The organism is Pseudomonas sp. St290, from assembly GCF_018325805.1.
GTDB lineage: Bacteria > Pseudomonadota > Gammaproteobacteria > Pseudomonadales > Pseudomonadaceae > Aquipseudomonas > Aquipseudomonas bijieensis.
Window position 1 is genome coordinate 5,485,746 of record NZ_AP014703.1, and the last position, 461,373, is coordinate 5,947,118.

General features: G+C 60.8%; 417 protein-coding genes, 8 tRNA genes, 3 rRNA genes, 1 other RNA gene and 4 pseudogenes (2 of these 433 running past the window's edge). 199 read left to right on the plus strand and 234 right to left on the minus strand.

Annotated features, from left to right (window positions below; all coding sequences use genetic code 11):
* From PBDP_RS23920 to rlmF, 5 genes are all read left to right on the plus strand, one after another.
* Positions 1–1,329, plus strand: the 3' portion of a protein-coding gene (locus PBDP_RS23920) for a leucyl aminopeptidase (protein WP_212801412.1). Its footprint begins 162 nt before the window's first position; 1,329 of the gene's 1,491 nt are visible here — the last part of the coding sequence; its start codon lies beyond the left edge, outside the window; it ends in the stop codon at positions 1,327–1,329.
* A 60-nt stretch (positions 1,330–1,389) separates the two neighbouring features.
* Complete coding sequence (locus PBDP_RS23925; RefSeq protein ID WP_109754758.1) at positions 1,390–1,818, plus strand: DNA polymerase III subunit chi; 429 nt, start codon at positions 1,390–1,392, stop codon at positions 1,816–1,818.
* Between the two features lie 8 nt (positions 1,819–1,826).
* Positions 1,827–2,192: a DNA polymerase III subunit chi gene (locus PBDP_RS23930; RefSeq protein ID WP_109754759.1), complete on the plus strand. Its 366-nt coding sequence runs from the start codon at positions 1,827–1,829 to the stop codon at positions 2,190–2,192.
* Positions 2,193–2,415: 223 nt separating this feature from the next.
* Positions 2,416–5,262 carry a valine--tRNA ligase gene (locus PBDP_RS23935; RefSeq protein WP_109754760.1) on the plus strand — a complete coding sequence of 949 codons (2,847 nt, stop codon included), beginning with the start codon at positions 2,416–2,418 and terminating at the stop codon, positions 5,260–5,262.
* A gap of 265 nt (positions 5,263–5,527) precedes the next feature.
* Positions 5,528–6,553 (plus strand): 23S rRNA (adenine(1618)-N(6))-methyltransferase RlmF, encoded by a 1,026-nt coding sequence (gene rlmF / locus PBDP_RS23940; RefSeq protein ID WP_212801413.1) that lies wholly within the window; start codon positions 5,528–5,530, stop codon positions 6,551–6,553.
* 88 nt (positions 6,554–6,641) lie between these two features.
* Here rlmF and PBDP_RS23945 read toward each other — a convergent pair whose 3' ends face one another.
* The gene (locus PBDP_RS23945) at positions 6,642–6,923 is read right to left on the minus strand and encodes an HU family DNA-binding protein (RefSeq protein ID WP_058544106.1); all 282 of its coding nucleotides are present in this window, start codon (positions 6,921–6,923) and stop codon (positions 6,642–6,644) included.
* 396 nt (positions 6,924–7,319) lie between these two features.
* Between PBDP_RS23945 and yejK the strand changes: the two genes are divergently transcribed.
* Entirely contained in the window at positions 7,320–8,324 is a 1,005-nt protein-coding gene (gene yejK / locus PBDP_RS23950) for a nucleoid-associated protein YejK (protein WP_014340016.1), read from the plus strand.
* Complete coding sequence (locus PBDP_RS23955) at positions 8,324–8,680, plus strand: glutaredoxin family protein (protein ID WP_212801414.1); 357 nt, start codon at positions 8,324–8,326, stop codon at positions 8,678–8,680. Before yejK ends, PBDP_RS23955 begins: the two co-directional genes overlap by 1 nt.
* A gap of 210 nt (positions 8,681–8,890) precedes the next feature.
* On the opposite strand, the gene PBDP_RS23960 is transcribed toward PBDP_RS23955, so the two are convergent.
* The 5 genes from PBDP_RS23960 to PBDP_RS23980 all read right to left on the minus strand — a co-directional run bounded on the left by PBDP_RS23960 (position 8,891) and on the right by PBDP_RS23980 (position 12,806).
* Positions 8,891–9,826 carry a glutathione S-transferase family protein gene (locus PBDP_RS23960; protein WP_116833388.1) on the minus strand — a complete coding sequence of 312 codons (936 nt, stop codon included), beginning with the start codon at positions 9,824–9,826 and terminating at the stop codon, positions 8,891–8,893.
* Positions 9,827–9,905: 79 nt separating this feature from the next.
* Entirely contained in the window at positions 9,906–10,229 is a 324-nt protein-coding gene (locus PBDP_RS23965) for a GIY-YIG nuclease family protein (protein WP_212801415.1), read from the minus strand.
* Positions 10,230–10,270: 41 nt separating this feature from the next.
* Positions 10,271–10,741 (minus strand): nuclear transport factor 2 family protein, encoded by a 471-nt coding sequence (locus tag PBDP_RS23970; RefSeq protein ID WP_109754766.1) that lies wholly within the window; start codon positions 10,739–10,741, stop codon positions 10,271–10,273.
* An 87-nt stretch (positions 10,742–10,828) separates the two neighbouring features.
* Positions 10,829–12,157, minus strand: coding sequence for a CynX/NimT family MFS transporter (locus PBDP_RS23975; protein WP_109754767.1), 1,329 nt, complete (start codon positions 12,155–12,157; stop codon positions 10,829–10,831).
* Complete coding sequence (locus tag PBDP_RS23980; protein ID WP_109754768.1) at positions 12,147–12,806, minus strand: FadR/GntR family transcriptional regulator; 660 nt, start codon at positions 12,804–12,806, stop codon at positions 12,147–12,149. The genes PBDP_RS23975 and PBDP_RS23980 overlap by 11 nt, the downstream gene beginning before the upstream one ends.
* A gap of 165 nt (positions 12,807–12,971) precedes the next feature.
* Between PBDP_RS23980 and PBDP_RS23985 the strand changes: the two genes are divergently transcribed.
* Together PBDP_RS23985 and PBDP_RS23990 are read left to right on the plus strand one after the other, a co-directional pair.
* Positions 12,972–13,283, plus strand: a complete 312-nt coding sequence (locus tag PBDP_RS23985) for a type II toxin-antitoxin system MqsR family toxin (protein ID WP_212801416.1) — start codon at positions 12,972–12,974, stop codon at positions 13,281–13,283.
* Positions 13,280–13,762, plus strand: coding sequence for a type II toxin-antitoxin system MqsA family antitoxin (locus tag PBDP_RS23990; protein WP_212801417.1), 483 nt, complete (start codon positions 13,280–13,282; stop codon positions 13,760–13,762). Before PBDP_RS23985 ends, PBDP_RS23990 begins: the two co-directional genes overlap by 4 nt.
* Before the next feature lie 63 nt (positions 13,763–13,825).
* On the opposite strand, the gene PBDP_RS23995 is transcribed toward PBDP_RS23990, so the two are convergent.
* The 4 genes from PBDP_RS23995 to PBDP_RS24010 form a co-directional block, all read right to left on the minus strand.
* Positions 13,826–14,590, minus strand: coding sequence for an amino acid ABC transporter ATP-binding protein (locus PBDP_RS23995; RefSeq protein ID WP_003178331.1), 765 nt, complete (start codon positions 14,588–14,590; stop codon positions 13,826–13,828).
* A gap of 10 nt (positions 14,591–14,600) precedes the next feature.
* Positions 14,601–15,698, minus strand: coding sequence for an amino acid ABC transporter permease (locus PBDP_RS24000; RefSeq protein ID WP_109754771.1), 1,098 nt, complete (start codon positions 15,696–15,698; stop codon positions 14,601–14,603).
* Between the two features lie 10 nt (positions 15,699–15,708).
* Positions 15,709–16,890 carry an amino acid ABC transporter permease gene (locus tag PBDP_RS24005; protein WP_109754772.1) on the minus strand — a complete coding sequence of 394 codons (1,182 nt, stop codon included), beginning with the start codon at positions 16,888–16,890 and terminating at the stop codon, positions 15,709–15,711.
* A 65-nt stretch (positions 16,891–16,955) separates the two neighbouring features.
* Positions 16,956–17,987, minus strand: a complete 1,032-nt coding sequence (locus tag PBDP_RS24010; protein ID WP_060740792.1) for an amino acid ABC transporter substrate-binding protein — start codon at positions 17,985–17,987, stop codon at positions 16,956–16,958.
* 473 nt (positions 17,988–18,460) lie between these two features.
* Between PBDP_RS24010 and PBDP_RS24015 the strand changes: the two genes are divergently transcribed.
* From PBDP_RS24015 to PBDP_RS24035, 5 genes are all read left to right on the plus strand, one after another.
* Positions 18,461–19,117 carry an alpha/beta hydrolase gene (locus PBDP_RS24015; protein ID WP_109754773.1) on the plus strand — a complete coding sequence of 219 codons (657 nt, stop codon included), beginning with the start codon at positions 18,461–18,463 and terminating at the stop codon, positions 19,115–19,117.
* Between the two features lie 98 nt (positions 19,118–19,215).
* Positions 19,216–20,679, plus strand: coding sequence for an ATP-dependent RNA helicase RhlB (rhlB, locus tag PBDP_RS24020; RefSeq protein WP_109754774.1), 1,464 nt, complete (start codon positions 19,216–19,218; stop codon positions 20,677–20,679).
* Between the two features lie 164 nt (positions 20,680–20,843).
* On the plus strand, positions 20,844–21,791 hold the full coding sequence (locus PBDP_RS24025; RefSeq protein WP_212801418.1) for an ornithine cyclodeaminase family protein: 948 nt from the start codon (positions 20,844–20,846) through the stop codon (positions 21,789–21,791).
* Positions 21,792–21,940: 149 nt separating this feature from the next.
* The gene (locus PBDP_RS24030; protein WP_212801419.1) at positions 21,941–23,068 is read left to right on the plus strand and encodes an NAD(P)/FAD-dependent oxidoreductase; all 1,128 of its coding nucleotides are present in this window, start codon (positions 21,941–21,943) and stop codon (positions 23,066–23,068) included.
* Positions 23,069–23,156: 88 nt separating this feature from the next.
* On the plus strand, positions 23,157–23,783 hold the full coding sequence (locus PBDP_RS24035) for a helix-turn-helix transcriptional regulator (protein WP_109754777.1): 627 nt from the start codon (positions 23,157–23,159) through the stop codon (positions 23,781–23,783).
* 127 nt (positions 23,784–23,910) lie between these two features.
* Here PBDP_RS24035 and aotJ read toward each other — a convergent pair whose 3' ends face one another.
* The 6 genes from aotJ to PBDP_RS24065 form a co-directional block, all read right to left on the minus strand.
* A complete protein-coding gene (gene aotJ / locus PBDP_RS24040; RefSeq protein WP_109754778.1) occupies positions 23,911–24,687 on the minus strand; it encodes an L-arginine-binding protein AotJ in 777 nt (258 codons plus the stop codon).
* Between the two features lie 268 nt (positions 24,688–24,955).
* Positions 24,956–25,408, minus strand: a complete 453-nt coding sequence (gene moaE / locus PBDP_RS24045) for a molybdopterin synthase catalytic subunit MoaE (RefSeq protein ID WP_109754779.1) — start codon at positions 25,406–25,408, stop codon at positions 24,956–24,958.
* A gap of 3 nt (positions 25,409–25,411) precedes the next feature.
* Positions 25,412–25,654: a MoaD/ThiS family protein gene (locus PBDP_RS24050; protein ID WP_109754780.1), complete on the minus strand. Its 243-nt coding sequence runs from the start codon at positions 25,652–25,654 to the stop codon at positions 25,412–25,414.
* Positions 25,651–26,124, minus strand: coding sequence for a cyclic pyranopterin monophosphate synthase MoaC (moaC, locus tag PBDP_RS24055; protein WP_030139643.1), 474 nt, complete (start codon positions 26,122–26,124; stop codon positions 25,651–25,653). The genes PBDP_RS24050 and moaC overlap by 4 nt, the downstream gene beginning before the upstream one ends.
* A 260-nt stretch (positions 26,125–26,384) precedes the next feature.
* Positions 26,385–27,779: a PhoH family protein gene (locus PBDP_RS24060; RefSeq protein WP_109754781.1), complete on the minus strand. Its 1,395-nt coding sequence runs from the start codon at positions 27,777–27,779 to the stop codon at positions 26,385–26,387.
* A 338-nt stretch (positions 27,780–28,117) separates the two neighbouring features.
* Positions 28,118–29,242, minus strand: coding sequence for a polysaccharide deacetylase family protein (locus PBDP_RS24065; protein ID WP_116833390.1), 1,125 nt, complete (start codon positions 29,240–29,242; stop codon positions 28,118–28,120).
* Between the two features lie 307 nt (positions 29,243–29,549).
* Here PBDP_RS24065 and yaaA point away from each other — a divergent pair, with 307 nt between their 5' ends.
* Complete coding sequence (gene yaaA / locus PBDP_RS24070) at positions 29,550–30,329, plus strand: peroxide stress protein YaaA (RefSeq protein ID WP_212801420.1); 780 nt, start codon at positions 29,550–29,552, stop codon at positions 30,327–30,329.
* A gap of 83 nt (positions 30,330–30,412) precedes the next feature.
* Here yaaA and PBDP_RS24075 read toward each other — a convergent pair whose 3' ends face one another.
* Positions 30,413–30,667: a hypothetical protein gene (locus tag PBDP_RS24075; protein WP_146206871.1), complete on the minus strand. Its 255-nt coding sequence runs from the start codon at positions 30,665–30,667 to the stop codon at positions 30,413–30,415.
* A 473-nt stretch (positions 30,668–31,140) separates the two neighbouring features.
* Between PBDP_RS24075 and PBDP_RS24080 the strand changes: the two genes are divergently transcribed.
* The 14 genes from PBDP_RS24080 to PBDP_RS24145 all read left to right on the plus strand — a co-directional run bounded on the left by PBDP_RS24080 (position 31,141) and on the right by PBDP_RS24145 (position 49,279).
* Positions 31,141–32,457: a nucleotide sugar dehydrogenase gene (locus tag PBDP_RS24080; protein ID WP_057448969.1), complete on the plus strand. Its 1,317-nt coding sequence runs from the start codon at positions 31,141–31,143 to the stop codon at positions 32,455–32,457.
* A 100-nt stretch (positions 32,458–32,557) separates the two neighbouring features.
* The gene (alg8, locus tag PBDP_RS24085; RefSeq protein ID WP_370873689.1) at positions 32,558–34,039 is read left to right on the plus strand and encodes a mannuronan synthase; all 1,482 of its coding nucleotides are present in this window, start codon (positions 32,558–32,560) and stop codon (positions 34,037–34,039) included.
* Positions 34,040–34,074: 35 nt separating this feature from the next.
* The gene (locus tag PBDP_RS24090) at positions 34,075–35,244 is read left to right on the plus strand and encodes an alginate biosynthesis protein Alg44 (RefSeq protein ID WP_109754785.1); all 1,170 of its coding nucleotides are present in this window, start codon (positions 34,075–34,077) and stop codon (positions 35,242–35,244) included.
* A 15-nt stretch (positions 35,245–35,259) separates the two neighbouring features.
* Positions 35,260–36,744, plus strand: a complete 1,485-nt coding sequence (gene algK, locus PBDP_RS24095; protein ID WP_109754786.1) for an alginate biosynthesis TPR repeat lipoprotein AlgK — start codon at positions 35,260–35,262, stop codon at positions 36,742–36,744.
* Positions 36,745–36,749: 5 nt separating this feature from the next.
* Positions 36,750–38,240: an alginate export family protein gene (locus PBDP_RS24100; protein WP_109754936.1), complete on the plus strand. Its 1,491-nt coding sequence runs from the start codon at positions 36,750–36,752 to the stop codon at positions 38,238–38,240.
* Between the two features lie 26 nt (positions 38,241–38,266).
* Positions 38,267–39,856, plus strand: coding sequence for a mannuronan 5-epimerase AlgG (gene algG, locus PBDP_RS24105; protein WP_109754937.1), 1,590 nt, complete (start codon positions 38,267–38,269; stop codon positions 39,854–39,856).
* A gap of 11 nt (positions 39,857–39,867) precedes the next feature.
* A complete protein-coding gene (locus tag PBDP_RS24110) occupies positions 39,868–41,316 on the plus strand; it encodes an alginate O-acetyltransferase (protein ID WP_109754787.1) in 1,449 nt (482 codons plus the stop codon).
* A gap of 23 nt (positions 41,317–41,339) precedes the next feature.
* A complete protein-coding gene (locus tag PBDP_RS24115; RefSeq protein ID WP_109754788.1) occupies positions 41,340–42,464 on the plus strand; it encodes a mannuronate-specific alginate lyase in 1,125 nt (374 codons plus the stop codon).
* 223 nt (positions 42,465–42,687) lie between these two features.
* Positions 42,688–44,253 (plus strand): MBOAT family O-acyltransferase, encoded by a 1,566-nt coding sequence (locus PBDP_RS24120; protein WP_109754790.1) that lies wholly within the window; start codon positions 42,688–42,690, stop codon positions 44,251–44,253.
* Positions 44,254–44,264: 11 nt separating this feature from the next.
* Positions 44,265–45,440 carry an alginate O-acetyltransferase gene (locus PBDP_RS24125; RefSeq protein WP_212801421.1) on the plus strand — a complete coding sequence of 392 codons (1,176 nt, stop codon included), beginning with the start codon at positions 44,265–44,267 and terminating at the stop codon, positions 45,438–45,440.
* Between the two features lie 14 nt (positions 45,441–45,454).
* Positions 45,455–46,120, plus strand: coding sequence for an alginate O-acetyltransferase AlgF (locus tag PBDP_RS24130; protein ID WP_212801422.1), 666 nt, complete (start codon positions 45,455–45,457; stop codon positions 46,118–46,120).
* A 218-nt stretch (positions 46,121–46,338) separates the two neighbouring features.
* On the plus strand, positions 46,339–47,790 hold the full coding sequence (locus tag PBDP_RS24135) for a mannose-1-phosphate guanylyltransferase/mannose-6-phosphate isomerase (protein WP_109754793.1): 1,452 nt from the start codon (positions 46,339–46,341) through the stop codon (positions 47,788–47,790).
* Positions 47,791–47,951: 161 nt separating this feature from the next.
* On the plus strand, positions 47,952–48,416 hold the full coding sequence (locus PBDP_RS24140) for a multidrug transporter (protein WP_109754794.1): 465 nt from the start codon (positions 47,952–47,954) through the stop codon (positions 48,414–48,416).
* Between the two features lie 38 nt (positions 48,417–48,454).
* A complete protein-coding gene (locus PBDP_RS24145; RefSeq protein WP_109754795.1) occupies positions 48,455–49,279 on the plus strand; it encodes an SDR family oxidoreductase in 825 nt (274 codons plus the stop codon).
* A gap of 225 nt (positions 49,280–49,504) precedes the next feature.
* Here PBDP_RS24145 and PBDP_RS24150 read toward each other — a convergent pair whose 3' ends face one another.
* Genes PBDP_RS24150 through PBDP_RS24165 form a run of 4 tightly spaced genes read right to left on the minus strand, consistent with a single transcriptional unit; the run spans position 49,505 to position 54,253 of the window.
* Entirely contained in the window at positions 49,505–50,368 is an 864-nt protein-coding gene (locus PBDP_RS24150) for an efflux RND transporter periplasmic adaptor subunit (RefSeq protein ID WP_212801423.1), read from the minus strand.
* Between the two features lie 10 nt (positions 50,369–50,378).
* Complete coding sequence (locus PBDP_RS24155; protein ID WP_024617598.1) at positions 50,379–50,579, minus strand: DUF1656 domain-containing protein; 201 nt, start codon at positions 50,577–50,579, stop codon at positions 50,379–50,381.
* Positions 50,569–52,773 (minus strand): FUSC family protein, encoded by a 2,205-nt coding sequence (locus PBDP_RS24160; protein ID WP_212802534.1) that lies wholly within the window; start codon positions 52,771–52,773, stop codon positions 50,569–50,571. The genes PBDP_RS24155 and PBDP_RS24160 overlap by 11 nt, the downstream gene beginning before the upstream one ends.
* Positions 52,774–52,780: 7 nt before the next feature.
* Entirely contained in the window at positions 52,781–54,253 is a 1,473-nt protein-coding gene (locus PBDP_RS24165; protein WP_212802535.1) for an efflux transporter outer membrane subunit, read from the minus strand.
* A gap of 322 nt (positions 54,254–54,575) precedes the next feature.
* Here PBDP_RS24165 and PBDP_RS24170 point away from each other — a divergent pair, with 322 nt between their 5' ends.
* On the plus strand, positions 54,576–55,544 hold the full coding sequence (locus PBDP_RS24170; protein ID WP_109754798.1) for a LysR family transcriptional regulator: 969 nt from the start codon (positions 54,576–54,578) through the stop codon (positions 55,542–55,544).
* Between the two features lie 29 nt (positions 55,545–55,573).
* Here the strand turns inward: PBDP_RS24170 and PBDP_RS24175 are convergent, their stop codons facing one another.
* Positions 55,574–55,831 carry a hypothetical protein gene (locus PBDP_RS24175; protein WP_109754799.1) on the minus strand — a complete coding sequence of 86 codons (258 nt, stop codon included), beginning with the start codon at positions 55,829–55,831 and terminating at the stop codon, positions 55,574–55,576.
* A gap of 236 nt (positions 55,832–56,067) precedes the next feature.
* On the opposite strand from PBDP_RS24175, the gene PBDP_RS24180 reads away from it, so the two are divergent.
* The 5 genes from PBDP_RS24180 (at position 56,068) to PBDP_RS24200 (ending at position 64,114) form a co-directional block, all read left to right on the plus strand.
* Positions 56,068–57,225 carry an efflux RND transporter periplasmic adaptor subunit gene (locus tag PBDP_RS24180; protein ID WP_109754800.1) on the plus strand — a complete coding sequence of 386 codons (1,158 nt, stop codon included), beginning with the start codon at positions 56,068–56,070 and terminating at the stop codon, positions 57,223–57,225.
* Positions 57,222–60,338: a multidrug efflux RND transporter permease subunit gene (locus tag PBDP_RS24185; protein WP_116833395.1), complete on the plus strand. Its 3,117-nt coding sequence runs from the start codon at positions 57,222–57,224 to the stop codon at positions 60,336–60,338. The genes PBDP_RS24180 and PBDP_RS24185 overlap by 4 nt, the downstream gene beginning before the upstream one ends.
* Positions 60,339–60,347: 9 nt before the next feature.
* The gene (locus PBDP_RS24190) at positions 60,348–61,031 is read left to right on the plus strand and encodes a heavy metal response regulator transcription factor (protein WP_109754802.1); all 684 of its coding nucleotides are present in this window, start codon (positions 60,348–60,350) and stop codon (positions 61,029–61,031) included.
* A complete protein-coding gene (locus PBDP_RS24195) occupies positions 61,018–62,385 on the plus strand; it encodes a heavy metal sensor histidine kinase (protein ID WP_163856831.1) in 1,368 nt (455 codons plus the stop codon). Before PBDP_RS24190 ends, PBDP_RS24195 begins: the two co-directional genes overlap by 14 nt.
* A 232-nt stretch (positions 62,386–62,617) precedes the next feature.
* A complete protein-coding gene (locus PBDP_RS24200; RefSeq protein WP_212801424.1) occupies positions 62,618–64,114 on the plus strand; it encodes a sensor domain-containing diguanylate cyclase in 1,497 nt (498 codons plus the stop codon).
* A 35-nt stretch (positions 64,115–64,149) separates the two neighbouring features.
* Here the strand turns inward: PBDP_RS24200 and PBDP_RS24205 are convergent, their stop codons facing one another.
* From PBDP_RS24205 to rsmI, 19 genes are all read right to left on the minus strand, one after another.
* Positions 64,150–68,193, minus strand: a complete 4,044-nt coding sequence (locus tag PBDP_RS24205) for a dermonecrotic toxin domain-containing protein (protein WP_212801425.1) — start codon at positions 68,191–68,193, stop codon at positions 64,150–64,152.
* A 200-nt stretch (positions 68,194–68,393) separates the two neighbouring features.
* Positions 68,394–69,305 carry a UDP-3-O-acyl-N-acetylglucosamine deacetylase gene (gene lpxC / locus PBDP_RS24210; RefSeq protein ID WP_030139673.1) on the minus strand — a complete coding sequence of 304 codons (912 nt, stop codon included), beginning with the start codon at positions 69,303–69,305 and terminating at the stop codon, positions 68,394–68,396.
* Positions 69,306–69,417: 112 nt separating this feature from the next.
* Complete coding sequence (gene ftsZ, locus PBDP_RS24215) at positions 69,418–70,611, minus strand: cell division protein FtsZ (RefSeq protein WP_109754807.1); 1,194 nt, start codon at positions 70,609–70,611, stop codon at positions 69,418–69,420.
* Between the two features lie 98 nt (positions 70,612–70,709).
* Complete coding sequence (ftsA, locus tag PBDP_RS24220; RefSeq protein ID WP_003178237.1) at positions 70,710–71,969, minus strand: cell division protein FtsA; 1,260 nt, start codon at positions 71,967–71,969, stop codon at positions 70,710–70,712.
* Positions 71,970–71,983: 14 nt separating this feature from the next.
* Positions 71,984–72,850, minus strand: coding sequence for a cell division protein FtsQ/DivIB (locus PBDP_RS24225; RefSeq protein WP_030139675.1), 867 nt, complete (start codon positions 72,848–72,850; stop codon positions 71,984–71,986).
* 3 nt (positions 72,851–72,853) lie between these two features.
* On the minus strand, positions 72,854–73,819 hold the full coding sequence (locus tag PBDP_RS24230) for a D-alanine--D-alanine ligase (RefSeq protein ID WP_109754808.1): 966 nt from the start codon (positions 73,817–73,819) through the stop codon (positions 72,854–72,856).
* Positions 73,816–75,276 carry a UDP-N-acetylmuramate--L-alanine ligase gene (gene murC, locus PBDP_RS24235; RefSeq protein ID WP_109754809.1) on the minus strand — a complete coding sequence of 487 codons (1,461 nt, stop codon included), beginning with the start codon at positions 75,274–75,276 and terminating at the stop codon, positions 73,816–73,818. The genes PBDP_RS24230 and murC overlap by 4 nt, the downstream gene beginning before the upstream one ends.
* Positions 75,269–76,339 carry an undecaprenyldiphospho-muramoylpentapeptide beta-N-acetylglucosaminyltransferase gene (gene murG / locus PBDP_RS24240; protein WP_109754810.1) on the minus strand — a complete coding sequence of 357 codons (1,071 nt, stop codon included), beginning with the start codon at positions 76,337–76,339 and terminating at the stop codon, positions 75,269–75,271. The genes murC and murG overlap by 8 nt, the downstream gene beginning before the upstream one ends.
* Positions 76,329–77,546, minus strand: coding sequence for a putative lipid II flippase FtsW (gene ftsW, locus PBDP_RS24245; RefSeq protein WP_109754811.1), 1,218 nt, complete (start codon positions 77,544–77,546; stop codon positions 76,329–76,331). Before ftsW ends, murG begins: the two co-directional genes overlap by 11 nt.
* On the minus strand, positions 77,543–78,889 hold the full coding sequence (murD, locus tag PBDP_RS24250; RefSeq protein WP_116833398.1) for a UDP-N-acetylmuramoyl-L-alanine--D-glutamate ligase: 1,347 nt from the start codon (positions 78,887–78,889) through the stop codon (positions 77,543–77,545). Before murD ends, ftsW begins: the two co-directional genes overlap by 4 nt.
* Positions 78,890–78,894: 5 nt before the next feature.
* Entirely contained in the window at positions 78,895–79,977 is a 1,083-nt protein-coding gene (mraY, locus tag PBDP_RS24255; protein ID WP_109754813.1) for a phospho-N-acetylmuramoyl-pentapeptide-transferase, read from the minus strand.
* Positions 79,977–81,344: a UDP-N-acetylmuramoyl-tripeptide--D-alanyl-D-alanine ligase gene (locus tag PBDP_RS24260; RefSeq protein WP_116833399.1), complete on the minus strand. Its 1,368-nt coding sequence runs from the start codon at positions 81,342–81,344 to the stop codon at positions 79,977–79,979. Before PBDP_RS24260 ends, mraY begins: the two co-directional genes overlap by 1 nt.
* Positions 81,337–82,800, minus strand: coding sequence for a UDP-N-acetylmuramoyl-L-alanyl-D-glutamate--2,6-diaminopimelate ligase (locus tag PBDP_RS24265; RefSeq protein WP_109754815.1), 1,464 nt, complete (start codon positions 82,798–82,800; stop codon positions 81,337–81,339). Before PBDP_RS24265 ends, PBDP_RS24260 begins: the two co-directional genes overlap by 8 nt.
* The gene (locus PBDP_RS24270) at positions 82,800–84,539 is read right to left on the minus strand and encodes a peptidoglycan D,D-transpeptidase FtsI family protein (protein ID WP_162893922.1); all 1,740 of its coding nucleotides are present in this window, start codon (positions 84,537–84,539) and stop codon (positions 82,800–82,802) included. The genes PBDP_RS24265 and PBDP_RS24270 overlap by 1 nt, the downstream gene beginning before the upstream one ends.
* A complete protein-coding gene (ftsL, locus tag PBDP_RS24275; protein ID WP_003178214.1) occupies positions 84,539–84,832 on the minus strand; it encodes a cell division protein FtsL in 294 nt (97 codons plus the stop codon). Before ftsL ends, PBDP_RS24270 begins: the two co-directional genes overlap by 1 nt.
* Positions 84,829–85,776 carry a 16S rRNA (cytosine(1402)-N(4))-methyltransferase RsmH gene (gene rsmH, locus PBDP_RS24280; protein WP_162893864.1) on the minus strand — a complete coding sequence of 316 codons (948 nt, stop codon included), beginning with the start codon at positions 85,774–85,776 and terminating at the stop codon, positions 84,829–84,831. Before rsmH ends, ftsL begins: the two co-directional genes overlap by 4 nt.
* Positions 85,773–86,228: a division/cell wall cluster transcriptional repressor MraZ gene (gene mraZ / locus PBDP_RS24285; RefSeq protein ID WP_003205355.1), complete on the minus strand. Its 456-nt coding sequence runs from the start codon at positions 86,226–86,228 to the stop codon at positions 85,773–85,775. Before mraZ ends, rsmH begins: the two co-directional genes overlap by 4 nt.
* A gap of 308 nt (positions 86,229–86,536) precedes the next feature.
* Positions 86,537–86,890, minus strand: an RNA gene (gene rnpB / locus PBDP_RS24290) — RNase P RNA component class A.
* A 74-nt stretch (positions 86,891–86,964) separates the two neighbouring features.
* Positions 86,965–87,870: a 16S rRNA (cytidine(1402)-2'-O)-methyltransferase gene (gene rsmI / locus PBDP_RS24295; RefSeq protein ID WP_212801426.1), complete on the minus strand. Its 906-nt coding sequence runs from the start codon at positions 87,868–87,870 to the stop codon at positions 86,965–86,967.
* Positions 87,871–88,199: 329 nt separating this feature from the next.
* Between rsmI and PBDP_RS24300 the strand changes: the two genes are divergently transcribed.
* From PBDP_RS24300 to PBDP_RS24315, 4 genes are all read left to right on the plus strand, one after another.
* Positions 88,200–90,011 (plus strand): penicillin-binding protein activator, encoded by a 1,812-nt coding sequence (locus tag PBDP_RS24300; RefSeq protein WP_109754817.1) that lies wholly within the window; start codon positions 88,200–88,202, stop codon positions 90,009–90,011.
* Positions 90,011–90,373 (plus strand): YraN family protein, encoded by a 363-nt coding sequence (locus PBDP_RS24305; protein WP_109754818.1) that lies wholly within the window; start codon positions 90,011–90,013, stop codon positions 90,371–90,373. Before PBDP_RS24300 ends, PBDP_RS24305 begins: the two co-directional genes overlap by 1 nt.
* A gap of 102 nt (positions 90,374–90,475) precedes the next feature.
* Complete coding sequence (locus PBDP_RS24310) at positions 90,476–91,069, plus strand: phosphoheptose isomerase (protein WP_007928463.1); 594 nt, start codon at positions 90,476–90,478, stop codon at positions 91,067–91,069.
* A complete protein-coding gene (locus PBDP_RS24315; RefSeq protein WP_030139689.1) occupies positions 91,066–91,644 on the plus strand; it encodes a BON domain-containing protein in 579 nt (192 codons plus the stop codon). Before PBDP_RS24310 ends, PBDP_RS24315 begins: the two co-directional genes overlap by 4 nt.
* 165 nt (positions 91,645–91,809) lie before the next feature.
* On the opposite strand, the gene PBDP_RS24320 is transcribed toward PBDP_RS24315, so the two are convergent.
* The 7 genes from PBDP_RS24320 to rplM form a co-directional block, all read right to left on the minus strand.
* Positions 91,810–92,223, minus strand: a complete 414-nt coding sequence (locus PBDP_RS24320) for a ClpXP protease specificity-enhancing factor (RefSeq protein ID WP_058545586.1) — start codon at positions 92,221–92,223, stop codon at positions 91,810–91,812.
* A gap of 16 nt (positions 92,224–92,239) precedes the next feature.
* Positions 92,240–92,857 carry a glutathione S-transferase N-terminal domain-containing protein gene (locus PBDP_RS24325; RefSeq protein WP_003178195.1) on the minus strand — a complete coding sequence of 206 codons (618 nt, stop codon included), beginning with the start codon at positions 92,855–92,857 and terminating at the stop codon, positions 92,240–92,242.
* A 151-nt stretch (positions 92,858–93,008) separates the two neighbouring features.
* Complete coding sequence (locus PBDP_RS24330; RefSeq protein ID WP_109754819.1) at positions 93,009–93,791, minus strand: cytochrome c1; 783 nt, start codon at positions 93,789–93,791, stop codon at positions 93,009–93,011.
* Positions 93,791–95,002, minus strand: a complete 1,212-nt coding sequence (locus tag PBDP_RS24335; RefSeq protein ID WP_003205362.1) for a cytochrome b — start codon at positions 95,000–95,002, stop codon at positions 93,791–93,793. The genes PBDP_RS24330 and PBDP_RS24335 overlap by 1 nt, the downstream gene beginning before the upstream one ends.
* Positions 95,002–95,595, minus strand: coding sequence for a ubiquinol-cytochrome c reductase iron-sulfur subunit (gene petA / locus PBDP_RS24340; RefSeq protein WP_109754820.1), 594 nt, complete (start codon positions 95,593–95,595; stop codon positions 95,002–95,004). The genes PBDP_RS24335 and petA overlap by 1 nt, the downstream gene beginning before the upstream one ends.
* Before the next feature lie 256 nt (positions 95,596–95,851).
* Complete coding sequence (rpsI, locus tag PBDP_RS24345) at positions 95,852–96,244, minus strand: 30S ribosomal protein S9 (RefSeq protein ID WP_003228056.1); 393 nt, start codon at positions 96,242–96,244, stop codon at positions 95,852–95,854.
* A 14-nt stretch (positions 96,245–96,258) separates the two neighbouring features.
* Entirely contained in the window at positions 96,259–96,687 is a 429-nt protein-coding gene (rplM, locus tag PBDP_RS24350; protein WP_003205365.1) for a 50S ribosomal protein L13, read from the minus strand.
* Between the two features lie 245 nt (positions 96,688–96,932).
* Here rplM and PBDP_RS24355 point away from each other — a divergent pair, with 245 nt between their 5' ends.
* Positions 96,933–97,973, plus strand: coding sequence for an NADP(H)-dependent aldo-keto reductase (locus tag PBDP_RS24355; RefSeq protein ID WP_109754821.1), 1,041 nt, complete (start codon positions 96,933–96,935; stop codon positions 97,971–97,973).
* 132 nt (positions 97,974–98,105) lie between these two features.
* Here PBDP_RS24355 and PBDP_RS24360 read toward each other — a convergent pair whose 3' ends face one another.
* A complete protein-coding gene (locus PBDP_RS24360; RefSeq protein WP_109754822.1) occupies positions 98,106–99,242 on the minus strand; it encodes an acyl-CoA dehydrogenase family protein in 1,137 nt (378 codons plus the stop codon).
* A gap of 245 nt (positions 99,243–99,487) precedes the next feature.
* On the opposite strand from PBDP_RS24360, the gene PBDP_RS24365 reads away from it, so the two are divergent.
* Positions 99,488–100,384, plus strand: a complete 897-nt coding sequence (locus PBDP_RS24365) for a GlxA family transcriptional regulator (protein ID WP_178082494.1) — start codon at positions 99,488–99,490, stop codon at positions 100,382–100,384.
* Positions 100,385–100,519: 135 nt separating this feature from the next.
* On the opposite strand, the gene zapE is transcribed toward PBDP_RS24365, so the two are convergent.
* The 3 genes from zapE to PBDP_RS24380 all read right to left on the minus strand — a co-directional run bounded on the left by zapE (position 100,520) and on the right by PBDP_RS24380 (position 103,727).
* The gene (gene zapE / locus PBDP_RS24370) at positions 100,520–101,614 is read right to left on the minus strand and encodes a cell division protein ZapE (protein WP_109754824.1); all 1,095 of its coding nucleotides are present in this window, start codon (positions 101,612–101,614) and stop codon (positions 100,520–100,522) included.
* 103 nt (positions 101,615–101,717) lie between these two features.
* Positions 101,718–103,073, minus strand: coding sequence for a tryptophan--tRNA ligase (locus tag PBDP_RS24375; protein WP_109754825.1), 1,356 nt, complete (start codon positions 103,071–103,073; stop codon positions 101,718–101,720).
* Positions 103,074–103,097: 24 nt separating this feature from the next.
* Complete coding sequence (locus PBDP_RS24380) at positions 103,098–103,727, minus strand: alpha/beta hydrolase (RefSeq protein ID WP_109754826.1); 630 nt, start codon at positions 103,725–103,727, stop codon at positions 103,098–103,100.
* Positions 103,728–103,874: 147 nt separating this feature from the next.
* Here PBDP_RS24380 and PBDP_RS24385 point away from each other — a divergent pair, with 147 nt between their 5' ends.
* The gene (locus tag PBDP_RS24385) at positions 103,875–104,312 is read left to right on the plus strand and encodes a Z-ring associated ZapG family protein (protein ID WP_003205372.1); all 438 of its coding nucleotides are present in this window, start codon (positions 103,875–103,877) and stop codon (positions 104,310–104,312) included.
* 166 nt (positions 104,313–104,478) lie between these two features.
* Here PBDP_RS24385 and PBDP_RS24390 read toward each other — a convergent pair whose 3' ends face one another.
* Both PBDP_RS24390 and PBDP_RS24395 read right to left on the minus strand, forming a co-directional pair.
* Positions 104,479–105,216, minus strand: coding sequence for a YiaD family glycine zipper/OmpA-like lipoprotein (locus tag PBDP_RS24390; RefSeq protein WP_109754827.1), 738 nt, complete (start codon positions 105,214–105,216; stop codon positions 104,479–104,481).
* Positions 105,217–105,367: 151 nt separating this feature from the next.
* A complete protein-coding gene (locus PBDP_RS24395) occupies positions 105,368–106,543 on the minus strand; it encodes an aspartate aminotransferase family protein (protein ID WP_109754828.1) in 1,176 nt (391 codons plus the stop codon).
* A 97-nt stretch (positions 106,544–106,640) separates the two neighbouring features.
* Between PBDP_RS24395 and PBDP_RS24400 the strand changes: the two genes are divergently transcribed.
* The 4 genes from PBDP_RS24400 to PBDP_RS24415 all read left to right on the plus strand — a co-directional run bounded on the left by PBDP_RS24400 (position 106,641) and on the right by PBDP_RS24415 (position 110,494).
* A complete protein-coding gene (locus PBDP_RS24400) occupies positions 106,641–107,558 on the plus strand; it encodes a LysR family transcriptional regulator (RefSeq protein ID WP_109754829.1) in 918 nt (305 codons plus the stop codon).
* 243 nt (positions 107,559–107,801) lie between these two features.
* Positions 107,802–108,815 (plus strand): sensor domain-containing diguanylate cyclase, encoded by a 1,014-nt coding sequence (locus tag PBDP_RS24405; RefSeq protein WP_109754830.1) that lies wholly within the window; start codon positions 107,802–107,804, stop codon positions 108,813–108,815.
* Positions 108,816–108,907: 92 nt separating this feature from the next.
* Positions 108,908–109,651, plus strand: coding sequence for a DUF72 domain-containing protein (locus PBDP_RS24410; protein WP_212801427.1), 744 nt, complete (start codon positions 108,908–108,910; stop codon positions 109,649–109,651).
* Between the two features lie 138 nt (positions 109,652–109,789).
* Positions 109,790–110,494: a hypothetical protein gene (locus PBDP_RS24415; RefSeq protein WP_212801428.1), complete on the plus strand. Its 705-nt coding sequence runs from the start codon at positions 109,790–109,792 to the stop codon at positions 110,492–110,494.
* A gap of 237 nt (positions 110,495–110,731) precedes the next feature.
* Here the strand turns inward: PBDP_RS24415 and PBDP_RS24420 are convergent, their stop codons facing one another.
* From PBDP_RS24420 to hmpA, 9 genes are all read right to left on the minus strand, one after another.
* Positions 110,732–111,046 (minus strand): helix-turn-helix domain-containing protein, encoded by a 315-nt coding sequence (locus PBDP_RS24420; protein ID WP_003205391.1) that lies wholly within the window; start codon positions 111,044–111,046, stop codon positions 110,732–110,734.
* Positions 111,043–111,387: a toxin gene (locus PBDP_RS24425; protein WP_109754833.1), complete on the minus strand. Its 345-nt coding sequence runs from the start codon at positions 111,385–111,387 to the stop codon at positions 111,043–111,045. The genes PBDP_RS24420 and PBDP_RS24425 overlap by 4 nt, the downstream gene beginning before the upstream one ends.
* A 139-nt stretch (positions 111,388–111,526) precedes the next feature.
* Positions 111,527–112,414, minus strand: a complete 888-nt coding sequence (cyoE, locus tag PBDP_RS24430; RefSeq protein WP_109754834.1) for a heme o synthase — start codon at positions 112,412–112,414, stop codon at positions 111,527–111,529.
* Positions 112,415–112,425: 11 nt separating this feature from the next.
* Positions 112,426–112,761 carry a cytochrome o ubiquinol oxidase subunit IV gene (gene cyoD / locus PBDP_RS24435; RefSeq protein ID WP_025211927.1) on the minus strand — a complete coding sequence of 112 codons (336 nt, stop codon included), beginning with the start codon at positions 112,759–112,761 and terminating at the stop codon, positions 112,426–112,428.
* A complete protein-coding gene (locus PBDP_RS24440; RefSeq protein WP_109754835.1) occupies positions 112,762–113,388 on the minus strand; it encodes a cytochrome o ubiquinol oxidase subunit III in 627 nt (208 codons plus the stop codon).
* A gap of 3 nt (positions 113,389–113,391) precedes the next feature.
* The gene (cyoB, locus tag PBDP_RS24445; RefSeq protein WP_109754836.1) at positions 113,392–115,422 is read right to left on the minus strand and encodes a cytochrome o ubiquinol oxidase subunit I; all 2,031 of its coding nucleotides are present in this window, start codon (positions 115,420–115,422) and stop codon (positions 113,392–113,394) included.
* Between the two features lie 3 nt (positions 115,423–115,425).
* Positions 115,426–116,373 (minus strand): ubiquinol oxidase subunit II, encoded by a 948-nt coding sequence (cyoA, locus tag PBDP_RS24450; protein ID WP_003205397.1) that lies wholly within the window; start codon positions 116,371–116,373, stop codon positions 115,426–115,428.
* Positions 116,374–117,148: 775 nt separating this feature from the next.
* Complete coding sequence (locus PBDP_RS24455) at positions 117,149–117,658, minus strand: disulfide bond formation protein B (protein ID WP_109754837.1); 510 nt, start codon at positions 117,656–117,658, stop codon at positions 117,149–117,151.
* A 589-nt stretch (positions 117,659–118,247) separates the two neighbouring features.
* Positions 118,248–119,429: an NO-inducible flavohemoprotein gene (hmpA, locus tag PBDP_RS24460; protein ID WP_163856787.1), complete on the minus strand. Its 1,182-nt coding sequence runs from the start codon at positions 119,427–119,429 to the stop codon at positions 118,248–118,250.
* Positions 119,430–119,581: 152 nt separating this feature from the next.
* Between hmpA and norR the strand changes: the two genes are divergently transcribed.
* The 5 genes from norR (at position 119,582) to PBDP_RS24485 (ending at position 124,770) form a co-directional block, all read left to right on the plus strand.
* Positions 119,582–121,138, plus strand: a complete 1,557-nt coding sequence (gene norR, locus PBDP_RS24465) for a nitric oxide reductase transcriptional regulator NorR (RefSeq protein WP_212801429.1) — start codon at positions 119,582–119,584, stop codon at positions 121,136–121,138.
* 274 nt (positions 121,139–121,412) lie between these two features.
* Complete coding sequence (locus PBDP_RS24470; RefSeq protein ID WP_109754840.1) at positions 121,413–122,315, plus strand: chemotaxis protein CheV; 903 nt, start codon at positions 121,413–121,415, stop codon at positions 122,313–122,315.
* Between the two features lie 98 nt (positions 122,316–122,413).
* Positions 122,414–122,740, plus strand: coding sequence for a hypothetical protein (locus PBDP_RS24475; protein ID WP_116833410.1), 327 nt, complete (start codon positions 122,414–122,416; stop codon positions 122,738–122,740).
* A gap of 78 nt (positions 122,741–122,818) precedes the next feature.
* A complete protein-coding gene (locus tag PBDP_RS24480; RefSeq protein WP_109754842.1) occupies positions 122,819–123,568 on the plus strand; it encodes a YkgJ family cysteine cluster protein in 750 nt (249 codons plus the stop codon).
* Positions 123,569–123,798: 230 nt separating this feature from the next.
* Positions 123,799–124,770, plus strand: coding sequence for a 2-hydroxyacid dehydrogenase (locus PBDP_RS24485; RefSeq protein ID WP_109754843.1), 972 nt, complete (start codon positions 123,799–123,801; stop codon positions 124,768–124,770).
* 45 nt (positions 124,771–124,815) lie between these two features.
* On the opposite strand, the gene PBDP_RS24490 is transcribed toward PBDP_RS24485, so the two are convergent.
* Positions 124,816–125,718 (minus strand): DMT family transporter, encoded by a 903-nt coding sequence (locus PBDP_RS24490; protein WP_109754844.1) that lies wholly within the window; start codon positions 125,716–125,718, stop codon positions 124,816–124,818.
* Positions 125,719–125,858: 140 nt separating this feature from the next.
* On the opposite strand from PBDP_RS24490, the gene PBDP_RS24495 reads away from it, so the two are divergent.
* On the plus strand, positions 125,859–126,734 hold the full coding sequence (locus PBDP_RS24495) for a helix-turn-helix domain-containing protein (RefSeq protein ID WP_109754845.1): 876 nt from the start codon (positions 125,859–125,861) through the stop codon (positions 126,732–126,734).
* Between the two features lie 539 nt (positions 126,735–127,273).
* On the opposite strand, the gene PBDP_RS24500 is transcribed toward PBDP_RS24495, so the two are convergent.
* A complete protein-coding gene (locus PBDP_RS24500; RefSeq protein WP_109754846.1) occupies positions 127,274–127,684 on the minus strand; it encodes an HPF/RaiA family ribosome-associated protein in 411 nt (136 codons plus the stop codon).
* A gap of 507 nt (positions 127,685–128,191) precedes the next feature.
* Between PBDP_RS24500 and PBDP_RS24505 the strand changes: the two genes are divergently transcribed.
* The gene (locus PBDP_RS24505) at positions 128,192–128,509 is read left to right on the plus strand and encodes a DUF3509 domain-containing protein (protein WP_109754847.1); all 318 of its coding nucleotides are present in this window, start codon (positions 128,192–128,194) and stop codon (positions 128,507–128,509) included.
* Here PBDP_RS24505 and PBDP_RS24510 read toward each other — a convergent pair.
* On the minus strand, positions 128,506–129,006 hold the full coding sequence (locus PBDP_RS24510; RefSeq protein ID WP_047699631.1) for a phosphate-starvation-inducible protein PsiE: 501 nt from the start codon (positions 129,004–129,006) through the stop codon (positions 128,506–128,508). The two genes, PBDP_RS24505 and PBDP_RS24510, sit on opposite strands and share 4 nt — an antisense overlap.
* Positions 129,007–129,327: 321 nt before the next feature.
* On the opposite strand from PBDP_RS24510, the gene PBDP_RS24515 reads away from it, so the two are divergent.
* Entirely contained in the window at positions 129,328–129,588 is a 261-nt protein-coding gene (locus tag PBDP_RS24515) for a YebG family protein (protein WP_003205410.1), read from the plus strand.
* A gap of 65 nt (positions 129,589–129,653) precedes the next feature.
* On the opposite strand, the gene PBDP_RS24520 is transcribed toward PBDP_RS24515, so the two are convergent.
* Complete coding sequence (locus tag PBDP_RS24520; RefSeq protein WP_109754848.1) at positions 129,654–131,045, minus strand: aminotransferase-like domain-containing protein; 1,392 nt, start codon at positions 131,043–131,045, stop codon at positions 129,654–129,656.
* Positions 131,046–131,387: 342 nt separating this feature from the next.
* Here PBDP_RS24520 and PBDP_RS24525 point away from each other — a divergent pair, with 342 nt between their 5' ends.
* From PBDP_RS24525 to glyA (PBDP_RS24545), 5 genes are all read left to right on the plus strand, one after another.
* Positions 131,388–132,593 (plus strand): benzoate/H(+) symporter BenE family transporter, encoded by a 1,206-nt coding sequence (locus PBDP_RS24525; RefSeq protein ID WP_176689162.1) that lies wholly within the window; start codon positions 131,388–131,390, stop codon positions 132,591–132,593.
* Positions 132,590–133,762, plus strand: coding sequence for an NAD(P)/FAD-dependent oxidoreductase (locus PBDP_RS24530; protein ID WP_109754850.1), 1,173 nt, complete (start codon positions 132,590–132,592; stop codon positions 133,760–133,762). Before PBDP_RS24525 ends, PBDP_RS24530 begins: the two co-directional genes overlap by 4 nt.
* A gap of 27 nt (positions 133,763–133,789) precedes the next feature.
* Positions 133,790–134,221: a Rid family detoxifying hydrolase gene (locus tag PBDP_RS24535; protein ID WP_109754851.1), complete on the plus strand. Its 432-nt coding sequence runs from the start codon at positions 133,790–133,792 to the stop codon at positions 134,219–134,221.
* 94 nt (positions 134,222–134,315) lie between these two features.
* Entirely contained in the window at positions 134,316–135,569 is a 1,254-nt protein-coding gene (gene thrC / locus PBDP_RS24540) for a threonine synthase (protein ID WP_116833414.1), read from the plus strand.
* 11 nt (positions 135,570–135,580) lie between these two features.
* Complete coding sequence (glyA, locus tag PBDP_RS24545; RefSeq protein ID WP_212801430.1) at positions 135,581–136,819, plus strand: serine hydroxymethyltransferase; 1,239 nt, start codon at positions 135,581–135,583, stop codon at positions 136,817–136,819.
* Between the two features lie 137 nt (positions 136,820–136,956).
* Here glyA (PBDP_RS24545) and PBDP_RS24550 read toward each other — a convergent pair whose 3' ends face one another.
* A complete protein-coding gene (locus tag PBDP_RS24550; RefSeq protein ID WP_109754854.1) occupies positions 136,957–137,976 on the minus strand; it encodes a Glu/Leu/Phe/Val dehydrogenase family protein in 1,020 nt (339 codons plus the stop codon).
* Positions 137,977–138,162: 186 nt separating this feature from the next.
* Here PBDP_RS24550 and PBDP_RS24555 point away from each other — a divergent pair, with 186 nt between their 5' ends.
* Positions 138,163–138,966, plus strand: a complete 804-nt coding sequence (locus tag PBDP_RS24555) for a SirB1 family protein (protein ID WP_109754855.1) — start codon at positions 138,163–138,165, stop codon at positions 138,964–138,966.
* 204 nt (positions 138,967–139,170) lie between these two features.
* Here the strand turns inward: PBDP_RS24555 and maiA are convergent, their stop codons facing one another.
* Genes maiA through hmgA form a run of 3 tightly spaced genes read right to left on the minus strand, consistent with a single transcriptional unit; the run spans position 139,171 to position 142,429 of the window.
* The gene (maiA, locus tag PBDP_RS24560) at positions 139,171–139,806 is read right to left on the minus strand and encodes a maleylacetoacetate isomerase (RefSeq protein ID WP_212801431.1); all 636 of its coding nucleotides are present in this window, start codon (positions 139,804–139,806) and stop codon (positions 139,171–139,173) included.
* Between the two features lie 10 nt (positions 139,807–139,816).
* On the minus strand, positions 139,817–141,121 hold the full coding sequence (gene fahA / locus PBDP_RS24565) for a fumarylacetoacetase (protein WP_109754857.1): 1,305 nt from the start codon (positions 141,119–141,121) through the stop codon (positions 139,817–139,819).
* Positions 141,122–141,124: 3 nt separating this feature from the next.
* Entirely contained in the window at positions 141,125–142,429 is a 1,305-nt protein-coding gene (gene hmgA, locus PBDP_RS24570) for a homogentisate 1,2-dioxygenase (protein WP_109754858.1), read from the minus strand.
* 151 nt (positions 142,430–142,580) lie between these two features.
* Here hmgA and PBDP_RS24575 point away from each other — a divergent pair, with 151 nt between their 5' ends.
* Positions 142,581–143,402 (plus strand): IclR family transcriptional regulator, encoded by an 822-nt coding sequence (locus PBDP_RS24575; RefSeq protein WP_109754859.1) that lies wholly within the window; start codon positions 142,581–142,583, stop codon positions 143,400–143,402.
* Here PBDP_RS24575 and PBDP_RS24580 read toward each other — a convergent pair.
* From PBDP_RS24580 to PBDP_RS24595, 4 genes are all read right to left on the minus strand, one after another.
* Entirely contained in the window at positions 143,367–144,068 is a 702-nt protein-coding gene (locus PBDP_RS24580) for a hypothetical protein (protein WP_212801432.1), read from the minus strand. The genes PBDP_RS24575 and PBDP_RS24580 overlap by 36 nt on opposite strands.
* 123 nt (positions 144,069–144,191) lie before the next feature.
* Positions 144,192–146,747 (minus strand): LuxR C-terminal-related transcriptional regulator, encoded by a 2,556-nt coding sequence (locus PBDP_RS24585; RefSeq protein ID WP_212801433.1) that lies wholly within the window; start codon positions 146,745–146,747, stop codon positions 144,192–144,194.
* A 226-nt stretch (positions 146,748–146,973) separates the two neighbouring features.
* Entirely contained in the window at positions 146,974–148,341 is a 1,368-nt protein-coding gene (locus PBDP_RS24590) for a DUF1329 domain-containing protein (protein WP_109754862.1), read from the minus strand.
* 22 nt (positions 148,342–148,363) lie between these two features.
* Positions 148,364–150,157 carry a DUF1302 domain-containing protein gene (locus tag PBDP_RS24595; RefSeq protein WP_109754863.1) on the minus strand — a complete coding sequence of 598 codons (1,794 nt, stop codon included), beginning with the start codon at positions 150,155–150,157 and terminating at the stop codon, positions 148,364–148,366.
* Between the two features lie 657 nt (positions 150,158–150,814).
* On the opposite strand from PBDP_RS24595, the gene PBDP_RS24600 reads away from it, so the two are divergent.
* On the plus strand, positions 150,815–151,582 hold the full coding sequence (locus PBDP_RS24600; protein ID WP_212801434.1) for an N-acetylmuramoyl-L-alanine amidase: 768 nt from the start codon (positions 150,815–150,817) through the stop codon (positions 151,580–151,582).
* Positions 151,583–151,626: 44 nt separating this feature from the next.
* Here the strand turns inward: PBDP_RS24600 and PBDP_RS24605 are convergent, their stop codons facing one another.
* From PBDP_RS24605 to PBDP_RS24620, 4 genes are all read right to left on the minus strand, one after another.
* Entirely contained in the window at positions 151,627–152,538 is a 912-nt protein-coding gene (locus tag PBDP_RS24605; RefSeq protein ID WP_109754865.1) for an SDR family oxidoreductase, read from the minus strand.
* 262 nt (positions 152,539–152,800) lie between these two features.
* Positions 152,801–153,703, minus strand: a complete 903-nt coding sequence (locus PBDP_RS24610; RefSeq protein ID WP_109754866.1) for an alpha/beta fold hydrolase — start codon at positions 153,701–153,703, stop codon at positions 152,801–152,803.
* Positions 153,703–154,485: a class II aldolase/adducin family protein gene (locus PBDP_RS24615; RefSeq protein WP_109754867.1), complete on the minus strand. Its 783-nt coding sequence runs from the start codon at positions 154,483–154,485 to the stop codon at positions 153,703–153,705. The genes PBDP_RS24610 and PBDP_RS24615 overlap by 1 nt, the downstream gene beginning before the upstream one ends.
* 135 nt (positions 154,486–154,620) lie before the next feature.
* Positions 154,621–155,076 (minus strand): flavodoxin, encoded by a 456-nt coding sequence (locus PBDP_RS24620; protein ID WP_109754868.1) that lies wholly within the window; start codon positions 155,074–155,076, stop codon positions 154,621–154,623.
* A 155-nt stretch (positions 155,077–155,231) separates the two neighbouring features.
* Here PBDP_RS24620 and PBDP_RS24625 point away from each other — a divergent pair, with 155 nt between their 5' ends.
* On the plus strand, positions 155,232–155,705 hold the full coding sequence (locus PBDP_RS24625; RefSeq protein ID WP_212801435.1) for a PAS domain-containing protein: 474 nt from the start codon (positions 155,232–155,234) through the stop codon (positions 155,703–155,705).
* A 54-nt stretch (positions 155,706–155,759) separates the two neighbouring features.
* Positions 155,760–156,365 carry a hypothetical protein gene (locus PBDP_RS24630; RefSeq protein ID WP_109754870.1) on the plus strand — a complete coding sequence of 202 codons (606 nt, stop codon included), beginning with the start codon at positions 155,760–155,762 and terminating at the stop codon, positions 156,363–156,365.
* A 1-nt stretch (position 156,366) separates the two neighbouring features.
* On the opposite strand, the gene PBDP_RS24635 is transcribed toward PBDP_RS24630, so the two are convergent.
* A complete protein-coding gene (locus tag PBDP_RS24635; RefSeq protein WP_212801436.1) occupies positions 156,367–157,326 on the minus strand; it encodes a MerR family transcriptional regulator in 960 nt (319 codons plus the stop codon).
* A gap of 209 nt (positions 157,327–157,535) precedes the next feature.
* On the opposite strand from PBDP_RS24635, the gene PBDP_RS24640 reads away from it, so the two are divergent.
* The 7 genes from PBDP_RS24640 (at position 157,536) to PBDP_RS24670 (ending at position 162,135) form a co-directional block, all read left to right on the plus strand.
* A complete protein-coding gene (locus tag PBDP_RS24640; protein WP_116833425.1) occupies positions 157,536–158,096 on the plus strand; it encodes an antibiotic biosynthesis monooxygenase in 561 nt (186 codons plus the stop codon).
* Positions 158,097–158,191: 95 nt separating this feature from the next.
* Positions 158,192–158,902, plus strand: coding sequence for a dihydromonapterin reductase (gene folM, locus PBDP_RS24645; RefSeq protein ID WP_116833426.1), 711 nt, complete (start codon positions 158,192–158,194; stop codon positions 158,900–158,902).
* 20 nt (positions 158,903–158,922) lie between these two features.
* Positions 158,923–159,483, plus strand: coding sequence for a GTP cyclohydrolase I FolE (gene folE / locus PBDP_RS24650; protein ID WP_109754874.1), 561 nt, complete (start codon positions 158,923–158,925; stop codon positions 159,481–159,483).
* Positions 159,484–159,855 (plus strand): dihydroneopterin triphosphate 2'-epimerase, encoded by a 372-nt coding sequence (gene folX, locus PBDP_RS24655; RefSeq protein ID WP_003178065.1) that lies wholly within the window; start codon positions 159,484–159,486, stop codon positions 159,853–159,855.
* Between the two features lie 104 nt (positions 159,856–159,959).
* On the plus strand, positions 159,960–160,256 hold the full coding sequence (locus tag PBDP_RS24660) for a DUF1244 domain-containing protein (protein ID WP_063324421.1): 297 nt from the start codon (positions 159,960–159,962) through the stop codon (positions 160,254–160,256).
* Positions 160,249–160,587 (plus strand): HopJ type III effector protein, encoded by a 339-nt coding sequence (locus PBDP_RS24665; RefSeq protein WP_212801437.1) that lies wholly within the window; start codon positions 160,249–160,251, stop codon positions 160,585–160,587. The genes PBDP_RS24660 and PBDP_RS24665 overlap by 8 nt, the downstream gene beginning before the upstream one ends.
* A gap of 297 nt (positions 160,588–160,884) precedes the next feature.
* On the plus strand, positions 160,885–162,135 hold the full coding sequence (locus PBDP_RS24670) for a 2-aminoadipate transaminase (RefSeq protein WP_212801438.1): 1,251 nt from the start codon (positions 160,885–160,887) through the stop codon (positions 162,133–162,135).
* Positions 162,136–162,319: 184 nt separating this feature from the next.
* Here PBDP_RS24670 and trxB read toward each other — a convergent pair.
* Positions 162,320–163,281, minus strand: a pseudogene (gene trxB, locus PBDP_RS24675) (thioredoxin-disulfide reductase).
* Between the two features lie 310 nt (positions 163,282–163,591).
* Here trxB and cysZ point away from each other — a divergent pair.
* Together cysZ and PBDP_RS24685 are read left to right on the plus strand one after the other, a co-directional pair.
* On the plus strand, positions 163,592–164,347 hold the full coding sequence (gene cysZ / locus PBDP_RS24680) for a sulfate transporter CysZ (RefSeq protein ID WP_109754877.1): 756 nt from the start codon (positions 163,592–163,594) through the stop codon (positions 164,345–164,347).
* A gap of 40 nt (positions 164,348–164,387) precedes the next feature.
* Complete coding sequence (locus PBDP_RS24685; RefSeq protein WP_116833429.1) at positions 164,388–165,587, plus strand: glycosyltransferase family 4 protein; 1,200 nt, start codon at positions 164,388–164,390, stop codon at positions 165,585–165,587.
* A gap of 118 nt (positions 165,588–165,705) precedes the next feature.
* Here the strand turns inward: PBDP_RS24685 and PBDP_RS24690 are convergent, their stop codons facing one another.
* The 3 genes from PBDP_RS24690 to PBDP_RS24700 all read right to left on the minus strand — a co-directional run bounded on the left by PBDP_RS24690 (position 165,706) and on the right by PBDP_RS24700 (position 168,145).
* The gene (locus tag PBDP_RS24690; RefSeq protein ID WP_212801439.1) at positions 165,706–166,809 is read right to left on the minus strand and encodes an NADH:flavin oxidoreductase; all 1,104 of its coding nucleotides are present in this window, start codon (positions 166,807–166,809) and stop codon (positions 165,706–165,708) included.
* Between the two features lie 246 nt (positions 166,810–167,055).
* Positions 167,056–167,538: a glutathione peroxidase gene (locus PBDP_RS24695; protein ID WP_109754880.1), complete on the minus strand. Its 483-nt coding sequence runs from the start codon at positions 167,536–167,538 to the stop codon at positions 167,056–167,058.
* 121 nt (positions 167,539–167,659) lie between these two features.
* Positions 167,660–168,145: an FKBP-type peptidyl-prolyl cis-trans isomerase gene (locus tag PBDP_RS24700; RefSeq protein ID WP_003205467.1), complete on the minus strand. Its 486-nt coding sequence runs from the start codon at positions 168,143–168,145 to the stop codon at positions 167,660–167,662.
* Between PBDP_RS24700 and PBDP_RS24705 the strand changes: the two genes are divergently transcribed.
* From PBDP_RS24705 to yihG, 3 genes are read left to right on the plus strand one after another with little or no spacing between them, the layout of a single operon-like run.
* Positions 168,114–168,452: a DUF3565 domain-containing protein gene (locus PBDP_RS24705; protein WP_109754940.1), complete on the plus strand. Its 339-nt coding sequence runs from the start codon at positions 168,114–168,116 to the stop codon at positions 168,450–168,452. The genes PBDP_RS24700 and PBDP_RS24705 overlap by 32 nt on opposite strands.
* A 58-nt stretch (positions 168,453–168,510) precedes the next feature.
* Complete coding sequence (pta, locus tag PBDP_RS24710) at positions 168,511–170,610, plus strand: phosphate acetyltransferase (RefSeq protein WP_109754881.1); 2,100 nt, start codon at positions 168,511–168,513, stop codon at positions 170,608–170,610.
* On the plus strand, positions 170,611–171,519 hold the full coding sequence (gene yihG, locus PBDP_RS24715) for a 1-acylglycerol-3-phosphate O-acyltransferase, YihG family (RefSeq protein ID WP_109754882.1): 909 nt from the start codon (positions 170,611–170,613) through the stop codon (positions 171,517–171,519).
* Between the two features lie 177 nt (positions 171,520–171,696).
* Here the strand turns inward: yihG and cysN are convergent, their stop codons facing one another.
* The 3 genes from cysN to PBDP_RS24730 form a co-directional block, all read right to left on the minus strand.
* A complete protein-coding gene (gene cysN / locus PBDP_RS24720; protein WP_109754883.1) occupies positions 171,697–173,595 on the minus strand; it encodes a sulfate adenylyltransferase subunit CysN in 1,899 nt (632 codons plus the stop codon).
* A gap of 9 nt (positions 173,596–173,604) precedes the next feature.
* Positions 173,605–174,522 carry a sulfate adenylyltransferase subunit CysD gene (gene cysD / locus PBDP_RS24725; RefSeq protein ID WP_003178041.1) on the minus strand — a complete coding sequence of 306 codons (918 nt, stop codon included), beginning with the start codon at positions 174,520–174,522 and terminating at the stop codon, positions 173,605–173,607.
* 270 nt (positions 174,523–174,792) lie between these two features.
* Complete coding sequence (locus PBDP_RS24730; protein ID WP_109754885.1) at positions 174,793–175,551, minus strand: Nif3-like dinuclear metal center hexameric protein; 759 nt, start codon at positions 175,549–175,551, stop codon at positions 174,793–174,795.
* Positions 175,552–175,655: 104 nt separating this feature from the next.
* Here PBDP_RS24730 and algW point away from each other — a divergent pair, with 104 nt between their 5' ends.
* From algW to PBDP_RS24745, 3 genes are all read left to right on the plus strand, one after another.
* Positions 175,656–176,816, plus strand: a complete 1,161-nt coding sequence (gene algW / locus PBDP_RS24735) for a Do family serine endopeptidase AlgW (protein WP_109754886.1) — start codon at positions 175,656–175,658, stop codon at positions 176,814–176,816.
* Between the two features lie 252 nt (positions 176,817–177,068).
* Complete coding sequence (locus tag PBDP_RS24740) at positions 177,069–179,174, plus strand: TonB-dependent siderophore receptor (RefSeq protein WP_109754887.1); 2,106 nt, start codon at positions 177,069–177,071, stop codon at positions 179,172–179,174.
* A gap of 13 nt (positions 179,175–179,187) precedes the next feature.
* Entirely contained in the window at positions 179,188–179,916 is a 729-nt protein-coding gene (locus PBDP_RS24745) for a DUF4198 domain-containing protein (RefSeq protein WP_212801440.1), read from the plus strand.
* A gap of 196 nt (positions 179,917–180,112) precedes the next feature.
* Here PBDP_RS24745 and PBDP_RS24750 read toward each other — a convergent pair whose 3' ends face one another.
* The 3 genes from PBDP_RS24750 to PBDP_RS24760 are packed head-to-tail and all read right to left on the minus strand — an operon-like array spanning position 180,113 to position 181,227.
* Entirely contained in the window at positions 180,113–180,736 is a 624-nt protein-coding gene (locus tag PBDP_RS24750) for an SOS response-associated peptidase (RefSeq protein WP_109754889.1), read from the minus strand.
* A 36-nt stretch (positions 180,737–180,772) separates the two neighbouring features.
* The gene (locus PBDP_RS24755; protein WP_109754941.1) at positions 180,773–181,033 is read right to left on the minus strand and encodes a putative signal transducing protein; all 261 of its coding nucleotides are present in this window, start codon (positions 181,031–181,033) and stop codon (positions 180,773–180,775) included.
* A gap of 11 nt (positions 181,034–181,044) precedes the next feature.
* On the minus strand, positions 181,045–181,227 hold the full coding sequence (locus tag PBDP_RS24760) for a CPXCG motif-containing cysteine-rich protein (protein ID WP_109754890.1): 183 nt from the start codon (positions 181,225–181,227) through the stop codon (positions 181,045–181,047).
* A gap of 138 nt (positions 181,228–181,365) precedes the next feature.
* Here PBDP_RS24760 and PBDP_RS24765 point away from each other — a divergent pair, with 138 nt between their 5' ends.
* Positions 181,366–182,532 carry a 1-acyl-sn-glycerol-3-phosphate acyltransferase gene (locus PBDP_RS24765; RefSeq protein WP_109754891.1) on the plus strand — a complete coding sequence of 389 codons (1,167 nt, stop codon included), beginning with the start codon at positions 181,366–181,368 and terminating at the stop codon, positions 182,530–182,532.
* 211 nt (positions 182,533–182,743) lie between these two features.
* Here PBDP_RS24765 and PBDP_RS24770 read toward each other — a convergent pair whose 3' ends face one another.
* Positions 182,744–183,025 (minus strand): hypothetical protein, encoded by a 282-nt coding sequence (locus PBDP_RS24770; protein ID WP_109754892.1) that lies wholly within the window; start codon positions 183,023–183,025, stop codon positions 182,744–182,746.
* Positions 183,026–183,365: 340 nt separating this feature from the next.
* Here PBDP_RS24770 and PBDP_RS24775 point away from each other — a divergent pair, with 340 nt between their 5' ends.
* Positions 183,366–183,572 carry a hypothetical protein gene (locus tag PBDP_RS24775; protein WP_047735959.1) on the plus strand — a complete coding sequence of 69 codons (207 nt, stop codon included), beginning with the start codon at positions 183,366–183,368 and terminating at the stop codon, positions 183,570–183,572.
* A 133-nt stretch (positions 183,573–183,705) separates the two neighbouring features.
* Here the strand turns inward: PBDP_RS24775 and PBDP_RS24780 are convergent, their stop codons facing one another.
* Positions 183,706–184,290: a YajG family lipoprotein gene (locus tag PBDP_RS24780; protein WP_003205489.1), complete on the minus strand. Its 585-nt coding sequence runs from the start codon at positions 184,288–184,290 to the stop codon at positions 183,706–183,708.
* A 184-nt stretch (positions 184,291–184,474) separates the two neighbouring features.
* On the opposite strand from PBDP_RS24780, the gene PBDP_RS24785 reads away from it, so the two are divergent.
* Both PBDP_RS24785 and mqo read left to right on the plus strand, forming a co-directional pair.
* The gene (locus PBDP_RS24785; protein WP_109754893.1) at positions 184,475–184,708 is read left to right on the plus strand and encodes a hypothetical protein; all 234 of its coding nucleotides are present in this window, start codon (positions 184,475–184,477) and stop codon (positions 184,706–184,708) included.
* A gap of 737 nt (positions 184,709–185,445) precedes the next feature.
* Positions 185,446–186,951, plus strand: coding sequence for a malate dehydrogenase (quinone) (gene mqo / locus PBDP_RS24790; protein WP_109754894.1), 1,506 nt, complete (start codon positions 185,446–185,448; stop codon positions 186,949–186,951).
* A gap of 54 nt (positions 186,952–187,005) precedes the next feature.
* Here the strand turns inward: mqo and PBDP_RS24795 are convergent, their stop codons facing one another.
* The 3 genes from PBDP_RS24795 to PBDP_RS24805 form a co-directional block, all read right to left on the minus strand.
* A complete protein-coding gene (locus PBDP_RS24795) occupies positions 187,006–187,470 on the minus strand; it encodes a hypothetical protein (protein ID WP_212801441.1) in 465 nt (154 codons plus the stop codon).
* 187 nt (positions 187,471–187,657) lie between these two features.
* A complete protein-coding gene (locus PBDP_RS24800) occupies positions 187,658–187,945 on the minus strand; it encodes a PA4642 family protein (protein WP_109754896.1) in 288 nt (95 codons plus the stop codon).
* A gap of 60 nt (positions 187,946–188,005) precedes the next feature.
* Positions 188,006–188,491, minus strand: coding sequence for a hypothetical protein (locus PBDP_RS24805; protein ID WP_109754897.1), 486 nt, complete (start codon positions 188,489–188,491; stop codon positions 188,006–188,008).
* A gap of 307 nt (positions 188,492–188,798) precedes the next feature.
* On the opposite strand from PBDP_RS24805, the gene dauA reads away from it, so the two are divergent.
* On the plus strand, positions 188,799–190,541 hold the full coding sequence (gene dauA, locus PBDP_RS24810) for a C4-dicarboxylic acid transporter DauA (RefSeq protein ID WP_212801442.1): 1,743 nt from the start codon (positions 188,799–188,801) through the stop codon (positions 190,539–190,541).
* 135 nt (positions 190,542–190,676) lie between these two features.
* Here the strand turns inward: dauA and PBDP_RS24815 are convergent, their stop codons facing one another.
* Together PBDP_RS24815 and PBDP_RS24820 are read right to left on the minus strand one after the other, a co-directional pair.
* Positions 190,677–191,150 carry a WbuC family cupin fold metalloprotein gene (locus PBDP_RS24815; protein WP_109754899.1) on the minus strand — a complete coding sequence of 158 codons (474 nt, stop codon included), beginning with the start codon at positions 191,148–191,150 and terminating at the stop codon, positions 190,677–190,679.
* 3 nt (positions 191,151–191,153) lie between these two features.
* The gene (locus PBDP_RS24820) at positions 191,154–191,711 is read right to left on the minus strand and encodes a hypoxanthine-guanine phosphoribosyltransferase (protein ID WP_060614135.1); all 558 of its coding nucleotides are present in this window, start codon (positions 191,709–191,711) and stop codon (positions 191,154–191,156) included.
* 173 nt (positions 191,712–191,884) lie between these two features.
* On the opposite strand from PBDP_RS24820, the gene upp reads away from it, so the two are divergent.
* Together upp and PBDP_RS24830 are read left to right on the plus strand one after the other, a co-directional pair.
* Positions 191,885–192,523: a uracil phosphoribosyltransferase gene (upp, locus tag PBDP_RS24825; RefSeq protein ID WP_003185330.1), complete on the plus strand. Its 639-nt coding sequence runs from the start codon at positions 191,885–191,887 to the stop codon at positions 192,521–192,523.
* Positions 192,524–192,525: 2 nt separating this feature from the next.
* Positions 192,526–193,800 (plus strand): uracil-xanthine permease family protein, encoded by a 1,275-nt coding sequence (locus tag PBDP_RS24830; protein ID WP_109754900.1) that lies wholly within the window; start codon positions 192,526–192,528, stop codon positions 193,798–193,800.
* Between the two features lie 142 nt (positions 193,801–193,942).
* Here the strand turns inward: PBDP_RS24830 and hemH are convergent, their stop codons facing one another.
* Positions 193,943–194,968: a ferrochelatase gene (gene hemH / locus PBDP_RS24835; RefSeq protein ID WP_116833440.1), complete on the minus strand. Its 1,026-nt coding sequence runs from the start codon at positions 194,966–194,968 to the stop codon at positions 193,943–193,945.
* Between the two features lie 13 nt (positions 194,969–194,981).
* Positions 194,982–195,881: a TIGR01777 family oxidoreductase gene (locus PBDP_RS24840; protein ID WP_212801443.1), complete on the minus strand. Its 900-nt coding sequence runs from the start codon at positions 195,879–195,881 to the stop codon at positions 194,982–194,984.
* Between the two features lie 196 nt (positions 195,882–196,077).
* On the opposite strand from PBDP_RS24840, the gene PBDP_RS24845 reads away from it, so the two are divergent.
* From PBDP_RS24845 to PBDP_RS24870, 6 genes are all read left to right on the plus strand, one after another.
* Positions 196,078–197,064, plus strand: coding sequence for an NAD(P)/FAD-dependent oxidoreductase (locus PBDP_RS24845; protein WP_163856715.1), 987 nt, complete (start codon positions 196,078–196,080; stop codon positions 197,062–197,064).
* 174 nt (positions 197,065–197,238) lie between these two features.
* Entirely contained in the window at positions 197,239–198,201 is a 963-nt protein-coding gene (locus PBDP_RS24850; protein ID WP_116833442.1) for a YbgA family protein, read from the plus strand.
* Positions 198,201–199,148 carry a MerR family transcriptional regulator gene (locus tag PBDP_RS24855; protein WP_212801444.1) on the plus strand — a complete coding sequence of 316 codons (948 nt, stop codon included), beginning with the start codon at positions 198,201–198,203 and terminating at the stop codon, positions 199,146–199,148. Before PBDP_RS24850 ends, PBDP_RS24855 begins: the two co-directional genes overlap by 1 nt.
* A gap of 14 nt (positions 199,149–199,162) precedes the next feature.
* Entirely contained in the window at positions 199,163–200,614 is a 1,452-nt protein-coding gene (gene phrB / locus PBDP_RS24860; protein ID WP_212801445.1) for a deoxyribodipyrimidine photo-lyase, read from the plus strand.
* Positions 200,615–200,737: 123 nt separating this feature from the next.
* Positions 200,738–201,511: an SDR family NAD(P)-dependent oxidoreductase gene (locus tag PBDP_RS24865; protein WP_176689623.1), complete on the plus strand. Its 774-nt coding sequence runs from the start codon at positions 200,738–200,740 to the stop codon at positions 201,509–201,511.
* Between the two features lie 27 nt (positions 201,512–201,538).
* Entirely contained in the window at positions 201,539–201,844 is a 306-nt protein-coding gene (locus tag PBDP_RS24870) for a YkgJ family cysteine cluster protein (protein ID WP_109754908.1), read from the plus strand.
* 132 nt (positions 201,845–201,976) lie between these two features.
* On the opposite strand, the gene PBDP_RS24875 is transcribed toward PBDP_RS24870, so the two are convergent.
* The 6 genes from PBDP_RS24875 to hemA all read right to left on the minus strand — a co-directional run bounded on the left by PBDP_RS24875 (position 201,977) and on the right by hemA (position 207,356).
* Positions 201,977–202,495, minus strand: a complete 519-nt coding sequence (locus PBDP_RS24875; RefSeq protein WP_025215451.1) for an acyloxyacyl hydrolase — start codon at positions 202,493–202,495, stop codon at positions 201,977–201,979.
* A 114-nt stretch (positions 202,496–202,609) separates the two neighbouring features.
* Positions 202,610–203,401: a glutamate racemase gene (gene murI, locus PBDP_RS24880; RefSeq protein ID WP_212801446.1), complete on the minus strand. Its 792-nt coding sequence runs from the start codon at positions 203,399–203,401 to the stop codon at positions 202,610–202,612.
* On the minus strand, positions 203,394–204,149 hold the full coding sequence (locus tag PBDP_RS24885; protein WP_212801447.1) for a molybdopterin-synthase adenylyltransferase MoeB: 756 nt from the start codon (positions 204,147–204,149) through the stop codon (positions 203,394–203,396). The genes murI and PBDP_RS24885 overlap by 8 nt, the downstream gene beginning before the upstream one ends.
* Positions 204,143–204,973 (minus strand): peptide chain release factor N(5)-glutamine methyltransferase, encoded by an 831-nt coding sequence (gene prmC / locus PBDP_RS24890; RefSeq protein ID WP_109754909.1) that lies wholly within the window; start codon positions 204,971–204,973, stop codon positions 204,143–204,145. The genes PBDP_RS24885 and prmC overlap by 7 nt, the downstream gene beginning before the upstream one ends.
* A 14-nt stretch (positions 204,974–204,987) precedes the next feature.
* The gene (gene prfA / locus PBDP_RS24895) at positions 204,988–206,070 is read right to left on the minus strand and encodes a peptide chain release factor 1 (protein ID WP_063324387.1); all 1,083 of its coding nucleotides are present in this window, start codon (positions 206,068–206,070) and stop codon (positions 204,988–204,990) included.
* Complete coding sequence (hemA, locus tag PBDP_RS24900) at positions 206,067–207,356, minus strand: glutamyl-tRNA reductase (RefSeq protein WP_116833445.1); 1,290 nt, start codon at positions 207,354–207,356, stop codon at positions 206,067–206,069. Before hemA ends, prfA begins: the two co-directional genes overlap by 4 nt.
* Before the next feature lie 172 nt (positions 207,357–207,528).
* On the opposite strand from hemA, the gene PBDP_RS24905 reads away from it, so the two are divergent.
* From PBDP_RS24905 to ychF, 8 genes are all read left to right on the plus strand, one after another.
* Positions 207,529–209,253 (plus strand): tetratricopeptide repeat protein, encoded by a 1,725-nt coding sequence (locus tag PBDP_RS24905; protein ID WP_060740651.1) that lies wholly within the window; start codon positions 207,529–207,531, stop codon positions 209,251–209,253.
* A gap of 4 nt (positions 209,254–209,257) precedes the next feature.
* Positions 209,258–209,875 carry a lipoprotein insertase outer membrane protein LolB gene (lolB, locus tag PBDP_RS24910; RefSeq protein WP_109754911.1) on the plus strand — a complete coding sequence of 206 codons (618 nt, stop codon included), beginning with the start codon at positions 209,258–209,260 and terminating at the stop codon, positions 209,873–209,875.
* Position 209,876: 1 nt separating this feature from the next.
* Positions 209,877–210,728 (plus strand): 4-(cytidine 5'-diphospho)-2-C-methyl-D-erythritol kinase, encoded by an 852-nt coding sequence (gene ispE, locus PBDP_RS24915; RefSeq protein ID WP_109754912.1) that lies wholly within the window; start codon positions 209,877–209,879, stop codon positions 210,726–210,728.
* Positions 210,729–210,765: 37 nt separating this feature from the next.
* A tRNA-Gln gene (locus tag PBDP_RS24920) sits at positions 210,766–210,840 on the plus strand.
* A gap of 47 nt (positions 210,841–210,887) precedes the next feature.
* The gene (locus PBDP_RS24925; RefSeq protein ID WP_003171603.1) at positions 210,888–211,829 is read left to right on the plus strand and encodes a ribose-phosphate pyrophosphokinase; all 942 of its coding nucleotides are present in this window, start codon (positions 210,888–210,890) and stop codon (positions 211,827–211,829) included.
* 143 nt (positions 211,830–211,972) lie between these two features.
* Complete coding sequence (locus PBDP_RS24930; RefSeq protein WP_109754913.1) at positions 211,973–212,575, plus strand: 50S ribosomal protein L25/general stress protein Ctc; 603 nt, start codon at positions 211,973–211,975, stop codon at positions 212,573–212,575.
* A 166-nt stretch (positions 212,576–212,741) separates the two neighbouring features.
* Complete coding sequence (gene pth / locus PBDP_RS24935) at positions 212,742–213,326, plus strand: aminoacyl-tRNA hydrolase (RefSeq protein ID WP_003185374.1); 585 nt, start codon at positions 212,742–212,744, stop codon at positions 213,324–213,326.
* A gap of 22 nt (positions 213,327–213,348) precedes the next feature.
* The gene (gene ychF, locus PBDP_RS24940) at positions 213,349–214,449 is read left to right on the plus strand and encodes a redox-regulated ATPase YchF (RefSeq protein WP_109754914.1); all 1,101 of its coding nucleotides are present in this window, start codon (positions 213,349–213,351) and stop codon (positions 214,447–214,449) included.
* A gap of 61 nt (positions 214,450–214,510) precedes the next feature.
* On the opposite strand, the gene PBDP_RS24945 is transcribed toward ychF, so the two are convergent.
* The 9 genes and pseudogenes from PBDP_RS24945 to PBDP_RS24980 form a co-directional block, all read right to left on the minus strand.
* Positions 214,511–216,574 (minus strand): calcium-binding protein, encoded by a 2,064-nt coding sequence (locus tag PBDP_RS24945; protein WP_212801448.1) that lies wholly within the window; start codon positions 216,572–216,574, stop codon positions 214,511–214,513.
* A 216-nt stretch (positions 216,575–216,790) separates the two neighbouring features.
* A complete protein-coding gene (locus PBDP_RS24950; RefSeq protein ID WP_109754916.1) occupies positions 216,791–217,378 on the minus strand; it encodes a hypothetical protein in 588 nt (195 codons plus the stop codon).
* Between the two features lie 3 nt (positions 217,379–217,381).
* Complete coding sequence (locus PBDP_RS24955; protein ID WP_109754917.1) at positions 217,382–217,825, minus strand: DUF3592 domain-containing protein; 444 nt, start codon at positions 217,823–217,825, stop codon at positions 217,382–217,384.
* Between the two features lie 140 nt (positions 217,826–217,965).
* On the minus strand, positions 217,966–219,162 hold the full coding sequence (gene fabV / locus PBDP_RS24960; RefSeq protein ID WP_212801449.1) for an enoyl-ACP reductase FabV: 1,197 nt from the start codon (positions 219,160–219,162) through the stop codon (positions 217,966–217,968).
* A gap of 170 nt (positions 219,163–219,332) precedes the next feature.
* A pseudogene (locus PBDP_RS30030) lies at positions 219,333–219,526 on the minus strand (ATPase domain-containing protein); the annotation flags it as partial.
* Between the two features lie 63 nt (positions 219,527–219,589).
* Positions 219,590–220,495 carry a methyl-accepting chemotaxis protein gene (locus PBDP_RS30425; RefSeq protein ID WP_370873834.1) on the minus strand — a complete coding sequence of 302 codons (906 nt, stop codon included), beginning with the start codon at positions 220,493–220,495 and terminating at the stop codon, positions 219,590–219,592.
* A pseudogene (locus PBDP_RS30430) lies at positions 220,490–221,752 on the minus strand (cache domain-containing protein); the annotation flags it as partial. The pseudogene PBDP_RS30430 and the gene PBDP_RS30425, both read right to left, overlap by 6 nt.
* Positions 221,753–222,285: 533 nt before the next feature.
* Entirely contained in the window at positions 222,286–223,386 is a 1,101-nt protein-coding gene (locus PBDP_RS24975; RefSeq protein ID WP_249411820.1) for an ankyrin repeat domain-containing protein, read from the minus strand.
* 38 nt (positions 223,387–223,424) lie between these two features.
* Positions 223,425–223,994: a hypothetical protein gene (locus PBDP_RS24980; protein WP_116833450.1), complete on the minus strand. Its 570-nt coding sequence runs from the start codon at positions 223,992–223,994 to the stop codon at positions 223,425–223,427.
* Between the two features lie 511 nt (positions 223,995–224,505).
* Between PBDP_RS24980 and PBDP_RS24985 the strand changes: the two genes are divergently transcribed.
* Positions 224,506–226,806, plus strand: coding sequence for a calcium up-regulated protein (locus tag PBDP_RS24985; protein ID WP_116833451.1), 2,301 nt, complete (start codon positions 224,506–224,508; stop codon positions 226,804–226,806).
* A gap of 89 nt (positions 226,807–226,895) precedes the next feature.
* Here PBDP_RS24985 and PBDP_RS24990 read toward each other — a convergent pair whose 3' ends face one another.
* The gene (locus PBDP_RS24990; protein WP_116833452.1) at positions 226,896–228,113 is read right to left on the minus strand and encodes an MFS transporter; all 1,218 of its coding nucleotides are present in this window, start codon (positions 228,111–228,113) and stop codon (positions 226,896–226,898) included.
* Between the two features lie 331 nt (positions 228,114–228,444).
* On the opposite strand from PBDP_RS24990, the gene PBDP_RS24995 reads away from it, so the two are divergent.
* The 5 genes from PBDP_RS24995 (at position 228,445) to PBDP_RS25015 (ending at position 233,237) form a co-directional block, all read left to right on the plus strand.
* Entirely contained in the window at positions 228,445–230,502 is a 2,058-nt protein-coding gene (locus PBDP_RS24995) for a methyl-accepting chemotaxis protein (protein ID WP_116834277.1), read from the plus strand.
* A gap of 103 nt (positions 230,503–230,605) precedes the next feature.
* Positions 230,606–230,682, plus strand: a tRNA-Met gene (locus PBDP_RS25000).
* A gap of 508 nt (positions 230,683–231,190) precedes the next feature.
* Positions 231,191–231,631 (plus strand): hypothetical protein, encoded by a 441-nt coding sequence (locus tag PBDP_RS25005; RefSeq protein ID WP_212801451.1) that lies wholly within the window; start codon positions 231,191–231,193, stop codon positions 231,629–231,631.
* 307 nt (positions 231,632–231,938) lie between these two features.
* A complete protein-coding gene (locus PBDP_RS25010; protein WP_212801452.1) occupies positions 231,939–232,166 on the plus strand; it encodes a hypothetical protein in 228 nt (75 codons plus the stop codon).
* A gap of 174 nt (positions 232,167–232,340) precedes the next feature.
* Complete coding sequence (locus tag PBDP_RS25015) at positions 232,341–233,237, plus strand: hypothetical protein (protein ID WP_212801453.1); 897 nt, start codon at positions 232,341–232,343, stop codon at positions 233,235–233,237.
* A 179-nt stretch (positions 233,238–233,416) separates the two neighbouring features.
* Here PBDP_RS25015 and PBDP_RS25020 read toward each other — a convergent pair whose 3' ends face one another.
* Entirely contained in the window at positions 233,417–233,917 is a 501-nt protein-coding gene (locus PBDP_RS25020; protein WP_212801454.1) for a hypothetical protein, read from the minus strand.
* A 456-nt stretch (positions 233,918–234,373) separates the two neighbouring features.
* Here PBDP_RS25020 and ggt point away from each other — a divergent pair, with 456 nt between their 5' ends.
* Positions 234,374–236,215 (plus strand): gamma-glutamyltransferase, encoded by a 1,842-nt coding sequence (ggt, locus tag PBDP_RS25025; RefSeq protein WP_212801455.1) that lies wholly within the window; start codon positions 234,374–234,376, stop codon positions 236,213–236,215.
* Positions 236,216–236,276: 61 nt separating this feature from the next.
* Here ggt and PBDP_RS30435 read toward each other — a convergent pair whose 3' ends face one another.
* Both PBDP_RS30435 and PBDP_RS30440 read right to left on the minus strand, forming a co-directional pair.
* On the minus strand, positions 236,277–236,708 hold the full coding sequence (locus PBDP_RS30435; protein WP_370873836.1) for a methyl-accepting chemotaxis protein: 432 nt from the start codon (positions 236,706–236,708) through the stop codon (positions 236,277–236,279).
* A 108-nt stretch (positions 236,709–236,816) separates the two neighbouring features.
* A pseudogene (locus PBDP_RS30440) lies at positions 236,817–237,593 on the minus strand (PAS domain-containing protein); the annotation flags it as partial.
* Between the two features lie 219 nt (positions 237,594–237,812).
* On the opposite strand from PBDP_RS30440, the gene PBDP_RS25035 reads away from it, so the two are divergent.
* The 3 genes from PBDP_RS25035 (at position 237,813) to PBDP_RS25045 (ending at position 241,211) form a co-directional block, all read left to right on the plus strand.
* Positions 237,813–239,231 carry a short-chain fatty acid transporter gene (locus tag PBDP_RS25035; protein WP_109754927.1) on the plus strand — a complete coding sequence of 473 codons (1,419 nt, stop codon included), beginning with the start codon at positions 237,813–237,815 and terminating at the stop codon, positions 239,229–239,231.
* Positions 239,232–239,343: 112 nt separating this feature from the next.
* Positions 239,344–240,504: a hypothetical protein gene (locus PBDP_RS25040; RefSeq protein WP_109754928.1), complete on the plus strand. Its 1,161-nt coding sequence runs from the start codon at positions 239,344–239,346 to the stop codon at positions 240,502–240,504.
* Positions 240,505–240,683: 179 nt separating this feature from the next.
* Positions 240,684–241,211 (plus strand): SET domain-containing protein, encoded by a 528-nt coding sequence (locus PBDP_RS25045; protein WP_109754929.1) that lies wholly within the window; start codon positions 240,684–240,686, stop codon positions 241,209–241,211.
* A gap of 7 nt (positions 241,212–241,218) precedes the next feature.
* On the opposite strand, the gene can is transcribed toward PBDP_RS25045, so the two are convergent.
* Together can and PBDP_RS30150 are read right to left on the minus strand one after the other, a co-directional pair.
* Positions 241,219–241,863 (minus strand): carbonate dehydratase, encoded by a 645-nt coding sequence (gene can / locus PBDP_RS25050; protein WP_003205581.1) that lies wholly within the window; start codon positions 241,861–241,863, stop codon positions 241,219–241,221.
* 5 nt (positions 241,864–241,868) lie between these two features.
* A complete protein-coding gene (locus tag PBDP_RS30150; protein WP_256594270.1) occupies positions 241,869–241,997 on the minus strand; it encodes a hypothetical protein in 129 nt (42 codons plus the stop codon).
* Here PBDP_RS30150 and PBDP_RS25055 point away from each other — a divergent pair.
* Positions 241,996–242,400, plus strand: a complete 405-nt coding sequence (locus PBDP_RS25055) for a serine kinase/phosphatase (protein WP_176689131.1) — start codon at positions 241,996–241,998, stop codon at positions 242,398–242,400. The genes PBDP_RS30150 and PBDP_RS25055 overlap by 2 nt on opposite strands.
* Before the next feature lie 143 nt (positions 242,401–242,543).
* Here the strand turns inward: PBDP_RS25055 and rimI are convergent, their stop codons facing one another.
* Positions 242,544–242,996 carry a ribosomal protein S18-alanine N-acetyltransferase gene (gene rimI, locus PBDP_RS25060; protein ID WP_047229376.1) on the minus strand — a complete coding sequence of 151 codons (453 nt, stop codon included), beginning with the start codon at positions 242,994–242,996 and terminating at the stop codon, positions 242,544–242,546.
* Positions 242,989–243,768: an energy transducer TonB gene (locus PBDP_RS25065; protein WP_249411821.1), complete on the minus strand. Its 780-nt coding sequence runs from the start codon at positions 243,766–243,768 to the stop codon at positions 242,989–242,991. The genes rimI and PBDP_RS25065 overlap by 8 nt, the downstream gene beginning before the upstream one ends.
* 181 nt (positions 243,769–243,949) lie before the next feature.
* Here PBDP_RS25065 and mksB point away from each other — a divergent pair, with 181 nt between their 5' ends.
* From mksB to mksF, 3 genes are read left to right on the plus strand one after another with little or no spacing between them, the layout of a single operon-like run.
* Positions 243,950–245,230, plus strand: coding sequence for an Mks condensin complex protein MksB (gene mksB, locus PBDP_RS25070; protein WP_109754932.1), 1,281 nt, complete (start codon positions 243,950–243,952; stop codon positions 245,228–245,230).
* A complete protein-coding gene (gene mksE, locus PBDP_RS25075; protein WP_212801456.1) occupies positions 245,220–245,921 on the plus strand; it encodes an Mks condensin complex protein MksE in 702 nt (233 codons plus the stop codon). The genes mksB and mksE overlap by 11 nt, the downstream gene beginning before the upstream one ends.
* The gene (mksF, locus tag PBDP_RS25080) at positions 245,918–248,758 is read left to right on the plus strand and encodes an Mks condensin complex protein MksF (RefSeq protein ID WP_025215488.1); all 2,841 of its coding nucleotides are present in this window, start codon (positions 245,918–245,920) and stop codon (positions 248,756–248,758) included. The genes mksE and mksF overlap by 4 nt, the downstream gene beginning before the upstream one ends.
* A 198-nt stretch (positions 248,759–248,956) precedes the next feature.
* Here mksF and PBDP_RS25085 read toward each other — a convergent pair whose 3' ends face one another.
* From PBDP_RS25085 to PBDP_RS25150, 14 genes are all read right to left on the minus strand, one after another.
* A complete protein-coding gene (locus PBDP_RS25085; RefSeq protein ID WP_116834278.1) occupies positions 248,957–251,260 on the minus strand; it encodes a PqiB family protein in 2,304 nt (767 codons plus the stop codon).
* A complete protein-coding gene (locus PBDP_RS25090; RefSeq protein ID WP_109754934.1) occupies positions 251,253–251,876 on the minus strand; it encodes a paraquat-inducible protein A in 624 nt (207 codons plus the stop codon). Before PBDP_RS25090 ends, PBDP_RS25085 begins: the two co-directional genes overlap by 8 nt.
* Complete coding sequence (locus tag PBDP_RS25095; protein WP_116833455.1) at positions 251,863–252,522, minus strand: paraquat-inducible protein A; 660 nt, start codon at positions 252,520–252,522, stop codon at positions 251,863–251,865. Before PBDP_RS25095 ends, PBDP_RS25090 begins: the two co-directional genes overlap by 14 nt.
* A 148-nt stretch (positions 252,523–252,670) precedes the next feature.
* Positions 252,671–252,786, minus strand: a 5S ribosomal RNA gene (rrf, locus tag PBDP_RS25100).
* A gap of 171 nt (positions 252,787–252,957) precedes the next feature.
* A 23S ribosomal RNA gene (locus tag PBDP_RS25105) occupies positions 252,958–255,849 on the minus strand.
* A 249-nt stretch (positions 255,850–256,098) separates the two neighbouring features.
* Positions 256,099–256,174, minus strand: a tRNA-Ala gene (locus tag PBDP_RS25110).
* A 27-nt stretch (positions 256,175–256,201) separates the two neighbouring features.
* Positions 256,202–256,278, minus strand: a tRNA-Ile gene (locus PBDP_RS25115).
* A 64-nt stretch (positions 256,279–256,342) separates the two neighbouring features.
* A 16S ribosomal RNA gene (locus PBDP_RS25120) occupies positions 256,343–257,879 on the minus strand.
* The 16S, 23S and 5S rRNA genes sit together here with 2 tRNA genes alongside, the layout of an rRNA operon.
* 555 nt (positions 257,880–258,434) lie before the next feature.
* A complete protein-coding gene (gene msrQ, locus PBDP_RS25125; RefSeq protein WP_109756333.1) occupies positions 258,435–259,055 on the minus strand; it encodes a protein-methionine-sulfoxide reductase heme-binding subunit MsrQ in 621 nt (206 codons plus the stop codon).
* Positions 259,055–260,068: a protein-methionine-sulfoxide reductase catalytic subunit MsrP gene (gene msrP, locus PBDP_RS25130; RefSeq protein ID WP_212801457.1), complete on the minus strand. Its 1,014-nt coding sequence runs from the start codon at positions 260,066–260,068 to the stop codon at positions 259,055–259,057. Before msrP ends, msrQ begins: the two co-directional genes overlap by 1 nt.
* A 75-nt stretch (positions 260,069–260,143) precedes the next feature.
* Entirely contained in the window at positions 260,144–260,989 is an 846-nt protein-coding gene (pssA, locus tag PBDP_RS25135) for a CDP-diacylglycerol--serine O-phosphatidyltransferase (RefSeq protein ID WP_053125264.1), read from the minus strand.
* Between the two features lie 144 nt (positions 260,990–261,133).
* Positions 261,134–262,150 carry a ketol-acid reductoisomerase gene (gene ilvC / locus PBDP_RS25140; RefSeq protein WP_109756335.1) on the minus strand — a complete coding sequence of 339 codons (1,017 nt, stop codon included), beginning with the start codon at positions 262,148–262,150 and terminating at the stop codon, positions 261,134–261,136.
* A gap of 45 nt (positions 262,151–262,195) precedes the next feature.
* Positions 262,196–262,687 carry an acetolactate synthase small subunit gene (gene ilvN / locus PBDP_RS25145; RefSeq protein ID WP_003205610.1) on the minus strand — a complete coding sequence of 164 codons (492 nt, stop codon included), beginning with the start codon at positions 262,685–262,687 and terminating at the stop codon, positions 262,196–262,198.
* 2 nt (positions 262,688–262,689) lie between these two features.
* A complete protein-coding gene (locus PBDP_RS25150) occupies positions 262,690–264,414 on the minus strand; it encodes an acetolactate synthase 3 large subunit (protein ID WP_116834279.1) in 1,725 nt (574 codons plus the stop codon).
* A gap of 401 nt (positions 264,415–264,815) precedes the next feature.
* Between PBDP_RS25150 and PBDP_RS25155 the strand changes: the two genes are divergently transcribed.
* On the plus strand, positions 264,816–265,238 hold the full coding sequence (locus PBDP_RS25155) for a DUF4124 domain-containing protein (protein ID WP_178082508.1): 423 nt from the start codon (positions 264,816–264,818) through the stop codon (positions 265,236–265,238).
* Between the two features lie 6 nt (positions 265,239–265,244).
* On the opposite strand, the gene PBDP_RS25160 is transcribed toward PBDP_RS25155, so the two are convergent.
* Genes PBDP_RS25160 through mrcB form a run of 3 tightly spaced genes read right to left on the minus strand, consistent with a single transcriptional unit; the run spans position 265,245 to position 268,628 of the window.
* The gene (locus tag PBDP_RS25160; protein ID WP_116833458.1) at positions 265,245–265,574 is read right to left on the minus strand and encodes a YqcC family protein; all 330 of its coding nucleotides are present in this window, start codon (positions 265,572–265,574) and stop codon (positions 265,245–265,247) included.
* Positions 265,574–266,293, minus strand: a complete 720-nt coding sequence (locus PBDP_RS25165; protein WP_176689128.1) for a hypothetical protein — start codon at positions 266,291–266,293, stop codon at positions 265,574–265,576. The genes PBDP_RS25160 and PBDP_RS25165 overlap by 1 nt, the downstream gene beginning before the upstream one ends.
* A 16-nt stretch (positions 266,294–266,309) precedes the next feature.
* Positions 266,310–268,628 carry a penicillin-binding protein 1B gene (gene mrcB, locus PBDP_RS25170; RefSeq protein WP_109756338.1) on the minus strand — a complete coding sequence of 773 codons (2,319 nt, stop codon included), beginning with the start codon at positions 268,626–268,628 and terminating at the stop codon, positions 266,310–266,312.
* 116 nt (positions 268,629–268,744) lie between these two features.
* Here mrcB and PBDP_RS25175 point away from each other — a divergent pair, with 116 nt between their 5' ends.
* The 3 genes from PBDP_RS25175 (at position 268,745) to PBDP_RS25185 (ending at position 271,239) form a co-directional block, all read left to right on the plus strand.
* Positions 268,745–270,301 carry a bifunctional aminoglycoside phosphotransferase/ATP-binding protein gene (locus PBDP_RS25175; RefSeq protein ID WP_176689127.1) on the plus strand — a complete coding sequence of 519 codons (1,557 nt, stop codon included), beginning with the start codon at positions 268,745–268,747 and terminating at the stop codon, positions 270,299–270,301.
* Between the two features lie 91 nt (positions 270,302–270,392).
* Positions 270,393–270,734, plus strand: coding sequence for a pentapeptide repeat-containing protein (locus PBDP_RS25180; protein WP_063324353.1), 342 nt, complete (start codon positions 270,393–270,395; stop codon positions 270,732–270,734).
* Between the two features lie 232 nt (positions 270,735–270,966).
* A complete protein-coding gene (locus PBDP_RS25185) occupies positions 270,967–271,239 on the plus strand; it encodes a TfoX/Sxy family protein (protein ID WP_003205623.1) in 273 nt (90 codons plus the stop codon).
* 240 nt (positions 271,240–271,479) lie between these two features.
* On the opposite strand, the gene PBDP_RS25190 is transcribed toward PBDP_RS25185, so the two are convergent.
* From PBDP_RS25190 to PBDP_RS25205, 4 genes are read right to left on the minus strand one after another with little or no spacing between them, the layout of a single operon-like run.
* Positions 271,480–272,328, minus strand: a complete 849-nt coding sequence (locus tag PBDP_RS25190; protein ID WP_109756340.1) for a ChaN family lipoprotein — start codon at positions 272,326–272,328, stop codon at positions 271,480–271,482.
* A gap of 22 nt (positions 272,329–272,350) precedes the next feature.
* Entirely contained in the window at positions 272,351–273,118 is a 768-nt protein-coding gene (locus tag PBDP_RS25195) for a heme ABC transporter ATP-binding protein (protein ID WP_212801458.1), read from the minus strand.
* A complete protein-coding gene (locus tag PBDP_RS25200; RefSeq protein WP_162893923.1) occupies positions 273,118–274,101 on the minus strand; it encodes a FecCD family ABC transporter permease in 984 nt (327 codons plus the stop codon). The genes PBDP_RS25195 and PBDP_RS25200 overlap by 1 nt, the downstream gene beginning before the upstream one ends.
* Positions 274,102–274,151: 50 nt before the next feature.
* Positions 274,152–275,030 carry a heme/hemin ABC transporter substrate-binding protein gene (locus tag PBDP_RS25205; RefSeq protein ID WP_212801459.1) on the minus strand — a complete coding sequence of 293 codons (879 nt, stop codon included), beginning with the start codon at positions 275,028–275,030 and terminating at the stop codon, positions 274,152–274,154.
* A 194-nt stretch (positions 275,031–275,224) separates the two neighbouring features.
* On the opposite strand from PBDP_RS25205, the gene PBDP_RS25210 reads away from it, so the two are divergent.
* Positions 275,225–275,542, plus strand: coding sequence for a Rieske (2Fe-2S) protein (locus tag PBDP_RS25210; protein ID WP_109756344.1), 318 nt, complete (start codon positions 275,225–275,227; stop codon positions 275,540–275,542).
* Here PBDP_RS25210 and sfsA read toward each other — a convergent pair.
* Positions 275,498–276,253, minus strand: coding sequence for a DNA/RNA nuclease SfsA (gene sfsA, locus PBDP_RS25215; protein WP_163856620.1), 756 nt, complete (start codon positions 276,251–276,253; stop codon positions 275,498–275,500). The two genes, PBDP_RS25210 and sfsA, sit on opposite strands and share 45 nt — an antisense overlap.
* On the minus strand, positions 276,253–277,425 hold the full coding sequence (locus PBDP_RS25220; protein WP_109756346.1) for a pyridoxal phosphate-dependent aminotransferase: 1,173 nt from the start codon (positions 277,423–277,425) through the stop codon (positions 276,253–276,255). Before PBDP_RS25220 ends, sfsA begins: the two co-directional genes overlap by 1 nt.
* A 350-nt stretch (positions 277,426–277,775) precedes the next feature.
* On the opposite strand from PBDP_RS25220, the gene dksA reads away from it, so the two are divergent.
* From dksA to PBDP_RS25290, 14 genes are all read left to right on the plus strand, one after another.
* Positions 277,776–278,219: an RNA polymerase-binding protein DksA gene (gene dksA, locus PBDP_RS25225; protein WP_109756347.1), complete on the plus strand. Its 444-nt coding sequence runs from the start codon at positions 277,776–277,778 to the stop codon at positions 278,217–278,219.
* A 217-nt stretch (positions 278,220–278,436) separates the two neighbouring features.
* On the plus strand, positions 278,437–279,324 hold the full coding sequence (gluQRS, locus tag PBDP_RS25230) for a tRNA glutamyl-Q(34) synthetase GluQRS (RefSeq protein ID WP_212801460.1): 888 nt from the start codon (positions 278,437–278,439) through the stop codon (positions 279,322–279,324).
* A 77-nt stretch (positions 279,325–279,401) separates the two neighbouring features.
* Positions 279,402–279,578 carry a hypothetical protein gene (locus PBDP_RS25235; protein WP_003176118.1) on the plus strand — a complete coding sequence of 59 codons (177 nt, stop codon included), beginning with the start codon at positions 279,402–279,404 and terminating at the stop codon, positions 279,576–279,578.
* Positions 279,562–282,516: a sensor histidine kinase gene (locus PBDP_RS25240; protein ID WP_163856611.1), complete on the plus strand. Its 2,955-nt coding sequence runs from the start codon at positions 279,562–279,564 to the stop codon at positions 282,514–282,516. Before PBDP_RS25235 ends, PBDP_RS25240 begins: the two co-directional genes overlap by 17 nt.
* Before the next feature lie 22 nt (positions 282,517–282,538).
* Positions 282,539–283,972 (plus strand): sigma-54-dependent transcriptional regulator, encoded by a 1,434-nt coding sequence (locus PBDP_RS25245; RefSeq protein WP_116833466.1) that lies wholly within the window; start codon positions 282,539–282,541, stop codon positions 283,970–283,972.
* 716 nt (positions 283,973–284,688) lie between these two features.
* Entirely contained in the window at positions 284,689–286,086 is a 1,398-nt protein-coding gene (locus tag PBDP_RS25250; protein WP_057450877.1) for a polynucleotide adenylyltransferase PcnB, read from the plus strand.
* Positions 286,087–286,089: 3 nt separating this feature from the next.
* Positions 286,090–286,575 (plus strand): 2-amino-4-hydroxy-6-hydroxymethyldihydropteridine diphosphokinase, encoded by a 486-nt coding sequence (folK, locus tag PBDP_RS25255; RefSeq protein ID WP_109756352.1) that lies wholly within the window; start codon positions 286,090–286,092, stop codon positions 286,573–286,575.
* A 365-nt stretch (positions 286,576–286,940) separates the two neighbouring features.
* Positions 286,941–287,741 carry a 3-methyl-2-oxobutanoate hydroxymethyltransferase gene (gene panB / locus PBDP_RS25260; protein ID WP_116833467.1) on the plus strand — a complete coding sequence of 267 codons (801 nt, stop codon included), beginning with the start codon at positions 286,941–286,943 and terminating at the stop codon, positions 287,739–287,741.
* Positions 287,738–288,598 carry a pantoate--beta-alanine ligase gene (gene panC, locus PBDP_RS25265; RefSeq protein ID WP_212801461.1) on the plus strand — a complete coding sequence of 287 codons (861 nt, stop codon included), beginning with the start codon at positions 287,738–287,740 and terminating at the stop codon, positions 288,596–288,598. The genes panB and panC overlap by 4 nt, the downstream gene beginning before the upstream one ends.
* 377 nt (positions 288,599–288,975) lie before the next feature.
* Positions 288,976–290,640 carry a glucose-6-phosphate isomerase gene (pgi, locus tag PBDP_RS25270; RefSeq protein WP_212801462.1) on the plus strand — a complete coding sequence of 555 codons (1,665 nt, stop codon included), beginning with the start codon at positions 288,976–288,978 and terminating at the stop codon, positions 290,638–290,640.
* A 224-nt stretch (positions 290,641–290,864) separates the two neighbouring features.
* On the plus strand, positions 290,865–292,802 hold the full coding sequence (acs, locus tag PBDP_RS25275; RefSeq protein ID WP_212801463.1) for an acetate--CoA ligase: 1,938 nt from the start codon (positions 290,865–290,867) through the stop codon (positions 292,800–292,802).
* Positions 292,803–293,002: 200 nt separating this feature from the next.
* On the plus strand, positions 293,003–294,019 hold the full coding sequence (locus PBDP_RS25280) for a class I SAM-dependent rRNA methyltransferase (RefSeq protein WP_212801464.1): 1,017 nt from the start codon (positions 293,003–293,005) through the stop codon (positions 294,017–294,019).
* 121 nt (positions 294,020–294,140) lie between these two features.
* A complete protein-coding gene (locus tag PBDP_RS25285; protein ID WP_212801465.1) occupies positions 294,141–297,074 on the plus strand; it encodes a DUF748 domain-containing protein in 2,934 nt (977 codons plus the stop codon).
* The gene (locus PBDP_RS25290) at positions 297,075–297,371 is read left to right on the plus strand and encodes a DUF2845 domain-containing protein (protein WP_109756358.1); all 297 of its coding nucleotides are present in this window, start codon (positions 297,075–297,077) and stop codon (positions 297,369–297,371) included.
* Positions 297,372–297,682: 311 nt separating this feature from the next.
* Here PBDP_RS25290 and PBDP_RS25295 read toward each other — a convergent pair whose 3' ends face one another.
* Positions 297,683–298,036: a BON domain-containing protein gene (locus PBDP_RS25295; RefSeq protein ID WP_109756359.1), complete on the minus strand. Its 354-nt coding sequence runs from the start codon at positions 298,034–298,036 to the stop codon at positions 297,683–297,685.
* 267 nt (positions 298,037–298,303) lie between these two features.
* Entirely contained in the window at positions 298,304–298,714 is a 411-nt protein-coding gene (locus tag PBDP_RS25300) for a pilin (protein ID WP_109756404.1), read from the minus strand.
* Positions 298,715–298,937: 223 nt separating this feature from the next.
* Here PBDP_RS25300 and pilB point away from each other — a divergent pair, with 223 nt between their 5' ends.
* The 5 genes from pilB to yacG are packed head-to-tail and all read left to right on the plus strand — an operon-like array spanning position 298,938 to position 303,555.
* Positions 298,938–300,638: a type IV-A pilus assembly ATPase PilB gene (pilB, locus tag PBDP_RS25305; protein WP_109756360.1), complete on the plus strand. Its 1,701-nt coding sequence runs from the start codon at positions 298,938–298,940 to the stop codon at positions 300,636–300,638.
* Between the two features lie 2 nt (positions 300,639–300,640).
* Positions 300,641–301,858, plus strand: coding sequence for a type II secretion system F family protein (locus PBDP_RS25310; RefSeq protein WP_109756361.1), 1,218 nt, complete (start codon positions 300,641–300,643; stop codon positions 301,856–301,858).
* A 1-nt stretch (position 301,859) separates the two neighbouring features.
* Positions 301,860–302,729 carry a prepilin peptidase gene (locus PBDP_RS25315; RefSeq protein ID WP_212801466.1) on the plus strand — a complete coding sequence of 290 codons (870 nt, stop codon included), beginning with the start codon at positions 301,860–301,862 and terminating at the stop codon, positions 302,727–302,729.
* On the plus strand, positions 302,729–303,352 hold the full coding sequence (gene coaE, locus PBDP_RS25320) for a dephospho-CoA kinase (RefSeq protein ID WP_212801467.1): 624 nt from the start codon (positions 302,729–302,731) through the stop codon (positions 303,350–303,352). Before PBDP_RS25315 ends, coaE begins: the two co-directional genes overlap by 1 nt.
* Positions 303,349–303,555 (plus strand): DNA gyrase inhibitor YacG, encoded by a 207-nt coding sequence (gene yacG / locus PBDP_RS25325; RefSeq protein ID WP_109756364.1) that lies wholly within the window; start codon positions 303,349–303,351, stop codon positions 303,553–303,555. The genes coaE and yacG overlap by 4 nt, the downstream gene beginning before the upstream one ends.
* On the opposite strand, the gene PBDP_RS25330 is transcribed toward yacG, so the two are convergent.
* The gene (locus PBDP_RS25330; RefSeq protein ID WP_013694234.1) at positions 303,552–303,767 is read right to left on the minus strand and encodes a hypothetical protein; all 216 of its coding nucleotides are present in this window, start codon (positions 303,765–303,767) and stop codon (positions 303,552–303,554) included. The genes yacG and PBDP_RS25330 overlap by 4 nt on opposite strands.
* Positions 303,768–303,830: 63 nt before the next feature.
* Positions 303,831–304,517: an energy-coupling factor ABC transporter permease gene (locus tag PBDP_RS25335; RefSeq protein WP_163856590.1), complete on the minus strand. Its 687-nt coding sequence runs from the start codon at positions 304,515–304,517 to the stop codon at positions 303,831–303,833.
* A 145-nt stretch (positions 304,518–304,662) separates the two neighbouring features.
* On the opposite strand from PBDP_RS25335, the gene PBDP_RS25340 reads away from it, so the two are divergent.
* From PBDP_RS25340 to PBDP_RS25355, 4 genes are read left to right on the plus strand one after another with little or no spacing between them, the layout of a single operon-like run.
* Positions 304,663–305,289: a DUF1780 domain-containing protein gene (locus PBDP_RS25340; protein ID WP_003205682.1), complete on the plus strand. Its 627-nt coding sequence runs from the start codon at positions 304,663–304,665 to the stop codon at positions 305,287–305,289.
* Positions 305,286–305,813, plus strand: coding sequence for an MOSC domain-containing protein (locus tag PBDP_RS25345; protein WP_116833475.1), 528 nt, complete (start codon positions 305,286–305,288; stop codon positions 305,811–305,813). Before PBDP_RS25340 ends, PBDP_RS25345 begins: the two co-directional genes overlap by 4 nt.
* A 52-nt stretch (positions 305,814–305,865) precedes the next feature.
* Positions 305,866–306,039, plus strand: coding sequence for a DUF3094 domain-containing protein (locus PBDP_RS25350; protein WP_003185543.1), 174 nt, complete (start codon positions 305,866–305,868; stop codon positions 306,037–306,039).
* A 60-nt stretch (positions 306,040–306,099) separates the two neighbouring features.
* Complete coding sequence (locus PBDP_RS25355; protein WP_212801468.1) at positions 306,100–307,398, plus strand: NAD(P)/FAD-dependent oxidoreductase; 1,299 nt, start codon at positions 306,100–306,102, stop codon at positions 307,396–307,398.
* 208 nt (positions 307,399–307,606) lie between these two features.
* Here PBDP_RS25355 and PBDP_RS25360 read toward each other — a convergent pair whose 3' ends face one another.
* The 8 genes from PBDP_RS25360 to rluD all read right to left on the minus strand — a co-directional run bounded on the left by PBDP_RS25360 (position 307,607) and on the right by rluD (position 314,466).
* Positions 307,607–309,232 carry a methyl-accepting chemotaxis protein gene (locus PBDP_RS25360; RefSeq protein ID WP_116833476.1) on the minus strand — a complete coding sequence of 542 codons (1,626 nt, stop codon included), beginning with the start codon at positions 309,230–309,232 and terminating at the stop codon, positions 307,607–307,609.
* A gap of 145 nt (positions 309,233–309,377) precedes the next feature.
* Positions 309,378–309,454 (minus strand) — tRNA-Pro (locus PBDP_RS25365).
* Between the two features lie 93 nt (positions 309,455–309,547).
* Positions 309,548–309,623: transfer RNA gene (locus PBDP_RS25370), tRNA-Lys, on the minus strand.
* Positions 309,624–309,628: 5 nt separating this feature from the next.
* A tRNA-Pro gene (locus PBDP_RS25375) sits at positions 309,629–309,705 on the minus strand.
* 7 nt (positions 309,706–309,712) lie between these two features.
* Positions 309,713–309,788, minus strand: a tRNA-Asn gene (locus PBDP_RS25380).
* A 299-nt stretch (positions 309,789–310,087) separates the two neighbouring features.
* Complete coding sequence (gene clpB, locus PBDP_RS25385) at positions 310,088–312,652, minus strand: ATP-dependent chaperone ClpB (RefSeq protein WP_053125348.1); 2,565 nt, start codon at positions 312,650–312,652, stop codon at positions 310,088–310,090.
* A 129-nt stretch (positions 312,653–312,781) separates the two neighbouring features.
* A complete protein-coding gene (gene pgeF / locus PBDP_RS25390; protein WP_212801469.1) occupies positions 312,782–313,507 on the minus strand; it encodes a peptidoglycan editing factor PgeF in 726 nt (241 codons plus the stop codon).
* A complete protein-coding gene (gene rluD / locus PBDP_RS25395; RefSeq protein ID WP_116833478.1) occupies positions 313,504–314,466 on the minus strand; it encodes a 23S rRNA pseudouridine(1911/1915/1917) synthase RluD in 963 nt (320 codons plus the stop codon). Before rluD ends, pgeF begins: the two co-directional genes overlap by 4 nt.
* Before the next feature lie 151 nt (positions 314,467–314,617).
* Between rluD and PBDP_RS25400 the strand changes: the two genes are divergently transcribed.
* From PBDP_RS25400 to PBDP_RS25415, 4 genes are all read left to right on the plus strand, one after another.
* Positions 314,618–315,634 (plus strand): outer membrane protein assembly factor BamD, encoded by a 1,017-nt coding sequence (locus tag PBDP_RS25400; RefSeq protein ID WP_092204245.1) that lies wholly within the window; start codon positions 314,618–314,620, stop codon positions 315,632–315,634.
* 125 nt (positions 315,635–315,759) lie between these two features.
* Complete coding sequence (locus PBDP_RS25405) at positions 315,760–315,993, plus strand: PP0621 family protein (protein WP_109756371.1); 234 nt, start codon at positions 315,760–315,762, stop codon at positions 315,991–315,993.
* Entirely contained in the window at positions 315,983–317,572 is a 1,590-nt protein-coding gene (locus tag PBDP_RS25410; protein ID WP_109756372.1) for a two-component system sensor histidine kinase NtrB, read from the plus strand. The genes PBDP_RS25405 and PBDP_RS25410 overlap by 11 nt, the downstream gene beginning before the upstream one ends.
* Positions 317,569–318,915 (plus strand): sigma-54-dependent transcriptional regulator, encoded by a 1,347-nt coding sequence (locus PBDP_RS25415; RefSeq protein ID WP_163856580.1) that lies wholly within the window; start codon positions 317,569–317,571, stop codon positions 318,913–318,915. The genes PBDP_RS25410 and PBDP_RS25415 overlap by 4 nt, the downstream gene beginning before the upstream one ends.
* A 174-nt stretch (positions 318,916–319,089) precedes the next feature.
* On the opposite strand, the gene PBDP_RS25420 is transcribed toward PBDP_RS25415, so the two are convergent.
* The 8 genes from PBDP_RS25420 to PBDP_RS25455 all read right to left on the minus strand — a co-directional run bounded on the left by PBDP_RS25420 (position 319,090) and on the right by PBDP_RS25455 (position 326,677).
* Positions 319,090–319,455 carry a DUF6124 family protein gene (locus PBDP_RS25420; protein WP_109756374.1) on the minus strand — a complete coding sequence of 122 codons (366 nt, stop codon included), beginning with the start codon at positions 319,453–319,455 and terminating at the stop codon, positions 319,090–319,092.
* A 432-nt stretch (positions 319,456–319,887) separates the two neighbouring features.
* On the minus strand, positions 319,888–320,988 hold the full coding sequence (gene thiO, locus PBDP_RS25425) for a glycine oxidase ThiO (protein ID WP_116833482.1): 1,101 nt from the start codon (positions 320,986–320,988) through the stop codon (positions 319,888–319,890).
* A 56-nt stretch (positions 320,989–321,044) separates the two neighbouring features.
* Complete coding sequence (locus tag PBDP_RS25430) at positions 321,045–321,446, minus strand: type IV pilin protein (protein ID WP_109756376.1); 402 nt, start codon at positions 321,444–321,446, stop codon at positions 321,045–321,047.
* Positions 321,447–321,456: 10 nt separating this feature from the next.
* A complete protein-coding gene (locus PBDP_RS25435) occupies positions 321,457–324,555 on the minus strand; it encodes a pilus assembly protein (protein WP_212801470.1) in 3,099 nt (1,032 codons plus the stop codon).
* A complete protein-coding gene (locus PBDP_RS25440) occupies positions 324,542–325,012 on the minus strand; it encodes a pilus assembly PilX family protein (protein ID WP_212802538.1) in 471 nt (156 codons plus the stop codon). The genes PBDP_RS25435 and PBDP_RS25440 overlap by 14 nt, the downstream gene beginning before the upstream one ends.
* A 20-nt stretch (positions 325,013–325,032) precedes the next feature.
* Positions 325,033–325,749 (minus strand): PilW family protein, encoded by a 717-nt coding sequence (locus PBDP_RS25445; protein ID WP_212801471.1) that lies wholly within the window; start codon positions 325,747–325,749, stop codon positions 325,033–325,035.
* Positions 325,746–326,207, minus strand: coding sequence for a type IV pilus modification protein PilV (gene pilV / locus PBDP_RS25450; protein ID WP_116833483.1), 462 nt, complete (start codon positions 326,205–326,207; stop codon positions 325,746–325,748). Before pilV ends, PBDP_RS25445 begins: the two co-directional genes overlap by 4 nt.
* On the minus strand, positions 326,204–326,677 hold the full coding sequence (locus PBDP_RS25455; RefSeq protein ID WP_212801472.1) for a GspH/FimT family pseudopilin: 474 nt from the start codon (positions 326,675–326,677) through the stop codon (positions 326,204–326,206). The genes pilV and PBDP_RS25455 overlap by 4 nt, the downstream gene beginning before the upstream one ends.
* A 189-nt stretch (positions 326,678–326,866) precedes the next feature.
* Here PBDP_RS25455 and PBDP_RS25460 point away from each other — a divergent pair, with 189 nt between their 5' ends.
* Positions 326,867–327,406, plus strand: coding sequence for a GspH/FimT family pseudopilin (locus tag PBDP_RS25460; protein ID WP_212801473.1), 540 nt, complete (start codon positions 326,867–326,869; stop codon positions 327,404–327,406).
* Here the strand turns inward: PBDP_RS25460 and ispH are convergent.
* From ispH to murJ, 6 genes are all read right to left on the minus strand, one after another.
* The gene (ispH, locus tag PBDP_RS25465) at positions 327,360–328,307 is read right to left on the minus strand and encodes a 4-hydroxy-3-methylbut-2-enyl diphosphate reductase (protein ID WP_134925881.1); all 948 of its coding nucleotides are present in this window, start codon (positions 328,305–328,307) and stop codon (positions 327,360–327,362) included. The two genes, PBDP_RS25460 and ispH, sit on opposite strands and share 47 nt — an antisense overlap.
* A gap of 136 nt (positions 328,308–328,443) precedes the next feature.
* Complete coding sequence (fkpB, locus tag PBDP_RS25470; RefSeq protein ID WP_116833486.1) at positions 328,444–328,881, minus strand: FKBP-type peptidyl-prolyl cis-trans isomerase; 438 nt, start codon at positions 328,879–328,881, stop codon at positions 328,444–328,446.
* Positions 328,874–329,386: a signal peptidase II gene (lspA, locus tag PBDP_RS25475; protein WP_109756384.1), complete on the minus strand. Its 513-nt coding sequence runs from the start codon at positions 329,384–329,386 to the stop codon at positions 328,874–328,876. The genes fkpB and lspA overlap by 8 nt, the downstream gene beginning before the upstream one ends.
* Complete coding sequence (gene ileS / locus PBDP_RS25480; protein WP_109756385.1) at positions 329,379–332,210, minus strand: isoleucine--tRNA ligase; 2,832 nt, start codon at positions 332,208–332,210, stop codon at positions 329,379–329,381. Before ileS ends, lspA begins: the two co-directional genes overlap by 8 nt.
* Before the next feature lie 13 nt (positions 332,211–332,223).
* Positions 332,224–333,162, minus strand: a complete 939-nt coding sequence (gene ribF, locus PBDP_RS25485) for a bifunctional riboflavin kinase/FAD synthetase (RefSeq protein WP_162893867.1) — start codon at positions 333,160–333,162, stop codon at positions 332,224–332,226.
* Between the two features lie 130 nt (positions 333,163–333,292).
* Positions 333,293–334,831, minus strand: coding sequence for a murein biosynthesis integral membrane protein MurJ (gene murJ, locus PBDP_RS25490; RefSeq protein ID WP_116833487.1), 1,539 nt, complete (start codon positions 334,829–334,831; stop codon positions 333,293–333,295).
* A gap of 254 nt (positions 334,832–335,085) precedes the next feature.
* Here murJ and rpsT point away from each other — a divergent pair, with 254 nt between their 5' ends.
* Positions 335,086–335,364: a 30S ribosomal protein S20 gene (gene rpsT / locus PBDP_RS25495; protein ID WP_003185593.1), complete on the plus strand. Its 279-nt coding sequence runs from the start codon at positions 335,086–335,088 to the stop codon at positions 335,362–335,364.
* A gap of 226 nt (positions 335,365–335,590) precedes the next feature.
* Here rpsT and PBDP_RS25500 read toward each other — a convergent pair whose 3' ends face one another.
* From PBDP_RS25500 to rplU, 6 genes are all read right to left on the minus strand, one after another.
* A complete protein-coding gene (locus PBDP_RS25500) occupies positions 335,591–337,627 on the minus strand; it encodes a toxin-antitoxin system YwqK family antitoxin (protein WP_212801474.1) in 2,037 nt (678 codons plus the stop codon).
* An 80-nt stretch (positions 337,628–337,707) separates the two neighbouring features.
* The gene (locus PBDP_RS25505) at positions 337,708–338,163 is read right to left on the minus strand and encodes a CreA family protein (protein WP_003205733.1); all 456 of its coding nucleotides are present in this window, start codon (positions 338,161–338,163) and stop codon (positions 337,708–337,710) included.
* Positions 338,164–338,172: 9 nt separating this feature from the next.
* Complete coding sequence (gene proB / locus PBDP_RS25510; protein WP_176689619.1) at positions 338,173–339,291, minus strand: glutamate 5-kinase; 1,119 nt, start codon at positions 339,289–339,291, stop codon at positions 338,173–338,175.
* A gap of 325 nt (positions 339,292–339,616) precedes the next feature.
* On the minus strand, positions 339,617–340,840 hold the full coding sequence (gene cgtA, locus PBDP_RS25515) for an Obg family GTPase CgtA (RefSeq protein WP_039593902.1): 1,224 nt from the start codon (positions 340,838–340,840) through the stop codon (positions 339,617–339,619).
* Between the two features lie 190 nt (positions 340,841–341,030).
* Positions 341,031–341,288: a 50S ribosomal protein L27 gene (rpmA, locus tag PBDP_RS25520; RefSeq protein WP_003205738.1), complete on the minus strand. Its 258-nt coding sequence runs from the start codon at positions 341,286–341,288 to the stop codon at positions 341,031–341,033.
* 35 nt (positions 341,289–341,323) lie between these two features.
* On the minus strand, positions 341,324–341,638 hold the full coding sequence (gene rplU / locus PBDP_RS25525; RefSeq protein WP_003176051.1) for a 50S ribosomal protein L21: 315 nt from the start codon (positions 341,636–341,638) through the stop codon (positions 341,324–341,326).
* A gap of 239 nt (positions 341,639–341,877) precedes the next feature.
* Between rplU and PBDP_RS25530 the strand changes: the two genes are divergently transcribed.
* The 3 genes from PBDP_RS25530 to PBDP_RS25540 all read left to right on the plus strand — a co-directional run bounded on the left by PBDP_RS25530 (position 341,878) and on the right by PBDP_RS25540 (position 343,877).
* Complete coding sequence (locus tag PBDP_RS25530) at positions 341,878–342,846, plus strand: polyprenyl synthetase family protein (protein WP_109756389.1); 969 nt, start codon at positions 341,878–341,880, stop codon at positions 342,844–342,846.
* A 225-nt stretch (positions 342,847–343,071) separates the two neighbouring features.
* Complete coding sequence (locus PBDP_RS25535; RefSeq protein WP_109756390.1) at positions 343,072–343,413, plus strand: zinc ribbon domain-containing protein YjdM; 342 nt, start codon at positions 343,072–343,074, stop codon at positions 343,411–343,413.
* Between the two features lie 206 nt (positions 343,414–343,619).
* The gene (locus tag PBDP_RS25540; RefSeq protein WP_116833489.1) at positions 343,620–343,877 is read left to right on the plus strand and encodes a PA4570 family protein; all 258 of its coding nucleotides are present in this window, start codon (positions 343,620–343,622) and stop codon (positions 343,875–343,877) included.
* Positions 343,878–344,009: 132 nt separating this feature from the next.
* Here PBDP_RS25540 and bamJ read toward each other — a convergent pair whose 3' ends face one another.
* The 4 genes from bamJ to PBDP_RS25560 all read right to left on the minus strand — a co-directional run bounded on the left by bamJ (position 344,010) and on the right by PBDP_RS25560 (position 348,582).
* A complete protein-coding gene (bamJ, locus tag PBDP_RS25545; protein WP_042731943.1) occupies positions 344,010–344,627 on the minus strand; it encodes a BamJ family beta-barrel-assembly machinery protein in 618 nt (205 codons plus the stop codon).
* Positions 344,628–344,829: 202 nt separating this feature from the next.
* Positions 344,830–345,318: a TIGR00645 family protein gene (locus PBDP_RS25550; protein WP_003205748.1), complete on the minus strand. Its 489-nt coding sequence runs from the start codon at positions 345,316–345,318 to the stop codon at positions 344,830–344,832.
* A 132-nt stretch (positions 345,319–345,450) separates the two neighbouring features.
* A complete protein-coding gene (locus tag PBDP_RS25555) occupies positions 345,451–345,792 on the minus strand; it encodes a PA4575 family protein (RefSeq protein WP_013694243.1) in 342 nt (113 codons plus the stop codon).
* 351 nt (positions 345,793–346,143) lie between these two features.
* Entirely contained in the window at positions 346,144–348,582 is a 2,439-nt protein-coding gene (locus tag PBDP_RS25560; protein WP_109756391.1) for a Lon protease family protein, read from the minus strand.
* A gap of 285 nt (positions 348,583–348,867) precedes the next feature.
* Between PBDP_RS25560 and PBDP_RS25565 the strand changes: the two genes are divergently transcribed.
* The 6 genes from PBDP_RS25565 to lanM all read left to right on the plus strand — a co-directional run bounded on the left by PBDP_RS25565 (position 348,868) and on the right by lanM (position 356,170).
* Positions 348,868–349,356, plus strand: a complete 489-nt coding sequence (locus PBDP_RS25565; protein WP_030140293.1) for a DUF3015 domain-containing protein — start codon at positions 348,868–348,870, stop codon at positions 349,354–349,356.
* Positions 349,357–349,443: 87 nt separating this feature from the next.
* Positions 349,444–351,297 carry an Lnb N-terminal periplasmic domain-containing protein gene (locus PBDP_RS25570; protein ID WP_109756392.1) on the plus strand — a complete coding sequence of 618 codons (1,854 nt, stop codon included), beginning with the start codon at positions 349,444–349,446 and terminating at the stop codon, positions 351,295–351,297.
* Positions 351,298–351,400: 103 nt separating this feature from the next.
* Positions 351,401–351,757, plus strand: coding sequence for a hypothetical protein (locus tag PBDP_RS25575; protein WP_109756393.1), 357 nt, complete (start codon positions 351,401–351,403; stop codon positions 351,755–351,757).
* Positions 351,758–351,827: 70 nt separating this feature from the next.
* Positions 351,828–352,319, plus strand: coding sequence for a GreA/GreB family elongation factor (locus PBDP_RS25580; protein WP_109756394.1), 492 nt, complete (start codon positions 351,828–351,830; stop codon positions 352,317–352,319).
* 533 nt (positions 352,320–352,852) lie between these two features.
* Positions 352,853–353,011 (plus strand): hypothetical protein, encoded by a 159-nt coding sequence (locus PBDP_RS25585; protein ID WP_162893868.1) that lies wholly within the window; start codon positions 352,853–352,855, stop codon positions 353,009–353,011.
* An 84-nt stretch (positions 353,012–353,095) separates the two neighbouring features.
* Positions 353,096–356,170 carry a type 2 lanthipeptide synthetase LanM gene (gene lanM / locus PBDP_RS25590; RefSeq protein ID WP_212801475.1) on the plus strand — a complete coding sequence of 1,025 codons (3,075 nt, stop codon included), beginning with the start codon at positions 353,096–353,098 and terminating at the stop codon, positions 356,168–356,170.
* 173 nt (positions 356,171–356,343) lie between these two features.
* Here the strand turns inward: lanM and ettA are convergent, their stop codons facing one another.
* Positions 356,344–358,008: an energy-dependent translational throttle protein EttA gene (ettA, locus tag PBDP_RS25595; RefSeq protein WP_018601028.1), complete on the minus strand. Its 1,665-nt coding sequence runs from the start codon at positions 358,006–358,008 to the stop codon at positions 356,344–356,346.
* Between the two features lie 271 nt (positions 358,009–358,279).
* Here ettA and PBDP_RS25600 point away from each other — a divergent pair, with 271 nt between their 5' ends.
* The 6 genes from PBDP_RS25600 to PBDP_RS25625 all read left to right on the plus strand — a co-directional run bounded on the left by PBDP_RS25600 (position 358,280) and on the right by PBDP_RS25625 (position 367,642).
* Entirely contained in the window at positions 358,280–362,128 is a 3,849-nt protein-coding gene (locus PBDP_RS25600) for a sensor domain-containing protein (RefSeq protein ID WP_109756396.1), read from the plus strand.
* A gap of 222 nt (positions 362,129–362,350) precedes the next feature.
* Positions 362,351–363,604: a serine hydroxymethyltransferase gene (gene glyA / locus PBDP_RS25605; protein ID WP_058544066.1), complete on the plus strand. Its 1,254-nt coding sequence runs from the start codon at positions 362,351–362,353 to the stop codon at positions 363,602–363,604.
* Positions 363,605–363,811: 207 nt separating this feature from the next.
* The gene (locus PBDP_RS25610; RefSeq protein WP_176689103.1) at positions 363,812–364,342 is read left to right on the plus strand and encodes a hypothetical protein; all 531 of its coding nucleotides are present in this window, start codon (positions 363,812–363,814) and stop codon (positions 364,340–364,342) included.
* A gap of 486 nt (positions 364,343–364,828) precedes the next feature.
* Positions 364,829–366,142, plus strand: a complete 1,314-nt coding sequence (locus PBDP_RS25615; protein ID WP_109756398.1) for a C4-dicarboxylate transporter DctA — start codon at positions 364,829–364,831, stop codon at positions 366,140–366,142.
* Between the two features lie 59 nt (positions 366,143–366,201).
* Complete coding sequence (locus tag PBDP_RS25620) at positions 366,202–366,906, plus strand: FadR/GntR family transcriptional regulator (protein ID WP_109756399.1); 705 nt, start codon at positions 366,202–366,204, stop codon at positions 366,904–366,906.
* Between the two features lie 22 nt (positions 366,907–366,928).
* A complete protein-coding gene (locus tag PBDP_RS25625; protein WP_116833493.1) occupies positions 366,929–367,642 on the plus strand; it encodes a GntR family transcriptional regulator in 714 nt (237 codons plus the stop codon).
* Here PBDP_RS25625 and yjiA read toward each other — a convergent pair.
* The 3 genes from yjiA to PBDP_RS25640 form a co-directional block, all read right to left on the minus strand.
* Positions 367,634–368,605, minus strand: coding sequence for a GTPase (yjiA, locus tag PBDP_RS25630; protein WP_212801476.1), 972 nt, complete (start codon positions 368,603–368,605; stop codon positions 367,634–367,636). The genes PBDP_RS25625 and yjiA overlap by 9 nt on opposite strands.
* Before the next feature lie 197 nt (positions 368,606–368,802).
* A complete protein-coding gene (locus PBDP_RS25635) occupies positions 368,803–369,000 on the minus strand; it encodes a YbdD/YjiX family protein (RefSeq protein ID WP_003201656.1) in 198 nt (65 codons plus the stop codon).
* A 13-nt stretch (positions 369,001–369,013) separates the two neighbouring features.
* Positions 369,014–371,080 (minus strand): carbon starvation CstA family protein, encoded by a 2,067-nt coding sequence (locus PBDP_RS25640; RefSeq protein WP_134925898.1) that lies wholly within the window; start codon positions 371,078–371,080, stop codon positions 369,014–369,016.
* Between the two features lie 158 nt (positions 371,081–371,238).
* Between PBDP_RS25640 and PBDP_RS25645 the strand changes: the two genes are divergently transcribed.
* Positions 371,239–371,595, plus strand: coding sequence for a PilZ domain-containing protein (locus PBDP_RS25645; protein ID WP_109756220.1), 357 nt, complete (start codon positions 371,239–371,241; stop codon positions 371,593–371,595).
* 140 nt (positions 371,596–371,735) lie between these two features.
* On the opposite strand, the gene radA is transcribed toward PBDP_RS25645, so the two are convergent.
* The 3 genes from radA to katB all read right to left on the minus strand — a co-directional run bounded on the left by radA (position 371,736) and on the right by katB (position 375,388).
* Positions 371,736–373,103 carry a DNA repair protein RadA gene (radA, locus tag PBDP_RS25650; protein WP_030140305.1) on the minus strand — a complete coding sequence of 456 codons (1,368 nt, stop codon included), beginning with the start codon at positions 373,101–373,103 and terminating at the stop codon, positions 371,736–371,738.
* 42 nt (positions 373,104–373,145) lie between these two features.
* Positions 373,146–373,694, minus strand: coding sequence for an ankyrin repeat domain-containing protein (locus PBDP_RS25655; RefSeq protein WP_116834284.1), 549 nt, complete (start codon positions 373,692–373,694; stop codon positions 373,146–373,148).
* A 152-nt stretch (positions 373,695–373,846) separates the two neighbouring features.
* Entirely contained in the window at positions 373,847–375,388 is a 1,542-nt protein-coding gene (gene katB, locus PBDP_RS25660; protein ID WP_109756221.1) for a catalase KatB, read from the minus strand.
* A 282-nt stretch (positions 375,389–375,670) separates the two neighbouring features.
* On the opposite strand from katB, the gene mscL reads away from it, so the two are divergent.
* Complete coding sequence (gene mscL, locus PBDP_RS25665; RefSeq protein ID WP_072411386.1) at positions 375,671–376,084, plus strand: large-conductance mechanosensitive channel protein MscL; 414 nt, start codon at positions 375,671–375,673, stop codon at positions 376,082–376,084.
* 42 nt (positions 376,085–376,126) lie between these two features.
* Here the strand turns inward: mscL and PBDP_RS25670 are convergent, their stop codons facing one another.
* Entirely contained in the window at positions 376,127–376,903 is a 777-nt protein-coding gene (locus PBDP_RS25670; protein WP_212801477.1) for a ferredoxin--NADP reductase, read from the minus strand.
* Between the two features lie 265 nt (positions 376,904–377,168).
* Between PBDP_RS25670 and PBDP_RS25675 the strand changes: the two genes are divergently transcribed.
* On the plus strand, positions 377,169–377,909 hold the full coding sequence (locus PBDP_RS25675) for an autoinducer binding domain-containing protein (RefSeq protein WP_249411822.1): 741 nt from the start codon (positions 377,169–377,171) through the stop codon (positions 377,907–377,909).
* 181 nt (positions 377,910–378,090) lie between these two features.
* Positions 378,091–379,215 (plus strand): methyltransferase, encoded by a 1,125-nt coding sequence (locus PBDP_RS25680; RefSeq protein ID WP_109756223.1) that lies wholly within the window; start codon positions 378,091–378,093, stop codon positions 379,213–379,215.
* A 40-nt stretch (positions 379,216–379,255) separates the two neighbouring features.
* Here PBDP_RS25680 and PBDP_RS25685 read toward each other — a convergent pair whose 3' ends face one another.
* The 3 genes from PBDP_RS25685 to PBDP_RS25695 are packed head-to-tail and all read right to left on the minus strand — an operon-like array spanning position 379,256 to position 381,873.
* Positions 379,256–379,420, minus strand: a complete 165-nt coding sequence (locus PBDP_RS25685; protein WP_003205785.1) for a DUF2474 domain-containing protein — start codon at positions 379,418–379,420, stop codon at positions 379,256–379,258.
* Positions 379,421–379,431: 11 nt separating this feature from the next.
* Positions 379,432–380,439, minus strand: a complete 1,008-nt coding sequence (gene cydB, locus PBDP_RS25690) for a cytochrome d ubiquinol oxidase subunit II (RefSeq protein WP_053125566.1) — start codon at positions 380,437–380,439, stop codon at positions 379,432–379,434.
* 3 nt (positions 380,440–380,442) lie between these two features.
* The gene (locus tag PBDP_RS25695; protein ID WP_116833499.1) at positions 380,443–381,873 is read right to left on the minus strand and encodes a cytochrome ubiquinol oxidase subunit I; all 1,431 of its coding nucleotides are present in this window, start codon (positions 381,871–381,873) and stop codon (positions 380,443–380,445) included.
* A gap of 504 nt (positions 381,874–382,377) precedes the next feature.
* Between PBDP_RS25695 and PBDP_RS25700 the strand changes: the two genes are divergently transcribed.
* Positions 382,378–383,616 carry an MFS transporter gene (locus tag PBDP_RS25700; RefSeq protein ID WP_109756225.1) on the plus strand — a complete coding sequence of 413 codons (1,239 nt, stop codon included), beginning with the start codon at positions 382,378–382,380 and terminating at the stop codon, positions 383,614–383,616.
* Here the strand turns inward: PBDP_RS25700 and PBDP_RS25705 are convergent.
* The 5 genes from PBDP_RS25705 to PBDP_RS25725 form a co-directional block, all read right to left on the minus strand.
* The gene (locus PBDP_RS25705) at positions 383,613–385,814 is read right to left on the minus strand and encodes a xanthine dehydrogenase family protein molybdopterin-binding subunit (protein WP_212801478.1); all 2,202 of its coding nucleotides are present in this window, start codon (positions 385,812–385,814) and stop codon (positions 383,613–383,615) included. The genes PBDP_RS25700 and PBDP_RS25705 overlap by 4 nt on opposite strands.
* Positions 385,814–386,815 (minus strand): FAD binding domain-containing protein, encoded by a 1,002-nt coding sequence (locus PBDP_RS25710; protein WP_109756227.1) that lies wholly within the window; start codon positions 386,813–386,815, stop codon positions 385,814–385,816. The genes PBDP_RS25705 and PBDP_RS25710 overlap by 1 nt, the downstream gene beginning before the upstream one ends.
* Positions 386,812–387,336: a (2Fe-2S)-binding protein gene (locus PBDP_RS25715; protein WP_109756228.1), complete on the minus strand. Its 525-nt coding sequence runs from the start codon at positions 387,334–387,336 to the stop codon at positions 386,812–386,814. Before PBDP_RS25715 ends, PBDP_RS25710 begins: the two co-directional genes overlap by 4 nt.
* Before the next feature lie 287 nt (positions 387,337–387,623).
* Positions 387,624–388,190: a DJ-1 family glyoxalase III gene (locus PBDP_RS25720; protein WP_212801479.1), complete on the minus strand. Its 567-nt coding sequence runs from the start codon at positions 388,188–388,190 to the stop codon at positions 387,624–387,626.
* A 135-nt stretch (positions 388,191–388,325) separates the two neighbouring features.
* On the minus strand, positions 388,326–388,781 hold the full coding sequence (locus tag PBDP_RS25725; RefSeq protein ID WP_109756230.1) for a DUF4879 domain-containing protein: 456 nt from the start codon (positions 388,779–388,781) through the stop codon (positions 388,326–388,328).
* Positions 388,782–388,985: 204 nt separating this feature from the next.
* On the opposite strand from PBDP_RS25725, the gene PBDP_RS25730 reads away from it, so the two are divergent.
* Both PBDP_RS25730 and trmA read left to right on the plus strand, forming a co-directional pair.
* Positions 388,986–390,281 carry an NCS2 family permease gene (locus PBDP_RS25730; protein WP_109756231.1) on the plus strand — a complete coding sequence of 432 codons (1,296 nt, stop codon included), beginning with the start codon at positions 388,986–388,988 and terminating at the stop codon, positions 390,279–390,281.
* On the plus strand, positions 390,278–391,357 hold the full coding sequence (trmA, locus tag PBDP_RS25735; RefSeq protein ID WP_212801480.1) for a tRNA (uridine(54)-C5)-methyltransferase TrmA: 1,080 nt from the start codon (positions 390,278–390,280) through the stop codon (positions 391,355–391,357). Before PBDP_RS25730 ends, trmA begins: the two co-directional genes overlap by 4 nt.
* 74 nt (positions 391,358–391,431) lie before the next feature.
* Here trmA and PBDP_RS25740 read toward each other — a convergent pair whose 3' ends face one another.
* From PBDP_RS25740 to idi, 6 genes are read right to left on the minus strand one after another with little or no spacing between them, the layout of a single operon-like run.
* Entirely contained in the window at positions 391,432–392,607 is a 1,176-nt protein-coding gene (locus PBDP_RS25740; protein WP_212801481.1) for a 1-deoxy-D-xylulose-5-phosphate reductoisomerase, read from the minus strand.
* 15 nt (positions 392,608–392,622) lie between these two features.
* Positions 392,623–393,927 carry a flavodoxin-dependent (E)-4-hydroxy-3-methylbut-2-enyl-diphosphate synthase gene (ispG, locus tag PBDP_RS25745; RefSeq protein ID WP_212801482.1) on the minus strand — a complete coding sequence of 435 codons (1,305 nt, stop codon included), beginning with the start codon at positions 393,925–393,927 and terminating at the stop codon, positions 392,623–392,625.
* Entirely contained in the window at positions 393,924–394,907 is a 984-nt protein-coding gene (locus tag PBDP_RS25750) for a terpene synthase family protein (RefSeq protein ID WP_146206890.1), read from the minus strand. The genes ispG and PBDP_RS25750 overlap by 4 nt, the downstream gene beginning before the upstream one ends.
* 46 nt (positions 394,908–394,953) lie before the next feature.
* Positions 394,954–396,888, minus strand: coding sequence for a 1-deoxy-D-xylulose-5-phosphate synthase (dxs, locus tag PBDP_RS25755; RefSeq protein WP_109756236.1), 1,935 nt, complete (start codon positions 396,886–396,888; stop codon positions 394,954–394,956).
* Between the two features lie 22 nt (positions 396,889–396,910).
* Positions 396,911–397,831, minus strand: a complete 921-nt coding sequence (locus tag PBDP_RS25760; protein WP_212801483.1) for a polyprenyl synthetase family protein — start codon at positions 397,829–397,831, stop codon at positions 396,911–396,913.
* A gap of 11 nt (positions 397,832–397,842) precedes the next feature.
* The gene (gene idi / locus PBDP_RS25765; RefSeq protein WP_109756238.1) at positions 397,843–398,409 is read right to left on the minus strand and encodes an isopentenyl-diphosphate Delta-isomerase; all 567 of its coding nucleotides are present in this window, start codon (positions 398,407–398,409) and stop codon (positions 397,843–397,845) included.
* Positions 398,410–398,713: 304 nt separating this feature from the next.
* On the opposite strand from idi, the gene aroQ reads away from it, so the two are divergent.
* The gene (aroQ, locus tag PBDP_RS25770; protein ID WP_109756239.1) at positions 398,714–399,154 is read left to right on the plus strand and encodes a type II 3-dehydroquinate dehydratase; all 441 of its coding nucleotides are present in this window, start codon (positions 398,714–398,716) and stop codon (positions 399,152–399,154) included.
* Positions 399,155–399,159: 5 nt separating this feature from the next.
* The gene (locus tag PBDP_RS25775; RefSeq protein WP_502936858.1) at positions 399,160–400,011 is read left to right on the plus strand and encodes a shikimate dehydrogenase; all 852 of its coding nucleotides are present in this window, start codon (positions 399,160–399,162) and stop codon (positions 400,009–400,011) included.
* Positions 400,012–400,130: 119 nt separating this feature from the next.
* Here the strand turns inward: PBDP_RS25775 and PBDP_RS25780 are convergent, their stop codons facing one another.
* Together PBDP_RS25780 and quiC are read right to left on the minus strand one after the other, a co-directional pair.
* A complete protein-coding gene (locus tag PBDP_RS25780) occupies positions 400,131–400,808 on the minus strand; it encodes a TetR/AcrR family transcriptional regulator (protein WP_116833506.1) in 678 nt (225 codons plus the stop codon).
* A gap of 103 nt (positions 400,809–400,911) precedes the next feature.
* On the minus strand, positions 400,912–402,813 hold the full coding sequence (gene quiC, locus PBDP_RS25785; RefSeq protein ID WP_109756242.1) for a 3-dehydroshikimate dehydratase QuiC: 1,902 nt from the start codon (positions 402,811–402,813) through the stop codon (positions 400,912–400,914).
* Between the two features lie 270 nt (positions 402,814–403,083).
* Between quiC and PBDP_RS25790 the strand changes: the two genes are divergently transcribed.
* Positions 403,084–404,421, plus strand: a complete 1,338-nt coding sequence (locus PBDP_RS25790; protein WP_109756243.1) for an MFS transporter — start codon at positions 403,084–403,086, stop codon at positions 404,419–404,421.
* A gap of 177 nt (positions 404,422–404,598) precedes the next feature.
* On the opposite strand, the gene PBDP_RS25795 is transcribed toward PBDP_RS25790, so the two are convergent.
* The 4 genes from PBDP_RS25795 to PBDP_RS25810 all read right to left on the minus strand — a co-directional run bounded on the left by PBDP_RS25795 (position 404,599) and on the right by PBDP_RS25810 (position 408,510).
* Entirely contained in the window at positions 404,599–405,633 is a 1,035-nt protein-coding gene (locus PBDP_RS25795; protein WP_212801485.1) for a terpene synthase family protein, read from the minus strand.
* A gap of 26 nt (positions 405,634–405,659) precedes the next feature.
* The gene (gene uppS / locus PBDP_RS25800; protein WP_109756245.1) at positions 405,660–406,403 is read right to left on the minus strand and encodes a polyprenyl diphosphate synthase; all 744 of its coding nucleotides are present in this window, start codon (positions 406,401–406,403) and stop codon (positions 405,660–405,662) included.
* Positions 406,404–406,800: 397 nt separating this feature from the next.
* Positions 406,801–407,679, minus strand: coding sequence for a DMT family transporter (locus tag PBDP_RS25805; protein WP_109756246.1), 879 nt, complete (start codon positions 407,677–407,679; stop codon positions 406,801–406,803).
* 54 nt (positions 407,680–407,733) lie between these two features.
* The gene (locus tag PBDP_RS25810; RefSeq protein WP_212801486.1) at positions 407,734–408,510 is read right to left on the minus strand and encodes an IclR family transcriptional regulator; all 777 of its coding nucleotides are present in this window, start codon (positions 408,508–408,510) and stop codon (positions 407,734–407,736) included.
* A gap of 212 nt (positions 408,511–408,722) precedes the next feature.
* Between PBDP_RS25810 and ypfJ the strand changes: the two genes are divergently transcribed.
* Entirely contained in the window at positions 408,723–409,610 is an 888-nt protein-coding gene (gene ypfJ / locus PBDP_RS25815) for a KPN_02809 family neutral zinc metallopeptidase (RefSeq protein WP_163856535.1), read from the plus strand.
* Positions 409,611–410,558 carry an alpha/beta hydrolase gene (locus PBDP_RS25820; protein ID WP_212801487.1) on the plus strand — a complete coding sequence of 316 codons (948 nt, stop codon included), beginning with the start codon at positions 409,611–409,613 and terminating at the stop codon, positions 410,556–410,558.
* A 144-nt stretch (positions 410,559–410,702) separates the two neighbouring features.
* On the opposite strand, the gene PBDP_RS25825 is transcribed toward PBDP_RS25820, so the two are convergent.
* The 3 genes from PBDP_RS25825 to PBDP_RS25835 form a co-directional block, all read right to left on the minus strand.
* The gene (locus tag PBDP_RS25825; RefSeq protein WP_212801488.1) at positions 410,703–411,296 is read right to left on the minus strand and encodes an HAD family hydrolase; all 594 of its coding nucleotides are present in this window, start codon (positions 411,294–411,296) and stop codon (positions 410,703–410,705) included.
* On the minus strand, positions 411,293–412,162 hold the full coding sequence (gene tesB / locus PBDP_RS25830) for an acyl-CoA thioesterase II (protein WP_003185696.1): 870 nt from the start codon (positions 412,160–412,162) through the stop codon (positions 411,293–411,295). The genes PBDP_RS25825 and tesB overlap by 4 nt, the downstream gene beginning before the upstream one ends.
* A gap of 104 nt (positions 412,163–412,266) precedes the next feature.
* Positions 412,267–412,836 (minus strand): GNAT family N-acetyltransferase, encoded by a 570-nt coding sequence (locus PBDP_RS25835; protein WP_116833514.1) that lies wholly within the window; start codon positions 412,834–412,836, stop codon positions 412,267–412,269.
* 73 nt (positions 412,837–412,909) lie between these two features.
* On the opposite strand from PBDP_RS25835, the gene PBDP_RS25840 reads away from it, so the two are divergent.
* Together PBDP_RS25840 and PBDP_RS25845 are read left to right on the plus strand one after the other, a co-directional pair.
* Positions 412,910–413,830, plus strand: coding sequence for a histone deacetylase family protein (locus tag PBDP_RS25840; RefSeq protein ID WP_116833515.1), 921 nt, complete (start codon positions 412,910–412,912; stop codon positions 413,828–413,830).
* Between the two features lie 280 nt (positions 413,831–414,110).
* Complete coding sequence (locus tag PBDP_RS25845; protein ID WP_212801489.1) at positions 414,111–415,352, plus strand: TIGR03862 family flavoprotein; 1,242 nt, start codon at positions 414,111–414,113, stop codon at positions 415,350–415,352.
* 124 nt (positions 415,353–415,476) lie between these two features.
* On the opposite strand, the gene rhlE1 is transcribed toward PBDP_RS25845, so the two are convergent.
* Positions 415,477–416,814, minus strand: a complete 1,338-nt coding sequence (gene rhlE1 / locus PBDP_RS25850) for an RNA helicase RhlE1 (protein WP_116833517.1) — start codon at positions 416,812–416,814, stop codon at positions 415,477–415,479.
* A 58-nt stretch (positions 416,815–416,872) separates the two neighbouring features.
* A complete protein-coding gene (gene yedA / locus PBDP_RS25855; protein WP_212801490.1) occupies positions 416,873–417,775 on the minus strand; it encodes a drug/metabolite exporter YedA in 903 nt (300 codons plus the stop codon).
* 160 nt (positions 417,776–417,935) lie between these two features.
* Between yedA and PBDP_RS25860 the strand changes: the two genes are divergently transcribed.
* Positions 417,936–418,388 carry an Lrp/AsnC family transcriptional regulator gene (locus PBDP_RS25860; RefSeq protein WP_109756256.1) on the plus strand — a complete coding sequence of 151 codons (453 nt, stop codon included), beginning with the start codon at positions 417,936–417,938 and terminating at the stop codon, positions 418,386–418,388.
* 132 nt (positions 418,389–418,520) lie between these two features.
* Here PBDP_RS25860 and PBDP_RS25865 read toward each other — a convergent pair whose 3' ends face one another.
* The 3 genes from PBDP_RS25865 to PBDP_RS25875 all read right to left on the minus strand — a co-directional run bounded on the left by PBDP_RS25865 (position 418,521) and on the right by PBDP_RS25875 (position 420,521).
* Complete coding sequence (locus PBDP_RS25865; RefSeq protein ID WP_116833518.1) at positions 418,521–419,132, minus strand: 3'-5' exonuclease; 612 nt, start codon at positions 419,130–419,132, stop codon at positions 418,521–418,523.
* A 22-nt stretch (positions 419,133–419,154) separates the two neighbouring features.
* Positions 419,155–419,634: a LabA-like NYN domain-containing protein gene (locus PBDP_RS25870; RefSeq protein ID WP_053182045.1), complete on the minus strand. Its 480-nt coding sequence runs from the start codon at positions 419,632–419,634 to the stop codon at positions 419,155–419,157.
* Between the two features lie 128 nt (positions 419,635–419,762).
* On the minus strand, positions 419,763–420,521 hold the full coding sequence (locus tag PBDP_RS25875) for a DUF2076 domain-containing protein (protein WP_163856523.1): 759 nt from the start codon (positions 420,519–420,521) through the stop codon (positions 419,763–419,765).
* A gap of 176 nt (positions 420,522–420,697) precedes the next feature.
* On the opposite strand from PBDP_RS25875, the gene PBDP_RS25880 reads away from it, so the two are divergent.
* Together PBDP_RS25880 and PBDP_RS25885 are read left to right on the plus strand one after the other, a co-directional pair.
* Entirely contained in the window at positions 420,698–421,360 is a 663-nt protein-coding gene (locus PBDP_RS25880) for a YciC family protein (RefSeq protein WP_212801491.1), read from the plus strand.
* Between the two features lie 90 nt (positions 421,361–421,450).
* Positions 421,451–422,530, plus strand: a complete 1,080-nt coding sequence (locus PBDP_RS25885) for an endonuclease/exonuclease/phosphatase family protein (RefSeq protein ID WP_212801492.1) — start codon at positions 421,451–421,453, stop codon at positions 422,528–422,530.
* A gap of 130 nt (positions 422,531–422,660) precedes the next feature.
* Here the strand turns inward: PBDP_RS25885 and hrpB are convergent, their stop codons facing one another.
* Positions 422,661–425,177, minus strand: coding sequence for an ATP-dependent helicase HrpB (gene hrpB, locus PBDP_RS25890; RefSeq protein ID WP_212801493.1), 2,517 nt, complete (start codon positions 425,175–425,177; stop codon positions 422,661–422,663).
* Positions 425,178–425,272: 95 nt separating this feature from the next.
* Here hrpB and pmcY point away from each other — a divergent pair, with 95 nt between their 5' ends.
* Both pmcY and PBDP_RS25900 read left to right on the plus strand, forming a co-directional pair.
* On the plus strand, positions 425,273–425,692 hold the full coding sequence (gene pmcY, locus PBDP_RS25895; RefSeq protein WP_109756263.1) for a periplasmic Zn2+ metallochaperone PmcY: 420 nt from the start codon (positions 425,273–425,275) through the stop codon (positions 425,690–425,692).
* Between the two features lie 28 nt (positions 425,693–425,720).
* The gene (locus PBDP_RS25900; protein ID WP_109756264.1) at positions 425,721–426,614 is read left to right on the plus strand and encodes a cation diffusion facilitator family transporter; all 894 of its coding nucleotides are present in this window, start codon (positions 425,721–425,723) and stop codon (positions 426,612–426,614) included.
* 129 nt (positions 426,615–426,743) lie between these two features.
* Here the strand turns inward: PBDP_RS25900 and PBDP_RS25905 are convergent, their stop codons facing one another.
* On the minus strand, positions 426,744–427,754 hold the full coding sequence (locus PBDP_RS25905) for a DUF6515 family protein (RefSeq protein WP_109756265.1): 1,011 nt from the start codon (positions 427,752–427,754) through the stop codon (positions 426,744–426,746).
* 414 nt (positions 427,755–428,168) lie between these two features.
* Between PBDP_RS25905 and PBDP_RS25910 the strand changes: the two genes are divergently transcribed.
* Together PBDP_RS25910 and PBDP_RS25915 are read left to right on the plus strand one after the other, a co-directional pair.
* Positions 428,169–428,648 carry an Lrp/AsnC family transcriptional regulator gene (locus PBDP_RS25910; RefSeq protein WP_003185723.1) on the plus strand — a complete coding sequence of 160 codons (480 nt, stop codon included), beginning with the start codon at positions 428,169–428,171 and terminating at the stop codon, positions 428,646–428,648.
* A 256-nt stretch (positions 428,649–428,904) separates the two neighbouring features.
* Positions 428,905–429,114, plus strand: coding sequence for a DUF2788 domain-containing protein (locus PBDP_RS25915; protein WP_003185724.1), 210 nt, complete (start codon positions 428,905–428,907; stop codon positions 429,112–429,114).
* On the opposite strand, the gene PBDP_RS25920 is transcribed toward PBDP_RS25915, so the two are convergent.
* From PBDP_RS25920 to PBDP_RS25935, 4 genes are all read right to left on the minus strand, one after another.
* A complete protein-coding gene (locus PBDP_RS25920) occupies positions 429,109–429,675 on the minus strand; it encodes a pseudouridine synthase (RefSeq protein WP_162893925.1) in 567 nt (188 codons plus the stop codon). The two genes, PBDP_RS25915 and PBDP_RS25920, sit on opposite strands and share 6 nt — an antisense overlap.
* Before the next feature lie 139 nt (positions 429,676–429,814).
* Positions 429,815–431,314 carry an AMP nucleosidase gene (amn, locus tag PBDP_RS25925; protein ID WP_212802540.1) on the minus strand — a complete coding sequence of 500 codons (1,500 nt, stop codon included), beginning with the start codon at positions 431,312–431,314 and terminating at the stop codon, positions 429,815–429,817.
* A gap of 263 nt (positions 431,315–431,577) precedes the next feature.
* Positions 431,578–433,227 (minus strand): acyl-CoA dehydrogenase family protein, encoded by a 1,650-nt coding sequence (locus PBDP_RS25930; RefSeq protein WP_212801494.1) that lies wholly within the window; start codon positions 433,225–433,227, stop codon positions 431,578–431,580.
* Between the two features lie 72 nt (positions 433,228–433,299).
* Entirely contained in the window at positions 433,300–435,684 is a 2,385-nt protein-coding gene (locus PBDP_RS25935; RefSeq protein WP_109756269.1) for a hybrid sensor histidine kinase/response regulator, read from the minus strand.
* Positions 435,685–436,114: 430 nt separating this feature from the next.
* Here PBDP_RS25935 and PBDP_RS25940 point away from each other — a divergent pair, with 430 nt between their 5' ends.
* From PBDP_RS25940 to PBDP_RS25955, 4 genes are all read left to right on the plus strand, one after another.
* Positions 436,115–436,912, plus strand: a complete 798-nt coding sequence (locus PBDP_RS25940; protein ID WP_109756271.1) for a hydroxymethylpyrimidine/phosphomethylpyrimidine kinase — start codon at positions 436,115–436,117, stop codon at positions 436,910–436,912.
* A gap of 17 nt (positions 436,913–436,929) precedes the next feature.
* On the plus strand, positions 436,930–437,556 hold the full coding sequence (thiE, locus tag PBDP_RS25945) for a thiamine phosphate synthase (RefSeq protein WP_109756272.1): 627 nt from the start codon (positions 436,930–436,932) through the stop codon (positions 437,554–437,556).
* Positions 437,557–437,584: 28 nt separating this feature from the next.
* Positions 437,585–438,868: a glutamate-1-semialdehyde 2,1-aminomutase gene (hemL, locus tag PBDP_RS25950; RefSeq protein ID WP_116833526.1), complete on the plus strand. Its 1,284-nt coding sequence runs from the start codon at positions 437,585–437,587 to the stop codon at positions 438,866–438,868.
* Between the two features lie 218 nt (positions 438,869–439,086).
* On the plus strand, positions 439,087–439,641 hold the full coding sequence (locus PBDP_RS25955; RefSeq protein WP_053188388.1) for a tetratricopeptide repeat protein: 555 nt from the start codon (positions 439,087–439,089) through the stop codon (positions 439,639–439,641).
* Positions 439,642–439,795: 154 nt separating this feature from the next.
* Here PBDP_RS25955 and PBDP_RS25960 read toward each other — a convergent pair whose 3' ends face one another.
* On the minus strand, positions 439,796–440,125 hold the full coding sequence (locus PBDP_RS25960; RefSeq protein ID WP_003185742.1) for a DUF1820 family protein: 330 nt from the start codon (positions 440,123–440,125) through the stop codon (positions 439,796–439,798).
* A gap of 133 nt (positions 440,126–440,258) precedes the next feature.
* Between PBDP_RS25960 and miaB the strand changes: the two genes are divergently transcribed.
* The 5 genes from miaB (at position 440,259) to lnt (ending at position 445,686) form a co-directional block, all read left to right on the plus strand.
* Positions 440,259–441,587, plus strand: coding sequence for a tRNA (N6-isopentenyl adenosine(37)-C2)-methylthiotransferase MiaB (gene miaB, locus PBDP_RS25965; protein WP_162893869.1), 1,329 nt, complete (start codon positions 440,259–440,261; stop codon positions 441,585–441,587).
* A 206-nt stretch (positions 441,588–441,793) separates the two neighbouring features.
* The gene (locus PBDP_RS25970) at positions 441,794–442,804 is read left to right on the plus strand and encodes a PhoH family protein (RefSeq protein ID WP_109756275.1); all 1,011 of its coding nucleotides are present in this window, start codon (positions 441,794–441,796) and stop codon (positions 442,802–442,804) included.
* Entirely contained in the window at positions 442,797–443,255 is a 459-nt protein-coding gene (gene ybeY / locus PBDP_RS25975; protein ID WP_109756276.1) for an rRNA maturation RNase YbeY, read from the plus strand. The genes PBDP_RS25970 and ybeY overlap by 8 nt, the downstream gene beginning before the upstream one ends.
* Positions 443,256–443,295: 40 nt before the next feature.
* Complete coding sequence (locus PBDP_RS25980; protein WP_003205870.1) at positions 443,296–444,135, plus strand: CorC family transporter; 840 nt, start codon at positions 443,296–443,298, stop codon at positions 444,133–444,135.
* Between the two features lie 27 nt (positions 444,136–444,162).
* Complete coding sequence (gene lnt / locus PBDP_RS25985) at positions 444,163–445,686, plus strand: apolipoprotein N-acyltransferase (RefSeq protein WP_212801495.1); 1,524 nt, start codon at positions 444,163–444,165, stop codon at positions 445,684–445,686.
* 149 nt (positions 445,687–445,835) lie between these two features.
* On the opposite strand, the gene PBDP_RS25990 is transcribed toward lnt, so the two are convergent.
* A complete protein-coding gene (locus PBDP_RS25990) occupies positions 445,836–446,597 on the minus strand; it encodes a YdcF family protein (RefSeq protein ID WP_163856512.1) in 762 nt (253 codons plus the stop codon).
* Between the two features lie 103 nt (positions 446,598–446,700).
* Positions 446,701–447,021, minus strand: coding sequence for a hypothetical protein (locus PBDP_RS25995; protein ID WP_109756279.1), 321 nt, complete (start codon positions 447,019–447,021; stop codon positions 446,701–446,703).
* Positions 447,022–447,324: 303 nt separating this feature from the next.
* Between PBDP_RS25995 and leuS the strand changes: the two genes are divergently transcribed.
* The 5 genes from leuS to PBDP_RS26020 all read left to right on the plus strand — a co-directional run bounded on the left by leuS (position 447,325) and on the right by PBDP_RS26020 (position 453,540).
* Entirely contained in the window at positions 447,325–449,931 is a 2,607-nt protein-coding gene (gene leuS / locus PBDP_RS26000; protein ID WP_212801496.1) for a leucine--tRNA ligase, read from the plus strand.
* A 90-nt stretch (positions 449,932–450,021) separates the two neighbouring features.
* The gene (locus PBDP_RS26005) at positions 450,022–450,627 is read left to right on the plus strand and encodes an LPS-assembly lipoprotein LptE (RefSeq protein ID WP_109756280.1); all 606 of its coding nucleotides are present in this window, start codon (positions 450,022–450,024) and stop codon (positions 450,625–450,627) included.
* A gap of 39 nt (positions 450,628–450,666) precedes the next feature.
* The gene (holA, locus tag PBDP_RS26010) at positions 450,667–451,704 is read left to right on the plus strand and encodes a DNA polymerase III subunit delta (protein ID WP_212801497.1); all 1,038 of its coding nucleotides are present in this window, start codon (positions 450,667–450,669) and stop codon (positions 451,702–451,704) included.
* Positions 451,705–451,980: 276 nt separating this feature from the next.
* Positions 451,981–452,145: an alternative ribosome rescue factor ArfA gene (gene arfA, locus PBDP_RS26015; protein WP_030140368.1), complete on the plus strand. Its 165-nt coding sequence runs from the start codon at positions 451,981–451,983 to the stop codon at positions 452,143–452,145.
* A gap of 72 nt (positions 452,146–452,217) precedes the next feature.
* Positions 452,218–453,540 (plus strand): lytic murein transglycosylase, encoded by a 1,323-nt coding sequence (locus tag PBDP_RS26020; protein WP_212801498.1) that lies wholly within the window; start codon positions 452,218–452,220, stop codon positions 453,538–453,540.
* Positions 453,541–453,651: 111 nt separating this feature from the next.
* Here PBDP_RS26020 and PBDP_RS26025 read toward each other — a convergent pair whose 3' ends face one another.
* Positions 453,652–454,590: a S66 peptidase family protein gene (locus tag PBDP_RS26025; RefSeq protein WP_212801499.1), complete on the minus strand. Its 939-nt coding sequence runs from the start codon at positions 454,588–454,590 to the stop codon at positions 453,652–453,654.
* A 151-nt stretch (positions 454,591–454,741) separates the two neighbouring features.
* Between PBDP_RS26025 and PBDP_RS30155 the strand changes: the two genes are divergently transcribed.
* On the plus strand, positions 454,742–454,867 hold the full coding sequence (locus PBDP_RS30155; protein WP_283246404.1) for a hypothetical protein: 126 nt from the start codon (positions 454,742–454,744) through the stop codon (positions 454,865–454,867).
* Between the two features lie 659 nt (positions 454,868–455,526).
* On the opposite strand, the gene lipA is transcribed toward PBDP_RS30155, so the two are convergent.
* The 7 genes from lipA to rodA form a co-directional block, all read right to left on the minus strand.
* Positions 455,527–456,549: a lipoyl synthase gene (gene lipA, locus PBDP_RS26030; protein ID WP_109756285.1), complete on the minus strand. Its 1,023-nt coding sequence runs from the start codon at positions 456,547–456,549 to the stop codon at positions 455,527–455,529.
* Position 456,550: 1 nt separating this feature from the next.
* Positions 456,551–457,198 carry a lipoyl(octanoyl) transferase LipB gene (lipB, locus tag PBDP_RS26035; protein WP_095963499.1) on the minus strand — a complete coding sequence of 216 codons (648 nt, stop codon included), beginning with the start codon at positions 457,196–457,198 and terminating at the stop codon, positions 456,551–456,553.
* Positions 457,198–457,473: a DUF493 domain-containing protein gene (locus PBDP_RS26040; RefSeq protein ID WP_003185772.1), complete on the minus strand. Its 276-nt coding sequence runs from the start codon at positions 457,471–457,473 to the stop codon at positions 457,198–457,200. The genes lipB and PBDP_RS26040 overlap by 1 nt, the downstream gene beginning before the upstream one ends.
* Before the next feature lie 81 nt (positions 457,474–457,554).
* Complete coding sequence (locus tag PBDP_RS26045; RefSeq protein WP_060740482.1) at positions 457,555–458,712, minus strand: D-alanyl-D-alanine carboxypeptidase family protein; 1,158 nt, start codon at positions 458,710–458,712, stop codon at positions 457,555–457,557.
* Between the two features lie 168 nt (positions 458,713–458,880).
* Positions 458,881–459,906 (minus strand): septal ring lytic transglycosylase RlpA family protein, encoded by a 1,026-nt coding sequence (locus tag PBDP_RS26050; protein WP_109756286.1) that lies wholly within the window; start codon positions 459,904–459,906, stop codon positions 458,881–458,883.
* Positions 459,906–460,916: a lytic murein transglycosylase B gene (gene mltB, locus PBDP_RS26055; protein ID WP_109756287.1), complete on the minus strand. Its 1,011-nt coding sequence runs from the start codon at positions 460,914–460,916 to the stop codon at positions 459,906–459,908. Before mltB ends, PBDP_RS26050 begins: the two co-directional genes overlap by 1 nt.
* 17 nt (positions 460,917–460,933) lie before the next feature.
* Positions 460,934–461,373, minus strand: partial view of a rod shape-determining protein RodA gene (rodA, locus tag PBDP_RS26060; protein WP_162893928.1) — the 3' portion only. It continues 664 nt past the right edge of the window; 440 of the gene's 1,104 nt are visible here — the last part of the coding sequence; its start codon lies beyond the right edge, outside the window — the gene reads right to left on this strand; the stop codon is at positions 460,934–460,936.

The window sequence follows — 461,373 nt, forward strand, 5'->3', positions numbered from 1 at the left end:
AAAGTCGGTCAGAGCCTGCTACTGCACAACCTGCCCAACCTCAAGGCCGATCGCGTGCTGCTGGTGGGCGTGGGCAAGGACGCCGAACTGGGCGACCGTCCGTTCCGTAAAATCATCGCCGGCGTACTGGGCACACTCAAGGGCTTGGGCGGCAGTGATGCGGCACTGGCATTGGACGAGTTGGTAATCAAGGGCCGCGACAGCTACGGCAAGAACCGCCTGTTGGCCGAGACCCTGGTGGATGGCGGATACCAGTTCGACCAGTTCAAGAGCCAGAAGGCCGAACCCCGCGCCCTGAAAAAAATCACCCTGCTGACCATCAAGGCCGCCCAGGCTGAGGTCCAGCGTGCCGTGACCCACGCCACCGCGATTGCCAATGGCATGGCGTTCACCCGCGACCTGGGCAACCTGCCGCCAAACATCTGCCATCCGACATTCCTCGGCGAACAGGCCAAGGCACTGGGCAAGGAGTTCAAGGGCCTGAAGGTCGAAGTCTTCGACGAGAAGAAGATCAAGGACCTGGGCATGGGCTCGTTCTATGCCGTCGGCCAGGGCAGCGCCCAGCCGCCGCGCCTGATCGTCATGCAATATAACGGCGGCAAGAAATCCGAGAAGCCGTACGCACTGGTCGGCAAAGGCATCACCTTCGACACCGGCGGCATCAGCCTCAAGCCGGGCGCCAACATGGATGAGATGAAGTACGACATGGGCGGTGCCGCCAGCGTGTTCGGCACCCTGCGCGCCGTGCTCGAACTGCAACTGCCGATCAACCTGGTGTGCATCCTGGCTTGCGCCGAGAACATGCCCAGCGGCACGGCCTCGCGTCCGGGCGACATCGTCACCACCATGAGCGGCCAGACCGTGGAAATCCTCAACACCGACGCCGAAGGCCGCCTGGTGCTGTGTGACGCCCTCACCTACTCCGAGCGCTTCAAGCCGCAAGCGGTGATCGACATCGCGACCCTGACCGGCGCCTGCATCGTCGCCCTCGGCTCCCACACCTCGGGCCTGCTGGGCAACAACGACGAACTGATCGGCCAATTGCTCAGTGCCGGCCAACAGGCCGACGACCGCGCCTGGCAGTTGCCACTGTTCGACGAGTACCAGGAACAGCTGGACAGCCCGTTCGCCGACATTGCCAACATCGGCGGCCCGAAAGCCGGGACCATCACGGCGGCGTGCTTCCTGTCGCGCTTCACCAAGAACCTGAACTGGGCGCACCTGGACATCGCCGGCACGGCGTGGACCAGCGGTGGCAAGGACAAGGGTGCCACCGGTCGTCCGGTGCCCCTGCTGACCCAGTACCTGCTGGACCGCGCCAAGGCCTGACACCAATGACCGTCGTTGGCGTCGCTCTCGGGTGACGTCATCGACGGCTCAGGAACCGCAATGACCAAAGTCGATTTCTATATCCTGCCCAGCGCCGATCCGTCGGCGCGGCTGGATTTCGCCTGCAAGCTTGTTGAAAAGGCCTGGCGCATGGGACACAGCATCTACCTGCATTGCAGCGATGCCGCCCAGCGCGAGGACCTGGACGCACGCCTGTGGGCATTCAAGGGCGAGAGCTTCGTGCCCCACGGCCCGGCCGAAAACGAACCCGAAGGGTTGATCGTGCTGGGGCTGGGGAATGACTGCGGCCCGCATCAGGACCTGCTGGTCAACCTCGACCTGAAAGTACCGGCCTTTGCCCAGCGCTTCGCCCGCGTGGCGGAAGTGGTGGTCGAAGACCCGGCCATCCGACAAGCCGCGCGGGAGAGTTTCCGTTTCTACCGCGAACAGGGCTATCCTCTGCAAGACCACCGTTTACAGCGACTCTGAGCCCTACGATGGACACTCCAAAACCGCCACAAAAGCCCGCGCACCTGCTGGATGACCTCGAATCGATCCGCCAGTTGCTCGGTGACGATAACCTGCAACCGCCGCTGCTGACCGATACGGTCGTGCACGAGGTGGTGCATGACGAACAGATCCCCCTGCTGTTCGAGCCGATCAACGGCCAGCCTGAACCCAAGCCGGCTGCCAAGGCCGAAGCCAAGGGGCCCGACGCCCTGCTGCACCTGGACCGCGAATTGCGCGCTGCGGCGCAGTTGATCCTGCAAGACGTCATCGACGACTTCGCCCCGCATATCGAGACCGAGATCAAGCGCCGGCTGGATGCGCGGATGGAGCGGTTGTTGAGTCAGTACGAGTAACGTCCTCAGCCTCATTGTGAACATCCTGTGGGAGCGAGCCTGCTCGCGATAGCGGACTGTCAGTCACCTCCATGTCGAATCTGCTGGCCTCATCGCGAGCAGGCTCGCTCCCACAGGGTTCAACCGCATCCTGCTTCCAGCTCGCTGCGTGTGGCTTGCATCTCCCCCGCCCGCTATACTTCCCGGCTTTTCCTGAATAAATGCCAATAGGGTCCCGCCGCGCATGGATAAGACCTACCAGCCGCACGCCATTGAAACTTCCTGGTACAACACCTGGGAGTCCGAGAATTATTTCGCTCCGCAAGGCGCGGGCGATTCCTACACCATCATGATCCCGCCGCCGAACGTCACCGGCAGCCTGCATATGGGCCACGGTTTCAACAATGCGATCATGGACGCACTGATCCGTTTCCGTCGCATGCAAGGTCGCAACACCTTGTGGCAGCCGGGTACCGACCACGCCGGTATCGCCACGCAGATGCTGGTGGAACGTCGCCTCGAAGCCCAGGGCCAGAGTCGCCATGACCTGGGTCGCGAGAAATTCCTCGAGAAAGTCTGGGAATGGAAAGACGAGTCCGGTGGCAACATCAGCCGGCAGATCCGTCGCCTCGGCTCGTCCGTGGACTGGAGCCGCGAGCGTTTCACCATGGACGACGGCCTCTCGGAAGCAGTGAAAGAAGCTTTCGTGCGCCTGCATGAAGACGGGCTGATCTATCGCGGCAAGCGCCTGGTCAACTGGGACACCAAGTTGCACACAGCCATTTCCGACCTCGAAGTGGAGAACCACGACGAGAAAGGTTTCCTGTGGAACCTGAAATACCCGCTGGCCGACGGCGCCAAGACCGCCGAAGGCAAGGATTACCTGATCGTCGCCACCACGCGTCCGGAAACCATGCTGGGTGACGCCGCCGTGGCGGTGAATCCGAACGATGAGCGCTACCAGGCCCTGATCGGCAAGTTCGTCGAGCTGCCGCTGGTTGGCCGACGCATCCCGATCATCGGCGACGATTACTGCGACCCTGAATTCGGCACCGGCTGCGTGAAAATCACCCCGGCCCACGATTTCAACGACTACGAAGTCGGCAAGCGCCACAACCTGCCGCTGCTGAACATCTTCGACAAGAACGCCAATGTTCTGCCCGCAGCCCAGGTGTTCAACCTGGACGGCACGCTGAACACCGAAGTCGGCGGCAAGCTTCCAGCAGAATACGCCGGCCTGGACCGTTTCGAAGCGCGCAAGCAGATCGTTGCCGCATTCGAAGCCGCCGGCCTGCTGGTCAGCGTCGACGATCACGCCCTGAAAGTCCCGAAAGGCGACCGTTCCGGCACCATCATCGAGCCGTGGCTGACCGACCAGTGGTACGTCTCCACCAAACCGCTGGCCGAGCCGGCGATTGCCGCCGTGGAAGATGGCCGCATCCAGTTCGTGCCCAAGCAATACGAAAACATGTACTTCTCGTGGATGCGCGATATCCAGGATTGGTGCATCAGTCGCCAACTGTGGTGGGGCCATCGCATCCCGGCCTGGTACGACGAGTCGGGCAAGGTTTATGTCGGCCGCGATGAAGCCGAAGTGCGTGCCAAGAACAACCTCGGCGCCGACGTGGCGCTGCAACAGGACAACGACGTTCTCGACACCTGGTTCAGTTCGGGCCTGTGGACTTTCTCCACGCTCGGCTGGCCGGAGCAGACCGAATTCCTGAAGAAATTCCACTCCACCGACGTACTGGTCACCGGTTTCGACATCATTTTCTTCTGGGTCGCCCGGATGATCATGCTGACCATGCACCTGGTGAAGAACGAAGACGGCACGCCGCAAGTCCCGTTCAAGACCGTCTACGTCCACGGCCTGGTGCGCGATGGCCAGGGCCAGAAGATGTCCAAGTCCAAGGGCAACGTCCTCGATCCGCTGGATATCATCGACGGCATCGACCTGGAAACCCTGGTGCAGAAACGCACCTCCGGCCTGATGCAGCCCAAACTGGCGAAAAAGATCGAGAAAGCCACCCGCGAAGAATTCGCCGAGGGCATCGCCAGCTACGGCACCGACGCCCTGCGTTTCACCTTCTGTTCGCTGGCGTCCACCGGTCGCGACATCAAGTTCGACATGGGCCGCGTCGAAGGCTACCGCAACTTCTGCAACAAGATCTGGAACGCCGCACGCTACGTGCTGGATAAAGGCGAAGACTGCGGTCAGAACGGCGAAGCCTACGAATTGACCCTGGCCGATCGCTGGATCATTTCGCAGCTGCAACGCACCGAAGCCGAAGTGACCCGCCAACTGGACCAGTTCCGTTTCGACCTGGCCGCACAAGCCTTGTACGAGTTCATCTGGAACCAGTACTGCGACTGGTACCTGGAACTCTCCAAGCCTGTGCTGTGGGACGAAAACGCACCGGTCGAGCGCCAGCGCGGCACCCGTCGCACCCTGGTACGCGTGCTGGAAGTGGCCCTGCGCCTGGCGCATCCGTTCATGCCGTTCATCACGGAGGAAATCTGGCAGCGCATCGCACCGCTGGCGGGCATCCAAGGCAAGACGATCATGCTGCAACCTTGGCCGGTGGCCAACGAAACCCGCATCGATCCGGCGGCCGAAGACGACATCGAATGGCTCAAGACCTTCATGCTGGGCCTGCGTAACATCCGCGCCGAAATGAACATCGGTCCGGGCAAACCGCTGACCTTGTTCCTGAAGAACGCCAGCGCCGAAGACCTGCGTCGCCTCAACGAAAACGAGGCGCTGCTCAAGAAACTGGCGAAGCTTGAATCGGTGACGGTCCTGGCAGCCGGCGAAGAAGCGCCACTGTCGGCCACCGCCCTGGTCGGCGAGATGGAAGTACTGGTGCCAATGGCCGGCCTGATCGACAAGGCCGCTGAACTGGCGCGCCTGGACAAGGAAATCCTGCGCCTCAAGGGCGAAGTGCAGCGGGTCGGCGGCAAGCTGTCCAACGCTGGCTTCGTCGACAAGGCACCAGCCGAAGTCATCGAGAAGGAACGGGCCAAACTGGCCGAGGCCGAACAGGCCTTGGGCAAGCTGGCCGAGCAGCATGGGCGGATCTCCAGCCTGTAACGGCGGTTCGCTACTGAAAAAGGAGGCCCTGGTGGCCTCCTTTTTTATGCCATCACTTCTTACGAACACTGGATACCCCCGGTGGGAGCGAGCCTGCTCGCGATGACGGAGGTACATTCAACATTGGTGCAAGCTGACCCACCACTATCGCGAGCAGGCTCGCTCCCACACGGGGACGCGCCGGTCGTTGCAGTTGGGTTCACACGGGCTGGATGTGGGACAATGCCCGCCACTTTTTTGAACCCATCCCCGAATCGACCCGCCCATGACTGCCCCCCGCACACCCAAACCTGCCCGCCAGAAGCCCAAGTCCGCCACTGAGGCCAAACCCGTGGCGCCACGGGAGAAGGCCAGCCTGCACCCACGTAACCGCCATCAGGGCCGCTATGACTTCCCGGCATTGATCAAGTCCACGCCTGAGTTGGCCAAGTTCGTGATCATCAACCCCTACGGCAAGGAAAGCATCGATTTCGCCAGCCCCGAAGCCGTGCGGGTGTTCAACCGGGCGCTGCTCAAATCCTTCTACGGCATCGCCCACTGGGATATCCCGGCCGACTACCTGTGCCCTCCGGTGCCAGGTCGTGCGGACTATGTGCACTTCCTCGCCGACTTGCTCGCCAGCCACAACGACGGTGAAATCCCCCGCGGAGCGGCAGTCAAGGTGCTGGACATCGGCACCGGCGCCAACTGCGTCTATCCGCTGATCGGCTACAGCGACTACCGCTGGCACTTCCTCGGTTCGGAGATCGACCCGACGGCCATCGCCTCGGCCAAGGCGATTATCCAGTCCAACGGGTTGAACAAGGCCATCCAGTTGCGCCAACAAACCAACCGCAAGCAGATCCTGCTGGGCTTACTGGAGGATGCCGAGCAGTTCGACCTGACCCTGTGCAACCCGCCGTTCCATGCGTCCCTGGAGGAAGCCACCAAGGGCAGCCAGCGCAAGTGGCGCGCGCTGGGCAAGGCCGATACGAAGCGCAAGCTGCCGGTGCTGAATTTCGGCGGTCAGGCCGCCGAGCTATGGTGTGAGGGTGGAGAAGCGCGGTTCGTGACGCAACTTATCAGCGAAAGCGCGCAGGTGGCCGGGCAAGTGCTGTGGTTCAGCACCCTGGTGTCGAAGGCGTCGAACCTGCCGGCGATTCAAGCCGCACTGAAAAAGGCCGGGGCGCTGCACAGCCAGGTGGTGGAGATGTCTCAGGGCCAGAAGCAGAGTCGTTTCGTGGCCTGGACCTTCCAGACCGAGGCACAGCAGCAAGCCTGGCGCCAGGCCCGCTGGGTGCGCAGGGACTGAGGGAGCTACCTTGCTCCCACAACTTTTTCCAAGGCAATAAAAAACCGTGCCCGGATCGCTCCGAGGCACGGTTTTTTTTACAGCGGTCTTACTTGTTGACCGCGTCGGTCAGGCCTTTGGCCACAACCAGCTTGATCACTTTCTTGGCAGCGATTTCGATGGCAGCGCCAGTCGAAGGGTTGCGGCCGGTACGGGCAGGACGCTCGGTGACTTTCAGCTTGCCAACGCCTGGCAGAGTGATTTCGCCGCCATTTTCCAGCTGATCGGCAACGACTTGGCCCAGTTGGTCCAGCAGAGCACGCACGGTAGCTTTTGGTGCGTCTACAGATTCAGCCAAATCAGCGATCAGTTGGTCTTTAGTAAGAGCCATGTAGTGTTCCTTCCCTATCAAATTCATATGGATTGCAGAGTGCAGTGTCAGCCATCGAGCCCGATCTCTCTTGATCAGGCACCCTCGGCAATCACCGCGACGGATCGGGGTAATAGATGCCGAAAACCGGGTTTGGTTCGACCTGACAGATGCTGAATGCACGCTTAACGCAGTGACTTCGCGTAAGACCGGGCAAAACTAGCACAACGCCTCTGAAATATCCGCCTCTAGCTACCCATTTGGTCAGCTTTCTTGCGCTAAAACGTTAAAAAAATGCATATAGGGCGTCGGACGGGGCTGAAAGGGCCTTTGCTGGGTTGCAAAACCAGTGATTGCGGTACACTGGGCCCTTTTTCGGGGAGCGCGCCCTCCTCTCTTTCATCAGCCGAGAAATCCATGCCGATCCGTCATTGCATCGTCCACCTGATCGACAAAAAACCCGACGGCACCCCTGCCGTGCTCCATGCCCGCGACTCCGAACTGGCAGAGTCCACGGCCATCGAGAACATGCTCGCCGACCTCAACGAGAGCTATAACGCCAAGCAAGGCAAGGCCTGGGGCTTTTTCCATGCCGAGTCCGGGGCGCATCCGTTCAGCGGCTGGCTGAAGGAGTACCTGGACGGCGGCAAGGATTTCACCGCGTTCAGTCGCGTGGCGGTGGAACACCTGCAAAAGCTGATGGAAGAGTCCAACCTGTCCGTAGGCGGCCACGTGCTGTTCGCTCATTACCAGCAAGGCATGACCGACTACCTGGCCATCGCCCTGCTGCACCACAGCGAAGGCGTGGCCGTGACCGATGAACTGGACGTGACCCCGTCCCGTCACCTGGACCTGGGCCAATTGCACCTGGCGGCGCGGATCAACGTGTCGGAATGGCAGAACAACAAACAATCCAAGCAGTACATCTCGTTCATCAAGGGCAAGAACGGCAAGAAGGTTTCGGAGTACTTCCGCGACTTCATCGGCTGCCAGGAAGGCGTCGACGGCCCCGGCGAGACCCGCACCCTGCTCAAGGCCTTCAGTGACTTCGTCGAAAGCGAAGACCTGCCGGAAGACGATGCCCGGGAAAAAACCAAGACCCTGGTGGATTACGCCAGCAGCCAGGCCAAGCTCGGCGAGCCGATGGGCCTGGAAGAACTGTCCGAGCTGATCGATGAAGATCGCCCGAAAGCCTTCTACGATCACATCCGCAACAAGGACTACGGGTTGTCGCCGGAAATCCCGGCGGATAAACGTACCCTCAACCAGTTCCGCCGCTTCACCGGCCGCGCCGAAGGTTTGTCCATCAGCTTCGAGGCGCACTTGCTGGGCTCCAAGATCGAATATGACGAAGAGGCCGGCACGTTGATCATCAAGGGGCTGCCCACATCGCTGACCGACCAGCTCAAGCGCCGCAACTGATGCTCGGTGGGGTGCTGAAGAAGTTTCTGCTGATTTTGCTGGTGGTGGTGGCGTACCAGAACTGGGGCAAGATCGAACGGGTGTTCAATCCCTCGCAGATGGTTTCCGAGCAGATTCGCAGCAACGCCCGCGTCGCGCTGTACGCCACTGATTGGTGCGGCTACTGCAAGGCCACCCGACGGTTCCTGGATGAGAAAGGCGTGCCGTTTCGCGAGTTTGACATCGAGAAGGACGCCGAGGCGCGCAAGGCCTATGAGGCACTGGGTGGCCGGGGGATTCCGATCCTCGATGTGAATGGCACGTTGATTCGTGGGTTTGAGCCGGAGAATATTCTCAAGGCGTTGTCCGCGACATAGGGTTGTTCGCTAACGGCGATGTTGGATCTGATGTCCTCATCGCGAGCAGGCTCGCTCCCACAGTGGAGTTGTGGTGGCCACAGGATTCGTGTCCGCCGTGAATCATTGTGGGAGCGAGCCTGCTCGCGATAGCGACGGCACATTCAATAGCGATGTTGACTGTCACACCGCCATCGCGAGCAGGCTCGCTCCCACAGGGTCATTGGTCGTTCATCGAGGCTCGATTCGAAACCCGAACCGCGGAAAGTGCACATGCACCACCCCGCCACGCGCGTCTTCACGACGCAGGATCAGTTCTTCGCGACCGGCAAACAGCAACTCCCCGACCACGGGATCGACGCCGTAGTCAGTCGCAGCGATGCTCACTTGTTGGCCCGGCGCAAACCCGTTCGGCTCTTCGAACACCTCATCCGGCAGCGCTGCCGGTGTGGCATTGCGGGCAATTTCCAGGGCTTCTTCGGAACTCATCTCGTTCGGCGCGCCGTGGCCGAAACCCAGCACCCGCGCCAACCAGGCCGATACCGCCGGATAAGCGTCCACCAGCGGCGAAGTCACAGGCGTACCCTTGAGAAACCACAGAGGATGGGCCATGGCGAAGTCGGCAATCGAGGGATCTCCCAACAGGAAGTCGCCTTCCTCGCGCTGCAACTGTTGCTCAAGGCGCGCCATGATCGTCGGCCACTGGTGCTTGGCCTGGTCAGCGGGCAAGCGCGTGGTCGTGCCGCCACTGAACAGCCCGGCGCGGTCGCTGATGAACGCCTTGATAGCTTCAGGCGACAGCTTGGCGAAACGCACCGCCACCGATTCAGGCTGGAACACCAGACTCACGGCATGCTGGAACACCACCGAATCGGCCCAGGCAGCAAAGGACGCGGCCAGCATTTCCCGGCCTTCGGGGAACAGGGCCGGCGAGGCTTTTTCCTGCTCCAGCCGACGAGCGATCAGGGACGTATCGCAATAGATGTCCGCGCCAATCTGCAATACCGGGGTCTTGCGGTAGCCGCCTGTCAGCGACGTCAGGTCAGGCTTGGGCATCATTGGCGGGATGCTCACCGAACGCCAGGACAGGCCCTTGAAGCCCAGCAACAGCCGGGCCTTTTCCGCGAAAGGAGACGTCGGGTAATGATGAAGGATCAGCTCTGACATGGGATTCGCCACTGCAGGAATGAAGTCTTGCAGCTTAGCGCGCCTGACCGGAGCAGCCTACCGGCCTGATAAAGGCCTATCAGTCCGGCTGATGAAGCGGCAGCGCACTGGCCACCAGGCATTCCTTGGCGCTTTTCTTGAGCTTCTTGATCAACCGCTCCTGGCGCAGGGCCTCGCCCTTGTCGCGACAAGCCTCGGTATACACCAGGGCCACCGCCGGACTGGAAAGGAAGAAGCGCGCCCCCTTGCCGCTTTGATGCTTGGCGAAACGCCGCACCGGGTCATCGCTGATGCCGCAGTACAGCGAGCCGTTGGCGGCCCGCACCAGGTAGACGAACCAGGGTTTGTCCGGTTCGGCCGGGCCTTGTGCAGACAGATCGGGAGATGGGGTGGCGTTCGTCACAAAGATGTTCAACAGGTCGGCACAGACAAGCCGAGATCTTATCAGCGACTGGCCTGGAACGCCCGCAACCCCTTGAGCGCCTGGGCCCTGACGGCGTTGCGCACCAGCGGTGTCCAGCCCAACAACAGGCCCTTGGCGCCCAATGCCTGACGGGACCAACGCCACAGATCAAAGTTGTCGTGGTGCTCGCAGATCTTGCCGTCGCGAAAAACGAACCGCGCCTGGATGTCATTGATCACGACGTTACCCGTCTGGCTGAACAGGTAGGTCGCCACCCAATGCGCTCCGCCGGTACGCTCATCGCTACGCACGTTATCGAAGGTCAGGGAGAAGTCCTTGGCCCGGGTGGTGAGCATGCGCCACATGTCGCCGGCATCACGTCCGCGCAATTCACCAAACGCCGGATCGCTGAACACCACATCGTCGGTGTAGCAAGCACTCATCGCTTCGGCGTCCAGGCGCTGGAAGGCCTGGTAAAAGTGGGTGATCAAGGCGTTGTGGGCATCACTCATGGACAGGCTCCGAAATTCGCTTCAATAAACCTGCACGATAATCTGTCACAGCGGCGAAGACTATCGTCATTCGCCATGAAAATGACATCAACGAAGATCGGTGACTTTTTCGCTACTGACCCCCACGTACAACGCCCGGCCTGCGCCGATGCCCGCGATAATCGCACCCAGGCCAACCAGGCCGAAGATCCAGCCCAGTGCATTCCAACCGCCAGTCAAGTCGTGGACCACGCCCACCGCGAACGGTCCCAGCGACGCCAGCGTATAACCAAAGCCCTGGGCCATGCTGGACAGGTTGGCGGCCACGTGGGCGTCCCGCGAACGCAACACGATCAGCGTGAGCGCCAGGCTGAACGTCGCGCCCTGCCCCAAACCCAGCAGGATCGCCCAGCCCCACAACCCATCGAGCGGAGCGTAGAGGCAACCAAACAGCCCCCCCAGGGTCATGAGCATGACGATCACGATGGCCAGGCGCTGGTCTTTGCCACGCGTTGCCAGCCACGGAGCTGCGAGGGAACTGATCAATTGCACGATGACCGAACCGGACAGCACCAGCCCGGCCTGGGTCGGGGTCAGGCCACGTCCAATAAGAATTGAGGGCAGCCAACCAAAGACGATGTAGGCCAGGGACGATTGCAGCCCCATGTACAACGTGACTTGCCAAGCCAGGGGATCGCGCAGCAAGCCGCGGACCCGGTACGCCACTTGATGGGCACCGTGTTTCTCGCCCACTTGCGGCAACCAGAACACCGCGGCCAGCAGCGCCGGGACCACCCAGAACCCCAGGCCCAAGGCCCAGCTATGACCCAGGTGTTCGCTCAACGGCACTGTCGCCCCGGCCGCCATCGCCGCGCCCAGGCACAGCGCCATGGTGTAGACACCGGTCATGGCGCCGGCCTGCTTGGCGAAGTCGCGCTTGACGATGCCCGGCAGCAGCACGCCGATCACGCCGATACTCGCACCGGCCAGGATACTGCCGGCGAACAGCCCGACCTGACCGAACGCACTGCGCAGGACAATCCCACCCGCCAGCGTCAACAAGATTCCCAGCACCACGCGCTCGGCACCGAAGCGCCGTGCCAGCACCGGCGCCAGCGGCGCGAACAGGCCCAGGCAAAGCACAGGCAATGTGGTCAGCAAACCGGCTTGGGCAGCCGACAGGCCAAGGCTTCGTGACACTTCGCTGAGCAGCGGCGCCATGCTCGACAACGCCGGACGCAGATTCAGCGCTACCAGGATCAACCCCAGCAGCAACAACCAGGGACGACGCACCAACGGAGGACGCTGCTGGGCCTGCTCATCGTCGGCCTCGGCGTCGATCAACAGTTCTTCAAGTTCGGCGGCGCGTTTGGGCGCCGTCGAGGTGGCAGGGTCAAGCAGATCGCGGGACATGGAAAGCTCGGATTCAGGGTTCATTGATCAACTGGCGGCACAGGGACTTGGCCCGTTGCGGATCCTGTTGCTCGACGGCTTCAAGGATTTCGACGTGCAGGTCGAACACATGTTGATGGCGCGGGGTGATGTTGAGGCTCTGGCGCAACTGTGCACCGATGACGCTGGAAAAGTAGCGATAGAGCTCGCTCAACGCGGGGTTGTGCGCGGCATCCACCAGGAGGCGATGGAACACCAGGTCGCAGGCGATGTAGTGCTCCAGGTCGCCGTGGTAATGCTCACCGCTGTCTTGCAGCGCCTGGCGCAAGGCAATCAAGTCTTCATCGGTGCGTCGCAACGCGGCCAGGCCGATGGCCTCGACTTCCAGGATATGCCGGGTTTCCCGGGCCTGCTCCAGCGAACAGCGCGACAGCACCTTGAGGGTATCCAGCGGATCGACCACTGCCCGCACGTAGCTGCCGTCGCCCTGACGGATCTCGATCAACCCGGAAAACGCCAGCACGCGCATGGCTTCGCGCACGGTGTTGCGGCTGATACCCAGCTCGGCCACCAGCTCCGGCTCGGTAGGCAGGCGCTGGCCGACGGCCCACACGCCATCGCTGATGCGCCGACGCAATTGCTCCAGGGCCTGATCGACCAGGGAGCGCTTTATTAACGGAGAGCTATCTGACATTGGATTCGCCTTTTCATCCAATCATAGGATGAATTTTCTGACATGTTAGTCAGCTTCATGTAGGACGGCAACCGCCTAGGGTCAATGGGACGGAAAAGGAGCGAAATTTTCGATTAGCCAACATTACCCTTTAAGGGTAATTTTAAGGACAAGGCACACCGTTCCATGGAAAAGAACACACCCCATTACGCCTTGGTGGCGATACAGGCGGATGTCAGACGGCTTGAAGGGAAAGCTTTCACCAGCACTGCGAAGAACACTGCTCGAACACTTGGTTTAAACGTCTCGGACATGCAGCAGGTCATCCACAGGCTTGAGCGAAAACAGTTCTACAAATCGATGACCACCTATGACGATCATCGGGTCTGGCATGACGTCTACCACGCCAATTCACACGGTCTGCAGATTTACCTGAAGGTGACGTACCGCCCCAGCGGAGGCCCACCGGTAATTTCCTTCAAGGAGAAAAACTCATGAAACACCAGCAATGCTTCAGCTGTGGTGCCCCGGAGGGCATGTTGCATTTCGAAGGTCGCGGCGAAACCATGAGCGTCAAGGGACTGGAACGCCGGGTCGATGACTTGTCTGGCTGGGAATGTCAGATGTGCGGCGAAGTCGAGCTCGATTCAAGCTGCTCGGATCGCTACGACAACGCAGGTGATGAGCTGGTCAACGCGGCCAGGCGAATGATCGGCGAAGAGATCAAACGTGTCCGGCGCAAACTGCATCTATCGCAAAAGGAAGCGGTACTGCTGCTATCGGGCGGTGGACACAATGCGTTTTCCCGCTACGAGCGCGGCGAGGTAGTACCACCCAAGGCGTTGATCTTGCTGATGCGTCTGCTTGACCGTTACCCGCATTTGCTTGCAGATGCGCGAGCCCTGGCCGAAGACGCGGACTTGAGAGGTTTCAAGACGACGGTGCACAAGGAGCACGAAACCCTCACGGCTTCCTGAGCAGCCGAAGCAGAAAAAATGAACCCGGACAAGTCCGGGTTCATTTCGCTGCCTAAGGCTGGATCAATGCAGGATCTGGCTCAGGAACAGCTTGGTGCGGTCGTTCTGCGGGTTGTCGAAGAAGTCGTTCGGCGCGGCCTGTTCGACGATTTCACCCTTGTCCATGAAGATCACGCGGTTGGCCACGGTGCGGGCGAAGCCCATTTCGTGGGTCACGCAGAGCATGGTCATACCGTCTTCTGCCAGGCCGATCATGGTGTCCAGTACCTCTTTCACCATCTCCGGGTCGAGGGCCGAGGTCGGCTCGTCGAACAGCATGATTTTCGGCTTCATGCACAGGGCACGGGCAATGGCCACACGCTGTTGCTGACCGCCGGAGAGCTGGCCCGGGTACTTGTGCGCCTGCTCTGGAATGCGTACGCGCTCCAGGTAGTGCATGGCGATTTCCTCGGCTTTGCGCTTGGGCATCTTGCGTACCCACATTGGCGCCAGGGTGCAGTTCTGCAGGATGGTCAGGTGCGGGAACAGGTTGAAGTGCTGGAACACCATGCCGACTTCACGGCGGATCGCTTCGATCTGCTTGAGATCGTTGGTCAGTTCCACGCCGTCGACCACAATGCGACCCTGCTGGTGCTCTTCCAGGCGGTTGAGGCAGCGGATGGTGGTGGACTTGCCGGAGCCCGACGGGCCGCACAGCACGATACGCTCGCCCTGCTTGACGTTCAGGTTGATGTCTTTCAACACGTGGAACTGGCCGTACCACTTGTTTACGCCCTGCATCTGAATAATGCCTTCAGGGCTCACAGGCTGTTTGATCGCTTCACTCATGAGTCAACTCCTAACGCTTGTGGCCAGTGTCCAGCTTGCGTTCCAAATGCATGGAATAGCGGGACATACCAAAACAGAAAATCCAGAACACCAGGGCGGCGAACACATAGCCTTCAGTGGCCATGCCCAGCCATTTCGGGTCGGCGGCAGCTTGTTTCACGCTGTTGAGCAGGTCGAACAGGCCGATGATGATCACCAGGCTGGTGTCCTTGAACAACGCAATGAAGGTGTTGACGATACCCGGGATCACCAGCTTCAGGGCTTGCGGCAAAATCACCAGGCCCATGCTGCGCCAGTAGCCCAGGCCCATCGCCGCGGCCGCTTCGTATTGCCCCTTGGGAATGGCTTGCAGGCCACCACGCACCACTTCGGCAATGTAGGCCGACTGGAACAGGATCACCCCGATCAGCGCCCGCAGCAGCTTGTCGAAGTTCATGCCTTCGGGCAGGAACAGCGGCAGCATCACCGAGGACATGAACAGCACCGTGATCAACGGCACGCCGCGCCAGAACTCGATGAAGGTCACGCAGACCACACGAATCGCCGGCATGTTCGAGCGCCGGCCCAAGGCCAGGACAATACCCAGCGGCAGTGCGCCGACGATACCCACGGTGGCGATCACCAGGGTCAGCATCAGGCCGCCCCACTGGCTGGTCGCCACGGCGTCCAGGCCGAACACGCCACCGTGCAACAGGCACCAGGCAATGATCGGGTACAGCACCAGGAAGCTCAGGCCATAGATCGCCTTGCGCGGGAAGCGCGAGATGAACAGTGGTGCCACGCCGATGACCGCCAGCCACACGGTCAGGTCTACGCGCCAGCGCAGATCCGCCGGGTAGTAGCCGTACATGAACTGACCGAAACGCTGCTGGATGAACACCCAGCAGGCGCCTTCCTTGGTGCAGTCGGCGCGGGTAGTACCGACCCAGTTGGCATCGAGGATCGCCCACTGCAACAGCGGTGGAACGATCAGGTAGATCAGGTAGAACGCAAACAACGTCAGCAGCGTGTTGATCCAGCTGGAGAACATGTTGGCGCGCATCCACGCCACCACGCCGATGCTGCTGCCCGGCGGGGGCATGTCAGGTTTGAAAGTATGAGTCGTCATGCGCGTTTCCTCACCGCTCGATCAGCGCAATGCGCTTGTTGTACCAGTTCATCAGCAGGGAAATGCTGATACTGATCGCCAGGTACACACTCATGGTGATCGCGATCACCTCAATGGCCTGGCCGGTCTGGTTCAACACCGTGCCGGCAAACAGCGAAACCATTTCCGGGTAACCGATACCGGCGGCCAGGGACGAGTTTTTCGCCAGGTTCAGGTATTGGCTGGTCAACGGCGGAATGATCACGCGCAGGGCTTGCGGGATGATCACCTTGCGCAAGGTCGGACCGTTGCGCAGCCCCAGGGAACGGGCCGCTTCGGTCTGGCCGTGGCTGACCGACTTGATGCCCGAACGCACGATCTCGGCGATGAACGCCGCGGTGTACACGGTCAAGGCCAGAGTCAAGGCCAGCAGTTCGGGAATCAGTACCCAACCGCCGACGAAGTTGAAGCCCTTGAGCTCCGGCATTTCCCAATGCACCGGCGCACCAAAGAGCAGCGCGCTCAAGGCCGGGATCACCAGGAACAACGCCAGGCCGACCCAGAATTTATGGAACGGCTCACCGGTCGCCTCGAAACGCTTGTTGGCCCAGCGAGTCATCAGCACGATGGCGACAATCGCCAGTACGATGCTGATCACAAACGGCCAGAACCCTTCGGCCACTAGCGCGGCGGGCATGTTCAGGCCCCGGCTGCTGACGAAGAAGGTGTCGCCGAAGTTATGGGCGGCCCGCGGTCCCGGCATGCTCAGGAACACGGCAAAGTACCAGAACAGGATTTGCAGCAGCGGCGGGATGTTGCGGAAAACCTCCACATAAACGGTCGCCAGCTTGGCGATGATCCAGTTCGGCGACAGCCGCGCCACGCCGATGATGAAGCCGAGGATGGTCGCCAGGATCACGCCGATGAACGTCACCAGCAGCGTGTTGAGCAAGCCGATGACAAAGACACGGGCATAGCTGTCCGCTTCGGTGTAGTCGATCAGGTGTTGGGCAATGCCGAACCCGGCACTGCGTTCCAGGAAGCCGAAACCGGAGGTGATGCCCCGGTGCGCGAGGTTGGTCTGCGTGTTATCGAACAGAAACCAGCCCAGCGAAATAACCGCCACGACCGTGACGATCTGAAATACCCACGCACGCACTCGTGGATCGCTGAGGCTGAGCCTCTGCTTAGGTGCGCCGATTGAATTTTGCATGAAGTGCCCCGCAAAGAATGGAACAGAACATCACCCGGTGGTTGGCCCACCGGGTGATAGAACCATCAGCGCACTGGTGGTGCGTATTGAATGCCGCCAGCGTTCCACAGAGCGTTCAGGCCGCGGTCGATTTCCAGCGGAGTGCTCTTGCCGAGGTTGCGCTCGAACATTTCACCGTAGTTGCCGACTTGCTTGACGATCTGCACGACCCAGTCTTTCGGCAGTTTCAGGTCCTTGCCGTACTCACCGTCGGCGCCCAGCATACGAGCGACGTCAGGGTTCTTGGTGGACTTGGCTTCAGCTTCGACGTTTTTCGAAGTTACGCCGGCTTCTTCCGCGTTGAGCAGGGCGTAGCCAGTCCAGCGCACGATGGCCAGCCACTCGTCGTCACCGTTACGTACGACCGGGCCCAGGGGTTCCTTGGAAATGGTTTCCGGCAGAACCACGTAGTCCTTCGGCGAAGCCAGCTTGCTGCGCTGGGCGAACAGCTGGGACTTGTCGGAGGTCAGCACGTCGCAACGACCGGATTCCAGCGACTTGGCGCTTTCATCGGAGGTGTCGAACGTGATCGGGGTGTACTTCAGGCCGTTGGCGCGGAAGTAGTCGGAAACGTTCAGCTCGGTGGTGGTACCGGCCTGGATGCAGATAGTTGCACCGTCCAGTTCCTTGGCGCTCTTGACGCCCAGCTTGTTGTTGGCCAGGAAGCCGATGCCATCGTAGTAGGTGATGAAGCCTGGGAATTTCAGGCCCATGCCCGCGTCACGGGAACTGGTCATGGTGGAGTTGCGCGAGAGCATGTCGATTTCGCCCGATTGCAGCGCGGTGAAGCGCTCCTTGGCGTTCAACTGGCTGAACTTGACCTTGGTCGCATCGCCAAATACCGCAGCGGCAACGGCGCGGCAGAAGTCAGCGTCGATACCAACGATCTTGCCGGTCGAATCAGGCACCGAGAAACCCGGCAGGCCATCACTCACACCGCACTGCACAAAGCCTTTCTTCTGCACGGCATCCAGGGTTGCACCCGCCTGAGCGAACCCGCTGACACCGAGCACAGCTGCGGCAGTCACGACAGCCAGGGTGGATTTCAGTAACTTCATTCAAACCTCCAGTTTTGCTCTTGTTGTGTCGGAGCTTGGGTCCTGTCGCACCCTTTTGAGGCATTGCCGACCCTTGTTGGCTTTTTTTAGGGTCAACCGACGTCTGGACCTTCGCTATGAGTCTATTAATGAGAACGTCCACAATCAGTGTTCATGCCCACTTCTCACCAATCGGCCGAACGGGCTGTAGCCCTTCACGTTCGCGAAGCCCCGTAGCGGCTATTGGCGAACATCCATCACCGGATTTCCGATATCCCATGCGGCGCGTCTAACTGATAGTGTTACCGCGTAGCGTGAGAATCATCACTCAGCTACCCCATAGCAAAGCCCGTACCAGACCGCTGCGCTTAGCCCTTGTAAAACACGTCAAGACAAAAACTTTCAACTTTGCGACATCTAATTAACTGAGGCACCGGGAACGCACTGTAATCACGCACTGATTAAGCGCACCCGCACAGATTTGGAGCACAGCCATGTCCGACCCCTTGATTCTCGAGCCCAGCAGCACTGCCGACGCGTGCGTAATCTGGCTCCACGGCCTGGGCGCCGATCGTTTTGATTTCCTGCCGGTTGCCGAAATGCTGCAGCAAAAACTGCTCACCACACGTTTCGTTCTGCCCCAGGCCCCGACCCAACCAGTAACGATCAACGGCGGCTATGAGATGCCCAGTTGGTACGACATCCGAGCCCTGAGCCCGGCGCGGGCCATTGACGAGCAGCAACTCGAAGCCTCGGCACAACGGGTCATTGACTTGATCGACAGCCAGCGAGCCAGCGGAATAGACGCCTCGCGGATTTTCCTGGCGGGTTTCTCCCAGGGCGGCGCGGTGGTCTATCACACCGCCTTCGTGAAATGGGAAGGCCCACTGGGCGGCGTGATCGCGCTGTCTACTTATGCACCGACCTTCAGCGACGAGCTGCAATTGTCGGCCAGCCAGCAACGCATTCCGGTCCTGGCGCTGCACGGGCAATACGACGAAGTGGTACTCAACCCGATGGGCCGCACCGCGAAAGAGTATTTAAAGCAGCATGGTGTCACCGTGACATGGCAGGAATACCCAATGGGCCACGAAGTGTTACCCGAGGAGATCCGCGACATCGGCACCTGGCTGGCCGAGCGGTTGCGCTGAAGGCCTGATTGCCAGGTCAACGCATTGATCATCACACTACGCCGCGCCCGTTTCTTGCATTACACTGGCCGGCGTACATTCCTTAACCAATCGATGAGATGACCGTGCTCAAAGCACTCAAGAAGATGTTCGGTAAAAGCGAGGCCGAGCAACTCGCGCCTGGCTCCACTGCGCCGACCCAAGGCCCGAGCCGTACCGATGCGCAACAACCGCGCCGCGCCGCCCCTGTTGCACAGGCCAAAAAAGAGCCCGCCGCCCAACCTGTCAGCGCCCCTGAACCGGAAAAACCACGTAGCGAAGCCCCCAAGCCACGCCGCGAACGCGCACCAAAACCGCCGGTCGTCGCCTGGAAACTCGAAGACTTCGTCGTAGAACCCCAGGAAGGCAAGACCCGCTTCCACGATTTCAAGCTTGCCCCGGAACTGATGCATGCCATCCAGGACCTGGGCTTCCCGTACTGCACGCCGATCCAGGCGCAAGTGCTCGGCTACACCCTCGCCGGCAAAGACGCCATCGGCCGCGCCCAGACCGGCACCGGCAAGACCGCCGCGTTCCTGATCTCCATCATCACCCAACTGCTCCAGACCCCACCGCCCAAGGAACGCTACATGGGCGAGCCACGGGCGCTGATCATCGCCCCGACCCGCGAGCTGGTGGTGCAGATCGCCAAGGACGCCGCCGACCTGACCAAGTACACCGGCCTGAACGTCATGACGTTCGTGGGCGGCATGGACTTCGACAAACAGCTCAAGCACCTCGAAGCCCGCCACTGCGACATCCTGGTCGCCACGCCGGGCCGCCTGCTGGACTTCAACCAGCGCGGCGACGTGCATCTGGACATGGTCGAAGTGATGGTGCTGGACGAAGCCGACCGCATGCTCGACATGGGCTTCATTCCCCAAGTGCGCCAGATCATTCGCCAGACCCCACCGAAAAGCGAACGCCAGACCCTGCTGTTTTCCGCCACCTTCACCGAAGATGTGATGAACCTGGCCAAGCAGTGGACCACCGACCCGGCCATCGTCGAGATCGAAGCCGAGAACGTCGCCAGCGAAAACGTCGAGCAACACATCTACGCCGTCGCCGGGGCCGACAAGTACAAGCTGCTCTACAACCTGGTCAACGACAATGGCTGGGAACGGGTGATGGTCTTCGCCAACCGCAAGGACGAAGTACGCCGCATCGAAGAACGCCTGGTGCGCGATGGCGTCAACGCCGCGCAACTGTCGGGCGATGTGCCGCAGCACAAGCGTATCAAGACACTGGAAGGTTTCCGCGAGGGCAAGATTCGTGTGCTGGTGGCTACTGACGTGGCAGGCCGTGGGATTCACATCGACGGGATCAGCCATGTGATCAACTTCACCCTGCCGGAAGTGCCGGATGACTATGTGCACCGGATCGGGCGTACTGGACGTGCCGGGGCTGCGGGTGTATCGATCAGCTTCGCGGGGGAGGATGATTCTTATCAGTTGCCGTCGATCGAGGCGTTGTTGGGTCGCAAGATCAGTTGTGAAATGCCACCGACCCACCTGTTGCGGCCGGTAGAGCGCAAGCGACCTTAGCATCGAGACGGACGCAGAGCGTCCATTGAGGCATTCCCACGCAGAGCTTGGGAACGATCAGCGCAGCCAAGACAGGCTGCGCTTTTTTTTGCCCGGGATATTGCTCGATAAAACTAAAAGTCCATAATAGACAAATTAGTTTACAAAAGCACTCCGGAGGCCCCATGCCCAGCACGCCCTATGTGATGACTCAAGCCCAGGCCCAAGAACTGCTCGGGCAAGTCGATGTACCGCAGATCCTGCGCAAGCTGTTCCGCGATCTCGCCGTCGGGCAAGCGGTGCAGCCGCCCCAGCAACTGGTGGTGTTTCCCCAGGGTGCCGGGGACTTCATCAACTACCTGGGCGTGCTGGCCGAAAAGCAGGTCTACGGGGTCAAGACCTCGCCCTATATCGTGCGCGAGCAAGGCCCATTGGTAACCGCGTGGACCTTGTTGATGTCGATGCAGACCGGCCAGCCGCTGCTGCTGTGCGACGCCGCCGAGTTGACCACCGCTCGCACCGCCGCCACCACGGCTGTCGCCGTCGATGCCCTCGCTCCTCCCAGGGCCAGGCGTCTGGCGGTCATCGGTAGCGGTGCGGTGGCCCGGGCCCACGTGCAATACGTCAAGGACCTGCGGGACTGGCAAGGCATCAGTCTCTATTCACCGAGCCTGAAAGGCAAAACGGCACAAGAGCTCGCGCCGATCACCAAGCTGGACCCACGCCTGCACATCGCTGACAGCCTCGAAGCGGCGCTGCATGACGCCGACGTGGTGATGCTCTGCACCTCGTCCGCCAAGGCAGTACTCGACCCACAGACCCTGAGCAAACCGGCACTGATCACCTCCATCAGCACCAACGCTCCGCGCGCCCACGAAGTGCCGCCGCAGAGCCTCAACGATATGGATGTGTTCTGCGATTATCGTCAGACCACCCCAGGTTCAGCCGGTGAAATGCTGATAGCCAGCGAACAGTTCGGCTGGGATGTTTCGAAAATCGTCGGCGACTTGCCCGAACTGCTCAGCGACTACGTGGCCCGTCCCGATTATCAACGCCACGTGTTCTTCCGTTCCATTGGTCTGGGGTTGGAAGACGTTGCGTTGGCGAATGCGCTTTACCGACTTCACAACTGACACCCCCCAGTTTCCCTTGTGGGAGCGAGCCTGCTCGCGATGGCGGTGTATCAGATAAATATAGGTGGCTGACACACCGCTATCGCGAGCAGGCTCGCTTCCACAGGTTCCTACGAACGCCCGGCACCGTTGCTCGACAGGAGAGCTACATGACCTCAGCAGATTTCATCATCATCGGCGGCGGCATTGCCGGTGCCTCCACCGGTTACTGGCTGGCGCCCCACGGCCGGGTCATCGTGCTCGAACGCGAGTCCCATCCGGCCTACCACTCCACCGGACGCTCGGCGGCGCTGTACAGCGCCGCCTACGGCACCCCTCAGGTGCGGGCGCTGACCCAGGCCAGTCGGGATTTTTTCGACGCCCCGCCGAGCGGCTTCTGCGAGCATCCATTGCTGACCCCACGGGGCGAAATGACCGTGGACTTCACCGGTGACCCGACCGAGCTGAACAACCAGTACCTCAGCGCCAAGGCCACGGTGCCGCAGATGCAACTGCTCAGCGCCGAAGAAGCCTGCGTACGGCTGCCAATCCTGCGGCGGGACAAGGTCCACGGGGCAATCTACGACCCCACGGCCTGCGACATCGACACCGATGCGCTGCATCAGGGCTACTTGCGCGGTATTCGTCGCAGCGGCGGCCAAGTGCACACCGACAGCGAAGTGCTGGGCCTGAGCCGCGACGACCAGGGATTGTGGCAGGTGAAAACCGCCGGCCAGACCTTCAGCGCGCCGGTACTGATCAACGCCGCTGGCGCCTGGGCCGACCAGGTGGCCGAAATGGCCGGCGCCCGGAAGCTAGGGCTGCAACCCAAGCGGCGCGCGGCCTTCATCTTTGCCGGGCCCGAGGGCGTGGATATTCATGACTGGCCAATGCTGGTGAGCCTGGACGAATCCTTCTACATGAAGCCCGACGCCGGGATGTTCCTTGGTTCGCCGGCCAACGCCGATCCGGTGGAGCCCCATGATGTACAGCCTGAAGAGCTGGACATCGCCATGGGCATCTACCAGATCGAAGAGGCCACCACCCTGACCATCCGCCGTCCGACCCGGACCTGGGCCGGGTTGCGCAGTTTCGTTCACGACGGCGACCTGTTGTCCGGTTTCGATCCACAGGTGCCCGGGCTGTTCTGGGTCGCGGCCCAGGGTGGCTACGGCATCCAGACCTCCCCGGCGATGGGCAAGGCCAGCGCGGCGCTGGTGCGTGGCGAACCGCTGCCCGAGGCGCTGACCCGTTTCGGCCTGAGCAGCGCCATGCTCTCCCCCAAGCGCTTGGAGTGAACCCACTCAGGTGACGCATCGCCACGATTGCGGCACACTCCCCCGCGCCCCTGTCTCACGGGGCGCTGACGCTGCCTGGAGCCCTGTCATGACCGCCTCGCAACCCGATCCGGCGCTGGAAAACTTCCGCACCATCGCCGACGCCATCGCCACGCTGTTCTACCCCCACGCCGAAGTGGTGCTGCACGACCTGCGCACTCAGAAAGTCGACTACATCGCCAACAACCTGTCCAAGCGCGAGATTGGCGACGATTCGTCCCTGGAGGACATGCTCAGCGAGGACGTCAGCGAACGTAACATCGGGCCCTACGAAAAACTGAACTGGGACGGGCAGAAGATTCGCAGCCTCAGCAGCGTACTGCGTGACACCAATGGGCATCCGCTGGCGGTGCTGTGCATCAACCTGAATATTTCGCTGTTCGAGAATGCCAAGGCCGCATTGGACCTGTTCCTGTCGCCGGGTAAATTGATCCCGCAGCCGGACTCACTGTTTCGAGATGACTGGCAGGAGCGGATCAACACCTTCCTGCACGCCTGGATGCGCGAACGGCAACTGAGCCTGAACCTGCTGACCCGCGACCACAAACGCGAGCTGGTGCTGGCGCTGCATGCCGAAGGCGCGTTCAAGGGCAAGAGCGCTTCCAACTATGTGGCCAATGTGCTGAACATGGGGCGGGCGACGGTTTACAAGCATTTGAAGGAGTTGAAGGGCTGAGGTTTTTTGTCGCCAGGCCTGGCCTCATCGCGAGCAGGCTCGCTCCCACAAGGGGTCTGTATCAAACACGCTATTTGTGTTCAATGAGATCCAATGTGGGAGCGAGCCTGCTCGCGATGGCGATCGATCAGTCGCCGTAGATATCCGACTTGAAATACTTGGCCTGGATCTTCTGATACTCCCCGTTGGCCCGAATCCCATCGATGGCCTTGTTCAAGTCCGCCACCAGTTGGGTATTGCCTTTGCGCACCGCGATACCAGCGCCCTCACCGACGTATTTCGGGTCCTTGAGCTCCGGCCCGACAAACGCGTAGCCCTTGCCACGGGGCATAGACAGGAAGTCTTCCAGCGGGATGGTGTCGGCGAAAATCGCGTCCAGGCGACCGGACGCCAGGTCCATGTAGATTTCTTCGTTATTGCTGTAGCGCTTGACGATCACACCCTTGGGTTCGAGGACTTCGGTGGCATAACGGTCAGTGGTGGTAGCCCGCTGCACGCCCACGGTCTTGCCCTTGAGGCTGGCGTATTGGTCATCGACCACCGCCCCTTCCTTCATCACCAGCCGCGATGAGGTGAAGTAGTACTTGTGAGTGAAATCCACCGATTTCTTGCGCTCTTCGGTGATGGTCATGGACGACAGCGCCAGGTCGATCTTCTTCACCTTCAGCGACGGAATCAGCCCGTCGAACTCACCCTCGACCCATTCGCACTTGACCTGCATCTGCACGCACAGGGCATTGCCGATGTCGTAGTCGAACCCTTCGATCTTCCCTTCCGAGGTCTTGGAAGCAAACGGCGGATAAGCCGCCTCGATGCCGATGCGCAAGGTTTTCTCGGCGGCGAACAGACTGCTGGAGGCCAGCAGGCTCAAGGCCAGGCCGGTGATGAGGGGGAATTTTTTCATGATCGATCTCTCGCGGGTTGTTGTTGGTTTGGCAGAGAAAGGTGGATGCGACTATTTGTACTTATAAATCCATACTGGACTTTAATGTACATATCGTCAATTGGGGAAAGCGGGAAAATGATGGAAGGCTGATAGCCCCTTCGCGAGCAAGCCCGCTCCCACAGAGGCCCTGCGTTGAGCACAAATATTGTGTACGACACAGATTCCCTGTGGGAGCGGGCTTGCTCGCGAAGGCGGACTCACAGCCTCCAAACGACTGACAGGCTGCCTACTGCTTCCAGCGATCCGCCGCCGCATGATCACTGTCGCGCCCTTCCACCCAGCGCGGGCCGTCGACAGTGTTTTCCTTTTTCCAGAACGGCGCTCGAGTCTTGAGGTAGTCCATGACGAAGGCGCAGGCGTCGAATGCCGCCTGGCGATGGGCACTGGCGGCCGCGACGAAGACGATCGGCTCGCCCGGCTCCAGGGCACCGATGCGGTGCAGCACCTCCAGCTTGAGCAGCGGCCAGCGCTGCTCGGCCTCGGTGGCGATCTTGCCCAGGGCTTTTTCAGTCATGCCCGGATAGTGCTCCAGGAACATCCCGGACACATCGAGGCCGTCATTGAAATCACGCACGTAGCCGACAAAACTCACCACCGCCCCCACGCCGACATTGGCCGCGTGCATCGCGTTGACTTCGGCGCCCGGGTCGAACGGATCGGCCTGCACACGAATCGCCATGGCTCAGCCTCCGGTCACGGTGGGGAAGAACGCCACTTCGTCACCGTCCAGCAGCGGCTCGTCGAGCTGGCACAGGTCCTCGTTGCGCGCGCACATCAGGTTTTGTTCCTTCAGCACCTCGGCACCGTCACGCTGGGCGAGCAACACGCGCACATCGTCGACCGTGGCAAAATCACCTTCCACCTTTACCGAATCCACGCCAAGCGCTTCACGGTAACGGGCAAAGAATTTCACGTTGATTTTCATGAGGCATCCGCCTGGAAGTGGCCGCTCTTGCCGCCGAGTTTCTCCAGCACCCGCACACCTTCGATGGTCATGCCGCGATCCACGGCCTTGCACATGTCGTAGATGGTCAGCGCGGCAACGCTGGCGGCGGTCAGTGCTTCCATCTCCACACCGGTCTGCCCCGACAGTTTGCAACGGGCAACGATGCGAACGCGGTCCTCACCCTCGGCATTGAGCTCGACCTTGACGCTGGTGAGCATCAGCGGATGGCAGAGCGGGATCAGATCGCTGGTTTTTTTCGCCGCTTGAATACCGGCAATGCGCGCAACGGCAAACACATCGCCCTTGGGATGGCCGCCGCTGACGATCATCTGCAGGGTATCGGGCAACATGCGCACAAAGGCTTCAGCCGTGGCTTCACGGAACGTCACGGCCTTGTCGGTCACGTCGACCATGTTGGCGCGACCTTGGGAATCGAGATGAGTCAGCACAGGGTTACTCCTGATCGGGAGTGTCGATTGTAAACCTGTGGGTCAGATTCCGGCAGGGTTGATTGTCGCACCCACGGCGGCCTGTAATTTGCTGAACACCGTAGATCCCTTTGTGGGAGCGAGCCTGCTCGCGATGGCGGTTTATCAGATAAAAATATGTGGCTGGCACACCGTCATCGCGAGCAGGCTCGCTCCCACAGGCGCTTATGGTGACAGGGTAAAAAACCGGGCGACCTTGAGGTCGCCCGGTTTGCCTGGGGTTACAGATGGGATTCGGCGTATTCGGCCAGGATCGAGCGCGGTACGCCCTGCAGGGTGATGTGGACCCCGTTGGGGAAGTCCTTGAAGCGTTCGGTCAGGTAGGTCAGCCCGGAGCTGGTCGCGGACAGGTAAGGGGTGTCGATCTGCGCCAGGTTACCCAGGCACACCACTTTGGAACCGGCACCGGCACGGGTGATGATGGTTTTCATCTGGTGCGGGGTCAGGTTCTGGCATTCGTCGATCAGGATCAGGCTCTGCTGGAAGCTGCGCCCGCGAATGTAGTTGAGGGATTTGAACTGCAACGGCACTTTGCTGAGGATGTAGTCGACGCTGCCATGGGTGCTTTCGTCATCCATGTGCAAGGCTTCGAGGTTGTCGGTGATCGCCCCCAGCCACGGCTCCATTTTCTCCGCTTCGGTGCCGGGCAGGAAACCGATTTCCTGGTCCAGGCCCTGCACGCTGCGGGTGGCGATGATGCGCCGGTAGCGTTTGCTGACCATGGTCTGCTCGATGGCGGCGGCCAGGGCCAGGATGGTCTTGCCGGAACCGGCGGCGCCGGACAGGTTGACCAGGTGGATATCCGGGTCGAGCAAGGCGAACAGGGCCAGGCTCTGGTAGATGTCGCGAGGCTTGAGACCCCAGGCTTCCTGGTGCAGCAAAGGTTCCTGGTGCAGGTCGAGGATCAGCAGCTTGTCGACCTGGATTTCCTTGATCCAGCCGACGAATCCTTGTTCGTCGATGATGAATTCGTTGATGTGCACGGCCGGCAGGTTGTCGATCAGTTGCACCTGGTGCCAGGTGCGACCATGGTCCTGGCGAGTCTCGACCTTGCTCACACGGTCCCAGAAAGAGCCGGTCATGGTGTGGTAGCCGTTGGGCAACAGCGAGACGTCGTCGACCAGTTGGTCGGTGCTGTAGTCCTCCGCCGCGATCCCGCAGGCGCGGGCCTTGAGGCGCATGTTGATGTCTTTGGTCACCAGCACCACGGCCTGGTCCTTGGTGCGCGCGTGCAGGTCGATCAACTGGTTGATGATGATGTTGTCGTTCAGGTGTTCAGGCAGCACCAGGTTGGGTTCGGTGCGCTTGCTCATCAGAATCGAAAGCAGGCCCTTGGGACCACTTTTGCCACGCTGGATCGGCACGCCAAGCTCTACATCCTCAGGGGAGGCATCGCCCAGGGTCTTGTCGATCAGGCGGATCGCCTGCCTGCATTCGGCCGCAACGCTGTGGTGCCCGCTCTTGAGCTTGTCCAGCTCCTCAAGCACGGTCATCGGGATGGCAACGTGGTGTTCTTCGAAGTTCAGGAGTGCGTTTGGATCGTGGATCAATACGTTGGTATCGAGTACATAGAGGATTGGCTGGTTGGAGGAAAGGCTACGTCCGTGGTCATCCATACTCGGTCACCTATGTGGGGGCCATTCGACGCAATACCGTGACAGTGCTGCGCCTCGAGGTAGCCACCGAATTCACCCGCGAGGATTTTCAGGTGAACTGCACACAATCTGGGTCTTGGAAGACGCCACCTGTGTTGCAGGTTTCGGCGGTCTGACTTCTTGATACTCCAAAAACCATGACAGGAAAAAGCACTTTGACGCTTTTTTGAAGTTTATTTTTCAGAGTGACGAATAACCCTTGGCGTACCGCCGTTGCGCCGTTAAAGTCGGAAGTCCGGTTGTCATGAATGTGCGCCGTTTTTTTCTCCTCCCCCAATGTTTCCGGGCCTTCGCCGGTTTCAGCGAAACGCGTCCTGACACTCCGCCCAACCGATTCCGCTTTGCGCCGTTTGCGTCATGAGCCAGGGCAACGCCGTTTTCACCCCATCCTGCTTGGCATTGAAATTGATCACCCCGTGGCGCCACAGCAGCATCAGGGTCAGCGCGCGCTGGGCGCTTTGCTCAGGCTTGAGCCGACTGTTGCTGTCCTGGGGGTCGATGTCCCATAGCGCCACTTGCAAGCCCTGCTGCCGGAAGAACGCTTGCGCATCGCCACGACGCTGGCCTTGGGGCGGGCGGAACAGCGGCACGTAATTCTCCGGCAGCTTGCCCTTGACCAGCTCGACACTGCGCCGGACCGAGTCTTGCCAGTCCTGCCAATGGCTGTGGGAGCGGAACTCCCAGCCCTGCACACCCACGCATTGTCCTGAATACAACGCCTGGAGATTGTTGACCGAGCGCTCTTCCAACCGCGCCTGGATGTCCTTGCCCAGCACGAAGAAGGTGCCATTCATGTTGGCCTTGCGCAGGTAGTCGGTCAGCCACGGGGTGTTGTCCGGCGCAACGTTGGCGGCGCTGTCGAAGGTCAGCAGGAACAGGCGGTCGTTCATATCTTCGCCGTTGCGCTCGTAATCGCCGAAACGTTCGATTTCGCTGCTGGTTTGCGGAAAAAGCGCGGCTTTACGCAGCAATTCATCGCGGTATTGGGTATGAAAGATCTGGCTCGGCGCGGCCCACTTGATGTAATAGGAGTCGTCGTCCAGATGGAACCTGCGCGCCTCTTCGCGCAGGGTCGCCATGTCCTCGACCAGGTAACAGAAGGAGGCGTCCTGATCGCAGCTGCGCTGGGCGAAGTTGTAGTTGGCCAGCAAACGCTGCCACAGCCGGGCGCGAAGCGCGTCGATCGCGACCATATTCACCGTGCGCAGCCCCAGGTATTGCTTGAGCGCGATTTCGTCCATGGCATCGACGTCCAGCAAGACCCGGGCGAACATCAGGATTTCGGCCCGCGAGGCCACATCGAACAGCGTCGGGCTGGTGAGCTGTTCCGGCCACGTGCTGCGATCCAGGGTGGCGACATCGTTGGGCGCAGCAATGGCGCCCAGGCTCAACAGCCAGGCCGATAACAGAAGAGCGATACGCAAAAGGGATGTCTCCATAACGAAACCCGCGCGGCATCATAGCCGATCCTGGCCCAATACCCTTGTGATCAGCGGACTTGGGGAGCAGACCTGTGGGAGCAAAGCTTGCTCGCGATGCAGTCGACAAGATCCATCTGCAAGATTGCGTCATCGTTCATCGCGAGCAAGCTTTGCTCCCACAGACTTTGCTCCCACAGCTCCCTCACCACACTGCCCGTCAATATTCGCCCATCCATCACCTATCACCCCAATAGCTGGAGTCCACCCGGACAACCCCCTAGAATCGCCGCACCCTCAAGGAGACGATTTCATGCTGATGGTGATTTCCCCCGCCAAGACCCTCGATTACGAAACACCGCCGGCCACCGAGCGTTTTACCCAACCGCAGTACCTGGATCATTCCCAGGAACTGATCGAACAGTTGCGCGAACTCTCGCCGGCACAGATCAGCGAGCTGATGCACGTTTCCGACAAGATTGGGGGGCTCAATGCCGCTCGATTCGGTAGCTGGACGCCGGCGTTCACCCCGGCCAACGCCAAGCAGGCGCTGCTGGCCTTCAAGGGCGACGTGTACACGGGCCTGGATGCGCAAAGCTTTGGCGAAGCCGATTTCGACTATGCCCAGCAACACTTGCGCATGCTCTCCGGCCTCTATGGCCTGCTGCGGCCACTGGACCTGATGCAACCCTATCGCCTGGAAATGGGCACGAAGCTGGCCAACGCCCGAGGCAAGGATCTGTATGCCTTCTGGGGCACGCGTATCAGCCAATGGCTGAACGAAGCCCTGGCCGACCAGGGCGACGACGTGCTGTTGAACCTGGCTTCCAATGAATACTTCTCGGCGGTCAAGCGCAGCGCACTGAAAGCGCGCGTCATCGATACCGAGTTCCGAGACCTGAAAAATGGCCAGTACAAGATCATCAGCTTCTACGCCAAGAAAGCCCGGGGCCTGATGAGTCGTTTCGTGATTCAGGAACGGATCAACGACCCTGCGGCACTCAGCCAATTCGATGTGCAGGGTTATCGCTTCAGCGCACAACAGTCGAGCCAGGACAAACTGGTGTTCTTGCGCGATCACGCCCCCGAATAAGGCATAACCTTATATCGCCCCTGATCGGGGGCTTCGATCAAGCCCCGATCTGTCATCTTAGTTACCCGCCTGTTTCGCCAGTTTCATGACGTCAATAAATCGGCCCACTCTCCCGCTAACTTTTCTTTCACTCGACACTCGTCAGTTTTTTGCGTAGTGGCACCAAAATTTTTTATCGGTAGTGGCACAAAACTATCTCCCCCTCCTAACTCCCCATTAATAAAGGATGAAACGGCAAGTGCCATCATATTGAGGGCAGTGCCATCTTCGATAATATTTCGAAAAATTTCGAAAATCGCGATGAGCGGATCGGAACTATGTGAAATTGCACGGCTCATACCACCCGTAACGATTCTCACGGAGCGTGTAAGAGAAGACTTACATAGGCCGTCGATCCCAGTAACCAAGTTGTCATGGCAATTTAGCGAAACGGTCGCCTATTTGGATCCATCTTATAAAGGACAGGAGATAACGCACCATTACTATCCCCTACAAGGCCAAGGCTGCGCCCCTACAACGTGCTCACCCGAGCACACAAGCTTCTGATTTTGTGGGCTTTTTGCCAGGGATCGGAAGTGAAGGACTTTTGCACGAGCGTTCCTGAAAACGGGAACTGGCTGCATAACAGGGCAGGTCATAACAAACTAGGCCGCTTTGCGCACAACTTGAGTGCAATTATTTAGACACTCGGAACTTAGTATGCCTGCACACGGCATTGTGGCGCCTGCATTCCACACTTCCGAGTGCACTATGACCGCTGAACACTATTAACTCCGGCCATTTAATGGCGTGAAAAACAGAGGTAAATGCGATGCGCATTAGCATATTTGGTTTGGGTTACGTCGGTGCAGTATGTGCCGGTTGCCTGTCTGCACGGGGCCATGATGTAGTTGGCGTGGATGTCGCCAAAGACAAAATCGACATGATCAACGCCGGCAAATCGCCGATCGTTGAACCTGGTCTTGGCGAGCTATTGGCGCAAGGCATTCAAACAGGCCGACTGCGCGGTACGACCAACTTCGCCGAGGCAATTCGCGATACTGACCTGTCGATGATCTGTGTCGGTACACCCAGCAAAAAGAACGGCGACCTGGAACTGAACTACATCGAAGCGGTGTGCCGCGAGATCGGTTTTGTCCTGCGTGACAAGACCACCCGCCACACTATCGTGGTTCGCAGCACCGTATTGCCGGGCACTGTGGCAAACGTTGTCATCCCGATCCTGGAAGACTGCTCCGGCAAGAAAGCCGGCGTCGATTTCGGTGTCGCGGTCAACCCTGAGTTCCTGCGCGAAAGCACCGCAATCAAAGACTACGACCAGCCGCCGATGACCGTTATCGGTGAGTTCGACAAAGCCTCTGGCGACGTTCTGCAATCGCTGTACGAAGAGCTCGACGCACCGATCATCCGCAAGGACATCGCCGTCGCCGAGATGATCAAGTACACCTGCAACGTGTGGCACGCCACCAAGGTGACCTTCGCCAACGAGATCGGCAACATCGCCAAGGCCGTCGGTGTCGATGGCCGTGAAGTGATGGACGTAGTCTGCCAGGACAAGACCCTGAACCTGTCCCAGTACTACATGCGCCCAGGCTTCGCCTTCGGCGGTTCCTGCCTGCCCAAGGACGTTCGTGCGCTGACCTACCGCGCCGGTTCCCTGGACGTGGAAGCGCCGCTGCTCAACTCGCTGATGCGCAGCAACGAATCCCAGGTGCAGAACGCCTTCGACATCGTTTCCAGCCACGACAAGCGCAAAGTCGCCCTGCTGGGCCTGAGCTTCAAGGCCGGCACCGACGACCTGCGTGAAAGCCCATTGGTGGAACTGGCGGAAATGCTGATCGGCAAGGGTTTCGACCTGAAGATCTACGACAGCAACGTCGAATACGCCCGCGTCCACGGTGCGAACAAGGATTACATCGAGTCGAAGATTCCTCACGTCTCGTCCTTGCTCAACGCCGACTTCGACTCGGTGATCGACAGCTCCGACATCATCATCCTGGGTAACCGCGACGAGAAGTTCCGCGCGCTGACCGAAAACGTACCGGAAGGCAAGCAGGTCATCGACCTGGTCGGCTTCATGTCCAAGGCCACCAACCCGAGTGGCCGGACCGAAGGCATCTGCTGGTAAGTCTGTTTGCCGGCCGGGGCTTGCCCCGGCCGGCCTTTCGCCTGCCTTAACCCATCGGGCCGCCCACAAGGCCCGCCCGAGATAGAGACGGATGCAGATTATGCACAGGCTAAAGCACGGCCTGCTTCAGGCCGCCGGTTGGCTGTTTTACTTGAGTTTATTGATGGGCATCGCCATGGCGCTGCCCACGTCCACGTTCGACTCCGAATCCAAGGATTTCATCTTCCTGATCGGCGCCGTGGGCATCTGGCGTTACTCCATGGGAGCAACGCATTTCGTGCGCGGCATGATCTTCCTCTACATCGTCTACCCGCACCTGCGCCGCAAGGTACGCAAGCTGGGCAAGGCGGCGGATCCGTCCCACGTGTACCTGATGGTCACCAGCTTCCGGATCGATGCGCTGACCACTGCCCAGGTGTATGGCTCGGTGATTCGCGAGGCCATCGACTGCGAGCTGCCCACCACCGTGGTCTGCTCCATCGTGGAAATGTCCGACGAACTGCTGGTCAAGAGCCTCTGGGCCCGCATGAACCCGCCAGCGCGGGTCAAGCTGGACTTCGTGCGCATTCCCGGCACTGGCAAGCGTGACGGCCTGGCCTACGGCTTCCGCGCCATCTCCCGCCACTTGCCGGACGACCGCGCCGTGGTTGCGGTGATCGACGGCGATACCGTGCTCGCCGAAGGCGTCGTACGCAAGACCGTGCCGTGGTTCCAGCTGTTCGGCAACGTCGGCGGCCTGACCACCAACGAGTTCTGCGAAGTGCGCGGCGGCTACATCATGAGCGAATGGCACAAGCTGCGCTTCGCCCAACGGCATATCAACATGTGCTCCATGGCCTTGTCCAAGCGCGTGCTGACCATGACCGGCCGTATGTCGGTGTTCCGCGCCACCGTGGTGACCAACCCGGACTTCATCGCCGACGTGGAAAGTGACTCGCTGCAACACTGGCGCCTGGGTCGCTTCAAGTTCCTCACCGGTGATGACAAGTCGAGCTGGTTCAGCCTGATGCGCCTGGGCTACGACACCTTCTACGTACCTGATGCGGCGATCAACACCGTCGAGCATCCACCGGAGAAAAGCTTCATCAAGGCCAGCCGCAAGCTGATGTTCCGCTGGTACGGCAACAACCTGCGACAGAACTCCCGGGCCCTGGGCCTGGGGCTGCGCCGTCTGGGCCTGTTCACTTCGGTGGTGCTGTTCGACCAGCGCGTGTCGATGTGGACCTCGCTGCTGGGCCTGACCGTCGCACTGATCGCCAGCTTCAAGTACGGCACCGCGTTCATCCTGGTGTACCTGCTGTGGATCGGCATCACGCGGTTGATCCTGACCCTGCTGCTGTCGTGCTCCGGACACCGGATCGGCCCTGCCTACCCGGCGATTCTCTATTACAACCAGATCGTCGGTGCCCTGGTGAAGATCTACGTGTTCTTCCGCCTCGATCAACAGTCCTGGACCCGCCAGCCCACCCACCTGACCCGTGATCTCGCCAGCTTTCAACGTTGGTTCAACACTTGGTCGTCTCGGACCATGACCTTCTCCGCCGGCAGCATTTTTGTCGCCGTGCTGCTGACGATGGTCTGACCGGACTTGAATGAATTAACTAGGAAATCGCCCCTATGAACACCGCCGTGAATGTCAACGTAGTGCATGAATCCGAAGCCCAGCGCCAACACGCCCGGGTCAAAATCCCGGCCAAGCTGCGCTTCTTCGGCCCTGACCGCACCCCCATGGAAGTCAAGGTCCTGGACCTGTCCGCCGGTGGCCTGAGCTTCAATGCCGGCCAGATGCCCCTCAAGGTCGGTGAGTCCTACAAGGGTCGCCTGCAGTTCGTCATCGACAACCTTGGCCTGGCCATGGACGTGGAATTGCAGATCCGCTCCTACGACCGCCAGACCGGCCGCACCGGTTGCCAGTTCCAGAACCTGGAGCCTCGGGACATCTCGACACTGCGTCACATCATCACCTCGCACCTGGCCGGCGACATCGTCGGTGTCGGTGACGTACTGGCGACCCTGCAGCGCGATAACTTCACCAAGGCTCGCAAGCAGAAAGACGAAAACGGCGGCATGAGTGCCTTGGGTCGCCTGCGCGCCGTGACCTTCAGCCTCGGGGTCTTCATCGTTGGCCTGGCGGCGTTCGGTTTCATCTTCAAGTCGGTGTACGGCATGTACTTCGTCAGCCACGCCCAGGCGGGCCTGGTGAACGTACCGGGCACGGCCATCACCATGCCGCGCGACGGCACCGTGCAAAGCCTGGTCAAGGCCGACGGCGTGGCAGCCAAGGGCGCCCCGCTGGCGACCTTCAGCACCAGCATGCTCGATGTGCTCAAAGGTCACCTGGACGACAACCAGTTGCAGCCAGCCAAGGTCGAAGAGCTGTTCGGCAAGCAAATGACCGGCACCCTGACGTCTCCGTGCGACTGCATCGTGGCCCAGCAACTGGTCGCCAACGGTCAGTACGCCAGCAAGGGCGACGTGATCTTCCAACTGGTTCCACGAGGCACCGAAGCCAACGTCGAGGCGCGTTTCTCCTATCGCCAGTTCGGCGACGTGCGCCCAGGTACGCCCGTCAACTTCCAGGTCGCCGGCGAAGAAGGTACCCGTACCGGCAAGATCGTCAGCAGCACCAGCCTGAAAAGTGCCGACCTGTCTTCCGATATCCGTGTGTTGATCCAGCCTGACGAACCCCTGGACAGCTCGCTGGCCGGCCGTCCGGTAGAAGTCACCAGCGACCGTGGCCCGAACCTGAACTGGCTGATCGACAAAGCCATGGCCGTCGGTCTTTAAGTCGAGGATATGCCCGTGACCATTATAAAAATCCTTAACACCCCACAGACCCTGTGGGAGCGAGCTTGCTCGCGAAAGGATCAACGCGGTCAGGATGATATGCCGCAAGCTCGTTCCCACATGGGGACACTCTGTGCCCTGGCATTGGCCGTCAGCCTGGCCGGTTGCGCCGGCCTGCCCGATCAACGCCTGGCCAACGAAGCCCTCAAGCGCGGCGACACGGCGCTGGCGCAGCAGAACTATCAGCAACTGGCAGACCTGGGCTACAGCGAAGCCCAGGTCGGCCTGGCCGATATCCAGGTGGACAGCCGTGATCCGGAGCAGATGAAAAAAGCCGAGGCGACCTATCGCGCCGCGGCCGATATCTCGCCCCGGGCCCAGGCGCGCCTGGGTCGCCTGCTGGTAGCCAAGCCGGGCTCCACCGAAGCGGAAAAACACGAAGCCGAAGGTCTGCTGAAAAAAGCTTTCGCCAACGGTGAAGGTAATACCCTGATCCCGCTGGCGATGCTGTACCTGCAATATCCCCACAGTTTCCCGAACGTCAACGCCCAGCAGCAGATCAGCCAATGGCGCAGCGCCGGCTACCCGGAAGCAGGCCTGGCGCAGATTCTGCTCTACCGCACCCAGGGCACCTACGACCAGCACCTGGATGAAGTCGAGAAGGTCTGCAAGGCCGCGCTGGCGACTACGGACATTTGCTACGTCGAATTGGCCACGGTCTATCAGAAACGCGGCCAGCCGGAACAGCAGGCCGCGTTGCTCAAGCAGATGCAGGACGGTCACGCCCGTGGCGTCGTATCCGCCCAGCGCGTGGACAGCGTCGCCCGTGTCCTGGCCGATGCCAGCCTGGGCAAGACCGATGAAAAGACCGCCCAGTCGTTGCTCGAAGGCATCGCCCCTGGCTACCCCGCTGCCTGGGTCAGCCTGGCGCAATTGCTCTACGACTTCCCCGAACTGGGTGACGTCGACAAGATGATGCAGTACCTGGAAAACGGCCGCGCCGCCGACCAGCCTCGCGCCGAGCTGTTGCTAGGCAAGCTTTACTACGAAGGCAAGTGGGTCCCGGCCGATGCCAAGGTCGCCGAGGCGCATTTCCAGAAAGCTGTTGGTCGCGAAGTGGCTGCCGACTACTACCTCGGCCAGATCTATCGCCGCGGCTACCTGGGCCAGGTGTACCCGCAAAAAGCCCTGGACCACCTGCTCAAGGCCGCCCGCAACGGCCAGAACAGCGCCGATTTCGCCATTGCCCAGCTGTTCTCCCAGGGCAAGGGCACCAAGCCCAACCCGGTCAACGCCTATGTCTTCAGCCAGTTGGCCAAGGCGCAGAACACCCCGCAAGCGACCGAACTTGCCCAGACCCTCGAAACACAATTACCGCCGCAACAACTTGCACAAGCCCAACGCCTGCTACAACAAGAGCAGGCCATTCGCGGCTCGATGAGCCCCGATACGCTGGAACTGCAAGCCCTAAAAGAAGATGACGGCGAGGAACCTCTATGAAGCCTTTGAAGCTCAATCCTTTTGTGCAGGCCGGAATTGGCCTGACCTGTGCCCTGCTGTGGTCCTGCCCGACCCTGGCGGCCCTGACCGACACCAAGAACTTCGGCCTGGAAGTGAAGATCACCGGCCAGTCCGAAGACGACCGTGACCTCGGCACCCAGAGCGGTGGCGACGTCAACGGCGTCGGCCTGGACCTGCGTCCCTGGGTCTACGGCGAAAGCGAAAGCGGTGCCTGGAGCGCCTACGCCATGGCCCAGGCCGTGACGTCCTCCGATATCATCGAGACCGACACCCTGCAGCAGTCCGATGGCAGCACCCAGGAAACCGACAGCGGCGATCGCGAAGCCAAGAAAAGCTACCTGGCCATGCGCGAGTTCTGGATTGGCTACCGTGGGCTGACCCCTTACCCGGGCGAGCAGTTGAAGTTCGGTCGCCAGCGCCTGCGCAATGACGACGGCCAATGGCGCGACACCAACATCGAAGCCCTGAACTGGACCTTCGACACCACCTTGCTGCGGGCCAACCTCGGCGTCGCCGAGCGGTTCAGCGAATACCGCACCGACCTGAAAGAATTGTCCCCCAAGGACAAGGATCGCCTGCACGTCTACGGTGACGTGGGTTACCAGTGGATGCCCGGCCAGTGGGCCGGTATCCGTGCCCACCATTCCCACGACAGCGGCAGCCTCGATTATCCGACCCCGGGCGAACCTACCGATACCCTGGACAAGACCCAGAACGGTGACTTGACCTGGCTGGGCCTGGAAGCCAACAGCGACGCCTACAACTGGCGCAACACCAACACCGTCAACTACTGGGCGAGCCTGACCGGCATGACCGGTGACCGTGACACCGTCAACCCGCTCAATGCCGACGGCACGCGTCCGGCGCAAGCCAAGCACAGTGATGACGTCGACGGCTGGGCCACCGACCTGGGTATCCGCCTGCGTCTGGACCCGCAATGGCAAGTCGGTGCGGCCTATGCCCGCGCCAGCGAAGACTACGAACAGAACGGCCTGCAAAGCAACCGCTCGAACTTCACCGGCACCCGCTCGCGCGTGCACCGTTTCGGCGAAGCGTTCCGTGGCGAAATGGCCAACACCCAGAGCGCCAGCCTGTTCGGTTCCTGGCAGCTGCGTGACGAATACGACGCCAGCCTGGTGTACCACAAGTTCTGGCGCGTGGACGGCAACAAGCCGGTGGGCAGCAACGGCATCAACGCCGTGGAAAACAACACCGACGACGTGACCGGCGCGATCCTGTCCACCTCGTCCCTGCCGCTGCGTGACGGTAACAAGGACCTGGGCCAGGAAGTCGACCTGGTGGTGACCAAGTACTTCAAGCAAGGCCTGCTGCCAGCCGCGCTGAGTCAGTCCATTGATGAGCCGTCGGCGCTGGTGCGCTTTCGTGGCGGCGTGTTCAAGCCAGGCGACGCCTACGGCAAAGAGGTCGATTCGTACATGCATCGCGCCTTTGTCGACGTGATCTGGCGTTTCTGATGCGAATGGCCATGGGAGTGCCCGAAATGAACCGCTACCTCAGGAACAGCCAGGCGATGAAAGGTTCGATCAGCCTGTTGGTCGCAGCGATGCTGCTGGCCGGCGCGCCGGCGTTCGCCAACGTTGAACCGGCGGTCAAGCCGGGCAACGTGGTCAAGGAACTGCAACGGGCCAAGACCTACACCGTCAACAGTGCGCCGACCGCGCCACTGGAACTGGCCAAGCCGACCCTGCCCGACCTCTCCGGCTACACCGCCGAAGCGGCCGCGGCAAAAATCGTGCGGACCAAGCCCGGCAAAGTCAGCGTGCGTCGGATGATGCAGGAAAACGCCTTGAAGGACTTCATCGGCGGCGACAACAAGATGGCCGAGTGGGTAGTGCGTCAGCACGGCATCCCACAGGCCATCTTCGTCGACGATGGCTACATGAACCTCAAGGAGCTGGCCAAGAAACAGCCCAAGTACATCATCCAGACTTCGCCAGGTGTCTACCTGGCGAAGATTCCGATCGTGGTCGGCCAGAAAGGCATCCTGGAAATCGACAAACAGACCCAGGAACTGCGCCTGTCCCAGGAGGGCGGTGCGTTCCTGGTCAACGATGGCCAGATGTTCATCCGCGACACCAAGGTCACCGGCTGGCGTGAAAAGGACAATGGCCCCGCCACGTTCCGCTCGCCCAAGGAATTCCGACCGTTCCTGCTGGCCTGGGGCGGCACCGAGACCTATATCGTCAACACCAAGATGGCCAGCTTCGGCTACGCCAACAGTAAGTCGTACGGGGTGAGTATTTCCCAATACACGCCGAACATGGCCAAGGTCCTCAAGCGCCCGGAACCGACCGGCTGGATCATCGGTTCCGAGTTCTCGGACATGTGGTACGGCTTCTACTGCTACGAGACCCGCGACTTTGTCGTCAAGAGCAACACCTACAAAGACAACATCGTCTACGGCATCGACCCCCACGACCGTTCCCATCGGCTGATCATCGCCGACAACACCGTCTACGGGACCAAGAAGAAGCACGGGATCATTATTTCCCGTGAGGTCAACGACAGCTTCATCATCAACAACAGAAGCTACGACAACAAACTCTCGGGCCTGGTGATCGACCGTAACAGCGTGAACAACCTGATCGCCTACAACGAGATCTACAAGAACCACACCGACGGCATCACGCTCTATGAGAGTGCTGACAACCTGCTGTGGGGCAACAAAGTGATCAGCAACCAACGCCACGGCATCCGCATTCGTAACAGCGTGAACATCCGCCTCTACGAAAACGTATCCATGGCCAACGGCCTGACCGGTATCTACGGTCACATCAAGGACCTGTCCGATACCGACCGGGACATCAAGCTCGACCCGTTCGACGCCGAAGTCTCGCTGATCGTGGTCGGCGGCGAACTGGCTGCCAACGGCAGCGGCCCGCTGTCCATCGACTCGCCGTTGAGCGTCGAGCTGTACCGCGTGTCCATGCTTGCGCCGACCAAATCCAGCGGCATCAGCTTCACGGGGATCCTTGGCGAACGCCAGGATGAAATTCTCGACCTGCTGGTGCGCCAGCAGAAAGCCGTGCTGATCGACCCTGTCGAACGCCAGACCGAAATGCGGGACTGAGGATGACCTTTATGAACCCACAAATGATCAAACTCCTGGGCCTGTCCGCCCTGACTGCCGGCATTCTCGCCGCCGCAAGCGGCGCCCGCGCCGATGAAATCAAGGCCCCGACCTTCACGGCCGAACCGTGCTGCAACCTGTGCCCTGCCGCCCACGACGCGAAGAACTACACCACGCGCTACCAGCAGAACTTCACCACGCTGGTGCAGGCCCAGGGCGACTGGCTGTTCCGGACCCAGGAAGACCTGCGTACCGAATTCAACACCACCCCGGCCGGTTACAAGCGCATGCAGCAGTTGCACGATGCGTTCAAGGCCAAAGGCGTCGAGCTGGTGATCGTCTACCAGCCAACCCGGGGCCTGGTAAACCGCAACAAGCTCAACCCACAGGAAAAGGCCGCTTTCGACTATGAGAAAGCCCTGACCAACTACAAATCCATGCTCGGCCGTTTCGCCCAGATGGGCTATGTGGTGCCGGACCTGTCGCCGCTGACCAACGAGAACCTGCCGGAAACCCTGCCGGCCCACGATTTCTATTTCCGTGGCGACCAGCACTGGACTCCGTACGGCGCCCAGCGCACGGCCAAGATCGTCGCCGAGAAGGTCAAGCAGATCCCGGCCTTCGCCGACATTCCCAAGCGTGAGTTCGAGACCAAGAAGTCCGGCCGCATGGGCAAGACCGGCACCCTGCACAACATGGCCGGGCAACTGTGCGGCACCAGCTATGCGATCCAGTACATGGACCAGTTCACCACCGAACCCAAGGGCGAGGCTGGCGACGGCGACCTGTTCGGCGATTCCGGCAACCCGCAGATCACCCTCGTGGGCACCAGTCACAGCGGCAAGAACTACAACTTTGCCGGTTTCCTGGAAGAAGCCATCGGCGCCGACATCCTCAACGTCGCCTTCCCTGGCGGCGGCCTGGAAGGCGCGATGATCCAGTACCTGGGCAGCGAAGAGTTCCAGAAGAACCCGCCGAAAATCCTCATCTGGGAATTCTCGCCGCTGTATCGCCTGGACCAGGAAACCATCTACCGCCAGATGATGGCGCTGCTGGACAACAACGGCTGCGAAGGCAAGCCGGCACTCATGAGCAGCAAGACCGCGCTCAAGCCAGGCAAGAACGAATTGATGGTCAATAGCAAGAACATGGATCTGCGTAACAGCAGCCACCAAGTCGACATCCGCTTCGCCGACACCTCGGTGAAAACCTTGCAAGCCACCCTCTGGTACATGAATGGGCGCCACGAGGATATCAAGATCGAAAAACCGGATACCTCGGAAACCGACGGACGTTTCGCCTTCCAATTGCGTACTGATGACGACTGGGCTTCCCAGAACCTGCTGGCTGTAGAAGTCCAGGGACCTGAAGCCGGCAAGGAGCCACAGCAAGTGGAAGCGAAAATCTGCAAACGCAACGCATCTCCGCAAGCCGAACAAACGGCTCAAATCGGACAATGAGGTCTCGTCTCATGACTAGAACCATGCGCACCCGAACGTTGAAAACGCTGCTGGCGCCGTCCCTGCTGACCCTGGCGATGTTCGCCGGGGCCACGCAGGCGGCGGCCCCGCTGCGTCCGCCACAGGGTTACTTCGCACCGATCGAGAAGGTCAAGGTGGGCGAACCCGCCCAAGGCTGCGATGCCACGCCGACACCCTATACCGGCTCCCTGCAATTTCGCAGCAAGTACGAGGGCTCCGACAAGGCCCGCGCGACCCTGAACGTGCAGTCGGAAAAAGCCTTCCGTGACAGCACCGCCGACATCACCAAGATCGAGCGTGGCGTCAGCAAGCAGGTGATGCAATTCATGCGTGACGGTCGTCCCGAACAATTGGAATGCACTCTCAACTGGCTGACCGCGTGGGCCCAGGCCGATGCACTGATGTCCAAGGACTTCAACCACACCGGCAAGTCCATGCGCAAATGGGCGCTGGGCAGCATGGCTTCGGCCTATGTACGCCTGAAGTTCTCCGAGTCCCGCCCACTGGCCAATCACCAGGAGCAGGCGCAACTGATCGAAGGCTGGTTCAGCCGGATGGCCGATCAGGTGGTCAGCGACTGGGACAACCTGCCGCTGGACAAGACCAACAACCACTCCTACTGGGCCGCCTGGTCGGTGATGGCGACGTCCGTGGCAACCAACCGCCGCGACCTGTTCGATTGGGCCGTCAAGGAATACAAGGTCGGCGTCAACCAGGTCGATGCGGACGGTTTCCTGCCCAACGAACTCAAGCGCAAGCAACGGGCCCTGTCCTACCACAACTACGCGTTGCCGCCGCTGGCGATGATCGCCAGTTTCGCCCAGGTCAACGGCGTAGACCTGCGCCAGGAAAACAACGGTGCCCTCAAGCGACTGGGTGATCGGGTGCTGGCCGGGGTGAAAGACCCGGACATCTTCGAAGAGAAGAACGGCGACGAGCAGGACATGAAGGACCTGAAGATCGATTCGAAATTCGCCTGGCTCGAACCGTTCTGCAGCCTCTACACCTGTTCCGAGGATGTGCTGGAGCGCAAGCACGAAATGCAACCGTTCAAGACTTTCCGCCTCGGCGGGGACTTGACCAAGGTGTATGACCCGTCACGGGAGAAAGGCGAAAAGGGAAGCTGACACCACTCACCCTGCCGACAGGGAAACCTGTGGGAGCGAGCCTGCTCGCGATAGCGGTCTGACATTCGCCAAGGATGTCGACTGATACACCGTCATCGCGAGCAGGCTCGCTCCCACAAGGGGAGTTGGGTCTGTTCCGAATGTAATGAAGCCCCCCGGTTTTCATGGGGGGGTTTGGGGGGGCTCTGGCCCTTGACTGTTGATTCAACATGGAGAGATCGGGATGGTATTTTCATCCAACGTGTTCCTGTTCCTGTTCCTGCCGATCTTTCTCGGCTTGTACTACTTGAGCGGGCAACGCTACCGCAACCTGCTGCTGCTGATCGCCAGTTACGTGTTCTATGCCTGGTGGCGAGTGGACTTCCTGGCGCTGTTCGCCGGCGTGACCCTGTGGAACTACTGGATCGGCCTGAAAGTCGGCGCCGCGGGTGTGCGCACCAAACCGGCCCAGCGCTGGCTGTTGCTCGGCGTGGGCGTGGACTTGGCCATCCTGGGCTATTTCAAGTACGCCAACTTCGGCGTGGACAGCCTCAACGCAATCATCACCGGCTTCGGTCTCAACCCGTTCATCCTGACCCACGTGCTGTTGCCGATCGGGATCTCGTTCTACATCTTCGAGTCCATCAGCTACATCATCGACGTCTATCGCGGTGACACACCGGCTACCCGCAACCTGATCGACTTCGCGGCGTTCGTGGCGATTTTCCCGCACCTGATCGCCGGCCCCGTGCTGCGTTTCCGCGACCTGGCCGACCAGTTCAACAACCGTACCCACACCCTGGACAAGTTCTCCGAAGGCTGCACCCGCTTCATGCAGGGCTTCATCAAGAAAGTGTTCATCGCCGACACCCTGGCGGTCGTGGCCGACCATTGCTTCGCCTTGCAAAACCCGACCACGGGCGATGCCTGGCTCGGCGCCCTGGCCTACACCGCGCAGCTGTACTTCGACTTCTCCGGCTACAGCGACATGGCCATCGGCCTGGGCCTGATGATGGGTTTCCGTTTCATGGAAAACTTCAAGCAGCCCTACATCAGCCAGTCGATCACCGAGTTCTGGCGCCGCTGGCATATCAGCCTCTCCACCTGGCTGCGCGATTACCTCTACATCACCCTGGGCGGTAACCGCAAAGGCACGTTGATGACCTATCGCAACCTGTTCCTGACCATGCTGCTCGGTGGTCTGTGGCACGGCGCGAACATCACCTACGTGATCTGGGGTGCCTGGCACGGTATCTGGCTGGCCATCGAGAAGGCCGTGGGCATCAACACCACACCACGCAGCATCAACCCGATCCGCTGGGCGCTGACCTTCCTGCTGGTGGTCATGGGCTGGGTGATTTTCCGTGCCGAGAACCTGCACGTGGCCGGTCGCATGTACGGCGCCATGTTCAGCTTCGGCGACTGGTCGCTATCGGAACTGACCCGCGCCAACCTCACCGGCCTGCAGATCGCGACGCTGGTGGTGGCCTACATCACCCTCGCCTTCTTCGGCCTGCGGGACTTCTACACCAACCGTCCGCCGCTCAAGACCAAGCCCGAGGTCAACACCGAGGCCAACGGCCCGGCCACCGCGCAACCGGGGATGATCAAGGCCGTACCGGGTGACAACCCATCGACGATCCATGAACCGGGCTACACCGTGGGTGTCGAAGCCCAGGTGCAACCTGCCTACTGGACCGTGGACTGGTCACGCTACGTGATGCGCGCCCTGGTACTGCTGCTGTTCATCGCCTCGATTCTCAAACTCTCGGCGCAAAGCTTCTCGCCGTTCCTTTACTTCCAGTTCTGAGGGATCTGAATATGACCCGCTCATTACGCATCTTTTACATCGCACTGTTCATGCTGATCCTGACAGCGCTGGGCCTGTGGTCGATGCGCAGCTTCTTCGGCTTCAACACCAACCCCGACGCGACCGTGCTCAACGGGCGCTGGGCCAAGGCCGTGGAAACGCACTACGACGACGAGTTCCCGATCAAGCGCCTGGGCACCAACATCTGGGCCGCGCTGGACTACAAGCTGTTCAACGAAGGCCGTAAAGGCGTGGTCCTGGGCCGTGACCAGTGGCTGTACAGCGACGAAGAGTTCAACCCGATCGTCAACGAAGAGCTGAACCTGCAAGGCAACTACGCACTGGTCGAAGGCGTGCGCCAGAAGCTCAAGGAACAAGGCATCACCCTGGTGATGGCGATCATACCGGCCAAGGCTCGCCTGTATCCGGAGCACCTGGGTGACGTGAAGCCATCGAGCATTCACGCCAACCTTTACCAGGACTTCCACGCTCGCGTGGCGGCCGACAAGATCCTCGCCCCTGACCTGCTCGCCCCGCTGCAACAGGCCAAGCAAAGCGGCCAGCAAGTGTTCCTGCGCACCGACACCCACTGGACCCCGGAAGGTGCCCAGGTCGCTGCCGAGAACCTGGCCAAGGCCATTGCCGAGAAATCACCGCTCAACGGCGAGCCGCAACGCTTCGTCACCGAGCCTGCGGAGAAAATCACCCACAAGGGTGACCTGCGCCAGTTCCTGCCCCTGGATCCGCTGTTCGAAAACCTGATGCCGGCCCAGGAACCGCTGGTCAAGCGCAATACCCGCGAAGCCGACGACCAGCCGGCCGGCGACGACGCGCTGTTCGCCGACGCCCAGGTGCCCGTGGCCCTGATCGGCACCAGCTACAGCGCCAACCCTACCTGGAACTTCGTCGGTGCACTCAAGCAAGCCCTGCACAGCGACGTCGTGAACTACGCCGAAGACGGCCACGGCCCGATTCTGCCGATGCTCAGCTACCTCAAGAGCGATGCCTTCAAGAACAGCCCGCCACAGGTGCTGATCTGGGAGTTCCCTGAACGTTATCTGCCCGTGAACAACGAAATCGGCGACGCCGACCCACAGTGGGTCGCAGAGCTCAAACAAGCCGGTGCGCGCCAACAGAACGTAGCCGCCAACACCCCATCCGAGACGCCCGACCGGGCGCAAAACTGAAAGAGAGGTCCACCATGACTTTCAACACTACTCCTCGCCGTCTCGCTGCTCGCTCCTTCAAGGCCGTTGCCCTCGTCGCCAGCATGAGCGCCCTTTCCCTGTCAGCCTTTGCCGGTGACTCGGCCCTGTACGGCCCGGTCGCGCCAAAAGGCTCGAGCTTCGTGCGGGTCTATAACGCCGCCAACGCCGAAGTCAGCGCCACCGTCGGCAGCACCAACATCAGCGACGTAGCTCCCTTGGCCAGCAGCGACTTCAGCTTCATGCCCGGTGGCGACTACAGCGCCAAGGTCGGCAGCCAGACCGTGCCGGTGAAACTGGCTTCCGATCACTATTACACCCTGGTCAACAACGCCAGCGGCCAGCCTCAGTTGATCGAAGAGCCGCCGTTCAAGAACAAGCAGAAGTCCTTGGTGCGCGTGCAGAACCTCACCGACAAGGCTCTGACCCTCAAGACCGCCGATGGCAAGACCGAAGTGGTGCCGAACGTCGCGGCCAAAGGTCGTGGCGAGCGTGAAATCAACCCAGTGAAGGTGACCCTGGCGCTGTTCGAAGGCGACAAGAAAGTCGGCGACCTCAAGCCTGTGGCCCTGGAACGCGGCGAAGCGGCCGTGCTGTACGTCACCGGTTCAGGCAGCAGCCTGTCGCCAGTGTGGGTGAAACGCCCAGTGTCGACCCGCTGATGAATTCGCCTGATTGACGCTGTACCCCTGTGGGAGCGGGCTTGCTCGCGAATACGGTCTCACATTCAACATTGATGTTGGCTGAATCACCGCTTTCGCGAGCAAGCCCGCTCCCACCCTGAATCGGGGTGTCATTCGGGCACGGAACAACAACAAGAGAGTGAAACGACAGAACGCAGTAGCTCTAAAACCATTTCGATTTGTAGGAGTAACAAAACATGATTCCGGTGATCTTGTCAGGTGGTAGCGGCTCACGTCTTTGGCCGCTTTCGCGCAAGCAATTCCCTAAACAGTTCCTGGCCCTGACCGGCGAACACACCCTGTTCCAGCAGACCCTCGAGCGCCTGGTGTTCGAAGGCATGGACACGCCGATCGTGGTCTGCAACAAAGACCACCGGTTCATCGTCAACGAGCAACTGAGCAACCGCAAACTGGAAGCCCAGCGCATCCTGATGGAACCGTTCGGGCGCAACACCGCACCGGCCGTGGCACTGACCGCGATGATGCTGGTCAATGAAGGTCGCGACGAGCTGATGCTGGTGCTGCCGGCCGACCATGTGATCGAAGACCAGAAAGCCCTGCAACGCGCCCTGGCCCTGGCCACCGTGGCCGCCGAGCGTGGCGAAATGGTGCTGTTCGGCGTACCGGCCACCAAACCGGAAACCGGCTACGGCTACATCAAGTCGACCAACGATGCGCTGCTGCCCGAGGGCGTGAGCCGCGTCTCGCACTTCGTCGAAAAACCCGACGTCAAGCGTGCCACCGAGTTCGTCGAGGCCGGCGGGTATTTCTGGAACAGCGGCATGTTCCTGTTCCGTGCCAGCCGCTTCCTCGAAGAGCTGAAAAAGCACGATCCGGACATCTACGACACCTGCCTGCTGACTCTGGAGCGCAGTGAGCAGACCCCGGATACCATCACCTTCGACGAAGCCACCTTCGCCTGCTGCCCAGACAACTCCATCGACTACGCGGTGATGGAAAAGACCCAGCGCGCCTGTGTGGTCCCACTGTCGGCCGGTTGGAGTGATGTCGGCTGCTGGTCGTCGCTGTGGGAAGTCAATGCCAAGGACGCCAACGGCAACGTCACCAAGGGCGACGTGGTCGTCCAGGACAGCCGCAACTGCATGATCCACGGCAACGGCAAGCTGGTGTCGGTGATTGGCCTGGACAACATCGTGGTGGTCGAAACCAAGGACGCCATGATGATCGCCCACAAGGACAAGGTCCAAGGCGTCAAGCAGATGGTCAACACCCTCAACGCCCAGGGCCGCACCGAGACCCAGAACCACTGCGAGGTCTATCGTCCGTGGGGTTCCTATGACTCGGTGGACATGGGCGGTCGTTTCCAGGTCAAGCACATCTCGGTCAAGCCGGGCGCGTGCCTGTCGTTGCAGATGCACCACCACCGCGCCGAACACTGGATCGTGGTCAGCGGCACCGCTGAAGTGACCTGCGATGAGAACGTGTTCCTGCTCTGCGAAAACCAGTCGACCTATATCCCGATCGCGTCGGTCCACCGCCTGCGCAACCCGGGCAAGATCCCGCTGGAAATCATCGAAGTGCAGTCTGGCAGCTACCTGGGCGAAGACGACATCGAGCGTTTCGAGGACATCTACGGTCGTTCCACCCCGGTTGAGCGCGGCGTCTCGGTGAAAACCATCGCGCAGTAAACCTTCGCAAAAGAGAAGCCCCCGTCCAGCCCACTGCGTCCCCTATCCGCAGTGGGTTGGGTGGGGGCTTTTTTTTGCCTGCACATGCCGAGCAGCATCATCGCTTCAACACCTGCCACTCTCTTCGGTAGGATGGGCCTACGGTATCGGAGGCTTCAACCATGCTTATCGGCGTCTTGCTGGTTATCACCTGGCTCATCCTGCTGCTGCGCTACCCGGCCAAGGCCTTGCCGGTATCCCTGGCGGCGTTCATCGGCCTGGGCCTGGTCGCCGCGTGGGTGCTCTGGCAGGAAAACCGCGAGACCCGGCAACTGGAGCGCCTGGAGTTGCGCATCAGCTATGCCCCCGGACAATGCCCCGCCGATCGGCCGCTGTCGCTGACCATAAAAAACACCAATGACGTGCCGCTGATCGAACTGCAGTGGCGGGTCGCGGCCTATGCGCCTGGCGACACCATCAACCTCGCCGACAGCCCCTACGACGCACCGCGCTACCGTGGCCCGGGCGAATTGCAGGCCGGGGCCGATTGGCAAGACTGCCTGCCGCTGCCGCCCCTGCGCCCAGGGTATCGCCCACAGACCCTGGAGTTTCGCGCCGAGCGATTGCACGGTAGCTTTTCCAACTGATTGCCCTGCCCCCCACTTTTTTGCATAAGGAATGCACCATGCCTGTTGCGTTGATTACCGGATGTTCCAGCGGCATTGGCCGCGCCCTCGCCGACGCCTTCAAGGCTGCGGGTTATCAGGTCTGGGCCACGGCGCGCAAGACTGACGACGTGGCGACACTCGCCACCGCCGGGTTCACCGCCGTGCAGTTGGACGTCAACGACGGCCCGGCCCTGGAACAACTGAACGAGCGGATCAACCAGCAGCATGGCGGGCTGGATGTGCTGGTCAACAATGCCGGCTACGGTGCCATGGGCCCGCTGCTGGACGGTGGCGTGCCGGCCATGCAGCGGCAGTTCGAAACCAATGTGTTCGCCATCGTCGGCGTGACGCGCGCGCTGTTTCCGGTGTTGCGCCGCGCTCGGGGGCTGGTAGTGAACATCGGCAGCGTGTCCGGCGTGCTGGTCACGCCGTTTGCCGGCGCCTACTGCGCCTCGAAGGCCGCGGTGCACGCCTTGAGCGATGCCTTGCGCATGGAACTGGCGCCGTTCGGCATTCGCGTGATGGAAGTCCAGCCCGGCGCGATAGCCTCCAGCTTCGCCAAGAATGCCGGCCATGAAGCCGAACAGCTGATCAGCGAACAATCGCCCTGGTGGCCCCTGCGCGACGGCATCCGCGCCCGCGCCAAGGCCTCCCAGGACAACCCCACCCCGGCCAACGAATTCGCCGCCGGCCTGCTCAAGGCCGTGCAACAACCCAAGCCTCCGCGCCTGCTGCGCCTGGGCAACGGCAGCCGGTCACTGCCCTTGATGGCCGGGTGGCTGCCCAAGGGATTGCTGGAGAAGGGATTGATGAAGCGGTTTGGGTTGGGCCGGTCGTTGTAAGTACCGGAGGAGTAACAGGCATTACTTCTGTGGCGAGAGGATTGGGAGCGAACACAAAACTCATGCTCACCGCAGATCCAGTGTGGGAGCGGGCTTGCTCGCGAAGGCGCCGGCACAGCCAACCTCAGTGCAAGCTGAACCAACGCTTTCGCGAGCAAGCCCGCTCCCACAGGGGATCTGTGGTGTGTATCAAATCTCACCATCACCCACAAATGATGCGATGCCTCAGCGCTTGTCGTGGGGCTCGACCACCACCGTACAGGTCATCCCCGCCGCCAGCAGCACACCTTCCGGCACTTCGTCGAGATGAATCCGCACCGGCACCCGCTGGGCCAGGCGCACCCAGTTGAAGGTCGGGTTGACGTCGGCGATCAATTCGCGGCTTTCAGGGTTGTCACGGTCGTAGATGCCGCGGGAGATGCTTTCCACGTGTCCCTTGAGCATTTCGCCGCTCATGAGCTGCAACTGCGCCGAATCACCAACCCGCACCTTGGGCAGTTTGGTCTCTTCGAAGTAGCCATAGACCCAGAACGAATTCATGTCCACCACGGCCATCTTCGCCTCGCCGATGCGAGCATAGTCGCCACGGTGCACGTTGAGGTTGGTGACGTAGCCATCCACCGCCGCGCGGACTTCGGTGCGCGCCAGGTTCAGCTCGGCCGCCTCCAGTTGCGCCTGGGCCTGCTGGTAATCGGCCAGGGCCGAGTCGGCGATGTTGCTGGCGTCGTCGCGGTTTTCCCGGGAGATCACCAGGCTGTCCAGGTCGGCGCGGCGATGGGCGTTGACCTTGCGCATCTCCCAGGTGGCCTTGCGCGACGCCACCAGGGAACGCGCCTGCTTCACGGCGATGCGGTAATGCTCGGGATCGATGCGCAGCAGCAGGTCGCCCTTTTTTACGATTTGGTTGTCGCGTACCGGCACCTCGACCACCTCGCCGCTGACATCGGCGGCGACGTTGATGATGTCGGCCCGCACCCGACCATCGCGGGTCCAGGGGGTGTTCATGTAATGCACCCATAACGTACGGCCAATCCACAGGGCCAGGGCCAGCACCAACAGTGTCGCCAGCAGGCTGAAAAACTTTTTCATCGCATCGATCTCAACGGTAGACCGTCAGCGCCAGCGCGCCGAACAGGCAGGTAAACAGACTCAGGCGCAGCAACGCCGGGTGCCAGAAGAAGCGGTACAGGTCCAGCCCCGACAGGAAGCGGTCCAACGCCCAGGCCAGGGCGGCGGCGATGAAGAACATCAAGGTCATGGTGGGCATGTACACGCCATGGAAGGCGATCTCACGGGGCATGTTCAGGTTCCTGGGACAGCGGTGTGGCAGGCGGCATGGCATAGCCGGCCAATGGCGATTGCGGGTCGAGCAGCGAGGTACGGATGAAATGCAGGTAGCTTTTCACCCGACGCAGGGCCGAGGTGTCGAAATGCGGGGCGAAGGGTTCGTCGGTGGCCTGCACACGGCTGATGGCGTGATCCACTGCCACCAGGGCACGCTCCAGATTGCTCTGGCTCGGCTGGCGGAACAGCCGCACCAGCGCCCGCCCCATCACGCGGATCGCCTGGCGCCACGGCTGGCTTTCGGCATAAGCCGGATGCACGGGCAAAATCGCCTGCTCCTTGCGCAACTCGATAATCGCGTGGCCAACCTCCAGCACCACGAACATCCAGCGCAGCAATCCCCGTTGCACCTGGGGCTGCCCCGCCGCCAGCCCGTAGGCTTGGTGCAGCAAGTCGCGGGTACCGCTTTCGAAACTCGACGCCAGGCCCTTGAGCTTGCCGCTGATGGCAAACACCACTTGCTCGCGCAGGTCCTGCTCCAACCGGCGCCACAACCAGCGGCTGTTGGGCGGCAGGATGATTGCCCCAGCCGCCGCACATACCAGCATGCCGAGGATCATCGCGATGTAGTCGTTGATGAACGCGTAGGGGTTGTAGACCGTCAGGTTGTCCGGCACCGAACCGGTGCTGAAAAAGATCAGCAGCCCCAGTCCGACTCCGGCGTATTGCGGCCTGGAACTGAGGAACGAACCGAGCATGATCACTGGCGCCAGCATCACGCAAAGCAACGGGAAGCCATCGATCAACGGGAAGATGAAAAACATCTCGACGAAGCCGATCAACGCCCCGAACAACGTGCCGCAGGCCATCTGGAACGCCATGCGCTTGGGGTTGGGCGTCGCGGCCGACAAGCCCACCGTGGCGGCGGCGATCATCGTCATGGTCGCGCCGCTCGGCCAAGCCGTGGCGACCCAGTAACTACCCAGCACCAACAGGATGAAGGCGGCACGAATACCCGATGCCGTGGCAGCCAACCAGTTGGTCTGCGGCACGAATGGTTCGTCCCAGCGCTCACGTTCGTGGCGATGATCGGCCAGGGATGCATGGGTCAGGGCATAGCCATGCAGATCGTCGACGAAGCGATAAAGCAGCTCGTAGGCGGTATGGAAATCCAACTGCTGCCCATCACTGGGTTCCGTTTCCTGGAACAACGCTCGCAGCCGTCGTACCTGGGCCGGCAGTTCGGCCTTATAGTCGGCCAGCGCCACCGCCAGACGGGCCGCATCGGCGTCGGTCAGGGCGCGGCCACTGAAGCCGTCGAGCAGTTCAGCCAAGGTTTGCAAACCCGGCTTGATGGCGTTGACCACGTGATCCGCCGCACTGCCGCGCAAGCGTTCGAGTAATTGGTGCAAGGCGTTGAAGCGGGTGGTGACGCCCATGAACTCGCTGTTCAAACGACTGAGCCGGCCATTGCGCCGACGCATGTGCGGGTCTTCGAACACGGTCACGCTGCGCAGGCTTTCCAGGCCGACGGCTTCAGCGATGAAGCCCACGTTACGCGCCTCGAAGGCCTCTCGCTGGCTGCGCCCACGCAGGCCATCGGTCACGAACAGGGCAAATACCCCAAAGCGCTGGTACAAGGCATTGCGCATGGCGGCGCTGGCGGTTTGCGGCAGGATCGCGGCGCTGACCAGGGTAGCGCAGAGAATTCCCAGGGATATCTCCAGCACCCGCCAGACCGCCGCCATGAACGCGCCTTCCGGATGGGCCAGGGCTGGCAGGCCAATCATCGCCGCGGTGTAGCCGGCCAGCACAAAACCGTAGGCCCGGAAGTTGCGGTAACGCGCCGCCCCCGCCGAACAGAGGCCAACCCAGATCGCCAGGCAACCGAGAAACGGCTCGGTGTTCTGGGCAAACAAGGCGATCAACGCCACCATCACCGCCGAGCCGGCCAGGGTACCGAGCAAGCGATAGAAGCTCTTGGCGAACACCTGCCCGCTCTGGGGCTGCATGACAATGAATACGGTGATCATGGCCGTGCGCGGTTGGGGCAGTTCCAGGCGCATCGCCAGCCACAAGGTCAAAAACGCAGCAAACAGGACCTTGAAGATATAGACCCAGGTCACCCCGTCGCTGCGGGCCCAGTCGAAGAAACCACGGCGCCATTCGAGGCGGTAGAGCCAGCGGGCAGGAGCGAATAAAGACATCACGATAGAACTACTCTGCATGGCTCGAGTCGGGGGAATCGTTGCCGGCTTCCAGCCCACCGCCCAACGCCGTCACCAGGTCGGCATGGGCACTCAAGCGCGCCGCCTGTACCTGCTGTTGCACCTGTTGCTGCTTGAACAACAGGCTTTGGGCGTTGAGCACGTTGAGGTAATCCGTCAGCCCGCGCTGGAACGCCACCAGCGCAATATCGTAAGTACGCTGGGCGGCCGCCACCGATTCGGCGGCGAAGGCTTGTTGCTTATCCATCGATTCACGGCGGATCAACTGATCGGAAATGCTCTTGAGGGCCTCCACCAGCGTCTGGTTGTAGTGGGCCACGGCGATGTCATAGCCGGCCGCCGCCTCGCCCAACTGCGAACGCAAGCGCCCACCGTCGAAGATCGGCAACGTGATCGCCGGCCCGACGTTGTAGGTGAGCTTCTTGCCGGTCAAGAACTCCAGCGCCCCGCCGCCGGTGGCCATGTAGCCGATGCTGCCCACCAGGTCGACGTTGGGATAAAAACCGGCGCGAGCCACATCGATACCCCGCGCCTGAGCTGCCACTTGCCAACGCCCGGCCACCACATCCGGACGCTGGCCGAGCAGCTCGGCGGGCAAGGCCGACGGCAACTTCAAAGGTGCGCCGAGGGCCAGGGTGGGTCGTTGCAACTGGCCGCCCGCTCCCGGTCCCTTGCCCGCCAGTGCCGCCAACTGATTGCGGCTCAAGGCAATGGCTTCGTCCAGGGCGTCGAGTTGGCGATGGGTCTCAGGCAACGGCGCCTGGGCCTGGCTGACTTCGAAATGGGTGCCGATGCCGCCATCCAGGCGCTTTTGCGCCAGCTCTAGAATCTGCTCTTGTTGATGGAGGGTCGCGGCGACGATATCGCGCTGGGCGTAGTGCAACGAAAACTGGATGTATGCGCGCACGATGTTGCTCTGCAATTCCAGTTGCGCCTGCCGCGCCTCAGCGACACTGACATGGGCCAGGTCCACCGCCCGTTCACTGGCATTACGCTCGCGCCCCCACAGGTCCAGGGCGTAACTCAAGCCCAGGCCGGCGTTGTTGTCCCAGGTGGTGGTGTCGGCGAGCTCGCCCGGGCCATAGAACTGATCGGTGGGCCAGTTGTGACGCTTGAGGGTCGCCTGGCCATTGATCTGCAGCGACTCGGCGGCCTCGACCACGCCGGCCAAGGCCTTGGCCTGGCGTACCCGGGCAGCGGCCATGGCCAGGCTCGGGCTACCTTGCACGGCCAGGTCGATCCAGCGATTCAACTGCGGGTCGCCATAGGCGTTCCACCACTGGTGGGTAGGCCAGTGGGCATCGCGGGCGGCCTCGCGGATGGCCGCATCGGTAGCCAATTGGTTGGCCGGTAACACCTGGCTTTGCGGCCCAATCCCTCCTGTCCCGATGCAACCGCTGATGGTTAATGTCAGAACCCAAACACTGAGAGTCTTCAGCTCTCTGCTGATGCAACGCGGCACTTGCGCAAAATTCCTGAGATGGAGAGGCATGAAGCGATCATGAGGATGCATGCCTGGTAACACACTTGTGGGAGCGAGCCTGCTCGCGATGGCGTCCGGCCAGACACATCGAAGGTGGATGTGGTGCCCCCATCGCGAGCAGGCTCGCTCCCACAAGGAGTCAATAGGTCCAGGATTGGCGGCAATTCTAGGCATCGCCCTCCCCGGCGATAAGCCGACCTTTCTGTGAATCTTTGTTACCGTTAACGCGATAATCCATTAGTCGGGTCCCGCAGCTCTGTAACTTCGTGTCACAATTTGCCACCTCCCAAGAGAGCCCTCCATGGACACCTTGCAAAACATGCGCGCGTTCAGCTGTGTTGCCGAAGCCGGCAGTTTCACCGCCGCCGCCGTGCAACTGGATACCACCACAGCCAACGTCTCGCGTGCGGTTTCCAATCTGGAAGCCCACCTGCAAACCCGCCTGCTCAACCGTACCACTCGCCGGATCGCCCTGACCGAGGCGGGTAAACGCTACTTGTTGCGTTGCGAGCAGATCCTGGCTTATGTCGAAGAAGCGGAAGCCGAGGCCAGCGATGCCCACGCGCGACCGGCCGGGCAGTTGAAGGTCCACACGATGACCGGCATCGGCCAGCATTTCGTGATCGACGCCATCGCCCGTTACCGCAAGACGCATCCGGATGTGACCTTCGACCTGACCCTGGCCAACCGGGTGCCGGACATCCTCGACGAGGGCTATGACGTCTCCATCGTGCTCGCCAGCGAGCTGCCGGATTCGGGTTTTGTCTCCCAGCGCCTGGGGATTACCTACAGCATCGTCTGCGCGTCGCCCGCCTACGTGAAAGCCAGCGGCTGCCCGCAAAAACCCAGCGACCTGCTCAACCACGCCTGCCTGCGCCTGGTCAGCCCGGTCATTCCGCTGGAAAAATGGGTGTTCGACGGCCCGGAAGGCCAGGAGATGGTCACCATCAACAGCTCACCGTTCCTGGTCAATTCCGCCGACGCGATGAAAACCGCGATCACCAGCGGCATGGGCGTGGGGGTACTGCCGGTGTACGCCGCCATCGAAGGCTTGCGCAACGGCACGCTGGTGCGGGTCATGCCCAACTACCGCTCCCAGGAACTGAACCTCTATGCCATCTACCCGTCGCGCCAATACCTGGATGCGAAGATCAAGACCTGGGTCGAGTACCTGCGAGGCTCGTTGCCGGAAATCCTCGCGGCGCACCAGTCTGAGCTGGCGGCTTACGAATTGAGCGGAAAGCTGGCTGGCGCACGGGTCGCGAACTGAGATCGCCCCGTGCGTGAAGAAGGATGATTTCAGCGCTTGCCCATCGAACGACGCGTGCCGGGAGGCGCAGCGCCCGGGGTCTTGGTATGGCCATTCTTCGCGCCGTTCTTGTACCACGGCTGTTGCCCGGCACCCTTGGCCGCAGCCAGCTCACCAGGTTTGAACGGGAATTTGAAGGCCGGAATCGGCGCTTTGACGTCCTCGGCGCTGGAAACATCGCTGTGGGACAAATCGGCCTGTTCGCCGCCAGGGAGTTCGTCCGCAGGCGAAGATGTCGGGGAATTCATGTAGGGCTCCGGGTCATGCATGCCAGTCGGGCCCGAAGAGCGAGCCGCGAAAGGCGGCAGTATACCTGGCCGATATCACAGCGCGCAGGGCAGTTTCATCCAGCACAACCATTCATCTGACAGCAAGCCGGGACAAAACTGACAAGCCTGACAGTTAGCCGTCACCTTCCTGACCGGCTCGTAACGCTATATAAGAAAGCTCCAACTCCTGTGTCCCGAACCGGCCTTTCATATCCATGCACACCCAGAAGAAAACTGTCCTGCTCGTCGTGCTGTTGGTCGCCCTGGCGGCCCTTGTCCTCTGGTTTGTGCTCAAGCCCGTGACCGCCAAGCCCAGCGCTCCCGCCGCTGTTCCGGTACGGGCCGTCAGCGTGGTGCAAAAAGACGTACCGCGCTTTGCCAGCGGCATCGGCACGGTCCTGTCGCTGCACAGCGTGGTCATCCGGCCGCAGATCGACGGCATCCTCACCCGGTTGTTGGTCAAGGAAGGACAGTTGGTCAAGAAGGGGGACCTGTTGGCGACCATCGACGATCGTTCGATCCGCGCCAGCCTCGACCAGGCCCGGGCCCAACTCGGCGAGAGCCAGGCGCAGCTCGCCGTGGCCCAGGTCAATCTCAAGCGCTACAAATTACTCAGCGTCGATGACGGCGTATCGAAACAGACCTATGACCAGCAACAGGCGCTGGTCAACCAGCTCAAGGCCACCGCCCAGGGCAACCAGGCGGCCATCGACTCGGCGCAGGTGCAACTTTCCTACACCCAGATCCGCTCCCCGGTGAGCGGGCGTGTCGGCATTCGTAACGTGGATGAAGGCAACTTCCTGCGCACCAGCGACACCGAAGGCCTGTTCACGGTGACCCAGATCGATCCGATCGCAGTGGAGTTCTCCCTGCCCCAGCAGATGCTGCCCACCTTGCAACGGTTGATCGCGGCGCCCGAGCAAGCCTTGGTCAAGGCCTACATCGGTGCCGATGGTGCCACCGGGGAGTTGCTGGGCGAGGGGCGCCTGAGTCTTATCGACAACCAGATCAACACCAACACCGGGACCCTGCGGGCCAAGGCTGAATTCAACAACGCCGCGCAACGGCTGTGGCCCGGGCAACTGGTGACGCTGAAGATCCAGACCGCCCTCGACAAGGACGCCCTGGTGGTGCCTCCCACCGTGGTCCAGCGCGGGCTGGAGCAACACTTCGTGTACCGGATCAAGGGCGACAAGGTCGAGAGCGTGCCGGTGGTGATGGTTTACCAGGACAGCGACATGCACATCATCAAGGGCGTGAACGCCGGCGACCAACTGGTGAGCGACGGTCAGTCACGGCTCAAGCCTGGCAGCCACATCCAGGTGCTCAGTGATCCGCCCGCCCTGGCCAAGACCGCGGAGCCGCAACCATGAAGGGCCGCGGCTCGGTTTCGGCGTGGTGCATCGACCACCCGATCGCCACGGTGCTGCTGACGTTTGCCCTGGTCCTGCTGGGGGTGATCGCGTTTCCTCGCCTGCCCGTCGCGCCGTTGCCGGAGGCGGAATTCCCGACCATCCAGGTCAACGCGCAGTTGCCGGGGGCCAGTCCCGAAACCATGGCCTCGTCGGTGGCCACACCGCTGGAAGTGCAATTCAGTGCCATCCCCGGCATCACCCAGATGACCTCCAGCAGCGCCCTGGGCTCGACCAACCTGATCCTGCAATTCAGCCTCGATAAAAGCATCGACACCGCCGCCCAGGAAGTGCAGGCGGCGATCAACACCGCCGCCGGCAAACTGCCCAACGACATGCCGAACCTGCCGACCTGGCGCAAGGTCAACCCCGCCGACAGCCCGGTGCTGATCCTCAGCATCAGTTCCACCCTGATGCCCGGAACCGAGCTGAGCGACTACGTCGAGACCCTGCTCTCGCGTCAGATCAGCCAGATCGATGGTGTAGGGCAAATCTACATTACCGGCCAGCAACGTCCGGCGATCCGGGTCCAGGCCTCGGCTGACCGACTCGCCGCCATCGGCCTGACCCTGGCGGACATCCGCCTGGCGCTCCAGCAGGCCAGCCTCAACCTGGCCAAGGGCGCCCTGTACGGCGAATCGAGCGTTTCCACCCTGTCCACCAACGACCAGCTGTTCCAACCTGAGGAGTACGGTGAGCTGATCGTGTCCTACAAGGACGGGGCACCGGTTCACCTCAAGGACATCGCCAAGGTCGTCAACGGCTCGGAAAACGCCTACGTCCAGGCCTGGGCCGACAACGAACCGGGGGTCAACCTGGTGATCTTCCGGCAGCCGGGGGCGAACATCGTCGAGACCGTCGACCGCATCCAGGCGGCCCTGCCCACCCTGCAAGCCATGTTGCCCGCCGCAGTGCAGGTCAAGGTCCTGATCGACCGCACCCAGACCATCCGCGCCTCGTTGCATGAAGTGGAAATCACCTTGCTGATCGCGGTGCTGCTGGTGGTCGCGGTGATGGCGTTGTTCCTGCGCCAGCTCTCGGCGACCCTGATTGTCTCGGCGGTGCTGGGGGTATCGCTGACCGCCAGTTTCGCGTTGATGTACGTGATGGGCTTCAGCCTGAACAACCTGACCCTGGTGGCGATCGTCATTTCGGTGGGGTTCGTGGTGGACGATGCGATCGTGGTGGTGGAGAACATCCACCGGCACCTGGAGGCCGGAGACGGCATGCGCGAAGCGGCGATCAAGGGCGCTGGCGAAATCGGCTTCACCGTGGTCTCCATCAGTTTCTCGTTGATAGCGGCGTTCATTCCGTTGCTGTTCATGGGCGGCGTGGTCGGGCGCCTGTTCAAGGAGTTCGCCCTGACCGCCACCTCGACCATCCTGATTTCAGTGGTGGTGTCGCTCACGTTGGCGCCGACCCTGGCCGCGCTGTTCATGCGCGCTCCGGTGCACCATGCCCACGGCGCGCCAGGTTTCGGCGAGCGCCTGCTGAGCTGGTACGAGCACGGCCTGCGTCGGGCCCTGGCCCATCAAAAACTGATGATCGGTGTGTTCGGCCTGACCCTGGCATTGGCGGTGGTGGGCTACGTGTTCATTCCCAAGGGGTTCTTCCCGGTACAGGACACCGGCCTGGTGCTGGGCACCAGCGAAGCCGCCGCCGATGTGTCATTCCCGGACATGGTGGCCAAGCACAAGGCCCTGGCCGAAATCGTCGCCGCCGACCCGGCGGTGCAAACCTTCTCCCACTCCGTCGGCGTCTCGGGCAACAACCAGACCATCGCCAACGGCCGCTTCTGGATCGCCCTCAAGCCCCGGGGCGAGCGTGACGTGTCGGCCAGCGGCTTCATCGACCGGATCCGCCCGCAATTACTGAAAATCCCCGGCGTGGTGCTGTACCTCAGGGCCGGACAGGACATCAACCTCAGTTCCGGCCCCAGTCGCGCCCAATACCAATACGTGCTCAAGAGCAACGATGGACCGAGCCTGAACGCCTGGACGCAAAAACTCACCGACAAGCTGCGCGGCAACCCGGCGTTTCGTGACATCTCCAACGACCTGCAACTGGGCGGCAGCATCACCCACATCAATATTGACCGCAGCGCGGCGGCACGTTTCGGCCTCACCGCCACCGATGTCGACCAGGCTCTATACGACGCCTTCGGCCAGCGCCAGATCAATGAATTCCAGACCGAGACCAACCAGTACAACGTGATCCTGGAGCTCGACGCCCAGCAACGAGGCAAGGCCGAAAGCCTGGCGTATTTCTACCTGCGTTCGCCCCTGAGCGGGGAAATGGTGCCGCTCTCGGCCCTGGCCCGCTTCGATGCGCCGAGCAACGGCCCGCTGTCGATTGCCCACGACGGCATGTTCCCGGCCGCCAACCTGTCATTCAACCTGGCACCAGGCGTGGCCCTGGGGGACGCAGTGCGCCTGCTCGACCAGGCGAAGAACGAAATCGGCATGCCGGCGGCCATCACCGGCAGCTTCCAGGGCGCAGCCCAGGCCTTCCAGAGCTCCCTGGCCAGCCAGCCATGGCTGATCCTCGCCGCGCTGGTGGCCGTGTACATCATCCTCGGCGTGCTCTACGAGAGTTTCGTGCATCCGTTGACGATCATCTCCACCCTGCCCTCCGCCGGCCTCGGCGCGCTGATCATGCTCTGGCTGCTGGGCCAGGACTTTTCGATCATGGCGCTGATCGGGCTGGTGCTGCTGATCGGGATCGTCAAGAAGAACGGCATCCTGATGATCGACTTCGCCCTCGACGCCCAGCGCAACAGAGGACTCGCGCCCCAGGAAGCGATTTTCCAGGCGTGCCTGACACGCTTCCGTCCGATCATGATGACCACCCTGGCCGCACTGCTCGGTGCCTTGCCGCTGATGCTCGGCTATGGCCCCGGCGCAGAGCTGCGCCAGCCCCTGGGCATCGCGGTGGTGGGCGGCCTGCTGGTGAGCCAGGCGCTGACGCTGTTCACCACACCGGTCATATACTTGTGGCTGGAGCGACTGTTCCATCGGCCCGCCCATCAGCCAGGGTCGGCGCCGACGGCGGCGCTGGCGAGCACAGACCACTGAGGCGGGGCCATGCGCGTTCTGATTATCGAAGACGAAGAAAAAACCGCGGACTACCTGCACCGCGGCCTGACCGAACAGGGCTACACCGTGGACGTGGCGCCGGACGGCATCGAGGGGCTGCACCTGGCCCTGGAAACCGACTATGCGGTGATCGTGCTCGACGTGATGCTGCCGGGCCTGGACGGCTTCGGCGTACTGCGGGCCTTGCGCGCCCGCAAGCAGACACCGGTGATCATGCTCACCGCCCGGGAACGGGTCGAGGACCGCATCAAGGGGCTGCGCGACGGTGCCGATGATTACCTGGGCAAGCCCTTCTCGTTCCTGGAACTGGTCGCTCGCCTGCAAGCCCTGACCCGCCGCAGCGGTGGTCATGAACCGGTGCAGGTGAGCATCGCCGACCTGTGGATCGACCTGATCAGCCGCAAGGCCACCCGTGCCGGCCAGCGCCTCGACCTGACGGCCAAGGAATTCTCCCTGCTCAGCGTCCTGGCCCGTCGCCAGGGCGAGATCCTGTCGAAAACCGCCATTGCCGAAATGGTCTGGGACATCAACTTCGACAGTGACGCCAACGTGGTGGAAGTGGCGATCAAACGCTTGCGGGCCAAGCTCGATGGGCCATTCGAGCAGAAACTGCTGCACACCATCCGCGGCATGGGCTATGTGCTGGAGAGTCGCAGTGATGAGCTTCCCTGACAGCATCGCCCTGCGCCTGAGCGCCATGTTCACGCTGGTGGCGGCGTTGGTGTTCCTGTTGATCGGGGGTGCCTTGTACCAACAGGTCGCCAAGGGCCTGGGGCTGCTGCCCGAAGCCGAACTCGATGCCCGCTACAGCGTCCTGGAGTCCACGGTCGGCCGCTACGGCACGCCTGAACACTGGGTGAAGATCAACAACAAGCTGCGATTGCTCGGTGAAGAAGACAAGCGCATCCATTTCTGGATCGTCAGTGACGATCCGCGCTTTGAATACGGCGATCCCGATGCGCAGATCCGTACCTTTGCCCAAGGCCCCCTGGGCAAACGCGACCTGACGTTGCCCCACCGGCACTACCCGATGAAAGTGCTGGTGAGCCAATTCCCGGCCAAGGACCTGCGCCCATCGCTACGCTTCATGATCGGCATCGACACCGAGACCTTCTACCAGACCCAGCATCGCCTGTTGGTGGCGCTGGTGAGCCTGGCGATCGTCGGTGTGATCCTGGCTTCATTGCTGGGCTACTGGGTCGCGCGTATCGGCCTCAAGCCGCTGATCAAGCTGTCCGATGAGGCTCGGCGCCTGGCCCCGCCCCGCCTGTCCGGACGCTTGCAGCTATCGCCCTTGCCGCCGGAGCTGAGCCAGTTCGTCAGTTCCTTCAACGCCACCCTCGACCGGGTCGAACAGGCTTACTCGCGCCTGGAATCGTTCAACGCCGACGTCGCCCATGAACTGCGCTCACCCCTGACCAACCTGATCGGCCAGACCCAAGTAGCCCTGACCCGCGGACGCTCGGCCGAGCATTACTTCGAAGTGTTGCAGTCAAACCTCGAAGAATTGGAACGGCTGCGCTCGATCATCAACGACATGCTGTTCCTGGCCAGCGCCGACCAGGGTAGCAAGGCCACCAAGCTGACCAGCACCTCCCTGGCCGGAGAAGTGGCGACCACCCTCGACTACCTGGACTTCATTCTCGAAGACGCCCAGGTCCGGGTCCGGGTCAGCGGCGACGCCCAGGCCAACATCGAGATCGCCCACCTGCGTCGAGCACTGATCAACCTGTTGAGCAACGCCGTACAACACACCGCGCCAGGGCAAGTGATCGACGTGCGCATCGAAGCCCTTGGCGACCAGATCTGCCTTGCCGTCACCAACCCCGGCGAACCGATTGCCGGCGAGCACCTGCCGCGCCTGTTCGAACGGTTCTATCGCGTCGACGCCTCGCGCAGCAACAGCGGCGCCAACCATGGGCTGGGATTGGCCATCGTCAAGGCGATTGCACTGATGCATGGTGGGGATGTGTTCGTGCACAGCGACCAGGGCGCCAACACGTTCGGGATCCGCTTGCCGGCCTGAAGCCCTCTATAGGATTCGATCTTTTCCCGAATTGAATGCTGGGCGAAAGCCAGCTCGATCAAAATCAACAGATCGCAACCTTCGGCAGCTCCCACCGGCTTATTGCACAAACACTGATTGCCCGCCTCCACCGATCCAAGCACAATCAGCAAAAGGCCAGCATCTGGTTCATTGCCGGTTTGCAATCCTTTGGGACGGATCCCAGCCACATGACAATGCAGACATCGGAACCATGAGCGCGCGCAGTGCGACACCCGGCAACACCCCGCTTTCCAGACGTTCAGAATGGGTACTCGTACTGGCCAGTTCGCTGGTTGTCATTGCCATCCTGGGTATCGTGACCTTCCTGCTGATTCGTGAACACGCCGCCGCCCAACAGGCAGCGACGCGTGCGGCGACCAATATCGTGCAACTGATCGATGCCGATGTGCTGCGCAACGTGGAGCTCTACGATCTGTCGCTGCAAGGTCTGGTCGCCGCCGCCAAGCGCGATGATCTGAAAGACGTTTCGCCAACGATTCGCCATCTGGCGCTGTTCGACCGCGCCACCGCCGCGCCCTACAAAGGCGACATCCTGCTGCTCGACAAACACGGCGATGTGATCGCTGACTCCGCCTCGATCGAACCGCGCAAAGGCAATTATGCCGATCGGGAGTATTTCCAATCCCATGTCCAGAACCCGAGCCTGGACATGATGATCAGCCGCCCGTTTCGGTCCAGGAGCCACGCGCAGGACTGGCGCATCAGTTTCAGCCGTCGGCTGAGCGATGAACGGGGTGAGTTCATAGGCGTGGCCGAGGCAGCAATGCGCTTGAACTACTTCAACCAATTGTTCAAGAGCCTGAACATCGGTCATGGCGGCACGGTCAATCTGGTCAGCCGAGACGGTATTCTCCTGGCGCAAGAACCGCCCTTGGCCGAAGACCTGACAGGCAAGGACTTCAGTAACCGACCGAACTTCGTACGCATCCTGCGCGAAGGCAATGGTAGTTTCACCAGCGTGTCTGGCCAGGACCAGACGACGCGCCTGTACACCTTTTCCCAAGTGGGCAACTTGCCGTTGATCGTGGTGGTCGCGCTCTCGACCCAGGAGGTCTTTGCTTCATGGCAACGTACAGCACTGCTGGTCAGCGGCGCTACCGGCGCACTGTGCATCGGTTTACTCTGGCTCACCTGGCTGCTGCGCCGTGAACTACGACGCCGCCACGCTGCGGAGCGGGAATTGGCCCAACTGGCGTCCGTCGACTCGCTAACAGGCCTGGCCAACCGCCGGGCCCTGGACGAAGCACTGCAACAGGAATGGCTACGGGCACAGCGCTCGGGCCAGCCGCTGTCGGTCATGATGATTGATGCCGATCACTTCAAGGCGTTCAATGATCGCCATGGGCACCAGGGCGGTGACGAGGCCTTGCGAACCCTCGCGCGGTTGATCAGCAGGCACGTCCGCCGACCGGCCGACCTGGCAGCGCGCTACGGCGGTGAGGAATTCTCGGTAGTACTGCCGGAAACCACCACCGCCGGCGCGTTCACCATGGCCCAGCACATCCGCGAGGCGGTGGAACAACTGCCACCGGCTATCGCCGGTGGCGCGCCCCTGACCGTCAGCATCGGCATCGCCACTTGGGTCCAAGGGCCGTATGGCGAACTCGAACAACTCCTGTTCGCCGCGGACAAGGCGTTGTACCAGGCCAAGGCCAGTGGGCGTAATCGCGTAGTTTGTGCGATGTAAAACCTGATCAAGGTAAGCACCGGCTTTCGCTTTGTTCAGCCCCCCCAGACGGTCGCCGGTTTGTTCGCGTGATAATCATAAAAACCCTGGAGCGTCCATGTATCGCCCTGGCGTTCAAACGCGGCGCGCCATGCGCCTCTGCCATGGCCTGGGTCTAGCCGAGCCATGTCATACCAGTAATACCTGTTGATTCTCTTGGTGGTCACCCTGCCGGCACGAATGTCGTCCATGATCTCCATGACTTTCGTCCTGGCGGTCTCGGTAAAGTTATCGTATGCCATCTGCGTTTCAGCCAGCAGGCTGGTGCCTACCGTGAACTTGTCCGGTGCGGGCGATGGCTCAGGTAAAACAGGGGTTGTGACGCTTGGCTGGGTCGCGGTCACGCGATGAGTTCGGGCCTGTGTAACAAGGTCGATGTCGAACGGCTCGTAGTTGGAGAGGGTACTCGTAAAATTTGTGATTTCTTCTTCGGTGATCAACATGACGTTTCGCCGCGTCTTGCCCCGATTGGCGATTATGTAAGGCACTCGATGGTTCCTTATCTCGGTCAGCAGCCCGGGTTTATGCCGGCGTTGCTTCTCCTCCCTGAGTGCATCGATCAGTTCGTTATAGTAGTCGGTCGAGGCCATGTAGTTGCGCTTGGCGGCTATTGCTTGCGGCTCATTTCCCGGGAATAGAGCGGTTGCCCTGGCCTCCATTTCACGCTCTACGGCCACTAACATTTCCCGGGTGTCTTTCGCTATTTTATCGATGGCTGCCCTCTTTTTCCCAGTCTTGGGGGTGATGGCCATGAAGACCGCGCCGGTAAGATTGTCCGTGATGATAGTCGTGTTCATCCGGATGGTGTCTTGGGTAAAGAACATGTTTTGATGAGCCAGTATCGTGTCATATATTTTTATTTTCTGGACGTCGGTAAGGGCTATGTTGGACACCTGTGCTTCGATGTCCATGCAACTCAGGACGACGATGCCCCAAGTGTTCATCTTGTCTAACAGCTTTCCATGGGCGGCTTTATGTCTAGCCATATTGCCCCATCCCCGACTCAAGTCTCGGATCTGTGAACGGTAAGTACTTATATCGGCTGCGCCTGTATCCGCCATGCTCTCGCTAAGGATGCGTTCGGCCAGCACCTCTGGCATCGAATTAAAAATGCCCTTTGCCGTGTTGATGGCCTCGGGGGAGGCGTTGCGATTCTTGACCAATACCCCCTCCACTAAAGCATTGCAGGTTCTCTGTTGCGGGGTCTCGGAGGGCCAACCGAGCAGGCTTTGTACCGCGCCACCACCGCGCAAGCGCTGGCGCTCTTCAACCCGCCATTCGCCCTTTTCCCACGTCACCGTGCGCTGGTTGGATCGGTTGTCTGGCGCGTAAATGATCCGCTCACCGCCCTGCACAGCTGTTTTGTAAAAACCCTGGTGCATCACCAGATACCCCTGCCCGCCGGCGTCCCTGTACCGGTTGCGCCCCTCGGGCACCAATCCCTTACCGTCAAACCCTCTGAGAACAAAGGGCTCCAACTCTGGATCGGGCATGCGAGGCAAGGACGATAGCATCGGGCGTGCCTGGCCCCGGCGCCCCGCGCGGGCCATGATCAAGTCCTGCCCGGCCTCGGCGATGATCTCGCCCAGCCCGCCAATAAAATCACTCGTCCACTGACGGAGGCTACCGCCCGCATCGTCTATGGCCGAAAGCGCGGCGCCGCCCAGCATTGTCGGCAGGATCGCGCGCCCCAAAAGGCCGCCCAGTTGGCCTACCGGGAACATCGACATCGCCCCCGTCAGCAGCGTGACGCCGTTTCGGCGCCCCTCCCGCGCGGACGCGCTATCGCGCTCGGCATTCGTCACGGTCAGCATGTCCGCCGTTTTAATCGCATGGGCTATTTGCGTTTCATGCAGCACGTTGAACAGATTCGCTTCAACCACGGGCGACGAAATTTTCATCGCGAAATCATTCTCTGCCCTGTCCTTTGCCCACCCGATCACGGACTGGGTGACTTGCTTTATCTTCTGCTCGAACGTCAGGTTTTCCGAGTTCGGTACCAGGCTGTCAAGCTGCTCGGCCTGCTCCTGCAATGGCAGATGCGAAATGAGCCAGCGGGTCATTTCCGAGGTGGCGGTGAGCGTCTGCGCCAGGGTCGTTTCCAATGCACGAGCGTTTTGCGCATCGACATCCCTGAAGTTTTTTCCGTCCGGCGCTCCCGGCGTGTACAGCGTCAGCGAGGGTCGGCTCGCCACCGTCTTCACCCCAAACGCCAGTACTTCCTTCAACACGCTATCGCCCCAGCACAACTGACGAACGACCACTTCGTGCCCGTTGACCTTACCGCGCCCCGCGGCCGTTGGGTTGTCCAGCGCCTCCAGCACCAGTTTCAGCCCGGTATTGTCGCGGTCGTGCCTCAAGTCGCCCGAGATATGGGCGGCCCATGCTTGGGCCCGCATTTGCTTCGCTTTCAGAGACATCCATTCTGCCTGGCGCTCCCGGGCTGCGAGCTGCAGCTCGGTCGCAAGCCGGGCACCGATATTGGCCCTCTCAATGACCTCTACAATCTGCGCAAAACTCAGCGGCCCTTCGACGGTAGGTTGAGGCGCATTGCGTTCGTCATCTGTCAGGTTCGACATCGCCCACTGCGTCATGGAGCGCCGATCATCGATAACCCCCCTCACGCTGCCTTGCGATATCCCGGAGCCAAACGGCGACCCGCCTGTGGGGGCGTGTGGGTCAATCAACTGCCTTCTGATATTCAGCGACACATCGTCCGGGTCGACCGGTGGGTATTTCTCCCTGATGAAACCAGCCAGCAGTGTGCGGGTCCGGTCGTGAAGGGCTTCAGGGGTGGCCAGCGTCACCGGGTCTGGTGGCGGTGTATCCGCCGTGGCGCTTTGCAGATCCTGCACCGCGCGCCACCAGGCCACGCGGTCGCTGCCGATAACGTTCGGGTTGCCGTGCAGCCAGGCGCCGAGTCTTTGCAGGTTAAGCCGTAGTTCGCGTTCGTCCATGGCGGCGGCCAGGTCCAGCCTGTGCTTGACGCTCGCCGCGGCATCCAGCCTCGCCACCCAGGCAGTGATGGTCTCTCCCGCTGCCGGGCCTCTAAGTAAAGCGTCGCTCACGGCTGTTTTCTGCGCCGTTCGCAGGTCCGTGACCAAACGGGCAAGAAAGTCCTCGGCGATGGGGACGATGTCCACCTCGTCCGACGCGTCATTGTCAGCTTTCAGGCTAGTCTTCAGCGCCGCCAGGTCGCCGTACACCTCCAGCGGCCTGCCCGGCCTGTACAACAGCGCGCCCCCCGGGTCGTCGAGACTGTCATGCTGCGTCAGTACCACGACGCCCGACACCAACACGTCGAACCCCCACCCTTCGGGGGTGATACTCAGGCTATACACCCCGGGCCGAACACGTTCCTCGAGCCAGGCGCGAGTCGCCGCGTCCAGTGCCGCCAGCGCACCCTCGGTAATCGCCTTGTGCATTGGCAGGCTCAGCGTTCGATCCAGCCGGTGAAGATCCGCTTGTGCCTTGAGCTGCGCACCGAACTCATAGGCCAGCCAATCGCTGACAGGGGTGTCCTGGCTGCGGTCGGGCGGTCGGTCCCAGAAGTCATCCAGCGCCCGCACCAACAGTCGTTCATATGACCCTGGGGTGATGCCGATCAGTCGCTTGATTTGCTCCTTGGCGTCACGGCTGTTCAGGACGGCCGGCCGATCGGTGACGCTGTCTTTTTCGACGACGATGTCGATGTTGCCCAATTCGAGAAAGAACTCGCGAGCACTCATTTGGCCGGCGACCGCGCGCCAGAACAGCGTGTCGAGGGGGACGGTTTCCACTGCCGTGCGTGTTAACGCTGGCCCATCGGCTGTGTGCTCGGAGTTGGCGCCGCCCTGCAGCCGGCACACGCGTATTTCTTTTACCGTCACCTTGTCCGTGAGCGCGGGGAAGGTTCTCGTGAACCAATAGTCCAGATGCCGCGCCGCCACCTTCGAGACGCGTGGAACGGCGTCGTTCAAGTGGATCATCTGCTGCTGCGAAGCATGGAGTCGGCTTAGCAGCAGGGCGATAGCGGTGTGTAAGGGGATATTCTCCAGCATGTTCTCTTCCTGAGGGGGTTTGGAAGGAACAACGTAGTGAAGGAATACTGGGACAGGGTGGTACATATATACCGCACGTGGCGGTATCACTCCCCTTGCCACAGAAAGCGTTCTCGCCCAGCACGATGCTTACCCAAGAAACAGCCATAAAAAAAGGCCACCCAAAGGCAGCCCTTAAAAAACTAGAGAGGTTTTTTTGCTTACACAGCCGCTACAGGGCGCATGTAAGAGATTGGTGCGGTACTGGCATCTTCAAACGTCACGACTTCCCAAGCATCTTTCTGCTCAATCAACTTGCGCAGCAGCTGGTTGTTCAGTGCGTGGCCGGACTTGAAGCCCTTGAACTCACCAATCAGGCTATTGCCCAGCAGGTAGAGGTCGCCGATTGCATCGAGGATCTTGTGCTTGACGAATTCGTCTTCATAACGAAGGCCGTCTTCGTTCAGTACACCATCGGAATCGACCACGATCGCGTTTTCAACACTGCCGCCGAGTGCGAGGTTGTGCTTGCGCAGGTACTCGATGTCACTCATGAAACCAAAGGTACGGGCGCGGCTGACTTCTTTTACGAACGAAGTGCTGGAAAAATCCACGCTTGCACTCTGGGTGCGGTCACGGAAAACCGGGTGATCGAAATCGATCTCGAAGCTCACCTTGAAACCTTCGAAAGGGACGAAAGTGGCGCGCTTGTCGCCGTCTTCCACTGTCACTTCCCGCAGGATGCGGATGAACTTCTTGGCCGCGTCCTGCTCTTCCAGGCCAGCCGATTGAATCAGGAATACGAAGGGTCCGGCACTGCCATCCATGATCGGGACTTCGGACGCGGAGAGCTCGACGTAGGCGTTATCGATGCCCAGGCCAGCCATGGCCGAGAGCAAATGCTCCACCGTGTCCACTTTGGTGTCACCGTTGACCAACGTGGTCGACATAGTGGTTTCACCAACGTTTTCCGCGCGAGCAGGAATCTGCACCACAGGGTCGAGGTCGGCACGACAAAACACGATGCCGGTATCGACAGGCGCGGGCTTGAGGGTCAGATAGACCTTCTCGCCGGAGTGCAAGCCGACACCTGTGGCACGGATAATATTCTTCAGGGTGCGTTGTTTAATCATGGCATGGGCCGCTTCAGCGCAAATTGCGAACTGGTATCAACAAAGGCTGGCGATGATAGCAGACCAGACCTTTGCTGAACACCAATCACCCGTATCCCCCTGATACATTTCATCAATCGGCCTGACGACGCAGGAATGCCGGGATGTCCAGGTAATCCAGATCGTCTTGCGGATTCATCTTCGCGGCAGTCGCAGCACCGGCCTGGGCCTGGTTGCGCATGACGGTCGGACGGTCCAGGTCACGGTAGTTCACAGCCGGTTGTTCCTGACGAGCGGCCGCTTGTTGCTGTGGCTGGGAGGCCATGGTGGTTTGAACGGTGTTGTCGATCACCTTCATCGGCTTCTCGATTTTCGCGCCCAGACCGGTGGCAACTACAGTCACGTGCAGCTCGTCACGCATGTCAGGATCGATCACGGTGCCGACCTTGACCATCGCGTGGTCGGAAGCGAACGCCTCGATGATACTACCCACGTCGGAGTACTCGCCCAGGGACAGGTCGGGACCGGCAGTGATGTTCACCAGGATGCCACGAGCGCCCTGCAGGTTCACATCTTCGAGCAGCGGGTTGCGGATGGCCGCTTCGGTGGCTTCACGAGCACGGTTCGGACCGCTGGCGCAGCCAGTGCCCATCATCGCCATGCCCATTTCGGACATCACGGTGCGTACGTCGGCGAAGTCGACGTTGATCATGCCTGGACGCTTGATGATGTCGGAGATACCGCGAACGGCACCGGCCAGTACGTCATCGGCCTTGGCGAAAGCCGACAAGAGGCTTGCGTCTTTACCCAGGATGGTCAGCAGCTTCTCGTTGGGGATGGTGATCAACGAGTCGACGCTTTCGCTCAGCGCGCGGATGCCTTCGTCGGCGATCTGCATGCGCTTGCGGCCTTCGAACGGGAACGGACGGGTCACCACCGCAACGGTGAGGATCCCCATTTCCTTGGCCACTTCGGCAATGATCGGAGCAGCACCGGTACCGGTACCGCCGCCCATGCCAGTGGTGATGAACACCATGTTGGTGCCGGCCAGGACTTCAGCGATGCGCTCGCGGTCTTCCAGGGCAGCCTGACGGCCAACCTCGGGATTCGCGCCGGCACCCAGGCCCTTGGTCACGCCGGTACCCAGTTGCAGGATGGTCCGCGCGCCGATGTTTTTCAGCGCTTGAGCATCGGTGTTGGCGCAAATGAATTCGACGCCTTCGATGTTGCTCTTGACCATGTGGTTGACAGCGTTGCCGCCGCCACCGCCGACACCGATTACTTTGATAACCGGGCTAGCGGGGATGTTGTCTACGAGTTCGAACATTTTCCCTCTCCTTTCATTCTCTAGTTTTTTCGCCTACTGCGTTTGCCGCGTCTTCCAGCGCCAAGCCTGAAACTTGTCGCTTGAAGCTTTGAAACTGTTTAAAAGTTGCCTTTGACCCAAGCCTGGAGCCGCTCGAACAGCGGTGCCTTCGGCTCGTCGTTGCTGTAGCTGTCACGGCTGCCGATGCCCGAGAAGGAAATCCCGTCGGACTGCTTCTGCAGGCCGTACATCAACAGGCCCACGCCGGTGGAATAGATCGGATTGCGAACCACGTCATCCAGGCCCTTGACGCCATGGGGCACGCCCAGGCGCACCGGCATGTGGAAGATCTCTTCGGCCAGTTCGACCGCGCCTTCCATCTTCGAGGTACCGCCGGTCAGGACGATGCCGGCCGGGATCAGGTCTTCGTAGCCGCTGCGGCGCAATTCGGCCTGGATCAGCGTGAACAGCTCGTCGTAACGCGGCTCGACCACTTCGGCCAGGGCCTGGCGCGACAGTTCGCGCGGTGGGCGGTCGCCGACGCTTGGCACCTTGATGGTTTCACCGGCACCGGCGAGTTTCGCCAGGGCGCAGGCGTAGCGGATCTTGATTTCCTCGGCGTACTGGGTCGGGGTGCGCAACGCCATCGCGATGTCGTTGGTCACCTGGTCGCCGGCAATCGGGATCACCGCCGTATGACGGATGGCGCCTTCGGTGAAGATCGCGATGTCGGTGGTGCCGCCGCCGATGTCCACCAGGCACACGCCCAGCTCTTTCTCGTCGTCGGTCAGCACCGAGTAGGCCGAAGCCAGTTGCTCGAGGATGATGTCGTCGATTTCCAGGCCGCAGCGGCGCACACATTTCTCGATGTTCTGCGCAGCGTTCACCGCACAGGTCACCACGTGGACCTTGGCTTCCAGGCGAACGCCAGACATGCCCAAGGGCTCGCGCACGCCTTCCTGGTTATCGATCACGTAATCCTGCGGCAGGGTGTGCAACACCCGCTGGTCGGCCGGGATCGCCACGGCCTGGGCCGCGTCGAGCACGCGCTCGAGGTCGGCGGAGCTGACTTCGCGATCACGGATCGCCACGATGCCGTGGGAGTTCAGGCTGCGGATGTGATTGCCTGCCACGCCGACAAACGCCGAGTGGATCCGGCAACCGGCCATCAACTGCGCCTCTTCGATGGCGCGCTGGATCGATTGCACGGTGGACTCGATGTTCACCACCACGCCTTTTTTCAAGCCGCGGGACGGGTGTGTACCGATCCCGACGATGACCAGCGTGCCGTCGTCCGCGACTTCGCCTACCAGCGCCACCACCTTGGAAGTGCCGATATCCAGACCGACGATCATTTTCCCGCTTTGCACGTTTGCCATGGTCCTGCCTCTTCTTAATTCTTCGCGACGGCGGGTACGGCCGTCGTCGGCGCTACAGGTTCCCGCCAGCCAACAGCCAGGCCGTTGGCGTAGCGCAGATCGATGCGCGCAATGTTCGTAATCTGTTCTTTGAGCGTCTTGTCATAGATGGCAATGAAGCGGCGCATCTTTTCCACCAGGTTGCCGCGACCGAGCAACAGCTCGATGCCCGGCCCCGAGCTGCCCGCGCCAGTGGTCAGGAACCAGCTGCCGCGCTCACGCAATTCCAGGCGCGCGATGGAGAAGCCCAGTGGCCGCAACATCTGACTCAACACCTGGTACTGCTGCATCACTTGCTGCTGGGCCCGCTGTGGGCCGAACAGTTGTGGCAAATGTTCATAGTTGGCCAGTTCCCGCGGCGTAAACGCCTGGCCCTGGTTGTTCAACAACGACTCGTCGCCCCATCGGGCCACCGGCAGTTGCTCTTCCAGACGGATCGACACCTGGTCGGGCCATACCCGGCGGACTTCGGCGTGGGCGATCCAGGGCATCTGCTCCAGCTCCGTGCGCATGCCCGCCAGGTCGATGGTGAAGAAGCTCGAGGCCACGAACGGGGCGATCCGCTGCTGCACCGCCTGCTGGCTGATGTAGCTCAGGTCGCCCTGGACGTTGATCCGGGCAATCGGCCGGTCGGCGTAAGGCAACAGCCGTTGGGCGCCTTCATAAGTACCGAACCCCAACGCCACCAGCAGCACCGGCCAGAACAGGCTCTTGAGAAAGCCAAAGTTGGCTTTCGGCAGACGCGCCGACATCGGCTCCTTGGCCACCATTCGGCTGGCACCCCGCGGCACCGGCTTGCGACCGGGTGCGGATGGCTGATGACGAAGCGATGCGCCTTGCATGGCTTAACCTCTTGGCTCTTGTTGGCCGACACTGGCGGCCAGGATCGACAGCACCAGTTGCTGGAAATCCAGGCCAGCGGCCCGGGCCGCCATCGGTACCAGGCTGTGATCGGTCATGCCGGGAGCGGTGTTGACTTCCAGGAACCAGAACTGCCCATCGGCGTCCTGCATCACGTCTGCCCGGCCCCAGCCGGCAATACCCAGCGCCTCACAGGCCTTGGCCGTGAGGTCCATCAGTTCTTTTTCCTTGGCGGCGTCCAGCCCGCAGGGAATGCGGTACTGGGTATCGTTGGCGACGTACTTGGCGTCGTAGTCGTAGAACGTGTGCGGGGTGCCCAGCGCAATCGGGGGCAACACCTGGTCACGCAGGGTGGCGATGGTGAACTCGGGACCGGTGATCCATTGTTCGACCAACACTTGCGAATCGTAGGAACTGGCGTCTTTCCATGCCGCGGTCAACTCAGGCAGCGAATTCACTTTCGCCATGCCGATACTTGAACCTTCATGGGCCGGTTTGACGATCAAAGGGAAGCCCAGTTCCGTGGCCGCCGAAATACAATCGGCCTCGGACGCCAGCACGGCGTGACGCGGCGTCGGAATGCCGAGGCTGTGCCAGACCTGCTTGGTACGCAGTTTGTCCATCGCCAGGGCGGAAGCCAGGATGCCGCTACCGGTGTAGGGAATGCCCAGGCATTCGAGCAGGCCTTGCATGCTGCCGTCTTCGCCACCGCGACCGTGCAGGATGATGAACGCACGGTCGATCTTTTCGTTCAGCAGGCGCTGCAGGAAATCGTCGCCCACATCGATGCCGAATGCGTCGACACCAGCACTTTGCAAGGCTTGCAGCACGGCGTTGCCGGACTTGAGGGACACCTCGCGCTCGGCGCTCTTGCCACCGAACAGCACGGCCACGCGACCGAAGGCTTTCGGATCGAGGGTCGAGACCAGGTTAGCGTAGGCAGCAGTCATTTCAGTTTCCCCGCGCTGGAAGCCACGATGGCCCCGGCGAATAACGGACTGTTCAACAGTTTCGGGGCCAGGCCACCGATATCGCCGGCACCCTGGCACAGCAGGATGTCGCCGGCGCGCAGCAGCGGCTTGACCAGCGGCGCGAGGTCCACGCCGCGTTCGATGTAGATCGGGTCCAACTGACCGCGCTGGCGAATGCTGTGGCACAGCTGGCGGCTGTCGGCACCCGGGATTGGCTCTTCACCGGCCGGGTAGACTTCCATCAACAGCAGCACGTTGGCGTCGGCCAGTACCTGGACGAAATCGTCATACAGGTCGCGGGTGCGGCTGTAGCGGTGCGGCTGGTAGACCATCACCAGGCGGCGCTCCGGCCAGCCACCGCGTACGGCCTTGATCACCGCGGCGACTTCGGTCGGGTGATGGCCGTAGTCGTCCACCAGCATCACGTTGCCGCCGTCCACCGGCAGTTCGCCGTAGACCTGGAAACGCCGGCCCACGCCCTGGAAGCCGGACAGCCCCTGGACGATGGCTTCATCGCTGACGCCTTCGTCGGTGGCGATGCAGATGGTGGCCAAGGCGTTGAGCACGTTGTGGTTGCCGGGCATGTTCACCGACACATCCAGCGGCTCGCGATCAGGGCGCAGCACGGTGAAGAACGTCTGCATGCCCTGCTGGCGCACATTGATGGCGCGTACGTCGGCCTCTTCACCAAAACCGTAGGTCACGGTCGGACGCTTGATCAGCGGCAGGATTTCGCGCACCACCGGGTCGTCCAGGCACACCACCGCCAAACCGTAGAACGGCAGGTTGTGCAGGAACTCGACGAAGGTTTTCTTCAGCTTGTTGAAGTCACCGTCGTAGGTCGCCATGTGGTCGGCGTCGATGTTGGTCACCACGGCCACCAGCGGTTGCAGGTGCAGGAAGCTCGCGTCGCTCTCGTCGGCTTCCGCGATCAGGTAGCGGCTGGTGCCCAACTGGGCATTGGTGCCCGCGGCATTCAGCCGCCCACCGATCACGAACGTCGGGTCCAGGCCACCGGCGGCGAACACCGAAGCGATCAGACTGGTGGTGGTGGTCTTGCCGTGGGTACCGGCGACGGCGATGCCGTGGCGATAACGCATCAGCTCGGCGAGCATCTCGGCCCGTGGCACCACGGGGATGCGGCGTTCCAGGGCGGTGGCGACTTCCGGGTTGGAGGTGTTCACGGCACTGGAAACCACCAGCACGTCGGCATTGGCGGCGTTCTCGGCACGGTGGCCGATAAAGATCTGCGCGCCGAAGGATTCCAGACGCTCGGTCACCGGGGACGCTTTCAGGTCGGAACCGGAGACTTCATAGCCCAGGTTCAACAGCACTTCGGCGATCCCGCACATGCCCACGCCGCCGATTCCGACGAAGTGGATGCGGCGGATACGGCGCATTTCCGGTTGTGGCATGGCTTTGCGATTCTCAACCATGGGCCACCTCCAGGCAGGTATCGACCACTTGGGCCGTGGCATCGGGTTTGGCCAGGCGGCGTGCGGCGCGGGCCATCTCTTCAAGTCGTTGCGGCTGCATCAAAACCTCTGTCAGGCGGGCGGCAAGATCCGCGGCGCCAGTCGTTCTTTGCGGCATCAGGAAGGCAGCGCCTTCACGGGCCAAATAATCGGCGTTACGGGTCTGGTGATCGTCGATCGCGTGGGGCAAAGGCACCAGCATCGAGGGCAGACCGGCGGCAGCCAGTTCACTGATGGTCAACGCGCCTGCGCGGCAGACCACCAGGTCGGCCCAGCCATAGGCTTGGGCCATGTCTTTGATGAAAGGCTGCACCTGCGCCTCGACGCCGGCAGCGCGGTAGCGCTCTGCGGTCACTTCATCGTGGTTCTTGCCGGCCTGGTGAAACACTTCCGGACGCAGTTCGGGGGCGACCTGCGACAGGGCTTCAGGCAGCAATTTGTTCAACGGTTCTGCCCCCAGGCTTCCGCCCAGGACCAGCAAACGCGCCTTGCGTCCAGCCAGGGCCGGACGCGGTGTATCGAAAAACAGCTCGGTACGCACCGGATTACCGGTGGTACGGCGGCTGCCCGACAGGGTAAAGGTGTCGGGAAAGGCTTCACAGACCCGGGCGGCCAACGGCACCAGTAACCGATTGGCGGTACCGGCCACGGCGTTTTGTTCGTGAACGATCACCGGCACACCGGCCAATTTCGCCGCGACACCGCCAGGACCGGTCACATAACCACCGAACCCGACCACACACACGGGCCGCAACCGACGGATGATCGCCCGCGCCTGCCAGATCGACTTGAGCAGCATCAGCGGTGCCTTGAGCAACGACAGCTTGCCTTTGCCGCGCAGGCCACTGGCGTCGATCCGGTGCAGTTCGAGGCCGGCACCTGGCACCAGTTCGTTCTCGATCCCCCGTGGCGTGCCCAGCCAGTGCACGGTATAGCCGCGCGCCTGGAACTCCCGGGCACAGGCCAGCGCCGGGAAGACATGCCCGCCGGTACCGCCCGCCATGATCAGCACGTTAGCGCCCATGAGTCGGCTCCTCGGCGAAGTCGCTCTCCTGGAATTCCATCTCTTCGCTGCCCAAATGGGTTCGACTCTCCCATTCGATACGCAACAACAAGCCGAGACAGGCGCAGCAGATCACCAGGGAGCTGCCGCCATAACTGAGGAACGGCAACGTCAGGCCCTTGGTCGGCAACAGGCCGACGTTCACGCCAATGTTGATCAGGAACTGGCCGATCCACAGGAACGACAAGCCATACGCCACGTACGCGGCAAAAAACTGCTTGGCCTTCTCGGCCCACAAGCCGATGTACATACCGCGCACGCAGACGAACACGAACAGCGCCACGGTGCACAGCGAGCCCACGACGCCCAGCTCTTCGGCCAGCACCGAGAACACGAAGTCGGTGTGCGCTTCGGGCAGGTAGAACTGCTTTTGCACGCTGTTGCCCAGGCCCACGCCCAGCCATTCGCCACGACCGAAGGCGATCAGCGCCTGGGTCAATTGATAGCCGGAACCGAACTGGTCGGCCCACGGGTCGGTAAAGGTGATCAAACGCGCCATCCGATACGGTTGCGCCTGGACCAGCACGGTCACTGCCGCCACCGCCAGCGCCACCATCAGGGTGAAACGGAACAGCCCGACGCCACCCAAAAACAGCATCGCCGCCGCCGCGCCCATCATCACCACCGTGGCGCCGAAGTCCGGCTCCATCAGCAGCAGGCCCGCCATCGGCAGCAACACGATGAACGGCTTGAAGAACCCCATCCAGCTCTCGCGCACTTCTTTCTGGCGACGCACCAGGTAACCGGCCAGGTAGATCACCACGAAGACCTTGGCGATCTCCGAAGGCTGAACGTTGAAGAAGCTGAAGCCGATCCAGCGCATCGAACCGTTGACCTCGCGGCCGATCCCCGGCAACAGCACCATCACCAACAGGCCGAAGGCACCGAGCAGCATCATCCAGCCCAGGCGCTGCCAGGTGGCGATCGGCACCATCATGGTGACGATGCACGCGCCCAAGCCGATCACCAGGTAAATCAGGTGGCGGATCATGTGGTAAAGCGTATTGCCCGACTGCACCGCGGCCACTTCCGACGATGCGGACGTGATCATCACCAGGCCCAGGCCCAGCAATGCCAGGCAACCGGCGAGCATCGGGAAATCCAGGTCGATGCCACGCCCGGTGATCAATGGCGACGGGTACGGCTTGATGATGTTCATCAGGCTCATGCCAAGTCCTCCGCCGCCCGGGCGAACAACTGCCCGCGCTCTTCGTAGTTCTTGAACATGTCGAAACTGGCGCAGGCCGGCGACAACAGCACCGCGTCGCCCGGTTGCGCGAGGGCGCGGCACTGTTGCACCGCTTCATCCAGCGAAGCGACGCGCACCAGCGGCACGGCATCGCCAAGCGCCTGGGCGATCAACTCGCGGTCGCGGCCCATCAGCACCACGGCACGGCAGTTGGCCGCCACCGGATCGCGCAGATCCTTGAAGTCGGCACCCTTGCCGTCGCCACCGGCGATCAGCACCAGTTTGCCTTCGATGTCCGCGCCCAGCCCTTCGATGGCCGCCAGCGCGGCACCCACGTTAGTGGCCTTGGAATCGTTGTACCAGGCCACGCCATCGAGGTCGCGCACCCACTGGCAACGATGTTCGAGACCGGCAAAAGTACGCAGCGCCGAGAGCATGGCGTCGAACGGCAGACCGACCGCATGTCCCAAGGCCAGGGCCGCCAGGGCATTGGCCTGATTGTGGGCGCCGCGAATCTTCAGCTCGCGCACCGGCATCAGGTTCTGGAATTCGAAGGCAAGGTATTTCTCGCCATTCTCTTCGCGCAGCCCGAAACCTTTGAAATCCGGAACACCCAGGCCGAAGGACCAGCATGGCATGCCCTCGCCCAACAGCGGTCGGGTCAGGGCGTCCTGACGGTTGAACACCACTTGCCGGGCGCCACGGAAGATCCGGTGCTTGGCCAGGTGATAAGCCGGCAGGCCGCTGTAGCGGTCCATGTGGTCTTCGCTGATGTTGAGCACGGTCGCCACTTCGGCACCCAGATGGTCAGTGGTTTCCAGCTGGAAGCTCGACAGCTCCATCACGTACAGCTCGACGTCGTCACTGAGCAGGTCCAGTGCCGGGGTACCGAGGTTGCCGCCCACGGCGACACGCTTGCCAGCTGCCGCGGCCATCTCGCCCACCAGGGTGGTGACGGTGCTCTTGGCATTGGAACCGCTGATGGCGACGATCGGCGCCTTGGCGTTACGCGCGAACAGCTCGATGTCGCCGGACAGTTTCACGCCACGGGCAGCCGCCGCCTGCAGGGCCGGAGTCGCCAGGGCCAGGCCGGGGCTCACGTAGAGCTCATCGGCGCGGCACAGGAATTCGACATCCAGCTCGCCACAACGCACGTCCACCTGGGGATAGTCACGGCGCAGCGTGGCCAGCTCAGGCGGATTCTCCCGCGTATCGGCCACGGCAAACGACACGCCCCGGTTCGCCAGGAAGCGAACCAGGGACATGCCGCTCTTGCCGAGGCCGACAACGATGCGGAAGTGGTCAGAAGCGATCAGGGACACTCGTTCTACCTCAGCTTCAGGGTGGCAAGGCCGATCAGCACCAGGATCACGGTGATGATCCAGAAACGGACGATCACACGCGGCTCGGGCCAGCCCTTGAGTTCAAAGTGGTGGTGGATCGGCGCCATGCGGAATACGCGGCGGCCGGTCAATTTAAAGGAAGCAACCTGAATGACGACTGACAGGGTCTCCATCACGAACACACCGCCCATGATGAACAGGACGATTTCCTGGCGAACGATGACCGCGATGGTGCCCAGGGCCGCGCCCAGCGCCAACGCGCCGACGTCGCCCATGAAGACCTGCGCCGGGTAGGTGTTGAACCACAGGAAGCCCAGGCCGGCACCGATCAGCGCACCGCAGAACACGATCAGCTCGCCCGCCCCCGGTACATAAGGGATCAGCAGGTATTCGGCGAACTTCACGTTACCCGACAGGTAGCAGAAGATCCCCAGCGCACCGCCGACCATCACCGTCGGCATGATCGCCAGGCCATCGAGGCCGTCGGTGAGGTTGACCGCGTTGCTCGAACCGACGATCACCAGGTAGGTCAACACGACGAAACCGGCGCCCAGCGGGATGCTGTAATCCTTGAGCATCGGCAGGATCAGGGTGGTTTCCACCGGCGAGGCGGCGGTCATATAAAGGAAGATCGCCGCGCCGAGGCCGAACACCGACTGCCAGAAGTATTTCCAGCGGCTTGGCAGGCCACGGGAGTTCTTCTCGATGACCTTGCGATAGTCGTCGACCCAACCGATGGCGCCGAACAGCAGGGTCACCAACAGCACGACCCAGACGTAACGGTTCGCCAGGTCGGCCCAGAGCACGGTACTGATGCCAATGGACGACAGGATCAGCGCGCCGCCCATGGTCGGGGTGCCGGATTTGGACAGGTGCGACTGCGGGCCGTCGTTACGCACCGACTGGCCGATTTGCAGGTTCTGCAGGGTGCGGATCATCCACGGGCCCAGGAACAGCGACAACGACAGCGCGGTCAGCACACCCAGGATCCCGCGCAGGGTCAGGTACTGGAAGACCGCGAAGCCTTTGTGGAACTGTTGCAGGTACTCCGCTAGCAGCAGCAGCATTAATGTTTCTCCATACGGGTGCCGCACAGCGCCGCGACGACGTTTTCCATCGCTGCACTGCGTGAGCCCTTGATCAATAAGGTGGTGTTCGGGTCTTGCTCGGCGCCCAGGGCCTGGATCAGCTCGGCCTGAGTGGTGAAATGCTGTGCGTGTTCGCCAAACGCCGCGACCGCGTGGGCCATCATCGGGCCGACCGCATACAGCGCATCGACTTTGCCGCGCGCATAGGCACCGACATCGTGATGGCCCTGTTGCGCCCACTCGCCCAGTTCGCCGATATCCCCCAGCACCAGCACGGTACGGCCGGAGAAACCAGCAAGGATATCCACCGCCGCGCACATGGACGTCGGGTTGGCGTTGTAGGTGTCGTCGATCACGCGCATGCCGTTGCTGGCCAGTTGCGCGACGGAGCGCCCCTTGACCGGCTGCACGGCGTTCAACCCGGCGATGATGCCTGGCAGCGACACGCCCAGGGCATGGGCGGCGGCGGCGGCGGCCAGGGCATTGGCCACATTATGGGTGCCGAGCAGATTCAACTGGACCCGCTCGGCGCCGTCGGGGCTGTGCAGGTTGAAAGCCGGGCAACCACGGGCATCGCGGTCCAGGTCGCTGGCGTAGAAATTCGCGGCGAGGTTGCTCAGGGCGAAGGTCAACACCTTGCGCTCACCCGCCCGGGTCTTCCAGATTTCAAAGGCCTTGTCGTCGAGATTCAGCACGGCGACGCCATCGGCATCCAGCCCTTCGATGATCTCGCCCTTGGCCTCGACGATTTTTTCCGGGCCGCCGAACTCGCCGACATGGGCGGTCCCGGCGTTGTTGAGTACCGCCACATGGGGCTTGGTCATGGCCACGGTGTAGGCAATCTCACCCAGCCGCGAAGCCCCCAGTTCAATGACCGCTGCGCTATGCTCCGGCGCCAGTTCCAGCAGGGTCAGCGGCACGCCGAGGTCGTTGTTCAGGTTGCCACGGGTCGCCAGCACCGGACCGCGGGTGCGCAGAATGCTGGCAAGCATTTCCTTGACCGTGGTCTTGCCGCTGGAGCCGGTGATGGCCGCGACCGGATTGCCAAACGCCGCGCGGTTCAGCGCACCGAGCTGGCCCAGGGCCTGGCGGGTGTCGTTGACCAACAACTGCGGCAACGTGCTGTTGGTCACTTCCCGCTCGACCAACGCCGCGACCGCACCTTTGCCCGCGACCTCGTTCAAGTAATCGTGACCATCGAAGCGCGGCCCGGCCAGGGCGACAAACAGTTGTCCCGGGGCGATGGCGCGACTGTCGATGCTGACGCCATCGAAGGAAGCGTCCGCAGCAAGCAGGCGCCCATTCAGGGCGTTGGTCAGTTCGCTGAGTTTCAGGGCCTTAAGCATGGGCCACCTCCCATGCGGTCAGGGCGTGATCGGCTTCCACCAGATCGGAGAAAGCATGGCGTTCGCCGTTGATTTCCTGATAGTCCTCGTGGCCCTTGCCGGCCAGGACGATGACGTCGTCCGCCGAAGCGCTGGCAATCAACTGGGCGATGGCCTGGCCGCGACCGGCCACGAAGGTGACGTTATCCACCGCCGAGAAGCCGGCACGGATGTCGTCGAAAATCCGCAGTGGGTCTTCGGTACGTGGATTGTCATCGGTGACCAACACACCGTCGGCCAGCCGCTCGACCACCTCGGCCATCAACGGGCGCTTGCCGCGATCACGATCGCCGCCGCAGCCAAACAGGCACAGCAACTTGCCTTTGGCGTGAGGCCGCAGGGCCATCAAGACTTTTTCCAGGGCATCGGGGGTATGGGCGTAGTCGACCACCACCAGCGGTTGCGTTCCGCCACCCAAGCGCTGCATGCGACCGGCCGGGCCTTCGAGCTTCGGCAAGACCTTGAGGATTTCGTCCAACGCGTAGTCCAGGCCGAGCAAGGCGCCGATGGCGGCCAATACGTTGCTCAGGTTGAAGCGCCCCAGCAAGGTGCTGCGCAGATGATGCTCGCCTTGGGGCGTGACCAGCGTGGCGCGAACACCTTCGTCAGTGAACTGCGCCTGGCGTACATAAAGGTAGGCGCTGGCATCTTCCAGGCTGTAGGTAATCAACCGGGACTCGCGCTTTTCGGCAGCCAATTGCCGACCGAACTCGTCATCGAGGTTGATGACCCGGCATTTCAAATCATTCCAGGCGAACAGCTTGGCCTTGGCTTCGCCGTAGGCCTGCATGGTGCCGTGGTAATCCAGGTGATCCCGGGACAGGTTGGTCAACACCGCGACATCGAATGCCAGCGCGGTCACACGGCCCTGGTCCAGGCCATGGGATGAGACTTCCATCGCAATGGCCTTGGCACCGGCCTTCTTCAAGTCCGCCAGGGTCGCTTGTACGGCAATCGGGTTCGGCGTGGTGTGCAGGCCACTTTCCAGTGCGCCATGGAAACCGTTGCCCAGGGTCCCGACAATGCCGCAATGCTGGCCGAGCAGGTCCAGGGCCTGGGCCACCAGTTGGGTGACGCTGGTCTTGCCGTTGGTACCGGTCACGCCAATCAGGTTCAGGTGACGGCTCGGGTCGCCATAGAAACGCCCGGCGATGTCCGACAGCTGTGCCGCCAGGCCCTTGACTGGAATCAGCGGAACGTCAGTGATCGGCAGCACGGTCGCGCCTTGCACTTCATAAGCCACGGCCGCCGCACCGCGCTTGAGGGCATCGGCGATGTGGGCGCGACCATCGAAACGCGCGCCCGGCACCGCCAGGAACAGGTCTCCGGCACGTACATTGCGGCTATCCAGGGCCAACTCGCGAATCAACAGATCGTGACCGGCATGGGCAAAAATCTTGTTCAGGCTCAGGGACATCAGCCACGCCCTCCTTCGGCTTTCAAGGGAACGACCGGTGCGGTGTTGGCCTGCTGGGTCGGCGGCAGGTTATCCGGGGTAATGTTCATCAGGCGCAGGGTGCCGGACATCACTTTGCTGAACACCGGTGCCGAAACCAGGCCACCGAAGTAGCCCGCCTTGCTCGGTTCATCAATGACCACGACGATGGCGTAGCGCGGGTCGCTCATCGGGCCGAAACCGGCAAACAGCGAACGGTAGGAGTTCTCGGCGTAGCCTTTGGTACCCACGGAGGTCTTGCGCGCGGTACCCGATTTACCTGCCACATGATAAGCCGGCACTTGGGCGCGGTAGACGCCGCGTGGCGCCTCGATCACCTGTTGCAGCATGCCCTGCATGGTCTTGGCGACGTTCTCCGGGATCACCTGGGTGGTCTGCGGTGCCTTGTCGGTTTTGATCAGCGTCAGCGGAGCGATACGGCCATTGTTGGCCAGCGCGGAAAATGCGTGGACCAGTTGGATCGCCGTCACGGAAACACCGTAGCCGTAGGACAGGGTGGCCGTTTCAGCCTTGCGCCAGTCGCGGTAGTTCGGCAGGTTGCCGACACGCTCGCCCGGGAAGCCCAGGCCGGTGTCCTGGCCGAGGCCGATCTTCTGGGCCAGGCGATAAATCGTCTCGCCGCCGATATCGAAGGCGATCTTGCTCATGCCGACGTTACTGGAATTGATCAGGATGCCGGTCAGGTCGAGCACCGGGCCTTCGGTCTTGGACACGTCACGAATAGTGTACTTGCCGATCTGCAAGGTGCCCGGATACACCTCGACGGTGTCGCTCGGTTTCCAGCGCCCGGTTTCCAGGGCTGCAGCCATGGACACGGCTTTCATGGTCGAGCCCGGCTCGAACACGTCGATCATCGCGCGGTTGCGCATCATCGCAGGTTGCAGGTTGCGGCGGTTGTTCGGGTTATAGGTCGGCTGGTTGACCATGGCCAGGATCTCGCCGGTCTTCACATCCATGATCACCAGGCTGCCGGCCTTGGCACCGTTCTCTACGATGGCATTGCGCAGTTCACGGTTGGCCAGGTATTGCAGGCGCAGGTCAATGGACAACGCCAAGGGCTTTCCGGCCTTGGCGTTTTTTGTAACCTGGACATCCTTGATCAGCCGTCCGCGCCGGTCCTTGATGACCTGGCGCTTGCCGGCGACCCCGGCGAGCCATTCGTCATAGGCCAGTTCGACACCTTCCCGACCTCGATCATCGATGTCGGTGAACCCGACCATGTGGGCCGTGACTTCACCGGCCGGGTAGAAACGCCGGAACTCTTCGATGCCGTAGACGCCCGGCACTTTAAGGTCGAGCACGCTCTGGCCCTGCTCGGGGGTCAACCCGCGCACCAGATAGATGAATTCCTTGTTGGCCTGAGCTTCGAGGCGCTCGGCCAGGGCCTTGGGATCCTGCCCGAGAGCGGCGGCCAGTGCCGGCCATTTTTCCTTGGCCAGTTGCATTTCCTTGGCGTTGGCCCACAGGGTGGTCACCGGGGTACTCACGGCCAGGGGTTCGCCATTGCGGTCGGTGATCAGGCCACGGTGAGCCGGGATCGGAATGTGCCGCACGCTGCGGGCATCGCCCTGCCCCTTGAGGAAATCACGGTCGACGACCTGCAGGTCGATGATGCGCCACGAAATCGCCGCCACCATGATCCCGAGCAGGCCCAAAACCAGACGAAACCGCCACGGGAACAGCGCCCCTTCGAGTTTCATCATGGCGCCACCATCTGCACTTCGGCGGCGCCGGGAATGCGCATTTTCAGTTGTTCGGTGGCCAATACTTCGATGCGGCTATGGGCGGTCCAGGTGCTCTGCTCCAGGATCAACCGGCCCCACTCGGCCTGCGCTTTATCGCGCACGCTCAGTTCGTTGTAGAGGGTATTGAGCAACTGCCGGTTCCAGTGCGCGCTATAGGACACGGCGATGGCCGACACGAGCACGCCGATAAACAGCAGCAGCATGAAAAAGCTGCCGCCGGGCAGGGGCTTGGCGAAGAGCTTGCTCACCGCAACTTCTCCGCGACACGCATGACGGCGCTACGGGCGCGTGGGTTGGCCTTGAGCTCGGCTTCGGAAGCGAACTGCGCTTTGCCATGGATCTTGATTTTCGGCACGAAGGCTTCGAAACGCACCGGCAGGTTGCGCGGCAGGTTATCGGCTTCGCCCTTGGTGAGTTTGCGCATGAACAGCTTGACGATGCGGTCTTCCAGGGAATGGAAGCTGATCACTACCAGCCGACCGCCGATCTCCAGTGCCTCAAGCGCCGCTTCGAGTCCGACTTCCAGATCGCCCAGCTCGTTATTGACGTGGATACGCAAGCCCTGGAAAGCACGGGTCGCCGGGTTCTTGCCCTTCTCCCAGGCCGGGTTGGCGACTTTCAGTACTTCGGCCAGATCGCCGGTGCGCTCGAAAGGCTTGATGTCGCGACGCTCGACCACGGCACGGGCCATACGGCCGGAGAAACGCTCCTCACCGTATTCCTTGAAGACACGGGCGATTTCTTCCACCGGGGCAGTGTTGACGAATTCGGCGGCGCTGATGCCACGGGACGGGTCCATGCGCATATCCAGCGGGCCGTCATTGAGGAAACTGAAGCCGCGCTCCGGGTCATCCAGTTGTGGCGAAGACACGCCCAGGTCGAGCAGCACGCCACTGACCTTGCCGGCCAGGCCACGCTCGGCGACTTCCGAACCCAACTCGGCAAAGCTGCGCTGCACAACGACAAAGCGGCCGTCTTCGGCCGCCAGCGCTTGCCCGGTGGCAATCGCTTGAGGATCCTTGTCGAATCCAAGCAACCGGCCGCCCGGCCCCAGCTTGCTGAGAATCAACCGGCTGTGCCCGCCACGTCCGAACGTGCCGTCCAGATAGCAGCCATCAGGACGTACGGCGAGAGCCTCGACGGCTTCGTCAAGCAGTACGGTGATGTGGTTAAAGCCGCTATCAATAGTCACAGGATCAAATCACGCAGTTCATCAGGCATGGCGCCCGGTTGTTGAATAGCAGCGAGGTCGGCGGCAGAAACCGCATTCCAGGCATCTTCGTCCCACAGCTGGAACTTGTTCAGTTGGCCCACCAGCATCGCGCGCTTGTCCAACTTGGCGTATTCGCGCAGGCGCGGCGGCACCAGGAAACGACCGCTGCCATCGAGCTCGAGGTCGACGGCATTACCAATCAGCAAGCGTTGCAGGCGACGGTTTTCTTCACGCAGCGAAGGCAGTGCGCGCAGTTTGGTTTCGATGATTTCCCACTCATCCAGAGGGTAAACACACAAACATGGATCAACAGCGTCGATCGTGACGATTAACTGCCCCGAACTTCGCGAAACGAGCTCGTCACGATACCGGCTCGGCATGGCGAGACGGCCTTTTGCATCGAGACTGATAGCGTTAGCTCCGCGAAACACGTCAGCGTTTCTCCACTTTTTGGCGTTTTACCTTCAAAAAAACCCACTTCATGCCACTTTCCGCCACTTGCGCACACTATAGGAATGCGCCCACCGCACCGTCAAGGCGCGGATTGAAGGAAAAGCCTTATAGATCGGAGATTTAGGAGCGTTTCAGGAGGGGTAACAAGAATCTGACGTAGGAAATTTCGCCTCAACCCGAGGAAGCACAGGAGGCTGCGCGCACAAGTTAAAGTGATTTGTTAAGAGTAAGATTTTTTTGGTATTAGGAACTGCGTCTGCCAGTGATTCCGGCAGGGAGGGAAAAGGTGGAGAGTCGATCTGTAAGCCGGGTTCTGTCTTGAACAGTCATTCGTCTACGATGGCCATCACTGGACATCTTTAGCAACCTACCCGGTCCCAGCGCGGGCCACGCCTTGGGACCCTATTTGGTCTTGCTCCAAGTGGGGTTTACCTAGCCACGAACTGTTGCCAGACGTGCGGTGCGCTCTTACCGCACCTTTTCACCCTTACCGGCGCCGAAGCGCTTAGGCGGTTATTTTCTGTGGCACTTTCCGTAGGCTCACGCCTCCCAGGCATTACCTGGCACTTCGCCCTATGGAGCCCGGACTTTCCTCCCCCCCCTAATTCTCATAGAGGGCAGCGACTGTCCAATCGACTCTCCGCCGCGAAGGTTAACGGTAGAGCGCCCGAAGAACAAGCGCTAAAAGCCTTGGGCCAGCCCCATATCCCGGTTTCACTGGCCTTTCTGTTTTTCCAGCGCGACCTGATACAGCACGTTCTTGCGCTCGCCAGTGATCTGCGCAGCAAGGGCAGCGGCGCGCTTGAGGGGCATCTCCTCAAGCAACAGGTTCAGGACGCGCATCGCCTCGCTGCTGACAGCGTCTTCACTTTCCGGCGCTGTCCACCCGGCCACTAGCACGACGCACTCGCCGCGCTGCTGGTTGCTGTCGCTTTCGACAAAAGCTCGCAACTCGGCCAGCGGCAGGCCCTTCAGGGTTTCAAACGTCTTGGTCAGCTCACGAGCCAACAGTGCCGGACGCTCGGGACCAAACACCAACTCCATGTCTTGCAGGCATTCCAGAATGCGGTGCGGCGCTTCATAGAAGATCAGCGTACGCGGCTCCTCCTTTATAGCATCCAGACGGGCGCGCCGCCCCACCGCCTTGGCCGGCAGGAAACCTTCGAAGATGAACCGGTCCGACGGCAGGCCCGCCGCCGACAGTGCAGCGATCAATGCGCAGGCGCCCGGCACCGGAACCACATTGATGCCAGCGGCCCGAGCCTGGCGCACCAGGTGATAGCCAGGATCGGAAATCAGCGGCGTCCCTGCATCGGAAATCAGCGCGACGTTATCGCCCGCCAATAGCCGGGTAATGAAACGGCTGCCCTCGTCGCGCTCATTGTGTTCATGGCAGGCCACCAATGGCGTGGAAATACCGAAATGCTGCAGCAGGCGTTGGGAGTGGCGCGTGTCTTCCGCCGCGATCAGCGCAACCTCCTGCAGGATTTTCAGCGCCCGAGCACTGATATCGTCCAGGTTGCCGATGGGCGTCGCCACCACATAAAGCGAGCCGGCAGCGGAATTCAAAGCACCTGGAGCAGTCAAAGCGCACACCTCATGATCGGTAAAAACCGCCATTGTAGCGTGTGCCAGCCCTCTCAGTTGTTCACATCAGCCATTGTGGCGAGGGGATTTATCCCCGCGGGGCTGCGCAGCAGCCCCAAAAAGGCTGGAAACCATTCAGCCTGACACACCGATGTGGAAGGTCTTGGGGCTGCTACGCAACCCAGCGGGGATAAATCCCCTCGCCACAGGTTGGTGTCGCCACCCGAGTGAGTAGCGGCTTTTGTGCGGCGCCGCACCCTTTGAAATACCTAAATTGATCGATTCACACCACTAACATCGCGCCCCGGCCAGTGCTTGGGTACAATTCGACGCTAATTTGATCTCGTATCAGGAACACTTACATGATCGCTTGCCTGCGGCTGCTCTCCGCCCTCTGCCTCGCTGCCCTCCTGGCGGCCTGCGCCAGCTCGCCCTCGTCCAGCCTTGGCGAACTTCCACGGACCCCGGATGCCAGTATCGAGCAGTTGCTCGAACAGGCCAACCAAAGCAAAAACCCGGAAAAAGCCGCCCTACTGCGCCTGAGCGCTGCCGACCTGGCCTACCGCCAGGGCAACGCCGGCCAGTCCGCACAGATCCTGCAACAAGTGCCGATGGAGCAACTCAAGCCCGGCCAGCAGATTTTTGCCAGCACGCTGTCGGCTGAACTGGCGATGACCCGCAACCAGCCCAAGGCGGCACTGACTGCCCTGAGCCACCCAAGCCTGCAACACCTGAGCGAAATGCCAGTAGAGCAGCAGGTCCGCACCGGCACCGTCCGCGCCCGCGCCCTCGAGGCCGATGGCCAGACCCTGGCCGCCGCCAAGGAGCGCATCTTCATCGCGCCCCTGCTGGAAAACGACGCCGCGGCGAAAAACCACGAAGCGATCTGGGTACTGATCGCCTCGCTGCCCACCGACCAGTTGCAACCGACCAGCAACGACGATCTGGGCGGCTGGCTGAGCCTCGCCCAGGCCGTCAAGACCGCCGGCACCCTGGAGCAACAGCAGGCAGCCATCGATCACTGGCGCGAACAGAACCCGAAGCACCCCGCCGCCCTGCAACTACCGACACCCCTGGTCAAGCTCAAGGAACTGGCGAGCCAGCCGCTGAGCAAGATCGCCCTGCTGCTGCCGCAGAATGGCCCGCTGGCCGCGGTTGCCAAGGCCTTGCGTGAAGGCTTCATGGCCGCGCACTACCAGGCCCAGCAGGCCGGGCAGAAGCCACCAAGCATCCAGTTCTACGACAGCTCCAGCCTGACCTCCATGGACGAGTTCTACCGCAAGGCCCAGGCCGACGGCGTGCAACTGGTGGTCGGACCGCTGGAAAAACCACTGGTCAAGCAGATCAGCACTCGCCCGCAACTGCCAATCACCACCCTGGCGCTGAACTACAGCGAAGGCGAACAAGGGCCACCGCAACTGTTCCAGTTTGGCCTGGCGCCCGAGGATGAAGCGCGCGAAGTGTCCCGTCGCGCCCGTGCCGACGGCCTGCATCGTGCCGCCGCCATGATACCGAAGGGTGAATGGGGCGATCGTGTACTGAAGGCCTTCAGCCAGGACTGGCAGGCCAATGGCGGCACCATCATCGCGATCGAACGGGTCGACCAGCCAGTGCAACTGGCCCAGCAGATCGCCGACATGTTCCAATTGCGCCAGAGCGAGGGCCGCGCCAAAAGCCTGCAAAACACCGTTGGCACCACGGTCGCAGCCCAGCCATCCCGTCGCCAGGACATCGAGTTCATCTTCCTGGCCTCGACGCCGCAACAGGCTCAGCAGATCAAGCCAACCTTGAACTTCCAGTACGCCGGTGACGTGCCGGTCTACGCGACGTCTTCGGTGTTCAGCGCCAGCGGCGACCAGAACCAGTACAACGACATGAGCGGCATCCGCTTCTGCGAAACCCCGTGGTTGCTCGACGCCAATGACCCACTGCGCAAACAGGTAACCGCCCAGTGGCCCCAGGCCGGTGGCAGCCTGGGTCGGTTGTACGCGATGGGTGTAGACGCCTATCGCCTGGCACCGCGCCTGGGCCAGCTCAAGACGCTGCCGGACAGCCGCATCGAAGGCCTGTCGGGCAGCCTGGCAGTATCCGCAACCCAGCGCGTACAGCGTCAACTGCCATGGGCCGAATTCGTCAACGGCCAGGTACAGCGCCTGCCGGATACCCAGCGCTGATGCCTGACCGATCACGCCAGCAACGCGGACGGGATGCCGAGGGCCAGGCTCTCGCGCATCTCCAGCAGCAAGGCCTGCGGCTGGTGGCGCAGAACTGGTTGTGTAAACGCGGCGAGCTTGATCTGGTCATGCTTGACGGCGATACAGTAGTATTCGTCGAAGTCCGCTACAGAAAAAATACTCAATGGGGTGGCGCGCTCGACAGCATTGACGAGCGCAAGCGCCAGAAGCTGGTTTTCGCCGCGCAGTACTTTCTGCAAAGCGAGTCTCGCTGGGCCGATCATCCCTGCCGCTTCGACGTGGTTGCCATCGACAGCAACGCCGCCCAGTTGAATTGGCTGCAGAACGCCTTCGACAGTTGAGCGCCCATGCCGAGCCGGACACCTTCACCTAACTTTTTTGCTCTTTGCTTTGCGCGCCGCACACTTTTGTGCCGATAAGCCGCGCTACTTAAGGTCACACTGATGGACATGCAATCGCGAATTCGCCAGCTTTTTCAGGCCAGTATCGACACCAAGCAACAGGCGATGGACGTACTTGCACCACACATCGAGCAAGCCAGCCAAGTGATGGTCAACGCCTTGCTCAACGAGGGCAAGATGCTTTCGTGCGGCAATGGCGGCTCGGCCGGCGATGCCCAGCATTTCTCTTCGGAACTGCTCAACCGCTTCGAACGCGAGCGTCCGAGCCTGCCGGCGATCGCCCTGACCACCGACAGCTCGACGATCACCTCGATCGCCAACGACTACAGCTACAACGAAGTATTCTCCAAACAGATCCGCGCCCTGGGTCAACCCGGCGATGTACTGCTGGCCATTTCCACCAGCGGCAACTCGGCCAATATTATTCAAGCGATCCAGGCCGCACATGATCGCGAAATGATTGTCGTAGCATTGACCGGTCGTGACGGCGGCGGCATGGCGTCCCTGCTATTGCCTGAAGACGTCGAGATCCGCGTACCGGCCAATGTCACCGCACGTATCCAGGAAGTCCACCTGCTGGCGATCCACTGCCTTTGCGACTTGATCGACAGCCAACTGTTCGGGAGTGAAGAATGACCCCTAATCGCCTAGGCCTTCTGGCCCTGACCCTGTGCCTCGGCATCAGCGGCTGCACATCGGTGGTTAACGCCAGCCGGGAAAAGCCGATTGAAGACGACCGCGGCACCCGCACCTTCGGCAGCAAGATCGACGACTCCCTGATCGAAACCAAAGTGGGAGTGAACATCGCCAAGGCCGACCCGGACCTGGACAACAACTCGCACATCGTCGTCACCAGCTTCAACGGCGTCGTATTGCTGGCCGGCCAGACCCCGCGCGCCGACCTCAAGGCCAAGGCCGAGCAGGAAGCCAGCGCCGTGCAGCGGGTCAAGACCGTGCATAACGAACTGCAGGTGTTGCAACCGTCCTCGCTGCTGGCACGCCAGAATGACGCCTGGCTGACCACCAAAATCAAGACCCAGATGCTCACCGACGCCAGCATTCCCGGCTCGCGCATCAAGGTCGTGACTGAGAATGGCATTGTCTATCTGCTGGGGCTGCTGACCAAGCAAGAGGCCGCGCAGGCGACCAATCTGGTGCAGGGTGTGTCCGGGGTGCAGAAAATCGTAAAGTTGTTTGAGTACATTGACTGATACGGCGCGAGCTCAGAAAAGGCGCTTTTCCCAGGCGGGGAAAGCGCCTTTTTTTTGGGTTCGATTTCAGGGCTGACTGGCGTGATATACACACCAACCACGGAACCACAAAAAAAATGCCCGCATCTCACGACACAGGCATTTTCTTCAAACCAGCCAGCAGATCTATTTCACCACTTTCAGACTAGGCCGCCCGCTAGGACGCGGCGGCTCGTCATCCGGTGGCGGCAGGTCATCATCCGGCTCGAACTCTTCTTCACCGTCCAGCGGCGCTTCCAGCTCAAACACCATGCCCTGGCCATTCTCCCGAGCATAAATCCCCAGGATCGCAGCAATAGGCACGTACAGCGTGTGCGGCACACCACCGAAGCGCCCTTCGAAGCTGACGGCGTCATTATCCATGTGCAGGTGACGCACAGCGGCTGGCGATACGTTCAGGACAATCTGCCCATCGTTGGCAAAACCCTGCGGCACCTGCACCGACGGATACTCGGCGTTGACCAGCATGTGCGGGGTGCAATCGTTGTCCACAATCCACTCGTAGAGCGCGCGGACCAGATAAGGTCGACTGGAGTTCATAGCGGCTCCCTAAGCCTTAGCGCATGTCGCGTTCGACACCAGACAGACTCGCCTGGAAAGCCTCACGCGCGAATTGGCGCTCCATATAATCAAGCAGCGGCTTGGCAGGCCGCGGCAGTTCGATACCCAGAATCGGCAAACGCCAGAGTATGGGCAATAGGCAGCAATCCACCAGACTTTGTTCCTCACTGAGGAAAAACGGCTTGTCGACGAACAACGGCGATACGCCAGTCAGGCTTTCACGCAGTTCCTTACGTGCCACGACCCGCGCGGGTTCCTTGGTCCGGGAATCCAGGATCAGATCCACCAACCCGCACCAGTCACGCTGGATGCGATGGATCAGCAAACGACTGTTGGCGCGTGCGACAGGGTACACCGGCAGCAAAGGCGGATGCGGATAACGCTCATCCAAGTATTCCATCACCACGGTCGACTCCCACAATGCCAGGTCACGATCGACCAGTGTGGGCAGACTGCCGTAAGGGTTCACTTCGATCAGCTTCGGCGGCTGACGGCCCGCTTCGACGTAAATGATCTCGGCGCTGACACCCTTCTCTGCCAGTACGATGCGTACCCGGTGGGAATAGTGGTCGGCGGGGTCGGAGTAACAGGCCAACCGATTGGTCACGCCCATGGCGATCCTCCTCGCTTGTTGAAATTATCGAAAAACGGAAAAACGAGCGCGCCCAGAGAGCGTCTCCCGTAACACCTGGCTGACCAGGCTCGTTACATTTCTAGAGACGCCCTTGGGCGCGCACGATTAACAGCAACGGCTTACAGCTTTATCAATGCACGTCTTTCCAGTATTCACGCTTGAGCAGGTAAGCGAATACGAAGAAGAACGCCAGGTACAGCAATACATAGGTACCGATGCGCTGATGCTCCAGCTTCACCGGGTTGGCCGAGTAGGCCAGGAAGGTCACCAGGTTCTTGACCTTCTCGTCAAACTGCTCCGGGGTCAGGCTACCGGTGTTCGGCAATACGGTCAGTTGGTCGCAGGCTTCATGCGTCAAAGCGGTGCCAGTCAGCGGATCGAATTGCTTTTTACCACCCTCGACGATCTGAACCTGTTTGCAGCCTACCACCTGGCGCCCCTGGAGGCCGACCAGAACGTTAGGCATGCCGACGTTCGGGAAGACCTTGTTGTTCACGCCCCATGGACGCGCAGGGTCTTCGTAGAACGAACGCAGGTAACCATAAAGCCAGTCAGTTCCACGTACGCGGGCGACCAGGGTCAAATCCGGCGGCGCGGCGCCGAACCAGGTCTTGGCATCCGCAGGCTGCATGCCGATGGTCATGTGATCGCCCAGCTTGGCACCGGTGAACACCAGTTTCTCGAGCATCATTTCATGGGGAATGCCCAGGTCATCGGCTACACGCTCGTAGCGCTGGAACTTGGCACTGTGGCAGCCCATGCAGTAGTTGGCGAACGTCCGTGCGCCGTCCTGCATGGCAGCCTTGTCGGAAACGTCGATGTCGACTTTTTCCAGCTCTGGACCACCGTGTTCGGCCGCGAAGGACAATACAGGCATAGCAGCAAGAATCAGTACAGCAAATAGCTTTTTCATCAGCCAGTCACCCTTTCCGGAACCGGTTTGGTCTTCTCGAGCCTGGTATAGAACGGCATCAGAATGAAGTAGGCGAAGTACAGGAAGGTGCAAACCTGCGACAGCAACGTACGCTCCGGTGTCGGTGCCAGTACACCCAGCACGCCCAGGATCACGAACGAGATGCAGAACACCACGAGCCAGATCTTGCTCAGCCAGCCTTTGTAGCGCATCGACTTGACCGGACTGCGGTCCAGCCACGGCAGGACGAACAGCACGGCGATGGCCGCGCCCATGGCGATAACGCCCATCAGCTTGTCCGGAATCGCCCGCAGGATCGCGTAGAACGGCGTGAAGTACCAGACCGGGGCAATGTGTTCAGGGGTCTTGAAGGCGTTCGCTTGCTCGAAGTTCGGCTTCTCGAGGAAATAACCACCCATTTCCGGGAAGAAGAACACGATGGAGCAGAAGATGAACAGGAAGACCACCACACCGACGATATCTTTCACGGTGTAGTACGGGTGGAAGGCAATGCCATCCAGCGGTACGCCGTTCTCGTCCTTGTGCTTCTTGATGTCCACACCATCGGGGTTGTTCGAGCCGACTTCGTGCAGCGCCAGGATGTGCAGTACCACCAGACCGAGGATCACGATCGGCAAGGCCACGACGTGCAGGGCGAAGAAGCGGTTCAGGGTGATGCCGGAGATCAGGTAATCACCGCGGATCCACTGGGTCAGGTCGTCGCCGATGACCGGAATCGCACCGAACAACGAGATGATCACCTGGGCACCCCAGTAGGACATCTGGCCCCATGGCAGCAGGTAGCCCATGAAGGCTTCGGCCATCAGCGCCAGGTAGATCAGCATGCCGAAAACCCACACCAGCTCACGAGGCTTCTGGTACGAACCGTAGAGCAGACCACGGAACATGTGCAGGTAGACCACGATGAAGAATGCCGAAGCGCCAGTGGAGTGCAGCAGACGCAGGATCGAGCCGTACTCGACGTCGCGCATGATGTATTCGACGGAGGCAAACGCTTCTTCCGCCGACGGGGTGTAGCTCATGGTCAGCCAGACACCGGTAACGATCTGGTTGACCAGAACGAGCAATGCCAGAGAGCCAAAGAAGTAGAAGAAGTTGAAGTTTTTTGGAGCGTAATACTTGCTGAGATGGTCTTCCCACATTTTGGTCGCGGGAAAGCGCGCATCAACCCAATCCATGAATTTGCTCATCACGCTTTCTCCGTGTCGACGCCGATGACAATGATGTCATCCGACTCATAGGAATGCGGGGGAACTGGCAGGTTCAGAGGTGCAGGCTGCGACTTGTAGACGCGACCGGCCAGGTCGTAGTGGGAGCCGTGGCAAGGGCAGAAATAACCACCAACCCAGTCCTTGCCCAAGTCGGCAGGCGCCACTTCAGGACGGAACGTTGGCGAGCAACCCAGGTGCGTGCAGATCCCGATCAGAAGCAGGACTTCTGGCTTGATCGAACGTGTCTCCGGATCGACATAGGTCGGTTGCGTCGAGTTCTTGGAGGTGGGGTCGGACAACTGCCCCTCGATCTTTTTCAGATTCCCCAGGATTTCCTCTGTACGGCGGACGATGAACACCGGCTGGCCGCGCCACTCAGCAATCATCTGCTGGCCTGGCTCGATCTTGCTGACATTCACTTTCACCGGTGCACCTGCAGCTTTCGCCTTGGCACTGGGAAACCATGACCCCACGAACGGGACCGCAGCCCCCACCGCTCCTGCAGCACCCACCACGGATGTGGCTGCTACCAGGAAGCGACGCCGGCCTGCATTCACGCCGTCATTGCTCATTCAGTCCTCTCCCATCAGCTTTGTGGCCTGTTAGATCAGGCGTCTACTAAGTAAAAATCTGAACTTATAAAAATTTTGCCGAATGGTAATGAAAAGCCCCAATTCTGACAAGGTAATTACCAAGCGGCCAAACCGCCAAGCCTTGTAGTATAGGGGCTCTACGAATGTGGCAAGTTGTCACAGAGCAATTCTTTTGCCCATAAAAAAACGCCCAGCTCCGTGAGGAACTGGGCGCCTTTTGAAAGCGGAAGCGGAATTAACGCTTCGAGTACTGCGGACGCTTACGCGCTTTACGCAGACCGACTTTCTTACGTTCAACTTCGCGAGCATCGCGAGTTACGAAGCCGGCTTTGCGCAGAGCACTACGCAGAGTCTCGTCGTAGTCCATCAGGGCGCGAGTGATGCCGTGGCGGATTGCGCCAGCTTGACCACTTACACCACCACCGATAACGGTGACGTAGATGTCGAATTTTTCGACGGTCTCGGTCAGTTCCAGCGGCTGACGAACTACCATGCGGGCAGTTTCGCGGCCGAAGAAGTTATCCAGGGAGCGGTTGTTGATGGAGATATTACCAGTGCCCGGACGCAGGAAAACGCGTGCGGTTGCAGTCTTGCGACGGCCAGTGCCGTAATTTTGAGTCGCCGACATAATGAACTATTCCGTTAAAACTTCAGTTCTTGGGGCTGCTGAGCAGTATGAGGGTGAGCAGCGCCCGCATAAACCTTCAGCTTACGATACATGTCGCGACCCAGTGGGTTTTTAGGCAGCATGCCTTTAACCGCGGTCTCGATCACGCGCTCAGGGGCTTTGGCGATCAGCTTTTCGAAGTTGATCGACTTGATGCCGCCAGGAAAACCGGAGTGGGAGTAGTACATTTTGTCAGTGGTTTTAGCGCCAGTAACACGTACTTGCTCAGCGTTGATCACGACGATGTAGTCACCGGTGTCAACGTGAGGGGTGTACTCAGGCTTGTGCTTGCCACGCAGACGGCTCGCGATTTCGGTGGCCAGACGACCCAGGGTCTGACCAGCAGCGTCGACGACAAACCAGTCGCGCTTTACTGTTTCCGGTTTAGCAGTAAAAGTTTTCATTCTTTATAGCCTCAGGGGCCGCCCTGTAAATTAGACGGCGGATCTTACTGAATAGTGCGTACTTTGACAAGTCAAAGGCAGCCGGATACAGACGCTTTCGGGGGCTCGGGTCGGCGCGTCCGTTCAACGGCAAGATTCTTCGGCGGCGGCGCATCACTTCCACTGCAGAAAGAGGTGCGCAATTATGCAGATTGCGAAAAATATTTCAACCTGCTTTTATGATTGTTTTGCCCAAGGAGGTCCCGATGGACTATCGCCAGCTAGGCCGTACCGATCTGAACGTGAGTGCCCTGTGCCTCGGAACCATGACCTGGGGTGAGCAGAACAGCGAGGCCGAAGCCTTCGCCCAGATCGAACGCGCCAAGGGTGCCGGCATCAATTTCATGGACACCGCCGAGATGTACCCGGTGCCACCGAAGGCCGAGACCTACGCCACCACCGAGCGCTACATCGGCAATTACTTCAAGAGCCGCGGCGACCGTGCCGACTGGATCCTGGCAAGCAAGATCGCCGGTCCCGGCAACACCATCGACTACATCCGCGACAAGAACCTCAAGCACAACCGCCGCCACATCGTCGAAGCGGTGGATGCCAGCCTCAAGCGCTTGCAGACCGACTGGATCGATCTTTACCAGTTGCATTGGCCGGAACGCAGCACCAATTTCTTTGGCCAACTGGGCTACCAGCACAAGGCCGACGAAACGTTCACCCCGCTGGAGGAAACCCTCGAAGCCCTGGACGAACAGGTCCGCGCCGGCAAGATCCGCCACATCGGCCTGTCCAACGAAACGCCTTGGGGCACCATGAAATTCCTCGCCCTGGCCGAAGCCCGCGGCTGGCCGCGGGCGGTGTCGATCCAGAACCCTTACAACCTGCTCAATCGCAGCTTCGAGGTCGGCCTCGCGGAAATCGCCATCCGCGAACAGTGCGGCCTGCTGGCCTACTCGCCCCTGGCGTTCGGTTTCCTGTCGGGCAAATACGAAAACGGCGCACGGCCAGCCAAGGGTCGCCTGACCCTCTATAGCCGCTTCATGCGCTATTTCAATCCACAGTCGGAAGCAGCATGCAGCCGCTATGTGGCGTTGGCCCGCGAACATGGCCTGGACCCCGCACAGATGGCCCTGGCGTTCGTCACCCAGCAGCCGTTCGTGACCAGCAACATCATCGGCGCCACCACGCTGGAGCAACTGGACAGCAACATCGCCAGCTTCGACCTGAAGCTGTCAGATGAAGTCCTGGCAGGGATCGAGGCGATTCACAAGGACCAGCCGAATCCGGCGCCTTGATTGATTCATAGCCCTCATCGCGAGCAGGCTCACTCCCACATTGGATTTATGTCTGACCACAATTTGTGATTCGACAGACACCCTTGTGGGAGCGGGCTTGCTCGCGATAGCGGTCTAACAGTCACTACGTCATCAAAGCGACCGCGCAATAATCTCCTTCATGATTTCATTGGTCCCGGCATAGATCCGCTGCACCCGCGCATCCGCCCACGCCCGGGCAACCGGGTATTCCCACATGAAGCCGTAGCCGCCGTGTAGCTGCACGCATTCGTCGAGCACCTTGCATTGCAGGTCGGTGCCCCAGTACTTGGCCATCGCCGCCGTCGGTACATCGAGCTTGCCTTGCAGGTGCAGTTCCAGGCAGCGGTCGACGAAGACCCGGCCAATCTGGATTTCGGTGGCCATTTCCGCGAGCTTGAAACGCGTGTTCTGGAAGTCCGCGATGGATTTGCCGAACGCCTTGCGGTCGCGGGTGTAGTCCAGGGTCCATTGCAGCGCCGCTTCGGCCGAGGCCAGGCCGCCAATGGCGACGGTCAGGCGCTCCTGAGGTAGCTCCTGCATCAAGTAGGCGAAGCCCATTCCGGCCTGGCCAAGCAGGTTTTCCTTCGGCACGCGGACATCCTGGAAGAACAATTCCGAGGTGTCCTGGGCCTTCATTCCAACTTTTTCCAGGCGCTTGCCCTTTTCGAAACCCGGCGTGCCCGCCTCCACCAGGAACAGGCTGGTGCCCTTGGACCCAGCCTTCGGATCGGTCTTGGCGACCACGATCACCAGGTCAGCCAGGAAACCATTGGTAATGAAAGTCTTCGAGCCGTTGATGACGTACTCATCGCCGTCCAGCACCGCCGAGGTCTTCACGCCTTGCAGGTCGGAACCGGCGCCCGGCTCGGTCATGGCGATGGCCGTGACCATCTCACCAGACACCAGTTTCGGCAGGTATTTGTGTTTCAGCGCTTCACTGCCGTAATGCAGGATGTACGGCGCGACGATGTCGGAATGCAGCGAGAAACCGATCCCCGTCAGCCCCAGGCGGCCGATCTCCTCGATCACCACCGTGCTGTAGAGGAAGTCCGCGTCCAGCCCGCCGTAGGCTTCTGGAAGGTGCGAGCACAACATGCCCGCCTCCCCCGCTTTGTTCCAGAGCTGGCGGTCGACATGCCCCTGTTTTTCCCACTGGCCGTGGTACGGCACGGCTTCTTTTTCGAGGAAGGTTCGTACGCTGTCGCGAAACAATTCGTGCTCGGGACTGAACAGTGTTCTTGGGATCATGACGCACCTTTGATTATTGTTGGACGTGGTTATCCGATAGAGCCTAAAGCCTGCGGTGTACGACAGGACACTGGACACATCCGACAAAAAATAAGACGATCCAGCCGTCTGGTGACCACTTTCCCCTATAAAAATAAAGATGAATTATGTCTATGCACGTCTCCACGCCCTTGCGGCGCGTCAGCATCCTGGCAATCGACCGGGTCTTCGCCTTCACCCTCATGCAAGCCAAGGATTTTTTCCACCTGGCCAGCCTGCGCTATGGCAAGCAACTGGGCCTAGGCCTGACGCCGGCGTTTGAAATCCGCCTGGTCAGCCCCGATGGCAAACCGGTGAACAGCTTCAGCGATGTGATCATGCCGGTGGACGGTGGCCTGGAAAATACCGACGTCATCATCCTGCCAGCCTTCTGGGATGATTTCGCCAGCCTCTGCCAACGTTATCCTCAGGTCCTGCCCTGGCTGCGGGAACAACATGCCCGCGGTGCGGTGCTCTGCGGCGAAGCCACCGGGGTGTTCTGGCTGGCCGAGTCCGGGCTGCTCGACGGCAAGGAGGCGACCACCTACTGGCGCTTCTTCAATGCCTTCAAGGAGCGCTTCCCCCAAGTGCACTTGAACCAGGACAAGCACCTGACCGACGCCGACAACCTGTTCTGCGCTGGCGGTGCGACCTCAGCCTGCGATCTCTACATTTACCTCATTGAACGCTTCTGTGGCGCCAATGTGGCCCAGGCCGTGGCGCGGGACATCCTGTATGAAGTGCAACGCAGCTATTCGCCGGGACGGATCGGCTTCGGCGGGCAGAAACTGCACCAGGATGTGATCATCCTGCAGATCCAGCACTGGCTTGAGGAGCACTTCGCCGACAAATTCCGCTTCGAGGACGTCGCCCGCGAACACGGCATGAGCATTCGCAATTTCATGCGCCGCTTCCAGACCGCCACGGGTGACAAACCATTGCATTACCTGCAACGACTGCGGATAGAAACCGCCAAGGGCCTGCTCTCCGGCAGCCGCAAGAGCATCAAGACCATCAGCTATGAAGTCGGCTACGACGATGCGAGCTTTTTCGCCCGGTTGTTCCGGCAACATACCGACCTGTCGCCGAACCAGTATCGGCAGCAGTTTCAGCAGGCGGCGTGAACCGGAGCTGAATGCAATCCAATGTGGGAGCGAGCCTGCTCGCGATAGCGGTGTGTCAGCCAGCATTGATGTTGACTGATACACCGCTATCGCGAGCAGGCTCGCTCCCACAGAGGTTGTGTGCTCCGAATTTCCTTACGGCTTATGCGCCCGCGACAGGAATTCGTGGGATTGCATCTCCAGCAAACGACTCAAGGTCCGCTGGAATTCGAACGTCAGGCGACCGCCGGTGTAGAGGTCCTTGAGTTCGACTTCAGCCGAAATGATCAGCTTCACGTTACGGTCGTAGAACTCGTCGACCATGTTGATGAAGCGGCGGGCGATGTCGTCGGTGGTAACGCTCATTTGTTCGACGCCGCTGAGCAGCACGGCGTGGAAGATCTTGCCCAGCTCGATGTAGTCGTTCTGGCTGCGAGGGCCGTCGCACAGTTCGCGGAAGTCGAACCAGGCCACGTCGTCACAGGTGCGGATGGCGCGGATTTCACGGTTCTCGATGATCAATACATCGTTTTCCACCGCCTGGGTGCACTCCGGCGTCAAGGCACGGAAGCTCTTGCGCAAGCTTTCTTCGGCGGCGGCATCCAGGGGAAAGTGGAACAGCTCGGCTTGCTCGAGGTGACGCAGGCGATAATCCACGCCGCTGTCGACGTTGACGATTTCGGTGTGTTCCTTGATCAGCGCGATCGCCGGCAGGAAACGCGCCCGCTGCAGGCCGTCCTTGTACAGGCCGTCCGGCACGATGTTCGAGGTGGCGACCAGGGTCACGCCGTTCTTGAACAGCTCTTCCATCAAGGTGCCGAGGATCATGGCGTCGGTGATGTCGGACACGAAAAACTCATCGAAGCAGATCACCCGGGTCTCGTCGGAGAAACGCTTGGCGATGATGGTCAGCGGGTTCTTCTCGCCACCCAGGGTCTTCATTTCTTCGTGCACACGCTTCATGAAGCGGTGGAAGTGCGTCCGCGTCTTTTCCTTGAACGGCAGCGCTTCGAAGAAGGTGTCCACCAGGTAGGTCTTGCCACGGCCCACCCCCCCCCAGAAATACAGGCCCTTGACCGGTGTCTGGTCTTTCTTGCCGAACAGTTTGCCCAACAGGCCCGGCTTGTTGTTCGACGCCGCGACCAAGTCATCGTACAGGCGCTGCAAATGCCGCACCGCCGTTTCCTGGGCTGCGTCGTGGAAAAACTCCGGGCGTTTCAGATCAGCTTGATATCGTTCTAGGGGCGTCATATTCGTTAGCAAGGCAACAAAAACGGGCCGTCACTGTAGCGATGGCCCAAAGGAATGGCAATCGGCCCGTATTCGGGCCGATGGTCGGAGTTACGCGCCAGAATCAGTCCTGGGCAGGTGTCAGGGCAACACGCAACGCATCAATGCCTGCATCGCGAGCGGCGCTGTCTGCGAAAGCCGGGCTGTCCGCCACGCATTCGCCGTCGAGCCAGACACTGAAACTCTGTCCGTCGTTACGAACATCCAATGGCTGACCGGACTGCAATTGCTTGGTGACCTGGCCAGCAGCCTTGCCATCGGCAAAGTGGCGGGACAACAACAGTTGCTCGCCGTCGGCGGCCAGCAGACGGAAGCGGAAACTGCCGTCGTCTTCGCGAAAGCTCACGAAGCGTGCAGCCTTGGTGGCTTTCTTCTTGGTGCTGGCGGCCACTTGGACCTGGCTGACAAACGACCGCAGGCCAACGGCCTCGCGCAGTTCATTGAGGAACGGCGTCGCCACGGCCCGGGCTTTTTTCGCGCCGTGCTGCAGGATGTCTTCCAGGTCCGCCGGACGCTCGATCAACTGGTGATAACGCTCACGCGCTTCACCCAACTCACTGTCGAGCAACTGGAACAGACGGTTCTTGGCTTCGCCCCAACCCAGGCCTTGCAGCAGTTCGCTGCGGAAGCTGGCGGACTGTTCGGCAGTGGCAAAAGCCTGGAACAGGGTGAACAGGTGCGAATTGTCCGGATCCTTGGCTTCGCCCGGGGCACGGGAGTCGGTAACGATCCGCGAGATCGCGTCCTTCATGTCCTTGGCGCTGCTGAACAACGGGATGGTGTTGTCGTAGCTCTTGGACATCTTGCGGCCATCGAGGCCCGGCAGCGTCGCCACGCTTTCCTCGATCAGCGCCTCGGGCATGGTGAAGAACTCCTTGCCCTGGCCGAACAGGTGATTGAAGCGCTGGCCGATGTCGCGGGCCATTTCCACGTGCTGGATCTGGTCACGACCGACCGGCACCTTATGGGCGTTGAACATCAGGATGTCGGCGGCCATCAGTACCGGGTAGCTGTACAGGCCCATGGTGATGCCGGCGTCCGGGTCTTCGCCGGCCTCGACGTTCTTGTCCACCGAGGCCTTGTAGGCATGGGCACGGTTGAGCAGGCCCTTGGCGGCGACGCAGGTCAGCAGCCAGGTCAGTTCGGGAATCTCGGGAATGTCGGACTGCCGATAAAAGGTCACGCGGTCCACGTCCAGGCCGCCGGCCAGCCAAGTGGCGGCGATTTCCAGGCGCGAACGCTGGATACGCAGCGGGTCATCGCATTTGATCAGGGCGTGGTAGTCGGCCAGGAAGTAGAACGAATCGGCGTTACTGTCGCGGCTGGCGAGGATCGCCGGACGGATAGCGCCGGCATAGTTGCCCAGGTGCGGGGTGCCGGTGGTGGTGATGCCGGTCAGGATACGGGTACGCGTCGTCATGAGTTATCGCTTGTCAGACTGCTGTCAATTCGAAAGGCGCGGCAGGATCAGATCCTTGAGATCGGTCAGCTTGCCATGAAAAAAGTGTCCGCATTCTGCCACTTTCAGCAGCTCATGGGGGCGTTGGAGCGTGTCGGACCATTCGTAAACCAGTTGCGGATCGACCACTTCGTCGGTTTCCGGCTGGATCACGGTCAACTCGCCACTCATCGGCAAGGGCGACTGTTCATTCAGGCGCATCACCGCCGGGGCCACCATGAACAGGTGTTTGAGCGGTTGCCCCTGGGCTTCCAGGCGTCCGCCAAGGCTCGCGGCAACGAAACCACCAAACGAAAAACCGAACAGGGTAAGCGGCAGTTGCGGGTATTTTTCCCGCAGCCAATCGGCGGCGGCCTGGGCGTCGTCGACTTCACCAGTGCCCATGTCATGCGTACCGGCACTGGCACCCACGCCACGATAATTGAAACGCAACGTAACCAGCCCAGCATCGCGGGCAGTGCGTTGCAGGGTCGAGACCACTTTATTGAGCATGGTCCCACCCTGCACCGGGTTCGGGTGGCAGATCAGCGCCAGGCCACGGGGCGCCTCGCTGTCCAGGTACAAGGCTTCCAGTTGGCCCACCGGGCCATCGATGACTACAGGGGTTTCGCGCATAAGCAAGGGAAAGAACTCCGTGACCTCGAATAGGGTCGACTCGTCTAGCTAAAGTCTGTGCCTGGCATGATTGCGATGTTCTTCGCGGTATACAGCGCAGGTCCGAGCCGTTAACGTAAAGCAAAGCCGTTTATAGAGGAAGGACTCGTGGAACACTCGCTCTTAGTTTGGCTGTTGCCGACTCTTGCCCTGGTTGCCGGTGTCGCCATTGGATTCCTGCTTGCCCGATTGCTGCCCAACGCGGTGCCCAACAGCACGCAACGTCAGCTGGACGACATTCAGGAACGTTTCGACAGTTATCAGAATGAGGTGGTCACCCACTTCAACAGCACCGCGTCCCTGGTGAAAAAACTCACCCAGAGCTACCAGGACGTCCAGGATCATCTGTCCGAAGGTGCCAATCGCCTGGCCCTGGACGAGCAGACTCGCCAACGTCTGCTGGCTGCTCTGCAAGCCGATGCGGCACAGACTCCACGGGAACGCCTGACCCCACCAAAAGGGATCCAGGAACCGCCGCGGGACTACGCCCCCAAGGCCCCCAATTCACCCGGCATGCTCGATGAGCATTACGGTTTGAAGAAGTAATCTCCAAGCGACACCCAAAAGCCCGCCCGATCATATGATCGGGCGGGCTTTTTATTGCCTCAAATCCCACTCACTTCACTGTTGATCCATTGTGGCAAGGGTAAATGGCAGCCACAAAAAGGGGGGCCATGTTTCCATGGCCCCCCTTTCATTTATCGCCCAGCGATTACGGATATTGCTGGTAAGTCTGCCCCTGCTGCTGCGGTGCCTGCTGGTAATTCTGGCCCGGAATAGCCTTGAGGTTCACCTCGACACGACGGTTCTGCGCACGGCCGTTGACGTCGGCGTTGCTCGCCACCGGGTTGTCCGGGCCGGCGCCACGGGCCGAGAGGTTGGCACCGCTCACGCCCTGGGATGTCAGGTAGGTCGCCACGCTCTGGGCACGACGCTGGGACAGGTCCATGTTGTGCTGGCGGCTGCCGGTGCTGTCGGTATAACCGACGATTTCGATCTGGTTCTGGTTGAACTCCTTGAGGGAGTTGGCCAGGTTGTTCAGTGGCTGGTAGAAGCTGGAGGCGATGTTCGCCGAGTCGGTGGCGAAGGTGATGTTGCCCGGCATGATCAGCTTGATCTGGTCACCCTGGCGCTGCACTTCAACGCCGGTATTGGCCATGCTCGCACGCAGTTTCTTTTCCTGCTGGTCGGCGTAGTAGCCGTAGCCAGCTGCGGAAGCCCCCACCACCGCCGCGCCGATCAATGCCCCTTTGCCGCGGTTATCGTGACCGATGGCCGCACCGGCCAACGCCCCCGCCAGTGCACCGAGGCCGCCGTACTTGGCGGTTTTGCTCATACCCGACGATTCGGTAGAGGCCTGGCCCTGGTTGTCATAGGGGTTAGGCGACGCACAGCCGGACAACAGGGCCACAGCAGTAGCGACAACGATCAAGCGACGCGAGGTGAACATGGAATGCTCCTGGGTTTTCAGTCTGAAGTGCCAGGGCGTAGGCAATCGACTCTGGCAGGCGTTGGAACACGGCAATCGTTAAAAATTCCGTCCCGCTGCGTCGCGTTTCGCCCGGCTGCCCGATAAAAACCGGCGTCCGGGCGAACGCCCCTCAACCCTGCGCCAGACAGCGGCTCACGCCCCTGACAATCATCTCCACTTCGCGCCCATCGATCGTCAACGGCGGTAACAGGCGGATGGTCTGGCCCCGGGTGACATTGATCAGCAGCCCGTGGTCCCGGGCGGCGCGAAGGGTCAGGTCGCGGACCGGTTGCTTGAGTTCGATGCCGATCATCAAGCCCTGACCGCGAATCGCCAATACATTGGGGTTGTCCGCCAACTCGATCCGCAACCGACTCAGCAATTGTTCGCCCTGGTGCCTGGCGTTATCCACCAGCGCTTGTTGCTCAATGATATCCAGCACCGTGCAGCCGACCCGACAGGCCAGTGGATTGCCGCCAAAGGTGCTGCCATGACTGCCAGGAGTAAACAACTCGGCAGCCTTGCCCCGCGCCAGGCAGGCACCGATGGGCACGCCGTTGCCCAGGCCTTTGGCAAGGGTCATGACGTCCGGCACGATGCCTTCATGCTGGAACGCGAACCATTGGCCGGTGCGACCGATACCGGTCTGGATCTCGTCGAGCATCAACAGCCAGGCACGCCGGCTGCACAGTTGCCGCAAGGCCTTGAGGTAACCCGGTGGGGCGAGCTGCACACCGCTCTCGCCCTGGATCGGCTCCACCAGTACCGCAACGATGCGCTCGGCATGAGCCTGCCGGACCTCTTCCAACGCCGCGAGGTCGCCAAACGGTACCTTGATGAAATCCCCCGGCAACCGATTGAAACCCAGCCGCACGGACGGGCCGTCACTGGCGGACATGGTGCCCAAGGTGCGCCCGTGGAACGCGTTGTCCATGACCACCACCAACGGCTGCTCGACGCCCCTGTGCCAGCCATAGAGGCGCGCCAGTTTCAGCGCGGTTTCGTTGGCCTCGGCGCCCGAGTTGTTGAAAAACACCCGCTCCAGCCCGGACAACTGGGTGAGTTTTTGCGCCAGGCGTTGCTGCCAATCGATGCTGTACAGGTTGGACGTGTGCAACAGCAGGCCGGCCTGCTCGCTGATGGCGGCCACCAGCCGAGGATGGGAATGGCCGACATTGGTCACCGCCACGCCCGCCACCGCATCGAGGTACTCGCGGCCGTCCTGGTCCCACAGGCGCGTGCCCAAGCCATGGGTGAAATTCAGCGCCAGGGGTTGGTAAGTGGTCATCAGGCAGGCAGCGGTCATGGCTCAAGCTCCATCGGGTGGTTTTTTCCAGTATGGTTAGCCACTCAAAATGGATAAATGCGACTTTACTTCAATCATTTAAAAGTTGAGCTTGATAATGGACCTGTTCCAGGCAATGACCGTTTACGTGAAGGTGGTAGAAACCGGAAGCCTGACAGCGGCGGCCCAGGCCTGCGAAATGTCCACCACCATGGTGGGCAATCATCTTCGGGCGCTGGAGCAACGCCTCGGCGTGCGCCTGATCAACCGTACGACACGGCGCCAGCGCCTGACTGAATTCGGCTCGGCCTACTACCAGCGTTGCCTGGAAGTGTTGGGGTTGGTGGCCGATTCCGAACGCCTGGCCGAACAGGCCCAGGGCGAGCCCACCGGCACCCTGCGCATCACCGCACCGCTGACCTTTGGTACCGAACGCCTTTCGCCGGCGCTGGCCGAATTCAGCCAGCGCTTCGCCCAGGTCAAGCTCGACGTGGTGCTGACCAACCAGCGCCTGGACCTGCTCGACCATGGCTTCGACGTGGCCATCCGCCTTGGCCATCCCGACCCGAAACTGATTGCCCGTCCGTTGATGGACTACACCCTGACTATCTGTGCCTCCCCTGCTTACCTGGCCCGGCGAGGCACGCCGGAACAACCCGCGGACTTGCAACAGCACGACTGCCTGTCGTTCGCCTATTCGGCAGCAGACGAATGGCGCTTTGCCCAGGATCACTGGCCGATCAATGGCCCGCAAGGCGAGATCAAGATCCCGGTGAACGGACCGATGCTGATCAACAGCTCCTCGGGCCTGCATCGCGCCGCCCTGGCCGGGATGGGCGTGGTGATGCTGCCCGATGCGCTGGTGGCCCAGGACCTGAAGGATGGACACCTGGTGACGTTGCTGCCGGGCTACCAGCTGCCCCATCGGCCGATGAGCCTGATGTACGCGCAGGATCGCTACCGTTTGCCGAAGCTGCGCAGTTTTGTCGAGTTTGCGCTGAAGAAATGGGGCAAACCCCCAACCCCAGCCGAATGATGTTGTGGCGAGGGGATTTATCCCCGCTGGGTTGCGAAGCAACCCCAAGGCTGTCGGCTCACATCGCAGATGATGTCGGGTTTGATGATTTCTGGGGCCGCTACGCGACCCAACGGGGATAAATCCCCTCGCCACAAAAGCGAACCCCGCCTGAACATCCCCCGCTAGTGACCCCGCGCCCCATCAGCTACTCTTCCTCCTTGGACGAGCATTTTGATATCAAGGCTGATTGAGGAAACGACGATGGGAGATGCCTCGAACATCGACATGCTGCGGTTCGACTTGTCCGATCTGGACGAAGGCGTACTGCACACCATCCTGGAACTGGTCAGCGATGGCATCTGGGACTGGAATGCCAACACCGGCTTCGTCTACCGCAATCCCGGCTGGTACACGATGCTTGGCTACCCGCCTCACTCCCTGGACAACACCGTGCTGACCTGGGAGAGCGTGATCCACCCGGGTGACTATCCACGGGTCATGGCGTTGTTCGACGACTATCTGGAACAAAGATCCCACGGCTACCAGGCCGAATACCGTTGTCGCACGCGCGACGGTTCCTATATCTGGATCGAGGATCGCGGCTACGTGATCGCCCGCAACCCTGACGGCACGGTGGCGCGCATGATCGGCGCCCATCGCAGTATCGACGACAAGAAGCGCTTGTTCGAGCAACTGGAGCGGCGCAACAAGTCCCTGGAAGCAGTGATCGAAGAGCGCACCCGCGAACTGTCCCGGGTCAACCAACAATTGCAGATTCAACTCGAGGAAAACCGTCGACTCGCCGAGACCGATGCACTGACGCTGGTCGCCAACCGCTATCGCCTGGAGCAAGCGCTGCCACTGGCCTGCGAACGTGCCCAGCGCTTTCGCGAACCTTTGTCGCTGATCGCCATGGATGTCGACGATTTCAAAGACATCAACGACCGTTACGGACATGCTTTCGGCGATGCGGCATTGGTGCAAGTGGTGCAGGCGGTCCAGCGCTGCGAGCGCGACGGCGACCTGCTGGTGCGCTGGGGCGGCGACGAGTTCATCATGATCTTGCCCAACACCTCCCTGACCGACGCCTGCCTGATGGCCGAAACCATTCGCCGTGGATTGTCCGACCTGCTGCCGGTGGGCGATTTTCAGATCACCATGAGCTTTGGCGTGGTGCAGCGCTTCGACGATGAACAACAAGCGGCGCTGCTGGACCGGGCGGACCAGGCGCTGTATCGCTCCAAGATGGCCGGCAAGAATGTGATCTGCAAATGAAACCGGGCTCAGGGTCCGCGGCAAAAATGAATGCATCTTTGCGGCGTTTACAGCGGTCATAGGTTGTAACGCTTGCAATCAGGTCCGGGCACTTGTCGACTCGATCCCCCTCCCCTTCTAACCTTTATCTGGGCTGCGCCGGTTGGTCGTTACCCCGGGAGCAATGGCCGGCCTTTCCCGTCGAGGGCACCCACTTGCAGCGCTATAGCGCACGCTTCCCGGCGGTGGAGATCAACAGTTCGTTCTACCGTCCACACCGCCCCGCCACCTACGCAAAGTGGGCCGATAGCGTCACCTCGGACTTTTGCTTCTCGGTCAAAGTGCCAAAACAGATCACCCATGAACGGCGGCTGCTCGATTGCGAAGGGCTTATGGATGATTTTCTGGGGCAATGCTCGCAATTGGGAGAGAAACTGGGCTGCCTGCTGATCCAGTTACCACCATCACTGGCCTTCGATGCCGCAGTGGCCGAAGCATTCTTCACCGCATTGCGCGACCGTTATCAGGGCTATGCCGTGCTTGAACCCCGGCATCCGAGCTGGCTCGCGCCGACGGCGCAAGCACTGCTGCAAGCCCAGCACATCGGCCGCGTCGCCGCCGATCCCTCGCCATTGCCCGGTTGCGATCGACCGGCAGGCTGGCCTGGCGTTCGTTACTACCGGTTGCACGGTTCGCCGCGAATTTACTATTCCCCGTACGATGAGCCCTGGCTGGAACGGCTCGCCCGGCAATTGAAGACCGGGGCCGACACACCGACCTGGTGCATCTTTGACAACACTGCCAGTGGCGCCGCAACGCCCAATGCCCTGCGACTGTTGGAGCTGATGCGAGATTGAAGCCAGGACCGGCAACAAAAGCCAACCTGTCGCCGGTCCGACCGTGACAACACCGTCCGCGTCCAATAGATTAGGCGACCGGAAAAAAGCTCAATGCCTTTCTCGCCTCATCCCGCTAACAGAAGTAGTGAAATTTCAATGTCCGATTCCAATACCGCTGAATCCGTAGTCACCCTGTCGTCCAAAGCGGAATACGAAAACTCCATCAATCTTTCACAGCATCTGCCCCAGGCCAAAACCATCAGTGAAATGGTCCTCGATGCGTTCCAGTCGAACCGCGAAAGCGACCAGATCCGCGAACTGCGCAACGCCATCCGCCAGGCTCACGATGCGTTCGACGACGACAAGGCCTATGAACTGATGGGCCAGCTCAAGCAGCTCAAGGACGCCGAAGCCGCCGACTTCGCGGCCCTGGAAGACCTGAGCAGCCGCTTCCCGATCAGCCGCATTCTCTCCAGCTACAAGGACGATCCATCGTTCCAGGAATTGGTCTACGGCCTGGCCCTGAAAGTGCTGAACCAGACCCACCAGGCCATCAGCAATCCAAGTGGCAGCAAGGGCAAGGCCTCGCGAGCCAAGAAGGAAGCCGAAGTGTTTGTCATCAGCAAGGACGGCATCAGCGTTACCCTGCCCTTGCGCACACCACGCTCCAAGCCGAACGTCGACCGTGAAGCCTTCGAATTCCTCGGTTTCAATTTTGTCGGCGAAGGCGAAGAAGCCGAGCTGGAAAGCGAAACCTTCCTGGACAACGACGGCACCGAACAACCGGTGACCCGCAAGAGCATCGTCACCGCCCTGCAACAGCAAAAAGCCTTCGACGGCTACAGCATCGCCCAGCAATAAGCCTTTTCAGGAGGTTGTGAGTCCACCACAAACACCTGTGGGAGCGAGCCTGCTCGCGATAGCGGTGGTTCAGCTTGCATCGATGTTGAATGTGCCGGTCTCATCGCGAGCAGGCTCGCTCCCACAATGGATCAGCAGCGTTTGTCGACCATGTGTCCACCACGGAAACACCGACAACACCATGAAAAAGCCCCGCGCTTGTGTCGAAGGCGGGGCTTTTTCATGGGTGTCAGCTGTTCAAACAGCGCCAAGTCGTTCGACCATATCTGGAAACTTCTCGACCAGTTTGATCAACAAAGCCGCCTGGGCGTTAGGCTTGGATTTTTCCTGTTCCCAATTTCTCAGGGTACCTGGACTGGTCCTGATGCTCTTGGCGAAAACGGCTTGGGACATGTGGAGCTTGTCGCGCAAAGCCACGATTTCCTGGGCCGACACCTCGGGAACCGGTTTGTCTTCGATCGATATCTGGCGAAGGGTAATCTTGCCCTCGCGGTGAGCGGCCATCTCCTCGACGCCTTGCATCATCTCGGCAAACAGATCGCGCTTTTTCATAAGGTACCTCGTACTTTCAACTCAGCTTCTATGGCGCGCTTGAGCGTCTTCTCTTGCTCGGAGGTCAGGTTTACCAACTCGTCCTTGTCATAAATCGCGAACATCCAAAACTGACGATCGTTCATGAGCCAATAGTAAATGACTCGCAACCCACCCCGCTTCCCTTTGCCACGACGCTCATCGAACCAGCGCAGCTTACGAAAGCCGCCGGTACGTGGCATGACGTCACCGACCTCTGGATGCTCCAGCATATAGGACTGAAGCAGACGATACTCATCATCAGTCAGGTAATGGCCAACCGTGGCGGTGAATGTGGTCGTTTCAAAAAACAGGGTACGCATGGTGGAAACTATATGCAAGTTGCGTATAGATCAACAAACCAAAATCTATTGCGACGAATGACAGTCCATCCATGCCCATCTAGAAAAAAAGCCCCGCGCTTCTCTCGAAGGCGGGGCTTTTTTGTGCAACGTCTGGAGCTTAAGGCGCGTAAGTCAGCAACAGCTCACTCGGCACTTTGAAGTCCAGGGACATCATGACGCTCAGAGCGGTGATGGTGAAGATCGAGAACACGAACAGCTTGCGTGCCCAGACCGTGTCATCCACCGCCTTGTAGCCGGTCCAGGCCATGTACAGCCAGTACATGCCCATGGCGGCGGCGACGGCGAGGTAGCTCATGCCGGCGTAACCGCTGAAGGTCAGCATCAAGGTCGCCACGAGGAAGGCCAGGATGTAGAGCAGGATGTGCTTCTTCGCCACCCGGATACCACGCTTGACCGGCAGCACCGGAATCGAGGCCGCCAGGTAGTCGTTGAAGCGGAAGATCGCGATGGCATAGGAATGCGGCATCTGCCACAGGCTGAACATCACCAGCAGCGTCAGCGCCGCCATGTCGAAGCTGTTGCTCACCGCGACGTAACCGATCACCGGCGGCATCGCCCCCGACAGACTGCCCACCAGCGTGCCGTGGACCGACTTGCGCTTGAGGTACAGGCTGTAGAGGCCGACGTAGATGACAAAACCGATCACTGCGAACAACGCCGCCAACGGGTTGGCGACCCAGTACAACAGCGCGACACCGGCCACGCCCAGCACCGTGGCGAACACCAAGGCCAGTTGCACCGGGATCAGGCCCTGAACCAGGGCGCGGTTCTTGGTGCGCTCCATCTTGATGTCGATGTCGCGGTCGATGCAGTTGTTGAACACGCAACCGGACGCCACCACCAGGGATGTGCCGATCATCGCCGCCAGGAAGATGGCCAGATCGACATGCCCTTTGGAGGCCAGGAAAAAACCGCCTGCCACAGAAAGCACGTTACCGAAAATGATCCCCGGCTTGGTGATTTGGATAAAGTGCTTCAGGGACATCCGGATTTTCCTCAGTGCGCCATCATGTTGGTATGGATGCTGAACATGATCCACAACGACAGGCCAACCAGCAGGACGATCACGATCGCGGCAAAGACAAACGCGACCACGTTGTTACGTTGGGCGGCGGAGCGGTCCAGGTGCAGGAAGTACACCAGGTGCACCAGTACCTGGACCACGGCGAAGATCAGGATGATCCACAGGGTCAGGCTTTTCGGCAGCGTCGGGTACATCACCAGGCCGAACGGAATGACGGTCAGGATCACCGACAGGATGAAGCCGATGGCGTAGGACTTGACGCTGCCGTGGCCGGCGTCGTGGCCATCATGGGAATGAGCGTTAGCCATTTACAGGGTCCCCATCAGATAAACAACGGTGAATACGCAGATCCACACCACGTCCAGGAAGTGCCAGAACAGGCTCAGGCAGCTCAGGCGCGTCTTGTTGGTGGCGGTCAGGCCGTTTTTCTGGACCTGGTACATCATGATCGCCATCCAGATCAGGCCGCTGGTCACGTGCAGACCGTGGGTACCGACCAGGGTGAAGAACCCGGACAGGAAGCCGCTGCGGTTAGGACCGTAGCCCTCGGAGATCAACATGTGGAACTCGTTGATCTCCATGCCGATGAAGCCGGCACCGAACAGGAAGGTCATGGCCAGCCAGCCCAGTACCTGGGTTTTCTTGCCCTTGAACAACGCCAGCATGGCGAAGCCGTAGGTGATCGAGCTGAACAGCAGCAGCGCGGTTTCGCCCAGTACGTACGGCAGCTCGAAGATGTCGTGGCCCGACGGGCCACCGGCGACGTTGTTAACCAGCACCGCGTACGCTGCGAAGATCGACGCAAACAGAATGCAGTCGGTCATCAGGTAGAGCCAGAAACCGAATACGGTCATCTCGCCCGAGTCGTGGTGATGGTCATCGTGCCCATGGTCTTGACCATGGGCGTGTCCAACATTGGTCACTAAGTTCGACATGGTTTAAGCCTGTTCCAACGAGGTTTCAACACGGGTGGCGGTGGCTGGGACTTTCCCGGCCGCTACCAGACGTTTGTGCTGCTCGGCTTCGATGCGCTCGATGACATCCACCGGCACCATGTAGCCCTGATCGTCACGGGCGGCATGGATGGCGAAATACACCACGGTGCCGACCAGGCTGGCGATGGCCAACCACCAGATGTGCCAGATCATCGCGAAACCGAACACGGTCAGCAGCGCCCCCATGACCACACCGGTGGCGGTGTTGTTGGGCATGTGGATCGGCTCGTACCTGGCCGGAACCGGGTACGCGGTACCGTTTTCCTTGGCTTCGGTGAACGGGTCGATGACGTCCGCTTTTGGCAGCACGGCAAAGTTGTAGAACGGCGGTGGCGAAGAGGTCGACCATTCCAGGGTATGGGCATTCCACGGGTCGCCGTGTTCGCACATGTTCTCTGGCTTGTTGCGATCGCGCACGCTGACATACAACTGGATCAGCTGGCAGGCGATACCGACGGCGATCATCACCGCACCGAACATGGCGACGTACAGGTACGGCACCCACTCAGGGTTGGTAGTGGTGTTCAGGCGACGGGTCATGCCCATGAAGCCCAGTACATACAGCGGCATGAACGCGACGAAGAAGCCGGTGATCCAGAACCAGAACGCGGCCTTGCCCCAACCTTCGTGCAGCTTGAAGCCGAACGCTTTCGGGAAGTAGAAGGCGAAACCGGCGATGTAGCCAAACACGGCGCCACCGATGATCACGTTGTGGAAGTGCGCGATCACGAACAGGCTGTTGTGCAGCACGAAGTCAGCACCCGGGATGGCCAGCAGTACGCCGGTCATGCCGCCGATGGCGAAGGTCACCATGAAGCCCAGGGTCCACATTACGTGGCTGGTGAAACGCAGGCGGCCCTGATAGATGGTGAACAGCCAGTTGAACAGCTTCACCCCGGTCGGGATCGAAATCAGCATCGTCGCCAGGCCGAAGAAGGCGTTGACGCTCGCCCCGGAACCCATGGTGAAGAAGTGGTGCAGCCAGACCATGAAGCCCAGCACCGAGATCGCGCCGGAAGCGTAGATCATCGAGTGGTGGCCGAACAGTTTCTTGCCGGAGAAGGTCGAGATGACTTCGGAGAAAATCCCGAACGCCGGCAGGATCAGGATGTACACCTCAGGGTGACCCCAGGCCCAGAACAGGTTGACGTACATCATCGGATTTCCACCCAGTTCATTGGTGAAAATGTGGAAATCCATGTAACGGTCAAGCGTCAGCAAAGCCAGGGTAGCGGTCAGGATCGGGAAGGAGGCGACGATCAGGACGTTGGCCCAGGTGCAGGTCCAGGTGAAGATCGGCATGTCCATCAGCTTCATGCCCGGGGTACGCATTTTCACCACGGTGGCCAGGAAGTTGACCCCCGTCAGCGTCGTACCCAACCCGGAAAGCTGTAGCGCCCAGATGTAGTAATCCATCCCCACGCCCGGACTGTATTGCAGGCCCGACAGCGGCGGATAGGCAACCCAACCGGTCTTGGCGAATTCGCCAACGCCCAGGGACAGGTTGATCAGCACCACGCCCGACACCAGCAGCCAGAAGCTCAAGGAGTTCAGGAACGGGAAGGCCACGTCGCGGGCGCCGATCTGCAGCGGCACTGCAAGGTTCATCAGGCCGGTGAAGAATGGCATCGCCATGAAGATGATCATGATCACACCGTGGGCGGTGAAGATCTGGTCATAGTGTTCAGGCGGCAGGTAGCCAGGCGAACCCTCGGTGGCCATGGCCAGCTGGGTACGCATCATGATGGCGTCGGCAAAACCGCGCAGCAGCATGACCATGGCGACGATGATGTACATCACGCCGATTTTCTTGTGGTCGACCGACGTCAGCCACTCGGTCCACAGGTAGGTCCACTTCTTGAAATAAGTGATGCCTGCAAACAATGCCAGACCACCGAGCGCGATGATGGCGAGGGTCACCATGACAATCGGCTCGTGGAACGGGATCGCTTCCCAACTTAATTTACCAAACATCGTTTACTCCTCTGCCCCGGCAGCTGAATGCGAGCTCATGTCCATCCCTTCCATGTTGTGAGCCACTTCCTTCTCGTTCTTCTCGTGGTGCATCGGCTTGCCCGGATTCATCCCTTCATATTTGTCGATGATGGTCTGGAACAGGTTCGGCGTAACCGACGAGTAGAGTTCGACTGGGTTGTTCTGGCTCGGTTTGGAAAGGGCTTCGTATTCAGCTTTTTCAAGCTGTTTAGGTGCCTTCTTCACATCGTTGACCCAGGCGTCGAAATCTTCCTGGGTCGTGGCGATTGCTTTGAACTTCATGCCGGTGAAACCCGCGCCGCTGTAGTTGGCGGAGATACCGTCGAGTTCGGCGTTCTGGTTGGCGATCAGGTGCAACTTGGTCTGCATGCCCGCCATCGCGTAGATCTGGCCGCCCAGGCCCGGGATGAAGAACGAGTTCATCACGGTGTCAGAGGTGACCTTGAAGTTGATCGGCGTGTGGGCCGGGAACACGATCTTGTTGACGGTGGCGATGCCTTGTTCCGGATAGATGAACAGCCACTTCCAGTCCATCGAGACCACTTCAATGGTGATCGGCTTGACGTCGGAATCCAGCGGACGATACGGGTCCAGGGCGTGGGTCGACTTGTAGGTGACGTAACCCAGGGCAATGATGATCAGCACCGGAATCGTCCACACCGCCACTTCGATCTTGGTCGAGTGCGACCACTTCGGCGTGTAGGTGGCATTGGTGTTGGTCGCGCGGTACTTCCAGGCGAACAGGAAAGTCATGACGATGACCGGCACGACGACCAGCAACATCAGCAACGTGGCGGTGATGATCAGGTTTCGTTCATCCAGGCCGACCTGGCCCTTGGGATCGAGCAGGGTCATGTTGCAGCCTCCCAGCAACAACGTGCCGAGCAGCGGCAGCAAGCCTAGTAATCGGGGGTACCTGTTTTTACTCATCTCACGACCTCTAAAGCAGCTTGCGCAATGCAGTTGGGTTTTGATCGCCAACACTTCACCCTGCCAAGGGTTGGCATTTTCTTGGATTGAATAAGGGCTGCCCGTCGAACGTCAGCGGCTGTTCGACACATCCTGGGCCAGCAGTGAGTTCTTATTCGTTGGTCAAAGGCCTAGTTCAAGCCCAATTCCATTTGGTGCGGATAGTTGGAGGCACCGACACCTGGGGTCGCATGGGGCGCTGGCGCCCTTCGACCACTCTCGTGCTCAAGCTTGAGCCGGGTCGGAAAATCGGTGCGGGCGATTGTAGTGAGCTGACGCGCTGTAGACCATGTCTCATCCCGAAATAATTTTTATCCGATCCGGCAACAATCTCTTGCCGATATTGCAACGGGCAAGCATGTTATCGAAATTCATTCTCAACAAGAACCCCAAAAAACGTAGGCCTACTACGCCCGATTTAGACAGCTCGGGAGGACCGCCAAGCGCTTTTTTGCCCGGCAAGCGCCCAGTTTTCGGGGCCTCTGGCGCCTGACGCTTCGCTGTTAAAAATGCCTGCTGCCAGCGATGCGCTTGTTGCGAAAGCAGACGTTTTTTTATTACAGGGAGAAGCGCTTAATCGGCCTCGCAAAGGCAGAGCGCCTCAAGATATGTGACAACATGTCGCACATTGTCGCAGGCCATTCTTGCCTCGGATCAAGGACGACCCGGCTCGAGAGTGAAACGCAAAACGCCCCGGCTCTCCTGGAGAGAAACCGGGGCGTTTCATTAAGGCGGTTCAGCGAATCTGTTTACGGTTACGCGACACCAGCAACGGCACCAGCACCGCCGTCAACACGAAGGCCACCAACGCCCATTGCGCCAGGGACAGACCCAGGATCGGTGGGTAGGGGGTGGAGCAAAAGCCATCGACCTGGAAGCCCAGCGGGAAGATCTTCGCCAGCGGCAGGTCATCGACAATCGGTTGCAACACGTCGATACCGCAGCTGACCGCGGGGAAGAACTGGGTGTACACGTGATGCCCCGCCACCCCGGCACCGGCCAGGGCGCTGAGCACCACCAGGCCTTCGAAGATCGTCAGGCTGCGACGGGTGCGCATGGCTGCGCCGATGAAGGCGAAAATCGCGATCAGCAACAGCGCATAGCGTTGCAGGATGCACAGCGGGCATGGCGCCTCACCGAGGGCCACCTGCATGTACAGCGCACCGCCGATCAGTGCCAGGCAGATCAGCCCCAGCAGCACCAGGTAGCGCCGCTCACGGCCCAACCGCATCATTTCCTCACTCATTGCGTTTCCCTTTGTCTGCATGGATCGACGCGCAGCACGGCAACACTCGGGTGCGCGCTCGGATGCCCGAAGTCTACACGCAGACCATGACAGTGAACGAGCAGCGGGCGTCGACATTGGAGGGGAATAGACCGCAAGAAGGTTAAGAGCAGATTAATGCGGGTCCGTTGGACAGGGGCGGACCTGCCGCCGCTATCGCGAGCAAGCTCGCTCCCACAGGGGGATTTGGGGCGAATGCGGATTTTGTCACCACACAGATCCAGGGTGGGAGCGAGCTTGCTCGCGATAGCGGTGGGTCAGCTTGCATTGATGTTGAATGTGCCGGTGCCATCGCGAGCAGGCTCGCTCCCACAGTTTTTTGTGGCGTTCACAGGAATCGTGTCCACCACAAATCCCCTGTGGGAGCGAGCTTGCTCGCGATAGCGGTGGATCAGCTTGCATTGATGTTGAATGTGCCGATGCCATCGCGAGCAGGCTCGCTCCCACAGTTTTTTTTGGCGTTCACAGGAATCGTGTCCACCACAAATCCCCTGTGGGAGCGAGCCTGCTCGCGATGAGGCCAACCCGGTTCCCCGAATTAGCCGTGACCTTACTCCAGCGCCGCCGCCGGGCCGAAGAATTCGTAACGGCTCTGCTGGTCCGGCACACCCAAGGCCTTGAGGTGGCGCTTGACGGCCCCCATGAAACCCTTCGGCCCGAGGAAATAGGCGTCCAGGTCACGTTGCTGCGGCAGCCATTGCGCCAGTTGCTCCTGGCTCAACAGCCCCACCTTGTCGGCCGCCGGGCTCAAGCCGTCGTCTTCGTCGTAGCAGTAGAAGCGCTTGAGCTGCGGATGCCGCTTGGCCAGGTCGTCGATCCAGTCGCGGAAAGCATGGGCACTGCCGTTGCGCGCACAGTGAATGAAATGCACCGGCCGCTCGGTTTGCAGCGCCGCCTGCAACATGGCCAGGGTCGGGGTGATGCCGACGCCGCCACTGATCAGCACCAACGGCTTGTCGCTGGCGGTCAGGTAGAAATCCCCGGACGGCGGGAACAACTGGATGCGACTACCGACATCGAAATGATGATGCAGGTGATTGGACACCCGCCCACCCGGCTCGCGCTTGACGCTGATACGGTACTGACCATTGTCCGCCAGGGCCGACAGTGAATAGTTGCGGCGCACTTCCTCGCCATCGAGCACCAGCTTCATGCCAATGTACTGGCCCGGTTCGGCCACCAGGATCGGGCCCTTGTCCGCAGGTTCAAAGTAGAACGAGGTGATCTCCGAGCTTTCCTGGACCTTGGCCGTCAGGATGAACTCTCGTTCGCCACGCCAGCCGCCCGGCGCCTCGGCCTTCTTGTCGTACATGCCGGCTTCGGCGCCGATCAGGATATCGGCCAACTGGTTGTAGGCTGCGCCCCACGCCGCAATCACTTCGGGCGTGGCGATCTCTGCGCCCAGCACTTCGGCGATTGCCCGCAACAGGCATGAACCGACAATAGGGTAATGTTCCGGCAGGATCTGCAGGGCAACATGCTTGTTGACGATCTTCGCCACCAGGTCGCCCAGTTGATCGAGCTGGTCAATGTGCCGTGCATACATCAACACACCGTTGGCCAAGGCACGCGGTTGATCGCCGCTGGCCTGGTGAGCCTGGTTGAACAGCGGGCGCACCTGCGGGTACTCGGACAGCATCATGCGATAGAAGTGAGTGATCAACGCTTCACCCCCGCTTTCCAGCAACGGAACGGTGGAGCGAATGATGGCGCGTTCTTCTCGACTGAGCATAGGGTGACTCCTGGCATATGACCGATAACAGTTACCTAAGCCTTATCAGTTTCCATGCCATAAATTTTTCCATTTAATATCAGTAAGTTAAGAACACTGTAGTCATAACGACACGACGCGCTTTATAGTCGTTACGACTATATGGAGTCATTATGACCGCAACCGCTCTGCTGACCTCCCTGCTGCCACTGGTGGCCGATCTGTCCCGCGAATTGCCTGAAGGCGAACGCTATCGTCGACTGCTCGGCACCTTGCGCGCCCTGTTGCCCTGCGATGCGGCGGCGTTGTTGCGCCTGGACGGCGACTGCCTGGTGCCGCTCGCCGTGGATGGCTTGAGCACCGATACACTGGGCCGGCGGTTCCGGGTCAGCGAACATCCGCGCTTCGAAGCACTGCTGGCCAACCCGCAGCCCACCCGCTTCGCCGCCGACAGCGGCCTGCCCGATCCGTATGACGGGCTGGTCGAAGGGTTGGCCGAGCATCTTGAGGTTCATGACTGCATGGGCTGTCCGCTGTTCGTCGACGAGCGCCCCTGGGGCCTGCTGACCCTCGACTCCCTGGACCCGGAGCGCTTCGAGCCCATCGACCTGAGTGCCCTGCAAGCCTTCGCCAGCCTCGCCGCCGCCACGGTCAGCGCCGCCGAGCGCATCGAGCGGCTGGCCTTGAAGGCCGAGGACGAGCACCGTCGCGCCGAGGTCTATCGCCAGGCCAGCGGCCAGCAACCTCGCGACATGGTCGGCCAGAGCAAGGCCCACAAGCGCCTGGTGGAAGAGATCGCGCTGGTGGGCGGCAGTGACTTGACCGTACTGATCACAGGCGAAACCGGTGTGGGCAAGGAACTGGTCGCCCAGGCCATCCATGCCGCGTCAAAACGCGCCGAGCAGCCACTCATCAGCCTCAATTGCGCCGCCCTGCCGGATACGCTGGTGGAAAGTGAACTCTTCGGCCATGTACGAGGCGCCTTCACCGGGGCCACGAACGACCGGCGCGGCAAATTCGAACTGGCCGACGGCGGCACCTTGTTCCTCGATGAGGTGGGTGAGCTGTCCCTGACCGTCCAGGCCAAGTTGCTGCGAGTGCTGCAGAGCGGCCAACTGCAACGCCTGGGCTCGGACAAGGAACATCGGGTCGACGTACGCCTGATCGCGGCCACCAATCGCGACCTTGCCGAAGAAGTGCGCAACGGCCGATATCGGGCCGACTTCTACCATCGCTTGAGTGTGTATCCGTTGCAGGTGCCGGCGCTGCGTGATCGTGGGCGGGACGTGCTGCTGATCAGCGGGTTCTTCCTGGAGCAGAATCGTTCGCGCATGGGCCTGGGCAGCCTGCGCCTGACCAGCGATGCCCAGGCGGCATTGCTGGCCTACGACTGGCCGGGCAACGTGCGCGAACTGGAACACCTGATCGGCCGCAGCGCCCTGAAGGCCTTGGGTCGGTGCACGACACGCCCGAAAATCCTCAGCCTCAGCGCCCAGGACCTGGATTTGCCCCAGGCTCCTGTGGATAACCCCGCACCTTCGTCCCTCAGTCCGGTACCGGCCATGGCGCAGGTGAGGGGGGACTTGCGCGAAGCGGTGGACGAGTTCCAGCGCCAACTGATCGCGGCCTGCCTGGAGCGTCACCAGCACAACTGGGCCAGCGCCGCCCGGGAGCTGGGTCTGGACCGGGCAAACCTGGGGCGGATGGCCAGGCGATTGGGGCTAAAGTAACTCTCCTGCCCCTGCTTGGACCCGGGACATGGTGGGTACCTTGTGGCGAGGGGATTTATCCCCGCTGGGCTGCGAAGCGGCCCTAAACCCTGTTGCTTCGGAGTATCAGACTGAACGCGCAACGTTTCTGGGGTTGCTGCGCAACCCATCGGGGATAAATCCCCTCACCACAGCTTTTGCCCTAAAGCCTGCCCCCAACAAGTCGATAACCCAATATCACAAGCTGTTCTGGCGATCGGTATGCTCGCCCCACCTTTTTCCACAGAAGGTTTTTATGTCTTCCAACAAAGCCCGCGCAGATTCACTTTCGCTTCTGCTGTTTACCTTGCGCAGCGGCAAGCTGATGGCGATCAACCTGCTCAAGGTCAGTGAGATCATTCCCTGCCCACCGTTGACCAAGCTGCCGGAGTCGCATCCGCACGTCAAAGGCATCGCCACCCTGCGCGGGACATCGTTGTCGGTGATCGACCTGAGCCGCGCCATTGGCGAGCGGCCACTGGAAGATCCGGATGGCGGCTGCCTGATCGTCACCGACGTCAGTCGCTCCAAACAGGGTCTGCATGTGCAGGCGGTGAGCAAGATCGTGCATTGCCTGACCACCGACATCAAACCGCCGCCCTACGGTTCCGGCGGTGTGCGCTCGTTCATCACCGGCGTGACCTCGGTGGACGGTACGCTGGTGCAGGTACTGGACATCGAAAAGGTCATCCACGGCATCGCACCGGCGCAGATCGAAACCGCGCCAACCGAATTGAGCATGGAAGACGCCGAAGTCCTGGGCAACGCACGGATCCTGGTGGTCGATGACAGCCAGGTCGCACTGCAACAATCGGTGCACACCCTGCGCAACCTGGGCCTGCAATGCCACACTGCTCGCAGTGCCAAGGAAGCCATCGAGTGCCTGCTGGACCTGCAAGGCACGGCCGAACAAATCAACCTGATCGTCTCCGACATCGAAATGTCGGAGATGGACGGGTACGCCCTCACCCGGACCCTGCGCGAAACGCCGGACTTCGCCCACCTCTACGTGTTGCTGCACACCTCGCTGGACAGCGCCATGAACAGCGAAAAGGCCCGGCTGGCCGGCGCCAACGGCGTGCTCACCAAGTTCTCCTCGCCGGAACTGACCAAATGCCTGATCACGGCGGCCAAGGCCGTTGCCGAGCAAGGTCACTGAGGCACACCCGATCGGTCCCGGGCGGCCTGGGATCGATCGTCGCCCGGCACCATTCAGGCATACTCCTGCCCTGGCCTCCCAGAATAAGGACATTGCTGATGAAACCCCAAACCCTGATCCTCCTTGGCCTCACTGCCCTGGCCCCCCAGACCCACGCCTCCAGTCCCGACGCGTGGGCAGCCCACGATAAAGCCGTACTCGCCAGTTGCCTCAAGGCCAGCAGTTTGAAAGACGCCGAACCGGTAGGCACTGCCGCACAATTCGACGACCGCGTCGGTTACACCGCGTTGCTGCTGCAAGGCCAGTACCCGCAAAAGCACATGAAAGGCGCGAGTGGCACCGAGCTGTGCCTCTATCGCAAGAAAACCAAGACAGCCTATGTCACCGAGTGGGACTCGATCCGTCCGACCGATAGCGCCCGGTGAATGGCGCATAACTTGCTTCGCAACAGCTGATCGGCGTGTTTCCGTCGCCGTGTTTCAGCCTTCCCCATCGGTCGCCCAATGAACACAACGTTTTCCTGCGTAGGGTGCGGCAAATGCTGCACCGATCACCACGTTCCCCTGACCCTCGACGAGGCCCGCATGTGGGCGGACGATGGCGGCCAGGTGATTGTCCTGGTGGAGGCCTTCCTACCGAACGGCCTCGGCCTGCCGACGGTACAACGCGAGCATGCCGAGCGCCGCTCGGCGGTGGTCCACAGCGGCAGCACCGAGGCCTTTGTGGCGATCACTTTTGCCGCCTACAACGTCGGCCGCTGTCGGAATCTTGACGAAGAAAACCTCTGTCGCATCTATGAGCGTCGCCCCTTGGTGTGCCGTATCTATCCGATGGAAATCAATCCGCACATTCCCCTCAATATCGCCGTCAAGGAATGCCCTCCCGAGTCATGGGAAACCGGGCCACAACTGATACTCGGCGGTGAACTGGTCGACCAGGAACTGGCTCGGTTGATCGAACGCTCACGCCAGGCCGACCGTGAAGAGATCGCCATCAAGGACCGCATCTGCGCCGCCCTCGGCATCCGCACGACGGCCCTCAAGGGCGACGGTTTCACCGCATACCTGCCGGACATGAGCGCATTCGTGGCAGCCCTCGATGAGGCGCGCCGGCAACCGGCGCAACAACACTTCAGTCAATGGCAGTTCCATCTGTCTGGCGACGACGTGGCCAGCCAGGTATCGGCCTGTGGCGCACAGGTGGTTACTGAAGCGCCGGTCAATTACGCCTTTATTTCCTTGCGGGCGGCATAAGATTTTTTAGTGGTTACAAAATCTGAGCCCACCACAAATCAAATGTGGGAGCGGGCTTGCTCGCGAAAGCGGTCTGGCATTCAAAATCAATGCAAGCTGACCCGACGCCTTCGCGAGCAAGCCCGCTCCCACAGGTGGAGTTTGCGATACCCCAGTCAAGCTCCCCCTCGCCTAACCCTCGCCAGGAATGTTAGCGTGCTTGGTATCTTCTCCCAGACGAGCCTTGCACGATGAAAAAAACCGTACTTGCCTTCAGCCGTATCACGCCCCAGATGGTCGAGCGCCTGCAACAGGACTTCGACGTGATCGTGCCGAGCCCGTCCAAGGGCGACATCAACGCACAGTTCAACGAAGCCCTGCCCCACGTCCATGGGCTGATCGGGGTCGGTCGCAAGCTCGGGCGCGAGCAGTTGCAGGGCGCTGCGAACCTGCAAGTGGTCGCCAGTGTCTCGGTGGGCTACGACAACTATGACCTGGCCTACTTCAATGAGCGCGGGATCATGCTCACCAACACCCCCGACGTACTCACCGAAAGCACCGCCGACCTGGCCTTCGCCCTGCTGATGAGCAGCGCCCGTCGCGTAGCCGAGCTGGACGCCTGGACCAAGGCCGGGCAATGGCAGGCGACAGTCGGGCCGCAATTGTTCGGCAGCGATGTGCATGGCAAGACCCTGGGTATCGTCGGTATGGGCAACATCGGTGCAGCCATTGCACGGCGCGGCCGGCTGGGCTTCAACATGCCGATCCTCTACAGCGGCAACAGCCGCAAGACCGAGCTGGAAAACCAGTTGGGCGCACAATTTCGCGAGCTGGATCAGTTGCTGGCCGAAGCGGACTTCGTCTGCCTCGTGGTGCCATTGAGCGAGAAGACCCGTCACCTGATCGGCCAGCGCGAACTGAGCCTGATGAAACCGAGCGCCATCCTGGTCAACATTTCCCGTGGCCCGGTGGTGGATGAACCGGCGCTGATCGAAGCCTTGCAAAACAATCGCATCCGCGGTGCCGGGCTGGATGTCTACGAGAAAGAACCGTTGGCCGAATCGCCGCTGTTCCAGTTGAAGAACGCCGTCACCCTACCCCATATCGGCTCGGCGACCCACGAAACCCGCGAAGCCATGGCCAATCTTGCTGTGGATAACTTGCGCAGCGCTTTGCTGGGCGAGCGTCCGCAGAACCTGGTCAACCCGCAGGTCTGGAAGTAACCCGCCTGGCAGGCCCTGTCGGGCGGGCCTGCCATTCCTTTCGATTCAGCGAGCGCCCAAGACCACATTTGCTGGCGCTGGTCGCGGCTTGCGAAATACCAGCACGTTGCCCAGCATGACCAGGACCAATCCCACCAATGCCGGCGCGGTCCACTGATAGCCCTCGGCAAACGCCGAGACGTTCAACGCCACCACCGGGAACAACACCGTGCAATACGCTGCCCGCTCCGGCCCCATGCGCCCCACCAGCGTCAGGTAGGCGGTAAAGCCGATCACCGACCCCGGGATCACCAGGTACAACAGCGAACCGATGTAGCGCGTGTTCCATTCCATGTCGAACGGGATGTCCTGGAACAGGCACCACAGCGACAGCATGGCCGCGCCGTAGGCCATGCCCCAGGCATTGGTGGTCAGCGGCTTGAGGCCGGCTTTCTGTTGCAGGCTCGAGAGCATGTTGCCCGCCGAGAAACACAAGGTCCCCAGCAACGCCAGCGCCAACCCAAGCAAGGTTTGCGGACTTGCGCTGTGGCCGGCCAGCTCCGGCCAGAACAGCAGCGCCAACCCCAGCAGACCCAGGGCACCACCCAACAGCACGTTGCGCGCGATCCGCTGACCGAAGAACACGCGGGCATTGAGGGCATTCCAGAGCGTGGCGGTGGAAAACACCACGGCGACCAAACCACTGGGAATCCATTGGCTGGCGGTCAGGAAGCACATGAAGTTGATGCAGAACAGACACAGGCCCTGGGCAATGCAAATCAAATGGCCGCGCCGCCCCATCACCTGCAAGCGCCGGCTGAGCAAGAGCATCGCAAACAGAATCAGAGCCGCGAGACCGAAGCGATAGACAATCGACACGGGAATGGCGACCACGCCCAATTGCAATTTCAGCGCAATCCAGGTGGTGCCCCAGATGAGCACGGTGAGCAGATACAACGAGAGGTTCATGGCGACGACTCCTGACAATGACAGCCAGTGTCACGCCACTGCGCCTGCGGCACTTGCGTAAACTTGCGGTTTTTGTCGACAGACAGGCTGGCACGCCCCCATCGACGGAGTAGGATGCAAGGCGTTGGAGAGAACCGATCATGCCCACACTGCAAACCCTGCAAGTCTTTCAAGCCCTCAACAGCTCGCCCAATGCTCGCCTGGAGCACAGTGCCGAGCTCGGGGACGGCATGGCGGCCGCTTTGTGGAGCAATCATCACGACGCCCGGGACTATGAGGCGCCGACCCACCATACGCTGTCGTGCTACATCGCCGGCGGCACCGGCACGTTTCGCCGCGAACGACCCGACACCACGGGGGCACCGGACAAACTCTGCATCCTGCCGGCCGGGCATGAGTCAGCCTGGGTCATCAACGGCGACATTCGCCTCGCCCACCTGTATTTCAGCGCTGAACAATTCGCCCTGGGGTGCGTCACGCTGCTGGATCGCGAGCCTCGACAGGTGCAATTGCACGAGGAGACATTCCTCGACGACCCGCGACAGGCACAGCGTTTTCGCCAGTTGATTGCGCTGAACTGGGATGAACCGGGCGAACGCCTGCTGACCACCAGCCTGGCCCACGACCTGCTCAACCACCTGCTGCTCAGCCAGGTGGGCCAGCGCCAAGGGCTTCGCCTCAAGGGTGGCCTGGCCGCTCACCAGCGGCGGTTGCTGGTGGATTACGTCGACAGCCACCTGGCCGACGCCATCAGTCTCGGTCAATTGGCGGCGCTGTGTGCGTTGTCCGAATACCACTTCGCGCGGATGTTCCGCGAAAGCTTCGGGCTGCCGCCTCACCAGTACGTACTGGCTAGACGCTTGACCTGCGCGCAACACTTGCTGCGCACCACTTCACAACCGCTGGGCGACGTAGCACTGGCCTGCGGGTTTGCCAGCGCCAGCCACTTCACCAACCGGTTCCGCCAGGCCCTGGGCGCGACGCCCGGAGAGTATCGGCAGGCGTTTTTGCGCTAGCCCCGGCTATCGCCATCGCGAGCAGGCTCGCTCCCACAGAAGTCCTATGCTGAACATGAAACTCAAACCCACTGAAGCTCCAGTGTGGGAGCGAGCCTGCTCGCGATGACGTCGGCACATCCAACATCCATGCAAGCTGCCCCACCACTATCGCGAGCAGGCTCGCTCCCACAGAAGTCCTATGCTGAACATGAAACTCAAACCCACTGAAGATCCAGTGTGGGAGCGAGCCTGCTCGCGATGTCGTCGGCACATCCAACATCCATGCAAGCTGCCCACCACTATCGCGAGCAGGCTCGCTCCCACAGGAGTTCTATGCTGAACATGAAACTCAAACCCACTGAAGATCCAGCGTGGGAGCGAGCCTGCTCGCGATGACGTCGGCACATCCAACATCCATGCAAGCTGCCCCACCACTATCGCGAGCAGGCTCGCTCCCCCATCGATTGCGCTTCTCCAGATAACAGTTCACATACAAAAACAAAACGGGCCTGCAATTGCAGGCCCGTTGTTCAGTCGAAATTGAAATGGACGGGGTTTCAGCCGTGAAGCGAAGCCCGTTCGTTCTCGAGGAATTCTTCTTCCAGCAGCGCATCGGCCAAGGCTACGGATTCGCTCGGCTTGTCAACGGCGGCGCGCTTGCCGCGCAGTTTGCCGAACAAATGCTCCAGGGCATTTTCAAGTTTGGTGGCCGCACCTTCGATCGCCAGTTCCAGCGATTCGGCCTTGTGCGTCACGGAAATCGGCTGATGGCCCTTCGGCCGTGCTTCAAGCTGGCAGCGCAGGTCATGGGGACCCGGCTTGTCGCCGTTCTCATCGCGCAAATGAACCTCGACCCGTGTCAGGTCCTCTTCATAACGTTCGAGCGTGCTTTCGATGGTAGTACGTACCCACTCCTCCAGTCGGATGCTGCTTTGAATATGGTTATCGCTGTTGACTTGGATTTGCATAGTTCATCCCTTATTTCAGCTAGCTCGCCGGGGGCCATCGACGTTGATGCAACGGCCCCTTGAATACAGAGTCGGGCTGGCGGAGGAACAATTCAACCCCTGGGAAAAGATAAATATTCATATGCAAATAAAGCCGGACAACGAGCAAAAGCGCTGTTAATGTCGGGAGTTACCCCTGCCCTGCCTATCCAGCGCAAATCGTCCCTGCCTCCTGCACCGTCAACGAACATCCGCGCGTTATTGCCCCGAAACGGGCAGCGGCCACGGCCGCATTCCAGAGCGTTCGGCGCCCAGGCTCCGCGATCATTGTCCGACAGTTTTTCCGGCATGCCACTTGCTAACTCTATGCAGGAGCTGCCGCAGGCCGCGGTCTTTTGATCCTGGGCCTGCCCGGCCCCGGAATCTTGAGATGAACACGATCATGGAATGGCCGATGGTCTGGTGTTGCGAACTAATCCCGATCACGGCCGGTCAACAACTGCACGTTCAATCAGGCGGTGACGCATCATGGACAACCCTTTTCAGATCATTACCGACGCCTTTGCGCCGCATTATCAAATCAACCTGAGTATTCAGGGCCTGGACGGCAGCATTATGCTGACCCTGTCCAAGAGCGGGCGCGTCGTCGCCAAACGCATGATCAGCGCCCAGCAGCGCAACGATCCGGAGCGGCTCAAGCGCCTGGTGCAGAGCATTCAATTCGGTATCGCCATCGAACAGGGCCACAGCGCCGTGGCCATCCTCGAAGCAATGACCGGCGGTGACAACATCAAGCTGCCACCACCGCACGCACAGGGGCCAGCCTCCGCCGCCACCGGCCTCTAGATTTCCCCCTTCTCCACTTCGGCATGCTCACTGGAGCCCGCGCCAACCTTGCGGTGCGGGTGCTCGATCTTGACCGAAGGGAATTGCGACGACGCATAGCGCACCACCAGGATCGAAAACGCCAGTAGCAGGATGCCTCCGCACAGGTAAATGATCCCCAGGTCTGGTGGGCTGTGATGGGAAACATTGGAAATCAGCAGCCGTGTCAGCGCCGTGATCGCCACGTAGATCAGAAACCGCACCGGCATGTGGTTGGTCTTGAAGTAGATCCCGACCATCGCCCCCAATTCCAGGTAGATGAACAACAGCAGGATGTCATCGATCTTGATGTGTCCTGCCTCGATCATCTGCAAGAATTCCATCACCGCTGCCCACGCGGTCACCGCACCGATGGCGAACAGCGCCAGGTAGTGAAAGGTCTCGACGAACAGGTTTCCCAGGGATTCGGCCAGTTGATGGACGTTCTGGCGCAAATTCTCGGCCCAGTTGATTTTCACGATGTAGTTTCCTTAGGTCGGCTCGACCGGATGATGCGGGTTGGACGTGACGGTTGTTCTGCATGCAGAAAAAAGGCCAGCGACTGAGAGTGAGATGGCGATAGGCTGGTATGCGGCACTTTTGGTGGCTTCATGCGGCCGGGTCGCGAGCAAGCTTTGCTCCCACACAAGCTTTGCTCACATTAGCTTCGCGCTCACATGCAGAAACCGGTCTACATTAAAAAGCCACTATCCAAAGCAAAAGGATTCGCTTATTCTTTTGCCTGTATATAAATACAGTAGTCACAAAGACAACCAATGTGAAGGCATGTGAGGTGGTGAATGGCCGTCGAAGTGGTATACCGCAGCAGCCGAGATCTGGAGCGCTTGTTCATGGATAAAGCCGAAGCTGACCGTCATGACAAAATGCTGGAACTCGCCGAATTGCTGGCGGAGGTGTTGCAAAAAGCCGTTCCATCGCTGAGCGAGCAACAGGTCGAGGAAGCCGGGATCTACATGGCGAAGAATCGTGATGTGTTCGCCAAGGCTTTCAAGAGCCAGCCGGACGCCTTGTCCGAACTGCTCAACCCGTCGGACGAATGACCAAGAGATCGCCGCCTTGGGCAGCGCCTACACCGCGTAGGCGCTGCCAAAGGCGGCGATCTTTTTCAATAATAACGGCGTGGATCTGAATCGATCAGGCTGGCCAGCTTGGTCAGGGCGAAGCGCAGTTCATCCTGGCTGGTGGGCGACATCAACACCAACCGTACACATCGCGTAGTCCCCGAACGCTCAGCCTGGAACTGGGTGCCACTGAGCACCAATACACCGTTGGCCCGGGCGAGCATGGTGAATTCGTCGCTGGTCCAGGGCTCCGGCAGTGTCAACCAGACGTGATAGGAATACGGCTGGGTCTTGAGCTCGAAATTGGCAAAGATTTCCCGGGCGATGGCTTGTCGCCCCGCCGCCTCGTTGCGCTGGATGCGGATCAGTTTCTTGTCCAGGCCTTCGGTAATCACATTGCTGGCCAACTGCGCGGTCAACGGCGACGGCATCCAGACACTGCTGCGCACCATCGAGGTCAGGCGCGACAGCAGTTTCGGCGGGCTGTAGATGTAACCGACACGAAGCGCCGGCATGACCGATTTCGACAGGCTGGTCAGGTACACCGACCGCTCCGGCGCAAAGGCCGACAGTGGCTTGATCGACGGATCGGTGGCCAGGAAACCATAGATGTCATCGTCCAGGATGATGAAGTCGAATTCCTCGGCAAGCGCAGCGATCTGGGCCCGACGCTTCTGCGACATGATCGCCGCCGTCGGGTTCTGGCACGTCGCCACGCAGACCAGCATCGCCGGCTTCTCCCGCAGGCACAGTTCGCGCAATGCTTCGGGAATGATGCCTTCGTCATCCATCGGCACGCCACGCAGGCGGCGCTCGAGGCCATGGGCCAGGGAAATGATGCCGGGGTAGCAAAGCGCTTCGCAGAGCACCAGGTCACCGGCGTTGGTCAGGGCGCTCATCGCGACCATCAAGCCATGCTGGGCCCCTGCGGTAATCACCACTTGCTGCCATTGCGCGTCGGGCAATGAATGGCGCAACCACTGCGCACCCGCCTCGCGATGAGCCGGGTGACCGCCATCCGGCGCGTAATCCAGTGCGCGAGCGAAATCGGTGCTTTTGGCCATGCCCACCAACGCACCGCGCAACCAGTACTCCAGGGTTTCGCTGTAGGGCTTGATGATCGAAAGATCGAGCAGTTCGGATTGCCCCAGGTTCAGCGGCGCGGAGGCACTGTTGCTTGCCGGCAGTTCCAGCTGCTTCTGGTTGAGCACGTAGGTGCCACGCCCCACTTCCCCCTGCACCAACCGACGCCGGTGGGCTTCGCTATACGCCCGGCTGATAGTACCCGGCGTGACATTCAAGGTGGTGGCCAGCTCCCGCAAGGTCGGCAGGCGATCGCCCTCGTTCAACACGCCATTGTTGATATCGCGCGCCAACGCATCGGCAATCGACAGATACATCGGCTGGTTGAACTCGCTTAGCTGGGGAACCCACATGAATGATCACTGCCCATCGTAGAAATGATGAATATCCGAGCATATCACATGGAGGTTAGGCAACTAATAATTCGACACAATCAACATATTGAGTCGATTGATTCGATTATTGAATGCTTTATCAATGCGACGTGAAGAAATTTTTACAAGTAGTAATTTTTATAAAAATCAAATAGTTAATCAAAAATAAAACCGAAAACAGCCCGTAATAGCAGAAAAATATCTCGTAACAATCCCGTCCCCTATTGAATCAACTCAATCCATTCAAATACACTGATCTCGAATCGAAGCAATCGACTCAATCACCCACCGCGCGCTCCTGTCGCGCCAAGTCGAGACATCATGGACACACTCAGAAAGGATCTATCCCTCTCAGCGGTGATTGCGGGCTTCATCGCCGTGATCATCTCCTACGCCGGCCCGCTCATCATCGTGTTCCAGGCAGCCAAGGAAGCGCACCTGCCCAACGACGTGGTGTCTTCATGGATCTGGGCCATTTCCATCGGCAGCGGGATTACCGGCCTGTTCCTGAGCTGGCGCCTGCGTGTTCCAGTCATCACCGCGTGGTCGACACCCGGGGCGGCGTTGCTGGTGTCGATGCTGCCCACCGTGACCCTGCCCCAAGCCATCGGGGCCTATGTGGTGGCGTCGGTGATCATCGCGCTGGTCGGTCTGTCCGGGGCGTTCGACAAGCTGATGAGTCGCCTGCCCAAGGCCATTGCCGCCGCCATGCTCGCCGGCATCCTGTTCCGCTTTGGCGCCGAGCTGTTCACGTCGATCAAGCTGCAGCCGGCATTGGTGCTGGCGATGATCGCGGCATACCTGGTCTTCAAGCGCTTTTCGCCACGCTACGCGATCCTGTCGGTATTGATCGTCGGTTGCGCGGTGGCCGCCTCGTTCGGTGAACTCAACAGCAGCTCGATCACCATTGCCGTGGCCCAGCCGGTCTTCATCGCCCCTGAATGGAACTGGCACGCAATCATCAACATCGGCCTGCCCCTGGCGTTGGTGACCTTGACCGGCCAGTACGTGCCTGGCATGGCGGTGTTGCGCACCTCGGGCTACAACACGCCTGCGCGCTCGATCATCTCCGTCACTGCGATTGGCTCGGTGCTGATGGCTCCATTCGGCTCCCACGGCTTTAACCTGGCGGCCATTACCGCAGCGATCTGCACCGGCCGCGAAGCCCACGAGGACCGCGACAAACGCTACATGGCCGGGATTGCCTGCGGGGTGTTCTACATTCTGATGGGCACCTTTGGCGCCACCCTGGCCTCGGTGTTCTCCGCCCTGCCGAAAGAATTGATCGCATCCCTCGCCGGCCTCGCCTTGTTTGGCGCGATCAGTGCCGGGCTGAGCGGCGCCATGGCTGACGAGAAGCAACGTGAAGCTGCCTTGATCACCTTCCTGGTGACGGCTTCGGGCATGAGTTTCCTGGGCCTGGCCGCCGCATTCTGGGGGTTGATCTTCGGCCTCGTGGCGCACTTCGTTCTGACTTACACCCGCGAAAGCAAAGCCGCCGTTATCGCCGAGGGCAGCCGACCATGACCGCACGTTACGACTTCATTGTGATCGGTGGCGGCATCGCCGGCGTGTCTGTCGCTTATGAATTGGCGGCCCATGGCAGCGTCTGCCTGCTCGAACAGGAACAGCAACTGGCCTATCACACCACGGGGCGTTCAGCCGCGATCTCGATGGAAAGCTACGGCAACCAACAGATCCGCTCACTGACCTGCGCATCCCGCAACTTCTTCGAAAACCCGCCCGAGGGCCTGGCCGAACATCCGCTATGGGCACCACGGGGCGCGCTGATCGTGGCCCAGGCGGCTCGGGTGGACAAACTCAAAGCGCGTTTCAGCGCCGTACTGGGGCAAGTGCCCACGGCCGAGCTGCTCGACGACAAGCAAGTGCTGGAGCTGGTCCCCTACCTCGCCGAAGGCGCCTGGAGTGCAGGGATCTACGAGCCCAGCGCCTTCGACCTGGACGTACATGGCATCCACGGTGCCTACCTCGGTGGGCTGCGTGCCCGCGGAGGGGTGATCAAGCGTGAAACCCAAGTGCTGCGTGGCGAATATCGCGATGGGCACTGGCGCTTGCACACCCAGGATGGTCAACAACTGCAAGCCGCCATCGTGGTCAACGCCGCCGGGGCCTGGGCCGATGAACTCGCCGAGCGCTGCGGCGTGCCCAAGGTCGGTGTCCGCCCGTTGCGGCGCACCGTGCTGGCGGTCGATCCACAATGCGATGTGCACCACACGCCCTACCTGGGGACGGTGGACGAGGACATTTTCATCAAGCCCGAAGCCGGGCGACTGATCGTCTCCCCGTGCGATGAAAGCCCTTCGCTGCCCTGTGACGCGCTACCGGAAGAGCTTGACCTGGCCATCACCATGGATCGCCTGCAAAACACCACGCGCCTGCGCCCGCGCTCGATCATCAATAAATGGGCAGGCCTGCGCACCTTCGTCGCCGACCGCTCGCCGGTGCTCGGCCAAGACCCACAGCAAGAGAGTTTTATCTGGCTCGCGGCCCTCGGTGGCTACGGCATCCAGGCAGCCCCCGCCATTGCACGCCTGTGCAGCCATGCGGCGCTGGGCATCGCCATGCCGGATGACCTGGCGGCGCTGCAACTCAACTACCAGCACTTTTCTCCGGCCCGTTGCCGCGACGAGGAATTTTCCAGCCTGGCCGTCAAGCAGGTTGCCGATTTGCACTAACCCATCCACTTAACAAGGAACGTCACCATGCAAACCACCGCTCAAATCCAGCCCGCCGCCAAACCTTTCCTGGGCGAAGAAAACGTGATCTTCACCGACAAGGCGCCACTGCCGCTGGGCACCTATTCCCAGGGCATCAAGGTCAATCACGGGCAGACCATCTACCTGTCGGCACAAACCCCGGTCTCGGCGCTGAACAACGAAGTGCTGGCCAAGGATTTCGAAGGCCAACTGCGCCAGACCCTCGACAACCTGGTGCAAATGGCCGAAGCGGCAGGTGGCACCCTGGCGAACGTGGTCAAGGTCACGGCATTCATCACTGACCTGAGCGAGTTCCCGACCCTCAATCGCGTCATGGAAGAGTACTTCACCAAGCCGTATCCGGCCCGCACCACCGCCGGCGCCAGTGCGCTGGCACGCAATACCCTGGTTGCCATCGACGCCATCATGGTGATTTGAAACACCTTCTGTCAGCGGAGTGCCCGTCGGTCCGGTGAGCTGGACCGACGTTGGTAAGGAAAGCACCAGCACAGCGTACTTTCAGAGGGTGACCATGAAAAATTCGTACAGAGAGTATGTATTGCAGTGCCTGGTTTGCGATCGAAGCTACCAGCCCCATGAGGTCAGCTACTACTGCCCTCATTGCAAAGTCGATGGCGCCCTGGACGCGCTTTACGATTACCCGACACTCAAGCGCGAATGGTCCCGGGACAGCCTGGCCCATGACCACGCCCGTGGCATGTGGCGCTATGACCGCTTGATGCCGTTGAGCTCGACGCAATTCATTCCACCGTTACTGGTGGGCAACACGCCGCTGTACTCGCGCCCGGAATTGCTCGGTAAAGGTGCCCGGATCAAAGTCTTCGTGAAAGACGAATCACGGCAACCGACCGGGTCGTTGAAGGATCGCGCCAGCGCCCTGGCGGTGGCCCACGCCATGCAATCCGGTGCGCGTACCGTGGCGGTGGCCAGCACCGGCAATGCCGCTTCGGCATTGGCCGGGATGAGCGCCAGCCTGGGTTTGCACAACGTCATTTACCTGCCCAGGAGCGCGCCCCGCGAAAAGCTTGCGCAGATGCAGGGCTACGGCGCCGAGATCGTGCTGGTGGATGGGCAATATGACGAAGCCTTCGAACAATGCCTCAACGCCTGCGAAGACCACGGCTGGTACAACCGCACCACCGGGATCAACTCGTACATGAGCGAAGGCAAGAAAACCGTCGCCTTCGAAATGTGCGAACAACTCAACTGGCAGGTACCGGATCTGGTGTTCGTACCCGTCGGCAACGGCTGCATCCTGGGTTCGGTCTACAAGGGCTTTTTCGACTTGCTGCAATTGGGCTGGATCGAACGCATTCCACGCCTGATCGGCGTACAGGCCGAGCACAGCAACTTCATGTACCGCGCCTGGCGCAACGACCGCTCGATGCAGAAGACCGAACGCCTGCCGCCCACCAGCCTGGCCAGCAGCATCAATGTGGCGCTGCCACGTGATCGCCTCAAGGCCATGCGCGCGGTTACCGCCAGTGGCGGTGAGTTCATCTGCGTCAGCGACCCGAGCATTGTCGCCGCCGCCTCCCGATTGGCCGCCAGCACCGGCGTGTTTCCAGAAGCCGGCGCCGCCAGCGCCTTCGCCGGCCTGCTCAAGTATGCAGAAACACACCCCGACACGGCGCAAACCGCCGTGATCCTGATTACCGGTAGCGGTTTGAAAGACACCTCCATTTTTCTGTCCAGCTCGACCAAAAGCCATCCACGGGCGTTGCCGCATCACGTGACTGCGCCACCGGCCGAAGCGCTTATCTAAGGAATCACACCATGAGCCTGCAAAATTTCGACCCCGCCATTGCCCGCCTGATCGACCGCGAGCGCAATCGCCAGGAAACCCACCTGGAGCTGATCGCTTCGGAAAACTATGTCAGCGAAGAAGTGCTCCAGGCCCAGGGCTCGGTACTGACCAACAAATATGCCGAAGGTTATCCGGGCAGGCGCTACTACGGCGGCTGCAAAGTCGTCGATGAGGTCGAGAACCTGGCCATCGAACGTGCTCGCAAACTGTTCAACTGCGAATACGTCAACGTGCAACCGCATTCGGGCTCCCAGGCCAACCAGGCGGTGTTCCTGGCGGTACTCGAACCCGGCGATACGATCCTGGGCATGTCCCTGGCCCACGGCGGCCACCTGACCCACGGCGCCTCGGTGAATTTTTCCGGCAAGATGTACCGGGCCTTTTCCTATGGCCTGGACACGGAGACCGAAACCCTCGACTACGAAGAGATGGAAGCCCTGGCCAGGGAACACCGGCCCAAGATGATCATCGCCGGAGCCTCGGCCTATTCGCGGACCATCGACTTCCAGCGCTTTCGCAAGATCTGCGATGAAATCGGCGCCTACCTGATGGTGGACATGGCGCACTACGCCGGGTTGATCGCCGCCGGTGTCTACCCGTCGCCGGTTGGCATCGCCGACTTCATCACCTCCACCACCCACAAGACCTTGCGCGGCCCGCGCGGTGGCTTGATCCTGGCCAAGGCGCAATATGCCGCCCTGCTCGACAAGACGATTTTCCCGGTGTACCAGGGCGGCCCGCTGATGCACGTCATCGCCGCCAAAGCCGTCGCGTTCAACGAAGCCTTGGGCGACGGGTTCAAACATTACCAGCAGCGGGTGATCGACAACGCCCGCGTCATGGCCGATGTCCTGACCCGACGCGGCTTGCGGGTAGTGTCCGGTGGTACCGACTGCCACATGTTCCTGCTCGATCTGCGCTCGATGAACATCACTGGCAAAGACGCCGAGGCCCTGCTGGAAAGTGCCCACATCACCCTGAACAAAAACGCGATCCCCAATGATCCGCAGAAACCGGCGATCACCAGCGGCATTCGCATCGGCACGCCGGCATTGACCACACGCGGCTTTGGCGAAGCGGAATGCGCCGAAGTGGCGAACTTGATCGCCGACCTGCTGGAACAACCGGACAACGTCGCGCGCCTGGATAACACCCGGCGCCGGGTGATGCATTTGTGCGAATGCTTTCCGGTGTATCTGTTGAGGTGATGCAGCTGTGGGAGCAAAGCTTGCTCGCGATGAACGATGACTCGGTTAGCCTGAACAGTCGCGACGCCTGCATCGCGGGCAAGCCTTGCTCCCACAGATAGGCTGCTTCACTGCTACCCATTACTTCCTTTTGATTTTCAGCGGTACAACAAACGCTCCGCCAGCTCATCGGCCACCCGGGCCGGTGAGCGCTTCTCCGCCTGGGCGTGAGCGAAGACTTCCGTGAGCCGGGCGCCGATCTTCGACAAATGCGCGGTGATCGTCGACAGTTCTTCGCCACGATGCTTCAACGCGACGTAGATCAGCCCGCCGGAGTTGATCACATAGTCCGGCGCATAGAGAATTCCACGTCTTTCCAACTGGTCGGCCACCTGCAGGTTGCTCAACTGATTATGGGCCGAGCCGGCCACGGCCGAGCAACGCAGTTGCGCCACGCTGTGGCTGTTGAGCACGCCGCCCAGGCCGCAAGGGGCAAGGATGTCGCAAGGGGTACTGAGCAACGCATCGTTGGCGATCGGATGAGCGCCCAGTTGCTCCATCGCCAATTGCACCTTGCCTGGGTCGATGTCGCTGACCAGCAGTTCGGCGCCCGCCGCGTGCAGCTGTTCGGCCAGGGCATAACCGACATTGCCCAAGCCCTGGATCGCCACCCGCAGGCTTTCGAGATTATCGCTGCCCAGGCGGGCCATGGCGGTGGCACGGATGCCGGCAAATACGCCCATTGCCGCGTGGGGCGCAGGGTCTCCCGAGGCGGTGGTGCTGGTGACATGGCGAGTCTGCTGGGCGATGCAATCCATGTCGGCCACCGACGTACCGCTGTCGATGGCGGTGATGTAGCGCCCGTCCAATTGCTCGATACAACGACCGAAGGCTTCGAAGAGCGCCGCCCGACTCTCGACATGGGCTGGACGCATGATTACCGCGACCCCGCCGCCCACAGGCAAGCCAGCCAGCGCCGCCTTATAGCTCATGCCTTGGGCCAGGCGCACGGCGTCAGCCACGGCACTTTCGTCGTCGGGGTAGGCAAGATAACGACAGCCCCCCAGGGCGGGCCCGGGACGGCTGCAATGAATGGCAATCACCGCCTTCAACCCGGTCGTCGGGTCTACGCTTAGGTGCAGCGATTCAAGGCGGGAGCTTTGCATGAGAGCAAACATCGTAAGGCTCCCGAATCACTTTTGTTTGTTTCGCCAGTATAGGCGTGCGGCCGAAATTTGCTGGAGCACGCCGGAATAAGCCGCCGGGATTGCCAGTCTTTTTCGGCATAACCTGTAACCGCGTCTGTCCGAGACTGGACGAAAATCCAAGGCAGGGCTAAAACGAGGCATAGCCCGGAGAGTTTGATGAAACCGCGCCAAGCCTTTTTTGACTGTTTGCACCGTTCGCCACCGGCGCTGTTCGAAGCGGCGCTGTGGATCGCTGCCGAACATGATAGCGATGTGGACGTACCGGCCTTGCTGAAGGATTTCAAGGAGCTGCAACAACAGGTCAGCCATGGCCTGCCGATGTTGCCGGTCAGCGAGCTGGGTCAACCTTTGTTGCGACGACTCAATGACCTGGGGTTCGCCCAGGACGATTTCACGCCGCTGCGCCCACGTGCGGCGCTGCTGAACCAAGTGCTCACCCGCAAGCGCGGGCAACCCCTGGCGCTGAGCTTGATTGCCCTGGAGTTGGCCCGAGGCCTGGAAATTCCGATGGTCGGTGTCAATTTCCCCGGCCATTTCCTGCTGAAAGTACCCGGGGCCGATCATCTGCTCGATCCATGCGGTGGCCGCCGGCTATACCCCAATGACTGCCGGGAACTGCTACAGCGCCAATACGGCGCGAACATGCCGCTCAAGGCCGAGCATCTGCTCAACGCCGAGCCGATACAGATGCTCCAGCGCCTGTCGCGCAACCTGCGCCAACTGCATCTGGCCAACGACGACTACATCGCGGCCCTGATCGACGCCGAACGGGTGCTGGAACTGGGCAACGCCAGCGCCGCCGACTACCTGGCCCGCGCCAGCCTGTATCAGCGGCTCGACTGTCCGAATGCCGAACGCTTCGACCTGGAACATGCGCTGATGCTCAGCGACGACCCGATCCAGCGGATCCGGCTGACGGAGCGGCTGGGGCATTTGCCACCGAATTCGGTTGTGCATTGAGCGGTTGCAGGCGTGCAGATTCAGGTTGCTGGTTGAATCGCTATCGCGAGCAAGCTCGCACACAGTTGATCGCATCGAACTCAGGCTCGATGTTCACCGCAGACCACATGTGGGAGCGAGCCTGCTCGCGATGAGGCAAGCAGCGCCAACATCATTGGGGCTGACCCACCGCTATCACGAGTAGGCTCGCTCCCACAGGAAGGATCAAGGTGTATCGGGTTGATTCGCCGGATGCGCCTGTTGGAACGCCCTATCCGCAGCCGCCAACGCCGCCACGCGACGGATCCGCGGATACGCCTGCAAGGACACATTGAAACGCTCGGCCGCGTACAACTGCGGAATCAGGAACACGTCCGCCAACCCCGGCTCTGCACCGAAGCAATAGCCCTCATCGCCAATCAACTGCTCCACCGCCGCCAGCCCCTGGCTGATCCAGTGCCCGATCCATTCCGTCACCTGGGTTTCATCGTGGCCCCACTGGCGCAATCTGTTGAGCACGCTGACATTGTGCAGGGGGTGAATATCGCAACCGATCAGCGCCGCCACACCGCGCTCATGGGCCCGAACCGCCAGGTCGGCGCTGAGCAGCGGCACCTGTGGATAACGCTCCTCCAGATATTCGATGATGGCGGGCGATTGCACCAGCAACGCGCCCTCATCGGTACGCAGCGCCGGCACCCGGCCCTGGGGGTTGATCGCCAGGTAGGCCGGCTGGCGATGCTCGCCCCCCGGCGCGGCGATCAGGTTGACTGGCAAGGCCTGGTAATCCAGGCCCTTGAGCGCCAGCGCAATGCGCACCCGGTAGGACGAGGTGGAACGATAGTAGGTATAGAGTTCCATGCCCTGGCCCTCAACGCGCCGACAGGATCTTGCCCCGGCACTCGCCGAAGCCGATGGAAGCGAAACCCTCGCGGCGGCAACGGGCCCGCAGGATGATTTCGTCACCGTCCTCGAGGAAGCGGCGCACTTCGCCAGAGGCCAGTTCGATCGGTTTTTTGCCACCCTCGGTGATTTCCAGCAGGCTACCGAATTGATGGTTTTCAGGCCCCGACAAGGTGCCCGAGCCAAACAGATCACCGGCCTGCAACTGGCAACCGTTGACGCTGTGGTGCGCGACCATTTGCGCCACGGTCCAGTACATGTACTGGGTGTTGCTCAGGGTCAGGCGCTGGGCCGGCAGATTCTGCTCGACCATGGCCTCGGTCAGCAGCAGCACTTCCAGTTCGATGTCGAAGGCGCCACCGGCCTGGTCACGCTTGTCCAGCAGATACGGCAGTGGCTGTGGATCGCCTTCCGGGCGCGCCGGTTGTGGGCGGCGGAACGGTTCCAGGGCCTCAGCGGTCACCACCCACGGCGAAATACTGGTCAGGAAACTCTTCGACAGAAACGGCCCCAGGGGCTGGTATTCCCAAGCCTGGATATCCCGGGCCGACCAGTCGTTGAGCAGGCAGAACCCGCCAATGTGCTCGGCGGCATCGCCGATGGCGATAGGTTCGCCCAAGGCATTGCCCTTGCCGATCCAGATCCCCAGCTCCAGCTCATAGTCCAGCCGCGCACACGGGCCGAAAGTCGGCTCGGTCTGGCCGGCGGGCAGGGTTTGGCCCTTGGGGCGGCGCACGTCGGTGCCGGAGGGGCGAATGGTCGAGGCGCGGCCGTGATAACCGATGGGCACGTACTTGTAGTTGGGCAGCAAGGGATTGTCGGGACGAAACAGCTTGCCGACATTTTGCGCGTGTTCGATACCGACATAGAAGTCGGTGTAGTCGTTGATCCTGGCCGGCAAGTGCATCTGGCAGTCGGCGGCGCGGATCAGCAGCTTCGCACCCTGGGCTTCGATCTTGCCCCGCAGCGAGCTGTCTTCGCGCAGCAACTCCAGCAAGCGCTCACGCAACGCCACCCGAGCGCCGCGGCCCAGATCGAAGAACCCGTTCAACTGGCCGCCCTTCATGGCCTCGACGGCTTCGCGCGCCGCGCCGTCAAACAGGCCCGCCTGCAAAGCGGCCTGCAAATCGAAGATGAACTCGCCAATGGCCACGCCGCTACGAGGGGCGCCGCCGTCGGTGCTGAAAATGCCCAGCGGCAGGTTTTGCAGCGGGAAGTCGGCATGGCCGTTGGCGGAGGTGACCCAGCTACGGTCAGGGGAAGGTTGAGTCATGGGTTATCTCCGGGTCGGGTCGAACGTGACAGGCAGCGAGGCCCAACAAGCATCGTAGTCGGTTTGCAGTTGCGGGCAGTCCAGGGCGAAACGGCTCGGGCGCAACACCTGGCTGGTCTCGAACATGAATGCCATGGTGTTGTCGATTTTCGCCGGCTGAAGTTCAGCGTTGATCGCCTTGGTGCAGGTTTCGCCGTCCGGGCCATGGGCACTCATGCAACTGTGCAAGGACGCGCCACCCGGCAGGAAACCTTCCGCCTTGGCATCGTAGGCGCCCTGGATCAGGCCCATGAATTCGTTCATCAGGTTGCGGTGGAACCACGGCGGACGGAAGGTGTTTTCCGCCACCATCCAGCGTGGCGGGAAGATCACGAAATCGAGGTTGGCCAGGCCATGGACGCTGGTGGGCGAGGTCAACACAGTGAAAATCGACGGATCCGGGTGATCGAAGCTGACCGTGCCAATGGTGTTGAAGCGGCGCAGATCATACTTGTACGGCACGTTGTTGCCGTGCCAGGCCACCACGTCGAGGGGCGAATGATCCAACTCGCAACCCCACAACTCACCGAGGAATTTCTGCACCAGCGGGGTCGGTTGCGCGAGATTCTCGTAATGGGCGACCGGCGTCAGGAAATCCCGTGGGTTCGCCAGGCCGTTGCTGCCGATGGGCCCGAGGTCCGGCAAGCGCAACGGCGCGCCGTGGTTCTCGGCGAGGTAACCACGGGCCTGCGGATCGAGCAGTTCGACGCGAAACTTCAGGCCCCGGGGCAGCACGGCGATTTCCAGCGGTGCCAGCTCCAGCACACCCAGTTCGGTGGCGATCCGCAGCCGTCCCAGTTGCGGCACGATCAGCCATTCACCGTCGGCGTTGAAAAACACCCGCTCCATGGAGCGGTTGGCCCGGTAGTGATAAAGGCTGATGCCGGCCGGTTTGTCCGCAGCGGCGTTGGCCGCCATGCACACCAGCCCGTCGATGAAATCGGTGGGCTCGGCGGGAATCTCCAGCGGGTTCCAACGCAGGCGATTGGGCGTGACTTCGCCCAATGGTCCGCCCGCCAATTGCCGTTCGAGCTTGGTGAAGGCCGGGTGATTGGCCGACGGCCGGATACGATACATCCAGGTACGCCGCGCTTCGCTGCGGGCCATGGTGAACGCGGTGCCGGAGAACAATTCGGTATAGAGACCGTACGGAGCTTTCTGCGGTGAGTTCTGGCCCACCGGCAATGCACCGGGCAATGCTTCGCTGGCAAATTCGTTACCGAAGCCTGATTGGTAGACCAGGTCCGACACTGGGGAATCGAGGTTCATGGAGCCTCCAGGAATGCGGCCCGTCACTCAACGGAGTGGTTGAGGCGCACCGGGTTATTTTTATCGTAATTCAATTACGCATAACGTAATTTGCTCGACAGCGACCGTCAAGCTATAAAGACGCCCATTCGCCTCTGGACCCTGCGCCACCATGGAAACCCCGCTCAGCAACGGTAAACAGAAAGTCCGCTCGGCCGAAGTCGGCACCGACATCCTCAAGGCGCTGGCGGAACTGTCCCCCTCCACATCGCTATCGCGGCTGGCCGAACACGTGCAAATGCCGGCGAGCAAGGTGCATCGATACCTGCAGGCCTTGATCGCCAGCGGGTTTGCCGAGCAGAACGCCGCCACCAACCACTATGGCCTGGGCCGCGAGGCCCTGCGCGTGGGCCTGGCGGCGCTCAATGGCATGGACGTGCTGCAAGTGGCCGCCCTGCCCTTGTCCGAGTTGCGCGACGACTTGAACGAAACCTGTTTCCTGGCGGTATGGGGCAACCATGGCGCGACCGTGGTGCGTATCGAACCCGCCGTGCGGGCCGTGACCGTGGTGACGCAACTGGGCTCGGTATTGCCGCTGCTCAGTTCGTCCACGGGGCTGGTGTTCAGCGCTTATCTGCCGGAGCGCGAGACCATCGGTTTGCGCGAACAGGAAGTACAAGGCAGCGAGCATCACGCCCTCGCAGACGACCGCGCCTACGCCGCCCTGTGCGAGCAGATTCGCAATCGCGGCCTGCACCATGTGCATGGCTTGCTGATGCCGGGCGTGGATGCCTTGTCTGCTCCGGTATTCAATGCCGTTGGCGAGGTGAAGGCGGTGATGACCATCGTCGGTCCGACCTCGCTGTTCCACGCCGACGAAAACGGCCCGGCGGCGCAACGCCTGTTGGCGGCGACCCGGGCCGTGAGTTGGCGGATGGGGTATGAAGCAGGTCCGGGATCAGCCCAGGAAATCCGGGACAATCCTGATCAGTAGTTCATTGAGATGAGCGGGGACCAGCCGCGGATGGCAATCACGCTCTTCGCCACTGAAGGCAACCATATAAATACCCTGATGATCGCCCTTGGAGTGGTAGGGAATATCATTATGGTGGAAATGGTCCAGTAGGTATTCAACCAGTAGTTCAGAAGACGACACCATCCGTTCACCGGAGTCATGGGGCACAAAACTGGTGACGTAGACTTTATCCAGGTCGACGCCGGGCAAATGAGCTTTCAAGGCCGCATGAACATCCATGGCATCCAACGGCCGGATGGAGCGCTTGGATAAATCCATTGCAGGTTTTTCTGCCAGGCTTGTAACGATATCCACGACAATTTTTTCAAAAGCGATTAAATCCAGGGCCTTGACCCGGTCTTCCGTGGCAAAGGAATAACGCTTGCTGAACACATTACTGACGCCTTGTGTGTAATTGGGCAATCGCTGCTCCACAACGCAGGCCAGCGTCTCATCGAACAGGGTTTCGGAAGATCCAACTTCGGTGTTGGGAAAATCTGCCAATGTATTCAGATAGGTGTTCAACGGGTTGACGCCCAAGCCATCCAGACGATCGCCCAACAGCACCTTTACCGCAAAATCCACGCGAGTGTTCTTCAGGGCGCGAAGTTTTTCGGAATAAGAAGAAAATAACCGAGTATTCATAAACATCCTTGTCATGTCAGGGGCACGAACTTCCTGTTCGGCCGATCAATTCAGTTATACCTCAGCCTCCCCCCTTATTGTAAAAAGGCAAAATGTAAGAGTGCGTAAAGAACTCGATTGAAACTAAGCCATCATGCCCATGACCTTGGCTTTTGCTACCGCTTGAGTACGCCGCTGCACCCCCAACTTGCTATGTATCCGCCGCGAATGAGTTTTTACGGTATGCAACGATATGAACAACCGTTCGGCAATTTGCTGGTTGGAATAGCCCTGTGCAATCAACTCCAGCACTTCCAGTTCACGGTGACTGAGTAACGGTTCTTCGACCGCCAGCACCGTCGTCTCCTCGACTTGCTCCGTCATTTGTGCCCAACGCAAGAACTCGGGCTGGCGCAAGCGCAACTCACACAAAGCTTGCTCGGCCCGCCAGCAGGTGACTCGTTCAAACCCCTCCTGCAGCATCGTCCGGGCCTGGGCACGATCACCGGACAACCAGACAACCTCCGTCAGCACCAGATGCAGTTCGGTTTCCAGGCTGTGCATTTCACTGTCCTGTGCCTGGGCGATCATTGCCCTGAGTCGAGTTTGCGGATCATGTGCCCGCTGCAAGTAGACCTCGGCCAGCACCAGCAGGTATTCAAGTCGCGCAATCAACTCCAGGGTCGCGGGAGGCGCGTGTTTGGCCCGCGGTCCGCGAAAATGGCGCAAGACGCGGGTCAAGGCTTCATGGGCCAATTGCGCCCGTCCCTGTTGCAACCAGAACTGGCAACTGGTTTGCAACAACACGCCACGGTAAACGGTGTCGGGGATGTGCCGCTGCTGCATGATCCGCTCGGCATCGCGTAGTTGCATGAAGGCTTCGCCATAGTCGCCTTGGTTGGCGGCCAGGGTAGCCTTGCCGAGAAAGCCGTAGAGCACCTGTTTGTCCTGGCTGTGCAGGCCCGTTTCCAGGCCCGCTTGAAACTGTTCGGCGGCCCGTTCCTCAAAGCCCATGCGCAAGGCCAGGCGCCCACGCCGCAGGGCAATACGCCCCAACAACGCAGAAAAATCCTGGCCCGGTTTATCCAGCAGCGCCTGAACGGCGGCCAGCAGATGATCGGCCCGGTGCGGTGCCCCCCGTTGCTCCAGGATTTGGGCGTGGTCCAGTTCCAGCAACCCTTCAAATACCAGCGAGCCTTGCGCACGCGCCAGGCACAATGCCTGTCGGTTGATCAATTGTGCAGAGGCCAGTTCGCCGGCAAGCAGCGCCTGTTGCGTCAGCCCACCGAGGCACAGCACCCGTTGGGCCCAGGCATCGGGGTCCAGGCTGCCCTGGGCTTGGAGGAAGTGCTCACGCGCCCGCTCGCCATCGCCCGAGAGGTGCAGCAACCAGCCCTGCAAGACCTGCCACCTTGCCAGCACCTGTCGCTGCCGACAGGCTGAAGGCTGGGGCATGAACCTGGCCAGTTGTTCAATACATGCCGAGGCCTGGTCGAAACGGCCGGCGAACAGCAGCGCAGCGGTGACCAACCCCACCGATTGCGGCGTACCAAGGGTCAGCGCTTCGCCTTGTTGATCATGCAAGCCCAACAACAGCACGACGTTGCGGCGCTGCAAGACGTGCTCGAAGCTCAGATGCTGCAAGAAACTCACGGCCGTCTCGAACTCTCCGGCCAACAGGGCTTGCTCGAACGCCATTTGCCAGTCCTGCTCGGCAGCAAACCATTGGCAGGCCCGGCGATGCCAGGAACGCCCCTGCGACCAGGGCTCTTCACGGACCAGCCGAGCCAGGGCCGGGAATATCTGCAACCAATCCGATGTCTGCTCCCACGGCTCGATGAAACACCCCAGGTCCAGCAACAACGGCAGGCACTCAGCGCCCACGGTGTCGCCGAACAGATGCTCGCACAGCCGGGCATTGAAGCGCGGCAAACGCGCCAGCACACGCCAGGCCTGCGCCAGGTCCGGGGTCAGCGTGCTGAACAGTTCGTACTCCAGGTAGTCGAGCAAGGTCCCGGGCCGCCCTGGCGTTGCATGACTGCGTGCCCATTCGCAACGCTCGAGCAGGGTGATGCGTACCCCGGCACACCAGCCGCCACTGCGCTGGATCACCTCACGGGCAGTGCGGGCAGCCTGAGGACCGGGCAGGTGACGAAGCAATGGCAGGACATCGTCAGGGGTGAAGAACAACGCCTGCGCATCGAACTCGTGCAGCTCGTCATCGAGTAACAGCCGCGGCCAGTTGCAGTGGGGCCGACGGCGGCCATTCAACCACAGATGCAACGCCGGACTGCTGTTATTCAACAGACGGTCAAGCAACTGGTCCAGTTCTGGATTCGGCACCCGGCAGTAATCATCCAGGAACAACCACGTGGGGGTTTGCAAACGCGCCAGGTGGGCCAGTAGCCCCGCTTCATCCAGCCTCGGCAAGCCGAGGGTCTGCGCCAAGCGCTCGCACATTTGCACCGCGCTCAACGCCGCGCCCCCCAGGGGCAACCAATGCAAGCGACAACCGGGGGGAGCCTGCAGGAAGCATTCGGCGAACAATGCACTCTTGCCACTGCCCGCCGGCGCGCAGAGCAGTTTTACCCGCGCTTCGGAAGTCAGCAGCGGCTCGCTCAGGGACCGCCGCGGCACATGCGTCGAGGACAGGCGAGGCAGCAATCCTGGACGGTCCGGACACGGGGTCATGGCGGTCATGTGGGAAGATCCTGTTTATTGTTATCTCACCACCCTAGTCCTGTGTCGCCAAGCTTTGGAGAAGTATTCAGCGCGCTGATTGGCGCCCATAAAAAAACGACCGGCAGGAGCACTGCCGGTCGATCATGATCATCAAGTCAGGCACAACCTGATGAAGAGAGGATTTACTGTGGGAGCAAGGCTTGCCCCACAGACAAATCCCCTCGCCACAGTTGGCTGCCAGACCTTAGCGAACCCCGGTCGAACGCAGCGCTGCCGGCGTGTAGTCGGCGGCCCTGGCTTCGAAGCCATACTCGTAGCTGTGTTTCTCTTCGTTCTTCATCCCCAGCGCGATGTAGCGACCAGCGATGATGTCGTAGAGCGCCTCCAGGGTGTAGCCCGGGTTCTGATGGTCGTAGTAGAACTGGGCATGACCTTCGGCAACACGCCACAGTTGGCCGCGACCGTCGTAGTGATCCACCAGCGCCGCCTGCCAGCTGTCCTCGTCGAAGTACATGTGGCGCTTGGCATAGATGTGCCGCTCACTCGGCTTGACCGTGCCGACCACTTCCCAGACCCGGTGCAATTCATAGCGGGTCAGGTCCTGGTTGATGTGGCCGGCCTTGATCACGTCGTCGTACTTGAGGCTTGGCGAATCGAGCTTGTAGCTGTTGTACGGGATGTACATTTCCTTCTTGCCGATCAGCTTCCAGTCGTAACGGTCCGGCGCGCCGGAAAACAGGTCAAAGTTGTCGGAAGTACGCAGACCATCGGCGGCGGTACCCGGACCGTCGTAAGCCACTTGCGGGGCGCGACGCACCCGGCGTTGGCCGGCGTTGTAGATCCAGGCCAGGCGTGGTTCCTTCACTTGGTCGAGAGTTTCATGCACCAACAGCACGTTGCCGGCCAGGCGTGCCGGAGCAGTCACCTCCTGCTTGAAATAGGTCAATACGTTGCTGGCCTTTTCCGGGTCGGCGTCCTTGATCAGGAACGGCACGGCAATTTCTTCTTCAAAGCGGATCGGTGTGAAGCTGCCATTGGTCTGCGGCGTGGCCTGGGTGATGATGCGCCGCAGGTTACCGCCGTGATAGCGGGTGACGTGGTTCCACAACACTTCCACACCATTCTTGGGAATCGGGAAGGCGTAGTAGCGATTGCCGGTGAAATTGGCCAGGCCATTACCGTCGTTGATGGCGTTCACGTTAAGGGCGCTGCGCTTGGCCGACTCATAGATTTCCGGTGGCAAGCCGACGCTGCGATGAGTCGGGTAGACCGGGATCTTGTAGGTTTCCGGGTAACGCTTGAACATCGCGACCTGGCCTTCGGACAGCTTGTCCTTGTACTTGTCCACGGTCGCGGCGGTGATGGTGAACAGCGGTTTTTCATTGGCAAATGGGTCGGCCAAAAAGCCCTTGCTGTCCACGGCTCCGGCATTTTTCGGAATACCGCCAGTCCAGGCCGGGATCGAGCCATCGGCATTGCCGGCTTTTTCCGCGCCCAACGGCGTCAGGCTGGTGCCCAGTTTGTTCGCTTCATCCGGCGAGACCGCCGCCATCACGTTCGCGGCCAGCAGGCTCAAGGCCAGGGCACCGCATTGCAGGATCATCTTGCGCATTGGGTTTTCCTTGTCAGCCAGATCAGAAGTTCACGCCGAAGCTCAATGCGAGGAAGTCGCGGTCTTCGAGAACGTTGTAATCGCCGCCAAAAAAGTCGGTGTAGCTCAAGCTGGCGGTGTAGGTGTTGCGGTAATCGGCATCGACACCAACGCTGACCGCCTTGGCGCCTTCGTTGAACAGACCGTTGGGGCCATAGCCGGCCACGTCATGGGACCAGGACACGTTGGGCTTGAAGTTCACCCCGCCGATCACGTTGGAATAATCAAGAATCGCCCGGGCGCGATAGCCCCAGGACGTCGAGGTGACGAAGCCATCGGTGTCACCCCGGAAGCCATACTGGCCATAGACCGAATCACGGCCATAACGCAGCTTGTCCTTGGACTCCAGGCCACCGACATGCACCACCGCCGCCTCGCCGACCACGGTCAGGCGATCAGCCCCCAGCACCTGATCGAAGAAGTGCGTCAGGGTGCTCTGGACCTGGGTCACTTCCTTGCGCCGGTAACCGGTGTTGTCGGCACCCGGTGCGGTTGCGATGGGCGACGCCGCGCCACCGGCAATCGGGTTGACCAGGGCCAGGGTCAGGTCGTTGGTATTGACCTGAACCGGCGCGTTGGGACGATAGCTGACTTCCCCGGTCCACGCGGTGCCGGTGGGCAACGTCGTGGAGAAACTGGCGCCGTACAGGCGGATGTCTTCCGGGTATTCAAGATAATACCCACCACGCCCCAGCATCACACTCTGCGCCAGACCCGCACCGCTGCCAGGCGCCAGGCCGTTGGCAATCGCGACCATGCCCGGCAACGCCGCCAGCGTCGAGAGCCCCGCCGTGGTCGTCCCGACGGTAGGCGTACGGCTGTGGTAGTTCATGAAGTACAGGCCATACTCGGTGTCATCGCCGAGCCAGCGCAACGCCGTGCCCCACTGGCCGGAGTCGCGGGCGTCGCGGTCACCGCCACGGGGAATGATCACCCCTTCACTGGAGACCTGGATCTCCTGGCCAAATGCCTGGGTCAATGGCACGAACGGCGCAATCGCCGGGCTGCCCACGGTGTAGCCAGTGGTGCAGCCATCGGCCACCACATCGTTGCCGAAGAACGTGCCGCAGTTATCCACCACGGTCTGGTCCCACTCCAACTGGTAGAAACCTTCGATAGTGAGCTTGTCGGTCAGGCCCTGGGAGGCGAACAGCATGTTCACCGGGATCAAGCCTTCCTTGATCTCCGCACCAGGGCGACGGAACGCGGACACGTCCACCGGGTTGATGCTGTTGATGGAGTTACCGATGAAGGTACTCTCCCCCCAACTGACCACCTGCTTGCCGGCGCGCACGGTGCCCGGCAAATCGGCGATGGAATAATTGTGATAGACGAAGGCATCGAGAATCTGTGCCCCCGAGGACTTGGCGCCTTCCTTGCGATTGCTGTCGCTGATGTCCTTGAACTCGCGGCCTTCATCCTTGAGTTCGAAGTCGTACCAGTACTTGCCGCGCACGAACACACCGGTATCGCCGTACTTGAGTTCGAGGTCGTGCAGGCCCTTGAAGATTTTGGAAAAGGTCTCGCCTTTCTTGAAATTCAGCCGCCCATCATCACCGGTGGAGGACTGGCCCCGGCCGCCGTTGACCGTGCCGACCAGGTCCTTGTCGGCATCGCGCATGCCCCAGCTCGCGCCCACGGACAGCGACGAATCGAACTGACCCTCGATCTCGCCAATGTTGAATGAAACGGCCTGCGCCTGGGCACAGCAACCCAAGGCCACCGCGACGGCCAGCGCCTGCGGCTTGAAGATGGCGCGCATTGTTATTGTTGTCATGCGTCTTCCCCGGTGAGTGACAGAGGCTTCACCCTACTGCCGCACGCCATGGGCGATAAGCGCACCAAGGAGGTATTCGCGCTGTACCTAAAAAGGATTACAGCCCTTGCACGGCGGGCCTTTGCGCCGTGCATGGACGGTCTGGATGATGGGTCATCAGCGCCGCGCATATTCATGCCCGGCCTGCGACTGTTACGCGCCCTGCAACGGTGCATGTCCGGATCCGGGCTGTTTCCCACCGGGCTCGATGCCTATGCTGGCCGGGCTTGCAGGGCAACGGGCCTGCAAGCCCAAGTCGTCATGGCATCCCTCATGCCTGGCGCACCGTCATTCGGATGGATTGCTTATTGGTCCATCATCCCGTGCTTAGCGACGTTGGTTTGTAGCTCCTTTGCAACGTCATGTTTAGGCCGCTGCTTTTGGCAGCGGCCTTTTTTATGTGGGCGTTACTTTCCCGAATGAGTTTCCAGGCTGTTGCCTCGTTATCCCAGAATCGCTCCCGCCCCCCTTATCTTTGCAAATAACAAATTCCCAGATATCCAAACGCCTGCTCCTACAACAAAGCAAGAAACCCACTACAAACCCATAAAAAAACCACTGATAGGCTGAAAGTCAGTCGCAGCATTCGGCTTCGTTTTTTCAATCAGTGAGTTATCTATGACCCCCATCAACTACCACAGCTATCGTTCAAAAAAAGGCTATAACAGCCGAATCCGTTTCCTGGTTTTCCATTACACAGCCGCCAACTTTTCATCCTCTGTCAACGCGCTGACCGGCGCTTCCGTCAGCGCCCATTATCTGATTCCGGACATCAGCGATCCCAGTTATTTGAACGCAGGTTTCACCGAGCAGCAGATTTTCAACCTGGTAGACGAAAACCAGCGTGCCTGGCATGCCGGGGTGAGTAGTTGGGGTGGTCGCACTAACCTTAACGACACCTCGATTGGCGTGGAAATCATCAACCTCGCCACCGATAACCAAGGGCAATTTACCTTCCCGCCCTACCAGCCCATGCAAATCGAGGCAATCGAACACCTGGCGTTGAACATCCTCAAGCGTTACCCCGATATCAGTCCCGTCAATGTGGTGGGCCACTCGGACATTGCCGCCGGCAGGAAAAACGACCCAGGCCCGATGTTTCCCTGGCAGGCGCTGTACGCCAAAGGCATCGGCGCCTGGTTTGATGAGTCCACTCAAAGGACGTACATGCAGGCCTACCAAGGCAACGGATTGCCGACTCGCGAACAACAACTCGGGCTATTCAAGAAGTATGGTTATGACACGTCGGCCGCTACGACGGATGCCGGCTTCCAGCGCCTGGTGCGCGCCTTCCAGCTGCACTTTCGTCCGGCCAAATATGACGGTGTGATAGATATCGAGACCGCCGCGAACCTGGCGGCCCTGGTGAAAAAGTATTTTCCATGAGCACGGTTGCCGCCGCTGACGGCAACCGGCCCAGGCAATGAAGCTCAAATGGCGTGGCGTTGCAGGTTCGCCATCATTTCTTTCAAGGCTTCCAGGTTGTCGTTCGGATGCACCGCGTGCTCGAAGTCGCAGATCTGCTGCCAATGGGCGGCGACATCTTCGGGTGAAAAACCTTTGCGCGGATCGAAACCGGCCCCCAGGCTCCGCTCCCAGCGCACCTTGCCCATCCAGCCGCCGCCCACTTCGAACAGGCCAGAAGTTTCCTGGCAGTTCTCACTGGCCAGGTACACCACCAGCGGGCTGACGAGTTCAGGCTTGAGTTGTTCGAATACCTGCGGCGGGATCAGGCCTTCGGTCATGCGGGTGCCGCCGGTGGGGGCGATGGCATTGACCAGGATATTGTTCTTGCGGCCTTCGATGGCCAGGGTCCGCGTCAGGCCATAAAGACCGAGCTTGGCCATGCCGTAGTTGGATTGGCCGAAGTTGCCATAGATGCCAGAGGTGGAAGCGGTGAAGATCACCCGCCCGTAGTTTTGCTCACGCAGATGCGGCCATGCCGCCCGGGTCACCTTGTAGGCGCCCTCGACGTGGACGCGATAGACCAGGTCCCAATCGGCGTCGTCCATTTTGTGGAACGTCTTGTCCCGCAGGATCCCGGCGTTGTTGACCACCACATCGACGCGACCGAACGCGTCGAGGGCATTTTGTACAAGCTTGTCGCCATCGGTCACCGAGTCGTGGTTGGCCTCGGCGATGCCGCCCGCCTCGCGGATTTCGGCGACCACCCGGTCTGCTGCCGAGGCGTTGGCCCCTTCGCCCTGGGCCGAGCCGCCAAGGTCGTTGACCAGCACTTTCGCGCCTTGTCTGGCGAACAGCAGCGCATGGGCGCGTCCCAGGCCGCCGCCGGCTCCCGTGACGATCACGACTTTATCTTCGAAGCGCACAGACTCACTCATGGCAGAACTCCAGCAGGCGGACAGGACAATGGGCACGAGTGTCCGGCACAAGTGGGCCGGTCACAATCAACACGGTTGCGAGTGAATGGTGGCCGATAAGGCGGGGGGATGATGCAGGCCCAAGCCACGGCGGCACATTCGATTTTCCTGCTGGCCGCAGCACCGCTATCGCGAGCAGGCTCGCTCCCACAAGGGATTTCTGTTGCCCACAAATTCTGTATTCACAATCGCTCCCACCCGGGCTCGCTCCCGCAGGGTGTCGTCATGAACAGGCCATTTGTCTGCGCGGCGTGGCGATGGCTTCACGAAAGGCCAGGTAATGCTTGAGCACCTGCACCGGGGCCTCGGTGTGCGGGTAATGCCCGATGTCAGGCAACAGCACCGTGTCAGGGTTGGGGATCAGGGCCTCGTAGCGCGCCACCATGTGCTCACCGGAAATCGGGTCGACCGCGCCGTCGATCACCCGCAACGGCACATCGCCGCGCTGCATCGCCTGTACCCAGCGATCGCGCTGCACAAGGCGCTCGGGAATATAGCTGATGAGTTTATGCATGATCCACGGACCGTGATGGGCTTCTACCAGGCTCCAGAAATCATCCAGTTCGCTTTCCGTGGGGCGGGTCTTGGGGCCGAAAATCTGCCGGAAACTGCTGACCAGGCTCTCCCGGGAGAACGCCCGCCCCAACAGCCAGCCCAGGGGGCTGAGCAAGAGTTTCTGGGCCAGGACCGGACGATGGGTTTCCGGGAACAGGCCACCATTGAGAAAGACACAACTGGCAAGACGGATGCGCGCTTCGTAATGCCGTGCGAGCAGCTCCTGGGCCACGCTGTCACCGTAATCGTGGGCTAGCACATGCAGTTCGTCCTTCACGTTCAGGTGCGCCAGCAAGGCCTGTTGCAGATCGGCCTGCTCCAGCAGGCTGTAAACGTGATCCGTCGGCTTGGCGGAGTCGCCGAAACCGAGCATGTCACAAGCGATCACCCGGTAGCGTTGCGCCAACGGTTGCCACAGGTAATGCCAATCCCAACTGGCGGTGGGGAAACCGTGGATCAGCAGCAACGGCTCGCCCTGCCCCGCCACCCAGTAACGGATGGCATGGCCACGGAACATGAAGATCTGGCTGCGCTGGCGCCAGATACGCAGGGGAATCTGCGCCGGAGGCATCAGCTTCCATACCCGGCGTCTTGTTGATCGAGCTTGCGCAGCAAAGCCGGCCAGGCCAACGCGCCGCCCATGCCCTGGGCGCTTTTGGTCACCCCGGCGATCATCGCCCGGGCGCCGGCCAGGATCTGTGGCTCGATGGCAATCAGTTCGGCCCCGCCGTTCTGGGCCAGGACCTGGATGTCACAGGCTCGTTGGAAGGTGAACATCATCAGGAAGGTATCGGCGATGGTCCCGCCACAGGTCAGCAGGCCATGGTTGTGCAGCATCAGGAAGTTGCTCTGGCCCAGGTCCGCCTGCAGGCGCGCCTTTTCTTCGTGATTCAAGGCCACCCCTTCGTAGGCGTGATAGGCCAGGCTCGAGAGCACGAACAGCGATTGCTGGCTGATCGGCAACACCCCCTGCTTCTGTGCCGATACCGCCACGCCAGCGGCGGTGTGAGTGTGCAGCACACAGGCCACATCATGGCGCACCTCATGCACCGCGCTGTGAATGGTGTAACCGGCCGGGTTGATCTCGTAGGGGCTGTCCATCAGCTTGTTGCCGGCCTGATCGACCTTGACCAGGCACGAGGCGGTGATCTCATGGAACATCATCCCGAACGGGTTGATCAGGAAATCTTCGGTACCGGGGACCTTCGCGGAAATATGGGTGAAGATCAGGTCATCCCAACCATGCAGCGCGACAAGCCGATAACAGGCGGCAAGATCCACCCGGGTTTGCCATTCGGCCGCACTGACCTGTTCCTTGATACTGAGTGTCGTTTGGATAGGCGCTACGCTCACTGCTCTGCCCCTGTTTTCTTGTTATAGGTATCGATCGAAACGTCGTACGCAAGAAAATCAGTCTAGTCAGGTCTTTCAGAGGCGGTAGTTGCATTGGCAGCCAGCTTACTGGCCGAACGAGTCAGCGCCTGCGCTTCAAGGGCGCAACGTGTCGATCAACTCCGCGAGCCACGGCTCGGCATCGGTTTCCGGTGTGACGCTTTCACTGGCGTCCAGACGCAGCATCGGCAGTATTTCACGCACGCCCAATTCGGCGAACAGCTCGCACATCTGCTCGCCGCCGGCGCAGAAGGTATCCCCATAGCTGGCATCGCCCAGGCCGATCACCGCGCCAGGCAAGCCGCGAAAAAAACCTGGCAATTGGTCGCGGATGGTCGAATACAACGGCATCAAATTGTCCGGCAACTCACCCATGCCGGTCGTGGAAGTCACCGCCAGCAGCGCCTCTGGCGCGAATGCCTGGACATCCGCCAGGGTCGCGCGAGGGTCGTGCCAGGCGTCAAAACCCGCATCGCGAAGCAGTTTGGCGGCGTGCCGGGCGACTTCTTCGGCTGTGCCGTATACCGAGCCGGAAAGGATGGCGACTTTCATCAATCTGATCCTGAACCTGAAAAAAGAGCCGGGATAGTAACAGTTGCACCTGCCTGGCTGCGAATGGCTCTCGACAGCCATAATGGCCAGTGGACAGCCTAACGATTTCTTCTAGAATGCAGCTCCAACACGGACGTTCAAAGGGGATTTTCTCCATGATCAACGCTCAACTGATGCAACTGGTCATCAACGCTTCGAACGACGGAATTGTCATCGCCGAAAAAGAAGGCGAAGACAACATCCTGATCTACGTGAACCCGGCCTTCGAACGATTGACCGGCTATCAGCGCGACGAAATCCTTTATCAGGATTGCCGGTTCCTGCAATCGGGTGATCGGGACCAAGCCTCTCTGGAGCCTATTCGCCAGGCCTTGAAAGAGGGCGGTGCTTGCCGCGAGGTGTTGCGCAACTACCGTAAGGACGGCACGCCGTTCTGGAATGAGTTGTCGCTGTCCACGGTAAAAAACCAGACTGACGGGCATACCTATTTCGTGGGTGTGCAAAAAGATGTCACGGCCCAGGTCAAGGCTCAACAACGCGTCGCCCAGCTGGAACGGGAGCTGGCCGAAGCACGAGAGACAATTGCCCGGCTTGAAGCGACGAACGGTGTAAACAAAACCACGAATTAATGGTCAGTCACTACAATCACCAGTGAAAATGTAAATTATCATTTCGAGCAGATCATGCAGCGCGATGCCCTCCTGACGCAGGATGAACTGGATTTCATCCGCACCATGCAACACAACCCGCAATTGAACGAGCGGGATGTCACGTCGAGCTTGCTGGTAAACGGTGGGTCGCAGATCCGTGACTTGCTGACACGTCTGGCCGCCAATGAGCAGGTTACGCTGCAAGCCAATTTCGAAAACCAGCAGATGACCTTTCCGCTGCATCTGGTGGAAGACGAATTCCATGCGATGCACCTGCGCTTGGGTGTGCCGAGCATCTACGAAGACGGACCGAAGATTCGCCCATGGCGCCTGGCGCTCGAAGAGCCGGTAGCGCTGGAAAATATCAAGGGGCAACCGGGACCGCTGTGGGTCCACGAAGTGTCCTGCAAGGGCGTATTGCTGGAAAACCGCAGTCGTGCCAAGCCGCCGAAGCAGTTTGCCTTGTGGTTCAGCCCATCGGGCTACGAGAGAATTTCGTTACGAGGCACCTTCGAACGGGAAACCGATCAAGGCCTGTTTGCCTACCATCTGAGCCAGAATGACCAGGACGAGACGGAACGCCTGCGCCAGTACATCCTGCAGCAACATCGCCTGACCCATCCAACCATGCATCTCTAACTCAAGTATCCAGGTTGCCTGCCAGAAATTGACGCAGGCGCTGGGGCATCACCGCTCCTTCGTTGCCCAGGCAACCGATTGACGAGCCCATCAGGCTTTCCTGCGCCAAGTCAGATGCATCACCGGCCAGCATCAGCGGACAATCCAGGCTCATCGCCAATTTGCCCAGGCGCTTGGGCAAGTCCGGGACCGGCGCATGATTGGAGACCAGCACCAATGCCACAGGCTGGATCTTCTGGCACACCAGGGTCAATTCCTCGAACGGCAGGCCGATCGATAACAGCCTGACGCCCACTTCCGCCTTGGACAGGAACAGCCCCGCGACCAGCAGCTCCAGCTCATGACAATGATCGGCAATGGCGCAGACCAGGACACGCGGCGACGCACCTTCGCGCTTGAACAAGAGCCGCTGGATGATGCGCGAACGCAGGAAACCATCGAAAAAAACCCATTCACTGGTTTGTCCGAACGCCTGCTGACGCTGCATCAATTGGCGCCAGAGCGGCATCAGGATGTCCTGGAATACGACCGGGACGGTGTAGGTGGAAAAGACCTGCCCGTAGACGCGATCCAGCTCCACATCGTCAAAGCAGGCCACCGCGTCCGCCACTTGTTGTTGCCAACGGGCATGATCGGTCCTGACCAGGTCGGATGAAATCAGCGTGGAGACGGGTTGCACCGACTCGGTCTTCGCCAGGATCGTTCCTACTTTGCTTACCGCCACCCCGCGTTCGATCCACGCCAGAATGCTGCGCACCTTATCAATATCGCCCAACGAGTACAGGCGATGCCCGCTTTCGGTGCGGGTAGGCTGGATCAAACCGTAGCGCCGCTCCCAGGCGCGCAGGGTCACCGGATTCACGCCGGTCATGCGCGCGACTTCACGAATGGGGAACAGATCTTCCCGTTTCAAGGCATTTGATGCCTGGAAAACAAAGCTATCTTCTGTAATCACACTCATTGGGGAGACAATTCCGGCTGGGAAATTGGATCCCAGTTTACTCCCCCCAAGACATGTCATGACAAGGATAATGCGCGGTTTTGTTGTTTTATGCGCAATCGGGAATAATCCTTGCCTGTCTTTTGGCGACCAGACGCTACCCACCACCCCGGGGCGTCCCCCGCGAACCTCCTACCCGGAGTGCCGCGCCTGTCTTACGGAGATGCATAATGTCTACCTCACCCGTCACCCTGATGGTTGCCCGCCGCGTCGCCAATGGACGCTATCAGGATCTGATCGCCTGGTTGCGCGAAGGTGAACAACTGGCCACCGATTTTCCCGGCTACCTGGGTTCCGGCGTACTCGCGCCACCGCCCCAGGACGATGAATTCCAGATTATCTTCCGTTTTGCCGACGAGCAGACGCTGCACGCCTGGGAACACTCCGCCTCACGCACGGCCTGGCTGGGACGGGGCAGCGATCTGTTTGCCCACCCCTCCGAACACCGGGTACGTGGCATCGATGGCTGGTTTGGCACGATCGGCCAGCGTCCGCCCCGTTGGAAACAGGCCGTGGCCATCTGGCTCGCGTTCTTTCCCGTGTCGCTGTTGTTCAATTTCCTGTTGGGGCCGCTGCTGGGCGAACTGGGTTTGTTGAGCCGCGTGTTCATCAGCACGCTGATCCTGACGCCGCTGATGGTCTACCTGTTTATCCCGATGTCGACCCATCTGCTGGCGAACTGGCTCAACGGCGCGCCGCAGCGAAGGTTGCCGGCGACTCAGAATCACTGATGCTCCCACAAGACAGCACTGGATTCACCTTTGTACATAGGACACACCCTGCGGCGCTGTTATAGTTTTGCTCTTGCCGCGAACCGAGTCGTCCTATGTCCAGCGCCACCGCTCCGATCCTGATCACTGGCGCAGCCCAGCGCGTCGGCCTGCATTGCGCCCGGCGATTGCTGGAAGACGGGCAACCGGTGATTGCGACCTATCGCACCGAACGCCCGGGCGTGCAGACGCTGCGGGACCTGGGCGCGGTGATGCTGTTCGCCGACTTATCCAGCGAAGCGGGGATCCTGGCCTTTATCGAACAACTCAAGCAGCACACCGACCGGCTGCGCGCCATCGTGCACAACGCCTCGGCCTGGCTGGCCGAAAGTCCGGGCAGCGAAGCGGCGGCCCTCAACGCCATGTTCGGCGTGCACATGCTCGCGCCATACCTGATCAACCTGCACAGCGCAGAGCTACTGCAGCGTTCAACGCCGGCAGATATCGTGCACATCAGCGATGACGTGACCCGCAAGGGCAGCGCCCGGCATATCGCCTACTGCGCCACCAAGGCTGGCCTGGAAAGCCTGACACTGTCGTTCGCGGCGAAGTTCGCACCGGCGATCAAGGTCAACGGCATCGCCCCTGCCCTGCTACTGTTCAACCCCGAGGACGACGCGACTTACCGCGCCAAGGCCCTGGCCAAGTCCGCGCTGGGTATCGAACCCGGCAGCGAAGTGATCTACCAGAGCCTGCGTTATCTGCTGGACAACCCTTATGTCACCGGCACGACCCTGACCGTCAACGGCGGGCGGCACGTCAAATAGCCTTGTTTCGAGGATGCACCATGACGCTATCCCTGCCCCAGAACTACCGCGAGATCCTCATCGGCCTGGGGGAAAACCCCGAGCGCGAGGGGCTGCTCGATACCCCGGCTCGTGCCGCCAAGGCCATGCAGTACCTTTGCCATGGTTATGAACAAAGCGTCGAGCAGATCGTCAATGGCGCACTGTTCGCTTCTGACAGCGATGAAATGATCATCGTCGCCGACATCGAACTCTATTCACTCTGCGAACATCACCTGTTGCCCTTCATCGGCAAGGCCCATGTGGCTTATATTCCTACGGGCAAGGTCCTGGGGCTGTCGAAGATCGCCCGGCTGGTGGACATGTTCGCCCGCCGCCTGCAAATCCAGGAGAACCTGACCCGGCAAATCGCCGACGCGGTGCAGCAAGTCACCCAGGCCGCTGGCGTGGCGGTGGTGATCGAGGCCCAGCACATGTGCATGATGATGCGCGGTGTCGAAAAACAGAACTCGACCATGAACACCTCGGTGATGCTCGGCGCTTTTCGCGATTCCAGCACCACGCGCCAGGAGTTCCTGCAATTGATTCGACGGAGCAAGTAAATGCCACAACTTCAGCCAGCCATGGCACGCATCAAGGTCAAGGACCTGCGTCTGCGCACCTTCATCGGGATCAACGAGGATGAAATCCTCAACAAGCAGGATGTGTTGATCAACCTGACCATCCTCTACGCCGCCCAGGAGGCGGTGCGCGACAACGACATCGACCATGCGCTGAACTACCGCACCATTACCAAGGCAATCATCGCCCACGTGGAAGGCAACCGCTTCGCCCTGCTCGAACGCCTGACCCAGGAATTGCTCGACCTGGTCATGGCCAACGAGTCGGTGCTGTACGCCGAAGTCGAAGTCGACAAGCCCCACGCCTTGCGATTCGCCGAGTCGGTGTCGATTACCCTTGCGGCAAGCCGCTGAGTGGCACGTTTTCAGACGCAGCCCTCAAGCGGTAAGCTTGTCGTCACTGCAATCCATCCCACAGCTTGAAGCACGCCGCTTGAAGCTGTTCGTCAGAGACCATCATGAACGACCAACAACGCCTCGAGCTCGAAGCCGCCGCTTTCCGTCGGCTGGTTGCCCACCTGGACAGCCGCAAGGATGTGCAGAACATCGACCTGATGAACCTCGCCGGCTTCTGCCGCAACTGCCTGTCCAAGTGGTACAAGGCCGCCGCCGATGAACGCCAGATCGAGGTCAGCCTCGACGACGCCCGCGAAGTGGTCTACGGCATGCCGTACGCCGAGTGGAAAGCCCAATACCAGAAAGAAGCCAGCGCCGAACAACAGGCGGCGTTCGCCAAAGGAAAACCCGATGCCTGATCTCAATACCCTGCGTACCCGCCTCAAGAGCGGCGAACATGCCTTCGCCGACACCCTGGCCTTTATCGCCGCCGACTACGACTACCAGCCCCAGGCCTTCGACAACGGCGGCGTGCACAACGCCGCCGGGCAGAACGAAGGCTCGTGCAAGACCCTGGGCCTGGCCCTGCTCGAAGGCCTGAGCGATGAAGAAGCGCTGCTGGCGTTTGGCGAACACTACCGTTCGGTGCTGGCCACGCCTGAAGGCAGTGATCACGGCAATATCCGGGCGCTGATGGTCCATGGGCTGGCGGGTGTGAGATTCGAAGCGCAGCCGTTGCAACGGCGCTGATCGTCCCGCTTTTGTGACGGGGTCCGCTTTTGTGGCGAGGGAGCTTGCTCCCGCTGGGCTGCGCAGCAGCCCCAAACAGTCAAACTCAATTTGCCTGACACTCCGGGTTGCCAGGTTTCGGGGCCGCTTCGCGCCCCAGCGGGAGCAAGCTCCCTCGCCACAGTGCACATCCCAAGTCAGTGGCACCTCACCACATCCCGACTTTTAAGATTGACCCGGCAACTTTATTTCGTTTGCCGGCCCCCTCTGCTCGCGGCTTAGATAACGGAAATTTCTCCTCCGTCCGAGCCGTCATCCATGAGCAGCGAAACCATCAGCCAGTCGATCTCCATCGTGCATCCCGTCAGCCTCAGCCATGGCAAAAATGCCGAGGTCTGGGACACCAACGGTAAACGCTACATCGATTTCGTCGGCGGCATCGGTGTGTTGAACCTCGGCCATTGTCATCCACGCATCGTCGAGGCGATCCGTGAACAAGCGACCCGGCTGACTCACTACGCCTTCAATGCCGCTCCCCACGCCCCCTACATTGAGTTGATGGAGCGCCTGGCGACGTTTGTCCCGGTGGATTACCCGGTCAGCGGCATGCTCACCAACAGCGGCGCCGAGGCGGCGGAAAACGCCTTGAAGATCGTGCGTGGTGCCACGGGCCGTACCGCTGTGATCGCGTTTGACGGTGCTTTTCACGGCCGCACCCTGGCGACCCTCAACCTCAACGGCAAGGTCGCGCCCTACAAACAGAAAGTCGGCGTATTGCCCGGGCCGGTGTATCACCTGCCCTACCCCAGCCAGGACAACGGCGTAACCTGCGAAGAGGCCTTGAAGGCCATGGAGCGGCTGTTCAGCGTCGAGATCGATGTGAGTGACGTGGCCTGTTTCATTGTCGAACCGGTGCAGGGCGAAGCCGGCTTCCTGGCGATGGACATAGCCTTCGCCCAGGCCCTGCGACAGTTCTGCGACGAGAAGGGCATTGTGCTGATCATCGATGAGATCCAGTCCGGCTTCGGCCGCACCGGCCAACGCTTTGCGTTCTCGCGACTGGGCATCGAACCAGACCTGATTCTGCTGGGCAAAAGTATTGCCGGCGGCGTGCCTCTGGGGGCTGTGGTGGGACGCAAGGCGCTGCTGGACAACCTGCCCAAGGGCGGCCTGGGCGGCACTTATTCCGGCAACCCCATCGCCTGCGCCGCCGCCCTGGCGACCCTGGATGAAATGACCGACGCCAAGCTGCACGCCTGGGGCTCGCAACAGGAAGAGGCGATCGTCAGCCGCTACGAATCCTGGCGGCGTCGTGGGCTAACGCCCTACCTGGGCCGCCTGACCGGCGTCGGCGCGATGCGCGGTATAGAACTGGCCCACGCCGACGGCACACCGGCCTCGGCACAACTGACGCAGTTGCTGGCCCTGGCACGGGAGTCGGGCTTGCTGCTGATGCCCAGTGGTAAATCGCGGCATATCATTCGGCTGCTGGCGCCGTTGACGACCGAGGCGGCGGTACTCGAAGAAGGGTTGGATATTTTGGAAACGTGCCTGGCGCGGCTGTCCTGAACTACGGACTCTCCTGACCAAACCAAAACCTGTGGGAGCGAGCCTGCTCGCGATAGCGGTGTGTCAGACATCTCTATACCGACTGATCTGTCGCCATCGCGATCAGGCTCGCTCCCACAGGAGGAAAGTGATAAATCCGGGCATAAAAAAACCGGCCGAAGCCGGTTTTTCTGTGCCTGACGGATCAGAACGAAGCGTTCTGCAGGCCATCCAGGTAGCGCTCGGTGTCCAGGGCCGCCATGCAGCCGGCGCCGGCCGAGGTGATGGCTTGGCGGTAGACGTGGTCAGCCACGTCGCCGGCCGCGAAGATACCTTCGACGCTGGTAGCGGTAGCGTTACCGTCGCGCCCCCCTTGACCACCAGGTAGCCGTCCTTGAGTTCCAGCTGGCCTTCGAACAGCGAGGTGTTCGGGGTGTGGCCGATGGCGATGAAGACGCCGTCAACCTTGATCTCGTCAAAGCTGCCGTCGTTGTTTTTCAGGCGGGCACCGGTCACGCCCATGTTGTCGCCCAGCACTTCGTCCAGGGTTGCGTTGAGCTTGAGGATGATCTTGCCTTCGGCCACGCGGGCATTGAGCTTATCGATCAGGATCTTCTCGGCGCGGAAGGTTTCGCGACGGTGGATCAGGGTGACCGTGCTGGCGATGTTCGCCAGGTACAGCGCTTCCTCGACCGCGGTGTTGCCGCCACCGACCACTGCCACTGGCTTGTTGCGGTAGAAGAAACCGTCGCAGGTGGCGCAGGCGGAAACACCTTTGCCCATGAAGGCTTCTTCCGACGGCAGGCCCAGGTAACGAGCGCTGGCACCGGTGGCGATGATCAGGGCATCGCAGGTGTAGGTCGCGCTGTCGCCGGTCAGGGTGTAGGGCTTGGCGGCGAAATCCACGGCATTGATGTGGTCGAAAACGATTTCGGTCTCGAAACGCTCGGCGTGTTCTTTCATGCGCTCCATCAGCGCCGGGCCGGTCAGGCCGTGGACGTCGCCCGGCCAGTTGTCGACTTCGGTGGTGGTGGTCAATTGACCGCCGGCCTGCATGCCGGTGATCAGCAGCGGCTTGAGGTTGGCACGGGCCGCATAAACCGCAGCGCTGTAACCGGCAGGGCCGGAACCGAGAATAATCACTCGCGAATGACGCACTTCAGACATGACCTGCTCCTGTTGACCGGACCTTGAGGGCCGGAACGCCGGGTGAGCGGCGTGAATAAAAAAGGACCGTTGACGCACTTGGGGAAGGCTGGTTTCGACAGTCCTGAAAAAGAATGGGTGCAGCGTATCGAGGGAGCGAAGATTAAGGAAATACGGTTTAACAATCCAGCTCATAGGTGAGCTCTATGCCCAGCGGTCCTTCCAATAGGCGCCTTCAGCGCAAGAAACGTTGTTACACGCCATGTCGCCGCTTTCCCAGGCGGGGCAAAGCCGGTAAGGTCGGCGCGTTCACCTTCGCTCGGAGCCACCTATGCCCGCCCCCGTCCTGTCCGGCCCGCAATATTTGCGAGAAGGCCTCAAGCTGGTCTTGAGCCCGGGCCTGCGCCTGTTCGTGCTCTTGCCCCTGGCGATCAACCTGGTGCTGTTCGTCGGCTTGATTTACCTGGCCGGCCATCAGTTCAGCCTGTGGGTCGATACGCTGATGCCGTCGCTGCCGGACTGGCTGAGTTTCCTCAGCTACATTCTCTGGCCGCTGTTCGTGGTGCTCGTCGTACTGATGGTATTTTTCACCTTCACCATGCTCGCCAACATCATCGCCGCACCGTTCAACGGTTTTCTCGCGGAGAAAGTCGAAGTGGTCGTCCGCGGCACAGACGACTTCCCGGCGTTCAGTTGGGGCGAGTTGATCGCCATGATCCCGCGTACCCTTGGCCGGGAAGCGCGCAAGCTTGGCTACTTCCTGCCCCGCGCCCTGGGGCTGTTCGTGCTGTCGTTCATCCCCGTGGTCAACCTGGTGGCGGCACCGCTGTGGCTGCTGTTCGGCGTGTGGATGATGGCGATCCAGTACATCGACTACCCGGCGGACAACCACAAGCTGGGCTGGAACGAGATGCTCGCCTGGCTGCGGGAAAAACGCTGGCAGAGCCTGGGCTTTGGCGGCAGCGTGTACCTGGTGCTGCTGATCCCGGTGGTGAACATCCTGATGATGCCGGCGGCGGTGGCTGGGGCGACGTTGTTCTGGGTGCGCGAGCAAGGCGCCGAGACCGCGTTGGCCCGGCAGGGCTGAGTCGGTCACAAATCCATCATCCTGGCGTCACAATGACGAAATGGCCCCGGTCGACACTGGGGTCATGACCACACCCCTGCACATTACCCTGATCACTGAAACCTTCCCGCCGGAAATCAATGGCGTGGCCAATACCCTGGGCCGCCTGTACGACGGCCTGCGTGCCCGTGGGCATCAAGTCGAACTGATACGGCCTCGCCAGGTCGACGACCGACGCCAGGCCAGTGACGAGCAGTTGCTGCTGTGCCGGGGCTGGCCGCTACCGGGCTATCCGGGTTTGCAATGGGGCCAGGCGTCCATGCACAAACTGCTCAGGCGCTGGAAACGCCATCGTCCGGACGTACTGTACATCGCCACGGAAGGGCCGCTGGGTTTGTCGGCACTGCGCGCGGCACGACGCCTGGGCATCTCGGTGGTCAGTGGTTTCCACACCAACTTCCAGCAATACACCCAGCAGTACGGCCTCGGGCTGTTGAGTCGCGGGCTCACCCATTACCTGCGCTGGTTTCACAACCGCTCCAGCCTGACCTTGGTGCCCAGCCTCAGCCAGCGCCTGGAACTGGAGCGACGCCACTTCGAGCGCGTGGCACTGCTGTCTCGCGGCGTGGACAGTCAACTGTTCCATCCGATCAAGCGTTCAGCGAGCCTGCGTGAGGCGTGGGGCCTGGGCGACGATGACATCGCCGTGATCCATGTCGGACGCCTGGCACCAGAGAAAAACCTCGGATTGCTCAAGCGCTGTTTCGCCACACTGTGCAGCGCTTTCCCGCAGCGACGGATGAAACTGGTGGTGGTCGGCGACGGCCCGCAAAGGTCCGCGCTGGAGCAGGAACTGCCTGAAGCGATCTTTTGTGGCTCGCAACGCGGCGAAGCGCTGGCCAGCCATTATGCGTCCGGGGATGTGTTTGTCTTTCCGAGCCTGACCGAAACCTTCGGCAACGTGGTGTTGGAGGCGCTGGCGTCCGGGCTGGGCGTGGTGGCCTACGATCAGGCCGCGGCGGCGCAACACATCCGTCATGGTTACAACGGCGTACTTGCAATGCCGGGGGATGAAGAAGCCTTCTGCGACGCGGCCCGCTGGTTGCTGGATGAGCGCGAGGCCTTACGGTGCGTGCGGCTCAATGCCCGCCAACACGCCAGCCGCCAGGGCTGGGCGTCGGTGATCGAGCAGTTCGAGGCGCAGTTGCGCGGGGTTTGTCAGAGCGAACTGCCGTTGCCACAAGCAGTGTCGCCACGCTGAAAAGCATCGCGGGCAAGCCTTGCTCCCACATGGGACTTCAGTGAACACATTACTTGTGAACAGCTGATAATCCTGTGGGAGCAAGGCTTGCCCGCGATGAGGCCCTGGAAGGCGCCGCTTAAACCAGGGTCATCAACGCCTCACGACTGAATGGCAAGATCTCCTGCTCGCGCCCTTCACGCACTTTTTGCGCCCAGTCCGGATCCACCAGCAGCGCGCGCCCCACCGCCACCAGGTCGAACTCATCATTGTTCAGGCGCTCCAGCAGCTTCTTCAGGCTGGCCGGTTGCGCGACTTTGTCGGTGTTGACCATAAACTGCAGGAACTCGCCATCCAGGCCGACGCTGCCGACAGTGATGGTGGGCTTGCCGGTGAGTTTGCGGGTCCAGCCGGCCAGGTTCAGTTCGGAACCGTCGAACTCCGGCTCCCAGAAGCGCCGTGTCGAGCAGTGGAAAATATCCACGCCGGCTTCGGACAACGGCTTGAGGAATTCGCCCAGGGCTTCGGGGCTCTGCACCAGGCGCGCGGTGTAATCCTGCTGCTTCCATTGGGAGAACCGGAAAATGATCGGGAAACCCTCGCCCACCGCGGCGCGCACGGCACGGATCAATTCGATCGCAAAGCGCGAACGGTTGGCCAGGGTGCCGCCGTAACCGTCGGTACGCTGGTTGCTGCCTTCCCAGAAGAACTGGTCCACCAGGTAGCCGTGGGCACCGTGGATTTCCACGCCGTCCATGCCGATGCCCTGGGCATCTTTTGCCGCTTGGGCAAACGCAGCGATGACCTCGTCGATATCGGTCTGGGTCATGCCGTGGACCACCACCTGGCCGTCCTTGAGTTTCTCGCTCGGGCCATAACCCGGCACGCTGGCATCCGGCTCGGTGCCAAGGCGGCGCACGTTGCCCACATGCCACAACTGCGGAACGATCTTGCCGCCTTCGGCGTGCACTGCATCCACCACTTTCTTCCAGCCGGCCAAAGCCGCATCGCCATAGAAATGCGGCACGTTCGGGTAGCCGTTGGAAGCCTTGTGCCCGACCGTCGTGCCCTCGGTGATGATCAGGCCGACCCCAGCCGCCGCGCGGCGACGGTAATACTCGACCACCTTGGCATTGGGTACGCCACCGGGCGAAAAGGAACGGGTCATCGGCGCCATCACCACCCGGGTCGGCAACTCGAACGCGCCGAGGTGGAAGGGTTTGAACAAGGCTTTTACAGGCATGAGGCACTCCACGGGACGAAGTCACAGGTCGGATATGACGACGATAATATGGAGCATGGACAGCGCTGGGTAGCACTATTGATTTGAATGATTAAGGATCAAAAGGGAGCAGTGAGGCGATGGCTCAATGCGACATCTGTGGCGAGGGAGCTTGCTCCCGCTGGGCTGCGTAGCGGCCCCTTTTTTGCGGTTGCTGCGCAACCGAGCGGGAGCAAGCTCCCTCGCCACGAAGTCCAGTGCCTGGCTTCAGCTCAGCGCTTTTTCGATCGCCTGGATCACGGCAGGATCATCCGGCGCCGTGCGCGGTGAGAATCGCGCCAACACCCGGCCGTCCTTGCCGAGGAGGAATTTTTCGAAGTTCCAGGTAATGTCCCCGGGAAACTCGGCCCCCTCGCCCGCGAGCAAGCGGTACAACTGGTGACGATCATGACCGTTCACGTCCAGCTTGCTGGACAGCGGGAACGTCACGCCATAGTTGAGGCTGCAAAACTCCTGGATTTCCTGCTCGGTCCCGGGCTCTTGCCCGGCGAACTGATTGCAGGGCAGGCCCAGGACGGTAAAGCCTTTGGCCTTGTATTGCTGATAGAGATTTTCCAGCGCCGCGTACTGAGGCGTCAGGCCACATTTGGAGGCGACGTTGACCACCAGCACGACTTGCCCCTTGAACGGTGCCAGAGCAAGCTCCTGACCATCCAGGGCTTTGAGTTTAAGGTCGTGAAAAGCACTCATGACGAACTCCAGGTTTGCGGATCTTTTCGAAACAGCCATGGGTGATGCTAACAGCAACCGACTAAAAAGGCGCCGCATGGCGCCTTTTCAGTTCACTGGTCACTTGAGCGTAGCGCAGAAATCAGTGGTGATGACCACCTTCGCCATGGACGTGACCATGAGCGATTTCTTCCTGGCTGGCATCACGGATGTCGACGATCTTGACTTTGAAGTTCAAGCGCTGGCCGGCCAACGGGTGGTTGCCGTCAACGGTGACGTCGTCGCCTTCCAGGTCGCGGATGGTGACGATCTGCATCTGGCCATCGGGCGCCGAGGCGTGGAACTGCATGCCCACTTCCAGCTCATCCACGCCTTCGAACATGCTGCGGCTCAGGGTGCTGACCAGTTCGGCGGAGTACTCGCCATAGGCGTCTTCCGGTTCGACGGTAACGTTCAGGTCGTCACCGACCGTTTTACCTTCCAGGGCTTTTTCCAGACCCTGGATGATGTTGCCTGCGCCATGCAGGTAGACCAGCGGAGCGCCGCCGGCAGAGCTGTCGATGACCTCACCAGCGTCGTTGGTCAGGGTATAGTCGATGGAGACAGCCTTATTGGCGGCGATCAGCATGGGGCGAGACCTTTTGCATAAGAATGAAGAACGGACAAGTCTAAACAAGGATTTGCCCGAAAGCGAACGGAACCCGGACAAACGGGCCTGCTCGAACAGACCGACGGTCACGGGTTTGCATCAGGACGAGGACGGACACTGGGTGGCCGAGCTGTCCTGTGGCCACACCCAGCATCTGCGCCACCAGCCGCCGTGGCAGTCCCGGGCCTGGGTGCTGGATCCGGCGCAACGCGTTGAAAAAATAGGCCAGCCCTTTGATTGCGGCTGGTGCGCGCAGGGCCCGGTTAGCGATAACCTTGGCGACTGAATTGACGGTAGACGGCAGTTATAGCCTCGCCCTTGCCATGCACCTTTAGAGAATCCGCATGCAAACTTTTTTTATCGCGCCCACCGATTTTGGTGTGGGTCTGACCTCCATCAGCCTCGGGCTGGTGCGTACCCTCGAACGAGCCGGGCTGAAAGTCGGCTTTTTCAAACCCATTGCCCAGCCTCACCCCGGTGATACCGGGCCGGAGCGCTCCACTGAACTGGTGGCCCGTACCCACGGCCTCAAGCCCCCACAGCCCCTGGGCCTGGCGCATGTCGAGCGCATGCTCGGCGACGGCCAGCTCGATGAGTTGCTGGAAGAAATCATCACCCTTTACCAACAGGCCGCCATCGGCAAAGACGTGCTGGTGGTCGAAGGCATGGTCCCGACCCGCAGCGCCAGCTACGCCGCCCGGGTCAACCTGCACCTGGCCAAGAGCCTCGACGCCGAAGTCATCCTGGTGTCGGCGCCAGAAAACGAAGTACTGGCCGAGCTGTCCGGCCGGGTGGAATTGCAGGCGCAACTGTTCGGTGGGCCGAAAGATCCGAAAGTCCTCGGGGTGATCCTGAACAAGGTCCGCGCCGACGAAAGCATGGAGGCGTTTTCCGCACGCCTCAAGGAGCACTCGCCGCTGTTGCGCAGCGGCGATTTCCGCCTGCTCGGTTGCATCCCGTTTCGCCCTGAACTCAACGCCCCGCGCACCCGCGACGTGGCCGACCTGATGGGCGCCCAGGTGCTCAATGCCGGCGACTACGAAACCCGGCGCATGAGCAACATCATCATTTGCGCGCGCACCATGCGCAACACCGTGGAGCTGCTCAAGCCCGGCGTGCTGGTGGTGACTCCCGGCGATCGCGACGACATCATCCTCGCGGTGAGCCTGGCAGCGCTCAACGGTGTGCCGCTGGCCGGCTTGCTGCTGACCAGCGATACCCTGCCCGACCCACGCATCATGGACCTGTGCCGAGGCGCCTTGCAGGCCGGGCTGCCGGTGCTGTCGGTGAGCACCGGCTCCTATGACACCGCCAACCTGCTCAACGGACTGAACAAGGAAATTCCTATCGATGACCGCGAACGTGCGGAGATCATCACCGATTTTGTCGCCAGCCACCTGGACGCCAACTGGCTGCACCAGCGCTGCGGCACGCCACGGGAAATGCGTCTGTCGCCGGCGGTATTCCGCTACCAGTTGATCCAGCGCGCCCAGGCTGCCAACAAGCGCATCGTGCTGCCCGAAGGCAGCGAACCATTGACCGTCCAGGCCGCCGCCATTTGCCAGGCCCGGGGCATTGCCCGCTGCGTGTTGCTGGCCAAACCGGCCGACGTCGAGGCGGTGGCCCGTGCCCAAGGCATCGAGTTGCCGCCAGGGCTGGAGATTCTCGACCCCGATTCGATTCGCGAGCGTTACGTGGAACCGATGGTGAGGTTGCGCAAAAGCAAAAGCCTGAACGCACCGATGGCCGAGCAGCAGTTGGAAGACACCGTGGTGATCGGCACCATGATGCTGGCGCTGGACGAGGTGGACGGGCTGGTGTCCGGGGTCATCCACTCCACTGCCAACACCATCCGTCCGGCCCTGCAACTGATCAAGACCGCGCCGGGTTGCTCCCTCGTGTCTTCGGTGTTTTTCATGCTGTTCCCCGAAGAAGTGCTGGTGTATGGCGACTGCGTGATGAACCCGCACCCCAGCGCCGCGGAACTGGCGGAAATTGCCCTGCAAAGCGCCGACTCGGCCGCCGCGTTCGGCATCACCCCACGGGTGGCGATGCTCAGCTATTCCAGCGGCGAGTCAGCCAGTGGCGAGGAAGTGGAGAAAGTCCGCGAAGCCACCTTGCTGGCCCACGAGGCGCAACACGGCTTGCTGATCGACGGCCCCTTGCAATACGACGCCGCCGCCAACGAAACCGTGGCGCGGCAACTGGCACCCAACAGCCAGGTGGCCGGTCGGGCGACGGTATTCATCTTCCCGGACCTGAACACCGGCAACACCACCCACAAGGCCGTGCAACGCAGCGCCGATTGCGTCAGCCTCGGGCCGATGCTGCAAGGCCTGCGCAAACCGGTGAACGACTTGCCGCGTGGCGCCCAAGTCGACGACATCGTATACACCATCGCCCTGACCGCGATCCAAGCCGCCAACCGCCCCCTGGATATTTAAATGCTGGATTTCCTGCCTGTCCCACTGCGGGGCGTGATTGCCTCGCTGCTGTTGGCGCTCAATACCATCGCCTGCTGCACGCCGTTGTTCATCGTGGCGATTTTCAAACTGCTACTGCCCTTCCCCGCTGCCCAGCGCTGCACCGACTGGTTGATGGGCCACATCCACGAAACCTGGATCAGCAACAACAAGGCCTGGATGAACCTGCTACGCCGCACCCGCTGGCACCTCAGCGGCCTGGAAGGCCTGGACTACCAGCACTCATACCTGGTCACCAGCAACCACCAGAGCTGGGTCGACATCATGGTGTTGCAGTACGTGCTGAACCGGCGCATCCGGCCATTGAAGTTTTTCCTCAAGCAGGAGCTGATCTGGGTGCCGGTGATCGGCCTGGCCTGGTGGGCGCTGGGGTTCCCGTTCATGAAGCGCTATTCCAAGGCGTACCTGGAAAAGCATCCGGAAAAGAAGGGCAAGGACCTGGAAACCACCCGCAAGACCTGCGCGAAGTTTCGCGACAATCCGGTGGGCATCTTCAACTTCGTCGAAGGCACGCGCTTCACCGAAGGCAAACATGCCCAACAGCAGTCACCGTTTCGCTACCTGCTCAAGCCCAAGGCCGGCGGCATCGCGTTTGTACTCGACGCCATGGGTGAGCAACTGGAGTCGATCATCAACGTGACGATCCATTATCCGAGCGGTCGTCCAGGGTATTGGGATTTGCTCTGCGGCAACGTGGAAGAGGTGGTGGTGCATTTCCAGGAACTGAAGATCCCGCCGCAGTTCATTGGCAAGAACTACGATCAGGACGGTGTGTACCGCCTGGAGTTCCAGGGCTGGATCAACCAGTTGTGGCAGGACAAGGATGCGCTGCTTGCGCAGATGCATCGGGAGTATCCAGACCGCCACTGAATCCCTTGTGGGAGCGAGCCTGCTCGCGATTGCGGTGTCTCAGCGTGGATAAATGGAGACTGACCCACCGCTATCGCGAGCAGGCTCGCTCCCACAGTTAACCGAGTTGGCTCCAGATAAATGAAAAGCCCGCAGATGATTGCTCACCTGCGGGCTTTTTATTGACTGCCGCGTTGGTTAGATCGCTCCACGCTTGCGCAGCAGATCCAGCACCTGCTTGACGCTTTCTTCCAGCGTCAGCGACTGGGTGTCGATCACCAGGTCGGCATCCAGCGGCACGTCATACGGGAAGGATTCGCCCGGGATGTTGTCACCAGCAGCGGCGTACAGCCCTTGCGGATCACGCTGGGCGCAGACCGCTGGCGAGGCCTGGACATAGACCGTCAGCAAACGCTCCCGACCGATCAGGTCCTTGGCCTGCTCACGCCCTTCGGCATTCGGCGCAACGAACGCAGCGAGGGTCAGCAAGCCGGCCTCGTTGAACTGACGGGCAACGTGGGCCGCACGACGCCAGTTCTCGGTGCGCCCGGCACGGTCCTGCGGCAGGCCTTTGTTCAAGTCATGGCGCAGATTCTGGCCATCGAGGACGAAGACTGCACGGCCCAGGTCGAACAACTTGCGTTCCACCGCATAGGCCAGCGTGCTCTTGCCGGCGCCCGACAGGCCACTGAACAAGACCGTGGCCGGTTGCTGGCCGAAGCGCTGGGCGCGTTCTTCAACCGACACATGAGCCAGTTTGCCGTGGTGCGTGCTGCTGCCATGGGCCAGCGGCTGGGCGACGATCATGCCGGCGCCGACCGTGCCGTTGGTCAGACGATCGATGACGATGAACGCGCCGGTGGTGCGGTTGCTCTCGTAACCGTCCAGGGCGATCGGTGCATCGAGGGCGATCTTCACCTTGCCGATTTCGTTGAGCTGCAGCGCGCTGGCCGGTCCCTCTTCCAGGGTGTTCACGTCAACCTTGTTGACGATGCTGGCAATCGAGCCCGGCACGTAGCTGGTGGCGCGCTTGATGTCGTATTTCTTGCCCGGCAGCATCGGTTCTTCGGCCATCCACACCAGCATCGCTTCGAAGCTGTCGGTCACCGGCGGCACGTTGTCGGCATGCACCAGCAGGTCGCCACGGGAGATGTCGATCTCGTCTTCCATGGTCAGTGTGACCGCCTGGCCAGGACCGGCGTGTTCCAGCTCGCCTTCGAAGGTGACGATGGATTTCACGCGGCTGCTCTTGCCCGACGGCAGCACCACCACTTCGTCGCCCTTGTGCACGATGCCGCTGGCGAGGGTGCCGGCGAAGCCGCGGAAGTTCAGGTTCGGACGGTTGACGTACTGCACCGGGAAGCGCAGGTCGGTGAAGTTACGGTCACCCGCCACTTCCACGGTCTCGAGGATTTCCATCAGCGACTGGCCGGTGTACCACGGCGAGCGCTCGGACTTGTTCACCACGTTGTCACCCTTGAGGGCAGACATCGGCACGAAGTGCATGCTGGTGGGCTTCATCTTCAAGCCTTCGGCGAACTTCAGGTAGTCAGCCTTGATCGACTCGAACACACCCTGGTCGAAGTCCTTGAGGTCCATCTTGTTGATGGCCACGACGATGTGCTTGATGCCCAGCAACGAGGCAATGAAGCTGTGGCGACGGGTCTGGGTCTGCACGCCGTAGCGGGCGTCTACCAGGATGATCGCCAGGTCACAGGTGGAAGCACCGGTGGCCATGTTGCGGGTGTACTGCTCATGGCCGGGCGTATCGGCGATGATGAATTTGCGCTTGGCGGTGGAGAAGTAGCGGTACGCAACGTCGATGGTGATGCCTTGCTCGCGCTCGGCCTGCAGGCCGTCCACCAGCAGCGCCAGGTCGATGTCGTCACCGGTGGTGCCGACTTTCTTCGAATCGCGGGTGATGGCTTCCAGGTGATCTTCGTAGATCATCTTGGAGTCGTGCAGCAGGCGCCCGATCAGGGTGCTCTTGCCGTCGTCGACGTTACCGCAGGTCAAAAAGCGCAGCAGCTCTTTACGCTCGTGCTGGCCCAGGTAGGCGAGGATGTCCTCGCTGATCAAATCAGATTGATGCGACATGACAGCCCCTTAGAAATAACCTTGACGTTTTTTATCTTCCATCGAGCCTGCGCCATCGTGGTCGATGACCCGGCCCTGGCGCTCGGAAGTTCGCGTCAGGAGCATTTCCTGGATGATGTCCGTCAGGCTTTCGGCCTCGGACTCCACCGCGCCCGTCAACGGGTAGCAGCCAAGGGTACGGAAACGCACTTTCTTCTTGACGATGCGGGCCTTGTCTTCGTCGGACAGGTGCTCAAGGATGCGCTCGTCGTCGATCATGATCAGCGTGCCGTTCTTCTCGATCACTTCACGCTCGGCGGCGAAGTACAGCGGCACGATCGGGATGCCTTCGAGGTAGATGTACTGCCAGATGTCCAGCTCGGTCCAGTTCGACAACGGGAACACGCGGATCGACTCGCCCTTGTTGACCTTGCCGTTGTAGACGTTCCACAGCTCCGGACGCTGGTTCTTCGGGTCCCAGCGGTGCTTGCTGTCGCGGAACGAATACACGCGCTCCTTGGCACGGGATTTCTCTTCATCGCGACGGGCACCGCCGAACGCGGCGTCGAAACCATATTTGTCCAAGGCCTGCTTGAGGCCTTCGGTCTTCATGATGTCGGTGTGCTTGGCACTGCCGTGGGTGAACGGGTTGATGCCCTGGGCCACGCCATCCGGGTTCACGTGAGTGATCAGGTCCAGGCCCAGCTCCTCGACCATGCGATCGCGGAACTTGTACATTTCCTGGAATTTCCAGCGGGTGTCGACGTGCATCACCGGAAACGGCAGCTTGCCGGGGAAGAACGCCTTGCGTGCCAGGTGCAGCATCACGGCGGAGTCTTTACCGATGGAGTACAGCATCACCGGGTTATCGAACTCGGCGGCCACCTCGCGGATGATGTGGATGCTTTCCGCCTCCAGCTGTTTCAGATGCGTCAGTTTGTCGACCATGGCTACTCACGAAAACTTTCTTATGAACGGCCAGCGGGCCGTGTTCGAGCGGGGAATCCTAGCACAGCGACCTCTTCTAATCAGGGCGCCAACTAGATCGAAACAGCATATGGATATGCCTGGTGGTTCGGGTATTGCAATGCCCTCTGTGGGAGCCAGTGAACTCTGTGGGAGCAAAGCTTGCTCGCGATGACGTCGGCACATGCAACGCCGCTATCGCGAGCAAGCTTTGCTCCCACAGGCCCGCTTCCACATTCAGTTCAGCGTTAGTCAGATGGGATTCGGACAATCGATGAAGATATGTTCCAGGGCAAAGCGTCGCGCCAGGTAATCGCCCAGCGCCTGCACACCATAGCGCTCAGTCGCATGGTGCCCGGCGGCGATGAAGCTGATGCCGTTTTCCCGCGCACTGTGGAATGTCTGCTCCGAGGCCTCGCCGCTGAGGTACAGGTCGACGCCAGCCAGCACGGCCTGGTCGATATAGCCCTGGCCGCCGCCGGTGCACCAGCCGACCCGGCGGATCATCTGCTCGCCTTCGATCAGCAAGGGCTCGCGCCCCATGGTTTCCTGGACCTTGCGCGCAAAGTCCCGCGCCGTCATCGGTTCGGACAGGGAACCGACCAGGCCGACAATCTTGGGGTTGTCCGGATCCAGCGGTCCCTCGACGGTGATGTCCAACTGACGGGCCAGTTGCACGTTATTGCCCACCTCGGGGTGCAGGTCCAACGGCAAGTGGTAAGCCAGCAGGCTGATGTCATGCTTGAGCAACGTTTTCAGGCGACGTTGTTTCATGCCGGTGACACAGGGGTTCTCGCCCTTCCAGAAATAACCGTGATGCACCAGCACCAGGTCGGCCTCGGCCTCGACTGCAGCGTCGAGCAAGGCCTGGCTGGCGGTGACGCCACTGACAATGCGCATCACCTGGGGCGCGCCTTCGACCTGCAGGCCATTGGGGCAGTAATCGGCAATCCGGCTGCTCGCCAGGTAACGGTCCGCTTCTTCGACCAGGGTGCTCAGGGCTACGGCCATGAAAAGACTCCTAAATATCCCGTTCAGAGGCGCGCGCGGCCTCGTATAATGCGCGACATTATGGGCGGTCTCATACCGCCTGCAACCTTTGTAGGACGTGCTTAATGCTCAAGGCGCTGCGTTTTTCCGGCTGGCCGCTGTTGGCCGGCGTGCTTGTCGCTCTACTGATTATCCAGCGCTACCCGGAATGGGTCGGGCTGCCGAGCCTCGACGTCAACTTGCAGCAGGCGCCGCAAAGCAAGGCGGTGCAACAGGGGCCGGTGTCCTACGCCGATGCCGTGACCACCGCCGCGCCGGCCGTGGTGAACCTGTACACCACCAAGGTCATCAACAAACCCAGCCATCCGCTGTTCGAAGACCCGCAATTCCGGCGTTTCTTCGGCGACAACTCGCCCAAGCAGAAGCGCATGGAGTCGAGCCTGGGGTCGGGCGTAATCATGAGCCCGGAAGGTTATATCTTGACCAACAACCACGTCACCAGCGGTGCCGATCAGATCGTGGTGGCCCTCAAGGACGGTCGTGAGACCCTGGCCCGGGTGATCGGCAGCGACCCGGAAACCGATCTCGCGGTGCTGAAGATCGACCTCAAGAACCTGCCGGCCATTACCATCGGCCGCTCCGACAGCATCCGCATCGGCGACGTGACCCTGGCCATCGGCAACCCGTTCGGCGTTGGCCAGACCGTGACCATGGGCATCATCAGCGCCACCGGGCGCAATCAGTTGGGCCTGAACAACTACGAGGATTTCATCCAGACCGACGCCGCGATCAACCCCGGCAACTCCGGCGGTGCGCTGGTGGATGCCAACGGCAACCTTACCGGGATCAACACGGCGATCTTCTCCAAGTCCGGTGGCAGCCAGGGCATCGGCTTCGCCATTCCGGTGAAGCTGGCGATGGAGGTGATGAAGTCCATCATCGAACACGGCCAGGTGATTCGCGGCTGGCTGGGGATTGAAGTCCAGCCGCTGACCCAGGAACTGGCGGAGTCCTTCGGTTTGTCCGGGCGGCCCGGCATCGTGGTGGCGGGGATTTTCCGCGACGGCCCGGCGCAGAAGGCCGGCCTGCAGTTGGGCGATGTGATCCTGAGCATCGATGGCGAACCGGCCGGCGATGGCCGCCGCTCGATGAACCAGGTGGCGCGGATCAAGCCCACCGACAAGGTGACCATCCAGGTCATGCGCAACGGCAAGGAGCTCAAGCTCACCGCTGAAATCGGCCTGCGCCCACCGCCCGCACCAGCGGCGGTCAAGGAAGAGCAGTAAGCCGCAACAGCCCCCATCCCCGTGGCGAGGGAGCTTGCTCCCGCTGGGCTGCACAGCAGCCCTGAACCTGCCACCGCAAAAACCCAGACTGATCGCATCAATCCTGTTGGGGCTGCTTCGCAGCCCTGCGGGAGCAAGCTCCCTCGCCACGAAAACAGCGTCTGGCGCTACTTTTTCTGAAAATCAGGAATAGCATAAATTCTCATTAGTAGTGTTATATTGTTTCAATACTAAAAATTGGAACAACATAACATGTCATCCCTGAAACGGATTTCCGTTGCCAGCCTCGCCCTGGGTCTGCTCGGCGATCCCGCCTACGCCGAAGAAACCCAGCCCGTGGAACTGGACGCCATCAGCGTCACATCCGAGTACGAATCGCCCACCGGCCCCGTGACGGGCTACCGCGCCACCCGCTCCGCCAGTGCCACCAAAACCGATACGGCCCTGCGCGACATCCCGCAATCGATCAGCGTGATTCCCGCAAGCGTGCTCAAGGACCTGGGCAGCACCAACGTCGAACGGGCATTGGAATATGCCGGCGGCGTGTCGAAACAAAACAACTTCGGTGGCCTGACGCTCTACGAATACAGCGTGCGCGGCTTCACGACGTCGGAGTTCTACAAGGATGGTTTCAGCGCCAATCGCGGCTACCCAAGCACCCCGGACGCGGCCAACATCGAACGCATCGAAGTGCTCAAGGGCCCCGCCGCCAGCCTGTATGGGCGAGGCGACCCGGGTGGCACGGTAAACATCGTCACCAAGAAACCCCAGCCTGAAGCCTTCACCACCCTGCAGACCAGCGCCGGCAGTTGGGATCGCTATCGCACCGCGCTGGACGTCAACACGCCACTGGATACCGAAGGCCACTTGTTGTCGCGGGTCAACCTGGCGGTCGAGGACAATCACAGCTTTCGCGATCACGTCGACAGCAAGCGCGTCTTCGTCGCCCCTTCCATCAGTTGGCAGTTGAACCCCGACACGCGGTTGCTGGTGGAAAGCGAAATCGTGCGCCACAGCTCAACCTTCGACCGCGGCATCGTCGCCCCGGACAATCGCTGGAGCGGCGTTTCCCGCTCGACCTTTCTGGGCGAACCCAACGACGGCGATATCGACAATCACAACAACATGCTCCAGGCCGCCCTCGAACATCAGCTCAACGACACCTGGCAACTGCGCCTGGCCAGCCATTACAAACAGGGTGAACTCTGGGGTTTCGCCTCCGAAGCGCGCCCGCTGAACGCCGACGGCCATACGGTGAACCGCCGCTATCGCGAGCGTGACAACAATTGGCACGACAGCATCACCCAACTGGAATTGCGTGGCCTGTTCGACCTCGGCCCGTGGCAGCACGAACTGCTGATCGGCAGCGAATATGAGGACTACCGCAAGAACGAGCGCGTGACCACCATCGGCGGCGGCACCTACCCCATCGACATCTACCAGCCGATCTACGGCCAGCCGAAACCCAATGGTGCTCGTACCGGCACAGACTTCTTCGAACATGTGCAAAGCCGCGCGCTGAACCTGCAGGACCAGATCGTCTTCACCGACAAACTGCGGGGCCTGCTCGGCGTGCGCTACGAGCATTTCGAGCAGAGCATCGACGACCACACCCGTGATCGCACCAGCCGCCAGCGCCACGACGCCCTGACGCAACGAGCCGGCCTGCTGTATCAACTGAGGCCCCAGGTGGGTCTGTTCGCCAACGCCTCCACTTCATTCAAGCCCAATAACGGTCTGGATGCCGACGGCAAATCTTTCAATCCCGAGGAAGGCGTCGGCTATGAAGTGGGAATCAAGAGCGAATTGTTCGACGACCGCCTGAGCACCACCCTGGCGGCGTTCCATATAGAGAAGGAAAACGTCCTGAGCCCGGTCGCCGGGACCGACTTCAGCCGGGCCGTGGGCAAGGCTCGCAGCCAAGGCATCGACCTGCAATTCACCGGGCAAGTGACCGATGCCGTCCGGGTGATCGGCGCCTTCGCCTACATCGATGCCGAAGTGACCAAGGGCGATCAGCAGATTCCCACCGGCAGCCGGATCCTCGGCGTCGCCAAACACAGCGGCAGCGTGCTGGGGGTCTACGAATTCCAGGACGGCCACCTGCGCGGCTCGGACGTCGGCGCGGCATTCACTTACGTCGGGGATCGCTCGGGCGAGGCCGGCAAGGATTTCGAACTGCCGGCCTACCACACAGTCGACCTGCTGGCCCATTACAAGGCCAGCGACGACGTCACCGTGGGCCTGAACCTGAACAACGTCTTCGACGAAAAATACTACGAGCGCTCCTACAGCAACTACTGGGTCACCCCCGGCGAGCCGCGCAACTTCACTGTCAGTCTCACCCTCGCGCTATAAAAGGAAAATCGACATGAAACACCCCAAGACCTTCGCCCTGCTCGGGCTGCTCGGCCTGCTCCTGGCCACACAGGCCTCGGCCCATGGCCTGTGGACCGAACAGCGGCGCGGCAACATCGAAGTGGTCTACGGTCACGGTGCCGAAGACAATGCCTTCAAAGCGCGAAAAGTCAGCGGCGCCTGGGCCTATGACCTGGGCGGCAAGATGATCCCCGTCACCGTGGAGCGCCTGCCGGACCACGCCCGCCTGCAACCGCTCAAGCCGCCGGCCGTGCTGGCGGTGGCGCTGGACAACGGCATGTGGTCGCAGACCGCCGACAAGAAGTGGATCAACGAAGGCCGCAGCAAAGTGCCCGGAGCGATTGAATCGACCCACACGTTCAAGTACAGCCTGGCGATCTATGAGCCGGGGGCAAAACTGCCGGCGCTTGCACCGATCAAGTTCGTGATCCTGCCGGAAGTCGACCCGCTGACCGTCGGGCCGGGCCAGTCATTGCCGGTACGGGTGCTGCTGGATGGCAAACCGGCGGCCGGGGTGAAGCTGGTGGGCGACTACCGCAGCGCGCCAAACACCGTATCGACGGAAACTGACGCGGAAGGCCGGGCCAAGGTGTTGGTGCGCAACGAAGGCTTGAACGTGATCGCGGCGCAGATGGAAATTGCGCTCAAGGACGACAAGGACGTGGCCACGCGCGGCGTGTTCACCTCGTTGACCTTCCTCGGTGAACCGCATCACGAGTAACCCCCGAATCTATTGTGGGAGCGAGCCTGCTCGCGATGACGACAGATCAGCCAGCATTGAGGTTGACTGACACGACGCCATCGCGAGCAGGCTCGCTCCCACAGGGATCGCGGATATAAGGGAAATTTGAGTACACCAGCAATCCACTGTGGGAGCGAGCCTGCTCGCGATGAGGCCAGTACAATCGCCGCAAAACTCAAGCCGGGGTCAAGCACTCCGGCCCGTTGAGCTTCGGATCATTGACCATGTTGGCCAGCACTCGCTCGCGTAGTGGCGCCGGTTCGCTGGCCAGCAGCCCTTGCAAGGCATGCAGCGGGGTTGCGGGATCGAGCCACAGGCGCTGGCCTTCTTCGTCCAGGATCAATGGCCGACGTTGACCCGCCGCCGGTTGGGTGATGACCGCCGTGCTCAGCCACACCTGCTCCTGCACCGGATACGCCTCCCAGATCGCGGCAAAGAACAACGACGAACCCTCCCCCGGTGTCAGCCAGTACGGACGCTTGCGCGTGCCGCCACGCCATTCATAGAAACCATTGGCCGGCAGCAGGCAGCGGCGCAGGCGCAAGGCCTCACGGAACATCGGCTGCTCGGCCACGGTTTCGGCCCGGGCATGGGCCGGGGTGCGGGACAGGTCGGTCAGCCACGGTGGCGTCAAGCCCCAGCGCGCTCGGGCCAGTTCGCGCTGGCCATCGGCGCCGGCCCGCAGCATCAGCACCGAATCGTTGGGCGAAATATTCCATTGGGCCTTCTGATCGGCGGGAAAACCGGGCAGGGCCGCGAAGGCGGGGTTCCAGCGAAACAGGGCATAACGTCCACACATGGGGGCAACACGACTCTTGATCAAACGGCCGCCAGCCTAGCAGACCAGCGTGCCGGGGTAACTGTCCGGTTCATCGCCGGGCAATGGCAGCGCGGCATTGTACTCGGCGATCAACTCCCGGGCGTATTGCGCCTGATCGTCCTCCACCGCCAGCCCCAACAGCCCGTGCATCGGCAGTTCCCCGGCACCGCCCAGCAGATCACGCCCCACCAGGTGCGCCGTGATGCCTTCGCTGGCGAGCATGCCTTGGAGCAACTCGCCTTCCATCAGATTTTCCAGCTCATAGATTCGTCGCATGGACGCCCCCATCACTCGTTTTCGCTAAAGACCTCGAGATGCCACTCTTCACCGTGGACCTGCAGTACAAAAGTTATCGGGCGACAACAGACCTGACAGTCCTCGATATAGGTCTGATCGCCACCGGACAGATCCACCGAAGTCTCCACTTCCTCGCCACAATACGGACATTCATACAGAGCGGTTTCCAGCATCGCGGTCTCCCAGGTGACTTGTGCGTATAATCGCCGGTCTATTTGCAGGGCTATTTTTGTCTGGCTTATCTTCCAGACCGTGCCCCGTCGTTTTTTGATCGAACCTTTACTTACCCTAGCCGTTTCCAACAAGAGAGCATGATGGGCGAATTCGATGCCATCCGACCTTACGACGACAGTGAAGTCCCAGCGGTGCTGGCACGGCTGCTCGGCGACAAGGCGTTTCTAGATATCCTCACCCACTTCCGCTTCCCACGCCTGGCCGGCGCCTTCGGCTGGATGCTCAAACCCCTTATAGCGCAAAGATTGCGCCGTGAGTTCGCTGGTGTGACGTCGGTCGCCACGTTGCAGGACAAGGTGGAGTTCTACGTCGACCACACCATCGAGCGCGCCACCGATGGCGTGACCTACACCGGGGTGGAGCAATTCAAGTCGGGCAGTGCGTACCTGTTCATCGCCAACCACCGCGATATCGTGATGGACCCGGCCTTCGTCAACTACGCGGTGTACCACGCCGGCCTGCCGACGCCGCGCATCGCCATTGGCGACAACCTGCTGCAAAAGCCCTTTGTCAGCGACCTGATGCGCCTGAACAAGAGCTTCATCGTGCACCGCTCCATCACCGGACGCCGGGAAAAAATGGCGGCGTACCAATTGTTGTCGGCGTACATCAACCATTCGATCCGCAACGACTGCGCCTCGATCTGGATCGCCCAGGCCGAAGGACGGGCCAAGGACGGTGACGACCGGACGGAGTCGGCGATCCTCAAGATGTTCCACATGAGCCGCAAGGACGAGCCGTTCGGCGAGGTGATCCAGTCGCTGAACCTCACACCGGTGTCGATCAGCTACGAATACGACCCGTGCGACCAGGCCAAGGCCCGCGAGCTGTACATCCGCGCCACCACCGGCACCTACACCAAGGCGCCAGGCGAGGACGACGTGAGCATCGCCAAGGGCATCACCGGTTACAAGGGCCGGGTCCACGTGAACTTCGCCGCGCCGATCACCGAGTTCTACGAGGACACCAAGCAATTGGCCCAGGAGATGGACCGGCAGATTCTCGGCGGCTACCGGCTGTTCCCGGTGCATTACCTGGCCTACGCCCAATGGGCCGACGCCGACCCGCAGTTGCAGGTTCCGACAGCGGCCGAGGTGTTTGGCGCCGAAGAGCTGGCCAAGGCCGAACAGGAATGGCAGCGCCGGCTGGACGCCTGCCCACCGGAACACCGGCCATTCCTGGTGCTGCAATATGCGACGCCGGTGCGTAATCAGTATCGGGTCAAGGCGGGGCTGGCGCTTTAAGCGATAGGTCTGAGGACAAGGGTTTCCTGTGGCGAGGGAGCTTGCTGTGGCGAGGGGATTTATCCCCGCTGGGCTGCGCAGCAGACCCAAACCCTGACAGCTCGGTGAGTCAGGTCGATCACATCAAACCGATCAGGGCTGCTACGCAGCCCAACGGGGATAAATCCCCTCGCCACAGGTCACCAGGTCCCCGATCAAAACGGCTACGCCATCAGAACTGCGTACTGATCCACGACACCAGCAACGCCAGCGCCAGGCAGCCAAAGCCAAACCGGTAGAAAAACCGGTTCATCCGCTGGGTGGCCAGGTCCAGCAGAGCTTCGAATCGTTCATTACCTTCGCGATTGCGCGCTTCAAGGCAGGCCCGCGCCCGTTGTTCACGGCGACGCGTGGCATGCAACACCCAACCACCCGGGCAGGCAAACAGCAACGCCAGCAGGTTGATCAGTTTGGCGGGGTGGGCGGCGAACAACGAAAGCAGATGCGACGACATCACGAACCTCAAGCGAAAAACGGACAGGACACATCCGGGCCTACGAACAGGGCGCGGATTCTACCGAAAGCCTGCCGCCCTGCGCCGTTTTTTCCGACCAGTAACGATCCCCTGCGGTGATGACCAAGTGATTTTGTGGCGAGGGGATTTATCCCCGCTGGGCTGCGAAGCGGCCCCAGGATTTCTGCAGCGCCCAAGAGCTTGCGAGTGCTGCGCACTCGAACGGGGATAAATCCCCTCGCCACAAGAGAAAGGTTCAATCCATCATAATTCTTTGCGTCACGGTTTCGTCATCTGATTAGGCCACTCTGTCGCCCTTCAAACTTGCCCGGAACCCGTCATGCTGCACGCCGAAAACCAGGATCGCCTCTATCTCATCAGCCCGAGCGACGAACAACAGAACCTCGTCGACAGCCTGTCCTTCAACGTGCAGGACCGACATTGGCTGGTGTATTGCGCCCTCGGCGGCCATCAACATGCCGACCTTCCAGAGACCGACCTGCTGACCGGGATCAGTGTGCTGGAGCTGTATTCCCAGGCAGCCTGAGAATATCACCCATAAAAAACCCCTGTGGGAGCAAGGCTTGCCCGCGATGGCGGTGGATCAGTCAATACTAAAGTGGCTGACACTCCGCTATCGCGAGCAGGCTCGCTCCCACAGGGGTTATCGGACGTATTACTTACTCTGCCAGCACCTGGCCAATGGTCGGGTCCTTGAACAGCCGGGTCAGGGCATCGCTCAAGACGTCGCTGACCAGCTTGGTGTTGGTGTCCTGGTTAGGTGCCATGCCGAAGCGCTGGTCCAGGGAAGCACCGTAACGACCACTGTAGCGGCGGTTGGCGTTCTGCACGTCGGAGCGGAAGGTCGCGCCGATGGTGGCTTCGGTCACGTACATGCCTTCCTTGGGCGACTGGTACTTGAGCTCGGCCAGGGTCACGGTCAGTTGCGGGGCATTCAAGGCATTGGCGGTCGGCGTGAAACCGAGCAAACGCACCGCGGCTTCAGCCTGGGCCTGCAGCTTGGGCAGGATCTGCGCGCCCTGCACCGTGATCACGCTGGTTTCCGGATACAACCCGCCACGGGTGCCGAGCGTCGGCGACGGACGACCGTCCACGACCCGCACCACCACCGGTTGGCCACGACCCACAGGCGCCAACTGGGCGTTGAGCTTGGGCTCCGGGTTAAGTTGTTGCGGGCTGTGGGCGCAGCCGACGAGGGTCAGACTGGTCACAGCGATCAAACCGAACAACAGGCGTTGCAACATGCTCTTCTCTCCAGAATCGGGCACAAACAAGCCGGCAGTATAGCGGTGCGCCATCGCCGTGAACCAGATGTCTGACACGGGCCGTGGCTGCCGGTTCCTGTCACCCCATTGTCACGGTCCTTACACCGGCATGTCATGGCCCGCTGTCAGGCTTATCCCAAGCTCCCTGACCCGGTATTCGATCATGCGCTTCCTTATTTCCCTGTTCACCCCACGCCCACATCACCGCAGCTTCGCCCTGCTCGATCGCAATGGCCGTTGCCAGGCATTCAAGCAATGCAGCCTGCAACCCATGGGCGAAGGCTGGGTGGAAATCGACGAGATCCGTCTCAACTGGTTGCACCAGCCATTGCCCGCCAGCGCCCGTGTGCAACCGCTTAGTGCTCGCCCACGCAACCGACAGCTGTTGACCATCTGACCAGACGGCTAATAAAAGTCATTAAACACGACCATTTCCCTGCGTTTCTTCGATACAATCTCCCCCCGATTATAAGGACGTCTCCTGATCGGGCCTCGCAACACCGCTGATGCGCTGGTATTGGCACCCCGCAACGCCCACAGAGAGCCGCCCACACAGATCGAGTGAAGCTGGCGCGCTTGCTGTTCTTCAGGCAAATCCCCACTTTTCGCGAATCTGCAGAGCTGTCATTACGCTCGGTCACTGAGCTGTCTGCCCGTTTTGCCTGTCATGTACTACATGGGGGCAACCAAACCGGGCGCAGTGCCAGGCTGGGACAGCCCTTTTTTGAGGTTCACGTCTTCAAAAGAGCGTGAAAAAACGGGTTTTCACAACTTCACGAGAGTGTGGCGAGCAAATGAAGAGTTTTGCGTCTGAACAAGCACCATTAGCGTCTGAAACAGCCCAACGACACAGGACCGGATATCGCTCAAGAACCGGCGCCTGAAGCCTGTCCGCTACGGATTTGGTTGCACGAACGGATGTCTCGGCCATAAGTCGAATTGCCTGCCCGGCGCTTAAATGAGTTCATGTGACTCTTGAGGCCAGGCTGCATGCATCCGCAGTAGGTGCGAAAAATTGCGAAGATTCGGACATGGCGATCCTGGCCATGGATAACTGGGGCGCAACTGACCTGCCCCGCCACTCCTGGCCGCTATGCCGACAATTTGGTGCTGCAGATTTTGGAGACGCGTTAAATGGCGCATAACGAAGCAGTCGATGTAGTTCTGGTAGGGGCCGGCATCATGAGTGCCACCCTGGCCGTCCTGCTCAAGGAGCTCGACCCCGCGATTTCGCTGGAAGTCGTCGAGCTGATGGATTCCGGTGCCGCGGAGAGTTCCAACCCGTGGAACAACGCCGGCACCGGCCACGCCGGGCTGTGTGAGCTCAACTACACGCCCCAGGCGGCCGACGGCACTGTCGACATCAAGAAAGCCGTGCACATCAACACCCAGTTCGAGGTGTCGAAGCAGTTCTGGACGTACCTGACCCAAAAAGGCACGTTCGGTTCCTCCAAGTCCTTCATCGCCCCGGTGCCACACCTGAGCTTCGTGCAAGGCGAGAAAGGCGTGTCGTTCCTGAAGAAGCGCTTCGAGCTGATGCGCCAGCATCACGCCTTCGCCGACATGGAATACACCGAAGACAAGGCCAAGATGGCCGAGTGGATGCCGCTGATGATGCCAGGCCGGCCGACCGACGAAGTCATCGCCGCGACCCGTGTCATGAACGGTACCGACGTCAACTTCGGCGCCCTGACCAACCAGTTGCTCAAGCACCTGACCAGCGCCCCGGACACCCAGGTCAAATACTGCAAGCGCGTCACCGGCCTCAAGCGCAACGGCAGTGGCTGGACCGTGACCATCAAGGACGTCAATTCCGGCAGCAGCCGCGACGTCGATGCCAAGTTCGTGTTCCTGGGGGCCGGCGGCGCCGCGTTGCCGCTGCTTCAGGCTTCGGGCATCGAGGAAAGCAAGGGCTTCGGCGGCTTCCCGGTCAGCGGCCAGTGGCTGCGTTGCGACAACCCGGAAGTGGTCAAGCACCACCAGGCCAAGGTCTACAGCCAGGCGGCCGTGGGTTCGCCGCCCATGTCGGTACCGCACCTGGACACGCGTGTGGTCGATGGCAAGAAGTCCCTGCTGTTCGGGCCGTACGCCGGCTTCACCACCAAGTTCCTCAAGCACGGCTCGCTCATGGACCTGCCACTGTCGGTACGCGCCGGCAACATCGGCCCGATGCTGGCCGTGGCCCGGGACAACATGGACCTGACCAAGTACCTGATCAGCGAAGTGATGCAGTCCATGGAACAACGCCTGGAATCCCTGCGGCGCTTCTACCCCGAGGCGAAAGCCGAGGACTGGCGCCTGGAAGTGGCCGGCCAACGGGTGCAGATCATCAAGAAGGATCCGAAGAAAGGTGGCGTCCTGCAGTTCGGCACCGAACTGGTGGCAGCCAAGGACGGCACCCTCGCCGCCCTGCTCGGCGCATCGCCAGGTGCTTCGGTGACCGTGTCGATCATGCTGGAACTGATCGAACGCTGCTTCCCGGACAAGGCCAAGGGCGAATGGGCTGCCAAGCTCGCAGAGATCTTCCCGGCCCGGGAAAAAGTGCTGGAAACCGACGCCGCGCTGTATCGCAAGATCAACGCGCAAAACAACATTGCGTTGGAATTGGTTGAAGACAACAAGGCTCAAAGTTACGCCTGATACTGCACTTATAAAAAGCCTCCCGCGCAAACGGGAGGCTTTTTATTATCCGCATTATGACTTCATGCTGAACTTGACGCGACTTCCGCCATGACAAACATAATCGTCGTCATCTTCGACTTCCAATAACTCTGCGCTACAAGAGCCTGCCGGCTTCGCTTCAGCCCAGCGAAGATAAGGCATTGTCTGCTGGTCGCTCAACGGCGCTCTGGCGATATGCCCGAAACTGAAATGACAGGTGCGCCTTCCTTGAGTGTAGGTAAACGATTCCCGTTCGGCGCGCGACTGGGGCAGGTAATAGGTTAGCTCCTGGCTCTCACCGGGATTCACCGAAAAGCTGTGGCCTGCGTTTTCCGGGGCCAGGGACCACGTGAAATCGCTGCCCGGTACGATGACCGCTGACGTTGCATTGAAGATTTCCACATTGACGATCTCATCGAACGCACTGGAAACCGAACTTGCCGTACAACCGACCAGAGACAATAACGCCCCGGCGATATATCTGCTTTTATCTTCCATGATAAATACAACTCCATTTGAACAATTAGACTGAAGCCACTTGGCTCCAATGCAAAAGTAATGGAAATGCAGTTAAAACAAAACAGCCCGAATGGTGACATAACCTTTCGGACCCGGTTGAATAAAACGCAGGAACACTGACGGAACTTCAAACGCCCCGAAGGGCGCTGACAATACTTTAACGCAATCAGCCACGCGCTTTTTTGATCAACTCGATATATTCCTCGGCATTGCGCTGGTCCTGGACCAACGCCACGAAATCGTTGCCATGCTCATCCTTGCCATTGAGGTCATGACCGGCTTCGACGAAAAACGTCAGGAAGCGCTCGAAGTCGTCGACCCGCAGGCCACGGTAGGCCTTGATCAGTTTGTGCAGCGACGGCGAAGTGGCATCGACCGGTTCGAAATTGAGGAACAGCTTGATCTGTTCATCGCCAATCTCGTCGCCAATCACTTGTTTCTTGTCTTTACGCATTGCCGGCTCCAGCTCGCACAGTTCACGGGGCGGGCAGTTTACCCCCGGCAACGCCCAGGCTCAACGCGGGCGTTCGGCACCGGTGTGCAGGTCGGCCCAGATATGACCATTGGCATAGGTGAGAAACTGCACGTAGACCGTGTTGTTGCGCAACAGATCGATGACCACCCGGTACTGGGCCTGTGGATAAGACAGCGTCAGGGTCTTGCTCGCCTCGTCGAAGACCGGCTTCTTCAGGCTCTTGCTTTCGCCGTCGAAGTTGAGGATCACCTGGTTGAGGGTGGCCCCCTTGTTCATCGGCTTGCCCTTGAGGCGCACCAGCAAGGGAGAAGTGACCGGTATCGGTTGCTGGTTGGACTGACGCTGGTTACCCAGCACCACCGAATACTCGGTCACTTGCAGCAATTGCTGCTGTTCAGGCTGCTCCTGGCGCACCACCAGGTCATCGGGGGGCAGGAACTGGCTGTGCATCGGCGCGGCCACAGCCGCCAGGGACAGGCTGGACATCAACAGCAGAGCGGCGCAGCGGCGGATCGATACACTCATGACAGGCTCCAGGGTCTTGGACCGGCACTCTAACATGAGCCCGTACAGTAAAAATAAACGATCCGGGTCAATACTTCCGGGCAGCGGGCGCGGCATACTCAAAGGGCGATCAGCCCAACGGCACGATACCTTTGTGGCGAGGGGATTTATCCCCGCTGGGCTGCGCAGCAGCTCCGAGATTTCTGGTGTGCACAAGAACTTGCGAGTGCTTCGCACTCGAGCGGGGATAAATCCCCTCGCCACAGAATCTGTGTATGCCTGGACTTAGTGTGGTGCGTCGGCCCTGTTCATTTTGTGTGGAGTGTCTATGTCCTTCTCCGCCCCACCGCTGTTCGCCGCCTGGCGCCAAGCCTGGCGCGCCGGCTATACCCTTGAGCGCCTGCGCGGCGACCTGATTGCCGGGCTGACCGTCGGCATCATTGCCATCCCCTTGGCCATGGCCCTGGCCATTGCCGTCGGCGTTGCTCCACAACATGGCTTGTACACCGTACTGGTGGCAGCCCCGTTGATCGCCCTCACCGGCGGTTCGCGCTTCAACGTGAGCGGGCCGACAGCAGCGTTCGTGGTGATACTGCTGCCCATCACTCAACAGTACGGCCTGGGCGGCCTGCTGTTGTGCACCATGCTCGCCGGCCTGATCCTGATCGCCCTGGGCCTGATACGCGCCGGGCGGCTGATCCAGTACATCCCCTATCCGGTCATCCTGGGTTTTACCGCCGGCATTGGCGTCGTCATCGCCACCCTGCAATTGAAGGACCTGTTGGGCCTGACCACCGTCGGCCAGGCCCCGCATTACATCGAACAGTTGGGCGCGCTTATCGTGGCGCTGCCCAGCGCGCGATTGGGCGATGGCATTGTCGGCATCACCTGCCTGGCGGTGCTGATTATCTGGCCACGCTGGGTCCCGCGGGTGCCGGGCCATTTGGTCGCCCTGCTGGTCGGGGCGCTGCTGGGAGTGCTGCTGGAGTTTGCTGGCTGGCCGATCGCGACGTTGGGCGAACGCTTCAGCTATATGGTCGATGGCATCAGCCACCCTGGCATCCCGCCCTTTTTGCCCACCTTCGACTGGCCGTGGAACCTGGCGGACGGCAATGGCCAGCCACTGCACCTTTCCTACGACCTGATCCGCCAACTGCTGGCCCCGGCGTTCGCCATTGCCATGCTTGGCGCTATCGAGTCGCTGTTGTGCGCGGTAGTGGCCGATGGCATGACTGGTAGCAAGCACGACCCCAATGCCGAACTGATCGGCCAGGGCCTGGGTAATCTGGTGGCGCCGCTGTTCGGTGGCATCACGGCCACGGCGGCGATTGCCCGTAGCGCCACCAACGTGCGCAGCGGCGCCTCGTCCCCGCTGGCCGCGATCATCCACAGCCTCGTGGTGCTGCTGGCCATGTTGCTGCTGGCGCCTTTGTTCAGCTACTTGCCCATGGCTGCGCTGGCCGCATTGTTAGTGATAGTCGCCTGGAACATGAGCGAAGCCGGACATGTGCTGCACACGCTGCGTATTGCCCCGCGCAGCGACGTGCTGGTGCTGCTGACCTGCCTGAGCCTGACCGTTTTGTTCGACATGGTCATGGCGGTTGCCGTCGGCCTGCTGCTGGCCGCCGGCCTGTTCATCAAGCGCATGAGCGAGCTGACGGACAGCGCCGAACTGCCTCGTCACTTCCATCAAGCCTTGCTGGACATGCCCGAGCATGTACGCTGCTACGCAATCCGTGGGCCGCTGTTCTTCGGTGCAGCCGAAAAAGCCCTCGATGTGCTGCGCAAGTTCGATCCGGGGGTGCGCGTGGTGGTGGTGGAAATGAGCGCCGTGCCGATGCTGGACATGACCGCGCTGGCCGCTTTTGAAAATATCCTGAAAGACTATCGCAAGCAGGGCATCGGCCTGATCCTGGTGGCGACCGCCCCCCGGGTGCGCCTGAAATTGCGCCGTGCCGGCATTCATCGCGAGCAGCGCCAATTGGCGTATGTGCAAACCCTGGAGCAGGCGCGGGTCAAAAGCGAAAAATGGCTCGCAGCCGGCAGCGCCGCTCATTCAAGATTTGTCTGATCTGTGGCGAGGGGATTTATCCCCGTTCGAGTGCGGAGCACTCGCAAGCTCTTGGGCACACCAACAATCTCGGGGTCGCTTCGCAACCCAGCGGGGATAAATCCCCTCGCCACAGAAGCCCTGCTGCCGCATCGTTCAGTCGAACTGCGCGCGCATCCAGGCCTGGTACTCGGCCACGCCTGGCTCGGCTTCGCGGGGCGCCCAGTCGGCCAGTTCGCCCTCGCCCACAGGCCGGTATGGGCCGGCCTTGCATTCGAACATCAGGCTGTCGGCTTCCAGCACCACCAAGCCGTGATACACGCCGGCTGGCAGGTCGACCCCGAGGCAATCGCCACCGGCCTGCAGGATGCGCTTATCCACCACCGCACCGGCGTCGTCGAAGATCAATACACCCAACCGGCCCTTGAGTACCAGCAAGGTTTCCGCCTTGTCGGCGCTCAGGTGGCGGTGCGGTGGAATGTAGGTCGAAGGCTGCAAGCCCACCGCCATGCGGTGGCACGGCTCGTCCATCGCATGGAAATTATGGTGCTGCCGCCCGCGAGGACTGGCCGCAGCTTTTTCGGCCAAATCGTCGAACAGTGCGCGTTCCAGAAAACTTGGCCGAGTCATCGATTACATCCCCTTGACGGCAAAAATGCCATTAGCGTTGCGCCAGTAGCCTTTGTAGTCCATGCCGTAGCCAAAGATGTAGCGGTCGACGCACGGCAGGCCGACGAAATCGGCTTTCAAGTCAGGCCGCGCCTTGCGGTCGTGGTCCTTGTCGATCAGCACGGCGGTGTGCACGGCACGAGCGCCAGCGTGTTTGCAGAAATCGATGATCGCGCCCAGGGTGTGCCCCTCGTCGAGGATGTCGTCGATGATCAGCACGTCACGGTCGATGAACGAGACTTCCGGCTTGGCTTTCCAGAACAGATCACCGCCGCTGGTTTCGTTGCGATAACGGGTCGCGTGCAGGTAGGACGCTTCCAAGGGGAAGTTCAGGTAGGTCAGCAGCTTGCCGGAGAAAATCAGCCCGCCGTTCATGACGCAGAACACCACCGGGTTGGCATCCGCCAGTTGGTCGTTGATTTGCGCACCGACACGGGCGATGGCCGCTTCGACTTCAGCTTCGGTGTACAGGCAGTCAGCCTCTCGCATGATTTGACGGATATGCTCGAGATCAGCGGACATGGCGCTCTCCAGGAGAGATTGAGGGGGACGGGTTCGGAAAAGCCGGCAAAGGTACGCATCCCGCCCGGCCAGATCAAGCGTTTGTGGACTAACGTTCTGTATTGTCTATAGGACAACACCCTCGGATAGATTAATCTAGGCCGGTTTTTTTGCCCGCCGCCGGAGCCTTCCCCATGCCCATCCTCGAGATCCGCCATCCGCTGATCAGACACAAACTCGGCCTGATGCGCCGCGCTGACATTAGCACGAAGAACTTCCGTGAACTCGCCCAGGAAGTCGGTGCGCTGCTCACCTACGAAGCCACCAAGGACCTGCCCCTGGAGTCCTATGAAATCGACGGTTGGGCCGGTACGGTCCAGGTCGAGAAAATCGCCGGCAAGAAGATCACCGTGGTGCCGATCCTGCGCGCCGGCATCGGCATGCTCGAGGGCGTACTGAGCCTGATCCCCGGGGCCAAGGTCAGCGCCGTGGGCGTGGCTCGCAACGAGCAGACCCTGCAGGCGCACACCTACCTGGAAAAACTGGTGCCGGAAATCGACGAGCGCCTGGCGATGATCATCGACCCGATGCTCGCCACCGGCAGCTCCATGGTCGCCACCATCGACCTGTTGAAAAAAGCCGGTTGCCGGGACATCCGCGCCATGGTGCTGGTCGCGGCGCCCGAAGGCATCAAGGCCGTGCAGGACGCCCACCCGGATGTGACCATCTACACCGCGTCCATCGACCAGAAACTCAACGAGCATGGCTACATCATCCCGGGCCTGGGCGATGCCGGCGACAAGATCTTCGGCACCAAGCAGAAGGACGCTTGAGCATGCAGGATGAGTTCAACGACCCGCTCTGGCGCCAGGTCCTGTCCGGCGCGCAGATGCTGTTCGTCGCCTTCGGCGCGCTGGTCCTGATGCCGCTGATCACCGGGCTGGACCCTAACGTGGCGCTGTTCACCGCCGGCCTGGGGACGATCCTGTTCCAGATCGTCACCGGACGCCAGGTGCCGGTGTTCCTGGCGTCGAGCTTTGCCTTCATCACACCGATCATCCTCGCCAAGGGCCAGTTCGGCCTGGCCGCGACCATGGGCGGCGTGATGGCGGCGGGTTTCGTCTACACCTTCCTGGGCCTGGCGGTGAAGATCAAGGGCACCGGCTTCATCGACCGGCTACTGCCGCCGGTGGTCATTGGCCCGGTGATCATTTCCATCGGCCTGGCCATGGCGCCGATTGCGGCCAACATGGCGATGGGCAAGGCCGGCGACGGCACCGAACTGATTCATTATCAAACCGCGATGCTGATTTCGATGCCAGCCCTGCTCACCACCCTGATCGTCGCGGTGTTCGGCAAAGGTATTTTCCGCCTGGTGCCGATCATTTCCGGCGTGCTGGTGGGCTTTGCCATGGCGTTTTTCTTCGGTGTGGTGGATACCGCGAAAATCGCCGCCGCGCCGTGGTTCGCCCTGCCGAACTTCACTGCACCTGAATTCAACTGGCAGGCGATCCTGTTCATCGTGCCGGTGGCCCTGGCGCCAGCCATCGAGCACATCGGCGGCGTGATTGCCGTGGGCAGCGTGACCGGTCGCGACTACCTGAAAAAACCCGGCCTGCATCGCACCCTGCTCGGTGACGGCCTCGCCACCACCGCCGCCGGCCTGTTCGGCGGCCCGCCCAACACCACCTACGCCGAAGTGACCGGTGCGGTGATGCTGACCAAGAACTACAACCCGAAGATCATGACCTGGGCGGCGATCTTCGCCATCAGCCTGGCGTTCATCGGCAAGTTCGGCGCGCTGCTGCAAAGCATCCCGGTGCCAGTGATGGGCGGGATCCTGTGCCTGTTGTTCGGTTCGATCGCGGCGGTGGGCATGAACACCTTGATCCGCCACAAGATCGACCTGGGCGAAGCCCGCAACCTGGTGATCGTTTCGGTGACCCTGGTGTTCGGCATCGGCGGTGTACTGGTGGGCACCGGCACCGGCCCGGACGACTTCGGCCTCAAAGGCATTGCGCTGTGCGCGGTAGTGGCGATCGCCCTGAACCTGCTGCTGCCGGGCAATGACAGCTGGAAGCAGAAGAAGGCGGATGAGCCTCTGATCTGATTCGAGCTTGAGGTTTTGTTGTCAGTCAGATAGCTATCGCGAGCAGGCTCGCTCCCACATGGGATCTGTTGTGAACACCAGTTTTGTGATCACTCGAGATCCACTGTGGGAGCGAGCCTGCTCGCGATGGGGCCCTTGAATTTCACAAAGCGATGGGCGCCCGCTCACACAACGTACTCAACGCCTTCGCCCACTGCGACTCGTCGTTGAGACACGGCACCAGCACCAGCTCCTCCCCTCCTGCCGCGCGGAATTGCTCGCGCCCGCGATCGCCGATTTCCTCCAGGGTCTCGATGCAATCGGCCACGAACGCCGGGCACATCACCAAGACTTTCTTCACACCGCTTTTGGCCAACTCATCCAGGCGCGCTTCGGTGTAGGGTTCGATCCACTTGGCACGGCCCAGCCGCGACTGGAACGACACCGACCACTGGCCCTCCTTGAGCCCCATGCGCTGGGCGAACTGTTCGGCCGTGCGAATGCACTGGGCGCGGTAACAGGTGGCCATGACTTCCGGCGGTGCGTTCTTGCAGCAGTCGGCATCCTTGAAGCAATGGAACCCCGTTGGGTCGAGCTTGGTCAGGTGTCGCTCGGGCAAGCCGTGGAAACTCAACAGCAGGTGATCGTGATCCTGCATCAGGTAGGGCTTGGCGCTGGCCACCAGGGCGTCGAGGTACTCCGGCTGGTCGTAGAACGGCTGGAGAATCGAGAACTGCACATTAAGCTTCTTTTCCCGCACAACCCGCTTCGCTTCCTCGACCACCGTGGTGACGGTACTGTCAGCGAACTGCGGGTACAACGGCGCCAGGGTGATCTTTTTGTGCCCCTGGCTCGCCAGGCGCACCAGCGCCGATTCAATGGACGGCTCGCCATAACGCATCGCCAGTTCCACCGGGCCCTGGGTCCACTGCACGGTCATGGCCTGTTGCAGCCGACGACTGAGCACCACCAACGGCGACCCCTCCTCCCACCAGATCGAAGCGTAGGCATGAGCCGACTGCTCGGGACGCTTGATCAGAATCAGCGACACCAGCAAGCGCCGGACCGGCCATGGCAAGTCGATGACATACGGATCCATCAGGAATTGATTGAGGTAGCGGCGCACATCGGCCACCGAAGTGGAGGCAGGCGAACCCAGATTCACCAGAAGCAACGCGTGATCGGTCATGCAACGTCCTATTTCAAAGGCGGCTGGACAAGTCTTCCAGGGCCGCGGGCAAATCAGTGAACCGGAATGTGAAACCCGTCGCCTGCAGTCGGGCCGGCGTGGCGCGCTGGCCGCCGAGCAACAGCAGTGACAATTCCCCCAATGCGACTTTCAACGCAAGCTCCGGCATCGGCACCACGGCTGGCCGATGCAACACGCGCCCCAAGGCCTTGGCAAAATCGCGGTTGCGCACCGGGTTAGGAGCGCACGCATTATAAGGACCGCTGGCATCAGAGCGGTGCAGAAGAAAATCAATCAGGGCGATTTGATCGTCAATATGAATCCACGGCATCCACTGCCGACCATTGCCGATACGCCCGCCCAGCGCCAGTTTGAATGGCAGCAACAGCCGCGACAAAAAGCCGCCCTCGGCAGACAGGACCAGGCCGGTACGAACCAGTACCACGCGCATGCCCTGCGCCTCGGCCCGCTGCGCGGTTTCTTCCCAGGCGATACACAACTGACTGGCAAAATCTTCGCTCACCGGTCCCGATTCCTCGGTCAACTCGCGCTCGCCACCATCGCCGTACCAGCCCACTGCCGAACCGGAAATCAACACCTGCGGTTTCTGTTCGCAACGCTCCAGCCACGCCAGCAAAACTTCCGTCAATGTGATGCGACTGCTCCATAGCAACATCTTGCGTTTGTGGCTCCAGGGCCGGTCGGCAATGGGCGCTCCCGCGAGGTTGATCACCGCGTCCACCGGCACATCGATGTCCTCGAGCCTGGCAACGCCGCGCACTTGTGCCCCACAGATTTTCGCCACCTCTTCAGGCCGGCGACTCCATACCGTCAAGCGATGTCCCTGCTCCAACCAGAGGCGGCAGAGCTGACGTCCGATCAAACCAGTACCGCCGGTCAGCAATATGTGCATGAGATGTTCCTCGCATCGCGTTTTACCCGGCCCATTAGTCTATTTTTATAAGCAGGGATTTTTCGTATCGGACAGGGTCTGTGTTTAACAATAGGACAACCTGTCCAAACGCGAACGGTAAAACTTATACCAAAAACCCGAATTGTACAGGTTTAAACGACGGCGTAGTCTGTACAGAAAGGTAAACGAGGCCCTCATGACTGTACCTATCGCAATCATCGGCACCGGCATCGCCGGACTTTCAGCCGCCCAGGCCCTGACGGAGGCCGGGCATATCGTTCAACTCTTCGATAAAAGCCACGGCAGTGGCGGACGCATGTCGAGCAAACGCAGCGATGCCGGCGCCCTGGACATGGGCGCGCAATACTTCACCGCTCGCGATCGGCGCTTTGTCACGGAGGTCCAGCGCTGGCAAGCCAACGGCTGGGCCGCGGAATGGAACCCGCAACTCTACAATTTCCAGGGCGGGCAACTGAGCCCTTCGCCGGACGAACAGACCCGCTGGGTCGGCACTCCGCGCATGAGCGCCATCACCCGTGCCCTGCTCGGCAAGTTGCAAGTGCAGTTTTCCTGCCGGATCACCGAGGTGTACCGCGGCCAGGAACATTGGCATTTGCAGGACGCGGAAGGTTTCACCCACGGCCCCTTCGGCCAGGTGGTGATCGCCACGCCCGCACCCCAGGCCACCGCGTTGCTGGCGGCCGTGCCGAAGCTGGCTGGCGTGGCAGCGGGGGTAAAGATGGACCCGACCTGGGCAGTGGCCCTGGCGTTCGAAAAGCCGCTGGATACCTCCATGGAAGGCTGCTTCGTACAGGACAGCCCCCTCGACTGGCTGGCCCGCAACCGCAGCAAACCCGGACGCGACAGCAAGCTCGATACCTGGGTACTGCATGCCACCAGCGACTGGAGCCGGCAGCACATCGACCTGTCCAAGGAAGCGGTGATCGAACACCTGCACGGCGCCTTCGCCGAACTGCTGCACAGCGCCATGCCCGCACCAAGCTTCAGTGTCGCCCATCGCTGGCTCTACGCCCGCCCCGCTGGCAACCATGAATGGGGCGCCCTGGCCGATGCCGACCTGGGCCTGTATGTGTGTGGCGACTGGTGCCTGTCCGGCCGGGTCGAAGGCGCATGGCTAAGCGGCCAGGAAGCTGCCCGCCGCCTGCATGCAAGCCTGCAATAGATCGCGTCACCCCATCGCTTTACGCTGCTGTCGAAAGAGACAGCAGCCTGCCTTCGACACAGTTTGACGCCGCCTCGCTACTCAATCCGATTGACTTGCGCGGGTTCGAGCCTATGATAAAAATATTGTACATATACAAAAATTTGTACAAGATTTAGCAATCAGAGGTCGCCCATGTCCAGCGCAGCCATCGCCAAACCCAGAATCGCCATCAGCGCCTGCCTGATGGGTGCTGAAGTTCGCTTTAACGGCGGGCACAAGCAATCGCAGTTGTGCAGCCGCACCCTCGTCGACTATTTCGAGTTCGTGCCGGTATGTCCCGAAGTCGCCATTGGCCTGGGTATCCCCCGCGAACCGATCCGCCTGGTAGGCAACCCCGGACACCCTGAGGCGCTGGGCACGGTGAATCGCGACCTCAACGTGACCCGGCCACTGGCCGACTATGGGCAGCAGATGGCAGGGGAACTGGATGACATTTGCGGCTACATCTTCATGCAGAAATCGCCGTCCTGTGGGCTGGAGCGGGTCAAGGTCTACGACCACAACGGCGTGACCCAGGACGGCGGCGGGCGCGGCATCTATGCCCAGGCCTTTTGTGCCCACCACCCCGACCTGCCGGTGGAGGAAGACGGTCGCCTCAACGACCCGGTGCTGCGGGAGAACTTCCTGACCCGCGTGTTTGCCTATGCCGCCTGGCAATCCTTGCGTCGCCAGGGTCTGACCCGTCGCGGCCTGATCGAATTCCACTCGCGCTACAAATACCTGCTGATGGCCCACAACCCGGTGCAGTACAAGGTCCTGGGCTCCTTGTTGGGCAACATGGGCAGGACCGACCCTGATGAGCTGGGCCCACGCTACTTCAGTGCATTGATGGCGGCCTTGAAGAAATGCGCGACCCGCCGCACCCACACCAATGTGCTGCAACACCTGAGCGGTTACCTCAAGCGCGCCATCGACGCCGAGGACAAACAGGAAGTACAGCATCTCATCGGGCAATATCGCCTCGGCATCGTGCCCTTGGTAGTGCCACTGACGTTGCTCAAGCATCACTTGCGCCAGCACCCCGATCCTTACCTGGCACAGCAGGTCTACCTGCAACCGCACCCGGAAAACCTCAGCCTGCGAAACGCTATTTGATGAGCAACGAGCCCGACTCCAGCGCCCGCGAAGACCTCGGGGCCGATTTTGCCCAGGCCCTGGCACAAGGCTGGCTGCCCATACGCGAGGTCTCCCGGCAAACCGGTGTCAACGCCGTCACGCTGCGGGCCTGGGAGCGCCGTTACGGCCTGATCGTGCCGCACCGCACGCCCAAGGGCCACCGACTGTTCAATGCCGATCATGTGCAACGGATCCTGAACATCCTCACCTGGATCGATCGTGGCGTTGCCGTGAGCAAGATCAAACCCTTGCTGGACACACCGCAGCCGCCGAGCGAACCCACGCAGGCGCCAGAGAATGACTGGCAGCCCCAACGTCATGCCCTGGTGCTGGCGGTGACGCAACTGGCCGAGCGCCAGATCGATGACCTGGTCAATCAGGCGATGGCGCTATACCCGCCCTGGACCGTGTGCGAGCAATTGCTCTTGCCGTTGCTGGCCGAGCTGCAACTGCACTGGCAGGGCCAGTTCGGCGCGCAGCTGGAACGGGTCTTCCTGTATTCGTGGCTGCGCAGCAAATTCGGCAGCCGCATCTACCACAACAACCGTCAGCTGCGCGGCGCACCATTGTTGCTGGTCAATCATTCAGACTCGCCCCAGGAGCCGCACCTGTGGCTCACTGCCTGGCTGGCCAGCAGCGCTGACTGCCCGGTGGAAGTATTCGACAGCCCTCTACCGCCGGGCGAACTGGCCCTGGCGGTGGAACGCCTCAAGGCCCGGGGCGTACTGCTGTATTCCAGTCATGCCCTCAACCTTTCCCAACTGCCCCGGCTGTTGGGCGGCATCGATTGCCCGATCATCATTGCCGGCCCGGCCGCGTCGATCCACCACGCCATGTTATCCACAGGCGTCTCGCTGGTTGACGTGTCCTGGGCCGTAGACCCGTTATCGGCTCATCGCGAACTGAGCCGCAGAGCACTCCTTTAGATGGAAAAAACAGCATGCAACTGATCTGGCTGCGCAGCGACTTGCGCCTGCACGACAACACCGCCCTGACGGCGGCAGCGGCCCAGGGCCCATGCGTGGCGGTGTACCTGACCAGCCCCGAACAATGGCGCGCCCATGACGATGCACCGTGCAAGATCGATTTCTGGCTACGTAACCTCGGCGCGTTGAGCGCGGCCCTGGACGAATTGAACATTGCGCTGCTGATCCGCGACGCAGCGCATTGGCACCAGGCCCCAGAGGTGCTGCTCAAACTGTGTCGCGAGCTGAACGTCGGCGCCGTGCATGTCAACGAAGAGTACGGCCTGAATGAAACGCGACGCGACGCCGAGGTCGCCCGCGCCTTGAATGACCAAGGCATTGAATTTCACAGCCATCTCGACCAATTGCTGTTCAAACCCGGCAGCGTACTGACCAAGACCGGCAACTATTTCCAAGTGTTCAGCCAGTTCCGCAAGGTCTGCTACAGCCGCCTGCATTTCTCCTTGCCGAGCCTGGTCGCCACACCGCTCCGGCAGGCTCCCACCGGCATTGCCCGTGATCCGGTGCCGACGCAAGTCGCTGGATTCCCCCCACCCAGCGAAGCGCTACGCGCCCTCTGGCCCGCTGGCGAAACCGAAGCCCGTCGGCGCCTGGACACCTTTGTCGACCAACACATCGACGACTACCAGAACGAACGGGACTTTCCCGCCAGGCCGGGCACCAGCCAGCTATCGGCCTATCTGGTGGCAGGGGTGGTGTCGCCGCGTCAGTGCCTGCACGCCGCGCTACAAGCCAACCAGGGTGAATTCGAAAGCGGAAGTGCCGGAACAGTGACCTGGATCAATGAACTGCTCTGGCGCGAGTTCTATAAACATATTTTGGTGGGCTATCCACGCGTGTCGCGCCATCGCGCCTTTCGCCCGGAAACCGAGGCGCTGGCGTGGCGCGAGGCCCCCGCAGAACTGGAGGCATGGAAGCAAGCACGCACCGGCCTGCCGATTATCGATGCGGCCATGCGCCAGTTGCTGGAGACCGGCTGGATGCACAACCGTTTGCGGATGGTCGTGGCGATGTTCCTGACCAAGAATCTGTTGATCGATTGGCGCGAAGGCGAGCGTTTTTTCATGCAGCACTTGATCGACGGCGACCTGGCCGCCAACAATGGCGGCTGGCAGTGGAGCGCCTCCACCGGCACCGATTCGGCGCCCTGGTTCCGCATCTTCAACCCAATGAGCCAGTCGGAAAAATTTGATCGCGAAGGCCTGTTCATCAAACGCTGGTTACCTGGACTGAACGATCTGGACAGCCAACGGGTCCATAGCCCAAATACCCAAGGCGGCTTGTTTGGCGCAGTGGATTATCCGGCACCGATCGTCGATTTGCGCGAATCCAGGGCGCGTGCGCTGGCAGCGTTCAGAAACCTGCCAGCGCGCCAGGATGCAGGTACTGAAGGGATGGGCGATTAGCGAACAAGAAATGCCGGCCTGTGGGGTGCATTATTTACCCGATGACATATAGTCTTACTAATCGTATGGACTCTACTGAAAATGCGCTTAATCAGTACGCTGTCCAATCGAAAGGAGCATGGAATGGGTCTAACACTGCCGCGGCGCTATTGGCTCACCGGGGCTGGCAACGGAATCGGCGCTTCGTTGGCTGAAGCGATCCTGGAGACAGGCGCATATCTGGCCGTCAGTTCGCGCTCGGCCCGATCGTGCGACAGCTTTTCGGTACGTTATCCAGGACAAGTGCTGACAGTGCCTGGCAATTTGACCGACAGTCAGAGCGTGCGCGAAATCGGCGAACAAATCGCCCGCCAATGGGGCGCCTTGGACAGCGTGATCCTCAATCTCGGAACGGCTGAGTACGTTGACGGGCAGCCGGCCGATCACACCTTGATAGAACACATCGTGCGCAGCAACCTGCTGGCCGCCAGTTTCTGCATTGAAGTGGCCATGCCTTTGCTGCGCGCCGGGGCCGAACCTCATCTGGTGGGCATTGCCAGCCCGGTAACTTATCTGCCGCCCTCGCAAAACGAAACGGGTGGCAATGCAATGCGTTATCTGTTCACATCGGATCGAGCTGGGCTGGCATCCGCAGGTATCGATGTGACGTTGGTGCACCCTGGGTATGACGGTCCGTCGCTGGGGCCCGACGGTTGCTTTCCAACGCAGGCCCACCAGTCAGCGGACGAAGCGGCGCGGCATGTGCTCGAACAACTCGTCGAACGCCCCCGGGAAGTCGCGCTCCCCATCGCATGCATGACCGCACTCTGGCCCTTACCTTCTTCGACCGAAACCATGCCGGCCGATACCGACTCATGCCAGGCAAAAAACGGCTATCCGATCAAGGGACAACCCTGAGCCGCCGATTGCCTTACACTGCGCGTCATGAAAACCATCCCCCTGCATGAAATCCCGGCACCGGTCATCACCTGCTCGACGTGCGCGGCGTGCTGCTGCCAGCTGGAAGTGATGTTGATCACCGACACCGGGGTGCCGCAACGGTTTATCGCCACGGACGATTGGGGTGCCGAGGTGATGCTGCGACTCGATGACGGGTGGTGCGCGGCCCTGGATCGGGACAGCATGATGTGCAGCATCTACGAAAAGCGCCCGCTGATCTGCCGCGAATTCGAGATGGGGGCGCCGGAATGCCTGGAAGAACGCCAAGGGATTGCGACGGCGTATCGATAAAGGAATGATCTGACAGAGCTGATTTACTGTGGGAGCGAGCCTGCTCGCGAAAGCAGTAGATCAGGCAACACCATATTGGCTGGCCCACCGCTTCGCGAGCAGGCTCGCTCCCACAGTTCTCAAGCTGTTTTGTTACAGCGGCATCGTGTAGTGGAGCGCGTAGCTTTCTACACCGTCGTTGGTCGACTTGATGCCGGCGTTGGAGTAATGCGTGGCGCGAATGCCCACTTCATGTCCACCGTTGAAGCGCAGGCCGAACCCGATGCGATCTTCAAACTGGAAAGCCGTACCGAGCTTGTTGTCTTCCACTTCGGTATTGGCGAACAACGCCACACCGACACCCGCCTCAATGTAAGGCTTCACGTTCTGGCCGGAAAACTCATACACAAACACAGGCGAGAACGACAGGCTGTGGTTGCTGGACGTCTCGTCCCCCTCCCAATAGGTATAGGCGCCACTCCAGTAGCCGGTCAGGCGACCGACATCACTTTGCAGCCAACTCTTGTCCCAGTCGAACTGCATGCCCAGGCGATAAGTCATGGTCGAGTCGCTGGTCTGGCCAACCCCAAACTCCACTCCCGCTGCTTGTGCAGTGTAAGTGTGCCCCAACAATGCAGCCGCAAACGCGGCAAAACAGAATAAGCGCTTCATTAGAAACATCCTTTTCCGAACAGACTTAGTTGATTTTCTTACAAACAGACAGAGCTATAGAAATCTGCGCTAAAACAGAAGTTCAGCCTGTTTTACACAATTTTCACGTTTTTTTTACAGATCAAAGCTTCGCACAACGCCAGACGAATGCCATAGCGTGGGTAGGATTTTTCTTAAATGTATCGGGTCTGCACTCGTCCAGAAATGCGTTTCACTGGCTGGCTCCTCCGCCAACAGCCCGCGCTCAGTCAAGAGGCGCTGGAGTTGCCGGGCCACGGCGGCACCGGTGTCGATCAGGCTGATGTGCTCCGGAATCATCCGCGCGAGCAATGGCTTGAGGAACGGATAGTGCGTGCACCCCAGGATCAACGTGTCACAGCCAGCCGCCAGCAAGGGCTCGACGTAATGTTGCAGCAACTGATACAAGGCCGGGCTGTGCAGATCACCCGCCTCGATCAGTTCCACCAGCCCCGGACAGGGTTGCGTGATGACCCGCACATCGGTGGCGAACCGGTCGAGCAGCGCGGCGAACTTGGCGCTCTGTAAGGTACCGGTGGTGGCCAGCACACCGACGACACCGCTGCGGGTCGCGGCAGCCGCCGGCTTGACCGCCGGCTCCATGCCGACGATGGGCCAATCGGGGAAATCACGGCGCAGATCGGCAACGGCAGCCACCGTTGCGGTGTTGCACGCCACGACCAGCGCCTTGGCGCCCTGGCCCAGGAGAAAGTCGGCAATGATCGAGCAGCGTTGTCGGATGTATTCCGGGGTTTTCTCGCCGTAGGGAATATGCCCACAGTCAGCCACGTACAACAGCGACTCATCGGGCAGCAACCGACGGATTTCCCCCAGCACCGACAACCCGCCGACACCCGAGTCAAGCACACCGACCGGCGCTTCACTCATGCCGACCACCACAGACGCTGCAGCCTGGATCACGCTTGACCCGCAGTTCACGGAAACGCGTGCCCAATGCATCGATCAATAGCAGGCGCCCCACCAACGGCTCACCGAAACCGACCAGCAACTTCAAGGCTTCAAGGGCTTGCAGACTGCCTACCAAGCCCACCAACGGCCCGATCACGCCGGCTTCGCTGCAGGTCAGCTCGGCTTCGCTGCCGTGGCCGTAGAGGCAGTGGTAGCAAGGGCTTTCGGGGCGACGCGGATCGAACACCGACAACTGCCCTTCCAGGCGAATCGCCGCACCACTGACCAGCGGTTTACCCACCGCGACACAGGCCGCGTTCACCGCCTCGCGGGTCGAAAAGTTGTCGGAGCAGTCGAGCACCACATCCACCGCCGCGACCGCCGCGGCCAGGCTGTCTTCATCCATGGCCGCCAGGTGAGGCACCAGCCGGACCTCGGGGTTGATCGCCGTCAGGCGACGCATCGCCGAATCGACCTTGCTCAGGCCGACGCTGTCGGTGTCATGAATGATCTGGCGTTGCAGGTTGGTCAGGTCGACGGTATCGAAATCCGCCAAGTGCATCTCCCCCACCCCGGCGGCGGCCAGGTACAACGCCACCGGGGCGCCAAGACCGCCGAGACCGACGATCAGCACGCGGCTTTGCTTGAGACGCAATTGGCCGTCGATGTCGACGTGTTGCAACAGAATCTGCCGGCTGTAACGCAACAGCTCCTGATCGTTCAGCACGGCAGGCACCCCAGGCTGATGCGCTCGTGACCGCCCAGGTCCTTGCGGCTATGGACTTCAACAAAGCCTTGGGCTCGCAGCAAATCACGCACCGCTTCGGCCTGATCGTAACCGTGTTCAAGCATCAACCAGCCGCCCGGTTCAAGATGCCCGGGGGCCTGGGCAATGATCTGGCGCAGGTCATCCAGACCGTCCGGTCCCGCGACCAGGGCACTGGCCGGCTCGAAACGCACGTCGCCCTCGACCAGATGCGGATCGCTGGCCGCGATGTAAGGCGGATTACTGATGATCAATGTAAAACGCTCGCCCTCCAACGCGCTGAACCAGTGGCTGCTCAACACCGTGACGTTGCCCAGGTCCAGGCGCTGGCGATTACGTTCGGCCAGGGCCACGGCTTCCAGCACCCGGTCGACCGCCGTGACTTTCCAGGCCGCTCGCTCACTGGCCAATGCCAAGGCAATCGCGCCGCTACCGGTGCCCAGGTCCAGGACCCGGGCCGGGGTCGCCGGCAGCAACGCCAGCGCGGTTTCCACCAGCAACTCGGTGTCGGGACGCGGGATCAGGGTGTGGGGCGCGACTTCCAGGTCGAGCTTCCAGAAGCCCTGCTGCCCGAGGATGTACGCCACCGGCTCGCCGGAACGACGCCGGCGCAGGTATTCGGAGAACAGCAACGCCGCCTCGCTGGGCACGATCCGCTCGGGCCAGGTGTGCAGGAAACTGCGGGACTTGCCCAGCGCAGCGGCCAGCAACAACTCGGCGTCCAGCCGCGGCGTGGGCGAATCCGGCAGTTCGGCGGCGCGTAACAGACTGGCGATGATGGTCATTTATTCACCTGTGCTTACTCGCCAATCGCAGCCAACTGGTCGGCCTGGTATTCGGCCAGCAACGGCTCGATCACCGCATCGACACCACCGGCAAGAATCTCGTCGAGGGAATACAGGGTCAGGTTGACACGATGGTCGGTGACTCGGCCCTGGGCGAAGTTGTAGGTACGGATCCGCTCGGAACGATCACCCGAGCCCACCAGCAGCTTGCGCTCGCTGGCGATGGCATTGGCGGCGGCGCTGGTCTGCTGGTCGTTGAGCTTGGCCGACAACCAGGCCATGGCCCGCGCGCGGTTCTTGTGCTGGGAACGTTCTTCCTGACACTCGACCACGATGCCCGACGGCAAGTGCGTGATGCGGATTGCCGAGTCGGTCTTGTTGACGTGCTGGCCGCCCGCGCCGGAGGAACGATAAGTATCGACCCGCAGGTCCGCCGGGTTGATCTCGATGGCTTCCTGCTCGTCCGGCTCGGGCAATACCGCCACGGTGCAAGCCGAGGTATGGATGCGTCCCTGGGACTCGGTGGCCGGCACGCGTTGCACGCGATGGGCGCCGGATTCGAATTTCAGTTTGCCGTAGACATTGTCGCCTTCGACCCGGGCGATGACTTCTTTATAGCCGCCGTGCTCGCCTTCGTTCTCCGAGAGAATCTCCACCCGCCAGCCGCGCCGCTCGGCGTAGCGTGAATACATGCGGAACAGGTCACCGGAGAAAATCGCCGCCTCGTCACCGCCGGTACCGGCACGAATTTCAAGAAATACGTTTCGCCCGTCATTCGGGTCCTTGGGCAGCAGCATGCGTTGCAGGTTGCTTTCCAGTTCGAGCAACTGCTCCTTGGCTTCGCGAACTTCCTCCACCGCCATCTCGCGCATATCCGGATCGCTGTCCTTGAGCAGCGCCTGGGCACCTTCGAGGTCGCCCTGCACCTTGAGCAGCTGTTTATAAGTGGCGACGATCGGCTCGACTTCCGCGTATTCCTTGGAATAGGTGCGGAACTTGTTCTGGTCGGAAATGACCTCGCCATCGCCCAGCAAGGCGGTCAGTTCTTCGAAACGGTCCTGGAGGATGTCCAGCTTGTTGAGCAGTGACGCTTTCATTGCGGTTTTTTATCCGAAAAGCTATCCGGTGAGCCCTCACCGAGGGCAAAGAGTTCCTGGGCCATGGCCAGCGCATCGAGGCGACCTTCGGCGGTCAGCTTCTTGAGCTGGACGCTGGGGGCGTGGAGCAATTTGTTGGTCAGGCCGCGGGCCAGTTGCACCAGCACCTCTTCGGCACTGCCGCCGTTGGCCAGCAGGCGCTGGGCTTTTTGCAGTTCCTCGTCGCGCAGGCGTTCGCTCTGCTGACGATACGCCTTGAGCACATCCACCGCGGCCAGCTCGCGCAGGCGCACCATGAAGTCGTCGGCACCGACGCTGATCATCTCTTCCGCCGCCTGGGCCGCGCCCTGCCGGCTCTTGAGGTTCTCGGCGACCACCTCGTGCAGATCGTCGACGCTGTAGAGGTAAACGTCGTCCAGCTCACCGACTTCCGGCTCGATGTCCCGGGGAACGGCAATGTCCACCATGAAAATCGGTTTGTGCTTGCGCAGCTTCAGGGCACTTTCCACAGCGCCCTTGCCGAGGATCGGCAACTGGCTGGCGGTGGAACTGATGACGATGTCGCTGTGTACCAGTTCGGCCGGGATGTCCGAGAGCAGCACCGCATGGGCGCCGAACTGCTCGGCCAGGCTACTGGCCCGCTCCAGGGTGCGGTTGGCGACGACAATGCGCTTCACACCCAGGTCGTGGAGATGGCGGGCGACCAGGGTAATGGTCTCGCCAGCGCCGATCAGCAGCGCCTGGCTGCGTTGCAAATCACTGAAAATCTGTTTTGCCAGGCTGACAGCGGCAAACGCCACGGACACCGGGTTCTCGCCGATGGCCGTGTCGGTACGCACCTGCTTGGCGGCGTTGAACGTAGCCTGGAACAGGCGCCCCAGCAGCGGGCCGACGGTGCCGGCCTCACGGGCCACGGCATAGGCCGACTTCATCTGGCCGAGGATCTGTGGTTCGCCCAACACCAGCGAGTCGAGCCCCGAGGCGACACGCATCATGTGACGAACGGCCGCATCGTCTTCGTGCACATAGGCACTGGCGCGCAGCTCTTCAAGGCTCAGGTTGTGATATTCGGCCAGCCAGCGCAGGACTGAATCGGCTGAAACGTGATCCTGTTCTATATAAAGCTCGCTGCGATTGCAGGTGGAGAGGATCGCAGCTTCGCGACTGTCGGTGAGTCGGCAGAGCTGCTGCAAGGCCTCAACCAGCTGCTCAGGCGTAAAGGCCACGCGCTCGCGGACGTCTACTGAAGCAGTCTTGTGGTTAATACCGAGTGCAAGGAAGGCCATTCAAGGTCGCTGATGGTGACGTGAAGCCGGCAATTGTCCTACTTCGTCAGATTCAGAACAACCACTCGATCTCTATCGCCCTGCCCGGGATGGTAAATCGACGGGGCGGTTATGTTTGACTCAAGGCTTGTGTCATGATGATCCGACCGCAGGTTAGTCGTCCTCTTCCTATATGAATAGATCTTCCGCGTTGCTCCTCGCCCTTGCCTTGCTCAGCGGCTGCCAGTCCATGGCCCCCGTTTCGACGGACGGTACGCCGCCGGTCGAAGACAGCGTGCAGGCACCTGAAAAACCCAAGGTCTACGGTTCGTTCAGCGAAGAAACCATCTTCAGCCTGTTGAGCGCCGAACTGGCAGGCCAGCGCAATCGCTTCGACATCGCGCTGGACAACTACGTGACCCAGGCCATCAACACCCAGGACCCGGGCATCTCCGAGCGGGCCTTTCGCATTGCCGAATACCTGGGCGCCGACCAGCCCGCGCTGGATACCGCACTGATCTGGGCCAGGAATGCTCCCGATGACCTGGAAGCGCAGCGCGCCGCCGCCGTGCAACTGGCCCGGGCCGGGCGCTACGACGACTCCATGGTGTATATGGAGAAGGTCCTGCTGGGCAAGGGCGACACCCATTTCGATTTCCTGGCGCTGTCCGCCGCCGATACCGACCAGGAAACCCGCAACGGCCTGATGAAAAGCTTCGATCGCCTGTTGCAGCGCCACCCGAACAACGGCCAGCTGATTTTCGGCAAGGCCTTGCTGCTGCAACAGGATGGTGACACCCAGGGCGCCCTCACCCTGCTGGAAGACAACCCGCCGGAAGCCGGCGAGGTGGCACCTATCCTCCTGCGCGCGCGCCTGCTGCAAGGCTTGAATCGCGGCGACGAAGCGCTGCCACTGCTGGAAAAAAGCATCAAGAAATACCCGGACGACAAACGCCTGCGCCTCACCTATGCCCGCATGCTGGTGGAAAACAACCGCATGGACGACGCCAAGGTGGAGTTCTCCAGCCTGGTCCAGCAATACCCGGAAGACGACGAGTTGCGCTACTCCCTGGCACTGGTCTGCCTGGAAGCCAAGGCCTGGGAAGAGGCCAAGGGCTACCTGGAGGACCTGATCGCCCGGGAAAGCCATGTCGACTCGGCCCACCTGAACCTGGGTCGCATCGCCGAGGAACGCAACGACCCCGAGAGCGCACTGATCGAGTACGCCCAGGTCGGCCCGGGCAACGACTATCTGCCGGCGCAGTTGCGCCAGGCCGATATCCTGATCAGCAATGGCAAGACCGCCGACGCCCAGAGCCGCCTAGCCGTACAGCGCGATTCCCAGCCGGACTACGGCATCCAGCTGTACCTGATCGAAGCAGAAACCCTGTCGGCCAACAATCAGGGCGACAAGGCCTGGAACGTGCTGCAACAAGCCTTGAAGCAGTACCCGGACGATCTGAACCTGTTGTACACCCGTGCGATGCTGGCGGAAAAACGCAACGACCTGGCCCAGATGGAAAAAGACCTGCGCCTGATCATCCAGCGCGACCCGGACAACGCCATGGCCCTCAACGCCCTGGGCTACACGCTGTCGGATCGCACCACCCGCTATGACGAAGCCAAGCTGCTCATCGAACAGGCCCACCAGATCAACCCGGAAGACCCGGCGGTGCTCGACAGCCTCGGCTGGGTGAATTTCCGCCTGGGCAATCTCGACGAAGCCGAACGCCTGTTGCGCCAGGCCCTGGAGCGTTTTCCCGACCAGGAAGTCGCCGCTCACCTGGGCGAGGTCCTGTGGGCCAACGGCAAGCAACGTGAAGCGCGGCAGATCTGGAGCCGATTCCTCAAGGATCAGCCTGACAGCCCTATCCTGCGCAGCACCATCAAACGCCTGACCGGATCCGAGACTCTTTAAAATCATGTTTTTGCGCCATTTCATCGTTTTCAGCTTCATTGCCTTGCTCGCCGGTTGCGCGGGCTTCGGCGCCCGTGAATCCGTCCAGGGCCAGGGCAACCAGGCCCAGTGGCGCGAGCACAAGCAACAACTGAGCGGCCTCGACGGCTGGCAGATCGACGGCAAGATCGGCATTCGCGCGCCGAAGGACTCGGGCAGTGGCACGCTTTTCTGGCTGCAACGCCAGGACTACTACGACATTCGCCTGTCGGGCCCACTGGGTCGCGGCGCGGCACGATTGACCGGCCGGCCGGGCCAGGTTTCGCTGGAAGTCGCCAACCAGGGACGCTACGAGGCACCCACCCCCGAAGCGCTGCTGGAAGAACAATTGGGCTGGAAACTGCCGGTATCCCACCTGACCTGGTGGGTTCGCGGGCTACCGGCACCGGACAGCAAGAGCCGCCTGACCCTCGACGCCGACAGCCGCCTGTCCAACCTGGACCAGGATGACTGGCAGATCGAATACTTGAGCTATGCCCAGCAGAACGGCTACTGGCTGCCCGAGCGCATCAAGCTGCATGGCAGCAATCTCGACGTCACGCTGGTGATCAAGCAATGGCAGCCGCGCAAGCTGGGGCAATGACATGACCGCTGCACGCCTGACCCTGCCCTCCCCGGCCAAGCTCAACCTGATGCTGCACATCCTCGGTCGCCGCCCCGACGGCTATCACGAGCTGCAGACGATTTTTCAGTTCCTGGACTACGGCGACGAAATCACGTTTGCCGTGCGCGACGACGGTGTGATTCACCTGCACACCGAATTCGATGGCGTCCCCCACGACAGCAACCTGATCGTCAAGGCGGCGAAAAAACTCCAGGAACAATCCGGGTGTTCGCTGGGCATCGATATCTGGATCGAAAAAATCCTGCCCATGGGCGGTGGTATCGGTGGCGGCAGCTCAAATGCCGCGACGACCTTACTGGGGCTAAACCACCTCTGGCAGTTGGGCTGGGACGCGGATCGCCTGGCGGCGCTGGGCCTGACACTGGGTGCCGACGTGCCGGTTTTCGTGCGTGGCCACGCCGCTTTCGCCGAAGGCGTAGGGGAGAAACTCACCCCGGTGGAACCCGAAGAACCCTGGTACTTGGTACTGGTGCCGCAAGTCTCTGTAAGTACAGCAGAAATTTTTTCAGATCCGCTGTTGACACGTAACTCTCCTCCCATTAAAGTGCGCCCCGTTCCCAAGGGAAACAGTCGAAATGACTGCTTACCGGTGGTAGCAAGGCGTTATCCAGATGTTCGTAACGCATTGAATTTGTTAGGTAAATTTACCGAAGCAAAACTCACCGGAACTGGAAGTTGTGTGTTTGGGGGCTTCCCAAGCAAAGCTGAAGCTGATAAAGTCTCGGCCCTTCTGACAGAGACCCTTACGGGGTTTGTAGCAAAAGGAAGCAACGTTTCGATGTTGCATCGCAAGCTACAAAACCTGCTCTAAAAGGAATCGAGTGCTGGGCACTCGCAGCAACAGATACAGGGGCGTCGCCAAGCGGTAAGGCAGCAGGTTTTGATCCTGCCATGCGTTGGTTCGAATCCAGCCGCCCCTGCCATTTTCCTATACTCATCCAGGTATACCCTCAGCCTTCAGGTACTGCGCGTGTCCAAGATGATGGTCTTTACGGGGAACGCCAACCCCGATCTGGCTCGGCGTGTCGTACGTCAGCTGCATATCCCTCTCGGTGACATTTCTGTCGGTAAGTTCTCCGACGGCGAAATCACTGCCGAGATCAATGAAAACGTTCGCGGTAAAGACGTCTTCATTATTCAGCCGACTTGCGCTCCGACCAACGATAACCTGATGGAACTCGTCGTGATGGCTGATGCCTTCCGCCGTTCCTCGGCTACTCGTATCACTGCTGTTATTCCTTACTTTGGTTATGCCCGTCAGGATCGCCGTCCGCGTTCCGCACGTGTGGCAATCAGCGCGAAAGTCGTGGCTGACATGCTTACCGTAGTCGGCATCGATCGTGTCCTCACGGTTGACTTGCATGCTGACCAGATTCAGGGCTTCTTCGATATTCCCGTGGATAACATCTACGGCTCCCCGGTCCTGGTGGATGATATCGAAGATCAGCGCTTCGAAAACCTCATGATCGTGTCCCCGGACATTGGTGGCGTCGTGCGTGCACGGGCCGTTGCCAAATCCCTGGGCGTGGATCTGGGTATCATCGACAAACGCCGTGAGAAAGCCAATCACTCCGAAGTGATGCACATCATCGGCGACGTCGAAGGGCGTACCTGTATTCTGGTCGACGACATGGTCGATACCGCCGGCACCCTGTGCCACGCGGCCAAGGCCCTGAAAGAGCATGGCGCCGCCAAGGTCTTTGCCTACTGCACACACCCTGTGCTGTCGGGTCGAGCGATCGAAAACATTGAAAATTCCGTGCTGGACGAACTGGTGGTGACCAACACCATCCCGTTGTCCGCAGCAGCACAAGCCTGTGCGCGTATCCGTCAACTGGATATCGCACCGGTTGTTGCCGAAGCGGTTCGCCGCATCAGCAATGAAGAATCGATCAGCGCGATGTTCCGCTAAGGGCCCTGCCCTCACCGCGACATCTCGTTGACGAAAAGCGCCCCGCCCCGACATTCATTGTCGGGGCGGGGCTTTTTTGCCCATATCGCCTTTAGCGCTGGTCGCAAGCGCTGGGGTGAATGTGGTTACTTTGGAGATACAACATGAACGATTTTACTCTGAATGCTGAAGTGCGTTCCGACCTGGGGAAAGGTGCGAGCCGCCGCCTGCGTCGTCTCGCAAGCCTGGTTCCAGCTGTAGTCTACGGTGGCGACAAAGCCCCTGAGTCCATCAGCATGCTGGCCAAAGAAGTTGCCAAACTGCTCGAAAACGAAGCGGCCTACAGCCACATCATCGAGCTGAACGTTGGTGGCACCAAGCAAAACGTCGTGATCAAGGCCCTGCAGCGTCACCCGGCCAAAGGCCACGTGATGCACGCCGACTTCGTACGCGTAGTAGCCGGCCAGAAACTGACCGCTATCGTGCCTGTGCACTTCGTTGGCGAAGCTGCTCCGATCAAGAAAGGCGGCGAAATCTCGCACGTTGTTTCGGAAATCGAAGTGACCTGCCTGCCGAAAGACCTGCCTGAATTCATCGAAGTCGACCTGGCTAACGCCGAAGTCGGCACGATCATTCACCTGTCCGACCTCAAGGCTCCTAAAGGCGTTGAGTTTGTTGCTCTGGCACACGGCGATGACAAGGCTGTTGCCAACGTCCACGCTCCACGTGTTGCTCCAGAAGCCACTGAAGAAGGCGCTGCAGAGTAATTTCACTCTGTCGCCGGAGTGACCGGAAACATCGCGGACTGGAACGTAGCGAGACAGCGGGCGAGAACGCGAAGTTTACTTAACGGTAAATCCTCCATTTTCGTCCACTGTCGCAACACCGCCTGATTGCGACATTGTTATCCACACTCCAGGAAGGGCCCCTATCGTGACTGCCATTAAACTGATCGTTGGCCTGGGAAATCCAGGCGCTGAATACGAACAGACCCGGCATAACGCAGGGGCCCTTTTTGTTGAGCGCATCGCGCACGCACAAGGCGTCAGCCTGGCGGCCGATCGCAAATATTTCGGCCTGACCGGGCGCTTCTCGCATCAGGGTCAGGATGTTCGTCTGTTGATCCCCACCACCTACATGAACCGCAGCGGCCAGGCCGTGGCGGCATTGGCCGGTTTCTTCCGCATCAAGCCTGAAGAAATCCTGGTGGCCCACGACGAACTCGACCTGCCTCCGGGCGTTGCCAAGCTCAAGCAAGGCGGCGGCCATGGCGGGCACAACGGGTTGCGCGACATCATCGCGCAATTGGGTAATCAGAATACCTTTCACCGCCTGCGGCTCGGCATCGGCCACCCGGGCGTAGCCAGTATGGTTTCAAACTTTGTCCTGGGTCGTGCGCCTCGCGCCGAACAGGAAAAACTCGATGCCAGCATCGACTTTGCCCTCGGCGTGCTGCCGGATATCCTCGCCGGTGAATGGAACCGCGCGATGAAAAACCTGCACAGCCAGAAGGCCTGACACTTATCCGAGGGGAAACACCATGGGATTCAATTGCGGCATCGTCGGCCTGCCTAACGTCGGCAAGTCCACCCTGTTCAACGCCCTGACCAAATCCGGTATCGCGGCCGAGAACTTCCCCTTCTGCACCATCGAGCCGAACACCGGCATCGTGCCGATGCCCGACCCACGCCTGGAGGCCCTGGCGGCCATCGTGATCCCGGAACGCGTGCTGCCGACCACCATGGAGTTCGTCGACATCGCCGGCCTGGTGGCCGGGGCCTCGAAGGGCGAAGGCCTGGGCAACAAGTTCCTGGCCAACATCCGCGAGACCGACGCCATCGCCCACGTGGTCCGCTGCTTCGAAGACGAAAACGTGATTCACGTCTCCAACAGCGTCGACCCGAAACGCGATATCGAGATCATCGACCTGGAACTGATCTTCGCCGACCTCGACAGCTGCGAAAAGCAACTGCAGAAAGTCGCTCGCAACGCCAAGGGTGGCGACAAAGAAGCCGTCGCCCAGAAAGCCCTGCTCGAACAGTTGATCGCCCACTTCACCTTAGGCAAGCCGGCCCGCAGCCTGATCAAGAACATGGGTGCCGATGAGAAGCAGATCATTCGCGGCTTCCACCTCCTGACCACCAAACCGGTCATGTACATCGCCAACGTCGCTGAAGACGGCTTCGAGAACAACCCGCACCTGGATGTGGTCAAGGCCATTGCCGAAGAAGAAGGCGCCATGGTCGTCCCGGTCTGCAACAAGATCGAAGCGGAAATCGCCGAGCTTGAAGACGGCGAAGAGAAGGACATGTTCCTGGAGGCCCTGGGCCTGGAAGAACCTGGCCTGAACCGCGTGATCCGCGCCGGCTATGAAATGCTCAACCTGCAGACGTACTTCACCGCAGGCGTAAAAGAAGTCCGCGCCTGGACCGTTCGCGTCGGTGCCACCGCGCCACAAGCCGCGGCCGTGATCCACACCGACTTCGAAAAAGGCTTCATCCGCGCCGAAGTCATCGCCTATGACGATTTCATCCAGTACAAGGGCGAAGCCGGTGCCAAGGAAGCCGGTAAATGGCGCCTGGAAGGCAAGGAATACATCGTCAAGGATGGCGACGTGATGCACTTCCGTTTCAACGTCTGACGGCTTTCCTGAGCCTATCGCGTGGCAGCACTCACTGCCACGCGACCTTCTCAAGCAGACGTCACGTCAATAGATGCCCTTGATCGACCTCTGCCGCTACCCCGATCAGCCCTATCCCGGCGTCGGGCGCAAAGATCATGTCATCTTCGTCGAGGTTTTCCCGCCAATCCCCGGCCAGCGCGATCTGGAACCGATGGCCTTGGGCGTCTGCTCCCACATCCGCCAGATAAGTGCGGTCCAGTTCCTGGTTGTAAACCATCTTCAGCGTAGTGCCCGTACCGTCTCCGAAGCCGGTATAGCCCAGCGTCGCCACATCGATCTTGTCGTCAACCGTGAAGCCTTCGATAAGGTCGGTAAAGCTCTGGCTGTCAGTACGGTAGCTGTCTTCGGTAGAGGTGTAGCGGAACACGTCGGCGTTTTCCCGGTTATCGGTCCACAACGAGATGTCGGCTCTGTCTCCGCCGTTGAGACGGTCGGCGCCCGCGCCGCCAATGATTACATCCGCTCCAGCGCCGCCATCGATACGGTCATTGCCGTCCAGGCCATAGATGATTTCCGACAAGGCAGAACCGGTAATCGTATCCGCGGTAGACGCACCTTCAACAGTGGGCGCGGTGAACACCAGGTTGGTGCTGTTCAATTGCCCCACCAGGTTACCGTCCAAGGCCAGTTCAAATCGTAGCCCGGAGGCATCGGCGTCGTAGCTCTTGAGGTAGGTGAGCGTGCCGTCTGTGCTGGCCTGGACGGCCAAGGTGCCGTCATGGCCGTCGCCAATGCCGGTGAAGCCCAAGGCAATCAGGTCGATGCGGTCCCGAGAGGCGTCGAAGTCCTGGACCCGGTCGCTGTGGTTTTGCGTCGCAGTGCGAAAACTGTCGCTCAGTTCGGTGAAGCGGAAGATGTCAGCGCCAACGCCACCTTGCAGAAGGTCGCGCCCGCCGTTGCCTTGAAGCACATCATCTCCCGCCAGGCCACGGATAATTTCGGCGGCGTCGCTACCCTGCAAGATTTCTTCACCGACGTATCCGTCCACATGGAGCTTGCCGTCCTGGCTGCCGAAGCTTGTATCCACACTGCCATCCGCGTTCCAGCGGATGATGCTGAAATCCCCACCGCTCGTGCCGGTCGCCAGGATCTTGCCATCGGCCTGCACCGTCACAGCCACAGGCGTGTCGGCCTCGAAGGTCACCCTGCCATTGGAGCCAAAACTGGTGTCAAAGGAACCGTCAGCGTTAAACCGCGCCACAGTAGCCGAAGTGGAGCCTTCGCCATGGCCCATGACGATGATCTTGCCGTCAGCCTGCACGGTGACCACTGAGTCTTCGCCAAACCCCATGGCAGCACTCAAGTAGAGAACACCGCCATCACCGAAATGGGTATCCAGCTGACCGTCGGGATTGAAGTGCTGCAAGGCGTACGTCGGCTCACCCGCGCCGGCGGCATTGTACGCAGCCCCGACCACGACGCCGCCATCGGCCTGTACCGCAGTAGAGATTCCGCCGTTGTAGTATTCGTCTTCGGGAATGTTGACGGTCAGCACGCCATGGTCGCCAAAGCCATCGACGAAAGTGCCGTCATTGCCGAGCCTGGTCACTGTAGCCTGATCAAATCCGCGGGCGCTGATCTGGAACGTGCCATCCGTATTGGCCGTCAGGTCGATGTCCTTGAAGTCATGGCTGATGTCGACCGTGATAGCGCCGTTTTGACCGAAGGTCGCATCGCGCGTCCCGTCGCTGTTGAAGCGCTCCACCTGAACGCCGATGTTCAGCGCTGTGGCGATCAGCACCTTGCCATCAGGTTGCACCGCCGTCAGCTCGTAGCGCGACGCCGGGGCTGTCGCGGCGGGGACGATGTCGACACCGCCGTCATGGAAGCCGGTGTCCAGGCTACCATCTGCGTTCAGGCGGATAACGCTATGGTTCTGTTCGTAGCCGTAGCTTTCCTCGCCTGGCGCCCCGGGGTAGCCCCATGCCAGGTACTCCGTATAGCCACCGACCAGGATCTTGCCGTCCGGCTGGATAACGATGCTCTGGTTATCATCGAACTGGCCGGTGAGGTCGACCTGGACTGTGCCCGGGCCAGTTCTCACGGTATGAGTACTGACCGTCGTGTTGTCGGTGGTTGCCATGGGTTAATCCTTTAAGGGCATTGGATCCGTCACTCTAGTGGAGCAGGAAGGATTTGCACGCGGCCCCATCGCTGACACGAGCAGCGTCCGACCGATGGCTTTTTTTAGCCGTCTGGCCTCGCTGGAGGGCTGAAAAAGGTGCGCATAGCAAAAAGCCGCGTTGGTTCGCGGCTTTTTCATGGGCGTGGCATAGAGGTACTTGAGATTCGCTACGGCCTAGAACAGATAGCCTATATAGATCGCCCCGCCACCACCGGCCTGCAAACCAGCATTAATGCCTGCCATGACCAACGCGCCCTTGGCCGACTTCGCCAACTGCCGGTTGACCGTGGTGGACGCGATGAGCGCGGTCGCCGGGTTGGCGTTCAGCGCCATCGACAATGCCAGCAGCTTGGGATCGAGCCCGAACAGCAGGGCCGTGGCCGAGCCGCCAATCCCCAGGCCCACGCCCACTTCGGTATACATGCAAGGGCCAGTGATGTCGTCACTGGTCAGGTCGCGACTGACCAGGGCGTCGCTGACGAAGACCTTGCCGGTGCTGGGAAACGCCTCAGCCGCACCGGCCGCACTCACGCCCTTGCCCTTGATCTGGATATTGATCTTGCCGAAGCGCGGCAGCCTCGCGCCAAACCCGGCCCCCACGCCGACCCCGCCATAGCGGTAGCTGATGTCTTCGCCTTGGGGCGAGCGCAGGATAATCGAGCCGCCACTGCCCGCCACCATGACCACAGTCAGGCCTCCACCGCTGGCGGTCTGGTACTGCCAACGACTTTCATTGACCGGGAGTGGGATGTTGTAGCTCATACGTCAAAGTCCTTTATGTGAATGAACCGCACCGCGGCCGCGCGGCCGGATGGCTTTTAGCAGGCCGACAAAAGTGAACACCAGGCCGATGAATCCCAATACTCCAGAGGTGCCCCACAGGGCGGCCGGGGCATCGACGATGGCGCTGCCCGCCGGCTGCTCGGGCAAATAATGCACCCGCACCGGCTGGTCCTTCTGGTAACCGAAGATAAAACCGCCTTGGGGGTAGGAGATCTTTTCGCCGCTGGCGGTGGTGAAAGCGATCTCAGGATGCGAACCACCGGCATTCAAGTGGCTGACAATGCCATCGGCAGTCTGTGCCCGGGCGAGAAAGTCGCGTCGATCGATTGTGAGATTGACGGCAATGCCCAACAAGCCAATGCCAATCAGGGCAAAAAGCAGGCCCAGCAGAATTGTCCCGATACGTGACGGGGTGTCGTTAGCCATGGTTTATCTCGGCGTTCATCCATGAAAGAGGCCGTCAGGATAACAAAGAAGTCTCGCTATCCCCCCAACAAAATTATTCAGGGCCAGGAGAAACCGCTGCCTCTTGCATGAAGCGTCGAGGCAGCTTCCAGACCTATGATCTACGCCTGGACCAGGTTGGCAATCTTGACGTCCGGATCGACGTCAGCCTCGTAGTCCACCCCTTCGATGCCGAAACCGAAGAGACGCAGGAACTCCGCCTTGTAACCGACAAAATCAGTCAGCTCGTAAAGGTTATCGGTGCTGACCTGATCCCAGAGTTGCTTGACGCGATCCTGGACTTCGGGAGCCAGTTCCTTGTAGTCCACGCGCAGGCGCCCCTCCTCATCCATCACGGGAGAATGGCCGTACAGGCTGTCTTTGTAGAGCGCATGGACCTGTTCGATACACCCCTCGTGCGTGCCCTGCGCCTTCATGACTTTAAACAGCAATGACAGGTACAGCGGCATGATCGGGATCGCTGAGCTGGCCTGAGTCACCACGGCTTTCAATACCGAGACCCGCGCATCGCCCCCCAGGGCAGCCAGTCGCTCACGAATGCCAAGGACTTTCTGATCCAGGTCCTTCTTGGCCGCGCCAATGGAGCCATTCCAGTAGATGTCATGCGTCAGCTTTTCGCCCAGGTAGGTGAACGCGGTCGTTTTCGCCCCGTCGGCCAGGACACCTGCGTCGTGCAGGGCATCGATCCACATCTGCCAGTCTTCGCCGCCCATTACGGCCACCGTGCCATCGATTTCGCTCTGGGTCGCCGGTTCCAGGGTCGTGTCCTTGACCACTTCTTTATCCGTGTCCAGGCCCCGCAAAGTCACGGCCTTATCGAGCGGCTTGAGGGTAGAACTCAATACCACACCGGTCTTGGGGTGTGTCCGGCGTGGCGCGGCCACGCTGTAGACAACGAGGTCGATCTTGCCCAAGTCGCGTTTGATGACGTCGATGGTCTGCTGTTTGATTTCATCGGAAAACGCATCGCCGTTGATGCTCTTGGCGTAGAGGCCCTCTGACTCGACGAACGAGTGAAAGGCCGCAGTGTTGTACCAACCAGCGGTGCCAAGCTTGCCTGGATCACCTTCACGCTCGAAAAACACCCCCAGGGTCTTGGCGCCACAACCAAAAGCGGCGGTTATCCGCGCAGCCAGCCCGTAGCCGGTCGATGCACCGATCACGAGTACGTTCTTTGGCCCAGCGGTGATGGGGCCTTGGGCGGTCACGTAGTCGATCTGACTCTTGACGTTGGCTTCACAGCCAGTGGGGTGGGTGGTCACACAGACAAAACCACGAACGCGCGGCTTGATGATCATAGAGAATCTGCCTCTTCCAGGATGTAGAGCGCCAACACTGGCAATATTAAGTCGTAGACGCCTGGAAAGTTGAAGCGTCACGATGAATGCGTCCTGACGTGGTCGGACTCACCAACGGTAGACTCACCACTAACGCGGCGAACATGACCGGCCGACCGTTATCGCTGGGCAATGACCACCCGGATCGCTTTCAGGCAGCCGATCTCGCGGAGCAGCAAGTGCACGATTTCATCGATGGACAAGTCCGGCGCGCGGCTATCGGCCAGCCGATTTCTCCAGATTGAATCAAGTTGGCGAGTGTGGGGCTATGGGAATGATTGGGACGCTGTTCGAACATCGCAATCACGCCGGTTTCACCGTTGCGGCGATTCGCCCGGGTTGAAGGGTGCCCGCGCTCCAGGCTGGCGCCTGGAGCGGGCTGGAAAAACTAACCCCTTTTGACCTTGAAGCGCCCCAGCACACGCTGCATCAGCGATGCCCGCTCCGAAAGGTCCTTGGCCGCCACCGCGCACTCTTGTGAGTTGGACTGGTTTTTCTGTGTCACTTCATCGATCTGCTCCAAACCGATGCTGGCCTGCTGCAAGCCCGAAGCCTGCTCGCTGGAGGCTTGATAGATCAGCGAAACCAGGTTGGAAACCGCGCTGGTTCCATTGACGATGTTTTTCAGCGATTCGGCGGTCCGGCCGGCGATGATCATGCCGCGCTGGGTCTTGCTCGAGGAGTCGGCGATCAGCGCGGCCGTCTGCTGGGCGGCCTCGGCGCTGCGGGCGGCCAGGCTGCGCACTTCATCGGCCACTACGGCAAAACCGCGCCCAAGCTCACCGGCCCGGGCCGCTTCGATGGCCGCGTTCAGGGCCAGCAAATTGGTTTGTGCAGCGATGTTGTCGATGGTGGTGATGATCGCGGTGATGTCCTTGCCCGAATTGTCGATCTCGGCCATGGCGGCAATCAGCTCGCTCATCAGTTTATCGCTCTCCCCCGCATCGGCTCGCGACGCCTGGGATTGCTCATCGGCCTTCTTGGCGTTGGCGGCGTTGTCCCGGGTCTGCGCCGCCATTTGCGTCATCACCGCACTGATTTCGGTGATGGACGAGGCGGAATTGGACGCGCCATCGGACAGTGACTGGCTCAGGTCGGTAACCTGCGCCGAGCTGCCGGTAATCTGCGTGGCGCTGATTTGAACCTCGGAAATCAGTTGATTGAGGTTGCTGACCATCTTCTCCAGTGACTTGCCCAGGGTATCGTGGGGCGAAGACAAGCGAACCTCCAGGTCCAGGTCTCCCTCGGAAATGCGCTCGGCCACCCGCACTTGCCGTTGCAGGCTTTCAGACATGTCGTTAAGGGCCGCAGACAACTGCCCGACTTCATCCTCGGATTTCTGCACCAAGCGACGGGAGAAATCCCCCAGGCTGATGTTGGCGGCCAAGGCCGCGGCCTCGCGGATCGGCCCGACGATCTTCGCGGCGGCAAACCACAGGGCGGCCAGGGCCAGCAGCGAAATACCCAAGCCTACCGAGACTTGCCAGATGCTGTTGCTGATACTGCGCGCCTGCAACTCCTGCTCCAGGGCAATGGCCTGGCTCATGACCACGGCCTTGGGCAGGCGAATCAGTACCGCCCAGGGCTTGCCAGTACGACCGAGCGTAATGGGCATCAGCACTTCGATATTCTGGGTTTGAGGGTTGAGCAAGCCGTCACTACGACCGCCCTGGATATCACTCAGCACTTTTTCCCAGGACTCAGGCAGCAAGGCCTTGATGGACTGACCAATCAGATCAGTGCGCTGGCTGTCCGCGACTACCAGCCCCTGGTTACTCAGGATCGACACCGTGCCCTTGCCACCGTAGAGCTCGGCGGACATCTGCTCGCTGAGTTTCTGGATAAAGGCGATATCGTAGTCCGCCCCGACCACACCATAGAACTTGCCATTGGCGACGATCGGAACCGACAAGGTGGTCAGCCATACGTTTTTACCCTGGACCACGTAAGGAATGGGATCCAGCACGCTTTCCTTCAGGGTGTCGCGCGGGCCGCTGTACCAACCGCCTTTAGGCACACCATTGGGGTGACGATCCGGCGAGTCATACTCGACCAACGGCTGCACCGCGACATGGCCACCGGCGCTGCGGGTCCAGTAAGGCGTGAAGCGCCCCGTCTGTGGATTACTGCCATCCTGGGTGTTGCGCGATGCCAGATCCTGTCCATCCAGCGCATCCGGTTCCCAGCAGGAATAGGTGCCATTGAAATCGGGGTTGTCCTTGAGGACGCCGAGCAACACCGTATTGATCTGCTCCCGGCCCAATGCCAGGGGGCTTTGCGTGGCCTTGCTGGCGGCAAATGCATTGGCCATGGTGCGGGCCGCATCCAGGGCATTTTGCAACTTGGCCTGAATGGCGTTGGCCCGGGATTCGGCCAGGTTCTGAATTTCCCGGATGGTTGATTTTTCCACCAGCGCCGAGACTTCGGTGGCCACGTATTGCTCATTGGCCCGTGCGGTAAAGAGCCCGTAGATAATCAGGCTGACCGATGAAACAAACAGGCAAACGCCTGCCGTGACACAAATGCGTGCCTGCAATGACTTGAACTTCATATCATCCCCTGCCTGATTTCTATTTATTGCCAGCGTTAAAGACGACGGTCTCTAACTCATGCACGACGCAGCGAATAAGCATCGATCACGGCTGTTTACGCGGCCTACGAGACAATCGCCTTGAAAGGGCATGGCGATACAGCTGCTTTATAAGTATTTGAAACGTGGCAGGTTGGGGGCACAAAAGCAGTAGAGGTATTCAAGTCAGGAACCGAAGGCCTTATGTCCAGGACAGTAAGGGCGATAGCTGGAAAGAATGCGAAGCCTGCTTGTCCAGTAACCACAGGGTCACCCTTGAATAATGCCGCAGAATCCATTCAGACCAATAACCACAACAGCAAATTAACACGGTCGAGATTTGTACAAAATCGAACTTAGGACTTATACAAAATAGTGCTTTAGGCGTAATTCGCCGGGCCCCATCATCCGGATGAAAGTGTCCACAAGCGACGTGAACACCGTGCCTTACCGGGAATATCTGAGGCGTCACGCCGGGCCATTTGATCCTGAAAAGGGCTGGGCACCCCGTCGCGTTATCGACTATAGGAGGGCATCGCCAATGGCACCGGCTGCGGGTTGGCGATGACCCAGCGCACAGCCAATTCACAAAGACGATCAGTGTGCTCGGCGTCATCGTTGCCATTGCGCAGAGCAACTGCCAGCGCCCGTGTTTCAGCGAGTTCGGCCGCCGGCAAGGACACGGCGCTGCCCACGTGGTCAACCAGAGCCGCCAACATCGCTTTGAAATCCGCGTCCCAGTTGGCCGAGCCGTTGTGGTGAATCTCTCGGGATATACGGCCACTGATGCGGATCACCTCACCTTGCATCGTCGCTGCGGCGCCAGAGGATGGCACCAGCAGCTCCCACAGTTGCTGATGCTGGTCAGGCCAGCCACTGGCCGTGACGACGATAGCGGCCTGACCGTCGTGAACCTTGCGGGAGGCAACGGGAGTGACGTCGAAAAGACGATAAAGACTGGCCAGGGCAGCGTCCGTTGCCTCGAGATATTCCGGGTTGAAGGAGGCCCGATGAAATTCGAATTCACGGCCGATGCGCTGCACCTCGGCGAGCATGCCGTCATCGGGTTGCAACCCTGCCGCCAGCAGAGTCTGGGCGATTTTCGCGGTGGCCTCGATATCGGCATTGCGGGTAGTCGCCAGGGCAATATGCAGCACACCCTGTCCCTGCCGACTCCTGGCATCGACGCTGGCGCCGCGGCGGATCAGGGCAGCGATGGCCTCGGCTTTGTGACTGTTGGCCGCGGCATGCAGCGGCGTGTAGCCCTGGTAATCCTGCGCCTCGATATCGGCGCCCAGATCCAGTAGCAGGTCGACACCGCCGATCCAACTCGAACTGCGATGGTGCAGGGGTGTTCGTTGGTAAGTGTCACGGGCATTGATGTCGGCGCCCTGCTCCACCAGCCAGCGGGCCAGTTCATCGGGACAGTTGTAGAAGCCCAGCGCGGTGCTCTTGCTGTAACCGCCGGTGGCTTCAAGCTCGCATTCATCGAACACGGCAACCAGCTCGGCAAACGAGGCCCGCTCCAGCAACTGAGCGAAATCCTTCGGCAATGTCTTGCGTTTACGCTTACCCATGGCGGCGGTCACCGTTCTGATCAAAAAGGTCTTCATCATAAAACTGGATTTCATTGGTAACAGCCATCTCGATGGGGTTAAACCTCACGCCACATCCGATTGTCTTCCACGACAAATGAACCAAAGAGCCCGCTGCACTCGGTGCCATCCGGTGCCTGCACTGAGACCCCTGCACCGATACTTGTAACAGCAAAGTGAAGTGCGGAAATCGGACCTGGTGCGCTAGCGAGTAGTAATGCCTGCGCAACGATGTCACGAGACATCTGAATGCCAGGTTTATCTTCAAGCAGATCCTCTTCGAGGTACCGGGCAACTCGCTCCATTTCTCGCAGTTGGCCGCCTCCAGAGAATTTCAACAGATCAAACCAATAGGGATGAGCCATCACCAGTTGCAAAAACTCCGCGAGCGAAGCCGCGACTATTCCAGCCTGCCCCTCAGAGGTGACGTAGAGAATCGAATCGCTGGAACCCCCCTGCAGGAATACACCGCCAGCGCCTTCGGTGGCGATAGGCAGGAAAGACTCTGGCGCCTTGACGGTAAACCATACCGACTCGTCAGGCACAGGAGCGAAATCAATATCGAACGCGGTCGCCAAGGTCTGTGCCAGATGCCGATTCTTTGCGATGTGATGTGCCGTTACTTCCATGAAAGTCTCGCGTTTGGCCTGAGCGACGGCTGGAGGCAGGCGCCCGCTCGATATGGCAGTGCATGGGTTCAGCGAAGTATGACACCTCCCGGAATCGCTTCGAAGAACCTCAGGCAGGGTATGAATGCCGGGCTACACTTCATGCGCGTTCTGCAAGGCATATCACTCAAACGCCTTCATCCGCAGATAGGGAGATTCGTATGAACCGTCTCGCAACCTATGGATATATAAAGAGACCTGCCCCCTCCGTTTCCACACCGTCGCCAGCGACTGGCCGCATTGCAAGACATCAGCCTGGCTGACCCCCTCATCCAAACCACCTCCTGGATCTGTTGATGCGCCTCCAGGCCTGGTTGCAACACCAAACTTGCAAGGTTTCCCGACCGATCGAGTCGGCGCAGTGGGCATAGACGCGCGGTATTTGTGCGACCGCAGCCCGGCCCATGCCCCGTCGCTCATTTCCGACAACAACCGCAAGGCGTCCACCCAATGCAGTGAAAAGGAGATTCACATGAACAACCTGAGCGATACAGCGCTGGCAACATCCACCAACCCCAGCATTTTCCGCACCGTGCCACTCGGCGAGCCGGTCCAGGCCGACAGCGGCAACATTCCACCCAATACGCGGATGCTGCCCGGTCAGTGGGCGGCAGCGGCCGGCAACGGCTATGTGTTGCTGCTGCAGACTGACGGCAATCTGGTGCTGTACCAGGTCGTCACGGGGCCCGTGTCGGCCAACAGCTCGTTCACCGGTAGCGCGATCTGGGCCACGAACACCGACGACGGTGCCTATTTCGACGTCCAGACCGATGGCAACCTGGTCCTGGGTACCAGCGACGGCAACGTGGCGTGGTCGCCTTATACCAACGGCATCGACCCTCAGGAATTGCGCGTACAGAACGACGGTAACCTGGTGCTGTACAACACCCTCGGCCAAGCCTGCTGGGCCTCGAGCAGCAATCACTATCAGGTCTGGCCACCGACTCGTTGGGTCAATGTGCAAAGCAGCCTCGTCGCGCCCGTGAAAGGCGTGCCCTTTGTACTCACCGCCGGTTCCGACGGCATGACGTTGAGCCCCTTCGTGGCCGGTTCGCCCAACCAAATCTGGCAAATCACCGCCGATGGACGGCTGCTCAGTGGGCTGCTCGGCGGGTTGGTGTTGGGTCAGGATGCAGGCAGCAGTACGGCAATCAACACAACACAGAACGTGCCCGTCCCGGTCGAGCAGACCTGGCTCTGGGGAACGGGACTGGGCCCCACCACCCTCCAGAACAGCGGCTCGAACCAGTACCTGAGTGTCGACATCGCAGAGGGCTCGGTACAGATGCAAGATACCGACACCTCGGGCCAATGGTACTTCATGCCCACCACTCCCCTGGACAGCATCATGGCCTTGCCGGCGTCCGACCCGCCCTTTCCAGCCTTTACGCCTGACCAACAGGTGGTCTACGACTGGATCAACAGCAAACTGGCCGCCATGAACAATCAACCTCATTTGATCCTGCGCGAACAGTACACCAACGGCGCCAGCACCCTGGATGGTTACCGACAAGACATGCTCGGCCTGGACTACAGCGCATTCGAGCCACAAGTCTGGCAACCCGTGGTCGATCAACTCAAGTTGGAGCTCAGCGCAGCGAGCGCTGTTAACAGCCTGTTCGCCTGCTACAGCAGCTTCCACACCCAGTTGTTCGTGGACCAGGGGGCGCTGCTCTCCGAGCTGGGCCAGGATGCCGGCTTCGAGGACGGTGACTCGACCAACATCGGCGGCATCATCCTGGCGGTGCTCTCGGGCGTCATCTACACCGTGCTCTCGGCGGAGACGATGGAAGGCGACATCAATTATTTCGCCGTCGCGGCCAACGTTCTCCAGAGCGGCATCAATGTGGCGGTCGCGGCCCAGAGTTCGAGTGTTTCTCCCAGCCTGTTCCAGGTGGCCTACGCCGACCTCTGGGGGCAATTGAGCGCTACCTTCGAAGGGTTGCTGAGCACTTTCGGCAGCATGGAAAACGCGATACTGACCGACTGGGCCAAGCTGGAGGTCACCTATACGCTGATCGCCTCCAAAGCGCCCGACGGGTTGTTCTGGAACTCCGGTGAAACCGGAAACATGGTGACAGCCGCCAAGCACGGTTACGTGCTGTCGGTGATGCAGATGCTGCTGCCGGCCAAATTCCAGATCTACCAATACCTGGACGTCAATGACAACCCCATCGACGGTGTGCCCGCCTATGCGCAGTACATCACTGCGGCGATCGACGGGACCTACTTCAAATACTGGATCGCCGACTCGACGGACTGGTCAATCTATCCGGAAGAAATCGCGCTCACCCAAGTGTGGGACAACGGTGGCTCGAAGGACGACTTCTTTAACAGCAGGAACGGTTGGGCGTTCGCCTTGACGCGGCCCTACACCTACAGCGGCAACGCCGCCAATTACCTGGTCATCGCGCTGACCAACCTGAGCCCGAACACGCTGGTGGCCACGGTGTTCAATCCATCCCCCACCTCCGCCGGGCCGTCCCCACAAACCCTGTATCCCTACGAGACGGTGTTGATCGAGGCCGAAGCTGCATATCCTGGTGGCGTAGCGATCACTCTCTCGATCTTCGACCCTTCCCGTGGCAACTACTTCGACGAGCCAATCGCCTCGTTCGATGCCTTTCAGGATTACTCTGGGTTCGCGGCCGGTAATGTGCGCACCGCCAACGCCACGACGGCGGGCGACTACCAACTGTCGACACCACTGTGCAACACGGGCGGGTACAAGCAATACCCTGGCGCCATCCAGGCCAGTATCTACCGTCCTTGAGGGGTGAATCGCAGGCATGAGGAGCGGGACCCTGTGGGAGCGAGCCTGCTCGCGATTGCGCAGGCTCAGTCACATCGATGCTCCCCGCCTCAGGCCTTTCGAGTCCTCGGCAAGAAAATCGCCAATACCCCGAACAACGGCAGGAACGAGCACAACCAATACACGTACTCGATGCCACGGATGTCCGCCAGATGCCCCAGCAGCGCGGCGCCAATCCCGCCGAAACCGAACATCAGCCCGAAGAACACGCCGGCGATCATCCCGACATTGCCCGGCACCAATTCCTGGGCATACACGACGATGGCCGAGAACGCCGAGGCCAGGATGAAACCGATGGCCACGCTGAGGATACTGGTCCACAACAGGTCGACGTGAGGCAGGATCAAGGTGAACGGTGCCACGCCGAGGATCGAGAACCAGATCACCGCCTTGCGCCCGATCCGGTCGCCAATCGGCCCGCCGAAGAAAGTCCCCGCCGCCACCGCTCCGAGAAACAGGAACAGGTGCAACTGCGAAGAGGCCACCGACAGGTCGAACTTCTCGATCAGATAGAACGTGAAGTAGCTGGTGAAGCTGGCCATGTAGAAGTACTTGGAAAACACCAGCAGCCCCAGCACCACCAGCGCACTCAAGACCCGGCCCTTGGATAGGCCATGGGTGGCCGCCTGGCCTTGCTTGAGCTTGAACAAGTTCAGGTGATTGGCGTACCAGCGGCTGATGCGGTACAGCACGAACAGCGCAAACAGTGCGAACAACCCGAACCAGGCCACATTGCCTTGCCCGTAGGGAATGATGATCGCCGCCGCCAGCAGCGGGCCGAAGGCCGAGCCGGCGTTACCGCCCACCTGGAACGTCGATTGCGCCAGCCCGAAGCGGCCGCCCGAGGCCAATCGCGCCACCCGCGACGCTTCCGGGTGGAAGGTCGACGAACCGATGCCGATCAATGCCGCCGCCAACAGGATCAAGGCAAAACTGCCGACCATGGACATCATCACAATGCCGACCAGCGTACACACCGTTCCGGCCGGCAGCAGCCAGGGCTTGGGGTGGCGGTCAGTGTGATAACCGACCCAAGGCTGCAACAAAGAAGCGGTCAACTGGAACGTCAAGGTGATCAAGCCAACCTGGGTGAACGTCAGGCCATAGCTGTCCTTGAGCATTGGATAAATCGAGGGCAGCACCGCCTGGATCAAGTCGTTGATCAGGTGCGCCAGCGCCACGGCGCCGATGATCCGCATGACCAGCGGGCTGCTTTGCGCCGGGGCGGTAACGGGTGGGGTGACAGCCTGGGTATTGCTGATAGCCATGGGAGTTTCCATACGACAGAGGGCGCACGCGGGCAGGTGCGTCAATGTGCCATTTTTCGGTGCAGCAAGGCTATCCCCTTAGCTAGCTATCGACCTTGAAAAATTGTCGAAATCCAAGGTGATAGCTCAACGCCATGGTCTGAATCTTGCCTTGTTAATCAGCTACAACGCGGCCCCTTACAAAGGGGACCGAGAATGGGAAGTTTCGCTACAGAGCTGGCCTACCGAGCCGATTTGGACAAACTTTCGAGGCCTTTTAAAAGGGCACCTGTTTCAGCACTTGTGTAGAAACGCACAAAAACAGTGCAAAGGTGTTCAGGGGAGTATGGGCATGCAGGCTTTTTTATCACCCGGAATCAGATTGTTGGGGCACTTCGGCTTCGCCCGCAAATTCCAATTGCTGTTCCTGCTTTTTATCCTGCCGCTCATGGGCAGCCTGTGGCTAATCGGCCAGGATTATCGCGACAAACTCAGTCTGATTTCCGGGGAACGCACCGGGGTGCGCCAATTGCTGGCCCTGGATAACCTCGACAACTTGCTCACCGCCCAGCGCAACCGCGCCGCCCGCTGGCGTGCCACCGAAACCAATCGGCAACCAACCCCGGCGACGCTGGCTGCCATGGCGGCATTCGATGCCGTTCAACCGGCCCTCAACCAGGCCGCCAGTGACCTGGCCACTACCCTGCAAACCGAAGGCGCTGAAGCCGATACCCTCGCCCGCTATCAAGCTCTGCAAACCAGCCTCAACGGTCTGGATTCGAAAAGCCTGGGCAGCGTGGGCTGGTGGCCCGACGGCTACGACCGCTTCACCGCCGCTCTCAGCGCCCTGCAAGCCTTGCGCGAGCAGATGGTCATGGACAACCGCCTGACCCTCGCCTCCTGGTTGGAAACCTATCTGCTGACCCAGATTTCAACTCAGCAGACGCCCGACCTGATCGAACGGGTCGGCCGCCTGGCCAGCGTCGGCCAGGCCTCCGTGGTGTCGGGCCAGTTCACGCTGCAGAGTCGCCTGCAACTGCGGGACCTGCGCAGCCGTATCGGTGACGCACGGGACCAACTGGTCAAGACCGGAGCACTCCTGGAAACCCGTCTGCCCAGCGAATTGCAAACCTGGGCCGGACAGTACCAGGGCAGCCTCAAGCACTTGGATGCTGGCCTGAAAGTGCTGGATGACGGCGTGTTCGGCGGCTCCATCAACCTCAAGCCCGAAGACTTCGAGAAACACATGGATGCCCTTCTCGCTGATCTGGCGACCCTGCGGCAACAGTCGCTGGTGGCACTGGATACGCGCCTGGACCATTACCACGGTTCGGCGATCCGCCAGTTCACCCTGGTAGCGACGGTGCTGGGCTGCCTGCTGCTGGCCGCGCTGTATCTTTTTGTTTGCCTGCAAGCGTCGATCCGGCGCAGCGCCAGTGGTATCACCCTGCTGGCCGAAGCCCTGCGCGACGGCAATCTCAGCCTGCAAGTGCCGGTGCAAGGGCGCGATGAACTGGCGGCCATCAGCACTGCCCTCAACGTCGCCGTGGTGCAGTTGCGCACCAGCCTGCTGGGGGTGGACCACGAAACGTTGCAGTTGAGCAATGCCGTGCGCACCCTCAATACGCACTCCAGCGGCGCCTTGGGAGAAGTCGAGGCCCAACAGATGCAGATCAGCCAGATCGCTGCCGCCGCGACGCAACTGGCCGCCACCTCCCAAGGCGTGGCGAAGAGCTGTGAACAGGCATCCGACAGCGCCCAGCAAACCCGCCGCATTGCCACCGACAGCAGCCGCGACAGCCAACGCACCACGGCGAGCATCCAGCAGCTCAACCAGCGCCTCAACGAAACCGCCGCCGCATTGGGGCGAGTCAGTGAACAGGGGCAACAGATTCAACTGGTGGTCGATACCATTCGTGGCGTGGCCGAGCAGACCAATCTGCTGGCCCTCAATGCCGCCATTGAAGCGGCTCGCGCCGGAGAACAGGGCCGTGGTTTCGCGGTAGTGGCCGACGAGGTGCGCAGCCTGTCACAACGCACCCAGTCCTCCACGCAACAGATTGCCGCCACTGTCGACAGCTTGCGCGCCACGGTCAACGAAGCCGTCAGCCTGATGGAAGCCGCCTGCGGCCAGGCCCAGACCGACGCCCAAGCGGTCACCGGCCTTGGCGAACGCCTGGGAGAAATTGCCAGCGCGGTGCAAAGCGTCACCGACACCCTGGCGCAGATCGCCACTGCCGTGGATGAACAAGCCAGCACCGCCGATGAGGTCAGTGGCAATATCCAGCAGGTCGACCAGGCGGCGATGCGCTTGCTCGAAGGCGCACGAGCGGTGAACCTGGCGGCGGACACGCTGAGCCAGGGAAGCCAGGCCTTGAGCGCCAACACCGGGAGATTTCAGCTCGGCTGACAAGGATTTGCAGCGAGGATTGTTAAGCGGTTGAAAGCGCAGAGAAATATTTCAGATTTACGCTTGACACATCTTCGTTACCGGCGAATAATGCGCGCCACTTGGCTACATAGCTCAGTTGGTTAGAGCATAGCATTCATAATGCTGGGGTCCGGGGTTCAAGTCCCTGTGTAGCCACCAAGTACTAAAAACGGCTTATCGAAAGATAAGCCGTTTTTTTATGCCCGAAGAAAACAAACCGGCCTGACACCCATCGCGAGGCAGCTCCTACGTTCAGGGAATGAGTGATTTGCGCCACACGCCTCCCATGGCTACAGTCAGCCTCTATATCCCAAGCCCACGGATGGAGTGACACGTGCTTACATACCTCAAACCGAATCTTCATCGCCTGCAAGGTCCGCCCTCCTCCACAACCACATCCGCAATGGGTAACAGAGCGACCGCCTACACCCGCTAGGACACTAACATTTGCTAACAGGCCGTGTTGGCCACGCACAAATCCGCTCCGACTAGGTACCACTTCAACATTTCTCAACATCGCGCTAGGCACAGCACTCAAATAAATGTCAGGTTTTGATAGATTCGTCTCCTCGATCAGATGTTGAGTTTTGTTAAATCGCTGGCCCTCATCAGACGACCCAGTATCCATTCTGATACCTACCGTTTACGCTCATCGAGAGGTGGAAATATGCTCTATAGAGGCGTCTCGCTCACGACTCACACCGCATCAGCAGGTTTGATCAAGGTGAGCGGCGAGAAGACAACGGTGACCCCAAAATACGACGGCAAAGCACGCCATGATGGGACTTTCACCTATGGAGACTCCATAGAAAACGCCGTTAATGCTCAACAGATAGAAACAGGGACGTGGGGCTCCGCGTTTATCTCCACGACGCGAAACAAAGAGACTGCAGAATTCTTCGCTACGCATGATAGAGAGGGGAACGTAGTGCCAGGTGTTGTCTACTGGATCGATGACGCGCTGTTTGACAGATACGGCGTGATCGCCATGGAGTCAGAGCAACCAAAATTTCCAGAAGAGCAGGAGGTCTCAATTCGCCCAGAGGCGGGTGTGACGATTCCAAGTGAGGTAGTTTTTCACGTCGAGCTCATTGAGCCGTCGCAGTAGCGCAACGCTAGAACCGTTGCATGGACGAACTCCGTCGGACTCAAGGCTGAGCAATTCACGCATGGCTTCACGCACCTCCTTAACGCCCCCTGGAACCCGCGTATTCTCTCTAGGAGCGAGCTGCGCGACGCTGGTATGCACGATCAACTGCCAGCAGGCTCGTAACCACCATTGTGCGCGAACCGCTGCCCCCGAATGGGGAGCAACTCTCCGATACTTTTTCCACAGACGGATCGCTGCAATTTCCCCCCACGGCATGAACAAACTGCGGCTATTGTTGCTGTTCAAACTCAACGGAGACACCAAAATGGCTGAACAGTACGCGGGACAAATCGTTGCGGTAGGGCCAGACAATTTGGATTATCAGATTCAGGTATTCCAAGACGTGCTCACAGAACGATTGCTTAGTGGCGAGGTAAGGCACACGCCTGGATTGAAGCGTTATCAAATTCAGGGAGGCGGAGCTGTGAACCAGGTTTCTGAGACCGAGTACCAAGTGGTCGCGACTGGCATGAAATTGACTGTGTACGCTTAACCAAAGCAGATTTGAGAACACTTCCATGGACGAGTTCTGCATACACGATCAAATCGCAGTTCGCATCCATGTTTCTAGGCGTGCCGGACCGACAAGCTCGGCACCCCTTACAAATAGTACTAGGCGTATAAGATCAAAAGACGCGAGCCGGAGGGCGCCAAAATGGAATTGATAATGGACTTTAAGGCCGACTGGCACGACATGCTCAAAGAAATTATGAGAGCGAAATGGGGGCTCGACACGAAAGGAATCACTGAGGACGTGCCCGTCCACTACTTCAACGCAGCGCAACGACGTATACCCGTGAAGCCTCGAGCGCTCCTAGTATCGGATGTTTTTCATTGCCCGCCAGAACACCTACTTGGCTGGACACAGATCAAAAAAAAAGTAGAACAAGGTCAGGACCTGTCCCCGCACCTGAGCAAGCTCATAGATGAAATTGGTAAAACTGATCTGATGCTCAGCGATTGGGGTGTATATCACTTACATCTAGGCACAGAGCTAAAGGGTCGCTACATTGCCCGAACAGGACCGCTCCTCTTTGCTCGAGTAACCGAGGACGACTTTTACGCAATCAGCATCTACAGCCATGATGATTGGACGGATGCTGACATAGTAGAAACGATCCACAGAAATTGGCCTGAGTCGATTGCACATTGGGTTCTCAAAGGAATGCAGCCAGCAGAGAAACTGACATCTGATCAGCGCAAAACACTGCGCAAGAAACGATACAACTCATTCGTTCAAGTAAGCGATGGCACTACATATGCACCTATTGGCGGTGGATATGTGTTCTCTGGCCACAGCATATTTGCGATTACAGAGATGGATAAAGAGCATGACTTTCTCGAATGTCTGGAGCGACTCATCCCCGGACTGATGCCAAAACTGCTTCCCGAACTTCATAAGCGTGGTTACTTAGAAGGCGCTGATATCAGAGTCAGCCTAGTGCTGACAGATCTCGCTTACTTCGCTCACTTCACTGAATACAACATCGCTATCGAGCTTCAGAAGCGCCGCCCAGGACCTTGGCGAACAGCTATTTCGAGAAATGCAAAAGACTTGAAATAGGTCAATACCTGAGGCGCAGCCTTTCACAATTTGAGCAGGCTCTGGCGGAATGTGAGACAGGTATGAGAGGAGCCCGCGCCCGCCCCGTCAAAGTAACCTGCCTGGGCGTCTCCCCCCCTAACAGACCCCAGACGGATTCTGGACAGGCTCAACAGTCTATGGATCACCAAGAAACCCGCCTAGGGCGGGGTGGGGGCTACAGGCTGAGTTGGCGGTGCTGCTGGAGGCACTGACTGTATATTCGGTTGGTCAGATGATATGGATGAGCTTACAACTGCCGCTTCACTGACTGCCTTGATCGCCGCAGATTCGACGCCTGCAGGTGCGACAGCGCAGTTAAAAGCCATGGTGACCGAAGCATAGACTCGATCATTCGCACTTCCTCCCTTTGGATATCCCACGATACCGTCTTTGCCGGCAGTTGCGACACTCGCTCTGCGCTTCAGCGCTAAGACGCCCGAGAAATTCTCATCGACGGCTGCCTGAAGGGCATTTGTTGAGCCAGATAAGCCCGACCAAGCCGTTGAAGCAGAACCTTTGGCCATGGGTGCGAATACCGCACCAGCCAAAGTACCGGTTGCAGCTAACATAAATCGTCCCGAGCTTATCGCTCCGCTGCCTTGCCCCATATAGCGCTGGAGTTCAATGCAATAAGTGATCGCTGCCGCATAAGCTTTCACGGCGTCTTTCTCCTCACATTGAGCCGTACAAGGCTGCTTCTCCTCAGTCCACGGCCAAAGAGGTTCCTTAGGGATTGATGGCAAACCGAGGTTTCTTTGCAGTGACGCACAACCAGACGTCAATGCGATGCTTATGACTAAGCATGACCAGATGATTTTTTTGTTCCCCATGTTCCACATCCAAGTGATGGCTTTATGATATTTATTGGTATGGAGAAATAGCTGAGATTTTGTTATCTGCAAGCTGATATGAAGAAAAAGCTACGCCTTAGAGCTACATGCCATTCACGCCCAGCTCATTAACTCAGCCAGGGAAAGCGAGAGGCTGGCACCGTCAATCATCCAAGGTTTGCCCCGCCACGGATTCACTTCATTCAAATCCGCTGCGATTTGCGCCACACGCCTCCCATGGCTACAGTCAGCCTCTATATCCCAAGCCCACGGATGGAGTGACACGTGCCTACAGATCTGAAACCGAACTTTCATCGCCTGTCAGCCGTTTCGCTGCTGGCTGTCGCTCTGACACTCGCAGCCTGTAAGGCCCCACCCTCCTCCACAACCACACCGGCATTGCCTGCCCCACCGGAGGTCGTCTCCGGCTACCGCACCGATCTACAGACCCGCTACGCCGACAAGCACATGGCTGCCGCGGCCAATCCGTTGGCGGCCGAGGCCGGGCGGGAGATGTTGCGACGTGGCGGCTCGGCCATCGACGCGGCGATTGCGATGCAAGCGGTGCTGACTCTCGTGGAACCGCAATCTTCAGGCATCGGCGGCGGCGCGTTCATTGTGCTGTGGGATGGCAACGCCGTACGCACTTACGACGGACGCGAAACGGCACCGGCCGGCGCCACCGAAAGACTGTTCCTGCAGGCCGACGGCCAACCCATGCCATTTACGGCCGCGCAGATCGGCGGTCGTTCGGTGGGTACACCGGGGGTATTGCGCGGACTGGAACTGGCCCATCGCAAACATGGCCGTCTCGAATGGGCGACGCTGTTCGAGCCGGCCATCGCACTGGCGGAGCAGGGCTTCGCGATCTCGCCAAGGCTGCACGCCTTGATCGCATCCGACCCATCGTTGCCGGGCTCGCCCGACATGGCGGCGTACTTTCTCAATGCCGATGGCAGCCCGAAGGCAGTCGGCACCGTGCTGAAAAACCCGGCCTTGGCAGGCGTGCTCAAGCGCATCGCCCATGAAGGTGCCGATGCGTTGTACAAAGGGCCGGTTGCCGAGGAAATCGTCGCCAAGGTACAGGGCCACGCCAACCCCGGCAGTCTTTCGCTGAACGACCTCAAGGGCTACACCGCCCGGGAGCGGCCCGCGCTGTGCACCGACTACAAGCGCTGGCAGATCTGCGGCATGCCACCACCGTCTTCGGGCGGGGTTGCCGTGGCGCAGATCCTCGGGACATTGCAGGCCCTGGAACAGCGCGACAGCAGCGCCGCCCTCGCCCCCCTGAAACCTCTCAAGACCACTAAACCCGCCGGCATTGAACCCACCGCCGAAGCGGTGCACCTGATCGCCGAAGCCGAGCGCCTGGCCTATGCCGATCGCGCCCAATACATCGCCGACCCGAATTTTGTCGCGGTACCGCTCAAAGGCCTGGTCGACCGAGGTTACCTGGCCAGCCGCGCCAGCCTGATCGGCCCTCGTAGCATGGGTGTCGCCAAGCCCGGCACGCCACCGGGCATCCAGGTGGCCTACGCCCCGGACCGTTCCCCACTGCGTATTTCCACCTCGCAAGTGGTGGCTGTGGACGATCAGGGTGGCGCGGTGTCCATGACCACGACGGTGGAATCGGCGTTCGGCTCACATTTGATGGTCCAGGGCTTCATGCTCAACAACCAGATGACCGACTTCTCGTTCATCCCCGAAGAGAATGGGCAAAAAGTCGCCAACCGCGTCGAACCGGGCAAACGCCCTCGCTCATCCATGGCTCCGACGCTGATCTTCGATCAGCAAGGTAGATTGGTGGCCGCAGTCGGCTCCCCCGGCGGCTCGCAAATCATCGAATACGTCGCCAAGTCAGTCATTGGTCTGCTGGATTGGAACCTGGACCCGCAAACCGCTATCAACCTCCCCAACTTCGGCAGCCGCAACGGCCCCACCGAACTGGAAAAGGGGCAGTTCAGCCCGACGCTGATCCAGGCGCTGAAAGACAAGGGCCACACCGTAAGCGAGGTCGACATGAACAGCGGCACCCAGGCCATCGTCCGGGTGCGTGATGCGCAAGGGAAAACGTCTCTGGCCGGCGGCGCGGATCCGCGGCGGGAAGGAGCAGCGCTGGGAGATTGAACGCTCGCCGATCAAATCGGGCAGCTTGCTCGCGATGGCGGCGGCTCGCTCAGCAGGTTTCTCAAGTCGATAGCTGGTTGGCAAACTGACTCACCGCATCGACCACCTTCTTCGCCCCGTCCTGGATCTCGACGATCACCGTCCCCGCTTCGGCGGCCAGGGCCAAGCCATGTTCGGCCTGGTGCTGGCCATCGGTCATCAGGGCCACGGCATTGCGGGCCATGTCCTGGTTCTGGCGGACCACGCCGACGATTTCATCGGTCGCCTGGCTGGTGCGCGATGCCAGTTGTCGCACTTCATCGGCCACCACCGCAAAACCGCGCCCTTGCTCGCCGGCCCGGGCCGCTTCGATCGCGGCGTTGAGCGCCAGCAGGTTGGTTTGTTCGGCGATGCCGCTGATGGTCTTGACGATGGTACCGATCACCAGGGATTGCTCATTCAGGGCCTCGATGCCTTCGCCAGCGGTTTGCATGTGCCGGGCCAGGTCGCGCATCACATCCACCGCCTGGGTCACTACCGTCGTGCCGCGCTGGGCACTGTTGTCGGTCTGCAACGAGGTGCTGTAGGCAATGTTGGCGGCTTCGGCGACGGCTTTTTCCTGGTTGACCTGGTCCGTGATGTTGGTCGCGAACTTGACCACTTTGTACAACCGCTCGTTGGCATCGAGCACCGGGTTGTAGGAAGCTTCCAGCCAGACCTCGCGACCACTGCTGTCGAGACGCTTGAAACGGCCAGCCACGAATTCACCGCTGTTCAGGCGCTTCCAGAACTGCTCGTAGGCCGCGCTGTTGTATTCCTCAGGCTCGCAAAACGTGCGGTGATGCTTGCCCTTGATCTGCGCAAGGCTATAGCCCATGGCGTTGAGGAAGCGATCATTGGCCGTCAGCACATGACCACCCAAATCGAACTCGATCACCGCCGTTGAACGCACCAACGCACCGATGAGGTTCTCATGCTCGCGAGAAGCCTCGATGGTGCGGGTCAGATCATTGGAGTACATCGAAAAATAGCGAATCCGCCCATCGACATTCCGTACGGGCTGGAGGATCGAACGCAGCCAGGCTTCCTGGCCATTGCCCCGCAGCAGGCGCACGGCACCGGAAAAGTGTTCGCCGCGGGTCAGCGCCGACGTGAAGCGAACCTGGAACTCATTGGATTTCAAATACGCGGGAACCAGCTCATTCACAGGCCGGCCAATCAAGTCCTGGCTCTTGTAACGCATCTCGTCGAGGAAGTTCTGGTTGACCGATTGAATCCGTCCGTCGGCGTCCAGGGTGAGGCCAAGCATTTCACGGTCCAGGCTTTCCTTGACTTGCATAAGGCTGGACAGTTCTTGGCGCAGAGCCAGTAGCTCCTGCTTCAGGCGGTTGTTAAACATTGGGCAGCTCCGACAGCGGGAGAATTAAGTGGCTTGTTCCCTTGCCATCGGCGCAGCGTTTTTTTTCTAAAGAGCGCCGCGAGTCCATATTGAAAATATTCCAGGACGCCCTCGAACCCGATAAGCCTGCCATGGTCACTGGATTGTTCTACTGTTGCGCCTGTCCCTTGAAGCCTTGCCGCCATCAATACCCATAACCATAAAAACGAGGTAATTACCGTGACCACCGACATCGAAGACAGCCGTTCCGCCCGCTTCGCCTTGCGCTGTTCCAGTTTCGCCGAGCGCTGGTTCCCGGACTCCTGGGTCTTTGCCGCGCTGGCGGTGCTGGTGGTTGCCATGGCGACACAATTGATCGGCGCCACGCCTACGGCGGCGGCCATGGCGTTCGGTGACGGCTTCTGGAGCCTGATCCCATTCACCATGCAAATGGCCTTCGTGGTGATCGGCGGATACGTGGTCGCCAGCTCGCCACCGGCCGTAAAATTGATTGACCGCCTGGCACGCATTCCGACCAACGGCCGCTCCGCGGTGGCGTGGGTAGCGCTGATTTCCATGGTCGCGTCATTACTCAACTGGGGCCTGTCGCTGGTATTTGGTGGTTTGCTGGTGCGCGCCCTCGCCCGTCGCACCGACTTGAAGATGGACTACCGCGCCGCCGGAGCCGCCGCCTACTTGGGCCTGGGCGCGGTGTGGGCCCTGGGCTTGTCTTCGTCGGCAGCGCAATTGCAGGCCAACCCGGCCAGCCTGCCGCCGTCGATCCTGTCCATTACCGGTGTCATTCCGTTTACCCAGACGATTTTCCTCTGGCAGTCTGGCGTGATGCTGCTGGCGCTGATCGTGATCTCGTTGATCGTCGCCTACGCCACTGCTCCCGGCCCCAACAGCGCCCGTGACGCCGCCGCTTGCGGGATCGATCCGAGTTTCAGCATGCCGGCGTTGCAGCCCCGCACCCGACCTGGGGAGTGGCTGGAGCACAGTCCGCTGCTGATCATTGCGCTGGTGCTGCTGGCCGCCGGCTGGCTGTTCCATGAGTTTTCGACCAAACCTGCGATCAGTGCCATTTCCGGGCTCAACACTTATAACTTCCTGTTCATCATGCTGGGCGCCTTGCTGCACTGGCGGCCGCGCAGCTTTCTCGACGCCGTGGCCCGCGCGGTGCCGACCACCACGGGCGTGTTGATCCAGTTTCCGCTGTATGGCTCGATCGCCGCGCTGCTGACCACGGTCAAGGGTAGTGACGCCCAGACCCTGGCCCACCACATCTCGACCTTTTTCGTCCAGATCGCCTCCCACGACACCTACGCCCTGTTGATGGGCATCTACTCGGCAGTGCTGGGCTTCTTCATTCCTTCCGGCGGCGGCAAGTGGATTATCGAGGCGCCCTACGTCATGCAGGTGGCCAATGACCTGAACTATCACCTGGGCTGGGCCGTACAGATCTACAACGCCGCCGAAGCGCTGCCGAACCTTATCAACCCGTTCTATATGCTGCCTTTGCTGGGGGTTTTGGGGCTGAAGGCCAGGGACCTGATCGGTTTTTCCTTCGTGCAGTTGCTGGTGCATACGCCCCTGGTACTGGTGCTGCTGTGGGCGCTGGGGACAACATTGAGTTATTTACCGCCAGTGATGCCATAAAGCCATAAAAAAGGGCCGATATTTCCGTCGGCCCACTTTTTCTTCGGCCCGGTCTGTTTCAGTATGGAGACACCCTGTTTCGAGGGGTCCACACGCTGAAAAGGATCTGAGCATGTCCAAACTCGCCGTACTTTCTTTTGCCGCCCTGGCCTTCAGTGCCGCCGCCCATGCCACCGACATCGACGTACAACTGGGCAGCACCGAACGCGTTACCCGCCTCTTCGCCTACCCCAACAACTGCAACGTCATTTGCTTTCGCGACTGGACCCTGGAACAGACCGTCGAGCATTACCTGACCCAAAGCGTGCAGCGCGACGGCTACGGCACGGCCAAGGTCCACGTCAAAATCGATAACGACAAGGTCTATGCCAGCATCAGCGGAGTGCCCAAGAGCTACGGCCAACCACTGAAGGCCCTGCTCGACGCTGGTGACCTGGCGTATAACGGCGCGAGCAAACTCAACAGCGACAAGAAATGGTCCTACAACTGGTACCTGTTCCTGCCGCTGGGCATGGCCCTGGAAAACCGCAAGAGCGTCGAGCTGCTGCACTTCCCGCCGGATTACTCCCTGACCCAGGCCCAGGACTACCTGGAGTCGGCCACCACCGATCGCTGGGCCACCCTGCTGACCGTCAACGGCATTGCCGCCGACCAGACACCGGCCTACCAGACCATCATCGACATCGCGCCCATCGCAGCGCCGTCCAATGCCGGCAGCACGCTGGAAGGCCTCTACAGTTACTTCAACGATTACCAGACCACCATGGTCACGCAGATCACCCAAACCGCCAGCGGCGCCGCGTTGCCGATGGTGGCCTTCGGAGCGCCCGTTCGGAACTGGATCAAGACCCAGTACGGCCAGACTGTGGGCGTGCTCGGCCTGGCGAGCATCACGCCGACTGCGGGGGTCAAGGTGCCGGTCCTGGGCTCCAACCACCCGAGCTACATCTGGTACGCCGCCGACAAGGAAAACTACGACGGTGACGAAGCCAAGGCCGATGCCGCCGGCTTGAAAGTCATGGGCCAGGACCTGAGTGCTGCATGCTGGCAGGCTGGCATGGGCAGCAAGCCGGGCACCGATCCGAGCGCCCTGCTGAACCAGTGCACGCAGACCTGGCAAGTCACGCAAAAGGAAAAGACCTGCGAGTTGTTCTACACCTCGGTGCGTAAACTGAGCGAGGAAGACGCTGAGAAAAAATGCGAAACGCCGGCGATCAAGTCGCAACTTCCGCAACTGAAGGTGCCCATGCCGCTGCCTGCCGAAGCGGTCTGAACCTTGGGGCGCCTTCCCGCGTAAGCTTGCACTGACGCGGGAAAGCGCCTTTGGCTCCTGTCAGAGTCGACAGTAGATGCCGCGCTCGACTTAGGCGAAGCTATCAATGTCTATAGCAACCGCTGGCAGGATCGCCGGCGCCAAAAAGTCGAGTGCCCTAAAAGCCGACAGGGACCGTCATGACCACCTTCATTGCAAATAGAGCTAGCTCACAGAACCAGGATTGCATTTACCCTGAAAAAGAACTCAGCACCCGCCTGGGTTATCCATCCGTCCGCGATTTCGACGTGCATCAAACGAGCGACGGACGCAGCAATGGGGTCATCGCCCGAAGGGCCTTCCCCCCCATGGAGCGGATGTGCCGGGTATCGGGGCTTCTGGTGAGCCGACGACGCCTGCATACGCTGCAGATATTGCCGGAAATACACATGTATGACCCACGTTTCGCTGGATTGCTGCTGCATTCTTGCAACCCGAATGTCTTTCTCGACATGAGCGAATTGTGGTTGTGGTCGCTGACCCACATCCACAAAGGCGACTACCTGACGATGGACTACGCCAGCACCGAACGGAAACTGTATCGGCAGTTCGCCTGCCGGTGCGGTTCATCCAACTGCCATGGCTGGATCACCGGCTATGACGAACCGCCGAATGAGCAGGGAATGAAATTCCTACGGCACTGGCGTCGTCGCTGTCATCGCGACTGACCCTGAATCAGGGTGCGTCGACCGGACGCAGCCGATACTGCGGCGGCAGTTGCTCGAAACCGCTGATCGTGGTGTCCAGGCTTTTCCAGCGTCCGTCCTTGATGCCGTAGATGCAGCCGTGGATCGACAGTTTCTGCCCACGGTGCCAGGCGTTCTGCACGATGCTGGTATGACCGACGTTGGCCACCTGCTGGATCACGTTGAGCTCGCACAAGCGGTCGACACGTTCCTCTTCGGTCGGCAATTGGCCCAACGCCTCGCGATGCTCGTAGTACAGGTCGCGAATCGAGCGCAACCAGCCGTCGATCAGGCCCAGTTGCCGGTCCTGCATCGAGGCCCGCACACCGCCACAGCCGTAATGGCCGGTGACCAGGATGTGTTTGACCTTGAGCACGTCCACCGCGTACTGGATCACCGACAAGCAGTTGAGGTCCGTGTGCAGCACCACGTTGGCCACGTTACGGTGTACGAACAGATCGCCCGGCAACATGCCGACGATCTCGTTGGCCGGCACCCGCGCATCGGAACAGCCGATCCACAGGTACTCCGGGGTTTGCTGACGGGCCAGCTTGGAGAAGAAGTCAGGATCTTCCTGCTTGATCGCATCGGCCCAGCGCGCGTTGTTATCAATCAGATCTTGTAATTCGTTCATGCTGTCTAGCCTCGATAGAGAGTGCGCAACTGTGACAGACGACCGCCGGTCGAGGTCACGTCAGCGATGCATTGGAATTCCTGGGTGCGCTGCCGGTCGACACCAGTAAGGCCCACAGTATGAGGAATTGCCATGAATGATTCACGACGCCCCTTCGATGCGACGCAACCGGAACCCATCGACGACAACGAAGATCGCATGGGCTCGATGCATGAGTTGGAGTTCGACGACGAACAGCCCAGTGCGAAAATCGGCGACGAATTGCCGGAAAACGAACGCGAACAGCTGATGCCACGTGAACGCGTGCGCGAAGCGGGCATGACCGGCGCCTCGACGGATGATCACGAGCCGACCGACGACGACCTGAGCCCGGAAACACTGATTCGCGAAGACGGGGCCCGGGATGCCCGCGAGGCCGGGGACGACGAGCAGGCGGACTGGGACCTGAGCGTGGTGGATGAAAATGATATTGGTGGGGGCGATGGGCTGGATGAAGCGGAAATGGCCGATATCGATCCGCTGGATGGCAAGCGGTAAGTGTCGATAGAGCTGACGCCATCGCGAGCAGGCTCGCTCCCACAGGTTCTGCGTCATAACCAAATGTCTTGAGCGATGCAGATCTAATGTGGGAGCGAGCCTGCTCGCGATGACGGTGTAGCGGTCAACCTTGATGTGGCAGTTCAGTCCACCAAGGTACACGCCATGACCACCGCATCCTCACGCCCACCCACCGCCGGGTAGTAATCCCGGCGCCGGCCCACTTCATTGAAGCCATAGCGCTCATACAGCCGGAACGCGGTGCGGTTGCTGTCGCGCACTTCCAGGAAGCATTCCCGGGCCTCGGCCTTGTAGGCAATCGACATCAAGTGTTCCAACAGACGCAAGCCCAGGCCACGGCCCTGGTTTTCCGGCTTGACGGTAATGTTGAGCAGGTGCGCCTCATCCAGGATGATCTGCACCACGCCATGGCCCACTTGCTGCTGGCCTTCGAACATCAGCCAGATCTGGTATTTGCCCAGCCCGTCGAGAAATATCCCGCGGGTCCAGGGATGACTGTAGGCGGCGTATTCGATCTTCAGCACAGCGTCGAGGTCCGCCTCGGTCATCGGGCGGAACGATACAGCGTCACTCATTCGATTCTTTCCAGCGCGCCATCAGCCGGCGCATGGCTTGCCAGACATCAGCCTTGCGCTGTGGCGTTTCCATTAACAGTTCCAGGCCGGGCAACGCCCAGGCCGAGCCCAGGCCTTCGACCTGCAGTTCGCGATTGAACGCTTCGGCATCCGCCTCGCCGGCGAACTTCACCGCCGGCAGGCCGATCAACCACAGGCACGCACAGGGTTCATCTTCGAGCCGCGCCGAAACAAAGCCCTGGACGAAATCCCGCGCCGCTTCCGGCCCCTGGTCCATCGTGCCGCGGGACAACAGCGGCCAGCGCACCGGTTCACCGATGATTTGCGGGCTGTCCGGCAGACCGGCGGCGCGCAGCATGTCCTTGAGCAGCAGATACGCCGGATCGCGGCTCTGGAAGGGCTCGCCCGTGGGCAATTCCACCAGCAACAGGCAACGCCCGGCCCGCAGCAGTTGCAGGGCGAAACGCGGCGGGGCGACGTAAGGTGCCTTGGGCGGCGCCTCGACAACTTCTTCCACCGGCTTGGCATTGGTCCGGGTCGAGGCCAGGCTCGGCCGCGGCACTTCGATTTTTGGCCGTTCGGCCGCGGGCGCTACCGGCTCGGCCACCGTCTTGGCCACAGGCGCGGTCACGACCGGCGCGATGTACTCGGGCTCGGGCGTTTCCAGCAGCTCGGGCCGCGACGGGGCGGCGAACGGCAATTCGGTACGCGGCAGCCAGTTGACCACCTGCATGGCGGTCAGATAGGCGCGGCGACGGGACTCGATAAGCAAGGGTCGGCCACTTGTGGATAACTGAAAGTGGAAGGGATTCTACCGCCCTTCGGCGCGGATCGCTTCCCTGTTGCACCGATAGTTGATCGATACAGAACGACAGTCCGTCCAAGGGGTGAATCGCAACCGGCCCGATGCAGTACAATCGCCGCTTTTAATTGCCAACCCGACGGCCATTGCGATGATCGAACCCAAGCGCGTCTTGCGCGCCCTCGCTGAACACTGGGCATTGCTGGAACCTTTGTGCGAGCACTTCGACCAGGGCACCCTGAGCCTCAACGAATTGCGTTCACAGCTGGCCGCCCAACAACTGGACAGCACGCCCCAGGACATCACCAACCTGCTGGACGTATGGATCCGCCTGGACATCCTCGTACCGGTGGCGAAAAGCCCGAACCGCTTCGAGCTCAACGCCCAGATCCATGACTTCCTCGCCTACCTGCGCCGCGAACACCGCCTGGGCCTGTGCCTGGAGATCGAAGCCTACCTGCGCCACCTCGAGCGCCTCGCCGGCTACATCCAGGACGCCTTCGACATCCGCGACGGCAACGACCTGGCCCGCCAGTTGCGCCTGCTGGACATGCGCGTGCGCGACGTGCTCAAGAAACTCGCCAACGACGAACAGGCTCTGGTGGCCGTGGCCGAACGGGCCAAGACCAGCGACCGGCAGATCCCGCTGCGCCAGCGCTACGCGGAAGTGTTGGCAACCTGGGACGAATACGTCGAGCCGATGATCCAACTGGTGAACGCCGATGGCGCGTTCGAGCAAGGCGTGCGCAAGGTCGAGAACGTGCTGTTGCGCATGCTCACCGAACAGCAGCGCCTCGGCCACCTGGTGGACGACGACATGCTGCTGCGCACCCACGCGCGCATCCTCGAGATGCAGACCAGTGCCCAACTGACCCTGCGCCATGCCCGTGAACTGCTCCTGCCACTGCGCGAAGAAGCCCGCCGCCACAACGCCGTGACCCGTGGCGCCGCGCTGGCCCTGGCCGCCATTCGTCGCAAAGGCATCGATGCCGTGCCACAGGCCGCCATGCCGCTGTTCACCCGGCCGCAAAGCACCTTCCTCGGCAGCGCCAGCCAGGTCGAGGCCTATGTCTATGCCCTGGCCCGTTTCGAACCGAAACCGGCGCGTTTCCCCAAGTCCCACAAGACCCACAAGGGCGGCGAAGCACCGCGTGCGCCACGCACCGTGCGCGAGATGGTCGAGCGTTGCGAAGACGCCCTGCCGATGCCGGACCTCATGACCTGGCTGCTGGAACAGGAACCGGACGGCGCCACCGACGAATTGCTGTATTGGTTCTCGCGCCTGTCGCGGGAAAAACGTTTCAAGCGCGAGCGTCTGGAACGCCGCGAATACCACACTCACGAGCATCAGGTCAGCCTGCGCTCCTTCGCCCTGCTCTCGGCCCGCGACAGCGCCGCCGAGGATTCTGCGAGCATCCCCCATGCATCTTGATCTATCCGAACTGTCCCAGCTGGCGCCGATCTTCCGCGAGCTGTTCAAGGGCTATCACGTCAGCCGCCGCGACCCGGAGCTGTACGCGCAACTGTCGAACTTCCAGGACCAGTACCGCACGCTGTTCAAGGCCCTGGGCTTCGAGCTGGTATGCGACACCCGTGGCTTCTACTACTTCGTACCGGACCTGGCCGCCGCGGCGGTGAACAAGACCGCCCAGCGCCTGGCCCTGTTCACCTTCATCCTCGTCGAGCACCTGGCCGACCAGGGCCGCGACCCGATCGCCGTGCTCGACGGTGGCAGCCTGGGTCGCGATGAGCTGCCTTCGCTGCTGGAAAAGTACCGCGACCTGTTCATCCAGGCCGAAGTGCAGACCCAGGAAGAGCTGGAAGAAAAAATCATGCGGCGCATGACCCAACTGGGCTTCGCCGGTGAAGAAAATGGCGTGTACCGCTTCCTGCCACCGATGCACCGCTTCCTCGACGTCTGCCTGTCGGTCCAGCAGGACCGCGACCTGGCCGCCAGCCTGCACAGCGTGCTGCCGTTGCCGGCACCGGTGCTGATCGACGAAGACAGCGACGAGAAGCTGCTGCAAACCGATGATCCGCTGGATCTGAGCGAATTCGAAGGTGAAAGCGAAGAAGACGCGCTGGCCCGTGCCATCGCCGAAGAACAGGAGACCGACGCATGAGCAAGGAACGCTACGGCATCCGCCGCTTTGCCCTTTTGAACACCGCCGGCTATAGCCTCGGTCTGTTCCCGCTGGAAGAACCGCTGTCGGTATACGGTGCGAACAACCTGGGTAAATCCGCCTCGATCAACGCCTTGCAGTTCCCGATCCTGGCGCGCATGTCGGACATGAGCTTCGGCAAGTACAGCCTGGAACAATCCCGGCGGTTCTACTTTGCCTCGGACACCAGCTACATCCTGGTGGAAGTCGCCCTGCCCCACGGCCCGCATGTGATCGGCGTGGTCGGTCGCGGCCCGGGCGGCGGTTTCGGTCATCAGTTCTTTGCCTACGCCGGCAAACTGGACCTGGCTCACTACCAGAAAGATGACACCTGCCTGCGGCAGAAAGAGCTGTTCACCAACCTGGAGCGTGAAGGCCTCAAAGCCTACGAACTCAAACCGGATGAACTGCGGCGCCTGCTGGTGGGTGGGCACACCTCGATTCCGCTGGACCTGACGCTGATCCCGCTGCGCTCCACCAGCGAGCAAAGCCTCAAGACTTTCCGCGCGCTGTTCATCAACCTGCTGCACATGCGCGAAATCACCGCGGCCAAGCTCAAGCAACTGTTCCTCGACGCGTTCGAGCACAGCCTGCGCTCCGGTAGCGTGGATTACATCGCCGCGTGCGAAGAAGCCTTCCGCGACGTACGACGCATGGAGCAGGATTACAACTCCCTGGTCGCCGCCGGCCCGCTGGTTGAAGCCCTGGCCAATGGCGTGAAGCAGCGCGACATTTTGCGCGGAAAACTGCATCGCCTGTCGCCATTGCTCGACTCGTTGCTGGGTACCTGGTCGGACTACGCCAGTGCGCGCAAGGAAGAGCTGACCATCCAGGCCGAACACTATCGCAACGAACAGGATTCGCTGCAGAACGACCAGCGCGGTGGCACCCAGGAGCTGATGCGCCTGGAGCGGGAAATCAGCGGTATCCAGCGCTGGATCGGCGAGCTGTCGGTGCTCAAGAACCGCTTCGCCCTGGTGGATGACGTCAAGGTCCTGGAGCAGCAACTGCTTGCCGCCAAGGACGCCCACGATGAACTGGCCGGCGCCCTGGCCCAGTCCCGGCAGTTCAGCGCCGAAGACCTCGAAGAGCGCCTGCGGGATCTGGAAAAACGCCTGAAGTCGGTCAAGCAGCAACTCGATCACGCCGACAACAACAGCTACGCCCGCCTGCGCGAAGAGTTCTCGCAACAGGATGTCGAGCGCCTGATGCGCCTGTTCAACAGCGCCCTGTTCAGCCTGCCACTGGGTGAACACGGCATCGCGCTGGACGAAAACGGCGAGTGGGTCAAATCCATGGAACTGATCCTCGACGGCTTCAAGGGCGAACGCTTCGAAGTCCCGGGCCTGTCCATCGACCTGTCCCACATCGAACCGCCAGCCCTGCAAGCCCTGGCCGATCGTGCCGCACTGCGGGACCAGAAAGAGCGCCTGGAAAAAGAACTCAAGCAGCTCAAGACCCAGCAAGCCGTGGCCGCCGACCGCGCCGCGAGCAAGACCCAGACCGAAGCGCTGTACCAACAGGTCCTGGATGCGCAAAAAGCCCTGGAAGACTTCCGCCGCACCCAGACCCTGAGTGCCGAGGAAGGCGAGAAGCTCGAGCAACTGGCGCAAATGGAAGCCGCCCAGGACGAACTCAAGCGCTCCAGCGATGCCTTCACCGAGCGCGTCCAGCAGTTGTCCGCCAAGTTGCAACTGGTGGGCAGGCAGATCGCCGACATGGAAGCCAAGCAGCGCACCCTCGACGACGCCCTGCGCCGTCGCCAATTGCTGCCCGCGGACCTGCCGTTCGGCACGCCATTCATGGACCCGGTCGACGATTCCATGGACAACCTGCTGCCGCTGCTCAATGACTATCAGGATAGCTGGCAAGGCCTGTTGCGGGTCGACGGCCAGATCGAAGCGCTGTATGCCCAGGTGCGCCTCAAGGGCGTGGCCAAGTTCGACAGTGAAGACGACATGGAGCGCCGTCTGCAACTGCTGATCAACGCCTATGCCCACCGCACCGACGAAGCCCTGACCCTGGGCAAGGCCCGACGCGCGGCAGTGACCGACATTGCCCGGACCCTGCGCAACATTCGCAGCGACTACGACAGCCTCGAACATCAACTGGCGCTGTTCAACCGCGAGATCAACAAGCGCCAGGTGTCCAACCTGCAGAGCTTCCGGATCGTCCTGGCGCCGAACAAGGAAGCGCTCAAGCACATCGACCAGATCATCCACAGTGCCGGCCAGTACGAGGAAGGCGAGACGCTGTCGGTGTTCGACCTCAGCCAGAGCGCCGAGCAGGACAACAAGAACGAAGAAGCCAAGGAATACCTGGCGCGGCTGGTGGCAGCGAACCACAACCAGCTCGGTCTCAAGGACCTGTTCGAACTGGCGTTCGAGATCACCAAGGTCAACGGCCAACCCGTGATCCACACCGACATCGACGGTGCGGCATCCAACGGCACCACCATGACCATCAAGGCGCTGACCAACATGTATTTGTTGCTGCACCTGATGGACCGCGAACAGGCCGGTCGTGTGCGCTTGCCGTACTACCTCGACGAAGCGGCGGACATCGACGAGAAAAACCAGGCCGCGCTGCTGGAAACCAGCCTGCAACTGGGCTTCGTGCCGATCCTGGCCAGCGTGAAGCCGCAAGTCTGCGCCAGTGTCGCCATCGACCTGGAGGGCGGCAGCGGCCCGAACGGCATCTACATCGACGAAGCGGACTGGAAGTACATCCGTCGTCATGATGCAGTGAAGGCCACGGTGAATGTACAGGCCGATGAGCCGGAGCTGGATCCGGTGTGATGTGAATCTCCGGATGTGAAAAAGGCCGCGATCCAAATGGATCGCGGCCTTTTTCATTGCGAAGTCTTTAATGGACATCATCGCGAGCAGGCTCGCTCCCACATTGGATTGATGTCGTACTTGATAACCATGAACGACACTTGATCTGTGGGAGCGAGCCTGCTCGCGATGACGTCAGGACAAACTAACGCGGCCCAATTATTTGCCGAGACTGATCTTCGGCGCCCAAGTCAGCCATTCATCTTCAAACTTGTCGAACAGTGGGAAGGTCTGCTCCGCTCGTGCCGGGCTGCCCATTCTTTCGCCATCCGGCGTTGCGAAGGCAATGCCACCCTGGATCAGCGTTTCAAGCGACTCGGTTCGCACCGTGGCGCCCTTGAACAGACCGAAGTCCAGACCGAAGCCACTGCTGTTCCAGAAGCGTGAGCCGCTGCGCACCAACGGCGCATATTTAGGCTCGATCAGGATATGGATCAGCACCCGGTCCGCCGTCTGGCCCAGTTCATAACCGGTAACCTTGCCCACCGTAATCTCGCGATAGGTCACTGGCACGCCGATCTTCAACGAACCACGGCGGGCCGCGCTTAGCACCAGGCTCAGCCCCGCTTCGGGCACAGCGCTTTCCGGTGGATTGGCAAGGGCCACGAAGCTCTTCTGCGGCCCGAGGTTTTTCGCCGAAGGCTGCACTTCAATGTATTGGCCGGTTACCAGCGTTTCCAGGTTGGAGGTCTTCATCAACCCCAGTTCAGGCTTGACCACCCAGAACTGGGACCCGACCCGGGCGATGCGCTCGGGCACTTCGGTGATACGCGCAGTGAGCAGCACCGATTGCATATCGGCGCTGAGATCAACATCCTCGATCTTGCCTACATCCAACCCTTTGAAACGAATCGGCGTACCACTGCGCAAACCATCGGCGCGGTCGACCTTGATCGTGACCATGGTGCCCCGCTGCTGTGCAGTTTCATGATCGGCAAACAGGCGGAAGCGTGGAATGCGTCTTTTCAGCGGCACATTCGGTTCCGGGGTTTCGAAGGCAATCCCGCCAGCCATCAGGCTTTGCAGGGACTCACTCTTGACCTGGATCCCGCCCGTCAAGCCTCCCGAGAGGGTGATGCCACTGGCGTTCCAGAAACGTGTGGAGCCGTTGACCAGTCCTTCGTATTCCTTCTCGATGTGCACACCGATGATCAACTGCTTTTTCTTGCGGGAGAACTGATAGCTCTGCACCGAGCCGACCTTGACCTGCTTGTAGAGGATCGGACTGCCAACCTCCAGCGATCCGAGGTTTTCGGTCAGCAGGACCAAGTGCAGCCCCGGGGAACGCAAGTCCAGCGGCGGCGCTTTGGCCCGGGCTTCGAACTCGCGCTGCGGCGCGCCGCCCTTGTCACCCGGTCGCACGGCAATGTAGTTGCCCTTGACCAGCGCTTCCAGGCCAGTGATACCCGCCAGGGAGATCGACGGCTTGACGACCCAGAACTGCGTGCCGGTCACCAGGTAATCTTCGGCCAGCGGGTCCAGGGTCAATTCAGCCGTGGCGCTGGACAGGTCTGGATCGACCTTGAGGTTCTTCAGACTGCCGACCTGAATCCCCTTGTACATGACCGGCGTACGGCCGGCCTGCAATCCTTCGAAATCGCTGAGTTTGACCTTTACACGGATACCCGCCGCAGCAGCGTCGAAGTCTTCGTAAAGACGGAACGGCAGGCTTGGGTCCGTCGGCGGGCTGTCCTTGCGGCTTTCCGGCGTGGCGAAGGCAATCCCCCCGGCCACGATGCTGGCCAGGGACTCGCTGCGCACTTTGACGCCCGAGAGGTTGGCATCGATGCTGATGCCACTGGCGTTCCAGAAACGCGTATGTTTGCGCACCAGGTTGGCATAGGTCGGCTCGATGAAGATTTTGATCTCGACCTTGCTCTGATCCTCGGACAGCAGGTAGCTCTTCACCTGACCGACCTGGATCTGTTTGTAGAACACCGGGCTGCCACGGTTCAGTGAACCCAACCGATCAGCCTTGAGGGTCAGATGCAAACCCGGCTTGGCGTCCGACAGCGGCGGCTCTTCGACCAGGGCCTTGAATTTACGGGTCGATTCGCCTTCACCGGGGCTGATGGCCACATAGTTACCCGATACCAGGGTTTCCAGGCCAGTGATCCCGGCCAGGCTTACGCTCGGCTTGACCAGCCAGAAACGCGTTCCGGTCTTGAGGTATTGCTCGACGTCCTTATTCATCTCGACCGTCGCGACCACGCCCTTGGAGTTGCCTTCGTCATCGAGTTTAAGGGCCGTCACTTTGCCGACCGTCATCCCTTTGTAGACGACTTCGGTTTTGTTGACCTGGATGCCTTCGCCACTCTCAAAGCGCACAGTGATCTCGATTCCGGTCTCGTTATAAGCCCGCCAGCCGAGCCAGCCGCCGATGATCAAGGCAATCAACGGCAAGACCCAGATGGCCGACCAGTTCGAAGCCGGTCGGGTTTTAGCGGTAGGCAAATCAGTCATGGTCGTCATCCGACTCCGTGTTATCCCAAATCAGTCGGGGATCGAAAGTTACTGCGGCAATCATTGTCAAAATCACTACGCTGGCGAAAGCGATCGCGCCGAGACCGGCTTCGACACTGGCGAGTCGCCCAAAATTCACCACTGCCACCAGAATGGCAATCACGAAAATATCCAGCATCGACCAACGACCAATGAACTCGATGAAACGGTACATAAAGATGCGTTGCCGCGCCGACATGGGCTGGTGCCGTTGCACGGAAAACAGCAACAAGGCGATACCCACCAACTTGAAGGTAGGTACAAGGATACTGGCGATGAACACCACGGCGGCGATGGGAATCATGCCGTGTTGTACCAACTCGATGACGCCGGACATGATCGTACTCGGGGCACCTTGGCCCAGCGAGTTGATGGTCATGATCGGCAACATGTTGGCCGGAATATAGAGAATCGCGGCCGTGATCAACAATGCCCAGGTCCGCATCAAGCTGTTCGGGCGACGGGGGTGAACCAGCGCGCCGCAGCGAGTACAGGTTTGGTTGTCGGCTTCAGCGTCCTGCCGATTCAACTCATGGCACTCCGTACAGATCAGAATGCCTGCATCAATCGCCCGCATGGGCATCTTCTCCTGATAACGCCTGCCAGATCTGATGCGGTGACATCACCACCTCCAGCCAGACCTGGACCAGCAACAAACTGATGAAACACACCAGGCCAAGGCCTACGGTGATGGCCGCCATGTCGGCCAACTTGACGATGGCCACCAGCACGCCCATGAGGTAGACCTCAAGCATCCCCCAGTCTCGTAAATGGTGATAAATGCGGTACAGCAACAAACCGTAGCTACGGCCAAAGTCCAAGCGAATGGTCAACAGCACAGCCAACTGACAAAGCAACTTGAGCAGCGGGATGCCCATGCTGCACAGGAACACCACTGCCGCGATGCCTTGCATACCGGTATCGAACAAACCGACTACCCCACTCCAAACGGTATCCTGGGACGACTGCCCGAGCAGATTGAGTTGCATGATGGGTAAGAAGTTGGCCGGCACGTATAACAGCAGGGCGGCAATAACCAGGGCAAGACTGCGCTCGACTACATTGTGCCGGTGAGCATAGAGCTCATAGCCGCAGCGGGGGCACTCGGCTTTTTCGCCATGGGCCAGTTGAGGCTTGCGCATCAAAAGGTCGCACTCATGACATGCCACCAGATCGCTCAGGGGTAGATCTGACAACCTATCAATGTCTGACGGATCGGGCATAAACAGCTCTGGCTCAGCTAAGGTGGGGCTATTCTAGTGCTCCAGCTCGGAAATAACTGTGCAAATTTATCACGAGCTTTCGTAGACTTTTCCTGCGGGCAAAACAAAACCCCTACCTGCATCAGCAGATAGGGGTTTCGGAATTTAATCTTGACGATGACCTACTCTCACATGGGGAAACCCCACACTACCATCGGCGATGCATCGTTTCACTTCTGAGTTCGGGATGGGATCAGGTGGTTCCAATGCTCTATGGTCGTCAAGAAATTCGGTAGCCGGTGCGTGCCTTGCGGTCACGTGCCAGCGAATGGGTATGCGATAGATTTGTGTGTTGCGTTCGTGAGCGATGCGAACTTTCGGTTCGTGTCGTCTTCACACACCGCAATCTGGTCTCTTCGCTCTTCAGCTTGGAGTTACAAATTGCTTGGGTGTTATATGGTCAAGCCTCACGGGCAATTAGTACAGGTTAGCTCAACGCCTCACAGCGCTTACACACCCTGCCTATCAACGTCGTAGTCTTCGACGGCCCTTCAGGGGACTCAAGGTCCCAGTGAGATCTCATCTTGAGGCAAGTTTCCCGCTTAGATGCTTTCAGCGGTTATCTTTTCCGAACATAGCTACCCGGCAATGCCACTGGCGTGACAACCGGAACACCAGAGGTTCGTCCACTCCGGTCCTCTCGTACTAGGAGCAGCCCCTCTCAAATCTCAAACGTCCACGGCAGATAGGGACCGAACTGTCTCACGACGTTCTAAACCCAGCTCGCGTACCACTTTAAATGGCGAACAGCCATACCCTTGGGACCGGCTTCAGCCCCAGGATGTGATGAGCCGACATCGAGGTGCCAAACACCGCCGTCGATATGAACTCTTGGGCGGTATCAGCCTGTTATCCCCGGAGTACCTTTTATCCGTTGAGCGATGGCCCTTCCATACAGAACCACCGGATCACTAAGACCTACTTTCGTACCTGCTCGACGTGTCTGTCTCGCAGTCAAGCGCGCTTTTGCCTTTATACTCTACGACCGATTTCCGACCGGTCTGAGCGCACCTTCGTACTCCTCCGTTACTCTTTAGGAGGAGACCGCCCCAGTCAAACTACCCACCATACACTGTCCTCGATCCGGATAACGGACCTGAGTTAGAACCTCAAAGTTGCCAGGGTGGTATTTCAAGGATGGCTCCACGCGAACTGGCGTCCACGCTTCAAAGCCTCCCACCTATCCTACACAAGCAAATTCAAAGTCCAGTGCAAAGCTATAGTAAAGGTTCACGGGGTCTTTCCGTCTAGCCGCGGATACACTGCATCTTCACAGCGATTTCAATTTCACTGAGTCTCGGGTGGAGACAGCGCCGCCATCGTTACGCCATTCGTGCAGGTCGGAACTTACCCGACAAGGAATTTCGCTACCTTAGGACCGTTATAGTTACGGCCGCCGTTTACCGGGGCTTCGATCAAGAGCTTCGCGTTAGCTAACCCCATCAATTAACCTTCCGGCACCGGGCAGGCGTCACACCCTATACGTCCACTTTCGTGTTTGCAGAGTGCTGTGTTTTTAATAAACAGTCGCAGCGGCCTGGTATCTTCGACCGGCGTGGGCTTACGCAGCAAGTGCTTCACCCTCACCGGCGCACCTTCTCCCGAAGTTACGGTGCCATTTTGCCTAGTTCCTTCACCCGAGTTCTCTCAAGCGCCTTGGTATTCTCTACCCAACCACCTGTGTCGGTTTGGGGTACGGTTCCTGGTTACCTGAAGCTTAGAAGCTTTTCTTGGAAGCATGGCATCAACCACTTCGTCACCCAAAGGGTAACTCGTCATCAGCTCTCGGCCTTAGAATCCCGGATTTACCTAAGATTCCAGCCTACCACCTTAAACTTGGACAACCAACGCCAAGCTGGCCTAGCCTTCTCCGTCCCTCCATCGCAATAACCAGAAGTACAGGAATATTAACCTGTTTTCCATCGACTACGCTTTTCAGCCTCGCCTTAGGGACCGACTAACCCTGCGTCGATTAACGTTGCGCAGGAAACCTTGGTCTTTCGGCGTGGGTGTTTTTCACACCCATTGTCGTTACTCATGTCAGCATTCGCACTTCTGATACCTCCAGCAAGCTTCTCAACTCACCTTCACAGGCTTACAGAACGCTCCTCTACCGCATCACTTGCGTGATACCCGTAGCTTCGGTGTATGGTTTGAGCCCCGTTACATCTTCCGCGCAGGCCGACTCGACTAGTGAGCTATTACGCTTTCTTTAAAGGGTGGCTGCTTCTAAGCCAACCTCCTAGCTGTCTAAGCCTTCCCACATCGTTTCCCACTTAACCATAACTTTGGGACCTTAGCTGACGGTCTGGGTTGTTTCCCTTTTCACGACGGACGTTAGCACCCGCCGTGTGTCTCCCATGCTCGGCACTTGTAGGTATTCGGAGTTTGCATCGGTTTGGTAAGTCGGGATGACCCCCTAGCCGAAACAGTGCTCTACCCCCTACAGTGATACATGAGGCGCTACCTAAATAGCTTTCGAGGAGAACCAGCTATCTCCGAGCTTGATTAGCCTTTCACTCCGATCCACAGGTCATCCGCTAACTTTTCAACGGTAGTCGGTTCGGTCCTCCAGTCAGTGTTACCTAACCTTCAACCTGCCCATGGATAGATCGCCCGGTTTCGGGTCTATTCCCAGCGACTAGACGCCCTATTAAGACTCGCTTTCGCTACGCCTCCCCTATTCGGTTAAGCTCGCCACTGAAAATAAGTCGCTGACCCATTATACAAAAGGTACGCAGTCACCCAACAAAGTGGGCTCCCACTGCTTGTACGCATACGGTTTCAGGATCTATTTCACTCCCCTCTCCGGGGTTCTTTTCGCCTTTCCCTCACGGTACTAGTTCACTATCGGTCAGTCAGTAGTATTTAGCCTTGGAGGATGGTCCCCCCATATTCAGACAAAGTTTCTCGTGCTCCGTCCTACTCGATTTCACTTCTAAGATCCTTTCGCGTACAGGGCTATCACCCACTATGGCCGCACTTTCCAGAGCGTTCCGCTAAAATCAAAGAAGCTTAAGGGCTAGTCCCCGTTCGCTCGCCACTACTAAGGGAATCTCGGTTGATTTCTTTTCCTCAGGGTACTTAGATGTTTCAGTTCCCCTGGTTCGCCTCTTGCACCTATGTATTCAGTACAAGATAACCATCTTATGATGGTTGGGTTCCCCCATTCAGACATCTCCGGATCAAAGTCTGTTTGCCGACTCCCCGAAGCTTTTCGCAGGCTACCACGTCTTTCATCGCCTCTGACTGCCAAGGCATCCACCGTATGCGCTTCTTCACTTGACCATATAACCCCAAGCAATCTGGTTATACTGTGAAGACGACATTCGCCGAAAATTCGATCTTGCTCATGAGAGCAACTCACAAATTTTACCTTAGCCTGAGCCGTTACCAGTGAAAGTAACGTTCAGTCTATCTTTCTATCACATACCCAAATTTTTAAAGAACGATCTAATCAAAAGACTAGAAATCAACATTCATCACCCTGGGGTGGAATGCTCATTTCTAAGCTTTAAACGTTGTGCCAATCTGTAATGGTGGAGCCAAGCGGGATCGAACCGCTGACCTCCTGCGTGCAAGGCAGGCGCTCTCCCAGCTGAGCTATGGCCCCGTATCTTTACCGGGGACACCATGAAATTGGTGGGTCTGGGCAGATTCGAACTGCCGACCTCACCCTTATCAGGGGTGCGCTCTAACCAACTGAGCTACAGACCCAATCGTCTTCTTCAATGAATCAAGCAATTCGTGTGGGAGCTCATGGAGCAGCTGAGTCGTCGATTAAGGAGGTGATCCAGCCGCAGGTTCCCCTACGGCTACCTTGTTACGACTTCACCCCAGTCATGAATCACACCGTGGTAACCGTCCCCCCGAAGGTTAGACTAGCTACTTCTGGTGCAACCCACTCCCATGGTGTGACGGGCGGTGTGTACAAGGCCCGGGAACGTATTCACCGCGACATTCTGATTCGCGATTACTAGCGATTCCGACTTCACGCAGTCGAGTTGCAGACTGCGATCCGGACTACGATCGGTTTTGTGGGATTAGCTCCACCTCGCGGCTTGGCAACCCTCTGTACCGACCATTGTAGCACGTGTGTAGCCCAGGCCGTAAGGGCCATGATGACTTGACGTCATCCCCACCTTCCTCCGGTTTGTCACCGGCAGTCTCCTTAGAGTGCCCACCATAACGTGCTGGTAACTAAGGACAAGGGTTGCGCTCGTTACGGGACTTAACCCAACATCTCACGACACGAGCTGACGACAGCCATGCAGCACCTGTCTCAATGTTCCCGAAGGCACCAATCCATCTCTGGAAAGTTCATTGGATGTCAAGGCCTGGTAAGGTTCTTCGCGTTGCTTCGAATTAAACCACATGCTCCACCGCTTGTGCGGGCCCCCGTCAATTCATTTGAGTTTTAACCTTGCGGCCGTACTCCCCAGGCGGTCAACTTAATGCGTTAGCTGCGCCACTAAGAGCTCAAGGCTCCCAACGGCTAGTTGACATCGTTTACGGCGTGGACTACCAGGGTATCTAATCCTGTTTGCTCCCCACGCTTTCGCACCTCAGTGTCAGTATCAGTCCAGGTGGTCGCCTTCGCCACTGGTGTTCCTTCCTATATCTACGCATTTCACCGCTACACAGGAAATTCCACCACCCTCTACCATACTCTAGCTCGACAGTTTTGAATGCAGTTCCCAGGTTGAGCCCGGGGCTTTCACATCCAACTTAACGAACCACCTACGCGCGCTTTACGCCCAGTAATTCCGATTAACGCTTGCACCCTCTGTATTACCGCGGCTGCTGGCACAGAGTTAGCCGGTGCTTATTCTGTCGGTAACGTCAAAACACTAACGTATTAGGTTAATGCCCTTCCTCCCAACTTAAAGTGCTTTACAATCCGAAGACCTTCTTCACACACGCGGCATGGCTGGATCAGGCTTTCGCCCATTGTCCAATATTCCCCACTGCTGCCTCCCGTAGGAGTCTGGACCGTGTCTCAGTTCCAGTGTGACTGATCATCCTCTCAGACCAGTTACGGATCGTCGCCTTGGTGAGCCATTACCTCACCAACTAGCTAATCCGACCTAGGCTCATCTGATAGCGCAAGGCCCGAAGGTCCCCTGCTTTCTCCCGTAGGACGTATGCGGTATTAGCGTCCGTTTCCGAGCGTTATCCCCCACTACCAGGCAGATTCCTAGGCATTACTCACCCGTCCGCCGCTCTCAAGAGGTGCAAGCACCTCTCTACCGCTCGACTTGCATGTGTTAGGCCTGCCGCCAGCGTTCAATCTGAGCCATGATCAAACTCTTCAGTTCAAACATCTTTGGGTTTTGAGAAAACCCTAAACTTGGCTCAGCAATCGTTGGTTACATCTTTGATTTCTCGCGGAGTAACTTGTGATGCTGATAATCTGTTGACTAGCAGTCTGACTCCACAAGCACCCACACGAATTGCTTGATTCAGTTGTTAAAGAGCGGTTGGTTAAGAGCTTTCGTCTCAACCGAGGCGCGCATTCTACAGCGCCCGGCGTATCTGTCAAGCGGTTATTTTCAGAAGCTTTCAAAGTTTCGCTTGGGAAACATCAACAACTTCAACCACTTGCGCTTCCGATCTCTCGTTAGCGGGAGGCGAATTCTACAGCGTTACTCGCTGCTGTCAACACCTCTTTTTCACCGCTTTCGACCGAGAAGATCGAACCGCTGAAAAGGCCAAACCCACACTGCCCTATCAGCTACTTCCTGGCTTCGATGATCTGAAGCCCGACCCCTTCGAAACCTACTTAACTCATTGAATCCCAAGGAGTTTTCCGTTTCGACTGCGCCGGAAGTGGGGCGAATTATAGACGTCCAGAATTTGCCGTCAACCCTTAATTACGCTTTTGTTGCGGAAGGAACTTTCCTGCCCAGCAAACGCGGGATCCGGCGCATCACCGGCGGCACCCTCAGCAGCAACAGTACGCCACCTATAAAGGCGTATATCGCCCACTCCTTCAGATCCGCCCGCACGATCCACAGCATATGCAGCAACCCAAGCCCCAGGATCAGATAAACCAGGCGATGCAATTTCTTCCAGCGCACACCAAGCCGTCGCTGACTGTAGCGATTGGATGTGACCGCCAGCGCCAACAAACCGAGGAACCCGAGCGCCCCGACGATAATGTAAGGCCGCTTGCTCAACTCCACGCCCAACTGCGACCAGTCGAACCCCAATATGAACGCCGCATACCCACTCAAATGCAACACCACATAAGCAAAGCACCACAACCCCAACTGCCGCCGGACGGCGATCCACCCCGCCCACCCCGTCAGTTTCTGCAGCGGTGTCATGCTCAAGGTGATCAGCAACAGAATCAGCGTCCCCAACCCGAGCCGATCCACCAGGACTTTGCCCGGGTCAGGACCCAGCGCGTTCATCAAGGCCTCGTAAAGCCAGAACAACGGCCAGACCGCCGCCGCGATGAAGACGCCAATTCGCCAGACAGGAAAACGCATCAGTAGTCCTTCCTCAGGTCCATCCCCGCATATAAAGAAGCGACTTCATCCTGATAGCCGTTGAACATCAACGTATCGCGGACATTGGGGCTGAACAGCCCACTGGGCAGACGGCGTTCATGTGCCTGGGTCCAACGCGGGTGATCGACTGTCGGATTGACGTTGGCATAGAAGCCGTACTCATCAGACGCAATGCTTTGCCAAGTCGTCTTCGGCTGCTCACTCACCAGACTGATCCGCACAATCGACTTCACACTTTTGAAACCGTACTTCCACGGCACCACCAACCGCAACGGCGCGCCGTTCTGGTTCGGCAACTCCCGCCCGTACATCCCTACCGCCAGGATGGCCAGCGGGTTCATCGCCTCATCCAATCGCAAGCCTTCGACATACGGCCAGTCGATCAAAGCGAAACCTGAACGCTGCCCGGGCATGGTCTTGGGATCCTGCAGAGTCTCGAAGCGAATGTATTTAGCCTTGGAGGTCGGCTCGACCTGCTTGAGCAATGCAGAGATGGGAAAGCCGATCCACGGAATGACCATCGACCAAGCCTCGACACAGCGCAATCGATAAATACGCTCTTCCAGTTGATAAGGCTTCATGAAGTCTTCCAACCCATAGCGTCCCGGCTTGCCCACTTCCCCGTCCACTACCACGCTCCAGGGCTCAGTCTTCAAGGATCCGGCATTGGCTGCCGGATCCCCCTTGTCGGTCCCGAACTCATAGAAGTTGTTGTAATGAGTCGCGTCCTTGAACGGTGTAATGGGCTCATTCTTGACCGTGACCGCCCCCCATTGGGTAGACGGTAGTTTCTCGACAAACCAGGACGGAGCCTTGCCGGGCTCGACATCGGCGTAACGCGCCGCATCGGCCGCGCCGGCCCATCGCGGCAAGCTGCTCACGGCGAGACCCGCCATGGTGACCCCCAGGACTTGACGACGGGATAGATAGAGGGATTCGGGCGTGACATCCGATTCACGGCAGTCGGACGACTTGGGGATCTTGATCAGCATGACAACTCCGCAGTATTGGAGGGCAGATGCACCAATAGACTGCGGAGTATGGGGGAAATTACATTAAGGCAACGTTTAGCGTCGACGAAGACGCAGCAAGTACTGCACCGGGCCGGAAGCGGCATAGGCAAGGAACACCAGCAGCAGGATACGCGGCGGGTCACTGAACACCACGGCAAATACCAGCACCACCGCCAGAATCGCAACAAACGGCACACGGCCCTTCAGATCCAACTCCTTGAAGCTGTTGTACTTGATGTTGCTGACCATCAGCATCCCGGCCGCCGCAACCAGCAACGCCACCAGGAACGACATCTTCGAACCCTGGATGCCGTAGTCGCTGAATGCCCAGACGACACCGGCCACGACACCGGCCGCAGCCGGACTGGCCAGGCCAATGAAGTAGCGCTTGTCAGCCTTGCCTACTTGCGTGTTGAAACGCGCCAGGCGCAACGCCGCACCTGCCACGTAGATAAAGGCGACCATCCAGCCGACCTTGCCCATGTCCCCCAGCGCCCAGCCAAATGCCAGCAAGGCGGGAGCCACGCCAAAAGCGACCATGTCGGACAGCGAATCGTACTCGGCACCGAACGCGCTCTGGGTATTGGTCATGCGGGCGACACGCCCGTCCAGGCCATCGAGCACCATGGCGACGAAGATCGCGATGGCGGCGAACGCGAAGTAGCGGCTCGCCCCTGCGCTATCGCCGGCGCTCAAGGCGGCCTGGGCACTCATGGAACTGATGATGGAATAGAAACCGGCGAACAGGTTCGCGGTGGTGAACAGGTTCGGCAGCAGATAGATGCCACGATGCCGGACCTTACGGCCTTCAGCGTCATGGCCTTCTTCGATGTGCTCATCGATGGGCAACAGGCTTTCGGCGTCAGGAGCCTGGTTTGGCTCGTCGGGACGTTCGCTCATGGACAATACCTTGCAACGGTGTGAAAAAATTCGACAGATGTCTGGGTCGACGGTTCGGCCGCAAACGATGCAGCTTTATACCAGAAGCCACCGCCCAAACGAAAAAACGCGGCCAAGGCCGCGTTTTTCGATCAAGCTCGCGACTTAGTTCTTGGTTTTGTCGACGATCTTGTTGGCGCTGATCCACGGCATCATCGAGCGCAGTTGCTCGCCGATGATTTCGATGCCATGGGCGGCGTTATTGCGACGCTTGGCGGTCATCGAAGGATAGCCGGTGGCGCCTTCGCTGATGAACATCTTGGCGTATTCGCCGTCCTGAATACGTTTCAGGGCGTTGCGCATGGCCTGGCGGGACTCGGCGTTGATGACTTCCGGGCCAGTCACGTACTCGCCGTACTCGGCGTTGTTGGAGATCGAGTAGTTCATGTTGGCGATGCCGCCTTCGTACATGAGGTCAACGATCAGCTTCAGTTCGTGCAGGCATTCGAAGTAGGCCATTTCTGGCGCGTAGCCAGCTTCAACCAGGGTTTCGAAACCGGCCTTGACCAGCTCGACGGTACCGCCACACAGAACGGCTTGCTCGCCGAACAGGTCGGTTTCGGTTTCGTCCTTGAAGGTGGTTTCGATGATGCCGGTACGACCGCCACCCACGCCAGCGGCGTAGGACAGGGCCACGTTCTTGGCGTTGCCGGACGCATCCTGATAGATCGCGATCAGGTCAGGGATACCGCCGCCCTTCACGAACTCGGAACGCACGGTGTGGCCCGGGGCCTTCGGCGCGATCATGATCACGTCGAGGTCGGAACGCGGAACAACCTGGTTGTAGTGGATCGAGAAGCCGTGGGAGAAGGCCAGGGTCGCGCCTTTCTTGATGTTCGGCTCGATTTCGTTCTTGTACAACGCGCCCTGGAACTCGTCCGGGGTCAGGATCATCACCAGGTCGGCGGCGGCAACGGCAGAAGCCACGTCAGCGACTTTCAGGCCATGGGCCTCAGCCTTGGCAACGGTGGCCGAGCCTTTACGCAAGCCGACGGTCACGTCAACGCCAGAGTCCTTCAGGTTGCACGCCTGGGCGTGACCTTGGGAACCGTAGCCGATGATGGCGACTTTCTTGCCCTGGATGATCGACAGGTCGCAGTCTTTATCGTAGAAAACTTTCATGAAATTCCCCTATATCCGGCCGTTCAGGCCATTCGCTAATTTGGTTTAGATGCTCAGTACTTTGTCGCCACGGGCAATCCCGGTGACGCCACTGCGTACGGTTTCCAGAATCGAGGCAGTACCGATCGATTGAATGAAACTGTCGAGCTTGTCGCTGGTACCGGTCAACTGAACGGTATAGACGCTGGCGCTGACATCGACGATCTGCCCACGATAAATATCGGTAGTACGTTTGATCTCGGCGCGCTGGGCGCCGGTGGCCTTGACCTTGACCAGCATCAGCTCACGCTCGATGTGAGCGCTTTCCGACAGGTCCACCAGCTTGACCACCTCGATCAGCTTGTTCAGGTTCTTGGTGATCTGCTCGATGATTTCATCGTGCCCTACGGTGGTCAGCGTCAGACGCGACAGGGTCGGGTCTTCGGTTGGCGCCACGGTCAGGCTTTCGATGTTGTAGTTACGCTGCGAGAACAGGCCTACAACACGAGACAGCGCACCCGGTTCGTTTTCCAGAAGCAAGGAAATAATATGTCGCATGATTAGGTACGCTCCGTCTTGCTCAGCCACATATCGCGCATGGAGCCGTCTTTGATCTGCATCGGGTAGACGTGCTCGCTGGTGTCGACCGCAATATCGATCACCACCAGGCGATCCTTCATGGCGAACGCCTCCTCCATCTTCGACTTCAAATCCTTCGATTCGGTGATGCGCACGCCAACGTGACCATAGGCCTCCGCCAGCTTGACGAAATCAGGCAGCGATTCCATGTAGGAGTGCGAGTGACGGCTGCCGTAGCTCATGTCCTGCCACTGGCGAACCATGCCCAACACACCGTTGTTCAGGATCACGATCTTCACCGGCAAGCCGTATTGCAGGCAGGTGGACAGCTCCTGGATGTTCATCTGGATACTGCCCTCGCCGGTGACGCAGGCGACGTCGGCATCCGGAAAGCTCAACTTGATGCCCATGGCCGCCGGGAAACCGAAGCCCATGGTGCCCAGGCCGCCGGAGTTGATCCAGCGATTGGGTTTGTCGAACTTGTAGTACTGCGCGGCGAACATCTGGTGCTGGCCCACGTCGGAGGTCACAAAGGCATCGCCCTTGGTCACTTCGCACAGGGTTTCGATCACGGTCTGCGGCTTGATCACACTGCCGTCGCCCTTGTCGTAAGGGAACAGGCCACGATCGCCGCGCCATTCATCGACCTGCTTCCACCAGCTGGCCACGGAATCCTTGTTCGGAACCTCGCCGATTTCCTTGAGAATGGCGACCATTTCAGTCAGCACACTCTCTACCGGACCGACAATCGGCACGTCTGCCTTGATGGTCTTGGAGATGGAAGCCGGGTCGATGTCGATGTGGATGATCTTGGCATTCGGGCAGAATTTCGCCGCGCCATTGATGACACGGTCATCGAAACGCGCGCCGACCGCCAGGATCACATCGGCGTGGTGCATCGCCAGGTTGGCGGTGTAGCTGCCGTGCATGCCGAGCATACCGATGAACTGACGGTCGCTGCCCGGGAACGCGCCCAGGCCCATCAGTGTATTGGTGACCGGCAGGTTGAGCATTTTCGCCAGCTCGGTCAGCGGCGCGGAGCCACCGCCGAGGATCACGCCACCACCGGAGTACAGCACAGGGCGCTTGGCCGCCAGCAGCATTTCGGCTGCCTTGCGGATTTGCCCGGAGTGACCACGGACCGCGGGGCTGTAGGAACGCAGCTTGGCTTTTTTCGGGAAGATGTATTCGAACTTCTCGGCCGGGTTGGTCATGTCTTTCGGGACATCGACCACGACCGGGCCCGGACGACCGGATTCAGCCAGGTAGAAAGCTTTCTTCATGACCTCCGGGATTTCCGACGCGTGCTTGATCATGAAGCTGTGCTTCACGATCGGCCGGGAGATGCCGATCATGTCGGTTTCCTGGAACGCATCGGTGCCGACCATGGTGCTAGGCACCTGGCCGGAGATGATCACCATCGGGATGGAGTCCATGTACGCGGTGGCGATACCGGTGATGGCGTTCGTGGCGCCTGGACCGGAAGTCACCAATACCACGCCGGCCTTGCCGGTAGCACGGGCATAACCATCAGCCATATGGGTGGCCGCCTGCTCGTGACGAACCAGGATGTGGGTCACTTCCGGTTCTTTGAACAGGGCATCATAGACATGAAGAAGAGCACCACCGGGGTACCCGTAGATATATTTGACGCCTTCGTCACGCAAAAAGCGGACGAGCATCTCACCGCCAGATAAAAGCTCCACGTTGTTCACCTCTAAAACGCCAGAATACCGACCCACAAAGAGGGGACGGGTCTTAATAGGTTTACTTCTCGGCAGAGCATGAGCGACGGTGGTCGCCGACTACGTCAGCACTGACTGAGCAAGTATTGGGATCGTCCCAAGTGTTGCGGGCCTTTCCCACCCAGCGCGAGGTAACGCGTTGCGGGTGTAACAGGTCGGCGCGGATGTGCGCCTCATGATCTGCCGAGTGGGTCTGCTTCTGGCAGTCCCTCTACAGCGGACTTTGGATTCTTCTGTTTCGCCTTCTGCAAGTCAAGTCGTCAATGTGCTTTATTCGAAGTAAGCGCATGAGAACGCAAGAAAAAACCTTTAAACGGCAACTGTGTTAGCTTCAATTGCGCAACCCATGACAAGGAAACAGCATGCGAATGATCTTCCTGACGGCCAGCCTGCTGGTTGGCCTGAGCCCGATGTGCATGGCCGGCCAGGTCTACAAATGGGTAGACGCCCAGGGCGTTACCCACTTCGGCGCCCAGCCGCCCGAAGGCACCGAGGCCACCACCGTGATCAAGTCCTCACCGTCCGTCACCAAACCGCCAGCACCGCCTTCCGGTGGGCCCATTGGTGACCAGAAAGCGATCGATAAAGAGGTCAAGAAACAGATTGCCGAGCAGGAAGCCCAGCTCAAGGCATTTTGCGAACAGGCCAGGACCAACCTGGCGCAGTTGCAAAACAACCCGAGGGTTCGCGAGGACGTAGAGGGGGAAATGCGCCGCCTCACTGACGAAGAGCGGCGCCAGCGCATCGATGAAACCAGCAAGCAGATCGAGGAGAACTGCCAGTAACGTCGGTCAGCCGACGTTACTGATCATCTGATCGAACTGCGCCAACAGCCGCTGCAGCGCCACGCCCTGCCCTGGCCGCTGGGCATAGACCATTTCAGCCATGGCCAGGATGCCCGAGGCGTTGGGCAGCGGCAGGTCATTTTCCAGGATGGTTTTCATCCGCGGCAGGAAAATCCATTGCAGCCATTGCTCGAAGTCCAGGGTGTCGACCGCAAACGGCTCGACACTGGCCAACGCTTGCGCCGAAGGCGAAACGTCGCTCCACCAGCCCTGGACACGCAGTTCCCGCTCGATCAGCAACAACTGATCGGCGATCTGGGGAAAACGCGTATCCATCAGAGCGAAACCTTGGCCTTCTGACGGGCCAACGCCGCGCCAGCGGAATCGCCTTGTTTCTCACGAGCCTGGGCGATCAATTCCCACAAGCTGGCCTGAAGCGCCGGACGACCGCTGGAGAATGTCAGGCCACGCCGGGCCAGTTGTTCGGCTTGCGGCGCATCGCCCTGGGCCATGCGCACCTGGGCCAGGCGATACAGAACCTGGGGTTCGCGCGGCGCCACACGCTGGGCACGTTCCAGGCTGGAGGAGGCACCGTTGAGGTCACCGCCGGCCTGTTGCTGTTGCGCCGTGGTCAGCAGGGCCAACACCGGGCCGTCCAGTTGCTCATCGGCGGACAACCCACCGGCGCCCGCCGACGGGATGCTGCTCGGCGTCGAAGGCATGCTGTAGCTGCCCTGATCGATCGGCGAAGTCTCGATAGGGCCCGGGGTAATCGGGCCCGGCGTGATCGGCGTGCTGCTGATCGGTGCCGAGGTCGTCGCGCCACCACCGGGCACCATCACGACGACACCGGTGTCGCCCTGGGGAATTGCCTGGACCTGGCCCTGCGCCGGCCGCTTCACCGTCGTTTGCCGGAAACCGCCGTTGGCCGAGATCCGCTCACTGTTGGAAACAGCGGTGCCGGAGTCTACGACCGGAATCGAACCGCGCTGTACGGTAGAGCAACCACTGAGCAAAGCCACGGCCGTTACCGCTGGAATCAACCACTTGTTCACTTGAAACCCTCTTTGCTTAATTCATCCAGTCCTTGACCCAATCCATCACCGATTCGGCGGGATTCGTGCCGCCACAGGCAGCACCGGGTGGCGGCTCGCTGCCGCGAATATACGGCATCTGCACGGCGCCCGGGCAATTGGCATCGGAGCCTTGTCCCGTGCGCGAATCGACCCAGGCCTGAACGATATTGTCCGGTTGCGGCATGTCCAGCGGCAACGGGTCGGCCTTGCGCATGAAACTGGTCCAGACCTGCAACGCACCGGTGGCACCGGTGAATGGGGTCTTGCCGTTGTCATCACGGCCGAGCCAGACCACCGCCAGCAGATCCTGGCTGAAGCCGGCGAACCAACTGTCGCGCGAATCGTTACTGGTACCAGTCTTGCCCGCCAGGTTCAGGGTCCGGGGCAACACGTTATAGACCGAACTGCCGGTCCCTTCGCGCATGACCCGCTGCATGGCGCTCTGGATCAGATAAATGGAGGCCGGATCGAAACGCTGCTGGATCTGGAACGGATAACGCTTGAGCGGCTCGCCATCGGCGGTCAGCACGCTGCGGATCCCGCGCATCGGTGTATTGAAACCGCCGTTGGCCAGCGTCTGGTACATGGCCGCCACCTCGATCGGCGTAAGGCCGCCAGCCCCCAACAGCATCGATGGGAACGCCGGGAACTCGCGACTCACCCCCAGGCGCGCCAGGGTCTTGAGTACGTTCGGCACGCCGACCTCCAATCCGAGACGAGCCGTCGACAGGTTGTAGGAGTGCGCCAACCCCTGGTACAGGAATACCGTGCCGTGGGAACGACGATCATAGTTCTGCGGTTTCCAGACCTGGCCATCCGCGCCCTTGACCGAGAACGTCTCGTCCGACAGCCAACTGGTCAGCGTGTACTGGCTCGGTTTTTCCAGGGCGGTGAGGTAAACCGCCGGCTTGATCAGCGAGCCAATCGGGCGCACCGCGTCCAGGGCCCGGTTGAAACCGGCGAAACTGGCCTGGCGACTACCAATCATGGCCTGGACTTCGCCGGTTTCCGGGTTGGTTACCACCATGGCTGCTTCGACTTCGTCAGCGCCCTTGCGCCCGCCCAGCCGCTTGAAGGTGTCTTCCACCGAGGCTTCGGCCTTCATCTGCAGGATCGGGTCGAAACTGGTGAAGATGCGCAGGCCTTCTTCGGTCAAGTCTTCGTCGCGATAGTCTTCGCGCAACTGACGCTTGACCAGGTCCATGAAGCCGGGGAAGGAACTGTCCGCCAGGCTGCCACGCTTGGTCACGCCCAATGGCATCTTTTTCGCCGCTTCGACTTGCTCGGCGGTCGCCACGCCTTGCTGTTGCAGCAGGTCGAGCACCAGGTTGCGCCGCTCGAGGGCACGCTCCGGATTACGCCGCGGGTTGTAGGAAGACGGCCCCTTGACCATGCCCACCAGCAACGCTACCTGGTGCAGCTTGAGCTCGGACAGTGGCTGGCTGAAGAAGAACTGGCTGGCAAGGCCGAAACCGTGCACCGCTCGTTGACCGTCCTGGCCGATAAATACCTCGTTGAGGTAGGCCTCCAGGATCTCCTGCTTGTCGTAATGCAGCTCCAGCAACAGCGCCATCATGGCTTCGGTGAGCTTGCGGGTCAGGCTGCGCTCGTTGGTCAGATAGAAGTTCTTGACCAGCTGTTGGGTCAGGGTACTGCCGCCCTGGCGCATATGCCCCGAGGATGTGTTGACCCAGACGGCCCGGGCAATCGACTTGGGCGAGACGCCGAAGTGATGATAGAAGTCGCGGTCTTCGACGGCGATCAGCGTATCGAGCAGGAACGGCGGCACCTGGTCGATCTTGATCAGGATCCGGTCTTCAAGGTTCTTGGGGTACAAGCCACCAATGAGCAGCGGTTCGAGGCGCACCACCGACAGGCTCGCATTGTTGGCGCCGGTCAGTGCAGCGACATAATCGCCGGAAAAACGCACCCGCACCGGTTGCGCCTGCTCCATGCCTTCATAGAACTGGAAGCCACGGGTGTTGAGATCGATGGTATTGCCATTGACCGAGGCCGCACCCGGGCCATTGGCCACGCTTTCACGGCGATACCCCAAGGCATCGAGCTCGGTCAGGAAATCATCCTTGCTCAGCTTTTGTCCGACGAACAGCTCCAACGGCCGGGCATAGACCTTGGCCGGAATGGTCCAGCGCTTGCCGGAGAATTTCTCCTGGACCACGGCATCGAGGTAGACCGCAAAACCGGCGAGCACGACGAGGCCCACGAGGCTGAGTTTAAGGGCCCAGCCCAGCCAGGGCCGCAGGCGGCTGGCGGGTGGTTTCTTGGGGGTACGGGGGGATCGGGTACGAGTCATGGCGGCGGATTATACGCACTTTGCCGCGGTTCAACATGAGCCCGACGAGGTTTGCGTTAACGTCGCTTACGGCCATAATGACGGCCTTGAATTTTCCAGTCTCTGAAGGACCGCCCGTGAGCCAATCCCTGATCGCTGCCCTGCAAAACCCGGCCCTCTACCCGCATCCCGTCGAAGGGTTCCAGGTCATCGAGACCCACATTTCCTGGGTATTGCTCACCGGGCCCTACGCCTACAAATTCAAGAAGCCGGTCAACTTCGGTTTCCTCGACTTCACCAGCCTCGAGGCGCGCAAACATTTCTGTGGCGAGGAGTTGCGCCTGAACCAGCGCCTGACCCAGGACCTGTACCTGGACGTCCTGCCGATTACCGGCAGCGCCGAAGCGCCGCAACTGGGTGGCGACGGCCCAGCCATCGAATACGCCCTGAAAATGCGCCAGTTCCCCCAGAGCCAACTGCTCAGCACGCTGCAAGCCAACGGCGAACTGACCACCACGCACATCGATGAGATGGCCGCGCAAATCGCCCAATTCCACCTCTCCACGCCCAAGGTACCCGCCGAGAACGACGCCGGCACCCCGCAAAGCGTGATGGCTCCGGTGCTGCAGAACTTCGAACAGATCCGCCCATTCCTCAACGACAAGGCCGACCTGCTGCAACTCGAAGCGCTGCAAGCCTGGGCCGAGACCAGTTTCGAACGCCTCAAGCCGTTGTTCACCCAACGCAAGGCCGAAGGTTTCATCCGCGAATGCCACGGCGATATCCACCTGGGCAACGCCACCGTGATCGACGGCAAGGTGGTGATCTTCGACTGCATCGAGTTCAACGAACCGTTCCGCTTCACCGACGTCTACGCCGACACCGCGTTCCTGGCGATGGACCTGGAGGACCGCGGCCTCAAGTCGCTGGCGCGGCGCTTCGTCAGCCAGTACCTGGAACTGACCGGTGACTACCAGGGCCTGGAGTTGCTGAACTTCTATAAAGCCTATCGCGCCCTTGTCCGGGCAAAAGTCGCGCTGTTCAGCATGCCGGCCGAAGCCGATCCGGTGCAGCGCGCCACCACCCTGCGCCAGTACCGCAACTACGCCAACCTGGCCGAAAGCTACAGCACCATTCCTTCGCGCTTCCTGGCCATCACCCACGGCGTTTCGGCCGTCGGCAAAAGCCATGTCGCGATGCGTCTGGTAGAGGCGCTGGGCGCCATTCGCCTGCGTTCGGATGTAGAGCGCAAGCGCCTGTTCGGCCAGCAACAGGTGCCCAACGCCCCACAGGCCGGCATTTATAACAACGACGCCAGCAACGCCACCTACGCCCGCCTGCATGAAATCGCCGCGGTGATCCTGCGCGCCGGCTTCCCGGTGGTGATCGATGCCACTTACCTCAAGCACGATCAGCGCGACGCCGCGGCGAAAATCGCCGAGGCCACCGGCGCCCCGTTCCTGATCCTCGACTGCGACGCACCGCAAGCGGTCATCGAAAGCCGGCTGGCCCAGCGCCAGGCCGACCAGAACGACCCTTCCGATGCGAACCTGGCGGTCATTGCTGCACAGCAGTCCAGCCGTGAAGCCCTTACTCCGGCGGAAATCCTCTGCAGCAAACGAGTCCAAACCAATGAAAGCGGCACGCTCGACGTCGTGGTCGCGCAAATCCGTCAGCGCCTGCCCGGCCTGTAGGTAACTATTTGGGCCGTGAAGCGATGCCCGGCTTCACGGCCACCAAATAGTGGCACTATACTGGCGTCATAAAACCAACAGGTGATATGAAATGAGCCTTCCCAAGCTTCTCAATACCCCGCTTTATGCCTTGCTGCGCAAAGACGATATCGCCGGGTTCAACAGCGAACGCCCACAAGGTCCGGTCGACATGCGCGGCGGCGACTTTCGAGGCCTCGATCTGCGGGAACTGAACGCGGACGACGTTGACTTCAGCGACGCCTACTTCCGTTCCGCCGATTTGCGTGGCATCGATTTTCGCAAGTCGTCACTGGAAGGCGCGAGCCTGGCCCATGCGCAAATATCCGGCGCCTACTTCCCGCCCGAACTGTCTGCGGACGAGATCCTGATGTCGATGAACTTCGGCACCCGCCTGCGCTATCGCACCCGCTGATACGGTGGAAACCGGGTAAGCCGACATGCGGCGAACCCACCACAGTCCGAACTGAGCTCCAGCGCCCCCGCCCGCGCTGGACGATGCACCGTGCCGCACGCTCCCCCTATCGTGCGTAATGCATTAGAAGCTTTTGCATCGAATCCCACCAAAGAATCACGCTTTTCCTACTGACCGCTACACTGCTCAGAAGCTTGCCCAATGCACCAGTCGGCCGTCGCAAGGAGGCTCGATGAATGATGAACTGCAACACCTGAAGAATCTGGGCAAGACATCAGCCCAGTGGCTGCACGCCGTCGGCATTCACAGCGCCTCGGATTTACGCCGGCTTGGTGCGGTGGACGCTTATCGGGCCGTGCGCACGCGCGGCTTCCGGGCATCCAAGGTGTTGCTGTACGCCATCGAAGGCGCATTGATGGATGTGCACTGGAACGACATCCCCGCCGAACGCAAGGAAGCCCTGAACAAGCAGCTGGACGCCATTTCGACGCGTCATAAAGCCTGACTGCCTCTTGTTTTGTCGAATGGCGCCATAACCGACCAGGTTATTTCCGCGAATCGAAAAACAATGTTTGACATGGTAATGAGAATCGCTATGATTACCACATCCGGTCGCGAGACTGGTCGATATTTGAACAGCCCTTGGTTCGGACTCTCAGATATCTCCTCATCAGGCTAATCACGGTTATTTGACCCGGCTTTTGCCGGGTCTTTTTTTGCCTGTAGAAAAATCACCTGTAGAAGATCATTTTCCGGCGTGTTCACGCATCTGCGCGCAGTAATCCTGTGGTGGCATGGCCGGCGTGTACCACACGTAATCCGCCATGGCCGACGTTACGTCACTGCCCTCCTCGGCCAGCATCAGGACGATCGGTGCCTCGCTGGCGCCAAGATCCACTGCATGCAGCGGCACACCGACATCCTTTCGAGCATGCCAGGCACCGGCGAACAACAATGCCGGTGTCGGCGCTTGCAGCAGGCGTTCGGCCATGCGGCGGTCACGCTGTTGCTGCACAGCCAGCATCGCTGGCATTTGCGACTCCGGCAGCAAACCGCAGTGGGATTCACGGATCTGCCCCAACAACTCCTCCTTGACTGTGGCCGCATTGGAGCGAGCGCCCATCAAGGTGGGTGGGTTTCGATAGAAACGCTGGATCTCGGCGGCGTCCAGATTGGCGGCCAGCAACGGATAACGTTGCGCCAGGGCAAACTCGACCACGGGCCCGTACAGGCTCCAATCCCAGCCGGGCGACCAGGCCAGCGCGTCGGGCAGGTCCGTTGGCAAGGCGGGTAACTGGCGGACCGAATCGACGCGTGGCTGTTGGGAGGGGGTGAGCATTTCCAGCAACAGGCTGCCCTGGGCTCGCTGTCCGGCCAAAGCCTGGAGCAGCCATACCTGCAGTGCATGGTGATCGCGATTGTCGTGCCGTTCTCCCATCACCACCCGAGGCGCCTTTGCCAGGCGTTCGATCAACGCCTGGGGCGTCACGGCCTGGCCATTGTGCAAATCACGGATTCGTCCGCCAAGCGGGGGCGGTGCGATGCTCTGGCACGCCGTCAGTACACTCAATGCCAGAATCAGGAGCAGGCGCACGTCGGTATCCTCAAGGGTGCCCTCAACGGGCAATGATCAATGGATGCCCGCGCTCCGGATGGTCTTGCACCAACACGTCCAGGCCAAACACCGCCTTGAGCGGTTCCGGGCGCAGCACGTGCCGGGGCGTGTCCAGGGCCACTGGGCGACCGGACGCGAGCAGCAACAGGCGATCACAGTAACGCGCCGCCAGGTTCAGGTCATGCAGGATCACCAGCACGGCGGCGCCGCGACTGGCGAATTCACGCACCGCCTGGAGGATGGTGTGCTGATGCAGCGGGTCGAGCATCGAGGTCGGCTCGTCCAGCAATAGGGTCTGCCCCGCCTCACCCGGCCACAACTGCGCCAACACCCGCGCCAGATGCACCCGCTGACGCTCGCCGCCGGACAACGCCAGGTAACTGCGACCGTGCAGATGCGCAGCATCTGCCGCTTGCAGCGCCTCGGCGACGATTTGTTCGTCGCGCAGCCGACCACTCTGGTGCGGCAGGCGCCCCATGCCGACGACTTCCTCGACACGGAAGGCAAAATCCAGGGTCGAGGACTGCGGCAACACCGCCAGGCGACGGGCACGCTCGGCACCGTGCCACTGGGCCTGTGGCCGGTCATCGAGCCAGACCTGCCCCTGGGCCGGGCGCAATTCGCCGCACAGGCCCGCCAGCAAGGTACTTTTGCCCGCACCGTTGGGCCCGAGCACACCGAGCACTTCGCCGGGGTTGAGCAGCAGATCGATGTCCGCCAGCACGGTTTTCCGGCCACGCTGAATGTGCAGGTTCTGCGCTCGCAGCATCAGGCGCGCCCTCGCACCAATAGATAAAGGAAGAACGGTGCCCCAATAAAGGCCGTGACAATGCCGATCGGCAATTCCGCAGGGGCCAGTGCCAGGCGCGCCACCAAATCGGCGAACAGCAACAGGCTGGCACCCGCCAACACAGAGGCGGGCAACAACACACGGTGGTCAGGGCCGGCCACCAGTCGCACCAGATGTGGCACCACCAGCCCAACAAAACCGATCATGCCCGCCGCCGCCACCGCCGCGCCAACCCCCATCGCCGTACAAAACACCAGTTCACGCTTGAGGCCTTCGACGTCGACGCCCAAATGGGCCGCTTCGGACTCCCCCAGCAACAGCGCATTGAGCGCCCGGGCCCGCCGAGGCAACCAGAGCGCCACACCAAAGCTGACCAGCAACAGCGGCCACAACCTCGCATAGCTGGCGCCGTTGAGACTGCCCAGGTTCCAGAACGTCAGGGTGCGCAGGGTCGCGTCGTCCGCCAGGTAGGTGAACAGGCCGACGGCCGAACCGGACAGTGCGGTCAGGGCAATACCGGCCAGGAGCATGGTCGCGACATGGGTCTGGCCATTACGTCGCCCCAGACGATAGACCAGCGCCGTAACGCCAAGCCCGCCGAGGAATGCGCACAACGACAACACGTAGGGGCCAAAGGCTTCGGGCAACCCACCCAACGCCGAGCCACCGACAATGGCGAACGCGGCGCCCAGTGCCGCACCGCTGGAAACGCCCACCAGCCCCGGGTCGGCCAATGGGTTGCGAAACAGCCCCTGCATCGCCACACCGGACAATGCCAACACCCCGCCCACCGCCAACCCCAGCAAGGTGCGCGGCAAACGGATCTGGCCGAGGATCAGTTCGGCCTGTTCCAGGCCATCGGCAGCCACCGGCAAACCCAGCAGGCGCGCGGCGGCGCGCAAGGTGTCGAGCAGCGGCAAGCTCACCGGCCCCAGGGCCAGGGACAACCAGGTCGCCAGCAGACACAACAGGCTCAGGCCGATGAACAAGGTGCGTGGCTTGACCAACGAAGTCATGGCGCCCTGGCCGACACAGCCGGATAGAACCCCACCGTCAGTTTCTCCAAGCTTTGTGGCAACCGCGGACCCAACCCGCCCACCAAGAGCGTCGGGTCAAGCTCCATGACGCGCCCATCCCTGGCGGCTCGGGTCGAGGACAGAATCGGGTTTTCCTTGAACAGCGCCGCGCGCGCTTCTTCGCCGCTCAAGGCACGGTCGGCAAAGACCAGCACTTCAGGATTCAGGCCGGCCAGGCTCTCCACGGAAAAAGACTTGTAGCCACCGTGGGTCGCCAGGTTGCGGCCCCCGGCCTGCTGCAACAGCCAGTTAGCGGCGGTGTCCTTGCCGGCCACCATTAACTTGCCGCCGGAACTTCCCACCAGCAGCAACACGCCGGGAGCCTTTTGCTTGAGCTGGACTTCGCGCACCCGGGCAGCTTGCCGGTCCAACTGCTGGTGATAACCTTGAAACAACTGCGCGGCCTGGGCTTCACTCCCCAGCAACTGCCCTAAATGACGTAAATTGCCTTGGAGGGTAGGCAGATCAGGCGTGGCCGAGAACAGTTCGACCTGCACGCCTGCGTTGCGAATCTGAGCCAGCACCGGCGGCGGCCCCATTTCTTCGGTGCCCACCAGGATCTGCGGACGCAGGCTCAGCACCCCCTCCGCCGACAGCTGTCGTTGATAGCCGATACTGGGCAGGGCCCGCAAGGATTCGGGATGCTGGCTGGTGGTGTCCACGCCCACCAGCTTCGACTCGCCCCCCAACGCACTGACCCACTCCGACAACGCGCCACCGGCGCTGACCCAACGTTGCGGCAATTCGTCCGCGCGGGCCCCCTGGTTGATCAACAGTGCGACACAGAGCGCAACAAAGCGGATGTTCAGGCGCATCAGGCAGCGTCCTCAAAGAAGTTTTTCGCAGGAGCGGGCATGGCCAAGTATCCTCCCCCATCTGCGAAGGATGGCGCCATTTGATAATTGTTTTCATTTGACCGTCAAGCATAGACATCTGTGGCATGAACCTCTGTGGGAGCGAGCAGGCTCGCTCCCACAGGGGACTTTTCAACACAAATATAGAGATACACATGAAGTTTCTTTGTACCGCCGCCGAAGTGCCCGACAACGGCAGTCGCGGTTTCGATCTGGATGGGCGCAAGGTGCTGGCCGTGCGGCGCTCCGGCCAGGTGTATGCCTATCTCAACCGCTGCCCGCACCGTGGCGTGCCGCTGGAATGGCAACCCGACCAGTTTCTCGACCCCAGCGCCAGCCTGATCCAGTGCGCCACTCACGGCGCGCTGTTCCTGATCGAAAGCGGTGAATGCGTGGCCGGGCCCTGCGCCGGCCAGTTCCTGGCGGCCCTAGACAGCCGGGAGGACGAGCATGGCATCTGGGTCCAGCTCTAGCGGCTCGAGCAACACCGGCAACGCGCGGTCGACCCACATCTGCTCGGGCGTCAGCGTGACCCCATAGGCCAGCACCTCCACACCCGCCGCCACCGCGTCACGCAGAGCAGCGGCGTACACCGGGTCGATTTCCTGTGCCGGGCGCACCGCTTCGATGCCGCTCAGGTTCACACAATACAATTGCACCGCCCGCACGCCTTCCCGGGCCAGACAGGCGAGTTCCCTCAGGTGCTTGGCGCCGCGCAGGGTCACCGCATCGGGAAACGCCGCCACGTTGGTGCCATCGAAACCCAGTGTGACGCTTTTGACTTCGACCCAGGCCGAGCCTCGATCGTAGTCCAGGCGAAAATCGATTCGGCTGTTTTCCACACCATAAGCCACTTCACGCTTGAGCCCGGTAAACCCGTTCAGTTCGCTGATGACCCCAGCGCGCAAGGCTTCTTCGACCAAGGCGTTGGCCCGCGCGGTATTGATGCAAGCGAGTCGCCCCTGAGGGGTTTCGCCGATTTCCCAGGTGCCGGGCAACTTGCGCTTGGGGTCGCTGGAGCGACTGAACCAGACGCGCGCGCCTTGCGCCATGCAATTGAGCATCGAGCCGGTGTTCGGACAGTGAATGGTGAGCAGTTCGCCGTGAACGGTCTCGATATCCGCGAGAAAACGCTTGTAACGCCGAATCAAGCGACCTTCTTCCAACGCAGGAGAAAAATGCATCAGCCTTGCCAACTCCGTAGTCCACGTTCGATTCGCGCCACGGCTTCCTGTAGCCGCGGCAGGCTCTGGGTGTAGGCGAAACGCACATGGTGGCCGGCCTGATGGCGGCCAAAATCCAACCCCGGCGTGAAGGCCACGTGTTCGGTTTCCAGGAAGTGCTGGCAGAACGCAAAGGCGTCGCCGCCGAACGCGCTGATGTCGGCATACAGGTAGAACGCCCCTTCCGGCTCCACCGCGATACCGAAGCCCAATTCACGCAAGGCCGGCAGTAGAAAGTCACGGCGCAGGGCGAACTCGGCCCGCCGCTGCTCGAAGATCTCGATGGTCGCGGGTTCGAAACAGGCCAGGGCGGCGTACTGGGCCATGCTCGGCGCACTGATGTAGAGATTCTGCGCGAGCTTTTCCAGCTCGCCGACGGCCGCCGACGGGGCCACCAGCCAGCCAAGCCGCCAACCGGTCATGCCAAAATACTTGGAGAAACTGTTGAGGACAAAGGCCTCGTCGTCGACTTCCAGCACGCTGGCGGCATCGGTGCCGTAGGTCAGGCCGTGATAGATCTCGTCCACCACCAGATGACCGTTGTGGCCCTTGATGGCCTTGGACAACCCCGCCAGTTCGTCCCGAGTGAGAATCGTCCCGGTCGGGTTGGCCGGCGAGGCCACCAACGCACCGACGCTGTCCTGATCCCAATGCCGGTTCACCAGGTCCGGCGTCAATTGGTAACGCACCTCCGGCCCCACGGGCACCAATTGCGCCGCACCTTCGACCAGGCGCAGGAAATGACGGTTGCACGGATAACCGGGGTCGGCCAGCAGCCAATGCTTGCCAGGGTCCACCAGCAAGGCGCTGGCCAGCAACAACGCGCCGGATCCGCCTGGGGTCACGAGGATGCGTCGCGGATCAATCTCCACCCCATAGCGCTGATCGTAGAAACCGGCGATGGCCTCGCGCAGCTCGGGAATGCCGCGGGCCGCGGTGTAGCGGGTCTTGCCCGCCGCCAGCGCAGCCTGACCGGCCTGGATGATCGGCTCGGCGGTGGTGAAGTCCGGCTCGCCTATCTCCAGGTGGATGACGTCATGCCCGGCGGCCTGCAGCTCGTTGGCACGGGCCAGCAGCGCCATCACATGGAAAGGTTCGATGGCGCGGCTGCGCGCACTGTAGGGCTGAGCCATTGGCCTTCCTTCAGGAAAAAAAGAACCGATTCTACCCAACTCTCCCGCCAAGTCAGAAACAACTGCGGGAACGAGCGCGAACCGAAAGCGGTCTGAGGCCGTGAATTGCAGGAAATGACTCCCGCGATTGGCCCAGGCTTGACTAGAATCAAGCATTGAGCAGGTTTACATCCCCACCGAAGCGAACCCAGCCACGTTCTACAGACCCCGGCCGCCGCAGGCTCGACAACCGGGAGTAGCGCGGCCCGATTTGATCTGGTAAGTTCGCCCGCTTGCAGCCGCAGGGCCGGCAGGTGTCGGTGATGGAGCAATCCTGCGTAGTGGATTACAAGAGTAGAGGCGGTCCATTCATGCCCACCCAAGCAAAGCAAAACCCAAATAACACGCTCAGCGGGTTTGAGCCTTACGTCCCGCAAGCTGGCGAAGAGTACATGGGCGCCCCCATGCGCGCGCACTTCACCAAGATCCTGAACAAGTGGAAACAGGACTTGATGCAGGAAGTCGACCGCACCGTGGATCACATGAAAGACGAAGCGGCCAACTTCCCGGACCCGGCCGACCGTGCCAGTCAGGAAGAGGAGTTCAGCCTCGAACTGCGCGCCCGTGATCGCGAACGCAAGCTCATCAAGAAAATCGACAAGACCCTGCAACTGATCGAAGACGAAGAATACGGTTGGTGTGAGTCCTGCGGCATCGAGATCGGCATTCGTCGCCTGGAAGCCCGCCCGACCGCCGACCTGTGCATCGACTGCAAGACCCTGGCGGAAATCAAGGAAAAACAGGTCGGCAAGTAATCGCCGGGGCTGTTACAAAAACGGAGCGTTCATACGCTCCGTTTTTTGTTTCCGGCACCTGACCACCATCCTGAACCTTGCGACATCCTGTGGGAGCGGGCTTGCTCGCGAATGCGGTGGAGCATTCAACATCTGTGTCGACTGATCCACCGCATTCGCGAGCAAGCCCGCTCCCACAAATGCGCCTCTGCCAGATCCAAGCTAGTAATATTCCCCTATGACTATCACCCCCTACATCGGCCGCTTCGCCCCCACCCCCAGCGGCCACTTGCATTTCGGCTCGCTGGTCGCCGCCCTGGCGTCGTACCTGGATGCCCGGGCCGTGGGCGGGCGCTGGCTGCTGCGCATGGAGGACCTCGACCCACCCCGGGAGGAACCGGGCGCACAAGCGGAGATTCTCAAGGCGCTGGAAAGCTACGGGTTTGAGTGGGACGGCGAAATGGTCCGCCAGAGCGAGCGCCATGCTGCCTATGACCAGGTCATCAACCGGCTGTTCAGCCAGGGCCTGGCCTACGCCTGCACCTGTTCGCGCAAACAACTGGAGCCGTACCAGGGCATTTATCCGGGACTGTGCCGCAACGCCGGGCACGACACCGAGGACGCCGCCATCCGCCTGCGCGTCCCCGAACTTGAATATCACTTTACCGACCGGGTCCAGGGCGAGTTCCGCCAGCACCTGGGCCGTGAGGTCGGCGATTTCGTGATCCGCCGCCGCGACGGGCTCTACGCCTATCAACTGGCCGTGGTCCTGGACGACGCCTGGCAGGGGGTAACCGATATCGTGCGCGGTGCCGACCTGCTGGACTCCACACCACGCCAGCTCTACCTGCAAGAATTGCTCGGATTGCCACAACCGCGTTACCTGCACGTGCCGTTGATCACCCAGCCCGATGGGCACAAGCTGGGCAAATCCTATCGTTCACCGCCACTGGCAGCCGACCAGGCCACACCGCTGCTGTTACGGGCGTTGCGCGCGCTGGGCCAGCAACCGGGTCTCGAACTGGTCGATGCCAGCCCGCGGGAACTGCTGGTCTGGGGCATTGGCCACTGGGACGCGGGCAAGATCCCGCGCACACTGAGCCTGCCCGAAGCGCAAATACGTTGACGGCCCTTGCAGCTTGGCGCCCATCCGTTACCATCGCCGCACGTTTTCGGGCACGCGCATAAATTAGAGAGGCCGGGATGTATATCTATCGCTTGGTCCTGCTCCTGGTAGTGGGGATTTATCTGTTCTCCCCGGCCATCATGGATTGGTGGATCGATGCCACGGGTGCCTGGTATCGGCCTTACCTGCTCTGGCTGATCCTGATTGTCGTGACCTTCATCCTGCAGAGCCAAAAAGATGCCGATGAGCTTTAGCCTGACCCAGATGATCCTGATCAGCGCCGCCTACCTGGCCGTGCTGTTCGGTGTCGCCTGGATCAGCGAACGAGGCATGATCCCCCGCGCGATCATCCGCCACCCGCTGACCTACACCCTGTCGCTGGGTGTCTATGCCAGCGCATGGGCGTTCTATGGCACGGTCGGGCTGGCCTACCAGTACGGCTATGGTTTCCTCTCCAGTTACCTCGGTGTATCGGGCGCGTTCCTGCTGGCGCCGGTGTTGCTCTACCCGATCCTGAAAATCACCCGCACCTACCAACTGTCGTCGCTGGCCGACCTGTTCGCCTTTCGTTTTCGCAGCACCTGGGCCGGTGCGCTGACCACGATCTTCATGCTGGTCGGGGTGTTGCCGCTGCTGGCCCTGCAAATCCAGGCCGTGGCCGACTCCATCAGCATCCTGACCCGCGAGCCAGTACAGCACCGGGTGGCGTTGAGCTTCTGTGCGCTGATCATCCTGTTCACGATTTTCTTCGGCTCCCGGCACATTGCCACGCGGGAAAAGCACGAAGGCCTGGTGTTCGCCATCGCCTTCGAATCGGTGATCAAGCTGATCGCCATTGGCGGCGTCGGGCTCTATGCCTTGTACGGCGTGTTCGATGGCCCGCAGCAGCTTGAGTTGTGGCTGCTGCAGAACCAGACCGCCCTCGCCGCCCTGCACACGCCCTTGCAGGAAGGCCCGTGGCGCACGCTGTTGCTGGTGTTCTTCGCATCGGCCATCGTGATGCCGCACATGTACCACATGACCTTTACCGAAAACCTCAACCCGCGCTCGCTGGTGAGCGCGAGCTGGGGCTTGCCGCTGTTCCTGCTGCTGATGAGCCTGGCGGTACCGCTGATCCTCTGGGCCGGCTTGAAACTGGGCGCCAGCACCAATCCGGAATACTTCACCCTCGGCATCGGCATCGCCGCCAACAGCAAGGCCCTGGCGCTGCTGGCCTACGTTGGCGGCCTCTCGGCGGCCAGCGGCCTGATCATCGTCACCACGCTGGCCTTGTCGGGCATGGCCCTCAACCACCTGGTGCTGCCGCTCTACCAGCCACCGGCCGAAGGCAATATCTATCGCTGGCTGAAATGGACACGTCGGGCGCTGATCGTCGCGATCATCATGGCCGGCTATGGCTTCTACCTGATGCTGGGTGACGGACAGGACCTGGCCAACCTGGGCATCGTCGCCTTCGTCGCTACCTTGCAGTTCCTGCCAGGCGTGTTGTCGGTGCTGTATTGGCCAACCGCCAACCGCCGCGGGTTCATCGCCGGCCTGTTGGCCGGGATCCTGGTGTGGCTGGTGGCGATGCTGTTGCCACTGATGGGCAACCTGCAGGGCTTCTATATTCCGCTGTTGAATATGATCTACGTGCTCGACGACACCAGTTGGCATATGGCGGCCATCGCCTCCCTGGCGGCGAACGTGCTGATGTTCACCCTGATCTCACTGTTCACCAACGCCAGCAGCGAAGAGGCCAGCGCCGCCGAAGCCTGTGCGGTGGACAACGTCCGCCGCCCGCAGCGCCGCGAGCTGCACGCCGCCTCGCCCCAGGAATTCGCCACGCAACTGGCCAAGCCTCTGGGCGCCAAGGCCGCGCAAAAGGAAGTCGAACAGGCCCTGCGCGACCTCTACCTGCCCTTCGATGAACGCCGCCCGTATGCCTTGCGTCGCCTGCGGGACCGGATCGAAGCCAACCTGTCCGGCCTGATGGGCCCCAGCGTGGCCCAGGACATGGTCGAGACGTTCCTGCCCTACAAGGCCGGCGGCGAAAACTATGTCACCGAAGACATCCACTTCATCGAAAGCCGCCTCGAGGATTACCACTCGCGCCTCACGGGCCTGGCCGCCGAACTGGACGCCTTGCGCCGTTACCACCGCCAGACCTTGCAGGAACTGCCGATGGGCGTGTGCTCCCTGGCCAAGGACCAGGAAATCCTGATGTGGAACAAAGCCATGGAAGAACTGACCGGGATCGCCGCCCAGCGCGTGGTCGGTTCGCGCCTGAGCACCTTGGGCGAACCGTGGAAAGGCTTGCTGCAAGGCTTCATCGACCTGCCGGACGAGCACTTGCACAAACAGCACCTGGCCCTCGACGGCCAGACCCGTTGGCTGAACCTGCACAAGGCGGCCATCGACGAGCCGTTGGCACCCGGTAACAGCGGCCTGGTGCTGCTGGTGGAAGACCTCACCGACACGCAGATGCTTGAAGACAAGCTGGTGCATTCCGAACGGCTGGCAAGCATCGGCCGGCTGGCCGCCGGGGTGGCCCACGAGATCGGCAACCCGATCACCGGCATCGCCTGCCTGGCGCAGAACCTGCGCGAAGAGCGCGAGGACGACGGCGAGCTGACGGAAATCAGCGGCCAGATCCTCGAACAGACCAAGCGCGTGTCGCGTATCGTCCAGTCGCTGATGAGCTTCGCCCATGCCGGCGGTCACCAGCACAATGACGAGCCCGTCTGTCTGGCCGAAGTGGCCCAGGATGCCATTGGTCTGCTGGCGCTGAACCGGCGCAATTTCGAAGTGCAATTCTTCAACCTGTGCGACCCGGAACATTGGGTCGATGGCGACCCCCAGCGGCTCGCCCAGGTGTTGATCAACCTGCTATCCAACGCGCGGGACGCCTCACCGGCCGGCAGCGCGGTGCGGGTCAAGAGCGAAGCCTTCGAACACACGGTCGACCTGATCGTCGAAGACGAAGGCAGCGGAATCCCACAGAACATCATGGACCGATTGTTCGAACCCTTCTTCACCACCAAGGATCCTGGCGAAGGCACCGGTCTGGGCCTCGCACTGGTCTATTCCATCGTTGAAGAGCATTATGGACAAATCACCATCGACAGCCCGGCCGATGTACAAAGCCAACGCGGCACCCGTATCCGGGTGACCTTGCCGCGTCATGTCGAAGCGACGTCCGCTGTGAACTGAGACCGTCGAGAGAATCGAATCAATGCCGCACATTTTGATCGTCGAAGACGAAACAATTATCCGCTCCGCCTTGCGCCGCCTGCTGGAACGCAACCAGTACCAGGTCAGCGAAGCCGGTTCAGTGCAGGAAGCACAAGAGCGTTTCAGCATTCCCACGTTTGACCTGATCGTCAGCGACCTGCGCCTGCCTGGTGCCCCGGGTACCGAGCTGATCAAGCTCGGCCAGGGCACCCCCGTGCTGATCATGACCAGTTACGCCAGCCTGCGCTCGGCGGTCGACTCCATGAAAATGGGCGCGGTGGACTACATCGCCAAACCGTTTGACCACGACGAGATGCTCCAGGCCGTGGCCCGCATCCTGCGCGACCGACAGGCGGCGACCAGCAACCCGGCGGAACCCGTCGGCAAGGCCAGCGCCTCGGCGAAAGCCGGCGCCAGCAACAGCAATGGCGAAATCGGCATCATCGGTTCCTGCCCGCCCATGCAGGACTTGTACGGCAAGATCCGCAAAGTGGCGCCCACCGACTCCAATGTCCTGATCCAGGGCGAATCCGGTACCGGCAAGGAACTGGTGGCCCGGGCCCTGCACAATCTGTCACGCCGGGCCAAGGCACCGATGATCTCGGTGAACTGCGCGGCGATTCCGGAAAGCCTGATCGAGTCCGAACTGTTCGGCCACGAAAAAGGCGCGTTCACCGGTGCCAGCGCCGGACGTGCCGGTCTGGTGGAAGCGGCGGACGGCGGCACGTTATTCCTCGATGAAATCGGCGAGCTGCCACTGGAAGCCCAGGCACGATTGCTGCGGGTCCTTCAGGAAGGCGAAATCCGCCGGGTCGGCTCGGTGCAGTCGCAAAAGGTCGACGTCCGGCTGATCGCGGCCACCCACCGAGACCTCAAGAGCCTGGCCAAGATCGGCCAGTTCCGTGAAGACTTGTATTATCGCTTGCACGTCATCGCCTTGAAGCTGCCTCCCCTGCGCGAGCGTGGCGCGGACGTCAATGAAATCGCCCAGGCGTTCCTGGCCCGCCAGAGTGCGCGGGTCAACCGCACCGACCTCAAGTTCGCCCCGGACGCTGAACAAGCCATTCGTCACTACGCCTGGCCGGGTAACGTTCGAGAGCTGGAAAACGCAGTCGAGCGGGCAGTGATCCTGTGCGAGAGCCCGGAAATCTCTGCCGACCTGCTGGGCATCGACATCGAGCTGAGTGACCTGGACGACGAAGAATTCATCGGCCTGGCCCCGCAACAGGGCGGCGCCGCCAACAACACCAGCCACGAACCCACTGAAGACCTGTCCCTGGAAGACTACTTCCAGCACTTCGTGCTCGAGCACCAGGACCACATGACCGAGACCGAACTGGCACGCAAGCTGGGCGTCAGCCGCAAGTGCCTGTGGGAACGTCGCCAGCGCCTGGGGATTCCACGGCGCAAGACCGGGGCGACCAGCGAAAGCTGAGGTGTGGGGGTAACACCTCTGAATGTGAAAAAACTGTTACCCCAGTCTTTTTCACGTAACAGAAGCCGGGGTTTACGGTAACGAAACCCCGGCTTTTTTTCGCCCCGGGAAAATGGCTATAACCATAGAACCCCCGGTTTCGCTGGGTTTCGCAAAAGTTGGCACGCACCCTGCTATAGCTTTGGTACAAGAACAATAACAAGCAATGCAAAAGACAATAAAAATAAGACGAATCGACTCACGCACAATAAAAACAAGACGGCGAGAGGCGCAGCTAACTGATTCTTTTGGAGAGGCGTTGTATTTGGGGCTTGCCCCACAACCAGGCCGAGAACAATAAAAACTGTCTCAAGACAGGTGCCTGAACTGGTTGGATCGACAGATCACTGCAACACAGCGACCAAAGCAATCCGTTTGCTCTTGACTCCCGATTGGGAGGGTCACGAAGGGAAAACCTCGTGGCGCGGGCACTCAACAAAAACAAGAAGCCCGAAACCAATAATAAAAACAGAGCACGCAACTAATTCTGGGGGAGCTTCGGCTCCCCTTGTGGTTTCTGTCGTTCCACTCTCCCGTAGCCTACAAGGCTTGTCGCGCAAGCTTGCAGCTCAAAACTCCTGCGTCCTACACCATCCCTCGACTAAATGCTAGAATCCCGGCCCATCATGCGGTCATTCTTTGTTTTTGGCCGAATATTCCTTCAAACAGTGCATCCCATGCTGAAGAAGCTGTTCCAGTCATTCCGTTCTCCCTTGCGTCGTACGCAACACATTCGCAGCACGCCTGAAGTGCTCAACAGCGGCCAGCATTCACTGCAAAAGGCCCAGTTCAGCCGTTATGCGGTGAACATCGTCGAACGTTTGCAGAACGCCGGCTACCAGGCTTACCTGGTCGGTGGCTGCGTGCGCGACATGCTGCTCAACATCACGCCCAAGGATTTCGACGTCGCCACCAGTGCCACGCCGGAACAGATACGGGCCGAATTTCGCAATGCGCGGATCATTGGCCGGCGCTTCAAGCTGGTCCACATCCACTTCGGTCGCGAAATCATCGAAGTGGCGACGTTCCGCGCCAATCACCCGCAAAACGACGAAGAGGAAGACAGCAACCAGTCTTCTCGCAACGAGAGCGGGCGCATCCTGCGCGATAACGTCTACGGCACCCTGGAAGAAGACGCGCAACGCCGCGACTTCACCATCAACGCCCTGTATTACGATCCGGTCAGCGAGCGCATCCTCGATTACGCCAACGGCGTACACGACATTCGCAATCGCCTGATCCGCCTGATTGGCGACCCCAAGCAGCGCTACCAGGAAGATCCGGTGCGGATGCTGCGGGCGGTGCGTTTCGCCGCCAAGCTGGATTTCGGCATCGAAAAACACAGCGCCCTGCCGATTCGCGAACTGGCGCCGATGCTGCGGGAAATTCCTTCGGCCCGACTGTTCGAAGAAGTGCTCAAGCTGTTCCTGTCGGGCAACGCGGCGGACACCTTCGAGATGCTGGTGGACCTGCAACTGTTCGATCCGCTGTTCCCCGCCAGCGCCGAGGCCCTGGAGCACAACCCGACCTATACCCACACCCTGATCAGCGAAGCGCTGATCAACACCGACCTGCGCATCAAGCAGAACAAGCCGGTAACCCCGGCCTTCCTGTTTGCCGCCCTGCTCTGGCCGGCCCTGCCGGCCCGGGTACTGCGCCTGCAGGAACGTGGCATGCCGCCGATCCCGGCGATGCAGGAGGCCGCCCACGAGCTGATCGCCGAGCAGTGCCAGCGCATCGCCATTCCAAAACGCTTCACCATGCCGATCCGCGAGATCTGGGACATGCAGGAGCGCCTGCCACGGCGCAGCGGCAAACGTGCCGACCTGCTGCTGGACAACCCGCGTTTCCGCGCCGGCTACGACTTCCTGCTGCTGCGTGAAAGCGCAGGCGAGCAGACCGATGGCCTGGGCGAATGGTGGACCGATTACCAGGACGCCAACGACAGCGAGCGCCGCGACATGATTCGCGAACTCAGCGGCAAGGATGACGGCGCCAGCGGCCCGCGCAAGCGTCGTCGCAGCAGCGGCGCCAAGCGCAAGCGTGCCGGTGTACCGAGCGCATCGGGCGAGTAATCGATGGAACGCATCTACATCGGCATGGGCAGCAACCTGGCCGAACCCGCCGAACAATTGCGCTGTGCCGTCCAGGCGCTGGCGCAATTGCCCGAGACCCAACTGGTGGGGGTCTCGGCGTTTTATCAAAGCGATTCCCTGCTGCCCGGCCAGCCGCGCTATACCAACGCGGTGGCGGCGCTGGACAGCCACCTGGCGCCGTTGGATCTGCTCGATGCGCTGCAAGCCATCGAAACCGGACAGGGTCGCGAACGCCTCGAACGCTGGGGCCCGCGCACCCTGGACCTGGACATCCTGCTGTTTGGTGATCGCCTGATCGACGAGCCCCGCCTCAAGGTCCCCCATTACCACATGCAGGCCCGGGCCTTCGTGCTGTATCCACTGGCCGAGTTGGCGCCCGCCGACCTGCGCCTGGCCGATGGGCGCCGGCTCAAGGACCTGCTTGCGGCGTGCCCATTCGTCGGCCTGGAACGCTTGCCTCCCAACTGACATAGATACCCTTGTGGGAGCGAGCCTGCTCGCGGTAGCGGCGGATCAGTCAATGTATATGTCGACTGACACACCGCTATCGCGAGCAGGCTCGCTCCCACAGGATCCGGTACCGGACAGTCAGATCCGGGACACTCCCTCTACGCTGAAACGCATCAGTAACCCCGGTAACACCCGGCGGTAACACATCCAATTGACTTCCCGAGTGCTCCTCACGACTATAGGCGTCCCGTTGCCGCCAACGCGGCGTTTAAAGGGCGCAGTCCAGGCCTTACAAGCACCACGCATAGAGGGTGCGCCTGTATAAATGACGAATCATGCGCGTTACTCGCAGTAATTCACGAGCGCCTAATGAGGACTTTTTCATGCCAGCTATTACCCTGACCACGCTGCAAGGTCTCAAGCAAAAAGGTGAGAAAATCGCCATGCTGACCTGCTATGACGCGACCTTCGCCCACGCCTGCAATGAGGCCGGTGTCGAAGTGTTGCTGGTGGGCGATTCCCTCGGCATGGTGCTGCAAGGTCACGACAGCACGCTGCCGGTGACCACCGCCGAGATGGCCTACCATGTAGCCGCTGTCAAACGCGGTAACACCGATGCACTGATCCTCGCCGACCTGCCGTTCATGGCCTACGCCACCCTCGAACAAACCATGACCAACAGCGCCATGCTGATGCAGGCCGGTGCCCACATGGTCAAGGTCGAAGGCGCGTTGTGGCTGGCCGATTCGATTCGGTTACTGGCCGAGCGCGGTATCCCGGTGTGCGCGCACTTGGGCCTGACCCCGCAAGCGGTGAACATCCTCGGTGGCTACAAAGTCCAGGGCCGCAATGAAAACCAGGCGCGGCAGATGCGCGCCGATGCCATTGCACTGGAGCAGGCTGGCGCGGCGATGTTGCTGCTTGAATGCGTGCCCAGCGAACTGGCTGAAGAAATCACCCAGGCGGTGAAGATCCCGGTCATCGGGATCGGCGCCGGTAGCGCCACCGACGGCCAGGTGCTGGTCCTGCACGACATGCTCGGGCTGTCGATCACCGGTCGCGTGCCCAAGTTCGTGAAGAACTTCATGACCGGGCAAACCTCCATCCAGGCGGCCCTGGGTGCCTACGTCGCTGAAGTCAAGGCAGCCACCTTCCCAGGCATTGAACACGGATTCTCCGCATGAACACCGTCAAAACCGTACGCGAACTGCGGGCCGCCGTGGCCCGTGCCCGCGGCGAAGGCAAACGCATCGCCTTCGTACCGACCATGGGCAACCTGCACAGCGGTCATATGGCGCTGGTGACCAAGGCTGCGCAACGGGCCGACTTCGTGGTGGCGAGCATTTTCGTCAATCCGCTGCAATTCGGCGCCGGCGAAGACCTGGACAAATACCCCCGCACCCTGGCGGCCGACCAGGAAAAACTACTCCAGGCCGGCTGCCATCTGCTGTTCGCTCCCAGCGTTGAAGAGATGTACCCCGACGGCATGGCCGGACAAACCCGGGTCAGCGTCCCGCAATTGTCCGAAGGTTTGTGCGGCGCCAGCCGTCCAGGGCATTTCGAGGGTGTGGCGACGGTGGTCAGCAAACTGTTCAACATGGTCCAGCCTGACCTGGCGGTGTTTGGCCAGAAAGACTTCCAGCAACTGGCGGTGATTCGCGCCCTGGTCCATGACTTGAACATGCCGATCCAGATCATCGGCGAGCCGACCGTCCGTGCCGAGGACGGCCTGGCGCTGTCGTCGCGCAACGGCTTCCTCAGCCCGGAGCAACGCGCGGTCGCACCCGTGGTCTACCGCAGCCTGAGCCAGATCGCCAAGGCGATCAGGCAGGGCCAACGGGACTTCCCGGCGCTGATCGGCGAGCAGCTCAAGCAACTCGAAGCCGCTGGCCTGCGCCCCGATTACCTGGAAATCCGTCACGCCAAGACCCTGCGTCCGGCGTCGAGCGAGGACCGCGACCTGGTGATTCTGGTGGCTGCATTTTTGGGCACCACGCGCCTGATCGATAACCTGCACCTGGACCTCGACACCCCCGCCTGAACCAACGCACACCCCGCGGGAGGAGGCCCGTGGGAGCAAAGCTTGCTCGCGATAGCGGTCTGATAGTCGACATAGGTGTTGAATGTGACCGCGTCGTCGCGAGCAAGCTTTGCTCCCACAAGGCTCCCCCCCACAACAACTCAGTTTGTCCGCAAGACCTCATCGCGTTTCCGTCTGTCGGCCCCTTCCCACCCCCGTTGTATAAAAAAGTACCGGGAACCGGTCTTACAAAGTCAAGACAGATCGCAACGCGAGGTTTACTGTAGTCGCCCTGCGTCCGGCGATCGTGTCGACGCAGTGTCCGCACGCCCACCTCGAGCCGCGTCGGAATTTTTAGTGTACAAAAGGTCGTTCAAGTAAAAAGGAAACCCGCAGCGATGGCGTATTACCGAACCCCTCATGACGTGACCGCTCTGCCAGCCTGGCAAGCGCTGAATGACCACCGCAAAGCCATGCAGGATTTCAGCATGCGCGAAGCGTTCAATGCCGATCCGCAGCGTTTCACTCAATTCACCCTGTCGAGCTGCGGCCTGTTTCTCGACTACTCGAAAAACCTGATCAACGCCCAGACCCGCGACCTGCTGGTGGGCCTGGCCAACGATGTCGACCTCAAGGGCGCAATCAAGTCGCTGTTCGAAGGCGAAATCGTCAACGCCTCGGAAAACCGCCCTGCCTTGCACACCGCCCTGCGTCGGCCAGTGGGCGACAAGTTGCTGGTCAACGGTGTCAACGTGATGCCGGACGTACATAAAGTGCTGAACCAGATCACCGACCTGGTGGGCCGCATTCACGACGGCCTGTGGCGCGGCTACACCGAAAAGCCCATCACCGACGTGGTGAACATCGGTATCGGCGGCTCTTTCCTCGGCCCGGAACTGGTGTCCGAAGCGCTGTTGTCCTACGCGCAAAAAGGCGTTCGTTGCCACTACCTGGCGAACATCGACGGCAGCGAATTCCATGAACTGACCATGAAGCTGCGCGCCGAAACCACGCTGTTCATCGTTTCGTCGAAATCCTTCAACACCCTCGAAACCCTGAAGAACGCCCAGGCCGCCCGCGCCTGGTATCTGGCCCAGGGCGGTTCCGAAGCGGAGCTGTATCGCCACTTTATCGCCGTGTCGAGCAACAACGCCGCCGCCGTGGCCTTCGGTATTCGCGAAGAAAACATCTTCCCGATGTGGGACTGGGTCGGCGGGCGCTACTCGCTGTGGTCGGCCATCGGCCTGCCGATCGCCCTGGCCATCGGCATGTCGAACTTCAAGGAGTTGCTGTCCGGGGCCTATTCCATGGACCAGCATTTCCAGAGCGCACCGTTCGAGCAGAACATGCCGGTGCTCCTGGCACTGCTGGGCGTGTGGTACGGCAACTTCTGGGGCGCGCAGAGCCACGCGATCCTGCCGTACGACCATTACCTGCGCAACATCACCAAGCACTTGCAGCAACTGGACATGGAGTCCAACGGCAAGAGCGTGCGCCAGGACGGCACGCCGGTGTCGACCGACACGGGCCCGGTGATCTGGGGCGGCGTCGGTTGCAACGGCCAGCACGCCTATCACCAGTTGCTGCACCAAGGCACCCAGTTGATCCCGGCCGACTTCATCGTGCCGATCGTCAGCTTCAACCCGGTTTCCGATCACCACCAGTGGCTGTACGCCAACTGCCTGTCCCAGAGCCAGGCGCTGATGCTCGGCAAGACCCGCGCCGAAGCCGAAGCCGAACTGCGGGACAAGGGCGCCAGCGAAGAAGAGGTGCAGAAACTGGCCTCCCACAAGGTGATCCCCGGCAACCGTCCGAGCAATACCCTGGTGGTCGAACGCATCAGCCCACGGCGCCTCGGCGCATTGGTGGCGCTGTATGAACACAAGGTGTTCGTGCAGAGCGTGGTCTGGGGCATCAACGCCTTCGACCAATGGGGCGTGGAACTGGGCAAGGAACTGGGCAAGGGCGTCTACAACCGCCTGGTGGGCAGCGAAGAAAGCCCGGCCGAAGATGCCTCGACCCAAGGCCTGATCAACTACTTCCGCGGGCGTCATCGCGGCTGATCCCTGGGTTTTCACTCCCCCTGTGGGAGCGGGCTTGGTGGGAGCAAAGCTTGCTCGCGATAGCGGTCTGACATCAACCTATCCGTTGAATGTGACGACGTCATCGCGAGCAAACTTTGCCCCCACCAAGCTCGCTCCCACAGTTGCTTTGTACATGACTTGAACCCTCCCGCTACTGGGCGCATCTTTATGACTTGTCGCAAAAACAAGAATAAGGAACCGTCATGTTCGATATCAGCCAGTACCCCCACGCCGATGCCGTCCGCCGGGCTGCGCAACTGAGTCAAGACGAATACCAGCGGCTCTACAAAGAATCCATCGAACACCCCAGCGCCTTCTGGGCCGAGCAGGCCACGCGCTTTCTCGACTGGATGACGCCCTGGCAAACCGTTCAGCGCTATGACCTCAAGAACGGCGACGCGACCTGGTTCGCCGGCGGCAAGCTGAACGTCAGCGCCAATTGCATCGACCGCCACCTGGACACCCGCGGTGACCAGGTCGCGATCATCTGGGAAGGCGACGACCCCGCCGAATCGGCGCAAATCACTTACAGGAAACTTCACAATCATGTGAGCCGCCTGGCCAACGTGCTGAAAAGCCGTGGGGTGAGGAAAGGCGACCGGGTCTGCATCTACATGCCGATGATTCCGGAAGCCGCCTACGCCATGCTCGCCTGCACCCGCATCGGCGCGGTGCATTCGGTGGTGTTCGGCGGTTTTTCGCCGGATTCGCTGCGTGACCGAATTCTCGATGCCGATTGCCGCACCGTGATCACCGCCGACGAGGGTGTGCGCGGCGGGCGCTTCATACCGCTCAAGCGCAACGTCGACAAAGCCCTGGAAAGCTGTCCGAACGTCAGCACCGTGCTGGTGGTCGAGCGCACCCAGGGCGACGTGGACTGGGTTGAAGGGCGTGACCTCTGGTACCACGAGGCCATGCACGAGATGAGCGACGACTGCCCACCCGAACCGATGGATGCCGAGGATCCGCTGTTCATCCTCTACACCTCCGGCAGCACCGGCAAACCCAAGGGCGTGCTGCACACCACGGGCGGCTATTTGCTGCAAGCGGCGATGACGTTCAAGTACGTGCTCGATTACCGCGACAACGAAGTGTTCTGGTGCACCGCCGACGTCGGCTGGGTCACCGGCCACAGTTACATCGTCTACGGCCCGTTGGCCAACGGCGCCACCACGCTGATCTTCGAAGGCGTGCCGAGCCACCCCAGCAGTTCGCGTTTCTGGCAGGTGATCGACAAACATCAGGTCAACATCTTCTATACCGCACCCACCGCACTGCGGGCCTTGATGCGCGAAGGCACCGGACCGCTGCAGGAAACGTCGCGCAAAAGCCTACGATTGCTCGGCAGTGTCGGTGAGCCGATCAACCCGGAGGCGTGGGAATGGTACTTCAACGCGGTCGGCGAACAGCGCTGCCCGATTGTCGATACCTGGTGGCAGACCGAAACCGGCGGCATCATGCTCAGCCCCTTGGTGAGCGCGCCACGGCTCAAGCCCGGCTGCGCCACCCGGCCAATGTTCGGCGTACAACCGGTCTTGCTGGATGAGGTGGGCAAGGAAATCAGCGGCGCCGGCAGCGGTGTACTGGCGATCAAATCCAGCTGGCCAGGGCAGATTCGCAGCGTCTTCGGCGACCACCAGCGCATGGTCGACACCTACTTCAAGCCCTACCCCGGCTATTACTTCACCGGCGATGGGGCGCGCCGCGATGAGGACGGCGATTACTGGATCACCGGGCGCATCGACGATGTGATCAACGTCTCCGGGCATCGCATTGGCACCGCCGAGGTGGAGAGCGCCCTGGTGCTGCACGACAGCATTGCCGAAGCGGCGGTCGTCGGCTACCCCCACGACCTCAAGGGCCAGGGCATCTATGCTTTCGTCACGCCGATGAACGGTGTGCAGGCCAATGACGAGTTGAAGAAGGAGTTGCTGGCCCACGTCAGCAAGGAAATCGGCAGCTTCGCCAAGCCGGAACTGATCCAGTGGGCGCCAGCGCTGCCCAAGACCCGTTCGGGCAAGATCATGCGGCGCATCCTGCGCAAGATCGCCTGCAATGAGCTCGACAGCCTCGGCGATACCTCGACCCTGGCCGATCCGAGTGTGGTGGAGGGGCTGATCGACAAGCGCTTGAATCGATAAGCACAAGAACCTGTGGCGAGGGAGCTTGCTCCCGCTGGAGTGCGTAGCACTCCCAAAAATCATAGGGCCGCTGCGCAGCCCAGCGGGAGCAAGCTCCCTCGCCACGGGACCGTATCGGGTTCGCAGCCTGATGCAACCTCAAACCCGATCTTTCATAACTGCTAAACTCCCGCGCCTCATTTCTCAAAGGCGCGCCCAGCATGTCTTCCTTGAATCAGGCGCTGCGCGCCGCCCTCGACCAGCGTCAGGAACTGCTTGGCCAATTGCATGAGCAAGGCACCGATTGCTATCGCCTGTTCCACGGCAGCCAGGAAGGCGCGCCCGGCCTGACCGTCGACCGCTACGGCCCGCAACTGCTGGTGCAGAGCTTCCATCAATCACTGGAGCGCGACGACCTGCTGCAACTGCATGGCATCGTCAACGAATGGCTGGGCCTGGAAACCTTGTTGGTCTACAACGACCGCGCCCGGGGCAATTCGCGCATCGACCGCCAGGACACGGTCTATCAGGCGGACGAGGCCGCCCTGCAAGACCTGGTCGGGCATGAATGGGGCTTGAATTATCGCGTTCGCGGCCGCCATGCCGGGCAGGATCCCTTGCTGTTTCTCGACCTGCGCAACGCTCGGGGCTGGGTCAAGGCACACAGCCGTGGCAAAAGCGTGTTGAACCTGTTCGCCTACACCTGTGGCGTCGGCCTGAGCGCTGCGGCCGGTGGCGCGCGGGAGGTGTGCAACCTGGACTTCGCCGAAGGCAACCTGGCGGTGGGCCGCGAAAACGGCCTGCTCAACCCCGATTTGCCGCCGATGGAATTCGTGCAGTCGGATTACTTCCCGGCGATCCGCCAACTGGCCGGCCTGCCCATCAGCCAGCGTCGCGGGCAGAAACTGCCAAGCTACGCGCGCCTGGAGCAACGCCAGTACGACCTGGTGCTGCTCGACCCACCGGCCTGGGCGAAAAGTGCATTTGGCACCGTCGACCTGTTGCGTGACTACCAAAGCTTGCTGAAACCGGCGCTGCTCACCACCGCCGACAATGGCGTACTGATCTGCTGCAACAACCTGGCAAAAGTGTCCATGGACGACTGGCGCGAGCAGGTGTTGCGTTGCGCGGAAAAGGCTGGCCGGCCGGTGCGTGAATGGAGCGTGCTGACGCCTGGCAGCGATTTCCCCTCGCTGGATCAGCAACCGCCGCTCAAGACGTTGATCCTCCAGCTCTAGGCCCGCGTCGAAATTCTTACCGAGAAAACCAGACAAATCTCATAAATCACAGTGGCTTCGGAACCGTAAACGCATGCCATACTCCAAGGCATTCCGAATTCACACCAAGATGAAGCCGCACATGCCCAAAGGATTGATTCGCGCTATCGGCGCTCTGTTGACCGCACTGGCCCTCTACAGCCTGTTGGGTTTCCTGATATTGCCGGGCATTGCCTTGCGCATCGCCAACCAGCAATTGGCCGCCCTTGCGACGGTGCCGGCCCAGATCCAGCGTATAGAACTCAATCCCTTCAGTCTGGAAGTCACCCTCTGGGGCCTGAATATCGGCGAACCGGGCAAGGAGCAGGTCGGCTTCGAACGGCTCTACGCCAACCTGCAACTCGATAGCCTGTGGTCCGGCGCCCTGCACCTAGTCGACATCGAGCTGGACAAGCCCAAGACCGAAGTGGTGTTCACCAAGGACGGCCAACTGAACCTGCTGGGCCTGTTCAAGCTGCCGGCGAGCGAACCGACGCCCGCCGACCCCGAGGCCAAACCGTTCCCCCTGCGGGTCGATCGCATCAAGTTGGCCGGCGGTTATGTGCATTTCCAGGACCTGCGTCCCAGCGAGCCCATCGAATTTCTCTACGATACCCTCGATTTCGAGCTGAAAAATCTCAGCACCCTGCCCGACGACAATGCCGACATGACCCTGGTGGCCGCCGGCCCAGAAGGCGGGCAGATCGACTGGACCGGTAATTTCAGTCTCACGCCGATCGCCTCCCAAGGCACGCTCAAAGTCACTGGTGGCCAGATGAAAGCCTGGTGGCCCTATGTGCGCGACGCCGTACCGCTGGTGTTGGAAAACGGCATCCTGAACCTCAGCACTGACTACAAGCTGAACCTGGCCAAGGGCACCGAGTTGTTGCTCAACAACGTCGCCGTCAGCGTTGCACCTTTCGCCATCAAGGCCCCCGATGGCCGTCCACTGGTGAAACTCGAACGCCTGGACGTCAGTGAAACCACGGTGGACCTGGCCAAGCAGCAAGTGGTGGTGGGCAAGATCCGCAGCCAGAAGCTGGAAACCTGGGCCGCACGCGAGGCGGACGGACAACTGGATTGGCAGAAACTCTTCGCCAGCCAGCCGGCCAAACCCCAGGTCAAGGCTGAACCGGCGTCCGCCCCGGCAGCGGCCGATTCGCCAAAAGCTGAACCGGCACCGCCCAGCAAACCGTGGCAGGTGATGTTGAAGGACGTGCAACTGCGCAACTACCAGGTGCACCTGGCCGACCGCCAGGCGCAGCCCGCCGTGGCACTGGAGGTCGGCCCGCTGAACCTCGACCTGCAGAACTACGACACTCTCAACGGCTCGCCCTTTACCCTCAAGCTGGACACCGGAATAGGCAAACAGGGCAAGATCCTGGCCGACGGCGAGGTCAACCTGAACCCGATCAGCGCACGGCTCAAGGTCAAGACCCAGGACGTCGACCTGCGTGTTGCCCAGTCGTACATCAACCCATTCATTCGCCTGGAATTACGCTCCGGGATGCTCGGCAGCGACCTGGCGGTGGATCTCAAGAGCACCGAGCCGCTGGCATTCGCCGTTACCGGTCGCGCCCAGGTCGATCAGTTGCACACCCTCGACACCCTCAAGACCCGCGATTTCCTCAAGTGGCAGAGCCTGGTCCTCGAGGGCCTGAACTATCAGCACGGAGACAGCCTGTCCATCGACAAGGTCAACCTGTTCCAGCCGTACGCGCGCTTCATGATCAACGACGACCGCACCACCAACGTCGATGACCTGCTGATCCCACAACCGGCCGACAGCGGCACGAAGAAAACCGCGGCAAAACCGGCCTCCCAGGAAAAACCGCTGGGTATCCATATCGGCGGCATTGCCATTAACGACGGCTCGGCCAACTTCGCCGACTTCAGCCTGACCCCGAACTTCGCCACGGCCATCCAGCAGCTCAACGGCCAGATCGGCACCATCGACAGCCGCCAGGCCAAACCGGCCAGCGTGGACATCAAGGGCAAGGTCGATCGCTATGCACCGGTCACCATCAAGGGTGCGGTCAACCCCTTCGACCCGATGGCCAGCCTCGACATCGCCACCAGCTTCAAACGGGTCGAGTTGACCACCCTGACCCCCTACTCCGGCAAGTTCGCTGGCTATCGCATCCGCAAGGGCCGACTCAATCTCGACCTTCATTACCGGATCACCCAGGGCAAGCTCCAGGCGGAGAACAAGGTGGTGGTCGAGCAACTGCAATTGGGGGAAAAAGTCGACAGCCCGGATGCCGTGAGCCTGCCACTCAAGTTGGCCGTCGCACTGCTGAAGGACTCCGACGGCAAGATTTCCATCGAACTGCCGGTGTCCGGCGATCTCAACGATCCGCAATTCAGCGTCATGCCAATCATCTGGCAGACCCTGCGCAACCTGCTGGTACGAGCGGCCCAGGCGCCGTTCAAGCTCATTGGCGGATTGGTAGCCGGTGGCGGTTCTGAGGACCTGGGCAGTGTGTCGTTCGCTCCCGGCTCCAGCGATCTGAGCAAGGAAAACGAAGGTGTACTGCTCAAGCTGTCCGAGGCCCTGGGTAAACGTCCGGAGCTGCGCCTGGAGATCGAAGGCACCGCCGCCGAGAGCAGCGACGGCCCGCTGCTCGCCGCCCAGCGCCTGGAGCGCGAGTACCAGTACAACTACTACAAGATGCTGCAGCGTCGGGGCGACAAGGTACCGGCCCAGGCCTCGCTGATACAGGTGCCCGAGGATGAAAAACCACCACTGCTCGAAGGCATCTACCGCACCCGCCTCAAGACCCAGCCGCCCGCCGAATGGACGCAACTGGACAAAAAGGCGCGTATCGAGAAACTGCGTGAAGGCGTGATCAAGTTCTGGAGTGGCAGTGACGTGCTCCTGCGCCAACTTGGACAGGAACGGGCCAGCAGTATCAAGGACTTCCTGGTGGACAAAGGGCAACTGGCCGACGACCGCGTGTATTTCATCGACGCCAGCCTCGGCCAGGCCGAGAGCGATGGCCGAGTGATTACCCCTATGCACCTGGATGCCGAATAAATGAAAACCTGGTTCGGGCTCAGCCTGGTTCTATTGCTCGCCGCCGGCCAGGCCTCGGCTGCCAACACACTGCGCTGTGGCAACCAGTTGATCAGCGTCGGCGACCGCTCGAGCGAAGTGCTGCAAAAGTGCGGGGAGCCTGCGGCGCGGGATGACCTGGGCTATAAGCGCAGCGTCAATCGCCGGGAGGAATACCCGGTGGAAGAATGGACCTACGGCCCCAACAGCGGCATGTATCAGTACCTGCGTTTCGAGGGCAATCGGCTGGTGCAGATTACCAGCAAGCGTGGGCGCTGAGCTTGTCCATCCATATGTGTTGAAGTACCGCCGCCATCGCGAGCAGGCTCGCTCCCACAGGTGATCGAGTTCTTTCAGGAAGAACGCAATCCAATGTGGGAGCGAGCCTGCTCGCGATGGCAACAGCCTGGTGCCTGAGTCTGACCCACAGATTGAGCCACCCTGAAATAGAACAGGCCCCCGACACGAATGCCGGAGGCCTGTAATGGCCACATCCTTGTGGCCTTTCGCATGAACTCCAAAGCGACGGCAAACGTATATCCTGGCCCGCTTGCCGCGCCTTCTCCCAGTCCAGGCGAGAAGTCTTAGCCTTACTCGGCTTTCAGGCCGTCAGCCGATACGGCCTTGACGCCTTTGATTTTCTTGGCGATCGCCACAGCGGTGTCTTTTTGTGCATCAGTGACTTTGGTCATCGAAGACAGGGACACAACACCTTTGTTGGTTTCGACTTTGATATCTGTGCCTGGAATGCCTTTTTCAGTGACCAGATCAGCTTTGACCTTGGTGGTGATCCAGGTATCGGAAACGTCTTCCTTGGCCTCTGTCACTTCGCCCGCAGCCAGCATCATTGGCGCCTGAGTTGCTTGAGTGGTCTCGGCGAATGCGCTAGCCATGGACAGGGTCAGAGCGGTAGCAGCGGCGGCAGTGATAGCGAACTTCTTCATACGAGTAACTCCTGTTTTTCTCAAAAACTGCCGGACGTGCATCCCGGCAGGGTTATCAGGAGTAGTGCGAAGGCTGTGCCACTTTTGAAATATTTATTAATTGCTTATAAATCAGCAAGTTAAGCGAAGCGGCGATTTTCGTGATCATGCAAAATGCATGAAGCGGTGATTCTGGACATGCAACTTGCGGGTTTTGAGCGGTTGCTAAGTTTATGAATTACGAAGGGTTTATGGGGAGAGGGAGCGCCCCCTCCCCAACAATGAAAATCAGACGCCAGGGCAGCCAGCCGGCAGGAATTCCTTGGCAGCGTTAGAGGCGCATGTCCAGGCGCCGGCGGCATCACGACTTAAGGTTATCGTCTTACCCGCTACGGCAGCAGGAGCATTCGAGAGGGTACAAACGATGGTACCCGTACCTGCCGACGCAGTACCCGTGACTGCGATTGCGCAGTTGCTGGTAGGCGTCGTGATGTTCATGTTGGCTGCTGTCGGGCTAGTACCCTGATTCATCATGTCCTCGTACGGCACCTTCAACGCAGAGATTTCCCCCAGCCCGGCCGTTGCCTTGGCTCGCGCCTGGTACTTGGAATATTGCGGCAACGCAAAGGTCGCCAGAATGCCGATGATCGCCACGACGATCAGCAGCTCGATCAAGGTAAAGCCACTCTGCTTATTCATAGACATCTCCCATGCATGAGTCGGAATCTCATGACCTGAAACGGCCATTGCAGGGCACATGCCAACCCGGCAACCCCATGAGCAAGGGGTTTCAACCAGCTCAACGGCTACGTCCTACCTCAACAACCGCACTATCTGACGTTTTTTGTCACCCTGGCTCGCTGGTTTGGCGTCGATGCTTGACTAGGCTATAAGTCATGAACTGTTCGCCGCCGGGATTCCCATGAATGACATCGCCCTCAGCGGCCTGACCAAGCAATTGGTACTGGCCGAACTGCTCACCGAGCAAAGCGCGCAACAGGCGTATCAACAGGCCCAGCGCAGTCGCATACCCCTGGTCAGTTATCTGGTACAGAACAAACTGGTCCAGAGCCGCCAGGTCGCGGAAATCGCCTCGGAGCACTTCGGCGTCGCCCTACTCGACCTCAACAGCCTGGACAAGGAAACCCAGCCCACAGGCCTGGTCAGCGAAAAACTGGTGCGCCAGCATCACGCCCTGCCGCTGTGGCGACGAGGCAACAAATTGTTCGTGGGCATCTCCGACCCCACCAATCACCAGGCCATCAATGACATCCAGTTCAGCACCGGCCTGACCACCGAAGCCATCCTGGTGGAGGACGACAAGCTCAGCGACGCCATCGAAAAGTTCTTCGAATCCAGTAGCACAGGCCTGGAAGGCATGGGCGATGTCGACCTCGATGGCCTGGACATCGAATCGATCGACGATACCAAACAGGATTCCATCGCCGGCCAGGACACCGACGACGCGCCCGTGGTGCGCTTCGTCAACAAGATGCTGCTGGACGCGATCAAGGGCGGCTCTTCCGACCTGCACTTCGAGCCCTATGAAAAAATCTACCGGGTGCGGGTGCGCACCGACGGCATGCTGCGGGAAGTCGCCAGGCCGCCGATCCAACTGGCCAACCGTATCGCCGCGCGCCTGAAAGTCATGGCCAGCCTCGATATTTCCGAACGACGCAAACCCCAGGACGGACGCCTGAAAATGCGCCTGTCGAAAAGCAAATCCATCGATTTCCGGGTCAACACCCTGCCCACCCTCTGGGGCGAAAAAGTGGTGATCCGGATCCTCGACCCGTCCAGCGCGCAAATGGGCATCGATGCCCTGGGCTACGAACCGGACCAGAAAGACCTGTACATGGCGGCCCTCAAGCAACCGCAAGGGCTGATCCTGGTGACCGGGCCGACCGGCTCGGGCAAGACCGTATCGCTGTACACCGGGCTGAATATCCTCAACACCGTGGACATCAACATTTCCACCGCTGAAGACCCGGTGGAGATCAACATGGAAGGCATCAACCAGGTCAACGTGAACCCACGCCAGGGGCTGGATTTCGCCCAGGCCCTGCGTTCGTTCCTGCGCCAGGACCCGGACGTGATCATGGTCGGCGAGATCCGCGACCTGGAAACCGCCGAGATTGCCATCAAGGCCGCCCAGACCGGGCACCTGGTGCTCTCCACACTGCACACCAACAGCGCCGCCGAAACCCTGATCCGCCTGCAGAACATGGGCATTCCAGGGTTCAACATCGCCACCGCCGTGCACCTGATCATCGCCCAGCGGCTGGCGCGCAAGTTGTGCAACCACTGCAAGAAGGCCATCGAGATCCCCGAAGAGACCTTGCTCAAGGAAGGCTTCCCCCGGGAACGCATCGGCACATTCACGATCTATGAGCCGGTCGGTTGCGAACAGTGCAACCATGGTTACAAAGGGCGCGTGGGGGTCTACGAAGTGGTCAAGAACACGCCCGAGCTGCAGCGATTGATCATGGCCGAGGGCAACTCGCTGGAAATCGATCTGCAAATGCGCAAGGACGGTTTCAATGACCTGCGTACATCGGGGCTGCTCAAAGTGATGCAGGGCGTCACCAGCCTCGAAGAAATCAACCGGGTCACCAAGGATTGAACATGGCGGTCAAAGCAGTCAAAACCGATGTTTACACTTGGGAAGGCAAGGACCGCAAAGGCACCAAAATGACCGGCGAGCTGACGGGCCAGAGCCCGGCCCTGGTCAAGGCACAGCTGCGTAAACAAGGCATCAACCCGCAGAAGGTACGCAAGAAGTCCACCTCGATATTCAGCAAGGGCAAGCGCATCAAGCCATTGGATATCGCCCTCTTCACCCGCCAGATGGCAACGATGCTCAAGGCGGGCGTGCCGCTGTTACAGGCGTTCGACATCATTGGCGAAGGCTTCGACAACGCCAATATGCGCAAGCTGGTGGACGAGGTGAAACAGGAAGTCGCCGCCGGCAACAGCTTTGCCGCATCCCTGCGCAAATGCCCGCAGTATTTCGACGACCTGTACTGCAACCTGGTGGACGCCGGTGAACAGGCCGGCGCCCTGGACACGCTGCTGGACCGGGTCGCGACCTACAAGGAAAAGAGCGAAGCCCTCAAGGCCAAGATCAAGAAAGCCATGACCTATCCAGCCGCCGTCGTTCTCGTTGCTGCAGTGGTCACGGGGATCCTGCTGGTCAAGGTGGTGCCGCAGTTCGAATCGGTATTCTCCGGGTTCGGTGCGCAGCTGCCGGCCTTCACGGTGATGGTCATCGGCTTGTCAGAGTTCATGCAGGAGTCATGGTGGATACTGCTCGGCGGAATGGTGGGCGGATTCTTTGGCGTGAAATACGCACTCAGGCGCTCCGAGGCCTTTCGTGACTGGCGCGATAAATGGCTGCTCAAGCTGCCACTGATCGGCACCCTGATGTACAAATCCGCCGTGGCCCGCTACGCCCGCACGCTCTCCACCACCTTCGCCGCCGGCGTGCCGCTGGTGGAAGCCCTGGACTCGGTGTCTGGCGCCACCGGCAACGTGGTGTTCAAGCGCGCGGTGCAGCGCATCAAGCAAGACGTCTCGACCGGCATGCAGTTGAATTTCTCCATGCGTACCTCAGGGATCTTTCCGAACCTGGCGATCCAGATGACCGCCATCGGCGAAGAATCCGGTGCGCTGGATGACATGCTCGACAAGGTGGCGAGCTTTTATGAGGCCGAGGTGGACAATCTGGTGGACAACCTCACCAGCCTGATGGAACCCTTCATCATGGTGGTCCTGGGGGTCGTCGTCGGTGGCCTGGTGGTTGCCATGTACTTGCCCATCTTTCAACTCGGCTCTGCGATCTGACATGCCCCTGAGCGAATTCTTCGTGCTGTATCCCCTGGCTTTCGTGCTCGTTGCGGCACTGCTCGGTCTGATCATCGGCAGCTTCCTCAACGTGCTGGTGTGGCGCCTGCCAAAGATGCTCGACCGCGAATGGCGCCTGCAAGCCCACGACCTGCTGGGCCTGCCGACCGAAACCCCGGGGCCGGTCTACAACCTGATGCTGCCCCACTCCCAATGCCCGCACTGCGGCCATCGCATCCGCGCCTGGGAAAACATTCCGCTGCTCAGCTACCTGATGCTGCGCGGTCGCTGTTCGAGCTGCGCCGCGCCCATCGGCAGGCGTTACCCCCTGACCGAACTGGCCTGCGGCGCGCTGTCGGCGTTCGTCGCCTGGCATTTCGGCTTTGGCTGGCAAGCGGCGATGGTGATGGTGTTGTCCTGGGGCCTGCTGGGCATGAGCCTGATCGACGCCGAACATCAATTGCTGCCCGATACCCTGGTATTGCCGTTATTGTGGCTGGGCTTGATCGTCAACAGCTTCGGGCTGTTCGTTTCCTTGAACCAGGCGATGTGGGGCGCGGTGGCCGGTTATCTGGCGCTGTGGTCGGTGTTCTGGGTGTTCAAGCTGATCACCGGCAAGGAGGGCATGGGCTACGGGGATTTCAAGCTGCTGGCGATGCTCGGCGCCTGGGGTGGCTGGCAGATCCTGCCGCTTACGTTGCTGTTGTCGTCGCTGGTGGGCGCCGTTATCGGGGTCATCGTGCTGCGCCTGCGGGATGCCCCAGGGTCGACGCAGATCCCCTTTGGGCCTTATCTGGCCATTGCCGGCTGGATTGCCTTGCTCTGGGGTGGTCAAATAACCGACTTCTATTGGCAGTCTGTCGGTTTCTAATGAATACCCCCCTGGAAAAACCCTGGATTCTCGGCCTGACCGGTGGCATCGGCAGCGGCAAGAGCGCGGCAGCCCAGCATTTCATTGACCTGGGCGTGCACGTGATCGACGCCGATCATGCGGCGCGCTGGGTGGTCGAGCCCGGGCGTCCGGCGCTGGCGAAAATCGCCGAGCACTTCGGCCCCGGTGTATTGCAGGCCGATGGCGCCCTTGACCGGGCGGCGCTGCGCAAGCTGATCTTCGAGAATGCCGACGAACGCCGCTGGCTCGAGGCGTTGCTGCATCCGCTGATCGCCGATGAGATCGCCCATCATCTGACCCAGGCACAATCGCCCTACGCGATCCTGGTATCGCCACTGCTGATCGAGTCAGGGCAGTACGCCATGACCCAGCGGATCCTGGTGATCGATGCGCCGGAACAACTGCAGATCGAACGTACCTTGCAGCGCGACCAGACCAGCGAGCAGCAGGTCCAGGCGATTCTCAAGGCCCAGTCCAGCCGTCAGGATCGCCTGAGCCATGCCGACGATGTGGTGGTCAACGATCGCGACCTCGCCTGGCTGCACAGCGAGGTCGAGCGCCTGCATCACTTTTACCTTACTTTGCGTGGAGGCCAGTCATGAGCCAAATCCCAACCGTTGATTGCCCAACCTGTGGCGCCCCCGTGGAATGGAGCCCGGAGAGCAAATTCCGGCCGTTCTGTTCTGATCGCTGCAAACTGATCGACCTGGGTGCATGGGCATCGGAGGAACACAAGATTCCGGTCAGTCCCGATGCCGAGGATGAGCTGTTCAGCGAAGATTTCGAACCGCGTTCACATCATTAAGGCCGCATGAAACCGTAGTCCTGTTCATCGTCGAGGTTTTCCGCCAGGAAACTCAACTCATCGGCCAGGTCTTCTGGGCTGCGCACTGTCTTGCTCTGCTGCACGATCGCACTGAGCAAGGCACGCAGGCTCAAGCCCGGGTCGAAACCGATCTCCATTGCGGCATCGTGACTACGCCTGATCTCTTGTCTCGCCCACTCATAAACACTCATGGTTGTGCTCCTGGAAGTTTTCCAGAGCATGAAGGGCGTGCGATTGTGCAGCCTTGACGTGAATCAAGGCTTGTCATCATCGTTCCACGGGGCCGACAGGTAGCGCGTGCGGTTGAAGGTTTCCAGCCATTCGGGGCTGAACACCACCAACGCACTGATCACCATGCCGTTGATGAAGGCCTCGGGAAAAATGATCAGCCAGAGGTAGCCGACAAAATCTTCCAGCCAGTAAGGCATGGCGAATATACCGTCGTACCACAGCAGGCCAAGCCCCAGCAGCAGGCACGCCAACGCCGAGAGCGCGGCAGCGAGAAAACCCGAGCAGAAGATATATACGAACAGATTGCGCGGCTGGGCGCGCTCCACCAGGATCGCGCAACACTCGGTAACCAGCACCGGCAACAGGATCAACAGCACACCGTTGACCCCTACAGCCGCCATGTCCTGGCGCCCCAGCAGCACCAGCGCAAACTGTGCACACAGGCCCCCCAGGATCGCCAAGGGCCAGTCCAGCAGCAACGTCACGGCGGTCATGCCGATGAAGTGATACGAGACACCCGTGTCGAAATCCCGGCGCACCAGCCACAGCATGAACAACGCCAGCACCGTGCCGAACAGCAGGTGCTGGCGACGACTGTCGGTGAACAACTCGACCCACGGTGCTCGCGACACCGCCCAGACCAATACCGGCACATAAATCAGCCAACCGGCCGCCAGGGTCTGCGGTGAGAGCAGTTCAGCACCGATCATGGGACTACTCCTTTCACTTGCCCTTGCATCAAAGACTCCTTGATCGCTTCGCGATCCAAGCTGGCAGTCTACACCCCGCCCCATAACGGCCATTAATCAACGCAACGCTTCCAGCTTGTCGCAATTGAACGCTAAGCTTGGGCTCATGGATGACTCCGATTACTTACGCCTGCTGACCATCGCGGCCGAGCAAGCCAACGCCTTTCTCTCCAATGCCCGCAAATGGGAGCGTGAGCGTTGGGTCTGCCAGCGTCTGCTGCAAGGGCTGAACGTGCCTTATCGCGCCGACGAGTTCGCGCCGGCCGGCGAACCGCCGGACGTCTTGTTTCGCGATGCCAATTTCGAGGTTTTTTTCGTGCTCGACGAGGGCCGCCGTCTCAATGATGAATGGCGCGATGAACTGCAACGCCGCCGCAGTGCGTTCTCCCTGAGCCAACTGGTGCGTCGCGAGGCCAAGCCCCGGCGGATCCCGGCCAATGAATTCCTGATGCGGCTGGCCCCGACCCTGCGCAAGAAAGCCCACAACTACACCGAGCGCGGCATGGACCTGGGCGACCTGGACATCATCGCCTTCGCCAGCCTCAAGCGCGAAGTGCTGGACCTCAACAGCCATTTCCCGCCGCCAACCGAATACCTGCGCCAGGGCTGGCGCTCGCTGTCGCTGGTGGGGCCGACGTTCGCCCGGGTGCTGTTCGCCCATCCCGATGCGCCGGACTTCCTGCGCAGCAACCTGGGGCGCAGCATTGTGTTCGATGTCGGGATCAGCCTGTGAGCCCATTGCAGGAATTGATCGCCGCCGTGCCGCAGCAGGGCCGCGTACGCTGGATTGGCGTGCGCCCCCAGGGCCATGCCCCCATGATCGAACTGGACGCCGTGGAGGCCCGCCTGGAAGCCGGCCTGACGGGTGATCATGCCCGCCCCGGCGTGCGCAATGCCCGGCAAGTCACCTTGATTCAGTGGGAGCACCTGGCCGTGATCAGTTCCCTGATGGGCCGCGCGGCGGATCAACCGGTGTTGCCACAAGAGCTGCGACGCAACCTTGTGATCAGCGGCATCAATCTGTTCAGCCTCAAGGGCCGGCGCTTTCGCATCGGCCAGGCGATCTTCGAAACCACCGGCTGGTGCCAGCCGTGCGCGCGACTGGAGCGAAACCTCGGCGAAGGGACGTTCCAGGCCGTACGCGGCCATGGCGGAATCACAGCCCGGGTGTTAAAAAGTGGAATCATTCGCCTGGACGACAGCTTGCGTGTCGAACCTGTTCCGGCGAGCGGCTACGCTGCTTTCAATGCCGGATAGCCGGACGCTGTAGCGTCTACACCTTTCGCAACGTCTACCTGACGAGGCCTTTATGACCAGCCGCCTGAACCCAGATGACCAGAAGCATGTCGAAGAGTACCTGCAACTGTCCCAGCACCGAGTCGAGCGCCGGCCCTTCCGGCCGTGGATGCTCCTGGTGGTGGTACTGGCCGTGACCATCGGCCTGGGCCTGTTGAGCCGACTGATCAGTTACCTGACGCTATGAGCCGCTTGATGCTCGCGCAGGTAACGGCACCGATTTCCTTTAGCCTTGCGAGATATCCCCATGACTCATCGTATTGTCATCGTTGGCGGCGGCGCCGGCGGTCTGGAGTTGGCTACCCGTCTGGGTAAGACTCTGGGCAAGCGCGGTACGGCCAGTGTGATGCTGGTCGACGCGAACCTGACCCACATCTGGAAACCCCTGCTGCATGAAGTGGCCGCCGGCTCCCTGAACTCTTCCGAAGACGAACTCAACTATGTCGCCCAGGCGAAATGGAACCACTTCGAGTTCCAGCTCGGGCGCATGAGTGGCCTGGATCGCGAGCGCAAGAGAATCCAACTGGCCGCCACCTATGACGAGGCAGGCGTCGAGTTGTTGCCGGCCCGGGAACTGGCCTACGACACCCTGGTAATTGCCGTCGGCAGTACCACCAACGACTTCGGCACCGAAGGCGCGGCGCAGCATTGCCTGTTCCTCGATACCCGCAAACAGGCCGAGCGTTTCCATCAGCAACTGCTTCACCACTATCTGCGTGCCCATGCCGGGCAGACCGATATCGTCGAGCGCATCAGCGTCGCCATCGTCGGCGCCGGTGCGACCGGGGTCGAACTGGCGGCCGAGCTGCATAATGCCGCCCACGAACTGCACGCCTACGGCCTGGACCGCATCAAACCGGAAAACATGCACATCACCCTGATCGAGGCAGGCCCACGCGTCTTGCCGGCACTGCCGGAGCGTATCGGCGGACCGGTGCACAAGACCCTGGAAAAACTCGGGGTCAATGTCATGACCAACGCCGCTGTCAGCCAGGTGACCGCCGACAGCCTGATTACGGCGGATGGCAAAGTGATCGACGCGAGCCTGAAAGTCTGGGCCGCCGGGATTCGCGCACCGGACTTCCTCAAGGACATCGACGGCCTGGAGACCAACCGGATCAACCAGTTGCACGTGCTGCCTACGCTACAGACCACCCGTGACGAGAACATCTTCGCCTTCGGTGACTGCGCCGCCTGCCCGCAACCCGGCAGCGAACGCAACGTCCCGCCCCGCGCCCAGGCAGCGCATCAGCAGGCCTCGCTGCTGGCCAAGTCCTTGAAGCTGCGGATCGAGGGCAAGGCCCTGCCTGAATACAAGTACACCGACTACGGCTCGTTGATCTCACTGTCGCGGTTCTCGGCAGTGGGCAACCTGATGGGCAACCTGACCGGCAGCGTGATGCTCGAAGGCTGGCTGGCGCGGATGTTCTACGTGTCGCTGTACCGCATGCACCAGATGGCGCTGTACGGCATGTTTCGCACGGCGATGCTGATGTTGGGGAGCAAGATCGGGCGTGGGACTGAGCCTCGGCTGAAGTTGCACTGAGGATAAAAGCGACGCGTAAACTGCTCGTGACAGCGATGGGTTCTAGAGGTGCATCGCCTGTTCCACCGTTTTCGCGAGCAAGCCCGCTCCCACAGTTGATCGCATACTCATGAAATACTCGATCTCCTGTGGGAGCGGGCTTGCTCGCGAAGGCGGTAGTGCAGTCAATAGTCATCTAAACGATAAAAATCGAGCTCCGCAGCATCAATCAAACCTGAAACCGCTGCACCATCGTGCGCAGCGAATTCGCCAGTTGCGACAACTCATGGCTGGACGCGCTGGTCTGGTCCGCGCCGGAGGCCGAGCGCACCGACAAGTCACGAATGTTCACCAGGTTGCGATCCACCTCACGGGCGACTTGCGCCTGTTCTTCGGCGGCGCTGGCGATCACCAGGTTACGCTCGTGGATCTCGTTGACCGAGGCCGTGATGGTCTGTAGCGCTTCCCCTGCCCGTTCCGCCATCGCCAGGGTGCTGGCGGCGCGACTGGAGCTGGCCTGCATGGAGTCGAGTGCCTGGGTGGCACCGCTGCGCATGCCCTGGACCATCTGTTCGATTTCCTGGGTCGATTGCTGCGTGCGATAAGCCAGCGCCCGCACCTCGTCCGCGACCACCGCGAACCCCCGTCCACTCTCACCCGCCCGGGCCGCTTCGATGGCCGCGTTGAGGGCCAGCAGGTTGGTCTGCTCGGCGATGGCCCGGATCACATCCAGCACCTTGCCGATATCCTGCGACTGGTTGGCCAGGGATTGCACCAGGCCGCCAGTCACTTGCACATCGCTGGCAAGGGCGCCGATGGCATCGACCGTGTCGCTGACCCGCTGCTGCCCAAGGGACGCCGACTCACTGGACTGACGCGTGGCATCGGAGGTGGAAACCGCATTGCGCGCGACCTCCTCCACGGCGGTGGTCATTTCGGTGACGGCAGTGGCCGCCTGTTCGATTTCGTTGTTCTGCTGTTGCAGGCTGTGGGTGCTATCGACGGTGACCGCGTTCAGCTCATCGGCGGCGGTCGCCAGTTGGGTAGCCGAGCCGCTGATACCCTGCAGGGTTTCACGCAGGTTCTGCTGCATGGTCGCCAGCGCCTTGAGCAAGCGGCTCACTTCGTCGCTGCCGTGGGTCTCGATCGGTCGGGTCAGGTCGCCTCGGGCAACGTTCTCGGCAGCATTCAAGGCCTCGCCCAAAGGCTTGACGATACTGCGGGTGAGCAGCATGGCCAGGGCCACCGTCGCCAGGGCGGCGAGCACGATGAACAGGCTGACGATCATCCGGGAATTGACGTAGTGCTCCTGGGATTTCTGGCTTTCGATGGAGACTTGTTTGGAGAACAGCTCCGCCAGGTCGTTGAGTTGTTTGCCGGAACCGTCCACCACGGTCTTCATGTCCACCAGCAGCAGCTTGATCAACTCGTCCCGACGTCCCTGCTCTGCCAGTGCAAAGGATTGGGCGATGCCCGTGCGGTAAGCAGCGAAGGTTTGCTTGAACTGGTCATAAAGCGCTTTGCCTTCAGGCGTGACGACCAGCTTTTCGTAACTGGCGATTTTTTCGCTCAGTTCCTTGTCGCGGGTGTCCATTTGCCCACGGTACACCGAGATGTTCTTCGGATCCTGGTCCAGGGCCATGCGCAGGGAAATCGTGCGGATGCGCAACATCAATTCACGGATCTCGTCACCGCCGCGAATACTGGGCAACCACTGGGTTTCTACCGCGACTTCACTGTCACGGATACTCGACATCTGTCCCAGCGCAAACACCCCGAGCAATGCCACCAGCACGGCGATCAAAGCGAAACCCAACGCAGCACGGGGGGCGATATTCAGTTGACGAAGAACCATGGGGAGCGCCTTTTTTATTATTGGCCTGAAGTGGGGCCATGCCCCTGTCGGTGGGTTATCGGCAGGTTGTACGATGACTTAAGGCTATCTGCTTTATCACAGGCAAAAAAAATCCCCGTATCTTTCGATACGAGGATTTTCAATATGGTCGGGGTAAGGGGATTCGAACTCCTGACATCCTGCTCCCAAAGCAGGCGCGCTACCGGACTGCGCTATACCCCGGTAAAAAAAAGGCGACCTTCGCAAGTCGCCTTCTCGATCAGCGCTTTTGGCCTCTGATCTTAAGATTCGATTCCAGCGAACTGGTTTCAAAAATGGTGGGTCGTGTGGGATTCGAACCTACGACCAATTGGTTAAAAGCCAACTGCTCTACCAACTGAGCTAACGACCCAAATATGGTCGGGGTAAGGGGATTCGAACTCCTGACATCCTGCTCCCAAAGCAGGCGCGCTACCGGACTGCGCTATACCCCGATTGAAATGGCTCCGTGACCAGGACTCGAACCTGGGACCCAATGATTAACAGTCATTTGCTCTACCGACTGAGCTATCACGGAACTGATATTTCAAGTTACAACGTTGAAGCTAGCTTCAACCTCTTCTACCCTTACGCATCGCTGCGTTCGTGTGTCTGAGGCGCGCTATTCTACAATCTTCAAAACCTCTGTCAACCCCTTAAATTGCTTTCAAGACAATGATTTGCAACTTATTTTGGATTCCTTCTCAGTGAGAAGTCGTCCTTGGGGTGACTGACTGCGGGGCGCACTTTACAAGCCTTTTCCTTTGAGTTCAACGGCCTGATGAAAAAAATGGCCTCGCAAAGCGAGGCCATTCCAATTGCAGGCAATGCCGGCTTTCAGTTGAAGACGATTTCGTCGTTCTCCACCGTACCGGTCACGGTTTCACCCGGCATGAAGCGACCCGACAGGATCAACTGCGCCAGCGGGTTTTCGATCCAGCGCTGGATCGCCCGCTTCAGCGGCCGTGCGCCATAGACCGGGTCGTAACCCACGGCAATCAACTTGTCCAACGCCTCATCGCTCAACTGCAGTTTCAGCTCACGCTCGGTAAGACGGCTGCGCAGGCGACCCAACTGGATCTCGGTAATGCCGGCAATCTGATCGCGGGCCAACGGCTCGAAGATCACCACTTCGTCGACCCGGTTGATGAACTCTGGCCGGAAGTGGGTAGAGATCGCATCCATCACCGCAGCGCGCTGCGCCTCGCGGTCACCCACCAGTTCCTGGATCTGCGTCGAGCCCAGGTTGGAGGTCATCACGATCACCGTGTTACGGAAATCCACCGTGCGCCCGTGGCTGTCGGTCAAGCGACCATCCTCCAGCACTTGCAGCAGGATGTTGAACACATCCGGGTGCGCCTTCTCGACTTCATCGAGCAGGATCACCGAGTACGGTTTGCGCCGCACAGCCTCGGTCAGGTAGCCACCCTCTTCATAGCCGACATAACCTGGTGGCGCACCGATCAACCGTGCCACGGAATGTTTCTCCATGAACTCGGACATGTCGATGCGCACCATGGCCTCTTCCGTATCGAAGAGGAACTCGGCCAACGCCTTGCACAATTCAGTCTTACCGACACCGGTAGGGCCGAGGAACATGAACGAACCACTCGGCCGGTTAGGGTCCGACAGCCCGGCGCGGGAACGGCGCACGGCGTTGGACACCGCCACCACCGCTTCTTCCTGACCAATCACACGCTGGTGCAGCAGGCTTTCCATCTTCAGCAGCTTGTCACGCTCGCCTTCGAGCATTTTCGACACCGGAATACCGGTCCACTTGGAGACCACTTCGGCGATTTCTTCCTCGGTGACCTTGCTGCGCAGCAACTGGTTTTCGCTCTTGCCGTGCTGGTCGACCATCTGCAGGCTGCGCTCCAGGTCCGGGATCACCCCGTACTGCAGCTCGGCCATGCGATTGAGGTCGCCTTTACGGCGCGCCGCTTCCAGCTCCTGGCGGGACTGTTCGATCTTCTGCTGGATCTGCGCCGAGCCCTGGACTTCGGCTTTCTCCGAGTTCCAGATTTCCTCGAGGTCGGAATACTCGCGCTCATGGCGAACGATTTCTTCCTGCAGCCTTTCCAGACGCTTCTTCGCCGCTTCGTCGCTTTCTTTCTTCAGGGCCTGGGACTCGACCTTGAGTTGAATCAGGCGCCGCTCCAACCGATCCAGCACTTCAGGCTTGGAGTCGATTTCCATGCGGATGCGGCTGGCCGCCTCGTCGATCAGGTCGATGGCCTTGTCCGGCAATTGGCGGTCGGTGATGTAGCGGTGGCTGAGCTTGGCCGCCGCGATGATCGCGCCATCGGTAATCGCCACCTTGTGGTGAACTTCATAGCGTTCTTTAAGGCCGCGCAGGATAGCGATGGTGTCCTCTTCGCTCGGCTCCTCCACCAGTACTTTCTGGAAGCGCCGCTCAAGGGCCGCGTCTTTCTCTATATATTGGCGGTACTCGTTGAGCGTGGTCGCGCCGACGCAGTGCAGCTCGCCACGAGCCAACGCTGGCTTGAGCATGTTGCCGGCGTCCATCGAGCCTTCACCCTTGCCCGCACCGACCATGGTGTGCAGTTCGTCGATGAACAGGATGATCTGCCCTTCCTGCTTGGACAGTTCATTGAGCAGCGCCTTGAGCCGCTCTTCGAATTCACCACGGTATTTGGCGCCGGCGATCAAGGCCCCCATATCCAGGGACAACAGCCGCTTGCCCTTGAGGCCATCCGGCACTTCGCCGTTGATGATGCGCTGGGCCAGGCCTTCGGCGATGGCGGTTTTACCCACGCCTGGCTCACCGATCAGCACCGGGTTGTTCTTGGTGCGGCGTTGCAGCACCTGGATCGTGCGGCGGATCTCGTCGTCACGGCCGATCACCGGGTCGAGTTTGCCTTCTTCGGCACGCTTGGTCAGGTCGACGGTGTATTTATCCAGCGCCTGGCGCGACTCTTCGTGGTTGGCGTCGTTGACCGCTTCGCCGCCACGCAGGTTGTTGATGGCATTTTCCAGGGCTTTCTTGCTCACGCCTTGGCCAAGCAGGAGTTTGCCGAGCTTGCTGTTTTCGTCCATGGCGGCGAGCAGCACCAGCTCGCTGGAAATGAACTGGTCGCCCTTCTGCTGGGCCAGGCGATCGGCCTGGTTGAGCAGCCGCGCCAGATCCTGGGACATGTTCACGTCACCGGTCGGATTCTGGATCTTGGGTAACTGGTCGAGTTCTTTCGCCAGTTCTTTGCGCAGGCTGTTGACGTCAAAGCCGACCTGCATCAGCAGGGGCTTGATGGAACCGCCCTGCTGTTCGAGCATGGCTTGCATCAAATGCGCCGGTTCGATACCGGGATGGTCCAGGCCGACGGCCAGGGACTGGGCATCGGACAGGGCCAACTGTAATTTGCTGGTTAAACGATCAATACGCATGGGTCACCTTCCTTTTGAGCAGGCCGGACCTAAACACATCCTGAATGAAGAAACCTGCCAGATACCCTTATAGATGTGGTCGATTCTGGAAGTTTCAAGCAGCGCAGCCTTGATGCAGATCAGCGAAGTCTAGCGCTCGATCCAGATCAGCGAGGCGAAGCGACCGGTGCACGGATTGCGGCGGTAGGAAAAGAAACGAGGGTCGGTCACGGTGCACAGGCCACCACCGTACACCGCAGTGACACCGCGCACCGCCAGCCGCAAGCGGGCCAACTGATAGATGTCGGCCAGGAACTTGCCGGCGTTGGGGCTCGCGGCGAAAGCTTTTACCGCTTCAGGCAGTTGCGCGATGAAGGCTTCACGCACCTCCGGCCCAACTTCAAACGCTTGCGGACCAATGGCCGGGCCGAGCCAGGCGAGGATTTCATCCGCAGGCACGGCAAGGCTGTCGAGGGTGGCCTCCAGCACACCGTTGGCCAGCCCGCGCCAACCGGCATGGGCCGCTGCGACGCGGGTGCCGGCACGGTTGCAGAACAGTACGGGCAGGCAGTCCGCCGTCATTGACGCGCAGGCGATACCCGGTGTGTCGGTCCAACTGGCATCGGCGGTCGCTACCTGGGTGGGGTCAGCCTCGACCACGGCAATGCCGTGGACCTGCTGCAACCAGGCCGGGGTGATGGCGAACTGATCGGTGAGACGACGGCGGTTTTCGGCGACAGCCGTGGGGTCGTCGCCCACATGGTCGCCCAGGTTGAGGCTGTCGAACGGCGCCAGGCTGACGCCGTCCCCTCGGGTGGTGACGCAGGCCTTGACCCGGGCCGGCGCAGGCCAGTCGGGTATCAGCCAGTCACTCATCCGACGAACGCCTCGCGGTCCTGCTTGAGCAACGTCAGCAGCCAGACAAAGTCATCCGGCAACGGCGACTCCCAGCTCATGCGCTTGCCGGTCGTCGGATGATCCAACTCCAGGAAACGCGCGTGCAGCGCCTGGCGCGGGAAATTCTTCAGCGATTCGACCATGGTCTGGCTGGCGGCCGGCGGAATGCGGAAGCGACCGCCGTAGGCCGGGTCACCCACCAACGGAAAGTTGATGTGGGCCATGTGCACACGGATCTGGTGGGTACGCCCGGTTTCCAGCTTGACCCGCACATGCGTGTGGGAACGGAAGCGTTCAAGCACACGATAATGGCTGACCGCCTGCTTGCCGCCCTCCATCACCGCCATGCGCTGGCGCTGCTGGCCATGACGGCCAATCGGTGCGTTGATCTTGCCACCGGCGGTGACCACGCCGATCACGATGCACTCATAGATACGGCTGACGCTGCGGCTTTGCAACTGAGTGACCAGTTGTGTCTGCGCCTGGATGGTCTTGGCCACCACCATCAGACCGGTGGTGTCCTTGTCCAGGCGATGCACGATGCCGGCACGCGGCACATTGATGATGTCCGGTACATGGTGCAGCAAGGCATTGAGCAACGTCCCGTCGGCATGACCGGCAGCCGGGTGCACCACCAGGCCCGCCGGCTTGTTGATCACCAGGATGTCGTCGTCTTCATAGACGATGTCCAGGGCGATGTCCTGGGCGACCCATTCTCCCTGGGCCTCCTGCTCGGCGGTCAGCTCGAGGATGGCGCCGCCATGGACGATGTCGCGCGGGCGGATCACCGCCCCATCCACAGTCAGGCGGCCGTCCTTGATCCAGGCGGAAAGGCGCGAGCGCGAGTGCTCGGCAAAGAGTTGTGCGGCGACTTGATCGAGGCGTTGGCCGCCCAATTCGGACGGCACCTCTGCGCGAAGTTCTATTTTATCGGACATGCTCGGACTGGGCGTCGGCACAGCCTTTGGTTTCGGCTGCGCGCTTGTGGTTAAATACGGCGTCTTTTGCCCCGAGGCTTTTCAACGGGGCGCTCATCATAACAGGACGGCCCCGCCCAAGACAGCGGCCGTCATAGGGACGCAAGCCGCCATGCAAGTGAAACACCTGCTGCTGATCGCCATCCTCGCATTGACTGCTGCTTGCTCGTCGAAGGAAGTCGTAGACGAAAACCTGAGCGAAGTCGAACTGTACCAACAGGCGCAGAACGACCTGGATAACAACAGCTATACCAGCGCCACCGCCAAGCTCAAGGCCCTGGAGTCGCGGTATCCGTTCGGTCGCTACGCCGATCAGGCCCAATTGGAACTGATCTACGCCAACTACAAGAACGCCGAGCCGGAAGCCGCCAAATCCGCCGCCGAGCGCTTCATTCGCCTGCACCCGCAGCACCCGAATGTCGATTACGCCTATTACCTCAAGGGCCTGACCTCCTTCGACCAGGACGTCGGCCTGCTGGCGCGTTTCCTGCCGCTGGACATGACCAAGCGTGACCCGGGCGCCGCGCGCGACTCCTACAATGAGTTCGCCCAGCTGACCAGCCGCTTCCCCAATAGCCGCTACTCGCCGGACGCCAAGCAGCGCATGATCTACCTGCGCAACCTGCTGGCGTCCTACGAAATCCACGTAGCCGACTACTACCTGACTCGTCAGGCCTACGTCGCCGCTGCCAACCGCGGTCGCTACGTGGTGGAAAACTTCCAGGAAACCCCCTCGGTGGGCGACGGCCTGGCCGTGATGACCGAAGCCTACCAGCGCCTGCACCTGGACGACCTGGCGGCCACCAGCCTGGAAACCCTCAAGCTGAACTACCCGGATCACCCATCCCTGGTCGATGGCCAGTTCACCCCGCGGGTCGACGAAGCGGACAACCGTTCGTGGCTGAGCAAGGCGACCCTGGGCCTGATCGAGTCGCGTCCGCCGCTGCCGCCGGGAGAGACTCGCGCCAACCAGGACGTGCAACGCCAATTCCAGGATGCCAAGGAAGCCATCCCGAACGAACTCAAGCCCAAGGATGAAAATGGCGACGTGATCGAAGAAGAAGAGCCTGAGAACGAGTCCAGCGACCGCTCCTGGTTCAGCCACCTGACCTTCGGCCTGTTCGACTGAGACAGGGGCATCAGCAAAAAGGGAGACCCGACGGTCTCCCTTTTTTGTACCTGGCTTTTATTGCGCTGTGCGCCGTTCCTGTCCTTGGCTAAACTGCCGGATCATTAGCCAAAAAGCCGCCCATCATGCTTCGTTTACTGTTCTGGATCGCCCTGATTGCCGCCGCGGTATGGTTCTGGCGCAAGCTCAAGAGCACCTCTTCCCCATCGCAGGCACCCCGCGAGCAGGACGCTCCCCCCATGGTCCGTTGCGCTCATTGCGGCGTACACCTGCCTCGCGACCGGGCACTGGCCCTCGAACAACAATGGTATTGCAGCCAGGCTCACCTCGAGCAAGGCCCGGGCACTCGTGAGCGCTGAGACCTCAAGCCCGCGCGAAAAACAGACGCAGCGTCTGCTGCGTCTCTATCACCTGTACCGCCTGAGCATCGGCATCACCCTGGTGCTGCTGATCTCCAGCAAACTGGACAATCGCCTGCTGGAGTTCGCCAACGACGACCTGCTGCGCAGCGGCAGTTGGTTGTATCTGGTGCTGAACATCCTGCTTGTAGTGTTCCTTGAAAACACTCGCCGCCCTGCCCGGCTGTTCGGCCTGGCCCTCACCGACGTACTGCTGCTTTCGTGGCTGTTCTTCGCCGCAGGCGGTGTGCCCAGCGCCATCGGCAACCTGCTCATCGTCTCGGTAGCCATCGGCAATACGCTATTGCGAGGCCGAGTCGGCCTGTTGATCGCCGCTGTCGCCACGATCGGTATCGTCGGCTCGACTTTCTTCCTCGGCCTGAGCGACTCGAACCGCCCCAGCAGCTACCTGCAAGCCGGAACCCTGGGGGCACTGTGCTTCGCCGCCGCCCTGCTGGTACAAGGCCTGACCCGACGGCTGGAAGCCAGCGAAACCCTGGCTGAGCAACGGGCCAGCGAAGTGATCGGCCTCGAAGCACTCAACGCGCTGATCCTGCAACGCATGCGCACCGGCATCCTGGTGCTGGACCGCGAACGTCGGGTACAACTGGCCAACGAAAGCGCCTTGAACCTGCTGGGCATGCACGACCTGGTCGGCCAGCGGATCGATGACTACTCCGTCGCCCTGGTCGAACGTCTGCAACTGTGGCTGAACAACCCTAGCCTGCGCGCGCAGAGCCTGACCATCAGCGGCACGGGCCTGGCACTGCAACCGAGCTTCATCGCCCTGGGCCACAACGAGCAACATCAGATCCTGGTCTTCCTCGAAGACCTGGCCCAGGTTGCGCAGCAGGCCCAACAACTCAAGCTAGCCTCCCTCGGGCGCCTGACGGCCGGCATCGCCCACGAAATCCGCAACCCCCTGGGCGCCATCAGCCACGCGGCGCAATTGCTGCGCGAATCCGAGGAACTGAACGACGCGGATCGGCGTCTGACGCAGATTATTCAAGATCACTCTCAACGAATGAATCGCGTCATTGAAAACGTCCTGCAACTGTCTCGCCGCCAGCAAACCACACCCCAACGCCTCGATCTGCGGACCTGGCTCGAACAGTTCGTCCGACAGGCCCACGAAAGCATGGCCGAGCACCAGCAATTGCACCTGAGCATCGATCCGGGCGACTACACCACGCTGATGGACCCCGACCAGTTGACCCAGGTACTCGACAACCTGCTGCGCAACGCCTGGCGCCACAGCGCAATGGCCCACGAACAGGCCGAGGCCTGGCTGAAACTGTTCATCGATCCCCACAGCCAGCTGTCCACACTGGACATCATCGACAACGGCCCCGGCGTGACTCCAGAACAGCAAGCGCACTTGTTCGAGCCCTTCTTTACCACCAGCAGCCAGGGCACCGGCCTTGGGCTCTATCTGTCCCGTGAGCTGTGCGAAAGCAACCAGGCCCGCCTAGACTTCAAACCACGCCAAGGCGGCGGCTGCTTTCGCATCACCTTTGCTCACGGACGGAAACAGATTTGAATATTCGCTCACGGCAACGAATCCTGATCGTCGACGACGAACCGGACATCCGCGAACTCCTGGACATTACCCTGGGCCGGATGAAACTCGACACCCGCAGCGCCAAGAACCTGGCCGAGGCCCAAAGCCTGCTGGCGGGGGATACCTTCGACCTGTGCCTGACCGACATGCGCCTGCCCGATGGCACCGGCCTGGAACTGGTGCAGCACATCCAGCAGCGCTACCCGCAACTGCCTGTGGCGATGATCACTGCCTACGGCAGCCTGGAAACCGCCATCGACGCCCTCAAGGCCGGCGCCTTCGACTTCCTGACCAAGCCGGTCGACCTGGGTCGGTTGCGGGAGCTGGTCAGCAGCGCCCTGCGCCTGCCGCCGGTCGCTCTTCCGGCAAGCACTATCGAGCGTTGCCTGCTGGGTGACTCCCCGCCGATGCGCAATGTGCGCAAACAGATCGAAAAACTCGCTCGCAGCCAGGCACCGGTGTACATCAGCGGGGAATCGGGCTGCGGCAAGGAACTGGTCGCCCGGCTGATCCACGAACAGGGGCCCCGTTCAAACCAGGGTTTTGTGCCAGTCAACTGTGGGGCGATTCCCACTGAGCTGATGGAAAGCGAGTTTTTTGGCCATCGAAAAGGCAGCTTCAGCGGCGCCATCGAAGACAAGCCCGGGCTGTTCCAGGCCGCCCACGGCGGGACCTTATTCCTTGATGAAGTGGCCGACCTGCCCCTGGCTATGCAGGTCAAGCTACTGCGGGCGATCCAGGAAAAGGCCGTGCGCGCTGTTGGCGGCCAACAGGAAGAAGTGGTGGACGTGCGAATCCTCTGCGCCACCCACAAGGACCTGGATGCCGAAGTCGCCGCCGGGCGCTTTCGCCAGGATTTGTATTACCGGCTAAATGTCATCGAACTGCGCGTCCCGCCCTTGCGCGAACGTCGCGAAGACATCGAACCGCTGGCCAATCACATGCTCCAGCGTCTGGCGGCCAACACCGGTAGTCCACCGGCCAAGTTGCATCCCCAGGCGTTGGACGCTCTCAGGAATTACCGCTTCCCGGGCAACGTGCGGGAACTGGAGAACATGCTTGAACGTGCCTACACCCTTTGCGAACAGCAACAGATCGAAGCCGACGACCTGCGCCTGGCCGAGGGTAATAGTACTACTGAGGCGGGCAATCCCGATTTGATGCAGGTCGACAACCTGGAGGATTACCTGGAAGACGTCGAGCGCAAGCTCATCCTCCAGGCCCTGGAGCAAACCCGCTGGAACCGCACGGCGGCGGCGCAGCGGTTGAAGTTGTCGTTTCGGTCGATGCGGTATCGGTTGAAGAAGTTGGGGTTGGATTGAGCCGCGGTTTCGAAGCCCGCGCCTGCCTCTGTGGCGAGGGGATTTATCCCCGTTGGGCTGCGAAGCAGCCCCAAAGCAGCGACTCAATCAACCTCACACTCCGAGATCTCAGGTCCCAGCGGGAGCAAGCTCTCTCGCCACAGGTTCGGCGTTCACCCTCTGTAACGCCGCTCTCTAGCCCTCCGGCAGAGGTACCCGCTCGTCCAGAACACGATTGGCCAATAACTCACTCAACTCAATCAATTGCTGTACCCCCAAGGCTATATGTCGCCGCGAGCCTTCAAGTTCGAAGGCCAGGTCGCTGATCGTTGCATTGGCGCAGGCCAGGGTTTCGCTGAGGTTGGTGAGGAGGCATTCGGTGTCGATGCCGTCCACTACAGTGAATAACTGGTTTGAGGTTGGTTTCTTTTTGGCTTCGGGTTTTGGGCCGAGGTAATAGTCGAGGGCGCGTTTGGCGGCTTCATCAAGCCCTTTTGGATTAAGGCTGGAGTCAGGAGAAGTGTTATTGGTTTCTGAAGGTGGTAGGGGTTTGTCACTCATTGCGGTACTCCAAAGAGGGAATGGATTACCAAGTTTTTCGGGCCGCGACACCCGGACGCTGAATTGGCAGCGACGGGAAAAGGTTAGCCAGAGTTCTTCCCACCCGGCAACCGCCAGAGCTCGTCGGAAAATTCGGCTCGAATCAGAATCTTGTCCGACCATTCCCACAAAGCCTGGTTGGCTGTGAGGGCGGGGTGTATATCCGTTTCTGCGGTAACGGCTGCTTAGGGTTCCGCTCTTACATGAAGAGCGGAACCGCCAGTAGCCGTTACCGCGGCAATGGATATGTCCTCAGTCAACAACATCCTGACCGACTGTCAGGCCGCCATCGCGAGCAAGCTCGCTCCCACAGTTGGATCTGAATATGGCCGGAAGTAACAGGTCGGCTTTAAGGCCGCCTCGTCACCAAAACTCCCGAGCCAAAGCCGAGCCCTACAAGCGCCCCGCCGGCGCATAAGGCGCAGGATCAATCACAGGCTCAAGCCCCAACATCAAATCCGTAAACAACCGACACGACGCCGGCGCCAACACCAACCCATTGCGATAATGCCCACAGTTCAACCACAACCCCGCCACCCCAGGCACCTCGCCGATATAAGGAATGCCTTCGGGCGATCCGGGCCGCAGCCCAGCCCAATGCCCAACCACCTCAGCATCGGCCAGTTCCGGAATAAGTGCCACCGCCGAAGCCTTCAGACTCTCCAGCGCAACATCAGTCGGGGTCTTGTCAAAGCCTTCGCGCTCCAGCGTGCTACCAACCAGGATATGCCCATCACGACGCGGAATCGCATAACGTCCTTTGGCCAGCACCATGCTCGACAGAAAATCCGACGCGCACTTGTACAAGATCATCTGACCCTTGACCGGCTCGACCGGCAACTTCAAGCCCAATGTCTTGAGCAGCTCGCCACTCCAGGCACCGGCGGCCAATACCACCTCATCGCCACGAATTTCACCGGCCGAACTGTGCACCCCCACCACTCGCCCGCCATCACGGATGAACCCGCTGACTTCACAGTGTTCATGCAACGTGACATTCGGCAGCGCCAACAATGCAGCCTTGAGGGATTTCACCAACCGGGGATTACGCACGTTGGCCACGTCGGCCATGTAGATCGCCCGGGAAAAACCCGCGCCCAGCACCGGCACCGCATCGTGGACAATTGAGATATCCACAGCCCGCAACGGACGCCCTTCCCGTTCGGCCCAGGCCAGCGCTTCTTCCTGGTCATCCAGGTCCAACCAATACAATCCGGTGACATGCACTTGCGGATCGACCCCGGTCGCCGCGAACAAGCGCTCGCCCAGTTGTGGATAAAAATCCTGCGACCAGTGGGCCAACGCCGTGACCGCCGGGCTATAGCGCCATGGATACAACGGCGACACGATACCGCCGCCAGCCCAGGAGGATTCCTGGCCGACACTGGAGCGGTCCAGCAGCACCACGCGCTGCCCTTCGGACGCCAGATTGAACGCTGTCAACAGGCCAATGACTCCGCCGCCGACAATCACCACTTGCTGTTGCCTGGTCATGTTCTGATTCGACTCATAAGACAGAGGGCGCAAGGCTGCGCCCGAATAAAAGAAACTCAGCGGCCCCAGCAATCCTTGGTGGTCAGCCCGGCAGCAGCGTTGATCATGCTCCGCACACCGGTATTGTTGATCGTGAAGTCACCGCATTTGTCCGTGGCCATGGACGAGCCACTCTTGCGCACGGCGGTCAGGGTGAAGCTCTGGTCTGCCAGGGTCGGGGTAATGGTGTAAAAATCGTTACCGCTGCTCAGGCCGGTCGCGTTGGTGTAGACGTTGTTCTTCGAGTAGTAGCGCTCGAGGATCTGCGCCTGCTCCGACAATAGCCCGGCGATTTCAGTGCGTCGGCCCTTCTTCATGTATTCGGTCAGGCTCGGATAGCCGACGGTGATCACGATACCGATGATCGCAATCACGATCATGATTTCGATCAAGGTGAAACCCCGGTTGGATCTGCGCATGCCTTGCCTCTCACTGTATTTGCCGCCACATGATGCGACGGCTGCCGCCCACGGATTTTTCCAGCAACTCGGTGATATTGCCGCTGGAATCGTTGACGATCATGTTGGTAGCCCCACTGGCGCTAACCACGGCGCTCAAGGTCGGAATACCGCCCGTGAAGACCACCCCGCTGGAAATCGTGTCAGAGCTGTTGAGCTTGCCGTCACCGTTGGTATCGAGCACCGCATAGTTGAGCATCTTACCGTTGAACGCATCCACTTCGATCAGTTTGCCGGTACCAAAGCTGGCGCAAGGGTCGGTGGTGTCCACGGCAGCCGTGGTAAAGACCACGCGCCCGCTCACCAGATTGGCCGGGTTGATCACCCGCTCTCCGGTCAGCACGTTGTTGTACACCAAGGGCAGGTACCAGCCCTTTTTCGAAGGATAAGCCACGTCGGTCTGGCTGGTGGTCACGAACTGCCCCGTACTGCCTGAGAACACCCCCGTGATCGACTGGGCCTGCAGGCTCGACACGGTGATTTGCCCTGCGCCGCCGGTGGCGTCCCAGATCGAATAGAACGCCTGCAAATCCTTGTTGAGCTTGTCTGCCGCTTCGTTGAACTTGCCGGTGCCGAAAAACACCTGGGTGCCACCCTGGGGGTTGTCTGCCAGCAGTGGCTGCACGGTGATCGGCTGGGTTGCCCCGCCGGGTGCGGTGAACAACGGCTGGCCGGCGAACGCCATCCCCCACGCGGTCGGAGAAGTACCACTGAGGTCGAACTTCCACATCCGTCCCTTCAGGTCGCCGCCGTACGCGGACTGCACCACGTTCTGGGAATTGACCCGCAGCTTGACCGACGACAGGCCGTTATCAGTCTCGCTGCTGTTAATGACGATTTTTTTGATCAGCGAACCGTCGCGGATATCCACCACATACAACGCCGCCACACCACTGTTGCTGCCATAGCCATTGCCGATGAACGCCGCCCAGCGACCGTCCGCCAGGCGCGCGACTTCAGGGCGTGCGTAGGCGTAGCCCAAGTCATTGAAGACGTTAGCCGTGTTGGCAACGGTGGGAGCGCTGATTTCCCACAACGCCCGCAACGCATTGCCCGCCGCCGCATCGAACAGTTGCACCGCATAGAACGTCTTGCCGCCAGCCCCCGTTCCGCCAAGGGCGACGGTCTTCCAGGCGCTGCCCGATTGCACATCGAACACGCCGACCTGCCCGTCCACCAAAAACTGATGGCTCACGCCATTGATGTAGTTGATGTCGGCGATATCCTCCAACGAGGACAGCACGCTCGAAGGCATATAGGCATAGCGCCGCGTGCCATTGGTGCTGTTAATGACGCTGAAAAAGCCGTCATTGGCGTTCACCACCAGGTTGGCATTCATGTTCGTTGCCTTGGTCGCCAGGTAGGAGCTGTAGCTGGTGTCGTTGAGCAGGTCCGCAGCGGTCTGGTCATTGGGCGATGCCAGCACCAACGGCGAATTGATGATATCCCCCAGCAACACACTGCGTACCTTCAGGCCGGTTTTGTTGACCCCCTTGCTCCACTCCACCAGGTCATTGCCGGTGATCCCCGTGGGCAGGTTCTGGCTGAGGCTGGTTTGCTGGGCCGGCGAAAAGTTGCCATAGGCCAGGGTCACCGGCACGTTGGTCGCGGTGTTCCAGGATTGATAGATCGGCGCCGTGGCGCTGGGCACGATGGCCGTGTCGGTGGTCCATTGCACCGCTGCCGTGTTGACCGTTCCGGTCGAGTTGAAGCCGAACGCCTTGATGGTGCCGCGCCAATCCTTGGGATCATAGGTGGTCTGGTAGTAGCTGGAGGTGCTGGACAGCGTGGCGGCATTGGTCGTGCCGCCGCCCCCGGAGCCGGCCTTGGAAGTGATGTCGCTCAAGGCCGATGACAGCGCTGAGTTCAGGCCTTCGCTGTCGGTCGCCTGGTAATACTTCCCGGTGCCGTAGCGGGCAGCGTCGGACAACATCGGGTTGGCGGCGGTAAAACCCACGGTATAGGTATTGAGGTATTGCCGGGGAAAATCCGTGGCGTTCCAGCTCTTGCCGGTGGCGTCGGTGCCGGTGGTGCGCATGTCGATATCGAAAGCGAACTTGGCGATGTCGTCCAGGTAAAGCGTGTCGCCCTCGCCATCACCATTAAGGTCGTCGCCATCGTTGTTGATGCCATCCCAATTCGGCAACCGGGCCAAGCCCAGCGGGTCGTTGGTGGGAAACGTTCGGTCAAAGGTGGGCAAGCCGTCGGTGATCACTACACCGAAGTTCTTCTGGCAACGATACTGGATCGGGCTGGTGTAGGTGGCCGGTGTGCTGTTGTGGTACGGCGCCATGCCCCTGAAGTAACGGGTGACCTCGTAATAGCTCTCGGCCAACGGCGTATTGGCGACGGCACCCAAACCGTTGATGGCGCTGATCAGGGCGCTGTAGTTGCTGTTGGCCTGGGTCTGGGTCACGCTGCCGCTGACCGGTGACAGGTCGCTGACCGCGCGAGCGATGTAGCCCCCGGGGCCGGAGTTGCTGAAATTAGGTGGATTGAACGTGGCGAGGCCAATACGCAGGGCACGGTTATTGGCGACCAAGTCGTTGGAGACATCCCGTGCCACGTTGATTCGATAGTCGGTGGGGATAGTGCCGGTGGTGAAGTCCCGGCTCGAGCCGTTGGCCAGGGTCACCAGATACGCCAGGTATTGAGCCGTGTATCGAGTGTCCCCATTACCCACCGGATCGGGTAGCTTTAAGCATACCCGACCGAGGTTGGGTCGATAGAAACCATACCAACCGCTCGAACAGCCCCCACGGAACAGGCTCGCCAGCAAAACATTGCCATCGGTCATATCCAGCTCAAAGACGCTGCTGCAGTTATTCGAGGCGCTACATCCGTATGTGCGCACCTGAGTGGCAGAGGGATCAAACCCCGCCGCCCAGATAATGTTGTTCATACTCCCCGAATCATCGATCAGCAGCATGACATTCGGCGTGACGGCAGCCGCACTCAACAGCGGTGAATCCGAAGGCGTGAAGGCATAAGCCGGGGCCATCAGGTAAAGGCTGAGCAACACCCCCCACAACATCGCTATCCAGCCACGGCGAGCCTCAGTATTTCGCATAGATGCTCTCCACCACGCTGCGCTGGTTATTGCCCACCACCGCCACCGCCGTGATGCGATACAGCGTCGCCGAGGTATTGACCGGCACGTTGACCGCCGCAAGCGTAGTGCCGATGTTCTGCACGCCATAAAACCCGCCGGCAGCGGCAACCCAGAGCACCCCGGACGACGAATTGCGCCCCGCCGCTGTGATGGTCGCCGACTCGGCCGGCGGCGCGCATTGAGTCGCGCTGGTACAGACCGCCAGTGAATAGGTCTCGACCTGCACCGCACTCTCACCCATCCTCAACGCAGCCTCGGCGATCTGGAAGGACTGGTTGCGTTGCATGACGCTGCTGGTCATTTTTTCCTGGAGAGTGGCGCTCTGCATCGACGACAGGCCGATCAGCGTCAGCAGCAACAGGAAAACCAGGCTGACCAGCAGTGCCATGCCACGCTGGCGATGCTTGAGACCCATCGAGATCATCGATCGCCCCCTCATAGAAGCCGGTTGCGCAAGGCGGCAACCACATTGAAGGTCTGCTCGCGCACCGTGTTCCTTGGATCAAAGAGCGTCAGGCTCAGGCGCACGCTGCGGATCAGTGCCGGGTCTGCCGGGTTGCTGGTGTAGCTCGACGCTGCGATGTCCGTGGCGCTGGCGGCCATGCCGAACGTCACGTCGAACGCCCGCACGTTGTCCACCAGCACCGACAGCGTCGGCGGATTGCCGGTGCCGCTGCCCAACAGCAATTGGTTGTTGTTGAAGCTGTAGACCAGTCGACGGATCGGGAACGCCAACTGCCCCGTCGCTGGCGCCCGGGCGTTCGAGTAGGCCGTCGCCGAGGTACGGCAATCGGAGACGACGGTCCAGGTCGGCAGGCTACCGCCACCCCCAATGTCCGCGGTGACCAGGGTCAACCTCCGGTTGGCGTTATCCCAACGGATTGGAGTGGTCTGGCTGGCAGCGAAACTGTTATCCGTCGAGGCATCGATGATGGTCGCCAGGCAGCCGAACATGCCCACCATGCGAATTTCCTGGACCATTTTGCTCAAGGCAAACCGCGCGTCCTCCTGAATCACCGCGGCGGCATTCTGGCTGACGTAGGTATTTTTGGCGGCAATGAAAATCTGCACGACACTCAGGATGACGATCAGGCTGAGCACCAGCGCGATCATCAACTCGATCAGGCCGAAACCGCGACTGTACCGGTTCATGGCGTCGCCCCCACCGGATCGACGGCGACGCGACTGGTCAGAACAAAGCTGCGCCGCGCCTCGGCCGCGTTGGTGGTGTTGGCGGCGCGTGCGTCGTCCCAGGAAATGGTGATGGTGTAGACCCGCTGATTCAGCGCAATGGTGCCGGTGGCAGTGGCGCCGCCGAAGGCGATGATGTTGGTCTTGAAATCATAAAGGTCCTGGTCCCGGGCCACGCTGAGGTTCGGCGAGCTGGGCGGCGTGATGGTGTAGTCGGCGCCGGAATTGGCGCGAATGCGGTCCAGCAGGTCGTAGGCAATGAAACTGGCCTGGCTGGTCATGCGCGAACTGTCGGTGTACTTGAGCGCATTGAGCTGGATCATCGCCGCCCCCAGCAAGCCGACGCCGAGAATCAGCACCGCCACCAGCACCTCGATCAACGTCATGCCGGCCTGCGCCCTTTTACTGCAACCCTTCATCCGCAACTTCCACCCAATACGATTCTTCCATTGAGGCAAACACTCAGCGTCCTGCTCTGCGCCCCTCGTACATAATTGAAACTCACCGGCGTGGCCGGTGCCGACAACCCGCCAAGGTTGTTGAAATCAATATTGCTCACCTCTGAGGTTAGCGTCAGAGTCGCGCCGCTGCCCATCGCTGGAACAACCCGCAATACATTGGGCGACGAGCCAGTACTGTCATACACCGTCAGTTCGCCACTCCAGACGCTGCCTTGGGCCGTGGGGCGAATTCGCGTGGTGATACCGCGGTCGATCGCCTCCATGCGGGCAAAGTTCAGCGCCCGACGCAGATCGCCGATCTCGGTATCGGCCTTGGTGCTCTGCATCGATCCGGTAAACGCCGGCACCGCCATGGTAATCAGGATCAGCAGCACGCCGAGGGCCACCAGCACCTCGATCAGCGTGAAACCTTTTGTACGAAGATCCATCGGTGCCCTCCGTTGCCGTCGGCTATACCTGCTTGTACACGCTAGAACAAACCACCGCCTTTGTGTGCATCTGTGGTGAGGGGATTTAGCCTTATTGGGGCTGCTACGCAGCCCCACGGGGATAAATCCCCTCGCCACAATGATTCATAAGTCTTGAATCCGCTTCACGCTCTCCAGGGAGGAGACGTCATGTATCAACAGGGCTTCAGCCTGATCGAACTGCTCATGGGACTGGCAATTGCCGCAATTGTTCTGCCGTGGGCCGGCGCGGGCTACAAAGAGCTGATCGAATCCATCGAACGCGAGGACACCGCGCAGTTGCTGATCAGCGGCTTGCGCAGCGCGCGCAGCGAAGCCATTGCCCGCAACCAGACAGTCGTGCTCAGGGGGATAGATGACGATTGGGGCCGGGGATGGCGCATTACCCTGGACGACAAGGACAAGACCGTGCTGATGGAGCGCAGGGCAAGCGCCCGGGTGGCCGGCAACCAGCCGGTGAAACGCAGGGTGAGGTTCGGCAGCCAGGGAGAAGCGCTACACGCCAACGGCGCATTCCAGGCAGGCACGCTGCATGTCTGCGCCAAACGCGGGCCGGTCAGCCACCATCAAGTGGTATTGGCGCCCTCCGGCCGCGTTCGCCTGGAAAGCGTCGAAGCCAAGCAGGCGCTATGCGAGAAAGAACTTAAAGCAAGGAGCGGACGCGCAGCTCTTTCGGCATCGAGAACGTGATGTTTTCTTCGCGACCGGCCAACTCATCGGCACCGGTTGCGCCCCAGGCCTGCAATTGCTGGATCACGCCGCGCACCAGAACTTCCGGCGCGGAAGCACCGGCGGTAATGCCGATGCGTTCGACGCCATCGAACCAACTGCGCTGCATGTCCTCGGCACCGTCAATCAGGTAGGCCGGCGTATTCATGCGCTCGGCCAGCTCGCGCAAGCGGTTGGAGTTGGAGCTGTTCGGGCTGCCGACAACCAGCACCACATCGCATTCGTTGGCCAGTTGCTTGACCGCGTCCTGACGGTTCTGGGTGGCGTAGCAGATGTCATCCTTGCGCGGGCCGCCGATGGCCGGGAATCGAGCACGCAGGGCGTCGATCACACGGCTGGTGTCATCCATGGACAGGGTCGTCTGGGTGACAAAAGCCAGGCTCTCAGGGTTGCGCACCTGCAAGGCCGCAACGTCGTCCTCGTCTTCGACCAGGTAGATCGCACCACCGTTGCTGGCATCGTATTGGCCCATGGTGCCTTCGACTTCCGGATGGCCTTCGTGGCCGATCAGGATGCATTCGCGACCGTCGCGACTGTAGCGCGCCACCTCAATGTGCACCTTGGTCACCAGTGGGCAAGTGGCATCGAATACCTTCAGGCCACGGCCGGCGGCTTCGGTGCGCACCGCTTGGGAAACCCCATGGGCGCTGAAGATCACGATGACGTCGTCCGGCACCTGGTCCAGTTCCTCGACGAAAATCGCCCCACGGCTACGCAGGTCTTCGACGACGAATTTGTTGTGGACCACTTCGTGGCGCACATAGATCGGCGGCCCGAAGACTTCCAGGGCGCGGTTGACGATTTCGATCGCCCGGTCCACACCGGCGCAGAAGCCACGGGGGTTGGCGAGTTTGATTTGCATGCTGTGCCTCGTGTCTGTGGGAGCGAGCCTGCTCGCGATGCGGTGGATCAGTCAACTCGACGGTGGCTGGGACTCAGCTATCGCGAGCAGGCTCGCTCCCACAGGAATTGTGGGGGCAGCCACTGCCCGTTAAACTTTAAAGCGCCTTGACCTCGATAATTTCCACTTCGAAGCTCAAGGTCTTGCCCGCCAGCGGATGGTTGAAGTCCACGGTTACCTGGGCGTCGTCGAATGCCTTCACCACACCCGGCAGCTCGGTATTGGCCGCGTCGTTGAAGATCACCAGCAGGCCCTGGGACAACTCCATGTCCTGGAACTGGGAGCGTGGCATGGTCTGCACGTTTTGCGGATTGGGCTGACCAAAGGCATTTTCCGGTGGAACCACTACGGTGCGCTTGTCACCGGCCTTGAAACCGAAAATTGCCGCTTCGAAGCCGGGCAGCAGGTTGCCGTCACCGACCTTGAACACCGCCGGGGCCTTGTCGAAGGTGCTGTCGACGGTGTCACCGTTTTCCAGGTGCAGGGCGAAGTGAAGCTTCACTTCGGTGTTTTGAGCGATACGCTGCTCAGTCATGGACGGCTTCTCCGGTTTTCTTGCTCTTGAACATGTCCAGGGCGAGCATCACGGCGCCCACGCTGATGGCGCTGTCGGCAAAGTTGAACGCCGGGAAATACCAGCGGTTCTGCCAATGCACCAGGATGAAATCGATGACGTGGCCCAGGGCGATGCGGTCATAGAGGTTGCCCAGGGCACCACCGAGTACCAAGGCCAGCGCCACCGCCAGCCAGGTCTCATTGCGCCCCAGGCGCTTGAGCCAGACCACCAGCACAGCGCTGACCACGACGGCAATCAGGGCGAACAGCCAGCGCTGCCAGCCGGAACTGTCGGCCAGGAAACTGAACGCCGCCCCGGTGTTGTAGGCCAAGGTCCAGCTGAAGTAGTCAGGAATGATCACGATCTGCTGGTACATGGTCAGCGAGTGCTCGAAGTAGTACTTGCTGGCCTGGTCGATGACCAGGACCAGCGCGCTCAACCACAACCAGCCCAGCCGTCCGAAACGGCTCGCCACATTAGGCATAGTGACGAACCTCACCGCTGCCGCTGATGTTGTCCACGCAACGACCGCAGATTTCCGGATGCTCCGGGTTCACGCCAACGTCTTCGCGGCAGTGCCAGCAACGAGCGCACTTGGTGTGGTTCGACTTGACGATCTTGAGCTTCAGGCCGCTGACTTCAGTGGTCACCGCATCGGCCGGCGCCTGCACGAAAGGTGCAACGCTGGCGGTGGAGGTGATCAGCACGAAGCGCAGCTCGTTGCTCAGCCGGGCCAGATCGGCACTCAGGGCTTCTTCGGCGTAGAGGGTCACTTCGGCCTGCAGGTTGCCACCGACGGCCTTGGCCGCACGCTGGATCTCCATTTCCTTGTTGACCGCTGCCTTGACCGCCATCACGCGGTCCCAATACGCACGGTCCAGCTCGAAGCCTTGCGGCAGTTCGGTCAGGCCTTCGTACCAGGTGTTGAGCATCACCGATTCGTTGCGCTCGCCCGGCAGGTATTGCCACAACTCGTCGGCGGTGAACGCCAGGATCGGCGCGATCCAGCGTACCAGCGCTTCGCTGATGTGGAACAACGCGGTCTGGCACGAACGGCGCGCCTTGCTGTTGGCGCCGGTGGTGTACTGGCGGTCCTTGATGATGTCGAGGTAGAAGCCACCGAGCTCCTGCACGCAGAAGTTGTGGATCTTGGAGTAGACGTTCCAGAAACGGTATTCGCCGTAGTGTTCCTGCAATTCGCGTTGCAGCAGCAGGGTACGGTCCACGGCCCAACGGTCCAGCGCGAGCATGTCTTCGGCGGGCAGCAGGTCGGTGGCCGGGTTGAAACCGGTCAGGTTGGAAAGCAGGAAGCGCGCAGTGTTACGGATCCGCCGGTAGGCGTCCGCGCTGCGCTGTAGGATCTGCTCGGAAACGGCCATTTCGCCGGAGTAGTCGGTGGAGGCCACCCACAGGCGCATGATGTCGGCGCCCAGGGTGTCGTTGACCTTCTGCGGCGCGATCACGTTGCCCAGGGACTTGGACATCTTGCGGCCGGACTCGTCGACGGTGAAGCCGTGGGTCAGCAACTCGCGGTACGGCGCGTGGTTGTCGATGGCGCAACCGGTCAGCAACGAGGAGTGGAACCAGCCACGGTGCTGGTCCGAGCCTTCCAGGTACAGGTCGGCACGCGGGCCGCTTTCGTGGCCCATCGGGTGCGAACCGCGCAGCACATGCCAATGGGTGGTGCCGGAGTCGAACCAGACGTCCAGGGTGTCGCTGATCTTGTCGTACAGCGGCGCCTCGTCACCCAAAAGCTCAGCGGCATCCATCTTGAACCAGGCTTCGATGCCTTCGGCTTCGACGCGCTTGGCCACCTCTTCCATCAGTTCGACGGTGCGCGGGTGCAGCTCGCCGCTTTCCTTGTTCAGGAAGAACGGGATCGGCACGCCCCAGTTACGCTGGCGGGAGATGCACCAGTCGGGACGGTTGGCGATCATCGAGTGCAGGCGCGCCTGGCCCCAGGCCGGCACGAACGTGGTGTCTTCGATGGCCTTGAGGGAACGCTGGCGCAGGGTGTCGCCAGTGGTGGGCTGCTTGTCCATGCCGATGAACCACTGCGCGGTGGCGCGGTAGATCAGCGGGGTCTTGTGGCGCCAGCAGTGCATGTAGCTGTGTTCGATGACAGTAGTGTGCAGCAGTGCGCCGACTTCGGTCAGCTTGTCGACGATGGCCGGGTTGGCTTTCCAGATGAACTGGCCGCCAAAGAACTCCAGCGACGGCGCGTACACGCCATTGCTCTGTACCGGGTTGAGGATGTCGTCATTGACCATGCCGTATTTCTTGCAGGTCACGAAGTCGTCGACGCCATAGGCCGGCGCGGAGTGAACCACGCCAGTGCCCGCACCCAGTTCCACGTAGTCGGCCAGGTATACCGGCGACAGACGGTCATAGAACGGGTGACGGAAATTGATCAGCTCCAGCGCCGAACCTGGCGCGGTGGCGACCACCGAACCTTCGAGGTTGTAGCGGGCCAGGCAGGATTCGACCAATTCTTCGGCCAGCACCAGCAGCTTGTCGCCGACGTCGACCAGGGCGTAGTTGAACTCCGGGTGGACGTTCAGCGCCTGGTTGGCCGGGATGGTCCACGGGGTGGTGGTCCAGATCACGATCGCGGCCGGCTTGGCGAGCTTGCCCAGGCCGAAAGCGGCGGCGAGCTTGTCTTCATCGGCAATCGGGAACGCGACGTCGATGGTCGAGGACTTCTTGTTCTCGTACTCGACTTCCGCCTCGGCCAGGGCCGAACCGCAATCGAAGCACCAGTTCACCGGTTTGAGGCCCTTGAACACGAAACCGCCCTCGACGATTTTCGCCAGGGCACGGATTTCACCGGCTTCGTTCTTGAAGTCCATGGTCTTGTACGGGTTGGCGAAGTCGCCCAGCACGCCAAGACGAATGAATTCGGACTTCTGCCCTTCGATCTGCTCGGTGGCGTAGGCACGACACAGCTCGCGGGTCTTGTCCGCGCCCAGGTTCTTGCCGTGGGTCACTTCGACCTTGTGTTCGATCGGCAGGCCGTGGCAGTCCCAGCCCGGGACATACGGCGCATCAAAACCCGACAGGGTCTTGGAGCGGATGATCATGTCCTTGAGAATCTTGTTCAGCGCGTGACCGATGTGAATAGTGCCGTTGGCGTACGGAGGGCCGTCGTGCAGGACGAACTTCGGACGATCCTTGCCAATCTCGCGCAACTTTCCGTACAGGCCAATGCTGTCCCAACGCTGCAGAATCTGTGGTTCGCGCTGAGGCAGGCCGGCCTTCATTGGGAAGGCGGTGTCCGGAAGGTTTAGCGTGGCTTTATAGTCGGTCATTTAAGGCTCTTCATTAGCGATTGGCGCTGGTTGCGACAAGGGCACGGGCGGCGGCGATATCTGCATGGATCGCCGTCTTGAGCGCCTCCAGAGAGGCAAAACGCTGCTCTTCACGCAGCTTTTGGTGGAAAACCACCGTCAAACGCCGGTCATACAGATCGCCGGCAAAATCCAGAACATGTACTTCGAGGTGGGCCTTGCCATCCCCTTGGACCGTGGGCCGTACGCCGATATTGGCGACACCGGGCCAGGTCTTGCCGTCGATCTCGACACTCACCAGGAACACCCCGGTCAGCGGCACACGACGACGCTTGAGCTGCACGTTGGCCGTCGGCGTGCCCAATTGGCGCGCCAGCTTCTGCCCGTGCAGGATCCGCCCGGCAATCCGGTACGGCCGGCCGAGCAAGCGCTCGGCCAATTCGAAGTCGGCAGCCGCCAGGGCATTGCGGACCTGGGTGCTGCTGACGCGCAAGCCGCCCATCTCGACGGTCTGCGCCGCTTCGACGGTGAAGCCATGGACGCTACCGGCCTGTTGCAGGTAATCGAAATCCCCTGACCGGTCGCAGCCGAAACGGAAATCATCGCCGACTTCCAGATGCTTCACGTCCAGACCGTCCACCAGGATGGTCTCGACGAACTCGGCGGCACTGAGCTTGCTCAGGCGCTGGTTGAAGGCCAGGCACAGCACCCGGTCGACACCTTCGGCCGCCAGCAATTGCAGCTTGTCCCGCAACCGGGCCAGCCGGGCCGGGGCGGTGTCCGGGGCGAAAAACTCCCTGGGCTGCGGTTCGAAGATCACCACGCAGCTCGGCACGCCCAATTCCAGCGCACGCTCGCGCAACCGCGCCAGGATAGCCTGGTGGCCACGGTGAACACCGTCAAAGTTGCCAATAGTGGCGACACAGCCCCGATGTTGGGGGCGCAGGTTGTGGAGGCCTCGAACCAGCTGCATAACGCGCTTCTTGCTCATAAAGTGGCCGATTATAACCACACCCGGCGGCCGACGACAGGCAACACCGCACCCCAAAGTGATCGAACCGACAAAACCGCCGTCCGCCCCTGAATTATCGAGGGCCGCCCCTTCAGCCCAAGGCCTTGCGATTGAAGTCGCGCAGACGGAAACCCATCAGCAGCAACATACCGAAATACGCCACCACACCAGCGACGACCAATACGCCCAGACGCAGGAAACGCGCGAGCATCTGCCCTTCGCCCCAGGCCGGCATGAAATGCATCGCGCCAAGCAAAACCGCCGACATCACCGTCACGGCCACCAGCAGCTTCAGGCCAAATTTGCCCCAGCCCGGTTGCGGCTGATACATCTTCTGCTTGCGCAGTTGATAAAACAGCAGCCCGGCGTTGAGACAGGCCCCGGCGCTGATCGCCAAGGCCAGGCCGGCGTGCGCCAGCGGACCGATCAGCAACAGGTTGAACAATTGGGTCATCACCAGGGTGAAAATGGCGATCTTCACCGGCGTGCGAATGTTCTGCTGGGCATAGAAGCCTGGCGCCAGCACCTTGATCACGATGATCCCGAGCAAGCCCACCGAGTAGGCGATCAGCGCACGCTGGGTCATCAAGGCGTCGAACGCATTGAATTGACCGTACTGGAACAGCGAAACCGTCAGTGGCTCAGCCAGGATGCCCAGCGCCAGGGCACACGGCAACACCAGCACGAAACACAGGCGCAGGCCCCAATCGAGGATGCGCGAGTATTCATGGCGATCCTGGCTGGCGTAGGTCTTGGCCAGGGTTGGCAGCAGGATCGTGCCCAGGGCCACACCCAGCACACCGGACGGCAATTCCATCAACCGATCGGCGTAATACATCCACGACACCGACCCGGCCACCAGAAACGAGGCAAAGATGGTGTTGATGATCAGGGAAATCTGGCTCACCGAAACCCCGAGGATCGCCGGCAGCATCTGCTTCATTACCCGCCACACGCCGCTGTCGCGCAGGTTCAGCCGTGGCAGCACCAGCATGCCGATCTTTTTCAGGTGCGGCAGTTGGTACAGCAATTGCGCCAGGCCACCCACCAGCACCGCCCAGCCCAGGGCCATCACCGGAGGATCGAAATACGGTGTCAGGAATACCGCGAACACGATCATGCTGACGTTGAGCAGGGTTGGCACAAAGGCCGGCACCGAGAAGCGGTTCCAAGTATTGAGGATCGCCCCAGCCAGGGACGACAGGGAAATCAGCAATATATAAGGAAAGGTCACCCGCAGCAGGTCCGAGGTGAGCTGGAACTTTTCCGGCGTATCGGTGAAACCCGGCGCCGTGGCCCAGATCACCCAGGGCGCGGCGAGCATGCCGGCGGCCGTGACCAGTGCCAGCACCAAGGTCAGTAGCCCCGTGACATAGGCAATGAACGTGCGGGTCGCTTCGTCGCCCTTCTGGCTTTTATATTCCGCCAGGATCGGCACAAAGGCCTGGGAAAACGCCCCCTCGGCGAAGATCCGCCGTAACAGGTTGGGCAACTTGAAGGCGATGAAGAAGGCGTCGGTGGCCATCCCGGCGCCGAATATCCGTGCGATGAGCGTATCGCGAACGAACCCCAGGATGCGGGAAAGCATTGTGATAGAGCTGACGGCAGCCAACGATTTGAGCAGATTCATGAAAAGAGTTTTTGCCTGTCGATAAACAGCAGGCGAACAACGCGCCCACTTGTGCGATACTCCGCGCCGCTAAACAGTGCAGAGCCAAAGCCCGCGAGTTTACAGGTCGCACGCCGGAAAGAAATCCTTCGGTGCGCCGCACCTGCCATTCAGCGGAACGCGTCACCCGCCCTTGACAAGACTTCAACTCATCGGCATGATTCGCGGCCTATTTTGTTTGCTATTTCCCAAAAAGTCTTTCGAGGAGCTCGACGGTGGCCAACACACCTTCCGCCAAAAAACGTGCAAAACAGGCTGAGAAGCGTCGCAGCCACAACGCCAGCCTGCGTTCCATGGTCCGTACCTACATCAAGAACGTAGTCAAGGCCATCGACGCAAAAGACGCTGAAAAAGCTCAAGCTGCTTACGTTCTGGCTGTGCCAGTTATCGACCGCATGGCCGATAAAGGCATCATCCACAAGAACAAGGCTGCTCGCCATAAGAGCCGTTTGAATGGCCACGTAAAGGCCCTGAACGTTGCCGCTGCTGCCTAAGCGACGCGCTCGTTAAAAAACCGACCTCAGGGTCGGTTTTTTATTGCCTGCGATCTACCTCCAACCAGAGCACCTTTCTCCTATGGGAGCGAGCTTGCTCGCGATGGCGGCGGGCCAGACGATGAAGATGGCGACTGCACTGCCCTCATCGCGAGCAGGCTCGCTCCCACACTGGATCTTCAGTGGGCATGAGCCCTGAGCTCACCCCACATCCTCCGCGGTAACTCTATTCCCCAAAATTGAAAACCACCGGCTTGGGCGGAGGGCAACCTCCCGGCGGCGGGAAATTCTGCACGCCTGCCTCATCGTAGCCGGTGTAACACCCCACTATCTTGTCATCCTTGAAGTTCATGCGGCGCTCAACCACACCCGTCGGGTAGTAGTAGACCGTCTCGCCTTCACGCTTGGCGTATGAGTAATCCTTGTACTCCTTCCCCTCGACCGTTATCAGGCGAAAGCCCTGCTTGGCCTCGGAGAATTTCAGCTGACCGCTGGGGTAGTACTCGTTGTGAGTCACGCGATCATCAGGCCCCAGCAACACCTCCCGAACCTTGCGCCCATCCTGGCTATGGCGGGCACTTTGCTCATTGCCGAACAGGTAATCACTCTCCGAGTCGAAATGACCATTATTGAAAGCCCCGCGTTGCTTGCCGCAAAGCTTGATACGAGTGTATTTACCATCAGGTACGTGACAATAGTTCCGGTCCGCGATCAACACCCCATTCGCATCGAATGACTGCACGTTACCAATGGGCTCATCCGCCTCGTAGGTTGCCACCGTATCGGGCTGACCATTGGGGTGATAGAGACGGAAAGCGCCCTCTCGCGAACCATGGCGCCACGAGATATCTGAAAGCAGCACCGCACCGTCATCGGTGTAGGTCAGCGCCCGCCCTTCGATCTGACCATTGGTGTAGTTGGCCGAATAGGTGAGTTTGCCATTGGCCGCGTAGGTTTCTTTCAAGCCATCCAGCACACCCGCGCGGTAATGCTCGACGAGCCGCAATACACCCGCGGCATCCACTTCGCGCAATTCGCCTTGCTTCTTGTCGGCGACAAAATCCACAGTCTGGATACCGCTGCCGTCCATTTTCAATGTCCAGCGACCCTCTCGCACACCTCGCACATAACGCCCCTCACCCCAGGGCATTATCCAGTCCCCGTGTTGTTGCCCCGCCACGAAATCGCCGCGCTGGACAACCACGCCCCGGCTTACGCGCTCGGATGGCCCGTCAAAATCACCATGTTTGTAAGTATCGAAGCCCGACATCTGCTCCCCATCGTCCCGCGCTTCTATCCTCCAGCGCCCCTCATAAAAATCGTCGACGATCATGCCCTTGGAAACCGTGCCTCCGTCACTGACGACCCACGGCCCCTGGCGCAATCCCTCCACATAGGCGCCGGTGGACGCGTAGCCCGACTCGTCGAATTCAGTCCACTGGCCCGACCTCTTACCCTGGACATACGAACCCAGCGCCCAGAGCCGCCCATCGCCCAAGGCCGCCCAGGCCCCATCCTCGGAGCCCTGATAGACCTTTGGATTGGACTCCCAAGCCATTCTGCTGACACGGTAGGCAGAGCCCACATCCTCATCCCGGGGAGGCACACGCCCATAAGTCAGCGTGAGCCATCGACCTTCGCGCTGCTGGAAGGTCTTTTTGTAGGTATCGCGATGAGGATCCTCTGCCGACTGCCCCGCAGACGCCGGGACACCATCAACGCCGAAGTAACCCACCAGCGTGCCACTCGCGGGCTCCAACGCGTCGAACTCGGCGATGCCGGTCTTGGGTAACACAGCGCTGTAGTCGTAGGGCGGCAACTTGCCCAGCTCTTTCTGGACCAGCGCAGCAGTGAGGACCTTGCGCTCAGCGGCAATACGATCCAATACCGGTTGCAGCGTCTCCAGCCGGCGATACCCACCAGTGGCCGGCACGAAGCGATAGCCGTGAAGTGCAGATTGCCCCTTGATGCGGGACAACACGATCAACGTCTGTAGATCACTGTCGAGACTGGCGTAGAACACCGACTCGATGCTCGCATCGCCATAAGTGTCGAGCACTTGCGGGACACCGTCCGGCGAATCGCACAGGCATGAATAGCCGACGACACCCTCCGTCTCGCGGATAAACGCCAGCGTCGCCCCACTCTCCTGGGAAGTTTTTATCACCGGATGCGCCAGCGGCTTTGCACCATAAAACGGCTCGGCCAGCGCCCCGGCGCAAACGGAACAACCCAATACAAACAGCAGCAAAAACGAACGCATACGAATCCCTTCGCGCCAAAAGCACAACAAATCCATGGAAATTAAAAAGCGAGCCGATCGGCTCGCCCGTCATTCGATACTTAACGCCACGGCAAGATCGGAATAGCCGTCACCGCGTTCTGCGGGCTGCCTTCGATCACGCGGTCGCTGTAGACCAGGTACACCAGCGTATTACGCTTCTTGTCGAGGAAGCGCACCACTTGCATGGTCTTGAACACCAGCGAGGTACGCTCGCGGAACACTTCTTCGCCATCCTTGAGTTCACCCTTGAAGCTTATAGGGCCAACCTGACGACAGGCAATAGAGGCCTCGGCACGATCCTCGGCCAGGCCCAGGCCACCCTTCACGCCACCGGTCTTGGCCCGCGACAGATAACAGGTCACGCCATCCACCTTGGGATCATCGAACGCCTCGACCACGATCCGGTCGTTCGGCCCGACAAACTTGAACACCGTCGATACCTGGCCGATCTCCTCGGCCGAAGCCAGCAGCGGCACTGCCAGCAACAAGCCAATCAATCCTTTTGCCAAACCCATGATTTTTCCTTAGACGAGGATCAGGTTGTCACGGTGAACCAATTCCGGCTCAGCCATGTAGCCCAACAGACCGACAATCGCATCAGACGACTGGCCGATGATTTTCTGCGCCTCCAGGGCGCTGTAGTTGGCCAGGCCACGAGCGATCTCACGACCGTCCGGCGCGACGCACACCACCATTTCGCCACGACGGAAACTGCCCTGGACCAGCTTCACCCCCACCGGCAGCAGGCTTTTGTTGCCTTGGGACAAAGCCGCGACCGCGCCTTCGTCCAATACCAAGGTGCCACGAGTTTGCAGGTGCCCGGCCAACCATTGCTTACGTGCCGCCAGCATGCCGCGCTCAGGGGAAAGCAAGGTGCCGATGCGCTCGCCCGCCTTCAGGCGATCCAACACCCGCTCCAACCGACCGCCGACAATGATGGTGTGCGCCCCGGAACGCGCGGCCAGACGCGCCGCACGCAACTTGGTCTGCATACCGCCACGGCCCAGCGCACCACCGGTACCGCCCGCCACCGCATCCAGTGCCGGATCATCGGCACGGGCTTCGTAGATCAACTTGGCATCCGGATTGTTGCGCGGGTCGGCGTCGAACATGCCGTCGCGATCAGTGAGAATCACCAGCAGGTCCGCTTCCACCAGGTTCGCCACCAGCGCGGCCAGTGTGTCGTTATCGCCGAAACGGATTTCGTCGGTGACGACCGTGTCGTTCTCGTTGATCACCGGGATGACCTTGAGCTCCACCAGCGCGCGCAAGGTACTGCGGGCATTGAGGTAGCGCTTGCGGTCGGACAGGTCGTCGTGGGTCAGCAGGATCTGCGCCGTATGGCGACCGTGCTCGGCAAAGCTCGATTCCCAAGCCTGCACCAATCCCATCTGGCCGATGGCGGCAGCGGCCTGCAATTCGTGCATCGCGCTGGGTCGCGACGTCCAGCCCAAACGGCTCATACCGGCTGCCACAGCCCCCGAAGAGACCAATACCAGCTCGACGCCAGCCTCATGCAAGGCCACCATCTGCTCGACCCACACCGCCATTGCCTGGCGATCCAGGCCCTTGCCATCCGCCGTCAGCAGTGCGCTGCCAATCTTCACGACCCAGCGCCGCGCACCCGTCACCTTGCTCCGCATCATCTTCAACCTTTGCCAGCGAACGGCGCGACCCAGCGCCGCCCATGGGATTATTCGTATTTGCGTTTTACAGATACCAAAACGCCGCTCGAATGAGCGGCGCCTTGGGAACCGGCTTGCCGGCGATGATAACACCGCGCAGGACCAGTTAAACCTGTCCCCAAGAATCCTTGAGGGAGTGAGCCTGTGGGAGCAAAGCTTGCTCGCGATGGCCTCGTCACATCCAACACCTTTGCTGGCTGCAAACCGCTATCGCGAGCAAGCTTTGCTCCCACAGATTCGCCCACACAGGTCTTGGCTTCAGTTGAGTGACATCAGCACACGGTCAGTCACGAACGTAGATGATTTCCGGACCGTCTTCGTCATCCACATCCTCTTCGTCCCAATCGTCATCACCGATGTCATGGACCGACTTCACGCCACTGCGACGCAGGGCACGCTGGTCGTCCAGCGCCTGCAACTGGGCACGAGCCTCGTCTTCGATGCGCTGATCGAGCTCGGCCAGCTCTTCCTTGTAGGCCGGATCGTTGGCCAGGCGGTCGGCGCGATCTTCCAGGTAACGCATGATGTCGTGGCACAGGCGCTCGGTGTTTTCCTTGGCGATGGCCGAGATCACATAGACCGGACCTTCCCATTCCAAGCGGTCGACGATTTCCTTGACCCGCTCCTCGTGTTCTTCTTCGAGGATCTGGTCGCACTTGTTCAGCACCAGCCAACGGTCACGCTCGGCCAGGGCAGGGCTGAACTTGGTCAGTTCGTTGACGATGACTTCGGCGGCATCGGCGGCACTGGTTTCATCCAATGGCGCCATGTCCACGAGGTGCAGCAGCAGACGGGTACGGGACAAGTGCTTGAGGAAGCGAATGCCCAGGCCCGCGCCCTCGGAAGCGCCTTCGATCAACCCCGGAATATCGGCGATCACGAAGCTCTTCCAACGATCGACACTGACCACGCCCAGGTTCGGCACCAGGGTGGTGAACGGATAATCAGCGACTTTCGGCTTGGCCGCCGACACCGAGCGAATGAAGGTACTTTTACCGGCGTTCGGCAGGCCCAGCAGGCCCACGTCGGCCAGCACTTTCATTTCCAGCTTGAGGTCACGCTGCTCGCCCGGCTTGCCTGGCGTGGTCTGGCGTGGTGCACGGTTGGTACTGGATTTGAAACGGGTGTTGCCCAGGCCGTGCCAGCCGCCATGGGCGACCAACAGACGCTGGCCAGCCTTGGTCAGGTCGCCAATCACTTCCTGGGTGGCGGAATCGATCACCGTAGTGCCGACCGGCACGCGCAGGATCAGGTCTTCACCCTTCTTGCCGGTGCAGTCGGTGCTGCCACCGTTGGAGCCACGCTCGGCATCGAAGTGCCGGGTGTAACGGTAGTCCACCAGGGTATTGAGGTTTTCGTCGGCGAGCATATAGATCGAGCCGCCGTCGCCACCATCACCGCCGTTCGGGCCACCGTTTTCAATGAATTTTTCCCGACGGAAACTCATGCAACCATTGCCGCCGTCGCCGGCCTTCACTCGAATCGATACTTCATCAACAAACTTCATGACACACGCCTCTCGCCATACGGACGAGCCAAAAAAACAAGACATAAGACTCTTGCAAAAATGAGCGCAGCGACCTGATGACACGCCCCAACCGCAGCGCCGACAGCCCATACAAACAGTTTTGCAAGAGACTCACCCCACAAACGAAAAAGCCCCGTCGCAAGACAGGGCTTTTCCAGCGGTCTCGCAATTAAGCTGCGATAACGCTTACGTAACGACGACCGAAGGCGCCTTTTACTTCGAACTTGATCACACCTTCGACTTTAGCGAAGAGGGTGTGATCCTTGCCCATGCCAACGCCGTAGCCAGCGTGGAATTGGGTGCCGCGCTGACGCACGATGATGTTGCCTGCTTTGATAGCCTGGCCGCCATACATCTTCACGCCAAGGCGTTTGGCTTCTGAGTCGCGACCGTTACGGGTACTACCACCAGCTTTTTTGTGTGCCATGAGTTCAATTCTCCTAGTGAGGAATTAGGCTGAAATTAAGCCTGAATACCGGTGATTTTGATCTCGGTGTACCACTGGCGGTGGCCCATACGCTTCATGTGGTGCTTACGGCGACGGAACTTGATGATGCGGACTTTATCGTGACGACCTTGGGAGATCACTTCAGCCACAACGGTAGCGCCAGCAACGACTGGAGCGCCGATATTCACGTCATCGCCATTGGCGACCAACAGAACGCGATCAAAAGTCACGGATTCGCCGGTAGCGATTTCCAGTTTTTCGATCTTCAGGTATTCACCTGGGGCGACCTTGTATTGCTTGCCACCAGTAACAATTACTGCGTACGACATGGTATTTCTCCGATAATCCTGCTCACCCAGCGCTTTATAAGAAGAGGTATTGGCTGGCATGGCTGCATGGGCTGGAAGGCCCGGATGCAATTGCGTAAGGCAGGTGCTGCCCAGGAAGTTCAGGGTGCGCGATTGTACGCAAGCCAAGACAGCCTTGCAAGTAGCCGTCCATCGCGCCTTGACACCTGCGGACGTGGGTCCTAGCATGCCGCGCAACCCTTCTGGAGCACCTGTCGCTGATGCAACCCCAAGCTTTCTACCGCGCGGTGGCGGACGATTTTAGCGCCGTCGACGGCATCATCAAGAAGCAGCTGACTTCCCGAGTGCCTCTGGTATCGAAAATCGGCGACTACATCACCTCAGCCGGTGGCAAGCGCCTGCGTCCTTTGTTGGTGCTGCTGTGTGGCAAGGCCCTGGGTCGCGAAGGCGATGACATGCGCCTGTTGGCCGCCACCATCGAATTCCTGCACACCGCGACCCTGCTGCACGACGATGTGGTCGACATGTCCGGCATGCGCCGTGGCCGTTCGACCGCCAACGCCATGTGGGGCAATGCCCCGAGCGTGCTGGTGGGCGACTTCCTGTATTCGCGCTCGTTCGAAATGATGGTCGAACTGGGCTCGATGCCGGTGATGAAGATCCTGTCCCAGGCCACGCGCATCATCGCCGAAGGCGAGGTGCTGCAACTGTCCAAGGTGCGTGACGCCAGCACCACGGAAGAAACCTACATGGAAGTCATCCGCGGCAAGACCGCCATGCTCTTCGAAGCCTCGACCCACAGCGCCGCGGCCCTGGCCGGCGCCAGCGCCGAGCAGAGCGAGGCGCTGCGCACCTTTGGCGATCACCTGGGCGTGGCTTTCCAATTGGTGGACGACCTGCTGGACTACAAAGGCGACGCCGAAACCCTGGGCAAGAACGTCGGTGACGATCTGGCCGAAGGCAAGCCGACCCTGCCACTGATCTACACCATGCGTGAAGGCACGCCAGAACAGGCGGCCCTGGTCCGCCAGGCAATCCAGAAAGGCGGGATCGAAGACCTGGAGAGCATCCGTGCCGCGGTCGAAGCGTCTGGCTCGCTGGACTACACCGCGAAATTGGCCCGGGACTACGTCGCCCGCGCGATCAAATGCCTCGACGCCCTGCCGGCCAGCGAATACCGCGATGCCCTGGTGGAACTGAGCGAGTTCGCGGTCGCCCGTACCCACTGATACACAAGGGATTTTTTTGTGGGAGCAAGGCTTGTGTGGGAGCAAGGCTTGCCCGCGAAACCGGCGACTCGGTTTCTGAAGGACCGCATCGTCGCCATCGCGGGCAAGCCTTGCTCCCACAAATTCCCTCGCCACAGGATCTCCGAACGCAGCACCGTCCCTCTTTCGCCACAATTCCCTATATAATGTGCGCCCTTTTGTCCTCCTGATACCCAAGGAACCTTAGTGAGCACGTTGCCTCCCTGCCCGAAATGCAATTCCGAATACACCTACGAAGACGGTACCCAACTGGTCTGCCCGGAGTGTGCCCACGAATGGTCCGCCAGCGGCGAAGCTGAAGCGGTATCCGACGACACCGTGAAGAAAGATTCGGTCGGCAATGTCCTGCAGGACGGCGACACCATCACCGTGATCAAGGACCTCAAGGTCAAGGGCACTTCGCTGGTAGTCAAGGTCGGCACCAAGGTCAAGAACATCCGCCTGTGCGATGGCGACCACGACATCGACTGCAAGATCGACGGCATCGGCCCGATGAAACTCAAATCCGAGTTCGTCAGAAAAGTCTGATCTTGCTGTATTCCATCCCGCACCCCGTGTGCGGGATGGTGCCCCACCCTCCCCGCTCCAGCCCCATTTCTCGGGCGCCGGCCAGGTGCCAGCCGTCTTGAGCGGCCACAACCCATCATCAGAAAAACAATCGGAACACCAATAGAGGCTTGCTATTTAGCGAATAAGAATTATTCTCATCGAACCCCATCAAGGAGATGAGAACCATGACTTATTTGATCGATGCCTGGCTGGACCGCCCACATCCCTACCTCAGGATCCTGCATCGGGAAACCGGGGAAGTCTGTGCAGTGCTTGAAGAAGAAGCCTTGAACGAGCTGCAGGACCAAGGAGACCTGGACCTCAACAGCCTCAATTCCAGCGAACCGTTGGTGCTCAAGGAGCTGGTGCGCAATCTGTTTCTGTTCTGCTATGCCCGGGCGTTGCGCCCGACTGGCGATTTCAATGCCAGGTTCCACGGATGAACGCAGAAGTCATGTGGGAGCGGGCTTGCTCGCGAAAGCGGTGTGTCAGTTAACGATAATGTCGACTGACAGTCCGCATTCGCGAGCGAGCCCGCTCCCACCTATTTGCCCGACGCTAAACCAGGCAGGGTCTTACAGAACGTCCAACAGCTCGACGTCAAACACCAGTACGCTGTGCGGCGGAATGCTGCCAACGCCTTGAGCGCCGTAAGCCAGTTCGCTCGGCACGTACAGGCGCCATTTGCTGCCGGCGTTCATCAGTTGCAGTGCTTCGGTCCAGCCTGGGATCACGCCGCCTACCGGGAATTCGGCTGGCTGGCCACGATCGTAGGAGCTGTCGAACACGGTGCCGTCGATCAGGGTGCCGTGGTAATGGGTACGCACCTGGTCTTCACGGGTCGGCTTGGCGCCTTCACCCTGAGTCAGCACTTCGAATTGCAGGCCGGAAGCCAGGGTGGTGATGCCTTCACGCTTGGCGTTTTCGGCCAGGAATGCACGGCCTTCGCCAGCAGCGGCTTCAGCCTTGGCAGCGGCTTCGGCCTGCATGATTTCACGAATGACCTTGAAGCTGGCGGACATCTCTTCCTGGCCCACGCGGCTTGGCTTGCCGGCGAACGCGTCGGTCAGGCCGGCCAGGATCGCGTCCAGGCTCACGCCCGGTGGCGGGTTGTCGCGCAGTTGGTCGCCCAACTGGCGGCCAATGCCGTAGCTGACGCGGGTTTCGTCGGTGGACAGGTTAACTTCGGACATGATGCTGCTCCGCTGTGCGGACGGCTCCAGAGTTGCCGTGTGTACCACAGCGCCTCCAGGAGCGCCCGGAACCAAAAGGGCGAGCAGACTAGCACAGATGCCGGGGCGGGTGACGAGCCCCGCATCAAGGGCCGCCGCCAGAAACGACAACGCCCACCTGCTTCTCAGCAGGCGGGCGTCGCGCCTGGGCGATAAAACGACCTCAGTGCTTGGTCAGTTTATCCAGGTAACCCATGGCAAATGCCGAGACCACGAAGGTCATGTGGATGATCACGTACCACATCAAGTGTTCGGGATCGACGTTCTTGGCATCCATGAAAATGCGCAACAGGTGGATGGAGGAAATGGCCACGATCGAGGCAGCAACCTTCATCTTCAGCGATGAAGAGTCCATGGTGCCGAGCCAGTTGAGTTTTTCCTTGTCGTCACCGATGTCCAGTTGCGAGACGAAGTTCTCGTAGCCGGAAATCATCACCATCACCAGCAGGCCGCCCACCAGCGCCATGTCGATCAGCGACAGCAGCACCAGGATCAGGTCGGACTCGGCCATGGAGAACACGTTGGGGATGACGTGAAAGACTTCCTGGAAGAATTTCAGCGCCAGGGCCAGCAAGCCCAGGGACAGCCCGAAATAGATTGGCGCCAGCAGCCAACGGGAGGCATACATTGCGTTTTCGATAAAGCGTTCCATTGAGTCTCACACCAGGGCTGAAAAATCGCGGCGAGTATATCAGCCACGACTGGCCCCACAAATGCCGGGGCCCTCCGTGGTCCCTGCCCTTGTGTCAAAACTTTACTGCCAGTGTCCGCGCGGTGTTGGCCTTCAGTGCAGCGGGCGAAACTCGAAGCCACCCACGTTGCGACAACGGCCTCCATTGATTTCACGCAGTTGGGCTTGCATGTGCAGGGACCAGATCTGCGGGTCGTCGGCCAGCTCATAGCCGTGCAATGTCAGGCTCTGCACAATGGTATCGAGGATGGATTCGGCGGCAGTCGGGCCGGGGAATGGCCCCTGGGCCTTGATGGCGGAAGGTTGTTCACCGGCCATTCCGGCGGCGAAGAGCAAGGTCCACATCCCGGTATCTCCCGCCAGGGGACGGATGGCGCATTCGATACGGGTGACAAGGCCCAGGCATTGACGAGTGAGGCAAAGGTTGCGCGACATGGCGGCGCCCCTCGGTAGATCCGGTATTCAGTCTCGGGAAGAGGCTGTTTCGATCCGATGATGACTCTCGTTATCCTTGAGCAGAGGATAGAAGAAAAGTTCCGACTACAAGGGGTTTCGAGACCAGAATGCGCCGAGCGGTCACAGTGTGAATATTGACGCCAAAGTGGTGGCACCTTTCAGTAATAATCCACAAAACATTGATTGTGAGAGCAAGCCTGAGGGAGCAAAGCTTGCTCGCGATGGGGTTGTCATATGCAACATTTCTGTTGACTGGACAAACGTTATCGCGAGCAAGCTTTGCTCCCACAGGCTGTTCTCCCACAGGGGCTTGCGGCGGTCAGGAAAACATCAAGCCGGCTTGGCCTCCGCCAAGGCTTGCTGCGCCAGTTCCTTTTCCGCTTCCTTGATGTCGTCTTCGCTGATCATCTCCGCGATCACCCGCAGCCGTTCCACCACCCGGGCGTTGACGCTGCCCTCCGGGAACTCGCCGTTTTCATCCGGCTCGCCGGCAGGCTCACCCACCAGCAGGCTCAGGGCTTCATCGGCCTGACGCACTGCATAAACATGGAATTGACCGGCGCGCACGGCAGCCAGGACTTTCTCGTCGAGCATCAGGGTGGCGACGTTGGCCTGGGGAATGATCGCCCCCTGCTCACCGGTCAGCCCACGGGCTTCGCAGAGGCGGAAGAAGCCTTCGATCTTCTCGTTGACCCCGCCCACCGCCTGCACTTCACCGAACTGGTTGATCGAGCCGGTGATGGCGAAGCACTGCTTCAACGGCGTTTTCGACAGAGCCGAGATCAGCGTGCAAGCCTCGCCCAGGGACGCACTGTCGCCGTCCACGTAACCGTAGGATTGCTCAAGGGCGATGCTGGCCGAGATCGCCAACGGGAACTCCTGGGCATAACGGCTACCCAGGTAGCCGGTGAGGATCATCACGCCCTTGGAGTGGATCGGCTGGCCGAGGTTGACCTCCCGTTCGATATCGACGATGCCGCTGCCGCCCGGGTACACCGTGGCGGAAATTCGCGCCGGCACACCAAACGCCGAGTCGCCGACCTCAAGCACCGTCAGCCCGTTGCACTTGCCCACCGCCGCGCCGTCGGTGTCGATCAGGATGATCCCGGCCAGCATATCGTCGAGGATCCGTGCCGAGACGCGCCCGGTACGGGTAGCCTTGGCCTTGAGGGCCCGCTCGATGTGGCCGGCGTCGGTCATCTCGTCACCGGCCAGTTGGCGAATGAAATCCGCCTCGCTGACCAGTTGGAACAGATCGCCGATACGCGCCGACAAGCGCCCCTGGTGTTCGGCCAGCCGCGCGCTGTAGGTCGCCAGGCGCGCCACCGCGTCGGCGGTCAGCGGCGCCATGCCCTCTTCCGAAGTGCGGGTCTTGAGCAACTGGGCGAACTGCTCCAGGCTCTCGTCGCCCATCGGGATGTCTTCGTCGAAATCCACCAGCACGCGAAACATTTCCTGGAAGTCCGGATCCAGGTCCTGCAAGGCGTAATACAGCTGACGGGCGCCGATGATCACGACCTTGACCTGCAACGGGATGTGTTGCGGTGTAAGGGTGACCGTCGCCAGCCGTCCCAGCTCGCCCAGCGGCGATTCCATCTTCAGCTTGCGCGATTGCAGGGCGCGCTTGAGCGCATCCCATACGAACGGCTCGCCGAGCATTTTTTCCGCTTCGAGAATCAGGAAACCGCCATTGGCCCGGTGCAAGGCACCCGGACGCAGCTGCCGATAGGTGGTGTAGAGCGCGCCCTGGTCGGTGCTGTATTCAATCCGGCCGAACAGGTTGTCGTAGGTCGGGTGCGGCTCGAACACCACCGGCGCGCCACCGCTGGACGGATGCCCCACCACCAGGCTCGGGGCGTATTGCTCCTCCAGCAGCTTGCGGGCGATGGCGTCGGTCTTGCTGTCGTCCACCAATTGCTCGACCACGGTCTTGAGCAGATAGACCTGCATGGCCTGCAAATAACCGCAGACCGCAGCGTTCTCGGCGTACTTCTCCGACAACGGTGCCAGCAACGGTTGCAGGGCCAGAGTGATGGTTTCTTCGTTGAGCTGGCGCAGTTGATTACTGGACTCGCGCTTCCACTGCGGCAGGCTGGCGAGCTCTTCGTTCAAGCGCTCTTCCAGGCCCGAGATGTCCTCATGGAAACGCTCGCGCTCGGCTTCCGGCAACTGGGCGAATTCCGCCTCGTCCAGGGCCTTGCCTTCACTCATCGGCGTGAAAGCGATGTTGCTGCTGTCACGATACAGCGCGACATCCTTCTCCAGCGCCAGGCGCTCGATCACATCCAGGGCACGGTCGTAGCGCTGGTTGAAGGCGCGGTCGATGGCGCTTTTTTTCTGCTGGTAGGACGGGTGTTCGAACACCGCCGGGAAAGTCGCCAGCAGGTTGTCGATCAGGCCGTTGATGTCGGCGATGAAAGCCCCGGCCGTGCCCGATGGCAGTTCCAGGGCACGGGGTTCGCGGGGCTCATCGAAGTTGTTGACGTAGACCCAGTCCGCCGGGGTCTGCAGGCGCTTGCCTTCGGCCTTGAGATAGCGTTTGACGAACGAGAACCGGCCAGTGCCGGGCTCGCCCATGACGAATACGTTGTAACCGGGGCGCGGCATGGCCACGCCGAACTGCAAGGCTTCGACCGCACGTTCCTGGCCAAGCACACCGCGGAAGGGCTCCAGATCATTGGTGGTAGAGAAGCTGAACTGTTCAGCGGAAAACGGACGGGTCAGCGCTTCGGGCGCTAGACGCAAGCTGGCAGCAACAGGATCAGGCATCGGGCTTCCTTACATCAGGCGGGGCAGATAGCGGCATTCTGGCGCCGCCTGTACCTGACTGGCAAGGAGCGTCTCTGCCCAAAGCATAGTCAACGGGAAAACCTCGGGCGGGCCCGGAGAGAAGCGATCCCCCGTAATGTTTTTGCAAAATGTCACGGAACCCTGGGATCGTGCCTAAACTCCAAATTGCGCGGCTGGAACAATAACCGGCCCACTGGCGCCTAGCCCAACAGGAACGAGGTGCCAGACCCTGTCCATCGGTATGCACATAAAGAGAACATAGCTATGAAACGGATTCTTCTCGGTACTCTCTTCACCGCTGTATCCATCAACGCCATGGCTCAGGCGCCGGGCGGCCCGGATTGCGGCTGGGGCAACATGCTGTTCGAAGGTCAGCGTGGCACCCCGGCTCACTTCCTGGCATCCACCACCAACGGCACTTCCGGTAACGCTACCTTCGGCATGACATCCGGCACCAACGGTTGCTCGACCAACGCGGCACTGACCTACGGTGGCAAGTCCTGGCTGGCCATGAATGGCATGATGAACGAGCTGTCCGAGGACATGGCCAAGGGTCAGGGCGAAGCGCTGACCACCTACGCCGTGGTACTGGGCGTAGCCCCGGAAGACCGCGCGCACTTCTCCGCCGTCACCCACGAGCACTTCCAGCAGATCTTCAGCAAGGCTGACGTGACCGCCGAAGATGTGCATACCAATACCCTGGCCGTGTTGAAAAACGATCCTCGCCTGGCCAAGTACGCCACTCAAGCTTAAGCTCGACAGCACTCGCTCCTCTCGGGGAGCGGGTTTTCTTTTTGGGGCCCCTTCGGTCTTTTTTTTCGACTTTCCAAGTAGCCGACTATGCTCAAACGCCTTGCCTGGCTGGCGCTCTGTGTGTGCGCCCCGCTGTCCGCCGCGCCTCATGTCGATCCTCAACGTTTGCAGCAACTGGCCAATGACCGCTTCTGGATTTCCCTGGGCCACTACGAAACCGCCAAACTGGGTGGCTGGCGCAGCTATATCAGCGACAAAAAATTCTTCCTCGCCCCCGACGGCAATCAACATCCTGACCGAGAACTGACCGCCACGCTGCGAGCCCTCTATGGCCCTGCCAGCGCCGGCCAGCAGCATGCCCAGTGCGTGTACCCGGCGCGAACGCGCTGGCTCAAGGCGCAGCTCAACCTGACCGACCTGCCGACCGTCGATTGCAGCGAATTCAACCAGTGGTTCAAGGACGTGTCGCCCCACAGCGCGGTGATGATCTTTCCCGCCGCCTACCTGAACAGCCCGTCCTCGATGTTCGGCCATACCCTGCTGCGCATCGACCAGGCCGACGTGCAAAGCGACAAGACCGCCCTGCTCAGCTATGCGATCAATTTCGGCGCCTACATCGAAGGTTCGGACAACAGCATCCTTTACGCCTGGAAAGGCCTGATGGGGGGCTATCCCGGCCTGTTCGCCCTGGTGCCATACCAAGAAAAGCTCTCCGAGTACCGTAGCCTGGAGAACCGCGACCTGTGGGAATACCGCCTGAACCTGAGCCAGGCGGAAACCGAGCGCATGGTCGAGCACGTCTGGGAACTCAAGCAGATCCAGTTCGACTATTTCTTCTTCGACGAAAACTGCTCTTATCGCCTGCTCGAGCTGCTGCAAGTGGCCCGTCCCAGCCTGCGCCTGACCGAACAATTCCCACTGACGGCGATTCCCACCGACACCGTCAAGGCAGTGAAAGAAGCCGGGTTGGTGGAAAGCATCCAGTATCGACCGTCCCGGGAACGGGAACTGCTCAGCCGCGCCGAGCCGCTCAGCGACGATGAGCAGCAATGGGTACTGAAAGTCAGCGCCGACCAGCAACAACTGCAAACGCCTGGATTCAAAGCGCTGGCGCGCGAACGCCAGGCGCTGATCATCGATGCGGCCTATCGCCTGGAACGCTATCGCGCCAATGGCCAGGAACGCGATCCGCAACGCGCCCAGCGCAGCTTCGAACTGTTACGGGCGATCAACCAGAACCCCGCGCCAGAACTCGAAATCCCGCAACCGGGCCTGCCCGAGGACGGTCATGAATCACGCACCTGGCAGGCCGGCCTCGGCACGCGGGGCGACCGGGCGTTCGGCGAATATGGCTTGCGCATGGCCTACCACGACCTCAATGACAACGCCGAGAGTTTCCCCTTGGGCGCGCAGATCGAGATCCTGCAATTGAAACTGCGCCAGTACGAAGGCAATGATTGGCAGGTGCAGCAACTCGACCTGGCAACCATTCGCTCGCTGACGCCGCGCAATGAGTTGCTGCAACCACTGTCCTGGCAGGTCACCGGCGGCCTGGAGCGGGTACCGGGCAAACACGACGATGAAACCCTGGTCAGCCACGTCAACGGCGGCGCGGGCGGCACCTGGGCGCTGGGTGAAGATGTGCTGGGCTTTGCCCTGGGCACGGTGCGAGTCGAGCACAACAATGACTTCGCCCAATTCATCGCCCCGGCCGCCGGCTTCAACAGCGGTATGCTGTGGAAAAATCCGCTGGGCAACCTGAGCCTGGAAGCCAAGGGCGATTATTTCGTCAACGGCGAAGTGCGCCGTAGTCTGAGCCTGAATCAGCAGTGGGAATTATCCCGCAACCTCGGCCTGCGCCTGAGTGCCCAGCGTGAATTCAGCCAGTTGGCCTCGCCGGAGAACGAGGTGATGCTTGAGGTGAAGTGGTACCACTACTGACAACGGCGCGTGCAACGAACGGATTAATCACCGGCCTTTCACGCCTTTCTGACGAATTCACTCCTAGACTTCTTGTATGAGCGGGAATCGGCGGAAAAGCGGAATGAAGCGTGTGGCAGTGGTCCTGGGTATGTTGATGTTGCTCGGTGGCTGTGAAACCACCCACGAAGACTTGATCGCCCGGGGTTATCCACCTGCGTTCGCCGACGGCTACGACGATGGTTGCAGCAGTGGCCGGCAAGCGGCGGGTGTGATCACCGGCCAGTTCAGGAAAGACGTACCGCGCTACCTCAAGGACCCGCGCTACGCCGAAGGCTGGAGCGATGGTTTCCGTCAGTGCCAGGCCATGCGCGAGAGCGAAGAGCGTAATGCCTATCGCGAACGCCATTGGGACGAACGTGAACGGGCCTGGCAGCAACAGAAAGACCAAGACGCCGCCCGGGCTTATCGCTCGCAGTGAGTCGCGTACAGACATTCATCGAAACCAAAACCCTGCGACCATGGCCCAAACTCCAATAGAGGAGAACACCATGAGTCGCGCTTTCGTCAACGAAGACAACGCCGCAGCCCAGGCCGACCAGCCGGTCGAACGCCAGGTCAGTGCGCAACCCAACTACGTGACCCCTTCGGGACTTGCCCAGTTGCAGGCCCGCGTCGCCCAGTTACAAGCGCTACATGGCCAACACGCGGCCAAAGGCGATCAAGCAGACAAACAACGCATCGCCGACATTGAACGCGACCTGCGCTACTTCAACCAGCGTTTGCAGAGTGCGCAGGTCGTTGTACCGACATCAATGGATCAGGTGCGGATCGGACATTGGGTGACCTTCGTCGACGAGCATGATCATGAACAGCGGGTGCAACTGGTCGGTGAAGACCAGGCCGATGCGGCCAGCGGACTGATCAACTGGGGCTCGCCGCTGGGGCGAGCATTACTGGGAGCGAAGGTCGGGGATGAGGTGATCTGGGAGCGACCGGTGGGGAATCTCGCCATTGAAATCATTGCGATAGAGCTTGATTAAGCGACTGTCATTAAGTGCACCGATAAAACATTGCAAACCACTCTCATCACCAACAGGATCGGCGTTCTAAAAGCTCTATCACTAGAAGGTGATGACAGTAGGTTACATGCCTGTAGCAACATGTAACCGCAACATAAGGTCATAACGACAAGTTGGTGTCAAATCAGGAGCATGCTACTGTTTTTCCCGCACCCCAACAGGTGCATAACAACAAAAGAGGAGAAACATAATGAGCGAACAAATACTGGCAATGTCAGGTGACTTCGACGGTGACTTCATGTCCTACCGACAAGTTAACAGTCTTGGCATTGAGTCAGCAGCGCTGACCATTGTCGAGTGCGGCACCATAGGGTGCACCGCTCTTTTGTGCTAAATCCCACCCTTTCAAAGTCGTCCATGCAACACGACTTTAAACATCCCTAATCCCATTCATAAAAAACTTCATTTCACATCCTACAGTTCGGGCGCACTGATCGGCTCCGATTGACCGCAGATTACTGTACGTGATGTTTAATAATTGATGAGGAAATACCATGAGCGAAAAAATCCTGAACATGTCCGGCGACTTCCATCTCGAATTCGACGCTTACCAAGCGCCCGCCAACAATATTGGGGGAATGCTGGCAACCACGATGGAATGCAATACTTTTGGAACGTGCACCAACCTCGAATGCTCGACAATCATGTGTTAACCCCAGTTAACCAATCATCACACAGGCAAAACTTATAAACATAGAGCAGGCATCGCCTGCTCTATCCATGCCAGGAGCTACGGCATGCTTGTTAACGCTTTGAAGTTGGATCAGCGAGGGAAGCACAGAGGTTCTTCCGAAGGCGACATCGCCCTTTTTGAAAACAACCTGACCCGTCTGCATGCTGACGACCAAACCTTGCTGAATCACTTTGGGTTGAACAGGGAACAACTGGTCTCTTATATCAAGGAGCCTATCAACCAGCAGTGCTTGCCCGCCGATGGCGAAACCGCCTTGAACACCCTCAAGGATAAGCTTGCTCGTCTCGATAGCATTAGCATTGAAAAAGAAAGCTCAGGCGGCACGGATAATTTTTATTGGTTCAGCTATCGTTTTTTTCTTTATTTCGTCGACACCTTCAAGGCCGATGAGCGCTATTTGAATGCGTCAACGCACATTGATGAACCCGCTTTGTTTGCAAGCCTTGAACGCTATGTCCTGGCCCGGGTTGGACGCACGGCAGAACAAAGCCTGGTCCATTATTTGAATACACGGATTGCGAACGGTGATGACATTGACTTGAACGGATTCAATGAACATCTGCGCACATTGCCGCTGCTGAAATGCTTCGAATCCTATCCGGTGCTGGCGACACTGCTGTTTGACCTGCTGGAAGACACCCTCCATTACCTTTATGCAGTCATTCACAACTTCGCCGACGATGCGGAAGCGCTGGAGCGGGAATTTTCGATCCCATCCCGGAAAATCGAGGCTATCGAGCTTGGCCTGGGTGACCCCCATGGTCGCGGCGAAACGGTTTGCCAAGTCAAAATCAGCACGACTTCATTGGTCTACAAGCCAAGAGCAAACCGGGAGGCGATTTTTTTCTATCGTCTTCTTGGACAATTGCATGAGTGGACAGGTGCGGATTGTTTTTCCATCCACACCCCAAGGATCCTCAGCCGCGAGCGACATAGCTGGGTAGAGAAAATCGACAACCTGCCTTGTGACAGCGAAGCGGAGGTTGGACTGTTCTATGAAAAAATGGGGGCACAAATAGCCATCATCCATGCGTTGAATGGGATCGACTTTCACTACGAAAACATTATCGCGTGCGGCAACAGTCCGGTCATGATTGACCTCGAGTGTTTGTTCACGGCCTCCACCAGCGACCTGCTCACTGACCTTCCCGCTGGCTGCGCACTGTCCAATAGCTTTAAATTGGTCCAGCGGTCGATATGTTCCAGCGGCTTCGTACCCTTTTCACAACAGTCCAGAAACGACCAAAGCGGTCTGACCCGGCAAGCTCTATTCATCTCGACCCGCAATTCCCTGATTTTCGACAGTGGCTTTTACCATCTGCGTAAAGTTGAATTCGAACACCACCTGATGCAAAAACACCTGCCTCTTTTGCAGGGTGAGCGCAAGGGGCCCGAAGCTTATAAAGCAGAGCTTCTCCAAGGCTTTGAATATGCCTATGGCAGACTCATGGTTCATCGGCACGCGATCATGCAAAGGCTTGAACAAGCCGCAGGCGAACTGTCGACCCGGGTGTTGCTGAAAAACTCTCAGCGCTACGCTGATTTCATCGGGCTGATCCGCCACCCACGCTTCATGCAAAACATGCTCGACAGAGAACTTCTGCTCGCGACCTTGTGGAAAGATTTGAAAGAACCCTATCGGGAAAAGGGCATTCCCCGCTATGAAATAGCCGACCTGCAAAGGTCCAGCATTCCGTGCTTTACCATGCCGCTGAACGCCAACTATTTTACGAGCGCACAGGGTGAAACAATACCGATGGCAGCCGTGGAGCCCCCGCTAGAAAGCTGCCTACAGAAAATAGCCAACCTGTCTCGCAAAGACTGGGCCTTGCAACGCACCTTGCTCGAAATCTGTTTGTTCCCAGAACCGAATGGACATCTTCCATCGCGTATCGAGCCGCCCCTGGCGAACCTTGAAAAGGAGCCCCTCGACGCGATCCTGAGGATCAGCACCCGCCTCGAGGAACTCGCAATAGTGGGCGCAGTAGAGGATGTAAGCTGGCTGTCTTTCCATACACACCCCACGACTCAGAGAAAATATCCGTCGCCAATGGATCACGGGCTGTACTCCGGTATCGCCGGGATTGGCCTGTTTTATCTGAGCCTGTTCAAGGTGAGCGGCAAACCACACTTTCTGTCACGCATGGATCAGGTCCTGGACTCACTGGAACAACGCTTCGGCTTTTTCAAAACCGATTTGACTGTCAGCGCGTATCACGGACTGGGGGGTTACCTCTATCTGCTCATCAATCGTCGCCAGATCACTGGGGACGCCAGGCATGATGAGAAAATTGCTGGCCTGCTGACCCAACTGATTGAAGTGCCTCCTGAAGACTATGATTTCGACTTCCTGGGCGGTTGTTGTGGTGCTGTGACACTGCTGGCCAATATCCATGCACTCTCTGCGCAAGAGGATGTGCGGCCGGCGATCCAACGCATGGTCGACTACATAAAGAGCCAAATCCTGATTGAAGACGGCCAGCTTCTGCGACGTGATGAGCGCTCCGTCATTTTGACAGGCTTGTCCCACGGCCTCTCGGGTGTCATCCATGCATTGTGCAAAGCCTATGAGGTGACCAGCGACGTGACCCTGGTGCCCCTGGCCGTCCAGGTGCTCGAGGGAGAAAACCGCTTGAGTCGGGATGGTTTCTGGCTGGACCTGCGCAACCTCGGGCCGCTGGACCATGCGTCCAAATGGTGCCACGGCGACGGCGGTATCCTCATCGCCAGGCGACAGCTCATGGAGTCGATGGGGGACGCCCTGGACGAAGCGACCCGGCAGACAGTGCTCGACGATATACAGCGGTGCGAAAACAATCTCTGGCAACACGGGTTTGGCGATGGCTACAACCTTTGTCATGGCGATTTTGGCAATCTGCTCTGCCTGTATGACCTGTATCGGCACTCGGATAATCCTGAGGGCATCAGCAGAGTCAGAAAAGCACTTGAGGATGTCTCCCGGCAGTTTTTCGAAGGGCCCTATCTCGACAGCGATCGGGTGCCCGATGTCAGTCTGTTGACTGGAATAACCGGTGCAGGCTATGCCTTGCTGTACGAGATGGATACGACCCTTCCGAATATTCTTTCGCTCGATTTTGCGAAGCAGTCCACGGGATAAAAACAGCCACATACCTTGTGGGAGCGGGCTTGCTCGCGAAAGCGCTGGGTCAGTCAACCACAATGCTTGCTGATCCGACGCCTTCGCGAGCAAGCCCGCTCCCACAGGGAATTTGCGGCGGCCATAAAAAAACGGAGCCTTTCGAAGGCTCCGTTTTTATGCAACTGACCGAATCAGGCCAGTTTCTTGTGCCGTACGCGATGCGGCTGGGCAGCCGCTTCGCCAAGGCGCTTCTTGCGATCGGCTTCGTACTCGGTGTAGTTGCCTTCGAAGAACACCGCTTGCGAGTCGTCTTCGTACGCCAGGATGTGGGTCGCCACGCGGTCGAGGAACCACCGATCGTGGGAGATCACAATGGCGGCGCCCGGGAAGTCCAGCAGGGCTTCTTCCAGGGAACGCAGGGTTTCGACGTCGAGGTCGTTGGACGGTTCGTCGAGCAGCAGGACGTTACCGCCCTCCTTCAGGGTCAGCGCCAGGTGCAAGCGACCACGCTCACCACCGGACAGGTCCTTGACGAACTTCTGCTGGTCGCCGCCCTTGAAGTTGAAGCGGCCCACATAAGTGCGCGACGGGATTTCATAGTTGCCGATACGGATCTGATCGGAGCCGTCGGAGATCTGCTGGAACACGGTCTTGCTGCCGTCCAGGTCTTCGCGGCTCTGGTCGACGCAGGCCAGCTGCACGGTTTCACCGATTTCGATGCTGCCCGAATCCGGGGTTTCCTTGCCCATCAACATGCGGAACAGCGTGGATTTACCCGCACCGTTACCACCGATCACACCGACGATGGCGCCTTTGGGCATGGAGAACGACAGGTTGTCGATCAGCACGCGATCGCCATAGCCCTTGGTGACGTTCTTGAACTCGATGACCTTGTCACCCAGGCGCGGACCGGCCGGGATATAGATCTCGTTGGTTTCGCTGCGCTTCTGGAATTCCTGGGACTGCATTTCCTCGAAGCGTTGCAGGCGTGCCTTGGATTTGGACTGACGGGCCTTGGCGCCTTTGCGCACCCATTCCAGTTCTTCCTTCATGGCTTTTTCATGGGCCGACTGCTGCTTGGATTCCTGGGCCAGACGATCGGACTTGGCTTCCAGCCAGCCCGAATAATTGCCCTCATACGGAATGCCTGCACCGCGGTCGAGCTCCAGGATCCAGCCGGCGACGTTGTCCAGGAAGTAACGGTCGTGCGTGATCGCGACCACGGTGCCCGGGAAGTCGTGCAGGAAGTGTTCGAGCCAGGCGACGGAATCCGCGTCCAGGTGGTTGGTCGGTTCGTCGAGCAGCAGCATGTCCGGGGCCGACAGCAACAGGCGGCACAGGGCTACGCGGCGCTTCTCACCGCCGGACAAGTGCTCGACCTTCGCGTCCCAGGCCGGCAGACGCAGCGCATCGGCGGCGACTTCCAGCTGGCGGTCCAGGTTGTGGCCGTCGCTGGCCTGCAGGATCGCTTCGAGCTTGGCCTGTTCGGCGGCCAGCTTGTCGAAGTCGGCATCCGGGTCGGCGTAGGCGGCATAGACCTCGTCGAGGCGCGCCTGGGCGTCCTTGATCACACTGACCGCTTCCTCGACCACTTCGCGAACGGTCTTGCTCGGGTCCAGCTGAGGTTCCTGCGGCAGGTAGCCGATATTCAGGTCCGGCATTGGCCGGGCTTCGCCGTCGAATTCGTTATCGACGCCGGCCATGATTTTCAGCAGCGTGGATTTACCCGAGCCGTTGAGGCCCAGTACGCCGATCTTGGCGCCGGGGAAGAAGGACAGTGAAATGTTTTTCAGGATTTCCCGCTTCGGCGGAACAACTTTGCTCAGCCGATGCATGGTGAAGACGTATTGAGCCATGGTGAACCTAGCGTCAGTGACAGGTGAAAAGAACGAGCCAGGCCATGCGCGGCGCCGGCACTTGACGGTCATCAATGCCTGCGGGCGGATAGAGCCTGGGAATCTGGAGCTGGAACGCTCTTGTTTGATCGGCAAAGCTACCTCAACCGTCGGTCAAGGTCCAGCCGCCAGGGGCTGGCACTTTGCCACAAGTCAAGGCATGCTAGCCGCCCTTCGGGCGTCCGGCTTATAGTGCACGTCGCGCCAGTCCAGCAAACCGCAGGATTACAGCTTGTCCAACGTCACGCCGCCCCTGTCCCCTCGCGCACCCGCTGTCGTGCCCGGCTCGCCCCTGCGCGGGACATTGAAGGGCGCGCTGGCCACCCTCGTGCTGCTATTGCTCGGGTTGCTGTTCTGGCAATTGCTCGACCAACTGCGCGAAACCCAGCAGCAACAACGCCAATACACCATCGACTACACCGCCGATCTCGCCGCGCAGGTCAGCCTGAACATGGCCCTGAACGCGCAAATCGCCCTTAACCTGCTACCGATCGTCGAACAACCACAAACAGCCGACGAACAGCGGGCCCTGGTTCGCAAACTCCAGCAATCGCTCCCTGAATTGCGCAGCCTGGCACTGCTGAGCCCCTCCGGCCGAGTGCTCAGTGACAGCGACGCCGACAGTCACGACGCCGATTACCTGGGTGAGCTGGTGCGACGTAGCCGGGCCCAGGCACATTATTTCAGCAATGCCGAAGACGGCTCCGTGGTGCATCTATTGCTGCACCAGGCCAGCGGTAGCAGCCGTGGCTACTGGGCCCTGCGCCTGACGCCGAGCTTTTTCTCGACCCTGACCAAGCAGGCCGATGTGGGGCTGCGCCCGCTGTGGCTGGTGGAAAACCGTCTCAACCAGCAGATCATCAGCCGCGACGAAAGCCTGCCCTCGAGCAGCCCTACCCATTTGTCGCCGGATGACCTGGAGAACACCGTACTGACCATCCCCCTGAGCAGCAGCGACTGGCAGTTGCGGGGGCTGTTCGACCGTCGCCAGGTGCTTGAGCAACTGCTGCCGGCCTTCATCGGCAAATGCCTGCTGGGCCTGGCGTTTTCGTTGTTGCCAGTGATCGCGCTGTTGAACATGCGCCGGCGGCAGCGACAGTTGCATGAAGGTCGACGGCGCTACCAGGACATTTTCGAAGGCACCGGCGTAGCCCTGTGCGTGCTCGACCTGTCGGGGCTCAAGGCCTTTTTTGAGCGGGCCGGCCTGCACAATGGCGATCAACTGCGCGCCTGGATGAAAACCTCTCATCAACTCGAACAATTGCGCCAGGAAGTTCACGTCACCGAAGTCAACCAGATGGCGTTGAAACTGCTCAACGTCGACTCCTGCGACCAGGCCTGGCAACTGCTGGTCGGCAAGGGTGCGCAGGAACACAACCCCGTTGGTTCGAAGCTGCTCGAAGCACTGCTCGACCAACACAAGCAACTGGAACTGGAAATCAAGCTCCAGGACGCCCATGGCCGCGACCAGCACCTGTGGCTGGTCTTGCGCCTGCCGGAAAAACAGCACGACTACAACGCGGTCATCCTGAGCATCAGTGACATCACCAGCCGCAAGCTGATCGAACTCTCGCTGCTCGAACGCGAGGGTTTCTGGTCCGACGTGGTGCGCACCGTGCCGGATCATCTCTATGTGCAGGACGTCATCAGCCAGCGGATGATCTTCAGCAACCATCACCTGGGCCAGACCCTGGGATACGACCGCACCGAACTGCACCAGATGGGCGAGTACTTCTGGGAAATCCTGCTGCACAGCGAAGACGCCGATCACTACCACAACCTGCGCCAGGAACAGCGCCGGGGCGGGTACACGCAACTGTTGCAATGCCAGCTGCGCTTTCGTCATCGCAATGGCAGATGGCGCTGCTTCGACATCCGTGAACAGGCCCTGGCCCGGGACCGGCACGACCAGGTGACACGCATCATCGGCGTGGCCAAGGACGTCACAGAGCAGATCGAGGCCAGCGAATCGCTGCGCGACAGCGAGCAACGCTACCGGATGCTCGCCGAAAGCATCAGCGACGTGATCTTCTCCACCGACAACAAGCTTTCGCTCAACTATGTCAGCCCGTCGGTGCAAGCGGTGCTGGGCTACACCGCCGACTGGATTTTCCAGAACGGCTGGCAATCAATCATCGCCAATCCGCAACAACTGACCGGCATCTACAGCCTGATGGACCGGGTCAGCAAGGCCCTCGACAAGCCCGAACAACTGGCCGAGCTGCGCAACCAGATGCAGACCCAGCTGTTCCTGTTCGACTGCCTGCGTGCCGACGGGCGCAAGATCCCCATCGAGTTGCGGCTGGTGCTGGTGTGGGATGAAAGCGGCGCGTTCGAAGGCGTGCTCGGCGTCGGCCGCGACATCAGCCAGCAGCGTCGCGCCGAAAAAGACCTGCGCATGGCCGCCACGGTATTCGAGCATTCGACTTCGGCAATCCTGATCACCGACCCGGCGGGCTACATTGTCCAGGCCAACGAAGCCTTCAGTCGCGTCAGCGGTTATGCCGTGTCGCAAGTGCTGGACCAGTTGCCCAACATGCTGACCGTGGACGAGCAGCAGGAAGCCCACCTGCGCTACGTGCTCAAGCAACTGCAACAGCACAGCACCTGGGAAGGCGAAGTCTGGCTCAAGCGTCGCAATGGCGAGCATTACCCGGCCTGGGTCGGCATCACCGCCGTGCTCGATGACGAAGGCGACCTGGCCAGCTATGTGTGTTTTTTCAGCGACATCAGCGAACGCAAGGCCAGCGAGCAACGCATTCATCGCCTGGCCTATTACGACGCCCTGACTCACCTGCCCAACCGCACGCTGTTCCAGGATCGCCTGCACACCGCGCTGCAATCGGCCGAGCGGCAGAAGACCTGGGTGGTGCTGATGTTCCTCGACCTGGACCGCTTCAAGCCCATCAACGACTCCCTGGGTCACGCCGCCGGTGACCGGATGCTCAAGGAAATGGCCACGCGCCTGCTCGGTTGTGTCGCCGACGACGATACCGTGGCGCGCATGGGCGGCGACGAATTCACCTTGTTGCTACAGCCGCGCGCCAGCCGCGAAATGGCGCTGAACCGGGCCATTACCGTGGCCGAGCAGATCCTCGCCAGCCTGGTCCGGCCATTCGTGCTCGAAGGCCGGGAGTTCTTCGTCACCGCCAGTATCGGCATCGCCCTGAGTCCCCAGGATGGCAGTGAACTGAGCCAGTTGATGAAAAACGCCGACACGGCCATGTACCACGCCAAGGAACGCGGCAAGAACAACTTCCAGTTCTATCAGGCCGACATGAACGCCAGCGCCCTGGAGCGCCTGGAACTGGAAAGCGATTTGCGCCACGCCCTGGAACAGAACGAGTTCGTGTTGTACTACCAGCCGCAGTTCAGCGGCGATGGCAAACGTTTGACCGGCGCCGAAGCGCTGCTGCGCTGGCGCCATCCACGTCGCGGCCTGGTGCCGCCGGGAGACTTCATCCCGGTACTCGAGGAACTCGGGCTGGTGGTGGACGTCGGCGACTGGGTCATCACCGAAGCCTGTCGGCAGCTCAGGACGTGGCACCAGGCCAAGGTCCGGGTGCCAAAGGTCTCGGTCAACATTTCCGCCCGGCAGTTCTCCGACGGCCAATTGGGCACGCGCATCGCCAATATCCTGCGCAGCACCGGCCTGCCGCCGGCCTGCCTGGAGCTGGAACTGACCGAAAGTATCCTGATGCGCGAAGTCAGCGAGGCGATGCAGATTCTGGCCGGTTTGAAAAACCTGGGACTGAGCATCGCCGTGGATGACTTCGGCACCGGTTATTCCTCGCTCAACTACCTCAAGCAATTCCCCATCGACGTGCTGAAGATCGACCGCACGTTCGTCGACGGCCTGCCGTCCGGCGAGCAGGATGCACAGATCGCCCGGGCGATCATCGCCATGGCCCACAGCCTCAACCTGGCGGTAATCGCCGAAGGGGTCGAGACCCACGAGCAATTGGACTTTTTGCGCGAACACGGCTGCGACGAAGTCCAGGGCTACCTGTTCGGTCGGCCGATGCCGGCCAACCGGTTTGAAGCGCAGTTCAGCAATGATGCGTTGTTCATGCTCGACTGAGGCCTTGTACCATCTGGGCCGCCCTATCGCGGGCAAGCCTTGCTCCCACAGGGGAACGCAGACTTCTGTGGGAGCAAGGCTTGCCCGCGATAGGGCCTGCACAGGTGACACCCCTGTTGCGTGAAACCCATTCGTCCGCGACATGATGTCCTTTCATATGCCTTCCAAAACCGGTTGGGTTAGAATGCCCCCCTTTTCTGCCCCCGATCCTTGAGGACCGCCATGTTCAGCCGTGATTTGACTATTGCCAAGTACGACGCCGATCTCTTTGCCGCCATGGAGCAAGAAGCTCAGCGCCAGGAAGAGCACATTGAGCTGATCGCTTCGGAAAACTACACCAGCCCCGCGGTGATGGAAGCTCAAGGCTCGGTACTGACCAACAAGTACGCCGAAGGCTATCCGGGCAAGCGCTACTACGGTGGTTGCGAGTATGTCGACGTGGTCGAGCAACTGGCCATCGACCGCGCCAAGCAACTGTTCGGCGCCGATTACGCCAACGTCCAGCCGCACGCAGGCTCCCAAGCCAACGCCGCCGTGTACCTGGCGCTGCTGTCGGCCGGTGACACCATCCTGGGCATGAGCCTGGCCCACGGCGGTCACCTGACCCACGGCGCCAGCGTTTCCTCCTCCGGCAAGCTGTACAACGCGATCCAGTACGGCATCGACGGCAACGGCCTGATCGATTACGACGAAGTCGAGCGCCTGGCGCTGGAACACAAGCCGAAAATGATCGTGGCCGGTTTCTCCGCCTACTCCCAGGTCCTCGACTTCCCGCGCTTTCGCGAGATCGCCGACAAGGTCGGTGCCTACCTGTTCGTCGACATGGCTCACGTGGCCGGCCTGGTCGCCGCTGGCGTCTACCCGAACCCGGTGCCATTCGCCGACGTGGTCACTACCACCACCCACAAGACCCTGCGCGGTCCACGTGGCGGCCTGATCCTGGCTCGCGCCAACGCCGACATCGAGAAGAAGCTGAACTCCGCTGTCTTCCCAGGCGCCCAGGGTGGCCCACTGGAGCACGTGATCGCTGCCAAGGCGATCTGCTTCAAGGAAGCCCTGCAACCTGAGTTCAAGGCTTACCAGCAGCAAGTGGTGAAAAACGCCAAGGCCATGGCCGGCGTGTTCATCGAACGCGGCTTCGACGTGGTGTCCGGCGGTACCGAGAACCACCTGTTCCTGCTCTCGCTGATCAAGCAAGAGATCTCCGGAAAAGACGCCGATGCGGCGCTGGGCAAGGCGTTCATCACCGTGAACAAGAACTCGGTGCCAAACGACCCACGCTCCCCGTTCGTCACCTCGGGCCTGCGTTTCGGCACCCCGGCCGTGACCACTCGCGGCTTCAAGGAAGCCGAGTGCAAGGAACTGGCCGGCTGGATCTGCGACATCCTGGCAGACCTGAACAACGAAGCGGTGATCGACGCCGTGCGTGAGAAGGTCAAGGCTATCTGCAAGAAGCTGCCGGTGTACGGCGCTTAATCAGCTCGCCAAAACGTAACCAAAAAGGCCCGCATCGAAAGATGCGGGCCTTTTTATTGGCGTTGTAAAACATACGATCAAACAACTAACGCCAGCCAGCATTTAACCTCCTGTAATACAGACAGCCCCACAAGGGATTAACAACTCAATAAGATCCAGTTCGCCCCATCCAAAATTTAATCAACAACTACAGGAGTCAATATTCACATGGACAGTGAAAATTCCTTTCATGCAACACTTGATATGTTTAGCGCTCACGTCAATCTACTGGAAAGGCTGCATGGCAAACCCGCGCTGGCGACCGTCAGCTCTTTCAGCGGTGGTTTTTATACCGGCAAACCCCAGACCCAGGATCATTCACACCTGCTTGGCATGCGCGCCGAAGATCCGAGGACGCGCGGTGAACCCTTGCGGTTGCACTTCCGGCATACCGCGAATGGCTATCTCCTGACCCTAAAAAACACTGGCGAGCACTACAACAAAGTGCTCAGTAAAAGCTGGTTCGAAGTACTTGGTGCAAAGGATCCCAATACTAAAAAGCCGACTCTCTTCACCCTTATCGACTTTCAACAGAATGTCATCACGCCGAAAAATATCAAATCCGGCCACACCCGCATTTCGCTCATGACCGCCAATAAAAAACATGTGGGGGGATTAAGACTGCGAGGTTCGCCTTATCTCTATCTTGCCGAGACGGAAGAACAGTCAAAAGCGACGTTCATTCTGAGTATTCTCTGAGCAAAATACCCGTAGAACATTTTAATGTAAGACAGGGACAACCCATCTATCCCCTGTGGCGAGGGGATTTATCCCCGTTGGGCTGCGCAGCAGCCCCAAAAGCTTGAATGCGATTCACCTGGCACACCACAGTGGCCGGGTCAGGGCTGCTGCGCAGCCCAGCGGGGATAAATCCCCTCGCCACAATGAATCAAGCAATCCTTAAGTGAACAGCATTGCGCCGCAGTCTTGTGTTCTCTCCTCACTATTTGCGTAGGCATCTGGCGGCAAAATTTTTTCCAGCCGGAAAAAGGCTCAAGCTCAAGGCTTTCACCACAACTGGTAAGACCGGTAAAGCCAAATCATCACAATCAAGCTTGCATACCCGCAAAAACAGCGCCTAGACTGCGCCTGCACTGGACAAACCGGTAAGACCACAATAATGAAGTCCTGACGCCAACAGCCCCAGCGCCGGCGGACATGGACACCGAACCAGGAATCCCTCCCATGCTCAAATGGTGCTCGCGGTCGATCTTCCTTCAAGTTGTCCTCGGACTGGTGCTCGGCATCGTCTGCGGGCTTACCCTTCCCGAATACTCTGCACAGCTCAAACCCCTCGGCGACGGCTTTATCAAGCTGATCAAGATGCTCATCGGCCTGATCGTGTTCTGCGTGGTGGTCAGCGGCATCTCCGGCGCCGGTGATCTCAAGAAGGTCGGGCGCATCGGCCTCAAGTCGGTCATCTATTTCGAAATACTCACCACCATCGCCTTGGTCATCGGCCTGGTCTTTGCCTTCACCACGGGCATCGGCAGCGGCGCGAACATCCATCTTGACCAGCTTTCCAGCGCCGACATGGGCGATATCGCCCAGCGCGGCCAGCACATGGTCACCACCACCCAGTTCCTGATGAACCTGATCCCGACGTCGGTGATCGGAGCATTCGCGGAGAACAACATCCTGCAGGTGCTGCTGTTTGCCGTGCTGTTTGGCAGCGCACTGAATCTCGTCGGTGATGCCGCGTCCGGTATTTCCCGCCTGATCAACGAACTCAGCCACGTGATCTTCCGCATCATGGGCATGATCGTGCGCCTGGCCCCTATCGGTGTCTTTGGCGCCATTGCCTTCACCACCAGCAAATACGGCCTGGATTCGCTACAGCACCTGGGCAACCTCGTCGGCCTGTTCTACCTGACCTGCATCGCTTTTGTCGCGGTGATCCTGGGCGTGGTGATGCGCGTGTCGGGCCTGCCGATGCTGCCGTTCCTCAAATACCTGCGCGAAGAGCTGCTGATCGTACTCGGCACCGCGTCGTCCGACGCCGTGTTGCCACAGATCATGCGCAAACTCGAACACCTGGGGGTCGGCAGCTCTACCGTGGGCCTGGTCATTCCCACCGGCTACTCGTTCAACCTCGATGGTTTTTCGATCTACCTGACCCTGGCCATTGTCTTCATCGCCAACGCGACCGGTACGCCCCTGGCCATGAGCGATCTGTTGACCATCCTGCTGGTCTCGCTGATCACCTCCAAGGGCGCCCATGGGATTCCCGGCTCGGCGCTGGTGATCCTGGCGGCCACGCTGACCGCGATCCCGGCAATCCCGGTGGTCGGCCTGGTGCTGGTGCTGGCCGTGGACTGGTTCATGGGCATCGGTCGCGCCCTGACCAACCTGATTGGCAATTGCGTGGCGACCGTGGCGATCGCCCGCTGGGAAAAAGACATCGACATCCCTCGTGCGCGCAAGGTGCTGTCCGGTCAACAAGGCTATACCTTCCAACCCAGAAAACCGGTGGGCAGTGCCCATCACCAGCAATTCTGAAAGACTGCGGTGCCGGCCCGCGAACCGGCACCGCCTGAGTGATTTTCAAGGAGTGACATGTGATCAGTTCATCAACCGTCGTCAATTCCGTGGTGGAGAAGCTCCGCGCCGCCCTGGCCCGGGGCCAATGGCGCTCGGGCGAGATGCTGCCCGGCCAACGCGAGCTGGCCGAACAACTGGGCATCAGCCGACCCAGCCTGCGTGAAGCGGTGATTGTGCTGGAGACCCTGGGCCTGGTGCGCTCGATGCCCGGCAAGGGCGTGGTGGTGCTGGAGGCCACTCTCAGCGATACAGCCAGTGAAGGCAGCGCCATGGCCGGCGCGAGCCTGGAAGACGTGCTGCAACTGCGCTACACCCTGGAGCCCTTCATCGTCGGTCTTGTGGCCCAGTCCATCAGCAGCAAGGAAGTCGGCCAGTTGCGCCTGACCCTCATGGACATGCGCGAAGCCCTGGAAGCCGACGACAGCGATGCCTGCGCCAACGCCTACATCGCCTTCCATGAAGAATTGTTTGCCCTGACGTCCAACCCGATCTTCCAGAACGTGGTCCAGCAGACCAGCAACGCCCTCAAGCAAAGCGCCGATGTGCTGCGCAACTCACCCGAACACCTGGCCGAGCGCCTGGAAGAAAACGAAGCCGTGGTCCGTGCCATCCGGGGCAAGAACAGCGCCCAGGCCAGCGCCGAAATGCGTCGGCACATTCTCCGGGAAGGCCAGCGCATGGGCATCGAATTGAATATTCCGGACGACAACCTCGGCACCTGAGCCATTGCCTGCGGAGACCGCCATGAACACTCTCGTTTCCCATCAACATAATCGCAATATGCTTGCCGCCCTGCCTCTGCCCGGCCGGATCGGCAAACCGTCGGTGGACGATATCTACCCGCGAATCTTCGACGCCATCCTCGAACAACGCATTGCCCCGGCCAGCCGCTTCACCGAAGAAAGCCTGGGGGATGTGTTCGGTGTCAGCCGCAGCATCATTCGCCGGGTGCTGGCGCGCCTGTCTCACCAGCAAGTGGTGATCCTGCGACCGAACCACCGGCCACAAGTCGCCGCACCGGACCTGGAACAGACCCGGCAGATCCTCCACGCCCGCCGCCTGGCTGAGCAGACCCTGGTGCGCCTGGCCTGCAAGGCACCGCAACCGCAGGATCTACGGCATCTGCGGGATCTGGTGGAACAGGAGCAGCGCTGCCTGGATCGCGGTGAGCGCGGCCCGGCGATACGCCTGTCCGGCGAGTTTCACCTGCAACTGGCCGCCATGGCCGGCAACGCGCCATTGGCACAATTCCTCGGTAGCCTGGTGCCATTGACCTCGCTGGCCCTGGCGCGGCACGAGGTCAAATCCCGCCGGCACTGCGCCTGGCAGGAACACCTGGCAATCGTCGACGCGGTGGAAGGCCGTAACGTCAACGAAGCGCTGCGGCTGATGGACGAGCACCTGGACCACCTGGAGCAAAAACTGCTGCTGGCCGCAGGCACGGGATCGTCAAAGTAGAGCGGCTTCGAAGCCGGCGCGGATCTTCTCTTCGGGCAGTTCGTCGGCGATGAACACGATCACGCTTTCCCGGGCTTCGCCTGGCGCCCATTCGGTGTCCCAATCGAAACCGTACAATTTGAGCACGCCCTGGAACACCAGCCGACGGGGTTCGCCCGCGATGTTCAGCACGCCTTTGTAGCGCAGCAATTGCTTGCCATGTTCTTCCAGCAACTGGTTCATGAACTCGCTGAGCTTGTCGATATCCAGCGGCTTGTCCGTGCGCAGCACCAGGCTGCTGATGCGATCGCCCGGGGTCGCCTTGCCAACCGGACGCAGGCTGAACCCCGCGCCCAGGTCGGCATTGAGGTTGAAACCACGAATGTCGAGCAGCTCGGCCAGGTCGATCTTGCCGTGTTCGACCACCCTGATCGGCGCGCGCCGGTTGATCCGCGCCAGACGCTCGCCAAGGGCCTGGACCTGGGCCGCTTCCACCAGATCGGTCTTGCTCAGGAGCAGGCGATCGGCAAACCCGACCTGGGCCTGGGCGATGGCCTGGGTCAGGTGGATCTCGGCGTGCGCGGCGTCCACCAGGGTCAGGATGCCGTCGAGGATATAGCGCTCGCGCAAGTCCTCGTCGATGAAGAACGTCTGCGCCACTGGCGCCGGATCAGCCAGGCCGGTGCATTCGATCACCAGGCGGTCGAAGGCGATTTCGCCGCTGTCCAGTCGTTCGAGCAGCAGGTACAGGGCCTTGGTCAGGTCGGTGTGAATGGTGCAGCACACGCAACCGTTGGCCAGGGTCATGACTTGCACCGGCTCGTCGCCCAATAGCTGGGTATCGATGCCGGCATCGCTGAATTCATTCTCGATCACGGCGATTTTCAGGCCGTGCTCGGCCTTGAGCAGATAGCGCAAAAGCGTGGTCTTGCCGGCGCCGAGGAAGCCGCTGAGGATGGTGACCGGGATGGGAGAGGACAACATGGTTCTCCTGTTTCGAAATTAAAAGAAGACCACAGGGGTTCTGTGGCGTATGCAAATCCTGAGACCACCCCAAAACAACTGTGGGAGCGAGCCTGCTCGCGATCGCGGTGGGTCAGCCACATTATCTGTTAACTGACACTACGCCTTCGCGAGCAAGCCCGCTCCCACAGGGGGGTTACCTCAATCCAAGCGATGCTTCAGCAGCACTTGGGCCCACCCTTGCCGCCGTAACGGGCCTCCTGGCGTTCGCGAAAGAACGCCTCGTAGTCCATCAACGGCTTGTCCGGGTGTTTGGTCTGCATGTGCTCGACGTAGTTGTCGTAGTCGGGCATGCCGACCATCAGGCGGGCGGCCTGACCGAGGTATTTACCCAGGCGACTCAAATCATTGAACATCGTTGCAATCCTCTCAAGCGTCCGGCAGTGCCTGGAATGGCGCTTCTTTGTCCGTGCGTTCCTTGGTGCCCCAAGCGGCGATGCCGACCTTGAGCGCGTAGAACAGGATGCTGAAGACCACGAACAGGAACAACACCGTCAGCGTCGCGTTGGTGTAGGCGTTGAACACCACGTGCTGCATCTGCTCGATGCTCTTGGCCGGGGCCAGGATCTGACCGGCGGCCAGGGCATCGTTGTATTTGCGTGCCAGGGCCAGGAAGCCGATCGCCGGGTTGGCGTCGAACAGCTTGATCAGGCCCGCGGTGGTGGTGCAGATCAGCAGCCAGGACGCCGGCAGCAGCGTGACCCAGACGTAGCGCTGGCGCTTCATCTTGATCAGCACCACGGTGGCGAGCATCAGCGCGATACCGGCCAGCATCTGGTTGGAGATGCCGAACAACGGCCACAAGGTGTTGATGCCGCCCAGCGGATCGATCACGCCCTGGTACAGCAGGTAGCCCCACAGCGCCACGCAACCGGCGGTGGCGATCAGGTTGGCCGGCCAGGATTCGGTGCGCTTGAGCGAAGGCACGAACGAGCCGAGCAAGTCCTGCAGCATGAACCGCCCGGCACGGGTGCCGGCGTCCACCGCCGTGAGGATGAACAGCGCCTCGAACAGGATCGCGAAGTGGTACCAGAACGCCATGGTGTTCTCACCCGGCAGCACCGAGTGCAGGATCTGCGCGATCCCCACCGCCAGGGTCGGCGCACCGCCGGCACGGGCCAGGATGGTGGTCTCGCCGATGTCCTTGGCCACCGCTTGCAGCGCCTCTGGCGTGATGGCGAAGCCCCAACTGCTGACAGTCTGGGCCACGGCCACCACATCACCGCCGACGATCGCCGCCGGGCTGTTCATGGCGAAGTACACGCCTGGCTCGATCACCGAAGCGGCGACCATGGCCATGATCGCCACGAAGGATTCCATCAACATGCCGCCGTAACCGATGTAGCGGGCGTTGGTTTCGTTATCCAGCAGCTTGGGCGTGGTGCCCGAGGAGATCAGCGCATGGAAGCCCGAGACCGCGCCGCAGGCGATGGTGATGAACAGGAACGGGAACAGCCCGCCCTTCCACACCGGCCCGGTGCCGTCGGTGAACTGGGTCAGCGCCGGCATTTTCAGCTCGGGCATGGTCACCAGGATACCGATGGCCAGGGCGACGATGGTGCCGATCTTGAGGAAGGTCGACAGGTAGTCCCGCGGCGCCAGGATCAGCCACACCGGCAGTACCGCCGCGACAAAACCGTAGCCGATCAGCATCCAGGTGATCTGGATCCCGGTGAAGGTGAAGGCCTTGGCCCAGACCGGGTCGGCGGCGATCTGCCCGCCCAGCCAGATCGAGCCCAGCAGCAACAGCACGCCGATGAGCGAGATCTCACCGATGCGGCCCGGGCGGATGTAGCGCATGTAGAGGCCCATGAACATCGCGATCGGGATGGTCGCCATCACCGTGAAGATCCCCCACGGGCTCTCGGCCAGGGCCTTGACCACGATCAGCGCCAGCACCGCGAGGATGATGATCATGATCAGGAAGCAGCCGAACAGCGCGATGGTGCCGGGGATGCGGCCCATTTCCTCGCGCACCATGTCGCCCAGGGAGCGCCCGTTGCGGCGGGTGGACAGGAACAGGACCATGAAGTCCTGCACCGCACCGGCCAGCACCACGCCGGCGATCAGCCAGAGCGTACCGGGCAGGTAGCCCATCTGCGCCGCCAGCACCGGCCCGACCAGCGGCCCCGCGCCGGCAATGGCCGCGAAGTGGTGGCCGAAGAGAATGTGTTTGTTGGTCGGGACATAGTCCAGCCCATCGTTGTTGAGCACGGCGGGGGTGGCCCGGCGCGCATCGAGTTGCATCACGTTGTTGGCGATGAAGAGGCTGTAGTAGCGGTAGGCGACCAGGTAGATGGCCACGGCTGCGACGACGATCCACAAGGCGTTGATCGCCTCGCCTCGACGCAAAGCCACGACGCCCAGGGCGCACGCTCCTACGACGGCCAGCAGTAGCCAGGGTAGATGGCGCAGCAGGCTATTATTGTTTTTCATTTTTATATTCCAGCCAGGGTGGACAAGAAAGGCAGCCACTGGAGTTTAGCGCTAACCAGGGCAAAGGCCATACCCGACATTCGTCTGTCGGCGGCCGAACGGTGACGATGCTCCGCCAGCAGGGTCTATAGTCAATGAATCTTCAGAGGGAATACGTAATGAGCGATCGTCGCCGCTTCGTACGAATCGAATTCCATGCCAGGACCGAACTGAGCCAGCCCCCATACAAATGGCCGGTGGAGCTGCTGGACCTGTCCCTCAAGGGCCTGCTGATCGAAAAGCCCGAGCCCTGGCTGGGTAATCCCGAGAAAACCTTTACTGCCGACATTCACCTGAGCAATGAGGTGGAAGTGCAGATGGAGGTTCGGTTGGCCCACGACGACCACGGCCACCTGGGCTTCGTCTGCGAGCATATCGACCTGGACTCCATCGCCCACCTGCGCCGACTGGTGGAGCTGAACCTGGCCGATCATGATGAACTGGAGCGGGAGTTGGCGGCGTTGATTCATATCTGAGCTGCCCCGCCCCTTGGCACGGGGATCCATGTGGGAGCAAGGCTTGCCCGCGATGGCTGCGATGCGGTCTTTCGAAATCGAGTCGCCTGCATCGCGAGCAAGCTTTGCTCCCACATACATTTCTTCCGCAATGGCCAGTGTTATTCGAACAACGCATCCAACGCCTGTTCCAGGCGTGTCACGGCAATGATCTGCAACCCCGCCGGCGCTTCCTTCGGCGCGTTGCCCTTGGGCACGATGGCGCGTTTGAAGCCGTGCTTGGCCGCCTCCTTGAGCCGCTCCTGCCCACTGGGCACCGGCCGCACTTCGCCTGACAGCCCCACTTCGCCGAACACCAACAGATCGTGGGGCAGCGGCCGGTTGCGCAGACTGGACATGACCGCCGCCATCAACGCCAGGTCGGATGCGGTTTCCAGCACCTTGACCCCACCCACGACGTTGAGGAACACGTCCTGGTCATGAGTCGGAATCCCACCGTGTCGATGCAACACCGCCAGCAGCATGGCCAGCCGGTTCTGATCCAGGCCCAGGGTGACCCGGCGCGGGTTCGCCAAATGGCTGTCGTCCACCAGCGCCTGCACTTCCACCAGCATCGGGCGAGTCCCTTCCCACGTTGCCATGACCACACTGCCGGGGACTTCTTCCTGGGCTCGTGTCAGAAAGATCGCCGAAGGGTTCGAGACTTCTTTCAGGCCCCGGTCGGTCATGCCGAACACACCCAGTTCGTTGACGGCACCGAAGCGGTTCTTCACCGCCCGCAGCAAACGCAGGCGACCATCGGATTCGCCCTCGAAATACAAAACCGTATCGACCATGTGCTCCAGCACCCGTGGCCCCGCCAACGCACCTTCCTTGGTGACGTGGCCCACCAGGAAAATCGCCGTGCCGCTCTGCTTGGCGTAGCGCACCAGCAACGCCGCGCTTTCGCGCACCTGGGACACGCCGCCGGGGGCCGATTGCAGTTGTTCGGTGAAAATCGTCTGGATCGAGTCGATCACCATCACCTTGGGTTTTTCCAGGCGTGCCGTGGCGATGATGGTTTCGATGCAGGTCTCGGTCATGACCCGCAGTTGGTCCTGGGGCAAGCCCAGGCGCCTGGCGCGCATGGCGACCTGCTGTTGGGACTCTTCGCCGGTGACATACAGCGCCGGCATGCGGGTGGCAAGGTTGCACAAGGTTTGCAACAGGATGGTGGATTTGCCGATACCCGGATCACCGCCGATCAGCACCACCGAACCGTCTACCAGGCCACCGCCCAGTACGCGGTCCAGTTCACCGGACGCGGTGGAGAAACGTGGAATTTCTTCGACGCTGACTTCGGCCAGGGTCTTGATCTGCGCCTGCTGCCCGGCCCAGCCAGTGCGACCGGTGGGCGCCGCCGCTCCGCCGCTCTCCACCATGGTTTCGGTCAGGGTGTTCCAGGCCCCGCACTCGCTGCACTGGCCGGCCCATTTGGGAAAGGTCGAGCCGCACTCGGTGCAGCCATACATGCGCTTTGCCTTGGCCATCTGAACTCCGGGTCAAAACCGCGATGATAGCCCAGTGAAGGTTCACTGAGGGGCCGGCATTCTGATTTCACCCTTGGCCAGTCCCATCGCGGTATTGCCCAACGGATCCTTGGCCTCCAGGTCGGCGCCCTTGGCCTTCAAGGCGTCGAGCAATTCATCACGCTTGAATAGACCGGCATACATCGCTGCGGTCTGCCCGGCACCATTGCGTTGGTCCGGACTGCAATCGGTGGACAACAAACGGCGGGCGATCTGCACTTCGCCCTTGAAAATGGCGCCCATCAACGCTGTGTTACCGCGTTTGTCCTGGGCACAGGCATCGGCCCCTGCCGCCAGCAGCCGCTCCACCGCCGGGCCGTGGCCGTGATAGGCCGCCAGAATCAGCGCGGTGTAGCCCTTTTCATCCCGGGTATCCAACGAGTAACCGGCCTCTATAAAGGTATCGAGCATCGGCACATCGCCGCGGCGAGCGGCGTCGAAATAATAGGTTTGCAGTTGTTTCTGTACCGCCGCCGGTTCAGTGGGTATTGGCTGATCGGCCAGTACGCTCAATGACCACGCCGCGAGCGTCGATAAAAGCAATTTACGCATCATGACGTCTCCTCTGGAACATGACTGTGGGGGCATGGGTGTGGGAGCCAGGCTTGCCCGCGATGCAGACGACTCGGTCTGGTTTCAGACCCCAGCGCCTGCTTCGCGAGCAAGCTTTGCTCCCACAGGTTATGCACCTGCCAAGCGGTGAATCAGTCGCTCAGTTTTTCCGCCAGGGCCTTGACCCGGGCCAGGTCGCCTTTGGCGACACGGGCCACGCCAGTGCCGTACTCAGGGTCAGCCTTGTAGAGGAACGACAGGATGATGTGCTTGCTCTCGTCATCGGTGGTCGCCAAAGAGCCGCCGAAGCTTTCGATCAGGTCATCACGCTCTTTCTTGCTGAACGAACGATACAAATCACCGGCCTGCTTGAAGTTCTGCTCACGCTGGATCTTCGCCTGCTGGGTACTGCCGGTCAGCGCAGTCTGGCTGTAGCGTGCCGCTTGCGGCTCTTCACGAGGGGTCAGGCGACTTGGCTGATAGTTCACGCCGGTGCTGGTGCTGCCCGGGTTCATCGCACCGTCCTGGTTACCGTTGTTCACCGCCACCTTGGGGGCGTTGATCGGCAATTGCAGGGCGTTGGCGCCTATCCGGTACATCTGCGTATCGGCGTAGGAAAATACGCGCCCCTGGAGCAAGCGATCCTCGGATGGTTCGATACCCGGCACAAGATTGGCCGGCGCCATGGCCACCTGCTCGGTTTCCTGGAAGACATTCGCCGGATTGCGGTTCAGGACCATCTGCCCGACTTTGCGCTCAGGCACGCCTGGCCAGATCTTGGTCGCGTCCAGTGGGTCGAAGTCAAACTTGGCAAGGTCCTGTGGGTTCAGTACCTGGACGTACAAGTCCCACTTCGGGAAGTCACCCTTATTAATATGCGTCACCAGGTCATTTGTCATATGGCTGTAATCCTGACCCTGAACTTTCACAACTTCTTTCGGATCGAGGTTTTTCAGACCCTGCAAACTTTTCCAATGAAACTTCACATAATGAATTTCGCCCTTGGCATTAACTAGTTTGTAAGCATGCACGCCGTTACCGTCCATTTCACGGTAACTGGCCGGGGTCCCGGAGTTGGAATACAACTCGGTCAGAGTGCGGGTCGATTCTGGTACATGGGAGAAAAAATCGAAACGACGTGAATCATCGTCCAGATTGGTCCGCGGGTCGGGTTTGAAGGCGTGGACCATGTCTGGAAACTTGATGGCATCACGAATGAAGAAGGTCGGAAAGTTGTTACCCACCAAGTCCCAATTACCGTCGGCGGTGTAGAACTTCGTGGCAAAACCACGGGGGTCGCGCAGGGTTTCCGGCGAATGATTGCCGTGTACCACGGCAGAAAAACGCACGAACACTGGCGTGACCTGGCCTGCGGCAAAGACCTTGGCCTTGGTCAGGTCGCTGAGATCGTCGGACACCGTGAATGTGCCATGGGCGCCGGTACCACGGGCATGCACCACGCGCTCGGGGATGCGTTCACGGTCAAAGCGCTGGAGCTTCTGGATCAACTGCACGTCTTGCAACAGGGTTGGGCCGTTGGGGCCCGCCGTTTGCGAGTTCTGGTTGTCGCCGACAGCCGCACCGTTGTCCCGGGTCAGGGTGGCCGCGTTGACCGACAAGGACAAGAGGCTCGCGGTCAGCACAAAAAAAGCGCGGCGATGGGAATAAGGCCCGTAGCCGAAGGAAGTATTCATAGGCGTGTTCCTCTGATGTTATAGAGCGCATCCATGTGCGCCATCCAGAGGCTAGTGCTCGAAAAAGGAAAACCTAAATAGAAATGCCGTACCGCATCGATAGAAAAAACGTTATGGGGGGCTATGCTAAAACCGCGTATCACGCGCGATTGATGGCACTTTGAAAACTTTTCCCCCAGGGCCGGGTCGATAACTGAAGCTTTGTAAGCCGGTGTTTCGAGCGGGACTCGCTAGGCTGATTTACACTGCCACTCATCTTTCATCTGTCACAAGGAATAACTCATGGGCGTGCTAAGCGAGTTCAAGGCCTTCGCGGTCAAGGGCAATGTCGTCGACATGGCCGTCGGGATCATCATCGGTGCCGCTTTTGGCAAGATCGTTTCGTCATTCGTTGGCGACGTGGTCATGCCTCCAATTGGCCTGCTGATCGGTGGGGTGGACTTCAGTGACCTGGCCATCACCCTCAAGGCAGCCCAAGGTGATGCACCTGCCGTGGTACTGGCCTACGGTAAATTCATCCAGAGCACCATAGACTTCATCATCGTGGCGTTCGCCATTTTCATGGGCGTCAAGGCCATCAACCGCCTCAAGCGCGAAGAAGCCGTAGCCCCTAGCGCGCCTCCCGTTCCAACCAAGGAAGAATTGCTGCTCACCGAGATTCGCGACCTGCTCAAGGCTCAGAACGAACGGCCCTGAACCGGTCGGACACTGCCATAACCCCAACTCATTGACATCAGGCTACCAGTAGTTTTCCACCGCCACTTGGCCTGGCCTACGGGTCAGGCTCAGTTGCAACCCCCTGGCCTTGAGCAATTTGCGCGTGTCGTCGATCATTTGCGGGTTGCCACATAGCATCACTCGCGAATGCTCCGGCGTCAGCGCTACACCGGCCACTCGCTCCAGCTCGCCATTTTCGATCAGCGTGGTAATCCGCCCATAGAGCGCCCCTGGATGCTGCTCGCGGGTGACGGTCGCAATGAAACGAAACTTATGAGCGTACTCGGCCAAGTAGTCGCGCTGGGGCAGGTCCTTGATCAACTCCTGATACGCCAACTCTCGTGCTTCGCGCACGCTGTACACCAGGATGATCCGCTCGAATTTCTCCCAGACCTCAAAATCCTGGAGGATCGAAAGAAACGGCGCCACCCCCGTCCCCGTGGACAGCAGCCATAAATCCCGACCGTCGACGAAACGATCCGGTGTCAGGTAGCCGAAAGCCTGCCGCTCCACCAACAGTTCGTCACCCGGCTGCAAGCGACTGAGCTCACTGGTGAACTCACCATGGGGAACTACGATGGAAAAGAACTCGAGGAACTCGTCGAACGGCGAAGACACCATGGAGTACGCCCGCCAGACGGTGCTCCCGTCCGCCTTGACAACCCCCAGCCGGGCAAACTGACCCGCCCGGAAGCGAAAGCCGCGATCCCGGGTCGTACGCAAAGTAAACAAATGAGATGTCAACGGCTGGACATCGAGCAGGGTCTGGCGGGTGAACTTCTCTGCGCTGTCGCTCATGAGCCACTCCAATGGGACAAGACTCACAGTGTCCCGCAAAGCGAGCGTCTCCACCACCAACGGTGAGCAATAGCACTTTAACCACTAATTTCGCGCCACCGGCAAAAACTTTTACCGAACCTATACAAAACCGCAGTAGCTGTAGCAATAATTAATTAAAAAGTTTATTTTTTTAAACATCTCTCAATGTAAGCAAATCAAAAAAAACTCACTACAAACTAGGAATAGTCCTACACTGAAATTTCGCATCATGGATTGGATCCGCATGGACGAATCAACCCAGGAGAGAGCGATGGAAAAGTGGAAGGACTTGCTATTGAGAAAGTTGTCTTGTGAAAAAGACCTGCAGACGGCCTATCGTCTGGTCCTGAATTTCTTTAACAATCAGGGATTTGAATATTGCGCATTTGCAGCCTATCTCGGAAGCCCCGACAAGCACACCAGCAAGGTGAACCTCAATAACTACCCTTATGGGTGGGACAGACTTTATGAACAGAATGGCTATGCATCGAACGATCCATTAGTAGCACATTGCAATCAATCACCGCTCCCTATCTTATGGGATGAGACTGTTTTCGCTCAGGCCCCCAAGTTATGGCGAGAACTTAATCGACAGGGACTCAAATACGGCTGGACCCAGGCCGTTCATGACGACCAAGGGGCACAGTGCAGCTTGTTCAGCCTGGCACGAACCCATTGTCCCATTGATATAGAGGAACACTATGCCAATCTCGGCTATGCCATCTTCGCCAGTCAAAAACTGCATGCGCTCGCCAGCAAAAAGCTGTCTGACGCCGTCGCAGTCAAGCAGAACTATCACTTGTCACCGAGAGAAATCGAAGTCCTGAGGTGGTCTGCCGAAGGCAAGACAGCGTCGGAAGTGGGCAGGATTCTCTGTCTTTCCGAACGAACCGTGAACTTCCATGTGTGCAGCTGCATGCGGAAACTGAACGTCAGCAATAAAATTTCAGCGGTGGCAAAAGCGGCCCAGATCCATGTGATCTGAACAGTGGAGTGGCAGCGCCAGGCCGAAAACCTGCGAGTAATGTGCAACAAAAAAACGTACCATTTACGGTCCCACTTGAATGATGCCGCTTCTTGCACGCGACGCAGTTCATTCAGGCGGTCCCGCACAGACACCTACCTCCAGGCAGCGGGACATTCGTTGATCTCCAGAGTCCCCAGCCATGCCCCTGCTCGACAGCCCCTTCGCCCAACTCGACCTGATCCGCCAACCCGAACAGCAGAACGAACCACTGCAAGCCTTCGATGCGGCCGATGAATACCTGCTCGCGTACCTGGCCGAACAACAGCCGAGCGCGCAGACTCGGGTCCTGGTGCTCAATGACGGCTTCGGCGCCCTGGCGGCCAGCCTGGCCGGCAAGGTCGAAGTGACCAGCAGCAGTGATTCCTTCCTGGCATTGCAGGCCCTGGAGAAAAACCTGGTGCGCAACGGCCGCCCCTTCGATGCGGTGCCGACGTTGCCTGCCAGCGAGCCCCTGACCGGCCCATTCGATCGTGTCCTGGTCAAAGTACCGAAGACCCTGGCCCTGCTGGAGGAACAGCTGATTCGCCTGCAAGGCCAACTGGCACCAGGCGCCCAGGTGATTGCCGGGGCCATGATCAAGCACTTGCCCCGGGCCGCCGGCGATTTGCTGGAGCGGTATATCGGCCCGGTGCAGGCCTCCCTGGCGCAGAAAAAAGCCCGCCTGTTGATCGCCACGCCGCAAGCCAAGCCGCCCAGCGTATCGCCCTACCCCACGCGTTACTGGCTGGACGAACCGAAGATCGAACTGCTCAACCATGCCAACGTGTTCTGCCGCGAAGGCCTGGACATCGGTACCCGCGCGTTCCTGCCACATCTGCCGAAAAACCTCGGGACAGCCCGTGTCGCGGACCTGGGCTGCGGCAACGGCGTGCTCGCCATCGCCAGTGCCCTGCAAAACCCCGACGCCCACTACACCCTGGTGGACGAGTCGTATATGGCCGTGCAATCGGCCGCCGAAAACTGGCGTGCGGCCCTGGGCGATAGGGAAGTGATCATCCGGGCCGGCGATGGCCTGGCGGGACAAGAGGCGCAGTCGCTGGATGTGGTGTTGTGCAATCCGCCTTTCCACCAGCAGCAAGTGGTGGGCGACTTCCTCGCCTGGCGAATGTTCCAGCAGGCTCGCGAAGCGTTGGTGGTGGGCGGCGCGCTGTACATCGTCGGCAACCGGCACCTGGGCTACCACAGCAAACTGGCGCGGTTGTTCCGAGGCGTCGAACAAGTGGCCGCCACGCCGAAGTTCGTGATACTCAAAGCCCGGAAATAAATCGTCCTCTGTGGGCGCAAAGCTTGCTCCCACAGGGAAATCAGTGGGTGGTCAGCCCCGCGGCATTCATGAACATCCGCATCAGGCTGGCGACGATGAACAACGCCAGCACACTGCCGGCCCAGATCAGCGCCAGCCAGCCGAGCCGCTGCCAAAGCGGCTTGCGTTCGGCGGCCTCGATGTCCTTCAAGTCAGGTTTGGCCATGCTCAACGTCCTCAATGGTAACCATCATCATGGGTCACCTTGCCGCGGAACACGTAGTAGCTCCAGAAGGTGTACACCAGGATCAACGGAATGATGAACAGCGTGCCGACCAACATGAAGCCTTGGCTCTGGGGCGGTGACGAGGCGTCCCAGATCGAGATCGATGGCGGCACGATATTCGGCCACAGGCTGATGCCCAGGCCACTGTAGCCGAGGAAAATCAACACCAGGGTCAGGATGAATGGCGTGTAGTTGGCGTTACGCGCCACCGCGCGGAACAAGCCGTACATGGTCACCAGCACCAGGATCGGCACCGGCAGGAACCAGAACAGGTTCGGCAGGGTGAACCAGCGGGCGGCGATGTCCGCGTGGGCCAGCGGTGTCCAGATGCTGACGATACCGATCACCGCCAACACCACGAACGCCAGCGGCCGCGCCAGGTCATGCATCTGCTCTTGCAGCTTGCCCTCGGTCTTCATGATCAGCCAGGTGCAGCCAAGCAACGCATAGGCGGCGATCAACGCCAAGCCACAGAACACCGTGAATGGCGTGAACCAGTCCAAGGAGCCGCCGGCGAACTGGCGATTGACCACCTCGAAGCCATCAATGAATGCCCCCAGCGCCACCCCCTGGAAGAAAGTGGCCGTCAGCGAACCACCAATGAATGCCTTGTCCCACAGGTGGCGCTTCTCGGCCTTGGCCTTGAAGCGGAATTCGAAGGCCACGCCGCGGAAGATCAACCCGATGAGCATCAGGATCAACGGCAGGTACAGTGCCGAAAGCACTACCGAATAAGCCAGCGGAAATGCCCCGAACAGCCCGGCACCACCGAGCACCAGCCAGGTTTCGTTACCGTCCCAGACCGGCGCCACGGTGTTCATCATCACGTCGCGGTCGCGCTCACCCTTGACGAAGGGGAAGAGAATGCCGATCCCCAGGTCGAAGCCGTCCATGATCACGTACATCATGATGCCGAAGATGATGACCACGGCCCAGATCAGCGGAAGATCAATACCCATGACTCAATTCCCCTTGTTCGAGCGGTCGTTTTGGTCCACATCGTCATCGGCGGCCGACAATGGCCGGGCCGGCGTACGTTTCTGGCCCGGGCCACCATCGCTCGGCTCGGTTTCGTGGACCTGCGGCCCCTTGCGCACCAGACGCATCATGTAGCTCAAGCCCGCGCCGAACAGCGCGAAATACACCACGACGAACAGCACCAGGGTGATGCTCATCTGCGCGAAACTGTGGCCGGAGGAAGCATCGGCCGTGCGCATCAAGCCATAGACCACCCAGGGTTGGCGGCCGATCTCCGTGGTGAACCAGCCGGCCAGGATCGCGACCAGGCCGGAGGGGCCCATCCACAACACCATGTGGAGGAACGGTCGTGATTGGTAGATCCGATCGTTGCGGCGCAGCCATAGACTGCACAGGCCAGTGAAGATCATCAGCAATCCAAGGCCGACCATGACCCGGAACGACCAGAACACGATGGTCGAGTTCGGTCGGTCCTCAGGAGGGAACTCCTTGAGGGCCGGCACCTGTTTGTCCAGGCTGTGAGTCAGGATCAGGCTTCCCAGATAGGGGATTTCCACGGCGAAGCGAGTCTTCTCGGCCTGCATGTCTGGCCAGCCGAACAGGATCAGCGGGGTGGGCTCATTGCCGACGTTTTCCCAGTGGCCCTCGATGGCAGCGATCTTCGCCGGTTGATGCTTGAGGGTGTTCAGGCCATGGAAGTCGCCGATGACCGCCTGTATCGGTGCCACCAGCAAGGCCATCCACATCGCCATCGACAGCATCCGGCGGATGGCCGGGGTATCGCGACCGCGCAAGAGGTGCCAGGCGGCCGATGAACCGACGAAGAACGCCGTCGCAACGAACGCCGCCGTGGACATGTGCAGCAGGCGATAGGGGAACGAGGGGTTGAACACCACCGCCAGCCAGTCCACCGGAATCACCCGGCCATCGACGATTTCGTAGCCCTGCGGAGTCTGCATCCAGCTATTGGAGGACAGGATCCAGAAGGTCGAGATCAACGTACCTATCGCCACCATCACCGTGGAGAAGAAGTGCAAGCCACGGCCAACGCGATTCCAGCCGAACAGCATCACCCCCAGGAAACCCGCCTCGAGGAAGAACGCCGTGAGCACTTCGTAGGTCAGCAGCGGTCCGGTCACCGCCCCGGCGAAGTCCGAGAAACGGCTCCAGTTGGTGCCGAACTGATAGGCCATGACCAAGCCGGACACCACGCCCATGCCGAAGTTGACGGCGAAGATCTTCGACCAGAAGTGGTACAAGTCGCGATAGGTATCGTCGCGAGTCTTGAGCCACAGGCCTTCGAGTACCGCCAGGTAACTCGCCAGGCCAATGGTGATGGCCGGGAACAGGATGTGGAACGAGATGGTGAACGCGAACTGGATTCGGGCGAGATCGAGCGCCTCCAAACCGAACATAAGTCTTCCTCTGTCAGGTAAAACCGGCTGCGGGCGGGGCCTGCATCACAAGCCCCAGGGATATGGAGTGCGATGCTTTTCAAATCGTTCTTTTTATAACCGTCACAACGCAGGACTCTGGCCGGATGGCCGCCAGCCCAACGCCCCGAGAGGTATTGACCTGGATCAAGCAATGCTCAAAGAGTAGTCGCATTATTACCGATGGACGGCGTGGTCTTTTGTCGCGTGGCAGGTTGTCTCAGTGTCGAAACCCTGCTCCAAACCAGGATTCCTTGAATCTTGAGGAGTGCACTGTTGTGGCGAGGGGATTTATCCCCGCTGGGGCGCGAAGCGGCCCCAAGCTTTTGCGAGCGCTGCGCACTCGAGCGGGGATAAATCCCCTCGCCACAAAAAAAGCGTGCTAGGTGAAAAGTAGATGTTTGGCTAACTATTTTTCCAGCCAACGCAACTTCCTGTTACAGCTCGGTGATAATCTCGTGGTCTTCACCACCGGACCCGTCATAGATGCCCAGCCAAGCGCCGCTGCTGCTCCGTCACCATCGTCCCTTCATCGCCTTCTGGCTGGCACGGATATTCACCGCCAGCGGCTTCCAGATGCTCACCGTGGCCATTGGCTGGAACCTCTATCAACTGACCGGCAACGTCCTCGACTTGGGCCTGGTGGGGTTGGTGGAGTTTGCCCCGCGCGTGCTGTTCATGCTTCACACCGGGCATGTGGCTGACCGCTATGACCGGCGCAAGGTCGCGGCCATTTGCCAGTCATTGCAGGCAATGATTGCCCTGGCCCTGGTGATCGGCAGCGCCACCGACAATGTCACCCGGGAAATGATCTTCATCCTTGCCTTCCTCCTGGGCGCCGCCCGCTCCTTCGAGATGCCCACCACCCAGGCGCTGCTGCCCAGTATCGTGCCGGCGGGCCTGTTTCCCCGGGCCGTGGCCGCCGCGCAATCGGCCCAGCAATCGGCCACCATCGTCGCCCCGGCACTCGGCGGCCTGCTCTATGCCTTCGGCAGCATCTGGGTCTATGGACCGACCGTGGTGCTCTACCTCATCGCCTGTTGCCTGATGCTCAACCTGCCCGCTCGGCAGACGCCGCTGAACAAAGGCAAGGCGACGCTGGATTCATTGCTGGCCGGGATTCGCTTCATTCGCAGTCGCCCGGACATTCTCGGCGCGATTTCCCTGGACCTGTTCGCGGTTTTGCTCGGCGGCGCGACGGCGCTGCTGCCGGTGTTCGCCAAGGACATCCTGCTCACCGGTCCCTGGGGCCTGGGTCTGTTGCGCTCGGCGCCGGCGGTCGGGGCCTTGCTGATGTCGCTGTGGCTGGCGCGGTTTGCCGTGGAGCGCAAGGTCGGCCGAGTGATGTTCACTGCGGTGGGCGTGTTCGGCGTCGCCACCATTGCCTTCGGCCTCTCCACCTCGTTCTGGTTTTCCCTGGCGGTGCTGGTGGTGTTGGGCGCGGCGGACATGATCAGCATGGTCATCCGCGCCTCCTTCGTGCAACTGGAAACACCGGATGAAATGCGTGGCCGGGTCAGCGCGGTGAACGGGCTGTTCATCGGCGCTTCGAACCAGCTGGGCGAGTTCGAGTCCGGCCTCACCGCCCACTGGTTCGGCACCGTGCCGGCGGTGGTCATGGGCGGCATCGGCACGCTGCTGGTGACCGGGGTCTGGATCAAACTGTTCCCGACCCTGGCCAACCGTGACCGGATGCACGAACCGGTGGACGAAGCAAAAGCCTAGAGCAACTTGTCGAGGGTGATGGGGAAGTCCCGCACCCGCTTGCCGGTGGCATGGTAAATCGCATTGGCCACCGCCGCGGCCACCCCGACGATGCCGATTTCACCCACGCCCTTGGAACCCAGCGCATTGACGATCTCGTCACGCTCCTCGACAAAGATCACCTCGATGTCGCCGATGTCGGCACTGACCGGCACGTGATACTCGGCCAGGTTGTGATTCATGTGGCGACCCAGGGTGTGATCGGTCAGGGTTTCTTCGTGCAAAGCCATGCCGACGCCCCATACCACGCCACCGAGAATCTGGCTGCGGGCGGTTTTCGGGTTGACGACCCGGCCGGCGGCGATGGCGCTCACCACGCGGTTGACCTTCACCGTCCCCAGGTCTTCATCCACCAGCACTTCAACGAACACCGCCGAGTGCGTGGCCGTGGCGTAGGCCTGGCGTTTTTCATCCGGCTTGGCCGTGACCTGGGCTTGCAACGGGGTCTCGCCGCTTTTCTGCGCCAACTCCGCTAATGCAACGCTCGCTTCGCCCAGCCGCAGTTGGCCATCCACAAACGTCACTTGTTCAAGGGTCGCGCCACCGAAGGCCGGACACGCCTGGCGAGCCACGGCCAGGAGTTTTTCCTTCAGCGCTTCACAGGCTTGCTGCACGGCGGTGCCCACCGACGAAACCGTGAACGAACCGCCCTGCAATGGCGCGGTGGGCAGCGACGAATCACCCAGGACAAACGTGACGTCCTCAAGGGTAACGCCACACGCCTCGGCGGCGATCTGGGTCATGACCGTGTAGGTCCCGGTGCCGATATCCGTGGTGGCGCTGCTGACAGTCAGCTTGCCATCGAGGTCCAGCGAGGCCCGGGCGCTGGCTTTCTGCTGCATGGCCTCCCATACACCACCGGCCATGCCCCAACCCACCAGCTGCCGCCCCTCACGCATGCTGCGCGGCTCCGGGTTGCGCTTGTCCCAGCCGAAACGACGGGCGCCCTGGGCATAACACTCACGCAACTCTTTGCTGGAATACGGCTTGCCTTCGTTCTCGTTGCGCTCGGCGTAGTTGATCAACCGCAACTGGACCGGATCGAGCGCCAGGGCACAGGCCAGTTCATCCATGGCGCATTCCAGGCCAATCAGCCCAAGGGCGGCACCGGGCGCGCGCATGTCCAGGGGCGTGTAGACGTCCAGGGGCACGAGTTTGTAAGTCAACTGGACGTTATCGCAGTGATAGAGCATGCCGCTCCACTCCACCACGTGCTCGGTGAAGTCCTCGAAGCGCGAAGTCTGGCCGACGGCGGTGTGCGCCACGGCCAGCAAGCGACCGTTGGCCGCCGCCCCCAGTTGCACGCGCTGGAGGGTTCGCGGCCGATAGCCAAAGGTAAACATCTGTTGGCGCGTCAGGCTGACCCGCACGGAGCGCTTGAGGGCCAGCGCCGCCATCACCGCCAAAGGTAATTGGTACTGCGGACGCAGCCCTGAACCGAAGGCGCCGCCGACAAACACGGCGAACACTCGCACCTGCTCTTTCTCCAGCCCGAACACTTTTTGGACATAGGCCTGGCAGTTCTGCGTGCCTTGGGTCTTGTCGTGGATGTGCAGGCTGCCATCAGGCTGATACAGCACGGTGGAGGCGTGTGGCTCCATCGGGTTGTGGTGTTCAATCGGCGTGCTGTAGGACACATCCACGCTGAGCGCGGCGCTGGCGTACTCGCCCTGAAAACTCCCACGGGGCTTGGGCAGTTCGGCCGGTGCCGGATGGGCGTCGTTTTGCAGAGTGATCAGATCGGTCTGATGCTCCTGGGCCTCGTATTCGATTTCAACCAGGGAACCTGCATACCGGGCCAGCTCAAGGTTTTCCGCGACCACCAAGGCCAATGGCTGGCCGCTGTAGAGCACGTGGTCGTTGTACAGCGGCCGGAACGGCGAGCCGTCCGCCGCATCGGCATCCTGGTAGGGCTCATCGTAGCTGGCGATCCTCGGCCGATTGGTGTGATCGATGACCGCGACCACACCGGGCAGCGCCAGGGCTCGGGAGGCATCGATGCGCAGCACGCGGCCGCGAGCGAGAGTGCCGGACACGACGCTGCCGTGCAGCAGGCCGTCCTCGGGGTACTCACCGGCATAACGAGCCTGGCCCGTGACCTTGAGCAGGCCATCGACCCGGTCCAGTGGCTGCCCTATGGATTTGCTCGAAGCGTTCATCAGGCGTGTCCTCCCTGCGGTGCGCAACCCAATGCGGCATCACTCAAGGCGCGGACAATCGCCCGGCGCGCCAATCGGACCTTGAAGCCGTTGTGCTCCAACGGCTCGGCGTTTTGCAGCAGCGCATCGGCGGCGGCAGTGAAGGTTTCGCGACTGACGGTCTGCCCGGCCAGCCAGCTCTCCACAGCCCGGTCGCGCCAGGGTTTGTGCGCCACGCCGCCAAGGGCCAGGCGCGCCTGGCGAATCACCGGCCCGTCCAACTCCAGCGCCGCCGCTACCGAGACCAGCGCAAAAGCGTAGGAGGCGCGGTCACGGATCTTCAGGTAGTGGCTATGGTCGGCAAAACCGGCGGCAGGCAACTCAATAGCAGTGATCAGCTCATCATCGGCCAGTTGGTTATCCCGTTCCGGGGCATCACCGGGCAAGCGATGGAAGTCGGCAAACTCGATGGTCCGCGCGCCACCCCGCCCCAGGACATGGACCACCGCCTCCAAGGCCGCCAAGGCCACGCACATGTCGGAAGGATGAGTGGCGACACATTGTTCGCTGGCACCGAAGATCGCGTGGATCCGGTTCAAACCGTTGCGGGCCGGGCAACCGCTGCCGGGTCGGCGTTTATTGCACGGCACGCTGGCGTCATAGAAGTAATAGCAGCGGGTGCGTTGCAACAGGTTGCCGCCAGTGCTGGCCATGTTGCGCAACTGCGGCGAGGCGCCGGCCAGGATCGCCTGGGACAGCAGCGGATAGCGGCGTTCGATCCAGGGGTGCCAGGCCAGGTCGGCATTGCTCACCAGCGCACCGATCATCACCCCGCCGGAAGGGGTTTCGCTGAGGTCCGCCAGGGGCAGCCCGGTAATGTCGATCAGGTGTTCGGGGCGGGTGAGGTTCTCTTTCATCAGGTCCAGCAGATTGGTGCCGCCGGCGATGAAACGTGACACCGGGCTCGACAAGTCGACGGCGGCCTGCACGGTGTCTGGCTTGCTGTAGTGGAAGGGATTCATTGATCACCTCCCGGTTGCTGGCAGAGCGGCAAAGCCTCTTCGATAGCATCACGAATGTTGTTGTAGGCGCCGCACCGGCAAAGATTGCCGCTCATCAGTTCAACGATCTCTGCGCGGGTCTGCGCCCTGCCCTCGTTGACCAGCCCCACCGCTGAACAGATCTGCCCCGGCGTGCAGTAACCGCACTGGAACGCGTCATGGGTGATGAACGCCTGCTGCATGGGATGCAAGGCATCATCGCCAGCCAGGCCTTCGACGGTGGTCAACTCGGCACCGTCGCACATCACGGCCAGGGTCAGGCAGGCGTTGATTCGCTTGCCATCGCGCAGCACCGTGCAGGCGCCACACTGGCCGTGGTCGCAGCCCTTCTTGCTGCCCACCAGGTCCAATTGCTCGCGCAGCAGGTCCAGCAGCGTGGTCCAGGGCAGCACCTGCAGCTCACGTGCCTGGCCATTGAGTGTCAGGCGAATCGGGTGACGGACGAAGGCCGCCGGCGTCGCTTCGGACAAGGTCGCGCTCATGGAACACCTCACGGTTAGTCGTACTCGCGGCGTTTTGGGAAACCGCCGTCATAAGGGGTACGACTTCTGGGTGGGGTGAAGCGTTCAAGGCAAATGATTGACGTTGGAAGCCAGCGCCTTCAGTGGGTCAGCTTGCACTGAGGTTGAATGTGCTGACGCCATCGCGAGCAGGCTCGCTCCCACATGGGTTCTCGGGTGCTCATAGATCCTGCATCCACCATAAATCCCTGTGGGAGCGAGCCTGCTCGCGATAGCGGTACCACAGGCCGGTGTCGGCTTGACGAGTGTCAGGCCAGCAGCTCCGCCGCCACCACGCTTCTTACGCCCTTGCCGCTGAGTTGTTCCACCAGCATCAAGGCAAACGCCAGGGCGGCAGCCGAGCTTTGGGCGGTGATGCAGTTGCCGTCCACCACCACGGGTTGATCGACGAAGCTGCAACCGGACAGTTGCTGGCTCACCGCCGGCAGGCAGGTCATGCGCCGCTGGCGCAGGACGCCGAATGCCTGTAGCGCCAGGGCCGGGGCTTCGGCGATGGCGGCGAAGAAACGTCCGGTGGCGGCCTGGCCCTTGATCAGTTGTTGCAGCGGCTGATGGGCCGCCAGGTGTTGGGCACCGATGATGCCGCCCGGCAGGACGATCAGGTCGAAATCCTGCACGAGCATGTCCACCAGCATGCCATCGGCCGTCAGGCGCGTGCCGCGGGCGCAGGTGAGCATACGCCGCCCTTCGATGCTCGCCACCACGGTTTCGATCTGCGCTCGACGCAACACGTCGATCAGGGTGACCGTCTGCAAGTCGTCGACACCCTCGGCGACGGCTATCAGGGCTCGGGGGATCTTGGTTCCAGGAATCATGGGCGCTCTCCGCTGGATGATGCTTGTAGTGTAGGAGCTGCCGAAGGCTGCGATCTTTTGATATGCGCTTGAGATCAGCGTGGGGGTAAAGATCGCAGCCTCGCTTCACTCGACAGCTCCTGCATGGGGTAGCGGTTATTTGATGTACAGCTGGGTCGACATCCGGTTGCCCGGTGCGTTGATCGAGATGTTGCTGAAGCTGAAGGTTCCCTCTTGCTTACCCTTCAGGTCGAAGACGTACAAATAGCCCACGACTTTGGTCCGCACCGAGCAGTCATTGAGATTGCCATTGCTGTACGCGCACACCGGCGAGCGGGTGCCGTCGACTTCAAAGCCGTCCAGGGTGACATGGGGTTGACGGCCATAGCCGACCTCCAGCACGTAGACCTTGATATTCGGGCCACTGTGATCGCAACGGGTCTGCTCCTGCCCCTGGGCGATGTCTTCGAAGCCACAGGCCGGCGACTCGACCTTGAGCACCTTGACCTCACTCAGCGGTGGTGCCGACGCCGCATCCGCAGCCTGGCCGGGCAACCACAGACCCAGGGTGCAGCCCACTGCCGCCATCAGCTTTTTATTCATGCGATACATAGAGATCTCCCGGAACCGCGCGCAGTATGGCCCACTTGGCGCGTTGGCAAAACATCGACGACGATCGCAGCCACAACGCTACGCTGCTGGTATGATGCGCGGCTTTTTCCGACCCGCAGAAAATTCCCGGGCGCCGCTGGCGACCTGTGCTTTGCTGTTGAGGTCGATACATTCACGGCGCCGGGCGCGCCACGGGGAGCAGACATGCTGGAAAGGCTGTTTCAACTCAAGGCACACAACACCAACGTGCGGACCGAGATCCTGGCGGGCGTCACGACCTTCCTGGCCATGGCCTACATCCTGTTCGTCAACCCGAGCATCCTCGGCGAAACCGGCATGGACAAAGGCGCGGTGTTCGTCGCCACCTGCCTGGCGGCGGCCATTGGCTCCACGGTCATGGGCCTGATCGCCAACTACCCGATCGCCCTCGCCCCGGGCATGGGCCTGAACGCCTTCTTCACCTACACCGTGGTCCTGCACATGGGCCATACCTGGCAAGTGGCACTGGGCGCGGTGTTCATCTCCGCCGTGCTGTTCTTCATTCTCTCGATCTTCCGCATCCGCGAATGGATCATCAACAGCATCCCGCTGCCCCTGCGTTCGGCCATTGCCGCCGGTATCGGCCTGTTCCTGGCGCTGATCGCCCTGAACAATGCCGGCATCGTGGTGAAAAACCCGGCGACCATGGTCGGCCTCGGCGACTTGAAACAGCCGGCGCCAATCCTCGCCACCCTTGGTTTCATCCTGATCGTCGCCCTCGAAGCACTGAAAGTCCGCGGCGCGGTGCTGATCGGCATCCTGGCGGTCACCATCGTCTCGATCCTGATGGGCTTCACCCCGTTTGGCGGCATCATTTCCGCGCCACCGTCCCTGGCCCCAACGTTCCTGCAACTGGACATCAAGGGCGCCCTGGACATTGGCCTGGTGAGCGTGATCTTCGCCTTCCTGTTCGTCGACCTGTTCGACAACTCCGGCACCCTGATCGGCGTCGCCAAGCGCGCCGGGCTGATGGGCAAGGACGGCCATATGCCGAAGATGGGCCGTGCGCTGATCGCCGACAGCACCGCCGCCATGGCCGGTTCGCTGCTGGGCACCTCCACCACCACCAGCTACATCGAGTCGGCAGCGGGCGTCAGCGCTGGCGGCCGCACCGGCCTGACCGCCATCGTCGTGGCGATCCTGTTCCTGCTGGCGCTGTTCTTCTCGCCACTGGCCGCCAGTGTCCCGCCTTTCGCCACCGCCCCAGCCTTGCTGTTCGTCGCCGTGCTGATGACCTCGGGCCTGGCGGAAATCGACTGGGACGACATCACCGTCGCCGCCCCCGTGGTGGTCACCGCCCTGGCGATGCCCTTCACCTATTCCATCGCCAACGGCATCGCCTTCGGCTTCATCGCCTGGACCGCCATCAAACTGGTGTCCGGTCGTGGCCGTGAGCTGAACCCGGCGCTGGTCATTCTGTCGATCCTGTTCGTGATCAAATTGGGTTGGTTCAACGCATGACTTTTGATTCCCAGGCCTATGCCGCCCAGTTGCAGGACAAGGTCACCCGCTTGCGTGACCTGTTGGCCCCGTTCGATGCACCGGAACCCGCGGTGTTCGATTCGCCCTTGAAGAACTTCCGCCTGCGCGCCGAATTCCGCCTGTGGCGCGAGGCCGGCGAACGGCACTACGCAATGTTCTCCCAGGACGACAAGCGCACACCGATCCTCATCGAGGAATTTCCCATCGCCAGCCTGCGCATCAACCAGTTGATGCCGCAGCTCAAGGCCGCCTGGCAGGCCAGCGCGCCCTTGAGCCACAAGCTGTTCCAGGTGGAGTTCCTGACCACCCTGGCGGGCGACACGATGATCACCCTGTGCTATCACCGCCCGCTGGATGAACACTGGCACGCGGCGGCCGCGAAACTGGCGACCGACCTGGGCGTGAGCATCATCGGTCGCTCCAAGGGCAAGCGCGAAGTGATCGGCCACGACTACGTGGTGGAGAAACTCGACGTCGGCGGCCGGACCTTCAGCTATCGCCAACCCGAAGGCGCCTTCACCCAGCCCAACGGCACGGTGAACCAGAAGATGCTCAACTGGGCCTACGAGGCCTTGGGCGATCGCAGCGACGATCTGCTGGAGTTGTACTGCGGCAACGGCAACTTCACCTTGCCCCTGGCCACTCGCGTACGCAAAGTGTTGGCCACCGAGATCAGCAAGACCTCGGTGAATGCCGCGTTGAGCAACCTCAGCGAAAACGCTGTGGATAACGTCACGCTGGTACGTCTGTCCGCCGAAGAACTGACCGAAGCCTTGAACGAAGTCCGGCCCTTCCGTCGCTTGCACGGTATCGATCTCAAGAGCTACGAATTCGGTAGCGTCTTCGTCGACCCGCCCCGCGCCGGCATGGACCCGGACACCTGCGAGCTGACCCGGCGTTTCGACAACATCCTCTACATCTCGTGCAACCCGGAAACCCTCGCCGCCAACATCGCGCAATTGCACGACACCCACCGCATCACCCGCTGCGCGATGTTCGATCAATTCCCTTGGACCCATCACATGGAGTCCGGGGTGTTGCTGACGCGGCGCTGATCTACCGAAGCTGGCGGCGCGGCGCACTGCCAGTCTCGCTCCCTTGAACGCAGTGGACGCCATAGCAACCGCAACTACTCGCTCAACGGCGGCAAACCTGCCAACTGTCTAGCCCGGATACGAGCCAGACAGTCCGTCTGCTGGATACCCTCAAGATTATCGATCGCCACCGATCGGGTCTGGCTCAGGGTTTCGCCAACAATACGCGCGATATCAGTGAACGCCAGCACGCCGGCAAGAAAAGCTGCCACCGCCACTTCATTGGCTGCATTGAGCACCACGCTCAGTTCACAACCGTCTCGCGCCACGTCAAGCGCCAAGCCCAAGCAGGGAAAACGCCGCAGGTCCGCTTGGGCAAAGCTCAATGGCTCGGATTGCGTCAGGTCCAACCGCTCGACCCCGGAATCGATACGTTGTGGATAGGCCAGCGCCTGGGCGATAGGCGTGCGCATATCGGGATTACCCAATTGCGCCAGGACCGACTGGTCGGCATACACCACCATCGAATGGACGATGCTTTGCGGGTGAATCAGTACCTCGATCCGCTCCGGCGACATCGCGAACAACCAATGTGCCTCGATAACCTCCAGGCCCTTGTTCATCATGCTTGCACAGTCGACCGAGATCTTGCGCCCCATCCGCCACTTGGGGTGGGCGCAGGCCTCGTCGGGTGTGACGCTGTCCAGAGTGTCCAGCGAGCGGTTCAGGAATGGACCGCCGGAAGCGGTCAGGAGCAAGCGCTCCGGACGGACCCCAGGGTGGTTCGACAGGCATTGGAAAATGGCATTGTGTTCGCTGTCGACCGGCAACAACTGCGCTCGTGCGCGAGTCACGCAGCGCATGAACAACGCGCCGGACATCACCAAAGCCTCCTTGTTGGCCAGCAGGACGCGCTTACCGGCCTGCGCCGCAGCCAGCGTCGAAGGTAACCCGGCGCCACCGACAATAGCGGCAACAACCGTATCGCATTGGCTGGCTGCGGCCACCGCGACCAGAGCATCCGGCCCGTAGAGCACCTCGGTATTGCATCCACGCGCTTTCAAGCGCCGCGAAAGCTGCGCCGCCTCCCCGGCACTGGCGACCACTGCCACCTGCGGCCGGAAGGCCAGGCACTGCTGGTAAAGCCTGTCGATACTGTGATGCGCAGTCAGCGCGAACAACGAAAAAAGCTCCGGGTGGCGGGCCACGACATCGAGCGTACTCCGGCCAATGGAGCCGGTCGCCCCGAGCAAGGTAAGTCGCTGGCTCATGCTGGGTCTCCCTGGCTATTGTTTGCCATGGGCAATCAGCTCACGGGGGGCGGCAGCGTAAGCCTTGAGCAACTCGGACAGTGTCTGCCGCGCCTGTTCCTCCCCTCCATAGCGAGCTGCCACGTAGGCATCCAGGAGCTGGGTGAACTCCTTGGCGATCGTTTTGCCCTTAAGCGTCAACACCCGTTCGCCATCCATGTACACCGGGGCCGAGGGGTGTTCGCCGGCCCCCGGCAGGGAAATGCCGATATCCGCCAGGCGACTTTCCCCCGGGCCGTTGACCACACAACCCATGACGGCCACCTGCAAATGCTCGATACCGTTGAAGCGGTTTTTCCAGATTGGCATTTGCTGGCGCAGATAATCTTCGATCTGCTGGGCCAGCTCCTGAAAAAAATGGCTGCTGGTACGCCCACAACCGGGACAGGCCACCACCGAGGGGGTAAAGGCCCGCAAGCCCATGGTTTGCAGGATCTGCTGGGCCACCAGCACTTCGCGGGTACGTTCGCCGCCGGGTTCGGGGGTGAGGGAAATGCGTAAAGTGTCGCCGATGCCCTCCTGCAGCAGCACAGCCAGGGCGGTGGACGAGGCGACGATGCCCTTGGAACCCATGCCGGCCTCGGTCAGCCCCAGGTGCAAGGCAAAATCGCAGCGCGCGGCCAGGTTGCGGTACACGGCGATCAGGTCCTGGACATGACTGACCTTGGCCGACAACACGATCCGCTCCGCCGGCAGGCCGACCTCGATGGCCCGCTGCGCACTCTCCAGCGCCGAGACCACCAGGGCTTCACGCATCACCGCATCGGCCGCTAACGGCGTAGCGAGCGCCGCGTTACTGTCCATCATCCGCGCCAGCAACTCTGGGTCCAGGCTGCCCCAGTTGACCCCGATGCGTACGGGCTTGCCATGGCGACAGGCCATTTCAATCATTTCGCAGAACTGTTCGTCGCGCCTCGCACCCTTGCCGACATTGCCCGGGTTGATCCGGTACTTGCCCAACGCCTGGGCACACTCGGGATAGGCCGCCAGCAGGCGGTGGCCATTGAAATGAAAATCGCCGACCAGCGGAACCTTGATATCACGGGCATCCAACAGCTCGCGAATCTTCGCGACCTGGGAGGCCGCCTCATGACCGTTCACCGTGATCCGTACCAGTTCGGCGCCGGCCAATGCCAGTTGCTCGACCTGCGCCGCCGTAGCCCGGGCATCGGCGGTATCGGTATTGGTCATCGCCTGGACTACTATCGGACTGCCGCTGCCCATGGTCAGGGGGCCGATACAGACCTGGCGGGTTTTACGTCGGGCAATATTGGCGTTCATCGTCGAGGCCCGTTGCGCAGGTCATTGTAGCGAGGCACCCGCAACGACCAGTCCAGATTGGCGCTCATCCAATCCTCCAACATTTGCACATAACGCCGGATCGCCTGCCGTTCGTCATTCGAAAAAGTGTGTTTCTCGATAAACCCCGCGACCCGCTTGCGCTCCCGTTGAAAGCATTGGAGACGCGCATCGAGCAATGCTAGGAGAAAGGCCACCGCGTCGTCGATGGACGAGCCCAGCAACTGCTGGCAAACCACCACATAGTTATTGATCTCGCCATACTCGGCTTCCTTCTCATAGGAAATCAGATCGTTGACCAGCGTGATCACATCAGTGGCGCTGTCTTGCAGCGTTTCGAACAGTCGGCTTTGGTGGAAGACCGCGGGGACTTCGGCGTGGTTGGCGTATTCACCGGCCCTGAATACGACCCTCGCCGCCGAGGTGAAACGGCGCTGGTGGGCATAGGCCAATAGATCGGGGAGTTCTGCGCAGGAACGTCTTTGCACCTCGTGTGCAACCCAGCTGAACAACATTCTGATCTCTTCGAGCAAGCGCCGCCCACCCTCCCCAGTCATGGCCTCGAGCATCGGCGCAATCATCAGCACGCCCGAACGCTCGAGAGGGGTTTGCGGACGCGCCTCGCCAGCCGGAGCACTGAGCAGGGAGAACATCCGCTCCAGCCTCTTGCGCCCCTCGTCGCTCGACAGACTCAATGCCCCTTGGTCCAACCCATCATCGAGCAGGAACATCCAGAAAACCAGGTTGGTCAGGTGCTCCAACTCGAGCGGCCCGGCGTCTGGAAACGCCCTGGCCACCAGGTCACAGGAGCGATTACTTTCATACTCATGCATGACCCCTTCCAGGTGGTCGAATCCCATCGAGCGGAACCATGACCGAGAGGCCTCTTCAGCAACATCGTGATGAGGATTGATGCGTAACGAGAACGGCAGGGACAGTGGAGGAAGAACGAAGGCGGACATGTGGCCACTCCTTGAAGTACTTACTTTATGACTGCCAGGACAATCTTCATGATTGTCGACCGATCAAGCTGTGCCCGCCGACACTGAGCACCGGCAGAGCCAGCGGCTGCAACAGCGCAAGCTGTTCTTGGAAGAGCCGGATCGAGGTGATGATGCCCTGGGCGTCCAGGCCACGGGCCGCCATCAACTGTTCGGATGCACCATGCTCGATAAATTGATCGTCGAAACCCAACTGCAACACCTGCCGGGGAATGCCCGAAGCCGCCAGATGCTCGAGACACGCCGCCCCGGCGCCACCTTTCACGCAGCCCTCCTCAATCGTCACCAGCAAATCGTGGCTGCATGCCAGCGCCTCTACCAGGTCGATATCCAAAGGTTTGACAAAGCGCATATTGGCGACGCTTGCATCCAGCTCCAAGGCGGCCGCAAGGCTGGGCATCAACATCGAGCCGAAGGCGAGGATGGCGATTCGTTCGCCCTGGCTGCGGCTCGACTGCCGGCGGATTTCGCCCTTGCCCAGAGGCAGGACATTGAGCTCGTTTTTCGCGATGCGGCCAGGGCCCGCGCCACGGGGATAACGCACCGCCACCGGTCCATCCTGGAGCAAGGCGGTGTGCAGCATCTGGCGACACTCGTTCTCGTCCGCCGGAGCCATGATGACCAGATTGGGCACGCAGCGCAGATAGGCGATATCGAACGCCCCGGTATGAGTGGCGCCGTCCGCCCCGACAATCCCGGCCCGGTCGACGGCCAATACCACCGGCAGGTTCTGGATCGCGATATCGTGAATCAGTTGATCGTAGGCGCGCTGCAGAAAGGTCGAGTAGATCGCGACCACCGGTTTCAAGCCTTCGGTCGCCAGACCAGCGGCGAAGGTCAGGGCATGTTGTTCGGCGATCCCGACATCGAAATACCGCTCGGGGAAGCGTCGTTCGAACTCCTCAAGGCCCGAGCCCTCACGCATGGCCGGGGTGATCGCCATGACCCGCGGGTCGCGCTCGGCTTCGTCGCACAGCCAGTGGCCAAACACTTGGGTGTAGCTCTGCTTCCCTGGGAGACCAGGCAGGAGGCCCTGTTCCGGATTGAATTTACCCGGCCCGTGGTAGAGCACCGGATCAATCGCCGCCGGACTGTAGCCGTGCCCCTTCTCGGTGACGATGTGCAGTAATTGCGGGCCTCGCAGGTCCTTGAGCAGTTGCAAGGCCGGGATCAGTTCATCCAGGTCGTGACCGTCGACGGGGCCGGTGTAATTGAAGCCCAGGGCCTGGAACAGGGTCGCCGACACCGTCATATCCGCGCGTTGTGCCTCCAGTCGCCGGCCCCGCTCATCCCGGGGCGACTCATCGCGCAGGATCCGCTTGATGCCACCACCGACCGAGCTCGTGCAGCAATGAGCGGTCAGTTTGCCCAAATAGAGACGCAGCGCCCCGACGGAGGCAGAAATCGACATATCGTTATCGTTGAGAATGACCAGGAACGGCAGATCCGCATGCAGGCCGGCATTATTCATCGCCTCATAGGCCATGCCACCACTCAGGGCACCGTCGCCAATCACCGCAATGCTGTGCCGATGTTCGCCCTTGCTCCGTGCCCCGAGTGCCATGCCTAATGCCGCAGAAATCGAGGTACTGGAATGGGCCGTTCCGAAGCAGTCATACTCGGATTCCTGGCGCCGGGGAAAACCGGATATCCCGCCCCATTGGCGGATGCTGGCCATGGCCTCGCGCCGACCGGTCAATATCTTGTGCGGATAGGATTGATGACCTACATCCCAGACGACCCGGTCATGCGGTGTATCGAACACATAGTGCAGCGCAACAGCCAGCTCCACGCTGCCCAGATTGGCCGACAGGTGCCCACCGGTTCTGGAAACACTGTGAAGGATAAAAGCGCGCAACTCATCGGCAACCGCACCGAGCGCCCGGGGATGCAAAGCGCGTAAATCGCCGGGGCTGTCGATGGTACTCAGTAGCTCGAACATGTCGGGTTCCCTTTTTCCTGCCTCAGTGCAAGCGTTTGACGATCAAGTCAGCCAGCTCACGTAAATAGAACGCCCGGGCACCGAAGCAGGTCAAAGCGGCATGGGCTTGCTCGTTCAACTGCCAGGCCAGGCGGCGCGAGGGCTCCAGACCAAACACCGAGACATAGGTGGGTTTATGGTCTTGCGCATCCTTGCCGGCGGTTTTTCCCAGCGTTGCCGAGTCCTGGGTGGCATCGAGAATGTCATCGACGATCTGGAATGCCAGGCCTACAGCTGCCGCGTAGCGATCCAGCGCATCGAGATCCGCATCAACCGGCTCGGCACAGAGCGCGCCCATGCGTACCGCCGCACGGATCAGCGCCCCGGTCTTCATCCGGTGCATCAGATTCAGAGCCGGGATATCGATCACGGTGCCGAGGCTGTCCAGATCGAACATCTGTCCGCCACACAAGCCGTCCGGACCGGCCGCGCGGGCGAGCTCCTCCATCAACAAGACTTGCCGGGCGCAAGAGACCGGTGCGTGCCGCAAGGTCATGAATGCCTGCATCAACAATGCGCTGCCGGTCAGGATGGCAGTGGCCTCGTCGAATTGGATATGTACGCTGGGCCGGCCATGGCGCAGGCTATCGTCGTCCATGGCCGGCAAATCGTCATACACCAGGGAATTGACATGGACCATTTCCACCGCCGCGCCGACCGTGTCCAAAACCTGTCGATCCGCCCCAAGGGCGACGCCACTGGCCTGGCACAACAATGGGCGCAGCCGTTTTCCTCCACCCAGGACTGCGTAGCGCATGGCTTCATGCAGCCGGATGGGAGGCGTTGATACACACGGCAATTGAGCATCGAGTTGACGCTCGAGTCGATCCAGCACCGCCAGCCTCCAAAAGCCAAAGGCGAGCTGGGCACCCTCCGTCGCCAACGTGTCGTATGCGCTCTGCATGATGATGAGCCCTAAAGGGCCAGATGGCCGATTGAGGGAATATCGACAGACAGCGCTTGCCAGGCTCGGATACCCGCAAGGGTGTAGGTGTCGAAGATCTTGCGAAACCAGACCGTATATCTATCGGGCGCAGCGGCGATGCACCCGGGAATATCGGACAGCAGCACCCACTCCCAGGCCAGGGCTTCATCGGGATTGGCAATCGGTGAAGTATCGCAGGTCCCCACAAACAGATGGTCGAACTCATGCTCGACCAGATCGTCCGATACCTGTTCTCGATAGAGCAGCGACGCCACCTTCTTCAGCGGACAGCTCAGCCCCATCTCTTCGAACAAACGTCTTTGTGCGGCGGCGTGGATCTGTTCGCCCAGGCGTGGATGCCCGCAACAGGTATTGGTCCACAGGCCTTGGGAGTGATATTTGCCAAGGGCGCGTTGCTGCAACAGCAAACGGCCGTACTCGTCAAAGATAAAGATCGAGAACGCCCGATGTCGCAGGCCTTGTTGATGGATGAACAACTTGTGCGCACTACCGGTTTCGCAATCATCCTCATCCACCAGAATGAGTGTTTCTTCCACGGCTCGGACTCCATAAGGTCTTCACCACTGGACAGAACTGCAGACCAGAATGCGTAGGGAAATTCAGACTTTATTAAACAACGTCGTTTAACTCTAGCCCGTGTCCGGTTGGGCGCAAGCTTAAAAAGGCCTGTTGCCACGCCGTTCGTCTTATGGGCATCGACACTCCAACGTTCGATTACCGAACAGCTTTGTCGTAGCGTACTCATCGATCGAATTGACCAAATTAACCGACTGGTACATTTTATCTCCTGAAAAGCCAACGGCCATCCGTCGAGCTCACAATAACAATGGAGATATCCCGATGCCGCCTATCGTTCTGGTGCTCAACGGCCCGAACCTGAACCTGCTCGGCACCCGCGAGCCGGCAACTTATGGCCACGAAACCCTCGCCGACATCTCGGCACTGTGCGGCCGCGCCGCCGAAGAATTCGGCCTGGCGGTGGAGTTTCGCCAGACCAACCAGGAAAGCGAGTTGCTCGACTGGGTGCATGGCGCACGCGGCCGATGCGCCGGCATCGTCATCAACCCGGCAGCCTGGACCCACACCTCGGTGGCAATCCGCGACGCCCTGGTGGCGAGCGAAGTGCCGGTCATCGAAGTCCACCTGTCCAACGTCCACGCCCGGGAAACCTTTCGCCACCACTCCTTCGTCTCATCGGTCGCCATCGGCGTGATGTGCGGGTTTGGCAGCCATGGTTATCGCATGGCCCTGGAACATTTCAGTCAGCGTTTGAAGGGTTGATGAGCATGTCGAATATCACTGTGCTGGCCGGCCTGATCGGTGCGGGCATCCAGGCGTCTCGCACACCGGCGCTGCATGAGCGTGAAGGCGATGCCCAGGGCATGCGCTACCTCTATCGGCTGATCGACCTCGACGCGCTGAAACTCGACAGCGGCGCCCTGCCCGATTTGCTCAAGGCCGCCGAGCGCATGGACTTCACCGGCCTGAACATTACCTTTCCCTGCAAGCAGGCGATCATCCCATTGCTGGACGAACTGTCACCGGAGGCCCGGGGCATTGGCGCAGTGAATACCGTGGTGCTCAAGAATGGCAAACGCATTGGCCACAACACCGACTGCCTGGGGTTCGCCGAAGGTTTTCGGCGCGGCCTGGGAGATGTGGCGCGCCAGCGCGTGGTCCAGATGGGCGCCGGTGGCGCTGGCGCGGCGGTGGCCCATGCGCTACTGGCAGAAGGCGTGCAGACGCTGAGCATTTTTGACGTCGAAGTCAGCCGTGCCGAGGCCCTGGCTAATAACCTCAACCAACACTTCGGCGCAGGCCGCGCCCGGGCCGGGCATGACTTGGCCAGCGCCATGGCCGATGCCGACGGCATGGTGAACACCACGCCCATGGGCATGGCAAAACTACCGGGCATGCCGGTACCGGTCGAGCTGTTGCGGGGCGAGTTGTGGGTCGCGGAAATCGTCTACTTCCCACTGGAAACCGAACTGCTGCGCAACGCCCGTGCCCTCGGCTGCCGCACGCTGGACGGCGGCAACATGGCCGTGTTCCAAGCGGTGAAGGCGTTCGAACTGTTCAGCGGCGTGGCGCCGGATGCACAACGGATGCTGGCGCATTTCCAGAGCATGAATCATTAAGGTCTAGTGATACTCCCCTGTGGGAGCGAGCCTGCTCGCGATAGCGGTGGATCAGCCAGCATCGACTTGACTGGCATACCGCTATCGCGAGCAGGCTCGCTCCCACAAGGTTTCCAGAATCAGGCCTGCAAGTATCTCAACACCGACTCACAAACCATCCGCCGATGCCGCTGCTTGACCGCTTCATCCGACAGGTCGATCTGAAAGATCTCGCCGAACGTCTGGCGGTTGGACACACGGTAAAAGCAGAAAGAACTGATAAGCAAGTGCACGTCCAGGGGTTGGAGATCAGGACGGAATACGCCCTCTTCAGCACCGCGCCGCAGGATCACGCCCAGGGAATCGAGGATGGTATTGGTCATCGCCTTGATCGCGCCTGACTGCTTCACGTATTCGGCGTTGTGGATGTTCTCGATGCAGACAATGCGCACGAAATCCACATTACGGTCATGGTGGTCGAAGGTGAACTCCACCAGGCGCCGGATCGCGTCGACCGGGGCCAGCTCGGCCAGGTGCAGACGACTCTCGGTGGTGCGGATATCCCCGTAGAGTTTTTCCAGCACCTCGACGTACAACTGCTCCTTGCTGCCGAAGTAATAGTAGATCATGCGCTTGGAGGTGTGGATGCGCTCGGCGATGGCGTCGACCCGGGCGCCAGCCAGGCCTTGCTGGACGAACTCGACGATGGCTTCCTGAAGAATGTTCTCCCGGGTCTTCTCCGGGTTGTTCTTGCGACTCTTGCGCGGCGTGGCGACGGGTTCGTCGAGCGCTGCGGAAAGCTCTGGATTCATAGTCATTGCGGGGCTCACGGCCATCACTGCACAGGCTGGCGATTATGGGCCGCACCGTGCAGTGAAGGAAGCCACAGCATTGCCCTTTACCGCCGCATTTACGATTTCCCTACAACTTGGCGTGCCGCAAGCCACCGCTGCGGGACTTGGCCATGGCCGCCAGGCGCACCGCGACGTTGGCCGCGCCGTAACCGGCATAACCGTTCTTGCGCTGGATGATTTCAAAGAAAAACCGCCCCTCGAACGGCTCGGTGTAGACGTGAAACAGCTCGCCACCCTGGGCGTCGCGGTCGTACAGCACGTTGAAATACGCCAGCTCGCTGAGAAACTCATCATCGAAATCGAACCGCGCCGCCAGGTCGTCGTAGTAGTTGAGCGGGATGTCCAGCAACGGCACACCAGCTTCCTTGGCACGGCTGACCTGGGCGAAGATGTCGTCGCAGTCGAAAGCGATGTGATGCACGCCGGAGCCGCGATAACTCGACAGCGCGTGTGAGATCGCGGTATTGCGGTTCTCGGAAATGTTCAGCGGCAAGCGGATCGAACTGCAGCGGCTACGCAACGCACGGCTTTTTACCAGGCCATAAGGGTCGGGCAAGACGACTTCGTCATCGGCCTCGAAATCCAGCAGGCTCTTGTAGAACAGCACCCAACTGTCGAGGCTGTCGGCCGGCAGCGCCATCGCCATGTGATCGATGCGCTTGAGTCCGGCGCCAATCACGGCACCGGGCTGCAAGTTGAAATCGGTGCCGTAAACGTCGGCTTCCTGATCCACCAGGTAGATCAGGCTGCCGTCCGGGGCACGCACCGCCGCCAGTTCCAGTTCGTTGGGGCCCACCAACCCGCGATAAGGCTGACCCTTGTAGGCCACCGCCCGTTCCAGGGCACTGGCGCTGTTTTTCACCCGCACGGCAGTGGCGCACAACGATGGTCCATGAGCTTCGAAGAAGCTGTGGGCGAAGGAGTACGGCTCAGTGTTGAGGATCAGGTTGATATCGCCCTGGCGCAGCAGGCTCACATTCTTGGAGCGATGCTGACCGGCCTTGACGAAGCCCAGCCGCTCCAGCCAATGGGACAGTTTGGCGCCGAGGTTATCGTCCACAGCAAACTCGAGAAACTCGATGCCGTTGTATTCACTCGCCGGCGGTGTGGCGAAAAGGATATCGGCATTGCCGGTGGACGGCGCTTCTTCGGCCAGGCGCTGGCGGGTCTTTTCTTCCAGGTACAGCAGCGAGCGCAGACCGTCGGCGGCATTGGCCCGTGGCGGCGCGGCGCGGAAGCCGTCGTTGAAGATTTCCAGGGACAACGGCCCGGTGTAGCCGCTCTTGATGATCGGCGCCAGGAAGCCAGGCAAATCGAATTCACCCTGCCCGGGGAAGCAGCGGAAATGCCGACTCCACTCCAGCACATCCATCGCCAGGATCGGCGCGTCGGCCATTTGTACGAAGAAAATTTTCTCGCCGGGGATCTCGGCAATCGCACTCGGATCGCCCTTGAGGGACAAGGTGTGGAAGCTGTCGAGCAACACGCCGAGGCTGGGGTGATCGGCCTGGCGCACGATGTTCCAGACCTGTTGATACGTATTGACGTGCCGCCCCCAGGCCAGCGCTTCGTAACCGATACGCAAGCCACGCGCACCGGCGCGTTCGGCGAGCAAGCGCAGGTCATCGACCAGGATCTGTTCATCACCGACGCTGTCGGCCGAGGCGTTGCTGCACACCAGCACCAGATCGGTGCCCAGCTCCTGCATCAGGTCGAACTTGCGCTCGGCGCGCTCCAGGTTGCGCGCCAGGCGATCGCGGCGGCAGCCTTCGAAGTCACGAAACGGTTGGAACAAGGTGATGGCAATGCCCAGATCGGCGCACATCTGCCTGATTTCCCGAGGGCTGCCATCGTAATAGAGAAGGTCGTTCTCGAAGATTTCCACCCCGTCAAAACCGGCGGCGGCAATGGCTTCGAGTTTTTCCGGCAAGGTACCGCTCAAGGACACGGTGGCAATGGAACGCTGCATGACTTCGGCTCCCGGGACAGGCATCGGCTACAAAAGGTGCGCCGCTTTTTAAAGAGTCAGCCGATTATTGAGCTGCCGGTTTCTTTCAGCAATTTAATATGTACCATCCAGTTAGTTTTTTGGGCGATTATCGAACAAAATGCCGATTGCCGAATTGACGATTTTTTGCTCACTGCGCACCATCGCTCCCACATTGACGCAGGCCCTGGCCGCCGGCATCAATGGACAGACCCAGACCAACCATAAGAATTTCAAAAACGGGTACCCGCTATGATTCCTTCCCAAAGCTCCCGCCTGGCCCCCGGCCTGGGTGTCTCGACCAGTGGCATCGGTGACAAGATCCGCGGCGCCATGGCCGTAGGCAAGACCCGTTGGGGCATGCTCGCCCTGGTGTTTTTTGCCACCACCCTGAACTACATCGACCGCGCCGCCCTGGGCGTGATGCAGCCGATCCTTGCCAAGGAAATGAGCTGGACGGCGATGGATTACGCCAACATCAACTTCTGGTTCCAGGTCGGTTATGCCGTCGGCTTCGTGTTGCAAGGGCGGCTGATCGACCGGATCGGCGTCAAGCGCGTGTTCTTCTGCGCCGTGCTGCTCTGGAGCCTGGCGACCGGCGCCCATGGCCTGGCCACCTCGGCGGTGGGCTTCATGGTCTGCCGCTTTATCCTGGGCCTGACCGAAGCTGCCAACTACCCGGCCTGCGTGAAGACCACGCGGCTGTGGTTCCCGGCCGGTGAACGGGCGGTGGCCACTGGCATTTTCAACGCCGGGACCAACGTCGGCGCGATGTTCACCCCGATGTTGCTGCCGCTGGTCCTGCACGTATGGGGCTGGCAGGCCGCGTTCCTGTGCATGGCCGCGCTGGGCGGGATCTGGCTGCTGTTCTGGGGCCTGAAATACTTCAACCCGGAAGATCATCCCCGCGTCAAACAGTCGGAACTGGACTACATCCAGGCCCAGGACGAACCGGACCAGGTCCGCGTGCCGTTCTCCCGGATCCTGCGCATGCGGGGCACCTGGGCCTTCGCCCTGGCCTACTCGATCACCGCACCGGTGTTCTGGTTCTACCTGTATTGGCTGCCGCCGTTCCTGAACCAGCAATACAACCTGGGCATCAACGTGACCCAGATGGGCATCCCGTTGATCATCATCTACCTCACCGCCGACTTCGGCAGCGTGGGCGGCGGCATCCTGTCTTCGTTCCTGATCGGTCGCGGCCTCAATCCGATCAAGGCGCGACTGGTGTCCATGCTGCTGTTCGCCTGCTGCATCATCGGCGTGATCATGGCGGCCGGCGCAAGCAACCTGTGGATGGCGGTGTTTGCCATTTCCCTGGCCATCGGCGCGCACCAGGCCTGGACTGCCAACATCTGGAGCCTGGTGATGGACTACACGCCCAAGCACATGATGAGCACGGTGTTCGGCTTCGGCGGCATGTGCGCGGCCATCGGCGGGATGTTCATGACCCAACTGGTGGGCCACATCCTGACGATCACCAATAACAACTACACCGTGCTGTTCACGCTGATTCCGGCGATGTACTTCATTGCCCTGACCTGGCTGTACTTCATGGCGCCGCGCAAGGTGCCGACGCTGGAAAACTGATACCGGTCAGCCCAGAGTTATTCATCCCAATGTGGGAGCAAGGCTTGCCCGGGCAAGCCCTCTCCCACATTTGATAGATGGCGTTAGTGGCATTTGGTCATGGGGGTGCGCTGATTTTCCTGTTGACCGGTTTGCTAACCCGCGTACAGCTGCGACGGCGGAGGGTCTGGCGTTGCATCAAGTCATATCCAGCCCAGTGAAGTAATGTTCGAGTCGATAACGTGGCGAATGACGTGCCCAGTCGTAATGCCCTCTCATTTTCGACCGCATTGCCGCCAGGAAGCGCAGCAACTGAGGGCTAGCACCGTGGCGCGCGGCGGCCTCCAGGGTGAGGTACTGTTCAATCAATTGATTATGCAATTGTGCTGTTCTCTCCAGCGCTTCCTGCGCCCGCGCGCCCTCATGCTCGATGAGCACTGCAGGAAAGTTGAGGGCTATTACCCGCGGTTCATCTCGCTCTTTGGGAAACGAAAAAATATCATTGCACAGCGCAGTAATGAGGGTAACGAGCGCGTTGAGTTCGCGAATGTCAATTCGGTGATACTCCATTGGAGGCACTTCGTAGCCTGCTGCGACGTCTTGTAAAGCCAGGCCGAAAGGCGTTGCAGTCGTGAAGCGTCTTCCCACGAGATATTCCGTTGCACTTGGTGTGCAGCGGAGCGAATGCCAACCGGCCTCCCATATCAATCCAAAAAAATAATAGGTCGCTGCCTCAACGCATCGCATGTATTGGGGCGGCGAGCAGCACGCTTCCATCCTTTGCCAAATATTCGCGGTTGCCGATCCAAGCGCCTGGCAAAGGTGAACTTGCTCAATGGTGCAATTTTCGATTATCAGCGCGCCGAGCGCGTCATGCTGGGTTGAACTCGAGCGATCCATAATCTCCCGTACCCATAGAAAAAATCGGCTCAGATGAGCAGGACTTTGGCCAAACATACCGGTATCTCCAACCATGTCATCCAGCGCAAATAACCAGCCGAAAATATCGGTTATCAACTGCAATCCGTCATCGGTCGCAGTTGGGTATTCACGGCTGGTGAATTCGCCAAAACGACCGAATTGAATGGCACGCGCGAGGTCCGGGTCCGCCAGCAACCCAAATCCCACCATCCAGCGAACCATGCCGTCTTCCACCTGGCTCGATCGGGAATGAATCTCTGCGACGAAGGGGTAGTTCAATCGCGGGAGCATCAGCTTGTTCATCGTATTCATGACAAGTACGCCTGAAAACAGTGAGTTTATGCGCCAAACCGTCGCTGTCTTTGCAGATAGCTATTGATGGCTGCATCAAAGTCGTCCTTACCGAACTCTGGCCAGCAAACGGACGAAAAATGAAATTCAGAATACGTACTCTGCCAAGGCATGAACCCTGATAGGCGATGTTCACCAGATGTGCGAATGATCAGGTCAGGGTCTGGCTTTCCAGCGCTGTAAAGGTGAGTGTTTATATCTTCTAGACTCAAGGTCTCGGCCAACTGCGCAAGCGATCCAGCAGCCATACTCTCGAGCAAGATACTCTTGAACGCGGAGACAATTTCATCTCGACCATTGTATGCAATAGCGATGTCTACATACATTCCGCTTCCAATCCGCGCAGTGCCCTGTGCCTTTTCGATGGCTTGAATAACTGAGGTAGGCAATTTACAAAGCTGACCGACGAAGCTCAGGCGCCAGCGGCCAATAGCAGCCAACGCATGAATTACATCGACAATCACACCCAGCAACGCGGCAACCTCTTTCGGGTCACGCTTGAGATTTTCCAATGATAGGGGCCATAGAGTAACTCGGGGTATACGGCAAGCATCGCACCAGTTAAGAAGCTCAACAACGGTCCTCCCTCCCTGACGATACCCTTCGACCACTGGCAAAGCGCGTCTCTCTGCCCAGCGCCGATTACCATCCAGGATCACAGCGAGATGCTGTAAAGGAGGATGGCTGTAGTTCGATAACTCACTAGACGCCGCAGCATGATTTCCGAACATGAATGATGCTCTCTTTGGATCCCCTAGGTAAACGGCCGGATTAGATTACCCAACTAGGAAACTAGCCCTGTCGCCGAATGGTGTGGGTTGAAAGCAACTCTGACCACTGTAGAAAATAACAGTTTTTTATAAAACTTTTTCAAGAAACACAACTGACTTATATCAAAATAATATTTCCGGCATAACATTAGTAATGCAGCGACCCGTTAGAGCTTTTCGTATCCACCTCAATCACCAAACAATCTAAAACTGTAATCACCAACTAATGAGTGACACTTGGCACTTATAAATTAATCATTGGATATCTGCACCCTGGACAAAAAACGCCCGGATATCATTTTAACTCCAACGTAAGTTACCTATCACAGAAATCACAATCGATCCCCCACAGTCCGCGTTAGCTCCGCCGCTGTTGCCACGCCGCCGCCAGCCCACTCAAGCAAATCAGAGCGATACCCACCACCGTGGTCAGCGTCGGCGTGTGGTTGAACAGCAACCAGCCCAGCAACCCGGCAAACACGATCTGGCAGTACCCGAACGGCGCGAGCAGCGCCGGGGCGGCAAAGCGGAAGGCCTGGGTCAGCATCAGGTGCGCCGTCATCCCGCAAGCCCCCAGCGCCAGCATCATCGCCCCGTGCAACAGGCTCGGCACCTGCCAGAAGAACGGCACCAGTGCGCTCATCACCAAGGTGTTGCACAGGCCGGCGAAGAAGTTGCTGGTGGTCGGGCTGTCGATCTCACTGAGCTTGCGCGTGAGCAACTGGTAGAAGCAGAAAAACAGCGCCGAACAGAACGGCAACAACACCGCCGGCGTAAACAGATCCCCGCCCGGATGGACGATGATCAACACCCCGATAAAACCGAAGATCACCGCGATCCATTGGCCACGCGTCACATGCTCGCCCAACAATGGCACCGACAGCGCGGTGACCAGCACCGGGGCCAGGAAGTTGACCGCGGTCGCCTCGGCCAACGGGATATACATCAGGGCCGTGGTGAAGAACAGGCTGGTCCCCAGCAGGCATAGGGCCCGGGCCAGTTGCCACAGAGGACGCTTGGTCCGCAGGACCCGCAGCCCCGAGCGCGGCAGGAAAATACCTGCCATCAGTAACGTATGCACCACGTATCGGGCCCACACCACCATGATGATCGGATAGAAACCCGAGAGATACTTCGACAGGGCGTCATGGCTGGAGAACAGGAACGTCGCACAGAGAATAAGCAGGATGCCCTTGAAGGCCTGATTGACGCCGGAAAGCGGGGTGCTGACGGTCATGTAGGAATCCTGCGTTACGTGTGTAGGGAAGAACCAATATCTGCGACCGTGGATTCAGCTGAACAACTCCGAGGCCTGGCTGGCTTGCGACAACTCCTCCGCAAATACCAGCAAGGTCGGTGCCAGCTCATGCAGGCGTGCCCGTGTCATCCGAGCGCTGGGCCCGGCAACACTCAGCACACCCATGACCCGGCCATCCAATGGATGACGGACCACAGCGGCAATGGCCGACGTGCCGATCGCCGAGCTTTCCTCGACACAGGCATAACCTTGCTCACGAGCCTGGTGCAGGTACTGGAGCAGTTCAGCCTTGCTGCGTGGCGCGTTCGGCCCGGCGTCCGCCGGCATTTGCACGGCCTGGCGCGCCACCATCGCCAACGCCTCGGCATCACTCATGCACGCCAGCCAGGCATGGCCCGACGCGGTATAGAACAACGGCGTCTCACGCCCCATGTCCGGGTCGTAGCGCAAGCCGGAACGGGCCCCCTGAGACTTGGCGATCCAGGTCTGGCACTCCCCTTCGATGACACCCAGGCGCACCAGTTCACCCGTTTCCCGTGCCAGGCGATCGAGCACTGGCTGCACGATGTCGGCACCGCTTCGCGACAGATAGCGAAAACCCATGGCAACCAGGCGGGTCGACAAGTGATAACGCAGGTTCTCGGGATTCTGGCGCACATAGCCCAGGCGCATCAGTTCGGCGAGCAAACGATGGGTGGCACTCTTGGGGATCTGCAACTGTTCGGCCAAGCCGAGCAGCGGCCACCCGCGAGGATCGCTGGCGAGGCTTTCCAGCACATTGAAAACCCGTTCGATTTGACTGCCGGCCATGAGAAATCCAGATGTAATGTTCGCAAGTTCCAGAATATGCAAAGTGTAATTCAAATTCTGGAACCGGTGAGCCATTCATTCATGCCCTGATGAACCAAACCCCGCGATGATTGCCTGAAAGCTCAGGCGTCACGCGCATCCTGACGCCCCAAAAGCTAGACTCACCGCAACGGCAGTACAGTGACACTCCGGTCAATCAGAGGAACGCCCACATGTTATGGAAAAAAGGTCGCCGCAGTGACAACGTGGTGGACGCTCGCGGTGACGGTGGGGGCGGTGGCGGGATGCGCTTCGGCGGCGGCAAGGGCTTGAGCCTGACGGCCATCATTCTGATCGTCGGCATTGGCTGGATCACCGGCCAGGATCCGATGCAGATTCTCGGACAACTGGCCGGGCAGATGGACCAGACCTCTGCGCCCACCTCCTCACAAACCCGCCAGGCGCCACCGGCCAACGATGAACAGGCCGAATTCGTGCGCTCGATCCTCGGCGACACCGAAGACACCTGGGGCCAGGTCTTCCAGCAAGCCGGACGCCAATACCAACAACCGAAACTGGTGTTGTTCAGCGGTCGGGTCAACTCGGCCTGCGGTCTCGCCTCTTCGGCGACCGGTCCGTTCTATTGCCCGGCCGATCGCCAGGTTTACCTGGACATGAGCTTCTTCAAGGAAATGTCCCAACGCTTCGCTGCCGCCGGGGACTTCGCCCAGGCCTACGTCATCGCCCACGAAGTCGGACACCATGTGCAGACCCTGCTCGGCGTGTCGGCGAAAATCCAGGAAGCCCGACAACAAGGTCGGCAGATGGAAGGTGATGGAGGCTTATTGGTACGTCAGGAGTTGCAAGCCGACTGCCTGGCCGGCGTGTGGGCCAACCATGCGCAAAAACGCCTGAACTGGCTGGAGCCGGGGGACATCGAGGAGGCCTTGAACGCCGCCAATGCCATCGGTGATGACCGCTTGCAGCAACAAGGCCAGGGCCGCGTGGTACCGGACTCCTTCACCCATGGCACTTCGGCACAACGAGTGCGCTGGTTCAAGACCGGCTTCGCCCAGGGCCAGGTCAGCCAGTGCGACACGTTCGCGGCGAAAACCCTGTAGATGAAGTGGGGAGCATTGATCGGGCTGGTGCTGTGCTGCGCCGTGGTCCAGGCCGAGGAACACAGCGTCAAGGTGGTCGCCCAAGGGCGCCTGCAACTCAAAGGCGGCGCCATGGCCGTCGCCGTGAGCCCGCCCCCGGCGTCTATCCAGCGTGTGCTGATCATCCTCCACGGTCGGCTGCGCAATGCCGACACCTATCTGCACAGCGCCGAAAAGGCTGCCGGGCAGGCCGGGCAACTGGGCACCACCCTGATCATCGCCCCGCAGTTCCTCAATGAGCAGGACGTGGCTCGCCACACGCTACCCAATGACGTCCTGCGCTGGCACGGCAACGACTGGATGGCCGGAGGCCTGTCCACAGGGCCCAATCCGGTCAGTTCCTACCAGGTTCTGGACGACATCGTTGCGCGCGTCAGTGACCGGCAGCAGTTTCCCGAAGTGAAAGAAATCGTCATCGCCGGCCATTCCGGCGGCGCCCAGGTCGTGCAGCGCTATGCCCTGCTCGCCCACGGTCAATATCGGATAGAGCCACGCTTTGTCATCGCCAACCCGTCGTCCTATGCCTACTTCGATGCCCAACGCCCCATGGCTTTCGACCCTGCCAGTTGCCCTGGCTTCAACCACTGGAAATATGGCCTGCAGAACTTGCCCGCCTACGCGGCGGGGCAAATGCCCGCGCAACTGGAAGATAACTACGTCAAGCGCGACATCGTTTATCTGCTCGGGCAACTGGACGTCGACCCGGAGCATCCGGCGCTGGATAAGGGCTGCGAAGCGCAGACCCAGGGGCCGTATCGGTTACTGCGCGGGCATTTCTTTTTCGACTACCTGACCCGGCGTCATCCCGAGGGGTTGAACCAGCGGCTGATCGAAGTGCCGGGGGTGGGGCATAACGGGAATGGGATGCTGACTTCGCCTGAGGGGTTGAGGGTGTTGTTTGGTCAGTGAGTTTTTTAGCGAATGCCAGAACCTCATCGCGAGCAGGCTCGCTCCCACAGTAGATCTGGTGTGGACACAAATTCTGCGATCAACAGAAATCCCCTTGTGGGAGCGAGCCTGCTCGCGATAACGATCGATCAGACAATACAACCCTCAAGCCAAAAGCATCCGCCGCAACTCGACACAATCGCGCGCATGCCAATCCGTCAGCTCCGGCCATGGATTGTCCGGCAGGTTCACCAGCACCGTCCGCGCCCCAGCAGCACGCCCGCAGTCCAGGTCGAAACGGTAGTCACCGACCATCACCATCGTCTCAGGTGCCACGTTCCAGGCCTCGGCCAGTTTCAACAGGCCACCGGGATGAGGCTTGGGCGGTGCTTCGTCGCGGCCCAGCACATCTTCCACGGCGAAACAGTCCGCCAGGCCGATGGCTTCAAGGGTCACGTGGGCCAGCTCGCGGGCGTTGCGGGTCAGGATTCCCAAGCGAACGCCACGCGCCGCCAGTTCGCGCACCAACTCGACCGCCCCCAGTGCGGGCTTGGAGCCCAACGCCAGGTCCCGTTCGTGCTCCAGCAGCCAGGCATGCTTGGCCGCGGCTTCATCGGCCGGCAACGCCGCCAGGTGGGTGAGGATGTCATCTTCGGCCGGAATCGCCAGGGCCACGCGGATCGCCGCGAAATCATGCACGGCGATGGTCAGCGTGCCGTCCATGTCGAATACCCAGTGTCGAACGTCGGCCAGGCTCATGCCCAGTCCTTGCGATGGCGGATCAGGCCTTCCTGGGTCACCGAGGCCACCAGTTGCCCGGCGCGGTTGAACACGCTGCCCCGGGAGAACCCGCGGGAATTGCCGGCCCATGGACTGTCCATGGCGTAGAGCAGCCAATCATCGGCGCGCAGGTCGGCGTGGAACCACAGGGCGTGGTCGAGGCTGGCGACCTGCATATCCTTGTGCCACACCGATTTGCCGTGGGGCAGCAGCGAAGTGGTCAACAGGCCGAAGTCCGAGGCGTAGGCCAGCAGGTATTTGTGCAACGCTGGCGAATCGGCCAGGGCGCCATCGGCGCGGAACCACACGTACTTGATCGGATCGGCCGGTTGCGGGTTGTAAGGGTCTTTTTCGGTGACCGGGCGCACCTCGATCGGCTTGGGGCACAGCAGTTTTTCGCGCATGTGCTCAGGCAACAGGTGCGCGCGCTGCTGGGTCAGCTCCAACTCGGACGGCAGGTTCTCCGGCCCGACGACTTGCGGCATGCTGCTCTGGTGCTCAAAGCCCTGTTCGTCATACTGGAACGACGCACTGCAGGTGAAAATCGGGTTGCCCTTCTGGATCGCCGTCACCCGGCGGGTGCTGAAACTGCCGCCATCACGCACCCGGTCCACCTGGTAGACCACCGGCAGTGCGGCATCACCCGGACGCAGGAAATAACCGTGCATTGAGTGCACATGACGCGCCTCCTCCACGGTCTGGCTGGCCGCCGACAACGACTGACCCAGCACTTGGCCACCGAACAACTGACGGAACCCCAGATCCTGGCTGCGACCGCGAAACAGGTTTTCTTCGATCGGTTCCAGGGTCAGCAGGTCGACCAGATCTTCCAACACGTGGCTCATTCAGACTTTCCTCACACAGCGCAACACCGCGCAGTCTGCGCTGCGGCGGTGGATCGATTGTTGGCCCGGGCCATTGTGGCGGGCATTGTAAACGTCCGTGTCGGCTAACCGTGCAGGGTCTGTAGCCACTGTTCACGGTTGATGCGATAGAGCACATGGTGACGCAATGGATGCCCGACCGCGAGCTTTGGGTGTTCGAAGTCGTCAGCCGGGTCGTGCTGCATGCCAATGGCCTGCATGACCTTTTGCGACGGCAGGTTATCCACAGCAGTGAACGCCACCACTTCGTCCAGCAACAACTGGTCGAAGGCGCAGCGCAGTGCGGTCCACGCCGCCTCGCTGGCATAGCCCAGCCCCCAGTGCTCCCGCGCCAGACGCCAGCCGATCTCGATGGCCGGTGTGAACGGCGCGTCGAACCCGACCACACCGAGCCCGGTAAAGCCAATGAAGGCCCCGGTGTCCTTGCGCTCCAGGGCCCACAAACCAAAACCATGCTCGGCGAAATGCCCACGCACGCGACCGATCAGGGCGGCGCTTTCCAGGCGGCTCAAGGGCGCGGGGAAATAACGCATCACCTGTGGGTCTGCGCACATGGCGGCAAATTCCGGCAAGTCCTCGTCACGCCACTGCCGCAACAGCAGCCGTGCGCTTTCCAGTTCCAGTATCGGCTCCATCTTCACTCCCCTTCCATGCCCCAGAGTCTACAACGCTGGTAGGATCCGTCACATAATCACCACTGAAAACACCATGCCGCTGCCACTGATCTATCACGAAGACTACAGTCCCGAATTCCCGGCGGAACATCGTTTCCCCATGGATAAGTTTCGCCTGCTGCGCGATCACCTGGTGGACAGCGGTCTGACCCGCGACGCCGACCTGCTGCGCCCGGCGCTGTGTCCGCCAGATATCCTCGCCGTGGCCCACGACCGTGGCTATATCGAACGCTACATGGGCGGCGAGTTGTCCCGCGAAGACCAACGGCGACTCGGCCTGCCCTGGAGCGAAGCCCTGGCCCGCCGTACGGTACGCGCCGTGGGTGGTTCGCTCCTGGCCGCCGAACAGGCCCTTGAGCACGGTCTGGCCTGTCACTTGGCCGGCGGCACCCATCACGCCCATTACGACCACCCGGCTGGGTTTTGCATTTTCAATGACCTGGCGGTGATCAGCCGCTATTTCCTGGCCAGCGGCCGCGTCTCGCGGGTGCTGATTTTCGACTGCGATGTGCATCAGGGCGACGGTACCGCCCGAATACTCCATGACACCCCGGACGCCGTGACAGTTTCCTTGCACTGCGAAAAGAATTTTCCCGCACGCAAGGCCCAAAGCGACTGGGACATCCCCTTGCCCATGGGCATGGGCGACGCCGCTTACTTGAAGGTGGTGGACGATGCGCTCAACTATCTGCTGCCGCTCTACCAGCCCGATCTGGTGCTGTACGACGCCGGCGTCGATGTCCACAAGGACGACGCCCTCGGTTACCTGAAGCTGACCGACGAAGGCCTCGCCGCCCGGGACGAGAGCGTCATGCGCCATTGCCTGGGGCGCGACATCCCGGTGGTCGGCGTGATCGGCGGCGGCTACAGCAAGGACCGCCAGGCCCTGGCCCGTCGCCATGGGATCCTGCACCACAGCGCACAAAAGGTCTGGTCGTCATCAGGTTGTCATTGAACGCTGGGCGCGTTACCCACAATGCCTGTGGGCCGGCCTGTGGATAACCTGAGCGAAACGGCCTACAGGCTGTGTTGACTATAGCTTGCGCAGTCCTGGTTGTTTTTTGATCAGCTCTCAAGAGCACCTACCTACTCCTGTGGGAGCGGGCTTGCTCGCGAATGCGGTGCGCCAGTCGATATTTATGTCACTGACACACCGCATTCGCGAGCAAGCCCGCTCCCACAGGGATCTGTGCTGGTAGAATGCCCCGCCTATTCCAGCCCCCACAGTTCAAATCATGACCTCGACCGCCAAGCCTTCCACACCGAACATCGCCATCATCGGCGGCGGCCCCGCCGGCCTGATGGCGGCCGAGGTGTTGAGCCAGGCCGGCCTTCAGGTCGACCTGTACGACGGCATGCCATCGGTGGGCAGGAAATTCCTGCTGGCTGGCGTTGGCGGCATGAACATCACCCACTCCGAAGCCTTCCCGGCCTTCCTGTCCCGCTATGGCGAACGCGCGCCGAACCTCGCGCCGCTGCTGCGGGCATTCGGTGCGGATGAGTTATGCACATGGATTCACGGGTTGGGCATCGACACCTTCGTCGGCAGTTCCGGGCGAGTGTTTCCTACCGACATGAAAGCCGCCCCGCTGTTGCGCGCCTGGCTCAAGCGCCTGCGTGATGCCGGCGTGGTGATCCACACCCGTCATCGCTGGCTCGGTTGGAACCCCGATGGCAGTTTGCGAATAGCCAGTCCGGAAGGTGAGAAAACACTACGCCCCGACGCGACACTGCTGGCACTGGGCGGCGGCAGCTGGTCACGCCTGGGCTCTGACGGCGCCTGGATGCAGGCGCTGGAACAGCACGGCGTGGCCCTGGCACCGTTGCAACCGAGCAACTGCGGGTTCGAGGTCGAGGCCTGGAGCGACCTGATGATCAGCAAATTCGCCGGCGCCCCGCTAAAAAACATCGCCATCGGCCTTAACGACGATGTGCCGCGCCTCGGCGAATGCGTGATCACCACCACGGGCATCGAAGGCAGCTTGATCTATGCGTTGTCGGCAGCGATTCGCGAAGCGATCAACCAACACGGCAGCGCAACGCTTCATCTGGACCTGCTGCCAGGGCGACCTGTGGACAAAATCCAGCAAGCCCTGAGCAAGCCTCGCGGTTCACGCTCGATGGCCAAGCACCTGCACAGTCAGTTGGGCATCGATGGGGTCAAGGCGGCGCTGTTGCGCGAGCTCACACCCGCCGATTGTTTCGCTGACCCGGCGCGGCTGGCCCAGGCGATCAAGGCCTTGCCGGTCACCCTGGTAAAGACCCGGCCTTTGGACGAAGCCATCAGCAGCGCCGGTGGCGTGGCGTTCGAAGCCCTGGATGAACGCCTGATGCTCAAGCAAATGCCTGGCGTGTTCTGCGCTGGGGAAATGCTCGATTGGGAAGCGCCGACCGGCGGCTACCTGCTCACGGCGTGCTTTGCCAGCGGCCGGGCGTCGGGGTTGGGCATGGTGGAGTGGTTACAGCGCCTGGATTGAAGATCGAGGCGCGGCCATCGCGAGCAGGCTCGCTCCCACAGTGATCGCATTCTTTCTGAAAGAACTCGGTCGAATGTGGGAGCGAGCCTGCTCGCGAAAGTGGTTTATCAGATAGAGCAGATCATCAAGGCTTACGCTTACGCGGCCCGGTATTGAACACCGGCACTTTTCGCACAGGCTTGACCGAGGGTTCCACAGGCGAGGAATCGCCGCTGTCCACCCACTTGCCCAGGTTGCGCTTGCCACCACCGCCCGAGGCCTTTGGTTTCTTCGGCTTTTTCGGTTTCTTGATGACCTGGCCACTGGCATCAGTGTCCGGCACCCGATGCTCAGGCTCGAAGTCCTGCTCCATCTGCCGGGGCAATGTCTGACGGGTCAGCATCTCGATGGCCGACAGCAGATTCACTTCATCGGCGCAGACCAAAGAAATCGCCTGCCCCGTAGCGCCCGCCCGACCGGTACGACCGATACGGTGGATGTAGTCTTCGGCGACGATCGGCAGGTCGAAGTTCACCACCAACGGCAAATCCTCGATATCCAGGCCACGGGCGGCGACATCGGTGGCCACCAGGATCTGCACTTCGCTGGCCTTGAAGCGGTCCAGGGCACGCTGGCGGGTGGCCTGGGGCTTGTCACCGTGGATGCCGTCGGCGTTGACGCCCAGGCCCTGGAGTTTTTCCACCAGCGCATCGACGCCGTTGCGCGTCTTGGCAAAGACCAGCACCTGCTTCCACTTGTTCTTGCGCATCAGGTGCACGAACAATTCCGGCTTGCGCTTCTTGTCCACCGTCACCACCCATTGCTTGACGGTGTTGGCGGCCACGTTGCGCGGACTCACTTCAATGCTCAGCGGATCGTTGAGCATCTGCCCGGCCAGCAAGCGGATCGCATCGGAAAAGGTTGCCGAGAACAACAGGGTCTGGCGCTTCTTCGGCAGGGCCTTGTAGATATTCGCCAGTTCTTCGGAGAAGCCCAGGTCGAGCATACGGTCGGCTTCGTCCAGCACCAGGGTCTGCAACTGGTTGAACTTCAGCGCGTTCTGGCGGAACAAGTCGAGCAAGCGGCCCGGCGTGGCGACCAGCAGGTCGACGCCTTTGCGCAGCTTCATCATCTGCGGGTTGATGCTGACGCCGCCGTACACAGCGTAAGTGCTCAGCGGCAAGTTTTGCGCGTACTGACGCACGCTTTCATGGACCTGTTCGGCCAGCTCGCGGGTCGGCACCAGGATCAACGCCCGCACCGAGTTGGCCGCGACTTTCGGTCCCTCGGTGGTCAGCAGTTGCAACAGCGGCACGGCGAAACCGGCGGTCTTGCCGGTACCGGTCTGGGCGGCGGCCATCAAGTCGCGACCGGCCAGCACTGCCGGCATGGCTTGGGCCTGCACCGGAGTCGGGGTCTGGTAACCAAGCGTCTCGAGGGCGCGCAGCAAGGGTTCGATCAGGCCAAGGGTGGCGAAAGTCATGGAAATACCGTAGGAAAAATCAGCGCAAGGTGTGCAATGCGCGGCAGTTTACCCTAAATCAGGATGTGGCCGGCGCAGGCTTGGGTTTGCGCCACTGGGGCAAGCCGATCAACACCACCGCACTGATGATCACCAGCATCGCCAGGGCTTCTTCGATGCCGATGGTCTCACCGGCGAACACAATGCCCAGCAACACCGCCACTGCCGGGTTGACGTAGGCATAACTGGTGGCTGCCGCCGGACGTACATGCTTGAGCAGGTACATGTAGGCGTTGAAGGCAACGATCGAGCCGAACAAGGTCAGGTAAGCCAGGGCGAACCAACCTTCCAACGGCGGAATACTGTCCAGATGCTCACCGCTGGCCACGCTGCCGATCAACAGCACCACGCCACCCACCAGCATTTCCACGGCGCTGGCCATCGCCCCCGCCGGCAACGGCAGGTGCTTGCTCAGCACCGAACCGAAGGCCCAGGACGCTGCCGCGAACACCAGCAAGGTCGCGCCCAACGGGCTCGATTGCAGGTTCGAACCGAGATTGAGCATGGCGATGCCGATCAACCCCAGCACAATCCCCGCCCATTCCAGACGGGTATTGCGCGCGCCCCAGAAGTAGCCGCAGAGCAGGGTAAACAAAGGTACCGTCGCCACCGCCAGCGCAGCGACCCCGGATGCCACGCCCGTGTGCTCGGCCACACTCACCGCACCGTTACCGAAACTGAGCAACAGCACACCAATGATGGCCCCGGCCTTCCATTGCGCCCAAGTCGGTGCCGGCGCTCCACGCCAGCGCAGGAAGCCGTACATCAGCGAACCGGCCAGCACGAAACGGAACCCCGCCAGCAACAGCGGCGGCCAATGCTCGACACCGATGCGAATCACCAGGTAGGTCGACCCCCAGATGACGTACAAGGCGAAAAAGGCAGCGATCAATGGCAAAGGAAAACGGCGTGGGCCAGGCATGGTCGGCTCGAAGTCAGGACAATGAGAGACGCTATTCTAGAAAGGCGACAGACGGAAAATAAGTTACAAAACCTGTTTATCCAACCCATACACTTTTCAAAGCACGGAGATAAACGCTATAAACCATGCTTTCGAAAGTCATGTCATCGGAAGCCAAACCGTGGATAAATACGACCGCATGCTGCTCAGCGCTTTGTTGGAAAACGGTCGTGCGTCCTACGCCGAACTGGCCCGCAAAGTGAACCTGTCGGCCCCCGCCGTGGCCGAGCGAGTCAGCAAGCTGGAAACCAGCGGCGTAATTACCGGCTATCAGGCCAAAGTCGACATGGCGAAAATCGGCCTGCCGATCCAATGCGTCATCGAACTGCGGATGGACCAGCACGGTAAACAGAAGACTTACGACGAACTGTGCAAGATCCCACAACTGACCGAATGCCATCGGGTGACCGGCGATCCGTGCGTGATCATGCAAGCGGCGGTCGGTTCTATGCCGGAGCTGGAAGAGCTGATCAACCGCATCGCCAAGTTCGGCTTCAGCAAGACCTCGATCGTGCTGTCCAGCGCCATTGAAAAGCGTGTGCCGTTGGGGCAGCTGGAAGGCAACGGGAAATAAACGACCCAACACAAATCAAAACTGTGGGAGCGAGCCTGCTCGCGATTGCGGTATGTCAGTCGACATTGATGTTGGCTGATCCAACGCTATCGCGAGCAGGCTCGCTCCCACAGTTTTTGTTTTGTGGTGTGTTTAGAACCCGCGATGCCGCTTGAGATGCTCGTTGATCTTCGCCGCCGGCACTTTCTGCAAGCTGCACAGCAAATCATGGGACAACTCCCGCAGCCCATGCTTTTGCCGCAGTTCCGAGGCCAGGTGCGCGGTGAGGTTGGCGGCCATTTCGGCGTCGGCCATGGCCCGGTGAGCCTGGCCGGTGTGGGGCAGGCCAGCGAACGCGTTGAGGGTGCCGAGTTTGTGGTTCGGCGCCGCCGGCATCAAGCGTCGGGCCAGCAACAGTGAACAGGCAAAATTCTGCAAGCGGGTGCGTTTGATTCGCCCCAGTTCGAAGTCCCAGAACTTCTGGTCGAACGCAGCGTTGTGAGCCAGCAGCGGCGTGATGCCGACGAACTCGTTGACCTCGTTCATCACCTTTTCCGCCGACGGTGCGCTGCGCAGCATGGCATTGCTGATGCCGGTCAGTTGCTCGATAAACGCCGGGACGCGCACGCCGGCATTCATCAGGCTCTGGTAGCGGTCGACGATCCGGCCCTGCTCAAGGATCACCACGGCAATTTCGGTGGCCCGACAACTGCTGCTTGGCGTGATGCCGGTGGTTTCAAAGTCGATGACTGCGATGCGTTCCAAACCTGTCTGAGCTCCGTAAAAATCAATTCTTGAGCAGCAAGGCGCCTTCGATGGGCACGTAGCGGCTGGCGGCGCGGATCAGCGAATTGGCGGTCAGCCCCGGCACGCCATAGGCCACAGCCTGGACGCCGTGCTTTTGGATGATGCGCTCGAGCAGCATGTCGAAATCGCCGTCACCGGAGGCCAGCACCACTTCATCGACGTGGTCGGCGGCGTCCATGATGTCGAGGGTGATACCCACGTCCCAGTCGCCCTTGGCCGAGCCGTCGCTGCGCTGGATGTAGGGCTTGAGCTTCACGACGAAACCCAGGTTGCGCAGGATCTGCTGGAATTGCTGCTGTTTGCTGTCGCCGCGATCGATCGCATAGGCGTAGGCCTCGACGATCTGCCCCTGCTTGCTCACATCGGCCCACAGCGCGGCGTAGTTGAAATGGCAACCATAGGCCTGGCGCACGGTGTAGTAGAGGTTCTGGACATCGGCGAACACTGCAATTTTTTTCACCGCGTTTCCTCTTGGATGCACACGCACGCAGACCACCAGGGCCGAAAAGTTGCCCAGTATGCCAGTCTGAAGGATTGTTCCGCGAATAATCGGCCCGAGGCGCCAGGGCGCCCCGGACGAATGGTGGGTCAGACGAAGGAGTCGTCGTCGCCGAAGAAAGAAGAATCGTCGCTGTAGTCCGCGTCGCTGAAACCACCCTGGTCATTGCCATAGGTGTCGTTATCGGCCACCCGCTGATCATCACCCCAGCCGTTGTCGCTGCTGTTGGCAGTGTCGTTGACCGGTTGGGCCGGCTCTTCCTTGATGACTTCGACGATTTCCTGCGGTTGCTGGCCGCTGTGGAACAGGCTGCTGATGCCTTGGGCCAGCATCACGCCGCCGGCCACGCCCGCTGCGGTTTTCAGGGCGCCGCCCAGGAAGCTGCTCGCTGCCGGGGCCTGCTGTTGCGGTGCGCCGTAATTGCCGGGCGGCGCGCCGAAGCCCTGTTGGGGCGGAGCATTGAAGGACGACGGCGCCGGTTCGCGCCAGCCGCCCCCACTGGAGGCCGGCGGGCTCGATGGGCGTGAATCCCGCGAGCTGCCACCAAAAATACTCGAGAGAAAACCACCGCCGCCGCTGGGCGCCGACGTCTGTTTGCGGGCCTGTTGCAGCTCGGCCTGCAATTGCTCGACTTGCTGGCTCAGTTGCTTGTTCTGTTCATCGAGGCGCTTGATCGCGGCCTCCTGCACCAGAATCGCCTGGGCCATGAAATAGCCCGCCGCTGGCTGGCTGACCATGTGCTCCTTGATCCGCGCCTCGGCCTGGGCGTCACGCGGGGCTGATTCCTTTTCGGCCTGTTGCAGCCGTGAAAACAGTCCATCGATCAGGGTTTGTTCTTCGCTGTTCATGGCGACCTCGTTAGATTGCCGGGTAGAAACCATTCCGATCCCGAAGACCGGTGCCCACCAGTAATGGGGCTCGCCAAAAAGGTTTCAATGGTCTTTACCTGATGTTTACGTTTGCTTGTGCGGGCGCCTGATCGGTTAAAGTGTCGAACCGCTTTTTTGAACTGCGATACCGACTCATGAATCCGTTTGACGTGTTGCGCGACTCTTTGTATTTCTTCAAGCGCCATCTGGGCCGGATCGCCCAATTGTGCCTGCCGTTGGTCATACTCGAGGCTGTGCTGCAGCAAGGCGTGGACAGCGCCGTCGGCCCCGAGGGTTTCCCCGGCTACAGCGTGATCGTCGGGCTCCTGGTCTACCCCTTGTACACCGCCGCGTTGATCCTGTTTCTCGACGCCCGCAGCCGCGGTGAAGCGCCACGCACGCGAGACCTGCTCGCAACCGCCCTGACCCTGTGGCCACGCTTTGCCTTGCTGACGGCCCTCAACACGCTGTTGATCCTGGTGGGGCTTTCGCTGTACTTCCTGCCTGGCCTGTGGCTGATGGTGACCCTGGCCTTCAGTGAATACCTGTTGGTCCTCAGGGGCCTGACACCCCTGGCCGCGATGAAGGAAAGCCTGAACCTGTCCCGCGGCAACTTCTGGCGGATCCTGCTGTGCATTCTCGCGGTGATGGGCCCGCTATGGCTGCTCAAGGGCGTCAGCGTCTCGGTGTATCCTTCGCCCCAGAACCCCGTGCTCAGCCTGCTGATCGACAGCGTCCACAGTTTCCTGCAACTGTTCACCAGCGTGGTGCTGTTCCGCATGTTCATGTTGATCGAGGCCAAGCCTGATAACCGCTGATCGCACACTGCGAAGGCCCTGGGCTTGGGCTTGAGAACCGCTCTCGGTTATGCTCGGGAGCACTTTCGCGTTTCGCCCATAAGCCGAGCCATGACCCGTCTACTGCGCTACACCTTGCTGGGCCTGCTGTTGATCCTCAGCCTGGCCGCCCTGTCGATCTACGGCCTGACCTGGCGACCACAGCCCCGGGAAACCGTGCCGGTCAGTTGCACCGCCAACGCGGCACCGCTGGTGCCCGGCCAGGCGTTGAAGGTGATGACCTGGAACGTTCAGTTCCTCGCCGGCAAGCGCTACGTGTTCTGGAATGACCTGGCCCAGGGCGACGATGAAAGCCCGACCCTGGAAGACATGGCCTTCAGCCTCGACGAAGTGGCACGGGTGATCCGCGACGAGCAACCGGACATCGTGCTGCTCCAGGAACTGGACAAGGGCGCCAAGGCCAGCGATTACCAGGACCAGCTCAAGCTGTTGCAGGAACGCCTGGCCGACCTCTACCCGTGCGGCACCAGTGCCTTCGACTGGAAGGCCGACTTCATCCCCAACCCGCATATCTTCGGCAGCGTCGGCCGGCAACTGGCGACCCTGAGCCGCTACCGCATCGAACACGCCGAACGAGTACAACTGCCGGTGGCCGACGCCAACTTCATCAGCCGTCAGTTCCAGCCGAAAAATGCCTTGTTGGTGAGCTATCTGCCACTGAGCGATGGCGGCCAACTGGCGGTGCTCAACACGCATCTGGAACGGGCCACCGAGCCGGAAGAAACCCCGCCCAGACAAATCACCGCCGTCGCCAAGACACTGGATAAATTCGAATCGGCGGGCACGCCCTGGTTGATCGGCGGCGACTTCAACCAGTTGCCCCTGGGCCAGTACCGGCGCCTGCCGTCCGAGCAACGCACGCCCTACTCCGCCGACAGCCCCTTGCACCTGTTGTGGGACAAATACCCGATGATCCCCACCAACAACGAGGCCAGCGGCATCGACCGCGAACACTGGCTGACCCACTACCCGAACGACCCCGGCCTCAACGGCCCCGACCGCACCGTCGACTACCTGTTCTACAGCCCGCGGATCAAACGGGTTGAAGCTCAGGTAAGGCAGGACGATACCTTGCGCATCTCCGATCATTTGCCGGTGATTGCGCGGTTCTTGTTGCCGGCTGCGCCGTAACAAACCCTGTGGGAGCGAGCCTGCTCGCGATAGCGGTAGATCAGCCAAATGCCCATTGACTGACACACTGCTATCGCGAGCAGGCTCGCTCCCACAGGGTTTGTATTTCAACTTCGAATCCGGGATCAGCTCATTTACGCGGCTTGACCCGCGCCGTCGCCTCCGCCACCAGGGGGTCGTCCGGCCAGTAATGCTTGGGATAGCGCCCCTTGAGGTCCTTCTTCACCTCGGCGTAGGTGCTGCGCCAGAAATTCGCCAGGTCCTGGGTCACCTGCACCGGTCGCCGCGCCGGTGACAACAGGTGCAACTTGACCGCCTGCCGCCCGCCGGCAATGCGCGGGGTGTCGGCCAGGCCGAAGAGCTCCTGCAAGCGCACCGCCAGGATCGGCGGGTGCTCGCTGTAGTCCAGCCGGATGGACGAGCCCGAGGGCACGCTCAAATGGTGCGGCGCCAGTTCATCCAGGCGTTGCGGCAGGGGCCAGGGCAACAGGTTGTGAACGATGCTGGACAAGTCCAGGTTGGCGAAGTGACTGAGGCGCGAGACTCGCCCCAGATACGGCATCAGCCAATGTTCGAGACTGTCCAGTAACGCCACGTCGCTGACATCCGGCCACTCGCTCTCGCCCTTGGCCTCCAGGTCCAGGCGACGCAGCAGCGCCACCCGCGCCTGCCATTGCCGCAGTTCCGGGGTCCAGGGCAACAATTCCAGGCCCTTGCGACGCACCAGGTTTACCAGGGCCTGGCTACGGGCTGACTCATCCAGGCCGATCAATGGCTCGCGGCTGAGCACCAGTTCGCCGACCTTGCGCTGGCGCTCGGCACGCAGCACACCTTCACGCTCGTCCCAATCCAGTTGATCCACAACACGGACTTGCTCGGCCAATACCGAATCGAACAACGCTGGGTCGAAATCCGTCGCCAGGTAGATCCGCTCTTCCCGCTGGCCATGGCGGCTGCCCAGGTCGGCGATCACCAGCCACGCTTGTTTCATCAGGCTGTCAGCTTCGGCAAACAGCGCCGCACGGCCATTGGCCAAGCGATATTCCGCGCCGCCGGGCCGGCGCTGCTGGGCAACGCGGTCCGGGTATGCCAACGCCAGCAAGGCGCCGAGCCAGCGCGGATGCTCGGGGTCGGCCACCGCTTCTTCGGCCTTGCCCCGTAGATAACCGCGATACTGCCGGGCCAGTTGCCGCGCCCGCTGCACCCCGCCTTGGGCGCCACGCGCCGCGCGTTCTTCGCCGGACAACAAGACCAGGCGACTGTGCAGATCCGCGCCGGCGCCACGGAGAATGTCGCGCTCGCCCAGCAGCGCAGCGACGTTACAGGCCATGTCCGCCAGCCCCAGCGCCTGGCCGCGCAGCAGCAGATGCGCGATGCGCGGGTGGGCTGGTAGTTCGGCCATGGCCTGGCCGTGGCGGGTCAGTTGCTCGCCCTTCAGCGCGCCCAGGCGTTGCAGCAGATCCTGGGCCTGGGCATATGCAGCGGCCGGCGGGACATCGAGCCAGACCAATTGCTGCGGCGCCACACCCCAGCGCCCCAGTTGCAGGGCCAACCCGGCCAAATCCGCCGAAAGAATCTCCGCACTGCCGTAAGCAGCCAGTTGTTCATGCTGGTCTTCGGACCACAATCGATAGCACACGCCCGGTTCCAATCGACCGGCCCGTCCGGCCCGCTGGGTGGCGCTGGCCCGGGAAATGCGCTGGGTGTCGAGACGGGTCATGCCGCTGCCCGGGTCGAAACGCGGCACCCGCGCCAGGCCAGCATCGATCACCACCCGCACGCCGTTGATGGTCAGGCTGGTTTCGGCGATGTTAGTGGCCAGCACCACTTTGCGCTGGCCCGGTGGCGCAGGGTCGATGGCGGCGCGTTGGGCCGCCAGGTCCAGCTCGCCATGCAGCGGGCAGAGCAGCACATCGGTGTTTTCGCCCAAGGCCTCGGCCAGTTGTTGATGGACCCTGCGGATTTCCGCCTGGCCGGGCAAGAACACCAGGACGCTGCCGGTTTCATCGTGCAGCGCTTCCAGCACGGTCTGCACCAGTCGCGGCTCGATGAATTCACCGGGTTGAAACGGCCGCCCCCAACGCACCGCCACCGGGAACATACGCCCTTCGCTGCGCAGGATCGGCGCATCGTCCAGCAACCCGGCCAGGCGCTCCCCTTCCAGGGTGGCGGACATCAGCAGAATCTTCAGCGGCTGGTCGTCACGAAACAGCTCTCGGCCGTTGAGGCTCAAGGCCAAGGCCAGGTCGGCATCGAGGCTGCGTTCGTGGAACTCATCGAAAATCAGCAGCCCCACGCCTTCCAACGCCGGATCATCCTGCAAGCGGCGTGTGAGGATGCCTTCGGTGACCACCTCGATGCGGGTCCGGGGCCCGACCTTGCTGTCGAGGCGAATCCGGTAGCCGACGGTTTCACCGACCTTTTCCCCCAGTTCACTGGCCAGTCGCTCGGCCGCCGCCCGTGCAGCCAGGCGCCGGGGCTCGAGCATCAGGATGGTCTGCCCGGCCAGCCAGGGCTCGTTCAGCAAGGCCAGGGGCACACGGGTGGTTTTACCGGCACCGGGCGGCGCTTCGAGCACGGCTTCGTGGCGCGATGCCAAGGCTTGACGCAGGGCGGGTAAAACTTCATCAATCGGCAAAGAAATCATGCTGGCTCCAAAACAGAGGGCCGAGTATAACGGCGAACTGTTTAGCGTGGTCTGGACTCCAACCAGCAACGCCTTTACCTGTTCAGGAGATTGCTATGCGTATTCCCTTTCGCGTGATCGGTGGCGTGCTGGTCGCCTCCCTGCTGACTCAGATCAGCGCCTGTGGCTCGATCTTCTACCCGGACCGTCGCGGCCAGATCGATGGCAAGATCGACCCGGCGATTGCCGCGCTCGATGCCGTCGGCCTGCTGTTCTACATCATCCCTGGCCTGATCGCCTTCGCCGTGGACTTCGCCACCGGCGCCATTTATTTCGAACCGGGCAAAAGCGTCCAGATCGAGCCAGAAAAACTCAAGCCGGCCATCAACCCCGACGGCACCGTCAATAACCACAAGTTGCAGGCAATCCTGGAACACGAACTGGGCCGCAGCTTCCCGCTGGACGATCCACGGTTGATCCAGCACAAGGGCAGCGCGCAACAACTGGCCGCGCTCGGTCTCAAACCGGCCGCATGACCGGCGCCACAGAAGGAACGACCGCGCCATGACCGCCAGCTCCGAACACGCTCGCCTGCTACGCCTGGCCACCCGGGCCTCGGTGGCCGTGGCACTTATCCTGGTCGTCGCCAAGGCGTTGGCCTGGTGGCTCAGCGGCTCGGTGAGCATGCTCGCCGGGCTGACCGACTCGGCACTGGACGGCGTCACTTCGCTGCTCAATCTGCTGGCGGTGCATTACGCCCTGCGTCCCGCCGACGATGACCATCGCTACGGTCACGGCAAGGCCGAGTCCCTGGCCGGGATGGCCCAGGCGCTGTTCATCGGCGGCAGTGCGGTATTGATCGCCTTGCAGGCCTTCGAACGCCTGAAAAACCCGGTGCCGGTGGACGCGCCCTGGCTCAGCGTCGGCGTAATCGTGTTTTCCCTCGGGCTGACCCTGGCTTTGTTGGCGTTGCAGCATCGGGTCATCCGCGCCACCGGCTCCAACGCCGTGCGCGCCGACTCGCTGCACTATCGCTCCGACTTGTTGCTCAACGGCAGCATCCTGGTCGCCCTGGTATTGGCGGGGTTCGGCTGGTATCAACTGGACGCCTGGTTCGGCCTGGGCATCGCGGCGTACATCCTGTGGAGCGCCATCCAGATCGCCCGGGAAAGCTTCGCGGTGCTGATGGATGAGGAACTGCCGCCCGACGTCAGCCAACATATGCTGGAACTGGCCTGCGCCGTGCCCGGCGTGCTCGGTGCCCACGACCTGCGCACGCGGATCTCCGGCAACCACTGGTTCGTGCAATTGCACCTGGAATTGCCAGGGGATTTGACCCTGTCAGTGGCCCACGGCATCAGCGACCAGGCCGCCGATGCTATCCACAATGCTTATCCAAAGGCCGAAGTGCTGGTGCATGCCGATCCTTCGGAAGTGGTGAAGCGCGCCAGCGCTTGATGCCCAACACCCGTGGCGAGGGAGCTTGCTCCCGCTCGGTTGCGCAGCGACCGCAAGATCCTGGGCCTGCTGCGCAGGCCAGCGGGAGCAAGCTCCCTCGCCACAGGGAACTGCTTCTATACCGTGTGATCAGTACGTCACCTGATACCCACGACTGCTCAAGCAACTGCCCTGGGCCTGCCGATAGGTCTGCACCACTTCCGGCGCCGGTGGATAGGTGTAATTGCGCGGATCGAAACCGCTCTGCTGCACCGCCCAGCGATAGCAGTCGTAGCCATCCTGATTGACCTGCTCGGGGGACTGGCCGTTGGCCGGATAAGCCACCACGTCAAAGCTGTTGCCCTGGGGCTGAGGTTGCGGGTTGGCCACAGGCGGCTCGACCACGACGTAATCCTGGGTATTGGCTTCGTAGATGTAATAGGCACCCGCGGCGAGAAAGAACAGCGAGCTGCCGATCCACACTTCCCTGGCGTAATCGGGCAGGTAACGGGTACGGATGCCTCGCGGCGGCTGCACCACCACGTAACGCGGCCCTTGGGGACGATACCAGTAGCCGCCCGAGTAGAAATAATCCTGGCCGCGATAGGGCACGCGGTAGTTGCGATCCGGGAAACGGTCGATCACATAACCCGGCCGGTATTGCGGCCCCGGGCCCCAGCCGTTGCCATGCCCACCCGGTCGACCAGGCCAATGTTGATCGGGACGGCCATCATGGTCAGGCCGCGGACCTGCGTTCGGATAGCCGTCGTTGCGACGAGGGATGTCGCGGTAATACCCCGGTTGCGGTTCGCGGGTCTGGGTCACGCTGTCGGGCCGGCCCTGGATCGGCAGGTTGTTGCCAGGCTGCGGTTGCGGGCGGCCATGGCCGTTGGGGTCTTGAGGTCCACGATCATAATGTTGGCCGCCCTGGTACGGCGGCTGCGGCTTGACCTCGAACTGACGACTGTTGTCGCCCCGGATGATTTCGTTGCTCTGCGGCCGCGGCTGGCCCGAGTAACCCTGGCCGTTGCCGCCGCGCCCGTCCTGCCCGCGACCGCCGTCCGGGCCGCCTCGGTTTTGCTGATCGTCGGCCATTCCCTGCGCACTGACACTTGCCCACAACAGACCAACACCTGCCAAACGCCAGATGCGCGACTTCATGAAATTCCTCACAACGGTTCAGGGCCTGAAGATAAGACTGGAAAAGCCCAGGCCGGTTCTGCGACAGATTATCAGCCACGGGGTTTATTTCGCAGGCATTAAAAAAGGGAGGCCCGTCGGCCTCCCCTTGAGAATTTCGTCCGTGCTCGACGCTTATGACGTCGGCTCACCTCACGCCGTCTTCTGGACAGTGTGCAGCTCGGGGGCCTGCCAGTACCGGTGGGTACTGCGACCGCAGCCGGCCTGATTGGGCGGGCTGCACTGGACTGTTTGTCCGAGCAGTGATCTTGGTGGTAAGCATAAGCCTGGAGCGTCGACGGATGATTGCGAAGATTGCGGAAATAAACATCACTTGCGCAATTTTTAACCTCAGATAGATAATCTGCCGCAATTATCAAGATAAAGGCCCAACCGATGAGCAAACTCGACCGTTACGACCTGAGCATTCTGGCGGAATTGCAGCGCGACGCGCGCATCTCCAACCAGGAACTGGCCGAACGCATCGGCCTGTCGCCCTCCCCCTGCTCGCGACGGGTCAAGCAGTTGGAGGATGACGGCTACATCACCCGCCAGGTCGCCCTGCTCGACCGCAAGCTGCTGGGCCTGAGCCTGACGGCTTATGTGCTGATCGGCATGGACCGCCACACCCCTGAACGTTTCGAAAACTTCGAAGCCGCCATCCGCAACCTGCCGCAAGTGCTGGAATGCAGCCTGGTGACCGGGATGGACGCGGACTACCAGCTCAAGGTGGTGGTGCCGGACATGGACCATTACCAGAAGCTGTTGCTGGGGCACCTGACCCGCATCGATGGCGTCACCAGCGTGCGCTCGAGCTTTGTGCTGAACCAGGTGCTCAACAGCACTGAACTGCCGTTGACTCATCTGCGTAGCTGACTGCTTTTGTGGCGAGGGGATTTATCCCCGCTGGGCTGCGCAGCAGCCCTGAAGCAGTAAATTCAATCTTCCTGGCACACTGAGTTGCTTGGTTTAGGGGCCGCTTCGCAGCCCAGCGGGGATAAATCCCCTCGCCACAAAATCTACAGCACGCGACGAATAGCTGCGACACACCGCCGCAGGCCAACCCCTCGCCCGCCCCCCATGCCGTATACTCGCCGCGCCTTTTCAATCCCGCTCACGCCGGAGTGTCCTGATGGATCCTGCTGTTTTCGAAGAGTGGATGATGACCGGCCTGGTCAGCATCCTGATCATTTTCATGGGTTTCATCGTCTGGGACCTGGCGAAGAAGTCCAAGGCCGGACGTTTCGGCTCGTTCATCCTGTTTTTCGTACTGGGCCTCGGCGTAGCCGCATTCGTCATCAAGAGCGTGGTGATCGGCCTGATCGAATCCGGGGCGCTATAAGCGCGCCGGCACTTCTTTCCACTGGCCCTGGTCGAGCCCTTCGATCGTCCAGTCGCCGATCCTGACACGCACCAGGCGCAATGTCGGCAAGCCCACGGCGGCGGTCATGCGTCGCACCTGACGGTTGCGCCCCTCGCGGATCACCAGCTCCAGCCAACTCGTGGGCACGCTTTTACGAAAACGAACCGGCGGATTGCGCGGCCACAATTGTGGTTCGTCCAGTTGGCGAGCCTCGGCCGGCAAGGTCATGCCGTCGTTCAACTCCACCCCGGCGCGCAAACGCTGCAATTGCTCGGCACTCGGCTCGCCCTCCACTTGCACCCAGTAGGTCTTGGCCAGCTTGTGTTTGGGATCGGCAATGCGTGCCTGCAGTTGCCCGTCGTTGGTCAGCAACAGCAAGCCTTCGCTGTCGCGATCCAGCCGTCCGGCCGGGTAGATGCCCGGTACGTCGATAAAATCCTTGAGCGTCGCCCGCCCCTCACCGTCACTGAATTGCGTCAGCACATCGAAAGGTTTGTTGAACAGGATCAGTTTTGGCTCGGCTGGCGGCGCCTTGGCCACACGGCGCGGCGCGGAAGCTGGAGGTTTCGCGCCAGGGCGGCGGGAAACAGGGCGTGAGGGGCGTGACATGGCGAACACAACATCTAGCGGTCAGGGCCGCTAATGCTAGTGGCCTGACCGCTAAATAACCACCGCCGTATCAGCGGAACGGCGGCTCGTCGAAGCTGCGCAGTTTGCGCGAATGCAGCGAGTTGAGTTCGGTGCGCAGCAGGTCCAACGCCTCGATGCCGATCTTCAGGTGCTGGTTGACCGCGCGCTCATAGAACGCGTTGGCCGAACCCGGCAGCTTGATCTCGCTGTGCAGAGGTTTGTCCGAGACGCACAGCAACGTGCCATAGGGCACCCGCAGGCGATAACCCTGGGCGGCAATGGTGCCGCTTTCCATGTCCACCGCCACGGCGCGGGACAGGTTGATCAGCGGACGCTCCTGGGCCCAGCGCAGCTCCCAGTTGCGGTCGTCGTAAGTCAGCACGGTGCCAGTGCGCAGGCGTTTTTTCAGCTCGTCGCCCTTTTCACCGGTGATATTCGCCGCAGCCTGCTGAAGCGCCATCTGCACTTCGGCCAGGGCCGGAATCGGAATGTTCGGCGGCACCACCCGGTCGAGAATGCCATCGCGACGCATGTAGGCGTGGGCCAGCACGTAGTCACCGATGGTCTGGGACTGCCGCAGCCCGCCGCAGTGGCCGATCATCAGCCAGCAATGCGGACGCAATACGGCCAGGTGGTCGGTGATGTTCTTGGCATTGGACGGGCCGACGCCGATGTTCACCAAGGTCACGCCATGGCCATCATTGGTCTGCAGGTGATAGGCCGGCATCTGGTAGCGGTGCCAGACCACACCGGCGGCGATGGCCGACGCTTCGCCGTGGTCCATATTCTTGTCGATGATCACGTTACCCGGCAGGACCATGCGCACAAAGCGCGGGTCGCTGCGCAGTTGCTCCAGGCCGTGAACGATGAACTGGTCGACATAGCGGTGATAGTTGGTCAGCAGGATCCACGGCTGCACATGACGCCAGTCGCTGCCGGTGTAATGCACCAACCGACGCAGGGAAAAATCCACCCGCGCGGCATCGAACAGCGCCAGGGGCAGCGGGTCGGTGTTTTCCCAGTCATAGAGGCCATCGGCGATACCGTCGGAGGCGGCCGACAGGTCGGTGCTGGGGAACACCCGCGCCAGTACCGCGGCGGTTACACCGGAGCCGGCCAGTTCATCGCCCTGCTCCACCACGTACGGGTACGGAATGTTCTGCTCGCTGACACCGACTTCCACGGTGACGGTGAAGTCGTGCATCAGCGGGACCAGCTGTTCCAGCAGGTACTTACGGAACGCGGCGGGATGGGTGACGGTGACGCTGTAGGTGCCGGGCAACTGGACCTTGGCGTAGGCACGCGTAGTTTGCGGGACTTCGCCGTGGCAGTGATAGGTCAGGCGCAAGGCCGGATAGCGAAACAACGCACGTTGCTCGGCATCCGGCTCGACGCGGTCCTTGAGATAACGCATCAGCGCCTGATTCAACGCGGTGGTCGCACGCTCGTGCAGGGCCGCCAGACGATCCACGGCTTGTTCGGCGGTTTGAACGACAATAAACGCTTCGGTCACGATCAGCTTCCTGTGTTCTGACTTGCAGGCCTTCATCTTGCCTGCATCGCCGCCCGACGGGAACAGTGGCGTATTGGCGCGCTCGATCATTCATCGACAATCCCTGTGGGAGCGAGCTTGCTCGCGATAGCGGTGCGTCAGTCACCAGAGCTGTTGGATGTGCCGACGCCATCGCGAGCAGGCTCGCTCCCACCCTTGACCTCCAGTGACTACAAACCCTTCATTCACCGCCAATCCCTTGCTCGCGATGGCGGTGTGTCAGTCACCACAGATGCTGGATCAAGGGTTTCGCGGTCTTCCTAGAAACCATGGGGGGTGGAGCGGGTGACGATGGCTTCGACATTCAGGCCCCGGGGCAAGGCACCGTATACCCGGCCAGCCGAGCCAAGGCGGCTGGCAATGAAGGCGTCGCTGATGTCGCTGTTTCCCGCCTCGAGCAACAACTTGGCCTGCAGGCCGACGGCGACGTCTTCGGTCAATTGCCGGGCGCGGTACTGGATGTCGTCGGTGTCCTTGAACGCTGCGTGCAATTGATTGATGTGGCCGGCCAGGCGCTTGTCGCCGTGGCCATCGCCCAATTCGCTGAACAATACTTCCAGCACGCCCGGCTCCTTGGACAAGGCGCGCAGCACATCAAGGCATTGCACGTTGCCGGAGCCTTCCCACGTCGAGTTGACCGGCGCTTCGCGGTACAGGCGCGGCAGGATGCTGTCTTCGACGTAGCCGGCGCCGCCCATGCATTCGGCGGCTTCGTTGATCATCGCGGGGGCGCGCTTGCAGATCCAGTACTTGCCTACCGCCGTCACCAGCCGGGCGAACTTGGCTTCGTGCTCGTCATTCAAGTGGTCCAGCGCCTGGCCCATGCGCAGGCTCAAGGCCAGGGCGGACTCGCTTTCCAACGCCAGGTCAGCCAGGACGTTCTGCATCAGCGGCTGCTCGCTCAACAGCTTGCCGCCAACCTTGCGGTGGGCACAGTGGTGACTGGCCTGGGTCAGCGCCTGGCGCATCAGGGCGCTGGAGCCGACCATGCAATCGAAGCGGGTCATGGCGACCATCTCAATGATCGTCGGCACGCCTCGGCCTTCTTCACCAACCATCCAGGCCAGTGCGCCACGGAACTCGACTTCGCTGGAGGCGTTGGAGCAGTTGCCCAGTTTGTTCTTCAACCGTTGAATGTAGAACTGATTGCGCGTGTCGTCGGGGCGATGGCGCGGCAGCAGGAAACAGGTCAGCCCCTTGTCGGTCTGGGCCAACGTGAGGAAGGCGTCGCACATCGGCGCCGAACAGAACCATTTGTGGCCCACCAGTTCATAGGCTTGGCCCGGGCCGCTGGCGCCCACCGGATAGGCCTTGGTGGTGTTGGCCCGGACATCGGTGCCGCCCTGTTTTTCGGTCATTGCCATGCCGATGGTGACCCCGGCCTTGTGCGCCATGCCAACGTTGCGCGGGTCGTACTCGGTGGCGAGCACCTTTGGCAGCCAGCGTTCGGCCAGGTCCGGCTGCAAGCGCAGCGCCGGTACGCTGGCGAAGGTCATGGTCAGCGGACAGCCGGTGCCGGCTTCGGCCTGGCTGTGCAGATAGGTCATCGAGGCCCGGGCGACATGCGCCCCGGGCTGTGGATGGGCCCAGGGCAAGCTGGGCAGGCCGTGCTCGACGGCGGTACGCATCAACTGATGATAAGCGGGATGGAATTCCACCAGGTCGATGCGATGGCCATAACGGTCATGACTGGAGAACACCGGCTTGTTCTGATTGGCCAGAAAGCCCGCTTCCATCAACGGCCCACCGGCCAGCGCCCCATACGCATCTATCCGCGCCTGCGCCCAGCCAGCGCCGAAACGCCGCGACCATTCTTGCAACGGCAGGTCGATGCGGTACAGATTGGCACCATCCAGGGATGGCGGCTGATTGGTGACGTCGTGGGTTTCAGCGAACTGGTGCAGGTTCATGACAGGGCTCCTCGATCAGCCAGGAGGTTCAGTTAAGCACCGCCCCCAGGCCGAACAAAGTGTCATATCCGCCTAAATATCGGCGCTTTCACCCTGCCCGTGGCAAAGCACACGGCGCTGGAGCGTCGCCTGCAGTGTCTCGAACTTCACCGGTTTGCTCAGGTAATCGATCAGCGCGCCCGACGGGCAGCGCTCTTGCCCCAGGTTCGGGCTGACCACCAGCACCGGCAGTTCCTCGCAACCGGACAAGGTACGGATCTGGCAGCAGACCGACACACCGTCCAGCGGCGGCGACTGGCAATCGAGCAGCACCGCATCGAAGCTCTCGCCGTGCAGCAGATCTAGCGCCGCACGGCCGCTGTCGGCAGTGCGCACCCGATAACCGAGCTTGAGCAACATGCCGCGCATGACCAACTGATCAATGCTGTTGTCATCCGCCAATAGCACCGTGCAATCCTGTGGCAGGCGCGAACCTTGGCGACCACCGAAGGAAAACGGCGTCGGCACAGCTGCCGGCAAGGCCAGGTCAAACTCCACGTTCAAATGAAAACGGCTGCCGCGACCGGGCTCGGAGGTATGGGTCAGGCGCCCGCCCAGCAGTTCCACCAGTTGCCGGCAGATGGCCAGGCCCACGCCGAGGCCGCCATATTCGCGGGTCATCGAACCATCGAGCTGGAAGAAACGCTGATACAAGGTCGCCTCCCCCAGGTCGGTAAAGCCGATTCCGGTGTCGATCACGGCAAAGGACAGCATCAGCCGGTCAAGCTCCGTCGGCCTGCCACTGACTCGCAGCGCCAGGCCGCCCACTCGGGTGAACTTGATGGCGTTGTCCAGCAGGCATTCCAGGCATTGGGCCAATTTGCCACTGTCACCGAGCAGTCGGTCCGCCAGGCCCGGGGCCACGTCGACCTTGAAATCAAGGCCCTTGGCCGCGGCATTGGCGCCGAACTGCACCTGCAGCGCCTCGACCACCCCACGCAGGCTGAAAGGCGCCGGATAGACCTTGAGCTTGCCAGCCTGCAACTCGGTAAGGGTGAGGATGCCGTTGACCATGCGCATCATGTCCCGCGCCGAACCAGCGGCAGTCTGTTGATACTGGGTCAGTTCCTCGTCCATCTCGACGGTTTCCATCAACTCCAGGGAGCCGATCACGCCGTTCATCGGCGTGCGCAGTTCATGGGTCAGGGTGGCGAGGAATTCATCCTTGAGCTTGTTGCCGTGGGCCAGTTGCTGGTTGAGCACTTCGAGTTTCTGCCCCGCGTCCAACAGGGTCTGGGCCTGCTGTTCGCGCATGGCATTGATACGGTCGGCCAGGGCCAGGGACAACAGCGCCACTTCGATGGCCGAGCCGATCTGGCTGGCGTACATGGTCAGGAATACATTCGGCAGGTAACCCAGCACCATCAAGGTATTGATGATGCCCCCCAGCAGAAACGCCGACCAGGCAATGATGAAATAACGCGCCACCCGCAGGCCACGCCACCAGGCAAACAACCCGGCGGCAAAGATCGCCACCGTGAATACCAGCGCCAACGCCGTTGCCAGGCGCAGCGCCAAGGCATAGCTGGTCATCAACGACAGGCCGACCACCACCGCGCTGTAGGCGATCAGTGCCAGCAGCATGCGATCCAGCCAACGGCCATGCCGGGCGGTTTGCAGGAAGCTGCGGGCGAACTGGCTGCCAAACAGGCCCGCGCAGCCGATGAAAAACGGCGTCGCGGCGTTTGCCCACCAGGGATTGTCCGGCCAGAAATACTCCACGGCCGCACCATTGACCGACAACTGATACAGGCCGAACGAGGCGATATAGAAGATGTAATAGAGGTAGCTGGTATCACGCACGCTCAGGTAGATGAACAGGTTGTACACCAGCATTCCCAGCAGCACGCCATAGATGACCCCCAACACATACAAGCGCACCGGCTGCTGTTCGAGATAGGCGGTGCTCGACCACAGCGTCAATGGCGCCTGGATCGAACCCTGGCTTTGCAGGCGCAGGTACAGGACCTGCCGCTGCTCAGGCTTGAAATCCAGGCTGAACAAGTAGTTGTTCTGGCGAATCTCGCGGCTGGCGAATGGCAACGCATCGCCGGTCTGGCGCACCAGGCGGTACCCCCCGGCGGCATCTGGCAGATACAAATCCAGGTGGTCCAGCGGCGGGTACGCCAGTTCCAGCAGCCAGGTGCGCTGGGCGTCCGGATTGCCGGGGCGGTAGTGCAGGTCGATTTTCAACCAGAAGGCTGATCGCGAGTAACCGGCATTCAGCGTGGCTTTGTCATGGGGCTTGAAGGCGCCGGTGGCAGCCTGGGCCAGGACATCATCAATGGTGGCAGTGCCACCCGCATCTTCGAACACCTGCAGGGCATGACCCAAGGGCAGGCTTTGGGTGAATTCATCGAATTCCAGAGCACTTGCCAGAGGGGACAAGCACAGCAGCAACATCAGCAAATAGCGCATTTAAGTCCCAGCGTGGCCTGTCCGGTTGAGTCAGGAAGCCCCCCATTCCCTGAGTAGACGTAAAACCGGCATTACCTGTTATGAGTTGGATCCATCTCTAGCATAGCCGTTGATGGCCAATTTGCACCATTGAAATCTTTCCTATAGAAGGCTCTAGAACGGGCGTTTCAGCGCCAAGCGTTGAGATAGAGCTGTTGCTTTGGTCAGATTGGTTAGTTGACCGGGCGCAGAACAGTGGTGAGCGATTTCCTGTGGCGAGGGAGCTTGCTCCCGCTGGGCTGCGCAGCGGCCCCATAAATCCTGGGAGCGCTGCGCACTCCAGCGGGAGCAAGCTCCCTCGCCACAAAAGCACTCACCAGCAAGTCACTCAGTACAAAACCCTCAGCGTCCGACCACCGATAAAACAGGTTTGGTGGTAAGCTCGCGCACCATGAATATCTACAGCTCCCGCCCCGTTGTCCTCTGTCTCTCCGGCCACGACCCTAGTGGCGGCGCCGGTTTGCAGGCAGATATCGAAGCCCTGCTCGCCCAGGGTTGTCATGCCGCCCCCGCCGTTACCGCGTTGACCGTGCAAGACACGGTCAACGTCAGTGATTTCCGGGTGCTCGATCGAGCGTGGGTGCTGGCACAAGCCAATGCCGTGCTCAACGACTCGCAGGTCGCGGCAGTCAAGCTGGGCATGCTCGGCTCGCTGGAGATGGTCGACACGGTGGTCGAACTGCTCCAGGCGCACCCGCATCTGCCCATGGTCTGCGACCCGGTGCTGCGCGCCGGCGGTGGCGGACGCCTGGGCAAGGATGAGGTCGGCTACGCCATGCGCGAACGCCTGCTGCCCCTGGCCGTCATCGCCACCCCCAACCTGCCGGAAGCGCGCATCCTCGCCGAACTGCCCGAAGGCAGCGCCGACGAGTGCGCGGAAAAACTGCTGCCCTTCGTCAAACACCTGTTGATCACCGGTGGTCACGGCGACGAACATGAAGTCCATAATCGCCTGTACAGCCGCGATGGCCGCCGCGAAACCTTTACCTGCCAGCGCTTGCCCGGCAGTTACCACGGTTCCGGCTGCACCCTGGCCAGCGCCCTCGCCGGTCGGCTAGCCCAGGGCGAACAGCTCGCCAGCGCCGTCAAGACTGCGCTGGACTACACCTGGCGCACCTTGCGCGATGCCGAACGACTGGGCAAAGGCCAGTTCGTACCGCGTCGCCTGCCGCTGGATTTCTGCTCGTAACACTGGAGGCCTGTGGAATGAAATTACGTGGCCTTTACGCCATCACCGATAGCCAATTGCTGGCTGGCAAGTTCCTCGCTTATGTAGAAGCGGCGTTGGAAGGTGGCGTGACCCTGCTGCAATACCGCGACAAAAGCAGCGACGAGGCCCGACGCCTGCGGGAAGCCGAGGCACTGCGTAACCTGTGCGAGCGCTACAAAACCCAATTGATCATCAACGATGACGCTGAACTGGCCGCGCGCCTGGGCGTCGGCGTGCACCTGGGCCAGACCGATGGCCCGTTGGCGCCAGTGCGGGCACTGCTCGGACACAAGGCGATCGTCGGCGCCACCTGCCACGCCAGCCTGGCACTGGCCGAACAGGCCGCCCGCGAAGGCGCCAGTTATGTCGCGTTCGGGCGCTTCTTCAATTCCAATACCAAGCCCGGCGCCCCCAGCGCAGACCTTGAACTGCTCGAACAGGCGCGCATCAAACTGCATATTCCGGTTTGCGCCATCGGCGGCATCACCCTGGAGAATGCCGCCCCGCTGGTGGCCCACGGGGTCGACCTGCTGGCGGTGGTCCACGGCCTGTTCGGTGCCGACAGCAGTGCTGAAGTGACGCGCCGCGCCCGCGCCTTCAACGAGCTGCTGCAGAACAAATAGTCTATTTTCCGTTTTCGAGAGCCCAACCATGTCCCGTTCCGAAACCCTGTTTGCCAATGCCCAGAAACACATCCCCGGCGGCGTGAACTCGCCCGTTCGTGCGTTCAAGAGCGTGGGTGGCACCCCGCTGTTCTTCAAGCACGCCGAAGGCGCGTACGTGACCGACGAAGACGACAAGCGCTATGTGGATTATGTCGGTTCCTGGGGCCCGATGATTCTCGGCCACAGCCATCCGGACGTGCTGGATGCGGTACGCAAGCAACTGGTACACGGCCTGTCCTACGGCGCCCCGACCGCGATGGAAACCGAGATGGCCGACCTGGTCTGCTCGATCGTGCCGTCGATGGAAATGGTGCGCATGGTCAGCTCCGGCACCGAGGCGACCATGAGCGCGATCCGCCTGGCCCGTGGTTTCACCGGTCGCGACAGCATTATCAAGTTCGAAGGCTGCTACCACGGCCACTCCGACAGCCTGCTGGTCAAGGCTGGCTCCGGCGCGCTGACCCAGGGCGTGCCGAGCTCGGCCGGCGTACCGGCGGCGTTCGCCAAACACACCCTGACCCTGCCGTTCAACGACCTTGAGGAAGTCGAGAAGATGCTCGGCGAAGTTGGCCAGGAAGTGGCGTGCATCATCGTCGAGCCGGTGGCGGGCAACATGAACTGCGTACCGCCGGCGCCGGGTTTCCTCGAAGGCCTGCGCAGCCTGTGCGACCAGCATGGCGTGGTGTTGATTTTCGACGAAGTGATGACCGGTTTCCGCGTGGCCCTCGGCGGCGCCCAGGCCCATTACGGCGTCACGCCGGACCTGAGCACCTTCGGCAAGATCATCGGCGGCGGCATGCCGGTGGGCTGCTTCGGCGGCAAGCGCAAGATCATGGAATGCATCGCACCGCTGGGCCCGGTCTACCAGGCCGGCACGCTGTCGGGCAACCCATTGGCCATGGCCGCCGGCCTGACCACCCTGCGCCTGATCAGCCGCCCGGGCTTCCACGCCGAACTGACCGACTACACCACCCGCCTGCTCGACGGTTTGCAGGTTCGTGCCGACGCGGCGGGCATCCCGTTCGTGACCACCCAGGCCGGCGGCATGTTCGGCCTGTACTTCAGTGGCGCCGATGACATCGTCACCTTCGAAGACGTGATGGCCAGCGACGCCAACCGGTTCAAGCGCTTCTTCCACCTGATGCTCGAGGGTGGCGTGTACCTGGCCCCGAGCGCATTTGAAGCCGGCTTCACCTCCATCGCCCACGGCGAGACCGAGCTGAAGATCACCCTCGATGCGGCCGAGCGAGCCTTCGCTGCGCTGAAGTAAGACTGTGGATAACTGACGCTGGCTGAAGCTGGCGTCAGTGATTGCCGACAACTCCCCCGCTCTTTTCCTACGTATTTATGCCCGAAGCAGCTATTAGCATTCCCGCGCAGCAGAAAAACGAGTAAAGACTTTGTAAGGATGGCCCTGCTTATTTCATAATGCGCGCTTATTGGATCCCCCGGAGGGTCCGCGCGCCCCTCAGAGGTAAGTCGATTCCCATGAACCGCACCGGCCGCACCCTTGCCTTGGGCTGCCTGTTGCTCCTTCAGCCCCTGCTGGCGAATGCACAGGCAGGCGGCAACTCGTTGTTGATCCCGGCGCTGGGCCGTTGCACGCTCAACACCCAGCCACAAGATCTCGCACCGGCACTCGACGCCTGTCAAAAAGCGGCGGATGCAGGTGATGCACAAGCGCAATACGAGTTGGGCGAGTTCTACTACGAAGGCAAGGCTGCACCGCGCGACCTCAAGCAGGCCCTCAACTACTTCGAAAAAGCCTCCCTGCAAGGCCATGCCCAGGCGCAATTCAAGCTCGGCGGCATGTTCTTCCACGGCGAAGGCGTCCCGGCCAACAACGTCCAGGCCTACATTGTCCTGAAGATGGCGGCGGTCAACGGCGCCGAAGAGGCCTTGGACACCGCCGACGAAGTCGCCGAGCAAATGCCCCGCGACGAGCTGGAAGTGGCGACCCAGGTGCTGGGGCAGATCTTTCGCAAATACCTGATGGAATTGCAGAACGCCGATGGGCGTACACCTTTCTCCCCGCTGCCCTGAATCCACCGCAGCCTTGTGGCTGGGAGCTTATTGTGGCGAGGGAGCTTGCTCCCGCTGGAGTGCGAAGCGCTCCCAGAAATCTTAGGGCCGCTACGCAGCCCAGCGGGAGCAAGCTCCCTCGCCACAAAGGGCTGCGCTCAACTTATCGACAGGTTTATTTCTCAGGCATCGGCATCGGAAACGGCATCACATTGCCGACCGCGCCGCGGGCTTCGCTGATTTTCGGGGTGCCCAGGCGTTCGACTTCGTCGATGCGCACGATCGAATGCATCGGCACGAAGCTGCGCACCACGCCTTCGAACTGCGCCTTGAGCTTTTCTTCGCTCGGATCGACGACCACTTGCGTGCGCTCGCCAAAGACGAACTCTTCCACTTCCAGGAAGCCCCACAGATCACTTTGATAGATCTGCTTGGCGTACATTTCGAACACCTGGCCCTGGTTGAGGAAAATCACCTTGTAGATTGGAGCTTCACGTTTGGTCATGGCTGGCGAAACACATCGGCGGGTAAAAATGAGGGCGCGAACTATAGCATAGCCACTGCTCGCACAGCGGTAGGAACCGGGGGACTTGTTCCCTATAATGCGCGGTTCTTTGAATCACGTGATGATCCCGTCCATGGCCAAGAAGCTTTACATCGAAACCCACGGTTGCCAGATGAACGAGTACGACAGCTCGCGCATGGTCGACCTGCTGGGTGAACACCAGGCCCTGGAAGTCACCGCCCGCGCTGAAGATGCGGACGTGATCCTGCTCAACACCTGCTCGATCCGCGAACGCGCCCAGGACCGGGTGTACTCCCAGCTCGGCCGCTGGCGCGAGCTGAAGCTGGCCAACCCGGAAATGGTCATCGCCGTGGGCGGTTGCGTGGCCAGCCAGGAAGGCGCCGCCATCCGTGATCGCGCACCATACGTGGACGTGGTCTTCGGCCCGCAGACCCTGCACCGCCTGCCGGAGATGATCGACGCCGCGCGCAGCACCAAGCTGCCGCAAGTGGACGTCTCGTTCCCGGAGATCGAAAAATTCGACCACCTGCCCGAACCGCGCATCGACGGCCCAAGCGCCTATGTGTCGGTGATGGAAGGTTGCAGCAAGTACTGCACGTTCTGCGTGGTGCCCTACACCCGTGGCGAAGAAGTCAGCCGACCGTTCGACGACGTGATCGCCGAGATCATCCACCTGGCGGAAAACGGCGTGCGCGAAGTCACGCTGCTGGGGCAGAACGTCAACGGCTATCGCGGCCTGACCCATGACGGCCGCCTGGCGGACCTCGCCGAGCTGATCCGCGTCGTAGCGGCGGTGGACGGCATCGACCGCATCCGTTACACCACCTCGCACCCGCTGGAGTTCTCCGACAGCCTGATCCAGGCCCACGCCGACGTTCCCGAGCTGGTCAAGCACCTGCACTTGCCGGTGCAATCGGGTTCCGACCGGATCCTCGCCGCCATGAAACGCAACCATACGGCCCTGGAGTACAAATCCAAACTGCGCAAGTTGCGTGCGGCGGTGCCGGGGATCTGCATCAGTTCGGACTTTATCGTCGGCTTCCCTGGCGAAACCGAGAAAGACTTCCAGCAGACCATGAAGCTGATCGAAGACGTGGGCTTCGACTTTTCCTACTCCTTCGTCTACAGCCAGCGCCCTGGCACCCCGGCCGCCGATCTCGCCGACGAAACCCCCGAAGAAGTGAAAAAGGAACGGCTCAACGCCTTGCAACACCGCCTCAACCAGCAAGGTTTCGAGATCAGCCGACAAATGGTCGGTTCCATCCAGCGGATCCTGGTGACCGATTACTCGAAAAAAGATCCGGGCGAGTTGCAAGGCCGGACCGAGAACAACCGCATCGTCAACTTCCGCTGCGACACCCCGGCCCTGATCGGCCAGTTCGCCGACGTGCACATCGACGCCGCGCAACCGCACTCGCTGCGCGGTTCGCTGGTCCAGTAACCCCCGATCCCCTGTGAAAGCAGAACTTGTGGGAGCAAGGCTTGCCCGCGATACAGGCGCCTCAATTCTTGAGGGACCCAGTTGCATTCATCGCGGGCAAGCCTTGCTCCCACAAGCTTGCTCGGTTTATTAAGAGCTTTCGCACCCAGCCTACTGGCGTTATCCTTGATTTCACCTTAATTGCCCCTGGGCGGCTAAAAACGACCTTGAACGCACCCATCGAACCACATCGCTTTATTCTCGAGCCCTTTGAGGCTCGCCGCTTCGCCAATCTGTGCGGGCAATTCGACGAGCATCTGCGCTTGATCGAACAGCGCCTGGCCATCGAGATCCGCAATCGCGGCAACCAGTTCGAACTGATCGGCGAACCCAAGCACACCACCTCCGCGGAAAACCTGCTGCGCCGTCTCTACCGGGAAACCAAGGGGAGCGAGCTGTCGCCGGACACCGTCCACCTGTTCCTGCAGGAGTCGGCTGTCGAAGAACTCGACAACCACGCCCCGTCGGAACCTGCCGTGGCCCTGCGCACGAAAAAAGGCATGATTCGCCCTCGCGGCTTGAATCAGCAGCGCTACGTGAAGGAAATCCTCGGCAACGATATCAACTTCGGCATCGGCCCGGCCGGTACCGGCAAGACCTACCTGGCCGTGGCCTGCGCCGTCGATGCGCTGGAGCGGGAACAGGTACGACGCATCCTGCTGGTGCGACCGGCGGTCGAAGCGGGTGAGAAACTCGGCTTCCTGCCCGGCGACCTGGCCCAGAAGATCGACCCATACCTGCGCCCGCTCTATGACGCGCTTTATGAAATGCTCGGCTTCGAATACGTGGCCAAGCTGATCGAGCGCCAGGTCATCGAGGTCGCGCCGCTGGCCTACATGCGTGGCCGGACCCTGAACAATAGCTTCATCATCCTCGACGAAAGCCAGAACACCACGGTCGAACAGATGAAAATGTTCCTGACCCGGATCGGCTTCGGCTCCACCGCCGTCATCACCGGGGACATCACCCAGGTCGACCTGCCCCGTGGCACCAAGTCCGGGCTGAACCATGTGATCCAGGTCCTCAAGGATGTGCCGGGCATCAGCTTCACGCACTTCATGCCCAAGGACGTCGTGCGCCATCCGTTGGTGCAGCGCATTGTCGAAGCCTACGAGCGCTTCGAGCATCGCCAGGACGAGTCAGCGCCCGCAGACAAGGGCAATCGCCAAGATGCTTGAACTCGACCTGCAAGTGGCCTGCGAACACGCCGCCCCCAGCGAAGCCCAGTTCCGCCAATGGTGCGAACTGGCCCTGCGCCAACGCAGCGCCGACTCGGAGCTGACGATCCGCCTGGTGGACGAGCCCGAAGGCCGCGAACTGAACCACACCTGGCGGCAGAAAGACTACGCCACCAACGTGTTGTCGTTCCCGGCCGACGTCCCCGACGAACTGCTCGACATCCCGTTGCTGGGCGACCTGGTGATCTGCGTCCCGGTGGTGGAGCGTGAAGCGACGGAACAAGACAAGACCCCTGAGGCCCACTGGGCCCATCTGGTGATTCACGGCTGCTTGCATCTACTGGGTTACGACCATATAGAAGATGCCGAAGCCGAAGAAATGGAAGCACTGGAACGAACGTTGCTTGCAGAGCTGGGTCATCCCGACCCTTACGCCGGCGACGAACACTGATACATCAACCTGTAACGACAAAGGATTCAGAGTAATCGCTATGAGCGAAGATCGATCGAGCAACGGGCAGAAGTCATGGCTGGGCAAGCTCACCCAGGCTTTTGCCCATGAGCCGAAAAACCGCCAGGAGCTACTGGAGCTGCTGCGCGATGCACACCAGAACAAACTGCTGGACAGCGAAGCGCTGGCCATCGTCGAAGGCGCCATCCAGGTCGCTGACCTGCAAGTACGCGACATCATGGTCCCGCGCTCGCAGATGGTCAGCATCAAGGCGACCCAGACACCCCGTGAATTCCTGCCCGCCGTGGTCGACTCCGCTCACTCGCGCTACCCGGTGGTTGGCGAAAGCCATGACGACGTCATGGGCGTGCTGCTGGCCAAGGACCTGCTGCCGCTGATCCTTCAGGAAAACGGCGACAGCTTCAACATCAAGGACCTGTTGCGCCCGGCCACCTTCGTGCCCGAGTCCAAGCGCCTGAACGTGCTGCTGCGTGAATTCCGCGCCAATCACAACCACATGGCCATCGTCATCGACGAATACGGCGGCGTGGCCGGCCTGGTCACCATCGAGGACGTGCTCGAGCAGATCGTCGGCGACATCGAAGACGAGCATGACGTCGAGGAAGACAGCTACATCAAGCCTCTGCCCAGCGGTGACTTCCTGATCAAGGCCCTGACGCCGATCGAGAACTTCAACGAATTCTTCGACAGCCAATTCTCCGACGATGAGTTCGACACCGTCGGCGGCCTGGTGATGAGTGCTTTCGGGCATCTGCCCAAGCGCAACGAAACCACGGAAATCGGTTCCTGGCGCTTCCGCATCCTGAATGCCGACAGCCGTCGGATTCACCTGCTGCGCCTGTCCCCCATTGGCCGATAACCCCTGCGAGACCCGCTAAGGACAAAAATGCGCTGGATAACCCGCCCCGGCTGGCCCGGTAACCTGCTGGCCATGGCGGCCGGTGCGATCACCACCCTGGCCCTGGCGCCGTTCAATATCTGGCCGCTGGCATTGCTGGCGGTCGGCTTGTTCTATGCCGGGCTGCGCGAGTTGTCGCCACGCCAGGCCCTGGGCCGGGGCTGGTGTTTCGGCTTTGGTCTGTTCGGCGCCGGCACCAGTTGGATCTACGTCAGCATCCATAACTTCGGCGGCGCCTCGGTGCTGCTCGCCGGGTTGCTGATGCTGCTGTTCATCGCCGCCATCGCCTGGTTCTTCGCCCTGCCCGCCTGGCTCTGGGCGCGCTGGCTGCGGCGCAACGAGGCGCCGCTGGCCGATGCCCTGGCGTTCGCCGCGCTGTGGTTGGGCCAGGAAGCCTTCCGTGGCTGGTTCCTCACCGGGTTCCCGTGGCTCTATTCCGGCTACAGCCAACTCGACGGCCCGCTGTCCGGCCTCGCGCCGCTGGGCGGGATGTGGTTGATCTCCTTCACCCTGGCCTTGACCGCCGCGCTGCTGTACAACGCGCCCCAGTTGATCCGCAGCGGGCGCAAAGGTTTTATTGCGGCCGGCGTGATGCTGCTGATCGGCCCGTGGGTAGTCGGCATGGCTCTCAAGGGGCATGCCTGGACCAGCCCTTCGGGCGATCCGCTGAGCGTCGCGGCGCTCCAGGGCAACATCGAACAAAGCATGAAGTGGGACCCCGAGCAGCTCAACGCGCAACTGGCGCTGTACCGCGACATGAGCTTCGCCTCCAAGCGCGTCGACCTGCTGATCTGGCCGGAAACCGCAGTGCCGGTGCTCAAGGAGTCCGCCCAGGGCTACCTGGACATGATGGGCAACTTCGCCGCCGAGCGGCATTCGGCGTTGATCACCGGCGTGCCGATTCGCCAACTGGTCCACCACGAGAAGCGTTACTTCAATGGCATCACCGTGACCGGCGAAGGCGACGGCACCTACCTGAAGCAGAAACTCGTGCCGTTCGGCGAGTACGTACCGCTACAGGACATCCTGCGCGGCCTGATCGCGTTCTTCGACCTGCCCATGTCGGACTTCGCCCGGGGCCCGGCCGACCAGCCATTGCTGCAGGCCAAGGGTTACCAGATCGCACCGTTCATTTGCTATGAGGTGGTCTACCCGGAATTTGCCGCCAGCCTCTCGGCGCGCAGCGACTTGCTGCTGACCATCAGCAACGACACCTGGTTCGGCACCTCGATCGGCCCGTTGCAGCACCTGCAAATGGCGCAGATGCGCGCCTTGGAAGCCGGCCGCTGGATGATCCGCGCCACCAACAACGGCGTGACCGGCCTGATCAACCCTTTCGGTCAGATCACCGCACAGATCCCGCAATTCGAACGCGGCATCCTGTATGGCGAAGTGGTGCCGATGCAGGACCTGACGCCGTACCTGCAATGGCGTTCGTGGCCATTGATCATTTTGTGTGTGTTGTTGCTGGGCTGGGCGTTGATGGCGGGACGGATGGCCAAAACGGTTTGACTCGTTCCCCATGTGAATGAAAAACCCTGTGGCGAGGGAGCTTGCTCCCGCTGGGGCGCGCAGCGGCCCCAAAAACAGGGCCTGCTTCGCAGTCCAGCGGGAGCAAGCTCCCTCGCCACAACAGCGATCACTTCACTCCGCGCGGTGTTTCAGCGATAGAACAACCAATACCCCACCAGCCCCACCGCCTCATTCATCAACTGTCCGGATTGCCAGATCGCCTTGAACTCCGGCATCCAACCGCCCAACGGCCGGGCATTGTCCTGTCCCAGGAACCCCACCGGCGCCGGCACCACGTCAAACCCCGACCGCTGGAAACTCCAGACCGCCCGTGGCATGTGCCAGGCCTGGGTGACCACCACGACCCGCTTGATGCCTTGCGGCAGCAGGATTTCGGCGCTCATCCGGGCGTTTTCCCAGGTCGTACGGCTACGCCCCTCCTGCCAGCGCACGTTGACGCCGAAATCCTCCAGCATAGAGTCCGCCATCAGCCGAGCCTCGCTGGGCGGGGTGCCATAGTGCAAGCCACCGGATGTCAGCACCGGCAAGCCTGAAGCCTTGGCCAGTCGCGCGGCATAACGCTGGCGCTCCAAGCCGACGCCGGTGGGTTGGTCGGCGCCCCAGGCCAGGTCACCGCGTTCACGGCCCGAACCGAGCACCACAATGGCGTCGGCGCGTTGGGCCAGGGTCGCCCAATCACTGAGCAACAGCGGCGGTTCGCGCTCCAGCGCCCTGGCGCTCCATTGCACCACCACGGGCAGGCTCATCAGCCAGAAACCACCCAGCCCAACGAAAAAGCACAGACGGGCCAGACGCGGCCGAGAGTCGCGCCACCACCAGGCAAGCGCCAACAACAGCAAAAGAATGCCGGGCGGCAATAAAAGTTGTTTGATGAAATAGCGAAACGGCATCGGGCATCTCCATAGATGCCCGAAGCCTAGGTGGGTTGACGCAAAGCGACAACAGATTCGAAAAAACCTTGAATCAAAAAGAGCGACACGCGTGAATCCGGCTTTACTTGAACTGCAGCGACCGGACCTTTACAGCATCCTTGTCAGGCGTCCGGTCCTTGAGCCATACAACCTTGGCCGAACGGGGCGCATCGAGACGCTTGAGTACCTGGGCCCCACTGGTGGGAGCTTGATGTCCGGCCTGTTCGAGGTAAGCCTTGACCAGTTCGAACTCTGCGGGGCTCAAGCCACGCAGCTCCAGCTCTGCCGGGCGTTCATCACGCAAGCGACCGGCGGTTCTTGCAGCGTCCAGGGCAACCCCGAGACGATCGATCAGTTTTTCATACAACTCAGGTGTAGCGACTTTTCGTTGTGATTCAACCATCCCTCACCTCATTGAAGATAAGACTCACTCCCCATTGAGAAGCTTAGCTTCGCTGGGCAAACCGGCAGGGCGCCGCGACCAACGGCCCTGAACACCGGTCATCGCCGATGATTGACAATGGTTTGGCAACGGTTGAGCAGCAATCAGGGTTTCCCTCGGCAGAGCGCGGTCATGTATGCTACGGCGCTTCCTGTAACTCCACTTCCAGCTTGGCTGGACATCGAAAACGCCGCATTCGGCGTCGTCTGCGTCCAGCATGGCAACGAAGAGGATTGGGCCACCCCATTCAGTACAAAAGTAGCCATGCACGAACACTACCAGCCCCGTGAAATCGAAGCCGCCGCCCAGTCGTTCTGGGACGAGCAAAAGTCCTTTGAAGTCAGTGAACAGCCAGGCAAGGAGACTTACTACTGCCTGTCGATGTTCCCTTACCCCAGCGGCAAGCTACACATGGGGCACGTGCGCAACTACACCATCGGCGACGTGATCTCCCGTTACCAGCGCATGCAAGGCAAGAACGTCCTGCAACCCATGGGTTGGGACGCCTTCGGCATGCCGGCGGAAAACGCCGCGATGAAGAACAACGTGGCCCCCGCCAAGTGGACCTACGAAAACATCGCCTACATGAAGACCCAGCTGCGCAGCCTGGGCCTGGCGGTGGACTGGTCCCGCGAGGTCACCACCTGCAAGCCCGAGTACTACCGCTGGGAACAATGGCTGTTCACCCGCCTGTTCGAAAAAGGCGTGATCTACCGCAAGAACGGCACCGTGAACTGGGACCCGGTGGACCAGACCGTACTGGCCAACGAGCAGGTGATCGACGGTCGCGGCTGGCGTTCCGGCGCGCTGATCGAAAAGCGCGAAATCCCGATGTACTACTTCAAGATCACCGCCTATGCGGATGAACTCCTGGAGAGCCTCGACGAACTGACTGGTTGGCCTGAACAGGTCAAGACCATGCAGCGCAACTGGATCGGCAAGTCCCGGGGCATGGAAGTGCAGTTCCCCTACGACGTCGCCTCCATTGGCGAAGCCGGCGCCCTGAAAGTCTTCACCACCCGTCCGGACACGCTGATGGGGGCCACCTATGTGGCCGTGGCCGCCGAGCACCCGCTGGCGACCCTGGCCGCCCGCAACAACCCCGAGCTGCAAGCGTTCATCGCCGAATGCAAGGGCGGTAGCGTTGCCGAAGCCGACGTCGCCACCCAGGAAAAGAAAGGCCTGCCAACCTCGCTGTTCGTCGAGCATCCGCTCACCGGCGAGAAACTGCCGGTATGGGTCGCCAACTACGTGCTGATGCACTATGGCGACGGTGCGGTCATGGCCGTGCCGGCCCACGACGAGCGCGATTTCGAATTCGCCCACAAGTACAACCTGCCGGTCAAAGCCGTCGTGCGCACCAGCGCCGGTGACCAGACCCCGGCTACTTGGCAGGACGCCTACGGCGAACACGGCGAGCTGATCAACTCCGGCGAATTCGACGGCCTGGATTTCCCCGGCGCGTTCGATGCCATCGAAGTGGCCCTGATCAAGAAAAACCTCGGCGCCTCGCGCACCCAGTTCCGCCTGCGGGACTGGGGCATCAGCCGCCAGCGTTACTGGGGCTGCCCGATCCCGATCGTGCATTGCGACACCTGCGGTGACGTACCGGTGCCGGAAGACCAACTGCCCGTGGTCCTGCCGGAAGACGTCGTACCCGACGGCGCCGGTTCGCCCCTGGCACGCATGCCTGAGTTCTATGAATGCAGCTGCCCGAAATGCGGCGCACCGGCCAAGCGTGAAACCGACACCATGGACACCTTCGTCGAGTCCTCGTGGTATTACGCCCGCTACGCCTCACCGCACTATGAAGGTGGCCTGGTGGAGAAATCCGCGGCTGACCACTGGTTGCCGGTGGATCAATATATCGGCGGTATCGAACACGCCATTCTCCACCTGCTCTACGCGCGCTTCTTCCACAAGCTGATGCGTGACGAAGGCCTGGTGAGTTCCAACGAACCGTTCAAGAACCTGCTGACCCAAGGCATGGTGATCGCCGAGACTTACTATCGTCGCGAAGCCAACGGCGCCTACACCTGGTTCAACCCGAGCGACGTCGAACTCGAACGCGACAGCAAAGCCAAGGTGATCAGTGCCAAGCTGATCGCCGACGGCCTGCCGGTGGAAATCGGCGGCACCGAGAAGATGGCCAAGTCGAAGAACAACGGCGTTGACCCGCAATCGATGATCGACCAGTTCGGCGCCGACACCTGCCGCCTGTTCATGATGTTCGCCTCGCCACCTGACATGAGCGCAGAGTGGTCCGACTCGGGCGTCGAGGGCTCGCACCGCTTCCTCAAGCGTGTCTGGCGCCTGGCGCAAGCCCACGTCACCCAGGGCCTGCCGGGCAAACTGGACATCAGCCGCCTGAACGACGAACAGAAAGCCATTCGTCGCTCGATCCATCTGGCCATCAAGCAGGCCAGCCATGACGTCGGCCAGAACCACAAATTCAACACCGCCATCGCCCAGGTGATGACGCTGATGAACGTGCTGGAAAAAGCCGCGCAAGGCACCGAGCAGGATCGCGCACTGGTTCACGAAGGCCTGGAAGCCGTGACCTTGCTGCTGGCGCCAATCACACCGCACATCAGCCACGAGCTGTGGAATCGCCTGGGTCACGCCGACCCGGTGATCGACGCCAGCTGGCCGGCGGTGGACGAAACCGCGCTGGTGCAGGACAGCTTGACCCTGGTCATCCAGGTCAACGGCAAGCTGCGCGGCCAGATCGAAATGCCGGCCGCCGCCACGCGTGAAGAAGTCGAAGCCGCTGCGCGGGCCAATGACAACGTACTGCGCTTTGTCGATGGCCTGACGATCCGCAAAGTGATCGTCGTGCCCGGCAAGCTGGTCAACATCGTCGCAAGCTAATTGGATCGGGCGCAAGGCTTGAGCCTGGCGCCGAATACAACCTGCGGGGTCGCATGGTCGACCCCCATAGGGTTCAAGGGGAGCAACAAGATGATCAAACGTAATCTGCTGGTAGTGGGCCTGGCGGTCCTGTTGAGCGCCTGCGGCTTCCAACTGCGCGGCACCGGCACCACCGAGCTGGCGATCAAGGAACTGGACCTCAGCGCACGGGACGCCTATGGCGACACCGTTAAAATGCTGCGCGACAACCTGGAAAGCAGCGGCGTGAAAGTCTACAGCGGCGCCCCGTACAAGCTCGTATTGACTCGCGAACAGCAAAGCCAGCGCAGCCTGAGCTATGCCGGCGCTGGTCGTTCGGCCGAGTACGAACTGAACAACGTGCTGAGCTATGAGATTCGCGGCCATAACGACCTGGTGCTGATGGACGACAAACTGCAAGTGCAGAAGGTCTACCTGCACGACGGCAACAACATCACCGGCTCCGACCAGGAGTCCATCGAAGTGCGCGGCGAAATGCGCCGTGAACTCATACAGCGCATGATGCTGCGTCTGCAACAACTGAGCCCGGCCCAGTTGGAGCAACTGCAACAGACTGCCGATGCTCGCGCCAAGGCCGAAGCCGATGCGCTGGAAGCGGCACGCAAGGCTGAAGCGGAAACCCCGCAACAGTCGCCAATGCAGATCCCGGCTGAATAAGCCTTGCGGGGCGCTCCGGCGTCCCGCTCGCCCGCTCTTATGAAGCTCGCTCCCGCTCAACTCGGCAAACACCTGCAAGGCGCCCTCGCGCCGGTCTACATCATCAGTGGCGATGACCCACTGCTGTGCCAGGAAGCCGCTGACGCCATCCGTTCTGCGGCACGCCAGCAAGGTTTCGATGAACGCCAGGTATTCGCCGCCGACGCCAGTTTCGACTGGGGCACGCTGCTGCAAGCCGGGGCGAGCATGTCGTTGTTCGCCGAAAAACGCCTGCTGGAACTGCGTCTACCCTCCGGCAAACCCGGTGACAAGGGTGCCGCCGCGCTGATCGAATACTGCTCGCGCCCCGCCGAAGACACGGTGCTGCTGATCAGCTTGCCGAAACTCGACGGTAGCGCGCAGAAGACCAAATGGGGCAAGGCCCTGGTCGAAGGGCCGCAAACCCAGTTCGTGCAGATCTGGCCGGTGGATGTCAGCCAGTTGCCCAGCTGGATCCGCCAGCGCCTGTCCCAGGCCGGCCTCTCGGCCAGCCAGGACGCGGTGGAGCTGATCGCCGCCCGGGTCGAAGGCAACCTGCTGGCCGCCGCCCAGGAAATCGAAAAGCTCAAACTAATGGCCGAAGGTGGGCAGATCACCGTGGAAACGGTGCAGGCTGCCGTGGCCGACAGCGCGCGCTTCGATGTCTTCGGGCTGACCGATGCGATCCTCAACGGCGAAGCCGCCCATGCCCTGCGCATGCTCGAAGGTCTACGGGGCGAAGGCGTCGAGCCGCCGGTGATCCTCTGGGCCCTGGCCCGGGAGTTGCGCCTGCTGGCCAACCTGTCCCTGCAATACAGCCAGGGTGTACCGCTGGACAAAGCCTTCAGCCAGGCCCGCCCGCCCGTCTGGGACAAACGCAAACCGCTGATGAGCAAGGCCCTGCAACGCTACTCCGCACCGCGCTGGGCGCAATTGCTACTCGAGGCCCAGCGCATCGATGCGCAGATCAAGGGCCAGGCCGCTGGCTCGCCATGGATGAGCCTCAGTCGGTTGTCGCTGTTGATGGCCGGACAGCGACTCTCTTTGCCCGCTGAGTAGTCACTCAGTAGAAGCACACTGCATACCTGTGGCGAGGGGATTTATCCCCGCTGGGTTGCGAAGCAACCCCAAAACTAGGCGCCGTGGAGTGTCAGGCAGTTTGTAATGGGGGCGCTTCGCGCCCCAGCGGGGATAAATCCCCTCGCCACAGGTCATCTTCCACCACAAGTTGCGTGTCCGTCTGATGACACTGCTTGCACAACCCAGGGACTGGACAACCTCCCAACTCTGTCCCATGATTTGCCCCGCAAAAACCACCCCACGAGAGATCCCATCATGAGCAAAAAGCCATCCAGGCATGGCCCCAACAAGGCCAAGTCCATCGTCGCCCAACCCCTGTTCCGCAGCCGCCAGGAACGACCCGCCAAGGGCAAGGGCAGCTACCGCCGCGAAGCCTTCCAGTCTGACAACTGGGAGGCTTCTTGCTTTCTGGCAGCTTGAAACAACCGGACAAGCCCTACGCCCCTTTCGCATGTTAAGGTCAGCACCTGATTTGTATTTCTGGACCCGTGCATGCCCTTCTGTCTTTCCCATCGTTGGCCACTGCGCCAAATGATCGTTGCCGCAAGTGTCGCCCTGCTTGTCGCCTGCGCCGAAAAACCTACCGCCGCCGACGCCCAACCACTCCAGACCGCCCCTGCCGTGACCGCTCCGGCCATCGTGCCGCCCGTGGTGCCGACCGGTGAAGACCTGGCCATTGCGCCCACCCAGACCTTCGCCGAATGGCAGGCCGGGTTTCGCAAGGAGGCACTGGCCGCCGGGATCCGTGGCGATCTGTTCGACCGTGCATTTATCGGCGTCAGCCCGGACATGAGCGTGATCAAGGCCGATCGCAGCCAGCCGGAGTTCACCCGCCCGGTGTGGGAATACCTCGATGGCGCGTTGTCGCCACTGCGAGTCAACAAGGGCAAGAGCCTGATTCAACAGAACGCCCAGGTCCTGCAAAGCATCGAGCAGCGTTATGGCGTCGATCGCGAGGCGCTGGTGGCGGTGTGGGGTATGGAGAGCAACTTTGGTCAGTTCCAAGGCACCAAGTCGGTGATCAATTCCCTGGCGACCCTCGCCTACGAAGGACGGCGCCCGGGCTTTGCCCATGCGCAACTGATCGCGGCCCTGCAGATCCTGCAACAAGGCGACATCACACCGGAAAAAATGCTCGGGTCGTGGGCCGGCGCCATGGGCCAGACCCAGTTCATTCCCACCACGTACAACACCCATGCGGTGGATTTCGACGGCGACGGTCGCCGCGACATCTGGGGCAGCTCCACCGATGCCCTGGCCTCGACCGCCCATTACCTGCAAAGCTCCGGCTGGCAACGCGGCCAGCCGTGGGGCTTCGAGGTCTCGCTCAGTGAAGGCTTCGACTACACGCTAGCCGATGGCACGATCCGCAAGCCCGTTTCCGAATGGATGCGGCTGGGCGTTTCAGCATATGGCGGCCTGCCGACAGCCCCCGATCAAGCACAGCTATCGGCGGCCCTGCTGTTGCCAGCCGGCCATCGCGGCCCGGCGTTCCTGATCTTCGATAACTTCCGCGCCATTCTCAAGTACAACAACTCATCCTCCTACGCCCTGGCGGTTGGCTTGTTGTCACAGCGCTTCAGCGGTGCAGGGTTGGTCTACGGCCAGTGGCCAAAAGAAGATCTGCCCCTGAGCCGCAGCGAACGCATCGAACTGCAGACCCTGCTGGGCAAGCACAACTACGACGCGGGCAACCCCGACGGAATCATCGGCGCCAACACCCGCAAAGCCATCCGCAGCGCCCAGCAGTCGTTCGGCTGGCCGGCGGATGGGTATCCGACGCACCAGTTGCTGGAGGCGTTGCGTAGCCGCTGAATCAGCTTATGGCCACTACCGCCATCGCGAGCAGGCTCGCTCCCACAGGTATTCCGATCAACCTGTGGGAGCGAGTCTGCTCGCGATGGCTGATTCGCAGGCGCTATATGACTAGCGACTGACTACCACATCCTGCTCCAACACCAACCTCTTCTCCCCCGCATCCAACGTCACCAATGCCCCCATGGGCAACGTCAGGTTCGGATCGCAATGCCCACTGCGCCAGCCCGACAACACCGGAATGCGCAATGGCTCGAAGGTCTGCTTGAGCAAGCGGTTCAACGCCTCGACATCGACCCCAGCCACATCCCCCACCAACACGCCGCGTAGCTTGTGCAACGTGCCGGCCAAGCGTAGTTGGGTCAGCAGCCGGTCGATACGATACAGCGGCTCGTTGACGTCTTCGATGAACAGGATCACCCCGTCGGCATCGATCTGATAAGGCGTGCCCATGGTCGCGGCGATGATCGACAGGTTGCCCCCCAGCAGACGCCCGTGGGCAATGCCCGGCTCGACGGTGGTCAATGGATATGCGGCGGGATGGTCCAGTGTACTACCGGCCTTCAACTGCCCATGCAGCAGGCTGAAAAACGAGGTGACGGTTGGGGGTTCCTTGTCACCCAGCAGATCGGCGTTGAGCAGCGGGCCGTGGAAGGTGACGAAGCCTGCGTAACGGCTGATGGCCAGATGTAGGGCGGTGATGTCGCTGTAGCCGATGAATGGCTTGGGGTTGCGTCGCAGGAGGTCGAAGTCGATGCGGTCCAGCAGGCGGGGCGTGCCGTAGCCGCCGCGCAGGCAGATGATGGCTTTGACTTCTGGGTCGGCGAAGGCGGCGTGCAGGTCGTTGAGACGTACTTCGTCGCTGCCGGCCAGGTAGTTGTCCTTTTCGTAGACGCCTGGGAATATTCGCAGCTCATGACCCCTTGCACGCATCCATTGGATGGCTTTGTCCGTGTTCAGCGGGGCGGGGCCGGCGGGGGCGATCACGGCGATCAGGCCTTCTGGCGGGAGTGCCGGGACGGGGTGATGGGGGGTTAAGGTGTGGGCCATGGGGTTCCCGGCTTTTTTGATCGTGTGTATATCCGTTTCTGCGGTAACGGCCACTTATGGTTCCGCTCTTACAGCGGGTCACTTTTGGAAAAGCGCCAAAAGTAACCAAAAACGCTTTGCCCCACCACTCGGTGCCTCGCCTAGGCTCGGCATGCCCTCACTCCGGCATTGCTCCGTGGGCCGCCGCGAAGGGCCATCCATGGCCCAGCGCGGCTATCCCGGCATCCATGCCGGGATGCCCACTGCGCAACGCCTGCGCTCGGCCAGCGTGGTTTAACGGGGCGTCAAGATCAAGATCAAGATCAAGATCCAAAGCAAAGCAAAGCAAAGCAAAGCAAAGCAAAGCAAAGCAAAGCAAAGCAAAGCAAAGCAAAGCAAAGCAAAGCAAAGCAAAGCAAGATCGGGATATATCCAGCATCTTTGTAGCTGAACCACCGCTATCGCGAGCAGGCTCGCTCCCACATGGGTTGTGGGTGCTCACAACATCCGCGCACGATACAAAACTTGTGGGAGCGGGCTTGCTCGCGAAGGCGTCAGCACATCCAACATCACCGCAAATTGACCCACCGCTTTCGCGAGCAAGCCCGCTCCCACAGGAGAAACGCGATCCCCCCAAACCAGGCCGGCTGCCAGGCCGCCTCGCGGTGGACGTTGATCTCGGGCGCCCCGTTAACCACGATGGCTGAACGCAGGCATTGGTTCGTGGGCAACCCGGCATGGATGCCGGGTTAGCCGCGCTGGGCCATGGATGGCCCTTCGCGGCGGCCCACGAACCAATGCCGGAGTGAAGGCATGCCGAGCCCTAGCGAGGCACCGAGTGGTGGGGCAAAAGCGTTTTGGTTACTTTTGCGCTCTTCAAAAGTGACCCGCCGTAAGGGCGGAACCCTAAGTAGCCGTTACCGAAGAAACGGATATACACACCACTCCAAAAACAAATCAGGACCCAAGCAGCTCAGCCTTGACCAACTTAGCCTGCTCATCCGCATGATACGAAGACCGCACCAACGGCCCCGAAGCAACGTTCTTGAACCCCATCTTGTACCCTTCCTCAGCAAACCAGGCAAAGGTATCCGGGTGCACAAAACGCTGCACCGGCAAGTGACTACGCGAAGGCTGCAGGTACTGCCCCAAGGTCAGCATATCGATGTCATGCTCACGCATGCGCTTCATGACCTCGATGACTTCCTCGTCGGTTTCCCCCAGGCCCAGCATCAAACCGGACTTGGTCGGGATGTGCGGCATCATCTGCTTGAAGCGTTGCAACAGGGTCAGCGACCACTGATAGTCCGAACCCGGACGCGCAGCCTTGTACAGGCGCGGCACGGTCTCCAGGTTGTGGTTGAACACATCCGGCGGCTCGGCAGCGGTGATTTCCAGGGCGATGTCCATGCGGCCACGGTAATCGGGCACCAGGGTTTCCAGCTGGACGTTCGGCGACAGCTTGCGGATCTCGCGGATGCAATCGGCGAAATGCTGGGCACCGCCATCACGCAGGTCGTCGCGGTCCACCGAGGTGATGACCACGTACTTGAGCTTCAGGTCGGCGATGGCGATGGCCAGGCTTTCTGGCTCATTCACGTCCAATGGTTTCGGACGGCCGTGGCCGACGTCACAGAACGGGCAGCGACGGGTGCAGATGTCGCCCATGATCATGAACGTGGCGGTGCCGCCAGAGAAGCATTCGCCCAGGTTCGGGCAGGAGGCTTCTTCGCAGACGCTGTGCAGCTTGTGCTTGCGCAGCAGGGCCTTGATCCGGTCGACTTCCGGGGACACCGGGATGCGCACGCGGATCCAGTCCGGTTTCTTCGGCAATTCGGTGGTCGGGATGATCTTGACCGGGATGCGTGCAACCTTCTCGGCGCCGCGCAGCTTGACGCCGGCCTCTACCTTGGCACGCGGGGCCGGACGCTCGGTGACGTCCTGCGTCGGGATAATGGTTTGCACTGCATCAGTAGTCATATCAGTCGATTCCGCCCGTGAGGGTCGTCTGCTCAGCATAGTCGAGGTGTTTGACGAGCTGCGCGCGCAGCCGGGCACTTACCTCGGCAAATTCAATCGATCCTGCGTGCTCGCTCAACTGGGTCATTGCCAGTCCAGCGTAGCCACAGGGATTAATCCGTCGAAATGGCGCAAGGTCCATGTCCACGTTCAAGGCCAGGCCATGAAACGAACAGCCGTGGCGGATCCGCAAACCCAGGGACGCGATTTTCGCCCCGTCGACGTAGACACCCGGCGCATCCGGCTTGGCCGCCGCCGTAACACCGTAGCTGGCCAGCAGCTCGATCAGGCATGTCTCCATGCGGGTGACCAGCTCGCGCACGCCAAACCCCAGCTTGCGCACATCCAGCAACAGATAGGCAACCAGTTGGCCAGGGCCATGGTAGGTCACCTGCCCGCCCCGGTCGACCTTCACCACCGGGATATCCCCCGGCAACAACAGGTGCTCGGCCTTGCCGGCCTGGCCCTGGGTGAACACCGGTGGGTGTTCCACCAGCCAGACTTCATCGTCGGCGGTGTTGCCGCGTTCGTTGGTGAAGCGTTGCATGGCATGCCAGACCGGCTCGTAGGCCATCGTGCCCAGCTCGCGAAAGCCCAGCGTGCCCGGCATCACAACACCATGTGCACGAAACCGGTCGCTCGCAGCTCGCTGTTGATGTCGTAGAGCTGTTCCTGGCCGGTGGCAATGATGTGCAACTGGATCGTCGTGTACTTGCCGTTGGTACTCTGGCGTTCGGCCAGGGTCTTGTGATCAACGGTGGCATGTTTTTCAAGGATCGCGATGATCCGGTCCTTGAAACCCACACCGGTGTCGCCAATCACCTTGATCGGATAATCCGCGCAAGGGAATTCGATTTTTGGCGCCTTTACTTCAGAGTCTGTCATGGCGTAACGGCCTCGTAAGCCGTGGTAACGCACATGGCCCCGCTCCGGATGGAAACGGGGCCATGCAGGTCAACACTTCAATCAGTTGAACAAGCCGTAGAAGAATAGACGGATGCTATCCCAGATGCGGCGGAAGATACCACCTTCCTCGACCGCGTCCAGAGCGATCAGGTCAGCGCTGTGCACCACTTTGTCGTCCAGTTTGACTTCGACTTTACCGATCACGTCGCCCTTGGCGATGGGAGCGGTCAGTTGCGGGTTCATGGTCATGCTGGCAGCGAGCTTCTTGAGCTGGCCCTTGGGCAGGGTCATGGTCAGGTCCTGGGCCAGGCCGGCCTTGACCTGGTTGCTCGAGCCTTTCCAGACCTGGGCCTGGGCCAGTTCGGTGCCCTTCTGGTAGAAGGTCTGGGTTTCGAAGAAGCGGAAGCCATAGGTCAACAGCTTCTGGGTCTCGGCGGCACGGGCCACTTCGCTGCTGGTGCCGAAGACGACGGCGATCAGGCGCATGCCGTCACGCACCGCCGAAGACACCATGCAGTAGCCGGCTTCGTCGGTGTGACCGGTCTTCAGGCCATCGACGGTCTTGTCGCGCCACAGCAGCAGGTTGCGGTTAGGCTGCTTGATGCCGTTCCAGAAGAATTCCTTCTGGGAGTAGATGGCGTAGTGCGCCGGGTCTTCATGGATGATTGCCCGGGCCAACAGCGCCATGTCGTGAGCCGAGGAATAGTGCTCAGGGTTCGGCAGGCCGGTGGGGTTCATGAAGTGGCTGTTGGTCATGCCCAGGTCGGCCACGGTTTTGTTCATCATGTCGGCGAACGCATCTTCGCTGCCGGCGATGTGCTCGGCCAGGGCGACGCTGGCGTCGTTGCCGGACTGGATGATGATGCCGTGCAGCAGGTCGCTGACGGTCACTTGCGAACCGACCTTGATGAACATCCGCGAACCGCCGGTGCGCCAGGCGTTTTCGCTGACGGTCACCGGATCGTTTTCACCGATCTGGCCGCGACGGATCTCCAGGGTGGCGATGTAGGCGGTCATCAGCTTGGTCAGGCTGGCCGGTGGCAGGCGCTGGTCACCGTTGTTCTCTACCAGCACCTCGCCGCTGCTGGCATCCATGAGCACAAAGGATTTGGCAGCCAATTGAGGCGGGGCCGGCATCATCTCGACCGCGAACGCGGCCGGTGAGAGAAGCAGCGGGACTAGCAGGCAAAGGCGTTTGGCAAAGGTGGTGATGTTCATCCGTCTCTCGAAATCGCTAATGGGACTTGCCCGAAGGCAAAACTAAAACAGGCAGCCTTCTAACGGGTTGCCGCGTATTTAAGTTGCTCACTCACACCCTTGCCGGGCTTTTATTATTCATGGAGCCAACAACCTGACCCGCTCCAACCGCAAGCGGGCCTCAATCAATCACTCGGCGGTGACCAGGCTCGGCGAACCGAGATTGGCCAGGCGCACACTGTTCTGCACTTGCTGGACTTCACCCGGAGAACCGATCGGCCCCAGGCGCACCCGATGCAGTGTCTGCTGGTTGCGCACGATCGAGCTGATGAACACCGGGGCGCTCACCATCGAGCTCAGCTTCGACCGGAGCAGCTCGGCAGCGTCCGGGTTGGCGAACGCGCCCACTTGCAGAAACTGGCCAGACGCTGGTGCAGAAGCGTTTTTTTTTGCATCGATCTGTACCGGCAGCACGGCCGCGGCATGTTGCTGCGGCGGCGGTGTCCACTGCTCGACCGTGCCGGTGGACGCCGTCACGGTCGGCGCGGCATTTTGCGCCACTTTCGGCTCGTTGAGCATCAAAGGCGCCGGACGGCCACGTTGGGCCCACCATTCCTGCGGGTCGATGCCTTCGACCTTGACCCGGGCGGTGCCGATTTCAGCGTAACCGAGTTTTTTCGCCGCCGCATACGACAGGTCGATGATACGGTCGGAATAGAACGGCCCACGGTCATTGACCCGCAGAATCACGCTCTTGTTGTTGTCCAGGTTGGTCACCCGCACATAGCTGGGCAGCGGCAAGGTCTTGTGGGCCGCGCTCATGCCATACAGGTCATACACTTCGCCATTGGCGGTGTTCTGGCCGTGGAACTTGGTGCCATACCAGGACGCCGTGCCCGAAGCCACGTAGCGCTTGGAGTCGGCCATCGGGAAATAGGTCTTGCCCAGCACCGTGTACGGGTTGGCCTTGTAGGGGCCGGTGTGCAGGGTCGGCGTGGCGTCGGGAATGCGCGAGACGTCCACGTCCCACCATGGCGCGCCGTCCTTGTGGGCCCGGTTGATGTCCAGGCCCGGCGTCGCGCGCACGGCAGTGGTGTTTTTCTGGGTCGGCGCGCGGCTGGTCGAACAACTGACGACCAACAACGACAGCGCAGCCAATGCCACGAGCTTGAGGGGCTTGGCTTTCAGGGGTTGATAGGTAGGCATTGCCCGCATTATTTGACGCCCCGTGCTTTGACCAGCTCTTCAGACAGTTGATATACAGCCATGGCGTACATCACGCTGCGGTTATAACGCGTAATCGCGTAGAAATTCTTCAGGCCCATCCAGTATTCGGGACCTTGTTCGCCTTCCAGGCGCATCGCGGTGACCGGCATGTCGTCACGCAGCGCATCATGACTCGACCAGCCCAGGGCCCGCAACTCCCCGACGGTTTTCGTCGGCTCGATGCCCTCGGTCAGGCCCTCGTCCACCTGCTCGCCACGCACGTCGGCACGGCTGACCACCGGCTGGCCGGCTTCCCAGCCGTGGCGCTTGAAATAGCTGGCGACACTGCCGATGGCGTCGGTCGGGTTGGTCCAGATATTGATGTGGCCGTCGCCGTCAAAGTCCACCGCATAGGCGCGGAAACTGCTGGGCATGAATTGCGGCAGGCCCATGGCCCCGGCATAGGAGCCCTTGAGGGTCAGCGGATCGACCTGCTCTTCGCGGGCCAGCAACAGGAACTCGCGCAGCTCCTTGCGGAAGAACTCGGCGCGCGGCGGGTAATCGAAACCCAGGGTCGACAGCGCGTCGATCACCCGGAAATTCCCGGTATTGCGGCCAAAGAAGGTCTCCACGCCAATGATCGACACAATGAACTGGGCCGGCACGCCGTATTCCTGCTCGGCCCGGGCCAGGGCCGCCTCATGCTGGCGCCAGAAGTCCACGCCCCGGGCGATACGCGCCTCGGTGATGAACATCGGCCGGTACTCGCTCCACTGCTTGACCCGCTCGGCAGGCCGAGAGATGGCGTCGAGGATCGATTGCTTGCGTTCGGCCTCGCGAAACACCCCCATCAGCTGCTCGCCGGCAAAACCGTAGTCGCGGGTCATCTCACCGACGAATTCGGCCACCTGGGGCGAACCTTCGTATTCGCCCGCCAAGGCATGCGATGCACTGCCCAGGAAGCCGACCAGGCCGATCCACGGCGCATATCGCGTCGACCAGCCACGCATTGCTTGCATTGAACTCTTCACCTTATTCAAACCTGTGCGATCCACTTGCGATGCGTATGAATCGACATCAAAACCCCAAACGCTGACAGTAGTGTCACCAGCGAAGTTCCTCCGTAGCTAATGAATGGCAACGGCACCCCCACGACCGGCAACAGGCCACTGACCATACCGATGTTGACGAAAACATAAACAAAAAACGTCATGGTCAGGCTGCCCGCCAGCAACTTGCCGAACAACGTCTGGGCCTGGGCGGTGATCACCAGCCCGCGGCCGATCAGCAGCAGGTAGATCAGCAGCAGCACGCAGATGCCCACCAGGCCGAACTCCTCGCCCATCACGGCGATGATGAAGTCGGTGTGGCTTTCCGGCAAAAAGTCCAGGTGCGACTGGGTGCCCATCAGCCAGCCCTTGCCGAACACCCCGCCGGAGCCGATGGCGGCCTTGGACTGGATGATGTTCCAGCCGG

Coding starts and splice junctions, on each gene's coding strand:
- pgi (WP_212801462.1), top strand. CDS start 288,976: ATGGCGTATTACCGAACCCCTCATGACGTGACCGCTCTGCCAGCCTGG.
- PBDP_RS24225 (WP_030139675.1), bottom strand. CDS start 72,850: ATGCAAGGCGCATCGCTTCGTCATCAGCCATCCGCACCCGGTCGCAAG.
- PBDP_RS25570 (WP_109756392.1), top strand. CDS start 349,444: ATGCTCAAACGCCTTGCCTGGCTGGCGCTCTGTGTGTGCGCCCCGCTG.
- PBDP_RS25585 (WP_162893868.1), top strand. CDS start 352,853: ATGAGCGAAAAAATCCTGAACATGTCCGGCGACTTCCATCTCGAATTC.
- upp (WP_003185330.1), top strand. CDS start 191,885: ATGCCCATCCTCGAGATCCGCCATCCGCTGATCAGACACAAACTCGGC.
- PBDP_RS25090 (WP_109754934.1), bottom strand. CDS start 251,876: ATGCGGGCGATTGATGCAGGCATTCTGATCTGTACGGAGTGCCATGAG.
- PBDP_RS30425 (WP_370873834.1), bottom strand. CDS start 220,495: ATGTCTGAAAGCCTGCAACGGCAAGTGCGGGTGGCCGAGCGCATTTCC.
- can (WP_003205581.1), bottom strand. CDS start 241,863: ATGAACGAATTACAAGATCTGATTGATAACAACGCGCGCTGGGCCGAT.
- PBDP_RS24120 (WP_109754790.1), top strand. CDS start 42,688: ATGGTATTTTCATCCAACGTGTTCCTGTTCCTGTTCCTGCCGATCTTT.
- mrcB (WP_109756338.1), bottom strand. CDS start 268,628: ATGACTCGTACCCGATCCCCCCGTACCCCCAAGAAACCACCCGCCAGC.
- PBDP_RS23980 (WP_109754768.1), bottom strand. CDS start 12,806: ATGTCAGATAGCTCTCCGTTAATAAAGCGCTCCCTGGTCGATCAGGCC.
- PBDP_RS24310 (WP_007928463.1), top strand. CDS start 90,476: ATGGACATGCAATCGCGAATTCGCCAGCTTTTTCAGGCCAGTATCGAC.
- PBDP_RS30150 (WP_256594270.1), bottom strand. CDS start 241,997: ATGGCAATTCCTCATACTGTGGGCCTTACTGGTGTCGACCGGCAGCGC.
- PBDP_RS25655 (WP_116834284.1), bottom strand. CDS start 373,694: ATGCGTAAATTGCTTTTATCGACGCTCGCGGCGTGGTCATTGAGCGTA.
- lipA (WP_109756285.1), bottom strand. CDS start 456,549: ATGACTACTGATGCAGTGCAAACCATTATCCCGACGCAGGACGTCACC.
- PBDP_RS25995 (WP_109756279.1), bottom strand. CDS start 447,021: ATGGTTGAATCACAACGAAAAGTCGCTACACCTGAGTTGTATGAAAAA.
- PBDP_RS25740 (WP_212801481.1), bottom strand. CDS start 392,607: ATGAGCCAGCGACTTACCTTGCTCGGGGCGACCGGCTCCATTGGCCGG.
- PBDP_RS25430 (WP_109756376.1), bottom strand. CDS start 321,446: ATGCGCAGATCCAACCGGGGTTTCACCTTGATCGAAATCATGATCGTG.
- PBDP_RS25235 (WP_003176118.1), top strand. CDS start 279,402: ATGTATATCTATCGCTTGGTCCTGCTCCTGGTAGTGGGGATTTATCTG.
- rplU (WP_003176051.1), bottom strand. CDS start 341,638: ATGTCGTACGCAGTAATTGTTACTGGTGGCAAGCAATACAAGGTCGCC.
- PBDP_RS25810 (WP_212801486.1), bottom strand. CDS start 408,510: ATGGCCGGCAGTCAAATCGAACGGGTTTTCAATGTGCTGGAAAGCCTC.
- PBDP_RS24670 (WP_212801438.1), top strand. CDS start 160,885: ATGAGCAGCGAAACCATCAGCCAGTCGATCTCCATCGTGCATCCCGTC.
- PBDP_RS24525 (WP_176689162.1), top strand. CDS start 131,388: ATGGACACACTCAGAAAGGATCTATCCCTCTCAGCGGTGATTGCGGGC.
- cysN (WP_109754883.1), bottom strand. CDS start 173,595: ATGTCGCATCAATCTGATTTGATCAGCGAGGACATCCTCGCCTACCTG.
- fahA (WP_109754857.1), bottom strand. CDS start 141,121: ATGACTCAACCTTCCCCTGACCGTAGCTGGGTCACCTCCGCCAACGGC.
- PBDP_RS24505 (WP_109754847.1), top strand. CDS start 128,192: ATGGACAACCCTTTTCAGATCATTACCGACGCCTTTGCGCCGCATTAT.
- ispH (WP_134925881.1), bottom strand. CDS start 328,307: ATGCAAATCAAACTCGCCAACCCCCGTGGCTTCTGCGCCGGTGTGGAC.
- PBDP_RS25680 (WP_109756223.1), top strand. CDS start 378,091: ATGCCCCTGCTCGACAGCCCCTTCGCCCAACTCGACCTGATCCGCCAA.
- PBDP_RS24185 (WP_116833395.1), top strand. CDS start 57,222: ATGAAGGGCCGCGGCTCGGTTTCGGCGTGGTGCATCGACCACCCGATC.
- panC (WP_212801461.1), top strand. CDS start 287,738: ATGAACACCGTCAAAACCGTACGCGAACTGCGGGCCGCCGTGGCCCGT.
- PBDP_RS26005 (WP_109756280.1), top strand. CDS start 450,022: ATGATCAAACGTAATCTGCTGGTAGTGGGCCTGGCGGTCCTGTTGAGC.
- yjiA (WP_212801476.1), bottom strand. CDS start 368,605: ATGTTGTCCTCTCCCATCCCGGTCACCATCCTCAGCGGCTTCCTCGGC.
- PBDP_RS30155 (WP_283246404.1), top strand. CDS start 454,742: ATGCCCTCACTCCGGCATTGCTCCGTGGGCCGCCGCGAAGGGCCATCC.
- PBDP_RS24975 (WP_249411820.1), bottom strand. CDS start 223,386: ATGATGAAGACCTTTTTGATCAGAACGGTGACCGCCGCCATGGGTAAG.
- aotJ (WP_109754778.1), bottom strand. CDS start 24,687: ATGAAAAAATTCCCCCTCATCACCGGCCTGGCCTTGAGCCTGCTGGCC.
- PBDP_RS24425 (WP_109754833.1), bottom strand. CDS start 111,387: ATGCGTACCCTGTTTTTTGAAACGACCACATTCACCGCCACGGTTGGC.
- mraY (WP_109754813.1), bottom strand. CDS start 79,977: ATGCTGCTGCTGCTAGCGGAGTACCTGCAACAGTTCCACAAAGGCTTC.
- cgtA (WP_039593902.1), bottom strand. CDS start 340,840: ATGAAGTTTGTTGATGAAGTATCGATTCGAGTGAAGGCCGGCGACGGC.
- pmcY (WP_109756263.1), top strand. CDS start 425,273: ATGCGTATTCCCTTTCGCGTGATCGGTGGCGTGCTGGTCGCCTCCCTG.
- folK (WP_109756352.1), top strand. CDS start 286,090: ATGGAACGCATCTACATCGGCATGGGCAGCAACCTGGCCGAACCCGCC.
- PBDP_RS25045 (WP_109754929.1), top strand. CDS start 240,684: ATGACCACCTTCATTGCAAATAGAGCTAGCTCACAGAACCAGGATTGC.
- PBDP_RS24190 (WP_109754802.1), top strand. CDS start 60,348: ATGCGCGTTCTGATTATCGAAGACGAAGAAAAAACCGCGGACTACCTG.
- PBDP_RS24520 (WP_109754848.1), bottom strand. CDS start 131,045: ATGTGGGTTCCCCAGCTAAGCGAGTTCAACCAGCCGATGTATCTGTCG.
- PBDP_RS24030 (WP_212801419.1), top strand. CDS start 21,941: ATGACCTCAGCAGATTTCATCATCATCGGCGGCGGCATTGCCGGTGCC.
- PBDP_RS23955 (WP_212801414.1), top strand. CDS start 8,324: ATGCTCGGTGGGGTGCTGAAGAAGTTTCTGCTGATTTTGCTGGTGGTG.
- PBDP_RS25005 (WP_212801451.1), top strand. CDS start 231,191: ATGCTCTATAGAGGCGTCTCGCTCACGACTCACACCGCATCAGCAGGT.
- PBDP_RS24820 (WP_060614135.1), bottom strand. CDS start 191,711: ATGTCCGCTGATCTCGAGCATATCCGTCAAATCATGCGAGAGGCTGAC.
- PBDP_RS25300 (WP_109756404.1), bottom strand. CDS start 298,714: ATGAATAAGCAGAGTGGCTTTACCTTGATCGAGCTGCTGATCGTCGTG.
- PBDP_RS23990 (WP_212801417.1), top strand. CDS start 13,280: ATGAAACACCAGCAATGCTTCAGCTGTGGTGCCCCGGAGGGCATGTTG.
- PBDP_RS25695 (WP_116833499.1), bottom strand. CDS start 381,873: ATGTTCGGTTTGGAGGCGCTCGATCTCGCCCGAATCCAGTTCGCGTTC.
- thrC (WP_116833414.1), top strand. CDS start 134,316: ATGAAAAATTCGTACAGAGAGTATGTATTGCAGTGCCTGGTTTGCGAT.
- PBDP_RS24115 (WP_109754788.1), top strand. CDS start 41,340: ATGCGCACCCGAACGTTGAAAACGCTGCTGGCGCCGTCCCTGCTGACC.
- maiA (WP_212801431.1), bottom strand. CDS start 139,806: ATGGAACTCTATACCTACTATCGTTCCACCTCGTCCTACCGGGTGCGC.
- gluQRS (WP_212801460.1), top strand. CDS start 278,437: ATGACTATCACCCCCTACATCGGCCGCTTCGCCCCCACCCCCAGCGGC.
- PBDP_RS25555 (WP_013694243.1), bottom strand. CDS start 345,792: ATGTCGCGCAACCTTTGCCTCACTCGTCAATGCCTGGGCCTTGTCACC.
- PBDP_RS24945 (WP_212801448.1), bottom strand. CDS start 216,574: ATGGCAACCACCGACAACACGACGGTCAGTACTCATACCGTGAGAACT.
- murI (WP_212801446.1), bottom strand. CDS start 203,401: ATGAGTGAAGCGCCGGTCGGTGTGCTTGACTCGGGTGTCGGCGGGTTG.
- PBDP_RS25825 (WP_212801488.1), bottom strand. CDS start 411,296: ATGAGCCTGGCCGACGTTCGACACTGGGTATTCGACATGGACGGCACG.
- PBDP_RS25360 (WP_116833476.1), bottom strand. CDS start 309,232: ATGGTTCTTCGTCAACTGAATATCGCCCCCCGTGCTGCGTTGGGTTTC.
- PBDP_RS24745 (WP_212801440.1), top strand. CDS start 179,188: ATGAAACACCCCAAGACCTTCGCCCTGCTCGGGCTGCTCGGCCTGCTC.
- PBDP_RS25185 (WP_003205623.1), top strand. CDS start 270,967: ATGAATGATGAACTGCAACACCTGAAGAATCTGGGCAAGACATCAGCC.
- rhlB (WP_109754774.1), top strand. CDS start 19,216: ATGACCGTGCTCAAAGCACTCAAGAAGATGTTCGGTAAAAGCGAGGCC.
- PBDP_RS25445 (WP_212801471.1), bottom strand. CDS start 325,749: ATGAACCGGTACAGTCGCGGTTTCGGCCTGATCGAGTTGATGATCGCG.
- lpxC (WP_030139673.1), bottom strand. CDS start 69,305: ATGATTAAACAACGCACCCTGAAGAATATTATCCGTGCCACAGGTGTC.
- ftsW (WP_109754811.1), bottom strand. CDS start 77,546: ATGAGCCTGATGAACATCATCAAGCCGTACCCGTCGCCATTGATCACC.
- PBDP_RS24535 (WP_109754851.1), top strand. CDS start 133,790: ATGCAAACCACCGCTCAAATCCAGCCCGCCGCCAAACCTTTCCTGGGC.
- PBDP_RS24075 (WP_146206871.1), bottom strand. CDS start 30,667: ATGAGCCGTGCAATTTCACATAGTTCCGATCCGCTCATCGCGATTTTC.
- PBDP_RS24395 (WP_109754828.1), bottom strand. CDS start 106,543: ATGACCGCTGCCTGCCTGATGACCACTTACCAACCCCTGGCGCTGAAT.
- PBDP_RS24005 (WP_109754772.1), bottom strand. CDS start 16,890: ATGCAAAATTCAATCGGCGCACCTAAGCAGAGGCTCAGCCTCAGCGAT.
- mltB (WP_109756287.1), bottom strand. CDS start 460,916: ATGCAAGCAATGCGTGGCTGGTCGACGCGATATGCGCCGTGGATCGGC.
- rpmA (WP_003205738.1), bottom strand. CDS start 341,288: ATGGCACACAAAAAAGCTGGTGGTAGTACCCGTAACGGTCGCGACTCA.
- PBDP_RS25460 (WP_212801473.1), top strand. CDS start 326,867: ATGTATCAACAGGGCTTCAGCCTGATCGAACTGCTCATGGGACTGGCA.
- PBDP_RS25880 (WP_212801491.1), top strand. CDS start 420,698: ATGAATCCGTTTGACGTGTTGCGCGACTCTTTGTATTTCTTCAAGCGC.
- PBDP_RS25875 (WP_163856523.1), bottom strand. CDS start 420,521: ATGAACAGCGAAGAACAAACCCTGATCGATGGACTGTTTTCACGGCTG.
- PBDP_RS24830 (WP_109754900.1), top strand. CDS start 192,526: ATGCAGGATGAGTTCAACGACCCGCTCTGGCGCCAGGTCCTGTCCGGC.
- PBDP_RS25960 (WP_003185742.1), bottom strand. CDS start 440,125: ATGACCAAACGTGAAGCTCCAATCTACAAGGTGATTTTCCTCAACCAG.
- PBDP_RS24000 (WP_109754771.1), bottom strand. CDS start 15,698: ATGACGACTCATACTTTCAAACCTGACATGCCCCCGCCGGGCAGCAGC.
- ilvN (WP_003205610.1), bottom strand. CDS start 262,687: ATGCGACATATTATTTCCTTGCTTCTGGAAAACGAACCGGGTGCGCTG.
- cyoE (WP_109754834.1), bottom strand. CDS start 112,414: ATGTCCCTGAAGCACTTTATCCAAATCACCAAGCCGGGGATCATTTTC.
- PBDP_RS24265 (WP_109754815.1), bottom strand. CDS start 82,800: ATGTCCCTGAGCCTGAACAAGATTTTTGCCCATGCCGGTCACGATCTG.
- PBDP_RS26025 (WP_212801499.1), bottom strand. CDS start 454,590: ATGGCCCACACCTTAACCCCCCATCACCCCGTCCCGGCACTCCCGCCA.
- PBDP_RS25910 (WP_003185723.1), top strand. CDS start 428,169: ATGAGCAAACTCGACCGTTACGACCTGAGCATTCTGGCGGAATTGCAG.
- PBDP_RS24755 (WP_109754941.1), bottom strand. CDS start 181,033: ATGCGACGAATCTATGAGCTGGAAAATCTGATGGAAGGCGAGTTGCTC.
- thiO (WP_116833482.1), bottom strand. CDS start 320,988: ATGACCAGGCAACAGCAAGTGGTGATTGTCGGCGGCGGAGTCATTGGC.
- pta (WP_109754881.1), top strand. CDS start 168,511: ATGCAAACTTTTTTTATCGCGCCCACCGATTTTGGTGTGGGTCTGACC.
- PBDP_RS25440 (WP_212802538.1), bottom strand. CDS start 325,012: ATGGGTCTCAAGCATCGCCAGCGTGGCATGGCACTGCTGGTCAGCCTG.
- PBDP_RS24980 (WP_116833450.1), bottom strand. CDS start 223,994: ATGGAAGTAACGGCACATCACATCGCAAAGAATCGGCATCTGGCACAG.
- panB (WP_116833467.1), top strand. CDS start 286,941: ATGCCAGCTATTACCCTGACCACGCTGCAAGGTCTCAAGCAAAAAGGT.
- PBDP_RS24760 (WP_109754890.1), bottom strand. CDS start 181,227: ATGCTGGAAACCGCTCTGTATGAATGTCCGTATTGTGGCGAGGAAGTG.
- PBDP_RS25240 (WP_163856611.1), top strand. CDS start 279,562: ATGCCGATGAGCTTTAGCCTGACCCAGATGATCCTGATCAGCGCCGCC.
- PBDP_RS24635 (WP_212801436.1), bottom strand. CDS start 157,326: ATGAGTGTGATTACAGAAGATAGCTTTGTTTTCCAGGCATCAAATGCC.
- PBDP_RS25205 (WP_212801459.1), bottom strand. CDS start 275,030: ATGCGCCTGAACATCCGCTTTGTTGCGCTCTGTGTCGCACTGTTGATC.
- PBDP_RS24455 (WP_109754837.1), bottom strand. CDS start 117,658: ATGAGTGAGGAAATGATGCGGTTGGGCCGTGAGCGGCGCTACCTGGTG.
- dksA (WP_109756347.1), top strand. CDS start 277,776: ATGCCCACCCAAGCAAAGCAAAACCCAAATAACACGCTCAGCGGGTTT.
- PBDP_RS25160 (WP_116833458.1), bottom strand. CDS start 265,574: ATGGATACGCGTTTTCCCCAGATCGCCGATCAGTTGTTGCTGATCGAG.
- PBDP_RS25805 (WP_109756246.1), bottom strand. CDS start 407,679: ATGACCGTCAGCACCCCGCTTTCCGGCGTCAATCAGGCCTTCAAGGGC.
- msrQ (WP_109756333.1), bottom strand. CDS start 259,055: ATGCGTTTTCCTGTCTGGCGAATTGGCGTCTTCATCGCGGCGGCGGTC.
- PBDP_RS25625 (WP_116833493.1), top strand. CDS start 366,929: ATGAACACTCTCGTTTCCCATCAACATAATCGCAATATGCTTGCCGCC.
- murJ (WP_116833487.1), bottom strand. CDS start 334,831: ATGAATCTGCTCAAATCGTTGGCTGCCGTCAGCTCTATCACAATGCTT.
- mqo (WP_109754894.1), top strand. CDS start 185,446: ATGGCGCATAACGAAGCAGTCGATGTAGTTCTGGTAGGGGCCGGCATC.
- arfA (WP_030140368.1), top strand. CDS start 451,981: ATGAGCAAAAAGCCATCCAGGCATGGCCCCAACAAGGCCAAGTCCATC.
- ybeY (WP_109756276.1), top strand. CDS start 442,797: ATGCTTGAACTCGACCTGCAAGTGGCCTGCGAACACGCCGCCCCCAGC.
- ispE (WP_109754912.1), top strand. CDS start 209,877: ATGACCGCTGCACGCCTGACCCTGCCCTCCCCGGCCAAGCTCAACCTG.
- PBDP_RS24015 (WP_109754773.1), top strand. CDS start 18,461: ATGTCCGACCCCTTGATTCTCGAGCCCAGCAGCACTGCCGACGCGTGC.
- rhlE1 (WP_116833517.1), bottom strand. CDS start 416,814: ATGACTTTCGCCACCCTTGGCCTGATCGAACCCTTGCTGCGCGCCCTC.
- PBDP_RS24770 (WP_109754892.1), bottom strand. CDS start 183,025: ATGTCGTCGCATCTGCTTTCGTTGTTCGCCGCCCACCCCGCCAAACTG.
- PBDP_RS24750 (WP_109754889.1), bottom strand. CDS start 180,736: ATGTGTGGACGTTATGCCCTGTTTCGCTGGAACCCCGCCTTCGCGGCC.
- PBDP_RS25565 (WP_030140293.1), top strand. CDS start 348,868: ATGAAACGGATTCTTCTCGGTACTCTCTTCACCGCTGTATCCATCAAC.
- PBDP_RS24690 (WP_212801439.1), bottom strand. CDS start 166,809: ATGCCTGTAAAAGCCTTGTTCAAACCCTTCCACCTCGGCGCGTTCGAG.
- PBDP_RS25530 (WP_109756389.1), top strand. CDS start 341,878: ATGCAACCCCAAGCTTTCTACCGCGCGGTGGCGGACGATTTTAGCGCC.
- PBDP_RS24660 (WP_063324421.1), top strand. CDS start 159,960: ATGAACGACCAACAACGCCTCGAGCTCGAAGCCGCCGCTTTCCGTCGG.
- PBDP_RS25195 (WP_212801458.1), bottom strand. CDS start 273,118: ATGCTGCGAGCGCAGAACCTGCACATTCAGCGTGGCCGGAAAACCGTG.
- phrB (WP_212801445.1), top strand. CDS start 199,163: ATGCAACTGATCTGGCTGCGCAGCGACTTGCGCCTGCACGACAACACC.
- ftsZ (WP_109754807.1), bottom strand. CDS start 70,611: ATGTTCGAACTCGTAGACAACATCCCCGCTAGCCCGGTTATCAAAGTA.
- dauA (WP_212801442.1), top strand. CDS start 188,799: ATGTCCTTCTCCGCCCCACCGCTGTTCGCCGCCTGGCGCCAAGCCTGG.
- fabV (WP_212801449.1), bottom strand. CDS start 219,162: ATGATCATCAAGCCGCGCGTTCGTGGTTTTGTCTGTGTGACCACCCAC.
- PBDP_RS24875 (WP_025215451.1), bottom strand. CDS start 202,495: ATGAAGCGCTTATTCTGTTTTGCCGCGTTTGCGGCTGCATTGTTGGGG.
- PBDP_RS25085 (WP_116834278.1), bottom strand. CDS start 251,260: ATGACTGATTTGCCTACCGCTAAAACCCGACCGGCTTCGAACTGGTCG.
- PBDP_RS24605 (WP_109754865.1), bottom strand. CDS start 152,538: ATGAGTGAGTCTGTGCGCTTCGAAGATAAAGTCGTGATCGTCACGGGA.
- PBDP_RS25775 (WP_502936858.1), top strand. CDS start 399,160: ATGTCGAATATCACTGTGCTGGCCGGCCTGATCGGTGCGGGCATCCAG.
- ypfJ (WP_163856535.1), top strand. CDS start 408,723: ATGTTATGGAAAAAAGGTCGCCGCAGTGACAACGTGGTGGACGCTCGC.
- PBDP_RS24035 (WP_109754777.1), top strand. CDS start 23,157: ATGACCGCCTCGCAACCCGATCCGGCGCTGGAAAACTTCCGCACCATC.
- PBDP_RS24665 (WP_212801437.1), top strand. CDS start 160,249: ATGCCTGATCTCAATACCCTGCGTACCCGCCTCAAGAGCGGCGAACAT.
- PBDP_RS24515 (WP_003205410.1), top strand. CDS start 129,328: ATGGCCGTCGAAGTGGTATACCGCAGCAGCCGAGATCTGGAGCGCTTG.
- PBDP_RS25560 (WP_109756391.1), bottom strand. CDS start 348,582: ATGCCTGATCCTGTTGCTGCCAGCTTGCGTCTAGCGCCCGAAGCGCTG.
- PBDP_RS23975 (WP_109754767.1), bottom strand. CDS start 12,157: ATGAACCCTGAATCCGAGCTTTCCATGTCCCGCGATCTGCTTGACCCT.
- PBDP_RS24685 (WP_116833429.1), top strand. CDS start 164,388: ATGGCCCCGGTCGACACTGGGGTCATGACCACACCCCTGCACATTACC.
- PBDP_RS24080 (WP_057448969.1), top strand. CDS start 31,141: ATGCGCATTAGCATATTTGGTTTGGGTTACGTCGGTGCAGTATGTGCC.
- rpsI (WP_003228056.1), bottom strand. CDS start 96,244: ATGTCGGCGACTCAAAATTACGGCACTGGCCGTCGCAAGACTGCAACC.
- hrpB (WP_212801493.1), bottom strand. CDS start 425,177: ATGATTTCTTTGCCGATTGATGAAGTTTTACCCGCCCTGCGTCAAGCC.
- PBDP_RS24555 (WP_109754855.1), top strand. CDS start 138,163: ATGAAACCGCGCCAAGCCTTTTTTGACTGTTTGCACCGTTCGCCACCG.
- yihG (WP_109754882.1), top strand. CDS start 170,611: ATGCTGGATTTCCTGCCTGTCCCACTGCGGGGCGTGATTGCCTCGCTG.
- clpB (WP_053125348.1), bottom strand. CDS start 312,652: ATGCGTATTGATCGTTTAACCAGCAAATTACAGTTGGCCCTGTCCGAT.
- PBDP_RS24600 (WP_212801434.1), top strand. CDS start 150,815: ATGACCCCCATCAACTACCACAGCTATCGTTCAAAAAAAGGCTATAAC.
- PBDP_RS25340 (WP_003205682.1), top strand. CDS start 304,663: ATGGATGACTCCGATTACTTACGCCTGCTGACCATCGCGGCCGAGCAA.
- PBDP_RS25675 (WP_249411822.1), top strand. CDS start 377,169: ATGGACGAATCAACCCAGGAGAGAGCGATGGAAAAGTGGAAGGACTTG.
- PBDP_RS25055 (WP_176689131.1), top strand. CDS start 241,996: ATGAATGATTCACGACGCCCCTTCGATGCGACGCAACCGGAACCCATC.
- PBDP_RS25935 (WP_109756269.1), bottom strand. CDS start 435,684: ATGCGCTATTTGCTGATGTTGCTGCTGTGCTTGTCCCCTCTGGCAAGT.
- PBDP_RS25955 (WP_053188388.1), top strand. CDS start 439,087: ATGAACCGCACCGGCCGCACCCTTGCCTTGGGCTGCCTGTTGCTCCTT.
- PBDP_RS24390 (WP_109754827.1), bottom strand. CDS start 105,216: ATGTTCACCTCGCGTCGCTTGATCGTTGTCGCTACTGCTGTGGCCCTG.
- PBDP_RS25940 (WP_109756271.1), top strand. CDS start 436,115: ATGAATATCTACAGCTCCCGCCCCGTTGTCCTCTGTCTCTCCGGCCAC.
- PBDP_RS24775 (WP_047735959.1), top strand. CDS start 183,366: ATGCTGCACGCCGAAAACCAGGATCGCCTCTATCTCATCAGCCCGAGC.
- PBDP_RS25400 (WP_092204245.1), top strand. CDS start 314,618: ATGCAAGTGAAACACCTGCTGCTGATCGCCATCCTCGCATTGACTGCT.
- cysD (WP_003178041.1), bottom strand. CDS start 174,522: ATGGTCGACAAACTGACGCATCTGAAACAGCTGGAGGCGGAAAGCATC.
- cyoD (WP_025211927.1), bottom strand. CDS start 112,761: ATGGCTAACGCTCATTCCCATGATGGCCACGACGCCGGCCACGGCAGC.
- PBDP_RS24490 (WP_109754844.1), bottom strand. CDS start 125,718: ATGAACCTCTCGTTGTATCTGCTCACCGTGCTCATCTGGGGCACCACC.
- ribF (WP_162893867.1), bottom strand. CDS start 333,162: ATGCAGCTGGTTCGAGGCCTCCACAACCTGCGCCCCCAACATCGGGGC.
- ilvC (WP_109756335.1), bottom strand. CDS start 262,150: ATGAAAGTTTTCTACGATAAAGACTGCGACCTGTCGATCATCCAGGGC.
- PBDP_RS25550 (WP_003205748.1), bottom strand. CDS start 345,318: ATGGAACGCTTTATCGAAAACGCAATGTATGCCTCCCGTTGGCTGCTG.
- PBDP_RS26020 (WP_212801498.1), top strand. CDS start 452,218: ATGCCCTTCTGTCTTTCCCATCGTTGGCCACTGCGCCAAATGATCGTT.
- yacG (WP_109756364.1), top strand. CDS start 303,349: ATGAGCCAAATCCCAACCGTTGATTGCCCAACCTGTGGCGCCCCCGTG.
- PBDP_RS24200 (WP_212801424.1), top strand. CDS start 62,618: ATGAGCGCGCGCAGTGCGACACCCGGCAACACCCCGCTTTCCAGACGT.
- PBDP_RS24405 (WP_109754830.1), top strand. CDS start 107,802: ATGGGAGATGCCTCGAACATCGACATGCTGCGGTTCGACTTGTCCGAT.
- PBDP_RS24495 (WP_109754845.1), top strand. CDS start 125,859: ATGCCCACACTGCAAACCCTGCAAGTCTTTCAAGCCCTCAACAGCTCG.
- PBDP_RS23970 (WP_109754766.1), bottom strand. CDS start 10,741: ATGAGTGATGCCCACAACGCCTTGATCACCCACTTTTACCAGGCCTTC.
- PBDP_RS25575 (WP_109756393.1), top strand. CDS start 351,401: ATGAAGCGTGTGGCAGTGGTCCTGGGTATGTTGATGTTGCTCGGTGGC.
- folE (WP_109754874.1), top strand. CDS start 158,923: ATGACGCTATCCCTGCCCCAGAACTACCGCGAGATCCTCATCGGCCTG.
- PBDP_RS24480 (WP_109754842.1), top strand. CDS start 122,819: ATGAACACAACGTTTTCCTGCGTAGGGTGCGGCAAATGCTGCACCGAT.
- cyoA (WP_003205397.1), bottom strand. CDS start 116,373: ATGAGTAAAAACAGGTACCCCCGATTACTAGGCTTGCTGCCGCTGCTC.
- PBDP_RS25330 (WP_013694234.1), bottom strand. CDS start 303,767: ATGAGTGTTTATGAGTGGGCGAGACAAGAGATCAGGCGTAGTCACGAT.
- PBDP_RS26050 (WP_109756286.1), bottom strand. CDS start 459,906: ATGCGGGCAATGCCTACCTATCAACCCCTGAAAGCCAAGCCCCTCAAG.
- PBDP_RS23995 (WP_003178331.1), bottom strand. CDS start 14,590: ATGAGTGAAGCGATCAAACAGCCTGTGAGCCCTGAAGGCATTATTCAG.
- norR (WP_212801429.1), top strand. CDS start 119,582: ATGACCGCAACCGCTCTGCTGACCTCCCTGCTGCCACTGGTGGCCGAT.
- PBDP_RS23935 (WP_109754760.1), top strand. CDS start 2,416: ATGGATAAGACCTACCAGCCGCACGCCATTGAAACTTCCTGGTACAAC.
- PBDP_RS24590 (WP_109754862.1), bottom strand. CDS start 148,341: ATGCGCAAGATGATCCTGCAATGCGGTGCCCTGGCCTTGAGCCTGCTG.
- PBDP_RS24135 (WP_109754793.1), top strand. CDS start 46,339: ATGATTCCGGTGATCTTGTCAGGTGGTAGCGGCTCACGTCTTTGGCCG.
- proB (WP_176689619.1), bottom strand. CDS start 339,291: ATGCGGAGCAAGGTGACGGGTGCGCGGCGCTGGGTCGTGAAGATTGGC.
- quiC (WP_109756242.1), bottom strand. CDS start 402,813: ATGCAGCGTTCCATTGCCACCGTGTCCTTGAGCGGTACCTTGCCGGAA.
- PBDP_RS25040 (WP_109754928.1), top strand. CDS start 239,344: ATGTCCAAACTCGCCGTACTTTCTTTTGCCGCCCTGGCCTTCAGTGCC.
- glyA (WP_212801430.1), top strand. CDS start 135,581: ATGAGCCTGCAAAATTTCGACCCCGCCATTGCCCGCCTGATCGACCGC.
- PBDP_RS25790 (WP_109756243.1), top strand. CDS start 403,084: ATGATTCCTTCCCAAAGCTCCCGCCTGGCCCCCGGCCTGGGTGTCTCG.
- cysZ (WP_109754877.1), top strand. CDS start 163,592: ATGCCCGCCCCCGTCCTGTCCGGCCCGCAATATTTGCGAGAAGGCCTC.
- PBDP_RS25725 (WP_109756230.1), bottom strand. CDS start 388,781: ATGTATCGCATGAATAAAAAGCTGATGGCGGCAGTGGGCTGCACCCTG.
- PBDP_RS23985 (WP_212801416.1), top strand. CDS start 12,972: ATGGAAAAGAACACACCCCATTACGCCTTGGTGGCGATACAGGCGGAT.
- PBDP_RS24025 (WP_212801418.1), top strand. CDS start 20,844: ATGCCCAGCACGCCCTATGTGATGACTCAAGCCCAGGCCCAAGAACTG.
- rlmF (WP_212801413.1), top strand. CDS start 5,528: ATGACTGCCCCCCGCACACCCAAACCTGCCCGCCAGAAGCCCAAGTCC.
- PBDP_RS25420 (WP_109756374.1), bottom strand. CDS start 319,455: ATGAGTGACAAACCCCTACCACCTTCAGAAACCAATAACACTTCTCCT.
- leuS (WP_212801496.1), top strand. CDS start 447,325: ATGCACGAACACTACCAGCCCCGTGAAATCGAAGCCGCCGCCCAGTCG.
- katB (WP_109756221.1), bottom strand. CDS start 375,388: ATGAATACTTCCTTCGGCTACGGGCCTTATTCCCATCGCCGCGCTTTT.
- algW (WP_109754886.1), top strand. CDS start 175,656: ATGCTCAAGGCGCTGCGTTTTTCCGGCTGGCCGCTGTTGGCCGGCGTG.
- lolB (WP_109754911.1), top strand. CDS start 209,258: ATGTTTTTGCGCCATTTCATCGTTTTCAGCTTCATTGCCTTGCTCGCC.
- folX (WP_003178065.1), top strand. CDS start 159,484: ATGCCACAACTTCAGCCAGCCATGGCACGCATCAAGGTCAAGGACCTG.
- PBDP_RS25685 (WP_003205785.1), bottom strand. CDS start 379,420: ATGGCCAAACCTGACTTGAAGGACATCGAGGCCGCCGAACGCAAGCCG.
- PBDP_RS25015 (WP_212801453.1), top strand. CDS start 232,341: ATGGACTTTAAGGCCGACTGGCACGACATGCTCAAAGAAATTATGAGA.
- PBDP_RS24985 (WP_116833451.1), top strand. CDS start 224,506: ATGAACAACCTGAGCGATACAGCGCTGGCAACATCCACCAACCCCAGC.
- PBDP_RS24335 (WP_003205362.1), bottom strand. CDS start 95,002: ATGAGCAAATTCATGGATTGGGTTGATGCGCGCTTTCCCGCGACCAAA.
- PBDP_RS26045 (WP_060740482.1), bottom strand. CDS start 458,712: ATGAACATCACCACCTTTGCCAAACGCCTTTGCCTGCTAGTCCCGCTG.
- PBDP_RS24050 (WP_109754780.1), bottom strand. CDS start 25,654: ATGAAAATCAACGTGAAATTCTTTGCCCGTTACCGTGAAGCGCTTGGC.
- PBDP_RS25845 (WP_212801489.1), top strand. CDS start 414,111: ATGACCTCGACCGCCAAGCCTTCCACACCGAACATCGCCATCATCGGC.
- hmpA (WP_163856787.1), bottom strand. CDS start 119,429: ATGCTCAGTCGAGAAGAACGCGCCATCATTCGCTCCACCGTTCCGTTG.
- PBDP_RS24155 (WP_024617598.1), bottom strand. CDS start 50,579: ATGCCCCGTGAGATCGCCTTCCATGGCGTGTACATGCCCACCATGACC.
- PBDP_RS24110 (WP_109754787.1), top strand. CDS start 39,868: ATGAACCCACAAATGATCAAACTCCTGGGCCTGTCCGCCCTGACTGCC.
- murC (WP_109754809.1), bottom strand. CDS start 75,276: ATGGTTGAGAATCGCAAAGCCATGCCACAACCGGAAATGCGCCGTATC.
- trmA (WP_212801480.1), top strand. CDS start 390,278: ATGACTTTTGATTCCCAGGCCTATGCCGCCCAGTTGCAGGACAAGGTC.
- PBDP_RS24955 (WP_109754917.1), bottom strand. CDS start 217,825: ATGGCTAACGACACCCCGTCACGTATCGGGACAATTCTGCTGGGCCTG.
- miaB (WP_162893869.1), top strand. CDS start 440,259: ATGGCCAAGAAGCTTTACATCGAAACCCACGGTTGCCAGATGAACGAG.
- PBDP_RS24500 (WP_109754846.1), bottom strand. CDS start 127,684: ATGCAAATCCAAGTCAACAGCGATAACCATATTCAAAGCAGCATCCGA.
- ileS (WP_109756385.1), bottom strand. CDS start 332,210: ATGACCGACTATAAAGCCACGCTAAACCTTCCGGACACCGCCTTCCCA.
- PBDP_RS24630 (WP_109754870.1), top strand. CDS start 155,760: ATGCAGCGCGATGCCCTCCTGACGCAGGATGAACTGGATTTCATCCGC.
- fkpB (WP_116833486.1), bottom strand. CDS start 328,881: ATGACTGAGCAGCGTATCGCTCAAAACACCGAAGTGAAGCTTCACTTC.
- PBDP_RS25610 (WP_176689103.1), top strand. CDS start 363,812: ATGGACAGTGAAAATTCCTTTCATGCAACACTTGATATGTTTAGCGCT.
- lipB (WP_095963499.1), bottom strand. CDS start 457,198: ATGCCGGGCACGCTGGGCTTTCGCGAGCTGGGCACGATGGCCTACGAG.
- PBDP_RS25295 (WP_109756359.1), bottom strand. CDS start 298,036: ATGAAGAAGTTCGCTATCACTGCCGCCGCTGCTACCGCTCTGACCCTG.
- PBDP_RS24130 (WP_212801422.1), top strand. CDS start 45,455: ATGACTTTCAACACTACTCCTCGCCGTCTCGCTGCTCGCTCCTTCAAG.
- dxs (WP_109756236.1), bottom strand. CDS start 396,888: ATGTTCGAGCTACTGAGTACCATCGACAGCCCCGGCGATTTACGCGCT.
- PBDP_RS25885 (WP_212801492.1), top strand. CDS start 421,451: ATGACCCGTCTACTGCGCTACACCTTGCTGGGCCTGCTGTTGATCCTC.
- PBDP_RS25780 (WP_116833506.1), bottom strand. CDS start 400,808: ATGACTATGAATCCAGAGCTTTCCGCAGCGCTCGACGAACCCGTCGCC.
- PBDP_RS25710 (WP_109756227.1), bottom strand. CDS start 386,815: ATGAATCCCTTCCACTACAGCAAGCCAGACACCGTGCAGGCCGCCGTC.
- PBDP_RS24805 (WP_109754897.1), bottom strand. CDS start 188,491: ATGAGTGTATCGATCCGCCGCTGCGCCGCTCTGCTGTTGATGTCCAGC.
- PBDP_RS24150 (WP_212801423.1), bottom strand. CDS start 50,368: ATGAAAAAGTTTTTCAGCCTGCTGGCGACACTGTTGGTGCTGGCCCTG.
- mscL (WP_072411386.1), top strand. CDS start 375,671: ATGGGCGTGCTAAGCGAGTTCAAGGCCTTCGCGGTCAAGGGCAATGTC.
- PBDP_RS23960 (WP_116833388.1), bottom strand. CDS start 9,826: ATGTCAGAGCTGATCCTTCATCATTACCCGACGTCTCCTTTCGCGGAA.
- PBDP_RS25355 (WP_212801468.1), top strand. CDS start 306,100: ATGACTCATCGTATTGTCATCGTTGGCGGCGGCGCCGGCGGTCTGGAG.
- PBDP_RS24380 (WP_109754826.1), bottom strand. CDS start 103,727: ATGCGCGAAACCCCTGTAGTCATCGATGGCCCGGTGGGCCAACTGGAA.
- PBDP_RS25350 (WP_003185543.1), top strand. CDS start 305,866: ATGACCAGCCGCCTGAACCCAGATGACCAGAAGCATGTCGAAGAGTAC.
- PBDP_RS24905 (WP_060740651.1), top strand. CDS start 207,529: ATGAATAGATCTTCCGCGTTGCTCCTCGCCCTTGCCTTGCTCAGCGGC.
- PBDP_RS24990 (WP_116833452.1), bottom strand. CDS start 228,113: ATGGCTATCAGCAATACCCAGGCTGTCACCCCACCCGTTACCGCCCCG.
- PBDP_RS25245 (WP_116833466.1), top strand. CDS start 282,539: ATGCCGCACATTTTGATCGTCGAAGACGAAACAATTATCCGCTCCGCC.
- PBDP_RS24375 (WP_109754825.1), bottom strand. CDS start 103,073: ATGACGACGCGTACCCGTATCCTGACCGGCATCACCACCACCGGCACC.
- PBDP_RS24850 (WP_116833442.1), top strand. CDS start 197,239: ATGTCCAGCGCAGCCATCGCCAAACCCAGAATCGCCATCAGCGCCTGC.
- PBDP_RS23930 (WP_109754759.1), top strand. CDS start 1,827: ATGGACACTCCAAAACCGCCACAAAAGCCCGCGCACCTGCTGGATGAC.
- rimI (WP_047229376.1), bottom strand. CDS start 242,996: ATGAGTGACGCTGTATCGTTCCGCCCGATGACCGAGGCGGACCTCGAC.
- coaE (WP_212801467.1), top strand. CDS start 302,729: ATGAATACCCCCCTGGAAAAACCCTGGATTCTCGGCCTGACCGGTGGC.
- prfA (WP_063324387.1), bottom strand. CDS start 206,070: ATGAAAGCGTCACTGCTCAACAAGCTGGACATCCTCCAGGACCGTTTC.
- PBDP_RS24700 (WP_003205467.1), bottom strand. CDS start 168,145: ATGCTGATCGCCGCCAATAAGGCTGTCTCCATCGACTATACCCTGACC.
- petA (WP_109754820.1), bottom strand. CDS start 95,595: ATGAGCAATGACGGCGTGAATGCAGGCCGGCGTCGCTTCCTGGTAGCA.
- moaE (WP_109754779.1), bottom strand. CDS start 25,408: ATGGCGATTCGTGTGCAGGCCGATCCGTTCGACCCGGGCGCCGAAGTC.
- PBDP_RS25835 (WP_116833514.1), bottom strand. CDS start 412,836: ATGGAGCCGATACTGGAACTGGAAAGCGCACGGCTGCTGTTGCGGCAG.
- PBDP_RS25990 (WP_163856512.1), bottom strand. CDS start 446,597: ATGCCGTTTCGCTATTTCATCAAACAACTTTTATTGCCGCCCGGCATT.
- ychF (WP_109754914.1), top strand. CDS start 213,349: ATGGGATTCAATTGCGGCATCGTCGGCCTGCCTAACGTCGGCAAGTCC.
- lnt (WP_212801495.1), top strand. CDS start 444,163: ATGCGCTGGATAACCCGCCCCGGCTGGCCCGGTAACCTGCTGGCCATG.
- PBDP_RS25840 (WP_116833515.1), top strand. CDS start 412,910: ATGCCGCTGCCACTGATCTATCACGAAGACTACAGTCCCGAATTCCCG.
- bamJ (WP_042731943.1), bottom strand. CDS start 344,627: ATGTCCGAAGTTAACCTGTCCACCGACGAAACCCGCGTCAGCTACGGC.
- PBDP_RS25095 (WP_116833455.1), bottom strand. CDS start 252,522: ATGCCCGATCCGTCAGACATTGATAGGTTGTCAGATCTACCCCTGAGC.
- PBDP_RS24125 (WP_212801421.1), top strand. CDS start 44,265: ATGACCCGCTCATTACGCATCTTTTACATCGCACTGTTCATGCTGATC.
- PBDP_RS25285 (WP_212801465.1), top strand. CDS start 294,141: ATGCCCAAAGGATTGATTCGCGCTATCGGCGCTCTGTTGACCGCACTG.
- amn (WP_212802540.1), bottom strand. CDS start 431,314: ATGAAGGCCTGCAAGTCAGAACACAGGAAGCTGATCGTGACCGAAGCG.
- PBDP_RS25580 (WP_109756394.1), top strand. CDS start 351,828: ATGAGTCGCGCTTTCGTCAACGAAGACAACGCCGCAGCCCAGGCCGAC.
- thiE (WP_109756272.1), top strand. CDS start 436,930: ATGAAATTACGTGGCCTTTACGCCATCACCGATAGCCAATTGCTGGCT.
- PBDP_RS24740 (WP_109754887.1), top strand. CDS start 177,069: ATGTCATCCCTGAAACGGATTTCCGTTGCCAGCCTCGCCCTGGGTCTG.
- PBDP_RS25730 (WP_109756231.1), top strand. CDS start 388,986: ATGCTGGAAAGGCTGTTTCAACTCAAGGCACACAACACCAACGTGCGG.
- hemH (WP_116833440.1), bottom strand. CDS start 194,968: ATGACCGATCACGCGTTGCTTCTGGTGAATCTGGGTTCGCCTGCCTCC.
- PBDP_RS24475 (WP_116833410.1), top strand. CDS start 122,414: ATGAAACCCCAAACCCTGATCCTCCTTGGCCTCACTGCCCTGGCCCCC.
- mksE (WP_212801456.1), top strand. CDS start 245,220: ATGCATCTTGATCTATCCGAACTGTCCCAGCTGGCGCCGATCTTCCGC.
- PBDP_RS25010 (WP_212801452.1), top strand. CDS start 231,939: ATGGCTGAACAGTACGCGGGACAAATCGTTGCGGTAGGGCCAGACAAT.
- pssA (WP_053125264.1), bottom strand. CDS start 260,989: ATGAGCGAACGTCCCGACGAGCCAAACCAGGCTCCTGACGCCGAAAGC.
- PBDP_RS24485 (WP_109754843.1), top strand. CDS start 123,799: ATGAAAAAAACCGTACTTGCCTTCAGCCGTATCACGCCCCAGATGGTC.
- PBDP_RS24355 (WP_109754821.1), top strand. CDS start 96,933: ATGGACTATCGCCAGCTAGGCCGTACCGATCTGAACGTGAGTGCCCTG.
- PBDP_RS24585 (WP_212801433.1), bottom strand. CDS start 146,747: ATGACCGCCATGACCCCGTGTCCGGACCGTCCAGGATTGCTGCCTCGC.
- PBDP_RS25820 (WP_212801487.1), top strand. CDS start 409,611: ATGAAGTGGGGAGCATTGATCGGGCTGGTGCTGTGCTGCGCCGTGGTC.
- alg8 (WP_370873689.1), top strand. CDS start 32,558: ATGCACAGGCTAAAGCACGGCCTGCTTCAGGCCGCCGGTTGGCTGTTT.
- lspA (WP_109756384.1), bottom strand. CDS start 329,386: ATGCCTAATGTGGCGAGCCGTTTCGGACGGCTGGGCTGGTTGTGGTTG.
- PBDP_RS25640 (WP_134925898.1), bottom strand. CDS start 371,080: ATGAAAAACAATAATAGCCTGCTGCGCCATCTACCCTGGCTACTGCTG.
- PBDP_RS24270 (WP_162893922.1), bottom strand. CDS start 84,539: ATGAAACTCGAAGGGGCGCTGTTCCCGTGGCGGTTTCGTCTGGTTTTG.
- PBDP_RS24400 (WP_109754829.1), top strand. CDS start 106,641: ATGGACCTGTTCCAGGCAATGACCGTTTACGTGAAGGTGGTAGAAACC.
- PBDP_RS24855 (WP_212801444.1), top strand. CDS start 198,201: ATGAGCAACGAGCCCGACTCCAGCGCCCGCGAAGACCTCGGGGCCGAT.
- PBDP_RS25405 (WP_109756371.1), top strand. CDS start 315,760: ATGCTTCGTTTACTGTTCTGGATCGCCCTGATTGCCGCCGCGGTATGG.
- tesB (WP_003185696.1), bottom strand. CDS start 412,162: ATGAGCCACGTGTTGGAAGATCTGGTCGACCTGCTGACCCTGGAACCG.
- PBDP_RS25915 (WP_003185724.1), top strand. CDS start 428,905: ATGGATCCTGCTGTTTTCGAAGAGTGGATGATGACCGGCCTGGTCAGC.
- pilV (WP_116833483.1), bottom strand. CDS start 326,207: ATGAAGGGTTGCAGTAAAAGGGCGCAGGCCGGCATGACGTTGATCGAG.
- cydB (WP_053125566.1), bottom strand. CDS start 380,439: ATGGGTATTGATCTTCCGCTGATCTGGGCCGTGGTCATCATCTTCGGC.
- PBDP_RS24415 (WP_212801428.1), top strand. CDS start 109,790: ATGTCCGATTCCAATACCGCTGAATCCGTAGTCACCCTGTCGTCCAAA.
- pgeF (WP_212801469.1), bottom strand. CDS start 313,507: ATGAGTGACTGGCTGATACCCGACTGGCCTGCGCCGGCCCGGGTCAAG.
- glyA (WP_058544066.1), top strand. CDS start 362,351: ATGTTCAGCCGTGATTTGACTATTGCCAAGTACGACGCCGATCTCTTT.
- algG (WP_109754937.1), top strand. CDS start 38,267: ATGAACCGCTACCTCAGGAACAGCCAGGCGATGAAAGGTTCGATCAGC.
- prmC (WP_109754909.1), bottom strand. CDS start 204,973: ATGACCATCATCGCCAGTCTGTTACGCGCCGCCGAACTGCCGGATTCG.
- PBDP_RS24995 (WP_116834277.1), top strand. CDS start 228,445: ATGCAGGCTTTTTTATCACCCGGAATCAGATTGTTGGGGCACTTCGGC.
- ettA (WP_018601028.1), bottom strand. CDS start 358,008: ATGGCTCAATACGTCTTCACCATGCATCGGCTGAGCAAAGTTGTTCCG.
- PBDP_RS24950 (WP_109754916.1), bottom strand. CDS start 217,378: ATGAGCTACAACATCCCACTCCCGGTCAATGAAAGTCGTTGGCAGTAC.
- PBDP_RS30435 (WP_370873836.1), bottom strand. CDS start 236,708: ATGCGCGACCTGGCCCGGCACATGCAAACCGCTGGCGAAGGCATCGAG.
- PBDP_RS24785 (WP_109754893.1), top strand. CDS start 184,475: ATGCGCTTCCTTATTTCCCTGTTCACCCCACGCCCACATCACCGCAGC.
- PBDP_RS25720 (WP_212801479.1), bottom strand. CDS start 388,190: ATGATTCCTGGAACCAAGATCCCCCGAGCCCTGATAGCCGTCGCCGAG.
- sfsA (WP_163856620.1), bottom strand. CDS start 276,253: ATGCATTTTTCTCCTGCGTTGGAAGAAGGTCGCTTGATTCGGCGTTAC.
- PBDP_RS25760 (WP_212801483.1), bottom strand. CDS start 397,831: ATGCAGAGCGCATACGACACGTTGGCGACGGAGGGTGCCCAGCTCGCC.
- PBDP_RS25505 (WP_003205733.1), bottom strand. CDS start 338,163: ATGGGTTTGGCAAAAGGATTGATTGGCTTGTTGCTGGCAGTGCCGCTG.
- PBDP_RS24780 (WP_003205489.1), bottom strand. CDS start 184,290: ATGTTGCAACGCCTGTTGTTCGGTTTGATCGCTGTGACCAGTCTGACC.
- PBDP_RS25280 (WP_212801464.1), top strand. CDS start 293,003: ATGTCTTCCTTGAATCAGGCGCTGCGCGCCGCCCTCGACCAGCGTCAG.
- rluD (WP_116833478.1), bottom strand. CDS start 314,466: ATGTCCGATAAAATAGAACTTCGCGCAGAGGTGCCGTCCGAATTGGGC.
- PBDP_RS24730 (WP_109754885.1), bottom strand. CDS start 175,551: ATGGCCGTAGCCCTGAGCACCCTGGTCGAAGAAGCGGACCGTTACCTG.
- yaaA (WP_212801420.1), top strand. CDS start 29,550: ATGCTGATGGTGATTTCCCCCGCCAAGACCCTCGATTACGAAACACCG.
- PBDP_RS24060 (WP_109754781.1), bottom strand. CDS start 27,779: ATGGATGACCACGGACGTAGCCTTTCCTCCAACCAGCCAATCCTCTAT.
- PBDP_RS25645 (WP_109756220.1), top strand. CDS start 371,239: ATGAGCGATCGTCGCCGCTTCGTACGAATCGAATTCCATGCCAGGACC.
- PBDP_RS23945 (WP_058544106.1), bottom strand. CDS start 6,923: ATGGCTCTTACTAAAGACCAACTGATCGCTGATTTGGCTGAATCTGTA.
- PBDP_RS24870 (WP_109754908.1), top strand. CDS start 201,539: ATGAAAACCATCCCCCTGCATGAAATCCCGGCACCGGTCATCACCTGC.
- PBDP_RS25715 (WP_109756228.1), bottom strand. CDS start 387,336: ATGAGCGCGACCTTGTCCGAAGCGACGCCGGCGGCCTTCGTCCGTCAC.
- PBDP_RS24010 (WP_060740792.1), bottom strand. CDS start 17,987: ATGAAGTTACTGAAATCCACCCTGGCTGTCGTGACTGCCGCAGCTGTG.
- PBDP_RS24930 (WP_109754913.1), top strand. CDS start 211,973: ATGAACGATTTTACTCTGAATGCTGAAGTGCGTTCCGACCTGGGGAAA.
- murG (WP_109754810.1), bottom strand. CDS start 76,339: ATGGGCGCTAACGTGCTGATCATGGCGGGCGGTACCGGCGGGCATGTC.
- PBDP_RS24625 (WP_212801435.1), top strand. CDS start 155,232: ATGATCAACGCTCAACTGATGCAACTGGTCATCAACGCTTCGAACGAC.
- PBDP_RS24865 (WP_176689623.1), top strand. CDS start 200,738: ATGGGTCTAACACTGCCGCGGCGCTATTGGCTCACCGGGGCTGGCAAC.
- ftsA (WP_003178237.1), bottom strand. CDS start 71,969: ATGGCAAACGTGCAAAGCGGGAAAATGATCGTCGGTCTGGATATCGGC.
- PBDP_RS25700 (WP_109756225.1), top strand. CDS start 382,378: ATGCCCAGCCAAGCGCCGCTGCTGCTCCGTCACCATCGTCCCTTCATC.
- PBDP_RS25250 (WP_057450877.1), top strand. CDS start 284,689: ATGCTGAAGAAGCTGTTCCAGTCATTCCGTTCTCCCTTGCGTCGTACG.
- PBDP_RS26040 (WP_003185772.1), bottom strand. CDS start 457,473: ATGACAGACTCTGAAGTAAAGGCGCCAAAAATCGAATTCCCTTGCGCG.
- PBDP_RS25905 (WP_109756265.1), bottom strand. CDS start 427,754: ATGAAGTCGCGCATCTGGCGTTTGGCAGGTGTTGGTCTGTTGTGGGCA.
- PBDP_RS25795 (WP_212801485.1), bottom strand. CDS start 405,633: ATGAATACGATGAACAAGCTGATGCTCCCGCGATTGAACTACCCCTTC.
- rplM (WP_003205365.1), bottom strand. CDS start 96,687: ATGAAAACTTTTACTGCTAAACCGGAAACAGTAAAGCGCGACTGGTTT.
- PBDP_RS24840 (WP_212801443.1), bottom strand. CDS start 195,881: ATGCACATATTGCTGACCGGCGGTACTGGTTTGATCGGACGTCAGCTC.
- PBDP_RS25155 (WP_178082508.1), top strand. CDS start 264,816: ATGCGAATGATCTTCCTGACGGCCAGCCTGCTGGTTGGCCTGAGCCCG.
- mksF (WP_025215488.1), top strand. CDS start 245,918: ATGAGCAAGGAACGCTACGGCATCCGCCGCTTTGCCCTTTTGAACACC.
- PBDP_RS25435 (WP_212801470.1), bottom strand. CDS start 324,555: ATGCGAAATACTGAGGCTCGCCGTGGCTGGATAGCGATGTTGTGGGGG.
- PBDP_RS25540 (WP_116833489.1), top strand. CDS start 343,620: ATGACTTATTTGATCGATGCCTGGCTGGACCGCCCACATCCCTACCTC.
- PBDP_RS24470 (WP_109754840.1), top strand. CDS start 121,413: ATGTCTTCCAACAAAGCCCGCGCAGATTCACTTTCGCTTCTGCTGTTT.
- PBDP_RS24800 (WP_109754896.1), bottom strand. CDS start 187,945: ATGCGTAAAGACAAGAAACAAGTGATTGGCGACGAGATTGGCGATGAA.
- PBDP_RS25900 (WP_109756264.1), top strand. CDS start 425,721: ATGACCGCCAGCTCCGAACACGCTCGCCTGCTACGCCTGGCCACCCGG.
- PBDP_RS25980 (WP_003205870.1), top strand. CDS start 443,296: ATGAGCGAAGATCGATCGAGCAACGGGCAGAAGTCATGGCTGGGCAAG.
- PBDP_RS24145 (WP_109754795.1), top strand. CDS start 48,455: ATGCCTGTTGCGTTGATTACCGGATGTTCCAGCGGCATTGGCCGCGCC.
- lanM (WP_212801475.1), top strand. CDS start 353,096: ATGCTTGTTAACGCTTTGAAGTTGGATCAGCGAGGGAAGCACAGAGGT.
- PBDP_RS25635 (WP_003201656.1), bottom strand. CDS start 369,000: ATGTTCAATGATTTGAGTCGCCTGGGTAAATACCTCGGTCAGGCCGCC.
- uppS (WP_109756245.1), bottom strand. CDS start 406,403: ATGTTCGGAAATCATGCTGCGGCGTCTAGTGAGTTATCGAACTACAGC.
- ispG (WP_212801482.1), bottom strand. CDS start 393,927: ATGAACGCCAATATTGCCCGACGTAAAACCCGCCAGGTCTGTATCGGC.
- PBDP_RS24330 (WP_109754819.1), bottom strand. CDS start 93,791: ATGAAAAAGCTATTTGCTGTACTGATTCTTGCTGCTATGCCTGTATTG.
- PBDP_RS24305 (WP_109754818.1), top strand. CDS start 90,011: ATGCCTGACCGATCACGCCAGCAACGCGGACGGGATGCCGAGGGCCAG.
- PBDP_RS24260 (WP_116833399.1), bottom strand. CDS start 81,344: ATGCTTAAGGCCCTGAAACTCAGCGAACTGACCAACGCCCTGAATGGG.
- PBDP_RS25455 (WP_212801472.1), bottom strand. CDS start 326,677: ATGGATCTTCGTACAAAAGGTTTCACGCTGATCGAGGTGCTGGTGGCC.
- PBDP_RS25220 (WP_109756346.1), bottom strand. CDS start 277,425: ATGGCTCAGCCCTACAGTGCGCGCAGCCGCGCCATCGAACCTTTCCAT.
- PBDP_RS24595 (WP_109754863.1), bottom strand. CDS start 150,157: ATGACAACAATAACAATGCGCGCCATCTTCAAGCCGCAGGCGCTGGCC.
- hemL (WP_116833526.1), top strand. CDS start 437,585: ATGTCCCGTTCCGAAACCCTGTTTGCCAATGCCCAGAAACACATCCCC.
- PBDP_RS25670 (WP_212801477.1), bottom strand. CDS start 376,903: ATGAGCGACAGCGCAGAGAAGTTCACCCGCCAGACCCTGCTCGATGTC.
- PBDP_RS24575 (WP_109754859.1), top strand. CDS start 142,581: ATGGAAACCCCGCTCAGCAACGGTAAACAGAAAGTCCGCTCGGCCGAA.
- radA (WP_030140305.1), bottom strand. CDS start 373,103: ATGGCCAAGGCAAAGCGCATGTATGGCTGCACCGAGTGCGGCTCGACC.
- yejK (WP_014340016.1), top strand. CDS start 7,320: ATGCCGATCCGTCATTGCATCGTCCACCTGATCGACAAAAAACCCGAC.
- PBDP_RS23925 (WP_109754758.1), top strand. CDS start 1,390: ATGACCAAAGTCGATTTCTATATCCTGCCCAGCGCCGATCCGTCGGCG.
- hemA (WP_116833445.1), bottom strand. CDS start 207,356: ATGGCCTTCCTTGCACTCGGTATTAACCACAAGACTGCTTCAGTAGAC.
- PBDP_RS24175 (WP_109754799.1), bottom strand. CDS start 55,831: ATGAATTCCCCGACATCTTCGCCTGCGGACGAACTCCCTGGCGGCGAA.
- PBDP_RS24205 (WP_212801425.1), bottom strand. CDS start 68,193: ATGCTGGAGAATATCCCCTTACACACCGCTATCGCCCTGCTGCTAAGC.
- PBDP_RS24795 (WP_212801441.1), bottom strand. CDS start 187,470: ATGGAAGATAAAAGCAGATATATCGCCGGGGCGTTATTGTCTCTGGTC.
- PBDP_RS25210 (WP_109756344.1), top strand. CDS start 275,225: ATGAAGTTTCTTTGTACCGCCGCCGAAGTGCCCGACAACGGCAGTCGC.
- PBDP_RS24140 (WP_109754794.1), top strand. CDS start 47,952: ATGCTTATCGGCGTCTTGCTGGTTATCACCTGGCTCATCCTGCTGCTG.
- PBDP_RS25310 (WP_109756361.1), top strand. CDS start 300,641: ATGGCGGTCAAAGCAGTCAAAACCGATGTTTACACTTGGGAAGGCAAG.
- PBDP_RS25290 (WP_109756358.1), top strand. CDS start 297,075: ATGAAAACCTGGTTCGGGCTCAGCCTGGTTCTATTGCTCGCCGCCGGC.
- PBDP_RS25315 (WP_212801466.1), top strand. CDS start 301,860: ATGCCCCTGAGCGAATTCTTCGTGCTGTATCCCCTGGCTTTCGTGCTC.
- PBDP_RS24530 (WP_109754850.1), top strand. CDS start 132,590: ATGACCGCACGTTACGACTTCATTGTGATCGGTGGCGGCATCGCCGGC.
- cyoB (WP_109754836.1), bottom strand. CDS start 115,422: ATGTTTGGTAAATTAAGTTGGGAAGCGATCCCGTTCCACGAGCCGATT.
- PBDP_RS24845 (WP_163856715.1), top strand. CDS start 196,078: ATGACTGTACCTATCGCAATCATCGGCACCGGCATCGCCGGACTTTCA.
- holA (WP_212801497.1), top strand. CDS start 450,667: ATGAAGCTCGCTCCCGCTCAACTCGGCAAACACCTGCAAGGCGCCCTC.
- pilB (WP_109756360.1), top strand. CDS start 298,938: ATGAATGACATCGCCCTCAGCGGCCTGACCAAGCAATTGGTACTGGCC.
- PBDP_RS24765 (WP_109754891.1), top strand. CDS start 181,366: ATGATGGGCGAATTCGATGCCATCCGACCTTACGACGACAGTGAAGTC.
- PBDP_RS24610 (WP_109754866.1), bottom strand. CDS start 153,703: ATGCCTCCGGCGCAGATTCCCCTGCGTATCTGGCGCCAGCGCAGCCAG.
- PBDP_RS25705 (WP_212801478.1), bottom strand. CDS start 385,814: ATGAACGCTTCGAGCAAATCCATAGGGCAGCCACTGGACCGGGTCGAT.
- PBDP_RS24090 (WP_109754785.1), top strand. CDS start 34,075: ATGAACACCGCCGTGAATGTCAACGTAGTGCATGAATCCGAAGCCCAG.
- mksB (WP_109754932.1), top strand. CDS start 243,950: ATGATCGAACCCAAGCGCGTCTTGCGCGCCCTCGCTGAACACTGGGCA.
- PBDP_RS24550 (WP_109754854.1), bottom strand. CDS start 137,976: ATGTTTGCTCTCATGCAAAGCTCCCGCCTTGAATCGCTGCACCTAAGC.
- rsmI (WP_212801426.1), bottom strand. CDS start 87,870: ATGGCGGTTTTTACCGATCATGAGGTGTGCGCTTTGACTGCTCCAGGT.
- PBDP_RS24180 (WP_109754800.1), top strand. CDS start 56,068: ATGCACACCCAGAAGAAAACTGTCCTGCTCGTCGTGCTGTTGGTCGCC.
- PBDP_RS24320 (WP_058545586.1), bottom strand. CDS start 92,223: ATGAACTCCAGTCGACCTTATCTGGTCCGCGCGCTCTACGAGTGGATT.
- yedA (WP_212801490.1), bottom strand. CDS start 417,775: ATGCCTGGCCCACGCCGTTTTCCTTTGCCATTGATCGCTGCCTTTTTC.
- PBDP_RS24705 (WP_109754940.1), top strand. CDS start 168,114: ATGGAGACAGCCTTATTGGCGGCGATCAGCATGGGGCGAGACCTTTTG.
- PBDP_RS25615 (WP_109756398.1), top strand. CDS start 364,829: ATGCTCAAATGGTGCTCGCGGTCGATCTTCCTTCAAGTTGTCCTCGGA.
- zapE (WP_109754824.1), bottom strand. CDS start 101,614: ATGACGCCCCTAGAACGATATCAAGCTGATCTGAAACGCCCGGAGTTT.
- PBDP_RS24195 (WP_163856831.1), top strand. CDS start 61,018: ATGAGCTTCCCTGACAGCATCGCCCTGCGCCTGAGCGCCATGTTCACG.
- PBDP_RS24315 (WP_030139689.1), top strand. CDS start 91,066: ATGACCCCTAATCGCCTAGGCCTTCTGGCCCTGACCCTGTGCCTCGGC.
- PBDP_RS24170 (WP_109754798.1), top strand. CDS start 54,576: ATGGACACCTTGCAAAACATGCGCGCGTTCAGCTGTGTTGCCGAAGCC.
- folM (WP_116833426.1), top strand. CDS start 158,192: ATGTCCAGCGCCACCGCTCCGATCCTGATCACTGGCGCAGCCCAGCGC.
- msrP (WP_212801457.1), bottom strand. CDS start 260,068: ATGCTGATCAAGATCCCCAAGTCGTCCGACTGCCGTGAATCGGATGTC.
- PBDP_RS24325 (WP_003178195.1), bottom strand. CDS start 92,857: ATGGGCGTGACCAATCGGTTGGCCTGTTACTCCGACCCCGCCGACCAC.
- PBDP_RS25930 (WP_212801494.1), bottom strand. CDS start 433,227: ATGAACCTGCACCAGTTCGCTGAAACCCACGACGTCACCAATCAGCCG.
- PBDP_RS24640 (WP_116833425.1), top strand. CDS start 157,536: ATGTCTACCTCACCCGTCACCCTGATGGTTGCCCGCCGCGTCGCCAAT.
- PBDP_RS24420 (WP_003205391.1), bottom strand. CDS start 111,046: ATGAAAAAGCGCGATCTGTTTGCCGAGATGATGCAAGGCGTCGAGGAG.
- PBDP_RS25180 (WP_063324353.1), top strand. CDS start 270,393: ATGAGCCTTCCCAAGCTTCTCAATACCCCGCTTTATGCCTTGCTGCGC.
- PBDP_RS24580 (WP_212801432.1), bottom strand. CDS start 144,068: ATGAATACTCGGTTATTTTCTTCTTATTCCGAAAAACTTCGCGCCCTG.
- PBDP_RS24230 (WP_109754808.1), bottom strand. CDS start 73,819: ATGACTGCTGCCTACGCTAACCTGGTCTCGACCCTCGATCCGAAAGCC.
- PBDP_RS24620 (WP_109754868.1), bottom strand. CDS start 155,076: ATGAAAGTCGCCATCCTTTCCGGCTCGGTATACGGCACAGCCGAAGAA.
- PBDP_RS25500 (WP_212801474.1), bottom strand. CDS start 337,627: ATGCGTTCGTTTTTGCTGCTGTTTGTATTGGGTTGTTCCGTTTGCGCC.
- PBDP_RS24815 (WP_109754899.1), bottom strand. CDS start 191,150: ATGACTCGGCCAAGTTTTCTGGAACGCGCACTGTTCGACGATTTGGCC.
- PBDP_RS25750 (WP_146206890.1), bottom strand. CDS start 394,907: ATGTCCGCCTTCGTTCTTCCTCCACTGTCCCTGCCGTTCTCGTTACGC.
- PBDP_RS24695 (WP_109754880.1), bottom strand. CDS start 167,538: ATGAGTGCTTTTCACGACCTTAAACTCAAAGCCCTGGATGGTCAGGAG.
- acs (WP_212801463.1), top strand. CDS start 290,865: ATGTTCGATATCAGCCAGTACCCCCACGCCGATGCCGTCCGCCGGGCT.
- PBDP_RS24440 (WP_109754835.1), bottom strand. CDS start 113,388: ATGTCGAACTTAGTGACCAATGTTGGACACGCCCATGGTCAAGACCAT.
- PBDP_RS24300 (WP_109754817.1), top strand. CDS start 88,200: ATGATCGCTTGCCTGCGGCTGCTCTCCGCCCTCTGCCTCGCTGCCCTC.
- PBDP_RS24360 (WP_109754822.1), bottom strand. CDS start 99,242: ATGATCCCAAGAACACTGTTCAGTCCCGAGCACGAATTGTTTCGCGAC.
- aroQ (WP_109756239.1), top strand. CDS start 398,714: ATGCCGCCTATCGTTCTGGTGCTCAACGGCCCGAACCTGAACCTGCTC.
- PBDP_RS25335 (WP_163856590.1), bottom strand. CDS start 304,517: ATGATCGGTGCTGAACTGCTCTCACCGCAGACCCTGGCGGCCGGTTGG.
- hmgA (WP_109754858.1), bottom strand. CDS start 142,429: ATGAACCTCGATTCCCCAGTGTCGGACCTGGTCTACCAATCAGGCTTC.